The organism is Streptomyces sp. NBC_01808 (assembly GCF_035917395.1).
GTDB lineage: Bacteria > Actinomycetota > Actinomycetes > Streptomycetales > Streptomycetaceae > Streptomyces.
Genome location: NZ_CP109072.1, coordinates 3310811 through 3767405, shown reverse-complemented (window position 1 = coordinate 3767405; position 456595 = coordinate 3310811). Strand labels below are relative to the sequence as shown.

Here is a 456595-nt window from a genome sequence, read left to right as displayed (position 1 = left end):
TCCGGCTCGGTCACGTCCAGCAGATCCGCCAAAGCGGCACGTGGAACGTGCCCCAATGCCGCCAGCGCCTCAGCCACCTGCAACTGTGGCAGCGCGAGTTCCGCCAGCACGGGGGCAACCGACGACGGGCGCTGAAGGCGGTCCGCGAGTTCGCCGAACGATCGTGGCTCCGGCGGGGACACGGCGTCCGGGCGGGTCGCCAGAACTCGCTGCAGTCGGCCGACTTCCAGACTGCTCAGCCACGAGGCCAGAGTCGATCCGCTGGGCTTGCCGATGGGGCACCTCGCAAAGGCGACGAAGTTGCTCTTCGAACCGGAGCCGGTCCTGTACACGCTCCACGATTGTGCATCGCGGGTGACATCCGCGTCCTGCGACGGCAGGAAGCCGCTTGTGAGTGAAGGCGTTGTCCCGTGGGTCGCCCCGTCAGCGGCAGCGCGCGGCAGCGAAAAATACCCTATGCCGGAAATAGATGAGATCAGAACTGGGACCAGAGCGTGCCGAGAACCCTGGCCGCTGAGTGGACCAGGGTTCTCATTTCGCCTGATCAGGCGGGGTGCGGAGGATACGAGATTCGAACTCGTGAGGGTGTGAACCCAACACGCTTTCCAAGCGTGCGCCCTAGGCCTCTAGGCGAATCCTCCGCGGGCAAGAGTACAAGACGGGGTGGGGTGGTCGCGAACTCGTTCGTTGGGGGTGGGATCGGTTAAGGTGGAGTCGCCCCTCACGCGGCGCTATCTCGCTGAACTCCCCCAGGGCCGGAAGGCAGCAAGGGTAGGTGGGCTCTGGCGGGTGCGTGGGGGGCGCCTTGCTGTCCGGGGTGGGGTGGCGGGTGCGGGGTTTTCGTGGGTGGGCGCCGTTGTCGGCGGTCACCGATATCGTCGTAGTCGTGTCGCAGCTCGCTCTCTACCGCCGCTACCGACCCGAGACCTTCGGCGAGGTCATCGGGCAGGACCACGTGACCGGCCCGCTGCAGCAGGCGCTGCGGAACGGGCGGGTCAACCACGCGTATCTGTTCAGCGGGCCACGCGGCTGCGGGAAGACGACCAGCGCGCGCATCCTCGCCCGGTGTCTCAACTGCGAGCGCGGGCCGACGCCGGAGCCGTGCGGGGAGTGCCGGTCGTGCCGGGACCTCGCGCGGAACGGGCCGGGGTCGATCGACGTCATCGAGATCGACGCCGCATCGCACGGCGGCGTGGACGATGCGCGTGAGCTGCGCGAGAAGGCGTTCTTCGGGCCCGCCGCCAGCCGGTACAAGATCTACATCGTCGACGAGGCGCACATGGTCACCTCCGCGGGGTTCAACGCCCTGCTGAAGGTGGTCGAGGAGCCGCCCGAGCACCTGAAGTTCATCTTCGCCACGACCGAGCCGGAGAAGGTCATCGGGACCATCCGGTCCCGGACCCACCACTATCCCTTCCGCCTCGTCCCGCCCGGCACCCTGCGCGACTATCTCGCCGACGTCTGCCGCGTCGAGTCGATCCCCGTCGAGGACGCGGTGCTGCCCCTGGTCGTACGGGCCGGGGCCGGCTCCGTGCGGGACTCGATGTCCGTCATGGACCAACTGCTCGCCGGTGCCGGCGAGCAGGGTGTGACGTACGCCATGGCCACCGCCCTCCTCGGGTATACGGACGACGCCCTGCTCGACTCCGTCGTCGACGCCTTCGCGGCGGGTGACGGGGCGGGTGCGTTCTCGGTGGTGGAGCAGGTGATCGAGGGCGGGCACGATCCGCGGCGGTTCGTCACCGACCTGCTGGAGCGGCTGCGGGACCTCATGATCCTCGCCGCCGTGCCGGACGCAGGCGACAAGGGGCTGATCGACGTTCCGGCGGACGTGCTGGAGCGGATGCGGCGCCAGGCCGACACCTTCGGTGCGGCAGAGCTGAGCCGCGCGGCCGACATCGTGAACGAGGGGCTGACCGAGATGCGCGGCGCCACCGCGCCCCGGCTGCAGCTCGAGCTGATCTGCGCGCGCGTGCTGCTCCCCGGGGCGTACGGGGACGAGCGCTCGGTGATGGCCCGGCTTGACCGCCTGGAGCGCAACGCCTCGACCGGTCCGCCGACCATGGGGTACGTGCCCGGGCCGGACGCCCACCAGCCTCCTGGCGGGAGTGGGGGTGAGGGCGGGGATGCCCCCGGTGCCGGCAGCGGTGGTGCCGGGGCTGCTCGTGCCGCCCTTGCCGAGCGGGGTGGTCCGGCTCCCGGTGCCGGTACCGGTGGTTCTGGGGCCGGTGCTGGGTCTGCGCCTGCGCCTGGGGCCGGTGCTGGGTCCGGGGCTGGCGCTCCTGCGGTCGACGCCGGCGGGGGTGTGCCCTCCGGGCCGCCCGCCTCCACCGGCGGTGGCCCGCAGGCACGGCGGCCCGGGGCCTGGCCCGGGAGTGGGGCCCCGGCCGCGTCCGGGGGCCCAGCACCCGCGCCGCCACCTGCTCCGGCTCCTGCTCCCGCAGCGGCACCCGCGCCCGCGCCTGTGGCGGCGCAGGCCCCCGCCGCTACGGCTCAGGGCGTGCCCGCGCAGCAGGGGGGCGGGGTCGCCGGTGCCGCTTCCGTGCGGCAGATGTGGCCCGACATCCTGGAGGCCGTCAAGCACCGGCGGCGCTTCACCTGGATTCTGCTGAGCCAGAACGCCCAGGTCACCGGGTTCGACGGCGGGACCCTCCAGCTTGGCTTCGGGAACGCCGGCGCCCGGGACAGCTTCGTCAACGGCGGCAGCGACGAGGTGCTGCGCGAGGTGATGGCGGAGCGGTTCGACGTGCAGTGGAAGGTCGAGGCCATCGTGGATCCGACCGGCGGTGCCGGCGGCGGGCCCGCGGCGGGGCCCGGTGGCGGCGGGGGTCCGGGGCCGGGCGGCCCCGGACCCGGAGGCGGCGGCGGGGGGTTCGGCGGTGGTGGCGGGGGTGGCGGTGCCGGGTTGCGGCAGTCCGTACAGACGACCTCGCCCGCGCCCTCCGTACCGGCGCCGGCTCCCCCCCAGCAGCCCCGGCCCGCATCGGCCCGCCCCGGCGGCCAGCCCCCGCCCGACCCCGGGCCGCCCCCCGATCCAGGGCCCCCTCCGCCGCCGCTGGAGGATGACATCCCCGGCGACGACGACCCCGACCTCGTCGACACCGCCCTGTCCGGCCACGACCTCATCGTCCGCGAGCTGGGTGCCACCGTCATAGAGGAGATCCGCCACGACTAGGCGGGCCCGCCCGTCCGCGTACTCCGGAAGGATGACGACGGCGGGAGGAGCGGCGACTCCCGGCGGGGCAACCCAAGTGGCGCGCGTCCTCCCTGCGATGGACGGCAGCGCGGCGGCTGAGAACGTAGGCTCGCCTGGACGACCGGCCTGACACCGGCCGGCGATCTCGACGCAGACGCAGAAGACGTAGACGTAGCCACAGAGAACTGCAGTAGCGCGACAAGGAGCGAGCGACGTGATGCCTGGTGGTGGCCAGCCCGACATGCAGCAGTTGCTGCAGCAGGCCCAGAAGATGCAGCAGGAGCTCGCGTCCGTCCAGCAGGAGCTGGCCGAGACGCCGGTCGAGGGGACCGCGGGCGGCGGGCTGGTGAAGGCCACGGTGACCGGCTCCGGTGAGCTGACCGGTCTGGTGATCGACCCGCGCGCCGTCGACCCCGAGGACACCGAGACGCTGGCCGACCTCGTCGTGGCGGCCGTACGGGACGCGAACAACGCCGCGCAGCAGCTTCAGCAGGAGCGGCTCGGCCCGCTCGCGCAGGGGCTCGGCGGGATGCCGGGGCTGCCCTTCTGACCCCTCCTTCTTCCGTCGTCCCGCGGGGCCGTTTCCTGCCGTCCGGATCTGCCGGGTTCCGGAACCGGAGGCCACCCCCGAAGCGGGTTGAACCCGGCGGTAGCGGCTAGCTTGGTGCAGGAGAGCGGACACGAGAGAGGCGTTGCGTGTACGAAGGCGTGGTCCAGGATCTGATCGACGAATTGGGCAGGCTGCCCGGCGTCGGTCCCAAGAGCGCGCAGCGCATCGCCTTCCACATCCTGCAGGCCGAGCCGGCCGACGTCCGCCGGCTGGCGCATGCGCTGACCGAGGTGAAGGAGAAGGTCCGGTTCTGTGCGGTCTGCGGGAACGTCGCGCAGGAGGAGCACTGCCGGATCTGTGCCGACCCGCGGCGCGACCCGGCCGTGCTGTGCGTGGTCGAGGAGCCCAAGGACGTCGTGGCCATCGAGCGGACCCGTGAGTTCCGCGGGCGGTACCACGTGCTCGGCGGCGCGATCAGCCCCATCGAGGGCGTCGGCCCGGACGACCTGCGGATACGGGAGCTGCTCGCCCGGCTCGCGGACGGCGCCGTCACCGAACTGATCCTCGCCACCGACCCCAACCTCGAAGGCGAGGCCACGGCCACGTATCTGGCCCGCATGGTCAAGGCCATGGGCCTGAAGGTGACCCGGCTGGCCAGCGGTCTGCCCGTCGGCGGCGATCTGGAGTACGCGGACGAGGTCACCCTCGGCCGCGCCTTCGAAGGCAGGCGGTTGCTCGATGTCTGAAACGGAACCACGTGCCCGCCGGCTGGATCCCGGCGCAGCGCCCAGCAGCCCGGCAGGCCGCCGCACGCGGCCTGCCGGTGCGCGGGGCGCCGACAGAGGAGGTCTGCTCGATGTCTGACGCCACCACGCACCAGGCGACGCAGGACCCGGACAGCTTCGCGGTCCAGATCGCCGACTCGATCGAGAGCTTCATCGTCGCCGTCACCGAGGTCGCCAAGGGCGACGAGCCGAACAGCGCCGTGCCCTTCCTGCTGCTGGAGGTCTCGCAGTTGCTGCTGGCCGGCGGTCGGCTGGGGGCGCACGAGGACTTCGTGCCGGACGAGCGGTACGAGCCGGACACCGGCCCCGAGCCGGACGTGGACGAGCTGCGCGAGCGGTTCGCCGAGCTGCTGGACCCGGTGGACGTCTACTCCGAGGTCTTCGACCCGTACGTGCCGCGCAGCACCCCCGTCGCCAGCCGGATCTCCGACGACCTGGCCGACGTGATCACCGACCTGCGGCACGGCCGCGCGCACTACGCGGCGGGGCGGGTCAACGAGGCGCTGTGGTGGTGGCAGTTCTCGTACCTGTCCAACTGGGGGCCGACCGCGAGCGCCTGCCTGCGCGCGCTGCAGTCGCTGGTGGCCCACGTGCGGCTGGACACGCCCCTGGGGGAGCTGGACGGGCTCGACACCGACAGCGATGCCGCGCTGGACGACGGGCGGCTGGAGGAGGAGGCGGGCCGCGTGATGGCGGCGGAGATCGCGGAGCCGCTGGGGCTGCGGCGTACCTGAGCCAGGGAGCGCGGCGTACGGGCCGGGGCGCGTGCAGCGTCGCGTACGCCGTGCGCACGCGCCGGGTGCCGATCCGATCCCCCGCCCCGAGTTCGCGCGCTGCCCTCGCGCCCCGGATTTTCGGGCTCCGGATGTGACCTGCCTTACGTTTCCGTGTGCCCGCGGTGCTCCCGGGCAGGTACGTCTCCGAGCCGGCCCGCCCTGGGCGTACCCGCCGGCTCGGTAGACTGAGCCGACCGAAACACCATTGCGAGGAGCGCACGTGGGCCTTGTCGTGCAGAAGTACGGCGGCTCTTCCGTCGCCGATGCCGAGGGCATCAAGCGCGTCGCCAAGCGGATCGTCGAGACCAAGAAGGCGGGCCACCAGGTCGTCGTCGTGGTGTCCGCGATGGGCGACACGACGGACGAGCTGATCGATCTCGCCGAGCAGGTCTCGCCGATCCCGACCGGCCGCGAACTCGACATGCTGCTCACCTCGGGCGAGCGGATCTCCATGGCCCTGCTGGCGATGGCGATCAAGAAGCTCGGTCACGAGGCGCTGTCGTTCACCGGCAGCCAGGCGGGTGTGATCACCGACGCCGTGCACAACAAGGCGCGGATCATCGACGTGACGCCCGGCCGGATCCAGGAGGCGGTGGACAAGGGCGCCATCGCGATCGTGGCCGGATTCCAGGGTGTTTCGCAGGACAGCAAGGACATCACGACGCTCGGCCGCGGCGGCTCGGACACCACGGCGGTGGCGCTCGCGGTGGCGCTGGAGGCGGAGGTCTGCGAGATCTACACCGACGTGGACGGCGTGTTCACCGCCGATCCGCGGGTGGTGAAGAAGGCCCGTAAGATCGACCGGATCCCGTACGAGGACATGCTCGAACTGGCCACCAGCGGATCGAAGGTCCTGCTGCACCGCTGCGTCGAGTACGCCCGCCGGTACAACATGCCCATTCATGTCCGCTCCTCGTTCTCGGGGCACCCGGGCACCTGGGTAGGCAATATCTCCGAGGGAGCAGAAGGCATGGAGCACGCGATCATCTCCGGAGTCGCGCACGACGTCTCCGAGGCGAAGATCACGGTGGTCGGGGTCCCGGACAAGCCGGGCGAGGCCGCCGCCATCTTCCGGGCGATTGCGGACGCCGAGATCAACATCGACATGGTGGTGCAGAACGTCTCGGCCGCCGCCACCGGCCTGACCGACATCTCCTTCACCCTGCCCAAGACCGACGGCCACCGCGCGATGGAGCTGCTGACCAAGGCGCAGCCGTCGATCGGCTTCGAGTCGCTGCGCTACGACGACCAGGTCGGCAAGATCTCCCTCGTCGGCGCCGGCATGCGCTCGCACCCCGGCGTCACGGCCACCTTCTTCGAGGCGCTGTCCAACGCCGGCGTCAACATCGAGCTGATCTCCACCTCGGAGATCCGGATCTCGGTGGTGACCCGCGAGGACGTGGTCAAGGACGCGGTGCGGGCCGTGCACACGGCGTTCGGTCTCGACAGCGAGAGCGACGAGGCGGTCGTCTACGGCGGCACGGGCCGTTGAGCCAGTCGTCATCGATCCGTTAGTCCATACCGCTTGCGCCGAATACCCTTGCCATCCGACGATTTCGGTTTGCGCCGTCTGCAACCGCGGCGGCGCCGCGAAGCGTCTCTGTCCCTGCCCGCATTGGCCGGCCGCACGGGTAGCGAGGGAGTGGGCATGGCAGTACGCGCGGTAACACGACCGTCGTTGCCGCCGTGCGCGTACAACCTTGACAGGGGTCGGCGTGTCAAACAGGCGTGGCAGAGGCACTCAGCATTGCGACCCTTCCGGCCGGCCCCGCGCTGCGCCCCGGTTCCTCCGCGGCGTCCCGGGGACTGCCGGTGATCGCGCCGTGGTCGGCGCGGCCTGCCGAGAAGAAGTCCGCGGCAGACGCTGACGACGCCATGGCGGAGGGCACCAGCGTCGACCACCTCACCGAGACGTACCAGACCCACTACCGGTCGCTGCTCGGTCTCGCCGCGCTGCTGCTCGACGACCTTGCTTCCTGCGAGGACGTGGTGCAGGAGGCCTTCATCCGCGTGCACTCGGCGCGTAAGCGGGTCAAGGACCCGGACAAGACCCTCGCCTATCTGCGGCAGACGGTCGTCAACCTGTCACGTTCCGCGCTCCGTCGGCGCATCACCGGGCTGAAGCTGCTCTCCAAGCCCATGCCCGACATGGCCAGCGCGGAAGAGGGTGCGTACGAACAGTTGGAGCGCGACCAATTGATCCAGGCGATGCGCGGGCTGCAGCGCCGGCAGCGCGAGGTGCTCGTGCTGCGTTACTTCGCGGACATGACCGAAGCTCAGGTGGCCGAGGCGCTGGGCATCTCGCTCGGTTCCGTCAAGGCGTACGGCTCCCGGGGCATCGCCGCACTGCGAACAGCCATGGGAGCGCGGGCATGAGCGAGCGTTTCTACGGATCGGGGCCGCCGTGGGAGCGGGGATCCGAGGGATCCGGCGGGTCGGGGTCCGCCGGGTCGTCCGGGTCCGGGGCCGGGTCCGAGCGCGGACGTGGGGCAGTGGACGTGGCGGAGACGGCGGAGCTGCCGGAGGTTCCGGCGGGTTCGGACGAGGTGACGGCGGCGGTGCCGGAGGCTTCGGTGCCCGGGGCTTCTGAGCCCGGGGCCGCGGGGCGGCCGGATGACGGGGCGAAGGTGCAGGGCGCGGCGGGTACGTCGAAGGGGGCCGGCGCTGGCTCAGGCTCGGGCGAGCCGGGCGGTGCTGCCGGCTCCGATGGTGCTGCCGCGTCCGGTGGTACGGAGGGGCTGGACGGCCCTGGTGGTCTGGACCGTCGTCGCGAGCCGGACGGCTCGGACGGTGCGGGTAGTGCGGCCGGCTCCGGTAGTGCGGTCGGCTCGGGTGGTGCGGGCGGTTCCGGCGGGGCCGGGATCCCGCGGTGGACCGGTGGCTACGGCGACGGGGACGGCGGCGACGACGCGGGCGGCGAGGACGAGCTGCGGCTGCTGCTGCACTCTGCCGTCGACGGCCTGGAGCCGGCGCCCGGCACGCTGCAGTACCTCCAGCGGGCCGTGCCCGCGCGGCGTACGCGCCGCCGCCAGTTGGTCGCCGTCGCCGCGGTCGCGGTGGTCGCGCTGGCGCTCTCGGTGCCGGCGCTGATGAACGTCGCCGGCTCGACCAGCGAGAAGAACCCGCGCCAGGACATCGCCAACAGCCAGTTGCCCGGCGCCGGGCAGCAGGGCGGGGGCGGCGCCGTCGAGGGCAACGACTCGGATGCCACCGCCGGCAGCAAGGAGCCGAGCGACAAGGAAGAGAAGACCGAGAGCCCCGGGCACGACGAGAACACCGCCGCCCCGACCGGCGGCTCCGAGGGGACGGCCGCCACGGAGCCGTGCGCGCCGACGCAGATCAGCGAGCCTGTCGCGGCGAGCGGCACGCCGGACGAGGCGGGCCGGGTCACCGGGTCCTTCACCGTCACCAACGTCTCCACCACCGCCTGCGTGGTCGAGTCGTCGGAGGGAGTCCGGGTGGGCGGTACGTTCGGCGCGGCGAGCGCGAGCGCGGTCGACACCCGTACGCACACCGTCGGCGACGCCGCCACGGACCTGCTGCCGGCGCCGGAGGCGGCCGGCGCGCTGGTGCTCGCGCCCAACGAGTCGTACGTGGTGGAGTTCGCCTGGGTGCCGGAGACCAGCACCGACGGCGGCTGCACCACCACCGCCACCACGCCGACCCCGGACCCCACCGACGACACGCAGTCGTCGCCGGACGAGACGCAGTCCGAGACCGACCAGGGGACCGAGACCGGCGGCGACACCGGCGGCACCGGCGAGCCGGGCGAGGGCGACGGCACGACGGACGGCTCCGTCACCCTGACCCACTCGCCGGAGGCCGACTCCTCCGCCGTGGCCAGCGTCACGGTCCAGAACGCCTGCGCCGGCACCGTCTACTACACCGAACCGCTCCCGGGCGCCTGACCCGTACCCCGGCCCCGATCCCGCCCCCTGGGCGGGACGGCCGCGGGGGAGGCCGTACCGTGGAGGCGTGTACCGGTTCCTGCTGACGCCCCGGTGGTGGGTCGTCAACGTCCTCGCCGCACTCGCCATCCCGGTCTGCCTGGTCATGGGCAGCTGGCAGATGAGCCGCTTCGAGACGCGCGTGGACACCCACCAGGAACAGCAGGAGCAGCAGGACCGCGCCGCCGACGGCATCGACGGCCGGCCGATGGCCGAGCTGCTGCCCGTGACCCAGGAGACCACCGGCGACGCGGCCACCGTCACCGGGCGTTACGGCCCTCAACTCCTCGTCCCCGACCGCACCCTCGACGGCGAGACCGGCTTCTACGTCCTGACCCTCCTGCGCACCGACGCCCCCGTGGGCGACGACGGCGGCGACGGCGACGCCGGGGCCCGTACCACCTCCGTTCCCGTCCTGCGCGGCTGGCTGCCCGGCGAGGCCGACCCGGCGAAGGCACCCGAGCCGCCCGCAGGCGAGGTCACCGTCACCGGTGCCCTCCAGGCGTCCGAGCACCAGGGCTCCCCCGGCGTGCACACCGAGGGCGGGCTGCCCCGCGGCCAGGTCGGCATGATCAGCGCCGCGGCGCTGGTCAACGTCGTGGACGAGCAGGTCTCCGCGGCCTGGATCACCCTCTTCGAGGCCGACGGCGGGATGCAGCCCGTCCCCGCCGAGGTCCCGCAGGGCAGCGGACTCGACCTGAAGGCGTTCCAGAACCTCGGCTACACGGCCCAGTGGTTCGTCTTCGCCGGCTTCGTGATCTTCATGTGGTACCGGCTCTTCCGCCGCGAGGCGGAGGTCGCGCGCGACACGGCCCTCGGCCTCACCTCCCCCGATCCTGACGAGGGCGGTCCCGGGGCTCCGGATCCGGCTGCTGCGGCCGCGGAGCCAGGTCGGGAAGCAGATGACGGCGAACGAAGTCGAGCTCCAGCCTCAACTGCTTGATCCGCTCGTCCACGACCAGCGAGCCGTGCCCCGCGTCGTAGCGATACACCTCGTGCGGGTGCCCGCGCTCGGCCAGCCGTCCGACGTAGTTCTCCACCTGCCGGATCGGGCACCGCGGATCGTTGACCCCCGCGGAGATGAAGACCGGCGCCCGCACCTCGTCCACGTACGTCAGGGGTGACGACGCGGCGTAGCGCTCGGGGACGTCCTCCGGCGACCCGCCCATCAGCGTGCGGTCCATCGCCTTCAGGGCCTCCATCTCGTCCTCGTACGCCGCGACGTAGTCCGCGACGGGCACCGCCGACAGGCCCAGCGCCCAGACGTCCGGCTGCGTGCCGAGGGCGAGCAGCGCCAGATAACCGCCCCACGAGCCGCCGCCGACGACCAGCCGCTCCGGGTCCGCGAGGCCGGAGGCGACGGCCCACTCCCGCACCGCCGCGATGTCCTCCAGCTCGATGAGGCCCACCCGGTGCTTGAGCGCGTCGGTCCACTCCCGGCCGTAGCCGGTGGAGCCGCGGTAGTTGACGCGGACGACGGCGAAGCCGTGATCGACCCAGGCCGCGGGGCCGGCCGCGAAGGCGTCGCTGTCCTGCCACGTGGGGCCGCCGTGCACGTCGAACACGCAGGGGAACGGGCCCTCGCCCGGCGGCCGCTGCACCAGCGCGTGGATCCGCCCGCCCGGCCCGTCCACCCAGGCGTCCTCCACCGGCACCGAGCGCGGCGCCGCCGGCCCCGGCGGCTGCACCACCACGGCTCCCTGGGCGGACCGCACCTGCGGCGGCTCCGCGCCCGACGACCAGTGGAACTCCACCGTGCCGTCCGGCCGGGCCGTCGCCCCCGAGATCGTCCCCGGCGGGGTCTCGATCCGGGTCATGGCGCCGGAGTCGGCGCCCTCCAGCCCGTACCGCCACAGCTCGCTGCGCGCCTGGTACGTATGCAGGACGAGCAGCGCGCTGCCGTCCGGATACCACTCCGCCGACACGTCCCCCGGCAGGTCGAACTCCAGCTCCCGGGACTGACCCGTGACCGGGTCCCAGATCATCGGCTCCCAGCGGCCGCGCCGCTGGTGTCCGACGAGCAGCCGCGCGTCGCCCGCCACCGGGGCGAAGCCCAGCACCTCCAGGCCCAGTTCCTCCCTGCCGCCCTTGGTGTCGTCCAGCTCGGCGACCAGCGGGTCACCGCCGGGGGCGCCGCCGAGCCGCAGCACCCGCAGGGCGGCGTGCATCGCGTCGCCGTGCTCGGTGTGCTCGATGGCGAGCAGCCTGCCGTCGTGCGAGAGGTCGCCGACGCCGGCGGACTCCCGGTGCCGGTAGATCTCGCTGGGCTCGCCGCCGGGCCGGACGAGGTGGATCGTCGTCCCCGTCTCCTCCGTGGACCGGCCGACCACCGCCGTGCCGTCCCGCCCGAGCGCGAGCCCCGCCGAGTACGCCGCCGGCAGCCCCGGCGCCGCCGCCCGGTCCTGCCCCGGGGCGGCGCCCGCGAAGGGCTGCCGCCGCCACACGCCGAACTCGTCTCCGTCGGTGTCGCAGAACCACCACACCCACTCGCCGTCCGGCGTCAGCGCGCCGTCCGTCGTGCCGTTCGGCCGGTCGGTGACCTGGCGGACGCCGCCCGTGCGGCGGTCCCAGGCGTACAGCTCGAACGTGCCCGTCACGTTCGACACGTAGAGCGCGCGATCCGGCGCGTCCTCCGCCCACCCGGGCAGGCTGATCCGCGGCGCCCGGAACCGCCGCTCCCACGCCGGGGCCCCGTCCGCGGCACCGCCGGAGCCGGCGCCTGCCTCGCCGCCGGCCGCCTCGCCGCCGCCTGCCTCGCCGCCCGTCCCGTCCCCGCCGCTTCCCCAGGCCCCGCCGCTTCCCCGGCCCCCGCCGATTCCGCCGACCCCGCTGTCTCCGTAGCCCTCGCCGCCGACGCTCGCGTCGTCACCGGCACGTCCCGCCTTGCCCCCGTCGATCTCGCTCATGCCGACATTCTGCGTCCTCGGCCCGGCCCGTCGGCGTCCGCAGCGCCAATCTGTGGATTACTCCCCAGTTGTGGATAAACCACCACCGCCGCGCACCGCCGCCCCCCGGCCCTCACGGACCGGCCGCGCCCGCCCCCGGCAGCCGCGAGCCCTACGCCCGCCCGCCAGACACCGCGTACTCGAACAGCGCCTTGTTGCTGTTCCGTTTGCGGATCACCTCCACCTCGACCCCCGCGAAGCCCACCTCGCGCAGCAGCGCCGCGTACCACTCCTGGGCCGGCACCTGGTTCCCGTAGAAGGTCGAGTTGCCGATCACGTAGACCACCCGCCCGCCGCCGCGCACGTTCTTGTACGCCGCCCGGAAGTGCCCCCACATGTCATGCATGTACTTGCCGACGTAGTTCGCCAGCAGCGGCCCGTTCCGCCCGCCGTCCCGGCGGATCGCCGCCTGCGTCCCGGCCAGCTCGCCCGCGACCGGCTCCGGCACCCCCTCGGCGTCGGGACCCGGCGGGCGCCAGGCCCGTACGCGCGAGGTGGCCGCGCCCCAGGTGCCGCCGATCGCCTGCCAGTCCAGCCGGCCCGCGTCCTCCGCCCGCCGCAGGTGCCGCATCCAGTACATGTACGGGCGCAGCTCGCGGATGTACGACATGCGGTTCACGTACGGCGGCGAGGTCAGCAGCAGGTCGCAGGGCGTGAGCCGGCCGGCGGCGGGCTGCATGTCGCGGGAGTCGCCGTACAGGACGCGCGCCGTGCCGGGCAGCGGGGTCGCGGCGTTCGCGAGGGTGGTGCCGGCCTCGCGGCGGAAGGTCTCCAGCACGGCCCGCGCGGCGTCGGGGTCGAGTACCTGGAGGGCGCTGTCGTCGCCCGCCTGTTCCTCCTTGAAGGACATGCTCTGGTGGTTGAACGCCGCGTTGCTCGACGCGATCAGCGTCCGGCAAAAGGCCACGTCCAGCAGGTCACGCCCGCCCGGCGGCAGCGCGCCCGCCGCGACGTCCAGCGCCCGGCGTATCGCCTTCAGCGCGTCCAGCGCGCTCCGCGCCCACCAGCGCCCGATGTTGTGCAGCTCCGGCTGCCACAGCTCGCTGGCCTCCGGCAATAACTCCTCGGCGCGGTGCACCAGCGGCGCGAGCGCCCGCCGGGTCTCGCGCAGATGATCCGGCTCGTATGCGGCCGTCTTCATCTTGCCCAGCCAGATCAGGAAGGGGTTCACGTCCAGCGACTGCCCCGTCAGCCCGTGCTCGGCGGCGGCGAGCGGCGTGGTGCCGGTGCCGGAAAAGGGGTCGGTGACGACGGAGCCGGGCGGCATCTCGGCGGCGTAGCGGCGCACGAGGCTCACGGAGTAGGCGGGGGTCAGCCGGAGCCAGCCGTGGCGGCCGGCGCCCGCGTTGGCGCGGTAGGTGAGGTGCGCGTTCTGACGCGTGTCCGACCGCATGCTCTCGCTCTCGCCGATGGGGGTGGGGGGTAGCGTGGATCGTAGTGGGCCGCGGCCCGTCACCCGGCGGGAACCGGCAAGTCTGGTCGTACGGAACGAAACCGCACTGCCGTGCGACGCACGCCGTACGCGGCGGCCGCCCCCTCGCGTACACGGGGGAGCGGCCGGTCGTCTTCTGGCGGTGTTTCCCGTGAAACCTCCGCCGAATATGTCTGATTGTCAGCCGCGCGCGGTCGCCTCCGCGTACCGCGCAGCGACGTCGTCCCAGTTCACGAGGTCCCACAGCTTCTGGACGTAGTCGGGGCGGACGTTCTTGTACTGCAGGTAGTACGCGTGCTCCCAGGCGTCGAAGACCGGCAGCGGGGCGCTGCCCTGGCCGACGTTGCCGTGGTGGTCGTAGACCTGTTCGACGATCAGGCACTTGCCCAGCGGCTCCCACGCCAGGACGCCCCAGCCCGAGCCCTGCACCGAGGCGGTGGCCGCGCTCAGTTGCTTCCGGAACGCCTCGAAGCCGCCCAGGTGCTCCTCGATGGCGTCGCCGAGGGCGCCGTCGGGGCGCCTCGGCGAGCTGCTCCAGCGTGTCGTTGGCGCCCTTGACGTAGGCCGCGTGGTGCTTGGCGTGGTGCAGTTCGCACCCGGTGCGATCCCCGGGCGCGATCTCCCGGTGCGGGCACGCAAGCGCTTGTCGGCACCTCCCCCATCTGCTTGACTCCGGCTGCCAGTGCCCCAACGCACCGGGGGAGGACCCCATGGAGTTCACCCGCAGACGCCTGCTGTCCACCCTGCCCGCCGCCGGCCTGCTGGCGGTCCTTCCGGCCCGTACGGGCTTCGCCGCCGGGAGCGCCGCAGCCGCGGACCCCGCCCTCCTCCTCGCGAACACTCGCGCCGTCTTCGCCGGCACCGCCGAGATCAACGCCCGCCCCGAGGCCGCCGCCAAGGTCGCCGCCCTCCACGCCACCGCCCGCGCCAACCTCGCCGCGATGGCCGACACCGGCACCGCCACCGGCGAGTTGTTCGCCGGCGTCCCCCTCGGCACCAGCGACGTCAACCTCGCCACCTCGTACCGCATGCTCTACGAGATCGCCCTCGCCACCCGCGCCCCCGGCGGCGGCCTCCACGGCGACACCGCCGCCCAGCGCCGCGCCGTCGAGGGCCTGGTGTGGCTGCACGAGCGCTACTACGGCGACCAGGCCCGGGGTTACTACGGCAACTGGCACAACTGGGAGATCGCGATCTCCACCCACGTCGGCAAGACCTTCGCGCTCCTCGCCGACGTTCCAGGCGCCGTCCCCGCGGGGCTGCTCACGACGTACGTCGCCTCCATGGACGCGTACCTCCGCAACGGCAAGGACGGGGACGTCGATCTCGACTCCCGCTTCCACACCGGCGCCAACCTCGCCGACATCACCACCAACCGCATCATCCAGGGCGCCCTGCTCGCCGCCGCCCAGGAGACCGGCGGCGAGGCGCGCATCGCCAGGGCGCTCGAAGACCAGCTCACCGTCTTCGCCACCATCGACCCGTACGACATCCGCCACGGCAACACCGACGGCTACTACGCCGACGGCTCGTTCATCCAGCACCACTCCGTCGCGTACACCGGCTCGTACGGCAGGGCGCTGCTCACCCGCGTCGTCCAGACGCTCAAGATCCTCGACGGCACGGGCTTCGCGAACACCGGCGCGCTCGTGCCCGTCGTGCAGCGCTGGGTGCGCGACGGCTTCGCGCCGCTGATCTTCGAGGGCTGGATGATGGAGATAGTCAAGGGCCGCTCCGTCGTCCGCACGACCTCCGGCTACACCGACGTCGCCACCGTCGTCGAGGCCGTCGTCGACCTCGCCGACTACGCGGCCGGAGCCGAGGCCGCCGCGCTCAAGAGTTACGTCAAGCACATCCGCGCCACCTCGCGCGCCGCCCTCGACCCCACAGGGTTCGTCTCCCCCGTCAGCGTGGTGCGCTACGCCGACATCGTCGGCGACGAGGCCCTCCCGCCCGCCGACCTCAACCCGGCCGCGCGCAGCGTCGCTTACAACGCCATGGACAAGCACGTCCACCGCCGCCCCGGCTTCGCGTTCGCGCTCGCGCGCAGTTCGGACCGCATCAGCAAGTACGAGTACATGAGCGGCGAGAACCTGATGCCCTGGTTCCAGGGCGACGGCGCGTACTACCTGTACCTCTCCGGGCAGGACCAGACGCGCGCGTACGGCGTCGACTACTACACGGTCGTCTCCCCCTACGGCCTCGCCGGCGCCACCGCGCCCGTCGAGCGGCGCGGCACCGTACCGGAGCTCTACGACGGCAAGCTCTGGTACGACAACCCCGGGCACCCGCTGAACTTCACCTCGTCCTCCGAGTCGCAGAACACCTACGTCTACTTCCCGCGCGGCACCAACCGCCACTCCGGCGGCGCCGTCCTCGGCGCGTACGGCACGTCCGCGATGGTGCAGTCCGACGACGTCGCGTACGCCGAACGCGAACGCCTCCCCGACGACTTCGTCGTCTACCGCAACGCGACCGCCACCAAGTCGTGGTTCATGCTCGACGACGAGATCGTCGTCCTCGCCGCCGGCGTCGGCGACCCCGCCGGGCGCACGGTGACCACGACCGTCGACGCCCGCACCGCGGACCCCTCCGCCGCCGTCACCGTCACCGGCGCGCGCCGCGACGGCCGCGCCTGGGAGGGTCCCGGCACGGCCGAACTGAGCTGGCTGCGCTACGCGGACGCCGCGGAGGGCACGGCCGTCGGGTACGTCTTCCTGGACGCGCCCCGCGTACGGGTCGGGCTGGAGGACGTCACGCGCAGCCGCCGCGTCGTACGCACCGGCAATCCGGACACGGCGGTGACGCGCACCGTGTTCAGCGCCACCGTCGACCACGAGCCGCGGCACGGGCTCGCGCGCCTGGCGTACGCGCTGGTGCCGCACGCCTCCGCCGAGCAGTTGGACACGTACCGCGGCCGCGGCCCGCTCACCGTGACCGCCAACTCCCCGCGCCTCCAGGCCGTCCGCCACTCCGGCCTCCGCCTGGAGGCCGCCAACTCCTTCACCCCCGGCAGCCACGACACCGCGGGGCTGAGCATCGACGGGCCTGCCTCGGTGCTCGTAAGGACCGGGGACGACGGACGTGTGGGGGTGGCCGTGGCGGACCCGACGATGGACCGCGACACGGTCACCGTGGTGCTGCGCGGGCAGCCGCTGCGGAAGGCCGCGGGGGACGACGGGATCCGGGTCAGCCGGGTGGCCGGTGGGACGAAGCTGGTGGTGGACACGCATCACGCGTACGGCAGGAGCCTGACGGTGAGCCTGGAGACGTAGGCGGCAGGTCGTCCGGTTCGGGGTCATGTGCACGACGGTCGGCCGGTCTACTCTGTGGTCACAGGGGCTCGGGCCGGTCGCGGCCGGCCGGACCGGGGGAGGACGAGTGTCCGAGTTGTTCTTACGTGGCCTGAGCCGGTGGCAGGCGGACACGCAGCGCGAGGCCGTCGCGGACGTCTACGTCGCGTCGTACAACGGCGCGGTCGGCGGGGTGGCGCCGGAGCGGGAGGGCTTCCTGCGCCGGCTCGAAGACCACGTGCAGCGGCCGGGGTTCGAGATGGTGCTGGCCGGGGGCGACCGCCCGGTGGGCTGCGCGTACGGGTTCCGGGCGGACCGCTCGGGCGTGTGGTGGCCGGACTTCCCTGAGGGGCCGCCGCTGGCGCTCGCGGAAGTCACCTCGTCCGCGCGGGCGTTCGTGGTGGCGGAGCTGATGGTGGTGCCCGACCAGCGCCGCCGGCACATCGCTACCCGGCTGCAGCAGCACCTGCTGGCCCGCTGGGCGCCGTCCCCCGCGGTGGCGCTGCTGCCGCAGGACAACGCGGCGGCGGGCGCGGCGTACCAGACCTGGGGCTGGACCAGAACGGGCAGCCTCCACCCGGTGCCGCCGACCCCGCCGCTGGACCTCTGGACGCACCGCCGCCCGCCGGCCTGACACCTGGTCCGCCGCGAGACCCTGGAGGACTACCGCGGCCGCGACGTGGGCCTGTGACGGCTCCCGGCGTTACTCCGGGGCGCCGCCGAAGCCGATCTCGTTGCCGTCCGGGTCGCGGTACACCGCCTTGCGCACGCCGTTGCCGTACGTCTCCCGCTGCACCGGCTCCAGCCCGCGCGCGGCTATCGCGGCCACTCGCTCGTCGAAGTCGCCGACGAAGACGGTGGTGAGCGCGTGCCCCGCGTGCTCCGGGCGGTGCTCGACGGCCAGCGAGCGGTGCTCCGCCAGCTCCCACACCACCTCGTCGGGGGACGCCACGAAGGCCGGCGGCGTGCCGAGCAGGCGCTCGTACCAGCTCAGCGCGGCCGGGAAGTCCCGTACGGAGATGCAGGCGAAGAGATCGACGCTCATGCCGGCCATCGTAGGGACCGCCACTGACAGCGCCCCCGGGCCGCCAGCCCCTGAAGGCCGCTGGCGCGGTGGTTGCCCGGCACCCTGGTCCGGATCGGTGGCGAGAGCTAGTCAACCTGTCTCCCCGCCTTTCACCTGAAAGAGGCGAATAAAGTGCGGGTGGGACAGAAGTGGCTACGCTCAGTCGCGTGCCGGGTACTCACGCCGCCTCGCTGCCGCGACTCTGCCGCGCCGTGATCGCTCTTCTCGCGGGGCTGGCGATCGTCGTGCTGGCCCCGGTGTTCGCGTGCGTGGACGCCGGTACGCCGCATCACGAGGGCGAGAGCCTGCGGGGGAGCACGCTCGCGGTGGCGCTGGCGCCGGTGGCGTACGCGGAGGTGACGCGGGCGCACGCGGCCCGCCACGGCGGCGAGCGGGCGGACCGTACGGCCGGTGACCGCGTGGCCGGTGACCGTGCGGTCGGCAACCGTGCGGACGGCAGCCGTGCGGGCGGGCGCGCCGGGAGCGCCGCCGACGGTGCCCTCGCCCGCCACGTCGAGGACCACCTCGACGACCACGCCAGCCACGCCGACTGCAGCGAGCCGTGCTGCGAGCCCTCGGCCGCCCTCCCGCACGCCGTCGTACGGGACGATCCCGCCGGCTCCGCCGCCCACCCCGCCCCGGCCGTCCCCGTCCCCGCCCCCGGCGCGCTCGGGGAAGCCGGCGGGGCCCGCGCCGCACCGCCGGCCGCCGCCGCTCTCCCCAACGCCCGCCCCGGGACCGCCCTCCTCCGCCTGGTCTGCGTCAGCCGTACGTGACGGCCCCCGCGCGTCCGCGCGCGCCCGGCACCCCCCACGTACGTACGCGAAACCCGGCCCCGTACCCGCGCGGCCGCGGAAGGACCACCCATGCACTCCACTCTGCGCACCGTCTCCTCCGGCGACCTCCGCGGCTTCGCCGCCGACCACCGCCTCCCCGCCCCCGCCGACGGCGCCCGCAGCACCCCCGCGGGGCTCGTCGGCAACACCCCCGTCCTGTGGATCGGCGAGCCCTTCAGCCCGGCGGGCCACGGCTTCTGGGCCAAGCTGGAGGGCGCCAACCCCGGTGGGCTCAAGGACCGTTCCGCGCTGCACATGGTCGCCGCCGCGCGCCGCCGCGGCGAGCTGGCGCCAGGAGCGCCCGTCGTCGAGTCGACCAGCGGCACCCTGGGCCTCGGCCTCGCGCTCGCCGGGATCACCTTCGGTCACCCGGTGACTCTCGTGACCGACCCGGGTCTGGAGCCGCTGATGCGGCACCAACTGGCCGCGTACGGGGCGCGCGTCGAGGTCGTACGCGCCCCGCATCCCACCGGCGGCTGGCAGCAGGCCCGCCGCGACCGGGTCGCGGAACTGCTGGCCGCGCGGCCCGGCGCCTGGTGTCCTGACCAGTACCACAACCCCGACAACCCCGCCGCGTACGACGCCCTCGCCCTCGAACTCGCCGTCCAGCTCGGCCGCGTCGACGTCCTCGTCACCGCGGTCGGCACCGGCGGCCACTCGGCGGGCGTGGCCCGCGCGCTGCGCGCGTTCTCGCCGGGGATGCGGCTCGTCGGGGTCGACTCGGTGCGCTCCACGGTCTTCGGGCAGCCGGCGGGCGAGCGGCTGATGCGCGGGCTCGGCAGCAGCATCCACCCGCGCAACGTCGACCACGCGGCGTTCGACGAGTGCCACTGGGTCGCGGCGCACGAGGCGGTGTGGGCGGCCCGGCGGCTGGTGCGGCACCACTACGCGGGGGGCGGCTGGAGCGTCGGCGCGGTGGCGCTGGTCGCGGGGTGGCTGGCGCGTACGGAGGGGCCCTCGGTCCGGATCGCGGCCGTCTTCCCCGACGGGGTGCAGCGGTACTGGAACACCGTCTTCAGCGACGACCACTGCCGTGCGCACGACCTGCTCGACCGCCCGCCGGCCGCGGACCCCGACGAGATCGGGCACCCGGGGGAGCGGACCGTCGAGCGGTGGACGCGCTGCGCCGACGTCACGGCCGTGCCGGCGGGGGTGCCGGTCCGATGAGGGACCTGGTGCGCGAGTTCCGCTCGTATGGCGGCGGGGTGCGGCTGCTGATGGTGCAGCAGTTCACCATCAACACCGCCTTCTACATGCTGATGCCCTACCTTGCCGCGCATCTCGCCGACGGGCTGGGCATGGCTGCCTGGGCCGTGGGCCTGGTCCTGGGCGTACGGAACTTCTCCCAGCAGGGCATGTTCCTGGTCGGCGGCACGCTGGCGGACCGGCTGGGCTGCAAGCGCATGATCGTCGCGGGGTGCGTGCTGCGGACGGCGGGGTTCGGGCTGCTGGGCTTCGTGCAGTCGCTGCCTGCGCTGGTCGTCGCGTCGGCGCTGACGGGCTTCGCGGGGGCGCTGTTCAACCCGGCGGTGCGGACATACCTCGCGCAGGCCGTGGGTGAGAAGCGCCGCGTGGAAGCGTTCGCGTTGTTCAACGTCTTTTATCAGACGGGGATGTTCGTCGGCCCGCTCGTCGGACTGGCGCTGCTGGCGGCCGACTTCCGGCTGGTGTGCACGGTCGCGGCGCTGCTGTTCCTGGGGCTGACCGTGGTACAGGTGCTGGCGCTGCCCGAGGGGGACGCGGTACGGACCGAGCGCCCGGGGGCGCGCGGGGTGCTGGCCGACTGGCGCACGGTCGTCGCCAACCGCCCGTTCATGCTCTTCTCCGCCGCCATGATCGGCTCGTATGTCCTGTCCTTCCAGGTGTATCTGGCGCTCCCCCTCCAGGCGCACCGCGCCTTCCCGGCTGCGGGCGACGGGGTGACCACCGCGCTCTTCGCCGTCTCGGCGGGCGTGGCGGCGGCGGGCCAACTGCGTGTCACGGGCTGGGCGAGGAAGCGCTGGCCGGCGCAGCGGGCCCTGGTGTACGGCATCGCCCTGATGAGCGTCGCCTTTCTGCCGCTCCTGCTCACCGGCGCCCCGCCGGGCGGGGGCGGGGCGCCGGCGGCCGCGGCGGCGCTGACCCCGCTGCTGCTCGCCGCCGCCCTGCTGGCGCTGGGTACGGCCCTGGCGTACCCCTTCGAGATGGACACCGTGGTGTCCCTCTCGGGAGGCCGCCTCGTCGCCACGCACTACGGCCTCTACAACACGGTGTCCGGCCTCGGCATCACGCTGGGCAACCTGGCGACGGGCGCGCTCTGGGACGCCGCGGAGAGGTACCCGCGACTGCCGTGGCTGGTGCTGACCGCGACGGGCGCGGCCTGCGCGGGCGCGCTGGCGGCGCTGGCCCGCGGCGGGCGGTTGCGCGCGATGCGGCCGGAGCCGGAGCCGGCGTCTGCCTGACCCGCTGCCGGCCGGGGGCGCCGGTGTGAGCTGCACCGCGCGCGGGCGCCCCCTAACGGACGCTGACGAACACCGGGTTGGAGTAGAACCACAGGTCCTCCCACGGGCTCTCCAGCCCGTCCGCCACCGGCTCCGCCTCGTCCGTGCTCGTACCGCGTACGCGCGCGTACATGTCGCCGTCCACGTCCCGCAGGGTGTGCTGGATGACGTAGTCCTTGCCCTGGCGGCGCCAGTCGTTCGGGCCGAAGCGGGCGACGACCTCGGTGGTCGGGTTGGTGTCGGCGTCGCGGTCGGCGCTCGGGCCCGTGATGCTGCCGGTGATGAGGTCGACGCGGCGGACCTCGGGGCGGTCGCCGTTGCCGTTCTTGCCGTCCAGCGGGCGGAAGCGGATCTCGATCTCCACGTCCGCACCGTTCCGGCCGCTGACGGTGAGCGTCTCGCCCATGGCCGCGCTGCGGCCGCGGTTGCCGGCCGTCAGGTCGAGGGACGTGATGAGGTCGCCGGTGCCCACCCAGACGCGGCCGTTGCGCAGGCCGTCCATGACGTCCGCGTAGTCCTGCCGCGCCATGACGTACGTCTTGCTGTACTCGCCCGGCCAGAAGTCCGAGCCGCCGCGCGTCCAGTGCACGTGCGAGTCCGACGTGGCGGTGATCCACCAGCGCCGGCCCTCGCCCAGCAGCGCGTCCCACAGGCCGCCGAGGCGCGCGGTCATCTGGTCGAAGCCGCCGTACGTGGGGTGGTTGCCGTAGCCGCCGCGGGCGCCGCCGACGAGGGGGCCCGCCTGGTGGCCGGGGGCGCCCTCGAAGCCGACGTAGACGTTCGGGGCGACGTCGTTGCCGTTGCGGAACTCGCGCGGGGTGTCCTGGCCGTAGACGCCGAGGCCCGGCGCGGACCGGGAGGCGTGGTGGGCGAGCACCAGCGGCTTGCGGTCCATGGTGTTCGCGGCCTTGAGGAACTCGATCATCTTGGCCTCGGTGTCGCGCCCGGGGTCGGCCGGGAACGGGTCGAGCTTGGCGAACCGGCGCTCCAGCTCGTACAACTGCTGCGCCTCGTCGCGGTGGTGCGGGATCATCAGCGTGTGGTGGTCCAGCGCGGGCGCGTCGAACTCCATGCCCCAGAACTGGAGGACCTCGGGCACGAGGACGCGCGAGCGCAGCAGGTCGGGGTAGGCCAGCTCCAGGTTGACCTTCGAGTGGGTCGGGCCGCCGTGGTCGGTGCACATCACCCAGGACAGGCCGAAGTGCTTGGCCATGATGGCGTTGGTGACGATGGGGTACACCGCGTCGGCGCCCTTGTGGAACGTGGGCGGGTTGGTCGACGTGTCGAACCGGCCGCTGTACTCGGAGTGCACGTGGTGGTCGCCGGCCCGCCAGGCGCGCCGCCCGTCGTTCCCGCGCCCGCCCTGGACGTCCCCCTGCGCGTCGTCGGCGACCGCCTCGCCGCTCACGACGAGCGGGCTGGCCGCCGCGAGCGTCGCCCCCACGCCGGCGTACCGGACGAGGCGGCGCCGCGAGATCCCCGTGCGCTCGGGGCCTTCGGCGCCTTCGATGCGTCCTTCGTTCATGTTGCGGGCCTCTCCTTCGCGTTGCGGGGGGCGACCAGCGAGTTTCGACGGTGGAACGGAACGGGGCGTGAACGGCGGTGCCGGGGGCGGGAAACAACAGATCACGCGGGGAGCGCCGGTTCCGCGTGCGGGGTGCGGCGGTGCGCCTCTGCTGCCCTCGTACGGGCCCTGCGGGGCCTCAGGCCGCCGCCCCCTCCGGTCCCGTCCGTACGCCCGTCAGCCGCCTCTCCAGCGGCCGTATCGCCACGCTCGCGACCAGCGCCAGGCAGCCGACCACCACCCACGGCAGCACCCGCTCCACGCCGTACAGGAGCCCGAAGAGGCCCGGCGTGACCATGTCCGCCGTCGCGAACGAGTACTGGAACGCCGCCAGATACGTGCCCCGCGCCCCTTCCGGTGCCGCGTCCGCGGAGAGCGCGTTGGAGGCCGGCCCGTGCAGCATCTCCGCGGCCGCCCAGAGCAGCATCACCATCGCCAGATAGCCGACCAGCACCGGGCCGCGCGGCAGCAGCACCGCGAGCGCGACGGCCCCGCACCACCCCGCCCACGCCACCCCGCCCCAGGCCATCGCGCCGCCGCGTGAGGTGCGCCGGCGGATGCGGCGGGTGACCGCGGCGGTGGAGGTGGCGACGACGGCCGTGGTGAGGGTCAGAAGGACGCCGACCGCCCAGCCGGGCGCGTCCAGCCCGCGGACGACGTAGACGGGGGTAGCGACGGCCAGCAGGACGGTGCAGATGTTGAACAGCACGTTGACGGCGATCAGCAACAGATAGGCGCGGTTGCGCAGCAGGTGCCGTACGCCGTCGGCGGGCTTCCCTTCGGCATCCCCGGCGGCCGGCCGCGGGCGGCTCCGTACGAAGAAGGTGAGGGCACCGGCGGCGAGGACGAAGGAGAGCGCGTTCGCCAGGATCATCCCCCGGTACGCGTCCTGCGAGGCGAGCCCCAGCAGTACGCCGGCGAGCACCGTCCCGGCGCCGGTCCCGGCCGCGCGGATCATCGCGGTGCGGGCGAACCACTGGTCCCGGGCGCGGTCGTCGCCCTGTTCTGCGATGAGTGCGAAGACCGACGACCAGTACACACGCAGCCCGGCCGCCTCGACCAGCGCCGCGGCGAAGAGCGACGCCGGCCCGTCCACCGCCAGGTACAGCAGGAAGCCGCCGGCCTGCAGCAGTTGCCCCGCGATCACTACGGGCCGCGGGCCGACGCGGTCCACGACCCGCCCGACCAGGAGCGGCAGCAGGAGCGCGGAGGCGGTCGCGGCGGTCATGAGCAGCCCGACGCGCGCCTCGGAGAGGTCGGTGACGGCGAGGAAGTAGACCATGGAGAGCGGCAGATAGAGCCCGCTCCCGACGGCGTCGACGCCCAGCGCCACCGGAATCGCCCAAGCCGCCCCGTCCCGCGCCAGAACCCGCCCCCGCACCTGTCCTCCGGTCCGCACCGACAGTCGAGTACAACGTTGTAACCCCGCGGTCCGGCGAAGTCAATACGGTGTGCGGCGTCCGGCTAGCGTGTGCCGTATGGGAGTCACGGACGCGCTCGGCCGCTTCAACCGGCGGCACCCCTGGAGCCACAACGACCACTACGGCCCGTGGATCGCCCGGCGGGTCGCCGAGGCGGGGGCGCGGGACGTGCTGGACGTCGGGTGCGGGGCGGGGAACCTGGTGGCGCTGCTGCGGCGGCGCGTCGGTGCCGTGACCGGGCTCGAACCCGATGCCGCGGTCGCCGCCGCCGCGGCCCGGCGGTTCGACGGCGATCCGGCGGTCACCGTCGTACGGACCGACTTCGCCGGCCGCGAACCGGGGCGGCGCTGGGACGCCGTCACGCTCGTCGCCGTACTGCACCACATGCCGCTGGTGCCCACGCTGCGCGAGCTGCGCGACTGCCTCGCGCCGGGCGGGCGGCTGATCGTCGTCGGGTGCTACCGCGAGACCGGCGCCGCCGACCTCGTCGCCGCCCTGCCGGCGGTGGTCGCGAACCCGCTCGTCGGGCTGGCCAAGCACCCGGCGCGCGCGGACGCCGTACCCGTCCACATGACCGCGCCCACCGCCGACCCCGAGGAGACCCTGGCCGAGATCCGGGCCGCCGCGGCGGCGGAGCTGCCGGGCGCGCGGATACGCCGCCGCCTGTTCTGGCGCTACAGCCTCGTCTACGACGCGCCCCGGCCCGACGGCCGGCCCGTCTGACGCCGCGACCTGACGCCCGGCGCCTACTCCGTCCAGCCCGCCGTCGCCGCCGCGCGCTCCTCCCACTGTCGTACGCCGGGACCGCCCGGCTCCCACCGCTCGCAGAACCGCCGCATCTCCCCGCACGCCGCCAGCACGGCTGGGGCCTGCCCGGCGTCCAGCAACTCCTGACCCCGCACGCCCGCCACCTGGCCGAGCGACAGGGCATCCGCGGACGCGGCCCGCACCGGCGGCACGGGCAACAGGCCGCGCAGCGCGGTGAGCAGCGCCCGCTCGCGGTGCAGCCGGAGCGCGGCGTCCGGCCCCTCGTACGTCTTCCGCACCACCGCGCCGTCGCCGAACGTGCGGTTGGTGTAGCCGTGCTTCATCGGACGCATCCCCCGATGATTCCCCTCGGCTCCGCCGCCCGCGCGGCGATATTCGCTTGCGTGTCCGGTCGCAGAGCCGCATCGTGTGTACGGTGAGTGACGACGAAGCACCCCAGCGGTGGACCGAGGCCAGCGTCTACCCCGACATGTGGGCCGACCCCGACAAGGACCCCCGCAACAACGACTCCAGTCCCGACGGCGAGTTGGCGACGCTCCAGGACTTCCTGGTCAACTACCGGCTCACGCTGCAGATGAAGTGCGAGGGGCTGACCGCGGAGCAGTTGGCGCACCGTTCCGTGCCGCCGTCGACCATGTCGCTGCTCGGGCTCATACGTCACCTCGCCGAAGTGGAACGGGACTGGCGCAACTGGGTCGTGCCGGAGAACCCCGCCCCCAAGATCTACGGCGAGCGCGATGCCGACTTCCACGGCGCCGCCGCCGACCAGGCGCTCGTCGACGCCGCCTTCGCCGACCTCGCCCGCGAGCAGGCCGAGTGCGATGCCGTGCTGGCCGCGTACACCGACCTGGGCGCGCGGCTGCCCAAGGACGGCACGTCGGTGCGCGAGCTGTGGGTGCACCGGGTGGAGGAGTACGCGCGGCACTGCGGCCACGCGGACCTGCTGCGCGAGTGCGTCGACGGCCGGGTGGGGCAGTAGCGGCGCGCGGTAGCTGAAGGGGCGCAGGGGAGGCAACCCGGCGCGGACCTCATCGCGTTCGACGAGTGTGCGACGTGAAGTGGGGACCGGATGGCAGGCGCAGGATGCTGAGACGGGGCGCGGCCCAGCCGCCGGGATTCGAGGAGTTCGTGGCGGCCCGCGGGCCGCGGCTGCTCCGCGTGGCCTGGCTGCTCACCGGGGACGCCCAGCTCGCCGAGGACCTGCTGCAGACCGTGCTGGCCAAGGTGTGGCCGAAGTGGGAGCAGATAGCGGACGGCAGCCCCGAGGCGTACGTCCGTACGGCCATGGTGCACACCAACATCTCCTGGTGGCGCCGCCACTGGTGGGGCGAGGTGCCGCACGGCGAGCTGCCCGACACGGCGGCCCCCGCCGACGCCTTCGCGCAGGTGGACCTGGAGCAGTCGCTCGCCGCCGCGATACGGCGCCTGCCCCCGCGGCAGCGCGCCGTGGTCGTCCTGCGCTACTTCGAGGACCTGAGCGTCGAGGACACCGCGGCGACCCTCGGCTGCGCGACGGGCACCGTCAAGAGCCAGTCCGCCAAGGCGCTGCGCACGCTGCGCGGCCTGCTGCCCGAGGCCGAGCTGGTGGAGGGCGGTGAGTCCGGTGGCCTGGAACGCAGCTGAGACGGCGGGGCCGGGTGAGCCGGCCGCGTCGGCCGACCTCATGGAGTCCGCCGAGGAGGAGCGCGCGCTGCGCGCACTGCTGGAGCGCGCCGTTCCGCGGCCGGCCGCGCCCGCCGAGCGGATGGAGCGGATACGGGGACGGGCGCTGCGGCGCCGCCGTCGGCGGCGCGCGGTGTGGGGTGCGACCGCGACGGCCGCGGCCGTGGGCGTACTCCTGCCGCAGGCGCTCCCCGCCACCGACACGCCGCCCCGCTCCGCGCCTCCCGCCGCGGGCGCCGGGACGCGGGAACAGCGGGACGCCGAGACGCGGTTGGCGGAGCTGTCCGACCTCACGTTGAAGGTGCCCGCGGGCTGGAGCAGCCGCACGGTGCGTACGGACTCGCCGAAGGGCGAGTACGTCGGCTACGTCGCGAGCCTGTCCCTCAGCCCCTCCCCCGAGCCTTGCCCCACCGGCGTGGACGGCACCTGCACCACCCCGCCGCGCGAACTGCCCCGCCGCGGCACGCTCATCACCCTGCAACTGCTCTATGGGCCGAAGGAACCCGACCCCGGCCTGCGGACCCGCGAGATGGGCAAGGCGTGCGTCGTCGCGGGCGGCACGGAGGAACTGTGGGCCGTACGCCGACCGGCGGGCGCGGCGGAGGGGGTTCAGGTGCTGGCCACGGTATGCCTGGCGACACCGGCGACGGGCGACGTCGCCGAGGCCAGCACCGTACTCGGCTCGATGCGCTTCGACCCCGCCGAGCAACCCCGCCGACCGAAGCGGACGGACCGCTGATGCTGCCTCGTCGCCGGATGCTGTACGCGGCCGGACTCCCCCTGCTCGCGGCGGCGGGCTGCACCGACGCGGCCTCGCCCCGTACGGACGACGCGCCGCCACCCGCCCCCGCGCCGACCCGCTCGCCTGTCGCGGCAGCCCCCGCGCGACTGCCGCGGGACATACCGGGGCTGGGGCCGCGCATCCGCGCCCGCCTCCCCGCGGGCGCGCGCCAGGCCCTCGTCGTCACCGGCACCTCCGGCCGCTCGTCCGACTCCACCGCCGTGCTCTACGAACGCGGCCCCGGCGGCTGGCGTGCAGGACCCGCCTGGCCCGCCCACAACGCCCTCCGCGGCTGGACCCACCGCCACACCGTCGGCGACCTCCGCACCCCGACCGGCGTCTACGGCCTCACCGACGCCGGCGGCCTCGACCCCGACCCCGGCACGAAGCTCCCGTACGACCACGGCCCCGCCTTCACCGCCACGGGCCGCGGCTACGAGGGCGAACCCCTCGCCGGCTCCTTCGACTACGTCGTGGCGATCAACTACAACCGCAAGCCCGGCACCACTCCGCTCGACTGGACCCGCCCCCTGGGCGACGCCCGCGGCGGCGGCATCTGGGTCCACGTCGACCACGGCGGCCCGACGAGCGGCTGCGTATCGCTGGCCAAACCCCACATGCGCACCCTGCTGCGCAGCCTGGACCCGCGGAAGCACCCGGTGGCGGTGATGGGCCCGGAGAACTGGCTCGCCCGCTGACGTGGGCGCCGGCGTCATGCTCTGCTGCTGTCTTATGCCCTCGCCGCTGTCCCGGACTCCGCTGTCAGTGACCCGCGTTACTCTTCGGAGTCGTACCAACTCGCTACGGCGTGCAGGGGGAGGGGTGTGTGATGACGGATCCGGTGTCGTTGGCCGCGATCTCCGGGGTGCTCGGCGCGATCGGCATGGGGATGGCCAACGAGGTGGGCCGGTCGGCGTGGGAGACCGCCGGGGCGCTGGTGCGCAGGGCCGCCGGGCGTGAGGTGCGGGCGCCCGGGCGGGCCGCGGAGGTGGAGCGGGTGGCCGCGCTGCTGCGGGAGGGGGCCGCGCGCGATCCCGAACTCGCCCGGATGTGGGAGCGGTTCGCCTCGACCCTGCCGGCCGGCTCCGGCCCCGGCTCCGCGGGTGCGCCCCGCCTGCCCGCCGCGACGCGCCACTTCACCGATCGCCGCCCCGCGTTACGGCTGCTTGACCGCGAGGCGGACCGCAAGTTCGACGGCCGGCCGCGGGTGGCGCTGCTGCACGGCCCCGAGGGCATCGGGACCTCGGCCACGGCGCTGTACTGGGGCAGCAGGCGCGCCGAGGACTTCCCCGACGGGCAGGTGCACGTCGACCTGCACGGCTGGTCGTCCCAGAGCGCCCTCGGCCCGGCCGTGGTCGCCGGCCGCCTGCTGCGCGAGCTGGGGCTGCCGGCGGAGGAGACGCCGCACGCGGCGGACGGGCGGCTGGACCTGTGGCGGCGGCTCGTCGCCGGGCTGCGGCTGCTGGTCGTCCTCGACCACGCGTACTCCGCGGCTCAGGTGCGTCCGCTGCTGACCTCCGCGCCCGGGGTGTTCACGCTCGTGACGGCCCGCCATCCGCTGCCGGGTCTGGACGCCGTGCCCGTGGCGCTGGGGCCGCTGGCGGCGAAGGACGCCCGGCGGCTGCTCACGCACTTCGCCGGGTCGGAAGCCGTGGCCGCGGCGCCGGACACGGCGAAGGACCTGCTGGTGCGCTGCGCCGGGTCGCCGTACGCGCTGCGTACGGCCGCGCCGCTGCTGTCGGTGCACGGTGATACGTCGCGGGGTGCCGCGGATACGGCCGGGCCCGTCGCCGCCCTGACCGAGTCCGCCTACCGCGCGCTCGACGCCGACGCCGCCCGGCTGTACCGGCTGCTGGCGTTACGGGACTGGCCCCACGTCGACGCCAGGACCGCCGCCTGGGCGACGCAGCCGGCCGCGGCGCCCGACCGCGCCCCGGCTCCGTCGCCGGACCGCGCCTCCGACCCGGCTCCCGCCGCGGCGCTCCTCGGCCTCCTCGCCGACCGCGGTCTGCTGGAGCCCGCCGGCACCGAGCGCTACCGCTTCCGTCCGGCCGTACGCCGCCATGCCGAGCTGCTCGCCCGGCACGAGGACGGCCCGCACGTTTGCGCCGAGTCGGCCGCCCGCGTCGTGCGTGGCTACGCGGACCTCGCCGAGGACGCCGCTCACCAGGCGCTGCCGGAGAGCTGGCGCGTACCGGCGCCGTCGAGGCCCGGTCCGCCGCTGGGCAAGGCAGAGGCCCTCGGCACCCTGGTGCGGGAGGCGCCGAACCTCTTCGAGGCCGTGCAGGCCGCCGCGGACGCCGGCGACCGGGCCGTGGCCGTATGCCTCGCGCGCGCCCTTTGGCCGCTGCAGCTCAAGGCCGGCCGGCACGCGGAGGCCGTTCCCGCGCTCCGCACGGCCCTGCGCCTCCCCGCGCCGGAGAGCGAGCCGCGCGCCACCGGCCTGCGCGACCGCGCGGCCCTCCGCTTCCAACTGGCCATGAGCCTGACGGAGCTGGGCGAACACGCCGAGGCCGAGACCGGGTTCCGGGCCGCCGCCGAGGACGAGCGGACGGCGGGCCACATACGCGGGCACGCCTCCGCGGTCGAGGCGCTGGGCCTGCTGCGGCTGCGGCAGTGGGCGGGTCCTGAGGCGCTGGCACTCTTCGACCGCGCGGACACGCTGTACGGGACCATCGCCCCCGGCGAAGAAGGCCACGCCGACCTGCGCCGTGCCCGGCCGCTGCTCGTGCGCCACCGCGGGCGCGCGCTGCGTGTCGACGGCCGCTTCGAGGAGGCGATAGCCCTGCTGCGTACGGCCGTCGGGTCCTTCGAGGAGATCGGCGACGACTACAACCGCGCCCGCGCCCTGACGGACCTCGCCGAGACCCACGTGCTCGCCGCCGCCCCCGCCGCGGCCCTGCCGCTGATCGACGAGGCCATCGCCCTGCTCGACGCGCAGCAGGCCGAGCACCCGCTGGCCTACGCGCGGTCCGTACGGGCGCGTTGCGTCACCCCCTGAGCGGGGCGACGGTCACGCGGTGCTCGCGCGCGCCCGTACGGACCAGCAGGCCGTGCTCCGCGAGGGCGGCCGTGCTCCGGCCCGCCGCCAGCCAGGCGTGCAGGGCGGAGGCGTACGCCGCGGGGTCGGCGTCGGCCGCTCCGGGGACGGCGGTGAGCGCGAGCGCGTCGCCGGCGCGGGTGCGGATGGTGCAGTCACCGGGTCCCGTGACGTACGCGGCGAGGGCGCAGTGCGCGTACCGCCGCAGGGTCTCCGCGCACCAGGCGGCGGGTGAGCCGAAGCGCGGGTCGTCGGGGGCGCCGTGGCGGAGGATCACGTCGGCCAGGTCGAGGCGGCCCGGGTCGCGGGTGTCCTCGGGCACGGCGGTGTGCACGGCGGTGTGCGCCGCGCCGTCGCCGCCGGGCTCGTACGCGGGATCGGCCCAGCGGCGCAGCACCACCGCGCCCGCGCCCGCCCCGGCGGGCAGCCGGGTGAGCACCCGCATCGGTGCGCTGCGGTGGACCGGTTCGTACGCGGGCAGCGGCAGCGGTTCCAGCAGCGCGGGCCGCTCGGGCTCGGGCAGCTCCATCAGCCCGTAGAACAACTCCCGCAGCCGGCCTGCCGACTCCCCCGGCACCGACGAGGTGAACCGTGCGGGACCCGGCTGCGGCCGGTGGCCGGCGATCAGCGCGTCGAGCTGCGCGGGCAGCGGCGCGAACGGGTCCAGCCGCGGCGAGTCGGCGAGGAAGCCGGCCAGCGGCGCCCGCGGGTCGACGTGTTCGAGGGGTGCAGCCGCCAGCGCCACGGGCACGCCGAGGGCCGCGGCGTAGTACGTGACGGCCCCGTGGTCGCCGATCACCGCGTCCGCCGCGAGCAGCGCCTGCCGCCAGCCGCCCAGCGGATCGACGAGCGCGAGCCCGCCGCGCCTCGCCCCGTCGAGCCAGGACCGCACCTGCCCGGGGCCGTGCCCCTGCCAGATGTTGGGGTGCAGGACGGCCGCCACCCGGTACTCGTCGGCGGCCAGCTCGCCGGTCAGCCGCGGCAGCAGGGCCGGGAGCACGTCGCCCGCGCCGCCGTCGCCGAAGAGGCCCTCGGGGTTCCACGTGGCGGACACCACGACGAGCCGCTGCCCGTCGCGGACGCCCAGCGCCCGCCGGAACCGGTCCCGGTGCCCGCGGGCGGCGAGCATCCGGTCGAAGCACGGATCCCCGGCGAGCACCGCGGCCCCGGTCGCCTCGGGGCACGATTGCCGCAGGCGCTCCGCCTGCTCGGGGTGCGAGAGCACGAACGCGTCGGCCACGGGCCGCCCGTCCTCAAGCAGCCACTCCGGTGCCAGCCCGAAGACGGGAGCCCGGCGTCCGGCGTCCGGCGTCCGGCGTCCGGCGTCCGGCGTCCGGCGACCGGCGACCGGCGACCGGCGACCGGCGACCTGAGCCTCTTAGTATATCCAACGCCATGCGACAGAACTGCCAATTTGCCATGCAATGCAGCTATTTGACCACCCAGGCTTGCGGAGACGGCCAGGTCGACGGGCGTACGGACCGCCTGCTCCCACGGCAGCACCGGCACCCCCACCGCCGCCAGCAGTTCGCCGACGCCGCCCTGGAACGGCGAAGACCCCGTGCACGTCGCCAGCATCTGCACCCGCAGGTCGTCGTCGAAAAGCGGCATCACGTCCAGCAGCCGGGTGGCCGACGTGACGTTGTGCACGACGAACAGCACCCGCCGGCAGCGCCCCCGGGAAGCCCACCGCCGAGCCCCTTCACCCACCGGAACCCGTACCCAGCCCTCCCGCGCCTCCGCCATCCAGCCCCCCCACGGCCTCACCGCCACCCCGGCGTGAACCCGCCACCCTAGACGGTGTGGTGCGGCACCGGCAGACGACGGCCGGCCTGCTGAGGGGCGTGGCGGATTCCGTTCTCACCGCGCCGGGCGCCGCGGCCGGTGCCGCCCGCACGTACAGCCGGGCAGGAGAGAGATGCCCCGAGACCGTTCGCGCCACGGCCCCGCGGGTGCGGGGCGCGACCGTCAGCGGCGGGTGTGGCCGAACAGGGCCATGGCCTCGTCGAGCCGGATGCGGGCCCAGTCGTACTGCTTGCTGTCGGTGTGGCCGCGGTAGACCGTCTCGATGACCATGATCAGCATCAGATGGAGGCAGTACAGGCGGCGGCGCACCTGCTGCGTCGCGGTCAGCTCCGGGTGGCCGTAGCCGCGCATGAACGGCACCGGGTGGCCGAAGGCCGCCATCTGGGTGCCCGCGAAGCCGGACTCGATCAACGGGTCGCCGAAGAAGGCGCGTTCGTGGTCGATGACCCCCACGATCTTGCCGTCGCGGACCATGACGTTGCCGGCCCACAGGTCCCACTCGACGAGACGCGGCTCGGTCACCTCGTCGAGGCTGCCGGCGTGGGCGTCCACGACCGTACGCACGGTGTCGTAGTCCCAGCCGAGGCCGACGCCGCGACGCTCGCCATCGGCGAGGACGTCCTCGACCATGCCGGTGAACACCCGCCGCCAGCTCGGATCACCGGGCCCGGCGAGCGGCCCGAAGACGTCCCCGCGCAGCGAGTTGATCTCCCGGTTGGCCGCGCCGACCTGCTCCATGAGCGAGTCCCGTGCGGCGGCGGGGAGTTCCTTCGCGACGACGCCGAGGTTGTCGCCGTCGATGTACGGCATGAAGAAGTACTCGGCGTCGCACAGCTCGCGGCTGAGGTCGGCGAAGTCGACGGCGGGGACCGGCACGGAGGTGTGCGTACGGAGGAGATCCAGCATGCGCAGCTCGACGGACATGGCGCCGCGCTCGTAGGTCATGACCTCCACATGCGGCGACGGCGCGATCTTCACCACGACCTCTACCCCGTCACGCAACCGGATGCGGTAGGCGACGTTGAACCACCCGTGCCCCAACTCGGCGGCCCACCGGCCCCCCACGGGCACCCGGTCGGCCCCGTACGCACGCTTGACCATGGCGCGCAGAGCATCGGGGGACTGCCTGTTCTTGGTGATGCTCTCCACACCCGTTCCCTCCGACGATGACGCCTCGGAGAGAACATCTACCGCAGGGCCGGGTCACCGGGGACCGGGTACACGCCCGGGGCCGGAGGCTCTGTAAGAAGTTCTTCCACCAAATCCCTCCTAGGCGTGGACTGGCAGTGTGGTTGCTGTACCCACCCTCTGTAAGACCGAATAGGTCGATCGAGCGTCACACGTCGGCGTGCTCGGAAGACAACAGGCCGGCGCGTAAACCGTTGGCATGTGGCCAGATGGCCAAGGAGAGCGAGGCGAGGTACGTGCCCCGCGTGCGGATTCGATGCTCGTCCCAGGTGGCGGCCCAGTCGCTGATGTCGGCGTTCGGTGGCGCATTGAGCAGGGTGCCGTGTGTGACTGGCTGTTCTCTATCCGCTCGGGTCGTCGGTGGGGTTCGAACAGGGGCGTGGTCCGGGTGAGTCTGCCGGTGCGGGTGCATGGAAGAAGGGCCTCTTGGTAGCTCGCGGATGTCGAGTCCAGCGAGGAGCAAGAGGCCCTGTTGTCGAAGTGTCGCGTGGTTACGGTTGCCGGGTCCAGTTGGTCCACTCCTGGGTGTGACTGCCTCGCCCACAGGGTCGGGAAGCTGGCGACCGTCCGGGGCGCCGGCCCCGGTACGGCTCGGACATGAGCGATGCCGGGTGGGAGCTGATGCGGGATCTGATGCCGGTGCCGGGATGGCTGGCGGGCCGGGGTGGGCGGCCGGAGGGCTACTGCCACCGGCAGATGATCGACGCGGTGCGCTACCTGGTCGACAACGGCATCAAGTGGCGGGCGATGCCGTCGGACTTCCCGCCCTGGCCACGGGTGTATGCCTTCCTCGCCCGCTGGCGGGATACGGGACTCGTGGCCGAGCTGCACGACCGCCTGCGCGGTGCCGTCCGCGATGCCGAAGGCCGCCAGGAGGAGCCGTGTGCGGAGTCATCGATTCGCAGTCGGTGAAGGCGGACGCCACCGTCGCCCTCACCTCACGGGGTTTCGACGCCGGCAAGAAGATCAATGGACGCAAGCGCCACCTGCTCAGCGACACCCTTGGGCTTCTCCTGGCCGTGCTGGTCACACCGGCGTCGACCACCGACCGGGACGCCGCCCGCATCCTGCTGCCGACGGCCAAGGGCCGCTTCGGGCGGCTGGCACGCGTCTGGGCCGATGGTGGCTATACCGGCCACCTCGTCGACTGGAGTGCGGCACAGTTCGCAGTCGTTCTCGACATCGTCCGTCGCAGCGACGACATCCGCCGCTTCCAGGTGCTGCCCCGCCGCTGGGTCGTGGAACGATCATTTGCCTGGTGCCTGCGCAGCCGGCGCCTGGTCCGTGACTACGAGCGGCGCACCGACACCAGTGAAGCCGTCGTCCTGTGGTCGATGACCATGCTCATGAGCCGCCGCCTGGCCGTCCGGGACCAGCGGCGTCCTGTTCCGGCAGCGGGGGCGGCGGCGTGAACCTGCCCGGATTCGGCTCCACCAGCCAGCCTCGTTCCACCAGCCGCTTCAGCCGCGCCCTGGCTCCTTCGAAACGGGAGGCGGATGCACCGTCCCAGCCCAGCACCACCACCGCCTGCCGGGCAGAATGACTATGACGCAGCGTCGACGCCGAGCAAGCATGGGATCAGTTCGCTCGACCGCCATGTAGGTCCCGGATGTCGTCGCCTCGGGGCCCTGTCCGCGTCGCCGCAGGGGCGCCGCGCAGCAGTTCCTGCAGAATCCGCATCCACCGGCATGACAGAGCTCCCAGGCACGGAGTTCTGAGGCGCCTCCGCAGTCGAGTCGACGACTGGTTGTTCGCGAACGTGCAGGTGGGGGGTACGCCATCGTTGCCGTCAGGACTGCCGTCACCGCTGTCACAGCGACAGTTGGCGCACAACAAACGGCGATCTTACAAACCGGTTATGACGAGATCCGCCGGGTTACTCCTTCAGGCTGTCGTCATCGTCCTCAATTGGCGTGTCGGGAAACACCGCACGGCCACCCCCTTAGCGTGCGGAGGTCAACCACAAAGGGCTGCCCGGCACCGGGCAGATAAGGGTTCCCTTAGCCGCGTACCGGCGTAGCCCGATCGAGAGGATCTGGACCTTGAGCGATTTTTCTCGCCGCAACCTGCTCAGGGCGTCGGCGGCCGCCGGCGCCGGTGCGGTCGTCGTCCCGGGCCTTACGGCCGCAGGCGCGCCGGATATCGCGGCCGCGAGCACCCCGGGCCTTATGGCCGCGAGCGACCCGAGTGGAAGGCCGGGATGCCCGCCGGCGAAGCTGACCGGCCACATCGTCCGCCCCGGTGACGCCTCGTACACGGATGACCGAATCGGGTACGACCAGCTCTTCTCTCACTATCCGCTGGTCATCGTCTTCGCACAGGAAACCCAGGACGTGGTGAACGCCCTCACGTGGGCGCGGCAGCACAACGTCGCGCTGCGCGTACGGAGCGGCCGCCACGCCCTTGAGGGCTGGTCGAACGTCGACAACGGCATCGTGATCGACGTCAGCCAGCTGAAGTCGGTCCAGATCGACACCGACGCCCGTATCGCGACGGTCGGCGCCGGGCTGACCCAGTTGGAAGCGGTGACGGCGCTCGCCAAGCAGAACCTTGCCGTCACGACCGGAAGTGAGGGCAGTGTCGGCTTGGTCGGTGCGACGGTCGGCGGCGGCCTCGGGCCCCTCAACCGCTGGCTCGGCATGGCTTGCGACAGCCTGATCGGGACCGAGGTCGTCGTCCCGTCGGGTCACGACTGCGCCAAGGTGATCCGTGCCGACTTGAAGGACCACTCGGACCTGCTGTGGGCGCTCCGCGGGGCGGGAAACGGCAACTTCGGGATCGTCACGCAACTCACCTACAAGGTGCACTCGCTCAAGCGTATCGCCTATGTGCAGGCGACCTGGGACGGCCTGGGGGACCTGCACGGGATCTTCGATGCATGGCAGCGTACGGTACCGTTCGCCGACAACCGTCTCGGATCCGAAGTCGAGATCCACAAGTCCCAGATCCTGCTGTTCGCGTGGCTCGCGGAGGGGTCGGCGGCAGAGGCCAAAGAGATGCTGGCCCCGATCCTGTCGGTCGGCACGCCCGATGTGACGGTGCAGGTCGGTAACTGGGGCGACATCTTTGCGGGATCTCAGATTCCGCGCGCGCAAGAGCCCGCCAACGCGAAGTTCTTCTCGGAGTTCGCCAAGCAGCTGTTCCCGAAGAAGGCGATCGACGTCATCGGCGACTTCATGCGAAACGCTCCCACGGAGGACAGCAACTACTTCGTCGATGCCTTCGGCGGGGCGATCAAGAGGGAGCCCCGCGGCGGCACGGCGTTCGTGCACCGCGACGCGATTTTCTACGGCGAGATCGGCGCAGCCTGGGGGACTCCTTCAACGACACCAGGCGTCTGCGACCCGCTCACCTCGACATGCCAGGCCTGGACCGCCGAGTTCAGCCAGGCGCTGCGGCCCTACGTGGAAGGCGCCTACGTCAACGTGCCGAACGTCGGAATGCAGGAGTGGGAGACCGCCTACTGGGGGAGACACAACTTCGAGCGGCTGCGCAAGATCAAGGCGAAGTACGACCCCTGCAACGTCTTCCAGTACGAGCAGAGCATCCCGCCCGCGTCACTCTGATCGACAGTTCGCCGTCGGGACCCCGCCCAGGGGTATTTTAGCCTGAGGGCTGCGCGCCTTGTGCTAAAGGACCAGTCGGCGGAGCGGCTTTGGGCTGGAGTTGCTTTGGCGCGAGTGATCACGGCCCCGTAAGCTTCCGGCGCGTCGGGCAGTCTGTGGACCTGCCCTGTAAGGCACGACGTTGGGGCCATGATCTTCGAGGCTCGCGCCAAAGTGGCTGCGTAACGCGGCATCCAGCGTCAAGACGTGGCGCTCGGCGCTCCATCTGATCCTGGAAGACGCCGTAGACGAGGGCCTCATCACCTCCAACCCCGCAGCGAAGCGGCGCGGTCGCGGGAAACGCGCCGGCCGTTCGCGCGACCGCAGCCCCGAGAAGGTGATAACCGACCCGCTCGGCCTGCTCCTTATCGCCGAGCGCGCCGCCCTGCTGTCCGGCCGCGAAGACGAGTTCGTCGCCGTGATCCTCAAGGGCTACACGGGATGCGCTGGGGCGAAATCGTCCGTTTGGAGACCGGGTTCGCCCGGCCCGGCACCATACGCGTGGAACACCAGCTATACGAGCTGGACTCAGGCGAGCTGATCCGCTGCCCGCCCAACGCCACCCGGCGGGAGCTGCGCAAGCGGCGGATCCTGCCGGTCATCTCCCGCAAGGGCGCCCCGAACATCAAGGGCCTGGGCAAACTCCGCTACGTCGTCGAGCAGACCTTCGCCCTGCTCCACCAGTTCAAGCGTCTCGCCGTCCGCTGGGAACGCCGAACCGACCTCCACGACGCCTTCGTCTCATTGGCCTGCAGCCTCATCTGCCGGAGACGCCTCAAGAAAGCCCGCCCGTGATCGTGTTACGAGCTCTATGGGGTCGACACGCGCAGGGCTTCCGCGACTGTCGTGATCGGGCATCCGCAGTACGTCAGTGAAGGTGTCACCCGCCAGCAGGTCGCGACAACCTTGAGGACTTACAACACGCACATGGCACGTATAGAAGTGATTACCTACGAGACCTTATTGGAGTCTGCGGAGCGGATGCTGGCACTCTCGTCGGCCGAGCGGAACTCCGGCCAAAGTGAGGGACACACAGCATGAACGACGACACCCCCGCGATCAAGCCGCTTCTGGCGAGACTCTGCGGTGACGCGATCAGTAGCAGGGATTACGTCGGCTACTTCGTGAACGAGCACGGCGAGGAACTCGTCTTCGCCCAGCGGCTGGGCGACAAGACCGCCCAGCTCTGGCACAGCGACGCGAACTGGAAGTTGTTCCGGGTCAGTGACCATTCGATCCGACTCGACGGGGCTATTGACGGGGTGATCACTGTGGCCGATCTAATTATTAATCGCTCGGAGGCAACCTGGCTGTCTTCTTGTCTGGCAGCCTCTCGCCATCTGCGCCCGGGGCATACCTGAGGGATGCTGAACCATGTCAGGCGTCTACTAGGGCCCAATAGACGCCTGACCGCGAGCTCCGTCCTGAAGCGCCTTCAGGGCCGAAACGAGGGCTGAGCAGTAGCACCGCAAGTCCGGCTGAATCCCGGCTGGTGCGCGTCACTAGCCGAACAGACTGTCTTGCACGTATTCGATGACCTTCCGCTCCGGGTAGAAGACGGCCAGCAGCATGAAGGTTTTGGGGTGGGCTGCGATGTTGCCGACGAAGAAGTGGACGGCCCTGTTCGGGGCACACATCCGGGTGTACCAGCGCTCGTGCAGCGCATCACGGACTCCGTGCTCGCCGTACTTGCGCAGGAACTTGCGGTACGACTGGCCGGCCTCCCAGTCCTTCAGGGCCATGTCGTGGGTCGGGCAGTCGTCTTCGGTGCAGCGGAAGCTGTAGCGGAGGTCGAGCGGTACCCAGTCCAGCGGGTTCAGTTCCTGCTCGAACAGGTCGAGTTGGTCGGCGAGAGCGGCTTTGGAAGCGGACCAGGGTTCGGCGGGCTCCAGTCGGAAGCGGGTGATCTCGGCGGGGCGGAAGACGCCGAGGGATGTTCCTCGACTCTCCTGGTCGCGCTTTATGGCGCAGAGGGAGGGAGCGACCAGCGGCTCGACGTACCTGTACCGCTCCTTCCAGCCGCCGTCGGACGGCACCTCACCGACGATCTCCAACGTGTCGAGGTCGGGTCGGAGACTCTCCGGGCGGGAGTCCCGCTCCGGGCGGTGTGGTTCGACGTCGACTTCGATGATCGAGTACTTGGAGAACTGGGCATCCTCGCTCAGCAGCCGGAAGGGCACCGGGAAGAGCCGTACGTGCTGCGGTTCGCCCCGGTCCAGGCGTATGCCTGCCACGCAACTTGTCTCACGGTACTTGTTGGACAGCTCCGGATACGTCTTGACCGTGATCACGATCCGTGCGCGCTGCCGTTTCCCGAATGCCGACGACACCATGGCGTGCCCCCTCCAGCAGTCTCCCCAATCCGATTGGAAGAGAGGCATGTACTGCTGGCAAGGGCGCCTGCGGAAGCCGGGGGCGAAGTCAGGCCAGGGGGTTCAGGGGGACCGAGACTCGGCTCCGGATCGTCTCCAGGACGACCTGTCGGTGGCAGCGGCTCTCGTCCTTCTCGAAGCACAGCACCGCGACCCGCGATGTTTGGGCGTGCTCCGCAAGGCGGTCAAGGTCGGCCTGGGCTTCATCGGACCGCAGAAGGCTGCGGAAGCGTGCCTGACCCACTTCGACGCGGCCGTCCCAGAAGGGCTCTCGGTTGTCCTTCGGGTTGCCCAGGCCACGTAGGTGTGTGTACTCGATGCCGACCTCGGCCAGGGCCTCCTTGAGGCGCGTCTTGCTGAAGCCCTTCTTGCGGCTGATCGGGGTGAGCCGCACGTCCGCCACGACGCTGACATGGCTGTCGATGAGCGCGGCGACGAATGAGTCGATGTCGCGTCCTTCGTATCCGGCTGACCAGAGACCGGGCGTGACCTGGGCTGCGTGGAACAGATCATCGAGGGACACCGCAAGAGCCTCGGCCACCGCGCCGACGGTGAAGAAACCTGGCTGGATCGCCCCCTCGCTCTCCAGACGGCCCAGCGTCCCGACGGCGATGCCCGCTTCCTTGGCCAGTCGTTCACGCGACCACCCGCGGTCCTCCCGCAACGCCCGCACCCGCCGGGCGAGCGCACGGGCGTGGTCGCGTGGAGGCGCTGAGCGATGACCTGCCATGTGCGGTGTTCCTCACGACCGTTGGGGCGGCCCGCCGCGGTGTTCCTGGTCGGCTACGAGCCCTGGATTCGCGATTGCGCAGGTCCCGGGGCGCGTGAGCGCCGCTGTTCCTGCGGCACTGGAGACTGCTCCCGGGAGAAGCCGACCAAGATCTTCTCCCAGATCTCTCCCAAGCGATCTCCAGGAATCACTCAGGGGCCCGATCCATCAAACGGATCAAGCCCCTGACCTGATGCTTTGCTGTCGGGGTGGCGGGATTTGAACCCACGACCTCTTCGTCCCGAACGAAGCGCGCTGCCAAGCTGCGCCACACCCCGTGACTGCGAGCACTACTGTAGCCCACCCGGGCGGGTCGGGTGAAATCCGTTTCCGGAGGTGGGGGTCAGGGTGAGGAGGGTGGCTTCCGGGGGGCAGGCGAAGCGGAAGGGGGTGTAGCGGTTGGCGCCGCAGCCGGCGGAGACGTGGAGGGCGGAGCGGCGGGAGCCGGCGGTGTGGGTGGAGAGGCCCTTGACGCGGTTGGTGTCCAGGTCGCAGTTGGTCACCAGGGCGCCGTAGAAGGGGATGCAGAGCTGGCCGCCGTGGGTGTGGCCGGCGAGGATCAGGGGGTAGCCGTCGGCGGTGAAGGCGTCGAGGACGCGTAGGTACGGGGCGTGGACCAGGGCGAGGGAGAAGTCCGCGTCCGGGTCGGGGCCGCCGGCGACCGCCGTGTAGCGGTCGTGCTTGATGTGCGGGTCGTCCAGGCCCGTCAGGCCCAGCACCGCGCCGCTGTCCAGCTTCAGCCGGCCGCGGCTGTTGTCCAGGCCCACCCAGCCCGCCGCGTCGAAGGCGTCGCGCATGCCCTCCCAGGGGTTGCGGGGGACGTTGTGGCGGAGGCTGTGGCGGCCGTTGAGGCCGTGTATGCCACGGGCCTTCTCGATCAGGTAGCGGCCGGGGTTCCGGAACGTCGGCGCGTAGTAGTCGTTCGAGCCGAAGACGTACGTCCCCGGGAACTCCATCAGCGGGCCCAGCGCGTCCAGCAGCTCCGGCACCGCGTCGGGGTCCGACAGGTTGTCGCCCGTGTTCACCACCAGGTCGGGCCGCAGGCCCGCCAGCGACTGCAGCCAGCGGCGCTTCGCCTGCTGGCCCGAGACCATGTGGATGTCCGAGATCTGCAGGATGCGCAGCGGGTGCATCCCTTCCGGCAGTACGGGGACGGTGACCCGGCGGACCCGGAAGGCGCGGGGTTCGACCACGGCCGCGTAGGCGACGCTGCCGGCCGAGAGAGCGGCCAGACCCAGGGGCACTCCGTATCGCGCGCGCATTCTCCTATCGTCGCAGAGGTGCGGGGTGGAGGCGGCCAGGGGCCGGATCCCGCGGCGGCGGCGCGCTGACGGCGCGGCATGGGAGACTCCGGGCATGACCACGCTCAAGTCGAAGCTGCAGGACGACCTCACGGCCGCCATCAAGGGCCGGGACGAGCTGCGCGCCGCCACCCTCCGTATGACGCTCACCGCGATCACGAAGGAGGAGGTCGCGGGCAAGGAGGCGCGCGTGCTCTCCGACGACGAGGTGCTGAAGGTGATCACCCGCGAGGCCAAGAAGCGGCGCGAGGCTGCGGAGGCTTTCGCGCAGGGCGGCCGTCAGGAGTCCGCCGAGCGGGAGCGCGCCGAGGGCGAGGTGCTCGCGGACTACCTGCCGAAGCAGCTCGGTGACGAGGAGCTGGCCACGCTGGTCGACGAGGCCGTCGCCGAGGCGAAGGCGGGCGGGGCCGAGGGGCCGAGGGCCATGGGCGCCGTGATGAAGATCGTGAACCCCAAGGTCGCCGGGCGGGCCGAGGGCGGGCGCGTGGCCGCCGCGGTCAAGCGCGCCCTCGGTCAGGGATGACCGTCTCCGGCCACCAAAGCTGAGGCAGGGGTACGGGGGCTCTCCGGCCTCAGCGGCCGGCCCCCCGTCACGTGCCGTCCGGCCAGCCGCCGTTCCCGCCGTCCGACCAGCCGCCGTCCAGCGTGCCCCCGTCGAGTGTGCCGCCGGGGCCACCGCCGCCGTTGCCACCGCCGTTCCCGCCGCCGTTGCCGTTGCTGCCTCCGAGGAGGCCGCCCAGCGGGTCCTCCGGCTTGTCCTCGTCGTCCTCGTCGTCATCGTCGCCCTTGCCCTTGTCCGGGCGGTCCACCGGCACCGGGACCTTGTACAGCTCGGGCGATGTCTTGCCCGCCAGGGCGCCGTCCATGGCGTCGCGCCAGATCGGGCCGGGGACCGCGCCACCGAAGACGCGGGCGTGGTACGTGGGGCCGATCTGGATGTTCTCCATGGAGACGTCGTCCAGGGGCCCGCCGACCCACACCGCGCCGGCGAGGTCGGCGGTGTAGCCGACGAACCAGGCGGCCTTCCGCTCGTCCGTCGTACCGGTCTTGCCCGCGTTGTCGCGCCCGGTCAGCCCCGCCTCCTTGCCGGTGCCGTCCTCGACGACGCCCGACAGCAGGGTGTTTATCGTCCCGGCCGTCTTCTCCGACATGACGCGCTTGCACTGCGTCTTCGGCACCGGGACCTTCTTGCCCTTCGCGTCCTTGATCGACTCGATGGCGACCGGGGTGCAGTACTCGCCGCGGTTGGCGAAGGTCGCGTACGCGTTGGCCATCGCCAGCGGCGCGATGGTCTGGCCGCCGAGCGTGAGCGAGGGGGACTCCTCCAGCTCCTTGCCGTCGCCCCTCTGGACGCCCATGCTCTCCGCCAGCTCCTTGACCGGGCAGATGCCGATGTCCGAGATGAGGTCGACGAAGTAGGTGTTGATGGACTTGGCGGTGGCCTCGCGCATGCTGTACGGGCCGACCTCCTCCTCCGTCTCGTTCGCGACGTCCTCGCCGCTGGTGTTGACGTACGGCGCGCCGGACTTGCACGTGTCCACCGGGCTCGGATACGGCATCTCGTTCGGCGACGGGTACACCTTCGTGTTCGGTACGCCCTTCTCCAGCGCCGCCGCGGCCGTGAACGGCTTGAAGGTGGAGCCGACCTGGAAGCCGAAGTTGGACCCGTTCATGGACTTCTCCACGGACAGGTTGATCATCAACTCGTTCTTGCCCGAGCCGTACGGCCTGGACTGCCCCATCGCGCGGATCTTGCCGGTGCCGGGCTCCACCATGGTCACGGCGGTGGCGACGGCGTCGTCCTGGTAGACGTGGCTCTTGATCGACTCGCTGGCGGACTTCTGCGCCACCGGGTCGAGCGTGGTGCGGATGGTCAGGCCGCCGCGGTTCCAGCGCTTGACCCGCTGCTCGGGCGTCTTCCCGAAGCTCTTGTCGTCGAGCAGCACTTCGCGTACGTAGTCGCAGAAGAACGCGGCGCCGCTGACCGCGGTGATGCACCCGTTGCGCGGCTCGCTGATCTTGAGGCCCAGAGGTTCCTTCATGGCCTTGTCGGCCTCGGCCCGGGTGACGTTGTCGTTGCCGGCCATGCGCCGCAGCACGGTGTTGCGACGCTTCTCCGCCGCTTCCGGGTCGTTGATCGGGTCGTACCGGCTCGGGGACTGCACGATGCCGGCGAGCATCGCGGACTCGGCGAGGGTCAGCTTGTCGGCGGACTTGCTGAAGTAGCGCTCGGCGGCGGCCTCGATGCCGTACGCCTGCTGGCCGAAGAAGGCGATGTTCAGGTAGTTCTCCAGGATCTCGTCCTTGGTCAGCTCCTTCTCGACCTGGATCGCGTACTTCAGCTCCTGGATCTTGCGCCCGAGTGTCTGCCGGGTGGCCTCGGCGACCTTCCGGGCGTCGTTGCCCGCCTCTTCGACGAAGAGGTTCTTCACATACTGCTGGGTGAGCGTGGAGGCGCCTTCGGAGACTGTGCCGGACTGCGCGTTGCTGTTCAGTGCGCGCAGGATGCCCTGGAGGTCGACGGCCCCGTGCTCGTAGAACCGCTCGTCCTCGATCGCGACGATCGCCTGCCGCATCACCGGCGCGATGTCGTCGAACTTGACGACCGTGCGGTTGCGCGAATAGACGTCGGCCAGGTGGCCGCCCTCGCGGTCGAGGATGGTGGTCTTCTGGCTGAGCGGCGGTCGCTTGAGGTCCGCGGGGATGTCGTCGAACTCCGCGACCGTGCCCTTGGCCGTCAAACCCAGCAGACCGGCGGCGGGCAGCGCGAGGCCCGCGAGTACGGAGCCGGCGAGGACGCTGACGCCGAGGAACTTCGCGGCTTGCTGCGTGGCGGTGAGTCCGCCGCCCGGGCGCTTGTAGGCCATGGGGCCACCCTAACTTCTGATTCCCCGGACAGCCGCCCGTCTGTTCGCCTACTCTGTTTTCGGCCATCACCACCGGCCACGGTCTACTTCGCCCGTTGGTTCACTCCTGTGGGTGATGAGGCTTGACCGAATTGACGACATGTGACGCCCGGGATCCGATGGCAAGTCGGCGAACTGCCCGCTTTGCCCGGATCGCCCTTGGTTGGGAGGGCTCACTCCGGTGGGTGATCTGCCGCGTACGCATAGTCCGTTCGGGCCATTCAACTTTGGGCCTGACGGGGGTGTTGCGTTGCCGCACTCCTTCCGTAACGTCCTCAACTGGCAACGGTGCATATGCCGTTTGCCGCCGTGGGGGAGCCTCAATTCGGGAGAGGACGGCGCCAGCATGAGCTGGGTTACCGACTGGAGCGCACAGGCAGCCTGCCGCACTGCCGATCCGGACGAACTGTTCGTGCAAGGCGCGGCACAGAACAGAGCCAAGGCGGTCTGCACCGGATGCCCGGTGCGCACCGAGTGCCTCGCCGACGCGCTCGACAACCGCGTCGAGTTCGGCGTATGGGGCGGCATGACGGAGCGCGAGCGGCGGGCGCTGCTGCGCCGCCGGCCGACGGTCACGTCATGGCGCAGACTGCTGGAGACGGCACGTGAGGAGTACGAGAGCGCGGGCACGCCGCTGCACGAAGGCGCCCTGCACGAGGACGCGCTGCGCGCGGCGGAGGAGCTGCCGGTCGCCGCGGGCTGACCCCGGGCTCCGGGGCCCTCGGCCCCGCCGTGAGCCTGCTGTGTGCCCGTCGTGAGTCCGCCGCAAGCCCCGCTGTGAGCCCGTCCTGAGCCCCTGCGCCCGTTGCCCTTGTGCCCGTTGCTACGGGCCGGGCGCGGCCCGCGCGCCGTACGCCCCGGCTACGCTCCCCACGCGTGCTCCGGCCTACGCGCCCGGCGCCTCCTGCGCCGTCAGCCGCTCCGCCACGTCCCGTAGCCCCGCGAGGTCGTGCACATCCCCCGGCAGCGCGGTGACTTGAGTCACCGGCACCTCCGGGTGCAGCGCCGCGAACCGGTCGCGCGTACGGCGCTCGTGCGCCAGCACCTGCATCCGTTCGGCATGCAGCCGCAGCAGCGCCGCGGCATCCGCCGCGCCCTCTGTGCCAGTACCGTCTGTGCCGCCAGTGCTGCCCGTATCCGCCGCCCCCGCGCCTTTCGCGCCGGAGCCAGCGTCGTCCACGCCCCGCTCGTCCAGCGCCTCGGCCGCCGCCAGCGCCCGCTCCGCGCTCAGTTGCGCCGCGTCGCTCTCGTGCACCCTGTTGAGCACCAGTCCTGCCAGCGGCATCCGGTCCGCTTCGAGGCGTTCGACAAAATAGGCCGCCTCCCGCAGTGCGTCCCGCTCCGGCGTCGCCACCACCAGGAAGGCCGTGCCCGGCGCCTGGAGCAGCCGGTACGTCGCCTCCGCGCGCGTACGGAAGCCGCCGAAGAGCGTGTCCATCGCCGCGACGAACGTCTGCACGTCGCGCAGCAGGGAGGCACCCAGCAGCTTGCCGAGCGTCCCCGTCATCATCGACATCCCCACGTTGAGGAACTTCATCCCCGCCCGGCCGCCCGCCTTCGCCGGCGCGGTCAGCAGTCTGATGAAGCGCCCGTCGAGGAACGAGCCCAGCCGCTTCGGGGCGTCCAGGAAGTCCAGCGCGGAGCGGCTCGGCGGGGTGTCCACGATGATCAGGTCCCAGGAGTCCCGGGCCCGCAACTGGCCCAGCTTCTCCATCGCCATGTACTCCTGCGTGCCGGCAAAGCCGGCCGACAGCGACTGGTAGAAGGGGTTCTCCAGGATGGCGCGGGCCCTGTCCGCGTCCGCGTGCGCCTCGACGATCTCGTCGAAGGTGCGCTTCATGTCGAGCATCATGGCGTACAGCTCGCCGGGTCCCTCCACACCGTCGACCCGCCGCGGGCTGTTGTCCAGGGCGTCGATGCCCATGGACTGCGCCAGCCGCTTCGCCGGGTCGATGGTGAGCACCACGACGCGGCGGCCGCGCTCCGCGGCCCGTACGCCGAGGGCGGCGGCCGTCGTCGTCTTGCCGACGCCGCCGGCGCCGCAGCAGACGACGATGCGGGTCTGCGGGTCGTCGAGGAGCCCGTCGGCGTCCAGCCGGGGGGCGGTGTCGAGGCTCATAGGGGCCACTGCTTTCCCAGCTCGCCGGACAGCCGGTAGAGGCCGGCCAGATCCACTCCCTCGGTGAGCAGCGGCAGTTCGTACTGCGGCAGCTCCAGCCGCGCCAGCGCGGCCCGTTGCGTACGTTCCAGGGCGAGCCGCTCCGTATGCTCGCGCGCCTGCCGCAGCAGCGGCGCGACCAGCCGCTCCGCCCGCGCGCCCCGGCTCGCGCCGCCCAGCCCGGCGGCGGACAGCGCGGCGGCGAGGGCGGCGGGGTCGGCTGCGGCCCGTTCCAGCTCCGCCTCGTCCACGAGCGCGGGGCGCACCATGTTGATCACCGCGGCGCCGACCTGCAGCCCGGCCTCGCGCAGCTCGGCGACGCCGTCGACGGTCTCCTGCACGGGCATGTCCTCAAGGAGGGTGACCAGGTGCACGGCGGTGCGGGCCGAGGTCAGCACCCGCATCACGGAACGGGCGTGGTTGTGGATGGGCCCGGCCTTGGCCAGCCCGGCGACCTCGGCGTTGACGCCAAGGAAGCGCGTGATGCGGCCGGTCGGCGGGGCGTCCATGACCACCGCGTCGTACACGTGCCGCCCGTGCTTGTCCTGGCGGCGGGCGGCCTCGCACGCCTTGCCGGTGAGCAGGACGTCGCGCAGGCCCGGGGCGATGGTGGTGACGAAGTCGATGGCGCCGAGCCGGCGGAGTGCCCGTCCCGCGCTGCCCATCCGGTAGAACATCTGCAGGTAGTCCAGCAGGGCCTGCTCGGCGTCGATGGCGAGCGCGTACACGTCGCCGCCGCCCGGCGCCGAGGCGATGCGCCGCTCGCCGTACGGCAGCGGCTCGGTCTCGAAGAGCTGGGCGATGCCCTGCCGACCCTCCACCTCGACGAGCAGGGTGCGCCTGCCGTCGGCGGCCAGTGCCAGCGCCAGGGCGGCGGCCACGGTCGTCTTGCCGGTCCCGCCCTTGCCGGTCACCACGTGCAGCCTCTGGAGCCCGCTCATGTCCGCGAGCCTAATTCCTCGCCGCGCGACTCAGCAGACCGCCTCCGCCCGGCGGCCCCAAGCGGGGGCCAGTCGGGGCGGGCTAAAGTCTGGCCCATGACGAAGTGGGAATACGCGACCGTGCCGCTGCTCGTACACGCCACCAAGCAGATCCTGGACCAGTGGGGCGAGGACGGCTGGGAGCTGGTCCAGGTCGTGCCCGGGCCGAACTCCGAGCAGCTCGTGGCGTATCTGAAGCGGGAAAAGAGCTGATGGCGGGGCGGGTCGAGGGGAAGCTCGCGGAGCTGGGGCTCAGCCTGCCCGAGGTGGTGCCGCCGCTGGCGTCGTACGTGCCCGCGGTGCGCAGCGGGCCGTACGTGTTCACCGCCGGGCAGCTCCCGATGGTCGACGGCACGCTTCCGCTGACCGGGAAGGTCGGGGCGGAGGTCACGCCGGAGGAGGCCAGGGAGCTGGCCGCGCGGTGTGCGCTGAACGGGCTCGCGGCGATCAAGTCCGTAGCCGGGGACCTCGACCGGGTCGTACGGGTGCTGAAGGTCGTCGGCTTCGTCGCCTCGGCACCGGACTTCACGGCGCAGCCGGGTGTGGTCAACGGGGCGAGCGAACTGCTGGGCCAGGTGCTGGGCGAGGCCGGCGTGCACGCGCGGAGCGCGGTGGGGGTGGCGGTGCTGCCGCTGGACGCGCCCGTGGAGATCGAGTTCCAGGCGGAGCTGGCCGAGTAGGGGGCTGCCGCCCCGGGCGCTCGTCCGGGGCGGGTACGGGGGCCGGCAGGCCCGGAGTTATCCACATACCGGCAGTTGTCCACAGGCTGGGATTGCCCACTCGAACATGGCCTCGGCAGCCCGTAGGCTCCCGGTCATGTCCGAAATGAACGCCGCGAACGCCGCGAGCGGAGCGCAGCCCCGGTGGATTCCGCCCGCCGAGCGCATCCGTGCGCTCGCCCGCGGCGAGTTGACGCCCGTCACGCCGCGCCGCGCGGCGACGGTGCTGCTGCTGCGCGGCACGGCCCCCGACGGCCCGTGGGTGTACATGCTGCGGAGAAAGACCTCCATGCCCTTCGCCGCGGGTGCGTACGCGTATCCGGGCGGCGGCGTCGACCCGCGCGACGAGCGCCCGCTGTCCGCGGCGGCCTGGGCCGGGCCGTCTCCGGCGCAGTGGGCGGCGCGGCTGGGGGTGGCCGAGCCGGAGGCGCAGGCGGTGGTCTGCGCGGCGGTGCGGGAGACGTTCGAGGAGGCCGGGGTGCTGCTGGCCGGGGCCTCGGCGGCGGAGGTCGTGGCGGACACCACGGGGGCGGGCTGGGAGGCGGACCGTGCGGCGCTGGTCGCCCGCGAGCTGGGCTTCGCCGGCTTCCTGGCCCGCCGCGGACTGGTCGTACGGACCGATCTGCTCGGCGCCTGGGCGCGCTGGATAACCCCGGAGTTCGAGACCCGGCGGTATGACACGTGGTTCTTCGTCGCCGCCCTCCCCGAGGGACAGCGCACGCGGAACGCCTCGACGGAGGCCGACCGCGCGGAGTGGGTCAGGCCCGCCGAGGCGGCCGAGGGGTACGAGCGGGGCGAGCTGGTGATGCTGCCGCCGACGATCTCGATGCTGCGCGGGCTGCGGGAGTACGGGTCGGCGGCCGAGGCGCTGGGCGCGGCCGGGGAGCGGGATCTGTCGGCGGTGCTGGTGAAGGCGCGGATGGAGGGGGACGACGTCGTGCTGAGCGCTCCGGGGCACGAAGAGTTCACGCGGAGGCTGCCGTCATGAGGGCGGCGGCGCCGGGGACGGCGGGGGTGGTCGTGTGACGGACGCGGCGGCGCTGCCCGGGCAGCCGCGCGGCGGGGTGCTCAGTGGGCCGGCCACCGCCCGTGCGACGTGCGTGCTGGCGCCCAACGCCTCGCCCATGACCCTCGACGGTACGAATACGTGGATCGTCGCCGAGCCGGACTCCGCGCGGGCCGTGGTGATCGACCCCGGGCCGCTGGACGAGGGCCATCTGGCGGCGGTCGTGGACACCGCGGACCGGGCGGGCCTGCGGGTGGCGCTCACGCTGCTCACCCACGGGCACGCGGACCACGCCGAGGGCGCGGTCCGCTTCGCGGAGCTGACCGGGACGAAGGTGCGGGCCCTGGACCCGGCGCTGCGCCTCGGCGACGAGGGGCTGGCCGCGGGGGACGTGATATCCGTCGGCGGGCTGGAGCTGCGGGTCGTGCCTACGCCGGGGCACACGGCGGACTCGCTCTGCTTCCACCTGCCGGCCGACGACGCCGTGCTCACCGGTGACACGATCCTCGGCCGCGGCACGACGATGGTCGCCCATCCGGACGGCCGGCTCGGCGACTATCTCGACTCGCTGCGCCGGCTGCGGTCCCTGACCGTGGACGACGGCGTCTCGACGGTGCTGCCGGGCCACGGGCCGGTGCTGGAGGACGCCCAGGGCGCGGTGGAGTTCTACCTGGCACACCGCGCGACGCGGCTGGCGCAGGTCGAGACGGCGGTCGAGAACGGGCACCGCACGGCGGCGGACGTGGTGGCGCACGTGTACGCGGACGTGGACCGGACGCTGTGGCCCGCGGCGGAGCTGTCGGTGCGGGCCCAGCTTGAGTACCTGAAGGAGCACGGCCTGATCACGTAGCCGGGCGCACCGGCCCGGTCGCGTCGGTGGCGCGGTCAGGTCGGTGGCGCGGTCACGTCCGTGGCGCGGCCACGTCGGTGCGGCGGCGGTCCGTGAAGCGGTGCCGGCTCGGGGTCAGCGCGAGCGCTTCGCCAGGCGCTCCACGTCCAGCAGGATCACGGCCCGCGCCTCCAGGCGCAGCCAGCCGCGGCTGGCGAAGTCCGCCAGCGCCTTGTTGACCGTCTCCCGGGAGGCGCCGACGAGCTGGGCCAGCTCCTCCTGCGTCAGGTCGTGCACGACGTGGATGCCCTCGTCCCCCGGCACGCCGAAGCGCCGCGAGAGGTCCAGCAGGGCGCGGGCGACGCGGCCAGGGACGTCGGAGAAGACCAGGTCGGACATCTGATCGTTGGTGCGCCGCAGCCGGCGGGCGACCGCCCGCAGCAGCGCGGAGGCGACCTCGGGGCGGGCGTTCAGCCAGGGCTGGAGGTCGCCGTGGCCGAGGCCGAGCAGCTTGACCTCGGTCAGCGCCGAGGCGGTGGCCGTGCGGGGGCCCGGGTCGAACAGGGACAGCTCGCCGATCAGCTCGCCGGGGCCGAGCACGGCCAGCATGTTCTCGCGTCCGTCCGGGGAGGTGCGGTGGAGCTTCACCTTGCCCTCGGTGACGACGTACAGCCGGTCGCCGGGCTCGCCCTCGTGGAAGAGCGCGTCACCGCGCGACAGCGTCGCCTCGGTCATGGAGGCACGCAGCTCCGCAGCCTGCTCGTCGTCGAGCGCGGCGAAGAGGGGCGCGCGCCGCAGAACGTCGTCCACGAGTTCTCTCCTTGTCGGGGTGCCCGGGCGACCGCGGGCCGTTGCTCGGTCGGCCCGTCGTTTTCCATGATGCCGGACAGTAAAACAGTGCGATCAGTCACAAGTTTGACGTACCGCAGCGTGAACCGTAGCCCAGGGGTCCGATTGGCGGCACTTTTCCGGTGCTCAGCAGCGGGCGCTCGGGGGTTGCGCGGGGGCGCGTGGTTGCGGGCGGAGGCCCGGGCGGGCGCTCAACGAGCCGGTCGGGGCGCCGTCGTGCGTGACGCGTGGGTTGACCCGTACGGCCCTATTCCGCTCTCAGCGAACGCACCTCCTGCAATCCGATAAAACGGACATAGCGCCGCCATGACAGTGTCCTGTGCGCGCCGTGCCAGCGGCCCTCGGCACGCTCCTTCCCGCAGACCGAGAAGGAGACACCCGCATGACCTACGCATTCAGGGCCGAGGGCCTGGTCAAACGGTTCGGCGCGACCACCGCGCTGGCCGGCATCGACCTCGCGGCCCGGCAGGGCACCGTCCTCGGCGTCCTCGGCCCCAACGGCGCCGGCAAGACCACCGCCGTACGCATCCTCGCCACCCTCCTCCGCCCCGACGAGGGCACGGCGACCGCCGGCGGCCTCGACGTCGTCCGCGACGCCGGCGAGGTGCGCCGGCTCATCGGGCTCACCGGCCAGTACGCCTCCGTGGACGAGGACCTGACCGGCACCGAGAACCTCGTGCTCATCGGGCGGCTCCTCGACATGCGCGCCGCCGCCGCCCGGGCGGGGCCGGTGCTGGAGTCGGTGCTGTGGAGCGCGGGGGTGTTCGCGGTGTTCTTCCCGCTGGCGGTACGGGCCTATCTGCGGCGCACCTAGGGGGAGCCGGGAGCGGGGCCGGGGTCTTCGGCGGCCGGTTCCGCGGCGGGGTCCGGAGCGGGGTCCGGGGCGTCGGCCAGGTACGTGCGGAGCAGTTCGATGGCGTCGCCCTGCTTGAGGGCGGCGCCGCGGGCCCGGGCCCGCGCTCGTCGTCGTCCGTGAACACCGCGATGCCCGGCTCCAGCACCGCCAGCATCGGATGCCCGCCCACCGGATCGACCCGCGCGGCCAGCGCCGTCAGCTCCTCCAGGGCCGCCGGTTCTGGTTCGGTGCCGCTCGTCGCGGAGTTGATGAGGTAGAAGCCGAGGGCGACCGCGTGCGGTTCGAGGGGCAGGTCGCCCGGGACGGCCAGTGCGAGGCGGAGCCAGTCGGCGGCCTCGCTGTGGTGGCCGAGGATCATCCAGTAGATGCCGAGGGCGGCGACCAGCCGGACGGCGGTGCCGGCGTCCCCGGCGTCGATGGCGTAGCGCAGGGCCGCGAGGAGGTTGTCGTGCTCGGCGTCGAGCAGGGCGATCCAGCCGAGCTGCTCGTGGCCGCGCACGTGCGGGTCCGCGGTCTCGGCGAGCCGGAGGAAGTGCGCGGCGTGCGCGGCCCGTACGCGGTCGAGGTCGCCGGCCTCGGCGAGGCGGTCGCGACCGAACTCGCGGATGTCTCCAGCATGCGGTAGCGCGGACCGGCGCTCGGCTCGGCGTTCGCGCCCTGCGGCGCTTCCGTGATCTGCAGCAGGGACTTGTCGGCGAGGGCCGCGAGCAGGTCGAGCGCGGTGACGACGTCCATGCCGCACACGCCCGCGACGGACTCGGGCGTCGCACCGCCCGGGAACACCGACAGCCACTCCGCGAGCCGCCGCTCCTCGTCGCCCAGCAGCTCCCAGCTCCAGGCGACGACGGCCTGGAGCGTACGGTGCCGGGGCAGCGCGGTCCTGCTGCCGGTGGTCAGCAGCCGGAAGCGGTTGTCCAGGCGGGCGGCGACCTGCTCGACGGGCAGTGAACGCAGCCGGGCCGCGGCCAGTTCGATGGCCAGCGGCAGGCCGTCGAGGCGGCGGCAGATCTCGGCGACGGCGGCGGCGTTGGCGGGGCCGACGGCGAAGTCGGGGCGGGCGGCGCGGGCGCGGTCGGCGAAGAGCCGCACGGCCGCGCCGGTGGCCTGCTCGTCCCTCCCGTCCCGGGCGTCGTGAGTGTCCTGCGGGGGCAGGCTCGGGGGCGGGACCGGGCACAGCGCCTCGCCGTCGATGCCCAGCGGCTCGCGGCTGGTGGCGAGCACGCGCAACTCGGGGCAGCGGCGCAGCAGGTGGTCGGCGAGGTGGACGGCGGCGGAGACGACGTGCTCGCAGTTGTCGAGTACAAGGGTGGTGGGTGCGGCGGCGAGGGTGTCGGTGAGCCGGGTCAGCACGTCGCGCGGAGGCAGGTGGCGGTTGTCGAGCACGGCGGTCTCGCGCTGGCCGAGCGCGCCGAGTACGGCGAACGGGACGTCGTCGCCGCCGGTCACGGGCGCGAGTTCGACGAGCCACACGCCGCCGGGGGAGTCGCCGAGGAGCGCTTCCGCGGCGGTGGTGGCGAGCCGGGTCTTGCCGGCGCCGCCGGGTCCTGTGAGGGTGACGAGCCGCGAGCCGCCGAGGAGGGCGCGCACGCGGCGCAGTTCGTCGTCGCGGCCGACGAAGCTGGTGAGGGCGGCGCGCAGGCTGGTACGGACCGGGGGCGGGGGGGCGCCGGGGGCTCCGGGCCCGGTGCTGGGGTCAGGCTTCGTACGGTACGGACCGCCGGTGGCGCCGGGCCTCGTGCCGTACGAGCCGCTTGCGCCGGCCGGCTTCGTACCGTACGGATCACCCTCGCCGCCCCGGCGCGTACCAATAGGGCCACCCCCACCGCGCCGCCCCGGCGCCTCGCCACGCAGCACCGCCACGTGCAGCTCCCGCAGGGCCTCCGACGGGTCCGCGCCCAGCTCCTCCGCCAGCAGCGCGCGGTACTCCTCGTACGCCCCCAGCGCCTCCGGCTGCCGCCCCGTCGCGTACAGCGCGCGCATCAGCAGCGCGCGCGGGCGCTCGCGCAGCGGGTGCGCCACCGTCAGCGCCTCCAGCTCGGGGACCGCGGCACCGGGGCGAGCGCCGCCGGGACCGCCCTCCGCGAGGCCCGCCTCGATGCGGTCCTCGGTGGCCTCCAGCCGCAGCTCCTCCAGCCGGTGCGCGGGCGCCGCCGCGAACGGCGCGTCCGCCACGTCCGCGAGCGCGGGCCCGCGCCACAGCGCCAGCGCCTCCTCCAGCAGACGTCGCGCCGCTACGGCGTCGCCCGCCGCCAGCGCCTCGCGCCCGGCGTGCGCCTGCCGCTCGAAGCGCACGGCGTCCACCGCCTCCGGCGGCAGCGCGAGCCGGTAGCCGGCGGGCCCGTACGCGAGGACGTCGGCCCGGCCGAGCGCGCGGCGCAGCCGGGAGACGAGGGACTGCAGTGCGTTGCCGGGGTCGGCGGGGGCGTCGTCGCCCCAGAGGCCGTCGGCGAGCAGCGCCGTGCCGACGTACCGGCCGGGGTCGAGCGCGAGCCGTACGAGCAGCGCGCGGAGCCGGCCGCCGGCGATCTCCACCGGCACCCCGCCGACCGCCACCTCCAGCGGACCCAGCACCCCAATGCGCCCGTACGCCAGCCTCTCACGCACCCCGTGAGCGGCCGATCTCCCTTTACCCGCCCCTTTACCGAACCCCCGGACCCCCGGACGCCCGAACCCCCCCCGAACCCCCCGAACCCCCCGAACCCTCGAACCCCCGAACCCGGCGCCGGTGCGGACGCGGCCACCGGCGCCGGGCCGCTCCGGTGGGTCCCGCCGGCCGCGGGCGCCCACCGGGCGAGCCAACCGGATCCGATCAGACCCGGTCCGCGGCGATCAGCAGGTACTGGAAGCTCCCGCTGCGGTACGCCGTGAGGAACACCTCCTCGATCCCGGTGGCCACCGAGGACTTGGCCCGCAGCTCCCAGTACGGGATCGTCGCCTCGGTCAGGTCGATGACCTGCGCGGGCACCAGCCGGTTCGCGACCAACTCCTTGAAGTACGTCGACCGCGGGTGGACGTTGCAGATGTAGTGCGCGTTGATCTGGCTGACGGCGCGGGACGGCAGCCCGTAGGCGTCGTTGTAGCAGCCGGTGATGGTGACGTACCGGCCGCCGCGCGCGAGCAGCCGCGCGTGCTCCTTGAAGAGCTGCGCCAACTCCACGTACATCGTGCTCTCGTTGTTCCAGATCCCGCGGAACGCGCCCGTCTCGAAGCCCGTGTCGAGCATGTTCTTCAGGTGGAACCGCACCGCGCTCCCCAGCCCGCGGCGCTGCACCTGGTCGTTGGCGAAGGAGACCTGCGACTGCGAGATCGAGATGCCGTCGACGCGGCAGCCGAATCGTTCGTGCGCCATGAAACTCGTGCCGCCGCGACCGGAGCCGGCGTCCAGCAGCCGGGCGCCGGGGTCGGGCTCGCCGAGGTGGTCCAGCAGGAGGGTGGCCTGTGCGGTCTCCAGGCGGTGCATCTCCGCGATGATCCGCGCTTCCCTGGTCTCCTCCGGGCCCGCCAGCACGGACTGGTCGACCTCGCCGATGCCGTAGTGGTGGTGGTACGTGCCGCTGACGTCACCGAGCTTGAGGTTGACCGGGTCCTTCTCCCGGTTCCAGTAGTCGGCGATGGAGTGCTGGTACGGGCTGCTGAGGACGTTCGTGTCGGCGGCTGCCGCCATGGTCGTTCTCCTTCTGAGGGCGTGCTGAGCGTGCTGTAGCTGCTGAGGCGTGGTGGTCGGGGACGTGCCGATGCGGGACGCGTGGGCCCGTCAGGCGGACCCGCGGGTACGGCAGGGGGACGGACGGGCCGGGTCTGCCGGGCCGGCCAGGCGGTCCGGGCCGGCCAGGCGGTCCGGGCCGGCCAGGCGGTCCGGACCGGCAGACGGGTCGGCCCGGCGGATCAGGCGGTCTGGTAGCGCGCGCTGGTGGCGTGCCACTCCTTGCAGCCGCCCATCCATGCCCACACCCCGGCCAGGAAGCGGCCGAGCTGGGGGGAGCCGGCGGCGGTCAGGGCCGCGGCCTCCATCTCGTAGGTGTGCATCAGCTCGTCGTGGATCAGGGCCGTCCGGTCCACCGCCTCCTGGAGGGTGCAGCCTTCTTCGGCGGCGATCAGGTTGGGCAGGTTGGTGTCCGTGGGGTCTTCCTTTCCCATCGAGTACAGGTCGTTGAGGAGCACGCTGGCGGTGCCGGCGTAGAGGTACGTCCGGCGGACCCGGGCGTCGGCGAACTCGTCGGGCGGCAGCTCGTACCCGCTGACGGGGTCCACGAGGACCATGCAGGGGAAGAACGCGTTCTCGTAGCGGTGGAGCAGGTACTCCCACACCGCGGGGGTGCGCGCCGAGGAGCGCCACTCGGCCTCCTGGCCGTACCCGACGAACATGACGGCCAACTCGTGCCGCAGCCGGGCGACCTGGGTGGGGCTCGCGTACCGCGAGAGGTGCGCCAGGGCGGAGCGGAACGCGCGGAGCACCGGCTCGCGCTGGACGGTCTCCTCGAACTGCGGCATGTAGCGCGCGGGGAGCCGGACGGGATCGATGACGGCGTGCGCCAGCGCCATCCGCTCGCCGAGCAGCGCGGGATCCGGGTCCTCGCCCTCGTCTACCCAGTGGTCGTCGACGGACCACTCGGACAGGCCGCATTTGGCGGCGGCCAGCAGCCGGTCGGGGTCGTCGCAGTCGGGGTGCGCGAGCATGAAGAGGCGGCCGAACTGGTGGGAGCGCAGGCGCTCGATGCGGCCGGTGAAGATGCCGATCTCTTCGGCCCACGCGACCAGCCGCTCGTTGACCTCGTCGCCGAGCGCGGGGTCGTTGCGCAGGGCGTCGGGGCAGTACAGCGGCGGGATCCGCAGGCCGCCGCGCTCGGCGCCGCCGTCGGGCGGTGGCGCGGTGCCGGCCTCGGGCCCCGCGGTGGAGCCGGAGTCGGAGTCGGTGTCGGGCCCGGCGCCGGATGCCGGCTCCGGCCCGGGCTTCGTACGGGCGGGGGGCTCCGCCTCGGGCGGCGGGACGGCCTCCGGTACGTACCCGGCGAGCGGGTGCGCGGCGGCGGTGCCGAGGCCGGTGGGGCCGAGGGGGAGGAGGGCGCGGAGTGCTTCTGCGGGTGCTCCGGTCATGCGCGGCACCCGGCCTCCGCGGCGGCCGGCGAGGAGATCGTCATACTTCGACGCTAGGCATCTGCGCCGAGTGCGGCAATCGCTCGAAAGAGTAGGCATAAAAGGGGGATTGGCCGGTTGGGTATCCCCTCACGAAATCGTCGGGTGAAACGGTTGCGTTTCTCCCAGCGGCGATCTAGCGTGGGCGGTACGAAACGGTTCCGTACGAAAAGGATCGCCCGTCATGCCCGGCAGACCCGTCGGCCAGCTCCCCGGCCAGGCCCCCGACGCCCGGATCCGCCGGCCCCGCATGACCCCCGAGCGCGAGCGTGAGCTGCTCGAAGCGGTGCTGGGCGTGCTGCGCGAGTCGGGGTACGAGGCGCTGTCGATGGACCTCGTCGCGACCCGCGCGCGATGCAGCAAGGCGACCCTGTACCGGCAGTGGCACAGCAAGGCGGAGATGGTCGTCGCCGCGATGATCGCCAACCGGCCCGTGGATCCCGGCGCCGTCGACACCGGCTCCCTGCGCGGTGATCTGATCAGCCTCGTCGAAGAGTTGTCCACCACCGCGGAGAAGGACACGGCGCTGATCGCGGCGATACACCACGCCGCGCTCACCGACGGGGACCTGGCCGCGACGCTGCACGCCTCCCTCGCGGACTACGAGTTGACGCACCTGTGCGGCCTGCTCGGCCGCGCGGTGGCGCGCGGCGAACTGCCGGGGCAGCCTGGCGCGGCGGAGTTCCTGCCGCAGTTGCTGTTCGGCGCGGTCGTCATACGCCCGCTGATCGACGGGACGTTCGCCGATTCCGCGTATCTCGCGCGGTTCGTCGACCTCGTGGTGCTCCCGGCGCTGCGTCACTCCTGAGCCGTACGCCCTTCACCACTCCTCGCCGGTCACTCCGGTCCCTCCGGCCGCCGTACGCCCGCCGCGCGGGCCGACGCCGGCGCAGGGCCCGTACCCGGACGGCCTCATACCCCTACGCCGTATCCGTACGAGCCGTATCCGGTCCTCCGAGCATCCGACCCCCCACACGGAGCCCGCCATGTCCTGTACCGACGCCGAAGCCGGCAGCGGTCCCGCCGGCGAACCCGGCCCGCCCGCCGCCGCCGGCGCACCTCAAGACGACCGCGCCCACCGCCACCGGTGGCTGATCCTCGGCGTCCTCGGCCTCGCCCAGTTGATGGTCGTCCTCGACGTGACCATCGTGAACATCGCCCTGCCGTCCGCCCAGTCCGACCTCGGCTTCACCAACGGCGACCGGCAGTGGGTCGTCACCGCGTACTCGCTGGCCTTCGGCAGCCTCCTGCTCCTCGGCGGCCGCATCGCCGACCTCGTCGGCCGCAAGGTCACCTTCCTCGTCGGTCTCGTCGGCTTCGCCGCCGCGTCCGCCGTGGCCGGCGCCTCCGTGAGCTTCGACATGCTCATCCTCGCCCGCGCCTTCCAGGGCGCCTTCGGCGCGCTCCTCGCCCCGTCCGCGCTGTCGCTGCTGACGACGACGTTCACCGACCCGGGCGAGCGGGCGAAGGCGTTCAGCGTCTACGGCGCCGTGTCCGGCGCGGGCGGCGCCATCGGCCTGCTGCTGGGCGGGTTTCTCACCGAGTACCTGGACTGGCGCTGGACGCTGTACGTGAACGTGGTCCTCGCCGTCGTCGCCTTCGTCTTCGCCTCCGCGCTGCTGACCCGTACGGCACGGGACCGCAGCGTCACGCTCGACGTGCCCGGCACGGCCCTGGTCACGGCCGGCCTGTTCTGCGTCGTCTACGGCTTCTCCAACGCCGAGCACCAGGACTGGGGCGCGCCGGCCACCTGGGGGCTGCTGATCGCGGGTGGCGTGCTGCTCACGGCGTTCGCCTGGTGGTCGACCCGCAGCCGGCACCCTCTGCTGCCCACGCGCATCGTCACCGACCGCAACCGCGGCGCCTCCTACCTCGGCATGCTGATCTCCGCGGGCGGGATGTTCGGCGTTTTCCTCTTCCTCACGTACTTCCTGCAGACGGGCCTCGACTACACGCCGATCGACTCCGGCGTCGCCTTTCTGCCGATGGTCGTCGGCCTGGTGATCGCGGCGACGCTCGCCACCAACGTCCTCGTACCGCGCATCGGGCCGCGGCTGGTGGTGCCCCCGGGCATGGCGATCTCGGCGGTCGGCCTGGTGTGGATGACGAGGCTGGACATGAACAGTTCGTACGCGGTGCACATCCTGCCGATGACCGTGATCGTGGGCTTCGGCCTCGGGCTGGTCGTGGCGACGGCGATGAGCCTGGGCACGCTGGGTGTCTCCGTGCACGACGCGGGCGTGGCCTCCGCGACGGTCAACGCCATGCAGCAGGTCGGCGGCTCCATCGGCATCGCCCTGCTCAACACCGTCTCGGCCAGCGCCGCCACGAACTACCTCTCCGGGCGCAACCCGAGGGACCCGGCGGTGAAGGCACAGGCGGCGCTGGAGAGTTACCACACCGCGTTCTGGTGGTCGGCGGGGTTCTTCGCCGCCGGCGCCCTGGTGACCCTGTTCCTGTACCGGCGGGGTGCACCCAAGGAGCTGAAGGGCGGGGCACCCACGATCCACATGTGAGCCCCGCCCGCGCCCTCACACGACGAGCAGCGACTTGCCCACCGTCGCGCGCCGGGCGAGCGAGGCGTGCGCGTCCTCCGCGCGCGCCAGCGGGTAGGTCGCGCCGATCACCGGCCTGATGCGGCCCGCGGCTGCGAGGTCCAGGGCCTCGACGAGCGCGGCCCGCGAGACGGCTGCGGGCGGCGGACCGCCCTCCAGGAGGTTGGTCACCCGCACGTCCCGCTCCGCGGCCGCGCGCGGGTCGATCTCGGCGAAACCGCCGTCCGACGTCCCGTACGTCACGAACCTGCCGCCCCGCGCCACCGCACCGAATGCCGCCCGGCCCAGCTCGCCCCCGGCGCCGTCGAAGGCCAGGTCGACGCCGTCCCCGCCGGCGGCCTCGCGGACCCGGTCCTGCCAGCCGTCCTCGGAGTAGTCGACGGAGTGCTCCGCGCCCAGCTCGCGGGCGAGCGCGAGCTTGCGCTCGCCGCGCGCCGCCGCGATGACGCGCGCCCCCGCGTCGCGCGCCAGTTGCAGCACCAGCGACCCCGCCCCGCCGGCGGCCGCCGCCACGAGCACCGTCTCGCCCTCCCGGGGCTGCCCGGCGCGGGCGAGGCGCACCGCCGTGGTGCCGTCGTGCAGCAGGGCCGCCGCCTCGGCCGGGCCGAGCGCGTCGGGGACGGCGGCGATCTCCGCCACCTCCGCGACCTGCTGCGCATACCCGGCGGACGCCGGAGCGGCCACGCGCCGCCCGGCCCACGCCGCGTCGACCCCTTCCCCGACGGCCAGCACGGTCCCCGCACCGCCCTGGCCCGGGACGTACGGCGGGCGCACCGGGAAGATCTCGCCGCCCCAGCCGCTGCGCAGCAGGGTGTCCAGGTAGATGACGTCGGCCACCTCCAGTCCCACGACGACCTGCCCCGCCCCGGCCACCGGCTCGGGCACCTCCGCCGGCACCAGTACCTCGGGCCCGCCGAACTCCCGCACCTCGATCGCACGCACCGCGACCACGCTCCCGTCTTGATCGACTCGACGCGGCCAAACGTAGAAGTTCAACGAAGGTTCAGGTCAAGCGACACCCGCAGCCGCCCGCCGCAGGGATCAGCCCGCTCCGCGCCGTCGTGCGGCGGCCGGCCTCCCCCGGCCGTACGGAACGCCCGCCGGCGGGGGAGAGGGCCGGGAAGGCCGGATGAATGTGCCCTAGTCGTTCAGCCGTTCGCCCTCCGGGGACCGCGGCTGGGGCATGGTGGTCCTGACCGAGTCCAGGATGGCCAGTCCCTGGCCGACCAGCCCCGCCGTGAGCTCGCCGAGGCCGTCGGCCCCGTTGAGCACGTTGATGTTCGCGCCCTGGAGGCCGGCCGCGGCCCGTTCGACGATCTTCGGGAGCTGGTCGATCAACTGCTGGTCCAGCGCCACCCTGTCGTACGAGGACGCCGCCTCGGCCTGGATCTTCATCCGTTCCGCCTCGGCGAGGGCCAGCACCCGCACCCGCTCGGCCTCCGCCTCGGCCGGCTTGACGACCTCCGCCTGCAACTCCTGCTGGCGGAGCCGGGCCGCGCGCTCGGCCAGTTCGGTCTGGGCGGCGAGCACGTCCTGCTGCGCGTGCGCCTGCGCCAGCGGCCCGGCCTGCGCCGCCTCCGCCTCGACCCGGCTGACCTCGGCCTTGTACTGCGCCCGCACCATGGCGGTCTCCCTGGCGTACTCGGCCTGCTTCCGGGCGGACTCCTGCTCCGCCTCGGACGCCCTCTGCGCCGCCTGCGCCTCGGCGATCTTCGCCTCGCGCTGGATGGCCGCCTGATGGGGCGCCGACATCGCCTTGATGTAGCCGGTGTCGCCGTCGTCGATCGACTGGATCTGGAACGAGTCGACGATCAGGCCGATCCGGCCCATCTCGCTCTTGGAGGTCTCCACCACCTCGGAGGCGAGCTTCTGCCGCTCCGTGACGATCTCCTCGACCGTCATCGACCCGATGATGGCGCGCAGGTGCCCGGCGAAGATCCGCCCGGTCAGCACCGACATCTCCTTCTGCTCGGAGAGGAAGCGCTGCCCGGCGTTGACGATGCTCTCGATGTCGTTGCCGACCTTGAAGGCGATCACGGACCGTACGGTCAGCGGGATGCCCTGCCTGGTCACGCAGTACTCGGCGACCTCCGACTCGTGCATCGCCAGCGACAGGAAGCGGGTCTTGCGGAAGATCGGTAACACGAACCTGCCGTGCCCGACGACGACACGGAACGGTGCACCGTCCCGCCGGCGCCTGCCGCCCGACACGAGCATGGCCTGGTCGGGGGCCGGAACGCGATAGCCGAACATGCTTACCTCCTCACTCCACGGGCCCGATACCGCCGGTCAGCTCGTCCAGCGGATCGGCCCACGCGATCACGGTGACCTGGCGACCGCCGCAGTACTCGGTGACGAGCACCTCCGCCCCTTGCGGCAACGGCTCGGCGGACCAGGCGAGAAAGGTCTCGGTGCCACCCCTGACCCGCACCAGCACCTCGCCGGGGCCCGCGGACCCGCGGGTGGGGATGACGAGAACGCCCAGACAGCCGATCACGGCGTCGTCAGGCACCATCGATGGATCCCCCTCCATCACCCTGCTCGCGACGTTCATGCGTACCCTACTCACGACGACGGTCGCTCAATCTTGGTTTCGCCTCCCCGGGAGGGGCCCCAGCGGTTTCGCGCTTCGGTGTCAGTCGGGGCCCGTAGGCTGGCCCCATGGCGAAGAGTGGCAAGGCGGCATCCGCGGCGGGGGGCCGCGCGGTGGTGCGCAAGGCGAAACCGGCTCCGACGCGGACGGGGCTGGTGCGGCAGGCCCGGCGGATCTACCGCGAGCTGGCCGAGGTGTATCCGTACGCGCACCCGGAGCTGGACTTCGAGAACCCGTATCAGTTGCTCATCGCCACGGTGCTCTCCGCCCAGACCACCGACCTGCGGGTGAACCAGACGACGCCGGCGCTCTTCGCGAAGTATCCGACGCCGGAGGACCTGGCCGCGGCCAATCCCGAGGAGGTCGAGGAGCTGATCCGGCCCACCGGGTTCTTCCGCGCCAAGACCAAGTCGATCATGGGTCTTTCGCAGGCCCTGCGGGACGATTTCGGCGGCGAGGTCCCGGGGAATCTGAAGGACCTGGTCAAGCTCCCCGGCGTGGGCCGCAAGACGGCGTTCGTCGTGCTCGGCAACGCTTTCGGGGTCCCCGGCATCACGGTCGACACGCACTTCGCGCGGCTCGTGCGGCGCTGGAAGTGGACCGAGCAGACCGACCCCGAGAAGATCGAGCAGGAGGTCGGGTCCCTCTTCCCGAAGAAGGACTGGACGATGCTCTCGCACTACGTGATATTCCACGGCCGGCGCATCTGCCACGCCCGCAAGCCCGCCTGCGGCGCCTGCCCCATCGCCCCGCTCTGCCCGGCGTACGGCGAGGGGGAGACGGACCCGGAGAAGGCGCAGAAGCTGCTGAAGTACGAGAAGGGCGGCATGCCAGGACAGCGCCTCAAGCCCCCGCCGGACTACCCCGGGAAGCCCGCGCCCCCGCTGGGAGCCGCATGACGCGGTCTCGCGGGACGCCCGGCGGGCCGGGTGGCGGCGCGGCGCCGGGTGCGGCGCGCGGCACGGCGGACGAGACGGCGCCCGGCGCTTCGGCGTGGGCGTCGGCGGGTGAGGCGCGCAGTGAAGCGGACGGGGGCGCGCGCGGCGCCGCGAGCGCCGCGGACGGGCCCGCCGAAGGCACGGATTCCGCTCGTACGTCCGCGGATCGAACGCCCGTGTCCCAGGCGCCCGACTCCCCTGCGCCCGGTTCCGGCACGCCCGGATCCCGTACTCAGACGTCCCGTACGCCCGGGTCCCGTGCGTCCGCGTCCCGCGGGTCCGGCTCTCCTACGCCCGCGGCCCGGCCGCCCGTGGCCGTCAGCGACGCCGGGCTGCCCGGCTGGCTGGCGCCGGTCGCCGACGCGGCCCGTACCGTACGGCCGGAAGAGCTGAGCCGCTTCCTCCCGCCCGACGGCGACGGCGGCCGGCCCGCCGCCGTGCTCGTCCTCTTCGGCGACGGCGACGACGGCCCCGAGCTGCTGCTCACCGAGCGCGCCAGCTCCCTCCGCTCGCACGCCGGCCAGCCCTCCTTCCCCGGCGGCTCCCTCGACCCGGAGGACGGCGACCCCGAGGGCGAAGGGCCGCTGCGCGCCGCGCTGCGCGAGGCGCAGGAGGAGACGGGACTCGACCCCGCGGGCGTGCAGGTGTTCTCCGTGCTGCCGCGGCTCTACATCCCCGTCAGCGGCTTCGTCGTCTCGCCCGTGCTCGGCTGGTGGCGCGAGCCAAGCCCCGTCGGCGTCGTCGATCCGGCCGAGACGGCGCGGGTGTTCAGCGTCACCGTGGCCGATCTCACCGACCCGGCGAACCGCGCCATGGCCGTCCATCCGCGCGGCCACCTCGGCCCCGCGTTCCTCGTCTGCTCCGCGCTGGTCTGGGGTTTCACCGCCGGCGTCATCGACCGCATCCTGCACCTGGCCGGGTGGGAGCGCCCGTGGGATCGCGACCGCCGGGTGCCGCTGGACTGGCACGCATGAGACGGTGACCGGGTGAACGTGCTGGACATCCTGCTGGTGGCGGCCGCCGTGTGGTTCGCCGTGGTCGGCTATCGCCAGGGCTTCGTGGTCGGTGTCCTGTCCGTGTGCGGCTTCGTCGGCGGCGGGCTGCTGGCCATCTATCTGCTGCCCGTCATCTGGGACTTGGTGACCGACGGCGCCGCGCTCGGCCCGACGGCCGCGTTCGGTGCCATCGTCCTCGTCCTCATAGCGGCCTCGGTGGGCCAGGGACTCACCACCCACCTCGGCAACCAACTGCGGCAGTACATCACCTGGTCGCCTGCCCGCTCCCTCGACGCCACCGGCGGCGCGCTGGTCAACGTCGTGGCGCTGCTCCTCGTCGCCTGGCTCCTCGGCACGGCGCTGGCGTCGACGACGCTGCCGACCGTCGCCCGCGAGGTGCGCGCGTCGAAGGTGCTCAACGGCGTGGCCGAGGTGATGCCGAAGAGCGCCGACACCTGGTTCGGCGAGTTCAGTTCCGTGCTGTCGGAGAACCGCTTCCCGCAGGTCTTCGCGCCGTTCCAGAGCGAGCAGATCACCAACGTGCCGGCGCCCGACCCCGCGCTGGTCAGCAGCCCGGTGGTCGAGCAGGCCCGGAAGAGCATCGTCAAGGTCGTCGGCACGGCGCAGTCCTGCGGCAAGGTGCTGGAGGGCACCGGGTTCGTCTTCGCGCCGCAGCGCGTGATGACCAACGCCCACGTCGTCGGCGGCGTCGACGAGCCCACCGTGCAGATCGGCGGCGAGGGCCGGCTCTACGACGGCGAGGTCGTGCTCTACGACTGGGAGCGGGACATCGCCGTGCTGGAGATCCCCGGGCTGGACGCCCCCGCGCTGCCGTTCGACCAGAACGACGCGAGCCGCGGCGACGACGCCATCGTCGCCGGCTTCCCGGAGAACGGCGGCTTCGACGTACGGGCGGCGCGCGTGCGCGACCGCATAACGGCCAACGGCCCCGACATCTACCGCCGCGGCACCGTCAACCGCGACGTCCTCTCCCTCTTCACCCTCGTCCGCCAGGGCAACTCGGGCGGCCCGCTGCTCACTCCCGAGGGCGCCGTCGTGGGCGTCATCTTCGCCAGGTCCATGGACGACAAGGACACCGGCTACGCGCTGACGGTCGACGAGGTCCGCGACGGCATCGAGCGGGGGCGCACGGCGTCGCAGCGCGTGGACAGCGACAGTTGCGCCATGTGAGCCGCGGGGGAGCCGGGGGCGGAGCCTCCGGAATCCACGTCAGGACCAGCCCCGGCGGGCCGCTCAGTGCACGCGCCGCAACCGGGCGCTCATCCAGCGGGCCCGGCGGCGGAGAATGTGCGGGATCCCCAGACGGAGGTCCACTTCGCGATGCGCCGAGGCGCCCCGGAGCGGTCTGGCGTCCGGGGTGGTGGCGCGGTGGGTTCCTACGTCGTTGTAGTCATGCGTCCAACCCATACCCCGGATCCTCCCCCGCCGGGCGGCCGGTAATCGCCCTTTCCCGGGCCCATCGGCCTATGCAGAGTGCAATTGACGTGTCCAGTTCCAGCGCCGGCGGCGCCGGGTCCCGGTCGCGGCGGTGGCGGAGGGTGCCGTACGGGCGGTGGACCGGCCGGTGACCTGGGCGGGGTCAGCGGTCGGGCTCGGGATCCCGTAGCCAGTTGACGAGTTCGGTCGTGAACGCGACCGGGTCCTCCTCGTGCGGGAAGTGCCCGAGACCGTCGAAAAGGCGCCACCGGTACGGCGCTTCCACGTACGCGACGGATCCCGCCGCGCTGCGCGTGCGCATCACCGGATCGAGGGATCCGTGCAGATGCAGCACCGGCACCCGCACCGGCAGCTTCATCCGGCGGTAGAACTGTATGCCGTCGGGCCGCCCCAGCGACCGTACGAGCCAGCGGTACGGCTCCACCGAGCAGTGCGCCGTCGAGGGCACGGTCATCGCGCGCCGGTAGACCTCCAGCGCCTTGTCGTCCGGCTGCCGCGGACCCGACCAGCCGCGGATCAGCCGGCCGACCAACGCGGCGTCGTCGGCGACGAGTTGCCGCTCGGGCAGCCAGGGGCGCTGGGCGCTCCAGACGAAGGAGCCCGCGGCGCTCTGCCGCGGGTCGGTGAGCATCGCGGAGCGCCAGCGGCGCGGGTGCGGCATCGAGGCGACGGTCAGCCGGCGGATCAGCTTGGGCCGCATCACGGCCGCGGTCCAGGCGAGATAGCCGCCGAGGTCGTGGCCGACGAGCGCGGCGTCCGGCTCGCCGAGCGAGCGGATCACGCCGGTGACGTCGAGGGCGAGGTTCGCGGGGTCGTAGCCGCGGGGCGTGCGGTCGCTGCCGCCGACGCCGCGCAGGTCCATCGCCACCGCGCGGTAACCGGCCTCGGCGAGCGCGGGCAGTTGGTGCCGCCAGGTCCACCAGAACTGCGGAAAACCGTGCAGCAGCAGCACCAGCGGCCCTTCGCCCATCTCCACGATGTGGAAGCGGGCGCCGTTCGCCGCGACGTCCCTGTGGGTCCAGGGGCCCTCGAGGTGGACTGCCGGGTCGACTGGCGACGGTGCCGTCATGACTCCGAGCGTGCCACGCCCGCGGCCGGCTTGCGTCGGTCCGCCGGATGACTTCGGCCGCGCAGGGAGTCGGAGATGACGGTGGCGGTCTCCTTGGTGGAGTTCATCGCGCGCTCGGGCTTGCGCATCTGGCGCATCTTGGCGATGCCCCAGAGGGCGGCGAGCGCGCCGAGGAGCAGGTGGACGCCGAAGACGATGAGGAACGACCAGGCGAGGTGGAGGCCCAGGGCGTGCAGCCCGTACGCGGCGGCGAAGCTGAGCACCGGGATGCCGAAGAGGACGAGGACGGCGGCGATGCCGAGGGCGGCGCCGCCGGCGCCCGCGCGCTTGATGTCCTCCCTGGTCTCGGCCTTGAGCAGGGCGATCTCGTCGTGGAGCAGCGCGCTCAGATTCGTGGTGGCGGTCGAGACGAGCTGCCCCAGGCTCTGCTGGGCGTCGAGGTGGGCGTCGGAGCCGGGCTCCGGGCCCGCGCCGTCCTTCGCCGTGGTGACTTTCGCCGTGGTGCTCGCGTCCGCGGCCGTCCGGCTACCTGCCGCACCGTTGCCGGCTGCGCTCATCGTCCGTCCCTTCGCCGCCTGAAGTCACATCATGCCCGACGGTCACCCTGCTCGCCGGGCGGGTGCCGCATTTCGGCACGCCTCCGGTGTTCCGCGGCCTTTGCCTCGTAGATCGCGGCCATCCGGAGGTGGTACTCCGGATCGTCCTGCTGGTACATGTCCGGTATGCCGTCCCCGTCCTCGTCGCGCTCGTCCTCCTCGGCGATCGCCTTGTAGCGATTGTCGCGGATCTTGAGCATCACGCACGCGAGCAGGGCGGCTATGAACGAGCCCGTCAGCACCGCGGCCTTGGTCTCCTCGGCGAGGCCGGGGTCGTCGGTGAAGGCCAGCTCGCTGATGAGCAGCGAGACGGTGAAGCCGATGCCGGCCAGCGTGGCGACGGCGAACACGTCGGGCCAGGACAGCGCCGGGTTCAGCTCCGCCCGTGTGAAGCGGGCGGCGAGCCGGGAGCCGAGCGTGATGCCGACGACCTTGCCGAGGACGAGGCCGAGCACGACGCCGAGGGGCTCGGGATCGGTGAACACGCCGCCCAGCGAGTCGGCGTTCACGGCCACGCCCGCGGCGAAGAAGGCGAAGACGGGCACAGCGAGCCCGGCGGAGAGCGGGCGCATCTGGTGCTCGATGCGCTCGCCCGGCGACCGCTCTTCGCCCGGTCGGGTGGTGACGCGCAGCATCAGGCCCATGGCGACGCCCGCGATCGTGGCGTGCACGCCGCTGGCGTGCATGAGGGCCCAGATGACCAGGGCCAGCGGTACGTACACGTACCAGCCGCGCACGTCCTGGCGCTGGAGGAACCAGAAGAGGACGAGGCCGGCGAGGGCGAAGCCGAGGGCGGCGAGGTTGATGCCGGAGGTGTAGAAGATCGCGATGATCAGGATCGCGAAGAGGTCGTCGACGACGGCCAGCGTCAGCAGGAAGGCGCGGAGCGCGGAGGGGAGGTTGCTGCCGATGACCGCGAGCACGGCGAGGGCGAACGCGATGTCGGTGGCGGTGGGGATGGCCCAGCCGCCGAGGTCGCCGCGGCCGGCGTTGACGGCGACGTAGAAGAGGGCGGGGGTGGCCATGCCGCAGAGCGCGGCGATGATCGGCAGCGCGGCGGCCCGCGGGTCGCGCAGCTCCCCGTCGATCAGCTCGCGCTTGAGCTCCACGCCGACGACGAAGAAGAAGATCGTCAGCAGCCCGTCCTTGGCCCAGTGGGCGAGGTCGAGGCGGAGGTCGAGCGCGGAGGGGCCGAAGGTGAAGCCCTTGATGTCCTCGTACGTGCCGCTCAGCGCGCTGTTCGCGAAGACGAGGGCGACGACGGCCGCGGCCAGCAGGATCAGTCCGCCGACGGTCTCCGTACGCAGGGCCTCGGTGAGGAACTTGCTCTCTTTGAGGGACGGTCTGCGCAGGAACTGGGACTGCTGCGGGCGCTGGGGCGCGGTCACGACGGGGCCTCCCGGGCGGTGGACGGCAGATACACGAGTGCTCTGTGCCGACCAGACTTCCCGGCGCGCCTCAGGGTTTTATCGCTCTCTTTACGTGTCTCCGCCACCCTACAGGGCGGCGCCGGCCGATCAACCTGGGGTCAGATTACGGGCCAAAGGGGAGATACGGCGCGGCGGAGCCGCCGACGGCGGGGTGTCCCCCACCGCCGGCGCCGCTCACCGCGGGCCCGGTCTCAGTCCTCCGAGGCCGCGCTCGGCAGCTTCGCCTGGATGAGATCCATGACCGTGCTGTCCGTCAGCGTCGTGACGTCGCCCATCTCGCGGTTCTCCGCGACGTCCCGCAGCAGCCGGCGCATGATCTTGCCGGAGCGGGTCTTGGGCAACTCCCCGACCGGCAGGATCCGCTTGGGCTTGGCGATCGGGCCCAGGGCCTTCGCCACGTGCGCCCGCAGCTCCTCCACCAGCCCCTCGGCCTCTTCCGCGCCGCCGCGCAGGATCACGAAGGCGACGATGGCCTGCGTGGTCTGCGGGTCGGTGGCGCCGACGACCGCGGCCTCGGCGACCTTGGGGTGCGAGACGAGGGCGGACTCCACCTCGGTGGTGGAGATGTTGTGCCCGGAGACGAGCATGACGTCGTCCACCCGGCCCAGCAGCCAGATATCGCCGTCGTCGTCCTTCTTCGCCCCGTCACCCGCGAAGTACCGGCCCTCGAAGCGGGACCAGTACGTGTCCCTGTAGCGCTGGTCGTCGCCCCAGATGGTGCGCAGCATCGACGGCCACGGCTCCGTGAGCACCAGATAGCCGCCCGAGCCGTCCGGCACCTCGCGTGCCTCGTCGTCCACGACGGTGGCCGCGATTCCGGGCAGCGGCACCTGCGCCGAGCCGGGCTTGGTGCTCGTCACCCCGGGCAGCGGGCTGATCATGATGCCGCCCGTCTCGGTCTGCCACCAGGTGTCCACCACCGGCGTGCGGCCGGCGCCGATGTGGTCCCGGTACCAGATCCACGCCTCGGGGTTGATCGGCTCGCCGACGGAGCCGAGCAGCCGCAGGCTGCTCAGGTCGAACTTCGCCGGGATGGCGTCGCCCCACTTCATGCAGGCGCGGATCGCGGTGGGCGCGGTGTAGAAGATCGAGACCTTGTACTTCTGGATGACCTCCCACCAGCGGCCCTGGTGCGGGGTGTCGGGCGTGCCCTCGTAGAGCACCTGGGTGGCGCCGTTGGAGAGCGGGCCGTACACGATGTACGAGTGGCCGGTGACCCAGCCGACGTCGGCCGTGCACCAGAACACGTCGGTCTCGGGCTTGAGGTCGAAGACGGCGTGGTGGGTGTAGGACACCTGGGTGAGGTAGCCACCGGTGGTGTGCAGGATGCCCTTGGGCTTACCCGTCGTGCCCGAGGTGTAGAGGATGAAGAGCGGGTGCTCCGCGGGGAACGCCTCGGGGGTGTGCGTGTCCTCCTGCCGGTCCACGACGTCGTGCCACCACACGTCGCGGCCCTCGGTCCAGGCCACGTCCTGGCCCGTACGGCGGACCACCAGGACGCTGCGCACCCGGTCCGTGCGCTCCACCGCGTCGTCCACCGCGGGCTTGAGCGCGGACGGCTTGCCGCGCCGGTACCCGCCGTCGGAGGTGATGACCACGCGCGCGTCCGCGTCGGCGATCCGGGTGGCGAGCGCGTCCGCGGAGAAGCCGCCGAAGACCACCGAGTGGGGTGCGCCGATGCGGGCGCAGGCCAGCATGGCGACGACGGTCTCCGGGATCATCGGCATGTAGATGGCGACCCGGTCGCCGGTCTGGACGCCCAGCTCCGTCAGCGCGTTGGCCGCCTTGGCGACGTCGCGCTGCAGCTCGGCGTAGGTGATCGAGCGGGAGTCGCCCGGCTCGCCCTCGAAGTGGATCGCGACGCGGTCGCCGAGGCCGGCCTCGACGTGCCGGTCCACGCAGTTGTACGCCACGTTGAGCGAGCCGTCCTCGAACCACTTCGCGAACGGCGGGTTCGACCAGTCGAGCGTCTTCGTGGGCTCGGTGGCCCAACTGAGCCTCCGGGCCTGCTCCGCCCAGAAGCCCAGCCGGTCCGCGCGTGCCTGCTCGTACGCCTCCGCCGTGACGTTCGCGTGCGCGGCCAGCTCGGCTGGCGGCTCGAACCGGCGCTCCTCCTTGAGCAGGTTGGCCAGGCTTTCGTTGCTCACGACATCTCCCTTTCCAGGATGTCCGCCTCAGTCCCGGGCCTAGCTCATCAGGCGTGGGGAGGGCGTGACAAGGGCCTGGGGATAAAATGGTTTAGACCTGTGGGTACCCGCAGGCGCCGTGTGCTATCGGACATCGGCCGCGGCACGCTCCGGCAGCACGGCGGGTCCGGGGCGTACGGCAGTGAAGTCGCCCTGCGCTCCGAGGACATAAGCCTGCGCCTCGCCGACGTGGAAGTACATACCGTGCAGGCTCAACGAACCGTCGGCCAGCCGGCGGCGTACACACGGGTGCCGGCGCAGATGGTCCAACTGCTGCGCCACGTTGGCCAGGCTCACCCGCTCGGCGTCGTCCGCGTACGGCCGGGAGGCGATCCGGGGGCCGTCCTCCCTGGCCCGCGCCAGACTCGGCAGCCCGTGCCGCAGCCAGCGCCGCAGCGGCGTGGGCGGTACGCCGGCGGCGGGGCCCGCGGCGTCGCCGTGGGCGGCCTCCTCGTCGAGCAGCGCCTGTACCGCACCGCAGCCGGAGTGCCCGCACACGGTGATCGACTCGACCCGCAGCACCTCGACCGCGAACTCGATCGCCGCCGCGACGGAGTCGTCGGGCAGGGCGGCGTCGGGGGCGTCTCGGCGGGCGCCGGCCGTGGCCGTCCCGCCGCCCGCGTCACTCGCGGAGTCCGCGCCGGCCCCGGACTCGTCGGGCAGCGGCACCAGGTTCCCCACGTTCCGTACCGTGAACAGATCGCCCGGCCCGCTCGACGTGATCATGCTGGGGACCACCCGGGAGTCCGCGCACGTCAGAAAGAGCTGGGTGGGCCGCTGCCCCTCGCGGGCCAGCCGCGCCAGCTCCTCGCGCACCCGCGGCGCGGTGTTGCGCTGGAAGTTGCTGATCCCGCTGAGCAGCCGGTGCGCCGGGGCGGGCTGCTCCGGTGTCGTGACGCAGCAGTGGTTGCGCCACGGCGTCCAGGGGTGGCAGTGGTGCGTCGTGGCCGGCTCGGCGATGCGCCGGCCGGTGGCGGAGACCAGCTCCGCGGCGCCGCCGTGCGCGACGTGCGCCTGCCGCCACTCCTGCAGCGTCTCGTACGCGGCGTGGTCCATGAACGAGCCGGTCAGCTCCACCTCCACCGTCGCGCCCGGCGGCACCTGCGCGAGCCCCCGGCTCAGCCGCGGGACGGCAAGGAAGGTGAGCTGTCCGCGCACCCGCACGAGGTACGCGTCCTCCGACGCGCCCTCGCCCGCCGCGCCCGGCGCCGCACCCCCGCCGCGCCGCTCCAGCGTCACCCGCGTACGGGACAGCCGGTGCAGCGACATCGCCACCGCCACCGCGATCCCCACGGCGACACCCTCCAGCACGCCCAGCATCACGACGCCGGCCACGGTCGCCGCGTAGACGAGCACCTCCCGGTGCCGCCGCACCGACCGTACGTGGCTGATCTTCACCATCTGGATGCCGACGACCATCACCAGCGCCCCCAGCGCCGCCAGCGGGATCAGCTCCAGCGTCCCCACCAGCAGCAGCGACGCCAGCACCACCCACACACCGTGCAGCACCGCGGACCTGCGACTGACCGCTCCCGCCGCGACGTTCGCGGAACTGCGCACCGCGACCCCCGTGATGGGCAGCCCGCCGAGCAGCCCCGCGAGGAAGTTGCCGGCGCCCTGGGCGCGCAGCTCCCGGTCGAGGTCGGCGCGCGCTACGGGGTGCCGGTCGCCCCGTGCCACCGCCAGCTTGTCGACAGCCACCGCGGACAGCAGCGACTCCACGCTGGCCACGACCGTGATCGTCAGCACCGCGGCCACCAGCCCCAGCACCGGTCCGTCGGGCATCCCCGCGAGCGCGTGGCTGCTCCACGACGGCAGGTCGACGCGCGGCAGCCGCAGCCCGGTGAGCGAGGCGAAGCCGGTCGCGAGCACGATGGCGGCCAGCGCCCCCGGTACGTACCGCAGGGGACCGGTGCCCCGCCCGCGCAGCCAGGTATAGCCCAGCAGCACGACGACGACGACGGCGCTCACCGACACGGCGGCCAGGTCCAGGTCGGCGAACTGACCGGGCAGCGCCAGGGTGTTGTCGACCGGCGAGCTCTGCGGGCTGCCGCCGAGGACGATGTGCAACTGGGCCAGCGCGATGGTCGCGCCGATGCCCGCGAGCATGCCGTGCACGATCGCCGGGCTGACCACCAGCGCCGACCGGGCCACCTTGAGCGAGCCGAGCGCGAGCTGCGCGAGCCCCGCGAAGGCGGTGATGGCGCAGGTGGCGCGCCAGCCGTACTGCTGGATGAGGTCGGCCGTGACCACGGTCAGCCCGGCGGCGGGCCCGCTGACCTGGAGCGGCGCTCCGCTGATCAGGCCGACGACGATGCCGCCCACGGCGGCGGACAGCAGCCCTGCCTGCAGCGGGGCGCCGGTCGCGAGCGCGATGCCCAGGGAGAGCGGCAGCGCGATCAGGAAGACGGTCACGGAGGCGGAGAGGTCCGCGACGGAAGGCCGCCGGGGGGCGGTGTGTTCGGGGGGAGCGGCGGGTCCGGGGACTGCGGCGTGCTCGGCGGTCTTCGCGGGTTCGGCGGTCTTCGCGGGTTCGGGGTCTGCCGTGTGTTCCGGGTCGGCGGCCGGATCGTGTTCCGGTTCGTGTTCCGGATCCTTCGCGCGCTCGGCGGAAGGGCTTCCCAGGGGCGTCGGGCGTCCTGCGGGCATGTGGCGTCTCCTCGAGGTGGAGGGGGCGTCTTGCAGCACGGGCACACGGGTTACGTCACTCAGTGTGACGGTTCGGTGACCCTCAAGGGCGAGTAAATGAATCGTAATGCCACGTAAAGAGTCCGCGAAGCGTTTTGCGCCGGTCGGACCACTTCTCCCATCCATCGAGTGATTACAGAGAGATAATCTGAATTCCCGGTTATCCCTCTTTCTGAGTGTGCGTCGAGGTATCGCGCGTGCATTCGGCCATTCGAGTCAGTGCGTCCCTGGCGACGCCGGGAAGAGGTGGGAGCTTTGTTCGGAACATGGCGGGCGACCGTGGGAATCTGCGGCGTCCTGGCACTGGGCGGAGTGGCGGTCGCGAGCTGTTCTCCCGGGACCGGATCGGATGGCGATCCGCAGCGCTCGGGGAGCGGCGCGGAGGACGAAGCACTGGGCAAGGGCCGGCCGATGAAGCTCATCGGCGACGGCTCCACGGCCTACACCGGCAGCCAGCCCAACCAGCCCAAGGTCAGCCGGATGTCGGCCGGCGCCAAGCCGCCGCAGTTCGTCGTCTTCTCCTGGGACGGCGCCGGCGAGGACGGCCAGCGGCTCTTCTCCCACTTCCGCAAGGTGGCGCGGGAGAACGACGCGGCCATGACGTACTTCCTCAGCGGCGTCTACGTCCTGCCCCGGGACAAGCGCATGGAGTACGAGCCCCCGGGCCACGCCCGCGGCGCCTCTGACATCGGCTACCTGGACGAGGAGGAGGTCGGCGCCACCCTGGAGCAGGTACGCGGCGCGTGGCTGGAGGGCAGCGAGATCGGCACCCACTTCAACGGGCACTTCTGCGGCCGAACGGGCGTCGCGAGCTGGTCGAAGGAGGACTGGAAGAGCGAGATCGCGCAGGCCAAGCAGTTCGTGCAGCGCTGGAAGACGAACACCGGCCGGAAGAAGGCGGAACCCCTTCCCTTCGACTACGACAAGGAGCTGGTCGGCGGTCGCGCCCCCTGCCTGGAGGGGCAGAAGAACCTCATGAAGGCGTCGAAGGAGATGGGTTTCCGGTATGACACCAGCGGTGTCAGCAGCCAGGTGTGGCCCAAGAAGAAGGAGGGCATCTGGGACCTGTCGTTGCAGGAGGTCCCCTTCCCCGGCCGCGCCTTCGAAGTCGTGAGCATGGACTACAACTTCATGGCCAACCAGTCGGGCACCGCCTATGCACCCGCCGCCCAGCACGCCGCCTTCGAACGGCAGATGCGCGAGGGACTACTGGCCGGTTTCGAGCGGGCGTACACGACCAACCGCGCGCCCCTCGTCATCGGAAACCACTTCGAGAGCTGGAACGGCGGCGCGTACATGCGCGCCGTAGAGGACACCATCAAGACCGTCTGCCCCAAGAAGGACGTGCACTGCGTCTCCTTCCGGCAGTTGGTGGACTGGCTGGACGCGCAGGACCCGGCGGTGCTCGCCAAGCTGCGCACGCTGGACGTGGGCGAGCAGCCGGCGAAGGGCTGGGAGAAGTTCCTGGTGAAGGACGCCAAGGACGCCAAGGAGGCGAAGCGGGGGAGCGCGCAGCGCGCCGAGCCGGCGGGGCCCGGGCAGAAGGACCACGCCGGCACCGAGGCCGCCAAGGAGGGTCAGGCGGGCTGAGGGGCCGCGGCCGCGCCCCGTACGGCCGGCAGGGGCTCCGCGGGCGCGGTCTCGCCCAGGACGAAGCCGGGGTCGATCTGGTCCCTCAGATCGGCCCCGGTCTTCGCGTTGCCCCAGCTCTCCGCGTTCCTGCGGTGGAAGTGCACCATCTGGTCGGTGTACCGCGCCCAGTCGCGGCGCTCGTACGACGCGTCCACGGCCCCGTACAACTCCCGCAGCACCTGCGCCGCCGGCTCCTCCAGCATCGCGAACGCCGGGGGGCGCCCCTTCTCCATGGACCGCACCCAGTCGGAGTGCGGGAACGCGGCCAGCAGGTCGGCGCCCACCTCCGCGCGCAGGAACTCCAGATCCTCCGGGCCCTGCACCTTGTTGCCGACGACGCGCAGCGCGACGTCGAAGTCGCGGGCGTACTCCTTGTACTGGCGGTAGACGGAGACGCCCTTGCGGGTCGGCTCGGCGACGAGGAACGTCATGTCGAAGCGCGTGAACATGCCGGAGGCGAAGGAGTCGCTGCCCGCCGTCATGTCGACGACGACGTACTCCTCGCGCCCGTCGACCAGGTGGTTGAGGCACATCTCCACCGCACCGGTCTTGGAGTGGTAGCACGCGACGCCGAGGTCGGCCTCGGTGAACGGGCCGGTGACCATGAGGCGTACGGAGCCGTTGTCCAACCGCACGGGGCGCGCGCAGGCGGCGTACACCGGATTGTCCCCGGTGACCGTAAGCAGGCGGGAACCCGTGCCGGGGGGTGTGGTCTTGATCATGCCGGCGGCGTCCGCGATCCGCGGGTTGGCGCCGCGCAGGTGCTCCTTGATGAGCGGGAGGTGCGCGCCGAGCGCGGGCAGCCGGGCGGCCTCCTCCTCGTCGAGACCGAGGGCGGCGCCCAGGTGCTGGTTGATGTCCGCGTCGACGGCGAGCACGGGGCGGCCGGTGCCGGCGAGATGCCGGACGAAGAGGGACGACAGGGTGGTCTTGCCGCTGCCGCCCTTTCCCACGAAAGCGATCTTCATGTTCAGAAACGGTAGCGGGATCTTGCCCCGCGGTCAGGGAAAGGGCCCGGCAAGTCCACCCCATCGGGTTGCGTAGTCTCGTATGCATGACGAGCGTGACCGACCCGCTGGCGGCCCTGAGCACCCTCCCGGGAGTCGAGGAGGCGGTGTCCTCTGTAAGGAGGGCGGTCGATCGTGTCTACGGGCACCGGGTCATGCGGCGGCGCAGCAACGAGGTGTCGGCGGAGGCGGCGTTGCGCGGGGCGCGGGCCTCGGCGGCGCTGTCGGGGGCGGACTGGGCGCTGGAGGAGGTACGGCGGCGCAGCGACTTCTCCGGCGCGGGGGAGCCGCGGACGGTCGGCGGGGCGCTGCGGGCGAACGCGGAGGCGGGGCAACTGCTGAGCACCTGGCGGCAGTCGCCGATGCAGGTGCTGGCGCGGCTGCACGTGGTGGCGTCGGGGGGTACCGGGGACCCGTCGACGGGGGATGCCGGCGAGGCGGTGGGCCGGCCGCGGCTGGCGGGCGAGGGCGTCACGGAGCCGGGTGCGGTGCTGCCGTCGCCGCTGCCGGACGCCGAGGAGGCCGCGGCGCGGCTGGACGCGCTGGCGGCCCTGGTCGTCGCGGGCTCGTCCGCTCCCGCGCTGGTCATGGCGGCGGTGGTGCACGGCGAGTTGCTGACGCTGCGCCCGTTCCGTACCGGCAACGGGCTGGTCGCCCGGGCCGCCGAGCGGGTTGTGCTCGTCGGCAGCGGGCTGGACCCGAAGGCGGTCTGCCCGGCCGAGGTGGGGCACACCGAGCAGGGGCGCGGGGCGTACGAGACGGCGCTCGCGGGCTACGCGAGCGGGACGCCGGAAGGCGTCGGGGGGTGGATCGCGCACTGCGGCAGGGCCGTCGAGCTGGGGGCGCGGGAGAGCACGGCGGTCTGCGAGGCGCTGCAGCGGGGCGCTGCGTAGGCACGACGCGCGGGGGTTCTATGGGCCCCGTAGACACAGAGTTGCGGCGGCGCCCTGGGGCACCGCCGCTGTCTCATGTCGGCCGGGCTACCAGTGCGTGCAGAATTCTTTGCCCATCAGGCCCGGCACCCGTCCGTTGCCTGGTGTGGCGGTCCCTATTCGAGGGATCGGCGTCGCGTGGGTTCCCGACTTCCATGCGCGGTCCGCGGGGCCGTTGTTACTCGGGGATCCTCCTCGGATGCCCTGGCTTCGCGGGCCGCAATTCCTTTGTACTCCTGTCTGCGGGGAGAGGGAAGCCCGCCGCACAGATATTTACTTTCATCTGCAAATATTGGCAAAGGTTAATTATCGGGCGAAGTAGATATCTGCAGGTCGGGGCGGGTGTCCGGTGCCCTCAGGCGGCCTGGAGGCGGCGGCGGTACGCGTACCAGACGACCCCGGCCGCGGTAGCCGCCGCCAGCCCCGCGGCGGCCGCGGCGAGCACCGGCCGGGAGGGCAGCGAGAACTGCGGCAGCCGCTGCTTCAGCCGTACCGGATGCGCGAACGACAGCACCGGCCAGTCGCGCTGCTCCGCCACGCGGCGCAGACCCCGGTCGGGGTTGACGGCGTAGGGGTGGCCGACGGTCTCCAGGAGCGGTACGTCCGTGATCGAGTCGCTGTACGCGTACGAGCGCGCGAGGTCGTAGCCCTCGGCGTCGGCCAGCTCCCGTACGGCCTCCGCCTTGGCGGGCCCGTAGGCGTAGTAGTCGATCTCGCCGGTGTAGCGGCCGTCCTCGACGACCATGCGGGTGGCGATCGTGCGGTCCGCGCCGAGCAGCTCGCCGATGGGCTCGACGACCTCGGCGCCCGAGCTGCTGACGATGACGACGTCGCGGCCGGCGAGGTGGTGGTCCTCGATGAGGGAGGCGGCCTCGTCGTAGATGATCGGGTCAATGAGGTCGTGGAGGGTCTCGGCGACGATGTCGCTCACCTGGGCCACGTTCCAGCCGCGGCAGAGGTTGGAAAGGTAGGCGCGCATGCGCTCGGTCTGCTCGTGGTCCGCGCCGCCCAGGAGGTAGATGAACTGCGAGTAGGCGGATCGGAGCACAGCCCTCCGGTTGATCAGCCCACCGTGGTAGAAGGACCGGCTGAAGGTCAGGGTGCTCGACTTCGCAATGACCGTCTTGTCCAGATCGAAGAAGGCGGCCGTCCTGGGCAACGAGTGGTTTTCCACGAGTGCGAGCATAGGCGCCCACCATTCGGCGTAAGGTGTGGCGCGTGGGTTTGCCTGAGAAGGCTCTCGGGTACACCATGGAAGTCACGGATCGTTCGCGACCGTGCTAACCCGGACCGGCTCCTCCCCCCCCGAGTCGGCCGTGGGGACGACCCCCGCTCTCCCCCCCGGCGGGGGTCGTCGCATGTCCGGACTCCGGTCTTTTCGAATTTTTCTCCGACCGCGTCGGATCTTCTTCCGCTCTTCCCGGTCGCTCCTTGCTTCGGGCGGTCCTTCGGGCTGTCTTCATCCTCGTCGTGGAACTAGACGCATCACCGTGGGTAACCGTTGCCCTGGATCGGCACGCTCCCCCGATCGGGTGACGGAGTTGTCCACAACTGGCGGGTTATCCCCAGATCCTGACCAAGATCCACGAGGGGCGGGGCGCCGGGGGCACGGTGGGGTCGGAAGCGGGCCGGGTGCTGTCGCGGAGGGCGGCGGCGCGGGCCGAGGCGGACGGCGTGCCGGGTGGCGCGACGGGTGAAGCGGGGGAGGCTGCGAGATGAGCCGGGTGTGGAGCGGTGCGCTGCGGAACGGCGGTTCGCGGGGCGGTGGTCCGCGGTTGCGGGGCGGCTTGGCGGCGCCGGGCGGCGGGCTCGTGGGGGCCGGGGTTACGGGGCCGGGGGTTGCGGCTCGCGGGGTTTCCGTACGTCGCGTGTCGGCGCGCGGAGCCGGGGCGCGGATGGCCTGGGGGCGCCGGGCCGGTGGGTTCGGGCCCGGGGCCGGAGGGCGGACGGGCGGTCCCGGCGGCGGGTCCGGAGGTGAGGGGAGCGCGTCCGCCGGTGCCGACGACGGTGCCGTGGGACGGCCGCTGGTCGTCACGGAGGACGAGGACCTTCTCGACGACCTGCTGCGCCTCTGCGCCGCGGCGGGCACGCAGGCGGAGGTCGCGCACGCGCCGGGCCGGCAGGACTGGGCCGCGGCACCGCTGGTGCTGGTCGGGGACGACAGCGCCGGGCGGCTGGCGGCGGGGCGGGCCCGGCGGGACGGGGTGGTGCTCGTCGGCCGGGATCAGGACGACCCGGGGGTGTGGGAGCGGGCGGTCGCGGTCGGGGCGGAGCAGGTGGTCGTACTGCCGGACGGCGAGACGGCGCTGGTGGACCGGATCGCCGACGCCGCGGAGGGAGTCGGCGCGCAGGCCCGCACGGTCGGCGTCGTCGGCGGCCGGGGCGGTGCGGGGGCGTCCACGCTGGCCTGCGCGCTTGCGGTGACCGCGGCGCGGGCCGGGCGGCGCACGGTGCTGGTCGACGCGGATCCGCTGGGCGGCGGGCTCGATGTGCTGCTCGGCGGCGAGGAGGCGGAGGGGCTGCGCTGGCCGGCCTTCGCGTCGTCGCGGGGGCGGATCGGCGGGGCGGCGCTGGAGGAGTCGCTGCCGCGGCTCCACGGCCTGCGGCTGCTGAGCTGGGACCGGGGCGGCGGTGAGGCGGGGGCGGTGGCGCCGGAGGCGATGCGCTCGGTGCTGGCGGCGGCGCGCCGGCGGGGCGGGGTGGTCGTGGTGGACCTGCCGCGGCGGGTGGACGAGCCGGTGGCCGAGGCGCTGGCCCAGGTGGACGTGGGGCTGCTGGTGGTGCCGGCGGAGCTGCGCGCGGTCGCGGCGGCGCACCGGGTGGCGGACGCGGTGCGGATGGTGCTGGGCGATCTGCGGGTGGTCGTACGGGGCCCGACGCGGGGCGGGTTGATGGCCGAGGACGTCGCCGAGCTGCTGCGCCTTCCGCTGGCCGGCGAACTCCCGGCGGAGCCGGGTCTGTCGCAGGCCGCCGAGACCGGCGCCCCGCCGCCGGGCAGCCGCCCCCGTACGCCGCTGTCCCGCTTCTGCACGGACTTCTGGGCCCGGGCCCTGCCGGGTGCGAGCACCGAGGGAGCGGCGGTATGAGGCGCACGGAACAGGCGGCGGAGGAGCTGGTCACGGTGTCGGGGTGGACCCTGCCGCCGTACGGCCGGGGCGCTGCGGAAGAGACGGCAACCGCCGTGGCTCGTACGGCCCGCGGGGACGACGCCGAGCCGGAGCCGGCCTTGGCGGAGTGCGGTCCGGACGCCCCGGGGACGCCCGGTGCGGCTCTCGCGGCGCCTGGGCGCGAGGTACGGCCGGGCTCGCTGCTGGCGGTGTACGGCTCGGGTGGTGGACCGGCGGCAACGGCTCCGGCTCGTACGGCTGGTGAGAGCGAGGCGCCGCGGGGGCCGATGCGATGGGGGTATGGCTCCGCGGCCTCCGCGGGAGACGGCCGGCCGGGCTGGGGCCTGGACTCCGCGTCTGCCGGTGCCGGAACGGACTCGGTGGTCGTCGGCGGGGCGGAGCTCCCGGATTCCGTACCCGCATACGTCCGTTCGTCCCGGTGCTCCGGCGGCGGTGACAGGCACATTCCTGCCGTGTCGGGGCAGTTGGTCGGGGCGGTGCGGCGGCGGTTGGCGGAGAGCGGTGGCGAGCCGACGCCCGCCGGGGTGGCCGCCGCGCTGCGGCGGGAGGGGCGGCTGCTCGGCGACACCGAGGTGCTGGCGATCGTGGGCGCGCTGCGTTCGGAGATGGTCGGCAGCGGGCCGCTGGAGCCGCTGCTGGCCCAGCCGGACGTCACCGACGTGCTGGTCACCGCGCCGGACGAGGTGTGGGTGGACCGGGGCTGCGGCCTGGAGCGGGTCGATGTGCGGTTCGCGGACGCCGATGCCGTACGGCGTCTGGCGCAGCGGCTTGCCGCCGTCGCCGGGCGGCGGCTCGACGACGCCCGGCCGTGGGTCGACGCCCGGTTGCCCGACGGTACGCGGCTGCACGCGGTCCTGCCGCCGGTGGCGGTGGGGTCGGCCTGTCTCTCGCTTCGGGTGGTGCGGCGGCGGGCGTTCAGCCTGGCGGAGCTGGCCGCCGCGGGCACGGTGCCCCCGGGCGGCGAGGGGTTGTTGCGCGGACTCCTCGACGCCCGGCTGTCGTTCCTGGTGAGCGGCGGTACGGGCAGCGGCAAGACGACGCTGCTGAGTGCGCTGCTGTCGCTGGTGCGGCGGGACGAGCGGATCGTGCTGGCGGAGGAGTCGGCCGAGTTGCGACCGGATCACCCCCATGTCGTACGCCTCGAAGCCCGCCCCGCGAACCAGGAGGGCGCCGGCGAGGTGACGTTGCAGGACCTCGTGCGGCAGGCGCTGCGGATGCGGCCCGACCGGCTGGTCGTGGGCGAGGTGCGCGGGCGCGAGGTCGTCGACCTCCTGGCCGCCCTGAACACCGGCCACGAGGGCGGCTCGGGCACCGTCCATGCGAACGCGGCGGGGGACGTGCCCGCGCGGCTTGAGGCGCTGGGGGCGGTCGCCGGACTCGACCGGCCCGCTCTGCACAGCCAGTTGGCCGCGGGGGTGTCGGTGCTGCTGCACCTGGTGCGCGACCGGCGGGGGCGCCGGCGGATCGCGGAGGTGCACGTGCTGGAGCGGGATACGGCGGGGCTGGTGGCGGCGGTGCCCGCGGCGGTGTGGGCGGCCGAGGGGTTCGCCCGCAGGGCTGGGTGGCCGCGGCTGGAGCGGCTGCTGGCGCGGGGCGGGGGTGCGGCGTGAGCGGGGAGGTCACGGCGGTCGCGCCGGTGTGCGGGGCGGCGTTGTGCGCGGGGGCGGCCGTGGTGCTGGCCGGCGGGCGGAGGCCCGCGGTGCGGAGGGCCCGGGCGTTGCTGGGGCCGCCGGGGAGTGCGGTGCGGCCGGGGCGGCGGTGGCGGGTGGCCGCGGTCGTACGGACGTGGGGTGGACGGCGCGAGTTGTGGTGTCTGCCGGCCGGGGGTGCGGTGGGGCTGCTGGGTGCGTCGTGGCTGCCGCTGCTCGCGGGGGTGGTGGCGGTGCCGCTCGTCGGGCGGCGGCTGCGCGGCCGGGAGCGGCGTGGTGCGGAGGTGCGCCGGGCGGCGGCCGTGATCGAGCTGTGCGCGGCGGTCGCGGGCGGGTTGCGGGCGGGGCGGCAGCCGGCCGGGGCGCTGCTCGCCGCGGCGCCCGGTGGGCCCGCGGGCGGTCCGGAGGTGCTGGCCGCCGCGCGGTTCGGCGGTGATGTGCCGGGCGCGCTGCGGTCGGCGGCCGGGACACCCGGTGCGCAGGGGCTGGCGGGCGTCGCCGCCTGCTGGCAGGTGGCCGCGGGTGGCGGCGCAGGACTCGCGGACGGGCTGGACCGGGTGGCGGCGGCGTTGCGCGCCGAGCGGGACGAACGGGACGAGTTGCAGGCCCAGTTGGCGGGCCCGCGGGCGACGGCACTGCTGCTGGCCCTGCTGCCCTGCTTCGGGCTGCTGATGGGCTCGGCGCTCGGCGCCGCGCCGCTGCGGGTGCTGCTGCACACGCCCGCGGGGCTGGTCTGCCTGGTGGCGGGCGGTCTGCTGGAGTGGGCGGGGCTGGCCTGGGTGGGCCGGATCGTGCGAGGTGCGCATGCGTGCTGAGTTCATCCACAGCCTGTGGACGGTGCTTTCCGTGCTGGCCGCCGCGTACTGCGCGGCGGACGCGGCCCTCGCGTTCTGGCGGGCACGCGTCTCGCGGCGCCGGCTTCCCGCCGTGCTGGGCCCCGTGGCGCCGCCCGTACGCCCGGAGTCGGCCGGGTCGCCCGGCGGCGGGCGGGGGCCGGCCGTGGTGCGGCTCCGGGCAGCGGTGGTGCGGTGGGGTCCCGGGCTGCTCGCGGGGGCCGCGGTGCTCATCTTCGTCGGCGGGGCGGTCGGCGCGGTGGCGGGACTCGCCGCCGCGTACGGCATACGGCGGTGGCAGCGCCGCGCGGCCACCGTCGCACGCCGCGACGCGGGCATACGGACCGGCCCCGACCTCGCCCAGGCCGCCGACCTCCTCGCAGCCTGCCTCGCGGCCGGCGCGGGCCCGCGGGAGGCCGCCGCCGAGGTGGGCCGCTCGCTGGGCGGACCGGTCGGGACTCGGCTGGCGCAGGGCGCGGCGGAGCTACGCCTCGGCGCCGCCCCGCATGCGGCTTGGGCGCCCCTCGCGGAACTCCCGGGCGCGGCCCGGCTGGCCGGCTGGCTGGAGCAGGCGGACCACACGGGCGTACCGGTGGTCGACGCGGTCTCCCGGCTGGCCGCCGAGTGCCGGGCGGAGGAGACCCGCGCCGCTGCCGCCCGCGCCCGCCGGGCGGGCGTCAAGGTGGCGGGCCCGCTGGGGCTGTGCTTCCTGCCCGCGTTCCTGGCGGTCGGGGTGGCGCCGGTGGTGATGGGCCTGGCGGCGCAGTTGCTGGGCGGCAGTCGATGAAGGACACGGATTCGGATACGGAGACACGGGGGTTGAGATGGCCGGCAGGTTCGTCCGGAGGATGCGCGCGTGCGCACGGAGGCTCGGCGGGGACGCGGGGATGACGACGTCCGAGTACGCGGTGGGCACGATCGCGGCGGTCGCGTTCGCGGCGATCTTGTACAAGGTGGTGACGAGCGATGCGGTCGGCGGTGCGCTGCAGGCGGTGGTGGAACGCGCGCTGGACGTCCCGTTCTGACCCGGGCCGCGCGGGGGCGCGGAGGGACGCGGGGGTCGTCACCGCGGAGGCGGCGGTGGCCGTTCCGGCTCTCGTGTTCCTCGCCCTCGGGCTGGTCTGGGCGTTGATGGCCGCCGCCGCGCAGATCCAGTGCGTGGACGCCGCCCGCGCGGGCGCGCGGGCGGCGGCCCGGGGCGAGCCCCCGGATGAGGTACGCGGGGCGGCACTGGCGGCGGCTCCGCGCGGGGCGGACGTGGCGGTGGCGCGGGACGGCGATCTGGTGCGGGTACGGGTGCGGGCGGCGGCCCCCGGGCCGGGGTCGCTCGCCCTCGACCTCGGAGGGGAGGCGGTCGCCCTTGCGGAAGAGACCGTTCGATGACCGGGGCGGGGCGACGGTGTGGTCGGCGCTGGCGTGCTTCGCGTTGTGCGCGGTGTTCGCCGCCGCGCTGGCCCTGGGGCAGGCGGTGCACTCCCGCCACCGCGCCGGCGGTGCCGCCGACCTGGCGGCGCTGGCGGCGGCGGACCGGGCGCTGCTCGGCGAGGCGGCGGCCTGCGCCGCGGCCCGCCGGGTGGCGGCGGCGCAGGGGGCCCGGCTGCTGCGGTGCGCCGTGTCCGGGGAGGTCGCGGACGTCGTAGCGTCGGCCCGTACCGGCCGCTTCACCGCCGAAGTCCGCTCCCGCGCAGGCCCGCCGGCCCCGGCCGGTCTCACGCCCGGTCCCGCGGCCGGGCTTGCGGTAGAGCGCGCTCCAGCGTTCAGACTCCCGCTTGGGCAGACACACGAAAGGACTCCGCATGAAGTACCGCACGATCGGTGCCGACCCGCAGAACCGGCGCGAGGTCAGCGTGCTCAGCCTCGGGGCCATGCTGTTCGGCTCCAGGACCGACGAGGAGACCTCGTTCGCGATCCTCGACCGCTACGTGGAGGCCGGCGGCACGTTCGTCGACACGTCCGACAACTACGCGTTCTGGGTGGACGGTTCGCAGGGCGGCCAGAGCGAGAGCCTGCTGGGGCGGTGGCGGCGCAGCCGGGGCATCGGGGACGAGGTGGTCATCGCGACCAAGCTCGGGGCCCGGCCGCTCGCTCCCGGCACCTCGTACGTCGACAACCCCGAGGGCCTGTCGGCGAAGGTGATCCGGCAGTCCGCCGAAGAGAGCCGGCGGCGGCTCGGGGTGGAGAAGCTGGACATCCTGTACGCGCACATCGACGACATGACCGTCCCGCAGGAGGAGACCGTCGAGGCGTTCGGCGCGCTCGTGGCGGAGGGCTCCGTCGGGCTGCTGGGAGTCAGCAACCAGTGGGTCTGGCGGGTGGAGCGGGCCCGTGTCCATGCGGCGGCCTCCGGCCTCGCCGGATACGAGCTGCTGCAGTACCACCACACCTACCTGCGCCGGCGCACCGACCGCCCGAGCGAGCTCGACCCGGACGGGTCCCCGGGCGGTGTGGACGGCGCGATGCTCAGCTACCTGCGCCACAACCCGGGGCTCACGCTCGTCGCGTACTCGCCGCTGCTCGCGGGGGGCTACGTCCGCGCGGACAAGCCGCTCGGGGACGAGCTGGACCACCCGGGGACGCCGGCGCGGCTGGAGGCGCTGCGAGCGGTGGCGAAGGAGGCCGGGGCGACGGTCAACCAGGTGGTGCTGTCCTGGCTCATAGGCGGGGAGGTGCCGGTGATACCGCTGGTCGGCGCCTCGTCCGTGGCGCAACTGGACGAGAGCCTGGCCGCGGTGGACCTGGAGCTGACGGAGGACCAGCGGGCCCGCCTCGACGCCGCCGGCTGAGTTTCGGCAGGGGGCGGGGCGCTGCCCCGTGCGGGAGCCGGACGGAGGATTCGGTTCGGGCGGTTTCGGGGTCGGTCCGGTCCGGTCGTAGTCCGTCAGCTCTCGACCGCCGCCTCCGTCCGCGCCGCCTCCGTTGCCGCGGGCTCCGCTCCCTGCCCTGACTCCCGCAGCAGCGTCGTCAGCAGGCGTACCGCCGCTGCCTTGTCCAGCGGGTCGTTCCCATTGCCGCACTTCGGGGACTGGACGCAGGACGGGCAGCCGGACTCGCACTCGCAGGCGGCGATCGCGGCGCGGGTCGCGCCGAGCCAGTCGCGGGCGACGCCGAAGGCGCGTTCGGCGAAGCCCGCGCCGCCGGGGTGGCCGTCGTAGACGAAGACGGTCGGCAGCAGGGTGTCGCCGTGCAGGGGTACGGAGACGCCGCCGATGTCCCAGCGGTCGCACGTGGCGAAGAGCGGCAGCATGCCGATGGCGGCGTGCTCCGCCGCGTGCAGGGCGCCGCCCAACTGGTCCTGGGCGATGTCCGCCGCGTCCAGCTGGTCGTCGGTGACGGTCCACCAGACGGCGCGGGTGCGCAGCGTCCGCGGAGGGAGGTCGAGCTTCGTCTCGCCCATGATCTCGCCGGTGATCAGCCGGCGGCGCAGGAAGGAGACCACGTGGTTGGTGACTTCGACCGACCCGAAGCACAGCCGGGCGTCGCCCCACGGGATCTCGCGCTCGGTCTCCAGCACGGAGACGGAGGTGGTGTCGCGGGCGACGGTGGTGTACGGGGGGTCGGCGCGCTCCACGAGCGCCACGTTGTCCTCCAGGTCCAGGGTGCGGACCACGTAGGTGCGGCCCTGGTGGAGGTGGACTGCGCCCTCGTGGACGGTGGTGTGGGAGGCCGCGGCGTCGACCGTGCCGAGCAGCCGCCCGGTGCCGTCCTCGACGACGTCGACGGGGCGCCCGCCCCCGCCGCGGATGTCGGTGAGGTCGCAGGCCCGTTCCCGCCGGGTCCAGTGCCAGGCGGCTCCGGGCCCGGTGCCGCGGCGGCGCAGCAGCCCGCGGTCGGCGAGCTGCGGCAGCAGCCCGGCGGCCCCGGGGCCGAAGCACGCGGTGTCGCCGGTGAAGTCGGCGTCGGTCAGCGGCAGTTCGGCGGCGGCGGCGCACAGGTGCGGTGCGAGCACGTACGGGTTGTCCGGGTCCAGCACCGTGGACTCCACCGGGCGGCGGAAGAGCGCCTCCGGGTGGTGCACCAGGTACGTGTCCAGCGGGTCGTCCCGCGCGACCAGCACCGCGAGCGCGCCCTGCCCCGACCGGCCCGCGCGCCCGGCCTGCTGCCAGAGCGAGGCCCGGGTGCCGGGGTAGCCGGCGATCAGCACGGCGTCCAGGCCCGACACGTCCACGCCCAGCTCCAGCGCGGACGTCGCGGCCAGCCCCAGCAGCTCGCCGGACTGCAGGGCGGCCTCCAGGGCCCGCCGCTCGTCCGCGAGATAGCCGCCGCGGTAGGCGGCGACCCGGCCGGCCAGCGTCCGGTCGACAGCCGCCAGCCGGTCCTGGGCGATCATCGCGACCAGCTCCGCGCCGCGCCGTGAGCGGACGAAGGCGACGGTCCGTACGTCCGCGACCGCCAGGTCCGTCAGCAGCTCCGCGCACTCCGCCGTGGCCGTGCGCCGCACCGGCGCGCCCCGCTCGCCGTGCAGCTCCGTCAGCGGCGGCTCCCACAGGGCGAACGCGACCTCCCCCCGCGGCGACGCGTCGTCCGTGACCTCCGCCACGGGCCGTCCCGTCAGCCGCTCCGCCGATTGCCCCGGCTCGGCCGCCGTGGCGGAGGCGAGGAGGAACACCGGGTCCGCGCCGTAGCGGGCGCAGAGCCGGCGCAGCCGCCGTACGACCTGGGCGACGTGGGAGCCGAAGACGCCGCGGTAGGTGTGGCACTCGTCGATCACGACGTAGCGCAGGGCGCGCAGGAAGGAGGACCAGCGGGAGTGGGCCGGAAGGATGCCGCGGTGCAGCATGTCGGGGTTGGTGAGGACGAGGTTGGCGTAGAGGCGCACCCACTCGCGTTCCTCGGTGGGCGTGTCACCGTCGTAGACGGCCGGGCGGACGGCCTTGCCGAGCGGGGCGGCCAGCGCCTTGACCGCGCGCAGTTGGTCGGCGGCCAGCGCCTTCGTCGGCGCCACGTACAGGGCCGTCGCGCCCCGCCCGTTGGGGGCCTCGGAGCCGTCGAGCGCCGCGCTGAGCACGGGCGCCAGATAGGCCAGGGACTTGCCCGACGCCGTGCCCGTGGCGGCGATCACCGAGTCGCCCGCGAGCGCGTGCGCGGCCATCCGCGCCTGGTGCGCCCACGGCCGCCGGATCCCGGCGGCCTCGATGGCGCCGACCACCTCGGGCCGGATGCCCGCAGGCCAGTCGGCATGGCGCCCGCCGCGCGGGGGCAGGTGCTCCGTATGAGTGATGCGAGCGGCGCGGTCCTCCCGGGCGGCGAGCCGGCGCAGCGCGGTGCGGGGCGTGACATGCGCAGGACCGGCCGCGGTGCCGTCCGCCGTCGCGCGGTCCGCCGTGCCGGGCGGTGCGCCGTCGGGCGGTCCTGCCGGTGTGACGTGCGGTGTGCCGGAGCGCGCGCCGGGCACGTGCCCCGGCCGGGTGCCGGCGGCCGCGGGGGCTGCCCCCGGCTCGTTCGCGTCCCTCCACTCGTTCGCGTCCATCGGCACGAGTGTGTCACCGATGCGACGGACAATGCCCCCAAGGCGTCGTGCACGCCCCGGAGTAAGTGATTGAATGCCATGGCGGATGCCGATCCGTCTCCGGCCGGACGGCGGGGGACGCCCGGGGCAGCCGCTCGCTGAATGTGCTGGAGGATCCGTGGACCTGTCCCTGTCGACGCGCACCGTGGGCGACCGCACGGTCGTCGAAGTCGGTGGCGAGATTGATGTGTATACCGCCCCCAAGCTGCGCGAGCAGTTGGTCGAGCTGGTCAACGACGGCAGCTACCACCTGGTCGTCGACATGGAGCGGGTCGACTTCCTCGACTCCACCGGCCTGGGTGTCCTCGTCGGCGGACTGAAGCGGGTCCGAGCCCACGAGGGCTCGCTGCGCCTGGTCTGCAACCAGGAGCGCATTCTGAAGATCTTCCGTATCACGGGCCTGACCAAGGTGTTCCCCATCCACACCTCGGTCGACGAAGCCGTCGCCGCGAAGGACTGACACAGGACGCCACACAGGCGGAGGGACCGGGCCGCGCGCCGGGTCCCTCCGCGGTTGGCTCCGGTACGGATGCATCCCGTGATGTACGGGATGGCGTGGGATGACGTGAAGGGGATGGCATGCCCACCGTTGAATTGCGCTTCAGTGCTCTTCCCGAGCACGTCCGCACGGCCCGCCTGGTGGCGGCCGCGGTCGCGCGCCGGGCGGGTGTGGACGAGGCGGTGCTCGACGAGGTGCGCCTCGCCGTGGGCGAGGCCTGCCTGCGCGCCGTGGGGCTCCACCAGCACAACGGGCTGTCGGGTCCTGTGCGGGTGGTGCTCACCGAGGAGGAGAAGAAGTTCTCCATCGAGGTCGGCGACGACGCGCCGACGGTCCCCGGCCACGTGCCCGCCGCCCGCAGCACCGCCGAGACCCACCCCGACCCGGACGGCGACGGGAACGCGAGCGGCCCGGGCGGCGGCGAGTCGGGCATAGACGACGAGATGGGTCTCGCGGTCATCAGCGGACTGGTCGACGACGTCGAGGTCACCGCGAGCGAGTCCGGCGGCACGATCCGGATGAGCTGGCCGGCCTCCCCCGCGGCAGCGGGCTCCTGACGCGCGTACGGCCCCTCTGCGGGCCGTACGGCGCTTCCCGCGCGTGTACGCGGCCTGATCCCCGTACGGCCGCTCTGAGGCGCGTACGGCGCGCTGAGGCCCGTATGCCGGTCTGAGGCCCGCACCGCTGTCCGAGGCGCGTACGGCAGACCCGGCCCGCCCGCGCCCCGGCAGGCCCGCCCGTACGCCCGCCCCGATCTCGCCTGCGCCCGGCCCCGACCCGCCCCGGTCCCCCCGGCCCCCACGGCCCCCACGGCAAACCCCTGCCACCCTGCGGCTTCCCTGCCCGGCGCCGATCGACTCCGGCCAACCGCCGAACCGCCCGCCCCCACCGCCCCCGGCCCTCCCTCAGCCCACCCCTTGACCCGGGCATTTCAAGATCAAGGCGCTTCTGATCAGCGCTTTCTTCGGGCTCCGAGATCATTTTCCCGGCATTGCCCCGCCGTTCCCGCATCCCTCTTTCGAGCGAATTGACAGACGCTCGTCACCGCATTGATCGTCGTCGGAGCCGAATTCCCCTGGGGACGCTCTGTTTTGATCTAGTTCCGCTCCCTACAATCCGTCCACAACTTGCAGCTCAGGACGCCTGAGCGCTGCGGCCGCCCAAACCCCGACCGCCCATACCCGCAGTCGGGGCTGCCGCGCGCCCATGTGCCGTACGTCAAGGAGGACGAATGGCGGGGCATTTCACCCCACTACAGCAGGACCACCTACTGGCCGTGGAACTCACCAGCGGCAACCGGGCCATCGTGGCGATCATCGCCGTGGTCGCGCTTGCCGCACTCGCGGTCGCCGTGGTGCTGCTCCGTCAGGTACTCGCCGCCGGCGAGGGCACGGACAATATGAAGAAGATCGCGGCGGCGGTACAGGAAGGTGCGAACGCCTATCTGGCCCGCCAGTTGCGCACCATCGGCATCTTCGCGGTCGTGGTGTTCTTCCTGCTCTTCCTGTTGCCCGCGGACGACTGGTCGGAGCGGGCGGGACGCTCGATCTTCTTCCTGGTCGGCGCCGCATTCTCGGCCGCGACCGGGTACATCGGCATGTGGCTCGCGGTCCGCAGCAACGTGCGCGTGGCAGCCGCCGCGCGCGCCGCCACCCCGCGCGAGGGCGAGCCCGCCAAGGACCTCACCGCGGTGAGTCACGAGGCGACCAGGCTGGCGTTCCGCACCGGCGGCGTCGTCGGCATGTTCACCGTCGGCCTCGGCCTGCTCGGCGCGTGCAGCGTCGTGCTCGTGTACGCGGCCGACGCGCCCAAGGTGCTGGAGGGCTTCGGCCTCGGCGCCGCGCTGATCGCGATGTTCATGCGTGTCGGCGGCGGCATCTTCACCAAGGCCGCGGACGTCGGCGCCGACCTCGTCGGCAAGGTCGAGCAGGGCATCCCCGAGGACGACCCGCGCAACGCCGCCACCATCGCCGACAACGTCGGCGACAACGTCGGCGACTGCGCCGGCATGGCGGCCGACCTCTTCGAGTCGTACGCCGTCACCCTGGTCGCCGCGCTCATCCTGGGCAAGGTCGCCCTCGGCGACGCCGGTCTCGCCTTCCCGCTGATCGTCCCCGCGATCGGCGTGGTCACCGCCATGATCGGCGTCTTCGTCGTGGCGCCCAAGGCCAGCGACCGCAGCGGCATGACCGCCATCAACCGCGGCTTCTTCATCTCCGCGGTGATCTCCCTGGTGATGGTGGCCATCGCCGTCTTCGCGTACCTCCCCTCGTCGTACGCGGACCTCGACGGCGTCGGCGCCGGCATCGCCGAGCACGACGGCAACCCGCAGGTGCTCGCGCTCGTCGCGGTCGCCATCGGCATCGTGCTCGCGGCGGTCATCCAGCAGCTCACGGGCTACTTCACCGAGACCAACCGCCGTCCCGTACGGGACATCGGCAAGACCTCGCTGACCGGCCCGGCCACGGTGGTGCTCTCCGGCATCTCCATCGGCCTGGAGTCCGCCGTCTACACCGCGGTCCTCATCGGCCTCAGCGTCTACGGCGCGTTCCTGCTCGGCGGTACGTCCATCATGCTGGCGCTCTTCGCGGTCGCCCTGGCCGGCACCGGCCTGCTGACCACCGTCGGCGTCATCGTCGCGATGGACACCTTCGGCCCGGTCTCCGACAACGCCCAGGGCATCGCCGAGATGTCCGGCGACGTCGAGGGCGACGGCGCCCAGGTCCTCACCAACCTGGACGCGGTCGGCAACACCACCAAGGCCATCACCAAGGGCATCGCCATCGCCACCGCGGTCCTCGCGGCGGCGGCGCTCTTCGGCTCGTACCGCGACGCGGTCAACGAGGCGGTCTCGGACGCGACGAACGTCGGCAACCCGCTGGCCCTCAGCCTGGACATCGGGCAGCCGAACAACCTCGTCGGCCTCATCCTCGGCGCCGCGGTCGTCTTCCTCTTCTCCGGTCTGGCGATCAACGCCGTCTCCCGCTCCGCGGGCGCGGTGGTCTTCGAGGTGCGCCGGCAGTTCCGGGAGCGCCCGGGGATCATGGACTACTCGGAGGAGCCGGAGTACGGCAAGGTCGTCGACATCTGCACCCGGGACGCGCTGCGCGAGCTGCGTACGCCCGGTCTGCTCGCCGTCATGGCGCCGATCGCGGTCGGCTTCACGCTCGGCGTCGGCGCGCTGGCCTCGTTCCTCGCCGGCGCCATCGGCGCGGGCGTGCTGATGGCGGTCTTCCTGGCCAACTCGGGCGGCGCCTGGGACAACGCCAAGAAGCTCGTCGAGGACGGCCACCACGGCGGCAAGGGCAGCGAGGCCCATGCCGCCACGGTGATCGGCGACACGGTCGGCGACCCGTTCAAGGACACCGCGGGCCCGGCGATCAACCCGCTGCTGAAGGTGATGAACCTGGTGGCGCTGCTGATCGCGCCGGCGGTGGTGAAGTTCTCGTACGGCGACGACGCGAACGTCGGAGTACGGGCCGTCATCTCGATCGCGGCCATCGGGATCATCGCCGGTGCCGTGTACGTCTCCAAGCGCCGCGGCATCGCGGTCGGTGACGAGGAGCCGGAGACCACGGCGCCCACCGGCCCGTCGCCGACGCCGCCGAGCGACCCGGCGGTGGTCAACGGCTGAGACCGGGCCACGGCACCACACCCCGCCGGCCGGGAGGCGACACCGCTCCCGGCCGGCGGGGTGTGGTGGTTCTCGACGGGAGCGCTGTTACTCCTGTGACAGCAGTGATCTGCCGTGGCAGTTGTGGCAAATGGTGCACGACGCGGCGAGCGGCCCCGGCGATTCGTCGTACCGGCGGGGTGCCGGTGTATGTTCCGGGTGTCTCAGTCTCGAAGGGATGATCCGGTGAACAAGAAGCTTGCCGCCGCCCTGGCCGGTGCCGCCGTCACGCTGCTCGCGGCGACCGGCTGCAGCGATGACAACGGGGCAGAGGTCCAGAAGTGGGCGGGCTCCCTCTGCGACCGGATCCAGCCGGAGTTGCAGAAGCGGGACCAGGCCAACCTCGCCATCGGCGAGGCGACGACCGAGAAGGACCCGCGGAAGGTGCAGGAGGCGGACGCCCAGGCGTTCGGCGAGATCTCCGAGGCGTACACCGCCATGAGCAAGGCCGTGAGCAAGGTGGGCGCGCCGCCGGTCGACGACGGCAAGAACACCCACGGCGGTGCCGTGACCGAGCTGCAGCAGGTGGCGGCGGCGTACGCGGACCTGCAGAAGCAGGTCGAGGACCTGGACGTCAAGGACCAGGCGGCGTTCGCGGAGGGCCTGCGCGAGCTGGCGGGCGAGGCCGACAAGATCAGCAAGAGCGGCGACGAGGCGCTGAACAAGCTGCAGGCGGGCGAGGTCGGCCAGGCGCTGGCCGAGCAGGAGGGCTGCCAGAAGTCGAAGGCCAAGCCGTCGCAGAAGGCGTAGGGGCGCGCGGCGGGCTGGTCGGCGGCGCGGCCGCGGCGGCAGCACAATGGTGCCCGTGAGCGCGACCGACGATCTTCCCCTCTCCGGCCTTTCCCTCCCGGACTTTCCCTTCCCCGACAGCGCCGCCGAGCTGCGCACGGCGCTGCTCGCGGCGGGCTTCACCGCCGACGGCCTGCTGGACCTCCTGGGCGCCCCCGCGTACGCGGCCCTCGCCCGCAGCGAGACCGTCCCCGCCGAGCGGGCGACCCGGTGGCCGCCCGGCGAGACGCCGCCGGCACTCGCCACCCTGACCCGGCTCTTCCTCCTCCAGCACGCCGTCCCCCGGGCGCACGCCGAGGCGGTGCTGCCGCTGGCCGCGTGCCTCACCGACGGCTGGGTGCGGGAGGACGGCGAGGCGGTACGGGCCGTGGTCGACGTCCGGCCGTTCAGCGGTCCCGAGGGGCAGGACTGGTGGATCGTCTCGGATCTGGGCTGCGCGGTGGGGGGTGCGGCCGGGGCGCGGCGGGCCGGCGCGTACGGAACCGGGGCACCCGGTTCGTCCGGCGCGGATCTCGTCCTCGGCGTCGGCGGTGCCTCCACGACGCTCGCCGGGCTCACCGTGCCGCTCGACGGCGGGCGCGTGCTCGACCTCGGCACCGGCTCGGGGATCCAGGCGCTGCACGCCGGTGCCCGCGCCGATGCCGTCACGGCCACCGACGTCAACCCCCGCGCCCTCGACTGCGCCCGGCTCACGCTCACCCTCTCCGGCGCGCCCGCCGCGGACCTGCGGGCCGGGTCGCTCTTCGAGCCGGTGGCCGGCGAGCGGTACGACCTGATCGTCTCCAACCCGCCGTTCGTCATCTCGCCCGCCGCCCGGCTGACGTACCGCGACGGCGGCATGGCCGGCGACGAGCTGTGCCGCGCGCTGGTCGCCGGGGCCGCGGGACACCTCGCCGAGGGCGGCTACTGCCAGCTCCTCGCCAACTGGCAGCACGTCGAGGACGAGGACTGGCGCGAGCGCGTCGCGGACTGGGTGCCGCCGGGCTGCGACGCGTGGATCGTGCAGCGGGAGGTGCAGGACGTCACGCAGTACGCGGAGCTGTGGCTGCGCGACGCGGGCGACCACGCCGACCCCGCGGCCTACGCCGCCCACTACGACGACTGGCTCGACGCCTTCGCCGCCACCCGCACCCGCGCGATCGGCTTCGGCTGGATCACCCTGCGCCGTACGGACGCGGCGGACCCCGCGGTCACCGTCGAGGACTGGCCGCACGCCGTCGAACAGCCGCTCGGCGCGGCCGTGGTGGAGCACTTCGCGCGGCAGGACTTCCTGCGCCGTACGGATGACGCGGCGCTGCTCGCGACGACGTTCCGGCTCGCGGACGACGTGGTGCAGGAGCAGGTGGGCCGGCCGGGTGAGGAGGACCCGGAGCACGTGGTGCTGCGCCGGGGGCTGGGGATGCGGCGGGCGACGCGGGTGGACACGGTCTCCGCGGGCTTCGCCGGGGCGTGCGACGGGACGCTGCCGGCGGGGGTCATCCTGGACGCCATCGCGCAGGTGCTGGCGGCGGACCCGGCGGCGCTGCGGGAGCGTACGCCGGAGATGATCAGGCTGCTGGTGGAGCAGGGGTTCCTGGCCCCTGCGGGCTGAGTCCCCGCGGACCCGGCCCGCGCGGGGGCGGGGTCACGCGACGTTCCGCACCACGGCCCACACCACCGCCACGCCCAGCACCGCCGCCGTGCCGAGCCGCCCGAAGGACGGCCGCCAGCGGCGCCCGCGCAGGCCCTCGTACAGCCAGCGGCCGTAGAGCACCGCCGCGAACGGCAGGCCGAGCAGCAGCATCAGGGCGTTGCTCTGGAAGGCGGCGCCGAGGTCGCCGTGGAGGAGGTCGTACGCCATGCGGGTAGCGCCGCAGGCGGGACAGTCCAGTCCTGTGGCCCAGTTGAACGGGCAGCGGGGCAGCCAGTGCCCCGGCTCGTGGGGATTCGTGCCGTAGAGGTACGCCGCGCCCGCGGCCCCCGCCGCCGCCAGTGCGAGCGGTGCGGTGGCCGGCCGGCGCAGCAGGCGCCGTACGCGCGCCGCGCCCCTGCGCCGTACGCCCTCCGCCGGCCGCGGGCGCGCGGTACCCGCCGTCTCCGGTCGCGGGGAAACGGGAGGCGGCGGGTCCGGATGCCCGGGGGGCGCCGGAGGGCCGACGGCGTCAGGAGCGGAGGACGCGGCCCTTGGCATCGGTCTTGTCATCGCTGACGAGGATCATGATGCCGTCGATGAGGGCCCAGATGCCCACGCCGCCGCAGGTGAGGAGCTGGGCGATGGCCATGCCGGTGTGCCCGGTGTAGAAGCGGCCGATGCCCAGCGTGCCGATGAAGAGCTGCAGCACGCCCGCGACGATCTTGGACTTGTCCGAGTACGGACGACCGTGCGGGTCGTAGCCGTACGGTGCGTTCGGGTCGTAGCCCGCCGCCGCGGCCGGGGCCTGCGGGAGACCGCCGGGCTGACCACCCGGGTAGCCGTACGCCGGCTGCTGGCCTGCCTGCTGCGCGTACGGGTTCTGGTTCGGGTCCTGCTGGCCGTACTGCGGATAGCCGTATCCCGGCTGGGGCTGCTGGCCCGGCTGCCCGGGCTGGCCCGGCTGTCCGGGCTGCTGGCCATAAGGATTCTGATACGGATCGGACACTGGTACGTCCCCCCCGGTCGGATGTCTGAAGTGGTGGGCTCCGAACGGGCCTCACGGCGCGGTCGGACGCCCATACTCCCATCCGTAGTACTGGCTGCTGTCAAGGGGCTGTGCGATACAGGCCACCACGACCGGAATGTGCTCTGTGCGGGAGCTAGGCGGCTTGTCGGGTTACCGTTCGAGTGGCGCCCCGGGTTTTAGCCGCTTGACACGGGGGCGGGTTGTACCGTCACACTCCGCAGCAACGTCCAGCACAGCGACGTACGACCCGCACAGCCGTCCACAAGAGGTCCCCCAAGGCCCACCGATAACGACCACCGGCAAGATCGCCGCGAATCCCCCCACCAGATCGCTGCCAGCTTCCGACCGGAGAAGAGAGAGCCGAAGTTGTCCGCCACCAGCAAGTCCCGCCGACTCGTCATCGTGGAGTCGTCTACCAAGGCGAAGACGATCAAGGGCTATCTGGGCCCCGGCTACGAGGTCGAGGCGAGCGTCGGACACATCCGTGATCTCCCGAACGGCGCCGCCGAGGTGCCGGCCAAATACAAGGGAGAGCCCTGGGCGCGGCTCGGGGTGAACGTCGATCACGACTTCGAGCCGCTGTATGTGGTGAACAGCGACAAAAAGCAACAGGTCAGCAAGTTGAAGAAACTGCTGGCCGAGTCGGACGAGCTGTATCTCGCGACGGACGAGGACCGCGAGGGCGAGGCGATCGCCTGGCATCTGCTGGAGGTGCTGAAGCCCAAGGTCCCGGTGCACCGGATGGTCTTCCACGAGATCACCAAGGACGCGATCCGCCAGGCCGTCGCCAACCCGCGAGCGCTGGACAAGAAGCTGGTCGACGCCCAGGAGACCCGCCGCATCCTCGACCGGCTGTACGGGTACGAGGTCTCGCCGGTGCTGTGGAAGAAGGTCATGCCCCGGCTGTCGGCCGGCCGGGTGCAGTCCGTCGCCACCCGCCTCGTCGTCGAGCGGGAGCGCGAGCGCATCGCGTTCCGCTCCGCCGAGTACTGGGACCTGGCAGGCATCTTCGCCACCGGCCGCGCCGGCGACGCCACCGACCCGACCACCTTCGGCGCCAAGCTCTCCGCCGTCGACGGGCGCCGCATCGCCCAGGGGCGCGACTTCGGCCCGGACGGGCAGCTCAAGGGCGGTTCTTCGGCCGACGTGCTGCACCTGAGCGAGGAGAGCGCCCGTGCGCTGGCCGCCGCGTTGCAGGACACCGCGTTCGCCGTACGCAGCGTCGAGGCGAAGCCGTACCGGCGCTCGCCGTCGGCTCCGTTCCGTACCACGACGATGCAACAGGAGGCGTCGCGCAAGCTGGGGCTCGGCGCCAAGGCCACCATGCAGGTGGCGCAGCGGCTGTACGAGAACGGCTTCATCTCCTACATGAGGACCGACTCCACGACGCTGTCGGAGACCGCGGTCGCCGCCGCCCGGGCGCAGGTCACGCAGTTGTACGGGAGCGACTACCTCCCGGACCGGCCGCGCATCTATGCGGGCAAGGTCAAGAACGCGCAGGAGGCGCACGAGGCGATCCGGCCCTCCGGTGACCGGTTCCGCACGCCGGCGGAGACGGGGCTGTCCGGCACCGAGTTCCGGCTGTACGAGCTGATCTGGATGCGTACGGTCGCGTCGCAGATGAAGGACGCCACCGGGCAGTCCGTCACGGTGAAGCTGGGCGGCACGGCGGCCGACGGGCGGGACGCCGAGTTCTCCGCGTCCGGCCGGGTGATCACGTTCCACGGCTTCATGAAGGCGTACGTCGAGGGCTCCGACGACCCCTCGGCCGACCTCGACAACCGCGACCGGCCGCTGCCGCAGCTCGCCGAGGGCGACCGGCTGAGCGCCGAGGAGATCACCGCGGACGGGCACGCCACGAAGCCGCCCGCCCGCTACACCGAGGCGACGCTGGTCAAGGAGCTGGAGGAGCGGGAGATCGGCCGCCCGTCCACGTACGCCTCGATCATCGGCACGATCCTGGACCGCGGCTACGTCTTCAAGAAGGGCACGGCCCTGGTGCCGTCCTTCCTCTCCTTCGCCGTCGTCGGCCTGATGGAGAAGCACTTCGGCCGCTACATCGACTACGACTTCACCGCCAGGATGGAGGACGACCTCGACCGCATCGCGCGCGGCGAGGCCGAGGCGGTGCCGTGGCTGCGGCGCTTCTACTTCGGTTCGGACGACGTCGTCACCCCCGCCGAGGAGCGGGCCGGCGCCGACCACCTCGCGGGGCTGAAGGAGCTGGTCACGGACCTGGGCGCGATCGACGCCCGGGAGGTCTCCACGTTCCCGGTGGGCGAGGGGATCGTGCTGCGCGTCGGGCGCTACGGGCCGTACGTCGAGCGCGGCGAGCGGGACACCGAGGAGCACCGGCGCGCGGACGTGCCGGACGAACTGCCGCCGGACGAGCTGACCGTGGAGCTGGCCGAGGAGCTGCTCGACAAGCCCAGCGGGGCGTACGAGCTGGGCACCGACCCGGAGAGCGGGCGCGAGATCGTCGCCAAGGACGGGCGCTACGGGCCGTACGTGACCGAGGTGCTGCCCGAGGGCACGCCGCAGTCCGGCAAGAACGCGGTGAAGCCGCGGACGGCGTCGCTGTTCAAGTCGATGTCGCTGGACACGGTGACGCTGGCGGACGCGCTGAAGCTGCTGTCGCTGCCGCGGGTCGTCGGCACCGACCCGGAGAGCGGCACGGAGATCACCGCGCAGAACGGGCGGTTCGGCCCGTACCTGAAGAAGGGCACCGACTCGCGCTCGCTGCAGAGCGAGGACCAGCTCTTCACGGTCACGCTTGAGGAGGCGCTCGCGCTCTACGCCCAGCCCAAGCAGCGCGGGCGGGCCGCGGCGAAGCCGCCGCTGAAGGAGCTGGGCGAGGACCCGGCGAGCGGGAAGCCGGTGGTGGTCAAGGACGGGCGCTTCGGTCCCTACGTGACGGACGGCGAGACGAACGCGACGCTGCGGCGCGGGGACGAGCCGGAGTCGATCACGCCGGAGCGCGGGTTCGAGCTGCTGGCGGAGAAGCGGGCGAAGGGGCCGGCGAAGAAGACCGCGAAGAAGGCTCCCGCGAAGAAGGCGCCGGCCAAGAAGGCGCCGGCCAAGAAGGCGGCGGCGAAGAAGACCACCGCGAAGAAGACGGCGGCGAAGTCCGCGGCGAAGAAGACGACCGGGACGAAGACGGCGGCGGCGAAGAAGGCGACGACGAAGAAGACGGTGTCGGCGAAGGCGGATGTGCCGGACGAGGACCGGTAGCGCCCGGCGGGGGCGGAGGCCGCGCATTGTCCACAACCGGCCGGTAATCCACAGAACCGGGCAAGTGTTCGTGCGGAGCTCGCCGGTCCGGCCCGTCCCGCTAGGCTGACCGCATGCGAGCCGACCAGCCGACGACAGCGCCGGACCCCACCGAGAGCCTTGTCGCGGACTCGCGCGAGCGCGCCGTGCGGGCGCTGCTGCGCGTGCCGTCATTGAGGCGGTTGTGGGGCGCCCATCTCACGAGTGCCACCGCGGACGCGCTGGCGATGCTCGTCCTCGTGCTGCTCGCGCTCCAGGCGGGGCTCGCGGCCGACTCGTTCGGCGGCGGCTATCGCGGCGCGGCGGTCACGGTCAGCGTGGTCTTCGCGGTCCGGCTGCTGTCGACGGTCGTCTTCGGCGCCGTGCTGCTCGGCCCGGTCGGGTCGCTGCTGTCCGGGACCGGGAAGCTGGACCGGCGCTGGACGATGGTCGGCGCGGACGTGGTGCGCGTGGGGCTGCTCATCGTCGCCCCGCTGTGGATCGACTGGACCCAGGACTCGGCGCTGACCTGGATCCTCGTCACCGTCTTCGTCGCCGGCGCGGCGGAGCGGGTGTGGATCGTCGCCAAGGACAGCGTCGCCCCCGCGCTGCTGCCCGCGCCGCCCCCCGAGGGCGCGGCGATAAGGCCGCTGCCCGACCACGGCGCCGCGCTGCGCCGGCTGTCGCTGCGCACGGGGTACGGGGCGCTGCCGCTCGGTGCCGCCGCGCTGCTGGTGACGGCGTGGATCGGCCGGCTGCTGGGCTCCGGCTTCGACTGGTTCGACGGGCACCCGGGCGCGGTCGGCTCGTACCTTGCCGCCGGGCTCTTCGCGGCGTCGGTCTCGGTGCTGTTCTTCATGGAGCTGCCCGACGGCGGGGCGCGGGCGCGCTCCCCGCTGGAGGGGCTGCGCCGGCCGCGCGCCGCGGACGGCGGTCCCGAGCGCGGGCGTACGGGCGCGGTGCCGCTGCTCGTCGCCGCCTGCGCCGCCGCGGCCGCCGCGCTCGCCGCGTCCGTGGCGCTCGCCGTCCTGCAGGCGCAGGAGGCGTACGACATCGACGGCACCATCGCGTACGCGCTGCTGGCGCTCGCCGCCACCGCCGGTCCCGTGCTCGGGGTGCGGACGGCGCCGCGGGTGCTGCCGGGGCTGTCGCGGCGCCGGCTGCTGGCGCTGGCCGTCGGCGTCGCCGGGCTCTGCCTGCTGCTCGTCGGCCTGGTGGCCGACGCGGCGACCGGGGTGCTGTGCGCGCTGCTGGCCGGGACCGCCGCGGGCGTCGCCGCGGCCACCGGGCACGCGCTGCTGGAGCAGGAGACCGAGGAGGCCCGCAGGCCCCGGCTCGTCGACCACCTGCACGCCGTCTCGCGCGTCGCCGTCGCGCTCGCGCTGATCGGCGCACCGCTGCTGGCCGCCGCCATCGGCCGGCACCGCCTGGAGGCGGGTGACCTGGTCTTCGCGCACGGCGGCGCGGCGTTCACGTACATGCTGGCCGGCGCGCTGCTGCTGCCGGTGGCGGTGCTGGTGCTGGTGCGCACCGACGACCGGCAGGGGGTGCCGCTCCGCGTCGACCTGCGCGAGGCGCTGCGCGGCGCGGACCCGGACGAAGGGCTGGCGGAGAGCGGGTTCTTCATCGCCGTCGAGGGCGGCGACGGGGCCGGGAAGTCCACGCAGGTCGAGGCGCTGGCGCAGTGGATCAGGGACAAGGGGCACGAGGTCGTCGTCACCCGCGAGCCAGGTGCCACGTCCATCGGGCAGCGGCTGCGCTCCATCCTGCTCGACGTCTCCACCGCCGGGATCTCGCACCGCGCGGAGGCCCTGTTGTACGCGGCGGACCGCGCGGAGCACGTGGACGGCCTCGTCCGGCCCGCGCTGGAGCGGGGCGCGGTGGTCATCACCGACCGGTACATCGACTCCTCCGTCGCGTACCAGGGCGGCGGACGCGAGCTGTCGCCGACCGAGGTGGCGCGGATCAACCGCTGGGCCACCGGCGGGCTCGTGCCGCATCTGACGGTGCTGCTGGACATCGCGCCGGAGACGGCGCGGGAGCGGTTCACCGAGGCGCCGGACCGGCTGGAGTCGGAGCCGCCGGAGTTCCACGAGCGGGTGCGCGCGGGGTTCCTGGCGCTGGCCGCCGCGGACCCGGGGCGCTACCTGGTGGTCGACGCCGGGCAGGACCCCGGGGTGGTCACCACCGCCGTACGGCACCGCCTGGACCAGATCCTGCCGCTGTCGGAGCAGGAGGTGCGCGCCCAGGAGGAGGCCCGCCGCAAGGCCGAGGAGGAGCGCAAGCGCCGGGAGGCCGAGGAGGCTGCGCGCAAGGCCGAGGAAGAGCGGCTGGAGCGGGAGCGGCAGGAGCAGTTGGAGCGGCTGCGCCGGGAGGAAGAGGAGCGCAAGCGGCGCGAGATCGAGGAGGCCAAGCGGCTGGAGGCCGAGCGCGAGGCCGAGTTGGCCCGGCAGCGCGCCGAGGAGGCCCGCCGCCAGGCGGAGGAGGAGCGCAAGCGCCGGGAGGCCGAGGAGGCCGCCCGCAAGGCCGAGGAAGAGCGGATCCGGCGGCAGGCCGAGGAGGAGGCGCGGCTGCGCCGGGAGGCGGAGGAGCGCCGCAAGGAGAAGCAGCGCAAGGCGGAGGAGGCGCTGCTGCGCGCGGAGCAGGAGCGGCTGGCGGCGGAGGCCGCGGCTTCGGCCGCGGAGGGAACCTCGGCGAACGACACCACGCAGCCGCTGCCGGTGACCGGTGATCCGGACGTGCAGGAGACGTCCCGGCTGCCGCGGACGCGCACGGACGCCGCCCGCGACGCGGAGGAGACCCGCGTCCTGCCGCAGGTGCCGGACCCGGACGCGGAGGAGACGCTCCAGGTGCCCCAGGTCCCGGACCCGGAGGACCAGGACCGCCGCCGCCCCCGCCCGGACTGGGCGGAGGAGACGCCCCTGGACGACCTCCCCTCCCTGGCCGACGAACTCCTGGGCCCGCGCGGCGAAGAAGACCGCGAAGACCGCCGCCGCTGACCCCCCCGCGGGGCCGCTGCCGCGGAGGGCCGGGCCGGCTTGCGGCACCGGCGTGTGACGACCACCGGGTGCGCCGGCGCCGGTACGCGCGGGGCGTACCGGCGTCGGGGAAGCGCGCCGTGCGGGGTCCGTGCCGGCGGCTACGAGGCGCTCGTATCCGCGGCGTACGTGCGGCTACGGCCGTGTCCGCGTCCACCGTGCATGCTGCTCGACGGTGCTCGCGCCGGAGACGTACGCGGCACGCCCGCAGGCCGTCAGCGGATGAACTGGTCCACGTAGTCCGCGCCCAGGCCGTTGTCCGCGTAGTGGGCGCGGGCCATGTCGATCTTGGTGAACACGTCCTCGTAGCCCGTGTTCCGGTTCTCCTCGTCCAGGTAGATCATCGCGCCGCTGATGTTGAAGAACGTGATCATCTCCGCGCAGTCCTCCGGCACCGCCAGCGTGTGGATCTCGCCCGGCGGCTCGTAGACGAAGTGGCCCTGCTCGGCCACCCACGGGTGCTCGTAGTAGTGCCACTTGCCCTTGATCACGTACCCGAAGACCGCGCCCGGGTGCCGGTGCCGGGAGACGATGCCGGCGGCGGTGACCTTCAAGAGGTTGCACCACTGGCCCGTCACCGTATTGAAGAGCAGCGGCCGGAACCACACATTGGGCGCCTGCGGCACCCAGACGCGCTCGTCCTCGGGGACGGCGGCGACGGCGAGTTCGGGCGGCAGCGACGTGGTCGCCGCGATGACGGCGGGGGCTACTTCATTGGCCATCCCCCCACGAAGCCAGTTGTCCGAATGCTGGTCAAGGGCCGACTTTCGAATAGCGGCATTCGCCCGGCGGATATGCCTGTCACGAGCATTACGCCGTGCACGACTGTTGCCCCCTGCTAGCTCGCAACTTAGCCTAAGGACGGCTGTTGATCACTGGTGCCGTTGTGCTGATCGGGCTGGGTCGGGCTGGTTTGGGCGGGAAGACGCGCTGCTTCGGTGCGGGGTGAGGGCGAGATGTTGAACCCGGATGTCAGGCTGGAATGGTTCGTCTCCTTCCTCGCGGTCATCGAAACGGGGAGCTTCGTCGCCGCGGCCGAGTCCACCAAGCGGTCGCAGCCCCGCGTCAGCATGCACGTCGCCGCGCTGGAGCGCGAGATCGGCCTGCCCCTCTTCGACCGCCGCAAGCGCCCCGTGGAGTTGACCGAGGCCGGCGTCGTCCTCGCCGACCACGCCCACGAGATACTGCGCGCGCTGGAGTCCGCGGAGGCCGCGATGGCCCCGTGGCGCAGCGGCGCCCGCGGCGTGGTGACGCTCGGTTCGTATCCGAGCGCGAGCGCCGCCTTCGTGCCCGCCCTGCTGCAGGGGCTGGCGCGGACGAGCCCCGAAGTACGGGTGGTGCTGGTGGAGCGGTCGACGCTGGAACTCGACGACGCCCTCACCTCCGGCGCCGTCGACGTGTACCTGCGCCCGATGTCGCCTCCGCCGTCCTCCGCCTCGGTGCGCAGCCGGCTGCTGTGGGGCGAGTCGCTGGTCGCCATCCACCCCAGCGAGCACCCGCTGTCCGAGGTGCCGGACCCGCTGTCCGTCGACGCCGTCGCCGAGCACCCGATCGTCTCCATCGGCCGGCTCGACGCCCCGGAGACGCCCGACTTCGAGACGTACCGGACCTTCCGCGACAACGGCCACGAGATCGAGCCCGTGCAGGCCACCAACCAGCCGCAGACGCTGGTCTCGATGGTCCGCCAGGGCATCGGCGTCGGCGTGACCAACTCGCTGGCCGCCCAGGTCGCCGAGGTCGACGGCGTTCGCGTACGGCGGCTGAAGGGGGCCCCGGAGCGCCGCGTGGCGGTCTGCTGGGACTCCTCGCGGCCGCTCACGCCCTCGGCCCGTACGCTGCTGCGCGCCATCGTCCGGGCCCGGATCCCGGCCGGCACCCACGCGGTGCCCGCCGCGGCGTGACCGGGCGTGCGTACGTATCCGTCCGGTGCGGCCCGGCACATCAGCTTTGCGAATACTGTCATTCGCAATTCAGTCTTAACGCCCCGGCAGTCCGCTTCTAATGTTTCCGTAGCCGGAACCATGTACGGCTGGGACCGAATGAAGGGAGAGGGGCGTTGACGGAGGAGTCTGATTCCCGGACCGGGGATCTGCACGGCCGTCGTGCGCTCATTACGGGAGCGGGCAGCGGAATCGGGCGTGCAGTCGCGCTCGGACTCGCGGCCGTCGGCGCCGACTTGGTATTGCTGTCGGAGCGCGACAATCTCGACCCGGTGGCCAACGAAGCCGCTGAATGGGGAGTTTCCGTCACTCGCGTGCACGTCGACCTCACCGATGCCGGGGCCCGCAGAGGTGAGATCAGTCAACTCGTCGAGAGATTCGACCTGGACATTCTGGTCAACAATTCAGGGCTCATTCGCAGAGCCCCGGCCGCGGAATTCGGGGACGCCGACTGGTACGACGTCGTGGAGTTGAACCTGCACGCCGCATTCGAGCTGACCCGGGCGATCGGCGCGGGCATGCTGGAGCGCGGTTACGGCAAGATCATCAATATCGCGTCGGTGCTCAGCTTCCAGGGCGGGATGTACGTCCCGTCGTATACGTCGAGCAAGCACGCCCTCGTCGGGCTGACCCGCGCACTGGCCAACGAGTGGGCCGGCCGCGGCGTCAACGTCAACGCCGTGGCCCCCGGCTACATCGACACCGCCGTGACCTCGGAGCTGCGCGCCGACGGCGTCCGCAGCAGCGAGATCCTCGCCCGCATCCCCGCAGGACGGTGGGGCCGCCCCGCCGACATCGCAGGACCCGTGGTGTTCCTCGCCTCGCCCGCCGCCGACTACGTCCACGGTCACGTCCTGGCCGTCGACGGCGGCTGGCTGTCGCGCTGAGCCCACCGCCGCGATACAGCACGCACGTACGAGATCGGAGCCAACACGAGATGACGACGACCATCCCGCCGGAGACCATCGCGGCCTTCCACGGCATAGCCACCGCCTCGGTGGCCGACGCCGTGGAGCAGAAGGGCGTACGGGGCTACCTCACCGGAAGCATCAAAGCGGTGCTGCCGGGCAAGTTGGTGGGCCCCGCGGTGACGGTGCAGGAGGTGCCCTCCCACGTGTCGGAGCCCCCCACGCACGCGCTGCGTGCCATCGACGAGTCGGCGCCGGGCAGCGTCATCTGCATCGCCGCGGGCGGCGCCGACGTCGCGGTGTGGGGCGGCCTGATGGCCGCGGGCGCCGTCACCAACCAGATCGCCGGCGCCGTGCTCGACGCCGGCGTACGGGACGTCGAGGAGATCCGCCGCGACTACCCAGAACTCCCCATCTACGCCCGCGGCGCCGTCCCGGCCACCACCGTCGGCCGCTACCGGACCGTCTCGCTCAACGAGCCCGTCGAGGTCGGCGGCGTGTCCGTACGCCCCGGCGACCTGATCGTCGCCGACAGCGACGGCGTCGTATGCGTGCCGCTGGAGCTGGTCGCCGAGGTGCTGGCGCTGGCCACGGACATCGAGGAGCGCGAGCGCGAGCAGACCCGGCTGATCCGCGAGTCCGGCTCGCTGCAGGGTGGCCTCGAGAAGTACCAGCGGATCTGACGGCGGCGGACATGGACAACGACATCCTCGCGATCGGCGAGCCCCTGCTGGAGTTCAACGCCCGCGCCGAGGGCCGCGAGCCCGTCGGCCCGGGCGACGACTTCGCCGTCGGCTACGGCGGCGACTCGTCGAACTTCGCGGTGGCCGCGCAGCGCTCCGGTGCGCGCACCGGATACGTCACCCGCATCGGCGACGACGACTTCGGCGACGCCCTGCTGCGGCTGTGGCAGCGCGAGGGTGTCGGCACCGAGCACGTCGTCCGGGAGGCGGGCGGGCGTACCGGGATCTACTTCATCTCCCGTACGCCCGCGGCCAGCAGGTTCACGTACTACCGCGCGGACTCGCCGGCCAGCAGGCTCGCCCCGGCGGACGTGCCGGCCGAGGCGATCGCGCGGGCGCGCATGCTGCACGTCACCGGGATCACCCAGGCGATCAGCCCGTCCGCCTGCGACGCGGCCTTCCACGCCATGGAACTGGCCCGCGGCAGCGGCACGCTGATCGGCTACGACCCCAACTACCGCCCCGCGCTCTGGCCCGTCGAACGGGCCCGCGCGGTGGTCATGCGCAGCGTCGAGCTGTGCGATGTGGCACTGCCGAACCTGGAGGAGGGCAGGCTGCTCACCGGCCTGCACGAGCCCGAGGAGGTCCTCGACGCCTTCGTGCGCCGCGGCCCCGGCATCGTCGTGCTCAAGATGGGCGACCAGGGCGCCCTGCTGGCCCACGAGGGCACCGTGACCCGCATTCCGCCCCACCCGGTGCGGGCCGTCGACCCCTCCGGGGCCGGCGACACCTTCGACGGCGCGTTCGCGGCCCGGCTCCTGGAGGGTGCCGTACCGCTGGAGGCGGCCCGCTACGCGGCCGTCGCCGCCGCGCTCACCACCACCGGACCGGGAGCGGTCCTGCCGATTCCGCACCGGGCCGCGGTGGACGCGCTGCTCCCCGGCGCTCCCACACCAGCCCCGTAGCCGTACGGATCAGGAGAGACTCATGTTTCGCGCAACACGTCACATAACAGTGGCGGCGGCTTGTTCGGGAGCCCTGCTGCTGTCCGCCTGCGGCGGCGACTCGACCGTGGACGACGACGTCGACGGTGGCGCAGGCGGCACCGAGCCGACGAAGCTGTCCGCCGGGTACGTCTCCGCCATCGACCAGATCGGCCTGCCGGCCGGCGTCGAGGCGGGCTACTTCGACGAGCAGAACCTCAACGTGAAGCTGAAGGAGCCCTACCCGACCGGCGTCGACGCGCTGAACGCGCTGCAGGCCGGCGAGGTCGACGTGGTCCAGGTCGGCACCCCGGCCATCGCCGCCGCCCAGCAGGGCATCGACCTGGTGCTCGTCGGCAACTACACCGGCTCGTCCTCGCAGCTCAGCATCGACGAGACGATGGCCGTGGTGGCCGGCGGCGACTCCGGCATCGACGGCAAGGACCTCTCGACGCTGCGCGGCAAGCGCATCGGCGTCTCCGAGGGCTCCATCAACCACCTCTATCTGCTCGGCCTGCTGGACGACGCGGGGCTGAAGGCCGGCGACATCGAGATCGTCAACACCGAGCCGCCGGACATGGCGGTCGCGCTGGAGACCGGCGGCATCGACGCGGGCATCGTCTGGGACCCGTGGCCGATCACCATGACCGGGCAGGTCGACGGCGCGAAGGAAGTGCTGCGCGGCGGCGGCTACATCCCGTTCATCGGCTACCTGGTCACCACGCGCGACTACGCGGAGAAGAACCCCGCGGTCATCGAGCAGTTCCTGACCGCCCGCGCGCAGACCGACCAGTGGATGCGCGAGAACCCCGACGACGCCGCCGACTCGGCGACGCGCTGGCTGCCGGGCACCGAGAAGGCGGTCGCGCAGGAGGCGATGAAGCACAACGTCAAGCAGCTCGACGGCCGCTTCTCCGCCTGCAACTACCTCGCGCTCGACACCCTCGCGGGGCTGCTGGCCGAGCAGGGCAACGTCGAGAAGGGCTTCGACGTCAACAAGTACTTCCAGCCCGAGCCGATCCTCAAGGTCATGAAGGACAACCCCGACCTCTTCGCCGACCTGCCGCCCGTCCCGGACGCGGCGGCGATCGAGGGCGGGTACACGTTCGACCGCGACACGGCCGCCGAGGCCTGCCCGTCGTGATCACGCCCCGTACCGAAAAAGCGGCCACGGCCGCGGCCGCCCCGAGCGTGGGGCGACCGCGGCCGGGCGGCCGGCCGCCGGGGCAGCAGCGCAAGCGCAAGCGCGGCGGGGCCAACACCCCGGCCGCGCGCGCGATCTCCGCGCTGTGGTTCCTCACCCCGCTCGCGCTGCTCGTCGTGGTGTGGCTGGTGGTCGTCGCGATCACCGATCCGCCGCTGCGGGTCTTCCCCCAGGTGGGCGACGTGCTCTCGGCGCTGGGCGACATGTGGTCCAGCGGCGAGCTCTTCGACCACCTCGGCGCGAGCCTGCGCCGCATGGGCATCGGCTCGGTGATCGCCATCGCCACCGCCCTGCCCTTCGGCATCGCGCTGGGCTCCAGCGCGGCGCTGTCGGCGTTCTTCTCCCCGCTGCTGCGGTTCTCCGTGGCGCTCGCGGGCATCGCCTGGATCCCCGTCGCCACCCTGTGGTTCGGCTACGGCGACCGGGCCGTGATCTTCATCGTGTGGAACGCGATGTTCTTCGCGATCACGTACAACGCGATGCTCGGCGTCCGGCAGATCCCGACCCAACTGCTGCGCGCCGCGCGCAGTATGGGCACGAGCCGGCTGCGGATGTTCTGGGAGGTGCTGCTGCCGGGCGCGCTGCCCAGCGTCGTCACCGGCCTGCGGGTCGGCCTCGGCTACGGCTGGCGCGGGCTGGTCGCCGCGGAGATCATCGCGAGCAACGCGGGCCTCGGCTACGCCCTGTTCCAGGCGCAGAAGTACTTCCAGACCGACGTGATCATCGCTTCGATGGTCATCATCGGCGTGCTCTGGCTGCTGATGGACCGGCTGCTGCTGGCCCCGCTGGAGAAGCGCACGGTGGAGCGCTGGGGCATGACCGGAGGGAGGGGCTGATGGCGTCGGACACGACTGGTACCGCTGCGACGACCAACTCCGCCAAGGCAGCCGGGCCCGTACGGCGCCCGCCCGCGGGCCGCAGGCCGCGCAGGGGCGCGAGCCCGGGCGTGGTGCGCGCCCGGAAGGTCTGGCTCTGGCTCACCCGCCGCGCCGCGTTCCGCACCCTCGGCCCGTTCGTGCCGGTCATCGCGCTGTGGTGGCTGGTCGCGGAGATGGGCGTGTTCGACGAGGCGTTCTTCGTCGGCCCGCCGCGGGTGGTCGAGGAGTTCGGCGACCTGATGGAAAAGGGCATCCTGCCCGGCTACCTGACGGACTCGCTGACCAGGCTGGCGTACGGCGTCGGCTTCGGCCTGGCCATCGGCCTGCCGATGGGCTTCGTGGTGGCGATGTTCGCCAAGGTCCGCCGGTTCTTCTGGCCGATCCTGCTGTTCTTCCAGGCGGTCGCCGACATCGCCTGGCTGCCGATCGTGATCGTCTGGTTCGGCTTCAGCCTCACCGCGGTCACCTTCGTGATCGTCTACACGATCGTCTTCCCGCTGATGCTGAGCGTCGTCGCGGGTGTGGAGCAGGTGCCGCGCGAGCTGCTGCGCGCGGCGCGCAGCCTCGGCGCGAGCAGGACGCGGGTGTTCTTCGAGGTCATCCTCCCGGGCGCGCTGCCGTCCGTGGCGGGCGGCGTCCGCACCGGGCTCGGCTACGGCTGGCGGGCCCTGGTCGCCGCCGAGATCATCGTCGGCACCAGCGGCGTCGGCTTCATGATGTTCGACGCCCGCCGGGTGGGCGACATCAGCCAGGTGTTCCTGGGCATGGCAGTGCTGGGAATCCTGTGGTACGCGCTCGACGCCATGGTCCTGGCGCCGTTCGAGCGCGCCACCGTCGAACGGTGGGGCATGGTACGGAGTTTGGAGGCCGACGGATGACGGCGCTGGAGATCACAGGACTGCACAAGACCTACGTCGACACGTACAGCGGCGAGGAGGTCACCGCCGTCGACGACGTCTCGTTCAGCGTGGACGAGGGCGAGTTCGTCTCCGTGCTCGGCCCGAGCGGCGGCGGCAAGACGACCGTGCTGAACATCGTCGCCGGCTTCGTGCCCCTCACGGAGGGCTCGGTCGTCGTCGACGGCCAGGAGGTCGGCGGCCCGGGCCCCGACCGCGGGGTGGTGTTCCAGAGCCACGCGCTCTTCCCCTGGAAGACGGTGCTGGGCAACGTGGTCTTCGGGCTGCGGATGAAGGGCGTGCCGCGCGCCGAACGGGACGCCAAGGGCAAGGAGTTCCTGGAGCTGGTCGGGCTCGCCGGCTTCGAGCACAAGTACCCGCACGAGCTGTCCGGCGGCATGCAGCAGCGCCTGGGCGTGGCCCGCGTGCTGGCCAACGAGCCGGCCGTGATGCTGATGGACGAGCCGTTCGCCAGCATCGACGCCCAGACGCGGCGCAAGCTGCAGGAGGACCTGACCCGCATCTTCGAGAAGCGGCACCCGACGGTCTTCTTCGTCACCCACGACGTGGACGAGGCGGTGTTCCTCTCCGACCGGATCGTGGTGCTGTCCAAGCGGCCGAGCCGGGTACGGGAGATCGTCACCGTCGACCTGCCGCGGCCGCGGGAGTGGCGTACGGCGCTGGAGATGCCGGAGTTCCGGGAGATCGCGAACCGGGTCAACGAGCTGCTCGTCGACGACGAGGGCGCGGCGGCCGGCGGCGCGACGGACGACGCGGGAGGTGCGGCCGATGGCGACGGAACGGCAGTCGCTGGCGTTTAGGGCGGTCCGCAGTCCCACGATCCGGCGGCTGCTCATCCTGGTCCTGCTCATCGTCGCGTACCAGGTCTGGCTGACCGTCCAGGCGGGCGGCAAGGTCGACCCGGCGGTCGGCGACGAGCGCGACATGCGCGGCCGCTTCTCCGCCGACGTCGAGCTGGGCTTCCCGCCGGAGCGGTACCACATCCTGCGGATGCAGAAGCACGGCCGGATCGCCGGCACGGACGGCAACGTCGTGCATCTGCGCGGCGTGGCGCCCGCGGGCGTGGACGCGCTGGCGCGGGAGTACTGGATCAAGCGCATCGTGCCGCCGGAGGACGAGACCCCGGCGCCGCGGTGAGCGCGCGCCCCGCGCGCTGAAGCCGGGAGCCCGTACGCACCACCCTGGTCGGGTGCGTACGGGCTCCTTGCCGTCCGGGCCGTCCGGGCCGTCCGGGCCGTCCGGGCCTTCCGGGCTCAGCTCCAGGTGCGGTCCCAGGCCGGGGTCTCGTTCCACTCCTTCGTCGGCGCGAACAGCTTCTCGCCCTCGGCCAGGTGCTTGGCCATCTCCTTCTCGTCCAGCTCCACGCCGAGACCCGGTGCGTCGGTCACGTGGTAGAAGCCGTCCTTGAGCAGCGGCTCGCCGCCCGCGATGAGGTCGTTCCAGAACTTCACGTCGCTGGCGTGGTATTCCAGGCAGACGAAGTTCTCGGTGGCGGCGGCGATGTGCGCGCTGGCCATCGCGCCGATCGGCGAGCCCGCGTAGTGCAGCGGCATCGCCATGCCCTGCTCGCGCGCGTAGTCGCCGATGCGCTTGGTCTCCAGGATGCCGCCGGCGGTCGCGGGGTCGGGCTGGATCAGGTCGACGGCGCCCTCGTCGACGAGGGCGCGGAACGACTCCAGGCCGTACATGTCCTCACCGGTCATGGTGGGGACGTTGACGGCCTTCGTGATCTCCTTCCAGTCGCCGGTGCGGAACCACGGCACCAGGTCCTCCAGCCAGGCGAGGTTGTAGCGCTCGAAGCGGTTCGCCAGCCGGATCGCGGTGTTGACGTCGAAGTGGCCGAAGTGATCCATGCCCATGGGGATGTCGTAGCCGACGGCGTCCCGCACCGCCTCCACGTACTCCGCCATGGCGTCCAGCCCCTTGTCGGTGATCTGCACCATGGTGAGGCCGTGCTCGGTCATGCCGTAGCCGCCGGGTGTGCCGTCGTACTGCTGGAGGTTGCCGTCGTAGAGGCTCTTGCCGACGACCGCGCCCGGCAGGTCCTGCACGATTTCCAGGCCGAGGTCCATCTTGAGGAAGGTGAAGCCCATCTCGACGCGCTCTTTCATGCGCTGCGCGTAGACCTTCGGGTCCTCGGACTCGGTGGTGTCGGTGTAGAGGCGTATCTTTCTGCGGTACGCGCCGCCGAGCATCTGGAACACCGGCACGCCGTACGCCTTGCCCGCCAGATCCCACAGCGCCATCTCGACACCCGAGACGCCGCCGCCGCGGCGGCCGTGGTTGCCGAACTGCTTGAGGCGTGTGAAGAGCATCTCGACGTTGCACGGATTCTCGCCGAGGAGCCGGCTCTTCAGCTCCAGCGCGTAGCGCTTGTCGGCGTCGTCGCGCACCTCGCCCCAGCCGGAGATGCCCTGGTTGGTCTCGATGCGGACGATCGGGCTGGTGAACGGTACGCCCTCCAGCACCGCCATCCGCAGATCCGTGATCTTCAGCTTGCTCGGCTTCGACGCCCTGCTGACTTTCTGGGTGAGGAACTCGACCTGTTCTTCCGCCGGTCGGAATGCGAGTGCGCCGAGCCCGAGGCCACCCGTGGCGGCGGCTGCCCCAAGTCCCAGTACGGTGCGCCTGGAACGCTTGGCGGGGCGGTTCTCGGATTCCTGCATGGGGGGTCCTCCGTAAGGATTCCGGGAATTCTGCGGGATCACCATAGGGGCGGGACCCGAGGCGTGGGAGCGGTTCCGCAGCGTTAGTTTCCGTATGCATTCATCAGGAAAGCGAATGGCCGCAGGGGTGACCGCTGGATTCGCTTCGCGAATGGGCGTATACGCAACACGCCCTTAACGGCCGGGGACTTGCGTACGTACGCTGCGCCCAACCCCCCCTGTGTCACGACGCACCACGTGCGCCCACGAGCTGTACGTACCATGCACGACGAACGGCGTACGACGCACCACGCAGGACGCACTACCGCAGCATCAGGCAGCCGGCAGAGCACTGAAAGCGAAGGTGACGTATGGAATCCCCCGCGCACGACGGCAGTTCGCGCCGCTCGTTCCTCAAACGCGGCTCGACCGCCGCGGCAGCCGCCGCGATCGGCGCCTCGGCCGGCGCCGCGGCCCCGGCGTTCGCCGCCCCGGGCGGCGGCAGCCGGCCCGGCGACGGCCCCGGCGGCGACGCCCCGTTCCCGCAGTTGAACTGGCCCGACGACGTCCGCGAAGGACCCGACACCCCCAAGCTCTGCCAGTGGATGTCCCGCAGGCCCAGCGAGGCCACCGTGCGCCGCTGGCGGCAGGCCGGCATCACCGGCGCGCTCGTCACCGACGTGCCCCCCGTCCCCTGGGACGCCGCAGAACTGCGCGCCGACCGCGAGCGCGTCGAGGACATGGGGATGCACGTCACCGCGTACCTCATCAGCGCCCCGGATTCGGTGGTACGCGGCGAGGACGGCCGGGACCAGGCCATCGAGGACATGAAGACCTCGCTGCGGGCCGCGGGGGAGGCGGGCATCGACGTCGTCGAATACAACTGGTACGTCCACCGGTTGAAGGAGGGCTACTACGAGGAGATCGACGAGACCGACCGCATCGGCGCCGGTTACACCGCCTTCGACCTCGACCACGAGGTGGACGGCGTCAAGGTCCGCGACCTTCCGCGCCCCGACGGCGTGCCCGCGTTCACCCGCGACGAACTCTGGGAGCACTACGAGCACTTCCTGCGCGAGGTCATGCCCGTCGCCGAGGAGGCGGGCGTGCGCATGGCCGTGCACCCCAACGACCCGCCCGCCGCGATCAGCCGCGGCAACCCGCAGATCATGGGCTCGGTCGCGGACTGGAAGCGGATGGTCGAGACGGTCGACAGCCCGTCGAACGGCATGACCGTGCACGCGGGCGTGACCGCCGAGGTCGGCTTCGACTCCGTCGAATTCCTGCGCTGGATGAGCGCCAAGGACCGGGTCAACCACATCCACTACCGCAACGTGCGCGTGGACGAGCCGCAGGTGAAGTACGCCGAGGTGTTCCCGGACACCGGCGAGACCGACATGTTCGGCTTCATGCGCCAGCTCGTCCGCGCCGGCTACCCGCGCGGCATCCTCGCCGAGCACCCGCGCGCGAACGACTTCGACCGGGAGAACGGGTCGGACCAGAGCAACCAGTACAAGGACGTGGGCGGCGGCGGCCACGGCATGGAGCTGTACGACACCGGCTACGCGCGGGCGATGATGCAGGCAGCGCTGATCATGGAGCGGGGCCGGTTCGGTCGCGGGGACGACGACGAGCAGTGAGCGGACTGCTCTTCGAGGACGCGGCGCGGGCCGCGCTGCGCCGCGGCGTCGCCGCGGTGGCGGACGCGGCCCGGGTCACGCTGGGGCCGCGGGGGCGGCTGGTGGTGCTGGGCGGTACGGGGCCGGGGTCGGCCGGCTCCCGTAGCGGCCGGTCCGGGGCCGGCGGTTCCGGTTCCGGATCCGGTTCCCGGGCGGGTGCCGAGGGCGCCGGCGGCGGGGCCGGCGCCGCCTCCGGCCCCGTGGCCACCCGCGACGGCGCCACCGTCGCCGACGCCGTCCGGCTCTCCGACCCGTACGCGAACCTCGGCGCCTCCCTCGTCCGCCAGGCCGCCACCCGCACCCGCCGCGCCGCGGGCGACGGCACGACGACGACCATCGTGCTCACCCGGGCGCTGTTCGAGGCCGGGCTGCGCGCGGTGACCGCCGGGGCCGATCCCGTCGCCGTACGCCGCGGCCTCGACGCCGCCGCGGCGGCGGCCGTCGCGCACCTGACCGCCACCGCCCGCGCCGTCGACGGCGAGCAGGACACCGCGCGGGTCGCCGCCGCGGCGGCCCGCGACCCCGAGCTGGGCGAGCTGGTCGCCCGCGCCTTCGCCAAGGCCGGGCGGAACGCGGCGATCTCCGTGGAGGAGGCGCATGTGGCGGGCGTGGAGCTGGAGTTCACGGAGGGGCTGCGGCTGGACCGCGGCTTCCTCAGCCCGTTCATGATGACCCACCCCGAGCAGGGCACGGCGGTGCTGGAGGACCCGTACATCCTGCTGCACCACGGGCGCGTCGCCGGGCCCGGCGACCTGCTGCCGGTCATGGAGCGGGTCGCGGCCACCGGGCGCCCGCTGCTGGTCGTCGCGGACTCCGTGCAGCAGGACGCGCTCGCGGCGCTGGTCGCCAACCGCCTGCGCGGCACGCTCCTCTCCGCGGCCGTCCCCGCACCGGCGCTGGGCACGCGGCGGCTGGCACACCTGGAGGACCTGGCGGCGCTGACGGGGGCGGAGGTGGTGCTGCCGGAGAAGGGGATGCTGCTGCGCGACACGGAGCTGCCGTCGCTGGGGCGTGCGGAGCGGGTCGTGGTGACGAGGCGGACGACGACGGTGTCGCGGGGCGCGGGCGCCGCGGAGGCGGTGGCGCGGCGGGTGGCGCACCTGGAGTACGCGCTGGCCGAGGCGGCGTCCGACTTCGACCGGGAGGTGCTGGAGCTGCGGCTGGCCCGGCTGACGGGCGGGGTGGCGGTGCTGCGGGTCGGCGGCGCCACGGACCCGGAGCGGGCGGAGCGCCGGGAGCGCGTCGCGGGGGCGGTGGCGGCGGTACGGGCGGCGCTCGCGGAGGGCGTCACGCCGGGCGGCGGCACGGGGCTGGCGGGTGCGCGGGGGGCGGTGGACGCGCTGCTGGGCGGTACGGGGCCGGGGGGCGTGGCCCGTACCGGATCCGCGACGACCGCGGGGACCGCGACCGCGGGGACCGCGACCGCGGCGACGGATACGGGGGAGACCCCCGCCCGCGCCCTGTCCGCCGACGAGCGGGCGGGGGCCCTGGCCGTACGGGCCGCCCTCACCGCTCCGCTGCGGCAGCTCGCCGACAACGCGGGCGCGGACGGCGCCCGGGTCGTCGCCGAGACGGACGCCCTCCCGCCGGGGCACGGCTGGAACGCGGACACCGGTACGTACGGCGATCTGCCGGCGGCCGGCGTCCTCGACCCGGTCCGCGTGCCCCGTACCGCGCTGGAGAACGCCGCCTCCGTGGCGGGGCTGATGCTGACCGCGGGCGCCCTGGTGGTCGACCGGGCGCCGCGCGACCCGGACGCGATCAGCTGGCGCCGCCGGGGCCACGGCCACCACCACGGCAAGGGCCACGGCAAGGGCCACCAGCACGGGCACCACCACTGAGGGACGGGGGAGCGACCGGCGGCCGGCTGTCAGTGGCGTGCAGCACAATGGTCGGCGGACGACGGAAGGACGGTGCCATGGCGGTGTGGGACGAGCTGGTCGGGCAGCAGCGGGTCGGCGATCAGTTGGCCGCCGCCGCCCGCGCCGCCGACGCCCGGGTCACGGCGGAAGCCGGCACCGCCGCCCCCGGCAGCCGCCCCGCAGACGCTGCCGCGCCGCTCTCCAGATCCGCGATGACGCACGCCTGGCTGTTCACCGGACCGCCGGGCGCCGGCCGGGCGACGGCGGCCCGCGCGTTCGCCGCCGCCCTCCAGTGCGTCAGCCCGGACCGCGCGTCCGCCGGCCCCGGGTGCGGCTTCTGCGACGGCTGCCACACCGCCCTCGTCGGCACCCACGCGGACGTCAGCGTCGTCGCCACCGACCTGCTCACCATCGGCGTCAAGGAGACCCGCGAGCTGGTCCGCCGCGCCCAGCTCGCCCCCTCCGGCGGCCGCTGGCAGGTCATCGTCGTCGAGGACGCCGACCGCCTCACGGAAGGCGCGGGCAACGTCCTGCTGAAGGCCATCGAGGAGCCCGCCCCGCGCACGGTGTGGCTGCTCTGCGCCCCGTCGCTGGAGGACGTGCTGCCCACGATCCGCTCCCGCTGCCGCCACCTCTCCCTCAGCACCCCCGCGGTCGCGGCGGTCGCCGCCGTCCTCGTCCAGCGCGACGGCATCACCCCCGCGGTCGCCGAGTCCGCCGCCCGCGCCGCCGGCGGCCACCTCGACCGGGCCCGCCGCCTGGCCACCGACGACCGCGCCCGCGAACGCCGGGCGGCGGTGCTGCGGATACCGCTGCGCGTCGACGACATCGGCGGCTGCCTGCGCGCGGCGCAGGAGCTGGTCGAGGTCGCGGCGGACGCGGCGAAGGAGCGGGCCGAGGAGCTGGACGAGCAGGAGACGGAGGAGATGCGCACGGCGCTCGGCGCGCAGCCCGGCGGCCGGATGCCGCGCGGTACGGCGGGCGTGATGAAGGACCTCCAGGAGCGCCAGAAGCGCCGGGCGACGCGCAGCCAGCGCGACAGCCTCGACCTGGCCCTCACCGACCTCGCGGGTTTCTACCGGGACGTGCTCGCGCTCCAGCTCGGCGCGGTGGCCGACGCCTCGCTGCTGCCGTGCGCGGACGTGGGGGACGGGCTGCGGCGGATCGCGGAGGACAGCAGCGCGGAGATGACGCTGCGGCGGATCGACGCGATCATGGAGTGCCGGGACGCGCTGGAGCGGAACGTGGCGCCGCTGCTGGCGCTGGAGGCGATGACGGTGACGCTGCGCAAACCGTAGAAAACGGGAAGCGGCACGCCGCCCCGGCCCAGCCCACGTCACTCGTACGGGGAGAGGGTGACCGGGTGGAGGCCCCGCCCCCAGCGGTTACGCTCAGGCGCATGGAATTCCGCAGCCTGTTCCGTACGGCCGCGCCCGTCACCGCGCTGCTGGTGCTGATCGGCGCCGCCGGGTGTGACTCCGCCGGATCCGACGACGGCGGTACGGACACCGGCGGCAGCGGCGCCGACGCCGCCCGCGCCGGCAGCGTCAGCAAGGTGCTCCAACCGCTCCCGGCGAAGATCCCCGCGGACCTCAAGCCGTACTACGAGCAGAAGCTGCGCTGGAGCGAGTGCGACTCCCCCGGCTTCGACTGCGCGACGCTGCGTGTACCGATGGACTACGCCGAGCCGGACGGCGGGGACCTGAAGCTGGCGGTGACCCGCAAGCAGGCCGAGAACCCCGGCGAGCGCCTGGGCTCGCTGCACGTGAACCCGGGCGGCCCGGGCGCGTCGGCGATCGAGTTCCTGCAGAACTTCGCGGGCATCGGATACCCGGCGGGCGTCCGGGCCCGGTACGACATCGTGGCGATGGACCCCCGCGGCGTGGGCAGCAGCCAGCCGGTGAAGTGCCTGACGGACAAGGAGTTCGAGGCGCACACCCAGGTCGACCAGACGCCCGACGACGAGCGCGAGGTCGAGGCGCTGACCGCGTCGTTCGACCGCTTCGCCCAGGGCTGCGCGAAGCGCGCGGGCGACCTGCTGGGCCATGTCTCGACGGAGGAGGCGGCCCGGGACATGGACGTCTTCCGCGGCGTCCTCGGCGACGAGAAGCTGACGTACGTCGGCGCCTCGTACGGCACGATGCTCGGCGCCACCTACGCGGGCCTCTTCCCGCAGCGCGCCGGCCGCCTGGTCCTCGACGGCGCGATGGACCCGTCCCTCACCTCCCGGCAACTGAACCTCGACCAGAACGCCGGCTTCACCACCGCCTTCGACTCCTTCGCCGAGGACTGCGTCCAGCGCTCCGACTGCCCGCTGGGCACGGGCAGCGCCGAGGACGCGGGCACGCAGCTCCGCGACTTCCTGGACCGCCTCGACGCGAAGCCGGTGCCGACCGGCGAGAAGCGGAAGCTGGGCGAGCCGCTGGCGACGATGGGCGTGCTGATGGCGATGTACCAGGAGGACTTCTGGCCGCAGCTCCGCGACTCGCTGACGGACGCGATGGAGCGCAAGGACGGCAGCGGGCTGCTGGCGCTGGCGGACATGTACTTCGAACGCGAGCCGGACGGCTCGTACGGCAGCATGATGTACGGCTTCGCCGCCGTGAACTGCATCGACCAGCCGCCCCCCTTCGAGACCCCGGCGGACGTCGAGAAGCTGGTCCCGGACTTCGAGGCGGACTCCCCGGTCTTCGGCCGCGACTTCGCCTGGGCCGCCCTGAACTGCGCCGACTGGCCCGTCACCGCCACCGGCGAAGCCAACCGCATCGAGGCCGCGGGCACGAACCCGATCCTGGTGGTCGGCACCACCCGCGACCCGGCGACCCCGTACGTCTGGGCGGAGAGCCTGGCGGCCCAGCTCAAGGAGGGCGTGCTGCTGACGTACGAGGGCGACGGCCACACGGCGTACGCGAGGGGCAACGGCTGCATCGACGACGCGGTCGGCACCTTCCTCCTGGCAGGCACCCCACCCAAGGACGGCAAGCGCTGCCGGTAGCCCACTCCCAAACCGCGTGCGGAGGACCCCGGGGGACTGTGTAAACTTGTCGCCGTTGCCAGGGCCCCGGCCCGCAACCTGCCGCCTTAGCTCAGTCGGCCAGAGCGACGCACTCGTAATGCGTAGGTCAAGGGTTCGATTCCCTTAGGCGGCTCCACCGAACCCCAGCTCAGAATCTCTCTGAGCTGGGGTTTTCTTATCCCCCGATGCGACGTCGGCGGCGCGTGCAGGCCGCCTGGGTGCTCCTGGTCTCAGGTTGGGTCGATCACCGGCTGGATGAGGAGTTCGTCGATCCCCGCCTGTTCCAGGGACGTGATGCGGGCGAGGAGGTCGTCGCGGGTGCCGACGAGGGCCAGGGTGTGCATCAGTGAGGGCAGGATCAGGTCCCGGTCCTGCGGTGCGATGCGGCAGAGGTAGCCGGGGTAGAGCTGGGTGTACCGGTCCGGTGCGGTGGCGGTGGTGCCGCGGCGGTGCAGGAGACGGCGTACCGCCTCGCGTTCGTCGGGGCCGAGGTGCCCGGTGACGTCCGGGGTGTCGGCGGCGAAGGCCAGCAGCGACATGACGAGGTGGCCGGCAGCGTCCCGGGCCGCGTCGGGTGCGCGGCGACCACGACTCCTGCACGCATCCAGCCTCCCGGCCACGAGGATCCGACCGGACTGGCTCCTACCCGCGGGCCGGGAGTTGCCTGGCTCACCCGGTCGGTCCGGATCGCGGATGCCGGCGCCCTCGCCATCCGCGGACCGGTCAGACGATGCCGGCGCGGATCTCGTCGTAGAGGCGGGTGGGGTCCTCGGCCAGGGACTTCTTGACGTGGGTGCTCCAGGCGTCGGCCAGGACCTCGGCCTCGCCCGCCTCGATGCCGTCCAGCCCGGCCCGGGCGACCGGGGCCGGGGCGCCCTTGGGGCCGGTGTAGGCGGAGCTGAAGTCGGTGTCCACCGCGCCCAGATGGAGGGCGGTGACCAGGGTGTTCTGTGCTGCCAGCTCCATGCGGACGGCGTTGGTCAGGGCCCACTGGGCGGCTTTGGAGGCGTGGTAGCCGTTGGTGCCCGGGTAGGCGAACCAGGACTGTGCGGACAGGACGTTGAGGATCGCGCCGCCGCCGTTGGCCGCCAGGGCCGGGGCGAAGGCGCGTACGACGTTGAGGGTGCCCCAGAAGTTGGTCTCCATCTCCGCGCGTACGGCGGCGAGGTCGCCGGTGACGAGGTCGGTCCAGTGGCTGACTCCCGCGTTGTTCACCACGAGCGTCACGTCGCCCGCCGCGTCGGCGGCGGCCGCCGCCTCGGCGGGGTCGGTGACGTCCAGCCGCAGCGGTACGGCGCCGGGGAGGTCGACCGACTCCGGGCGTCTGGCCGCTGCGTAGACGCGGGTGGCGCCGCGTTCCAGGAGCTGCTGGGCGAAGAGGCGGCCCAGGCCGCGGTTGGCGCCGGTCACCAGGGCGACCGCGCCCTTGAGGCGGAGGCCGGGGGAGGGGTGGGTGTTCGGTGTGGTCATGCCGGTACGCTAAGACCTACCGTTGACGTCAGGTGCAAGTCCTGTGTTGAAGAGAGGGGTGCCCGTGCGGATCGGAGAGGTCGCCAGGCGCTCCGGAGTGAGCGTCCGGGCGCTGCGCTACTACGAGGAGCAGGGGCTCCTCACGCCCACCCGCAGCCCCGGCGGGCAGCGCCAGTACGCCGACGACACCGTCGACCGGGTCCGCTTCTTCCAGCAGCTCTACGCGGCCGGGCTGCCCAGCCGCCGCATCGCCGAACTGCTCCCCTGCGTCGACACCGGCACCACGACCGGCGAGCAGCGCGCCATGCTCGACGCCGAACGGGCCCGGATCAGGCAGCAGATAGACGAGTACACCGCCGCCCTCGCCCGCCTCGACGAGATCGTCGCGGCCGCCGCGGAGCGGCGGGGCTGACCCGGCGCCGACCGCGCCGGATCAGCCCCGGCCCTTCACCCCCGCCGCCCACGCCTTCTACGCCGCCGCCGGCTGAGGAGGACGGTCACGAGGCCGGCTGGGCGGCGGCTTCCGGCGCGGCCGGGGGTTCCGCTTCCGCCGGCGGGGTGCGGTAGGCCCTGAGGGGGGTGTTGGTGGCGGCTATCGCCGCTATCGCCGCCACCGCGGCCAGGCCGCCCGTGACCAGGGAGACGGTCGCCGAGGTGGCGGAGGCGACGAGGCCGCCGCGGAAGTTGCCGAGTTCGGGTCCTGCCACGCCGATGACGTGTTCCACCGAGGAGACCCGGCCGCGGTAGGCGTCCGGCGTTTCGAGCTGGACCAGGGCGCTGCGGGTGACGACCGAGACCGTGTCGGCGGCGCCCGCCACGGCGAGGCAGGCGAGGGCCAGCCAGAGGGGTCCTGCCAGGCCGAAGCAGGCGAGGGCCAGGCCCCAGACCGCGGCCGCGGTGAGTTGGACCAGGCCGCCGCGGTGGACGCGGGTGACCGTGCCGGAGAGCAGCCCCGCCGTGATGCCGCCGACCGCGACGGCGGAGAGGAAGAGGCCGAGGGTCTGCGGGTCGCCATCGAAGCGGACCTCGTTGACGAGGGGGAAGAGCGCGACGGGCATCGCGAGGAGCGTGGCGGACAGGTCGGTGGCCAGCGAGCCCCACAGCGTGTGGCGGCGCAGGACGATGCGCCAGCCGCCGCGTTCCGCCCGCCGTCTGCCGCCCTTCGCGCGTACGCCCTCGGGGCGCATCGAGGGGAGGCGGAAGACGGCCGCCATCGCGACGGCGATCGCCGCGGCCTGGGTGGCGTACGCGGCGGGGAGGTCCCAGCGGGCGATGATCAGCCCGGCCGTCGCCGGCCCCGCGAGCATCGCGAACTGGAAGGAGACGTTGTTCAGCGCCAGGCCCGCCGCGACCTGGTCGGCCGGCAGCAGGCGGACCGGGAAGGTGCGCCGGGCGGGGGCGCCGAGGGCGGCGAAGGCGGTGCTGAGGGCGACCAGGGCGAGCAGGAGGACGACGTTCCTGTTGTCGGCCAGCGCCTGGGCGCACAGGGCGCCCGCGGCCAGCAACTGGCCCGCCGTCGTGGCCCGTACGAGCGTGCGGCGGTCCACGGTGTCGGCCAGGGTGCCGCCGAGGAGGCCGAAGAGGACCATCGGCACGCCGGTGGCCAGGCCGATGGCGCCGGTGCCGACGGGGCTGCCCGTCAGGTCCCAGACCTGGGCGAGTACGGCCACGAGGGTGATCTGGGCGCCGAGTTGGGAGGCCGACGTGCCTATCCACAGGGCACGGTACGGGGGACTGCTGCGCAGCGGGCGGGTGTCGAGGAAGCGGACGCGCCGGCTCATCGGGGTGGCTCGACGAGGTGGTCCTCGATGCGCTCGCGCATCGACCGGTCCGCCAGCGCCGCCCGTACGTCCTCGACCACCGCGGTCATCGCGTACGGCAGCACGTCGTTCAGCTCGGCGACCGCCGCGTGCGTCGCGCGCCACTCCGCCTCCAGGAACGGGACGAGCGACCGGCCGCGTTCGGTCAGCTCGATCCGCCGGGTACGGGCGTCGGGCCCCGGCTCGGAGGTGACCAGGTCCTCCTTGCGCATGGCGGCGATGGTCTGGCTGATCGCGGAGTGGGAGCGGTGCAGGGACTCGGCCAGCTCGCGGATGGTCAGGGGCCCGGTGTGGGCGAGCCGGATCAGCGGATACGCGAAGCGCGGGCGTACGCCCTTGATGCCGCGGTCGGCGTAGACCTGCTCGATCTCGGCGTCGAGGCCGGCGAGGAGCGTGTGCAGGGACTGCCAGGGGTCGGGCAGCTTGGTGGGGTCCGTAGATGTCACAGCGCTAATATAACAGTGCTGTGGTAACTGTCTTCAGAGCAGCGCCGTCGCCGCGATCACCGCTCCTCCCGCCACCAGGCACCCCACGGCCCACCGCATCCAGCGGTACTTCGCCGCCAGGATCGCCCCCAGGTCGTACGACTGCTCCAGCAGCCAGCGCCCCGGGTCCCGCCCCGCCGCGAGCACCGCCGCCGTCGCGTCGTCCCGGCCGGGGCCGCGGTGGAGCGCCGTCGGCGACGGTCCTGCGCCCGGGCGGCCCGGTCGGGTACGGGGCAGGGTGACGATGGCCAGCATCGCGATACCTGCCAGCCACAGCACCACCCCGGCCACGCCCACCGGGCCCGAGCCGACGCCCGCGCGCACGGCCGGGACCGCGAGCGCGGGCAGGGCCACGCTGCTCGACAGCAGGACCGCCGCCTTGGTGTCGGCCCGCGCGATCTCCTCGCGCAGGGTGGTGAGCAGCCGCTCGGCGACGTAGCGGGGGCCCGGCTCGGAGAGCGGGGAGACGGACGGCGGGACGGGCGGCGGGTCCGGCGGCGGGTCCGGCGGCGGCGCCCCCGCGGCGGCCGCGGACGGTGGATGCTGCGGTGCGGTGTCCGGGGCCGGCATCGTCCCCGCCTCCCGTCTCGTCTCTCAGTCGGTCGGTCAGTCGGTCCCCTCGGTCCCCTCGGGCGGCTCGGGTGCCTCGGGTGCCTCGGGGGCCTCCGCGGCCTCCCCGCCGTCGTCGCCCGCCGCCTGCCAGTACAGGCTGGGCCCTGTCCCCGTGCCCCCGCCCGTCAACTGCGGCAGCGAGTCCGACGTGACGTGCCGCGTGCCGGACCGCAGGAACTCGACGACCACCATGGCCTGGTCGCCCAGTTCCCAGCGTTCGAGGAGCCCGCCGTCGATCAGCCGGGACATCAGCTCCATGCCGTCCTGGCGCTCCTTGCGCTGCTCCTTGCGGAACATCTGCCGGATCTCCGCCAGGTCCTTCGGGTTGCGCGCCATCATCTGCGCCATCAGCGCGTGGTCGCCGCTCGCCACCGCCTCCTGGAAGTCGGCGGCCCACTTGCGGATCAGCTCGCGCTTGTTGTCGTCCCTGAGGTCGCGCAGCCCGTGCTTGAGCCGTTCCAGGTCGGTCTGGTGCAGTACCCGCCCCATGCTCTTGCCGTGGTCCTGGATCAGCCGGTCGACCGAGATGGTGACGAACACGTCGAGGTCCAGGCCGAACTGGCTGCCCAGCGGCTGTGTCCGCAGCTCCGCCCGCACGGCGTCGCGGACCTCCTCCGCGCTGTTGATGGAGTAGCCGCGGGAGACGTCGCGCAGCCGCTGCTCCAGCTCCGGTACGAGCAGCGCGGCGACATCGGTGACCTGCGACCGCGCCACGAGCTGCGGATTGCTCACCTGCCACCGCACGTCCACCTCGGCGGGGAAGGTCCTGCCGTTCTCGGCCGCCGGCAGTTCGGCCGTGAACGACACGGTGTGCCAGCCGAGTTGCAGCTCGAAGGCGGTGTACGGGCGGGGGAACCACCAGCGCAGCAGGAACCGCACCCCGCCGTCGGGGTGCACCGTCTGCGTCGGCCGGCCGCGGTAGTAGAGCACGGTCGCGACCTGGGCGCTGGGGTGCCGGTAGGGCCACTCCGGCCGGTACTCGCGCAGGAACGGGCCGGCCAACTGCTGGGCGGCGGCGGGCCGGTCGGCCGTGGTCTTCGCCTTCGGGGCGGCGGGGGTGAGCCCCGTCAGCCGGCCGCTCCCGGCACCCGGCGCGGGCGGCGGCCCGGGTGCGGGCGCGGGTACCGGTGCCGGTATCGGTGCCGGTCCGGGCGCGTGGGGCATCGGCGGCGGGCCCGGCGCGGGAGGCGGGGCGGGGGCGGGTGGGGGCGGGATGGTCATCTGCATACCTCGTCTCGTCCGGCGGGCCGGATCAGTCCGTTCGTACGGTCATGGCCCGCTGCCCGGCAATCGCTTCGCGCAGCCTGCGTACGGTGGCGGGCGCCACGGGTTCGTCGGGGTCGCGCTCCAGGCGGCGTACGAGGTTGCGCAGCCGCGCGGCGTCGTCCTCGTCGTACAGGGCGTGCGGCAGGAACGCGCACAGGACGTCGAGCAGTTGCGGATCCTCGTCCCCGTTCCGTATCCACTCGGCGAGCGAGTCCTCCAGCCGGTCCCGCGACCTGGCCGTGTCGAGACCGCACCACACCAGGTCCCCCAGCATCCGCGTGAGCCGCGGATGCGCGTCCAGCAGGGCGGCGGCGAGCGGCCAGCGCTCGTGGTCGCGGCGCGCGGGGGTGTCCTGGAGTCCCCACAGCCTGGAGGTGTGCAGCAGGATCATGTAGTCGACGGTGATCAGCGCGAGGTTGCGGTGGCTGGTGCGGCGGTCGCCCATCCAGGCGCCGAGCCGCTTCAGCACGGTCTCCGGTTCCGCGCCGGCGAGCAGCCGGGCCGCGCTGAGCGCGCCGTAGCCCAGGCCGATCGGGTCGGGGCCCTCGTACTGGCGGCCTGCCATGCGGCCCAGCTCGTCGAGGGAGGCGGACACCGACTCCGCCACCGTGCCGAAGCCGTGCACCAGGGCCGCCGTGCCGGCCCGCGCGTCGTCGTCCTCGCGCGCCCACCCCCGTACGGTGTGCCGTACCACCACGCGCAACGGCTCGCTCAGCGCCGCCGCCTGGGCGAGCGTCGTCGCGGCGGCGAGCTGCTGCTGGAGGAACTCGTCGGACGCCAGCGGGAGCACGATCTCCTGGAGCGCGTACGAGAAGTCCAGCGTGCACAGCGCCCCGGCGGTGATCGCGGCCGGCACCCACGCCACCGGCCGCTCGTCCGCGCACTGCGTACGGAGCCACTGGCACAGCGGCCCGCGTACGTTGTGGTGCTCCTCCCACACGTGCGCGAGGACGGCCCGCGCGAGCGCGCCTCCCTGCAGCCGAACCTTGCGGGTCTCCAGCCGCCGCCCGTCGGCGAACAGCACGTCCCCGGTGAAGAGTTCGGCCCGCGCCGCCGCCAGCCGGGCCCGGCTGTGGTCGCCGAAGAGCACCCGTCCCGGCTCCCGGCCCGGCTCCGCGGCCTGCGCGAACTCCCACGCCAACTGCTCCGCGGCCGAGGTCGCGACGCTGTACGGCGAGCCGTTGTAGACGGCCGCCGCGGTACGGAACGCCGCCTGCCGCAGCGCGCCCGCGACCGCGTCGCGGCCCCGCGTCGCGGCCCGCCCGGTGGTCGCGAACCACGCGCGGGCCTGGGACGGGGCGAAGGTGCGCAGCCCGGCGAGGAGTTCGTCGTCGGTGGACTCCGCGCGCAGCCGCGCGACGAGCAGCCGTGCCAGCGACTCCACCTCGTGCGGCCGCAGCGGATCGAGCCCAAGCGCCTCGGTGACGTCCGGCCGCCGCGCCAGGGCGAGCGCCTCCGCCAGCGGCTCCTCCTCGGCGTGGCCGAGGAGCGCGGTGAGGTGCCGGCGCAGCATGCCGTCGGCCGACGCCGTACGGAACAGGTGGCCGTAGCGGCCGCGGAGGAGTTCGTCGCCGAAGGCGTCGGTGCCGACGACGAGGATCGCGTACGCGCCGCGCCGCGCGAGGAGCGCGCCGAGCCGGTCGAGGTGCAGCTCGGCGGGGCGCTCCGCGACCCATCTGCCGTCCCGCTCCGGCCGGTCGCGGTCGTCGGCGTCGGGACGCCACCGCGGGGCGAGCGGCACCTGGTCGGCGATCTGCACCAGATAGCCGCGGCCCTCGGCCAGGTCGGCCTCCGCGATCCGGTCCAGCTCGGTGCGCGGGTCCATCCGCTCGACCTGGCCGCGGGTGATCTCGTCGAGCAGCGACAGCGCGGCGTAGCCGCGGCCGCTGCCGGTGTCGCCGCAGAGGGCGATCAGGCGCTGCCGCTCCAGGATCCCGCGCAGCTCCGGATAGCCGGGGGGCTCTTCGAAGACGAGCCGGAGGCGGCGCAGTTCGTCGCGCGGGACGGTGCCGGTGACCAGGCGCGGCAGGTCGGCGCGGGGGGTGGTGTAGTGGTGGTGGTCGCCGAGGTGGACGTCGCCGCGGGTACCGTCGACGATGGCGTTGCGGCCCTGTACGTCCACGAAGTTGGCGCGGGCCTGCCGTGCGGCGTCGTACGCGCCGTCCTCCACGCGGCCGGCGAACGGGCCGGAGTGCGCGGCGCTCAGCAGACCTTCGTCGGAGCCGCCGCCCGATCCGCCGCCCGATCCGCCGCCCGATCCGCCGCCGTCGCCGCGTCCCTGCCCGCCGCCTCCGCCTCCGCCTCCGCCTCCGCCTGCGTGGCGCCCCGCGCCGCCGCCTGCGCCGCCCCGGCTTCCGTTGCGCCCGCCGCCGCCTCCTCCGCCTCCTCCGCCGGCGCCTCCGCCACCGCCGCCGCCCTGCCCGCCCCCGCCGGAACCGCTGCCGCCGTCACTCACCGCGCTCCGCCCCCTCCGCGCCGCCGTCCCGCTCGCGGGTCACGCGCACCCCGACGATGTCGCCGTGCACCTCCGCGCCGTCCACGATCTGGTTGTGGCCGTTGACGTTGATCCAGTACTTCGCCCCCGGTGCCTGCCCCGGCCGCCCCCCGGGCGCCGCGGTCGGGGCAGGCTGCTCGGGCGGTGCGGCCGCCGGCCACGGGGGCGCGGCCCGGCGCGGTACGTGGAACCACGCGACCTCGTCCGTCTCCTTGGCCCGTACCGGAATCGGCCGGTAGTGCTCCGGCTCCACGAACCTGCCGCCCTCGGCGACCACCGAGTGGTAGAGGACGTCGGAGGCCACGAAGACCACGTGCACGTCGTCGTCCGCCGCCAGGATCGCCTTCGCCGGCTCGCTGTCGCACAGCCGGCACGCCAGGTCGACCGCCCGGCCCACCAGCCCCCTGCCGTCGTCGCCGACGGGCCCGCCGTGCATCGCGATCCGTAACCGCAGCGGCTCGCTCAGCCCCTCGTTGTGCTCGCGCACGCCCTGGTGGACCTCTTCGAGCCAGAGCCCGACCAGCGCCGCCGGCGGCACCTCGGGCGCCAGCGCGGCGAGCACGCCGTCGCCCCGGTCCTCCAGGTGCACCTGGTCGCCGCCCACGCCCCCGGCGGCGAAGGCCGCTTCGAAGACCGCGTACATCCCCTGGCGCGCCCGGAGTTTGGCCCGGTGGCCGAGGCGCCCGGACCCCTTGATATCCGCGCTCACCACCAGCCGGTGGACCGCCCCGCCCCTGCTCACGCTCACTTCAACCCCCCTCGGACGACGCCCGGCGACCGTGCCGCGTACTCAGGATGGCCGCGCCGGGCGCCGGTGTATGTAGCCGTTTACACAACCTCGGTGCCGTCCCCGGCCAGCAGCCGCAGCGGCTCGGTGTCGACGACGACCAGCCGCCTGGTCGCGGTTCGGACGATGCCCTGCCCGCGCAGCAGCCGCAGCGCCTTCGCGACGGCCTCCCGGGTCGAGCCCACGGAGGCGGCGAGGTCGTGCTGCGGCAGCGGCAGGTCGATGGTCACGCTGCCGTCGGGGTGCCGGCGGCCGGTGCGCTGGGCCAGCTCCAGGAGCCGTACGGCCAGCCGCTGGAGTACGTTCTCCGAGGCCAGCGACCGCCGTTCGCCGTCCGAGCTGCGCAGCCGGGAGCTGAGCTGCCTGAGCACCAGCGCGCTGACCGCGGGGCTGGCGCCGAGGAACCCGCGGAACCGGTCGCCGGGAATCACCACGGTGTCCACGGCCCCCAGCGCCGTCACCGTGGCGCTGCGCGGCCTGCGGTCGACGGCCGCCAGCTCGCCGACCAGCTCACCGGCGCCGCGCAGCGCGAGGATGAGCCGGTGGCCGCGCTCGGTCGCCACCGAGACCACCGTCCAGCCGCGGAGGATGGCGACGACGTACGAGGTGGGGGCGCGTTCGGGCAGGAGCACGTCGCCGCTCGCGTAGCTCCGCGGTACGCCGAGTGCCAGCAGCGCCGCCCGCTCGTCCGGCCGTAACCCATCGAGCAGGGGCTGTTCCCGTTCGATGAGACTCAAGCCGACCGCCTTGGACCCATGACATCCCCGCCCCGAAACGACAGCACGCTAGGGAACGGGCAGGCGCACGTCAATGCGTCCGGGGTGCGTGCCCGGCGCGGAAGGCGCCCGGCGGCACGCCCACGCGGCGGGTGAAGAGCCGGGTGAAGTGCCCGGGGTCGGCGTAGCCGATGCGGCGGGCGATGGAAGCCACCTTGAGGTCCGTGGTGGCGAGCAGGTCCTTGGCCGTGTTCAGGCGGGTGGCGAGGACGAAGTCCTTCGGGCTGCATCCGGCCGTGTACTGGACCTCCTCGCGCAGCCCGGGCAGCGGCAGCGCCTGCCGGCGGGCGTGCTCGGTCACGGAGACCGGCAGGTGGGCGGCGCGGGCGAGTTCCTCGACGACCGCAGGGGGCCGGTCCCGCGGGGTGGCGCGGGAGCGGCGCAGGACGCCGGGGAGTTCGTGGAGCCCGGCGGCGGAGGTGGCGTCGTAGGTGGGCTCGGACTCGTTGCAGACGGTGGCGAGTTTGCGGATCGTACGGTGCGCTGGGGCGCCCGTGGCGAGGGGGACGACGGCGTCGTCCGGGGCGGGGATGAGGCCGCGCCGGGCACAGGCGGCGACGGCGGGGCCGCTGAACCCGGCGAAGGCCACCGTCCAGCCGGGCTTCCCAGGCCCGTAGCTATGCGTGCGGGCACCTGGTCTGGAGTTGCGGTTTGGGCTGGTGGGGTGTGCGTTTCGGGTTCTGGGCGGTCCAAGGCGGCTGACAATCTCCTGGTTGCGTCCGGTGCTCTGTGCGACAGTCGCACGGGAGTCGTGAGCGTGCCAGCCACTCATTCGAGTGTTGGTAGTTGCCAGAGGGATATGCCGGCCCAGGTGTGGCTACAGTCGGATTTGATCTTGACGACCCTGGGGGTATCCGTATGCCACCGTCCGACGGTCATGCGCCATGGGGGCGGAGTGACACGCGCAACGATCTTTCCGGGACCGTCCACGGGCCCAGTCTTCAGGCGGCCACCATCCGCGGGGACGTGTATCTCGGTGCCGCGCCCCGGCAGCGACCGCCGGTTCCCAGGCAGCTTCCGCCGCGGCCCCGGTACTTCACCAACCGCGAGGCGGGGCTGGAGGTTCTTGACCTTGCGCTGGCGCGGGCGCGTAGCGAGGACTCCTCCGCGCTCGTCTCCATCAGCGGTCTGCCGGGGGTGGGGAAGACGTCCCTCGCGCTGTCGTGGCTCCACCGCCACAGCGACGACTTCGCGGACGGTCAGCTCTACGCCGGGCTGGAGGGGCACCGGGTAGGCGAGCCGACCAGTCCGGCCCACGTGCTGCCCCGGTTTCTGCAGGCGCTCGGCGTGGCTCCGGAGCACGTTCCCGTCGATCTCGCCGGGCAGATGGCCCACTTCCGTACGGTCACGGCCGGCCGACGTATCGCCGTCCTCTGCGACAACGCCCTGTCGGCCGCCCAGGTCCGCCCCCTGATGCCGGCGTCCGCGGGCAGTGTCTGCGTGGTGACCAGCCGATGGCATCTCCGGCCCCTGGTGCTGGACGGCGCGGAGTTCGTGCGGCTCGATCCGCTGGACACGGATTCGGCCATAGAGCTGCTGGGCAACGTGGCCGGGCACGAGCGCGTCGCGGCCGATGTCGCCGCCGCCCGCGAACTGGTCCTCTCCTGCGGCCGCTTCCCGCTGGCGGTCTGCGTCAGTGCGGCGCTGCTCGTCGCCCGGCCCGGCTGGAGCGTGGCGACGGCGGTGACGGACCCCGCCGGCGGCTCTCACCTCAGCGAAGCGGACGAGGAGGTATCCATGAAGGCCAGACTCGACCAGGTGTACGCGGCGCTCCCCGACGACGCCGCGCGGCTGTACCGCCGGATGGGCCTGCACCCCGGCAGCGAGTTCGACGTCGGTGTCGCCGAGGCGGCGGCTGCGGGGCCTCCCGAGATCTCAGCGCCGATCGACTGCCTGGTGACCCTGGTGCACGCCAACCTCCTCGGCACGGACAACCCCGGCCGGTACCGCTTCCACGACCTGATCCACGAGCACGCCAGGCACCGGGGCGAAGCGGACGACGACCGCGACCTGCGTGCGGTGACCGAGCGGCGGATCATCGATCACTATCTCGCCACCGCGGACAGCGCGGATCACGTCGTCTATCCCCAACGCCGGCGCCCGGTGCCGGAATACCGGTTCCCGCCGGAGGAGAGCCGTACGTTCGCGGACTTCGCCACCGCGCTCGGGTGGTTCGAGGAGGAACTCGCCAACCTCATGGCCGTCCTGCGGCTCGCCTCGAAGCGCGGTCACCATTCAGCCGCTTGGCAGATCGTGGACGCCATGTGGGGTCTGTTCATCTACACGCGATACCACCGGGACTGGATCGCCAGTCACGAGATCGGCGCGGAGGCCGCCCGGGCCTGCCGGCACCGCCTCGGTGAGGCAAGGATGCGTACCGGCCTCGGCATGGCGCTGCGGGACACGGGCCGCTACGAGGAGGCTCTCGCCGCCTTCGACGAAGCCCTGGACCTCCGCCGGGAGATCGGCGACCGGCCGGGTGAGGCCCTGGTCCTGCACAACGTGGGCCTCGTGCACATGCAACGAGACGAGCTGGACCGGGCAGGCGAGTTGTTCGCGGCTGCACTCGTCATCCGGGAAGCAGCGGCTGACACCCGCGGGGAGGCGAAGGCGCACTTCGCCATCGGCGAGGTGAAAAGCCTCCTGGGACACGACGACGATGCCATCCGCCATCTCACCCGAGCGATGGACATGATCGCGGGAAAGAGGGATCTCAACTCCGAGATCCTTGCCCGCCGTCTCCTCGGTCAGGCATACCTGCGCGCCGGTGACCGCCCCGCGGCGCGCGTCCAACTCGAAGCCGCCCTGGCCGCGCTCCAGGATGCCGGTACGGTCTTCGACCAGGGCACCCTGCGCGAAATCCTCGGAGAGGTCGCCGAGCAGGACGGCGATCCCTCTTCGGCCCGAGGCCACTACACCCGGGCCGAAGAGGTCTACCGCAAACTCGGCGCCCTCCCGCACGCGGAGCGCGCCGCCGGACACCGGCGCCGCCTCGATACCGGCGCCGGGCCCGACGAACCGGCGGATCCCGTGCCGGCGCCCGACTAGCGTCGGGCGCCGCGCTAGCGCCAGGTGCCGACGCGCGTACGCAGCGGGTAGACCCGGCGCAGCGCGGCCAGTTCCCTGTCGGTCAGGAAACCCTCGGCGGCCGAGTCCGCACCGACCTTCCAGCCGGCGAACAGAACGGCCGACTCCAGCGCCTCCACCGGCTTGCCCGACGTGAGCCAGCCGTGCAGAAAGGAGGCGAACAGCGCGTCCCCCGCGCCGTCCGTGTCGCGGACCGGCCGCGGCGTGACGGCGCCGATCTCCACCAGCCGCCCGTCCTGGAGCCCCATGACGCAGCCGTCCTCGCCGCATCCCACCGCGGCGATCCGGCACCCCGGGTAACGGCGGAAGACCTCCCCGATCCACTCGGCGCACGTGCCCGGCAGCCGCTCATGGCTGCAGAAGAGCACGTCGGCCACCTCCAGCCACGGCCGGTGGCTCTCGTCGTCCAGATCGGCCGACACGTGCAGATCCACGGCCACCGGCAGCCCCAGCAGTTCCTTCGCCGGCCGCAGGAAGGGCTCGCCGAACGGCCGGTTGGTGATCACCGCCAGGTCCGCGTCCACCGCCTGCTCGATGAAGCGCTCCATCGGATAGTCGCCCGAGCCGCCCACGGCCCAGGCATTGCGTGCCACGCGCCCGCTCGGGTCGGTGAGGATCATGGTCTTGGCCGTCTCCGCGACGTCGACGACTCCCCGTCCCTTCAGTCCCCGCCGCTCCATGGCCTCCCGGATCACCGCTCCGGCTTCGTCGGTTCCCACGAGCGTGCAGACGTGTGCCTCACTCCCCAGCTTCCGTAACGCGCCGGCGACGTTGTACGCACCTCCCACGACAGTGCAGCGCATCCATGAAGCGCTGCGGTACGCGCTGTATTGCAACGGAAATTCCTCGACGGGCGCAGTCATCGCCAGCCTCGTCATTCCCACGATGACAAACCGCGGCATAGTCGATCTCGTCTCCCCCAGATTGCGGCATCGGGCCGGGTATCCGGCCCGCGCATCCGAGTCTGCGGGAGGTGACCAGAGCGTTTCCTTGCAGCCCGCATGCAGAATTGCTGCAGGCCCGCCGTTACGCCGTCCGAATGCCTTCGTGGAACCGGGGAGTTCGCCGACGAGGCGGTGATCCGGAGACGTTCGTGTCGAGACTACTGTGCCGTGAGTTCCGCCGCTGCCTTTTGAAGCGCTTCCACGAGTGCCCTCGCCCCCGGCAGGTCCGGCGGGTCCGGCGGGTCCCCGTACGTCGCCGCGTGGATCCGGCGTTCCGCCCCCGGGATCTCCGTCGTGCGGATCCCCTTCCCCCGGTGGGCCGCAAGGGCCAGGCCCGGGACGGTCGTGACGCCGATGCCCGCCGCGACGAGGGCCCGGACCACGACCCCGGGACGATCGTGCTGAGTACGGCGGCGCGGCGGCCGGCCGTACGCGGCCGGTGCACAGAGCTTCGGTCACGGAGCCGTGGCGTGCCCCCGCCTCCTCGACGGCGTGGACGGCAGCCGCGTCCGTCTTGAGCAGGTCCGCGCCGTCGAGGGGGAGGGGGTCACGCACCTCAAGTACCTGGTTCATCCCGTACGTTCCGGCCGCTGACCCGGCCGTACGCACAGCGCCATCGCCCCCGCCGTCGCCACCAGCAGCGGCACCGCCGCCGCCTTCGGCGCGTACGCCAGCAGCAGCCCGCCGAGCAGACCCCCCACGAGCAGCGCCGCCAGGACCACGGTGCGCAGGGCGGCGTGCCGGCGGTCGCCCTGCGCCAGGCCGGAGATCAGCGACGTCAGGGTGCCGGTGACGAACGTCGTCGTGATGCCCGCCCGGTCGAGACCGCGGGCCGCCGCCGTCTGTACGCCCATCGCCGTCGCCGACGCGGCGATCAGCCCGGCGCCGGCGGCGGTCCCGGGGGCGGCGTCCGTCGCGACCCACCCGGCGAGGAACACCGCGTGCAGCGCGAGCCCGGCGCCGAGCACCCGCGCGGAGCCGGCGGGGCGGGTGCGCAGCAGGCGGAAGCCCGCGAGCATGCCGAGGGCGAAGCCCGCGAACGAGGCGGTGCAGCGCAGGACGTCGCCGCGCAGCACCTCCTGCCACGACTCGTCGGACGTGGCCGCCATGCCGACGAGCACCAGGTTGCCCGTCATGTTCGCCGTGAACACCCCGCCCAGGCCCAGGAACGAGATCGCGTCCGTGATGCCCGCCGTGACGGTCAGCAGGATCAGGGCCGTGTCCGTGCGGAGGGTTGCCCCGCGCCCGCGGGAGCCGGCCGCCGGGCGGGCCGCCGTCGCCGTCGTTGTCGTCGCTGTCGTCGTCACGCCGCCCCGGTCGCCACCTTCCGCTCGAACGCCGCCAGCGCCGCCGCGCCGACCGCCTTGTCCTGGTCGCCGTTGCCGCCGCTCACCCCCACCGCGCCGACGACCTCGCCCTCGTACACGATCGGGAACCCGCCCACGAAGGCGGCGAAACGCCCCGGGTGCATGTGCTGGATCCCGAACGCCTCGTTCCCGGGCAGCGCCGGGCCCTTCGGCTCCTCGTTGAACAGGTGCGTCGCCCGCTGGTGTCCCGCGGCAGTGAACGCCTTGGCGATGGCGATCTCCACGCCCGTCAGCCGCGCGCCCGTCATCCGGTGCAGGGCGATCGGGTGCGCGCCGTCGTCGGCGATGCAGATGGTCTGCCTGACACCGATCCGCGCGGCCTCCGCCTCGGCGGCTTCCAGCATGACCAGGGCGTCTTCCAGGGTGAGCCGGTGGATCTTGTGCATGGGAGTCTCCTCAGTACGCGCAGTACACGGTCTTCGTGTCCGTGACGAACTCCAGCGCCGTCCGCCCCCCTTCGGGGAACGCGCCGGAGCTGGACGCGCCCCAGCCGCCGAAGGGCGGTGCGACGCCGTTGCCTGTGGTGCGTTCGTTGACCTTCACGACCCCGCAGCGCGCCGCCCGCAGGAAGCGGTGCGCGGTGCCGAGGTCGCGGGTGTGGATCGCGGTGACGAGCCGGTGCGGGTCCGCGTTGATCGCGGCGAGCGCCTCCTCGGGCCCTTCCACCGGCACCACCGACAGCAGCGGCCCGAACAGCTCACCCGTGTTCACCGGATGGTCCGCCGGTACGCCGGTCAGCACCGCCGGCAGCACCCAGTGCCCCGCGGGATCCGCGCCCGGCGCCAGCGACCCGCGCCCCGCGACGACGGCGCCCGCGGCGACGGCGGAGTCGAGCAGCCCCGTGAGGCGGGTGCGCTGCCCGGCGGTGGCGGCGGGGCCGATGTCGGCGCCCGGGTCGTCGCCGCGCCCCGCGGTGAGCTTCGCGGCCCGCTCCGCCAGCAGCGCGGTGAACTCCGCCGCCACCGGCCGCTCCACCAGTACCCGGTCCGTCGCCGTGCAGACCTGTCCGGTGAGCCCGAAGGCCCCGGCCGCGACCTCCGCCGCCGCGCGCGGCAGGTCGGCGTCGGCGCAGACCAGGGCGGCGTTGTGCCCGCCCAGCTCGAACTGCACCCGGGCCGAGGGCCCGACGGTGCTGCGCAGCGCCGCGCCGACCCGGTCGGAGCCGGTGAACGTCACGGCCCGTACCTCCGGCGCGCCCGCCAGCGCCGCCATCGCCGCAGGGTCTTCGCCCTGGACGACCCGCAGCACCTCCTCCGGTACCCCGCCGCGATGGCAGGCCGCGGCCAGCCGCGCGCCGACGCCCGGCGTGACCGGCGATGGCTTGAAGACGACGGTGTTCCCGGCGGCCAGCGCGGGGGCGATCTTCCGGGCGGCGAGCGAGACAGGGAAGTTCCACGGGGTGACGGCGACGACGACGCCGAGCGGCACGCGCAGCGTCCAGGCCGCGACTCCCGGGCTCTCGCCGGGGTACGTCGCCCCCTCCACCAGGTACGCGAGCTGCGCCGCCAGCCGGAACTGCTCGACGGTCTTGGCCACCTCGCCGCGCGCCGAGCCGAGTGTCTTGCCCTCCTCGCGGCAGATCAGCAGCGCCAGCCCGGCCGCGTCCGCCGCCAGCTCCGCGGCGGCGCCGTGCAGCGCCTCCGCGCGGCGCCCGGCGGGGGCGGCGGCCCAGCCCTCGAAGGCCCGGTGTGCGGTACGTACCGACTCGGCGGCCTGCGCCGGGGAGGCGGCGGCGACCTCGGTGACGGTCTCACCGGGGGACGCCGGGTCGGTGGAGCGCAGCACGGCCGGTGTGGCAGTCGGCGAGGCGGCCGGGTCCGGGGCCGTCATCGCCGTGCCCCCGGCCAGGTCGGTATGCCCGGACTCTGGTGTGCAAGTGCTTTTCTCGACAAGATGACCTCCACGTCCTCATCGGCCGGGCAGCGCGTCGTGGTTCCCGTGACGTTCCTCGTTCCTCGTCCCTAGCTTTGGCGTTTCCGGCCGAGGCGGCTTCGTACAATCCGCACCATCGCCGCAGGAGGATGTAGGCAGATGGCACACGACACATCGCACAAACTGCACATGACGGTGGAATCGCTGCTCGCCGAGCCCGTGTTGCGCGGGCGGCTGCTGGGTGGCAAGGCCGGGCTGCGCCGCGAGGTGACCTGGTGCCTGCCGCTCGCCGAGCTGCCGCCGCCGCCCGGGGCCGACCGGCCCGCGGCCGGCGAGGACCTCGCGGGCATCGCTGTCTACGCCCCGGCCGCGGAACTCGTCGCCGCCCCCGACTCCCGCCGGCTGCTCTCCGGCCTCGCCGCCCGCGGCGCCGCCGCCGTGCTGGCCCGGCTCCAGCAGGGCGTCGAACCCGACCTCGGCCCGCTGATGCGCGCCGCCGACACCGCGGGGCTGCCGCTGGTGCGGCTGGCGCCCGAGGCGGACTACCACCGCGTGGGGCGGCTGGTGGCGGTGAAGTCGATCGCCGACACGGCGCACGTGCTGGAGTACAGCGTCCGCGTCCACCGCACCCTCGGCGAGGTCTTCGCCTCCGGCTCGGGCCTGCCCGCGCTGGCGCGGTCGATGGCGACGCTGTCGGGCGGCTCGGTGCTGATCCTGGACCGCGGCGGCGAGCTGCTGGCCCGCGCGGAGCGCGACCGGGCGGCCTCCGACGCGGAGTGGCAGGAGCTGGCGGACGCCGTCCACGCCAAGGCGGGCGGGGCCCGGCCGCAGTCGCTGCACGCCGGGCACCACCACGTCGCGGCCCGCGACCTCGACGTCGCCGCGCCGTGGGGCGAGCGGCTGCACGTGGTGTGCGCGCCGGTGGGCGTGGCGGGGGAGCCGTACGGGACGGTGGCCGTCGTCGAGCCGGTGCTCGCGCCGGAGTCGCACGCGCTCGCCCAGCACCGGGTGATCGTGGAGCAGGGGGCGCCGCTGGTGGCGTCGGAGATCCTGCGGCAGCGGTCGGTCACGGAGGCGGAGGAGCGCTCGCGGGACGACTTCCTGGACACGCTGGTGCACGGACGGTTCACGGACGCACACGAACTGGAGGCGCGGTCGCGGCACTACCGCTTCGACATGGACGCGCGGCACGCCGTCTTCGTCGTCGCCATGCCGGCCGCGAGCGCGGCGCGGGCGCAGGCGGTGCAGCGGGCGGTCGCGGGGGCGGCGGACGCGGCGGGCGGCGGCCCCGGCGGTACGGACCGGCCGGCGGCGGGCGCCGCGCCGGGGCACGGCAAGGGGTTCACCATGGCGACGCTGATGGGCCGGCTGCTGGTCGTCGTGGCCGAGTTCGCGGCGGCCGACGCGGCGGCGCCGTTCGACGCCCAGGCCGAGAAGACGGCGCTGCAGCGGTACGGGCGGTGGCTGCACCGGCTGGTGACCGGCCGGGCGGACCCCGGTGCGCAGATCGCGTACGGCCGGGCGGCCACGGGCGCGGCGGGGGTGGCGGCGAGCTTCCGCGAGGCGCGGATCACGCTGGAGCTGTCGGGCCGGGTGCAGGTGCCGGAGGTGTGCGGGTACGCGGAGCTGCGGGTGTTCGCGGCGGTCGAGGAGGCGGCGGCGAGCGCGCAGGGGCGGGAGTTCGCCCGCGAGGTGCTGGAGCCGCTGCGCCGCGCGGACGGCCAGACGGGCAACCTGGAACAGGTCGTGCTCGCCTACATCGCCGAGTCGGGCAACCTCAACGCGGCGGCGCGGCGGCTCCAGCTCCACCGCAACACGATGCTCTACAAGCTCGAACGGGCCTCGCGGGCGCTCCAGATGGACGTACGGTCCGCGGAGACGCAGTTCACGGTGTGGCTGGCGCACCGCATCCAGACGCTGAACGACTCGCTGCGCGTGCTCCAGGCCGAGCTGTCGCCCCCGGCGTAGCGCCGGGCCCCTCAGCGGGTACGTACCGGAAGCTGTGGCTCCGGAACGGCCGCGGTGTCGGGCTGCGGGTCCTTGCCGGCGAAGGAGAAGACGAACGCCGCCGCCGCCAGGGCCGCGCCGGTGCCGAAGACCCAGACCAGCCGCTCCGGTTCGGTACCCAGCAGGGCGACGGAGGCGGTGCCGAGGGCGGTGGCGCCGAACCGTACGAGGTTGAAGAGCCCGAGACCCGCGCCCGTACGCCCCGCCCGGGACCGGGACGCGCCGGTCGCCGCCGGGGTCTGGACGAACGCCACCCCCGCGCCCAGCGCCAGCAGCGCCGCGACCAGCGGCGGCGCCGCCCCGTGCCACCCGGCGACGGCGGCGAGCGCGCCGAGCCCGGCGAGCAGCGTCAGCAGCCCGCCGCGCATGGCGGCCCGGCCGCCGAACCGCTCGGTCGCCCGCCCCGCGACGGGCGCGAGCGACGCCATGGCCAGCGGCAGCGCCAGCACCACAAGACCGGTGGTGCCCTCGGGCATGCCGTGCGTCTCGACCAGGTACACCGGCGCCGCGAGCAGCGTGGCCCCCAGCGCGTACATCTGCGCGGCGGCGGCGAACGACGAGCGCAGATACCGCACTTCGACCAGGTGCCGGGGCCGCAGGAACGCCCCCGGCCGGCCCCGCTCGACCAGGAGGAACGCGGCCAGGCACAGCAGCCCGCCGCCCGCGAGCCCCCACACGGCGGGGGAGCCGATGCCCTGCGACGGCACCGCGGAGGTGGCGGCGAGCAGCAGGGCGGCGCCGCCGGTGACGGTGAGCGCGCCGCGCCAGTCGAGCCGGGTGCGGGCCGGCCCTTCCGGCGGCTTGGGCAGCAGCAGTCTGCCGCCGAGGACGACGAGCGCGGACAGCGGCACGATCTGCCAGAACACCGCGCGCCAGCCGAGGAACTCGGCGAGCAGCCCGCCGGTCGTCGGCCCGAGCGCCTGCCCGGCGCCGTTGGCCGCCGCCCACAGCGACAGCGCCCGCCCGCGCCGCCCCTCCCCGAGCACCTGCACCACCAGCACCATCACCACGGGCAGCACGGGCGCGGCGGCCAGCCCCTGCAACATCCGGAAGGCGACCAGCACCGGCAGGCTCGGCGCCAGTGCGGCCCCGGCGGAGCCGGCCAGCACGCCGGACATCGCCCAGCACAGGACGCGGCGGTGCCCGAACCGGTCGCCGAGCCAGCCGGAGACGGGCATGAGGGCGGCGAGGGTCACGGGGAAGGCGGTGGCGACGAGCACACCGCGGCTGAGGGGGGCGTCGAGGTCGGCGAGGATGGAGGTCATCGGGACGTTGACGACGGTGTTGGCCATCGTGGTGGTCACGGTGGCGGTCAGCACGGGCAGCAGCCCCCACCGGCTGGGCCGGCGCACGGGCGCGGCTTCGGCGGCGGCACCGGTGGCGGTCTTCCGCGTTCCCGCGGTACGGCGCCACCACGCGCGGACAGGCTTCATGGGCGTACGGCCGCCGTCAGTTCGACCTCCACCGGCGCCCCCGACGGCAGCGACCTGACCCCGATCGCCGACCGCACCGGCAGCCCCGCCGCGGGCGCGGCCTCGCGGAGCCCCGCGGTGGCGCCGTCCGCGACGGCCGACAGGTCGGTGAACCCGTCGACGCACGCCACGTACACCGTCATCCGCAACAGCCGCCGCAGCCGCCCCGCGTCGCCGTCCAGCGCGGCGACGATCGCCGCGACGGCGTTGCGCGCCGCGAGCCCGGCGGCGGCGCGGGCCACCGCGGGGCCGACGTCGCCGCCGACGAGCCCGGTGACGGTCAGCCGGCCGTCGACCCGCGGCGTCATCCCCGCGCTGAGCGCGAGCCCGCCGTCGACGACGGCGGCCCGGTAGTCCCCCTGGGGAACGGGCGCGGCGGCCCCGTTCCCGGTTCCGCCCGCCGCCTCCGCGGCGGCAGCCGCGACGCCCGCGCCCGGCGCCCCCGTTCCCGTACGACCGGACTCCCCCGCCTCCGGCGCCGTACCCCCGGACGCCGCGGCTCCCGGCACCGCATCCCCCTCAGACACCGAGCGCCACCCCGTCCTGCCGCGGGTCCGCGCCGCCCAGCAGGCAGCCCCGCTCCCGGTCCGCCGTGATCACCATCGCGCTGCCGCCGCCGCCCCACGGCCCCGCGTCGGTCACCGCGTGCCCGCGCTCCCGCAGCCCCGCCAGCACCCCCGCGCCCAGCCGCGACTCGCACCGCAGCTCCTCCGGCCGCCCGAGGACGTCCGCGTCGCTGCCCGGGTGGATGAAGAACCGCGGTGCCTCCACCGCCGCCTGCGCGTCCATCCCGTGGTCCACCAGATGCGAGATGAGCTGCGTGTTCCACTGCACCTGGCCGTCGCCGCCCGGGGTGTTCCCGACGTGCTCCAGTCGTCCCGCCTCGTCCGTGACGACCCACGCGTTCAGCGTGTGCAGCGGCCGGCGGCGCGGCCGGACCGCGTTGGGGTGGCCGGGTATGAGGTACGCGCCGCGGCCCAGGCGGTTGTTGAGCAGCACGCCGGTGCCGGGGAGCGTGACCTTGGAGCCGAACGTGAACGCCAGCGAGTGGATGTAGCTCACCGCGCGCCCCTCCGCGTCCACGGCGACCATCGACGTCGTGTCGCCGTCCGCGGGCCCCGCCGCTCCCGGCGGCGCCTCGCCGCGCGCGAGGCGTTCGCGCGCCGCCGCGACCGCGGCCGGCGTCAGGGTCTCCCGCCACACCTCGGTGTCGCTCGCGCAGCGCTCGACGCGGTCCGCGAAGGACAGCCGGGCCGCCGACGCCAGCAGGTGCACGGCGTCGGCGCCGAGCGGGGCGAGGGCGCCGAGGGTGCCGTCGCAGAGGGCGAGCTGCTGGAGGGCCATCCAGCCGGGCGTGGGGGGCGGGGTCTGGTGCACGGTACGGCCGCGGTAGGCGGTGCTGATCGCCGGCTGCGGTGCCACGTCGCCGCAGAGGGCCCACTCCTCGCCGCTGAACGGCGCGCCCGCCGCGCGCAGGGCGGCCACCGCCCGCTCGGCGAACGCGCCGGTGTAGAAGGCGGCGGGGTCGGCGGCGAGGGTACGTATCGTCGCGGCCAGGTCCGGCTGCGCGAGCCGGTGGCCGACGGCGGGCGGGCGGCCGGCGGGCAGCAGGTTCCGCAGCGCGTCGGGGTCGGCGGCGAGGAGCTGCCGGACTTCCGCGATGTCGCCCCGGGTCTTCGCGGTGCAGGGCAGGCCGCCCTCGGCGGCGCGGGCGGCGGGGGCCCACAGCTCGGCGAGTTCGCGGGTGGCGCCGGCCGCGTGCAGGGCGGCGAGGGCGGCGGGCGCGCCGGGTACGGCGACGGAGAGCGGTCCTGAGAGCGGCACGGCGTCGTGGCCCTGGGCGGCGTAGAAGTCGGCGTCGCCGCCATCGGGCCCGTAGCCGCTGCCGCAGACCGTCCACACCCGGCCGTCCGGCTCCCGTACGACGGCGAAGGCGTCGCCGCCTACGCCGCACTGGCCCGGCAGCGCGAGCCACGACATCGCGGCCATCGCCAGCGCCGCGTCCACGGCGTTGCCCCCGTCGCGCAGCACGGCGGCGCCGGCGAAGGTGACGGCGGGGTGCGCGCTCGCGGCCATGCCGCCGGCGGAGAGCACGGGGGTACGGGGCGGGCGCTGCTGCTCAGGCTGCTGCTGGACGGACGGCTGCTGCGACTCGTACGACTCGGCCATACGGCGAGTATCCGCCCGGGCGAACCGAAGATCCATGTGCAATCTGCCCCCGGATCCGGCGGCCTCCTTGTGCGTACCGCACATTCCGGACCCCCGGCAACGGCCGGGATCTCCCCGGGAAACGACGCGGAAACTCCGGGGTCTTCCCGCCCGCACAGTGCACAAATAATGTGCCGGACAATGTGCACCCTCCCCCTGTGGCCTGGCAGAAACGGTCGCCAGAGTGCCGCACAACCATCGGACTTCGGCCGTCCGGCAGCAGTGCCGGGCGCCGGGTAGGGAGTGCGGACGTGGAGCTTACTGCTGCGCACTGGACGTATCTCGCGGGGGTTGTCGTCATCATCGGCGTGATGATCGCGCGGCGTAATGTCGTCGTTCCCGCGGTCGTCGCGACCTTCTTCACGGCCTGGTTCTACAGCGGCAGCCTCGTCAAGGGGCTGGCCGCGATCTTCTCCGCGAGCCTGACCGCGGCCGGGGAGCTTTTCAGCATCTTCCTCATCATCGCCCTCATCACCGCGTTGCTCGGCGCGATGCGCGCGTTGGGCGCGGAGCGGCGGATGGTGGCGCCGTTCCGGGTGCTGATGCGCAACGGGCGGATGGCGTTCCTGGCCATCGCCGGCGTCACGTACTTCATCAGCTTGTTCTTCTGGCCGACGCCCGCGGTGCCGCTGATCGGGGCGATCCTGCTGCCCGCGGCGATCCGGGCCGGGCTGCCCGCGGTGAGCGCGGCTGCGGCCATCGCCATCGCGGGGCAGGGCATGGCCCTGTCCAGCGACTACGTGATCCAGGTGGCGCCGGGGCTGTCCGCGAAGGCGGCGGGCGTGGAGACCTCCGCGGTCGCGGACCGGGCGATGGTGCTGTCGGTGATCACCGGGGTGGTGGCGCTGACGCTGGTGTACCTGAAGGGGCGGCGCTCCTTCGGCACGGTCAGCGAGGAGCACCGACTGCGCTGGGAGGCCGAGGCGGAGGCGCTGTCGGCGGACGGCGGGGGAGTGTCCCTCGGCGGTACGGAGGCGGGGCGCACGGCGCGTACGGCGGCGGCGTCCGGCGGTTCTGCGGGGGCGGCGACGAAGCTGCTCAGCCCGCCGGGGGGCGCGGGCCCGGGCGGCAGCGGAACCGATTCTGCTACGGACCCGGGCGCCGCCTCCGGCCCCGGCTCAGGCACCGGCCCCGGTACGGACCGCAAGCCCGGCCCCGGCCCCGCCTCCGGCCCCGACTCCGGCGAGATCCCCGGCGAACCCGTGCGCCGCTCCCGCGCGTTCGCCCTCATCGTGCCGCTGACCTTCGCCGCCATCGTCGGCTACATGCTCCTCGGCAAGTTCACCGGCGCCGTCACCGAGGTCCAGGGCGGCGAGGCCGCCGGGCTCGTCGGCGGCGTCGCGATGCTGCTGCTCTTCGCCGCCGTGTTCTGCTGCGACGGCAAGGAGGGCCTGACCACGGCCGCGGACCACGTCGTCGACGGGCTGGTGTTCGCGTTCAAGGCGATGGGCGTCGTCGTGCCCATCGCCGGGTTCTTCTTCCTCGGCAACGTCGACTTCATCACCGAGATCACCGGTGTGCAGGACGACAAGCCGCCGGCGCTGCTCTTCGACCTCGTCACCGCCGTCGACCAGTACATCCCCGACATCGGCTTCATCGTGGCGTTCGCCATCCTGATCATCGGCATGATCACCGGCCTGGAGGGCTCAGGCTTCGCCGGCCTGCCGCTGACCGGCTCGCTCTCCGGCTCCCTCGGCCCGGCCGCGGACGTCGACCCGGCGACGCTGGCCGCCGTGGGGCAGATGGGCTCGGTGTGGACCGGCGGCGGCGTGCTCATCGCGTGGTCGTCGCTGCTGGCGGTCGCGGGGGTGGCGCGGGTGCCGGTGCAGGACGTCGTACGGCACTGCTTCGTGCCGGTCGTCGCCGGTCTGGTGACGGCCACGGCGCTGGCGACCGTCCTGTTCTGACGCCCGCCCGCACCCGTACCCGGCACTGTGCACAGAGATTCCGCACACACCTGTGCACAAACACCATCCTCGACTCCCCCGCACGCTCCCTACTTTGGTGACACACGGACCGCGGAAAGGACGCAGCAGATGACGGAACTGCTCTCTAGAGACGAATTCCGCAGCGCGCTCGAAGAGGCCATCAAGGGCCGCGAGGCGAAGAATGCCTCCTTCAGCACCGCGTGGGCGGAAGGGCAGCTCAAGCGCGAGCACTTCGCCCGCTGGGCGGAGAACCACTACCACTACGTCGGCCCGTTCGCCGACTACCTGGGGTACATCTACGGAAACACCCCGGACGAATTCACGGGCGCCAAGGACTTCACGCTCCAGAACATGTACGAGGAGGAGCTGGCGGACATCCGCCACACCGACCTCCTCATCCGCTTCGCGGAGGCGTGCGGCACCACCAAGGAGCGCATCGAGGACCCCTCGAACATGAACCCCGTCACCCGCGGCCTGCAGTCCTGGTGCTACGCGGTCGCCATGCGCGAGCACTTCGTGGTCGCCACCGCCGCGCTCGTCGTGGGCCTGGAGTCGCAGGTGCCGAGCATCTACAAGAAGCAGATCGTGCCGCTGCGGGAATCGTACGGATTCACCGAGGACGAGATCGAGTTCTTCGATCTGCACATCACCTCGGACGTGGTGCACGGCGAGCGCGGATACCAGATCGTGCTCGACCACGCCGACACCCCGCGGCTCCAGCAGCGGTGTCTGCAATTCGTCCGCTGGGGCGCGGAGATGCGCTACTCGTACACCCAAGCGCTCTACGACCACTACGTCAGGCCGGACCTGGAGCCGGCCGCGGCCGCCGCCTGAAAGGACCGCGGGCCGGCAGACGGCGGCGGCCGGACGCGACATTCCGGCCGCCGCCGTCTCTTCATATCCGGAGGAGCACAGCACATGTCCGAATGGACGCGGGTCGCCGAACTCACCGACGTGAGCCGACGCAGAAAGAAGCTGGTGGCGCTCGGCGAGGAGCGGGTCGCGCTCTTCTACGCCGACGGCGAGGTGTTCGCGTTCCGCGACGCCTGCGTGCACAAGGGCAAGTCGCTGGCGCGCGGCACCGTGCTGCACGGCCGGGTCGTCTGCCCGGGGCACCAGTGGGCGTTCGACCTGCGCACCGGGCAGGCGGACGACCGCGAGGAGTGCCAGCCGCGGTACGAGGTACGGGTCGCGGACGGCGGCGTGTGGCTGCGCCCGGCCGCCTTCGCGGGCGCCGCCGCGGTGTCCGCGGGCGCCGCTGCGACCTCCGCCTCCGCCTCCGTACCCGCCCCGGCGGCGAACTCCGCACCCTCGTCCGCCACTCCGCCGTCCGTCCCGTTCCCGGCCTCACCCACCGCCGCCACCCAGGAGTCTCAATGATGAAGTCAAGCCGTCTGCGTGGCCGGCGGGGCGGGGGTGAATGCTCGGTTGTCGCGCAGGAGTGCCCACAAGACGCTGGCGCGTCGGCGGGCCAGGGCGATGACGGCCTGGACGTGTTTGCAGCCTTCGCCGCGCTTCTTGAGGTAGAAGTCCCGGTTCGGGCCTTCGCGGATGATGCTGGTCTGCGCGGAGAGGTAGAACACCCGTCGCAGGCGGCGGCTGTAGCGCTTGGGCCGGTGCATGTTGCCGGTGCGCCGGCCGGAGTCGCGTGGGACGGGCACGAGGCCGGCTGCGGAGGCGAGGTGGCCGGCGTCGGTGTAGGCGGTCAGGTCGCCGGCGGCGACGATGAACTCGGCGCCGAGGATCGGGCCCATGCCGGGCAGGGACTCGATGATCTCGGCTTGGGGGTGGCTGCGGAACACCTCACGGATCTGCTTGTCGATCTGCTTGAGCCGGTCGTCCAGGGCCAGGATCTGCGTGGCCAGGTCGGCGACGAGCTGAGCGGCGACGTCCTCGCCGGGCAGCGCGGTCTGCTGTGCCTGGGCGGCATCCAGTGCGGTCTCGGCAACGGCGTCGGCGCCGCGCACGCTGCGGTTGGCCAGCCAGGCCGTCAGTCTCGCCCGGCCACGGCGCCGGATCGCGGCCGGTGTCTGGTAGCCCGTCAGCAGGACCAGCGCACCTTTGTGTGCGGAGTAGTCGAAGGCCCGTTCCAGCGCGGGGAAGACGCCGGTCAGCATGTCGCGGAGCCGGTTGATCATCCGCACCCGGTCGGCGACCAGGTCGGCGCGGTGGGCGGTCAGCAGTGCGAGGTCGGCGGCCAGCTGCGCGGGCACGTCGATCGTGGCGAAGTCCCGGCGGTGGCGGGCGGTTTCGGCGATGACGTAGGCGTCACGGGCGTCGGTCTTGGCCTCGCCCCGGTAAGCCCCGGCCATGCGGTTGACCGTGCGGCCGGGCACGTAGACGGCCCGCTGGCCGTGGGCGGCGAGCAGAGCCAGCAGCAGCGCGGAGGACGTGCCGGCAATGTCCACCGCCCAGCAGACCTCGTCCGCCAGGCCGAGGATCTCCCCCAGCGCGGTCAGGATCGCGGACTCGTCGTTGCCGATCTTCTTCGACCACAGCGTGGCGCCGGTGTCGTCGACCACCGCGGCCCAGTGATGGCCCTTGCCCGCGTCGATACCGGCCCAGACCCGGACCTGTCGCTTACTCACTCGCCCCTCCTCGTTCCGTACAGCATGCCGCCGGCCCGAGGAACACCCCGCTGTCATCTCCGTAATCAGCGACCGCACACAGCGCGCACATCTCAATCAGCAGCCAGGGCGCCCCGGAGAACCGGACGGCCACTCCTTGGAAGCCACTGAAGGCAAGAACCCATAAGCCACATCCGGCCCTCCCGGGCCGCCCAACAACTTACGGAGTGACCCATGCCCGACACCCCCAGGAGCGTCGTCGTGATCGGCGCCAGCCAGACCGCGGCCGTCGCCGCGCGCACCCTGCGCCGCCGCGGCTTCGACGGCGGCATCGTCCTCGTCGGCGACGAGCCGCACGCCCCGTACCAGCGCCCCCCGCTCAGCAAGGAGCTGCTGGAGGGCGCCGCAGACGACGCCGACGCGACGCTGCTCTCCGCACAGTGGTGCCGCGACAACGCCGTCGAACTGCGTCTCGGCACCGCCGCCCGGCGCATCGACACCGCCGCGGGCGCCGTGGAACTGGCCGACGGCACGGCCGTCCCCGGCGACCGGTTCCTCCTCGCCACCGGCGCGAGCGCCCGGCGGCTGCCGGGCGTGGCGGAGGACGACGAGCGGATCATCCACCTCCGCGGGCTGTGCGACGCGCTGCGGCTGCGCTCGCTGCTGCGCCCCGGCGGCCGGCTGGTGATCGTCGGCGCGGGCTTCGTCGGCTCGGAGGTCGCCTCGACGGCGCTGGCGCGCGGGGTGCAGCCGGTGGTCATCGAGCAGGCCGCGGTGCCGCAGGCGCGGGTCCTGGGCGAGGAGATGGGCCGCTTCTGCGCGGACGTCCAGCGCGCCGCTGGAGTGGAGTTGCACACCGGCGAGACCGTCGCGTCGGTACGGACCGGGCCGGGGGGCGTCGTCGTCACCACGGAGTCCGGGCTGCGGGTCGAGGGGGACGCGGTGGTCGTCGCGGTCGGCGCGGTCCCCAACACCGCGGTCGCGCGGGCCTCGGGGGTCGCGGTGGAGAACGGCGTCCTCGTCGACGAGCACTGCCGCACCAGCGTCCCGGGCATCTTCGCCGCGGGCGACGTGGCCAACCACCGGCACCCGCTGTACGGGCGGTGGGTGCGGGTCGAGCACTTCGACAACGCGAACAAGCAGGGGATGGTGGCCGCGAAGAACATCCTGGGCCGCACGGCGGTGCACGGGGAGCCGCACTGGTTCTGGTCGGACCAGTTCGGCCTCAACCTCCAGCACGTCGGGCACGCGCGGGCGTGGGACCGGCTGGTGGTCCGCGGCTCGGTGGCGGAGCGCGACTTCACGGCGTTCTACCTCGAAGAGGGCGTGCTGCGGGCGGCGTTCGCGGCGGAGCGCGGCGGGGACGTGATGGCGGCGAAGGAGCTGATCGCCCGTGCGGCCGCGCCGGACCCGGCAAGGCTGGCGGACGAGGACGTGGACCTGGCGGAGCTGGCGGAAGAGGCGGCGGCGGAGCCGGCGCTGGCGGGAGGAAACTGACGATGCCCGACACCGGGAACGCGACGTACGTCCGGGTCGCCCGCTCCGGCCAGGTCCCGGAGGGGGTGGTGCGCCGCTTCTTCGTCGGCGACACCGAGCTGGCGGTCTCCCGCTTCGAGGGCGAGGTCTACGCGAGCGCCAACTACTGCACCCACCTGGCCTGCCACCTGTCGTCCGGCAAGGTCACGGAGGACGGCCTGCTGTGCTCGTGCCACGGCAGCGTCTTCGACTTCGCCACGGGGGAGCCGCTGTCGCCGCCGGCGGTGAAGCCGATCAAGGTGTACGAGGTACGGGAGAAGAACGGGGAGATCTTGGTGGCGGGGCTGGAGTAGGAGAAGGGGAGGGGGAATTACGGGAAGCGGGTGACGTAGCGGCGCTGCCACGGGGTCTCCACCGCGCGGCGGTTGTAGTGCTCCCGTACGAACGCCACCGCCCGGCCCGCGGGGACGCCGTCCAGCACCGCGAGGCAGGCCAGCGCCGTTCCCGTACGGCCCACCCCGCCGCCGCAGGCGACCTCCACCCGCTCCCGGTCCGCCCGCTCCCACGCCTCCCGCAGCGCCGCCTCCGCCGCGCCGCGGTCGGCCGGCAGCCGGAAGTCGGGCCACCGCACCCAGCGGCTCTCCCACGCCGTCTCCGGCGCGGGGCGGCCCAGCAGGTACACCCCCAGCTCCGGATCCGGGCCCGCGGGCGCCGGCTTGCGCAGCCCGCGCCCGCGCACGTACCGCCCGGACGGCAGCCGCATCACTCCGGCCCCGGTGGGCTCCCACGTCTCGCTCATACCGCCGAGCGTAGCCGCGGGAGCCCGTCCGCCAGGGGCGTGCGCCTTACTGCCCGGCCCGTTACTTCCTGGCCCCTTACTGCCTCACGGCGATCCGCGCCGGCGACGGCGGCGCCAGCGGGGCCTCGGGCGAGCTGGTGTTCTGCAGGTACGTGACGAGGGCCGCGGTGTCCGTCACGTCGCCGCCCTGCCGGTCCGTACCGTCCCTGAACGCCGTGAACCCGTCGCCGCCCTCGCCGAGGAACTCGCTGACGGTGACCCGGTACTCCCGGTCGGCCACCACCGGTTCGCCCGCGACCCGTACGCTCGCCGCGTCGAGCCGTGCCCCGCCCTCGCGGCGCAGATCCACCGTGTACGACAGCGCCGCGGACGGCTGGAGGAACCGGGGGCTGTTCTCGTTCGCGCCGGAGAAGCCGTTCCGCAGCGCCTCGACCACCTGCTCGCCGGTGAGCGTCATCGTCACGACCGCGGACTCGAACGGCGAGACGCGGAACGCCTCCGCGTACGTCACCACCCCGTCGCCCTCGTCGCCGGACGACCCGTACGTGAGGTCCCCGCGGATCCCGCCCGGCTGGATGAAGCCGATCTCCGCGCCGTTGCCGCTGGTGGCTTCGGCCAGCCCGTCGGCGATCACGCCGCCGAGCGGCCGTTCGGGCGCGGACGAGCCGCGGCCCGGCAGGTCGGCGGTGATGTAGCCGACGGGCTTGTTCTCCAGCTCGGCGGAGCGCTCGCGCCAGGTGCCGATGAGCTTCGCCATCGCCGGGTCCTGCGGGCCGGAGGTGAGGACGGGGTGGTTGGCGGCCTCCACCGTGCCGCGGAGCACGTCGCCGCTCTCGGGGTCGAGGGCGAAACGCAGGTCGGTGTACGTACGGCCGAAGGACGCGGCCTGCGTGACGACGCGCGGATTGCCGGCGGGGTCGGCAACGGTGCACACGTACGGCTCGTGCGAGTGCCCGCTGAGGACCATGTCGACGTCCGGCGTGAACGACTCGGCGAGCCTGCGGATCGGCTGCCCCAGCTTCGCGGCGGGGCCGCCCTCGTCGCAGTCCTCGTTGTACGGGATGCTCCCGCCGTGGTTGCCGCCCTCGTGGAGGACCACGGTCTGGGCGGTCACGCCCATGTCGGTCAGCTCGCGCGAGTAGCGGTCGACGGTCTCGACCTCGTCGTGGAACTCCACGTCGCGGATGCGCGCGGCGGAGATCGCATCGGGTGCGTTCTCGGTGATCAGCCCGATGAAGCCGATGCGCTGGCCGCCGGGCAGGGTCCTGATCGAGTACGGCGGCAGCAGCGGCTCGGCGCTGCCCTTGCGGGTGACGTTGGCGGCGAGGTACGGGAAGTCCGCGCCGTCGTACGGCTCGTTCGGCACGGCGCAGCCGTCGGCGGGGTGGCAGCCGCCGTGCGCGATGCGGAGGAGTTCTTCGGGGCCCTCGTCGAACTCGTGGTTGCCGACGGACGCGACGTCGAGGCCGAGTTCCTCCAGGGCGTCGACGGTGGGCTCGTCGTGGAAGTTGGCGGAGAGCAGCGGGCTGCCGCCGATGAGGTCGCCGGCGCCGACGGTGAGGGAGTTGGGCTGCCCCTCGCGGGCGTCCTTGAGGAGGGCCGCGAGCCCGGCGACGCCGCCGGCCTGGGTGCGTACCACGTCGCCGGAGTCGGTGACCCGGGCGACGGAGCCGGCGGGGCCGTCGACGGGGTCGAGGTTGCCGTGCAGGTCGTTGAGGGCGAGGAGTTGGACGGGCACGGGGGGCCGCTGTGCGGTCGGCTCGGTGGCCGCGGACGGGCCGGTCCAGGAGAGCAGGGAGAGCCCCAGGACCGCGGCGGCGCCGGCGGCCAGCGAGCGGCGGCGCGGGGCCGCCGGGCGGGCTTTCATGATCAACATGGCGCACACCGTAGGGCGGTGCGAGGGGCCGGCGGGACCGGTGGGCGGGCTGCCACCCGGGGGAGGGGCGAGCTTCACCCTTTGGAGGGTCGGGTGTTGGGGGTGGCCCGCGGGCGCGCGCCGGGGAGGCCGCCGGGCGTACGCCGGGGGTGGTCCCGGGGCGCGCGCCGGGGGCTCCGGGGCGCGCGCGCCGGGGGTGCGCTCCAGCATCGGCCCGATCTCGTCGAAAGGACGGCGAACATATCGTGCAGCACGAACGCGAGTCGCTCGCGCCACCCGGTCCCACGAGCTGACGCTGCCCCACGGCGCGCGCGATGGCCCGTATGCCGGTGCTCCCGGCCCCCTCCGGCTTCCGTATCCAGCCGGTCGCGGCGGCGGCGGCCGCCGACCGCCTGGCGGAACTGGCGCTCGCGGAGCCCGCGGGGATGGTGGCGGGGATGGGTGGCGGAGATGAGGGCCCGCGCAGGGTGTCGGTCGTCGAGAAGGGCTCGGGAAGGAGTCGAGAAGGAACGGGACACGCGGGCTTGAGCCGGGCGGCGGATTGTCACCCGGGGGCGCCACTATCTTGGGCGGCTACCGGTGACACTGGTGAGGTGGGTAGCACCGGCAGCTAGGAGGCGGTTCATGTACCGAGGCGAGGACCCTCGTCAGGTGATCGACAACACGGTCCCGCACTCCGCGAGAGTGTGGAACTACCTCCTCGGCGGCAAGGACCACTACGAGGTCGACCGCAGAGCGGCCGACGCGTACAAGGAGACCTTCCCCCAGATCACCGATATCGCGCGCACGGACCGCGCGTTCCTGGGCCGCGCCGTGCACTACCTGGCCGCCGAGGCCGGCGTCCGCCAGTTCCTCGACATCGGAACCGGGCTGCCGACGATGAACAACACGCACGAGGTCGCGCAGCGGGCGGCGCCGAGCGCGCGCATCGTCTACGTAGACAACGACCCCATGGTCCTCACCCACGCCCGCGCCCTGCTCACCTCCACCCCGGAGGGCTCCTGCGACTACATCCACGCCGATCTCCGCAACCCCGAGGCGATCGTCGCGGGCGCGGCGGACACCCTGGACTTCACCCGCCCGGTGGCGCTCACGCTGCTGGGCATCCTGCACTTCCTCCGCGACTACGACGAGGCCCGGAGGGTCGTCCGCCACCTGCTGGAAGCGGTCCCGCAGGGCAGCTACTTGGCCCTCACCCACGCGACGCTGGACCCCTCGCTGGGCGGCACGGAGGTGGCCGCACAGAACCGGCGGGCCCAGGACCAGTACAACGCGTCTGCGGCGGTACCGCTGACGCCGCGGACGCGGGAGGAGATCGAGGGGTTCTTCGAGGGCTTGGAGGTGATCGAGCCGGGGGTGGTGTCGATGAGCAGGTGGCGGCCGGAGGAGGCCGTGGAGGGGGCGCCGCCGGCGGTGTTCGGGTATTGCGGGGTGGGTTGGAAGGGCTAGGGGAGCGGCACGGGTGAGTCCCGACCGAAGCGCGCGCTGAACTGCGGCTCGCCGTACCCGCCTTGGCCGCCGGCCCGTCTCGTGCGGAGTCTGTCGACGAGTGGTCGACGTCGAGATGCGGTGGGCTGGTTACGAGGGGCCCTTTTGTGCGTCCTCCTCCGCGATCCACAGGTGAAGAGCGCTGTCGGCGCCGCCTTGATCGACGATGCGAGTGTCGTGGAGGAGCACCCCCAGGCCGTGCTCCTCCTCCCAGGGGGAGGAGAACTCGACGCCTACATACGGGATGCCGTCCTTGCTGACCTGATGGACGTAGATGTTCTCGACTGGGATGAGGGCTGCCATCTCCGCCGCGGTGTCGACTGCCGGCAGATCGTCCGGGGCCAGGTCTTGGGCTTCGGGGTGGGCTCGCAGCGCTTCACAGTAGGTCAGCAGGTGGGGAAGGAGCGCGGTGAACAGCCGGGGGAGGTTGGCGACGGTCCAGGCGACCGATGCGATCTCGGAGTCGTCGAGTGGCCGGTCATCTCTGTCTTCCGGCGCGTAGCGGACCGGAACGCGCACCTGGGCGTCGCCGCGGCTCCGCCTGGGGCGGTGGCTTCAGACGGGAGGGGGACGAGGGTGACCCATGTGAAGTCGTCCCAGCAGAAGTCAGATCGATCCACGGGTGATGAGCACCTGCTCTCGTCGATCGGCGGGGGCCCGGGGACCGCCCGCGGGCCCTTCTCCCCTCAGGCCCGCCCAAGGTATGCGCCGGGTCTGATGCGTCCCTCCCGTAGGTCCCCCTCACGCCCGCCCAAGGTATGCGCCGGGTCTGATGCGTCCCTCCCGTAGGTCCCCCTCACGCCCGCCCAAGGTATGCGCCGGGTCTGATGCGTCCCTCCCGTACGTCCCCCTCACGCCCGCCCAAGGGTACGCGCCTGATCTGACAACGCGGGGGCAGCAGGGCCCTGAGCTGGTACGTCGTGTCTGTATGGGCCCGGTGCGGGGGTACGGTGGCGGGCGGGCGGCGCTTCGTAAGGGGAGCCGGTGTACGGGGGGGAGCGGCGAGGGGAGTAGCGGGTTCGTTGGGGCTCCCCCCGGGCCACTCCGCTTTTGAGTGTGCGGGCCTGCGTCCGGCGTCAAGGGCGCCTCTCTCCGCTTCGCTGCGAGAGGCGTCGCTGCGCGATGGGGCTTCGCCCCACCCTTGACACCGGACTCCGGCCCGAAAGACCGGCAGCTATGGGTGGCCCAGGGGGAGCGGGCACCTTAACGCTGCGATACGGAGCGGTGCCCCGCGGACGGGGGGCGGGCTGCCCCGAGTTGGCCTGCCCTGTTCGCGGAGCGCCCCGAGTCGGCGTGGAGCCGGGCCTGCTCCGGCCGCCAGGCGCCCTCGGTGGGCGGAGGTCCGCGGCGGGGCTGTTCGGTTCGCGGATTCCCCCGGGGCGGGTGCGGCCGCAGCGCCGGTGGCGGGCGCACCCCGATTGGCTAGGTCCACGGGAGGCGGAAGTCGGGCCCGGGGGCGTCGGGTTGGCACTCGGGGCGGATGCCCTCGCGCGGGAGCGGGGTCGGTGCGTCCGAGGTGGGCTCGTTCGAGTCCTGGGCTGGGGTTGGCGTAGGGCTCGGGTGGTTGCGTGTGCGTTTTGGGGCGAAGTTCGGCCCTCGGGGGGTGATTCGGGCCGGATCCCGGGGTGTTACCGCGAGTTAGGGCCCAATTTCTCCGCGCGGGCGCTGCGGTCGCGGTGGCGGGAGCGGGAAGTCGGTTGAGTGCGTGTCGATGGGCGAAAGTCTGCCCACGGGGGCGATTTGGGTCGATTTGGTGGCGCAGGTGCGGCGAGTTTGTCTCACCGGCATTCAATCGGGGCGGGTTGGGCGGCTGTGGGAATGTCTGGAGGCTGGCTCGTGCGCGTCAGTGGGCGAAAGTCGGTACGCGTGGGCGTTTTGGGGTAGTTCTGGGGGTGGGTTGCCGCTCGTTTGTATCGGTGGCGGCCATTCCGGGTGGTCTCGGTGGGGTGGATGCGTCTGCGGGGGCGAAAGTCGGTGATCTCGGCCCGATTCGGGCTGGATCCGGGGGTGTTACCCCGGGTTACGGCACGATTTCTCCGCCCCGGACCGCCGGAGGTGGCATCGGTACGCAACCGCCGGGCCGTCTGCGTGGTGCGTACACCCAACCGGGGCTTGGCTCGGGGCAGATCCGAGGGCCCTACCGCCGGTTGTCCCCGATCATCGCCGCTGGCGTCGGACGGGCGGTTGTTCCGCGCAGCCGGCCTGCGTTCGAGGGGGCCCCATGCTCAAAACCCACGTCGAGACGGCCTACTCACGACACCGTCCACCCCGACTCCGCCCCCCGGACCGGCCCACACCGCGGACGGAGCTGACGCCCGCGTCCGTACGCCGGGATCGGTGCGAACGCCCTGGCCCCGGTGCAGGTCGGAGTGGTCGGCCCCGGTGGTGGGCAGGCTCGTTGTCAGTGGAGGCGCATACCCTTGGGCGGGTGTGAGGGGACGTGGTTCCGGTGGATTGCGGTGCTCCTCGACTGCGGTGCTCCTCGACTGCGGTGCGCCCGGACTGCGGGGTTCCCGGACTGCGGGGTTCCCGTACTGCGGTGCTCCCTGCGTTCGTTCCGTCGGGGCGGCTCACTTCACCGGCCGTGCGCTGTCCGAGGACTCTCCCGTGAGATCGGTTCCTGCCACGCGCCACCGATCACGGACCACCGATCACGGACCACCGATCACGGACCACCGATCACGGACCACCGATCGCGGGCCACCGATCGCGGGCCACCGATCGCGGGCCACCGATCGCGGGCCACCGATCGCGGGCCACCGATCGCGGGCCACCGATCGCCGATCGCCGATCGCCGATCACGGACCACCGATCACGGACCACCGATCGCCGATCACGGACCACCGACCACCGATCACGGACCACCGACCACCTGGGCATCGGGCCGCCGATCACGGGCCGCGGGCCACCGACCACCTGGCCATCCGGCCGCCGATCACGGGCCACCGACTACCCACCACCGACCACCGACCACCAACCGCCCCCCACCCGTCGCGGATCACCGCCCCCGGCGCCCCAACCTCAACCGCCCACCCCCGCCAGCGCCATATCCACCTGCCTCGGCGACAGCGCATGCTCGATCGCCAGAATCCCCGCCCCGATCGCCGCCGCGTTCTCCCCCGTCCTGCTCGGCTCGATCCGCAGCACATGCGTCGCCAGCGGGTGCGACCTCCGGTACACCGCCTCCCGCACCCCCGCCAGCAACTGGTCGTGCACCGCCGCCAGGGCGCCGCCCACCACCACCGTCTCCGGGTTGAAGAAGTTCACCAGGCCCGCCAGGACCTCGCCCACCGCCCGGCCCGCCTCGCGGACCATGCGGACCGCCTCGCGGTTGCCCTCCTTCACCAGGCGGACGACGTCCAGGCCCGCCGACGCCTCCAGGCCCAGTTCCTTCAGGCGCACCGCCAGGGCCGCGCCGCCCGCGATGGCCTCCAGGCAGCCCGAGTTGCCGCAGCGGCACAGCTCCTCGCGTTCGCCTACGCGGATGTGGCCGATGTCGCCCGCCGAGCCCTGCGCGCCCCGGTGCAGGCGGCCGTCGGCGATGATGCCGCAGCCGATGCCCGTGCCCACCTTCAGGTACAGCAGGTACGACGTGTCCGGGAAGGCGCGGCGCTGTTCTGCCAGGGCCATGACGTTCACGTCGTTGTCCACCAGCGCGCGGACGCCGAAGCGCTCGTCGAAGAACTCCGGGATCGGGAACTGGTGCCACCCCGGCATGATCGGCGGGTCCACCGGGCGGCCGGTGGAGAACTCCACCGGGCCCGGTACGCCCGCGCCGATGGAGCGGAGCGTCTTCGGGTCCCGGCCGGCCTCCTCCAGGAGCCGCTGCATCGTCCGTTCGACGTGGCCGAGAACCGCCTCCGGGCCGTCCGCGATCGTCAGCGGGTCCTCGCGGACCGCGAGCAGCGTGCCGCCGATGTCCAGCAGCGCGACCCGGCAGTGCGAGGCGCCCAGGTCGACGCCGGCGACGGCGTGTTCTCGCGTGCGCAGGGAGAGGCGGCGCGGGGGGCGGCCGCCGGTGGAGCCGGCTTCCGCGTCCTCGTCGACGAAGCCGTGCGCGATCAGCGCGTCGACGCGCTGGGAGACGGTGGAGCGGGCGAGGCCCGTGAGGCGGGCTATCTCGGCGCGGGTGGCGGCGGCGCCGGAGCTGATCAGCGCCAGCACCTCGCCGGGGGACTGGCCCGCGGGCGGGCTGTACGGCGGGGCGCCAGGCGGGGCGCCAGGCGGGCCCCCGGGCCGGCCCCCGGGCGGCGCCCCGGGCGTGCCGGGGGGCGGCGTGCCGGAGGCCGACGGCCGCGGCGGTGGCGGCATCGGCGAGGAAGACGAAGAAGCGGCTGTCACATCGACCACCTTAGAGACCACCTAGAGCACCAACAAGACCTTCTTTGTTCGACATTCGGCCAAAGCATTTGCCAACTCATCAGCGAAAGCCCTTGCTTAGGCTCTTGACAGTCCAAAGAAGCCTGGGGACTCTGCCTTTCATGCTGACGATGCAGGACGTGTCCAAGAGCTTTCTCGGGGTACGGGTGCTGCACGGGGTGTCGCTCGACCTCGACCCGGGTGAGGTTCACGCCCTGGTGGGGGAGAACGGCGCGGGCAAGTCGACGCTGATGAAGGTGCTCGCCGGGGAGTACGCCCCCGACGAGGGCACCATCACGCTCGACGGCACGGTGCACGCCTTCTCGCACCCCGTACAGGCCCAGGCCGCCGGGATCGGTCTCATCCATCAGGAGTTCGCGCTGCTCCCGCACCGCACCGTCGCGGAGAACGTCTTCCTCGGCCGCGAGCCGGTACGCCGCGGGCTCGTCGACCGGCGCGCCATGGAGCGCCGCACCGCCGAGCTCCTCGCCGAGCTGGACGAGACCGGAATCACCCCCCACACCCTGGTCAAGGACCTCTCGGTGGCCCGCCAGCAGACGGTGGAGATCGTCAAGGCGCTGGCGGCGTCCGATGTCCGTGTGCTTGTCATGGACGAGCCGACCGCACCCCTCGCCGACCACGAGGTCGATCTCCTCTACGCGCTCATCCGCCGCCTCGCCGCCCGCGGCATCGGCATCCTTTACATCAGCCACCGCCTCCGCGAGGTCTTCGACCTCTCCCGCCGCATCACCGTCCTCAAGGACGGCCGCAGGGTCGCCACCCTCACCACCGCCGACACCACCCCCGACGACGTCGTCCGGGCCATGGTCGGCCGCGAGCTGGGCTCCTACTACCCGCCCCGCGCCCGCGCCGAAGAGATCGGCGAGCCGCTGCTGACCACCTCAGGCGCCGGCAACGAGCGCCTCTCCGGGATCGACCTCACCCTCAGGGCCGGCGAAGTCACCGGTGTCGCCGGGCTCCAGGGGTCCGGCCGGACTTCCCTGGTACGGGCCCTCTTCGGCGCCGCGCCCTTCACCCGCGGCGGCATGACCGTCGCCGGCCGCCCGCTGCGCCCCGGCAGCCCCCGCCAGGCCATCCGCGGCGGCGTCGCGCTGGTCACCGAGGACCGCAAGGGCGAGGGCCTGGCCCTCCACCAGTCCGTACGCGACAACGCCCTCCTCGTCACCCGCGCCGTCCACGGCGGCGGCGCGCAGGCGGGCGAGGTCTCCGGGCTGCTCGACCGCGTCAACCTCCGCTCCCGCGGCCACGACCAGGAGGTCCAGTACCTCTCCGGCGGCAACCAGCAGAAGGTCGTCATCGCCAAGTGGCTCGCCGCCCGGCCCCGCGTGCTGCTCTTCGACGAGCCGACCCGCGGCGTCGACGTCGGCGCCAAGGCCGCCATCCACACCCTCGTCCGCGAACTCGCCCGCGACGGCATGGCCGTCCTCATCGTCTCCTCCGAACTGCCCGAGCTGATCGGCATGAGCGACCGCATCCTCGTCATGGCCGACGGCACCTTCGCCGGCGAACTCCCCGCCGGGGCGGGCGAAGAGGACATCATGCGGCTCGCCACCCGGGACGCGTCGGGCACGGCCCCCGAGGGGAGTGCCGCATGACCGCCGTACGGACCGACGCCCCGGCCCCGGCCGCCCGCCCGCGCCGGCTGCCCCCGACCGGGCGGCTCAAGCTCACCGACCCCGTCGTCGGCGTCTGGCTGGCCGCCGCCGCGGTCACGCTCATCGGCTGGATCGTCGTCACCATCGACGGCGGCCAGTTCATGACCCAGTCCAACTTCACCGGCATCCTGCAGAACTCGGTCGCCCTCGGCCTGGTCGCCGTCGGCCAGTCCGCGGTGATCCTCACCGGCTCGCTCGACCTGTCCGTCGCGTACCTCATCAGCCTCGGCACCCTGGTCGCCGCCGAGACGATGGAGGGCGGCAGCGTCGTCACGGCGGTGCTCGCGGTGCTCGCGCTCTCCGCCGCGGTCGGGCTCGCCAACGGACTCATCGTCACCGGGCTGAAGGTCAACGCCTTCATCGCCACCCTCGGCATGGCGTTCATCCTGCGCGGCTACATCGAGGACAACTACACCGGGCCCGCGGGCGACGTCCCCGCGTCCTTCCAGCGCCTCGGCTACGACCGCATCGGCTTCATCCCGGTCTCCGTCTTCCTGCTGATCGCCGTGGCCGCCGTGCTGTGGCTGATCACCAAACGCACCCGCCTCGGCCACCACATGTACGCCACCGGCGGCGACGAGCACGCCGCCCGCCTCTCCGGCGTACGTACCAAGCGCACCGTCATCTACGCCCACGTGCTGTGCGCCCTGTGCGTCGGTGCCGCCGCCCTCTTCCTCGCCTCCCGGCTCGGCGCCGGCGCCCCCTGGGCGGGCACCGAGGCGCGCTACGACCTCGACTCCATCGCCGCCGTCGTGCTCGGCGGTACCGCGCTGGCCGGCGGCCGCGGCGGGGTGGCGGGGACGCTCGGCGGGGTGCTGCTGCTGTCCGTGCTGGACAGCATCTTCAACCAGCTCTCCGTCGACCCCTTCTTCAAGAACGTCGTCCGCGGCGTCGTCATCATCGCCGCCGTCGCCCTCTACGCGAGGCCGCGCGTGGCGCGGGCGGCCGGACGCCGGCGCAGGTCGGGCGGAGGAGGGCAGGGGGAGTCGGCGAAGACACCGGCGGGTCCGCCGGGCCCGGCGGAGGCAGTGCGCGACGCAGAGCGCGGCGGTTCCCGTGCCGAGTCCCGCGGCAGGTCCCGCGCCGAATCACGGCGGGACGCACAGGATGCGCCCGGTAGGGAGTTGCCCGCATGACCGCCGCAACCACCGCGACCACCGACCACACCGTCCGGCCGGGGCGGCGACTTCTCGCCGCACTCGGCACCGGTGCCCCCGTCTACGTCCTCCTCGCCGTGCTGCTCGCCGCGCTGGCGATCACCGACCCCGGGTTCTACGAGCCCGACTCCTTCCTCGCGTTCGTCAAGCGCGCCGCCCCGCTGGTGATCCTCGCCGCCGGCCAGTACATGGTCATCGTCTCCGGCGGCTTCGACCTCTCCGTCGGCGCGGTGGTCACGGCGGGGGTCGTCGCAGGTGCCGAGTTCTACGGCTCGTACCCGGACGCGCCCTGGCTGCTGGTCACCGCCGGGCTGTTGCTCGCCGGAGCGATCGTCGGCCTGGTCAACGGGCTCATCACCACCGTGCTGCTGGTGCCGTCGTTCATCACCACGCTCGGCATGATGCTGATCCTCGAAGGCGCCGTCTTCTACTGGACCGGCGGCTCCCCCCAGGGCGTACTGCCGGAGAGCTTCCGCAACTTCGGCCGCGGCGAGGCGGGCGGCTGGCTGCCCTGGGCGGTGCTCGCGTGCCTCGCGGTCGGCGCGATCGCCGTGTGGCTGATGCGTTCCGACTTCGGCCGTACGCTCCTGGCCACCGGCGACAACGAGCGCGCCGCCGCGCTCGCGGGCGTGCGCGTACCCCGCGTGCGCACCCTCGCGTTCGTGCTCTCCGGCACCGCCGCGGCGCTCGCCGCGGTGCTCGTCGCCGGCTTCTCCGGGGTCTCGGCGCAGGCCGGCCGGGGGCTGGAGTTCGAGGCGATCACCGCCGTCGTGCTCGGCGGGGTCATCCTCGGCGGCGGCCGCGGCTCGGTCGTCGCCGCCATGGCCGGGGCGTTCTCGCTCCAGGCGCTGTTCACGCTGCTCAACCTCCAGGGCGTCTCCGGCGCGCTGGAGTCCACGGTCCAGGGATTCATCGTCATCGCGGCCGTCGGCCTCGGCGCCACCGGCAGGTCGGGCTTCTCCCGGCTGCGCCCGCGCCGTACCGCACCACCACCCTCCGCTCCTACAACGCCCCCGGAAGGGAAGTCCTCCTCATGACCCGTACGCGCCGCACGACCCGCCCCGGCGCTCGCAACCGCTTGGCCGCACCGGCCGCCGCGCTGCTGGCCGCCGCGCTGCTCGCCTCCTGCTCGTCGGACGCGCCCAAGGACGATCTGGCCGACGACCCCGCCGCCTCCGAGCAGGCGGAGGACGGCGGCAAGCGGTCGGAGTTCTTCAACCAGGCGGACTACGACCGGCAGTTGGAGCTGACCAAGACGACCCCCGAGGGTCCCGAGGGCAAGCCCTGGGAGCAGATGCTCGATCCGCAGTCGGGCGGGATGGTCGACACCTCCGAGTACGCCAAGAAGGGCGACGGCGGCGTCAAGCTGTGCTTCTCCAACGCCGGCGTCTTCAACCCCTGGCGGCAGGTGGGCCTGAAGACGATGAAGGCGGAGGTCGCGCAGCACGACGAGATCGCCGACTTCACCGTCCTGGACGCGCAGGGCAAGGACGACAAGCAGATCTCCGACATCCAGGAGCTGTCGGGCCAGAACTGCGACGCGCTGATCGTCTCGCCGAACACCACCGCCACCCTCACCCCCGCCGTCGAGGAGGCGTGCGGCAAGATCCCGGTGATCGTCTTCGACCGCGGCGTGGAGACCGACTGCGCCGTGACGTTCATCAGCCCCATCGGCGGCTACGCCTACGGCGCCGCCGCCGCGGACTTCCTGGTGGACGAGGTGGACAAGGGCGGCAAGATCGTGGCGCTGCGGATCTCGCCCGGCGTGGACGTGCTGGAGACCCGCTGGTCGGCGGCGGAGATCGCGTTCGAGAAGGCCGGACTCGACGTGGTCGAGGTGAAGTTCACCGACGGCGACCCGTCGAAGGCCAAGTCGATCGTCTCCGATGCCATCGCGCGGCACGGCCAGATCGACGGCGTGTGGATGGACTCCGGTGCCACGTCGGTCGCGGCCGTCGAGGCGTTCGAGGACGCGGGCGAGGACATCCCGCCGATCACCGGCGAGGACCAGCAGGACTTCCTCCAGGCGTGGAAGGACAAGGACCTGACCGCCATCGCGCCGGCGTACCCGACGTTCCAGTGGCGTACGCCCGTGATCGCCGCGCTCAAGATCCTCAACGGCGAGGAGGTCCCGAAGGAGTGGACGCTGCCGCAGCCGGTGGTCACCGAGGAGAACTTCGACGAGTACTACAAGGAGGGCATGCCCCCGCTGCACTACGGCGCCTGCGGCTGCGAGGACCTGCCCGGCTACCCCGGCGACTGGGGCGGTGAGTGATGCCGGCCGGAAGACGGCTGATCGGCGCCAACCCGTGGATCTGGCACTCCCCGGTGACCGAGCGCGCGCTGGCCGGGGTGCTGCCGCGGCTGGCGGACTGGGGGTTCGACTGCGCGGAGCTGCCGCTGGAGCAGCCGGGTGACTGGCAGCCGGCCGCCGCGGCGAAGCTGCTCGACGGCAACGGCCTGGCCGCGGCCGCGGTGATCGCCGTGATGCCGCCGGAGCGCGGGCTGGTCCGCGCCGAGCCGCTGGCGGTCCGTACGACGCAGGACTACCTGCGCCGCTGCGTGGACGCCGCGCGGGAGATCGGCGCGCCGGCGGTCGCCGGGCCGATGTACGCGGCGGTCGGCAGGACCTGGCGGATGGACGCGGACGAGCGGGCGGCGGCGTACGCCGAGTGGCGGGACAACATCGCGCCGGTCGTCGCGCACGCCGCGGCCGCCGGGGTGCTGCTGGCCGTCGAGCCGCTCAACCGGTACGAGACGAGCCTGCTCAACACCGTCGCGCAGACCGTGACGGCGCTGGACGGGCTGCCCGGCGAGACGATCGGGGTCGCCCTCGACACGTACCACCAGAACATCGAGGAGCGCTCCCTGCCCGGCGCCGTGCGCGCGGCGGCGGGGCGGATCGCGCACGTCCAGGTGTGCGCCAACGACCGGGGCGCACCCGGCGCGGACCACCTGGACTGGCCCGGTTTCCTCGGCGCGCTGGACGAGGCGGGCTACCGCGGCCCGCTGTGCATCGAGTCGTTCACGGCGCACAACGCGAGCATCGCGGTGGCCGCGTCGGTGTGGCGGGCGCTGGCGCCGAGCCAGGACGCCATCGCCGTCGAAGGACTCGCCTTCCTGCGCCGCGCCTTACGCACCTGACGTAACCGCACCGCCTTTCCTCCCGTACGCACCCTGACCGCGGACGCACCCGCACGCGCACCGCACGCACCCCCCGCGCCACACGCCGCCGGGCCCGGAGCTCCGGGACGCAGAGCCGGGCCCGGCGGACCACCCCTGCGCGCACCCCTGCGCGCTCGGCGCCCCACGAACCCCTCTCACCGACCGGTACGCCCATCCCATTTCCGCACACCGAAGGAGAGGACCGACTCATGAGCTGTCATGCTCGTGACATAGGCAGGTCGTTGGTCACCTTGCTGGCCGCCGTCCTGCTCGCACTCACCGCGCTGCCGTCATCAGCAGCGGAGAAGGCGCCCGCCTTCAAGGCGCTGCTCTTCACCAAGGCCGTGGGCTACGTCCACGGCTCCATCCCGGCGGGCATCCAGATGGTCAAGGAGGAGGCGGAGGAGAACGGGTTCGAGGTCGACCAGACCGACGACTCGACCGTCTTCAACGACGCCGCGCTCGCCGAGTACGACGTGATCATCATGCTGCAGAACTCCGGCATGGTCTGGGACACGGACGAGCAGCGCGCCGCCATGCAGAAGTACGTGCAGTCCGGCGGCGGCGTCGCGGCCATCCACAACACGCTCGACATGGGGATCGAGAACGAGTTCCCGTGGTGGGACGAGCTGATCAACGGCGGCGCCCACATGCCGAGCCACTCGCCCGGCGTGCTCCAGGGCACCGCGAAGGTCGCCGACAAGGTGCACCCCTCGACCAAGGGCCTGCCCGAGCGCTGGGAGCGCCCCGAGGAGTGGTACAACTTCGACGTCAACCCGCGCGGCGACGTGCACGTCCTGGTCACCGCCGACGAGACGACGTACAACCCGGGCGGCGACGCCATGGGCGCCGACCACCCGATCTCCTGGTGCCGTAACGCCGAGGGCGGCAAGGTCTGGGCCACCGCCATGGGCCACGACACCCCCGCGTACAGCGAGGAGGAGTTCCGCGACCACGTCATCGGCGGCGTGAAGTGGGCCGCCGGCGCCGAGCCCGGCGACTGCGGCGGCACGGTCTGGAACGGCTACGAGAAGGTCACCCTCGACGACGACACCGCCGACCCGATGGAGCTGGACGTGGCCAAGGACGGCCGCGTCTACTACGTCCAGCGCGCGGGCGAGGTCCAGGTCTTCGACCCGGCCACCCACCAGACCACCACCGCGGGCAAGCTCGACGTCTACACCGGCGGCGAGGACGGCCTGGTCGGCATGGAGCTGGATCCGGACTTCGCCAAGAACGGCTGGATCTACCTCTACTACGCCCCGGCCGGCAGCGCCGAGGACGTGAACAGGCTGTCGCGCTTCACGCTCAAGGACGGCAAGCTCGACACCGCCAGCGAGAAGAAGCTCCTCGACGTGCCCGCGTACCGGGACCGCACCTTCCCCGAGCCCGGACACACCGGCGGCGCGGTCGAGTTCGGCCCCGACGGCTCGCTGTACCTGGGCACCGGCGACGACGTGCCGCCGAACCTCAGCCCCGACTGGCAGGGTTACGCGCCGATCGACTGGCGCGAGGGCGAGGAGATGCTGGACGCCGCCAGGACCGCGGGCAACACCAACGACCTGCGGGGCAAGATCCTGCGGATCAAGCCCACCAAGGGCGGCACCTACACCATCCCCAAGGGCAACCTGTTCGCGCCGGGCACGTCGAAGACCCGTCCCGAGATCTACGCGATGGGCTTCCGCAACCCGTTCCGCTTCACCGTCGACCAGGAGACGGGCTACGTCCACGCCGCCGACTACGGTCCCGACCGCGGGCTGCCGACGACGGACCGCGGCCCGGAGGGCATGGTCGAGTACAACGTCATCAAGAAGCCCGGCAACTTCGGCTGGCCCTTCTGCCACGGTGACAACCAGCCCTACGCCCCGTACAACCCGGACACCGGCGAGATCGGCGCGAAGTTCGACTGCGACAACCTGACGAACCCCTCGCCGAACAACACCGGCCTGACCGAGCTGCCGAAGGTCCAGAAGCCGGACATCTGGTACGGCTACGGCGAGTCCGAGCAGTTCCCCGAGCTGGGCCAGGGCGGCTCAGGTCCCATGGGCGGCCCGGTCTACAACTACGACCCGGACAACCCGTCCGAGACGAAGTTCCCCGAGTACTTCGACGGCGCCGGCTTCCTCTACGAGTGGACCCGCAACTACGTCAAGGAGGTCCGCTGGGACGAGAACGAGGAGCTGCTGAAGATCAACGACTTCCTGTCCTCGGCGAAGTTCAACAAGCCGATGGACATGACCTTCGGCCCTGACGGCTCGCTCTACGTCCTGGAGTGGGGCAGCGCCTTCGGCGGCGGCAACAGCGACTCGGGGCTCTACCGCATCGACTACAGCCAGGGCAAGCGCTCCCCGGTCGCCAAGGCCACCGCCTCGGCGACCAACGGGCCCGTGCCGCTGGCGGTCGACTTCTCCAGCGAGGGCTCCAACGACCCCGACGGCGACTCGCTCTCCTACGAGTGGGACTTCGACGGCGACGGCACCTTCGACTCCACCGAGGCCGACCCGAGCCACACCTACGAGAACAAGGGCGACTTCACCGCCCAGCTCAAGGTCACCGACTCCTCCGGCAAGACCGGCTACGCCAACATCCCCATCACCGCGGGCAACACCGCGCCCGAGGTGAAGATCGACACCCCGGTCAACGGCAAGCTGATCGAGTTCGGGGACAAGATCCCGTACAAGGTCACCGTGACCGACCCGGAGGACGGCACGATCGACTGCTCCAAGGTCTTCGTCAACCCGGCGCTCGGGCACGACGACCACGAGCACTCGACGACCGACCTGCCCGGCTGCGAGGGCACCGTCGACACCGGTGACCTCGGCGGCCACCCGGAGGGCGCGGACCTGACGTACGTGCTGAACGCCCGCTACGAGGACGGCGGCGGCGACGGCGCCTCCTCGCTGACCGGGTACGACAAGTCGGTCCTGCAGCCCAAGCACAAGCAGGCCGAGTACTACGACGACCAGTCCGGCACCCGGATCGTCAGCCAGGCAGGGGCCGAGAACGGCAAGCGCATCGGCGACGTCTCGAACGGCGACTGGGTCGCCTTCGAGCCGATGTCCGTCGAGGGCATGAGCCAGGTCTCGTACAAGCTGTCGTCGCCGTACGGCGTGGGCGCGATCGAACTGCGCGCCGACGGCCCGGACGGGCAACTGCTCGCGACGACGCCGGTGCCGAACACCGGGGGCTGGGACAACTACCAGGCCACGGCGGCCGTGCCGGTCGAGGCGCTGGAAGGGTCGCACAAGCTCTATCTGAAGTTCACGTCGCCGCAGAACAACTCGTTCGACGTCGACTCGGTGACCTTCAGCTAGCGATCGGGAGGTGAAAGGGCGGCGGCGCCCCGGGCGATGAGCCCGGGGCGCCGCTGTGCGTGCGGGGTGTCTCAGAGGTCGATGCCGTACTTGGCGAGGTAGGCGACGGGGTCGATGTCCGTGCCGTAATCGGTGCCGGTGCGCACCTCGAAGTGCAGGTGCGGCCCGGTGGTGTTGCCGGTGTTGCCGGAATCGCCGATGCGGGTGCCGCCCTCGACGCGGTCGCCCACGGCGACGGACATCCGGTCGAGGTGGGCGTAGAGGACGTAGTGGCCGTCGGCCATCCGGATCAGGATGTGGTTGCCGTACGCGCCCTCGGTGGAGGTGCTGTGGACCTCGCCTGGGCCGACGGAGTACACCGGGGTGCCGGTGGGGACGGCGAGGTCGACGCCGGTGTGGTGGCCGGCGATCCAGCCGTCGCCGGGGAGGCCGTAGCGCGCGGAGATCCGGTATTCGGCGTTGACCGGGGCGGTCCAGCCGGGCGCGGGCGCGCGGAGGGCCTGGCCGGGCCGCAGCAGGTTCGGGTCGGCGCCGATCACGGACCTGTTGACCTCGTACAGCCGGTCCAGCGGCACCCCCAGCCGGCGGGCGATCGCCGTGAGGGTGTCGCCTTTGCGTACGCGGTACGAGGGCGGCGCCGGCTCCGCGGGAGCGGCGCCGGGGGGGTGCCGGGCGTACGCGGCGGGCGGTCCCGCGGCGGTGGCGGCCGCGGCACCCGTGGCGGACGCGGCGGACGTGGCGCTCGCCGCGCCCGCCGTGCTCGCTCCGGCGAGGGCCGCGAGCAGGGCGGCGAGGACAACGGCGACGGCGGTGCGCCGCATTCGGGGGGAGAGATGACGTCTTGTTGACACGGCGTCACGCTAGGTGCGCGCCCACCCCGATTTGGCGACGGCGCGCCGGGATCACTCCACGACGAGCCGTACCGGGATGTTGCCGCGGGTCCCCGGCTATCGCGGCTGCCCCTTCATCAACGCCGCCGCCGAGTACCCCGACCCGGACCACCCGGTGCGCCGCGCGGTGACGGACTACCGGCGCTGGTTCCGCGGCCTGATGCGGGACCTGCTGGCCGCGGACGGCCACCCGGACCCCGAGCACACGGCGGACCTCCTGCTGGTGCTGCGCGACGGCCTCGTCGTCGGCAACGACCTGGACGACGCGGCGGCGCTGCGGAAGCTGACGCGGGACGCGGTGGAGCGGGTGCTGACCCCGCGGGCGGCCTGACCGGGGCGCGTACGCGTACGGACCGGCCGCCCGCCCGTACGAAACTCAATGCCCCGGCGCCGCCGGTGTCACCCTCGCCCGCTGCCGGCGGCCGAGCAGCGCCCCCGCGGCCAGCGCTCCGGCGAGGACGAGCGCGGCGTTGACGCCGACCGCGGTCCTGACCCCGTCGAGCACGGCTTCCGGCCCGGTGCCGTCGGCGGCGGTGATGCGGGCGGTGGCGATGGCGCTCATCACCGGGATGCCCATGGTGATGCCGACCTGCTGGGTCATCGTGGCGAGGCCCGTGGCCAGGCCCTGTTCGGAGTCGGGCAGCCCCGAGGTGGCGGTGACCATGAAGCCGACGATCATCAGCATGTTGCCGACCCCGCCGGCGAAGGTCGCCGCGAGCAGCAGCCAGATCCAGCCGCCCGAGGTGCCGAGCGCGAGCAGCGCCGCGGTGGCGGCGGCCTGGGCCGCGCCGCCGTAGACGATCGCCGCACGGCTGCCGACGCGGCCGACGACCCGGCCGCCGAGGGTGCCGCCGAGGACGGTGCCCAGGCCCAGGACGCCGAAGGCGAGGCCGGTGGCGAGCGGGGTGTAGCCGAGGACTTCCTGGAGGTAGAGGGTGAGGAGGAAGACCAGGGAGGTCTCGGTGAGGAACGCGACCAGCCCGGCGGCGTTGCCCCACACGACGGTGGGCCGGCGCAGGATGCGTACCGGCACCAGCGGCTTCTCCGCCCGCTTCTCCACGAACCAGAACGCGGTGAGCAGCGCGGCGCCCCCGCCGAGCGCGGCGAGCGTGACCGGCTCGGTCCAGCCGGCCTCGCCGGCGTGGGTGAGCCCGTAGACGACGGCGAGCAGCCCGCCGGTGACGGTGACCGCGCCGGGGAGGTCGAGCCGGGGCCGGCCCGCGGGGCGGGAGTCGGCGATGACGGCGGGGGCGACGGCGAGGATCGCGGCGGTCACCGGCACGTTGACGAGGAACGCCCAGCGCCAGGAGAGCAGGTCGGTGAGCAGCCCGCCGAACACGGCGCCCGCGGTGAACCCGGCGGACATCAGCGCCCCGTTGAGCCCGAGCGCCCGCTGCCGCAGCGGGCCCTCCGGGAACGCGGTGGTGAGCAGGGAGAGCCCGGCCGGGGTGACGGCGGCGGTGGCCAGGCCCTGGAGTACCCGGGCGACGAGCAGCATCCCGGGGGAGGTGGCGAGGCCGCCGAGCACGGAGGAGAGGCCGAGCAGGGCCATGCCGCCGAGGAAGAGCCGCTTGCGGCCGAAGAGGTCGGCGATCCGGCCGAAGAGGAGGGTGAAGCCGGCGGCGGCGAGTGCGAAGGCGGTGGCGATCCACTGCAGGTGCGCGAGCGGGAAGCCGAGCCCCGCGCCGATGACGGGGAGGGCGACGTTGAGGATGGAGAAGTCCACCGCGACCATGAACTGGGCGCCGAGGAGAAGGGTGAGCACGAGCTTCTGCCGCCCGGTCATGCGGAGGGCGGGGGCCGCTGCTGCGGCGGCCTTGTCGAGCACGGACATGGAGGTTCCCTTCGGGCTGGGCTAACGGGACTTGTGTTCCGTTAAGCTGAAACCGAAGGTAGCAGAGAACCCGGCGCTAATGAAACTGGAGACCCGTTAATGAACTCCGAGCCCGATCCCGGCACCCTCAGGCCCGGGGGCCGCACGGCCCGGGTCCGCGCGGCGGTCCTCCGGGCCACCGGGGACGCCCTGGCGGAACAGGGCTTCGCCCACCTCGACCTCGCCGACGTCGCCCGCCGCGCCGAGGTCGGCAAGACCACCGTCTACCGCCGCTGGGGCTCCGCCACCGGGCTCGTCGCCGACCTGCTCGCGGACATGGCGGAGCAGTCCGTACCGCGTAGCGAGACCGGCACCCTCCTCGGCGACCTGCGCGCCAACGCCCGCCTCGTGCTGGACACCCTCACCGACCCGCGGCAGGGCGCGCTGTTCCGCGCCGTGATCGCGGCAGCCACCTGCGACGACCGTACGGCGGCGGCCCTGCACCGGTTCTACGCGATCCGCATCGCCGAGTGGGCCCCCTGCGTCGAGCAGGCGGTGGCCCGCGGCGAACTCCCCGCCGGCACGGACCCGCACGAGGTCGTCCGCGCCGTCTCCGCCCCCCTCTACTACCGCCTCCTCGCCAGCGGCGACCCCCTCGACCCCGCCGCCGCCGACCGCGCCGCCGAGGCGGCGGCGGTGGCGGCGCGGGAGGGGGCGTACGTCGTGTGAGACCCGCGGCTCCGGCGGGACGTCAGGCGTCGTGCTTGCGGAGGAAGGTCTGCAGGCCCGCGAGGTCGTCGGTGTTGATCCAGTCCACGTTCGCGTCGAGCAGCGTGCGCCATATGTTGTCGCGCGCCTCGCCCGGGGCGTCGGGCGTGGCCCAGAAGCGGATGGTCTGGCCCTGCCGGTGGGCGGTGTGGACGATCAGGTTCAGCCAGTTGCGCTCGGCGGCCGGCATCGTGCCGGTGCCCTGCCAGGTGAAGCTGGAGTTCCAGTTGCCGCTGATGAGCGGGATGAACGAGGCGGGGACACCGGAGTTGATGTCGTCGTGGCGGCCGTCGTAGAAGGCGTAGCGGAGCTTCTCGGCCTCCATCGGCGCGCGGGCTCCGCGGTCGCCGGAGATGACGGCGGTCACCGCGCGGCGGCGGACCTTGCCGCCGGTGGCGGAGCTGAAGATCGAGCCGTAGCCGCGCAGCACCTCGGACAGCGCGCGGTACGTGGGGTCGCCTGCGGTCTTGAGGTCGATGAGCAGTTGCAGGGTGAGCGCGTGGCCCTTGTAGACGCGGCCGCCGTTGGCCCGTATGCGGCGGGCCAGCGGGTCGAGGTAGAGCGCCTGGAGCGTACGGGCCGGGTCGAGCTGCGACTCGTCGTGGGCGACGAGGAGCTGGCCGTCGACCAGCCAGATGTCCGACTCGACGCTGGCGAAGCCGTGGTCGAGCGCGTCGAGGAGCGGGCGCTCGTGGAGGTAGTCGTTGTGCGCGTGCGCCCGCTTGAGCGGCGCGGGCCCGCGGCCCCGGTCGCCGTCGCTACGGTCGGCGGCCTGGGCGTACGCGGGAAGCCCTCCGGCGAGCGCGCCGCCGGCGACGGCGGCGGACAGCGTGGCGACGGCGCGGCGTCTGGAGTAGGCGGACAAGGGTCCCTCCCCTGGTGCGGCGTGCAGGATGGACCGAAGTATCGACCGGCCGGGGCGACTTGCACAGGGTGCCCGCGGTGAACGGGAGTTGACCCGCGCGGGGCAGGCGGCGGCGGCCGGTCCCGTACGGCCTACGAGGCGCGCCCGCCCGGCCCGTACCGTACGAACCGGTGGGGGCGCGCCCCGTGCCGTGCGAGGCTCCTCGCCTCAGCTCCCGCCGTACTCGCCGCCCGACGGGCGGGCCCGCTTGAGGATCGCCTCCGTGTCCGCCCCCGGCGGCAGCGTGCCGAACGCCAGCCCGCCGTCGCCGCCGAGGCGGCTTGCGCAGAAGGCGTCCGCCACCGCCGCGTCGCCGTGCCGGTGCAGCAGCGCGCCCTGGAGCACCAGCGCCATCGACTCGACGACGCGCCGCGCCCGGTACTCCACCGCCGTCACGTCGGCCAGGTCCTTGCGCAGCCGCCCGATCGCCGCGTCCAGCCGCGCGTCGGCGCCCGCCGCGGCGCCGACCTCGGCGAAGAACGCCGTCACCGTCTCCGGCCTGCGGGCCATCGCGCGCAGCGCGTCGAGCGCGGCGACGTTGCCCGAGCCCTCCCAGATCGACGGCAGCGGCGCCTCCCGGTACAGCCGCGGCATGCCGGACTCCTCGACGTACCCGTTGCCGCCCAGGCACTCCAGCGCCTCCGCGGCATGCGCGGGACCGCGCTTGCACACCCAGTACTTGGTCACCGCGAGCCCGATCCGCCGGAACAGCGCCTCCTGTTCGTCGGCCTGGCCCGTCTCGCCGCGGTCGACGGCGCCCGCGAGGCGCATGCCCGCCACGGTCGCCGCCTCGGCCTCGACGGCGAGGTCGGCGAGCACGTTCGCCATCAGGGGCTGGTCCGCGAGCCGCGCGCCGAACGCCCGCCTGTGCTCGGCGTGGTGCAGCGCCTGGACGACGCCGAGGCGCATGCCGCCCGCGGTCGCGAGGGCGCAGTCGAGCCGCGTCATGTTGACCATCTTGATGATGGTCTTCACGCCCGCCCCTTCCTCGCCGACGAGATGGCCGACCGCCCCTTCGTACTCGATCTCGGCGGAGGCGTTGGAGCGGTTGCCGAGCTTGTCCTTCAGGCGCATGAGGCGGATGGCGTTGCGGGTGCCGTCCGGCAGCATGCGCGGGACGAGGAAGCAGGACAGCCCGCCGGGCGCCTGGGCGAGGGTGAGGAAGACGTCGGACATGGGCGCGGAGGTGAACCACTTGTGCCCGGTGAGCGCGTAGAGCCCGTCGCCGTCGCCGATCGGCACGGCGCGGGTGGTGTTGGCGCGTACGTCGGAGCCGCCCTGTTTCTCCGTCATCGACATGCCCGCGATGAGGCCGGACTTGGTGGTGGGCGGGCGAAGCCCGAAGTCGTACGCGGCGGAGGTCAGCAGCGGCTCGTACGCGGCGGCGAGATCCGGCGAGGTGCGCAGGGCGGGGACGGCGGCGTACGTCATGGAGACGGGGCACAGGTGGCCGGCGTCGGTCTGACCCCAGACGAAGAGCTTCGCGGCGCGCGCGACGTGCGCGCCGGGCGTGCGCTCCCGCCAGGGCGCGGCGTGCAGCCCGTGTCCGACGGCGGTACGCATCAGGTCGTGCCAGTGCGGATGGAACTCGACCTCGTCGATCCGGTGCCCGTAGCGGTCGTGGGTGCGCAGCACGGGTGGCTGCTCCTCGACGCTGCGGGCCCACTCCTGGGCCTGCGGCCCGCCGGCGAGGAGCCCGAGTTCGCGCACCTCGTCCTCGGCCCAGGAGGCGCCGTGGGCGCGGAGGGACTCCAGGAGGGCGGGGTAGGCGGAGACGTCGTAGGAGGTGAGGGGCGGGGGCTGGTTGGTGACCTCATGGGTGGTCGGCATGGGGGACTCCCAGGGCTCGCAGGGTGAAGGCGACGAGGTGCGCGGGTGTGTGGGGCCCGGGCCCGTCCGTGCGGCCGGTCGCGCCGGACAGCGGCCCGATGAGGGCCTCCGCACACGCCCCGACGAGCCCGGCGGCGGTCAGCAGCGGATCCTGCCGCGGCAGCCGCCCGCTGGCGGTGCCCTCGGCGATACGCGCCGCGAACACGTCGCGGAACGCCCGCCGGAAGACGAGGCGTTCGGCCTCGACGGCGGTGTCGACGGGCTCGGCGAGCAGCGCGTACGCCAGCCGCGGACTGGCCAGCGCCCGGCGCGCGAACGTCTCCACGGCGGCGGCGACCCCCTCCGCGGGGTCTTCGGGCCTGCCCGCCGCGGCGGAGACGGCCTCGACCTCGGCGGTGACGACGCTGCGGAACAGCTCGACGGCGAGCACGGACTTGCTGGGGAAGTGCCGGTAGACGCTGCCGGTGGCGATACGGGCCCGCGCGGCGACGGCGGCGACGGTGCAGCCGGCGTACCCCTCGTCGGCGAGCAGCGCGCGGGCGGCGCCGAGGACGGCGTCCCGCCGGCCGTCCATCCGCGCCTGGACGGCGGGGGTGCGGCGGTAGGGCATAGGAAGGATTGAAGCAATGATTCATGGCTTCAGCAAGGGCGGGGCGGTGATGTCAGTGGGGGGTGCGAGACTCGTCGGCATGACGGAGGACATCCTGCTGAGAGATGTGGTGGAGGAGGACCTGGAGGTCTTCTTCGCGCACGAGCACGACCCGGAGAACGTGCGCCGGTCCCACTTCCCGCCGCGCGAGCGGGAGCGCTTCCTGACGCACTGGCGGGAGCGGGTGATGGGGGACCCGACGGGCCTGGTGCAGACGGTGGAGGTCGACGGGAAGGTCGCGGGGAACGTGGTGGCGTGGTGGGACGGCGACCGCCGGTTCCTGGGTTATGTCTTCGGCCGGGAGTTCTGGGGCCGCGGCATAGGCACACGCGCGGTGGCCGCGTTCCTGGAAGTGGAACGCAACCGCCCCCTGCACGCGGACCCGTACGTGGGCAACGAGGGCTCGGTCCGGCTGCTGAAGCGGCTGGGCTTCCAGCAAACGGGCTCGGAGTGGAACGGCGAGGACGAGCACGTGATGCTGGTCCTGGATGAGGCGGGTGCGGTGGCGTAACCGTCCGCGGGCTGGGGCCGTTTGCGGGGTAATCGCGGGGTGTCCCGCGGGTACGGTTCTGGTGTCGTCTCAGAACGGGAGTCAGCATGCCCGACCATCCCGAAGAGCACATCGGCGACCGCCTGCGATCGGTACGGAAGCGCCGTGGGCTGACGCAGAAGGAACTCGCCCGAGGAGCAGGTGTCTCGCTGTCGCTCGTCTCAAAGCTGGAGCAGGGCGAACTCACCGACACGCGCATGGAGACCGCGCACGCGCTCGCCCGCGCGCTGCGCGTACCGACGACGTCCCTCCTGGCAGCGCACGAGGAAGCCGAGAAGGCGCCCGCCTCCGCCGAGGACCGGTGGGCGCCGGTGCGGAACGCGCTGCTCGCCCCGGTCGACACGCTGGACGAGCCGCCCACGGTCGAGGGCCTGCGGGACGCTCTCACAGCCGCCCAGCCCCTCGTCGTCGGCGGCAAGTTCGCCGAGCTGGGCGCTCTGCTGCCGTCGATGCTGCGCGACGCCGATGCCGTCGCCCAACTCGGCGTCGAGGGCCGCGCGGTGCGGATCCGTGTCCTGCAACTGGTCGGGTGGCTGATGACGCAGACTCGCCAGTTCGACACCGCGGACATCGCGCTGGAGCGGTCGCTGGACGATGCGAGCGATCGCCTGCAGGCGGTGGCCACGGCCAACGCCCAGTGCTGGCTGCTGCTCCGCCGCGGCCGGCTCGCTGAGGCGCGCGAACTGGCCACGCGGTGGGCCGACGAGATGGAGCCGCGCCTCTCGCGCGCGACCATGACGGAGCTGGCGGCGTGGGGGTGGATGCTCGTCCGCGTCTCGGCGGCCGCCATCCGGGACAACCGCGCAGGCGAAGCCGAAGACGCGCTGCGGCTCGCGCACGCCGCCGCGGTGGCGATGGGCCGGGAGTACGCGCCGAGGATCGACGTCATCCGGACCTTCGGCCCCGTGACGGTGCAGTTGAAGCTGGCGGAGAACGAGTCGATCAGCGACCGGCCGGACCTGGTGCTGAAGCGGGCCGAACGGCTCCCCACGACGGCGTTGCAGGCGGTGACCAAGAGCAACGGCAACCGCCATCTCCTCACCGTCGCGCATGCCTACACCCGGCAGCGTCAGTACGCCGAGGCCGTGGGCGTCCTCTCCGACGTCCGCAAGCAGTCGCCGGAGTGGCTGCCGAACCAGCGCTTCGCACGCGACATCCTCGGCCAGGTGGTCAAACGGCGCCGCACGCTCACACCGGAGATGCGCGAGCTGGCGGACACCGTTCGACTACCACTCTGATCTGCGGACTTACGAGTTCCGGGCCTCCTCCTGCCGGACTGCCATGGTGACCACACCAGCGGCGCTTCTACGGTCGGTGACGATCTGATCACCGACGACAGGTGAGCGTCATGGACACCCCCACCCCAGGCACGGCCACCCGGCCCACACTCGCGTTCCTCTACGACCGGCACGCCACTCTGGCGACCGCCGCTCTGGACGAGCGCATAACGCGATGCCGCCGGTACGCCGTCGAGCGGGGCTGGGTGGTCGCCGGGGAGTGGGTCGACCGCGGGGATGCCGCGCTCACGAACTGGCCGCGGCCGCAGTGGGAGGCGATGACGTACGCCATGCGGCAGGCCGCCGCCCGTGCCGTGTGCCTGGTCGAGTCGTGGGACCGGATCAGCCGGGACCGGGAGGGCAGCGCGATCCTGCGGCTGGCCGTCCACCAGGTCGGCGGGTACTGCATGACCACCGGCGGCGAGGACGACCTCGAACCCGGCCGCGGGCGGATCACCGTGACCGCACCGCTGCCGCGAAGGGCGCGGCCGTGAGCGACGGGCCGTGGACGCGGATGGCGGAGCCGGTGCACCTGCCCGACGCGTGGCCGCTCGTGGAGCCCGAGCCCGTCGCCGGATGCGGGCGGTGTGCCGAGTTGGCCGCGGGGCGGACCGCCGCCCGCGCGTCGGGGGACCTGTCCGCCGTCAGTGACGCCAACGTCCTCCTCCGCCGACACCCCGGGCACTGAACTCCCGCCCCCTGGTCCCCGGTACTCGCGCCAGGGGGCGGGCCCCCGGCCCGGCACGTACCGCCCGGGACGGGCCCCGGACACGCGGCGGTACGCTGCGCGCCATGGTCAGCGTCAGACATCACGACATCTGCCCGGCTGCCGCCACAGCACCGGGCGGTGGGGCGTAGACGTGGTCCGCGAGCACAAGGACGGCGGGCCGACGCTGACGTTCGACGAGCCTCTTCCGAGTCCGGGGGCAGAGCCGGCCGTGTCCACCCTCGGCCAACTCGTGCACGGCATCCGGCGCCTCTGGCCGCTGGTCCGGCCTCTCAGTGCGGAGGCCATCATCGGCTGCCTCGACCGCGAGACCAGCTATCCGGACATCGAGGTCAGACCGCAGCGCCCGCACTGGTTCATCCACGAGCGCGCGGCGGCCCGGCCGGCCGGCCGGCAGGGACTCGACGTCCTCGACCCCTGGCACGTCGACCCGGTCGTCGAGCCGGTCGCGGATCTCTCCGCCGCCGCGATCGAGTCCTGGCTGGCACGCGCACAGGCGCAGGCTTCTCCCGCGCCCGGCACCCATGACGTCGGCTGGACGGACCTGTGGTTCAACGCTACTCGCGCCCTGGTCCCCGGCCCGTACGCACCGGATGCGACCGCACATGTCGCCCTGCATGTCGCCGAGGTCCGCGCGGTCGCGAACGTGCCCCTCCAGTGGCGGGAGGGAACCGCCTGGGTCGCCGGGCCGACCCGCGAGATGCGGCAGTTCGGAGCGCGCGCGCCGATCACGCTGCACGCCTCGAACTACGGCCTGGTGGAACTGGCGGTCTCCGCGAACTGGTCACTGTGGAGCGAGGACGGATCGCCGGGGCGCACGGCGCTGATCGACGTCGCCCGCGACCTCGTCGCCGACGGGTGGTGCGTCACCCACGGCACGGAGTTCTTTCACGAGCTCGCTTAGACGGCAGGCAGGGCGCAAGCCGTAGCGCGGGCGGGCGGAAGGCGCGGGGCGGAAGACGCGGGGTCTACGCCTTGCGCAGCAGGCCGCCGTACTCGTAGAGCCGCTTGGCGCGCTTCGTGGCGTCGACGTACGGCGACAGCTCCGGGGGGACCGGCTCCAGGGGCGACTGGAAGGGGTCCGGGCGCCAGTCGGGAGGTCCACCAGCCCGGCAACCGGGCCTCCCGCGGCCGGCTGACGGCTACGCCGCCCCCTTGCCGCTCCGGACGACGAGCGAGTCCAGCAGCTCGTGCGTCACGGCGGCGATCTCCTCCACCGCCTTGTCGAACGCCTCCGCGTTGTGCGGCGCGGGATGGCGGAATCCGGAGATCTTCCGTACGTACTGCAGAGCCGCCGCCCGCATGTCGCCGTCGGTGACGGTGTCGGCGTACGGGGGGCGCAGGGTCTTGATGCTTCGGCACATATGTACGACGGTACGCCGTACCACTGACATCCGGACGGGGCCGGGAAGGGGCGGGGGGCTACCAGCTCGTGACCAGCAGATGGTTCACGACCAGCGCCACCGCCGCCTGTGCCGTCAGCCAGGCCCGGTGGTCGCGGGCCGGGAGCAGGGCGGCGGCCGGCAGCAGCCAGAGCGTGAACGGCAGCCAGATCCGCTCCGTCTCCGCCTTGCTGAGCCCCGAGAGATCGGCCGCCACGAGGCAGGCGAGCCCGGCGACCGCCATCACGGCCACGGCGTACGCGGACGGCGCAGCGGACGACTGCGCTGACGGGCGTGCGGAGCGCCGCCGCCAGGCGGTCCGTACCGCGCGACGCGTGCCCGCCACCGCCGCCAGGCCCGCGCTGAGCGCCGCGACCGCCAGGTTCGCCCACACCCAGTAGCCGTACGGGCGCTCTCCGCCGAAGCCCTGGTAGTAGCGCTCGTGCAGCAGCTCGTACCCCTCCCACCACCAGAAGCCCGCCGCCGTGAAGACCACCGCGACCGGCAGCGCACCCGCCACCGCCCACCCCGCCGTCCGCAGCACCGCGCCCCGCCGCCCGCCGCGGGCGGCGTACCCCAGCACCGCCGCCACCGGCAGCACCAGCAGCGTCAGCCCGTACGAGAGGTACACCGCCCACCCCAGCAGCAGCCCCGCACCCGCCGCCGCCACGGCGGGGCGCCGGGCCGTACCCGTCGCCGCGAGCGCCAGCAGCGCCAGGCCCCACGCAACCACCGCCGCGAAGTAGCCGTCCGCCGACACCCCGGCCCAGACCGCCCAAGGACCCAGCACCAGGAACGGCGCCGCGCGCCGCGTACGCTCCTCGCCGCCCAGCGTCCGCAGCGTCACCAGTACCGCGACCGCCGCGGACCCGCCCACCGTGATGCAGAAGACCGCCGCCCACGCCCCGCCGCCCAGCCCCGCCCGGTCCAGGCCGACGAACGTGAGGATCGCGGCGGGCGGGTGCCCGGCGATGTGCGCGGGCCAGTTGTCGGGGGCCTGGATCAGGATGTGGTCGGTGAAGGTCCGTACGGCGTGCCCCAGGTCGGCGAAGCGGGCGACGGTCTCCGGCCGGGCGTACTCGTTCGGCGCCGTGAGCTGCTCCGCGACGCCCGCCTGCCAGCCGTCGACCAGCGCCAGCGACCAGATCCACGCCATGCCCGCCGTCCAGGTCGCCAGCAGCAGCCGCCGCCACGGCAGCCGGTCGGCGAGCGGTGGCCCGTACGCGACGACGGCGGCGGCCACGGCGAGCGCCGCGGGGGTGCCGGGCCCGTAGTGCGGCAGCCAGACGGCGGACAGGGGCGGGAAGCGTACGTGGAGGATGTCGTTGCCGTTGACGGCCCGCCCGATGACCACCGCCGCGGCGATCGCGGCGACGGCGAGGCAGGCGGCGAGGAGGTCCCAGCGGCGCCCGGCGGCCGGGGCGGAAGCGATGGTCCCGGCCCCCGTCCCGGCTCCGGGGACGGGCACGGCTCCGGCGGCGGGCGGCCGGGTGGGCGAGGAGGTCACGCCGTCACGCTAGGCAGCCGCGGGGCGCCCGCGCAGGGAACGCGCGGCGACGTCACGCTTTCGTCAGGAGTCGTTGCGGTGATACGCACGTATCCCCGGCCTACCGTGGTCCATGCCCGCCGTACGCCCGCCGGCCCCCCGCCCCGGCACCGCCCAGGGGTCCGCCCTGCCCCCGCCCGGCCCGTTCCGCCCCGCCTTCTGGCGCAGCCCGCTGCGCGGCCCGTGGTTCACCGCGCTCCTCGGCACGGTCCTCCTCGCCGGCCTGCCCCTGATGCTGCTGACCGGCTTCCTGTCGTACGCCGCCTACAACCCCGACCTCCCCGGCAACGACACCACCCCCGGCAAGGGCCTCCTCGGCTTCTACCTCTTCTCCTGGCCCACAGACCCGCACTGGCTCTACCGCCTCAACCAGGGCGTCCACGTCACCCTCGGCGTCGCCCTCGTCCCCGTCCTGCTGGCGAAGCTCTGGTCCGTCCTGCCCCGCCTCTTCGCCTGGCCGCCGCTGCGCTCCGCCCGGCACGCGCTGGAGCGCGCCTCGACGCTGCTGCTCGTGGGCAGCGGCCTCTTCGAGTTCGCGACCGGCATCCTCAACATGCAGCTCTTCTACGTCTTCCCCGGCTCCTTCTACACCCTCCACTTCTACGGCGCCTGGGTGTTCCTCGGCGCCCTCGCCGTCCACCTCGCCACCCGCGTCGGCAAGCTGCGCCGCGGGCTGCACGACCGGGGCATGGAGGAGCTACGGGCCACGGAACCCGCGCCGCCGACGATCTCGCGGCGCGGGGCCGCGGCGCTGGTGGGCGCCGGGTCGCTGGGCCTGGTCGCGGTCACCGCGGGGCAGAGCATCGGCGGCCCGCTGCGCCGCACCGCGCTCCTCGCCCCGCACGGCGGCGCGGACCCGGGCGAGGGGCCGAACGGCTTCCAGATCAACAAGACCGCCGCGGACCTCGGCATCGAACCTGCCGACATCGGCGAGCGCTGGCGCCTGGTCGTACGCGCCGGGAACGGCCGCCCCACGGTGCTCACCCGGGCGGAACTGCTGGCGCTGCCGCAGCACACGGCGGCGCTGCCGATCGCGTGCGTGGAGGGCTGGTCGACGGACGACCAACTGTGGCGCGGGGTCCGGCTGGCGGACCTGGCCGCGCTGGTGGGCGCGGGGGAGGCGGACGGGGTGTTCGCGGAGTCGGCGCAGCAGAAGGGGGCGTTCCGCGCGGCGTCGCTACGGGCCAACCAGGTACGCGATCCGCGGTCGTTGCTGGCACTCCACGTCAACGGCGCGGTGATGTCGCGCGACCACGGGTACCCGGCGCGGATCATCGTCCCGGCGAACCCGGGCGTGCACAACACGAAGTGGGTCACGAGGCTGACGTTCGGGGAGCTGCCGTGAGCGCGGACCGGCCGGAGAGCGGAGCGGGCGGGTCGAGCGGCACGGGCGGCACGGGCGGCACGGGCGGATCGCGTACGGAACGGGCCGCCCCCGGGCCCGTACGCCGCCTGCTCGCGCCCGGGCCGCTCCCCACCCTCGTCCTCCTCCTCGCCTCCTTCGCGCTCACCGGCTACGCCGGTGTCCGCCTCTTCGGCAAGGACCCCCTCGGCGTCGCCCTGTGGCTGGCCGTTGCGGCGGTGCTGCACGACCTGGCGCTACTGCCCCTGTACTCGCTCGCCGACCGCGGCGCCCAGCGCGTCCTGGGCCCGCGGCTGGTGAACTACGTGCGCTTCCCGGCCGCCGTCTCCGGGCTGCTGCTGCTCGTCTGCTTCCCGCTCATCACCCGCCAGGTGGGCCGCTACGAGACCGTCACCGCGCTGCCCGCCGACGCCTTCCTGTACCGCTGGCTGCTCATCACCGCCGCGCTGTTCGCGGCGTCCGCTCTGGTGCTCGCAGCGCGGCGAACTGTCGCCCGCCCGCGGTCCAGCGGTCCTCCTCCCGCCAGCGGCCCGCCGCCGCGTACCTGAGCAGGGCGGGCAGCCCGACCCGGGCCCAGGGGAAGGGGGCGCGGTCGGGGCGGCGGCCCGCGGCAGGGCTGTGGGTGCCGTGGGTGCCGTCGGTTCCATGGGTGCCGTGGGTTCCGTCCGTGACGTGGACGTGCACGCGCTCGTCCACGTCGTCGTCCGCGGCGACCTCGACGACCAGCCGCCCGCCCGGGCGCAGCAGCGCGGCGGCACGGGCGAGGAGTGCGGCGGGGTCGCCGCCGATGCCGACGTTGCCGTCGACGAGGAGCGCGGTGCCCCAGCGGCCCTCGCCGGGCAGCGGTTCGAACACCGACCGGCGCAGCGCGGCGGCGCCCCGCGACCGGGCGTGCGCGACGGCCTCGGAGCTGACGTCGACGCCGAGCGCGGGCTGCCCCAGCGCGGCCAGCGCGGCCACGAGGCGGCCGGGCCCGCAGCCGATGTCCAGCACGGGCCCGGTACACCGCCGCAGCACGGTCACGTCACCCCCGTCGGGCACCCCGCACCACCGCTCCACGTCGAGCGGCAGCAGCCACCCGTCGCGCCGCCGGAGGAAGAGCGGCCCGCCGCCGCTGCGCAGGGCACGGGCGTAGGGGTCGGCACGGTCCCAGGCGTCGTCGGGGACGCCGGTGCGGGGCGAGGGAGTCGCGGGGTGGGAAGTCGCGGGGTCCGGCGGGGCGGTGGCGGTTCGCGGGTCGTACGGACCGGCCGCCGGTCGGGCGGCCGGCCGCGCGGCGGGCCGGGCGGCCGGCGGCCGGCCCGTGCCGGCTGCGGCCGTCCCCGACCGTGCGTCGGTCCCGGCAGTCGGGGCGGGGTCGGGTGAGCGGCGGGGTGGGGGCGAGGTCATCCGGCGGCTCGGTCGAGTGCCGCGTCGTCCGCCGCCGCGGGGTGCGTGGCCGCGTCGCCCGGTGCCACGTGGTCCGAAGCCGCGCCATCCGAGGCTGCGTCGCCCGGTGCGGTGGCCGCGCGGGCCGCGCGGGTCCAGGCGTCCAGGCGGTGGGCCGTGGCGGCGAAGCGGCTGTCCGGGGCGGCGGCTTCGGCGACCCGCGGGACGTCCGCCGGGGTGTCCACGTCGCGGAGCGGCGGCAACTCCCGTACACGCAGGCCCGCCTCGACCAGCCGCCGGTGCTGCGCCGCACCCGTGTGCGGCGTCGACATCGGTACGCCCCGCAGCAGTTCCGGGTCCGGCCGCGCCAGCCCCAGCGCCCAGAAGCCGCCGTCCGGCGCCGGGCCGAGGTAGGCGTCGCAGGCCGACCAGGCGTCCGCGGCGAGGGCGGGCGCCAGCAGGGCGGCGGTGAGTTGCGGGGTGTCCATGCCGACGAGCAGCGCGGGGCCCGTACACCCGCCGAACGCGGCGGCCAGCCGCTCGTCGAGCCCGCCTGCGGCCTGCGGTACGACGGTGAAGCCGGGCGGCAGCCAGTCGCCGGGAGCGCCGTCGAGGACGAGCACGCGGCGCCGGGCGGGCAGGTCCCGTACGACGGCGAGGGTGTCGGCGAGCGCCGCCTCCGCGAGCCGGGCGGCTTCGGCGGGGGTGTAAGCGGGCGTGAGCCGGGTCTTGACCCGGCCGGGGCGCGGCTCCTTGGCGATGACGAGTACGGTGACGCCCCCGCCCTTCACCGCCCGCCCCCCGCACCCCGGCCACCCGCGGCGGCACCACCGCCGGAACGGCGAACCGCACCCCCGGCCCCGGCCTCCCGGATATCGCCCCCGCCGTACTCCGAACCCGAACCCGAATCCGCACGCGCCCCCGCGTCCGCACCCCCCTGCGCGCCCGCGCGAGCCCCCGGGCCCGCAACCGCATCCACGTCAGCACCCGAACCCGCGCGCCCAACCGCGCCCGGCCCCGAAGCCGTGCGTCCCCCCGCACCCCTGCCGGTCCCGAACACCCCGACGCCCCCCGCGCTTTCCCCCGGTGCCGTCCGCCGGACATCCCGCAGGACGCCGCTCATGTCGTGGACCGCCTGCCACGTCCCCCGCCACGTCCCCGTCACCTTCGACTTCCCCGTCCGCGGCGCGTACGGCACCGGCAGCTCCGCGATCCGCCACCCCGCGTCCGCGGCCCGTACCACCGTCTCCAGCGGGTACCCGCTGCGCCGGTCCGCCACCCCGAGACCCAGCAGCGCCGCCCGCCGGGCAGCCCGCATCGGGCCCAGGTCGTGCAGCCGCACGCCCGTGCGGCGGTAGAGCATCAGGCCCAGCGCCGCGTTGCCCGCCCGGGCGTGCAGGGGCCACGCCCCGCGCGCGGTCGGGCGGCGGCGGCCGAGGACGAGGTCCGCCGTGCCGGCCGTGACGCGGTCGGTGAGCAGGGGCAGCAGGCCGGGGTCCAGCGAGCCGTCGCAGTCGCAGAAGCAGACCAGTTCGGCCGTGGCCGCCCGCAGGCCCGCCGCGCAGGCGGCGCCGAAGCCGCGCCGCGGCTCGTGCACGACGGTGGCGCCGAGCGCGCGGGCGAGGTCGCCCGAGCCGTCCGTGGAGCCGTTGTCGACCACGATCGCGCGCCAGCCGGCGGGGATCCGGGCCAGCACCCGGGGCAGCGCGGCTGCTTCGTCCAGACAGGGGAGTACGACGTCGGTCATGGTCACCACCCTACGAGCGCAAAAGCCGCATATCGGATGCACGGTTCTTACGAATCACGGACGTCGCCCGCCGCCGTCCGTTCGGCCCGCGCCCATCCGTCACCCGGCCGTGGCACGCTGGCGCTATGGACCTCGTCCCGCCCACCATGACCCGGCCGCCGGACGGCCGGGCCCGCGTGCTCGTCGTCGACGACGACCCCACCGTCGCCGAGGTCGTCGCCGGCTACCTCGACCGCGCCGGCTACGCCGTCGAGCGCGTGGAGGACGGCCCGCAGGCGCTGGCCGCCGCCGCCTCCGCGCGCCCCGACCTCGTCGTGCTCGACCTGATGCTGCCCGGCATGGACGGCCTGGAGGTCTGCGCGAAGCTGCGCGCCACAGGACCCATACCGGTGATCATGCTCACCGCCCGCGGCGACGAGGACGACCGCATCCTCGGCCTCGAACTCGGCGCCGACGACTACGTCACCAAGCCCTTCAGCCCCCGCGAGCTGGTGCTGCGCGTGGAGTCCGTGCTCCGCCGCAGCCGCGCCGCGGCGCCCCGCGGCGGCGAACTGAGCGGCGCCGGGCTCACCTTGGACCCCGCGGCGCGCCGGGCCGCCAAGCACGGGGCCGAGCTGGCGCTGACCCTGCGGGAGTTCGACCTGCTCGCGCACTTCCTGCGGCACCCGGGGCGGGTGTTCGGGCGGGAGGAGCTGATGCGGGAGGTGTGGGGCTGGGAGTTCGGCGACCTGTCGACGGTGACCGTGCACATACGGCGGCTGCGCGGCAAGGTCGAGGACGACCCGGCCAGGCCCCGGCTGATCACCACGGTCTGGGGCGTCGGCTACCGCTTCGACACCGCGGTACGGGACGGGACGTACGACGGCGAGAAGACCCCGGAGCACGAGCCCGGCCCCGCCACCCGCACCGGCGCCGCGCCCGAGACCGGTCCCCCGGGAGGCCGCCCGTGAACGACATCCTCCTCATGGCCGCCTTCGCCTTCCTCGGCGCCGCCGTCGCCGGCCTCCTCGGCGCCGTCGCCCTGCGCCTGCTGCGCAACCGCTCCCTCGTCGTCTCCGTCTCCGTCGTCGCCGCGACCGCCGTCACCGCCATGCTCCTCGGCACCCTCGCCGTCGCCCGGGAGATGTTCCTCTCCGGGCACGACCTCACCGTCGTCAGCATCGTCTGCCTCATGGCCGCCGTCGTCGCCCTCGCCACCGCCGTGCTGCTCGGCCGCTGGGTCGTCGCCCGCAGCAACGCCCTGGCCGCCGCGACCCGCTCGTTCGGCCACGCCTTCGACACGGGCGGCTCCTTCGCGCCCCCCGCGGGCGGCGCGACCGCCGAGCTGGCCGCATTGAGCCGGGAGCTGGCGGCGACCGCCGAGCGGCTGGCGCAGTCGCGGCAGCGCGAGCGGGCGCTGGATGCCTCCCGGCGCGAGCTGGTCGCGTGGATCTCGCACGATCTGCGTACGCCCCTGGCCGGGCTGCGCGCCATGGCGGAGGCGCTGGAGGACGGCATGGCCGCCGATCCCGGGCGCTACCACCGGCAGATCCGCGCCGAGACCGAGCGCCTCGACGCCATGGTCGGCGACCTCTTCGAACTCTCCCGCATCCACGCGGGCGCCCTCGCGCTCGCGCCGACCCGGATGTCGGTCTACGACCTCGTCGGCGACGCGCTCGCGGGCGCGGATCCGCTGGCGCGTGAGCGCGGCGTACGGCTCGTCGGCGAGCCGCCGGAGCCGGAGCCGGCGGCGGCGGTGCCGGTGGAGGTCGACGGCAAGGAGATGACCCGGGTATTGGGCAACCTCCTCGTCAACGCCATCCGCCGCACCCCCGCGGACGGCACGGTCGCGGTCACCGTCACGGTCCGGGAACGGGAGGGCGCGGCGGTCGTCGTCTCGGTCACCGACCAGTGCGGCGGGATCCCGGAGGAGGACCTGGCGCGGGTCTTCGACACCGGGTGGCGGGGCAACCACGCCCGTACGCCGGTGCCGCCCGCGGGGGCCGGGCTGGGGCTCGCGATCGTGCGGGGGATCGTCGAGGCGCACCGCGGGCGCGCGGAGGTACGCAACGTGCCGGGCGGCTGCCGCTTCGAGGTCACCCTCCCAGCGGCCACCGGCTGACGCTTCGCGGTCCCCCGGCGGCCGGCGGCCGACGCCTCAGGGCGCCGCGCCCAGCGGCGACTTCGCGAACTCCGTCACGCCCTCCGCGAACCCCACCGCCGGCCGCCACCCCAGCTCCGCCCGCAGCCGCGCCGAGTCCGCCGTGATGTGCCGTACGTCCCCCAGCCGGTACTCGCCCGTGACCCGCGGCGCGGGACCGCCGTACGCCGCGGCCAGCGCCGTCGCCAGCTCGCCGACGGTGTGCATGTCCCCGCTGCCCGTGTTGTACGCCGTGAGCGTCCCCGCCGCGACGTCCTCGTCCCCGTACACCGCCTCCAGCGCCCGGACGTTGGCCTCCGCGACGTCCCGTACGTGGACGAAGTCCCGCCGCTGCGCCCCGTCCTCGTACACCCGCGGCGCCTCGCCCCGCGCCAGCGCCGAGCGGAAGAAGGAGGCGACGCCCGCGTACGGGGTGTCGCGGGGCATCCCCGGGCCGTAGACGTTGTGGTAGCGCAGAGACACCGCACGCGCGCCGGTGACGCGCGCCCACACGCCCGCGACGTGTTCCTGCGCCAGCTTCGTCGCCGCGTACACGCTCCGGGGGTCCACCGGCGCGTCCTCCGCCACCAGACCCGGCGCCAACTCCGCGCCGCAGCGCGGGCACCGCGGCTCGAAGCGCCCGCCCGCGAGGTCCGCCGCCGCCCGCGGCCGCGGCCGTACGGCGCCGTGCGCGGCGCAGTCGTAGCGCCCTTCCCCGTACACGACCATCGACCCCGCCAGCACCAGCCGCCGCACCCCCGCGTCGGCCATGGCGGCGAGGAGCACGGCGGTGCCGAGGTCGTTGACGCCGACGTACGCGGGCGCGTCGGCGAAGTCCTCGGTGAGGCCGACCATCGCGGCCTGGTGGCAGACGGCGTCCGCGCCGGCGAGCGCCGCCGCGACGGCGTCGCGGTCCCGCACGTCGCCTTGGAGGTACGTGTCGCACGTACGACCGGGCGGCCCCCCATCCCGTACGTCCAGCACCACCGCCTCGTGCCCCCGCTCGGCGAGGGCGGAGACCACGTGCGATCCGATGAACCCGGCGCCGCCGGTGACGAGTACGCGCATGCCTGCGAGCCTAGGATCGCCGGCGGCGGAGGGCGGCGACTGCCACGCCCACCGTCATACTTCGGTAAGAGCCAGCCCTATCCAGGAATCAAGACAGATATTCCTACTCTTTCGAGCGATTGCTGCCGCTTTGCGCCGAAGCCTAGCTTCGGTGGCATGACGACCTCGCCAGAAGAAACGTCCGCGTCCGTCGAACTCCCCGCCCGGCTCAGCCTCGACACCGCCGCCGCGCGGAACCTCACGACCACCACCAAGACGCCCCCGCAGATGCAGGGGATCTCCTCCCGCTGGCTGCTCAAGGCGCTGCCGTGGACGGAGGTCAAGGGTGGTGCGTACCGGGTGAACCGGCGCCTCACCCACACGCTCGGCGACGGACAGGTCGAGTTCACCTCGGTCGGCGACGAGGTGCGCGTCATCCCGCAGGAGCTGCGCGAGCTGCCGCAGTTGCGCGCGTACGAGGACGAGGAGGTGCTGTCGGCGCTGGCCGACCGGTTCGAGCAGCGGGAGGTCGCGCCGGGGGACGCGGTCGTGTCCGCGGGGGCGGTGGCGGACCAGGTGGTGCTGATCGCGCACGGGCGGCTGGAGCGGGTCGGCACCGGGAAGTACGGGGACGAGACCGTCCTCGGCCTCCTCGCCGACGGCGACTACGTCGGCGGGGAGGTGCTCCTCGAAGCCGACGGGACCTGGCCGTTCACGGTGCGGGCCCAGACCCGCGGCACGGTGCTCGTCCTCGCCCGCTCCGCGCTCGACGAGCTGCTGGCACAGGCGGCGGGGCTGCGCGAGCACCTGGCGGCGTTCGGCGCCATCCCGCAGCAGCGGCAGAACAGCAAGGGCGAGGCCGAGATCGAGCTGGCCTCGGGCCACCACGGCGAGGCGGAGCTGCCGGGCACGTTCGTGGACTACGAGCTGACGCCCAGGGAGTACGAGCTGGAGGTCGCGCAGACCGTGCTGCGCGTCCACAGCCGGGTCGCCGATCTCTACAACGACCCGATGAACCAGGTCGAGCAGCAACTGAGGCTGACCGTCGAGGCGCTGCGCGAGCGCCAGGAGCACGAGCTGATCAACAACCGCTCCTTCGGCCTGCTGCACAACGCCGACCTCAAGCAGCGCATCCACCCCCGCTCGGGTCCGCCCACGCCCGACGACCTGGACGAGCTGATCTCCCGCCGCCGGCAGACGCACGTGCTGCTGGCCCACCCGCGGGCGATCGCGGCCATCGGCCGGGAGTGGAACAAGCGGGGCATCTACCCGCCGCGCACGGAGTACCTGGGCAGCGAGGTCAACAACTGGCGCGGCATCCCGCTGCTGCCCTGCAACAAGATCCCGGTCACCCAGGAGGGGACCAGCTCGGTGATCGCGATGCGGCTCGGCGAGGCGGACCAGGGCGTGGTGGGGCTGCACCAGACGGGGCTGCCGGACGAGATCCGTCCGGGGATGAACGTCCGGTTCATGGGGATCAGCGACAAGGCGATCATCTCGTACCTGGTGAGCACCTACTTCTCCGCGGCGGTGCTCGTCCCGGACGCGCTCGGCATCCTGGAGGACGTGCAGATCGGCGCCAACTGACCGAGGCGCGACGGCTCCCGGCCGGTCCGGCGGCAACCGCCGCCCCGGCCGGGAGCCGCCCTCGGGACCACCGCGGCCCGGCTCAGCCCGGCCACGTCCAGTCCGCCACCTCCGGCAGGTCCGTGCCGTGCTCGCGGATCCAGGAGTGGTGCCTGCCGCGTACGTCCTCCATCCGCTGCCGCACCGCCGCCGCCCGCACGGCCAGGCCCGGGACGCGGTCGATGACGTCCATCACCAGCCGGTAGCGGTCGAGGTCGTTGCGTACGACCATGTCGAAGGGCGTGGTCGTGGTGCCCATCTCCTTGTAGCCGCGGACGTGCAACTGGTCGTGTCCCGCGTGCCGGTAGGCGAGCCGGTGGATCAGCCACGGATAGCCGTGGTACGCGAAGATGACCGGGGTGTCGCGGGTGAACACCGAGTCGAACTCCCGGCCCGTCATCCCGTGCGGATGGTCCTCGTGCGGCATCAGCCGGGCGATGTCGACGACGTTGACGATCCGTACCGCCACCTCCGGCAGATGCTCGCGCAGCAGCGATGCCGCGGCCAGCACCTCCTGCGTCGGCACGTCCCCGGCGCACGCCAGCACCACGTCCGGCGCCTCGCCGGGGCGTTCGGTGCCGGCCCACTCCCAGATGCCGACGCCGCGCAGGCAGTGGGCGCGGGCCTGCTCCAGCGTCAGCCAGTCGAACGACGGCTGCTTGCCGGCGACGACGACGTTGACGACGTCGCGGGTGCGCAGCACGTGGTCGGCCACGCACAGCAGGGTGTTGGCGTCCGGCGGCAGGTAGACCCGTACGACGCCGGGGCTCTTGTTGAGGATGTCATCGACGAAGCCGGGGTCCTGGTGGCTGAAGCCGTTGTGGTCCTGCCGCCAGACGTGCGAGGTGAGCAGGTAGTTGAGCCCGGCGACCGGCGCCCGCCAGGGCTCCTCGTGCGCGGTCTGGATCCACTTGATGTGCTGCGCGGCCATGCTCGCGACGATGTGCGCGAACGCCTCGTACGACGAGAACAGCCCGTGCCTGCCGGTGAGGACGTACCCCTCGAGCCAGCCCTGGCACAGGTGCTCGGAGAGCACCTCCATGACCCGGCCGTGCGGCCCGTGGTGCTCGTCGGTCCGCTCCGTCTCCGCCTGCCACGCCCGGTCCGTGACCTCGAACAGCTCCTGGAGCCTGTTGGACGCGGTCTCGTCCGGGCCGAAGACGCGGAAGTCGCGGCGCTCCGCGGTGTCCGCCATCACCTGCCGCAGCATGGCGCCGAGCACCCGGGTCGGCTCGTGCATCCGGCCGCCGGGCCGGTCGACGGCGACGGCGTACGTCTCGGGCCCCGGCAGCGGCAGCTCGCGCAGCAGCCGGCCGCCGTTGGCGTGCGGGTTGGCGCCGAGGCGCCGGTCGCCGTGCGGCACGCAGGCGAGCACCTGCGGGAGCGGCCGGCCGTCGGCGCCGAAGAGCTTCTCCGGTTCGTAACTGCGCAGCCACCGCTCCAGTTCCGCCAGGTGCGCGGGGTTCTCGCGCACCTCGGGCAGCGGCACCTGGTGCGCGCGCCAGGTGCCCTCGACCGGCGTGCCGTCGACGGCCTCGGGTCCTGTCCAGCCCTTGGGGGTGCGCAGCACGATCGCCGGCCAGCGGGGGCGCCCGCGCAGGCCGCCGCGGGCGCGGGCGGTCTGCTGGAACTCGGCGATCCGGTCGAGCGCCGTGTCCATCGCGTCGGCCATGTCGCGGTGGACGCGCGCTGTGTCCTTGGGAGAGGAGCCGCCGCTCACGTGCAGCGGCTCGTGGCCGTAGCCGCGCAGCAGCTCGTCCAGCTCGCGCTGCGGGATGCGGGAGAGCACGGTGGGGCCGGCGATCTTGTAGCCGTTGAGGTGCAGGATGGGCAGCACGGCGCCGTCGTACGCGGGGTCGAGGAACTTGTTCGCGTGCCACGACCCGGCGAGCGGCCCGGTCTCCGCCTCGCCGTCGCCGATGACGCAGGCCGCGACGAGCCCGGGGTTGTCGAAGGCGGCGCCGTAGGCGTGCGCGAGGGAGTAGCCCAGCTCGCCGCCCTCGTGGAAGGAACCGGGGATCACGGGCGCTACGTGGCTCGGCGTGCCGCCGGGGAACGAGAACTGCCGGAACAGCCGCGCCATCCCGGCGGCGTCGCGCGAGACGTCGGGGTGCACCTCCCCGTACGAGCCGTCGAGCCACGCGCCGGCGTAGACGGCGGGGCCGCCGTGTCCCGGGCCCCAGACGCAGACGGCGTCGAGGTCGCGGGCGCCGATGACGCGGTTGAGGTGCGTGTAGACGAGGTTGAGGCCCGGGCAGGTGCCCCAGTGGCCCAGCAGCCGCGGCTTGATGTCGGCGGGCGTCAGCGGCTCGGTGAGCAGCGGGTTGCGGGTGAGGTAGATCTGGCCCGCGGCCAGGTAGTTGAGGGCGCGCCAGTGGGCGTCGAGGTCGGCCAGCTCCTGCTTCTTCATCGTCGTCCCATCGACGAAGGGGGCGGTAGGCGGTACGGCCAAGTCTTACGGGCCGGGGGCGCGCCCACCACCCGACGGCGCGCGACGCGCGCCCGCCCGCCCCGGACGGCCCTCCTATCACCCGGATGGCGGGCACGGCTCGCGTGGAACGGGGGGTACAGGTGGGACAGACTGCCACGTATGTGGACGGCGAACCAGGGGACCGGTGATCAGATGGCCGTGTCGGTGTCGGTCGTGCTGCTGCTCTTGGTGCTGGCCGTGGTGTTTCTGCGCAGCGGTTCGCTGAAGGCCTCGCACGCGGTGGTCTGCGTGCTCCTCGGCTTCTATCTGTCCGGCACCACCGTGGCCCCCACGATCCAGTCCGGTCTGGAGGCCACGGCGAACGTGGTGAGCAGCATCCGGCCGTGAATGTGGCCGCGCCGGGAACTATTCGGTACCGCCTTGTGCGTTGAACCCCCGGGGGATGACCTTGGTGGTGCCTGATCGGAATCAAGCGCGCACGCTGTGTGCACGTGCATTTGCGCGTGCACCTAGCCGCCAACACAGCTATGATCCCCGACAGTTGACACTGGCAACCACCTTGGAGAAGCGCTGTGGCCCACGCATACAACGGCATTGCGGCCAGAGATCTTCACGGCGCCGCCTGGCAGAAGAGCCGGCACAGCAACTCGCAGGGTTCCTGTGTGGAGTTCGCCAGGCTTCCCGGCGGCGAGATAGCCGTTCGCAATTCCCGATTTCCCGAAGGACCCGCCCTCGTCTACACCCGAGCCGAGGTAGAGGCGATGCTGCTGGGCGTCAAGGACGGAGAGTTCGACCATCTCATAGTTGACTGACACCCCCCTATTCCCGGCTGCACCGCCCGCTTCCGCCATCGGCGGCGTGACACCGCGGCCGGCCCTCATCCGGATCCCGGCTGAGATATCGCCCACGTAGGCATTGATCGCGGCACGTCCGTCGATCCGCACAGAATGCGATCGCTTCCTTTCCGTCCGCGAACGGTCCCGGAGCCTGAATCACCCGGTATCCAGGGCGTGGCGAAGAGCCGTCGCCGCACGGCAGTTCCGCCTCCGGCACGCCCGTGAGCCCGCCCGGGTCCCTGGCGTTGGCGGCGCCGCCGCGCGTACGCCGCGCACGCTGGCCACGCGACAGCGCGCCGCGTCCGTCCGTACACGGGGCTCAGGGGTGGGCAGGGGTCCGCGGCGGGTCGGGTGCGGGTGCCGTACGGGGAGGTCGCCTGCGGGCCGTCAGCCCGCCGCCGGCGACGGCAGGTGGAACACGGCCCACACCACCTTGCCGCGCAGCGAGCCGTCCAGCGGGTGCCAGCCCCAACTGTCGCTGAAGGAGTCGACCAGATAGAGCCCGCGCCCCGACTCGGCGCCCACGTCGGCCACCCCGGCCACCGGACTCGCGGTGCTCGGGTCGCGTACGGCGCACACCAGCCGGGACGCCCAGCGGATCAGGTGCAGCCGCACCGCCGGGTCCTGCCCGTTGCAGCCGGTCAGGGCGTGCCGGAGCGCGTTGGTGACCAGCTCGGAGACGACCAGGGCGACGTCGTCGCTGAGGTCGGTCAGCTCCCAGTGCCGCAACGTGGTGTGCGTAAAGGCGCGCGCGCCGCTGACCGACTCGTGGCTGCCGGATATCGCACAGGAGGCGGCACCGTCGACGGCGCCGGAGTCCAGCGGGGGCAGCCCTCGCCATAAGGGCGGGAGCACGGCTGCTGCTTCGGTCCCCATGCGCGGCACTCCCCAGTCGCGTGCGTGTCTGTCGTCACCGTGCGGATGCCCATGCTTCCGAATGCCTTTGGCAGATGCAAGGGCAGATGCACGTGCACGCGCGAGGAATGTCTAGCAACTTACCGGTTCATGGGCATTGCCCGGCAAGATTTTCTCGGTTGGGTAACCGTTCGGGCACGCAATGATACGGAGTGGTGGCAGTATGGGCCGGTGGCGCCGGGGGCGCGCTGTAGTGCCATGTCCTTTGTAAGTGCCATGTCGCCGAGGTGGGTGGAGGGCTCCGATGGCCGTGGACGGATCAAGCGGATCGGTCGTGCGCCGTATCCTGCTGGGCTCCCAGCTCAGACGGTTGCGGGAAGAACAGGGGATCTCGCGCGACGCCGCCGGATACGCGATCAGGGCCTCGGAATCCAAGATCAGCCGGATGGAGCTGGGCCGGGTGAGTTTCAAGAGCCGAGACGTGGAGGACCTGCTCACGCTGTACGGCGTGACCGATCAGACCGAGCGCGACGCCCTCGTCGGCCTCGTCAGCGAGGCGAACACCGCCGGGTGGTGGCACAGCTACAGCGACGTGCTGCCGGGCTGGTTCCCCACCTATGTGGGACTGGAGTCGGCCGCCGCCGGTATCGACGTGTACGAGGTCCAGTTCGTACACGGCCTGCTGCAGACCGAGGACTACGCGCACGCGGTCGTCACCGCCGGGCTGCCCCTCTCGCCCGCCGAGGCGGACAAGCGCGTGGGCGCCCGGCTGGAGCGGCAGAAGCGGCTGTACGCCGAGCACCCCGCCCAGCTCAGGGCGGTGCTCGACGAGGCCGCGCTCAGCCGCCCTTACGGCGGCAGGCAGGTGATGCGCAAGCAGTTGCAGCACCTGCTCGACGCCTCCGAGATGCCGAACGTGTCGCTGCGGATCATCCCGCTGGCGCAGCACGGCCACACCCCCGACTCCGGTGCCTTCACGATCCTGAGCTTCCCGGAGGAGGACCTCTCCGACGTCGTGTACGTGGAGCATCTGACGAGCGCCCTCTACCTGGACAAGCCGGAGGACGTCGCGACGTACACGAAGGCCATGGACCTGCTGCGCGTCGCCGCCCAAGACGAGTCGGAATCAAGGGAGTTGCTGCACAGGCTCGTCCGGGAGGTGTAGGGAGGCGCCCTTTCGCGCACCGGGCGTACGGGTGTCGCACATACGGTCTCGTCATGGACGCCGGTAGGAGCAGCCGGGGCGCGGGGATGTCGTGCCGGTGGTGAAGGAGAGCGGGAAGGACGCGCACGCCCCGTACACCTACCGGCTGCGAGTGTCCTCAACCGCCCGCACCCAACTGCTCGCCGAATGGGACCGCTGCCGTTGGGTGTGGCACGAGTGTGTGGCCAGGTCCCAGGCTGTGCACGCGCACAACACGGCGCGCCCGGGGATCAGCAAACGCCCGGCCCGGCTAGACAGGATGCTGACCCAGGCCAGGCGGGTGACCCCGTGGCTGCGTCGGGGCAGCTGGGGTCGAGGGCACAAGACCTCCTGGAGCGTTGCTCCAGGAGGAATCTCCACCCTGTTTGGGTGGGGAGCATCAACACGCTGAAGTGGATCGCGCGCTCTTCTCGCTCGTCCGGCGCAGGCGGACGAGATCCCGGCTTCGTTCCCGTGCCGGTCACCCGTTCGGCGGAGCCCATGTCGCCCACCCGGCCGGGGGCCCGGAACATGGCGGTGACGGTACCCCTTCCCGTACCCCCACCGGATCTCCCGGCCTCACGAACAGGAGCCCACCGCGATGACCGCTCCCACCACCGCCCGGATCGCCCGCGACCTCATGCACGAAGGCGCCGAGTGCATCGACTCGACCGAGTCCGTCGCCACCGCCGCCGCGAAGATGCGCTCCATGGACGTCGGCTGCCTGCCGGTGTGCGGCCAGGACGGCAAGCTCGCCGGCATGATCACCGACCGCGACATCGTCGTGGAGTGCGTCGCCAGGGGCCGCGACCTGACCACCTGCATGACCGGCGAGCTGGCGGAGGGCCGCCCGGTCTACGTCGACGCCGGCGCCCCGGTCGACGAGGTGCTGCGCACGATGGAGCAGCACCAGGTGCGCCGCCTCCCGGTCATCGAGGACCACCGGCTCGTCGGCATGATCAGCGAGGCGGACCTGAGCAGGGCCCTGTCGGACGAGCAGATGGCGGCCTTCTGTCGCAGCGTGTACGCGGGCGGCCACCACTGACCCGTACCGCCACCGGACCGGCGCAGGGCCGGGCTCCCGCGCGGGGAGCCCGGCCCTTCGTCGTGCGCCCCCGCGCCCCGTGCCCTCCGCACACCCTCCCCGGCGTCCGGCACTCGCGCCCCTCCGCACCGCGGCGCCCCCCGGCACCTGTGCCGCCCTCCTGTACTGCTCTCTGCGGGGTGCCCCCTCACTGTGCTAGTCAAGGTTGACTAGGCTGGGAGGACACACTTCTCCGCGGAAGGCAAGGGGTCCATTTGTCCGCGACTCGCCTCCTGGTCCTGGGCGCCGTCCGCCGGCACGGCCGGGCGCACGGCTACCAGGTCAGGGCCGACCTGGAGTACTGGGGCGCCCATGAGTGGTCCAACGTCAAGCCGGGCTCGATCTACCACGCGCTCAAGCAGATGGCCAAGCAGGGGCTGCTGATCGCCCACGAGGTGGCGCCCAGCACGGCCGGCGGCCCCCCGCGTACCGAGTACGAGATGACGGCCGAGGGCGACGCCGAGTACTTCCGGCTGCTGCGCGAGGCGCTGCGCCGCCACGACGAGAAGATCGACTTCCTCACGGCGGGCGTCGGCTTCCTCGTCGACCTGCCGCGCGCCGAGGCCATCGCGCTGCTCAAGGAGCGGGTCGCGGCGATGGAGGAGTGGCGCGGCGCGGTGCTCCAGCACTACTCGCCCCAGGAGGGCGAGGACTACGGCCACATCGGCGAGATCATGCGGCTCTGGCTGCACACCGCCGAGGCGGGCGCCGAGTGGACCCGCGCCCTGATCACGCGGCTGGAGGCCGGCGCGTACGTGATGGCCGGCGAGGGCGATCCGTGGGCCGGGGTGGCCACGAGCCCGGAGGGGCCCGGCGCTCGGGACCGCCATTAATCAAGTTTGACTAATGGTCGGACCGGGGGTACCTTCGCCCCGGTGGTCAAACTTGACTACCTGGGGAGTGGAGGAGGCGTATGACGGCGATCCTCGCCGAAGGACTGCGCAAGACCTACGGGAAGAAGGGCGCCGCGAAGGAGGCGCTGGCGGGCCTGGACCTCGCGGTCCCCGCGGGCACGGTGCACGCCGTGCTCGGCCCCAACGGCGCGGGCAAGACCACGGCCGTACGGATCCTGGCCACCCTGCTGCGCCCCGACGCCGGCACCGCGCGCGTCGCAGGACACGACCCCGTGCGGGAGCCGGACGAGGTCCGCTACCGCATCGGGCTGCTCGGCCAGCACGCCGCCGTCGACGAGGTGCTCAGCGGCCGGCAGAACCTGGAGCTGTTCGGCCGGCTCTACCACCTCGGCCGGGCCGGCGCCCGGCGGCGGGCGGCGGCGCTGCTGGCGCAGTTCGGCCTCGACGGCACCGGGGACAAGCCGGTCGGGCAGTACAGCGGCGGCATGCGGCGCCGGCTCGACCTGGCCGCGAGCCTCCTCATGCGGCCGCAGGTGCTCTTCCTGGATGAGCCGACGACGGGCCTCGACCCCCGCGGCCGTACGGAGGTGTGGCAGGCGGTCCGCTCGCTCGTCGGCGACGGCACCACCGTGCTGCTCACCACCCAGTACCTGGAGGAGGCCGACCAGCTCGCCGACCGGGTCTCGGTCGTGGACCACGGCCGGGTCGTCGCCGAGGGCACGGCCGACGAGCTGAAGGCCCGGCTCGGCGGGGACCGCATCGACGTCGTCGTACGGGACGCGGACCGGCTCGCCGCCGCCGCGGCCGTCATCGGCATGGCCGCCCGGGCCGAGGAGGACGACATCGAGGTCGACGCGGACGCCCGGCGGATCAGCGCCCCGGTCGCCGACCGGATGGCGGCGCTGGCCGAGACCGTGGCGGGGCTGGGCGCGGCGGGGGTGGCGGCGGAGGACGTGTCGCTGCGCCGGCCGACGCTGGACGAGGTGTTCCTCCACCTCACCGGCCGCAGACCGGAGCAGGACCGGGGCGAGGATCAGGACCGGGACAAGGGCCAGGACCAGGGCCAGGACCGGCAGCCGGGCCGGGACCGGGCGGACGGCGGCGCCGCCGGCCCGGCGGGCGCCGTAGCGGAAGGGAGCACCGTATGACCGCCACCACCCTCGCCGTCCCGCCGCCCGCCCGCACCGCGGGCGCGCGGCTGAAGTGGGCGGTCGCCGACGGGCTGACGATGACCGGCCGCGGCTTCGCGCACTGGGCCCGCCGGCCGGGCCAGGCCGTGGTGAGCCTGGTCTTCCCGGTGATGATGCTGGTGGTCTTCACCTACCTGCTCGGCGGCGGCATGGCCGTCGGCGGCGGCGGCAGCTACCGCGAGTACCTGGTGCCCGGCATGCTCGCGCTCGCCATGTCCTTCGGTCTTGAGGCCACGATGGTCTCCCTCACCTCCGACCTCGGCAAGGGCGTCGTCGACCGCTTCCGGACCATGCCGATGGCCCCGTCCGCGGTCCTCGTCGGCCGCGCGCTCACCGACATGACCGAGTCGGTCGCCGGCCTTGCCGCGATGGCCGGCGCGGGGCTCGCGGTCGGCTGGCGCTGGCACGGTACGTGGGCGGAGGCGCTGGCCGCGTTCGGGCTGCTGCTGCTCCTGCGGTTCGCGATGCTGTGGGCCGGGATCTTCCTCGGTCTGGTGGCGGGCAAGCCGGAGATGGTGCAGGCCGTGCAGATCCTGGTGTGGCCGGTGGCGTTCCTGTCCAGCGCGTTCACCTCGCCGGAGACGATGCCGGGCTGGCTGGGCGCCGTCGCGGAGTGGAACCCGATGTCGGCGACGGCGGGCGCGATCCGCGAGCTGTTCGGCAACCCCGGCTGGACCGGCGACTCGTGGGCGGCGCAGCACCCGGTGCTGCTGGCGGTGGTGTGGCCGCTGGTGCTGCTCGCGGTGTTCTTCCCGCTGGCGGTGCGCCGGTACCGGGCTCTGGGGCGCTGAGGGCGCGTACAAGCGGGTGGTGGGCGGCGCCCGCGGGCGTGGGCGACGGCGCTCTCGACGCTGGTGGCGCCCCCGCTGCACGCCAGTGGCGCCCCGTTCGTACGACTTGATCCGATGTGCCGCCGTGCCTCCGTACCCTTCCGACCCCCCGGGGGCGTTCTTCATGCGGCCGACTTATGCTCGCGGGCGTAAACCTTTCGGCACGTCCGCGGGGGGTGATGGTCCAGTGGGTCAGGAGCCCGAACCGGATAACGGCGTGGAGAAGCCGCAGTCCGACGAGGCGCACAGCGCGTTCACGCCGCCCTTTGGCGTGCCCCTTCCCCCGCCGCCTGAAGACGGGCAGACGACCTCGGAGTTCGCCCGCCCCGCGGGCGTCGGCGAGCACGCCGCCGAGGACCACGGCGACGGCCACTCCGGCTTCCGGGCCCCGCGCGGCGGCCCCGCGGCCGCCGCCGGGGTCGCCCCGCCACCCCCACCCGCTACGGGTCCACTGTCGCGATCCACGCCGTGGCAGGACCGGATGCGTGTCATGCTCCGTACGCCCATGACGGAACGCCCCACGCCCGAACGGACGCTGTCGCCCACCGAGGAGACGGCGCTGCCGGTCCCGCGCGTCCTCGACCTCACCCTGCGCATCGGCGAACTGCTGCTCGCCGGCGGTGAGGGCGCGGAGGACGTCGAGGCCGCGATGTTCGCCATCGCCCACGCGTTCGGCCTGGACCGCTGCGAGCCGACCGTCACGTTCACCCTCCTGACGGTCACGTACCAGCCGTCCCTGGTCGACGATCCGGTGACGCTCAGCCGCACGGTGCGCCGCCGCGGCACCGACTACAACCGGCTCTCCGCCGTCTACCGCCTCGTCGACGCCATCGTCGACGAGGCGGCCGCCGTCAGCCTGGAGGAGGCGTACCGCGGCCTCGCCGAGATCCGGCGCAACCGGCACCCGTACTCCAAGTGGGCCCTCACCGTCGCCAGCGGCGGCCTGTCGGGCGCGGCGGCGACGCTCGTGGGCGGCGGGCCGCTGGTGTTCTGCGCGGCGGCGATCGGCGCGATGCTCGGCGACCGGCTCGCGTGGCTGGCGGCGGGGCGCGGGCTGCCGGAGTTCTACCAGTTCGTGGCCGCCGCGATGGCCCCGGCGGCGGTCGGCGTCACGCTCAACATCGCCGCCGTCGAGGCCCAGTCCTCCGCCGTCATCACCGGCGGGCTCTTCGCGCTGATCCCCGGGCGGGCCCTGGTCGCCGCCGTCCAGGACGGGCTGACCGGCTACTACATCACCGCCTCCGCGCGCCTGCTCGAAGTCCTCTACCTCGTCGTCGGCATCGTCGTCGGGGTCCTGATCGTGCTCTACGTGGGCGTCCAGCTCGGCGCCGAGCTGAGCCCGGACGCCGCGCTGCACCGCCAGGAGCGGCCGATCGTCTCGCTGCTCGCGGCGATGCTGCTGACGCTGGCCTTCGCGGTCCTGCTCCAGCAGGAGCGTTCCACCGTGATCGTCGTGACCCTCAACGGGGGCGTCGCCTGGCTGATCTACGCGGTCATCGCCCACCAGGCGAACAAGTCGCCGGTGCTGGCCACCGCGCTCGCCGCCGGCCTCGTCGGCCTCTTCGGCCAGCTCTTCTCGCGCTACCGGTTCATCTCCGCGCTGCCGTACGTCACGGCCGCCATCGGCCCGCTGCTGCCGGGCAGCGCCACGTACTTCGGCCTGCTGGGCTTCGCCCAGGACAACCTGAACGCCGGCGCCCGCTCGCTGCTGACCGCCGCCGCGCTGGCGCTGGCGATCGCGATCGGGGTGAACCTGGGCAGCGAGATGGCCCGCCTCTTCATGAAGCGCCCGGGCGAGAAAACGGCCCCCGCCCGCCGAGGCGTCAAACGCACCAGAGGCTTCTAGGAGCCCGACCCCGGCGAGGTCTTCGCGCCGGTACCTCCCGCGCCGTACCCCCGCACAGGCCCCCCCGCCGACCCACACTGCCGGCCTCCTCGCGGAAGCCGGCAGCGTGGGACGTACGTCAGGGGCGCCTGTCAGTGGTGGCCGCCCGAGGCCTCCAGGCGCTTCTTGGACGCCTCGATCTCCGCCTCCGCGTCCTGCCGGCCCACCCAACTGGCGCCTTCCACGGACTTGCCGGGCTCCAGGTCCTTGTACACCTCGAAGAAGTGCTGGATCTCCAGCCGGTCGAACTCCGACACGTGGTGGATGTCCCGCAGGTGCTCCACCCGCGGGTCGTGCGCCGGCACGCACAGCACCTTGTCGTCGCCGCCGGCCTCGTCGGTCATGCGGAACATGCCGATCGTGCGGCACGCGATGAGGCATCCGGGGAACGTCGGCTCGTCCAGAAGGACCAGCGCGTCCAGCGGGTCGCCGTCCTCTCCGAGCGTGCCTTCGATGAAGCCGTAGTCTGCCGGGTAGCTGGTCGAGGTGAAGAGCCGCCTGTCCAGGCGGATCCGGCCCGTCTCGTGATCGACTTCGTACTTGTTCCGCGAACCCTTCGGGATCTCGATGGTGACGTCGAACTCCACGGGTGGCTCTCCTTCAAGATCAGCATGGTTCAGATGATTAAGTGTCCCCCACGCAGCGGGGTGGTGGCGAAAGGGGCTGGTCCCTGGTGAGGGTCGGGGTCGCGGTGGCACGGCGGAAGGCCGCCCGCTGGGTACGGCACTGGACCCGGCGGTGGGAAGCGCAGCCCCTGCACACCCGGCGTACGGTGCGGCTGGTGGCCGCGTCCGGCGCGCTGGGCGGCGTCCTCGCCGCCGGCATGATCGCCGCGGCGGGGCCCTGGGACTCGGGTCAGCGTACGGCGGAGAAGCAGACGGCCGCGCGCGCGGACGCCGCCGGAGGCCGTACAGGTGACGCGGATCACGGCTCCTCCGACGGCGTACCGGGCAAAGGCGCCCCCGGAGACGGCCTGCAAGGCGCCGGCGCGGGCGCCCCGCGGGTGCTGACCCCGATCGGCCCGCAGGACGGCACCAGGTCCGTCGCCGCGCCCCGGCCGACCGGCGCCGGGCTCGCCAAGGAGCTGGCGCCGCTGCTGAAGAACCCCGCGCTCGGCTCGCCGACCACCGCGGCCGTGTGGGACGTGACCACGGGCCGCGAGCTGTACGGCGCGCACGAGACCACCGGCGTCGTCCCCGCCTCCACGGTCAAGCTGGCCACCGGCGCCGCCGCACTCGCCGCACTCGGCCCCGACCACCGCATCCCGACCGCCTCGCTCGCCGAGGGCGGGGAGGTCTTCCTGGTCGGCGGCGGCGACCCCACGCTGTCCGCGAAGCGGCTGAAGGGGCTGGCGCGGGACACGGCGCGGAAGCTGAAGAAGGACGGCGTGCGGAAGGTGGCCGTACGGTACGACGCCACCGCGTACGCCGGTGACGTCCTGCACGAGATCGGGCCGAACGAGAACATCGCCCCCGTCACCCCGCTCATGGTCAACGAGGCCCGTCTCGACGACTCCTGGCACGGCCCGGCGCCCCGCGGCACCGACCCGGCGCGGGACGCGGCGGACGCCTTCGCCGGGGAGCTGCGCGAGGCGGGCGTACGGGTCGCGGGCGAGCCGCGGGCGGAGCGGGTACCGGAGAAGGCGGACGAGCTGGCGGCGACGTACTCGGCGCCGCTGGCGGAGCTGACCGAGCGGATGCTGACGTACAGCGACAACGACCTCGGCGAGGCGCTGGCCCGGCAGACGGCGATCGCGGCGGGGCGGGACGCGAGCTTCGCGGGGTCGGGGAAGGCGGTCGCGGGGCAGTTGAAGAAGCTGGGGCTGCCGGTGCGCGGAACGCGGTTCGCCGACGGCAGCGGCATCAGCCGCGACAACCGGGTCTCGGCGGACCTGCTGGCCCGGCTGCTGGTCACGGCGGCGGACCCGGACCGCCCGGAGCTGCGGTCGCTGCTGACGGGGCTGCCGGTGGCGGGGTTCAACGGCACGCTGCGGGACCGGTACGGGGACGCAGGCGCGGACGGCTCGGACGCCGGGGACACGGCGGCGGCGCGGGGCGTGGTGCGGGCGAAGACGGGGACGCTGACGGGGGTCAACTCGCTGGCGGGGACGGTGGTGGACGCGGACGGGCGGCTGCTGGCGTTCGCGTTCTTCACGATGGGCGCGACCGACCGCACGAGGGCGGGCGACGCGCTGGACCGATTGGCGGCGGCGGTGGCGAGCTGCGGCTGCCGCTGAGGCCGGCGCCTCTCCCCGGGACCTCCCGGAACCGCCGGGACCCCTTGGAACTCCCGAACCCCCCGACCCCGAACCCCTAACCTTCCGAACCTTCCGCAACCCCCGGAGTCTCGCGAACCCCCCCGGAGCATCCGCCCCCGAACCTCCGAACCCCGGAGCCTTCCGACCCTCCTCCGCCCCCTTCCGAACCTTCTGGTACCTCCCAAACCCCCGTGACCTCCGGGACGCCGGACTTCCGAACCCCGGAGCCTCCCAACCCCCCGAACCCCCCGAACCCCCGGAGCATCTGAAACCCCCCGAACCACCAGAACCACTCGAACCCCCCGCACCTCCCCGAACCACCCCGTGTCGCAGCCGTGTTGCAACTCCTCATCCGGTTATCCACAGGTCTGTGGATGAGGGCTGCGGGAGTTGCGGTCGATATGGCAGCATCCGAGGCATGTGATCGCGCGGGGCTGGCCAGAGCCCCGGGACGGGCCCGCTGGAAGGAGGGGCCCGCGGACCACGATCGGGGGAGTGGGGGAGACGCATGCGCGGAATCGGGGAGGCGCGGGCGGCGGGAGCGCGCCGGCGCAGAGGCATCGTCCTGGCCGTGACCGGCCTGCTGGCGCTGCTCGTGCCGCTGACCGGGCCGGCCGCCGAGGCGGAGCCGAAGCCGACGGTCGAGGAGGTGCACGCCCGCGTGGAGCGGCTGTACCGCGAGGCGGAGGCCGCCACCGACGCGTACAACGACGCGGAGGAGAAGGCGAAGAAGCAGCGCAAGGAGGTCGAGCGGCTCGACAAGGCCGTGGCCGACGCGAGCGAGCGGCTGGCCGGGCTGAAGGACGAAGCGGGCGCGCTGGCCAGGGCGCAGTATCGCGGCGGCGGGGTGCCGATGGAGGCGCAGTTGCTGCTCAGCGACGACCCGGAGGAGTTCGTCGACGACCTGCGGCTGGCCCGCAAGGGGCAGCACGCGCAGCGGCGGCTGATCACCGAGGTGACCGGCACGCAGCAGCGGCTGGACGGCTATGCGAAGAAGGCCGCCGGGACGTACGAGCGGCTGGAACGCAGCCGCGAGGCCAGGGCCGGGGCGAAGGAGCGGATAGAGGAGCGCCTCGCCGAGGCGAAGAAGCTGGAGAAGAAGCTCAAGGCCGAAGAGCGGGAGCGGCTGCGCCGGCTGGAGCGGCAGCGCGCCCGCGAGGCGCAGGCGCGCTGGCTGGACTCCGGGATCCTCGACGAGATCGACGCCGACGCGACGCCCGCCGGCCGGAAGGCCATCGCGTACGCCACGGACCAGCTCGGCAAGGACTACGTGTGGGGTGCAGAGGGGCCGGACACGTTCGACTGCTCGGGGCTGACGATGCGCGCCTGGGAGGCGGCCGGGGTGGGGATCCCGCGGACCTCGCAGACCCAGTTGGCGGGGCTGGCGCGGGTCGACGTGAGCGAGATGCGCCCGGGGGACCTGATCATTTATCACTCCGACGCCAGCCACGTCGGCATATATGTCGGCGACGGCGCGATCGTGCACGCGCCGCGGCCCGGTCGGCAGGTGACCGTCGCCGGCGCGGGCAGCATGCCGATCAAGGGCGTGGTGCGTCCCGACGCGTGATCTGCGTCATGTGGCCGGCCTGCCGGATTCGGGGCGGGTGGGCGGGGCGCGGGCCCTCCCAGCAGGGCAAAGGACCGGGGGAGGGGCCGCATTCCGGGCCGCGTCGCCCGTTCCTACCGGCGGGTGATCACGCTAGGGTCCCTCCTTGGCGGTTTTGCTGGAGGAACGGCACGAGCCGCCGTCCACGGCCGCGAGCGCGCTCGCGCCCGGCCGTCACCCTCGGGGGGAGGGAAGGAAGAGCGATGCCCGTACCCGGGCGTTCCCCGGCCTCCGGACCGTCCGGCGGACCTGACCAGTCCGCCGCAGGTGCCGGGGTGGCCGAGACGCAGGCCGCGACGCGGCGGCGGCACCCCCTGCCGTCGGCCGCGCACGCGCCGTCGCCGCAGCCGCACGCGCCGTTGCCGGCGCAGCGCTCGGGGCACGGCCCGGTGCCCGGGCAGGCGCATGCGCGCCAGCGGGCGGTGCCGGAGGCGCTGACGCTGCTGCTGATAGAGGCGGAGCCGGGCAGCGGACCCGGCATCGCACGGATGCTGGAGCAGGCGGGCGCCGGCCGCCACGGCGAGCGCATCCGGGTGCGTACGGCGCGCAACCTCACCGAGGCGGAGCGGCTGCTCGGCCCCGACGTGCACTGCATCCTGCTGGACCTCAGCGTGACCGGCGAGGCGGCCACCGCGGAGGACGGCGAACCGGCGGAAGAGGGCGACGAGCTGGAGGCGCTGCACGAGGTGCTGGCCATGGCGCCGCTGCACGCGGTGCTGACGCTCACCGACGAGGACGACGTCGAGCTGGCCGCCGAGGCGGTCCGCGTCGGCGCGCAGGACTACCTCTTCCGCGGCGAGCTGGACGGCCGGGTGCTCGGCCGCGCCATCCGGTACGCGGTGGAGCGCAAGCGGGCCGACCTGGCGCAGAGCCGGCTGACGGCCTCGCGGCTGCGGGCGCAGGAGAACGCCCGGCTGGAGCGCGGGCTGCTGCCCACGCCGCTGCTCGCCGGCTCCGGCCTCGGCTTCGCCGCCTGCTACCGCCCCGGCCTGCCGCCGCCCGCCGCCGGCGCCACCCCCACCCGCGCGCTGCTCGGCGGCGACTTCTACGACGCGGTGCGCACCCCCGACGGCGCGGTGCACGCCATGATCGGCGACGTCTGCGGCCACGGCCCGGACGAGGCCGCACTCGGGGTGGAGCTGCGCATCGCCTGGCGGGCCCTGACGTTCGCCGGCCTGGTCGGCGACGAGCTGCTGGCCACGCTCCAGCAGGTGCTGGAGAACGAGCGGGCGGACGACGAGATATTCGCCACGATGTGCACCGTCGACGTCTCCCCCGACGCCCGCCGCGCCGGCCTCTACCTGGCGGGCCACCCGGCGCCGCTGGTCGCCGTCCCCGGCGGCCGGCCGCGGCTGATGCCGCAGGAGCTGGGCGGTCCGGCGCTGGGCCTGCTGCCGCGCGCCCGCTGGCCGCGCCAGCAGGTGGAGCTGGGCGGCGCCTGGAGCCTGATGCTCTACACCGACGGCCTGATCGAGGGCCGTACGGGCCCGGGCCGCGGCCGGCTGGGCCAGGACGGCATGCTCGCGCTGGTCGGCAGGCTGCTGGACCAGGGCCTGGCCGGCGACGACCTGCTGGACGGCGCGGTCACCGAGGCGCGGGCGCTCAACGGCGGCGACCTCACCGACGACGTGGCGGTGGTGCTACTGGATCGGCCCCCGGGCCCTTGCGGACCCGGGGACCGGATGTCGTGATCGCCGACGCGCGGGTCAGCGCCCGTTGAACGGGCCGTAGGGCCCGTCGGAGCTGCTGCCCCCGCGCCGCCGCCCGCCGCCGACCTGCTTGAGCGCGGGCCGCACGTCCACCATGAAGACGATGGCGGCGATCAGCGCGATGATCGGCAGGAACGACATGATCGGGAAGATGACCATCACGGCGAAGCCGACGCCGAGGATGATCAGCCAGAACTGCTTGGTGTTCTTGTCGGCGGCGCGGTACGCGTCCTCGCGGGCCAGGGCCGCCAGGATCAGGGCCGCCCCGGCGAACACCGTCAAGGCCAGGCTGAGCAGCCCGAGCAACGAGTAGAAGCCAGAGATGAGCACGCGGTCCACCGCCTATTAGTCCGACTCAGTGTTCAGGGATCCGGCGCAGACACCGTACCCGGATAACGCCCCGGGCACGCGAGGGGTGCCCGGGGCGCGAAGCTCAGGAGTCCGCCTTGGGGGGGTTCTTCTTGGCGGCGGACTTCTTCGCGGTGCCGTTGGCGCTGGCCCGGGGGGCGCGCTTGCGGGGGGCGGCCTTCTTGGCAGCGGCCTTCTTCGCGGCGGGCTTGCCGGCGGCGGGAGCCTCGTCGGGGGCAACGCCCTCGTCGGCGGCACCCTTGTCGGCGACGCCCTCATCGGCGGCGGCCTTTTCGCCACCGGGCCGGATGATCTCGGTGGTCACCTGCACCGCGTCGGCGGTCTCGCCGCGCCACTCCGCGACGGCACCGCGGCCGCGCTCGGCCAGCTCGTCGTAGGTCTCGCGGGCCTTCACCGCGTACTCGGCGGCCCGACCGACGCCCTGAAGGGCGAGGTCCTGCGCCGTCTCACGCAGCTTCTTGATGTCGGTGTCCAGGTCGCCGAGCCGCTCGGCGACCTTCGCCTGCGCCTCCTTGGCCTGCTTCGACACCCGCTCCTGCACCTCACGCGGGTCGGTCTCGCGCACCGCGGACAGCCGCTCGGGCGCCTCGGCCCGCAGCCGCTCCACCAGCGCGGGCACCTCACGCAGCTTCTCCAGCGCCAGATCGGCGGTACCCGCGACGGCGTAGAGGGGCGTGGGGTCGCTGAGCGTCTTGCGTACGTCGTCGGTCATGGTCATGGCGTTCTCCTCCGGTCACTGGCGGGCCTCGCGTCGCCCTCACCCCGCCCGCCACCCGGCCGCGGGGCTTCCCCTTCCGTTTGTCCCTCCTCCACGCCGCCGCCCGCGTCCTCGCGCGCGTTCTCCTTGCGGAAGGAGTCGTAGATCTGCAGCAGCACCTGCTTCTGCCGCTCGCTGATCGCGGGATCGGTGAGTATCGCGGTATGCACCGCCATCCCGTCGGCCCCGTCACCCCGGCGCTCGTCCAGAATCCCCGCCTGCACATACAGCGTCTCGGCAGAGATCCGCAGCGCCTTCGCGAGCTGCTGCAGAATCTCGGCGCTGGGCTTGCGCAGCCCGCGCTCGATCTGACTGAGGTACGGATTCGACACCCCGGCGGCATCGGCAAGCTGCCGCAGACTGAGCCGCGCACTGCGCCGCTGCTCCCGCAGGAACTCCCCGAGGTTGCCGACGTGTATCGAACCCATACTTCGATGCTGCCGCACCCGTGCTAACTATTGCAAGCACTTGCTTGCAAGTGTGTCGCACACCACATATCGCGATACTATCGCGAGTCCCCCGATCGCGGCGACCACGGGATCAACGCTCATGGCAGCGGGCCGCGCAGTCTCACATCCGGGATTTCAGTACGTCGACCTCGCAGCCCGGTGCGAACGGGTCGAAGCCGTGCTCGGCCAGCCAGCGAACCCCCAGCAGGCTGCGCAGCGACCACCACGCGCGGATCACGTCGTTGTCGACGTCGTTGCCGTAGCCGGCGATGACGTCGTCGAGGTGCCCCTCGTGTCCGAGCGTCAGGGTGGCGAGGTCGAACAGGGCATTACCCTGACCGGCCTCGGACCAGTCGATGATGCCCGTGACCTCGTCGCCGTCGACGAAGACGTGCTCGATCTGAAGGTCGCCGTGCGCGAACACCGGAGTCCACGGCTGGAGCGCGGCCTCGGCGACCTGGCGGTTGCGGGTGACCAGGTCGGCGGGCAGGATGCCGTTCTTCACGAGCAGTTCGCACTCGCCGTCGAGTTCCGCCGCCCACTCGTCGGGATCCCGGCGGCGCCGGCCGGTCCAGGGCGGCAACGGCGCCTCGTGCAACCGCCGGATGGCGGCGCCCGCCGCGGCCCACGCCGCCGGCGACGCGGCCGACGGCTCACCGAGGCGGCCGAGCGCCGTCCCCGGGACCGCGGCGATCGCGAGCACGGACGGCTTGCGCCACAGGACCTCCGGAGTGGGGACCGGCACCAAGGCCATCGCCTCGACCTCCACGTCGATGCGCGCCTGATCGGTATCCACCTTCAGGAACACATCGCCGACGCGCAGGGTCGCGCGCTCGGAATGGGCGACGACGACGTTGACCCCATCCATGGGCGACGAGTATCCCGGGGGACGATCCCCGACGTCGCCGGGTTTTCGCGCCTCGTGCCCTACGGCTCTGACAACGCACCGTCCACGGACTATGTTCGACCGGTGGAGAACCCCGAGATCGTCGTCAGACTCACCCCGGACGAGGCGCTGGTCCTGTCGGACTGGCTGGAGCGGGTGCAGATGACGGATCTCAGTCGCCTCGTCGACGATGCCGCGGTCTGGGCGCCCCTTCACCGCATCGCCGGGGCCCTCGACAAGTCGCTGCCGTCGATGTTCGCGGCGGACTACGCCGAGCGGCTGGAAGCCGCCCGCCGCAGGCTTCGTCCGGCCCAGGACGACGACACCGATGGTCAAGAGGTGCCGGATGCGTGACGGCGCAGCCTCACCGCTTCACTCCGACGCGGCGGCGGCTTTGACGATGCAGAAGGGGTGCCCCGCCGGGTCGGTGAGGACCCGCCACCTGTCCTCCTGCGGCTGGCCGGGCGGCTTGGCGGCGCCCAGGGACAGGAGCCGGGCCTCGGCCTCGGCCAGGTCCTCCTCGATCGTGAAGCAGAGGTGGAGTTGCTGCGGCACGTCCTGGGTGGGCCAGGTCGGGGCCCGGTAGCCGTCGACCCGCTGGAAGCCGAGGACGAGTTCGCCGGCCCCGGTGAGACCCGCGAAGTCGGCGTCCGACTTCGGGTGGAGCGCGAGGCCGGTGGCCTGCTGGTAGAACGCCGCCAGCAGCGGGGGGTCGGGGCAGTCGAGGGTGATCGCGCTCAACTTCATCTGCATGACGGCTCCTGGGGACCGGCCGGTGGACTCACTGGTGACGAGCCTAGAGGCCGCGGTTGACCTTCACCCTGGGGGAAGCCGCAGCATCGGCCGGGCCGGGCGGCCGCCCGGTATGAGGAGGGACGGCATGGGGTTGCTGACCATCGGGGCCTTCGCGCGCGCGGCGCGGCTGTCGCCCAAGGCGTTGCGGCTCTACGACGAGCTGGGGCTGCTGACCCCCGCCCGCGTGGACCCGGTGACCGGCTACCGCCTCTACGCGCCCGGGCAACTGGAGCAGGCGCGGCTCGTCGCCTGGCTGCGGCGGCTCGGGATGCCCCTGGCCCGTATCCGGCACGTCTGCTCGCTGGACGCCGGAGCCGCCGCGGCGGAGGTCCGGGCGTACTGGGCGCAGGTCGAGGCCGACACCGCCGCGCGGCGGGAGCTGGCCGCCTTCCTCGTCGACCATCTGTCGTGGAAGGAACCTGCCATGCCCCTGGAAATCCGTTACGCCGCCCTGTCCGACACCGGTCTCGTGCGGGAGAGCAACCAGGACACGGCCTACGCCGGGGAGCGGCTGCTCGCCGTCGCCGACGGGTACGGGGTGCGGGGCGCGCCCGCGAGTGCGGCCGCCGTCGACGCCCTCAGGCGGCTGGAGACCGACGGCATTCCGGCGGGCGGTCTCCTCAACGTGCTGGAGGACGCCATCGAACAGGCCGAGCACGCCGTGCGCCGCGTCGCCGCCTCGTCGCCCGCGGACGCCGGGACCACGCTCACCGCGATGCTCTGGACCGGCTCGCAGCTCGCCCTCGTCCACATCGGCGACTCACGCGCGTACCTCCTGCGCGAGGGTGAGCTGTTCCTGATCACCCACGACCACACCGTCGTGCAGTCGATGGTCGACGAAGGCCGGCTCACCCCGGAGGAAGCCGCCTCCCACCCCGAGCGCGCCCTGCTGCTCCGCGCCCTGGGCCACGCCCCGGACGTCACCCCTGACATGCGCCTGCACGACGCCCGGCCGGCGGACCGGTACCTGCTGTGCTCCGACGGGCTGTCGGCCGTCGTGCCGGACGGGGAGATCCGCCGGGTGCTCGCGGAGGGCGGTGAGCCCGAGGAGACGGTCCGCGCGCTCGTCGCCCTGGCCATCGGCTCCGGCGGCCCCGACAACGTGAGTTGCGTGGTCGCCGATGTCGTGGAGCGCCTGCCGCAGTAGACGCGCGCGTACGGACTCCGCCGCGAGCGCCGGCGCGTACCGCCCCTTCCGGCTCGCCCGGGAAGCCCGTCAGCCTCGATGACGAGACCCGCCCCCGCCGTCAGAGGGAGGCGAACACCCCCGGCGGTGGACGTACGGGGCCGGGGTGAGGGCCGAGCCTGGTGTTCCTGCCGAGGGAGGGGACATCCGGTGGAAGGCTGGGACCGAGTCGGCCGGTGGTCGGGATACGGGGCGGCGCTGGCCCTGGCGCCGTATGCGTTGATCAAGGTGTCGTGGGTGGTCGGCGCGCTCCTGGGCGTGGCGCCGGTCGGAGGCGGCTTCAACCTGGCCGGCTGGCTGCTCCTCAACACGGTGACCATCGGGATGGCGGCGAGCGGCATCGCCCTGGGGCTCGCGCTGGTACGGCCCTGGGGCATGCGGATACCGGGGCGGCCGGTGGCGTTCTGCGCCTGGGTCGGGTCGGGGTTCCTCGTGTCGATCCTTCCCTACGCGGTGTTCAGCACGCTGTGGGACGGCGGTGGTGACGGCGGGGACGGCGACTCGGCGTCCCGCGACGATCCCGCCATGCCCGGCTGGGAAGCCGCCCTGATCCAGTTCAGCTTCGTGTCGATGGGGCTGGGTCTCGCCTTCGCCCTGCCCGCCTACCTGCGGCGGCGCTGGCCGGAGGCGTTCACGGGGCGGGCCGGGGGCGGGCCCCGTACCGTGGCGTCCTGGTCTGCCGGCGTCGCCGCGGCCGTCGGCCTGGTGTGGCTGTACTGGGCCGCGGGCGGCACCGCGGGCGTCGCGCACCCGGGCGAACGCAGCACGGACGGGTATCTCTTGACCGGCCTGAGCGCGTTCTGGGCGCTCGCCGGGTCCGCCGCCGTCCTGGCGCTCGTGCGGACGCGTCCGGCCCGCGTGCCCCGCCCGCTCCTGCTCGGACTCGGCTGGCTCGGCTCCGGTTCGCTCTTCGCGTGGAGCGGCTGGAAGCTGCCCTTCACGGTGTACGTGGCACTCGCCCGGCCCGCCGACGTCACCCTGCCCGAGAGCCCCGCCGTCGCCGCCGTGCTGCATCTCGCCGCGGTCATGGCGGGGCTCGGCATGCTGAGGATGCTCGTCAGCCCTGCGCGAACCTGTACGTCGTCCAGTCGGCGAACACGTCGTAGCCGAGGCGCTGGTAGAGCGCGTTGCTCGTGGGGTTGGTCGCGTCGGTGAAGAGGGCCACCTCCGTGGCGCCCGCGGTGAGCGCCGCCCGGGTCACCGCCGCCGTCACCCCGGCCGCGTAGCCGTGGCCGCGGTGGGCGGCCGGGGTGTAGACCGGGTCGACCTGGGCGAGGCCGGCGACCGCCGGGTTGACGCCGGCCATGGAGACGGGGGTGCCGTCCGGGGTCTCCCAGAAGGTGTAGTGCTTGTCGGCGTAGCGGGTCGTGGACCAGGTGGCGGCGTCGATGGTGACGTCCTCGCGGACGTCGGCCGCGAAGCCGCGGCAGAAGTCGATGAGTTGCTCCCGGTCCGCCTCGCCCGCCGCCCGCGCCCGCCCGGCCGGCGCGGGATCCGGCGGCGTGAGCGTACCGAGGCGGCGCAGCCGGAGGCGGACGGCGGGGGTCGGGGTGGCGCCCGTGTGCCGCTGCCAGGCCGCCGCGAAGGCGGTGGTGGTGTCGTGGTCGCCGCCGACGCCCGGCGGGGCGTGGCCGAGGGCCGCGAGGTGCGCGGCGAGGGAGTCGGTCTGTGCTGCGGTGAGCGGGGTGAGGCCGAGGCTGCGGCCCGGCAGTTGGTGGCAGACGCCGGCGACCGACCCCGCCCGCGACAGCCGGCCGAGCAGCGGGCGCCCGCCGCCGTACGGGCCCGTGCCGCGCGCTTTCAGCCGGGCTGCCCAGGTCAGCGCCATGATGTGCGGTACGGGCCTGCCGCGCAGGAAGTCCTCCGCTTCGGCCAGGAATTCGTCGAGGTCTTCGGTGAGGTGCCAGCCGTCCGCGCGCATGCCACATGATCCCCCGCGGCCCCGGCGTGCGGAACCCGTGATCACGTGCGGAAGTCCGTGATCAGCGTGCGGAAGCCCGTGATCAGTCCCGGCGGCGTCCTTCGATCAGCGCCTCGATGCCGTCGAGCACGCGCTCCAGGCCGAACGCGAACTCGTCGTAGTCCGAGGGGTTCTGCGGCGGCTCCACGTCCGCCTCGTCGAAGGCGCCGCCCTCCACCGCAGTACGTAGATGGGGCAGGTGACCGGCGTCGGAGACGCGGAGCAGGAAGCGGCTGTACTCGTTCATCAGCCGCTCCACGTCGGGGCTGCCGCCCATCGCCAGGGCGATCGTCACCTCCGCGCGCACCTGGTTGCTGACCAGCAGCGCCGTGGCCACCTTCTCGAACTCCGTGAGCGGGGTGTCGCGGAGAATGTAGAGGGCCTGGTCGAGCGCCGCGAGCTGGTTCGGCGTGACGGGCGGGCCGCCGCTCGGTACGTGCGCCACGGCCCAGGGGTGCGCGAACATCGCGTTGCCGACGGCCTGGTACCAGTGCCGCAGCCCCGCCCGCCAGTCGCCCTCGGCCCCCGCCGGAAGCGGCGGCGGCGGGCCGAAGGCCCCGTCGACCATCAGCGTGACCAACTCGTCCTTCGTGGCCACGTACCGGTACAGCGCCATCGTCGAGACGCCCAGCTCCTTGGCGACCCGCCCCATCGATGCGGCCTCCAGCCCCTCCGCGTCCGCGACCGCGACCGCCGCCGCGACGATCCCGTCGAGCGTCAGCCCCCGCTTCGGCCCCTTCTGCGGCCGCGGCCGCAGGCCCCACGCGGCCTCGACGCTGGCGGGAACGGCTCCGGTGTCGCGCTTGTCTTCGCCGCGCCGGCCTTCGCCTGCGGCGTCCATGGCGTCCATCTGCTCAGTTTACGCCATACACAGTGCCGTGTATGCTCTACGCAGTAGTGCGTATGGCATACGCAGAAGCGGCTCTACGGAGCCCCCACGGAGAAAGGGGGGAGCTGTGCCCCAGCCCACCCGCCCCGCCGTCGAGGCCGCCGGCCTCACCAAGGCGTACGGCGGCACGAAGGTGCTCGACGGCGTCGGCCTGACCGTCAGGCGCGGCACGGTCTTCGCCCTCCTCGGGCCCAACGGCGCGGGGAAGACCACGACGGTCCGCATCCTCGCGACGCTGCTGCGGGCCGACGCGGGCACGGCGAGCGTCGCCGGGTTCGACGTGGCCGCGGAGCGCTCGCAGGTCCGCCGGGCCATCAGCCTCACCGGGCAGTACGCCGCGCTGGACGAGGAGCTGACCGGCGCCGAGAACCTCCGCATGGTCGCCCGCCTCACCGGCCTGTCCCGCCCCGCCGCCGCCCGCCGCGCCGCCGAGCTGCTGGAGCGGTTCGGCCTCGCGGGCGACGCCGCCGGGCGCCGCGTCCGCACGTACTCGGGAGGCATGCGCCGCCGTCTCGACCTCGCGGCGGGTCTGGTGGGCGACCCCTCCGTGATCTTCCTCGACGAGCCGACCACGGGCCTCGATCCCCGCAGCCGCCAGGCCGTCTGGGACGAGGTGCGCCGCCTCGCCGACGCCGGCGTCACGGTCTTCCTCACCACGCAGTATCTGGAGGAGGCCGACCGCCTCGCCGACCGCATCGCCCTCCTCGACGGCGGCCGGCTCGTCGCCGAGGGCACGGCGGCGGAGCTGAAGCAGCAGGTCTCCGCCGAGCGGCTGGACCTCACGCTGGTCTCCCCGGAGGCGTACGAGAAGGCGGCCCACGCCCTGGACCACCTCGCCGTGCGCCGCGACCCCGGCACCCGCACCCTGGGCGTCACCACCGACGGCCGCGCCGCCCACATACGCGACCTGCTCGACGCCATCGACCCCGACCGTACCCAGGTCGAGCGCTTCGCCGTGCACTCCGCGACGCTCGACGACGTCTTCCTGAAGGTGACCCGCGATGGCTGACGCCCTGACCCACTCGGCGACGATGGTCGGCCGCTCCGTGCGGCTCAGCTCCCGCAACCCCGACGCCCTGATCACGGCGCTGGCGCTGCCCGTGCTGCTGATGCTCGTCTTCGTCTACCTCTTCGGTGGCGCCATCGACACCGGCGGAGGCTGGCGCTACGTGGACTACGTCGCCCCCGGCGTCCTCGTCCTGTGCGCCGGCTTCGGCGCGGGCACGACGGCGATGAGCGTCGCGGACGACATGAAGGGCGCCGTCATCGACCGCTTCCGCTCCCTCGACGTCGGCGGCACCGCCGTCCTCACCGGCCACGTCGCCGCCAGCGTCGTGCGGAACCTGGCCGCCACGGTGCTGGTCTTCGCGGTCGCCTTCGCGATCGGCTTCCGCCCGGACGCCGGCGTCGGCGGCTGGCTCGCGTCGGCGGGCATCCTGCTGGCGGTGATCACGGCCATATCGTGGGTCGCGGCGGCGGTCGGCCTGCTGGCCAACTCCCCGGAGGCGGCGGGCGGCTTCACGTTCTTCCTGGCCTTCCTGCCGTACCCGTCCAGCGCCTTCGTCCCGGTCGACTCGATGCCGGGCTGGCTCCACGGCTTCGCCGAGCACCAGCCGCTGACCCCGGTGATCGAGTCACTGCGGAAACTGCTGCTGGGCCAGCCGGTGGGCAGCAGCCCGTGGGAGGCCCTGGCGTGGTGCGCGGCGCTGACGGTGGGGTCGATGGCGGCAGCGGCGGTGCTGTTCAGGAGGCGGATGAGGTAAGGGGGCGTACGGAAAGGGGCCGATGGCCGACGAGGAGTGAGCCATGCACCGCAACGGACGGCCCGACCCGAAAGGGAGAGCCCCGGGCCCCCGGCGCCAGCACTGGACCGCAAGGGCCGACCCGCGGGCCTCACACCCCGCCGAACAGCTCCAGCAGCTCCGTCCTGCCGGCCACCCGCGCCGTCGCGACCGCGGACGGGGACCCGGCCTGCGGATCCGCCCCGTGCCGCAGCAGCACCCGCACGACGTCGTCCGCCCCCGCCCGCACCGCCGCGGCCAGCGGCGTCGCACCCACGGCCCCGACCTGATCCGCGTCGGCCCCCCGCTGCAACAGCGCGGCGACGGTCCCGGGATGCCCGTTGACCGCGGCGAGCATGACGAGGGTGTCCCCGTCGTCGTCCCGCAACCCGGCCGGCACCCCGGCGTCCACATAGGCGGCCAGCGTGTCGGTCCGCCCCTGCCGGGCAAGCTCGAAAGCCTTGGTGGCCAGCTCGAACACGGCGGGGTCGTGCGCGGGCTCGTCCGCTCCACTCATGCCGTCACCCTATGACGCGGAAGGCGATCCCCCGGTATTGGCCGCGCCCCGCTGCCGCGGTGTGGCCAGCCACCTCAGCAACTCGTGCTCGATCTCGCCGGCGCCGGCCACCGTGGGCAGCAGCAGTGAGTCCGCCGCCCGGTCGAGCGCGGCGTTGATCACCTTGGCCGCCTCGGCGGTCGACGTCTCACCCCGCTCCGTCGAGTACGCCTGCCGGATCACATCCGTGTACACCGACTGGATCCGCTTGAACGCGAGGTATCGGGGCAGGTCCGCCTCGATACCTTCGGCGGCACCGGGCCGGGACTCCTCCGCCACGTCGGCCCAGCGAGCGATGACCTCGCCCTCCTGGCGTGCCGGATAGCGCATCAGATGCAGGTGGGTGGCCAGGTCGTACAGCGGATCGCCGATGAGGGCCAGCTCCCAGTCGATGGCCCAGAGAGCGTCGTGCTCGTCGACGATGAGGTTCGCGCGGTGCACGTCCCCGTGCAGCAGCCCGAAGGGGCGCGGGGTCATGCCGCGGAGCCGGGTTTCGAGGGAGGAAGCGGTGGCGGGGGCCGACCCGGGGTGGATGCCCAGGCTGTGGAACAGCGCGTCGAAGTGCGGCAGGGAGTGCTCGACCACGTCGGTGAAGGTGAACCGGACGAGATCCCGGGCGAACTCCGCGCTCCCGCGCTCCGCCGGCAGCGGCGCGTGCAGCGCGAGCAGCGCGGGATCGTAGGGCTCGACGGCCAGCAGCTCCCGGAAGAGCCGGACGATCTGGCCGACGAACGCGGCGGGCACTTCCTCCCCGGGCGGCGCGACTTCAGCCAGGGTGCACCCTTCGATGAAGCCCTGGACGGTGAGGGAGTCGATGTGGCCGACCGTAGGAATGTGGGAGACACGACCGGCCAGCGTGGCGAGCAGATCGTCCTCGGACCCGAAGCACCTGCGGTCGAACCACAACAACCCGGGCCGGGGATCCCGCAACTTCACCCACCCGGCCGACTGCCCGAACAACCCTGGAGCGGCGCCCAGCCGGACCGCGTACGTCTCGTGGTGGTATCCGGGCAGCGGCCCGATGACCTGCTCCGTCGTGGCGAAGAGGACTTGGAAAACGGATGTTGCGGAGGCCGGCACTGGCGAAGTGTCCTCTGCTGCGGGCGTGATCAGGAAAGATTACTCCGTCTGCTGCATGGCGCCCCTTGGACACGGATCAATTGTCCAGATGGTGTCAGCGCGAAGTGGCTGTACCGCGTAGCGCGTGGAGCACGGCATCCAGCGAACCGACCGTGAGCGGTGCGTCTGCCTGGCGGAGAGCCTGCTCTTTGTGGGGTGCGCGTGCATAGCCGATGAAGGCGACTCCCACGGCTTTTGCAGCCTGCCAGTCGGACGGCGTGTCGCCGAGCATCACGCAATCACCGGGCGTCGTGCCGGTCGACTCAAGTGCACGTCGCAGGCAGTCGGGGTCGGGCTTCAGCCCGGATCCGTCGGGTCGGCGCCCGTGTACGTGCGGGGAGAAGTACTGGCTGAGTTCCTGCCACTCCAGGTGAACCTGAATGGCAGCAGCCGAGTTGTTGGACGTGATGGCCAAGGTACGCCCGAGCGTGTGTAGTTCGGCAACCAGTTCGTGGGCGTACGGGGTGGGTGTGGCGGTCGCGGCCGCCGTCTTCTCCTCTTTCGTCAGCAGCATCTCCACCTCCCGGACAATGCCGTCGTCGGGCAACAGTCTCCGGGCCGCCGCGAGGATGCTGTGCGGGTCGTTCGAGTCGTACTCGGGTGTGCCCGCCATGCCGGCTGCGCGACGGTGCAACATCGTGCGGAGCTGCCCGGCGACCTGTGCCGCAGGGTACGCCGAGAACAACCGGCAGATGGGGCCGTCGAAGTCGAAGAACACGCACTTCGCCGATTCGAGCACTTCTTCCAGAGCAGTCACATTCATCCGCTCCACCGTACGGCTATGGTTTGCCAACGCGTCTCGAACCACGCGCGCTGCTGGTCGATGAAGGCCGCGTCATGCGTGCTGCCGCCGTACTCGGTCCCGTGGAAGTGCAGCAACGGGGTCTCCATGCCGCGGACGTCGTAGATGGCGTGACGTCTCTCCGAACCGGGATCGAGCGGGACCTCGTTCGGCTGCACCGTGTAGGCGCCGAACAGGACCTCGGCGCTGTTCAGGATGTAGAACTTGTGTCCGGGGAGCTGCCCTGTTGTCTTTATCCGCACGGAAACCTTGACGCGGCCGGTCTCCTCCAGGTGGTTCAGATCGGCCCACAGCACCCGGGCGAAGCTGTTGCCGATCTCGTGCAGCCTGTCGCCCGGTCGCCGGTCCTGCGGTTGCTGGATGAGCTGGGGAAGATCGTCGAAGGCCGAGCGCCGCGGGATCAGTGCCCTGACAGTGATGCTGGCCGGCGTCAGGGTCCCACGCGATACCGCCTGGAACGGCTCTTTCAAGGTATTGACCAGCGATTGCATCGTGACCGAGACCACGTCCAGCGTGACGTCCTCTTCGCCGAATGCCCGCATCAGGCAGTCGACCGGAGCCGGGTCATCCGGGCCCGGAGCCGTGCGCAGCACCTTGGGCGGGCGGCCCTTCTTCGGAGCGTCGACCAGACCGTCCTTGCGCAGCAGGTCGATGGCGCGCTGCACGGTCGGCCGCGAGACATGGTGCCGGTCGGCCAGGGACTCCTGGGTGGGCAGCGTGGTGTCGTCGGCAAACTCGCCCTCGTTGATCCGGCGGCGGAGGTCGTCGGCGATTCGCTGGAAGGCGGGAGCACGGGCGTCATCCCCCGCTGCAGCTTGATGCATCTCAGAAAGGTACAACGCCCTGTCATCTCCGGGCAGTTGGCAATGCTGTCGAGGCCGGTGGGTGCCCTCGATCCGACAAAGCCGGGCATCTTCTGCGTCGCTGTCCGCTGTGTGCAACTGGTGCAACTCCGTAGATTCGCACCGTCGAAGGTCAGCGAGTGACGATGTGTGATCTCGGAGGCGAGGTATGGCCCATTTCCTGATCACCGAACAGTGCGCCGGGCGGCCGCCCGATCCCCACGCCGGTGCTACTGGCCGGGTTGCCGTGAGTCACGGCTCAGTAGCTGATGGGGTACGGCTTGGCGATTTTGGTCCACAGCGACTCGAACCACGTTCGCGAGTGCTCGACGAAGTCCACGTCGCTTTTGCCGCGGCTGTCGGGGCCCGCGGAGTAGCGGAACAGGTGGGAGTTGAGGCCGAGGACGTCGTAGATGTCCATATGATCCTCACTGAACGGGACGGGGACGCTGTTGGGGACGACCTCGTAGAAGCCGGTGAGGGCTTCGGTGCCGTTGAGGACGTAGAGCTTGATGGTCGGAGTGAGGGCCACGCCACGGACTTCGACGGAGAGTTCCCGTACGAGCCCGCGTTCCCCGAGGTACTGCATGCTGTGTGCGAAGGCGCGCGTGTGCAGTTCGATGAGGCGGTTGAGGCGCTGGAGGGGGCGGGGGTCCGCCGGGTCGTCGATCAGGAAGGGGATGGCCAGGTGGGCCTCGGGGCTGGGGACCATGATGCGGCAGGTGACCGAGCGGGGGACCACGCGGCCGGCCCTGATGGCCATCAGGGTGGGCGCAATCGCGCTGTTGAGGGTCTCGGTGGTCAGACCGAAGACGTCGAGGGTGACGTCGGTGGCCTGAAATGCCACGTCGAGCCGCTCTGCCAATTCCACGTCCGCGGTGAGCGACGAGGCCCCTTCGCGGCGGGCGGCGGGCTCCGCCACCGTCGGCGGCGACCCCCTGCCTACGTCGGCGAGCAACTGCTCGCTCTTGAGGAGGGCGAGGGCCTTGCGGACCACGCCGCGTTCGACCTCGAACTCGTCCATCAGGGCTTTCTGCGTCGGCAGGCTGTCGCCCGGGCGGAGTTCGCCGGAGTCGATGCGTGCGCGCAGTGCGTCGGCGACGCGGTCTCGGTCCGCCCGGGCGCTGGTTGCCGAAGGTTGGTCCCTGCTCACCCTGCCAACCTTACAACTTCCAGCCAACCGGCGGGGGTTGACTCGAAAATGTTTTGAGTTGGTTACCAACTGGGCACAAGTTAAGCAGAGTTGGTGACCAACTCTGCGACCCTGGCGGCAACTGAGAGAAGTTGGCGGTGATGGTCGTCGCCCGGGGCTCGCGCTCTCCCGCTGTCCGAAGGCGCATGGGGGGAGGGGGGACCGCTGCGTACGCAGAAGGGAGGGACCCACCATGCCGGTCGGAATCACTCTGGCCATGTCCGCGCTGCTCGTCGGCTTCGAGCGCTTCGTCGAATGGCGCTTCGGCACGGTGGGAGCGATCGGGCTCACCACCTTGCTCGTGGGGCTCAAGACGCAGAACGTCACGTGCATGACCATCGGCGGCCTCGCGCTCGCCGTGCTGCTGATCCAGTCCGCCGAGCCCGGCCGCGCCGCGGCCGGGCAGTGAGGCAGAGGAAACCAGAGGAAATCTAGAACATGTCGGGACACCACGGTCGGCGCGAGGTGCGCAGCAGGGTGTCCGCCCGCGCGGCGGCGCCCGGGCGCTCCTCGTCGACCACGCCCAGGGCGGCGAGCCGTACCGCGGACTCGTCGCCCAGGCTGAGCCTCGCGAGCTCCGCCACGCTCAGGGCGAGGTCGGCGGGCCGGTCCGTGGGTACGCAGCCGGTGTCGCCCGGGCCACCGGCGTCCAGCAGGAAGCGGCCGCCGGCCAGGCCGGCCGGGTCGTGTACGTCGAGCACCAGGGAGCCGGAGGCCGCGTACGTGCGGGCCTCCAGAAGTCGCGGGACGTCCAGTGGCCGGAGCCACAGGTAGTCCGCGTGCGTGGTCACCCGGGCCGCCCGAGGGTCACCTAGGCAGAGGGGGAGGAGATCGTCGGGCGCCCGGCGGCCCGTATGGATCGTCGTGATCCAGTCGAAGGAGACCAGATAGCGCCAGAGCGCCCGCTCCGCGGCGGGCGTGACGGCGATCAGGTCGGTCACCGTCAGCTCGTCGTCGGAGAGCTTGCCGGGCCACTCGCCCCACTTGGTGCGGTACGTGACGACGCCCTCCGGTTCGCCCGCCGCCGAGCGGTAGACCGCGTAGAAGGGCTCGTGCCACGGGCCGTCGACGCTGAAGCGGGCCGCGCCCGTGTGCACCTTCCACTGGTACGCGCTCCGGTTCACCGCGCCGGGGACCAGCGTGCGGAAGCGGTCGTGCAGCGCCGGGGCGATCGCCATCAGCTCGGCGGCGTCGAGGAGTTCGACGGTGCCGCCGTCGTCCGGGCCCGCGTAGCGCGGGTCGAGCTGGGCGCGCGGGGTGGTCACGTCGTAGGCGGTCGTCCAGGTGGCGGGGCCGAAGCCGTAGCGGCCGTAGATCGGGTACTCCGCGGCGATCAGGCTGGCGACCACGTCGCCGCGCTCCTTCGCCGCCGCCAGGTCGTTCCGCAGCATCCGGCTCAGCAGCCCGCGCCTGCGGTGCGTCGGCGAGACCGTGACGCTGGACACCGCGCACGAGGGCACCGCCGCCCCGCCCGGCACCGTCAGCTCCTGATCGAAGCTGCGGTACGTGCCGACCCACCGCCTGCCGTCGTACGCGCCCCACACCCGGGCCAGGTCGCGCTCCGCGACGAACAGCGCCACGTCCTCCTCGGTGACCGCGGGGGTGCGTATGAAGCCGGTGTGCAGGGCGCGCATCCAGTCGCCCACGTCGCCTTCGGTGAGCGTACGGATCTCGATGCCGTCGCTCATGACCGCACCTCGTTCGCGGGGTGCGCTGCTGTGCCGGAGTTATCGATCATCCGCCCACGCTAGGTGGCGGGCGTCAGAACGTCGCGCGAATTTCCCCGACCCGCTCCGCGCCGCCCAGCAGCGGCGCCGCCCCGATCCTGGCCAGCACCGGCGACCGTACGCCCAGCAGCGCAAGACCCCGCGCCAGCACGGGACCGACGGCCCGCAGCGCCCCGTCGTCGACCTTGAACGCCAGCGCCCGCCCGTCCGGCAGCGCCACCGCCTGCACGCCCTCCGCGCCGACCTTCGCCAGCACCCCCGGCACCCCGCGCATCAGCCACGTGTCCGACCGCCGGGTGCCCGCGACGTACTCCGGATGCGCCCGCATCGCGTCCGCCACCCGCCGCTCCGGCGTGCCCTCCGCGGCCAGCACCAGCCGCCGGAAGCCGCGCGCCAGCGCCGTCAGCGACAGCGACATCAGCGGCGCGCCGCAGCCGTCGACGCCGACGTGCCGCACCTCCTCGCCCGCCGTCTCCTCCACCACCTGCCGCACCAGCCGCTGCAGCGGGTGGTCGGCGGCGAGGTACGACGCGCGCGGCCAGCCGTTCGCGACACAGGCCGCGAGCATGGCGGCGTGCTTGCCCGAGCAGTTCATGGTCACCCGGTCCCGCCGCCCCCCGGCGGCCAGGTACGCCTCCCGCTCCTCCGGGTCCAGCGGCAGGTCCGGCGGGGTCCGCAGGTCGTCCTCGGACAGTCCGGTCTCGGCGAGCATCTTGCGTACGAGATCGAGGTGGAACCGTTCGCCCGAGTGGCTGGCCGCGGCCAGCGCCAGCCGCTCGCCCGCCAGCGGCCCCGCGTCCGTACGCGCCCCCGCCCGCAGCACCGCCACCGCCTGGAACGGCTTGTTCGACGACCGCGGGAACACCTGCCCCGTCACGTCCCCCCAGGCCCGCTCCACGTCGCCGTCGGGACCCAGCAGCACCAGCGACCCGCGGTGCCGCCCCTCGGCGAAGCCGGAGCGCACCACCTCCGCCAGCACGGGCGCGGGCCCGGCGTGCGCGCCCTCCTCGGCCGCCGCGGGACCGGGGACCCGTGGCGGGGATATCCAGGTGTCGTCGTGCATGCGCGGCGCCCTCCGTGCCGGGGACGGCCTCGGGGTCTCCGCTCCGTCGCTCGGTCAGAACTCAGGACAGCAGGTCGTCGACCTGCGCCTCCCCTTCACGATAACGGCGGGCGATCTCGGCGCTGCACTCGTCCGCGGTCCGCTGCAGCCGCTGCCGGCGGCCGGAGATCCGGGCCTCGTAGCCGGCCAGCCGGGCGAGGCCCCGGTGCAGTTCCTCGTCCGTACGGGCCGAGAGGTCGGAGAGCGCGACCTCGGCGAGCATCTCCTCCGCCAGCTCCCGGTACTCCTCGCGCAGCGGCGTGCCCAGGGTGACGTGCCGGGCCGAGGCGGGGCGCGGCGAGGGGCCGTCGGTGAGGATCTCGGGGAGCCGGTCGAGCACCGGCGAGTGCGGGCTCGCGCGGCGGCCCAGCTCGGCGCGGAGGATGTCGATCCGGCCGTGCAGCAGGCGGCGTACGTAGCTGAGGTCGGTCTCCTCCTGCTGCGCGGAGCGGCGCAGCCGGCGCAGCTCGGGCAGGCCCAGCGCGTCGAGCGGCGCGGAGGGGGTGGCGGGGCCTGGGGCGGCGAGCACGGCGGTGGCGCCGGCCCCCGCGGGCGCGGTCGCCGCCGCCCGCGCGGCCTGCACCGCCTGGGAAGCCTGCGCAGGACCGCCGTCCGGGGCGCGCGGCCCCGGCGGGCGGGGCGGGCGGTCGGCGGGCGGGCTGCTGCGCGCGGTCGGTACGGGCGGCGTGGGCCGCCCGGCTCCGGGAGAGCTCATGCGAGTGTCAGTCCCCTTCGTCCGAAGATGCCGCGTCGGCGTGGCGACCTTCCGGACACCGTAGGCAATCGTGCCATTGCGCACGACCGAATCGCAGGGAGACTGCGCCCGTTCGGCCCCGCGCACGTTGCGGCGCCCGGGGGCACGGCGGCGCACGTGGCGCCCTCGGGATAATGCGATGTATGCGAGCGGTGGTGCAGCGGGTGGACGGCGCGCGGGTCGAGGTCGGCGGCGAGACGGTCGGCGAGGTGATCGGCGAAGGGCTGTGCGTACTCGTGGGCGTCACCCACGACGACACTTCCGCGAAGGCGGCGCAACTGGCCCGCAAGCTGTGGACGCTGCGGGTGCTGGACGACGAGAAGTCCTGCTCGGACGTGTCGGCGCCGCTGCTCGTGATCAGCCAGTTCACCCTCTACGGTGACCCCCGCAAGGGCCGTCGGCCGACCTGGCAGGCGGCGGCGGCAGGGGAGGTCGCGGAGCCGCTGGTCGAGGAGGTCGTGGCGCAACTGCGGGCGCTGGGTGCGCAGGTGGAGACGGGGGCGTTCGGCGCGAAGATGCGGGTGACGCTGACGAACGACGGCCCGTTCACGGTGCTGGTCGAGGTCTGAGCCGTACGAGCCGAAGGCGGACAAGGCCCGGACGGCGGCACGCGAACGCAGCCGTAAGGAGCAAGGCGTACGAACTCGCGGCGCACAGGTGTACGTATCGCGCGGGGCGCGGGGGCGTACGCGACATCCGAGGCGCACGGCAGCACGCCCCCGCGCTCGGGGCGCCTCCGGCCCGCGGGCTCAGGGCTCGACGACCGTCTCCTGCGCCGCCGCCGTCTCGTCCGCCAGCAGCGCCGCGTCCGCGGGTACATTCCGCTTCACCAGCGCCAGCGCGATCGGCCCCAGCTCGTGGTGGCGCACCGAGGTCGTGACGAAACCCAGCTTGCGCCCCTCCTCCTCGGCCGCCAGCCGGATCGCCGCCCCGTGCGGCGGCAGCGTCACCTCGCTGCCGTCCAGGTGCAGGAAGACCAGCCGACGCGGCGGCCGGCCCAGGTTCTGCACCCGCGCGACCGTCTCCTGCCCCCGGTAGCACCCCTTCTCCAGGTGCACGGCGGTGCCTATCCAGCCCACCTCGTGCGGGATCGTGCGGTGGTCGGTCTCCAGGCCGAGCCGCGGCCGGTGCGCCGCCACCCGCAGCGCCTCGTACGCCAGCACCCCGGCGGGCGGGCCCGCGGCGGCGGCGAAGTCCGCAAGCGACTCGCGCGGCAGGAAGAGATCGCGCCCGTACGCCGTCTCGCGGACGGTCACGCCCTCGGGCGCCTCCGCGATGGAGCCGGCCGGCAGATGGACGACGGCGAGGTCGTCCGTGCGGTCCGCGATGTCCACCCGGTAGAAGAACTTCATGCTCTCCAGGTACGCGATGAGGTCCTTCTGCGTACCCGGCTCCACGTGCGCCCACGTCGTCTCGCCGTCGTCGACGAGGTACAGCGCGTGCTCGATGTGCCCGTGGGCGGACAGCACCAGCGCCTCGGTGGCGTGCCCCGGCGCGAGCGCCTCCACGTGCTGCGTCAGCAGCAGGTGCAGCCAGCTCAGCCGGTCCTGGCCGGTGACCGAGACGACGCCGCGGTGGGAGAGGTCGACGAAGCCCTCGCCGGCGTCCAGCGCGCGCTGCTCCCGGAAGAGATCGCCGTAGTGCGCGGCGACGCCCTCGTCGGGAGCCTCGGCGGCGACCGCCCCGGGCAGGGAGAGGAGGGGGGAAGGCGCGTTCATGCTTCAAGAGTACGTCCGGGTGGCCACCCGCGGTCACGGGCCGGATTCGGCCGCGTTCGGGGCGTCCCGGTGCCGCGGGGCCTCAGTCGCGCCGAGGACCGCGGGGAGTCCGGATGTCTCAGGAGTGGGACGGGGCGGCGGCGTCGGACGCGCCCGGCTCGGCGCAGGTCGCGCAGCGGCCGAGGATCGCGAAGTGCTGCACATCGCTCTCGAAGCCGAACCGCTGCCGCAGCGTCTCCGCGAACGGCTCCGCCACCGCGTTCTCCGCCTCGATCACCCGGTCGCAGACGCGGCAGACGAGGTGCAGGTGGTGGTGGCGGTCCGCGATGTGGTACGTCGGCGGGCCGTGGTTGAGGTGCGCGTGGCTGACGAGGCCCAGCTCCTCCAGCAGCTCCAGCGTGCGGTAGACGGTGGAGATGTTGACGCTGGCGGCGGTCTTGCGGACCTCGCAGAGGATGCCGTCGGGCGTCGCGTGCTCCAGGGAGTCGACGGCCTCCAGCACGAGCTGCCGCTGCGGCGTCAGGCGGTAGCCGCGCTCGCGCAGGTCGCGCTTCCAGTCGGTGGTCTCCACGGCTCAAGTGTATGAGTGTCGCGGCGGAACCCCGGCCGGTTGCCGGAAAGCGCCCCTGACGGGGCCCGCGCGGGGCCGCACCCTCGCGGGTCCGCGGCGTCAGCGGAAGAAGGCGATCCCGTCGTCCGGGAGGTCCTTGAGGTCCTTCGCCCACTCCCGCGGGTTCACGACCTTCTTGAGCTGGGCCGACATGTACGGGCGCAGCTCCACCTCCGGGGTGGCCTTCTCGCCGACCCACATCAGATCGCCGTTCACGTACCCGTACAGCCGCTTGCCGCCCGCGTACGGCGGGGAGGCCGCGCTGCGTGCGACCGCGTCCGTGGCCAGGTCGAGCTGGGGCTTGCCCTCGGCCAGCTCGCCGTACCAGACCTCGGCGACGCCCTGGTCGCGCACCATGACGACGTCGAGCTGCCGGTCCGGCCGGATCCGCCAGTAGCCGGACTCGCTCTCCAGCGGGCGCACCTTCTCGCCGTCCTCGTCGAGCACCCAGGTGTACGACGTGTACGCCAGGAAGTCCCGGCCGTCGTGGCCGAAGCGCACCTCCTGGCCGAAGTTGCACTTCTCGCTGCCGGGGAAGTCGAAGACGCCCGCACCCTGCCAGTCGCCCAGCAGGAACGCCAGCGGGACCAGGTCCTTGTGCAGGTCGGAGGGGATTTCGATCGGCATCGTCAGCGCTGGCCCTGGTACAGCTTCTTCACGACCAGGCCGGCGAAGGCGAGTGTGCCCACGCAGACCAGCGCGAGCAGGATGTCGAAGGTGACGACAAGCACGAGGGCGCTCCGTAACGATGAGGGACGTACCGCCAGCGAGTCTAACCGCCGGGCCCGGCACCGGCCCGGCGGGCGCCGGGCGCGGGTGCCGGGCGGGGTGCCGGGCGGGGGTCAGCCGAGGAGCTGGTGCTGGAGGACGAGGGTCTGCTGGAACGGGACCAGCTCCGCCTCCCCGGGCGCCTCGACGGTGACGAGGCCCACCGTGTCGCCGGCGACGACGTACGCCTGCCGGACGTGCTCCTTGCCGCGCGGCTTCGCCTCGTCGTACACGTACAGCTCCATCCCCGGCAACTGGTCCTCGTCCGACCAGCGCTCGTCGACCGCCACCTCGGGGGCGCCGGTCAGATCCCGGGCGGTGGAGATGCCGCCGGCGAGCTGCTCGTCGTAGAAGTGCGCGGCGAGGGAGGCGGTGTTGAACTGCAGCAGGTAAACCCGGGCGCGGGTGCCGTCGGGCATGGTCCAGCCGGTGGCGGCGATGTGCCGCACGGCGTCGTCGGTGAGCGCCTGCCGCAGCTCCTTGCGCTCCTCCTGGACGTAGATGGAGGCGAAGTCCGCGGGCGCCAGCCAGCCGTCCTCGGTCTTCAGCTCGTCGTCGTCCTCGGCGCCCGCGGGGGCGGGCAGCAGCAGGTCGCGGAGGTCGGCGTGGTGGATCTCGCCGGCGTTGGCGGGCGCGAACGGCGGCGGCTTGCCCTCGGGCAGCGGGGGCAGCTCCAGCTCGGGGTAGTCCCAGCGGCCGTCGCTCTCGGTGGCCAGTCCTGGCAGGTCGCCGCGCTCGGCGCCGGTGACGGCGTACGCGGAGCCGAACGCGGCGCCGGCCAGCAGCAGGACGGCGGCGCCCCAGCGCAGGGCGGGGCGCAGCCACCGGCGGGGCGGCTTGGGCGGTGCGGGCGGCTGGAGGTGCGGCTGGCCCTGGACCTGGCCCTGGACCTGGCTCTGGTACGGGGACGGGGGCTGCTGGGCGTACGCGGGGGCGGGCGCGGCGGGTTCGGGCGCGGGCTGCGCGTACTGCGGCTGCTGGTGCTGCGGTTGCCCGTACTGCGGCTGGGGCTGCGCCTGCTGCGGCTGCGGGGGCTGCGGCTGGGGCTGCTGCGGCGGGGTCGCGTGGGACGGCAGGGGGGTGGGGTCCGGGTGCCGGGGGGCCGGGTCGTAGCCGCTCATATGGACTTCCCCGGGGCGTCGATGTGGTCGAGCTGCTCCTCCAGGAGCCGTACCGCCCGCTTGCCGTGCGCGGCGGGCCCGTACGCGGTGACCGTGACCAGGATCTCGCCCTTGGCCGCCGAACAGGTCATCATCTTCACCGCGTCGCCCTCCGCGCTGAGGGCGGTCTCGGGCACCAGGAAGCACGCGGCGCTCTTGTGCCCGGCGACCTCCGGCCCCTCCTCGAAGAGGTCCATCGTGCGCGTCAGCTCCTCCTGTACGGCCGCGAGCCCCGCCGCCTTGCCCTCACCCGAGAGCTCGGCGAGCTGCACCTCGACGACGAGGTCGGACTCGTCGGCCGCGTAGGACCGCATGGCCATCCCCTTCAGCTTCAGGTCGTCCAGCGCGTCGAGCTGCAACCGCCGCTGGTCGGGCGGCAGTCCGCGCGCGCTCTGCTCGTAGACGGCCTCCGCCTGCTTGGCGGTCAGGACGGTGTCGTTGCCGAACTCGTCGATGTCGGGCCCCGGGTGGTAGCCCGCCGGCATCGGCAGCAGCGCGTCGCCGATCGGGCCGCCGGGGGGCGCGGCGACGCCCGGGTCCTTCGCGGCGTCGCCTTCGAGGCCGCGCTCCTTGGGCTTCTGCCACACGTCGGTGCTGCCGGCGCCGCGGTCGGCGTCCTGCACCTTCAGCGCGGTGACGACGACCCCGGTGGCCGCCGCCCCGGCGACGAGCACCGCGGCCAGCACGACGGGCACGAGCCGCCGCCGCCCGGACCGCGGGGCGGCCGGCGGCGGCGGGACGGGCGCGGCGGGCGGCGGCGGAACGGGTGCGGGGTAGTGGCCGGTCACAGGCGCTCCAACTGGCGTTCGGCGAGCTTCGTCAGGTCCTTCTGCTCCACCGGGGAGCTTTCGATCAGATAGATCTCCATCACGATGTCGCCGCGGCGCGCGAGGGCCATGCCCTGGTAGAGCGGCGGCACCCCGGCCTCCTGGAACGGCTCCTCGGGGAAGTAGGCCCTGCCGTCCGCGGAGCCCTTCAGCGACACGGCCGGCACCCGGCCGCCGGGACCGAGGGAGGAGTACACCTGCTGGTTCTCCAGGTAGTCCACGGAGCCTGCGGTGGCGTCGTTGCGGAACTGGAAGAGGTTGATCATGACGACGGACTCGGTGTCCCCCTCGTTGCGCCACGCGGTGAACGCGGTCCGCCGCAGCCCGTTCTCCAGCATGAACGTGAGCACCTCCGCGGGCGCACCCGTGTCGGCCGCCACCTCGTACGGCGCGAGCCAGCCCTCGCCCTCGCCGCCGATGTCGATCTCGGCGTCGACCGTCCCCTCCGGCCGGGAGACGAGCAGCTCGCGCAGGTCGCCGTCCGTCTTCACCCGGCGGTCCTGCGCGGCGGACAGTGGCTCGGCCTCGTCGGCGGGCAGCGGCTTCTCGGGGTGGGCGAGGCCGGGCTGGTTGAGCGGCGGGAGCGGGGTCGGGGGGTTGCCGGCCTGCTCGAAGTAGCCGTAGGTGACGCCGCCGAGGGCGCCCGCGAGCACGGCGGCGGCCAGCAGCAGCGCGGTGCGCCTCCCGCGGCGGCGCGGCCTGCCGCCCGCCTCCGGGGCCGGTCCCGCTTCGGTGGTCGTGCCGTACGCCCCCTGTGCCGTGCTCCCGTACGCTCCCTGCGCCGCGCTCCCGAACGTCCCGTACGACGAGGTCCCCGGGGGCCGGGTGTCGGGTCTGATCGGCGTGAGCCGGGTCGTCGGCGGGTCGTCGGCCGCCTGCGGGCCGCTCGTTCCGTCGGGAAAGGTCACAAGCGCCCCCTGCTCCGGTCCATACCTGTACAGCGCGCGGCGCCGCCAGAATGTCACCCTCGCGGCAGTACCTACAGTTGGCGCATGGCCAAGAAGCTTGTGATCAAGGTGACCGCGGGTACGGATGCGCCGGAGCGCTGCTCCCAGGCGTTCACGGTGGCGGCCGTCGCCGCCGCCAGCGGGGTGGAGGTGTCGCTCTGGCTGACCGGCGAGTCCGCGTGGTTCGCGCTGCCCGGGCGGGCCGCGGAGTTCGAGCTGCCGCACGCCGCGCCGCTGCCGGAGCTGATCGACGGGGTGCTGGCGAGCGGGCAGATCACGCTGTGCACGCAGTGCGCCGCGCGGCGGGGGATCGAGGAGAAGGACGTGCTGGAGGGCGTACGGATCGCGGGGGCGCAGGTGTTCGTCAGCGAGGCGATGGCGGACGGCAGCCAGGCCCTCGTCTACTGAGCCCGTCCACCGTCCCGTCCGCCCTCCCCTTCCGGCGGGCGTGCGTCCTCTTGTGTCGCACCGCACCTCTCGTGCGCGGTGTCACTTCTCGTCCCACCACTTGTCGCCCTCCTCCCGCCGGTTGCCGATGATCACCGCCACCGGCACGAGGGCCGCCGCGGCCACGCACATGGCGATCGCGGCGGGTGCGGAGAAGGGGGCGACGACCGCGCCTGCCAGGACGAACAGCAGCAGCGCGGTGCCCATCAGCAGGAAGTACCGCCTCCGGCGCCGCGGCTGACTCCGCGGCGCGCGGGGGTCCATCTGGACGCCGGAACGGCGAAAGCCCCGCATACCTCCACGGTACGCCGGGGAGGCGGTGCGGGGCTTCCGCGCGGACGCGCGGTCTCAGACCGCGATCGCGACCTCCGAGAGGCCGCCCTGCTGGGCGACCACAGTGCGGTCGGCCGTGGCGCCGGGCACCAGGGCCCGTACGGTCCAGGTGCCCTCCGCGGCGTAGAACCGGAACTGGCCGGTGGCCGAGGTCGGCACCTCGGCCGTGAACTCGCCGGAGGCGTCCAGCAGCCGCACGTAACCGGTGACGGGCTCGCCGTCGCGGGTCACGGAGCCCTGGATGGTGGTCTCGCCGGCCTTGACGCTGGCGGCGTCGGGGCCGCCTGCCTTGGCTCCGCACATGAAGGGTGGTGTCCTTTCTCGGGGTGTGACCGGGCGATCAGCGGTCAGTCGTTGGCGCCCAGCTCGATCGGCACGCCGACGAGCGAGCCGTACTCGGTCCAGGAGCCGTCGTAGTTCTTGACGTTCTCCTGGCCCAGCAGCTCGTGCAGCACGAACCAGGTGTGCGCCGAGCGCTCGCCGATGCGGCAGTAGGCGATGGTGTCCTTGGACAGGTCCACGCCCTCGCCCTCGTACAGCTCCTTCAGCTCCTCGTCCGACCTGAAGGTGCCGTCGTCGTTGGCCGACTTCGACCACGGGATGTTCCGCGCGGAGGGCACGTGCCCGGGCCGCTGCGACTGCTCCTGCGGCAGGTGCGCCGGGGCCAGCAGCTTGCCGGAGAACTCGTCGGGGGAGCGGACGTCGACGAGGTTGAGGGTGCCGATCGCGGCCACGACATCGTCGCGGAAGGCGCGGATGGCGGTGTCCTGCGGCTTGGCCTTGTACGCGGTCGCCGCGCGCTGCGGCACCTCGGCGACCAGGTCGCGGGAGTCCAGCTCCCACTTCTTGCGGCCGCCGTCGAGGAGCTTGACGTCGCCGTGGCCGTAGAGCTTGAAGTACCAGTAGGCGTACGCGGCGAACCAGTTGTTGTTGCCGCCGTAGAGGACGACCGTGTCGTCGTTGGCGATGCCGCGCTCGGACAGCAGCTTCTCGAAGCCTGCCTGGTCGACGAAGTCGCGGCGCACCGGGTCCTGGAGGTCGGTCTTCCAGTCGATGCGGACGGCGTTCTTGATGTGGTTCTTCTCGTACGCGGCGGTGTCCTCGTCGACCTCGACGAGGACGACCTTCGGGTTGTCGAGGTTGGCCTCGACCCAGTCGGCGTCCACCAGGACGTCACTGCGGCGACTCATCTGCTTCTCTCCTCCGGAGCGCTGAGACAGGGGTACGGGCGGGTGTGCCGCCGGCGCGCGGCAGGCAGGGCGGAGCGCCGGGGGCGGAGTGTGCGGACAGCCGGGCGGGCGGTGCGGGGAGGCACGGACCCGGCTGGGGGCGGGAGCTGCGGACCCGGACCCCGGTCAGGCGGTGCGACAGAGCATGGCGGCGACGCGGCACAGGTCGACGGCGCGCCGCTGGGTCAGGTGATCTGCCTGTCCCCTGGGGCGGGGACCGCTCATCGAGCACAGCATGCGGTCGATCGTACGGAGGGACGTGGGCATGTGTCACCGTTGTGTCGGATTATGAGACGGCTTCGTCCGGGATGTGGGACGAGAGGCGGGGTGGCGGTGCCGCGCGGCCGAGCGGACGGGGGGTGGCGGGGGCGGGGTTTCTGCGGTATGGACGCGGCGGTCTCAGCTTACGGACGGGCGCGGGTCTCCGGGGCGTACGGCGGCCGTGTCGGTGCCGTATCCCGGCGGGTGGGGGAGGCGGGGGCGCCGGCTCACTTCTTGGCCGAGCGCTCGTCGCCCAGTTCCACGTCCCTGCCGCTGCCCGTGATGACGATGCCGTCCTTCGTCACCTCGACGTCCGTCAGACGTATCCCGGGCGGCAGGTCGTTGATCGTCCAGTTGTAGTTCATGCGGTCGCGGACGAAGTCCTCCAGGCCCGGCACGCCCTTGAGGTTGTCGACCCCGGTCGCGCGCAGCCGGATCGTGTCGCCGTCGACCACGCTGACCTTGCCCAGCAGCGACTCCTCCAGCCGCTGCCCGAGGAAGGACGTGCCGACCGTCGCCTTCACCTTGTTCTGGCCGGCGGCGCCCTTCCCGCCGTACGAGACGTCCACCACCGGCAGCGCCGCGGAGATGTCCTCGTACCTGATCGTCACCTTGCCGTCGGCCTTGTCCGCCGTCGCCCGGTTCCAGTCGTCGCCCGAGATCCGCACCCCCTCCAGCTCGCCGCGCACGCCGTCCAGGCGCAGCGCGCGGCCGCCGCTGCCGACGGCGTCGATGCCGTCGATCCGCACGTCCACGGCCTCGAACTCGCGCGACATGAGCTGGGTCAGGAAGGGGAATCCCTTGATGTCGATCTCGGGCCGCTGGGAGAACCCGTACTCCTTCTCGATGCGCTCGGCCGCGTCCGACTCGGCCATCTTCAGCGCGACGCGGTCGGCGGCGAGCGTGAGCAGGCCGAGCACGACCAGCACCACCGCTGTGATCTTCAATGCGCGCATCGGTTCTCCGCCCCCCGGTCGGTCGTGCCTGAGAGCTTAGACAGGTGTACGGCTCCGTACCCGCAGGTTGGCGGGAGCGGCGGCCTGCGGCCGGCGCTCAGAGCAGGGCCAGCCCGAGCAGGTGGACCGCGGGCACCGAGAGCGTGAGCGGCAGGGAGACACCGGCCGTCATGTGCACGAACCGCGAGGGGTAGTCGTAGCTGGCCACCCGGACGGCGATGAGCACGCACACCCCGGCCGCCAGCCCCAGCAGCCCGCCGGCCGCGCCCATGTCGGTGCCGAGCCCAGCGGCGAGCCCGCCGGCCCCGGCCGCGGCGACCGCGGCGACGGGCGAGGCGTTCGGCGGCAGCGGCACCGCGCGGCCCAGCGTCCCGGCGGCCACCGCGGCGGCGCCGACGACGACGGCGTGCCGCTCGGCGGCGAGGTAGCCGGAGGCGAGGACGGCGAGGGTGGCGGCGGCGAGGGCGACGTTGAGCGCGGTGAGGCGCTCCTTGGGTGCGGTGGTGCTGCGCAGTTGGACGAGGCAGATGAGGAGGAACCAGCCGCCGAGGGAGCCGAGCGCGGCGATCGTGGCGTCGTCCTCGTCGACGGCGAGGACGGCGCCGGTCGCGGTGAGCCCGGCGGCCGCGGCCAGCGCGATGCCCTCGCGGGCGGGCCACATGCCGTTCAGCCGGAACCAGCCGGCGGCGGTGACGACCTGGAGCAGCGCCACGGCGACGGCGAGCCCTGGCCGCACGTCGAGCGCGGCGGTGACGGCGAGGAGCCCGGCGAGCACGGCGGTGAGCGCGGCGGGCTGCGGCCCGGGCGCTATGAGGACGGAGGTGCCCTCCTCGCGGAGCACCTCGGCGGGGGGCTTGGGACGGCGGAGGGTGGGGGCGCCGTAGAGGGTGCCGGTCTCGGGACCGCCGGGGCCGGGGAAGCCGGGGTCGGCGCCGGGCCGGCCGGGTTGGCCGGGGGCGCCGGGGTGGGCGTGCCGGCCGGCGGAGGGGACGTCGGGGTGGACGTCGGCGGGTCCGGGGTGGCCCGGCGCGGCGCCGGAGTGGCCCGCGGCGCCCGGGTGACCCGTGCCCGTAGCGGAGGAGGCCGGGCCGCCGCGGTCCCAGCCGTCGGGCCACTGGGCGCCGCCCCCGCCCGGGGGCTCGTGTCCGGTGACAGGCGGAAGGTAGGCGGTCTGCTCGGCGGCCGCTCCGGCGCCGGTGCCGCCGTAGCCGGGAGGGCCGTCGTCCGTCACCGGGGGCAGGTACGCCGTCTCCTCGACCGCCCCCGGCCCCCGCGGTGCCGCCGCGCCGCGGCCGTCGCTCCCGGCCGGGGACGGATAGCCCGTACCCGGGCCGCCGCCGCCGGGGGCGTACGCCTGCGGGCCCCCGCCCGCGGCCGTACCGCCGCCGAGCGAGCCGCCGCCGTACGGCGCTCCGGACCCGCCGGGCTGCTCGTGCCCGTGACCGCCGTACGGCGCCGAATGGGCGCTAGGCCGCGCCGTGTCCGCGGAGGGCCGGCCACCGCCGTACCCGGGACCGGGCCCGCCGGCCTGCCCCCCGGGCGAGGAGCCCTGCCCGCCGCCGTACGAGCCCTCGCCGTACCCCGTGCCGGGCCCGCCGGGATGCCCCGTGCCCGCGGGGCCCTGGCCGCCGCCGTACGGCGTACCGGGCCCGCCGGCGCCCGCCGGGCCGCCGCCGCTTCCGCCGGGCTGACCTTCGCCCCCGTACGACCCGCCGTAGCCGCCCCCGTACGGGCCCGCGTCCGTCACCGGGGGCAGGTACGACGTCTGCTGGGCCGCCGCCGACTCCTCGTGCAGGGCCATCCCCAACTGTGTCTCCGGGCCCCCGTAGCCGTCGTCGCCCTGGCCCGCCGCCGGCGGGAACTGCGTGTGCCCGCTCGGGGCGCCTGCCTCGGCGCCCTCGCGCGGTTCCTCGTACGGGGCCCAGCCCGCGGACGCCGGCGGGGCCGCCGACCACGGCGTGGGGTCGTGTCTCTGGTCGCTCATCGTGCGCCTAGCCTCCCGCGAACGGGGGCAGGACCTCAACCGTCCCCCCGTCCGCCAGCGCCACCCCCGCGTGGTCGCGCTTGCCGACCGCCCGGCCGTCCACCAGGAACGAGCAGCGCGCCAGCACGCGGGTGAGCTCGTCCCCGTGCCGCGCACCGGCCGCGGCCAGCGCTTCGGCCAGCGTGTCCGCCGCGTAGGGCTCCTCCGCGGTGCCCGCCGCGGCCTTGGCCGCGGCCCAGTACCGGATGGTGCCGTTCGCCGCCATGGCGTCCCGCCCTTCCCCGTCCGCCGACTTCCGACCCCCATCATGCCCCTGGCGAAATTCTCGTCGCCCCGGCCAACCTTCGACGTACGCTGCGGACGTGCTCGTCCGCATCCTCCGCGCTCACCTGCGCCCGTACCGCCGGGACCTCGGCCGGATCGTCGCGCTGCAGCTCGTCGCGACCGTGACGACGCTCTATCTCCCCACGCTCAACGCCGACATCATCGACCACGGCGTCATCCCCGGCGACAACGGCTACATCCTGCGCACCGGCGGCTGGATGATCGTCTTCAGCGTGGTGCAGTTCTGCGCGGCCGGCGGCGCCGTGTTCCTCGGCGCCCGTACGGCCACCGCCCTCGGCCGGGACATGCGCGCCTCGGTCTTCGACCGGGTGCAGTCCTTCTCCGCCCGTGAGATGGCCCACTTCGGCGCCCCGTCGCTCATCACGCGCACCACGAACGACGTGCAGCAGATCCAGATGCTCGCCCTGATGACGTTCACGATGATGGTCGCGGCGCCGATCATGTGCGTCGGCGGCATCGTCATGGCGCTCAACCAGGACGTGCCGCTGACGTCCCTGCTGCTCGTCGTCGTGCCCGCGGTGGGCGTCGTCGTGGCGCTGATCGTGCGCCGCATGCGCCCGCTGTTCCGCAGCATGCAGAAGCGCATCGACGAGGTGAACCGGATCATGCGCGAGCAGATCACCGGCATCCGCGTCATCCGCGCCTTCGTCCGCGACGGGTACGAGCAGCGCCGCTTCGGCAAGGCCAACGCCGACCTGATGGACGTGGGCGTACGGGCCGGGCGGCTGCTGGCGCTGCTGTTCCCCACCCCGATGCTCGCGGTGAACCTGTCGAGCGTCGCCGTCGTCTGGTTCGCGGCCGGGCGCATCGACAGCGGTGCCATGGACGTCGGTGCGCTGACGGCGTTCCTGTCCTACCTCATGTACATCCTCAGCAGCGTGATGATGGCCACCTTCATGTTCATGATGATCCCGCGCGCGGAGGTCTGCGCCGAGCGGATCCAGGAGGTGCTGGACACCGAGTCGTCCGTCGTCCCGCCCGCCGCCCCGGTGCCCGCGGCGGCCGAGCCGCGCGAGCGCGGCCGGCTCGACGTCCGCGGCGTCGAGTTCCGCTACCCGGGCGCCGAGGAGCCGGTGCTGAAGGACGTCGACCTGGAGGCCCGGCCGGGGCGTACGACGGCGGTCATCGGCAGCACCGGCAGCGGCAAGTCGACGCTGCTGGCGCTCGTGCCGCGGCTCTTCGACGCCACCGGGGGCAGCGTCGCGGTGGGCGGCGTGGACGTACGGGACCTGGATCCGGCGGCGCTGGCGCTGGCCATCGGCTACGTACCGCAGAAGCCGTACCTCTTCAGCGGCACCGTCGCCTCGAACCTCCGCTACGGCAAGCCCGACGCCACCGACGACGAGCTGTGGGACGCGCTGCGCACCGCGCAGGCGGCGGACTTCGTCCGGGAGATGGACGGCGGCCTCGACGCGGCCGTCGCGCAGGGCGGCTCGAACGTCTCGGGCGGCCAGCGGCAGCGCCTCGCGATCGCCCGCGCTCTGGTGCACCGCCCCGACATCTACCTCTTCGACGACTCCTTCTCCGCCCTCGACTACGCCACGGACGCCGCCCTGCGCGCGGCCCTCGCGCGCCGGCTCGGGGACGCGACGGTCGTGATCGTCGCCCAGCGGGTCGCGACGATCCGGGACGCGGACCGGATAGTGGTCCTGGACGAGGGCCGGGTGGCGGGCGCGGGGACGCACGCGGAGCTGATGGCGGCGAACGAGACGTACCGCGAGATCGTGCTCTCCCAGCTCACCGAGAAAGAGGCGGCGGCATGAGTACGCAGCCGAAGGAGGCCGCGGCATGAGCGCGCCGGCGAAGGAACCCGCGAAACGGCAGCCGTCGCCGCCCGGCCCGCGCCCCGGGGGCGGCGGGCCCATGCGGATGTTCAGCGGCCCGCCCGTCGAGCGCTCCCTCGACTTCCGCGGCTCCGCCGTCCGCCTCCTGCGCACCCTGCGCCCCGACCGCACCCTGATCCGCGTCATCCTCGTCCTCGGCGCCGCCAGCGTCGCGCTCACCGTCGCGGGCCCGAAGCTCCTCGGCCACGCCACCGACCTCGTCGTCGCCGGCGTCTACGGCGACCGCGTCGACACCGGCTCCGCCCGCGCCACCGACGGCATCGACTTCGACGCGGTCGGCCGGACCCTGCTGTGGGCGGCCCTGGTGTACGTCGCCGCGTGGGGCCTCGGGCTCGCGCAGGCCCGGCTGACGGCCGTGGTCGTGCAGCGGGCGGTCTTCCGGCTGCGCGAGGAGGTGGAGGCGAAGCTGTCGCGGCTGCCGCTGTCGTACTTCGACCGCCACCAGCGGGGCGAGATCCTCTCCCGTACGACCAACGACATCGACAACGTCGGGCAGTCGCTGCAGCAGACCATGAGCCAGATCGTGACGTCGCTGCTGACGATCGCCGGGGTGCTGGCGGTGATGTTCTGGATCTCGCCGCTGCTGGCGCTGGTCGCGCTGGTGACCGTGCCGCTGTCGATCACGGTGGCGACGCGGGTCGGCAAGCGGGCGCAGCCGCAGTTCGTGGCGCAGTGGGCGTCCACGGGCAAGCTGAACGCGCACATCGAGGAGATGTACACCGGGCACTCGCTGGTGCAGGTCTTCGGCCGCCGGGAGGAGGCGGCGGAGACGTTCCGGAAGGAGAACGACGAGCTGTTCCGGGCCGGCTACCGGGCGCAGTTCATCTCCGGGCTGATCCAGCCGGCGATGATGTGCATAGGCAACCTCAACTATGTGCTGGTCGCCGTCGTCGGCGGGCTGCGGGTCGCCTCGGGGGCGCTGTCGATCGGCGACGTGCAGGCGTTCGTGCAGTACTCGCGGCAGTTCAGCCAGCCGCTGGGGCAGATCGCGTCGATGGCGAACCTGGTGCAGTCGGGCGTCGCGTCGGCGGAGCGGGTCTTCGAGCTGCTGGACGCGGACGAGCAGGAGCCGGACGCCGAGTCGCCGGCCCGCCCGGCGGAGCCGGTGCGGGGGGAGGTGGCGTTCGAGGGCGTCTCCTTCTCGTACGACCCGGAGAAACCGCTGATCGAGGACCTGTCGCTGACGGTCCGCCCGGGCCAGACGGTGGCGATCGTCGGCCCGACGGGGGCGGGGAAGACGACGCTGGTGAACCTGCTGATGCGGTTCTACGAGGTGGACGGGGGCCGGATCCGGCTCGACGGCGTGAACGTGGCGGAGATGAGCCGCGAGGAGCTGCGGGCGCAGATCGGGATGGTGCTCCAGGACACGTGGCTGTTCGGCGGCACGATCGCGGAGAACATCGCGTACGGGGCGCCGGCGGGCACGCCGCAGGAGAAGATCGTCGCCGCCGCGAAGGCCACCCACGTGGACCGCTTCGTCCGCACCCTCCCGGACGGCTACGACACGGTGATCGACGAGGAGGGCACGGGCGTCTCGGCGGGCGAGAAGCAGCTCGTCACCATCGCCCGCGCGTTCCTCGCGGAACCGGCGATCCTGGTCCTGGACGAGGCGACGAGCTCGGTGGACACCCGCACGGAGGTCCTGATCCAGCACGCGATGGCAGAACTCCGCGCGGGCCGCACGAGCTTCGTGATCGCCCACCGCCTCTCCACGATCCGCGACGCGGACGTGATCCTGGTGATGGAGTCGGGGTCGATCGTGGAACAGGGCACGCACGAGGAACTCCTGGCGGCCCAGGGCGCGTACGCCCGCCTGTACCAGGCGCAGTTCGCGGAGCCGGTAGCAGAAACGATCTAGATCACCCGTGCGGGTGGACTCCGTCCCGGACCGATGATCGGCCCGGCGCGGCCGGAGAGACTGGCCGCGGCCCGGAAGGGGGTGCACCATGACCGTTATGGCAGAGCGCACGTCGCAGGCGACGGTCGAGGAGTTCGAGGAGATCGCCAGGTACGCCTACAAGGTGTCCGACAAGGCGGTCAGGCTGGAGTTCGTTGCTGGAAAGATCAGGGAAAAGCCTGTGGCCGACGGAGATCACGACACGATCATCATGTGGCTGTTGCGCTGCTGCATGCAGAGCCGGCCGGAGCTTGGGCTCTTCGCTGAGAAGCGACTCAAGGTAGAGGCCTACCGGGAGGGGCGCGCCTTGGTGGACGGCGTGCTGGCTCCGTGGGAGCACTTCGCCGGCCAGGGCGAATGGGCTGAGCCGGACGGCGTGCTGATGACCGTCGAGGTCACCTCCTTCGACTCCGACACCGACAGCCGAGACCGGCGAGAGAAGCCGTCCGCCTACGCGGCCGTGGGCATCCCGGTCCATCTGCTGGTCGACCGCGATTCGTGCACCGTGACCGTTTTCACGAGACCGGACACGGAACACGCTCGCTACCGGGACGCGCACACGGTCCCCTTCGGTGAGCCCGTCGTCCTCCCCGACCCGGTGGGGATCGAACTCGACACCGAGGAACTCAAGAACTACGTCCGCTGACCGCCTCGGCCGCCCACGCCGCGATCCGTTCCAGCAACTCGTCGCTTGCCGCGTTCTCGGCGTGGGCGAAGTCCTCCTCCAGCCACAGCTCCGCCGCGCCCGGCTCCGCCGCCTCGGCCAAGGCTTCGGGGTGGTCCAGGGGAAAGTACGTGTCCCGGGTGCCGTGGACGATGAGGAGCGGGGTCGGGGCGATCAGGGGGGCCGCGGCGGTGGGGGAGAGGGGTTCCGGGTTCCAGCGGCGGTGGTGGATGCGGGTCTTCAGGACGAGGCGGGAGACCGCGCGGCCCGTACGGCGCTCCACGATCCAGTGCAGCCGCCGCATCGGCGCCGTGCCGCGGTAGTACCAGCGGGCCGGCGAGCTGACGGACACGACGGCGTCCGCGTACGGGACCGTGCCCGTGGGGATCGCGCCGGCGCCGAGTGCGTGGGCGCCGAGCGCCACCGAGCCGTCCGTGCCCGAGCCGAGCGCCACCGGGCCGTCCGCTCCCGCGCCGCCCGTCTCCGAGCCCGGGGCAACCTCACCGGCTCCCCCGTCGGCCGTGCCCCCGGCCGCCCCCGTCGCGGCCGTTCCGTACGCCCCCGTGCGCCCCTCGCGCCCCCCGCGCTCCCGTTCGTCGCCCCGCGCCTCCCGGCGATACAGCGCGCCGTGGCGCAGCACCACCGAGCCCCCCATCGAGAACCCCACCGTCGCCACCCGGGCGTGCCCCAGCGACCGGGCCCACGCCACCGCCGCCGCCAGGTCCAGCACCTCCCGGTCCCCGACCGTCGACCGCCCGCCGGACCCGCCGTGGCCCCGGAACGAGAACGTCACCACCCCCGCACGCTGCGCGAACACCGCCGCCGCCCGGCGGATCGCCGGCCGCTCCAAGGCGCCCGTGAAGCCGTGCGCCACCACGATCGCCGGGGCGGCAGGACCGGGGCCCGGGGCGTACGCCGCCTCGATCGGCACCCCGTCCGCCGCCCGCAGCAGCGCCGTACGGGAATGGGGCGGTACGGGTGCGGCGGGATCGGGTGCGGCGTCTCGTCGGCCGGACGAGGCCGCGGCGGTGGAGCTCATGTGGGCTATTCTGACCTGTGAAGGACTCGGGCAAGGTTGCCCCCGGGTCCTTTCGCGCTTTCATGCCACCTTCTGAGGAGGCCGACCACATGGGCAAACGCAGAGGCAGAGCCGAGACCGAGACGGCAGCGACCGGCGTCCCCCGGGAGGTGCGCCCGTGAGTTCTCTGCTGCTTCTGACCAACGCCCTGCAGCCCTCCGCCGAGGTGCTCCCCGCGCTCGGGCTGCTGCTCCACAACGTGCGCGTGGCCCCCGCCGAGGGCCCCGCCCTGATCGACACCCCCGGCGCCGACGTCATCCTCGTCGACGGCCGCCGCGACCTGCCGCAGGTGCGCAGCCTGTGCCAGTTGCTGCGGTCCACCGGCCCCGGCTGTCCGCTGATCCTCGTCGTGACGGAGGGCGGGCTCGCCGCCGTCACCGCCGAGTGGGGCGTGGACGACGTACTGCTGGACACCGCGGGTCCCGCCGAGGTGGAGGCGCGGCTGCGGCTCGCGCTGGGCCGGCAGCAACTGCCCGCCGACGAGAGCCCCACCGAGATCCGCAACGGCGATCTGACGGTGGACGAGGCCACGTACAGCGCGAAGCTGAAGGGGCGGGTGCTGGACCTGACCTTCAAGGAGTTCGAGCTGCTGAAGTACCTGGCGCAGCACCCGGGCCGGGTGTTCACCCGGGCCCAGTTGCTCCAGGAGGTCTGGGGCTACGACTACTTCGGCGGCACCCGCACCGTCGACGTCCATGTGCGGCGGCTGCGGGCGAAGCTCGGTCCCGAGCACGAGTCGCTGATCGGCACGGTACGGAACGTGGGCTACCGCTTCGTGGTGCCGGAGAAGGCGGAGAAGCTGGCCGAGAAGCAGGAGCAGAAGGGTGTGGTGCAGGACGCGCGCCACCGCGCGTAGTAAGCCCCCACACGGTGGCCGGGGCATCACAGATGCGGGGTAGTGCGGGGAGTCATCACGCGTAGACTTGCGCCGTGGCCAAGGTGACGCGGGACGACGTGGCACGGCTGGCGGGGACCTCGACCGCGGTCGTGAGCTATGTCATCAACAACGGACCCCGGCCGGTCGCCCCGGCCACCCGGGAGCGGGTGCTCGCCGCGATAAAGGAGCTGGGCTACCGTCCGGACCGCGTGGCGCAGGCCATGGCCTCGCGGCGTACGGACCTCATCGGCATGATCGTGCCGGACGCGCGGCAGCCGTTCTTCGGCGAGATGGCGCACGCCGTGGAGCAGGCGGCGTCCGAGCGCGGCAAGATGGTGCTCGTCGGCAACTCCGACTATCTCGACGACCGCGAGGTCCACTATCTGCGGGCCTTCCTCGGGATGCGCGTCTCCGGCCTGATCCTCGTCAGCCAGGGCCCGAGCGCTGCCGCGGCGGCGGAGATCGACGCGTGGGACGCGCGGGTGGTGCTCATGCACGAGCGCCGGGACCAGCCGGAGGACCTGGTCGTCGTCACGGACGACGTCGGCGGCGCGCGGCTGGCGACGAGCCATCTGCTGGAGCACGGTCACGCGTACGTGGCCTGCCTGGGCGGCGTCGAGACGACCCCGACGACGGGCGACCCGGTCACCGACCACGTGGAGGGCTGGCGCATCGCGATGCGCGCGGCGGGCCGCTCGACGGAGGGCCGCCTCTTCCAGTCCCCGTACAACCGCTACGACGCCTACCAGGTCGGCCTGAAACTCCTCGCGGGACCGGACCGGCCCCCGGCCCTCTTCTGCGCCACCGACGACCAGGCCATCGGCCTCCTCCGCGCGGCCCGCGAACTCCGCATAGACGTCCCCGGCGAACTCGCGGTGGCGGCCTTCGACAACGTCAAGGAGGCGGGCCTCACGGACCCGCCCCTGACGACGGTCGCCTCGGACCGCCCGGCGATGGCCCGCGCGGCGGTGGACCTGGTCCTGGACGAAACCCCCCTGGCCACCCGCCGCGAACGACTGAAGCAGTTCCCGTCCCACCTGGTCGTCCGCCGCTCCTGCGGCTGCCCGTAGCCGGGGCGGCGTCAACCCCGGCCGGCCGGAAGCCGAAGCTCCACCCACACGCACTTCCCGACGCCGCCCGCGCGCCGATACGTCCCCCACCCATCCGCCAGCGCATCCACGAGCGCCAAGCCCCGCCCGCTCTCGTCGTCCTCACCCGCGGTACGGGGCAGCGGCAAATCGTCATTGGCATCGGCGACTTCGATCCGCAGGCATCCGCCGCCGAGCGTGAGCCGCGTACCCACCCGCCGCCCCGGCGGGACTCGTCCGTGACACACAGCGTTGGTGACCAGTTCGGAGAGCAGCAGCACGGCCGTCTCGGCCGTCCTGCTGTCAACCTGCCAACGAGCGAGTTGGATCCGCAGGGCGTCCCGTGCGCGGCCCGGACTCTTCCGGTGGCGAGCGAACAGATGAACGGCGGTGGCAAGGCGGGGAACCTGGACCGTGGCGTTGGAATCCCGGGGTGCGGACATGCCGACCGTGCGTCGGCGCGTACTGGGCGCCAACCTGCGCCGGCTGAGGGAAGACAAGGACCTCTACCTTGAGGACTCGGCGGAACAGCTGGGCTGCCACCCGGCGAAGGTGAGCCGCATTGAGGCCGGGCGCAGTGGGATTCGGCAACTCGACCTGCGGGTACTGCTCGATCTCTACGAAGTCACCGGCGATGCCGAGCGTGAAGGGTGGCTGGCGCTCGCGCGGGAGGGGCGGCGCCAGCGGTGGTGGCGTGTTCTGGAGGACCAACTGCCCCAGGACTTCCTGGACCTCGTCGGGCTTGAGGACGAGGTGTACGAGTGCCGGGGATTCCAGCCGGGCATCGTTCCAGGGCTGTTCCAGACGGAGAGCTACGCGCGGGCAGTGATCCAGGGTGGATCGACGGGGATCCTGGACGCCGAACAGAACGCGAAGCTTCGCGTGCGGATGGAGCGCCAGAAGGCGCTGACTCGTTCTGCCCCCGCGCCCCTCAACGTGTGGATGGTGCTCGGTGAGGCAGCTCTCCGTCAGCAGGTGGGTGGACCCGGGGTGCTACGTGCCCAGTTGCTTCATCTCGTGGAGATGGGACAGCTTCCGAACGTGACGCTGCAGGTACTACCCTTCACAGCAGGTGCCTACCAGGGCGGGCCGTATCCGTTCCTGATCTACCGTTTTCCGCCTCCGGCAGCCCTGGAAGTAGTACTCCTGGAGAACTTCGCGAGCCACGCCTACCTGGAGGCCAGGGAAGATACGGCCCGGCTGGGCAGCGCCTTCGACCACATCCGGGCCACAGCTCTGAGCGCGCTGGAGTCCGAGTCACTGATCGGCAAGATTGCGAACGAACTGCCTCGTCCCTAAGGAAGAGTCCGTGTCATCTCGTCCCGAGTGGTTCAAGAGTTCCTACAGCGGCCAGAACGGTGAGTGCGTCGAGGTGCGCCTGGGCACGGATGCGATCGGCGTACGGGACAGCAAGGACCCCGCGGGCGGTGTGCTCGCTGTCGACGCTGCCGCGTGGGCCGATTTCGTCGCGGCGGTCAGGCGCGGGGAGTTCCCGCAGGTGTAATTCACAGTCGGAGGAGAGTCCGTGTCATCTCGTTCCGAGTGGTTCAAGAGTGCCTACAGCGGTCAGGCCGGTAACTGCGTTGAGGTCGCCGCCGTAGGCCCAGACCGCCGTCTCATCCGGGACAGCAAGGACCCCGGGGGCGGCGTGCTTGCGGTCAGCGGCGTGGCCTGGGCGGATTTCGTCGAGGCCGTCAAGCGCGGGGAGTTCCCGCAGACATAGCTCGCTCCTCGCTATGGCGGCAGGGAGCGTGGGCGGTTTGCCTCGGCTGTCCTGCCGCCCGAAGATCGCCTGTGAGGAGGGGGGGCGGTGAGCTTCGATGTCATCTGCCTCATCGCTGAATGGGCGCCCGCCGTCGCGGCCTGCCGGGCGTCCCATGGCACCGATTTCTACTGGGACGCACCCGAGAGCCCAGACGGCAGCGTTGTTCTGCCATTCGCGATCGAACGCTGGCGTCGCGGCTTCGACTTCATCGAAGCCGGCTTCTACTACGAGATCTTGCGTCCTCAGTTGCCGGGTCAGCTGCGTGACGAAGCGGACGCCTTTCTCGGCTGCATCTACGACGACCTCGGGCAGGGGTGTCCGGAGCCGCCCGAGGATCTGGCCGACGACGCGGGCATCGAACTTGAGGAGTACGAAACGCACTACTCGATGCGTCCGGCAATGGTGCGGGCAGTACTCGAACGCGCAAGGTCGGTTTCCTGGCCCGGGATAGAGCAAGCCGCCGTGCGAGCGGCGATGCCAGCACGCACCACCAGGTACGACGTCCGTGACATGGAGCACTTTCGCCGCATCGTAGGCATGCAGGAGACATGGCTGGCGGAAGCGGCCCGAACGGGACGTGGACTGATCGTCATGCTCAGTCGGTAACCGAGCAAGCTCCCAGCCGGCCGTTACCACGTCCACAGCACTCCGGGACAGCGGGTCCGCGCCCGCACATGAACCTGCCCGCAAACCTTTTCGGCGGCGGCGACTCACTCACAGCACCGCCCCCCGCTTCCGTCCGGAAAGGTGTCCGTCGTGATCGCTCAACGCGTCTCCGCCGCGGGCCGCCGCCTGCGCAGGGTCCTGGTCGCCGTGACCGCGACCACCGTCGGCGCCACCCTCCTCATCGCCGCTCCCACCCAGGGACGGGAGGCCGCGGCGGCGGAGACATAGGTTCAGCGGATCTTCTTGAAGTCCGTGCGTACCGTCACCGGAACCCCGGCGAGGGCAAAATCGATCTTCTCGCCGAAGCGGTAAGGGACGGCCGAGGTGTACTCGTCGCCCTTCGGCGCCTGGTACAGCACGGACTCGCCGGCCAGTACATCCACGATCAGATACGTCGGGATTCCGCGGGCCGCGTACTGGTTGAGCTTTCGGCCGTAGTCCTGCCCCACCGTCGAGCGGGATACGCTCTCGGCCACAAAGTGCACATGCTTCTGGTCGACGAATGCATCCCCGGGACCCAGCGCGCCGGCGTCCACAACCAGCACATCCGGCTCGGGCGTGTAGCCGTCGAGTTCCGGCAGCACACCCTTGTCACGCGTGACGTGCAGGGCCGGCTCTCCGCCCAGTTGGTCCGCCAGCTGGGAGCGGATCGAATCGTCCGCCTCGCTGTGCGCCTCCGTCACCGGCGACATGTACAAGCGCCCCTGGTCGAAGAGCAGCTTGACCGACTTGGGCAGCTTCATCGAGCGCCGGGCCTGGCGCAGCCACTGCGCGTACTGCGGGTACATCGTGCTCATTGTGCCTCCCTGCCATCGCGCGCTACCGCCATCGTACGGGCCGGGCCGCCCCCTGCCTGTCGGCCGCACACACGTGATTGAGGGTGCCCGCAAACCTTTTCGGCAGCGGCGGCGACTCACCCACAACACCGCTCCCCACTTCCGTCCGGAAAGGTGTCCGTCGTGATCGCTCCACGCGTGTCCGCCGCGGGCCGCCGCCTGCGCAGGGTCCTGGTCGCCGCGACCGCGACCGCCGTCGGCGCCACCCTCCTCATCGCCGCTCCCGCCCCGGGACGCGAGGCCGCGGCGGCGGAGCCGTGGAATCCGCCGGCCCACCTGGTGCAGCCGCTGGCCGAGGTCTGGAGCCATATGGAGGACACGTACGGTGATCTCTACGGCTTCCGGAATTACGGCTGGGACCAGCTCATGGCCAACGGCGACGGCACGATCCACTACTGCGTCCGCTGGGAGTCGAGCGTGCCGGTCACCGCCGCGCAGCGGGACGACGTGCACGAGTCGCTGGAGAAGCAGTACAACAAGTGGATCGACTCGGTCGCCGGCTTCGACGACTTCCCGTACCAGGACGTGGAGGTGAAGGTCGTCGGCTGGGCGGTGGCGGACCGCTCCACGCTGCAGTGGCAGGACGACTCCGTCGACATCTACGCCGGCGTGCTGGACGGCGACGGCGCCCCGCAGTGCGCGCCGGACTGCGGCCGCTTCTTCCACCAGGACGGCGACTACTCCCGCTGCCCGGGGCGCGAGGAGCGCCACTACGACCAGTCGCTGTGGCTGACCGAGGGCTTCGGCGGCGGCGCGGGCGGCGACTGGGGACAGCGGATCGCCCGCGAGTACTTCATGGACGCCGTCGGCCGTGATCAGGAGAACATCCACATCCTGCTGCACGAGATGGGGCACACCTGGGGCCTCGACGACTTCTACGACTGGACCCCCACCGGCGTCGGCGGCTTCCTCATGAAGGCCGGGAGCGCCACGGAGATCACCGAGTTCGACGCCTGGATGCTGCGGGACTTCTGGCGCCACCTCAAGAGCCGCTACGAAGCGTGAGGGGATGCACACGGCAGCGGTCTTGAACCGGATGGGCAGCTGATGCGTTGTCACGTGTGGACTGTCCGATGTTCGAGCGACGCCTGGGCGCTGTCCCGTGGAACGGTGTCTCGACTCCTGTGGAACGGCTTCCTCGCAGCAGCGGATGGTGATGTGGAAGGGACCGGTGAGGTGAGATGCCTGGCACCGCACGTGAACCAGACGGTGGGTCCCCACGACCGTCTGCTTCAGAGCGGCAGCTGAGCAGGGTGCTTGCGCAGGTGGAGAGCCTGTTGCGGCAGCGGGAGACTCTACTCGCGCTGCGGAAACAGGGGACCCTGCTCAATCTGCGGAAAGAAGCATGGGCGATCTTTACCCGGGAAGGGCCTCCGGAGCATCTGCCGGTCCAGCAGGGGGAACGTGAGCGGCAGAGATCGATCCGCGCGATCTGCACAGAGCCAGCCGGCATCCCCGCCGGCAATGACAGCCAAGGCGGCCCCGTCCACCCCGCGCGACAGCGTTCGCGCTGATGGCCGTGGAGAGTGGCCGGCTCAGGCTGCGGGCGAACGTTCGGCACAGGACTTCCCCCTGGCATCGCCGGCGAAGTCAAGCGGAACAAACGGGGCGAACCGGCAACCCACAGAGGAGTACCGCACAGGCGGACCGGCCTGGGCTGTGCGCGATCAACAGGAGAGCAAATGCCAACAGCGGAACACATGGCTACCCTGGCCGCACTACCGTTTTGGACGGATTCGGATGTCAGTGGATACGTCTCGAGGAAACTGGCGGAGGTCGCTAATCCGGCAGGGGAGGCGAGGAACGGCTTGTCCTCGGCGCTGGAGCGGATCACCAGCGACAGGAACACGGTAAGGAATCATCAATATTTCGACGTGCCGAGGGACGACAGGCTTCGCCGGTTGGCGGCGTATGACCGTCAGAACTTGCCGGGCCTGCAGCAGGACTTGCAGAAGGTAGAAGCCGCTGGGCGGGCGTATGTGACGAAGTGGTATGAGAAGAGCCATGAGTGGGAGTGGACCCCGCGGATCATGGACGAGTTCAGACGCCAAAAGGGGAGATTCGACCGGCATCAGCAATACGTGGAGCAGGAGGCATCCCGCCTCCTGGGGGTCATGCAGAGTACGGCGTCTGTGCTGGAGCACCCCCCGTCCTTCGAGCAGGTTGAGCAGGAACAACGTGCTGCGGACAACCGGCCCACGTCTCCACCGTTTCTGCCGGCCTACTCACAAACGCCCGGTCCGCAGGAGCAAGCCGTCGACCCGGCTTTGGGTGACGGGCCGACCCGCCCTGCCTCGACGGCCGGGCAGCCCGCGAGGCCGCCATCGAGGGGACGCTGACGCTTCGGAGCGCGGCCGCGCCCACAGCGCGCCCCGGCGAGGTCGGGGATGGCCTGGGCGCGGGCCGCCGTGGCGAAGCGCACCCAGCGCCTGGAAGTGGCCCGGGGGTATCGCGGACAGGTCCCAGGCGGTGCCGCCGAAGGTGTTCAGCGCGTCGTAGCGTTCCGGGGCCTTGACCACCGCGCGCGCCGAGATGTCCCTCGGTGAGCGCCGCAGCCGGTCCAGCATGGAGACAACCGCCGCCGCAAACGGCCGGATCGCCTCCGGCCCACCGCTTGCCCCCGACGAGATGATCCCGGCGAACCTCCCCCACGTACAACCCTGACCCGCATAGGACTTCGCCCTGGCATCGCCGGCGAAGTCAAGCGGAACAAACGGGGCGAACCGGCAACCGCAGAGGAGAACCGCACAGGCGGCTGGCCTGGGCTGTGCGCGATCAACAGGAGAGCAAATGCCAACAGCGGAACACATCACTACCCTGGCCGCGCTGCGGTTTTGGTCGGATGAGCGTGTCTATGAATTCGTCGCGGGGAAACTGGCGGGGGTCGATCGCCCGGCAGTGGAGGCGGCGAGGGACTTGACCTTCGAGGCGGATCGGATCAGTAGGGGGAGGGCAAGGGAATTCAATGCCTACAATGACTACGAGCCGAGGGATGTGAAGTTTCGTCGGTTGGCGGCGTATGACTGTGAGAACAAGCCGGTCTTGGAGGAGGGCTTGCGGACGGTGCAAGCCGCTGAGCGGGCGTATGTGACTGAGTGGATTGAGAAGGCCCAGGAGTGGGAGTGGACCCCGCGGATCTTTGACGTGTTCAAAAGCCAAAAGGAGGGTACCGACTTTCAATGGAAATTCGCAGTGCAGAGGGCATCCTCCATCCTGGAGGACATGCAGCGTACGGCGCGGGCGCCTGAGCTGGCGCGCGCCCCGTCCTACGAGCAGGTTGCACAGCAGGAACGACGTGATGGGAACAACTGGCCCACGTCTCCACCGTTTATATCGGTCTACACAGCAACGCCCGGTTCGGATGGGCAAACCGTACGTCCGTCGCCTGTGTCCGGCGGGCCGAGCCGCTCTGCCTTGCCCGCCGGACAGCCCGCGAGGCCATCGTCGAGGGGACGCTGACGCTTCGGAGCGCAGCCGCGCCCACAGCGTGCCCCGGCGAGGTCGGGGACGGCCTGGGCGCGGGCCGCCTTGGCGAGCAGGCCGCAGGACACCTCGGAGTTCGAGAACTGGCGAGGGCACGGCTGAGCGACCTCATCGCGCGTTTCTCGCGCGTGAGGTCGCTCCGGCGACACCACTCGTGTGCGCACCGTAAGTCCCCTGGGGCCGAGGAAGCAGCCGGCGGCAGCCCGTCAGCGGGCGGGACCCCGCTGTGCTTGCGGGCTTGGCTCGCTGTGGTTCGTCGACGGGGTGCTTCCGCGGCTTGCCGGCCTCTGCGTCCGCCCCTGCCAGGGCGGGAGTTCATACGCGGAACCGGCCCGTTGACCGGACGTCGGCGCGGGAATGTAGGGCTTGGGCCGGTAACGCTCGGCGCCGACCATCGCTGCCGCCGCGACACCGTAGACCAACAGGCCGACGGCCTCTCCCGCGGGTGCGGTGGGTCCTGCTGCCGCGGCGAAGGCCGCGGACGTGACCGCTCCCGCGACGGCGACAGTGCTCACCGCCCAGAGCGGATAGTTGACGCCGGGATGGGGCTCGTCCGGTCGGCTGCGGGTCTCGTAGAGCCTGGTCGCTTGCTCCACCGAGACGGTCAGCGCGTCCGCCGCACCGAGTAGGGAGCTGAAGGCCCGAACAGGCGCGGCATCAGCGGGCTCCTGGAACATGCTGCCTGCTCTTACCGCCGTAGCCGTTCTCGTGATCGTCCGGGCCGTGGCGCGTGCGATCTCCCATGCCCCGGAATCCGGGCCGACCGCAGGCGCGGCCTCCAGATCCAGCGGCTCCTGACCGGCCGGCGGCTGGGATACCGGATTCGCCGCACTGTGCAGGGCGGTCACCGTAGGTACGGATATGTCGTGAACAGGGATGCTGTACACGGAAGGGGCCCGGCCTGTTGAGCCACGCGAGGGCGCCGCAGAGTCTCGGTCGTCATCTCCGGGCGGCTCGCCTGCACCCCTGTTGTCCTGCATGCCGGATCTCCTTGTGGTCGGCCGATGTGCTGCCGCGGCAGCCCCGGGGGTCTCCCGGGCCAGCCCTGCCGTCGCCACGGATGGACGTTGGCGGACAGCCGTCAAGCACCACGGCACCCCGGCCGAAATGGTTCACTGGCGCGGGGGGCGCCCGCGGCGCTTCGCCGGTTCCTCGCCGCCCGCAGCCCTCGTCTTTATATCGGGCAAACACGGTTCTACTCCGCTTCTTACATCCGTCTCAGACGCCTCTCAGAATCGCCGGGGATCGTCGATGGCATGACGGAGCAGACATACCGCACCAGCAGCCAGCCCGCCTTCGTCGCCGGCCGTGACGGGGTCCTGCCCGCCGATCCGGCCGGCGCCGGGGACCAGACCCAGACCCTCGCCCCCGGCGGCCACGGGGGCTACGCCGGGTTCGGCGCCCCGCCGCCGCCCCCCGCGGGCCCGCCCCCGCGGCGGCGGGCCAAGGGGCCCCTCGGGCTGCTCGCCGCCGCGGCGCTCGTCGCCGCCGTCGTCGGGGGTGGCAGCGCCGCGCTCGTCGGGGAGCTGACCGATTCGTCCGGTACGAGCACCAGCGCCTCCAGCCCCGCCAGCGGCACCCAGGTCTCCTCCGGGAACAGCGGCTCCGTCACCGGCGTCGCCGCCGCCGTCAGCCCCAGCGTCGTGGAGATCCAGTCCTCCTCGACCGCCGGGCAGTCGACGGGCTCCGGGGTGATCCTCACCGAGAGCGGCGAGATCCTCACCAACAACCACGTCGTCTCCGGCGCCGAGCAGGTCCAGGTGACCTTCAGCGACGGCTCCACCGCCGCCGCCGACGTCGTCGGCACCGACCCCGACCTCGATATGGCCCTCATCAAGGTGCAGGGCAAGAGCGGCCTCAAGCCCGCCGCCCTCGGCGACTCCGACTCCCTGAAGGTCGGCGACGAGGTCGTCGCCATCGGCTCCCCCGAGGGCCTGAGCGGCAGCGTCACCAGCGGCATCGTCTCCGCGCTCGACCGCGACGTGACCGTCGAGAAGGAGCAGCAGCAGCCGCAGAGCGGCGAGCAGTGGCCGTTCGGCTTCGGCGGCGGCCAGTACAACGGGCGGCTCGGGTCGCAGACGACCACGTACCAGGCCATCCAGACCGACGCCTCGCTCAACCCCGGCAACTCCGGCGGCGCGCTCGTCGACATGAACGGCCGGATCGTCGGTATCAACTCGGCGATGTACGCGCCGCAGGACGGCTCCTCCGCGGGCAGCGTGGGCCTCGGCTTCGCCATCCCCATCAACGATGTGAAGCACATCCTCGGCGACCTCAGGAACAATTGAGGCCGTGACCGAGCAGCAGCAGCGCATCCTGATCGTCGACGACGAACCGGCCGTACGCGAGGCGCTGGAGCGCAGCCTCGCCTTCGAGGGCTACGGGACCGAACTCGCCGTCGACGGTCTCGACGCCCTCGACAAGGCCGCCTCGTACCGGCCCGACCTCGTCGTCCTCGACGTGCTCATGCCCCGCATGGACGGCCTGACCGCCGCCCGCCGGCTGCGGGCCGGAGGCGACCGGGTGCCCATCCTCATGCTCACCGCCCGCGACACCGTCGGCGACCGCGTGACGGGCCTCGACGCGGGCGCCGACGACTACCTCGTCAAGCCGTTCGAGCTGGACGAACTCTTCGCCCGCATCCGCGCGCTGCTGCGCCGCCGCGCGTACGCCGTGGGCGGCGAGCCGGCCGACACCGCCGAGACGCTGGAGTTCGGCGACCTCCGGATGGACCTCGCCGCCCGCGAGGTCACCCGCGGCGGCCGGCCGGTGGAGCTGACCCGCACCGAGTTCACGCTGCTGGAGCTCTTCCTCAACCATCCGCGGCAGGTGCTCACGCGCGAGCAGATCCTCAAGGCGGTCTGGGGCTTCGACTTCGAGCCGTCCTCCAACTCCCTCGACGTGTACGTCATGTACCTGCGCCGCAAGACCGAGGCCGGCGGCGCCCCCCGGCTGGTGCACACGGTCCGCGGCGTCGGCTACGTGCTGCGCGCCCCGGAGGGCGACGCCAGGAGCGGCGGCAGGGGCGCCGCCAGGTGACGTCCCGCTTCGGCCGCCTGCCCCTGCGCTCGCGGCTGGCTTTGCTCACCGCCGCCGCGGTCGCGGTCGCGGTGACGGCGTGCGCGGTGACGGCCTGGTTCCTCGTGCGCTCGCAGCTCCTGTCGTCGCTCGACGACGAGCTGAACAAGACGCAGCCGGCGGCGCGGATCCAGATCGACAACGGCAGGCTCCAGTGCCTCCAGTCGGTGCCGGACGACACCGGCCCGTTCACGCCCAGCGGCCCGACGGTGCAGCTCGTGCTGGAAGACGGCCAGCGCTGCTACCAGAACGGCGAGCAGCTCGTCAAAGTCCAGGGGCAGGACACCCGGGTCGCTGGCGGCGAGCTGGACTGGGCGGCGCACAACACCACCGCCGACGACGGCACCGAGTACCGCGTCCTCACCCGCCCGGCGCCCCAGATCCCGGGCGTCGCGTACACCGTCGGCCGTCCCCTCAGCGAGGTCACCGACCCTCTCGACACCCTCGCCCTCGTCCTCACCCTGCTCGCCGCCGGCGGCGTCGTCGCCTCCGGCGTCGCCGGGGTGGCGCTCGCCCGCGCGGGCCTGCGCCCCGTGGAGCGGCTGACGCATACCGTCGAGCACATCGCCCGTACCGAGGATCTCGCCGTCGAGATCCCCGTCGAGGGCGACGACGAGATCGCCCGGCTGTCCCGGTCGTTCAACGCCATGACCGCCGCCCTCGCCACCTCCCAGGAGCGGCAGCAGCAGCTCATCGCCGACGCCGGGCACGAGCTGCGGACACCGCTGACCTCGTTGCGTACGAACATCGAGCTGCTCGCCCGCAGCGAGGAGTCCGGCCGCGAGCTGCCGCCGCGGCAGCGCAGGGAGCTGCTGGAGTCCGTCACCGCGCAGATGACCGAGCTGGCCGCGCTCATCGGCGACCTCCAGGAGCTGTCCCGGCCCGACGCGGCGCCGGACAAGGCCCAACTGGAGGTCGTCGCGCTGGACGAGATCGCCGAGCGGGCGGTGCGGCGGGTGCGGCTGCGGGCGCCGGAGGTGCGGATCGACGCGGAGCTGGCGCCCTGGTTCGTACGGGCCGAGCCCGCGGCGCTGGAGCGGGCCGTGGTCAACCTGCTGGACAACGCGGTGAAGTTCTCGCCCGCCGGCAGCCGGGTCGAGGTCGGGCTCGGCGGCGACGGGCTGCTGCGGGTGCGCGACCACGGGCCCGGCATCCCGGAGGCGGAGCTGCCGCACGTCTTCGAGCGGTTCTGGCGCTCGCCTTCCGCGCGCAGCAGGCCGGGCAGCGGGCTCGGGCTGTCGATCGTGGCCCGTACGGTGCAGCAGGCCGGCGGCACCGTGGAGCTGCGCCGGGCGGCGGGCGGCGGGACGGAGGCGCTGCTGCGGCTGCCGGGGGCGCCGGAGCCGCCGCCGGGGTCCTCAGCCGCGATCCGGGGGCGCGGTCCCGACCGTTCGGCGTAGGGCCGTTCGGCCCAGTGCGCCCGGAGCGGTGTCAGCCCTCGCGGGACCCATACGGGGGAGAAAAACGGAATCGAAGGACATGCCTCCTTCGGGTGACGGTACCGCGCGCCGCTGACCAACTGGGGTATCTCTGACGTGCCAGACGCCCGTACGCCCCACGCCCCCGCCGAGGAGAAACCCCCCATGACCGTCCGGCCCCTCGCCGCCGTCCTGGCCGCCACCGCCGCCGCCGTGCTGCTGCCGCTGACCGCCGCCTCCACCGCCTCCGCCGAGCGCCCGCTGCCCGAGCCGTTTGACGCCACGCACCTGCGGCTGACGACGAAGTACGTCAGCGACCGCGCCAAGGGCGGCTTCACGTATCTGGACTGCGAACCCGTCGGCGGCACGCACCCCGCGGCGGAGTCGGCCTGCACGGACCTGGCGAAGGTCGACGGGCGGTTCGAGGACCTGTCCGACAAGCAGGGCGCGTGCACGATGCAGTACGAGCCCGTGGAGCTGCACGCCACCGGCACGTGGCGCGGCAAGCCCGTCGACTACGTCTCCGAGGTCTTCACCAACCCCTGCATGGCGGACCTCGCGACCGGCGGCAACGTCTTCAACTTCTAGCCGTCCCGGCCGCCGCCGCGGTGGGGCGCGAGCGCTCTACGGCTTGCGCCCCACCGCGCCGTACGCGTCGATCGGCTTCGCCGCGCCCACCTTCGCCGCGGCCGGCCGCCAGCGGGTGATCGGCACCATGCCGGGTTCGAGCAGCTCAAGACCCTCGAAGCAGCGCGCCAGCTCGTCCGGGCCGCGCAGGTGGTACGGGACGCCGCCGGCCTCGATGAGTTTCTCGCCGCCCTCGACGACGGCCTCGCCGGTGTCGGTACCGTCCCACAGCACCAGGTGGCTGCCCGGCGGCACGGCGTCCATGACCCGGCGCACGATGCGGCGCAGCTCGGCCTGCTCCGGCTCGTAGCCCAGCACCCCCATGAACATCACCGCCACCGGCTCGGTGAGGTCCAGGGTGTCCGCCGCGCCGGCGAGGATCCGGTCCGGGTCGTGGTAGTCGGCGTGGACGTAGGCGGTCACGCCCTCGGGGCGGGTGTTGACCAGCAGGGCGCGGGCGTGCGCCAGGACCAGCGGGTCGTTGTCGACGTACACGACGCGGGCCGCGGGGGCGCTCTGCTGCGCCACCTCGTGGGTGTTCTGCATCGTGGGCAGGCCGGTGCCGATGTCCAGGAACTGGCGGATCCCCGCCTCCCCCGCCAGGTGGGAGACGACGCGGATGAGGAACTGGCGGGACTGCCGGGCCATCGTGACGATGTCCGGGTAGACCTCCGCCACGGCGTTGCCCGCGGCTCGGTCGGACTCGTAGTTGTCCTTGCCGCCCATCCAGTAGTTCCAGATCCGGGCCGCGTGCGGCACGGTGGGGTCGACCGCCGGTGGTGCCGCGTCCTCGTTGCTCATCGTGACCGTCCTGCCGGGAGAGGGCTGCGCCGGAAGGGCCCGTCCCGCCGGGGGCCGGGGCGGAACGCGCCGGGGGACCATCACAGCAGAAGGGGGGTGAGCGGCGCAGGCGATTCCGGCCGCCCCGCCGCTCACCCCAGGGGTCTCCCCGGTCGGCTACTGCTGCCCGATCACCGTGATCCGGTCGGCGGCCGGCGGTGCCAGCGGCTTGTCCGCGCTGGAGTTCGCCGTCAGGTAGCCCTCAAGGGCGGCCAGGTCGTCCCCGCCGACCAGCGGGTCCGTACCGTCGGCCAGGGTGGGGAAGCCGTCGCCGCCGCCGGCGAGGAAGGAGTTGACGGCGACCCGGTACGTGGCCGCCGGGTCGAGCGGCTGCCCGTCGAGCCTGACCGAGTCGGCGACGATGCGGTCGGCGCCGGACTTCGTGAAGTCCAGCGTGTACGTCAGCCCTGCGGACGGCTGCAGGATCTTCGGCGCCGCCTCGTTGGCGCCGCTGACCTGCTCGCGGAGCACCTGGAGGAGCTGCTCGCCGGTCAGGCTGGTCAGGTTCACGGTGTTCGAGAACGGCTGGACCGTGAAGCCCTCCCCGTACGTGACGACCCCGTCGCCCTCGTCGCCGGCCGCCGCGTACGTGATGCCCGCGCGGATACCGCCCGGGTTCATCAGCGCCACCCGGGCGCCCTCGTCGAGCGTCTTGGCGTGGGCGAGCTGCGCGTCGGCGATGAGGTCGCCGAGCGGGGACTCGGTGCCCTCGCGCGGGATGTCGCCGGAGACGTGGCCGACGGGCTTGGCGGCGATCGGCGCGGCGAGCGCGTTCCACTCCTCGACCAGCGAGGTCATGTCAGGCGCCCGGCGCTGCTCGCGGTCGACCACGTGGTTCTCGGCGTCCGGCAGCTTGGTCGCGGTGCGCACGATGTCGCCGGTGCGGCGGTCGTACGTCAGCGTGGTGTCGGTGTAGAGCCGGCCGAAGGACGACGCGGAGGTGACGCTGCGCGGGTTGCCCTTCGGGTCGGGGATGGTGCAGGCGTACGGCTGGTGGGTGTGTCCCGTGACGAAGGCGTCGACGCTCGCCGTCGTGCCCTTGGCGATCTCGGCGACGGGACCGGAGATCCCGGCGCCGGGGCCCGGGGTGTCGCAGTCGTAGTTGTACGCGCCGCCCGCCGAGGCCGCGGGGTACCCGCCCTCGTGGACGAGGGCGACGATGGACTCCACGCCCTGGCGCCGCAGCTGCTTCGCGTACTTGTCGATCGTCTCGATCTCGTCGTGGAACTTCAGCCCCTTGACGCCCTCCGCGGAGACGATGTCCGGGGTCGCCTCCAGCGTCACGCCGATGAAGCCGATCTTCACGCCCTGCTTCTCCCAGACGTGCACCGGGTCGAGGGCCGGCTTGCCGGTCTTCTCGTCGGTGACGTTGGCGGCGAGGTAGGGGAAGTCGGCGCCCCCGTAGGTGCGGCCCTCCTTGTAGCCGCCGTCCTCGGGGTGGTTGCCGCCGTCCTGGAGGCGCCGCAGCTCGGCGATGCCCTCGTCGAACTCGTGGTTGCCGACGCCCGCGACGTCGAGGCCGAGGCCGTTCATGGCCTCGACGGTGGGCTCGTCGTGGAAGAGGCCGGAGACCAGCGGGCTGGCGCCGACGAGGTCGCCGGCGGCGGCGGTGACGGAGTAGGGGTTGCCCTCGCGGGCGTCGCGCAGAGAGCTGGCGAGGTATTCGACGCCGCCGGCCTTGACGGTCTTCTTCGAGCCGTCCGGCTGGAGTTCCGCGACCTCTCCCGAGGAGCCCTGCGGGGGTTCGAGGTTGCCGTGGAAGTCGTTGAAGGACAGCAGTTGGACGTCGACGCTACGCGCGCGCTCCTGCTGGTCCGCGCTGTCCGCGCCCGCGGGCTGCGCGGCGGCGAACAGGCTGCCGGCCACCGCCAGCGCGGCGGCACCGGCCGCGGCCCGCCGCCTCCTTCGTGTCGTACGGAACCTGCCTGACGGCTCTGTTCTCCCAGACCTCACTGCGAACGCCCCCTCGGCGCGACGTGGAAACACCGCTCGGCAGCTTAAGGTCAACGCGCGTAGCACGTCTCCAACAAAGACTGAACTATTCCCCAAGCTTGTCCGGCGTTGCGCTGGCCTTAGGCTTCCTTCATGACGGAGTCCGGTAAGACCGACACGGGGAAGCCGCGCGGCAGGCGCATCGAGGTGCTCGACGAGCTCACGCCGTCCCAGTCCCACGCCGTGCTCGGCATCATCGACGACGCCGCCGCGACCGACGGCCGGCAGGCCGTCTCCGAGCAGGGCCGGCTCACCCTGCGCAGAGGCCACCGCGAGGGCGTCAAGCACCTCCTCCTCTACGACGGCACGGATCCTGCGGGCTACGCGCAGCTTGAGGAGACCGACCCCGTCGAGCCGCCCGCCGCCGAACTCGTCGTGCACCCCGGCTACCGCCGCCGCGGCCACGGCCGGGCGCTGGGCCGTGCGCTGCTCACCGAGTCGGGGCAGCGGATGCGCCTGTGGGCGCACGGCGGCCACCCCGCCGCCCGGCACCTGGCGCAACTGCTCGGCCTCACGCTCTTCCGCGAACTGCGCCAGTTGCGGATGCCGCTCGACGCGTACGCGGGGGAGGACCCGCCAGAGCCCCGGCTGCCGGCGGGGGTCACGGTGCGTACATTCCGGCCCGGCGAGGACGACGCGGAGTGGCTGGCCCTCAACGCCGCCGCCTTCGCCCACCACCCCGAGCAGGGCTCCCTCACGCAGGCCGACCTGGACGACCGGATGGCCGAGCCGTGGTTCGACCCGCGCGGCTTCTTCCTCGCCGAGCGCGCCGGGAAGCTCGTCGGCTTCCACTGGACGAAGGTGCACAGCGCGGAGCGCCTGGGCGAGGTGTACGTGCTGGGGGTGCACCCTGACGCGCAGGGCGGCGGGCTCGGCAAGGCACTGACGACGATCGGGCTGCGCCATCTGGCGTACGACCGCAGCATGCCCACGGGGATGCTGTACGTCGACGCCGACAACACCCCGGCGGTCGTGGTCTACGAGGGCATGGGCTTCAGCACCCACGAGACGGATCTGATGTACCGCACGGAGGGCTGACCAGGGCGGGCGGGCCGTACCGCACACCGAGGGTTAGCCGTGTCGTTACCCTCGGTTCAACCTCAATTGCGAGCATCGATGGATGCAGCGCTCCGCCGCGAACCTCTCCACCGTGCCGGGTCCGGCCCGTACACGGGAGAATAGGGGCATGGACGACAGCTCGCCCCTCGTCACCCAGCCCGCGCAGCCGGCCCAGCCGTCGGTGGGCTCGATCGCCGCCCGCCGCCCGCACGCGGTGGCCCCCGCCATGCAGCGCGCGGCCCAGCAGATCGACCCCGACCTCGACGCCGACCCGGACGACTACGACGGGCAGGAGGCGGACGAGGAACTGCCCCAGGGCCGCTTCCTGGACCGGGAGCGAAGCTGGCTGGCGTTCAACGAACGGGTGCTGGAGCTGGCCGAGGACCCGGCGACCCCGCTGCTGGAGCGGGCGAACTTCCTGGCGATCTTCGCCAGCAACCTGGACGAGTTCTTCATGGTGCGCGTCGCCGGCCTCAAGCGCCGCATCGCCACCGGCGTCGCCACCCGCTCCGCCTCCGGGCTGCAGCCGCGCGAGGTGCTGGACCTGATCTGGAACCGCTCGCGCGAGCTGATGGCGCGGCACGCCGCCTGCTTCCAGCAGGACGTGCAGCCGGCGCTGGCCGACGAGGGCATCGCCCTGATCCGCTGGGCCGACCTGGGCGAGAAGGAGCAGGCCCGGCTCTTCACCCTCTTCCGGCAGCAGATCTACCCGGTGCTGACGCCGCTGGCCGTCGATCCGGCGCACCCGTTCCCGTACATATCGGGACTGTCCCTGAACCTCGCGGTCGTCGTCCGCAACCCCGTCAGCGGCCACCGGCACTTCGCGCGCGTCAAGGTGCCGCCGCTGCTGCCGCGGTTCCTGGAGACCGCCACGGTCGGCGGCGCGCAGCGGTTCGTACCGCTGGAGGACGTCATCGCGGCCCATCTCGAAGACCTCTTCCCTGGCATGGAGGTCCTCGCCCACCACACCTTCCGGGTCACGCGCAACGAGGACCTGGAGGTCGAGGAGGACGACGCGGAGAACCTGCTGAAGGCGCTGGAGAAGGAGCTGATGCGGCGCCGCTTCGGGCCGCCGGTGCGGCTTGAGGTGGAGGAGTCCATCGACCCGTACGTGCTGGACCTGCTGGTCCGCGAGCTGAAGATCTCCGAGGCCGAGGTCTATCCGCTGCCAGGTCCGCTCGACCTCACCGGGCTCTTCGGCATCGCCGCGCAGGACCGGCCGGAGCTGAAGTACCCGAAGTTCGTCGCCGGCACGCACCGCGACCTCGCCGAGGTCGAGTCGGCGTCCGCGCCGGACATCTTCGCGGCGCTGCGCGAGCGCGACGTGCTGCTGCACCACCCGTACGACTCCTTCTCCACCTCCGTCCAGGCGTTCCTGGAGCAGGCGGCGGCGGACCCGGACGTGCTGGCCATCAAGCAGACGCTGTACCGCACGTCGGGTGACTCGCCGATCGTCGACGCCCTCATCGACGCGGCGGAGAGCGGCAAGCAGGTGCTGGTGCTGGTGGAGCTGAAGGCGCGCTTCGACGAGCAGGCGAACATCAAGTGGGCGCGGAAGCTGGAGGAGGCGGGCTGCCATGTCGTGTACGGGCTCGTCGGGCTGAAGACGCACTGCAAGCTGTCGCTGGTCGTCCGGCAGGAGGGCGAGACCCTGCGCCGCTACAGCCACGTCGGCACCGGCAACTACCACCCGAAGACCGCGCGGCTGTACGAGGACCTGGGCCTGCTGACCGCCGACCCGCAGGTGGGCGCGGACCTCTCCGACCTGTTCAACCGGCTCTCGGGCTACTCGCGGCGGGAGAACTACCGCCGGCTGCTGGTCGCGCCGACGTCGGTGCGCGAGGGCCTGGTCCACCGGATCCACCGCGAGATCACGCACCACAGGGCCGGGCAGCCCGCGTACGTCCGCATCAAGGTCAACTCGATCGTCGACGAGGCGGTCATCGACGCCTGCTACCGGGCGTCGATGGCGGGCGTGCCGGTCGACATCTGGGTGCGCGGCATCTGCGCCGTGCGGCCCGGGGTGCCGGGGCTCTCGGAGAACATCCGGGTACGCAGCGTCCTGGGCCGGTTCCTGGAGCACTCCCGGGTCTTCGGCTTCGGCAACGGGGGCGAGCCGGAGGTGTGGTTCGGCAGCGCGGACATGATGCACCGCAACCTCGACCGGCGCATCGAGGCGCTGGTCCGGGTCGCGGACCCGGCGCACCGCGAGGCGCTGAACCGGCTGCTGGAGACGGGCATGTCGGACACGGTCGACTCCTGGCGCCTGGACTCCAACGGCGACTGGACGCGCAGCGCGGTCGACGACGCGGGGAACCGGCTGGCGAACGTACAGGAAATGCTCATCGACGCCCGGAGGCGCCGGCGTGTCATCGCCGCATGAGACATCCGTGACGGCCACGGCGGCGCCGGACGGCGGTACCCCCGCCGCGGGCGAGGTGCTGGCCGCGTACCTGAGCACGCAGGCGACCGAACTGCTCCGCGGCCTGCGGGACCTCCCGGCCCGGGAGCCGGGCGCCGAGGCGGGCGCGGCGGCGGTCGCGGGCGCGGTCCACGGCGCGGCGTTCCGCATCGCGGACACGCTGGGCAGCTTCGGCCCGTTACTGGACCCGGAGTGGGCGGAGCGCCTGGAGGGCGAGCTGTACTGGCTGGGCACGACGGTGCTGCGCGAGCACGTGTACGCGGCGCGCCGGGACCGGCTGGTGACGGCGCTGCGGCGGCTGTCGGGCGAGGAGGACGCGGCTGACCTCGCGGTCGGCGCGGCGGACCGGGGCCGGGTCGTGGACGCCGCGGCCCGCGGTGCGGCGGGTGGCGACGCGGATACCGGCAAGGCCGCCGCGGGCAGCGCGTCTGCGGGTCCGGGCGCGGGTGTACGGGATACGCGGGGCACCGCGCCCGCGCCGGCGGGTCACGCCGGGTCCGGCGACGCGCCACCGGGAGCGGCGGAACGGCCGCACCGGATCGCGGACCCGGCCGGTACGGCCCGCGCCGCCGGCGCGGTGCCGGGGGCGCGGCCCGGGAGCGGCGGCGGAGCCGCGCCCGCGAGCGGCGGCGTGACGCGGGGTGGCCCCGACGATCTCGACCGGGAGACCGTCACCGGCGACGCAGGCACCGCAGCCACCGCCGCGGCGCGGCGGCCGGGCGGCACGCTCGCGAGCGCGGCCCGCGGCCGGCGGTCCCGGGACGGGGTCGGGCGACATGCCTCCGAGACCTCCCCTTCCGCCGGTTCCGCCTCCGGCGTCTCCGCGTCCGCGACCGGTGATCCTTCCTCCGCCGGTTCCGCATCGCGCGCTTCGGGCTCCTCCGGCTCCGGTTCCGGGTGGACGGCTGCCGACGGCGCGCGCCGTACCGGGGTGGCCACCACCGCCGTGCCCGCGGCAGGCGCCCCGCGGAGCGTGGGGGCGGCCCGGGCCGGGGCGCTGCTGGAGCGGCGGCTGGGGCTGGCGCGGAGCCGGGCGCACTCCGAGGCGCTGGACGCGCTGACGTCCGCCCGGTACCACGCGCTCGCCGACGCCGTCGCCCTGCTCGTCTCCGACGCGCCGCTGACCGGCGCCGCCCGGCGGTCCGCCGCCGCGCTGCCCGAGCACCACGACGAGCTGCGCCGCATGCTGGCCGCCGCCGTCGCCGCGCTGCCGCTGGCCCGCGCCGGCCGCCCGTACAACGCCGCCGCCCTCGCCCGCGGGCTCGCCGCTCCCCGCGCGCCCGCCGCCGACGACCGCGACGACGCCCCCTGGCGGCACGTGCACGCCCTCGTCCGCCGCGCCCGGCACGCCGCGGAGATCCTCGCGGCGTGCCCGCCCGGCACCGTCCCCGTACGCCCCACCGGCCCGCCGCTGCCCGCGTCCTGCGCCGCGCTCGACCGCGACCGCGAGGCCGCCGCGGCCGCCGCCGCGGCCGCGGCCGCCGCCGCGACGCCACGCATCGCCCCCGCCACCGCCTACGCCCTCGGCGTACTCCACGCCGACCAGCGCCACGAGGTGGAAGCCGCGCGCTTCGCCTTCGGCAGGCTCTGGCAGACGAGAGGGGAGCAGGAGTGAAGGAGCACCCGACCCACCCGATCCGCGCCGCGGGCTGCGTCCTGTGGCGTAGCGCCCCCGACGTCCCCGCCGGGCTGGAGATCGCTCTCGTCCACCGCCCCAAGTACGACGACTGGTCCCACCCCAAGGGCAAGCTCAAGAACGGCGAGGAGCCGCTGGCCGCCGCCGTCCGCGAGGTCGCCGAGGAGACCGGCATGGCCTGCGAGCCCGGCGCGCCGCTGCCCACGACCCGCTACCGGGTGGCGGACGGGCGCCCCAAGGAGGTCCGTTACTGGGCCGCGCGGGCGGCCTCGGGCGCGTTCGTGCCCAGCCACGAGGTGGACCGCGTCGTCTGGCTGCCCCCGGCCGCGGCCCGCCGCCGACTGACCCAGGGCCACGACCGCGCCCTCGTCGACGCCCTGCTGGCGACCCTGCCCTCCGAGGCGGCCTGAGGGACCGCGACCGGCCCCCGCGGGGCTACTGCGCCGCGTACTGCCCGGCGAACTCGCCCGTCGGCGCGATCGGCGTGATCACGTCGATGAGGATCCCGTTCGGGTCCGCGACGATGAAGTGCCGCTGCCCGAAGTCCTCGCTGCGCAGCTCCAGTTCCGGCCGCAGCCCCTCGCGGACGACGAGCCGCTCCCACTCCGCGTCCACGTCCGCGACCTCGAAGTTGAGCAGCAGGCCCCGCGCGGCCGCCCGGTAGCCCTCGGGGATGGTGGGGTGCTCCGGGTCGAGGAGGGCCAGCTCGTACGCCGGGTCGCCCGGGCGGCGCAGGCTCGCGTACCAGTCGGCCTCGAAGGTGACCTCGAAGCCCATCAGCCGGACGTAGAAGTCCCGGGACTCGGTCAGCCGGCTCGTGCCGATCACGGGATAGAAACTGGTCAGCTCCATGGCCGACTCCTTTCGCGTACCATCGGTATGTCAAAACCGTAGTTCGCATACCATCGGTACGTCAATCCGGGAGGTGCGCATGACCGCGCGCGGCGGAGTCAGGGCGGAGCAGCGGGCGCAGACCAGGCGGGCGCTGCTGCGCGAGAGCCGGCGGCTGTTCGCGGGCCGCGGCTACGGTGCCGTGGGGCTGGCCGAGATCGTGCGCGCTTCCGGCGTGACGAAGGGCGCGCTGTACCACCACTTCGACGGCAAGGCGGACCTCTTCCGCGCCGTCCTGGAGGAGGTGCAGCAGGAGGTCGGCCGGCGGGTCGCGGCGGCCGCCGGGCGGCACCCGGACCCCTGGGACCAACTGACCGCCGGCTGCCGCGAGTTCCTCACCGCGAGCACCGCCCCCGAGCTGCAGCGGATCATGCTCGTCGACGGGCCCGCGGTGCTGGGGTGGAGCGAGTGGCGGGCGATGGACGAGGCGGCGTCGGCGCGGCATCTGACGGAGGCGCTGACGGAGCTGGTGGCGGCGGGGGTGGTGGCACGGCAGCCGGTGGCGCCGCTGGCGCACCTGCTGTCGGGCGCGATGAACGAGGCGGCGCTGTGGCTGGCCGCCGACGCCGGGCCAGACGCTCTCGCCGACACCTGGGCGGCGCTGGCGCGGATGCTGGACTCGCTCCGTACTACTCCGGGCGCTCCGGCCGCTCCGGCCGCGTCAGGTGCGTGAACGCCTCCAGGTTGCGCGTCGACTCCCCGCGGGCCGTACGCCACGCGTACTCCTTGCGGATCGCCGTCGCGAACCCCAGCTCCAGCAGCCTGTTGAAGCTGCCGTCCGCCGTCTCCAGCACCGTGCCCAGCACCCGGTCCAGTTCCTCTGGCGTCACCGCGGCCAGCGGCAGCCGCCCGACGAGGTAGATGTCGCCGAGCCGGTCGACCGCGAAACCCACCCCGTACAGCCGGGTGTTGCGCTCCAGCAGCCAGCGGTGGACGCCGGCCTCGTTCTCGTCGGGGTGGCGGATCACGAAGGCGTTCACCGACAGGGAGTGCCGGCCGACGATGAGCTGGCAGGTGGTCGACAGCTTCCGGGTGCCGGGCAGGGAGACGACGTACGTGCCCGGGGCGGGCGACTCGTACTCGATCCCGGCCTCGCGGAGGGTGTCCTCGACGACCTTGCCCGCCGCGGCCGTGTCCGTGCTCGCTGCCTCGCTGTCCGTGCTCGCTGCCTCAGCCATGCGGCGATCGTAGGCGAGGTGCTACGGCGTGGGGGTACCCGGCGATCGCCGCCGCGTACGCGTCGGCCGTCGCGCGGGCCGCGGCGTCCCACCCGAAGCCCGCCGCGTGCCCGGCCGCCGCCGCGCCCATCCGGCCGGCCAGCGCCGCATCGGCGGCGAGCCGCCCCATCGCGTCGGCGAAGTCCGCCGGGTCGTGGCCGTCGACCAGCAGCCCCGTGACGCCGTCGCGCACCGCGACCGGCAGCCCGCCGACCGCCGCCGCCACCACCGGCGTCCCGCACGCCTGCGCCTCCAGCGCGACCAGCCCGAACGACTCGCTGTACGACGGCATCACCAGCACCGACGCCGCCCGGAACCAGCGGGCCAGCGCCTGCTGCGCCACCGGCGGCGTGAACCGTACGACGTCGGAGATCCCCAGCTTCGCCGCCAGCTTCTGCAGCGCCGCCGGCCTGGCAAGACCGCTCCCGCTCGGCCCGCCCACCACCGGCACCACCAGCCGCTCGCGCAGCGCCGGCTCCCGCTCCAGGAGCAGCGCCACGGCGCGCAGCAGCACGTCGGGGGCCTTGAGCGGCTGCATGCGGCCGGCGAACAGCGGCACGAAAGCGCCCTGCGGCAGCCCGAGCGCGGCGCGGGCCCGGGCGCGGGACTCGCCGGGTCCGTCAGGACCCTCGGGGCGGAAGACGTCGAGGTTCACGCCGGGGCGCACGATGGCGACGCGCGCGGGGTCGGCGTCGTAGTGGTGGATCAGGTCGTGGGCCTCGTCGTCGGTGTTGGCGATGAGCCGGTCCGCGGCCCGTACGACCTGGCCCTCGCCGATCACTCGGGCGGGCGGCTCGGCGCTGTCGCCGGTGGCGAGGGCGGCGTTCTTGACCTTGGCCATGGTGTGCATCGCGTGCACGAGCGGCACGCCCCAGCGCTCGGCGGCGAGCCAGCCGACCTGGCCGGAGAGCCAGTAGTGGGAGTGCACGAGGTCGTAGTAGCCGGGACGGTGACCGGCCTCGGCCTGCATCACGCCGTGCGTGAACGCGCAGAGCTGCGCGGGCAGGTCCTCCTTGGCCAGCCCCTCGTACGGGCCGGCGTCCACGTGCCGTACGAGCACCCCGGGGGCCAGCTCGACGACCGGCGGGAGAGCGGCGGAGGTGGCGCGGGTGAAGACCTCGACCTCGACGCCGATCTCGGCGAGGCGGCGGGCGAGTTCGACGATGTAGACGTTCATGCCCCCGGCGTCGCCGGTACCCGGCTGATGGAGGGGGGAGGTGTGCACGGAGAGCATGGCGACGCGACGCGGCCGCCGGTGCCGCGCGAGCGCGCGCAGCCGGGACAGGTGGTGGCTCACGGCTGCTGTTTCCTCCTCGGAATCGCCGTCCTCCCCGCCGTCCTGGGAGGAACACCGGCGGCGGGGGGCTTCATTCCCGGGGGCGGGGCAGGGCTTAGGCCGCCCAGCCCCGCGGGGCCACCGCCGCCCACGGGACCGTCAGCTCGCCCTGGCGCCAGCGGCCCGGGCCGTCGGTCAGGGGCCAGTCCGCCGACAGGGCGCTCGCCGTACGGATCCAGCGCTGCCGGGCGCCCAGGGGGGCGTACGGGGCCGCCGTCGACCAGGCGCGGTCGAAGTCGCGGAGGAACGCGTGCACCGGCTCGCCCGGGACGTTGCGGTGGATCAGCGCCTTCGGCAGCCGCTCCGCCAGGTCCGAGGGTGCGGCGAGGGTCGCCAGGTGGGCGGCGAAGGTGACGGTACGGGGGCCCTCCCGGCCCAGCGCCACCCACACGTGCCGCCGGCCCGCCTCGTCGCACGTCCCCTCCACCAGCAGCCCGTCCGCGCCGAGCCGCGCCGTGAGCCGCGCCCACGCCGCCGGGACCTCCTCCTCGCCGTACTGCCGCAGCACGTTGGCCGCCCGGATCAGCGCCGGGCGGGCGCCGCCGGGCAGCGGGACCTCGAAGCCGCCGCGCAGGAACGTCAGCCCCTCGCGGGCGTACGGACGCGCCGCGGCCACCCGCTCCGGATCGATCTCCACGCCCGCGACCTCGGCCCGCGGGCAGGCCGTGCGCAGCCGCGCCAGCAGTTCGACGGCGGTCCAGGGGGCGGCGCCGTATCCGAGGTCCACGGCGACGGCCCGGCCCTCGGCGCGTGCGGTGCGGCGCAGCGCGGCGCCGTGGGCGGCGGCGATCCAGCGGTCCATGCGGCGCAGCCGGTTGGGATTGGTCGTCCCCCGGGTCACGGACCCGACAGGGCGCGCGGGCCGGGCGAGGGGCGCGGACCGCCCGGACCGCCCGGACCGCTCCTGGGACACCATGCGTCCAGCGTACGAGCCCTCCACCCGCCGCGGCGCCGCGTCAGCGCGGGACCCGTACCCCCGCCGCGCGCAGCTCCGTGACCAGCTCTCTGCGGTGCGGTGTGCGGAGTTGGACCGCCTCGCCCGACCGCAGGTGGACGTCCACGCAGCCCTGCACCGGCCACGTCCCCGGCTGGTCCACCGCGCCCAGCAGCGCCGTCAGCGGGACGTCCAGCGCCGCGCCGTCCGCGCCGCGGAGCAGCAGGGCGGACGGTGTCACCGCGACCGCGCCCGCGCGCTGCGGGCCGCGGTCCCAGGCCGCCGGTTCCGTGGCGTACGGCGAGGCGGTGTTCAGCCCGTAGCGGACGGGCAGCGCCCGCCCCGCGCCGGCCAGCGCCGCGCACGCCGGTGCCGCCGCCGCCGCGAGGCCGCGGTCCGCCCGGCGGCGTACGAGCAGCGCGCACGGCAGCAGCAGCGCCACCACGCAGGACCCGATCCCCGCCGCGACCGCGACGTTCGCCACGGCCCCCGGCGCCAGCACTGCCGCCGCGCCGAACGCCGCCACCACCGGCGCGGCCATCGCCACCAGCAGCAGCGCCCTGCGCCCCCGCGGCGCCGCCGCCTCCGGCCGCGAAAGCAGCTCCCGCATCAGCAGCCGGTTGCGCGCGACGACCTCCGCCGGGCTCGCCGAGCCGCTACCCCGCGGTCCCGGGCCCATCCTGCGCCTCGTCCACGAACACCGACCGGCCCGCGATCACCGCCACAAGCCCCGCCAGCTCCCCGGCCTGCAGCGGGTTCAGGCTCGTACCGACGACCAGCAGCCCGAGACCGCCCTCGACCGGCGCGGCCAGCGCCCCCGCCAGGCCCACCTGCACGGGGTCCTCGCCGACGCCCTCGACGCCCGCCACCGCCGCCCGCGGCAGAGCCGGCTGCGCCACGAAGCCGAACCCCATCCCCATGTCCGTCGCGTACGCCTCCGTGTACGCCGGCGCCGCGCCGTAGTGCTCCGCGAACACCGACGTCATCAGCTCGCCCAGGTCCAGGTCCGACGGGTTCTCCGGCACCTCCACCACGCCCGCGAAGACCAGCCACGCCGCCTGCTCCCCGCTGCTCGGCAGCGGCGCCGTGACGATGCCGTTCATCAGCACCCCGTCCGCGTACAGCACGTCGTGCCACGCCAGCAGCGCGTCGGTGAACTGCTCCCGCCGCTCCGCCGCCGTCCGCGGGTACGTCAGCCGCACCAGCTCCGCGCAGCGGGCGCGGGTCGCCGCGCGGTCGCCGCCGTCGGCCATCAGGTCGAACCAGTCGGCCGGGGCGTACAACTGGATCCGGCCGGGGGTCAGCGTGCCCATGGCGCCACCGTCTCCCTGTTCGTCAGCGGGCCGAAGTCCCAGGTGAGAAGGTTCCCGGCGGTCTCGATGGTGTCCTTCGAGCCCTCGGCGGTGAAGGCGTTGCCGGTCCAGGTGGTGAAGTACTGCCCGGTGCGCATGCCGAACTCGCGCACGCTCATGCTGTACGAGGCCCCGCGCGCGAGCTGGAAGTAGCCCTGCGGCAGCTCCATCGCGGGCAGCCGGCCGCCGAGCTGGGCGACCATCCGGGTCGGCTGGTTGCTGGCCCGCGCCGCGGACAGGATCTCGTCGCCGAAGCGGGCGCCGAGCTTGCCGAGGCCGAAGCCCACCGCGTCCATGATGACGTCCTTGGTGGTGAGCGCCTTGAGGAAGCTGCCGGTGGTGCCGACCGCGGAGAGGTAGTGCGCGACGAGCGCGACGCCCGCGAGCGCGAGCGAGGCGGCGCCGAGGAACTGCAGCCCGGGGACGAGCGCGAGGAGCCCGGTGACGGTGCTGAGCAGGCCGGCGATGTCGCCGAGCGTCTTGAAGAGCGGCGCCAGCTCCGCGAGCGTGCCCATCGGGTCCATCACGGCCTGGCCGATGGCCTCCAGCGCCCCGCCCACCGCGTCGCCCAGCTTGTCCCAGAAGCCGGGCTCGTTGGGGGCGATGTCGAGGGCCCGCTGCAGCCGGTTGGCGGCGTCGCGGCCCTCCTGCTCGTAGTCGTCCTGGAGGCTGCGCGCCCGGCGGCGTACGTCGGCGAGGGGATCCTCCTCGGCCTCGGACCCCCCGGACCCCGACCCCGAACGGGACCCGGAGCCCGAGCCCCCTTCGCCCTCCTCGTCCTTCTTCTCCTCTTCCTTCGCCGCCTCCGCGTCCGCCGTCCGCTTCAGCTCCGCCGCCTCGTCCTCCAGCCGCGCCGCCGCCCGCTGCCGGCGGTCGATGTTCTCGGCCCAGTCGGTGAGCACCGTACGGGCCGTGGAGAAGGCGCTGTACGCGTCCTGCACCTTCGGGCGGAAGTCGTCGGCCAGCAGCGCGCGGAAGGCGTCCGCGGCCTTGCCGCGCCAGTCGCCCTCGTCCGCCCCCTCCAGGACCCGGCATATCTCGCCCAGGGCGTCGGACGTACGGCGGACGGTGGCCGCCGTGTCCTTGGCTATCTCGAAGTCGCCGGGGCAGGGCACGAAGCCCAGCGTGGGGTAGTCCGCGGCGGTGGGTGCGCTCACTGCTGCGCCGCCTCGGAGAGCGCGGCGGCCAGGTCCTTGTCGAGGTCGGCGAAGCCCTTCTCGATCTGGTCGAGCGCCTCCACCGCGCCCTTCGCGAATTTACGCAACTGGCCGAATCCGTACGACCATTCGTCGCCGAATTCGTCCATGCGCCGCTCCAGCGCGCTCGCCCCCATGGCCTTGGCGTCCACGTCCGCCATCGCGCGGGCCGGCTTGTCCAGGACTTCCCCGATGTGGGCCAGGTTGTTGCGGACGCGTTTGAGCATCTCGTTGTCGATGTACAGGTCGGACATGGGCATCCCCCTCGGACCGGAACGGTGGGCTTTTCCGAGGGGCTGACGCTACCCGTGTGACGCTTGGGGCTGCTACAGCGGCCTGGCGGACGATTCTTCGACGACGCTTTCGGCCGGCCCCGCGAGCGCCTTGATGGCCGGATCCGCCCCCGGCGCCTGGTCCTTGGCGGACTCCGTCCCCGGCTTCCCCGCGGGATCTCCCACCGGATCGCCCACCGGCTCCACCACCGGATCCTCCGTCGGCAGCCCGCGCATCAGCAGCCCGTACCCCGCCGCCGCCACCGTGCCCACCGCCGCGCACCCCGCCCACAGCCACTCCGCCCCGGCCACGTCGATGACCCACCCGCCCAGCAGCGGCGCGGCCAGCGACGCGACGGCCCAGGACGTGGTGTACATGCCCTGGTACCGCCCGCGCCCGTGGACGGGGGAGAGGCGGACGACGATGCTCGTCTGCGTCGGGGCGTTGACGATCTCGCCGAGCGTCCAGACGCAGACGACGAGCGCGTACACCGCGACGGACCCGGCGAAGACGTTGAGCCCGAACCCGTACCCCGCCAGCAGCGAGGAGACGATCAGCAGCATCCGCGGGTCGCGGTGCTCGATGAACCGGGTCACGGGTATCTGCATGACGACGATCAGCACGCCGTTCACGGCGATGGCGAGCCCGAAGTCCGAGCTGGAGAAGCCCTGGTCGCCCATCGCCACCGGCAGCGACACGTACGCCTGCATGAAGATGAGCGCGATCAGGAACGACAGCCCGACGACCCCCATGAACCGCCCGTCGCGCACCACCGTGCCCAGGCTGACGGGGTCCGCCGCCTCGCCCGCCGCGCCCGCGGGGCGCTCCGGCCGGGACTCCGGGAGCTTGACGAAGACGAGGATCGCGCAGACGAGGGTCAGGGCGCCCTCGATGAGGAAGCCGGCCCGGTAGCTGTACTCGGCGATGAAGCCGGCGCCGGCGGAGGAGATCGCGAAGCCCAGGTTGATCGCCCAGTAGTTGAGCGAGAACGCCCGTACCCGGTCGGCGGGCGGGACGATGTCCGCCATCATCGCCTGCACCGCGGGCCGGGAGGCGTTGGACGCCATGCCCACGGCGAAGGCGACGGCGGGGATGGCCGCGGGGTGGCTGGTGAAGCCGAGGACGGCGACGGTCACGGCGGTCGAGGACTGCGCGAGCATCAGGGTGGGGCGGCGCCCGAGGCGGTCGGTGAGCACGCCGCCGCCGAGCGAGGAGATCACGCCGCCGAACCCGTACAGGGCGGCGACAAGCCCGGCGTACGAGGCCGAGTGGCCGCGCTCCTGCGTGAGGTAGAGGGCCATGAAGGTGGCGACGAAGCCGCCGAGCCTGTTGACGAGCGTGGACGTCCACAGCCACCAGAACTCGCGCGGCAGTCCTGAGACGGTCTCGCGGGCGGCACGTCCGATGCGGGTGACGGACACGGCGGGACCCCCCGAAGTAAGTGGCGCGATGGATGAGGGGATGTTACGAAGCGGGGTCGCCGTTTCGCCACCGGATTGACGGCTGCCGTCAATCCGGGGCCGCGGGGGAGGGGCCCGGCCACTCGATTAGGCTCGGAGCCATGGCCGACGCACCGTACAAGCTGATCCTCCTCCGCCACGGAGAGAGCGACTGGAACGCCAAGAACCTGTTCACCGGCTGGGTGGACGTGAACCTCACCGACAAGGGCGAGAAGGAGGCGGTGCGCGGCGGCGAGCTGCTGCGCGAGGCCGGCTGGCTGCCGGACGTCGTCCACACGTCGCTGCTCAAGCGCGCCATCAGGACCGCGAACATGTCGCTGGCCGCCTGCGACCGGCACTGGATCCCGGTCGCCCGCTCCTGGCGGCTCAACGAGCGGCACTACGGCGCGCTGCAGGGCAAGGACAAGGCGCAGACGCTCGCCGAGTTCGGCGAGGAGCAGTTCATGACCTGGCGCCGTTCGTACGACACGCCCCCGCCGCCGATCTCCGACGACAGCGAGTTCTCGCAGGCGCACGACGCGCGCTACGCGCACATCCCCAGCGAGCTGCGGCCGAAGACCGAGTGTCTGAAGGACGTGCTGGAGCGGGCCCTGCCGTACTGGTACGACAGCATCGTGCCGGACCTCCAGGCCGGCCGGACGGTCCTCGTCGCGGCGCACGGCAACAGCCTGCGGGCGCTGGTCAAGCACCTCGACGGCATCGCCGACGAGGAGATCCCGGGCCTGAACATCCCCACCGGCATCCCGCTGGCGTACGAGCTGGACGCCGACCTCCGCCCGGTCGGCAGCGGCGGCACGTACCTCGACCCGGAGGCGGCGGCCTCGGCCATCCAGGCGGTCGCGAACCAGGGCAAGAAGTAGCGGCGCCCCACCGGCGCACGTACACCGCAGCCCCTGCCCGGCGTCGTCAGGGCAGGGGCTGCGGGCGTCTCGTCGCAGGCGTCGTCCGGCGGCTCAGCCGCAGCTCCCGCCGCAGTTGCACGACCCGCCCGACCGGCACCCGCAGGAGCAGCCGGAGCCGCAGGAGCAGGAGCTGAGCTTCGGCAGCGGGGTCATCTTCGGGCGCATCCGCGGCGGCCGTGCCGTGGCGCGCGGGTCGGCACGGGTGCGGGAGGTGAACTCTTCCGGCATGCGGACCTCCTAGCAGGGGTGTTCCCTTCCACCGGGAGGCTGCCCCGGCGGCCGGGGCGCACATGCGGGCGCGCGGATGCATCTGCGGCCGTCGTACGGCCGTACGCCCCGGAGGCCGCGCCCGGCGCGTGAGCCGCCGCCGAGCGCGCCCGGCGCGCGCGGGGGCCGTGCTCCCGCGCTCCGGTGGCTACGCCCCTTCGACGGGCGCGGCGCTCAGCTCGTCGGCGTGCTCGCCGGTCACCAGGTACACCACCCGGCCGGAGCAGGCCACGGCGTGATCGGCGAAGCGCTCGTAGTAGCGGCCGATCAGCGTCACGTCCACCGCGGTCTCGATGCCGTGCTTCCAGCGGTCGTCCATCAGGTGCTGGAAGATCTTGCGGTGCAGGTAGTCCATCCGGTCGTCGTCCTGCTCCAGCTCCAGAGCCAGGTCGACGTTCTTGGTGGTGACGACCTCCGCGGTCTTCGCCATCAGCCGCTGCGCGAGCTGCCCCATCTCCAGGACGGTGGCGTGCAGGTCGTCGGGGATGCAGCGGCCGGGGTAGCGCAGCCGGGCGAGCTTGGCGACGTGCTTGGCCAGGTCGCCGGCGCGCTCCAGGTCGGCGCTCATCCGCAGCGATGTCACCACGATGCGCAGGTCCGTGGCCACGGGCTGCTGCCGGGCGAGCAACTGGATGGCCCGCGTCTCCAGCTCGCGCTGCAGGTCGTCCACCTTCTCGTCGCCCGCGATCACGCTCTCGGCGAGCTGCAGGTCGGCGTCGAGCAGGGCTGCCGTGGCACGGCCCATGGCGGAGCCGACCAGCCGGGCCATGTCGACCAGGCCCTCGCCGATCGAGTCGAGCTCCTCGTGGTAAGAGTCGCGCATCCCAGTGTCCCGTCCATCCTCTTTGCCGATTTATGCAGCATCCACCATGCAGGGGACGATGCGCCACTTAGTGAATCGAGACCGACCTGAGAGTGAACTCTTGGCGACCAGTATTCGAGGTGGCACCCGGATGGCTGTGGAAGGGGTGTGCGACGTGCCTAACCTGGAGTCATGGACGTGAACGCGGCGGTCGCCGCGGCGGCAGCGATCGCCGGGCTGTGCACCGGCGTCATCGCCGTGCTCGCGTTCCGCTGGAGTGAGCGTGAGCAGGCCAGGCCCACGCGCACCTCGCTGCACACGGACGCGGTGCTGCCGCCCGGCGTGGACACCGTCCTGTCCGTCCTGCGCTCCTCCGCCGTCGTGCTCGACGAGGACGACGCCGTCGTCAAGGCCAGCTCCGCGGCGTACGCCCTGGGGCTGGTCCGCGGCGGCCGGCTGGCCGTGGAGCCGATGCTGGCCATGGCCCGCGACACCCGGCGTGACGGCGAGATACGGCAGGTGGAGCTGGACCTGCCCCGGCGCAGCGGCCGCGGCGAGGCGCTGGCGGTCTCCGCGCGCGTCGCCCCGCTCGGCTCCCGGCTCGTCCTGCTGCTCGTCGAGGACATGACCGAGGCCCGGCGCATCGAGGCCGTCCGCCGCGACTTCGTCGCGAACGTCAGCCACGAGCTGAAGACCCCGGTCGGCGCGCTGTCCCTGCTCTCCGAGGCGGTCATGGACGCCGCCGACGACCCCGAGGCCGTGGAGCGGTTCGCCGGCCGGATGCAGGGCGAGGCGACCCGGCTGACCAGCCTCGTACAGGAGCTGATCGACCTCTCCCGGGTGCAGAACGACGACCCGCTGGAGGACGCCGAGCCGGTACGGGCGGACGAGCTGGTCGGCGAGGCCATAGAGCGGTGCCGGCAGCAGGCCGGCGCCAAGCAGATAACCATCGCCACCGGCGGCACGGCCGGGCTCCACGTCTGGGGCAACCGCGGCCAGCTCGCCGCGGCCCTGGGCAACCTGGTGGAGAACGCCGTGAACTACAGCCCGGCCCGTACCAGGGTCGGCATCGCGGCCCGCCGGCTGCCCGCCCAGGGCGGCGACCTGATCGAGATCGCGGTCACCGACCAGGGCATCGGCATCTCCGAGAGAGACCGCGAGCGGGTTTTCGAGCGCTTCTACCGGGTCGACCCGGCGCGCTCGCGGGCCACCGGCGGGACCGGACTCGGTCTCGCCATCGTCAAGCACGTGGCCGCCTCGCACGGCGGGGAGGTCACGGTGTGGAGCGCTGAGGGCCAGGGCTCCACGTTCACCCTGCGGCTACCCGAAGCCGCACGTCCGAAGGCCGGCCGGCCCGACGCCGGCCGCAGCGGCGCTCTCATCGGCCCGGAGGACCTCGACGGCGAGGACCGGCTCCGGCTCGACGGGACCGACGCGTCAGACACAGCTCCGGAGGTCATTCCGTGACCCGCGTGCCCACCCCCCGGCGCGGCCCCACCCCCCGCCGCCCCGCCCCTCCCACTTCGTGCTGTCCGTCCCCCTCGGAGGTCAGAGCGTGACCCGGGTTCTCGTCGTCGAGGACGAAGAATCGTTCAGCGACGCACTGTCGTACATGCTCCGCAAGGAGGGCTTCGAGGTAGCCGTGGCCACCACGGGCCCCGAGGCGCTCGACGACTTCGACCGCAACGGCGCCGACCTGGTGCTGCTGGACCTCATGCTGCCGGGCCTGCCCGGCACCGAGGTGTGCCGCCAGTTGCGCGGCCGGTCCAACGTCCCGGTCATCATGGTGACCGCCAAGGACAGCGAGATCGACAAGGTCGTCGGGCTGGAAATAGGAGCCGACGACTACGTGACGAAACCCTTCTCCTCCCGGGAGCTGGTCGCCCGGATCCGCGCGGTCCTGCGCCGCCGCGGCGAACCGGAGGAGGCGGAACCGGCGGCCCTGGAGGTCGGCCCGGTCCGGATGGACGTCGACCGGCACGTGGTGACGGTCGCCGGCGACAAGGTCGACCTGCCGCTGAAGGAGTTCGACCTGCTGGAGATGCTGCTGCGCAACGCCGGCCGGGTGCTGACCCGGATGCAGCTCATCGACAGGGTCTGGGGCGCCGACTACGTCGGCGACACCAAGACCCTCGACGTCCACGTCAAGCGGCTGCGCGCGAAGATCGAGCCCGATCCGGGCGCGCCGCGGTATCTGGTGACGGTCCGCGGCCTGGGCTACAAGTTCGAGCCGTAGGCGGGCCGGTGCGGCGGGTGCGCGTGTGCGTCCGCCGTACGGAACGGATAGGGCACCCGGCCCCGGCGCGCGGCAGCGCCGGGGGGCCGGGGCCGTGACCGGGCTGCCGCGCGCCCGGGGCGTACCGCCTACTGCTCGGTGACCGGGCTCTCCGAGGACGTCGCGCCTTCGGTGCCGTCCGTGCCCTCGGTGGCGTTCTCCGTGGCGTCCGCGCCCGCGCCCGCGTCCGGCGAGGCGCCGTCGGTGGCGTCCGCGCCCTCGGCGCCGCCTTCCGCGCCCTCGGTGGCGTCCGTGCCGGTGCCGGTGCCGGTGCCCGTACCCGCGTCCTCGCCGGGCTCGGCGTCCGGGGAGGACGTCCCGGTCTCCACCGGGGTCGGCGTCGGGGTCGCGGCCCAGGGCGCGTACTCGCCGTCGTCGGCGACGATGAACGCGGCGAGGCGTACCTCGCCCTCCTGGCTGAACTCGAACGCGAGCTTCTTCGTCGCACCGTGCCCGGCGTCGTGCCCGTCGGGCAGCACCGCCGAGGCGTGGCCCTCGCCGCCCAGCATCACCGAGCCGCCCGCCGGCACCACCACGCCGCCGCGGCCGTTCTTGCCGGACAGCTCCAGCTCCTGGCCCCCGTCCGCGAGCGTCAGCCGCTCCAGCGTCTGGTCCCGGTCGCCGTTGTTGAAGATCCGGGCGGAGACCGCGGCAGGACCGTCGGCCTCGTCCGCCGGGGTGATGACCACCGCGTTCTGGATCTTGATGCTGCCGGCGGTGACCCGCGCGTTGTCGGGGTTGATCTTCAGGGTCTCGGCGTTGTTGCCCGCCCCGCACGCGGTGAGGGCGGCGAGCGAGAGAGCGAGGGCGGTCGCGGCGAGCGTGCCGCGTCGAATGCTGCTGCTGCTCACGGCGGCGGCATCTCCTTGGACGTGAGGGCCGGTTCGGCTCGGGTGCGGTGACGGTGGTGCTGGGGGGAACAGTACCGACCCCCTTCTGGGGGCACGGACCCGACCCGCCCTCTCGCGGCCCGGCGCGCCTTCGCTCACCTCCGGCGTACGGCCGTGCTAATGCCCGGCAATATCCGCGCGGGAAGGGGTGTTGGGAAGAAGGGGGGAACACCGGCGGAGGGAGAACGGGGATATCGATCACAGCACGCGTGATCAATTCAGGGAATCCGACCGGATTCGTTCGTGATCGGCCGAACGGAGCAGCACGACTTCACCGGCCGACTCCGACAAATCGGGACGATCGTCGCCCTGTCGAACCTTCCGGCGGCAGGTAACCTTCGCGTTTCGGGTTTCCGGTAGGGGCGGTCCGACCTGCGGAAACCATGATTCCGGCGGCGGGCGAAGCACGTTCCAGGGTCGATTGTCAAGCCCCGAGACGGGCCCTGACCTGCGAAAACGCCATTCAGAAGCGGCCTGCGCCGTGTTACCCTGGATAGCCACGGAAGGGGTACCTGTCACATGACGTTCAAGGTTGGCGACACCGTGGTCTATCCCCATCACGGGGCCGCGCTGATCGAGGCGATCGAAACTCGCCAGATCAAAGGTGTGGACAAGACCTACTTGGTGCTGAAAGTCGCGCAGGGCGACTTGACGGTGCGCGTGCCGGCGGACAATGCCGAGTTCGTCGGGGTACGCGATGTGGTTGGCCAGGAAGGGTTGGAGCGGGTCTTCGAGGTGCTGCGTGCACCGTATGCGGAAGAGCCCACCAACTGGTCCCGGCGGTACAAGGCGAACCTGGAGAAGCTCGCTTCGGGTGACGTGATCAAGGTCGCGGAGGTCGTCCGGGATCTCTGGCGCCGGGAGCGCGAGCGCGGTCTCTCCGCCGGAGAGAAGCGGATGCTCGCCAAGGCCCGCCAGATCCTGGTGAGCGAGCTGGCGCTGTGTGAGAGCACGAACGAGGACAAGGCGGAAGCGCTGCTCGACGAGGTGCTGGCGTCCTGAACGGCGCCTGACCGCGCCTCACGTCACGTCGGCGGTGCCCCGTGGGCACCGTGGCCGTGACGGCTGCGGCATCGCCCGGTTTCCGGGTGCCGTCGCGGCTGCCCGGTGGGGTGGTCATGGCTCTGTTCGGCGTCGGCTCCGGCGGTGCCGTCGTCTCGGCATCGGTACGGTGCCGGGCTGTCCGGCTCCGGCCGTTCGCCGGCGTTCGTCGGTCGCGTGTGCCGTCACGCACGCGCTCTCCGTCGATCCGCCGAATCCCGGTGTCGCTCCGGCTGCCGCTGCGGTACACCGGCGTGCCGCGCTGCCCGGTCACGTCCCTCGTGGTCCGTCCGTTTGTCCCCGCTCGTCCTTTCACGTCCGTCCGACGGCCTGAAAGCGTGCCGGGTTTCGGGGGGCAGCCGTAGGCTCCCGCGCCGCGCGTGCGTATGCTCGCGTGCGGCGCGCCGGGCCGACGGCTGTCCCGCTTTCATGTGGACAACCGTGCCGGGCCCGGGTAGCTGCTGCGACCATGTGCGTCACGGAAGGGGGTCGTCAGCGAGCTCCGCGGTGGGGGCACGAAGCACGTGCCCGGCACGCTTTTGGCCATACCCATGTCGTCCAAGGACACAAACCTGAACACCGCAATGTCTCCGTCAGGCACGTCCGACTCGCCCGCCGCGTCCGTACGGACCCGGCCCGGCCACTCGGACCCGTCAGGTCCGTACAGATGCGCCGCGGTGATCCCCGCCGCCGGCCGCGGAGTACGGCTCGGCCCGGGCGCGCCCAAGGCCCTGCGCGCCCTCGGCGGTACGCCGATGCTCGTGCACGCCGTACGCGCCCTCTCCCGCGCCCGCGCGGTGTCCCTCGTGGTCGTCGTCGGCCCGCCCGGTGAGGCGGCGCAGGTGCGCACCCTGCTCGACGACCACCTGGAGCACCTCGACTCGACCGAGATCGTCGTCGTCCCCGGCGGTGACACCCGCCAGGACTCCGTACGCCTCGGGCTGGCCGCGCTCCCCGACGACGTCGACGTCGTGCTCGTGCACGACGCCGCCCGCCCGCTGGTCCCGGTGGACACCGTGGAGGCCGTCGCCGCCGCGGTACGGGCCGGGGCGCCCGCCGTCGTACCGGCGCTGCCCGTCACCGACACCGTCAAGCAGGTCGTGCCCGGCGGCGAGCCGGGCCGCCCGGAGCCGGTCGTCGCCACCCCCGAGCGGGCCGCGCTGCGCGCGGTGCAGACCCCGCAGGGCTTCGACCGCCGGGTGCTCACCGAGGCCCACGAGAAGGTGCCCGCCGCCGGCGAGGGCGCCACGGACGACGCCGGGATGGTCGAGCGGCTGGGAGTCGAGGTCGTGCTCGTACCCGGGCACGAGGAGGCGTTCAAGGTGACGCGGCCGCTGGACATGGTGCTGGCCGAGGCCGTACTGGCGCGCAGGAGGGCGACGGATGCCTTCTGACGCGAGCGGTCCTGCCGGCGTGGCCGGGCCTGCGGGCGTGGCCGGTGCCGCTGCGGAGGGCGGTACGGCCGGTGCGTACGGCGTGCTGCCGCGCATCGGCGTCGGCACCGACGTGCACGCCTTCGCGGAGGGCCGCGAGCTGTGGTGCGCGGGCCTGCTCTGGGAGGGCGAGAGCCACGGCCTCGACGGCCACTCCGACGGCGACGTCGCCGCGCACGCCGCCTGCGACGCGCTCTTCTCCGCGGCCGGCCTCGGTGACCTGGGCGCGCACTTCGGCACCGGCCGCCCGGAGTGGTCCGGCGCCGCGGGCGTCGCGCTGCTGGGCGAGGCGGCCCGTATCGTACGGGCGTCCGGCTTCCACATCGGCAACGTCGCGATCCAGGTGATCGGCGTCCGGCCGAAGATCGGCAAGCGGCGGGCGGAGGCCCAGGAGGCGCTGTCGGCCGCGGCCGGGGCGCCGGTGTCGGTCTCCGGCACGACGACCGACGGCCTCGGGCTCACCGGCCGGGGCGAGGGCCTGGCGGCGATCGCCACCGCGCTCCTCCTGCCGCCGACCGGGTGACGCGGGCTCCGCGCTCCCGCGCGGAAGGTCCGCGGCGGGTTGGTTGTTGGGTACGCAGGTAGTGCCATACGTGCGTGAAACCCGAGGAGTTCCCACCATGTCTGTCGCCCTCCCCGCCAACCTCAAGCAGGTACTCGACGGCCAGGTCTTCATCACGGTCGCCACCGTGCAGCCCGACGGCGCCCCCCAGGCATCGCCCGTCTGGGTGAAGCGGGACGGCGACGACCTGCTCTTCTCCACCACCGCCGAGCGCGTCAAGGCCCGTAACCTGAACCGCGATCCGCGGATCAGCGTCGTCGTGATCGACCCGGCGGCCCCGTACAACTACGCCCAGGTGCGCGGCACCGCCAGCGTCAGCACGGAGGGCGCCCGCGAGCTGATCGACGAACTGTCGGTGAAGTACACGGGCAAGGACTACGACACCTTCAGCGGCGGCCACGGCGGGGACGGTACGCGGGTGGTCGTGCGCGTCACCCCGGAGACGATCTCGGGCCAGGGAAACCTGCACTGAGCGAGGCCGCGGCGGCGTGGGGCGGCAGGCCGCCCCACGCCCGGTCGTCAGTGGGGCGGCCTACCCTGGGGCGGGTGTGCGGGGGACACGCTGGGGGCGTGGACCGCGGTCGCGCGGGCTCCGGTGTCGGTGGCCCGGCCTACCCTGGGGCGGGTGCGCGGGGAGGTCAGGGGAGGGACGTTCGGGGGGAGTCGTGCGGGAGGCCGCCCCGGGGCGGGGTTTCGGTGCGCCTATACGCGGGCTGCGGCCCTCGGGGTGTCCCCGTCCTACTACCCTTGAGGGGTGACCATTCGCCTGTACGACACCAGCACCCGGCAGATCCGTGACTTCACCCCGATCGTCCCGGGTTGCGTCTCGATCTACCTGTGCGGCGCCACCGTGCAGGCCGCCCCGCACATCGGCCACATCCGGTCCGGGCTCAACTTCGACATCCTGCGCCGCTGGCTGCTCCACCGCGGCTACGACGTGACGTTCATCCGCAACGTCACCGACATCGACGACAAGATCATCTCCAAGTCCGCGGACCAGGGCCGCCCCTGGTGGGCCATCGGGTACGAGAACGAGCGCGCCTTCAACGACGGTTACGGGGCGCTCGGCTGCCTCCCGCCCACGTACGAGCCGCGGGCCACCGGGCACGTGCCCGAGATGATCGAGATGATGCGCGCCCTCATCGAGTCCGGGCACGCCTACGCCGCCGACGGGAACGTCTACTTCGACGTGCGCTCGTACCCCGACTACCTCGCCCTGTCCAACCAGGAGCTGGACAACCTCCGCCAGCCCGAGGGCGAGGGCGAGACCGGCAAGCGCGACCAGCGGGACTTCGCCATGTGGAAGGCCGCCAAGCCCGGCGAGCCGTCCTGGGAGACCCCCTGGGGCCGCGGGCGGCCCGGCTGGCACCTGGAGTGCTCGGCGATGGCCCACAAGTACCTGGGCTCCCGCTTCGACATCCACGGCGGCGGCATCGACCTCGTCTTCCCGCACCACGAGAACGAGATCGCGCAGTCCAAGACCTTCGGCGACGAGTTCGCCGACTACTGGCTGCACAACGCCTGGGTGACCATGAGCGGCGAGAAGATGAGCAAGTCGCTCGGCAACTCGGTGCTCATCTCCGAGATGGTCAAGCGCTGGCGCCCCATCGTCCTGCGCTACTACCTGGGCACGCCGCACTACCGCTCCACCATCGAGTACAGCGAGGAGGCCCTGCGCGAGGCCGAGTCGGCGTTCGCGCGCATCGAGGGCTTCGTGCAGCGTGTAGCCGAAAAGGCCGGGGGGCCCGTCGCGCCGGCCGCCGACGTGCCGCCCGCGTTCGCCGAGGCGATGGACGACGACCTCGGGGTGCCGCAGGCCCTGGCCGTCGTGCACACCACGGTCCGGCAGGGCAACGCCGCCCTGTCCGCCGACGACAAGGAAGCAGCCGTCGCCCGCCTCGCCGAGGTACGCGCCATGCTGGGCGTGCTCGGCCTCGACCCGCTCGACCCGCAGTGGACGGGGGCCGGTGACGCCGGCCGCGGCGCGGATCTGCACGGGGCCGTCGACACCCTCGTCCGGCTGGTGCTGGAGCAGCGCGAGGCGGCGCGGGCGCGCAAGGACTACGCCGCCGCGGACGCCATCCGCGACCAGCTCCAGCAGTCGGGCCTCGCCATCGAGGACACCCCGGAGGGGCCGCGCTGGACGCTCTGCTGACCGGCGGAGCAGGGCGTACGAGCCCCGTGGTGCCGCCCGGCGGACCGGGCGGCACACTCATGACGTAGAGAACGACGATCGCAGAAGCAGGTGGAAGCCCCATGGCCGGGAACAGTCAGCGCCGAGGCCGCAGAACGGCGAGCAAGAAGGGCGCGACCAAGGGCAGCGGCGGCAAGGGCCGCCGGTCCCTCCAGGGCAAGGGCCCCACGCCGCCCGCCGACCAGCGTCCCGGGCACGCCAAGCAGCGCGCCGCCAACGCGCGCTCGAAGAGAGCCGCCACGGCCCGCCCGGCCGCGAAGCGCCGGGGCGGGAAGGGCAGCAGCGAGCTGGTCGTCGGGCGCAACTCGGTGTACGAGGCGCTGCGCGACGGCGTGCCCGCCACGACGCTGTACGTCCAGCAGTACGTCGACAGCGACGACCGGGTGCGCGCCGCCCTCCAGCTCGCCGGCGACCGCGGCGACGTCCACCTCATGGAGGCGCCGCGCCCCGAGCTGGACCGGATGACGGACGGCCTGAACCACCAGGGCCTGGTCCTCCAGGTCCCGCCGTACGAGTACGCCCACCCCGACGACCTCCTCGACGCCGCCGCGGAGGAGGCCGAGGACCTGCTGGCCGTCGCCCTCGACGGGGTCACCGACCCGCGCAACCTCGGCGCCGTGGTCCGCTCCGTCTCCGCCTTCGGCGGCCACGGCGTCGTCATCCCGGAGCGCCGGGCGGCGGGCATGACCGCGGGCGCGTGGAAGTCCTCCGCGGGCACGGCGGCGCGCACCCCGGTGGCGCGGGCGACGAACCTGACGCGCGCGCTGGAGGCGTACCAGAAGGCCGGCGTGATGGTCGTCGGGCTCGCCGCCGACGGCGAGGTCGAGCTGCCGGATCTGGACCTGCTGGACGGCCCGGTGTGCATCGTGGTCGGCAGCGAGGGCAAGGGCCTGTCGCGGCTGGTGGGGGAGACGTGCGACGTACGGGTACGGATCCCGATGCCCGGCGGCGCGGAGTCGCTGAACGCGGGCGTCGCGGCCGGTGTGGTGCTGTACGAAACGGCGCGCCGGAGGGCGTGAACGCCGTACGGGACGTGGCGCGGCGAATCGGAACGAGCCCCTGCGAACGGTGTGTTTGACCGGCCTCCGACACAAAAGGGTTGGGTCAGGCAGTGTCTTCACGGCGCGTCACTCGGTTAGTGGAGCGTGGACACCAGAACACGGCCCACCCCCACGGGTGGTAGCGCCCAGGAACCCGAGGACACCGGCCGGCTGACGATGGTGCGGGTGCCGAGCGAGCCCACCCGGATCAACGTCGACAACCCCAGTTTCCGGGTGCGGCTCGGGCCCTCGTCCCGCCGCACGCTCGCCGCGGCGGGAGCGCCGCTGTACGGGGGCGGCGGGTACGAGCCCGCCCTCGTCGGCGCGGGCGTGGGCGCGAGGGCCGTAGGCGCCGGGGCCGGGCGGCGGCGGGTGCCCGTGGTGTGGACCGGGCGCGTGGACGACACCGCCGCCGGGCGGCTGCTCCAGGCCATCCCCCGGGGCGGCGCGGGACCGCACCCCGCGGGCGGCTCCGACGCGGCGTCGACGCAGCTCCTGCCCCGCTACGACGGCGCCACGCAGGTGCTCCCGCCCATGGACGACGCCACCCACCGGCTGCCCCGCATCGACGGCTCCGGCCTGCCGCCGGGGACGGCCGGCGACGCGACGCAGGTGATCCCGCGCATCCCGGAGCCCTCCGGCCCGTACGGGACCGGCCACCCCGGGGCGTACGGCCCGGGGGATGGCCCGTACGACGACGGGCAGGGCGGCCACGACGGGCCGTACGACCTCTACGCCGAGCCGGGCGGAGCCGGAGCCGACCCCGACGCCGATCCCGACGACGGCCGCCGCACCCAGCGCCACGGCGCCGACCCCGTACGGCACGCCTACTACCCCGGGCGCCGGATGAACCTCGGCGTCGTCCTGCTCCCCCTGCGCATCGTCCTCGGCCTCGTCTCCCTCTATGCCGGCATGGGCAAGCTCAGCGACCCGATGTTCTTCGAGGGCGGCGAGCACGGCTCGATGCGGAGCTGGCTGGAGCGGATGGACCCGTGGTTCATCGCCAGGCCGCTCTACGACTTCGGGCTCGCGCACCCCGTCGGCACCGGGCTGACGGTGGCCTTCCTCCAGATCATCGTCGGCGTGCTGACGATCTGCGGGCTGTGGCAGCGGCTCGCGGCGGCCATCGGCGGGCTGCTCGCGCTCGGGCTGCTGGTGACGGTGGCGTGGCAGACGTCCTCCGCGTACGACGCGACGGACGCCCTGTTCCTCGCCGCCTGGTCCCCGCTCGTGATCGCCGGCGCCCCCGTGTACTCCCTCGACGCCCGGCTCGCCGGTGAGGCGTGGCGGACGCTGGGGCCGCGCTCGGAGCTGTGGGAGCTGCGCCGCCGGGTGCTGCGCCGCGGGACGGTGCTGGCCACGGTGATCGTGGGGCTCGCGCTGCTGGTCGGGTCGATGCTGGGGGCGGCCGTGCGGTCGTCGAGCACGGTACGGGTACCGGGCCCCGACGAGCCGCCGGTCAACCACCTGCCGGGCACCCCGCTGCCCGCCACGCCGGGCGGCAAGGCCCGGGGCGGCAACGCGGGTTCGGCGACCCCGTCGCAGGAGGGTTCCGCGGAGCCGGGCGGCGAGGCGTCCTCCCCCGGTGCGGCGGGCGAGCCGGGTACGGAGAAGGCGGGCCCGGCGACGGAGTCGGGCAGCGTTCCCCCGGAGCAGCAGCCGGCGGCGCCCCCGGCGTCGCAGCAGGCGCCGCCCCCGTCCGCCGAGAACCCGGCGCCGCCGCCCTCCGGCACGGGTTCCGGCACGGACCCGGCACCGGGCGCGGGCGCGCCGGAGTCGGGTGCCGACGGTACGGGGAGCACGGGCGGTGGCTCGCCTGGCGGCGGGTCTACGGGCGGCGGCGGCGAGGAGAAGCCGAAGGGCCTGGTCGGCGGGCTGCTGGGGTAGCCGCGGACCTGCGGGCCTGCGCCGTCCTCCGCGATACGGAGGTGGGTCCCGGCCCGTACGCGTACGGGGAACGGAGCGGGGCGGCAGCAGGCTCGTACCGTACGAGCACGGGCCCTGCCCCCGCACCTACCCCCGGCGCAGTTCCTTCGCCGCTTCCGTCAGGTCCTTCGCCGTGTCGATGGCCCGCCAGTACGCCCCCTGCGGCAGCGGGAAGCCCGCCAGCCGGCGCTCCCGCGCCAGCCGCGGGAACGTCGTGCGCTCGTGGTCGCCGCGTTCCGGCAGCAGGTCGCGGAAGGCGGCGGAGAAGACGTACACACCCGCGTTGATCAGGTACGGCGACGGCGGCGCCTCGATGAAGTCGATGACGTGCCCGAACTGGTCCGTCTCCACCGCGCCCCACGGCATGTGCGGCCGCGCCAGCGCCAGCGTGGCGTCCGCGCCCCGCTCCTGGTGGAACGCGGCCATTGCGGCCAGCGAGAACCGGGTCCAGATGTCGCCGTTCGTCGCGTACCACGGCTCGTCGGGCCGCGGCAGCGACGCAGCCGCGAACTTCAGCCCGCCGCCGCGCCCCAGCGGCTCCTTCTCGACCACGCAGCTCACCTTCAGCGGCAGCTCCGTGGCGTCCAGCCAGTCCATCAGCACCTCGGCGAGATGCCCGCAGGACACCACCGCGTCGGTGACGCCCTCGGCCGCCAGCCACGCCAGTTGGTGCCCGATGATGGGCACGCCGGTGCCGGGGATCTCGACCATCGGCTTGGGGCGGTCGTCCGTGTACGGACGGAGCCGTGACCCCTGCCCCCCGGCAAGGACCACGGCTTGAGTGGGTAGTGCTGCGGCTGCGGTCATACCCCGCACCCTAACCGGCCGGTAGCAAGGGCCCGCGGGTGCGGGGCCCTTGCTACCGGCCGGTGGGGGACGCCCTACTGGGCCGTGACGACCCCGGACGCGAACGCGGTGTCGCACACCGGGCGCGAGAACGACTGCGCGCGGGGGACCCCGTACTTGGCGACCGCCGCCTCGCCCAGCGCGCGGGCGATGCCGACGCAGTGCCGCGCGAGCGACGGCCGGGCGTGCACCTCGCGCTGCAACTGCGTGAGCGCGGCACCCGGGTCCTTCTCCTGCAACTCGGCGATCAGCCGGTCCCGTAGCACCTCATGCGGGGCGCGGGCGCCGGACTTGGCCGTGGCGCTCTCCGCGGAGGCGCTGAGCATCCGGGCGTCGGTCGAGGGCGATGCCCAGGGGACGGTGGCGACCGCGAGCGTACCCGACAGCACGAGTACGACGGGGAGGACGAATGCGATGGTTCTGCCGATACGGCGGGCTGCCTGTTTCACGAGGGCGATCGTAGCGACCGGTAGCGATGAGGCGACATTGAGTAACCCTAACGAGCGCGGTTGGGCGGGAAATTCGAATTCCGTGTTGACGTGCACGTCGAACGAAGTGGCGGACTTTCCGACGTACTTGCCGTTACACGAGGTATTCGGCGGCCGGAAAACGCGGAACGGCGCCGCAGCCTTGTCGGGGCTGCGGCGCCGTTGCGCAGGAACTGCCCGGCGGTGTCGCTCAGTCGGTCAGTCGCTGAGGCGCGCGCCGGTGGAGGTGGAGAACACGTGCGTCTCGCCGGAGCGCGGGACGATGTGCAGCGTGGCGCCCTTGTCCGGCACGGCGCGGCCGGAGACGCGGACGACCAGGTCCTTGTCCTCGCCGCCGACGTTCGCGGAACCGTAGACGTAGGCGTCGGCGCCCAGCTCCTCGACCACGTTGACCGTGACCGGCAGACCGGCCGGGGCGCCGTCCTTCTCCTTCGACAGGCTCTTGTCCGCGGGCGTGTCGCCGTTGGCGATGTCGAAGTGCTCGGGACGGACGCCGACGGTGACGGTGCGGTCGCCCTTGTCGGATGCGGCGGCCAGGGCCTCGCGGCTGACGGGCACGACGCTGTTGCCGAACTTGACGCCGCCGTCGGTGATCGGGACCTCGACGAGGTTCATCGCCGGGGAGCCGATGAAGCCGGCGACGAACAGGTTCTCCGGCTTGTCGTACATCTCGCGCGGCGTGGCGACCTGCTGGAGCAGGCCGTCCTTGAGCACCGCGACCCGGTCGCCCATGGTCATGGCCTCGACCTGGTCGTGGGTGACGTACACGGTGGTGACGCCGAGGCGGCGCTGCAGGCCGGCGATCTGCGTGCGGGTCTGGACGCGGAGCTTGGCGTCGAGGTTCGACAGCGGCTCGTCCATGAGGAACACCTGCGGCTCACGGACGATCGCGCGGCCCATCGCGACACGCTGCCGCTGACCACCGGAGAGCGCCTTCGGCTTGCGGCCGAGGTACTCGGTGAGGTCGAGGATCTTGGCGGCGTCCTCGACCTTCTGCCGGATCTCGGTCTTCGGCACGCCGGCGATCTTGAGCGCGAAGCCCATGTTGTCGGCGACGGTCATGTGCGGGTACAGCGCGTAGTTCTGGAACACCATGGCGATGTCCCGGTCCTTCGGGGGCAGGTGGGTGACGTCGCGGTCACCGATGTGGATGGTGCCGGAGTTCACGTCCTCCAGACCCGCGAGCATCCGCAGGGAGGTGGACTTGCCACAGCCGGACGGGCCGACCAGGACGAGGAACTCGCCGTCCGCGATGGAGATCTCCAGCTCGCTGACCGCGGGCTTTTCCGAGCCCGGGTAGACCCGGGTGGCCTTGTCGAACGAAACCGTTGCCATGGTGTTTCCCTTCACCGGCAGGAACGTGCCGGACGATCCGAGTAAAGGATGTGGTCCAGTCCACTGAGTGAACCTTGGCGCCGACCGTACCTGCCGGTCAGGCCCCTTGTCACCACCTGGAAGGTCCCGAAAACGCATCACCACGCCGCTCGACGCCCCGGTTACACTTCACGGGCGCGCCTCCTTAGCTCAGCCGGTCAGAGCAACGCTCTTGTAAAGCGTAGGTCGTCGGTTCGAATCCGACAGGGGGCTCCAGAGGGGACCTGACCTGGGAGTCCGGGCCCAGCGAAGAGACCCGGGGGGTGGGTCTGAAGGCCACGCCCATGCGGCGTGAGGCGTGCTCCCCGCACCCCGCGGGGACGGTCCCAACCCGATCCTCGGTCCGATGACCGGCTTCGAGCGCTTCCCGCAGCCGCGGGGTTCGCCGTCGCCCACCTGGCCCCGGCCCGTCCTGACCTGCACTTGTCCGCTCGTCTGCCTGAGGCGAAATGCGGAGGCGGTGGGCCCGTCTCGCGTGCGATTCTTGTACGCCGATGAGTTCCGGCGTGCCCGCCGGTCTGTCTTGGTGGAACGACCGAGCCATCCAGTCCGCGGCCCCCGGCTGCGAGGTGACTGTGATCAGGAACCCCAGCGAGGAGCTGTCATGCGAGTGGCGATAACGAAACGTTTCTCCGCAGATGAAGCGGCGGAAGGCCGGACGCCGACCGTCGTCCGGCTGCTGGTGCTGGCGACGTTCGTGGTGATCCTCAACGAGACCATCATGATCAACGCGATCCCGCGGCTGATGGAGTCCATGGACGTCACCGAGCAGGCGGCGCAGTGGGTGTCCACCGCGTTCATGCTCACCATGGCCACCGTGATCCCCGTCACGGGCTGGTTCCTCCAGCGGGTCAGCACCCGCCGCGCGTACGCCGTCGCCATGAGCACGTTCCTCGTCGGCACCGTCGTCTCGGCCGTCGCGCCGACGTTCGCCGTGCTGCTGGCCGGCCGGATCGTGCAGGCCGCCGGGACTGCCGTGATGATGCCGCTGCTCATGACCACGCTGATGGCGGTGGTGCCCTCGGAGCACCTCGGCAAGGTGATGGGCCACGTCACCCTGGCGATGTCCACCGCCCCCGCGCTGGGCCCGACCGTGTCCGGCGTGATCCTCCAGGCCGGCTCGTGGCGGCTGCTGTTCGTCGTGGTGCTGCCGATCGCCGCGCTGGTGACCGTCTTCGGGCTGCGCAGGCTGGAGAACATCGGCGAGCCGCAGGTCAGCTCCATCGACTGGATCAGCGTCGGCGTGGCGACCCTCGGCTTCGGCGGTCTGGTGTACGGGCTGAGCCTCATCGGCGAGCACGACCGCAGGAGCACCGGCATCGGCATCGCCGTGGCCGGCCTCGTGGCCATCGGCCTCTTCACCTTCCGCCAGCTCCGGCTGCAGCGCAAGGGCACCCCGCTGATGGACCTGCGGACCCTGCGGTACGGGGCCTTCACCCGGTCGCTGGCCGTCATGTCCGTCGGCTTCCTGGCGATGATGGGCTCGATGATCCTGCTGCCTCTGTACCTGCAGAACGTCCGCGGCCTCAGCCCGCTGGAGACCGGCCTGCTGGTCATGCCGGGCGGTCTGGCGATGGGGCTGCTGGGCCCGACGGTCGGCAAGGCGTTCGACCGCTTCGGCAGCCGCGGCCTGGTGGTGCCGGGCTCGGCCGGCATCGCGGTGGCCCTCTTCGGCTACACGCAGATCTCCATGACGACGCCGTACGGGCTCATCCTCGCGCTGCACGTGATCCTCATGATCAGCCTGGCGGCGACCTTCACCCCGGTCTTCACCCTCGGCATGGGCGCGCTGCCCTCGCACCTGTACTCGTACGGCAGCTCCATCCTCGGCACCCTGCAGCAGGTCGCGGCGGCGTTCGGGACGGCGCTGGTGGTGACGGTGATGTCGTCCCGCGCCACGAGCCTGGTGGACGACGGCATGGCCCCGATCCCCGCCCAGGTCAGCGGCATGAAGCTGGCCTTCGGCGTGGCGGCGGCCCTGGCCGTGGTGATGATCGCCCTGGCCGCGACCCTCCCCCGCCGGGTCGAGACCCCGCCCGCCGACGACACCGCGGAACCCACCCCCGAGGCGGATGTGGAGCCCGTCGCCGACAAGTGCGTCACCGCCTAGGGCGTTTGCCCGGTGGGCGCGGATTGAGCCGTTGCTTCCTGATCGGATGCCGAGGCGGGGTGGGCGGTGGCGGGATCACCGGCAGGTGATCGCCGCGATCGCGTACACGTTCCGGATGGGGACGCCGTGGATGTATCTGCCCGCCCGAGCGCTTCGGCTCAGGGAAAGGCGCCCACAACCGGCTGCGGCACCTAGTCGGTGCCGGGCGGGGCCAGGCAGGCGGCGAGGTCTTCGCGTACGCGGCGCTGCCGCTCCTGCGACAAGGGCGAGAAGAGCTGCTTCTCGACGGCCCGGACCGCGACGCTGGCCTGGTGCAGTGCCGTCTGCCCGGCCGGGGTGAGTTCCGCCAGCAGCGCGCGGCCGTGGGTCGCGTGGTCGGGTCTGGTGAGCAGGCCGCGCTCCTGTAGGCGACGCAGGACGAGGTTCATCGACTGCCGGGTGACGAACGCGCGGCGCGCGAGTTCGGAGTTGGACAGGCCGGGATCCCTGCCGAGCAGTTCGAGGCACGCGTACTGCGGGACGGTCAGGTCCAGGGGCCGCAGGGCCTCGTCCATCGCGGTGCGCAGTGCGGCGTGCACCTGCTTGAGGACGTACCCCACCGAGAGTTCCAGCTCCCCGACCGTCTCTGGTTGCTCCATGTCAGCAGTCTGACATACGGTGGATGTCAGTACGCTGACATAGGAGTAACGGCATGAGTGGACAGGTCACCTACTTCGAGCTGCCCAGCAGCGACATCGCGGCCACCCGGCAGTTCTGGGGCACGCTGTTCGGCTGGACGTTCCACGAGGGCAACTTTCCGGGTTACTCGATGATCCAGGGGCCCGAGCCGATGGGCGGGGCGCCGCACGACGACGCGTCACGGCACCCGCGGATCTACTTCGCGGTCGACGACATCGAGGCCGCCGTGGCCCGGGTGCGCGAGCTGGGTGGCACGGCGGAGGACCCGGTCACCATCCCGTCCGGCGCGTACGCCCACTGCACCGACGACCAGGGCGTGGAGTTCAGCCTGTCGCAAGAGGCGGGAGACCGCGCTTGAGCCGGAACGACGCCGGCGAACCGGGGGAGCAGCGGTCCGGCCGGCTCGTACGACCGCTGCTCCCCCTGGCGTTGGCCACCTTCGCGGTCGGCACCGACGCGTTCGTGCTGGCGGGACTCCTGCCCGCCATCGCCGACGACCTGGACGTGAGCACCCCGGCCGCGGGCCAGTTGGTGACGGCGTTCGCGCTGACGCTCGCCGTCGCGGCGCCGGTGCTGAGCTGGCTGCTGAGTCCGCTGGACCGCCGGAAGGCACTGCAACTGGCCCTGATCGCCTTCGTCGTCGGCAATGTCCTGACCGCGGTCAGCCCGACCTACCTGCTGGCACTGCTCGCCCGGATCCTCACCGCGCTGGGGGCGGCGACCATCACGGCCACCGCGTCGAGCACGGCCGTCGCGATCACGCCGCCCGAACGCCGGGGACGTGCCATGGCGTTGGTCATCGGCGGCCTGACCCTGTCCACCGCCCTGGGCATGCCCCTGGGCAACCTGCTCGGCAGTGTGGACTGGCGCCTCACGCTGTGGGCGGTGGCCGCCCTGGGCGTCGTGGCAGCGATCGGCGTCTCCGTCGCGCTGCCCACGCTCATGCTCCCGGCCACGAGTCTCTCCGCCCGCCTGGCTCCGCTGCGCCGGCCCGAGGTGCTCACCATCCTGGCGGCGACGCTGCTGGTGATGGCCGGGCACTACACCGTCTACACCTACATCGGCGCGATGACCGCCGACATCACGGCCGGATCGTTCTCCCGGGCGCTCACCATGATTCTCTTCGCCTGGGGCGTCGGCGTTCTCGCCGGCAACTTCTTCGCCGGCTACCTCGTCGACAAGCGCCCGATGCTCCGCGTCGCGATCGCCGCGCTCGCCGCCGGAACCGTGCTCCTCGCGATCAGTCCCCTCGCGGTCGAGCACCTGGTCGTCGCGGCCGTCTGGGCCGTCGTCTGGGGCGCGAGCGACGGAATGGCCTCGGTCGTGCAGCAACACCGCCTGGTGACCCTCGCACCCGCCTCGGCGCCGGTCCTCCTCGGACTCAACTCCTCCGCGATCTACATCGGCGTCGCGGTGAGCGGCGTCTTCGGCGGCCTCGCCCAGGACTGGCTGTCGATCACCCTGCTCGGCCTTCCCGCCGCCGCCCTGGCTCTGTTCGCGACGGCGGTCACCGTCGCCGAGGGGAGAGCGGGCCGTGCGGCAACTGCGCCGCAGGTGCCCGAGCGCGAGTACGCCCGGTGACACAGGCAACGGGCTTTCCCGCCCCTGGGCCTCTTTCTGACGGGTCCCGGCGGCGTGCCGGTGAGCCCGCACGATCGTGGAATCGACCGCGACGACCCGGTCCGGATCACCTTCGGCGTCAGCCTGGGCGAGCAGAGCGGTCAGGACCTTCTCCCACGTGCCGTCGGCCGCCCACCGGGCACCAGTCAACGACACACCCAGACCAAGGATCAGATGATCCCAAGGAAACGCCCTAGACCCGATGCGGCGTGCGGCCGGCATCCGGGCCTGAGGGGTCACCCCCGGGGTCACCCCCGGGCGGCGCCGGCGCTCACCTGGCGTCGTCCGAGAGCGCTCCGTACAGGAAGACCTCCACCCGTGCGGCCGGAGTACCGGGTCGGCCCCCGGAACCCGCCGGGGGCGGTCGGGCGTCAGTCTTCTTGCGGGGCATGGTGTAGCCGGAGATGGGGTGGTCCGGGTGGATCCGGTTTCTGTGGGGCTGCTGGCGGCGCTGGCCGGTGGGGCCGGGGGTGAGATCGGGCGGGATGCCTGGGCCGGTCTGGTGCGGCTGGTGCGGATGCCGTTCCGGCGCGACGGCGGGGGCGACGCCGGCGGCGGCTCCGCCGAGGCGGAGCTGACGCGGCTCGCCGAGGAGCCGGTGGACGAGGTGCGCGCGCAGGCGCTCAGTACGGCGCTGGCCGTACGGGCCGCGCTGGACGGGGAGTTCCGGGCCGCGCTGCGGACCTGGCACGAGGAGCTGCCGCCGCTGCCGGGCGACGGCGCGGACTCGGTGAGCAACAGCGTCAGCGGCCAGGTCTGGAACGGACCCGTCGTCCAGGGGCGCGACTTCCACGCCGCCCAGGGCATCCACATCGAGTCGGGCCCGCCGCCGGACCGCCCTCAGCGGTAGCAGTACGAGTCCGACGAGGCGTCCCCGCCCTGCAGATGCGTCTGGTGGACGCGGCGGCCCCGGAAGTCCGCCCCGTGCGGGAAGAACCGGTGGTCCACCGTCAGGCCGCCCGCCGCCGGGTCGGTGTCCAGCTTGACCAGCCACGGCTCCACGCCGTCCGGGTAGAACTGGTCGTCCCAGGAGCCGTAGAGGGAGTTCGTCAGGTACACGCGCCGCCCGTCGCGGCTCAGTTCGACCATCTGCGGCCCGCCCGTCAGCGGTGTCTCCGGCGCCGCGGGGTGCGGCGTCCTGGCGGTGATGCCGCCGAGGCGGGCGGAGGCCGTGCGGCGGGGGTGGAACGGGTCGCTCACGTCGTACTGCAGCAGCTCGCCCGTGCCCCACGCCGAGACGTACAGCCAGCGGTCGTCGACCGACAGGTTGATGTCCGTCACCAGCGGCGGCACCGCGCCGAACGGCCGCAGCGCGGGCGGCAGTTCCGCCGGGCCCGCGGGCTCGGCGGGGATCGTGATGACCTTGCGTACGGTGAACTCCCCGCCGCCCCGCTCGCGGTGCCACAGCCACACCGACGCCGACAGGTCCGCCACGCTCACCACCACCCCGGCGAAGCCCCAGGTGGCCTCCGGGTCGTGCGCGGGGCGCAGCTCCAGCACCATCTGGTGCTCGTCGCCGAGGTCGGCGCGCTGGAGATGCCGGCCCGTGCCCAGCTCCCAGAAGTGCAGCGCGTGACCGTACTTGCGGCCGAGCAGCAGCTCCGGGTCGACGCCCTCCTCCACCATCGACGGCGTGCCCCACTCGCTGGTCACCGCCACCTCGTGGTTCAGGTGCCACCACACGTCGTACGCGAGCCGCTGCGGCCCCCGGTCCGTCTCCCAGGCGCGCAGCACGTCGAACGTCTCGTGGTCCAGCAGCGCCACCCCGCCGGGTCCGTCCTCGCCGTTCGCGCCGCCGAGGCAGGAGAGGAACACGCCGTCGGGGCCGCAGTGCAGGGTGTGGGCCCGGAAGGGGCCGAACGGTCCGGCCACACACCCGCAACACGCCCGCAACAGGCGGGCCCCCTACGCCTCGCAGATCTCCGGCGCCCGCTCCTTGATCCCCAGCAGGTCGAAGTAGTTCTGCCCGAGCGCGATCCGACGGAACGCCTCGTCCCCCATCGCCTTGTTGATCCGGCTGGTCACCTCCAGCTCCTCCTTGTAGACCCCGAAGCTCTTGTCCCGCGACGCGCCGAAGTCCGTCCCCGGGATCGCCTGTTCCGGATACGCGTCGAACAGCGCCGCGTACTTCGCCCGCACCCCCGGCTTGCCGAAGTACATGTCCTCCAGCACCCGCCAGCTCAGGTCGAGCGTGAGGTTCGGGTAGCGCTCCAGGAGCCGCGTCATGATGGCGATGTGCTCGTCCGGGTCCATGGTCGACAGCTCCTTGGAGAGGCCCATGTGCGCCCAGACGATCTTGTTGTGCGGATAGAGCCCCAGCACGCGCTCCATCAGGTGCAGATACCGCGTCGGGTCCTGGTCGTTGCCGAGGTCGGAGTGGATGGTGATCGGCATGTCGCGCCGGCGCAGCTCGGCCATGAACGGCGCCCACCCGGTGATGTCCGCCTCGTCCGCGGGCTCGTGCTTGTTGGGCAGGAGGGCCTGCTTGATGAGGTTGACCTCGCCCATCCACTGGAACATCCCCGGGAACTCCTTGTCGAGCTGCCGCATCCCGCCCATCACGGTCTCGGGGTGGGCGAGGTCCGGGTACGTCATGGACAGGGCCAGGTCGACGTCCTCCTGCTTGTGCTCGACGACGTTCTCGGCGTTGACGACGTCGTTCTTGATGCTGGGGAGTACGGGCGTGCCGGGGCAGTCCAGGTAGTACGTGCAGGGGGAGTCCACCGGGAGCTTCTGCCCGATGCCGAAGACGCCGGCGTGCCGTACGCCGGTGCGCTTGAGGTAGCCGACCACCTCGCGGAACGGGACCGCCTCGCCCCCGAAGGGCCGGAAGTGCAGGTGCCCGTCGACGACCGAGGTGTACGGCTCGGTGCGGCGGTCGAAGCAGTCCTCCTCGGCCGCGGAGGCGGCGGACCCGGCGGTGGGCCCGAGGACGACGACGGCGGCGAGCCAGGTCGTGGCGGTGACGGCGGTCCTGCGACTCACGTACGGCACGCGGATCCCCTTCGGCGGTGGAGCGGGTGGAGTGAAAGGGATTGTGTGATCGCCGGGAGGTGAGTGGGAGGGCGCCCCGCCGCGCGGCCGGGCAGATGACCGAAACGGGCTACGGGCGCGGTGCGCGCGGTGCGGGTGGGGCGTACGTACGAGGTGGTGCCGTACGTACGCGCGGGGGCGCGGGCGGGCCGGGCGCGGGGTGCGCGAGGGCCGTACGGTACGCGGTCCCGCGACTCACGTACGGCACCCGGAACCGGCCCCGCCCGCGCCCCGTACCGCGCGCCGCCGCCCTCCTCACACCCGCGCCACCGCCTCCGCCAGGACCCGCCCCGCGCCCCGCGCGGCCTGGAGCGCCTCCTCGTGCTCCCGCGCGGCCTCCTCGCGCAGCGCCTCCATGCCGGGGGTGCTGGCCGCCAGCGTCAGCTCGCGCTCGATCACGGTGAGATCGGCCTGCCATATGTCGACCAGGACCCGCCGCAGATACGGGGTCGAGTGGTCCCAGCCCGCCCGGGGCGCGCCCGGCTGGTAGCCGCCGCCCTTGCTGGTGACCAGCACGGTGGGCTTCTCCTTGAGCACGGGGGTGGTGGCCCCGGCGCCGTTGATGACGAGGTCGGCCCAGGCCTTGAAGTGCTGGGAGACGCCGTAGTTGTAGAGCGGGACGGCGAGGAGGACGGCGTCGGCGCGGTCGAGTTCCGCGGCGAGCTCGGCGGCCAGCTCCATGGCCCGGAGCTGCGCGGGGGTGCGCTCGGGGGCGGGGGTGAAGCCGGCGGTGGTGGCCAGCGCCCAGGCGTCGGCGGGGAGCGGGGCGGTGCCGAGGTGGCGGCGCTCCACCGGGGCGTCGGGGTGGGTCTGGGCCCATGCGGCCTGGACGGTGTCGGCTATCTCGGCTGAGGCGGAGGCGCCGGGGAGGATGCTGGCGTCGATGCGGAAGAGCTTCATAGGGGTTCGTCTCCGTATGCAGGGTTCTGCGCGTGTTGCGCGGGATCGCGATCCAGCATAAGCGGACTTTACCCCGGTTATATTCCTGACGATACGGTGGCGACCGTGGACGGTGACCTGATCCCCCTGGAGCGACCCCGCGCGGAGCGCGCGGACGCGGCGCGAAACCGCAGGCTGCTGCTGGATACGGCCCGCCGGATGATCGCCGAGGCGGGCGCAGAGAACGTGACCATGGACGGCCTCGCGGAGCAGGCCGGGGTGGGGAAGGGCACGGTCTACCGCCGCTTCCGTACGCGGGCGGGGATCTTCGTGGCGCTCCTGGACGAGGAGGAACGCGGCTTCCAGCAGCGCGTGCTCTCCGGCCCGCCACCGCTGGGCCCGGGGGCCGACCCGGTGGACCGGCTGATCGCGTACGGCCAGGGGCGCATTACGTTCCTGCTCGACCACCACGCGGTGGCGCGCGCGGCACTGGGCCAGAACGTCCCGGTGCCGGCGGGCCCGGGACTGACGCGGATGCACATCCGCCTGCTGCTGGAACAGTCAGGCGTGGCCGCGGACCACCTCGACGCCCTGACCCTGCAACTCGCCGCGGCCCTGGAGGGCCCGGTGCTGCTCTACCTCGCGACGCCCGCCCAGGAGGAGGGGGAGGCCACGCGCTACCTCCGGGCGCTGGCGGAGGGCTGGAAGGTCCTGGTCACGAGGGTGTGCCGCCGCTGAGCGGAGCCACCCGCAGCGGCCCGCCGGTCAGTACGTGAGGGTGAGGTCGATGTCGATCTCGTACGGGAGTGAGAGCTTCAGCCGGTCGGTGTGAATTCCCGTGAGCATGTAGTTCCGGGTGGCATCGTCCAACTGGTAAACGTGCACGACTGCTTGCTCGCGCTTTCTCTCGACACGCCAGAAGTGCTGAATGCCCGCCTTCGCGTACTTCAGCGGCTTGGTCTCCCGGTCGCGATCGACGGATTCGGGCGAGACGACCTCGACGGCGAGGAGCACGTCCTGGGCCTGGAAACTGGTCTGCGCAAGTGTCGCCGCCGCGTCCCTCCGGACCACGATGAGGTCGGGCTCGGGCCGCTGCTGCCGGCTGATCACGACCGTCATCTCGCGCAGCACAGTCAGGTCGTCCGGGGCTGTACGCAGGAGACTGTTCTCCAGCATGCGAATGGTCACGCTGTGGAAAATGGTCTGCGGCGTCCTGAAAACGAGGCTCCCGTCGATCAGCTCCGTGTGCGGAGGCAGGTCGGGGAGCGTGTCCAGGTCGTCGGCCGTATAGCCGCCGGAAGGCGGCATCGGCCATGCCGGGGTCGTGTGCCCCGGCTTCTTCGGTGCCACGCTCATGGCAGGTGCTTCCATGCGCCGGATCCTCGCCCGTACGACCAGCGTACCCACCGGGTACGCCGATCTTGCCCCTCGAACGAGTGACCTACCTCGCCGCCTTGACGCCGACGGGGGCGCCGGTCCCGCCGACCGGCGCCCCCGTGCCGGGCCGCCCCCTCGGGCCCCCCTGCCCGGCTGCCCCCCTCGGGCCCCCGTGCCCGCCCCCCCTCGGGCCGCCCCTCCGGCCGCCCCCTCAGGCCGGCGGGGCTGTCAGATGCCGCGGGACGTCAGGACGCGGTCGGCCGCGTTCACCGAGTCGACCAGGGGGTGCAGGGCCACCGCCCGGAGGGCCTTCGCGCGGCTGCCCGTGTCCGCCGCCGCGATCGTGGCGCGCTCCACGTCCTTCAGCGTCAGCATCAGGCCCAACTGGTCCGCCGCCGCCGGGCCCGTCGGGATCGGGTGGGCGCCCTGGGCGTCCACGCGGCACGGGACCTCGATGACCGCCTCCGCGTCCAGCCCCGGGATCGTGGTGCGGTTGGGGACGTTGAGGATCAGGGTGGCGTGCTCGTCGCGGGAGATGGCGCGCATCAGGGCCAGCGCCACCCGGTCGTAGCCGCCGCCGTCCAGGTCGCACGTGTCGCGCTGCCAGCCGCCGGTGCTCTCCCGGCTCTCCGCCATGTACGTCGCCTCGCGCTCCTTGCGCGTGCGCTCCCACGCCGCCGCCGCCTCGCCCGGGTCGGCGGCCGCCGCGGCGTAGAACGCCGCCTGCTGCTCGCGCAGGAACTCGCCGCGGGTCGCGGGCGCGTCGCGCAGGGCGGCGATGGCCTCGCGGTTGAAGTAGTAGTAGTGCAGGTACTCGTTGGGCAGCGAGCCCAGCGCCTGCAGCCACTCGGCGCCGAAGAGCTTGCCCTCCTCGAACGACTCCAGCGTCGCCGGGTCGGCGAGCAGCGCCGGGAGGCGGTCCTCGCCGTCGACGAGGATGCGGCGCAGCCAGCCGAGGTGGTTGAGGCCGACGTAGTCGAGTTCGGTGCGCTCCGGGTCGACGCCCAGGGCGCGGGCGGCGCGGCGGGCCATGCCGACGGGGGAGTCGCAGATGCCGATCACGCGGTCGCCGAGGAGGCGCTGCATGGCCTCGGTGACCATGCCTGCGGGGTTGGTGAAGTTGATGACCCAGGCGTTCGGGGCGACGGCCGCGACCCGCTCGGCGATGTGCATGGCGGCGGGTACGGAGCGCAGACCGTACAGGACGCCGCCGGCGCCGACGGTCTCCTGGCCGAGCAACCCCTCGGTCAGCGCGGCGCGTTCGTCGAGGCTGCGGCCTTCGAGGCCGCCGGCGCGGATGGCGGAGAAGACGAAGTCCGTGTCGCGCAGGGCGTCGTCGAGGTCGGTGGTGGTACGGACCGCCGGCGGCCGGGCGCCTCTGGCCTCCCCGTCCGCCGCGTGCTGCGCGAGGACGGCACCGATGGCTTCCAGGCGCCGCGGCTCCGTGTCGTACAGGACGAGCTCCGTGCACCGCCCCGACTCGTCGCCGCTGTCTTCGAGCAGGGCCCGGAACACCAGCGGCACGCGGAACCCGCCGCCGCCCAGCACTGTCAGCCTCATACCGTGATTACCTCCACACCGGCCTCGCCGAAGGCGGCGAGGGTCACCGGGTCCGATGACGTGTTCGTGATGAGCATGTGCACGTCCTCGGGGCCGCAGATGCGGACGAGCCCCGAGTCGCCGGGGAACTTGCCCGCGCTGGCGAGCAGCACCACCTGCCGGGACGCCTTGATCATGGCGCGCTTGACGGGGACCTCGACGTGGGTGCTGTCCAGCACGCTGCCGTCGGGGAGGATCCCGCTGGCGCCGAGGAAGAGGCGGCCGACGTAGAGCTCACGGAGGTTGGACTCGGTGAGCACGCCGACGACCGAGCGGTAGTTCCGCCGGACCTCGCCGCCGAGCAGGATCAGGGTGACCGCGTGGTCGTCGCGCAGTTCCTCGTAGACCGCGAGATTGCTGGTGACGATCGTCACAGGGCGACCGCGCAGCCGCTGCGCCAGGGCCAGCGTGGTGGTGCCGATGTCGAGCAGCACCACGTCGCCGTCCTCGATCAGCTCGGCGGCGCGGGTGGCGACCGACTCCCGGCCGCCGGGGTCGTCGTCCGCGACCTCGGCGAAGGGTCTCTCGTCGTCCGCGCGGGCCGCCACCGCGCCGCCGTAGACCCGGGTGAGGCGGCCGGCGCGGCCCAGTTCCGTGAGGTCGCGGCGGGCCGTGGCCTCGCTGACGCCGAGCCGCTTGGCGATGTCCCGTACGGGCAGCACGCCCTCGTCGCCGAGGATGCTGAGCAGCTTCTCGTGGCGCGTCTCTCGCAGCATGGACCGCAATGTACTCCACGTGAGCGAGTTTGCGCGAGTGTGAGTGACCTCTTGCAAATTCTGTCGCGGCGGTGCAAGGTGTCGCTCAATGTGAACCACGAGCAGGAAGGGCACGCCGTTGAGCACACCCTCGGCGGTCCGCACAGCGATCGACCCGCTGGCGGGCACACGCGCTCCCGGCGATCCTGAGCACGACGTTCTCCTCACCGGCACCGTGTTCATGGACATCGTCTTCACCGGACTCGAAGGCGCGCCCGTGCGCGGCAGCGAGAACTGGGCCCGCGGCATGGGCTCGAGCCCGGGCGGCATCGCGAACATGGCCACCGCGCTCGCCCGCCTCGGGCTGCGCACCACGCTCAGCGCGAGCTTCGGCACCGACCTCTACGGCGACTACTGCTGGGAGAGCCTGTCGGAGAGCGAAGGCGTCGACCTCAGCCCGTCGCGGCGGCTGGCCGGCTGGCACTCGCCGGTCACGGTCTCCATGGCGTACGAGGGCGAGCGCACCATGGTGACGCACGAGCACCCCGCGCCGCCCCCCGTCTGCGCCACGCTCCCGCGCGCCCGCTCCGTCATGGCGTCGCTGGAGCCGGGCCGGGACGAGGAGTGGGTACGGCACGCGCACGAGCAGGGCTCGCGGGTCTTCTCCGACGTCGGCTGGGACGAGACCGGCCGCTGGGACCTCGACGCGCTGACCGGGCTGCGCTACAGCCACGCCTTCCTGCCCAACGCCGCCGAGGCGATGCAGTACACCCGCACCGACTCCCCGGAGCAGGCGGTACGCGCCCTCGCCGAGCTGGTGCCGATCGCCGTGGTGACCAAGGGCCCCGACGGCGCCGTCGCCGTCGACGGCGTCACCGGCGAGACCGCCGACGTCCCCGGCCTGCTCGTGGACGCCCTCGACCCGACCGGTGCCGGCGACGTGTTCGTCGCCGGCTTCATGACCGGAACACTGGCGGGCTGGCCGCTCGCCGACCGGCTCGCCTTCGCCAACCTCACCGCCGCGCTGTCCGTACAGCACTTCGGCGGCTCGCTGTCCGCGCCCGACTGGACGGAGGTGGCCGCGTGGTGGATCGAGGCCGCCGCCGGCGCCAAGGCCGGCGACGCGGACGCCGCCGAGGTGGCCCGGCGGTACGACTTCCTGGACGGCCTGGTCCCGGCCCTGGTGCGGCAGCGGCCGCGCCGGCGGGCCATCCCGACCATCGGCTTCCGGGACGAGTAGAACGAAGGAGTTCTGATGGGATTGCGCAACAAGGGCGGCGGTAGAAAGCGGACCAAGGCACTCGTGCCCGCCGCGCTCGCCGCGGGACTTGCCGTGATAGCCGCCGGCTGCGTGCCCGGCACCGACGGCTCCGGCGCCGTCGATGGCGGGGGCGCCGGCGGCGCGGGCGGCGTACCGGACCCGTCGAAGGCGGGGAACGTGACGCTGACCGTATGGGACCAGGAGGTCCGCGGCGGCACCAACGCCGAGCTCGAACAGCTCAACAAGGAGTTCGAGGAGAAGTACCCGAACGTCAAGATCAAGCGGGTCTCCCGGAGCTTCGACGACCTCAAGACGACGCTGAAGCTCGCCCTGTCCGGCAACAAGCCGCCCGACATCGTCCAGGCCAACCAGGGCTACCCCGACATGGTCGCCTTCGTGCAGGCCGGGCTGCTCATGCCGCTCGACAACTACGCGGGCGTCTACGACTGGAACACGCGCTATCCCAACACCCTGCTGAACCTCAACCGGGTCTCCGCCGACGGCAAGCAGTTCGGCACCGGCAGGCTCTACGGCATCTCCCAGACCGGCGAGTTCATCGGCGTCTACTACAACAAGGAGAAGCTGGCCGACGCGGGCATCGAGCCGCCGAAGACCTGGAAGGAGTTCACGGACAGCCTCGCCACCCTCAAGGACAAGGGCGAACTGCCCATCCAGTTCGGCAACCTCGACCAGTGGCCCGCCATCCACAACTTCGGCGTGCTCCAGGACCAGCACGGCGCCGCCGAGGCGCGCGACACCGTCCTCGGCCGCGGTGACGGCTTCGACAACGCGTACACGAAGGACGCCGCCGCCGAACTCGCCGACTGGATCGACAAGGGCTATCTGCCCAAGGACGCCAACGGCCGCGGCTACGACGACTCCTACAAGCAGTTCGCCGGCGGCGACGGCGGATACCTGATCGCCGGCACCTGGCTGCAGGCCGACCTGAAGAAGCCCATGGGCGACAACCTCGGCGTCATGGCGCCGCCGCCCGCCAGCGAGGGCGGCAACCCGACCACCACCGGCGGCCAGGGCCTGTCGTGGTCCGTCACCTCCAAGTCCGCGCACCCCGACGTCGCCGCCGCGTACCTCGACTTCATCACCGACGAGCACGCCGCCGACGTCATGACGGAGAACGGCGTGCTGCCGGCCGTACCCGGCAAGGCCGCCGACGAAGTCGACCCCGACAGCCCCGACGGCCAGATGATCGCGGCCTGGAAGCGGCTGAACGCCGACGACGGCCTCGTCCCGTACCTGGACTACTCGACGCCGACGTTCTACGACACCGTCTCCGCCGGACTCCAGGACCTCATCGCCGGCAAGACCTCGCCCGACGGCTTCGCGAAGAAGCTCCAGGACGACTACGGGCCGTTCATGGAGAAGCAGCGCGGCGACGGCGCCGGCTCCGAGCCTGCGGGGTCGTGATGAAGTCCCTCACCGCCGGCTACGGCCGCCGCGCGCCGGGCGAACCACGTGCGGTCGGATACCTGTACGTCCTGCCCGCGCTCGTCGTCTACGCGCTGTTCCTGCTCGTCCCCTTCGGGCAGTCCGTGTGGCTGTCGTTCCTGCACTGGGACGGCCTCACCCGGGCCACCTCCGCCGGGTTCTCCAACTACTCCGACATATTCACCGACCCGTCCCTGCGCGCCCCCTTCGGGCACGCACTCGTACTGCTGATCTTCTACTCCGCGCTCCCCGTCTGTATCGGCCTGCTGCTCGCGGCCGCCATGTCCCGAATACGCATACGGGGCATGACGTTCTTCCGCACCGTGCTGTTCCTGCCGCAGGTGCTGGCGATGGTCGTCGTCGGCGTCGCGTGGCAGTCCATACTCGCGCCCGACGGGCTCCTCAACGACGTCCTGCGCGCCGTGGGCCTGGACTCCCTGGCCCGGCCCTGGCTCGGCGACTACGACTGGGCGCTGCCCGCCGTCGGCATCGTCGGCACCTGGGTCATGACCGGTCTGTGTCTCGTCCTCTTCCTGGCCGGTGCCCAGCGCATCCCCAAGGAGCTGTACGAGGCCGCACGGCTGGACGGCGCGGGCGCGTTCCGCGAGTTCTTCGCCGTCACGCTGCCCGCGCTGCGCGCCGAGATAGCCGTCGCGCTGACCCTGACGATCGTCGCCGGACTGCGTAACTTCGACCTCATCTACGTCATGACGAGCGGCGGGCCCGGCGAGGCCACCTCCGTACCGGCGTACGAGGTCTACCACCGCGCCTTCGAGCTGAACCAGGTCGGTTCCGCCGCCGCCGTGGGCGTCGCGCTCACCGTGCTGATCTTCACCCTGACCGTCACGGTCTCCCGGCTCGTCGAAGGGCGGCGCTCATGAGCACCAAGATCGAACGCACCTTCACGTACGGCATCCTGTCGATCTTCGCCGTCATCTCCCTGACGCCCGTCATCGGCATCCTGTCGACCGCGTTCGGCGAGAAGGGCTCGCTCAACACCGGGTTCTCGCTGCCCGAAGGCGGCCTGAGCTGGAGCAACTTCTCCGACGCCTGGAGCCAGGGCCACTTCGGCACCTACCTCGGGAACTCGATCCTGGTGGCCGTGGTCGTGGTCACCGTCGCGACCGTGCTGTCGATCCTGGCCGCGTACGCCTTCGGCGTGATGCGCTTCCCCGGCTCCAACGTCCTCTTCTACGTGTTCGTCATCGGCCTCACGCTGCCGCAGGAAGCGCTGGTCGTACCGCTCTACTTCGACCTGCGGCACTACGAGATCACCGACACGTACTGGGCGCTGATCCTGCCGCAGACCGCGCAGTCCCTCGCGTTCGGCGTGTTCTGGATGCGGACCTACTTCCGCAACAGCGCACAATCCGTCATGGAAGCAGCCCGCGTCGACGGTGCGAACAGCTTCACCACGCTGTGGCGGATCCTCGTCCCCATGGGGCGGCCGGCGATCACCACCATGATCGTCATCACCTTCATGTGGACCTGGAACGAGTTCCTCATGGCCCTGGTCATGATCAGCGAAGAAGGACTGCGCACCGTACCGCTGGGACTGGCCTTCTTCCAGGGACAGCAGACCTCCGACACCTCGCTGCTCGCCGCCGCGGCCGTGCTCATCGCACTGCCCGTCGTGGTCGTCTACATAGCGCTGCAGCGGCGGTTCATCGAGGGAATGCTCACCGGAGCAGTGAAGGAGTAAGAGAGTTGGGAGTGGCAGTGCCGAAGCCGAAGCCGTACGACGTGGTGACCATGGGGCGCGTCGGAGTGGACATCTATCCACTCCAGACCGGCGTCAGCCTCGCGGAGGTCAGCACCTTCGGCAAATACCTCGGCGGAAGCGCCACCAACGTCGCCGTCGCCGCCGCCCGCTACGGGCACGGCGCGGCGGTGATCACGAAGACGGGCGCCGACCCCTTCGGCACCTTCATCCGCGACGCGCTGCGCGGATACGGGGTCGGCACCGACTTCGTCGGCACCTCACCGGCACTGCCCACACCCGTCACGTTCTGCGAGATCTTCCCGCCGGACGACTTCCCGCTCTACTTCTACCGCTACCCCAAGGCACCCGACCTGGACCTGACGGCCGGCGAACTGGACATGGACGCCGTACGCGCCGCCCGGGTGTTCTGGATGACCGGCACCGGACTCAGCGAGGAACCCTCCAGGACCGCGACGCTCGCGGCGCTCGAAGCCCGGAGCCGCGCGGCACACACCGTCTTCGACCTCGACTGGCGTCCCATGTTCTGGCCCGAGGGCGCGGGCGCGTCCGCCGACGGGCCCGCCCGCGCGCTGTACCGGCAGGCGCTGGCCCACGCCACGGTCGCCGTCGGCAACCTGGAGGAGTGCGCGGTCGCGACGGGGGAGCGGGAACCGCGCGCCGCCGCGCGGGCCCTGCTGGCGACAGGCGTCGAACTCGCCGTCGTCAAACAGGGCCCCCGTGGCGTCCTCGCCGTCCACCGCGACGGCGCGGAAGCAGAAGTGCCCCCCGTGCCCGTCGACGTCGTCAACGGCCTCGGCGCCGGCGACGCCTTCGGCGGCGCCCTCATCCACGGCATGCTGGAAGGCTGGCAACTGGACCGCACCATCGCCTTCGCCAACGCCGCCGGAGCCCACGTGGCGGGCGAACTCGCGTGCTCCGACGCGATGCCCACGGCGGCACAGGTGGAGGCCAGGCTGCGCGCGGCGGAGACCCGGGCGTGACCCCACCCCCACGCCCGCCACGCCCCGCACCTCCCCCACGCACCCGCCCAAGGGTAGGCCGCCCCAGTGACAGCACGCGCACGCAGCGTACGCGGCGTTCGCGGTCGAGCAGTGCGACGATCGAAGTCCGCACCGCAGCCACGACCGCACCCACCCGCGTACGCGCCCACTCCCCGGAGACCCAGGCATGACCGTTGACAAGACCGGCGACCTCACCGCCACCCGCGTCCACAACCCCGAGGCCATCGCCGCCGCGGCAGCCGCCCGCCGCCCCGCGGCCTCGCCCCTCGGCGACGGCGACCCCGGCCGGGCCATGATCATCGCCGCCGACCACCCCGCCCGCGGCGCCAACGCCGTCGGCGGCGACGCCCACGCCATGGCCGACCGCGGACTCCTCCTCGAACGGCTCTGCCTCGCCCTCGAACGCCCCGGCGTCACCGGCGTCCTCGCCACCGCCGACATCCTCGAAGACCTCCTCCTCCTCGGCGTCCTCGACGGCAAATCCGTCTTCGGCTCCATGAACCGCGGCGGCCTCGCCGGCTCCGCCTTCGAGATAGACGACCGCTTCACCGGCTACGACGCGGAAACCATCGACGCCATGGGCTTCGACGGCGGCAAGATGCTCACCCGCATCGCCCTCGACGACCCCGCCACCGCCGCCACCCTCGAATCCAGCGCCCGCGCCGTCGACGCCCTCGCCGACCGGCGCCTCATCGCCATGGTCGAGCCCTTCCTGTCCCGCTGGCAGGACGGTCGCGTACGCAACGACCTCACCCCTGACGCCGTCGTCAAGTCCGTCTCCATCGCCTCCGGGCTCGGCCGGCGCAGCGCGTACACCTGGCTGAAGCTGCCCGTCGTCCCCGACATGGAGCGCGTCGTCGCCGCCACCACCCTGCCCGTGCTCCTCCTCGGCGGCGACGCCGGCGGAGCCGACAGCCAGCGCGCCGTCTTCGACGCCTGGCGCGGCGCACTGCGGCTGCCCGGCGTGCAAGGGCTCGTCGTGGGCCGCTCGCTGCTCTACCCCGCCGACGGCGACGTCAGCGGGGCCGTCGACCGGGCGGTGAGCCTGCTGTGAACGGCACCAACGGCACCAACGAGACGCTGTACGTACCCGGCGGCGGCGCCGCCTCCGGCCCGTACCGCACCGACATCACCCCCGGGACCGCCGGCTGGGGCTACTCCGGCCTGCGCATCCTCGAACTCGCCCCCGGCCAGAGCCACACCCTCGCCACCGGCGACGCCGAACACCTCGTGCTCCCCCTGGCAGGCGGCTGCACCGTCGAAGCCGACGGCCGGCGCCTCGACCTCACCGGCCGCCCCGGGGTCTTCGGCGAACCCACCGACTTCGCCTACGTCCCCCGCGACACCGACGTCCGCATCACCAGCACCGGAGGCGGCCGCTTCGCGCTCCCCTCCGCCCGCTGCGAACGGCGTCTGCCCGTACGGTACGGTCCCGCCGCCGGCGTACCCGTCGAACTCCGCGGCGCCGGCACCTGCAGCCGCCAGGTCCACAACTACTGCCTCCCCCAGACCTTCGACGCCGACCGGCTCCTCGTCTGCGAAGTACTCACCCCCGGCGGCAACTGGTCCTCCTACCCGCCGCACAAGCACGACGAGGCACGCCCCGGCGAGGAGAGCGAGCTGGAGGAGATCTACTACTTCGAGGTCGCCGAAGGCCCCGGCGGCGGCCCCGGCATGGCGTACCAGCGGGTCTACGGCACCGCCGACCGGCCGCTGGACGTACTCGCCGAGGTACGCACCGGCGACACCGTGCTCATCCCGCACGGCTGGCACGGCCCCTCCATGGCCGTACCCGGCTACGACCTGTACTACCTGAACGTCATGGCCGGCCCCGGCGCCGAACGGGCCTGGCTCATCTGCGACGACCCGGCACACGGCTGGATCCGCAGCACCTGGGACGACCAGGACACCGACCCGAGGCTGCCGTTCGGAGGAGGGACGCGATGAGCGACGCGACGAGCGACGTGACGAGCGACGTGACGAGCACCAAGGACGGCGGGACCGTCAGGCTCACCACCGCCCAGGCGCTGGTGCGCTTCCTGGCCGGCCAGTACAGCGAACGCGACGGCGTCGAACACCGCCTCATCCCCGGCATGTGGGGCATCTTCGGCCACGGCAACGTCGCCGGCGTCGGCCAGGCGCTGCTCCAGGCGGCCCGTACCGGCGAAGCGGACCTCCCGTACCACCTGGCCCGCAACGAGCAGGCCATGGTCCACTCCGCCACCGCCTACGCCAAGATGGCGGGCCGCCTCCAGACCTACGCCTGCACCTCCTCCATCGGCCCCGGCGCCACCAACATGGTCACCGGCGCCGCCCTCGCCACCACCAACCGCCTGCCGGTCCTCCTCCTCCCCGGCGACGTCTTCGCCACCCGCGCCGCCGACCCGGTGCTCCAGCAACTCGAAGACCCCCGCAACGGCGACGTGACCGTCAACGACGCACTCCGCCCCGTCTCCGCCTACTTCGACCGCGTCGACCGCCCCGAGCAGCTCATCCCCGCCGCGCTCGCCGCGATGCGGGTGCTCACCGACCCCGCGGAGACCGGCGCCGTCACCCTCGCGCTGCCGCAGGACGTCCAGGCCGAGGCGTACGACTGGCCCGTGGCGTTCCTGCGCCGCCGCGTCTGGCACGTGCCCCGTCCCGCACCCGAACCCGCCGCGCTGGCCCGCGCCGTCGCGCTGCTCCGCGGCGCCCGCCGGCCGCTGCTCGTCGCCGGCGGCGGCGCGGTGTACTCCGAGGCGTGGGAGGAACTGCGGGCCTTCGCGCTACGCACCGGCATCCCCGTCGCCGACACCCACGCCGGCAAGGGCGCCGTGCCCTGGGACCACCCCTGCGCCGTCGGCGCGCTCGGCTCCACCGGCACCGCCGCCGCCAACGCGCTGGCCGCCGAGGCCGACGTGGTCCTCGGCGTCGGCACCCGCTACAGCGACTTCACCACCGCCAGCCGCACCGTCTTCGCCCGTCCCGACGTGGCGTTCGTCAACCTCAACGTCGCCCGCCTCGACGCCGTCAAGCACGCCGCAGAGCCGCTGGTCGCGGACGCCCGCGCGGGCCTCGAAGCGCTCGACGCCGAACTCGCCGACTGGCAGGCCGACGACGCCCACCGGGCGCGCGTACGCGAACTCGCCGACGCCTGGCGCCGCACCACCGACGCCGTCTACCACCCCGAGCGCGGCCACGGCCCGCCGCCCGCGCAGACCGAGATCCTCGGCGCCGTCAACGACCTGGCCGGCGACAGCGACGTCGTCATCAACGCCGCCGGCTCCATGCCCGGCGACCTCCAGGCCCTCTGGCGGGCCCGGGACCCGAAGGCGTACCACGTCGAATACGCCTACTCCACCATGGGCTACGAGATCGCCGCGGGACTCGGCGTGAAGCTCGCCGCCCCCGACCGCGAGGTCGTCGTCCTCGTCGGCGACGGCTCGTACCTGATGCTCTCCCAGGAGATCGTCACGGCGGTCTCCGAGGGGCTGAAGCTGATCGTCGTCCTCGTCGACAACGGCGGCTTCGCGTCCATCGGCGCGCTGTCGGAGTCGCTGGGCTCGCAGCGCTTCGGCACCCGGTACGCGGGGCGCAACCCCGACACCGGCGAACTGGACGGCGGCCCGCTGCCGGTGGACCTGGCGGCGAACGCGGCGAGCCTGGGCGCGGACGTGCTGCGGGCGACGACGGTGGCGGAGTTCCGGGACGCCTTCGTCCGGGCCAAGGAGGCGGAGCGCACCACGGTGGTGCACGTCGTCACCGACCTGACCGGGCCCAACCCGCCGAGTTCCGCGTGGTGGGACGTGCCGGTCAGCGAGGTCTCCGAGCTGGAGTCCACGCGCAAGGCGTACGAGGAGTACCGCGACGGCAAGCGCGCCCAACGCCCGTACCTCTGACAGCCCAGCAACCCCGTACTTCCCCGGCAAGTTAAGCGAGACCCTCATGCACACGATCGAGCACTGGATCGCCGGCGGCGCCACCGCCGCCACCTCCACCCGCACCGCCCCCGTCTACGACCCCGCCACAGGACGCGAGCAGGCCCGCGTCCTGCTCGCCGAGACCGCCGACGTCGACGCCGCCGTCAGCGCCGCCGCCAAGGCGTACGACACCTGGCGCGACAGCTCGCTGTCCCAGCGGATGCGCGTCATGTTCGCCTTCCGCGAGCTGCTGGTCCGGCACGAGGACGAGCTGGCCCGCGTCATCTCCGCCCAGCACGGCAAGATCGTCTCCGATGCCCGCGGCGAGATCGTCCGCGGCCGGGAGGTCGTCGAGTACGCCTGCGGCATAGCCGACGCCCTCAAGGGCGGCTACTCCGACCAGTACTCGCGCGGCGTCGACGTCCTCTCCTTCCGCGAGCCGCTGGGGGTCTGCGCGGGCATCACCCCGTTCAACTTCCCCGCGATGGTGCCCCTGTGGATGCACCCCATCGCCCTCGCGACCGGCAACACCTTCGTGCTCAAGCCCAGCGAGCGCGACCCGTCCGCCTCCAACCTGATCGCCCAGCTCTACGCGGACGCCGGGCTGCCCGACGGCGTCTTCAACGTCGTCCACGGCGACAAGACCGCCGTCGACGCACTGCTCGACCACCCCGGCGTCTCCGCCGTCTCCTTCGTCGGCTCCACGCCCGTCGCCACGTACGTGCACGAGCGCGGCACCGCCGCGGGCAAGCGCGTCCAGGCGCTCGGCGGCGCCAAGAACCACGCCGTCGTGCTGCCGGACGCGGACCTGGAGTACGCCTCCGACCAGCTCGTCGCCGCCGCCTACGGCTCCGCGGGCGAGCGCTGCATGGCGATCTCCGTCGCCGTCGCGGTCGGGGACGCGGCGGAGCCGCTGGTCGAGGTGCTGGAGCGGAAGGCACGCGCGGTGCGCGTCGGCCCCGGCGACGACCCGGCCAGCGAGATGGGCCCGCTCGTCACCCGCGCCGCGCAGGAGCGCGTCAGCGGGGCCGTCGCCTCGGCGGCGGCGCAGGGCGCGACGGTCGTGGTCGACGGCCGGGACCTGAAGGTCGCCGGGCACGAGGAGGGGTTCTTCACAGGACCGACGCTGCTGGACCACGTCAGCGCGGCGATGGACGCGTACCGTACGGAGATCTTCGGCCCGGTGCTCGCGGTGATCCGCGTCGCCACCCTGGACGAGGCGATCGCGCTCATCAACGCCAATCCGTACGGCAACGGCACCGCGCTCTTCACCGGCGACGGCGGCGCGGCCCGGCGCTTCCAGCGCGGGGTGCACGTCGGGATGGTCGGGATCAACGTGCCGGTGCCGGTGCCGATGGCCGCGTACTCCTTCGGCGGCTGGAAGGACTCGCTCATCGGCGACAGCCCCTTGCACGGCCCGGAGGGCGTGCGCTTCTACACCCGCCCGAAGGTCGTCACGACCCGCTGGCCGGCAGGAGGCAACCCGGCGGCCCGCGGCGCGGCGTTCGCCTTCCCGACCGCCAACTGACCCGCCCCGCCCGCACCCCCGCCCCCCGCACCCCCGCACCCCGTACCCCCGTCACGAGCCCCGACCACCGAGAGGCCGCACCCTCATGACCGACGCACCCGGCGCCCCGCGCCCCGCCGCGGGACCCGCCGCCGGCAATCTGTGCCTGGGCTCCGCCCCCTGCTCCTGGGGGGTGTGGTTCCCCGAGGAGGAGCACCAGGTCCCGTACACCCGCTTCCTCGACGAGCTGGCCGAGACCGGCTACAAGTGGCTGGAGCTGGGCCCGTACGGCTATCTGCCCACCGATCCGCAGCGCCTCGCCGGCGAACTCGCCGAGCGCGGCCTCCAGGTCTCCGGCGGCACGATCTTCGGCGCCCTGCACCGCCCCGCCGAGTGGGACGAGACGCTGGCCAACGTCCGTCGCGTCGCCGAGCTGACCGCCGCCACCGGCGCGCACCACCTCGTGCTCATCCCGCCGCTGTACCGCGACGAGAAGACCGGCGACTTCACCGAGCCGCCGGAGCTGACGGCCGCGCAGTGGACGGCGCTCGGCAAGGCCGCCGACGATCTGGGCAAGATCCTCCTGGACGACTACGACGTCCGTCTCGTCGTCCACCCGCACGCCGACAGCCACATCCAGACGCAGCCGGAGATCGAGCGCTTCCTGAACGCCACCGACTCCCGCTACGCCAACCTCTGCCTGGACACCGGCCACGTCGCGTACGGCGGCGGCGACAACCTCGATCTCATCCGCCGGTACGCCGAGCGCATCGGCTACGTCCACATCAAGCAGATGGACCCGGTGATCATCGAGCAGGTCCGGGCCGAGAACCTGTCGTTCAGCGAGGCGGTCAGCCGCGGCGTGGCCGTCGAGCCGCCCGCGGGCGTGCCGGACCCGGGGGACATCGTGGCGGCGCTGTCCGGCCTGGACGCGGAGCTGTTCGTGGTGGTGGAGCAGGACCTGTGGCCGTGCGAGCCGGAGGTGCCGCTGCCGATCGCGGTCCGAACCCGCGACTACCTGGCGGGCGTCGGCCTGAGCGGCACGCGCCGCCCCCGCTGAAGCGGCCCGCTGAGAACCAGTACTGAGGAGCAAGAAGTCATGACCGTACGCATCGGAGTCGTCGGCACCGGCGCCATCGGCCGCGAGCACATCGAGCGCGTCAGCCGCGTCATCAGCGGTGCCCGCGTCAGCGCCGTCGCCGACATCGACGCGGCGCTGGCGGAGAAGGCCGCGGCGGAGGCGGGCGGGGCGCGGGTCGCCGACGCCGCCGATATCGCGGGGTCGCTGATCGCCGCGGACGACGTGGACGCGGTGCTGGTGTCGTCCTGGCACGCCGCGCACGCCGAGCACGTGCTGGCCGCGATCGCCGCGGGCAAGCCGGTGCTCTGCGAGAAGCCGCTGGCGACGACGGCGGAGGACGCGCTGCGCGTGCTGGCCGCGGAGGAGGCGTTCGGGCGGCGGCTGGTGCAGGTCGGCTTCATGCGCCGCTACGACCCGGGCTACCGGGAGCTGAAGCGCGTCATCGCCGACGGCGGCATCGGCCGGCCGCTGATGATGCACTGCGCGCACCGCAACCGGTCGGCGCCCGAGCGGTACACGACCGAGATGGCGGCGCAGGACACGGGCGTGCACGAGATCGACGCGGCCCGCTGGCTGCTGGACGACGAGATCGTGTCGGCGCAGGTCATCCTGCCGCGTGCCACGGAGCGCCGCTTCCCGCACCTGCGGGACCCGCAGTTCATGCTCTTCGAGACGGCCGGCGGGGTCCGTATCGACCTGGAGGTCTTCGTCAACTGCCAGTACGGGTACGACATCCAGTGCGAGACGGTCGGCGAGACGGGTCTGATCCGGCTGCCCGACCCGGCGCGCGCGGAGGTGCGTGCGGCGGCGCGGGTGGGCACGGAGATCGACCAGGAGTGGGGCGGCCGCTTCGCGGAGGCGTTCGACGTGGAGGTGCAGGCGTGGGTCGACTCGGTGGCCGCGGGTGCGGCCACGGGCCCGAGCGCCTGGGACGGTTACGCCGCCACGGCGGTCGCGGCGGCGACGGTCGAGGCGCAGCGGACGGGCGCGGTGGTGGACGTGGACCTCGTGGAGCGCCCGGCGTTCTACGCCTGACGGGTACGCCCGCCCGGTCTTCCGGGCCGGGGCACCGCCCCCGGCCCGCCGCGCTTCCCGCGGCCCCGGCCCCCACCGCGGGGGGAGGGGCCGGGCCGCGGGAACCCCGTCTCCGTTCGGCACGTCTCCTTGGGGCAGCAGGTATGTCCAAAGGGGGTACGGATGTCACTGGGGGAGCCGCCGCTGCTGAGCCGCCCGCCGTGGGTGGGCGTGACGACGACGCTGGGGCAGATGGCGTACGCGCTGGGGGCGTTACCGGCGGCGTTGATGGCGTTGATGATCCCGCTGTTCCGCGGCGAGCGGGAGTACTGCGGGCCGCCGGACCACACGGGCCCGTGCGACCGCATCCAGGAGATGAGCGCCGGCTCGGCCGCGGGGCTGGGCCTGGGGGTGCTGACGCTGCTGGTGGCGGGCGCGGTCGCGCAGTCGGTGGGGCGGCGGCTGGCGGAGACGGGCCGGGAGCGGCGGGGGGTGGCGCTGGTGCTGGGGATGCTGGCGGTGCCGGCGGTGACGTACGCGATGCTGGCGTACGGGTACACGACGGCGTGAGGCGGCGGCGTACGCGGTGACTCTCAGCCGCTTACGGCGAGAGGGCGGTTGATGCCCGCCGTCAGGCGTCGTCGCCGGCGAGGACGTCGTCCGCGTCCACGATCCGGTACGCGTACCCCTGCTCGGCGAGGAACCGCTGCCGGTGTGCGGCGAAGTCCTGGTCGATGGTGTCGCGGGCGACGAGCGAGTAGAACCGCGCCTCGTGCCCGTCCTCCTTGGGCCGCAGCACGCGGCCGAGCCGCTGCGCCTCCTCCTGCCGGGAGCCGAAGGTGCCGGAGACCTGGATGGCGACCGTCGCCTCCGGGAGGTCGACGGAGAAGTTCGCGACCTTCGACACCACGAGGACGCTTATCTCGCCGCTGCGGAAGGCGTCGAAGAGCTTCTCCCGGCGGGCGTTGGTGGTCTCGCCCTTGATGACGGGGGCGTCGAGGTGCTCGCCCAGCTCGTCGAGCTGGTCGATGTACTGGCCGATGACGAGCGTCTGTTCGCCCGCGTGCTTGGCGACGAGCGCTTCGGCGATCTTGCGTTTGGTGTCGGTCGTGGCGCAGAAGCGGTACTTCTCCTCGGCTTCCGCGGTGGCGTAGGCGAGCCGTTCGGCGTCGGTGAGGTTCACCCGCACCTCGACGCAGTCGGCGGGCGCGATGTAGCCCTGCGCCTCGATCTCCTTCCACGGGGCGTCGAAGCGCTTGGGCCCGATGAGCGAGAAGACGTCGGACTCGCGGCCGTCCTCCCGTACGAGAGTGGCGGTCAGCCCGAGCCGGCGGCGGGCCTGGAGGTCGGCGGTGAACTTGAAGACGGGCGCGGGCAGCAGGTGCACCTCGTCGTAGACGATGAGGCCCCAGTCGCGGGAGTCGAACAGCTCCAGGTGCGGGTAGACGCCTTTGCGGCGGGTGGTCAGCACCTGGTACGTGGCGATGGTGACCGGCCGGATCTCCTTGCGGGCGCCGCTGTATTCGCCGATCTCGTGCTCGCTGAGCGACGTGCGGCGCAGCAGCTCGCTCTTCCACTGCCGGGCGGCGACGGTGTTCGTGACGAGGATCAGCGTGGTCGCCTTCGCCTCGGCCATGGCCCCGGCGCCGACGAGGGTCTTGCCGGCCCCGCAGGGCAGCACGACGACGCCGGAGCCGCCGTGCCAGAAGCCTTCGACGGCCTGTTTCTGGTACGGGCGCAGCCCCCAGCCGTCCTCGACCAGCGCGATGGGGTGGGCTTCCCCGTCCACGTACCCGGCGAGGTCCTCGGCGGGCCAGCCGAGCTTCAGCAGCGCCTGCTTGATCTGCCCGCGCTCGGAGGGGTGGACGGCGACCGTGTCGTCGTCGAGCCGGGCGCCGACGAGGGGCTGGATCCGCTTGGACCGCAGGATCTCCTCCAGCACCGGCCGGTCGGTGGTGGAGAGCACGAGGCCGTGGGCGGGGTCCTTGGTGAGGGTCAGCCGCCCGTAGCGCGCCATGGTCTCGGCGACGTCGACGAGGAGCGCGTGCGGCACGGGGTAGCGGGAGTAGGTGACGAGGGCGTCGACGACCTGCTCGGCGTCGTGTCCCGCGGCGCGTGCGTTCCACAGGCCGAGGGGGGTGACGCGGTAGGTGTGGATGTGCTCGGGGGCGCGCTCCAGCTCGGCGAAGGGCGCGATGGCGCGCCGGCACTCCTCCGCCAGCTCGTGGTCCACTTCCAGCAGGAGCGTCTTGTCCGACTGCACGATCAGGCAGGACATGCGGACCTCCTCCCACTGCTGCCGCTGCTGCCGCGCCCGGTTCGGGGACCCCCGGGGGCCCGGGGGATACGCGGGAAACAGGGAATTCTACCTCGCGGCGGCGACAGCGTGCGGCGCGCCGGCGGCCGGGTGGTACGGGCCCGGGCCGCCGGACGGCCGGAGAGGCGGGGCTTCAGCTCATGGCCTTCTTCACCAGTTCGGTGACCGTCTTCTCGTGGGCGGGCGTCAGGTCGGTGAGGGCGAATGCGGTGGGCCACATGGTGCCGTCGTCGAGGTGCGCGGCGTCGTTGAAGCCGAGGGTGAGGTAGCGCGAGCCGAACTTGTCCGCGGCCTGCACGAAGCAGACGATCTTTCCGCCCTTGCCGTTCTTGGCGCCGGCGGCGTACGCGGGCATCCCGTACCACAGCCGCGGCGACAGCTCGGGCGCCGCTTCGGTGATGAGGGTGTGCAGCCTCCCGGCGATGGTCCGGTCGGACTCGGGCATCTCGGCGATCTTCTCCAGCAGCTCGGCCACCGGGTCGGCTTTCGGGCCGCCGCGCTTGGTCTTCCTGATCTCCTTCGCGCGGTCCTTCATGGCCGCGATCTCCGCCTCGGTGAAGCCCTCGTAGGACTCGCCGCCGGCCGTGGCCGCCTTCTTCTCGTCCGCCATAGCAGTACCTTTCCGGGGTCTGACCTGGTCCGGATCTCAGCCTACGGAGAATCGGCGGTGACGACTTCCCCATGACTGACCACTCGGACGACCGCCGGGTGCGGGGCGTAGGCCACCGGCACCCGGGCGGGCGGGTGTCAGGCGGGGGTGACCGGTTCCTGGAGTTCGGTGACCCAGTCGGCGTGGGACTCGTGGACTTCGAGGTACAGCTCGCGGGGGTAGCCCGTGGAGCGGTAGCCGTTCTCGTCGATCCAGGCGGCGAGGGCCTGGACGGTCGGCAGCACGGCGTCCATGTCGCCGCGGTGGACGACGGTGGCCGCGGTGTCGAGCGGCGGGAGGCCGGTGACCGTGAAGTCGTACGCCGGTGAAGGCTCGACGCCGACCTGGAGCCCCGCGTGGACGGTGATGGTGCCGTCGGGGGCGTCTTCGTACCAGGCGATGCCGGGGCCGGTGGGCGTGACGCCCGCGGCGTCCAGGCGGCGGCACAGCTCGTCGTAGAGCGGCTGGATCACCGGGCCGATGTCGGCGGGCTCGAAGCTCGCGGCGCTGCCGCTCAGCTCGGCGACCCGGACGGCGGGGACGGACTTCAGGACGACGTCGGTGGCGGACATGCGGCCCTCGCTCTCGATCGTACGGAGCCGCGCCTCCACCCCGGCGAGCCGCCGACCGGCCTCCGCGGCGGCGGTCTCCAGCTCCGCGCGGCGCAGCCGCAGCATGCCGCGCAGTTCCTCGGCGGTCAGCTTCTCGTCCAGTATCGAACCGATCTGGCCGAGGCTGAAGCCGAGGTCCCTGAGCGCGACGATGCGGTTGAGGCGGCTGAGCTGGGCGGCGTCGTAGCTGCGGTAGCCGCTGTGCGGGTCGACGCGGGCGGGGCGCAGCAGGCCGAGGGCGTCGTAGTGGCGCAGCATGCGGACCGAGACGCGGCCGTGGCGGGCGAACTCTCCGATGGTGAACATGACGTACTCCAGTGGAGGGGCTGACACGGTGTGAGGGTCAAGGGCCCATCCGGGTGCTGCCGGCGCGGTGCTTCAGGTGGGGTCGTCGGCGAGTTCGGCGGCGCCGGTGATGCGGTGGAGAGGGTAGGTGCGCACCTCGTCGGCGGTGTGGTCGTACGCGGTGACGTAGCCGCCTTCGACGCGGACGGGGGCGATGACGCGCTGGCTGGCGGCGCCGTCGGCGTTGACGTAGCCGATCCAGACGGCGGCGTTCCCGAGGACGGCGGCCTGGAGGACGGCGAGGGTCTCGGCGGAGGGGGTGCGGGGGAGGCCGCCGGGGGCTTGCGGGGTGCTCGGGGCGCGCGGGGTTTCCTGGGCCCGGGGGTCTTGCGGGGTCTGGGGGGTGCGGAGGGGGGCGGTGGCGGCGCGGTCTCCGGCCCGTACGGCGCGGACGGCCGCCGTGAGGAGGGCGGTGTCCGGGGCCGGCGGGCCGTCGGGTACGGGCGCGGGCGGCGTACGGGGCGGGGTGCGGTGCGCGGCGGCGCGGGCGACGAGGACGGCGCCGTCGGGCGACTCGGCGGCGGGCGCGTAGCCCATCGCGCGAAGCCGGGCCAGCAGCACGTCGGGCGGGGTGGGGGAGACGAGGACGGTGGGCGCGAGGTGGCGCAGCCGCAGTTCCGCGGAGCGCCGGTCGGCGACGATCTCGGCGAGGAGCGCGTCGTCGTCGCAGCGCAGATACGCGCCGGCGGCGCCGATCCGCAGTCGGCCGTGCTTGCGGGCGACGTCGTCGATGAGGTAGCTGAGCGGCTGCGGCACGGGGGTGCGGGAGTGGGCGGTGAGGAAGTCGTGCAGCTCGGCGGCGGACCGCCCGGCGTCGAGCGCGCGGCGTACGGAGCTTTGTGTGAAGCGGTAGACGGTGGCGCCGCCCTTGGACTCGACCTCGGCGAGCACGCCGAGCACGGCGGCGAGTTCGCGCTTGAGGGGGCCGGGGGCGATGGCGGTGAGGTCGGCCTGCAGCAGCACGTGGTCGACGGGCGGGGGGAGGTGCGGCGCGAGCGCGCCGGCGGCCCGGAGTGCGGCGGCGCGGGCTTCGGCGGGGGTGGCGGGAGCGGGGTGCTCCGGGGCGTCGGTGCCGGTGGCGGGGGGTGGAGCGGGGTGGTTGTCGGAGGGGCGGCCTACCCTTGGGCGGGTGCGCGGGAGAAGTGGGGTTGCGGCGTCGGCGGTGTCCGCCTCCGGTGTGGCCGGCGGTGGGCCCTCGTCCGCCTCCGGTGGGGCCTCCGGTGGGCCTGCGGTCTCCTCCGGGGGGCTCAGCAGGGCGCGTCCGTGGGTGGCCAGGGCGCCGCGGCCCGTGACGCCCAGGAGTTCCGCCTCCTCCAGCGTCCAGCGGGCCAGCCGCGTGCGCAGGTCCTCCTCCTCGCCCTCCGCCGCGGGTCCGCCGCGCGGGGGGCGTTCCCAGCGGAGGCGGTCCACCACCGAGTCCGGCGTCGCCGCCGTGCCCTCCGGCAGCCCCGCGAGCAGCCCCAGCGCCGCGCGGCGCACCTCCGGTGCCGCGCCGCGGTCCAGGCCCTCGCCCAGTGCCGACAGCGCCCGGCCCTTGCCGTCCCGGCCGCCGACCAGCCCCGGTGTCCGCGTCGCCGCCAGCCACGCCGCCGCCAGCTCCGCCCACCGCTCGGCCGCCGGCAGCGCCAGCCACTCGTCGTACGCGGGCGTCGGCGCGTACCGCTCGTCGGTCTCGCCGTCCGAGGCCAGCAGCCCGGCCCCGTAGGCCAGTTCCACCCAGAACGCCGCCTGCGGCTCCGCGACGTCCAGCGCGGTCGCCGTCCGCTTCAGGTCCCGTACGGCCAGGCCGCCCGCCCGCAGCACCGGCGGGCTCGCCGTCGCCCACTGGCCGAGCAGTTCCTCGACCGTCTCGACCGCCACCGCCGCCTGCCCGGCGGCCGTCGCGTCGACGACCCGCATCCCGTACGTCCCGGCCGCCACCGGCTCCGGCGGCACCGCCGCGACGCTGCGGTGCGCCCGCCCGTCGCGCAGGTGCAGCGCCACCTCGCGCGGCAGCAGCACGCTGCCCGGCGCGGTCGGAAGCAGCAGCCCGCGGTCCAGCAGCCACCGCACATGTGCCGGCGGCTGCGCCGACACCGTCCCGTACGGCGGGCCCCACGTCAGCCGCCCCAGCACCGTCACGGCCTCCGGAGGTGCCTCGTCCAGCAGGTCCGCCATCCGCTTGGGGTCGGAGAAGAGCGCGGTCAGCGACTCCGCGGCCGAGACGGGGTCATGTGTTGCCGGCAGCCCCGCGTTCGCCAGTACTTGCTGCAGTCGCCCCGGCGACATCCCCGTCGCCACCTCTGCGGCGGCGGGCCCCAGGCCGGTGGCCGACCCGGACGCCTGCGGCGTCAGCAGCTCCCGCGCCGTACGCACCAGCCGCAGCCGCCGTTCGTCCCCCCACACCAGCGCCTGCGCCCGCAGCTCGGCGACGGCGCGCGGCAGCGCGGCCACGGTGTCGGGCTCGTCGCCCATCAGCCCGGCCAGCACGTCGTACGGGCACGGGTCGGGCGCGATCGCGAGCGCCTGGGCCGTCTGCTGCGTGAACCGGTCGAGCCGTTCCAGCGCGCGGACGACGGAGGCGCGGGTGCCGGCGCGGGTGGCGAGCTGGGTCAGGTCACCCGGTACGGGGGTGAGCAGATCGGGCCGGGCGCGGAGCAGCCCGGCCAGCGCGGTGTCCGGTCGGCCGCGGAGCTCCTCGGCGAGGGTCCGGGCGGGGTTGCCGGTCGTCATCCGCTCCACAGTAGTCCTCGCCGGACGCACGGCATCGGACGGAGCCGGGGTTGGCGGTGCTCGGCACCGCCTCCGGCGGGAGGCGGTGGCCGTACGGCGCGGGCTACGTCGGGTCCGCGCCCATCGTGTCCAGCACCGGCGGTGCCGGTTCGATCGGCTTCGGCATCACCGCCGCCTCCGAGTGGGCGCCGCAGCCGTACGCGAGGGAGACCACGTGACCGTCCGCCGGGGAGTACTCGTTCGCGCAGACGCCGAAGGCGCGGCGCAGCGAGCCCGCGATCGGCATGAGGAAGCCGCAGCTCACGCAGGACGCGGGCGCGGCCTGCGCCATCGGCGTCTTGGGGCCGTACTCGTCCTCCCAGCGGTCCGCGGCGCTGTGCAGCCCGTAGCGGGAGAGCACCCGGTGGCGGGTCATGCCCAGTTCGTCGGCGAGGGCGCCGATCTCCGCGCGCCGCGGTACGCCGCCGGGCGGCGCCGCCGCGGCGACCGGACGGGCCTCCACGCCCCCGGCACCCTCCGCGCCCTCCGTACCGGCCTCGCCGACGGCCTCCGCGGCCCCGGCCGGCGCGGCGGCCCCGGCGGACTCCGCCGGCTCCAGCTCCTCGTCGCCGACCGCGAGGCCCGGCTCCAGCCGCAGGTCCTCGTCCTCCGTCGGCAGCAGGTCGCCGGGGCCCAGGTCGCCGGGGCGCAGCCGCTCGTGCCACGGCACCCACTCCGGCGCCAGCAGCGCGTCCGGGCCTGGCAGCAGCACCGTTTCGTCAAGCGTGACCGTCCGCGCGCGGGACGCCCGCGCGACGGTCACCGCCCAGCGCCAGCCGCGGTAGCCGGGCAGCCGGCACTCGAAGAGGTGGGTCACCACACGCGTGTCGTCGGCGGTGACGCCGATGTGCTCGCCGATTTGCTCCGCGCCCGCGGCCTCCTCGGCCGCCGCACGGGCGAGGTCGACGGCGTCGGCGCACTGCTGGTCGGGGGTGACGCGGCTGCGCACCGCGGCACCGCGCACGGCGGTCGTCTTGGCGGGGCTGTTCGCAGGGCTCATCTGGCTCACAGTCTTTCGGTACGGACGGCCGGGCGGGCGCGGGAGCCGAGGGAGCGGACAGGGGGCCGCGTCAACGCTCGTATCCTCACGACACACAGAGGCGCGTCGTTCACCCTACCTGGCGCCGCGCCGGGACCGTACGCCCACCGGCCGCCACGGGCCCCCGCCGCGCCCCCGCCGCGTCCCTGCGCCCCCCCGCCCGCCTGCCCCGTGCCCCGTACGGACCACCCGCGGCACCTCGGATGACCGCATGCGCCCCCGCCGGGTTCTCGCCCTACGGTCCCGCATGCGGGCACTATGGCGAGGTGGTCGACGACCGGACGGCTCCCGCGGCCGGCCCGCTCCAGCAGGCGGGCCGGGCGGTCGGGCGTGCCGTGCGGCGGCCGGTGGTCGGCGCGGGCCGGCGGATCCGGCGGGCCACGGACGCGCAGGGCGCGGGGGAGTCGGGCCTCGGGCGGCTGATGGAGCTGCACATGGTCAACGCCGCCGGGGACATGATGATCACCATCGCGCTGGCGTCGACGGTGTTCTTCTCCGTGCCCACGGACGAGGCCCGCGGCCGGGTCGCGCTCTACCTGGCCATCACGATGGCGCCGTTCGCCGTGCTCGCCCCCGTCGTCGGCCCGCTGCTGGACCGCATCCCGCACGGCCGCCGCGCCGCGATGGCCGGCACGATGCTGGCGCGGCTGCTGCTGGCGCTGGTGCTGTCGGGGGCGGTGAAGACGGGCGACCTGAGCCTGTATCCGGCGGCCCTCGGGGTGCTGGTGTGCTCCAAGTCGTACGGGGTGGTGCGCTCGGCCGTCGTGCCGCGGCTGCTGCCGCGGCGCATCTCGCTGGTGAAGGCCAACAGCCGGGTGACGCTCGCCGGGCTGCTCGCCACCGGCATCGCCGCACCGGTCGGCGGGCTGCTGCACTTCATCGGCCCCGGTTTCCCGCTGTACGGGGCGATGGTCATCTTCGGCTTCGGCGTCTTCCTGGCGTTCCGGATGCCGCACGCGGTGGACTCGGCGCGCGGCGAGGGCAAGGCGCAGTTGGCGTCGGGCGAGGAGGGCCGGCTGCGGACGCCGCCGAAGCCGGGCCTGCGTTCCGTAGGACCCTCGGTGCTGTACGCGCTCCAGGCCAACTCCTCGCTGCGGGTGCTGTCCGGGCTGATGACGCTCTTCCTGGCGTTCCTGCTGCGCGACAACCCGCCCGGCGGGCTGCGGCCGGAGCTGACGCTCGGCATGGCGGCGGTCGCCGCCGGCACGGGCAACGCGCTGGGCTCGGTCATCGGCTCCTGGCTGCGCTCGCGCGGGCCGGAGAAGCTGATCGCCGTGCTGCTCACGCTCGCCCTGACGACGACGGTGCTGGCGGCGGTCTTCTACTCGCTGCCGCTGCTGATCTGCGTCGCGGCCATGGCGGGGTTCGCGCAGTCGCTGGCGAAGCTGTCGCTGGACGCGCTGATCCAGCGGGACGTACCGGAGTACGTGCGCACGTCGGCGTTCGCGCGCTCCGAGACGGTGATCCAGTTGTCGTGGGTCGTGGGCGGCGCGATCGGCATCCTGCTGCCGCTGAACGGGGTCGGCGGCATGGCCGCGGGCGCGGCCGTCATCGCCGTCGGGCTGGCCGCGACCGTACGAGGGCTGCTCACCGCGGCCCGGCACGGCACGCCGCACCCGCGCGTGGCCTGACCGGGGCCTGCAGGTAGCCTGCCCGCATGACCCAAGCGCCCGCCACCACCGTGTTCTCCCGTGCCCGCGGCCTCCGCAGCCGCCGCGGCGCGGCGGCGCTCGGTGCCGTCGTCCTCTCCGCCTTCGCCCTGTCCGCGTGCGAGAAGCCGACGCCGCTGGCGCAGATCACGGTGGACGACCGGACGGCGAGCGCGGAGGCGCAGTGCTACGACGACGGCAAGGACATCTCCAACGAGGAGCTGGAGACCTGCATCTCGGAGCGCGCGGAGAAGTCGATCACGGTGGACAGCGGCGACCGGGTCAGGATCGGCGTGGAGCCGGAGATCGCGGACAGCGGGTGGGTGCTGTTCGTGGACGGCCGGCTGGTGACGTCGCAGCCGAGCAAGCACACGTATGTGACGTACAGCGGGGACCAGTTCTTCAACGCGCAGTCGGAGCCGGGGCAGCCGCCGGTGCAGAGCGACAAGGCGAAGGTCGGGATCGTGGAGATCGACGACGAGGGCAACTACAAGGGCGCGTGGAGCTTCGACCTGAAGCGGAAGCAGTACTGAAGGACCGGTGGCGGTAATGCCCGCGGCGGCGCGGGGACGCCCGGCGGCGGGCGCGTCCTGTCGGCGGGGCGGCCTACCCTTGGGCGGGTGCGTGGGAATGGTGTGGTGCCGGGCGGAGATGCGGTGACCGGGGTCGGGCGCGGGTCCGGGGCGCGGGTGCTGGTGGTGGTCGCCGTCGCCGCCGAGGGCGAGGCCGTCGAGCGGGGCGGGCGCGGCTTCGACGTCGTGATCGGCGGCGTGGGTCCCGCTGCCGCCGCCGCGGGGGCCGCCACCGCGCTGGCCGCGGCGCCCGTTCCGTACGACCTCGTCATCGCCGCCGGGATCGGCGGCGGCTTCGCGGGCGTCGCGCCCGTGGGCGGGGTGGTCGTGGCGGACGAGATCGTGGCCGCGGACCTGGGCGCGGAGACGCCGGACGGGTTCGTGCCCGTCACCGAGCTGGGCTTCGGCGCCGTTGCGCACCGGCCGCCGCCGGCGGCGGCGCGGGCCGCGGCGGAGGCGGCCGGCGCGGTGCTGGGTACCGTGCTGACCGTGTCCACCGTCACCGGCTCCGCCGGGCGCACCGCGGAGCTGCGCCGCCGCCATCCGCGCGCCGCGGCCGAGGCGATGGAGGGCTTCGGCGTCGCCGAGGCCGCCGCCCGGCACGGCGTCCCGGTCCTGGAGATCCGCGCGGTGTCCAACGCCGTGGGCCCCCGCGACCGCGCCGCCTGGCGCATCCCGGACGCGCTGAACGCCCTCACGGCCGCCTTGGCGGCCCTCCCCGACTTCGACGAACTCCACGACTTCGCCGCCGTGCCCGACCTCGCGGCCCGGCCCGACCTCGCCGCGGGCGACGCACCGGCCGCCGACGTGGCCGCCGACCCCGCCCCACCCGGCGGAGAGGAGCCCCGATGACCTCGCCGAGCACCCCGAGCGACCAGCCGCTCCGGATCGCCTACTCCCCCTGCCCCAACGACACCTTCGTCTTCCACGCCTGGGCCCACGGCCTCGTCCCCGGCGCCCCGCCCCTCGACGTCACCTTCGCCGACATCCACCTCACCAACGGCATGGCCGAGCGCGGCGAGTTCGACGTCCTCAAGGTCTCCTACGCCGTCCTCCCCTACGTCCTCGACCGCTACGCCCTCCTGCCCTGCGGCGGCGCCCTCGGCCGGGCCTGCGGGCCCCTGGTGCTCACCGCCGGCGCGCAGCGCCCCGCCGACCTCGCCGGCCGCACCGTCGCCGTGCCCAGCGAGCGGTCGACGGCCTACCTGCTCTTCCGGCTCTGGGCCGCGGCCGAAGTGCCGGGCGGGGTCGGCGAGGTCGTCGTCATGCCGTTCCACGAGATCATGCCCGCCGTCCGCGACGGCAAGGTCGACGCCGGGCTCGTGATCCACGAGGCCCGCTTCACCTATCAGGGTTACGGCCTCCACCGCCTCGCCGACATGGGCGAGCACTGGGAGGCCATCACCGGCCTGCCCATCCCCCTCGGCGCCATCGTCGCCCGCCGCGCCCTCGGCGCGGAAACGCTGCACGCGCTCGCCGCCGCGGCCCGCACCTCGGTGCGGATGGCGTGGGACGACCCGGAGGCGTCGCGGGCGTACGTGAGGGAGCACGCGCAGGAGCTGGACCCCGCCGTGGCGGACCAGCACATCGGCCTGTACGTCAACGAGTTCACCGCCGACCTGGGCGAGGACGGCTACGCGGCCGTGCGCGGCCTGCTCACCCGGGCGGCGGCGGAGGGCCTGGTGCCGCCCGTCGCCCCGGACGCGCTGGCGTTCCCGTAGCAGCCGCTACGGGCCGAAGGTGCCGACGCGCCCGTTCCCGCCGCCCCCTCAGACGTCCAACTGATCGGCGACGGCCCGGAGCATCCCGGCGATCTTGCGGCCGTGTGCCTTGTCCGGGTACCTGCCGCGTTCGAGCTGCTGCGTCACGCTCTCCAGCAGGGTCGTCAGATCCTGCACGATCGACGCCAGCTCGTCCGGCTTGCGCCGCTGCGCGGCCGCGACCGACGGGGTGGGGTCCAGCAGCGTCACGGACAGCGCCTGGTCGCCGCGCTGCCCGGCCACCACGCCGAACTCGACGCGCTGACCCGGCCGGAGCGTCTCCACCCCGTCCGGCAGCACCGACGAGTGCACGAAGACGTCACCGCCGTCGTCGCGGGAGAGGAAGCCGAAGCCCTTCTCGCTGTTGAACCACTTGACTTTGCCGGTAGGCACGTGTCGTCGCCCTGTCTTCGTTTTCGTACTCGCTGCCGTGAAAGAGCAGGAGAGCGGGTCCAGTGACCCGCCACCACAAGGCTAATGGTCCCCCGCGTGGTGACAAGATGTCGCCGGGTGCTTCCTCAGCGCACAATCCGGCCGCCGGGCGCGCCGCCTACCCTGGTTGCGTGAACACCGGAACCTCCCGCCCCGGGGATCTCCTCGTACGCGCCGGGGCGATCGTCTTCCTCGTCGGCGCACTCGGCACCTTCGTCACCTTCGTCCCGTTCTTCATCGGGGCGGACCCGCTGCCGACGGCCGCCTATCTCGTGTCGATGCTGATGGGCGTCGGCTTCGGGCTAGCGCTGGCCGGGCTCTTCCGCTCCGCGTCGGCGTCCCGGCGCGAGGCCCGGCAGGCGGCGCCGTAGCGCGTAACCGCGCAGACCCGGCCGCGGAGCCGCGGCCGCGCAGACGCGTGGCGGACGGCGCAGAGGCGCGCGGCCCGTCGCGTACGGGCGCCTCAGCCGGCCGCGGCCCCCGCCCGGTGCTCCGCCAGCCACCCCGGGAACGCCGTCAGGTCCGGCAGCACGACGTCCGCCCCCGCCGCCCGCAGCTCCGCCGCCGGGCACGGCCCCGTGGCCACCGCCACCGACAGCACCCGCGCCGCCCGCGCCCCCGCGACGTCCCCGACGTGGTCGCCGACGTACGCCGACGCCCCGTACTCCGTCAGCGCCTCCGCCTTCGCGTGGGCCCACAGCCCGCCGACCACCGCGTCCGGGGCCAGGCCCAGGTGGTCGATGTGCAGCTTCGCCAGCGGCCGGCTCTTGGCGGTGACCACGAGCGCCCTGCCGCCCGCCGCCTGCACCGCCGCGATCGCCGCGGCGGCGCCGGGCAGGGCGGCGGTGGGGGCGATGCCGTGGTCGGGGTAGAGGGCGCGGTAGCGGTCGCCGAGGGCGGCCACGCGGTCCGCGGGGAACCAGTTCGCCAGCTCGCTCTCCACCGGCGGGCCGAGGCGGGAGGTCACGAGGTCGGTGTCGACGTACACGCCGGTCTCGGCGACGATCGCCTCGTACACCGCCTTGATCCCGGGCCGGGAGTCGATGAGGGTCATGTCCAGGTCGAAGCCGACCGTGAAAGACGGCGGCGGGGAGGGAGTACGCACCCCTCGATTCTGCCTGCCGCCGATTCCGGTCAGGACAGGAGGATGGCCTGCAGCCGTTCGGCGAGGAACGCGCCCACGGTCGCGGCGCTCTCCCCCCGCGCGGCGGCGGCCGGCGGCATGGGGGTGGCCGGGCCGGGGTTGTAGAACCAGACCAGCGACGTGAGCTGCTCCGCGGGCGCGTCCGCGGGCGGGGGCAGCACGCGGTGCCAGCCCGCCCGCCAGCGCCCGTCGCTCCACATGGCGCCCAGCTCGCCGAGGTTGACGGTCAGGGCGTCGGCCTCGGGATGGTACGGGGCGTCCTCCCAGCAGTCCTCCGGATCCGCGGCATCCGACGGGCCCGTGCGGACCTGGAGAGCGGCCCAACGCCCGCGGGCGTCCCCTCCGTTCCCTACGCGGCCCTACTTCCGCAGCCGCCGCCGCGCCCGCCACAGCAGGAACAGCGTCGAGGCGACCGCCGCGAACCGGACCAGCGTGGGCAGCAGGTCCGAGAACTCCTGCCCCAGCGTCCCCTCCTTCAGCGGCTCGCCCCACCGCTCCTGACTCCGTCCCCACAGCCACACCAGCCCCGCGGCCCCCACCGTGCCCGGCACCCCGAGCGCGGCCCACTTCTTCTCCGTCATCGACAGCCGCCGCGAGGTGTACACCAGGGCCCAGCCGACGACCGACGCCATCCACTGGTCGAGCGCGGCGCCCCCCAGCAGCGCGCCCATCGCCAGCACCTCCATCAGCCCGGCGCTGCGCAGGAGTTCGCGGGTGGCGGTGCCGCGGCGGCTCGGGGGCGAGGGCTCCTCGTCCTCGTACGCCTCCTCTTCCTCGGCCTCCGCGGCCTCCCGCCGGGCCTGCTTGGCCTTGGCGGCGCGGGCCGCGCGCGCGGCGTTCGCCTCCTTGGCGGCCTTCGCGGCGCGGGCGGCCCGGCCCATGGCGCCCGTGCCGCCGCCCTTCTGCGCGCCCTTCTCCTCCTCGTCGCCGTCCTGCTGGTCCGGCGGCTGGAACAACTCCGGGAGTTCGATGCCGCCGGTGAACCCCGGCACGTTGTCGGCGCCGCTGCCGGCGCCGGGCATCGGTCCTGCGAACGGCGCCGGCTCCACGCGCCACCAGTCGGGGTCGGCGTGCGTGGGGTCGAGTTCGTCCTCGCCGGCGAGGTGCGGCGGGGCGGCGGCCGTGGGCGGCGGCTCGGCGGGCGGGGTGAAGTTCTCGGGCGCGGTCCTGGGCACCTCGGGCGCGGGCCGCTTCGGCTCCCGGCCGCCCGGCCTGCCGCCCGTCTCGCCGCCGCCGGTACGCGGCCGGGGCAGCCGCCCCAGCCAGCGCTCGGACCCGCCGACCCGCGGCCGCGGCAGCCGCGACGTCAGCCCGCCGCCACCGCCCGGCGGTTCCCCGGGCTGCACCGCGACCTCCGGCACCGCGGAGGCGGGGTCCCGCTTGGCGGCCTCGACGATGTCACCGGGACTGCCGAACCGGGCGAGCACCTGCTTGACCGCGGACACGCTGTGCGCGCCCTCGGCGGCGCGCACCTTGTCGATGCTGGCCCGCAGTTCGTTGACCAGCCGCATGCGCTGCCCGGAGGGCAGGGCACGCTGCTGCGCGATGTCGCCGACGCGGCTCAGGTAGTCGTATACGAGCTGGTCGCTCTCGATGCCCACCGAATCCCCTACGGCCGTGCGCTGTTGACCTGTCGACCGTACCGCGCGCACGGCTGCCCCCTCGCCCCCGCGCACACCGCCCGGGGCACCGCCGTGGGCGCGGCGGCCGGTGCGCCGCGCGGACGCGGCGGGGGACCGAATACGCTGCGGCGGACCGGCACCTCCCGCGAAAAGGAGCCTCAGTGGACCCCGTGGACCCCCTGGACCCCGTGGCCGACCCCACCGCCCGGCTGCGTACCGCGGCGCTCGACGCCTGGGCGGCCTCGGCCGCCCGCTTCCGGGAGGACGCCAACGCGGAGGAGGACCTGGCGCTGGGCGGCTACCGCGACCGCCTGGTGGTCGAGCTGGCCCAGAACGCGGCGGACGCGGCCGCCCGCGGAGGCGCGGCGGGCCGCCTGAGGTTGACGCTGGCGGAGGCCGCCTCCGGCGGCGGTCCCGGCGGGCCTGCCGAAGACGCCGGAGGAGCGCGGCCGGCTGACGAGGGCGCCGGCCCGGAATGGGTGCTGACAGTCGTCAACACCGGGGCGCCCCTCGACGCCGCCGGGGTCGAGTCGTTGTCGACGCTGCGGGCCTCCGCCAAGCGCGGCGAGGACACCGAGGAGGCCGTCGGGCGGTTCGGGGTGGGGTTCTCCGCCGTGCTGGCCGTCAGCGATGCGCCCGCGGTCGCCTCCCGCGGCGGCGCCCGCGTGCGGTGGTCGCTGGCGGAGGCGCGGGAGCTGGTCCGTACGACCGCCGAGCGCAACCCCGCGCTCGCAGAAGAAGCCGCCCGCCGCGACGGCCACGTCCCCCTGCTCCGCCTCCCCCTGCCCCTCGCGGAAGCCGACGCCCCGACCGTACCCGAGGGGTACGACACCGCCGTCCGCCTGCCGCTGCGCGACGCGGTCGCCGCCGCCCTGGCCCGCCGGCTGCTCGGCGGCATCGACGACGCGCTGCTGCTCGCCCTGCCCGGCCTCGCCGAGGTCGTCGTGGAGACGCCGGAGGGCGTACGCACGCTGCGCCGGCGCGAAGACGGCCCGTACACGGTCGTCGAGGACACCGGCCGTACGGACCGGAACACCCCGGCCGGAGCCCCCGCCGCCGAACCCGCCGCCACCCGCTACCGCACCCGCACCGCAGCGGGCCGCCTCGACCCCCACCTCCTCGCCGACCGCCCCGTGGAGGAACGCCTCCGCCCCACCTGGACCGTCACCTGGGCCGTCCCCGTGGACGGCGACGGTGCGCCCGCCGCGCCCGCCACCGCCCCCGTGCTCCACGCCCCCACCCCCACCGACGAACCCCTCGGCGTCCCCGCCCTGCTCATCGCCTCCTTCCCCCTCGAACCCACCCGCCGCCACCTCGCCCCGGGACCGCTCACCGACTTCCTCGTCGCCCGCGCCGCCGACGCCTACGCCGAACTCCTCGCCGACTGGACCCCGCTGAGCCCCGGCACCATCGGCCTCGTCCCCGGCCCCCTCGGCCGCGGCGAGCTGGACGGCGCCCTGCGCGCCGGCATCCTGCGGCTCCTGCCCGGCGTCGCGTTCCTGCCCCCGGCCGCGCCTGAGGAGGGCGCCAAGCCGCAGCCGCTGCGCCCCCGCGACGCGCTCGTCGCCGAGGGCGCGGGCGCCGAGACGGTGCGCCGGCTCGGCGACGTCTTCCCGCACCTGCTGCCCGCCGGTCTGGAGCGCCGCGGCGAACTGCGCACCCTCGGCGTCTCCCGCATGCCGCTGGGCGAACTGGTCGAGCGGCTGGCGAGTGTGGAGCGCCCCGCCGCCTGGTGGCACGGCCTCTACGGCTCCCTCGCCGGCACCGACCCCGAGGAACTGGGCGGCCTGCCGGTGCCGCTCGCCGACGGCCGCGTCGTCCTCGGCCCGCGCCAGGTGCTGCTGCCGGCCGGCGACACCGGCGGCACCGGCGGCACCGGCGGGCGGTCCGCCCGGCTCGCCCGGCTCGGGCTGCGCGTCGCCGACCCGGTCGCCGCCCACCCCGTGCTGGAGCAGCTCGGCGCCGTGCCCGCCACGCCGCGCGCCGTGCTGACGACGCCGCAGGTGCGGGCGGCGGTGGCGGGGTCGCTGGACGCGGGGGAGGTGTGGTTCGACGAGGGTCCCGAGCAGGGCGCGCCGGGCCCGGAGGAGCTGGCGGACATCGTCCTCGGGCTGGTCCGCGACGCGCACCTGGCGCCGGGCGACGAACCGTGGCTGGCCGCCCTCGCGCTGCCCGACGAGGACGGCGACCCCGCCCCCGCCGGGGAACTCGTCTACCCCGGCAGCCCGTTCGCCGCCGTCATCCGACCGGGTGAGCTGGCGTACTGCGCCGCCGACCTGGTCGAGCGGTGGGGGGAGGAGCCGTTGACGGCGGTGGGGGTGCAGGCGGACTTCGTGCTCGTACGGGCCGAGGACGTCGTCCTCGACCCCGACGAGCTGGAGCCCCGCGACACCCCCTACCCCGAGACCGACGACGCCGGGCTGCTCGACGCGGTCGACGTGTGGTGCGAGGACGTCCTCGACCAGCTCCCGGAGACCCCCGTGCCGCCGGTGCTCACCGAGCTGGTGGGCGTACGGGACCTGGACCTCGTCGACGACGCGCACTGGCCGCAGGCCCTCGCGCTGCTGTCCCGCCCGCCGCTGCGCGAGGCGCTGACGCGCTCGGCGCGCGTCCTGCTGCCGAACGGCGAGGCGTATCCCGTACGCCCGTACACCGCCTGGTGGCTGCGCGGCAACCCCGTGCTCGACGGCCGCCCGCCCGCCGGCCTGCGGGCCGCGGGCGGCGACCCGCTGCTCACCGGGCTGTACGAGGCGGCCGACGCCTCCGCCGTCGGCGACGAACAGGTCCTGCGCGCCCTGGGCGTACGCACCTCAGCCGCCGCGCTCCTCGACGAACCGGGCGGCGCCGCGGAACTCCTCGCCCGCCTCGCAGAGCCCGCCCACGACGTCACCCCGGGGCAACTCCACGCCCTGTACACCCTCCTCGCCGATCTCGACCCCGCGGACGTCACCCTCCCGGACGACCTCCGCGCGGTCTGCGACGGCACCACGGAGGTGGTACCGGCCGGCGAAGCCCTCGTCGCGGACGCCCCCGACCTGGTGCCCCTGGCCACCGCCCACCCGCTGCTCCCGGTCGCCCCGGGGCAGGCGGCGGCGCTGGGGGAGCTGCTCCAGGTGCGGCGGCTGACGGAGGCGTACGAGGCCCGGGTGGAGACGGCGGGCGAGACCCGTGAGGTTCCGCGGCCCGTACGGGACCTGCTGGGCCCCGACACCCCGGCGACGTACGAGGAACACGGGCAACTGACCGCCGACGGCACCGAACTCGACTGGCGCCGCACCCCGGACGGCACCGTCCACGCGGCGACGATGGAGGGCCTGGCGGCCGGTCTGGCGTGGGCCACGGGGCAGTGGCAGCGGCGGTTCGAGGCGGCGGCGCTGCTGGAGGACCCGACGCGGACGCGGGAGCTGGCGGAGGCCCGCTGGTTCGACTGAGGAGGGACGCGCAGGACGCGCAGGACGCACGGGACGCGAGGGCCGGGTGCACGGAACAGGGCCGGGTGAACGGAACAAGCAGTCACCCGGCCCCGAAGAACCCCTTCCGTGCCTACGCCGCCGGAGCCAGCTCCTCCGCCCGCTGCGACGGCACGAACGCGACGTGCTTGCGCCCCCGCCGCAGGTCTATCCGCAGCCGCAGCCCCCCGACCCGGGCCAGCACAAGACCCACCGTGACGGCCGCCAGCGCGGATATCACCCCGCAGGTCAGGAACCCGATCCGGGCGCCGAACGTGTCCGTCGCCCAGCCGACGACCGGCCCGCCGATCGGCGTGCCGCCGACGAACACCATGACGAACAGGCTCATCACCCGGCCGCGCATGGCCTCGTCGGTGGCGAGCTGGACGTTGGCGTTCGCCGTCGTGTTGAAGAGCAGCCCGGCCGCGCCCACCGGCACCAGCAGCGCCGCGAAGAGCCAGAACGCCGGCGACACCGCCGCGACGATCTCCAGCACGCCGAACGCCAGCGCCGCGAGCACCGTCAGCCGGATCCTGCTGACCCCGCGCCGCGCCGCGAACAGCGCGCCGCCGAGGGAGCCGGCGGCCATCAGCGAGTTCAGCAGCCCGTACGTGCCGGCGTCGCCGTGGAAGACCTCGTCCACGTACGCCGTGAGCCAGATCGGGAAGTTGTAGCCGAACGTGCCGATGAAGCCGACCAGGACGATCGGCCACAGCAGCTCGGGCCGCCCGGCGACGTACTTCAGGCCCTCGCGCAACTGCCCCTTGCCGCGCGGCGCGCGCTCGACGCGGTGCAGCTCCGCGGTGCGCATGAGCAGCAGCCCGGTGATGGGCGCGATGAAGGAGAGCCCGTTCAGCAGGAACGCCCAGCCGCTGCCCACGGCGGTGATGAGGACGCCGGCGACGGCGGGCCCGAGGAGGCGGGCCGTCTGGAAGTTGGCGGCGTTGAGGCTGACGGCGTTCTGCATCTGCTCCTTGCCGACCAGCTCGGCGACGAACACCTGCCGCGCCGGGTTGTCGACGACGGTGGCGAGGCCGAGCAGGAACGCCATCAAGTAGACGTGCCAGACCGTCACCGCTCCGCTCAGCGTGAGCGCCGCGAGCGCGAGGCCGATGAGGCCCATGGCCGCCTGGGTGGCGAGGAGCAGCTTGCGCTTCGGCAGCCGGTCGGCGAGCACGCCGCCGTAGAGGCCGAACAGCAGCATGGGCAGGAACTGCAGCGCGGTCGTGATGCCGACGGCGGTGGCGGATCCCGTGAGGCTGAGCACCAGCCAGTCCTGGGCGATGCGCTGCATCCAGGTACCGGTGTTGGAGACCACCTGGCCGCCGGCGAAGAGCCGGTAGTTGCGGATCCTCAGCGAGCTGAAGGTGCCGCGTCTGCTGCTCTCCTCTTCTTCGTAGTCATCGGGTGTGGGTGCGGGTGCGGAGTCTGCTCCGGGTCCCGTACTCAAGGCGTTCTCCTCCGGTCATCGTCCTTCGTCAGCGTGGTGCGGCCTCCGGCATCGGCAGGTGGGCGAGCTTTTCGAGCACCGGCGCGGCGTCGCGCAGCGTGGCCCACTCCTCCTCGGACAGACCGCCGGCCAGCTCGGCCAGCCAGGCGTTGCGCTTGCGGCGGCTCTCCTCGAGCATCGCCTCGGCCTGCTCGGTCTGGCTGACGACCTTCTGCCGCCGGTCCTCCGGGTGCGGCTCCAGCCGGACCAGCCCCTTGGTCTCCAGCATGGCGACGATGCGCGTCATCGACGGCGGCTGGACGTGCTCCTTGCGCGCCAGCTCACCCGGGCCGAGCGGACCGCAGCGGAAGAGCGTGCCGAGCACCGACATCTCGGTCGGGCTCAGCGACTCGTCCACGCGCTGGTGCCGCAGCCGGCGGGTCAGCCGCATGATCGCGGAGCGGAGCGAGTTCACCGCGGCGGCGTTCTCCTCCTGGGACAGATCAGGCATGGTCATTAGCGTACCTCATTACTTTAGCTAAGTAAAGTTAGGGAGCCGAGACAGAGGAGGTTACGGCCTGGTTCTGCGGCCCACCCGAAAGGATGACCGTGTACGGGAAAGGCCGCCCCCGGTATACGCGACGGACGACCCTGAGCGGCATGGGGACACACGTGCTGAGTCTGCGAATAGACGGCAACCTCCTCGACCGCCTCCGCACCCACGCGGCGAAGCGGGACATGCCGGTGCAGGACTACGTGCTGCAACTGCTGCAGCGCAACGACTTCGACGAACGCGTCCAGACCGCGGAAGCGGAATCCGCCCGCCTCACCCACTGGCCCACCACCGCGACGGCACCGCACGGTCAGTTGAGGCCAAGCCAGCGTTCGATGGGGTTCAGGGCGAAGTAGACGACGAACACCGCCGACGTCACCCACAGCGCCGGGCGGACGCTCGCCGGGCGGCCTACCGCCGTGCGGAGGAGGGTGTGGGCCAGGAAGCCCATGCCGATGCCGACCGTGATGCTGTAGCTGAAGGGCATCAGGACGATGGTCAGGAAGGCGGGGGCCGCGATCGTCGTGTCGGACCAGTCGATGCTGCGGATGTTGGCCGACAGGATCAGGAAGCCGACCACCACCAGCGCCGGGGTCGCCGCCTGCGAGGGGACGATCGTCACCAGCGGGGTGAAGACCAGCGCCAGCAGGAACAGGCCGCCGGTGACGAGGTTCGCGAGGCCCGTACGGGCGCCCTCGCCGACGCCCGCGGTCGACTCGGCGAAGGCCGTGCTCGCCGAGGCGGAGGCGGCGCCGCCGAGGGCGACGGCGGCGCCGTCGGCCATGAGGACCCGGTTCATCTCGGGGAGGCGGCCGTGTTCGTCGAGGAGGCGGGCCTCCTCGGTGACGCCGAGGATCGTGCCCATCGCGTCGAAGAAGCCGGACAGCAGCACGGTGAAGACGAAGAGGCAGCCCGTCAGGATCCCCGCCTCGCGGAAGCCGCCGAAGAGGCTCGCCTCGCCGAGCAGGCCGAAGTGGGGCGCCTCGACGACGTGGTCGGGGAGCACCGGGGCGGTGAGGCCCCACTCCTTCTCCGGGAGGTCGGCGACCGCGTGGATGATCACGGCGAGGACCGTCATCGTGACGATGCTGACCAGGATCGCGCCCCGGAAGCGGCGGGCCAGCAGCGCGAAGGTCAGCCCGAGGCCCAGCATGAAGACCAGGACGGGCCACCCTTTCAGGTGACCCGCCGTGCCCAGGGTGAGGGGCACGGTGGTCTGCGCGGAGTCCGGGTTGCGGGTGACGAAGCCCGCGTCGACCAGGCCGACGAGGGCGATGAACAGGCCGATGCCGATCGCGATGGCCTTGCGCAGGCCGTCGGGGATCGCGGACATCACCCGTTCCCGTAGCCCGGTGGCCACCAGCAGCATGATGATCAGCCCCGCGAGCACCACCATGCCCATCGCGTCCGGCCACGACATCTCCGGCGCGAGCTGGAGCGAGACCACGGCGTTGATGCCGAGGCCGGCGGCGCAGGCGACGGGGACGTTGCCGAGGACGCCCATGAGGAGTGTGGTCACCGCCGCGACCAGTACGGTGGCCGTGACCAGTTCGCCGTGGTCCAGCTTGTGGCCGAACTTGTCTTTCGCCGAGCCCAGGATGATCGGGTTCAGCACGATGATGTACGCCATGGCGAAGAACGTCGCCAGCCCGCCCCGCAGCTCCTGCGTGACGGACGAGCCGCGCCGCGAGATGTGGAAGTAGGCGTCGAGCGGGGAGGAGGGCCGGGGCGGGGGTCCGTCCCCGGGGGCCGTGCCGGTGGTCTTCGCGTCGGGGGGCATGCGTGACCTTCGTGCGGAACAGCGGCCGGACTTCGGCGCCCACTCAGTATGCCGCCGTGATCGGCCCCGTACCCTGGTCGACATGGGCAAGAAGGCGTACAGGCACCCGGCGCCGGAGCCGTTCGAGGGCGACATCACGGCGGTGACGGTCGGCGGCACCGTGCTGTGGCTGGTGCTCTTCGTGGTCCAGTTGCCGTTCCTCGGCTGGCTGGACGACCACGACCGCATGTGGTGGCTGTGGACCTGCCTGGCGGGCGCCGGTCTCGGCGTCGTCGGCCTCTGGTACGTACGCCGCCGCGAGGCCGCGCTTGCGCGGGGTGGCGACGCGGGCCCCCGGTCGAACACGTAACGTCGTACGCATGACGCAGCGGGTCGAGACGGCCGCCGACGGCGGCGAGGGACCGGAGCCCGGCGGCGGGCCGGGCGGGGCGGGCGGGGCGGGCGGGAAACCTGACGGAGCCGGCGGGGCGGCGGGCGGAGGGCCAGGCGGTAGACCGGACGGGACCGGCGGCAAGCCGGGTGGGAACGGCGGAAAGCCGGACCGGGCCGGGGCGAACGGGGCGGGTGCGGCCGCCGTCGCGCTGCGGCACGACGGGCTCACCGCCGCCGAGGTCGCCGAGCGAGTCGCCCGCGGCGAGGTCAACGACGTTCCCGTACGCTCCTCCCGCTCCACCGCCGACATCGTCCGCGCCAACGTCTTCACCCGCTTCAACGCCATCATCGGCGTCCTGTGGGTCATCATGCTCGTCGTCGCGCCCATCCAGGACAGCCTCTTCGGCTTCGTGATCCTCGCGAACACCGGCATCGGCATCATCCAGGAGCTGCGCGCCAAGAAGACCCTCGACAGCCTCGCCGTCATCGGCGAGGCCAAGCCGCAGGTGCGCCGTGACGGCCGCACCGTCGAGATCCCCACCGCCGAGATCGTCCTCGGCGACCTCGTCGAGCTGGGGCCCGGTGACAAGGTCGTCGTCGACGGCGAGGTGCTGGAGTCCGACAGCCTGGAGGTCGACGAGTCCCTGCTCACCGGCGAGGCCGACCCCGTCATCAAGCAGCCGGGCGACAAGGTGCTCTCCGGCAGCTTCGTCGTCGCCGGCGGCGGCGCGTTCACGGCGACGAAGGTGGGGCGCGAGGCGTACGCCGTGCAGTTGGCGGAGGAGGCGTCGCGCTTCACGCTCGTCCACTCCGAGCTGCGCAGCGGCATCAGCACGATCCTCAAGTACGTGACGTACATGATGATCCCGGCCGCCATCGGCCTGGTCATCAGCCAGCTCGTGGTCGAGAACAGCGGCCCGCAGGACGCCGTCCGCCGCATGGTCGGCGGCATCGTGCCGATGGTGCCCGAGGGGCTGGTGCTGCTGACCTCGGTGGCGTTCGCCATAGGGGTCATCCGGCTCGGCCGCAAGCAGTGCCTCGTGCAGGAGCTGCCCGCGATCGAGGGGCTCGCGCGGGTCGACGTCGTCTGCCTCGACAAGACCGGCACCCTCACCGAGGGCGGCATGGACGTCACCGAACTGCGGACGCTGGGCGGCGCGACGGAGGCGGACGTACGGCGGGTGCTGGGCGCGCTCGGCTCGTCAGAACCGCGGCCGAACGCCAGCCTCCAGGCCATCATCGAGGCGTACCCGGACACCGAGGAACTGCGCTGCACGGGGGCGCTGCCGTTCTCCTCGGCGCGCAAGTACAGCGGGGCGGCGTTCAGCGGGGACGGGGAAGGCGCGGGTACGTGGCTGCTGGGCGCCCCCGACGTGCTGCTGCCCGCCCCCGACGTGCTGCTGCCCGCCGGCGACGCCTCCCTCGCCGAGATCGACGACCTCAACGCCCAGGGCCTGCGGGTGCTGCTGCTCGCGCGCGCCGCACGGGATCTCGACGACCCGGAGGTCGCTCGCGGCGTCGAGCCGACGGCGCTGGTCGTCCTGGAGCAGCGGCTGCGTCCGGACGCCGCCGACACCCTCCGCTACTTCGCGGACGAGCGGGTCGAGACGAAGATCATCTCGGGTGACAACGCGGTGTCCGTGGGCGCGGTGGCCGCGAAGCTCGGCATGGCGCGCGCGGACCGCACGGTCGACGCGCGCACCCTGCCGGCCGACCGCGACGAGATGGCCGCCGTCCTCGACGACAACGCGGTCTTCGGCCGCGTCAACCCGCAGCAGAAGCGCGACATGGTCGCCGCGCTGAAGTCCCGCGGCCACGACGTGGCGATGACGGGCGACGGCGTCAACGACGTGCTGGCGCTGAAGGACGCGGACATCGGCGTGTCCATGGGCTCCGGCTCGGAGGCGTCGAAGGCCGTCGCGCAGATCGTCCTGCTGAACAACAGCTTCTCCACCCTCCCCTCGGTGGTCGCCGAGGGCCGCCGGGTCATCGGCAACATCGAGCGGGTCGCGAACCTGTTCCTGGTCAAGACCGTCTACTCGGTGCTGCTCGCGCTGCTCGTCGTCGCCACGCAGGTGCCGTACCCCTTCCTGCCGCGGCATCTGACGCTGCTGTCGACGCTGACGATCGGCGTGCCGGCGTTCTTCCTGGCGCTGGCGCCGAACAAGGAGCGGGCGCGGCCGCACTTCGTGCGCCGGGTGATGCGGTACGCGATCCCGGCGGGGCTGATCGCCGGGACGGCGACGTTCGTGACGTACATGCTGGCGCGGGCCCACTACTCCGGGCCGGGGGCGCTGGACGCGGAGACGTCGGCGGCGACGCTGACGCTGTTCCTGATCGCGATGTGGGTGCTGGTGATCATCGCGCGGCCGTACACGTGGTGGCGGGTGGGGCTGGTCGGGACGATGGCGCTGGGGTTCGTGATCGTGCTGGTCACGCCGTGGCTGCAGAAGTTCTTCGCGCTGAAGCTGGTGGGCATGGAGATGCCGTGGACGGCGGTGGGGATCGCGGCCGCGTCGGCGGTGCTGCTGGAGTTCGCGTGGCGGTGGGTGACGCGCCGGTTCCCGGACTGAGGCGGGCGTGACGGCCGGCGGTACGGGTGCGGGCGGGCCGGCTTCGGGTGAGCCGGGTGCGATGAGGCTGTTCGCCGCGGTGATCCCGCCCGCGGAGGTGCTGGGGGAGCTGGCGGAGGCGGTGGGCCGGCTGCGGCGGCTGCCCGGCGCCCGGCGGCTGCGCTGGGTGCCGCCGGAGGGGTGGCACGTCACGGTGGCGTTCTACGGGGAGGTGCCGGCCGGTTCCGTCGCGGAGCTGGAGGAGCGGCTGGCCCGCGCGGCGCGGCGCCGCGGGCCGGTCGGGCTGCGGCTGGCGGGGGGCGGGCGGTTCTCCGACACGGTGCTGTGGGCGGGGGCGGAGGGCGACGTCGAGGAGCTGGGCCGGCTCGCGGCGGGCGCCGCGGCGGCGGGGCACCGTACGGCGGGGGTGCCGCTGGCGGCGAAGCAGGGCGGGGGCGGGGGCGTGGCCCGGGGGCGGGAGCGCCGCTACCACCCGCACCTGACGCTGGCCCGCCAGCGCCACCGAGCGGGCACGGACCTGACCCCGTTCACGCACGCGCTACGCGACTTCACCACCCCCCACCGCGACCTGACCACCCTCACCCTGATCCAGAGCCACCCCCACCCCCGGGCCACCCCGGCGCCCAGCCCCACTACGAACCCGTAGCGACCTGGCCCCTGGGGGCGTAGCCCTTCAGTCCCGGGGGAACTCGCCGGTCGTCAGCTTGAGCCCGACGGGGGTCTCGGTGAGATCGATGTCCATCCCGAAGTCGAGGGTCGTCTCTACGCGGTACTCCCCGTCCTTGGGCATCAGGTGCAGGTGGCACTTGCCGGTGTACGGGTCGACGATCAGGTAGACCGGCACCTCTGCGGTGGCGTATGCGGCCTTCTTCGGCCCGTAGTCGTTGGCGGCGGTGCTCTTGGAGATCACCTCGCCAACGAACTCCACGTCCTGCGGCCGCCAGCGTCCCTTGTCGTCGGGTTCGGCGCCCTTCACCATTGCGGCGATATCGCAGGCGAAGCCGTTGAGGTGACCGGGGAAATCGATGCGCACGTCGGATGCGGTCCGCGTGACAGGGTACTGTGCCCGAAGCTGATCGTAGATGAGCGCAATGATCACCCAGTGCTTCTGCCGCTGCGGCGACATGTAGATGTTCCCCTCGACGATCTCAACCTTGTATCCCTCGGGGACAGGCATCCGCTCCAGCCACTCGAACAACTTGTCGAGGGTGAGCTCGTCGCTCTCGTCGGCCATCTCGATCCTGTCGGTTTCGACGACGGTCATCGTGGCGCTCCTCCCCGCTGCTGCTTGATCGCATGCAGCCGCGCAGTGCAACGATACTCACGGTGAGTCGCCACGGCCTGCTTCTACGCCGCCGGGCCCGCCGCCCCGTGGGGGGCGGCGGGCCCGTAAGCTCGTACGCGTGAACGCCAAGACCCGCATCCGCGTCGTCAGCGCCACGCTCGTGCTGATCTTCGCCGTCGTCGCCATCGCCGCCGCCTTCGGCGGCTGACGCGCCCGCCTACCGAACGCTCACCACGCGAACGCCTCCGGGGACGGACCCGGGCCCGGGAAGATCTCGTCGAGCGACGCCAGCAGCCCCTCCGACAGCGTCAGGTCCAGCGCCGGCAGCGCCGACGTGAGCTGCTCCGTCGTGCGCGGGCCCACGATCGGGCCCGTCACGCCCGGCCGCGTCAGCAGCCACGCCAGGGCCACCTCCGCCGGGTCCAGGCCGTGCTCGGCTACCAGGTCCTCGTACGCCTGCACCTGCTCGCGCACCGCACCGCGCGACAGCGCCGCCGACGACCGCGCGCCGCCGCCCTCGCGCTCCTTGCGCAGCGCGCCGCCCAGCAGGCCCCCGCCCAGCGGGGACCACGGGATGACGCCGAGGCCGTAGCTCTCGGCGGCCGGGATGACCTCCATCTCGGCGCGCCGCTCGGTCAGGTTGTAGAGGCACTGCTCGCTCACCAGGCCCAGCGAGTGCCGCCGCCGCGCCGCCTCGTTGGCCTGCGCGATGTGCCAGCCCGCGTGGTTGGACGAGCCGGCGTAGAGGATCTTGCCCTGCTGCACGAGGACGTCGACGGCCTGCCAGATCTCGTCCCAGGGCGTGTGCCGGTCGACGTGGTGGAACTGGTAGAGGTCGATGTGGTCCGTCTGCAGCCGCTTGAGGCTGGCGTCGACCGCGCGGCGGATGTTGAGCGCCGAGAGCCGGTCGTGGTTGGGCCAGGTGGCGTCGCGGTCGGCGTCCATCGAGCCGTAGACCTTGGTGGCGAGCACGACCTTGTCGCGGCGGCCGCCGCCCTGCGCGAGCCAGGTGCCGACGATCTCCTCGGTGCGGCCCTTGTTCTCGCCCCAGCCGTAGACGTTGGCGGTGTCGAAGAAGTTGATGCCCGCGTCGAGGGCGGCGTCCATCATGGCGTGGCTCGCGGCCTCGTCGGCGTGCGGCCCGAAGTTCATGGTGCCGAGCACGAGCCGGCTGACCTTGAGTCCCGTACGTCCCAACTGCATATACCTCATGAGGATCAAGCCAACTCCTTCGAGCGCGCTCGAAGCAAGCGCCACGCACGCGCATCCGGCCCCGTGCCGCCGCGGGCACATGGCAGGCTTGGCGCCATGCGCGCCCACCGCCTGCCGACCGCCGCCGCCCTCCTGACCGCGGCGGCGGTGGCGACCTCCGCCGCGTACGCCCCGCCCGCCGCGGCACAGGACGACGTGATACTCACGGACCCCCGGATCACCGAGTCCAGCGGCCTGGCCGCCAGCCGGCAGCACGAGAACGTGTACTGGACGCACAACGACTCCGACGACGGCCCGTACATCTACGCCGTCGACGGCGAGACCGGCGAGACGCTGGCGACGATCACGCTGCGCGGCATAGGGGAGCCGCGCGATGTCGAGGCCATCTCGATCGGGCCCGGCAACCAGCTCTACGTCGGCGACATCGGCGACAACATGGACGGCTCCTGGTCGTACGTGTGGATCTACCGCTTCCCCGAGCCGAAGCAGCTCAAGGACGCGACCGTGGACGCGGTGCAGTACGAGGCGCAGTACGAGGACGGGCCGCGGGACGCGGAGGCGCTGATGGTGCACCCGAAGACGGGGCGGGTGTACGTCGTGAGCAAGAAGCAGAACGGGGGCGCGGCGCTGTACGCGGGACCCGACGAGCTGTCGACGGGCTCGATGAACATCTTCGAGCGGGTCGCGCCGGTCAACCTGTGGGTGACGGACGGGGCGTTCTCGCCCGACGGTACGCGGCTGGCGCTGCGCAGCTACGTCGGCGGGCGGATGTACCGCTTCGCGAACGGCAAGCCGGAGGAGGCCGGGCGTCTCGACGTGCCGCTGCAGCGGCAGGGGGAGTCGCTGACGTACACGGCGGACGGGTCGGCGATCGTGTTCGGGAGCGAGGGGGAGCAGAGCGACCTGATCTGGCGGGAGGTCGAGGGAAGCGGCGGCTCGTCGTCGGAGTCCGGCGGGTCGGGTGACGGGGCTGGAGACGGCTCCGGGGACGGCGCGAGTGGCGCGGGGGACGACGAGGACCGCGACCCGGTGAAGACGGTGCTGCTGGTGGGCGGGGGCATCGGCGCGGTGCTGCTGCTGCGCCGAGCGCTGTCGAAGCGCCCGCGGCCGGACTGAGCGGGCCGGATCCCCCTCAGGCGTCTTCCTTCTGGCACTCCTCCGAGTGGAAGACCCCCGCCCCGCCCTGCGGCAGGGTCCATCCCGTCGCGCGGCGGTGTTCGAGCAGCGCCTCCAGGCCGTCGAGCATCCGCTCCGTGGCGAACGTGTACGTCTCCTCGTCCAGGGCCGAGAAGGAGTCCTCGGACAGTCCGGCGATCCTCGGATAGCGCCCGGACGCCATCGCCGACTCCAGCGCCGGTGACTGCGCCTCCCAGAACTCCTGGTCGCTGATCCCGGTCCGCTCCTCCGCCTGCTTGGCGTTGACGTGCACCCGGGCGAGGCCGGCTGCGGTGGAGTCGAGCGAGGTGATGAAGCCGACCTTCTCCTGGTCGGTGAGCAGCAGTCCGTCGAAGCCGCTGAGGGCCAGCTCGAAGGAGTCGAGACCGTTGGGGCCGAGCACGGGCCGGCCCTGGTCGACGTGGAGGAGCCACGGGTGTTCGAGGTAGTGCTCCCAGAACGAGTGGGCCAGCTCCCGCAGCCGGTCCCGCCAGGTCGGCTGGCTCCGGAAGTGTTCGATCTCCTCCGGCTCGACCGAGCCGACGCCGTCGAGCATCAGGTCGAGCAGCTCGGCCTTGCCGGGCACGTGCCGGTACAGCGACATGGTGCCCACGCCGAGACTCCCGGCGATCTTGCGCATCGAGACCGCCTCCAGCCCTTCGGCGTCCGCGATGCCGATCGCGGTGAAGACGATCCGGTCCACCGAGATGCCGGGCTTCGGACCGCGCTTGCCGCGCTCGTCGATGCCCCAGAGCAGGGCCATGCTGCGGCTGAGGTCGCCGCTGCCGCTGTGTTCCCTTGCCGCCATGTGGCCGAGTCTAGCTGCGGACTTGCGATCTGCGTACACCGTATGCGTAAATGAGTACGGCGTACTCAGATAGGGGAGGAAGAGCGTGAAGGCAAGCTCGGCCGACGCCGTCGTGGCGGACGGCGTGCAGAAGCGCTACGGAGAGAAGCGGGCCCTCGACGGCTTCGACCTGACCGTGCCGTACGGCACGGTCTACGGCCTGCTCGGCCCCAACGGCGCCGGCAAGACGACGGCGGTGCGGATCCTGTCCACCCTCATCCGCCTCGACGGCGGAGAGGCCCGCGTCGGCGGGCACGATGTGATGAAGGAGCCGGTCAAGGTGCGCCGGCGGATCGGCCTCGCCGGGCAGTACGCGGCGGTGGACGAGGTGCTGACCGGCCGGCAGAACCTGGAGATGTTCGCCCGGCTGTTCCACCTCGGCTCCCGGCGCGCCCGCGAGCGTGCGGCGGAGCTGCTGGAGCAGTTCGGGCTGACCGAGGCCGCGGACAAGGGCGCCAAGGAGTACAGCGGCGGCATGCGCCGCCGGCTCGACCTGGCGTCGAGCATGATCCTCGCGCCGGACGTGCTGTTCATGGACGAGCCGACGACCGGCCTTGACCCGCGCAGCCGCGGCGAGGTCTGGGAGGCGGTGCGGGACCTGGTCGCCGGCGGCACGACGGTGCTGCTGACGACGCAGTATCTGGACGAGGCCGACAAGCTCGCCGACCGCATCGCCGTCATCGACGACGGCCGGACGATCGCGGACGACACCCCGGCCGCGCTGAAGAACACGGTCGGCGGGGACCGCATCGAGGTCGTCGTCGGCTCGGCGGAGGAGATCCCGGACGCGGTGCGGGCCGTCGCCCGGGTCTCGGGCGCCGACCCGGCCGTCGACGTGGAGGAGCTGCGGGTGCACGGCGCGGTGACCGACCGGGTCGCGGCGCTCACGGAGGTGGCGCGCACGCTGCAGGACGAGGGGGTGGCGGTGGACGACATAGCGCTGCGGCGGCCCACGCTCGACGACGTGTTCCTGAGCCTGACGGGGCACACCGCGGCGGAGAAGGAGCCGGCGGAGGCAGCGGACAAGAAGGACCCGGACAAGAAGAACGCCGGCAAGAAAGCCTCGGGCAAGAAGGCGTCCGGCAGGAAAGAGGAGGCCACGGTCGCATGAGCACCGTCACCGACACCGCGGCGGCGGAGAAGCGCCCCGGGTCCCCCGCTCGCGAGCAGGCCCCCGGCGGGGCGCTGAAGTGGGCGATCGCGGACTGCTGGACCGTCGTACGCCGCGGCCTGCTGCACTACCGCCGGCAGCCGTCGAACATCGCCTGGCAGCTCGGCTTCCCCGTCGTCTCCGTGCTGCTCTTCGTCTACGTCTTCGGCAGCGCGATGGAGGGCGGCGCGGACGCCTACAAGTCGTATGCGATGCCCGGGATGTTCGCGATGACCATGGCCTTCGGCTTCATGAACACCGCCATGCTGATCGCCATCGACAAGGAGCACGGCATCACCGACCGCTTCCGCTCCATGCCGATGTCCCCGTCGGCCGTGGTCAGCGGCCGGGGCGTCTCCGACCTCATCGGCGCCGCGCTGGACCTGGCGGTGATGGCGGCGATCGCGCTGGTCATCGGCTGGCGCTCGGACGGCTCGGTGCTGGAGACCGCGGCGGCCTTCGTGCTGCTGCTGTGGCTGCGCTTCGCGCTGATCTGGGTCGGGGTGGTGCTCGGTCTGCTGACGCCCAACCAGGAGGCGGCGGGCAACCTGTTCGCGGTCGCGTTCCCGTTCGGCATGGTCTCCAGCGTCTTCGCCTCACCGGCGGACATGCCGGGCTGGCTGGGCGCGGTAGCGATGTGGAACCCGGTGTCCTCCACGGCCAACGCGGTGCGCGAGCTGTTCGGCAACCCGGGGCGGCTGGGCGACTCGTGGATCGAGCAGCACGCGATGCTGATGGCGGTGGTGTGGCCGGTGGTGATCACGGCGGTGTTCCTGCCGCTGGCGGTGCGGAAGTACCAGCGGCTGTCGCACTGAGGGCGCGTACGAAGCGGGCCCGGCACGCGGAGGCGCGCCGGGCCCGCAGCGGGGGCGAACGGGGATCAGATCCGCTCGACCACGTAGTCGATGCAGCGGGTCAGGGCCTCGACGTCGGCGGGGTCGATCGCGGGGTACATCGCGATCCGGAGCTGGTTGCGGCCCAGCTTGCGGTATGGCTCGGTGTCCACGATGCCGTTGGCGCGCAGCGTCTTGGCGACGGCGGCGGCGTCCACGTCGTCGGTGAAGTCGATCGTGCCGACGACCGCGGACCGCTGCGCCGGGTCGGCGACGAACGGCGTGGTGGCCTTCGCCTCCTCGGCCCAGTTGTAGAGCGTGCGGGCGGAGGCGGCGGTGCGGCGTACGGCCCAGTCCAGACCGCCCTGGCCGTTGATCCAGTCGAGTTGCTCGGCGAGGAGGAAGAGGGTCGCGAGGGCGGGGGTGTTGTACGTCTGGTTCTTGCGGGAGTTGTCGATCGCCGTGGGCAGCGAGAAGAACTCCGGCACGTGCCGCCCGGAGGCGTGCACGCGCGCGGCCCGCTCAAGCGCGGCGGGCGAGAACGCGGCGATCCACAGCCCGCCGTCGGAGGCGAAGGACTTCTGCGGCGCGAAGTAGTACACGTCGGTCTCTGCCACGTCCACCGGCAGCCCGCCGGCCCCGGACGTCGCGTCGACGAGCACGAGCGCCCCGGCGTCGGCCCCCTCGACCCGGCGCAGCGGCATGGCGACACCGGTGGAGGTCTCGTTGTGCGTCAGCGCGTACACGTCGACCCCGGCCTCGGCCCGCGCCTCCGGGTGCGTACCGGGCTCGGACGAGACGACGGTCGGCTCGTCCAGCCACGGGGCGAGCTTCGCGGCCTTGGCGAACTTCGAGGAGAACTCGCCGAAGGACAGGTGCTGCGACTTGCGCTCGATCAGCCCGTGGGTGGCGACGTCCCAGAACGCGGTGGCCCCACCGTTGCCGAGGACCACCTCGTACCCCTCGGGCAACGAGAACAGCGCACGCACCCCGTCACGCACCCGCCCGACGAGGTCCCGCACGGGAGCCTGCCGGTGAGACGTACCGAGAAGAGAGGAACCGGTGGCGGCCAGCGCCTCAAGCGCCTCGGTGCGCACCTTGGACGGGCCCGACCCGAAGCGTCCGTCGGCGGGCTTGATGTCATCAGGAATCACGATCTCAGCCACCCCCGAAGCCTACGACCCACCCACCCGGCAACGACGCTCCCGTCCACCTTCTGAGACGAGACGGTCACGTACTGGGCTACCTGCCGCTGAGTGAGTAAGAGGTGGTGGGGCGGGGGACGGGTTCAGAGCCGCCCCTCTCCGGCCCCTCTGCCGGACGTCACCCCTTCGATGAACGCGTCCGGCGGAAGATAGCCGTGTTCCTCCACGTAATGCAGGCTCGCGGCAGCTAAGGCCGCCAGCGCGGCCGGGAAGGTGTGCCGGCGTCTCACGTCAACTCCCCGTAGGAAGTGGGTCACTACGGGTGGAAGACGCTATCCGTGGGGCGCGAGGTTTCGCCAGCGCGTTCGTTGGCTTGATGCCGACGCTTCACCGGAGCCCCACGCGTCCACGCAGGCGTCCGCCGGGGGCCGCCCGTGTGTGCGGTGGCCCCCGGCGGTGCGGGGTCAGCCCAGCGTGAGGGTGGGTGGGGATGGGTTGGTGGTGGTCCAGGCGCCGTTGAAGCCGAAGGTGACCGAGCCGCCGTCCGGGACGTTGCCGTTGTAGGGGGCGTTCGTGCAGGTGACCCTCGTGCCGGTCTGCTGGCAGGTGGCGTTCCAGGCGTTGGTCACGCGCTGGCCCGCCGCGTAGTCCCAGCTGACCGACCAGCCGGACAGCGCGTCGCCGTCGCAGCTCACCGTCACCGCGGCGGTGAAGCCGCCGTTCCACTGCTGGGGTACGGCGTAGCTCGCGCTGCAGCCGTCACCGGGGCCCGGTCCCGGGCCGGGGCCCGGGTCGCCGCCGAGTGCTTCCGCCACCGCGTTGTACGCCTGCTTCGGCTGGTAGCTGTCGTTCCAGAGGGTCGCCGAGCCCTCGCCGTCGAAGACGCCGGGGACCCAGGAGTACTTGTCCGGGAAGCCCCACACCGTGACGCCCTTGCAGCGGGTGACCGCCAGGCAGGCGTCGATGACGTTCGTGTAGTACTGCGACTGGGTGGCTTCCTTCTGCGCGCTGACGGGGAGCTGCATCCGTACGTCCAGCTCCGTGATCGCCACGTCGACGCCCAGGTCCGCGAAGCGCTGCATGTTCTGCCGCAGGTCGCTCGGGAAGCCGTACTGGATCGCCAGGTGGCCCTGGATGCCGACGCAGTCGATCGGCACGCCCTGGGCCTTCAGGTCGCGTACGAGGTTGTACATCGCGGTGCTCTTCGCGTTGACGCCCTCGATGTTGTAGTCGTTGATGCACAGCTTCGCGCCCGGGTCCGCCGCCTTCGCGGCGCGCAGCGCGTGGGCGACGTAGTCGCGGCCCATGGCGTTGTAGAAGGGGCTGGTACGGAACGTGCCGTCCTCGTTGAACGGCTCGTTGACGACGTCCCAGGCGTCGATGTCGCCCGCGTAGTGCCGGGCGACCTGCGTGACGTGGTTCTCCATCGCCGTACGGACCTCGCCGCTCGGCAGTCCCGAGACCCAGCCGGGGAGCTGGCTGTGCCAGACGAGGGTGTGGCCGCGTACGGACTGGCCGTTCTGCTGCGCGAAGTCGACGACCCGGTCGCCCGGGGCGTAGTTGAACTGGCCGCGGGACGGCTGCACGGTGTCCCACTTCATCTCGTTCTCCGCCGTGACCTGGCCGAACTCGCTGCCCAGGATCCCGGTGTACTGGGTGTCGGAGAAGTGCGACGTCGCGGCGGCGGAGCCGATGAACTTGCCGTGCGCCTGCGCGAGCTGGTTCAGCGAGGCGGCGGCGGTCGCGGGCGGGCCGGCGTCCGCGGAGGCGGTTGCCTGCGCGGGGGCGGCGGAGCCGAGGCCGTACAGGCAGAGGGCGCCGGCGAGCGCGGCCAGCAGGGCCCTGGGCCTGCTGCGGAGTCTTCGCATGTTCCCCTTCTTCCCCCGCGGGCGGGCGCGGGCGGTGGTGGAGTGGGTGGCGCCGGATCCGTGCGTGCGGGTGGTGGGGGTGGGGGTGGAGGTGGATCGAAACATTCGGGACTAGTTGCGAATCTTTCTGGGGTCGGACGTTAGAGGCGCGAGTGAGGCACGTCAATACGCGCGACGGGGTGGGGGTGTCCGGCACGCTGGGGCTATGGATACGGAGACGGGCGCGGACGCGGGTACGGACGCCGGGGTGGATGTCGTGGCGCTGGAGCGCCGGCTGCGGGCCGCCGTCCGCGGCGAGGTGGGGTTCGGGACCCGGGACCGGGCCCTCGTCACCATGGACGCCTCCAACTACCGAAGGGTCCCCCTCGGCGTCGTCGCCCCCCGCGACGCCGACGACGTCGCCGCGGCGCTCGCCGTGTGCCGGGAGTACGGCGCGCCCGTCGTCGCCCGCGGCGGCGGCACGTCCATCGCGGGCAACGCCGTGGGCGCCGGCGTCGTCCTCGACTTCACCCGGCACCTGAACCGGCTCGTCGACCTCGACCCCGGGGCGCGCACCGCCGTCGTGCAGCCCGGGCTCGTGCTCGACCGGCTGCGCGGCGCGGCGGCGGCGCACGGGCTGACGTTCGGGCCCGATCCGTCGACCCACAGCCGGTGCACGATCGGCGGGATGGTCGGCAACAACTCCTGCGGCTCGCACAGCGTCGCGTGGGGTACGACCGCGGACAACGTACGGGCGCTGGACGTGGTGACGTACCGCGGGCGGGCGGTGCGGCTGGAGCGGGACCTCGGGGTGCTGCCGGGGCTGCGGGAGTTCGTCGAGGGGCATCTGGCGACGCTGCGGACGGGCGGGCGCGCGGTGGGGCGCGCCGCCGGCCGGGCGGGCGACGGTGCAGACGGGCATGCGGGTGGCGTACGGGACGGAGCCGGCGCCCCCGCCGCGGACGCCGGCGCCCCCGCCCCGCACCCCCGCGACCTCCCCGGCTGGCCCGACCTCCCCCGCCGCATCTCCGGCTACGCCCTCGACGCCCTCCTCCCCGAGCGCGGCGGCGACCTCGCCCGCGCCTTCACCGGCAGCGAAGGCACCCTCGCCGTCCTCACCCAGGCCACCGTCCGCCTCGTCGAGGCACCCCCCGCCCGCGCCCTCGCCGTCCTCGGCTACGCCGACGAGTCCGCCGCCGCGGAAGCCGCCCCCGGGCTGCTGCCGCTGCGCCCGCTGACCGTCGAGGGCATGGCCGCCGACCTCGTGCCCGACGCGCACGCGCTGCCCCGCGGCGGCGCCTGGCTGTTCGTCGAGACCGGCGGCGACACCCCCGCCGCCGCGCGGGCCGCCGCCGAGGAGGTGTGCCGCGCCGCCGACGCCGTCGACCACACCGTCGTCGCGGAGCCCGCCGCGCAGCGCGCCCTGTGGCGTATCCGCGAGGACGCCTCCGGCACCGCCACCCGCATGCCCGACGGCAGCGAGGCGTGGCCCGGCTGGGAGGACTGCGCGGTGCCGCCCGCACGGCTCGGGGCGTATCTGCGCGAGTTCCGCGCGCTGCTCGCCGCGCACGGGCTGCGCGGGCTGCCGTACGGGCACTTCGGCGACGGCTGCATCCACGTCCGGATCGACTTCGACCTGCTGACCGCGCCCGGCGTCGGCCGCTTCCGGGAGTTCTCGGGGGAGCTGGCTGATCTGGTCGTCGCCCACGGTGGTTCGCTGTCCGGGGAGCACGGCGACGGGCGGGCGCGCTCGGAGCTGCTGCCCGCGATGTACGGGGACGAACTCGTCGGCCTCTTCGGCGGCTTCAAGGATCTCTGGGACCCCGACGGCGCCCTCAACCCCGGCGTGATCGCCCGCCCCGCCCCCCTCGACGCCGACCTGCGCTTCGCGCCGCTGCCGCGGGTGCCGGTGCCGGTGGCGTTCGGCTATCCGCACGACGGTCCCGAGGGCGGCGACTTCGCGGCGGCGGTGCGGCGGTGCGTCGGGGTCGCCAAGTGCCGGAACCCGGCGGGGAGTCCGGGGGTGATGTGCCCGTCGTACCGGGCCACGGGCGAGGAACGGCACTCCACGCGCGGGCGCGCGCGCCTGCTGCACGAGATGCTGGCGGGGGAGGTCATCACCGACGGCTGGCGCTCGGAGGAGGTGCGCGAGGCGCTCGACCTGTGCCTGTCGTGCAAGGGGTGCCGCAGCGACTGCCCGGTGGACGTCGACATGGCCACGTACAAGGCCGAGTTCCTGCACCACCACTACGCCGGGCGGCGGCGGCCGATGGCGCACTACGCGATGGGGCGGCTGCCGCAGTGGCTGCGGCTGACGGCCGCGCTGCGGGCCGCGGGCGTGGCGAACGCGCTGGCCGCCGTGGGGCCGCTGGCGGCGGTGGCGAAGCGGGCGGCGGGGCTCGCGGGGGAGCGGGCGATCCCGCCGATCGCGCGGGTGCCGCTGACGCGGTCGCTGCGGCGGGGCGTCGACGCGGATCCGGACGTGCTGCTGTGGCCGGACACGTTCACGAACTACCTGTCGCCGGAGGCGGGTACGGCGGCGGTCCGGGTGCTGCGGGCGGCGGGGCTGCGGGTGGGGCTGCCGCGGGAGGCGGGGAAGGTGTGCTGCGGGCTGACGTATGTCTCTACGGGCCAACTGGACCAGGCCCGCGAGGCGATGCGGCGCACGCTGGACGCGCTGGAGCCGGCGGACGGCGGGAGCGACGACGCGGACGAGGGCGCGGCCGGCCCGCCCCTCGTCGTCCTCGAACCGCCCTGCGCCGCCGCGCTCAAGACCGACCTCGTCGAGCTGCTGCCCGACGACGAGCGCGCCCCGCGCCTCGCCGCCCGCGTCCGCACCCTCGCGGAAGCCCTCGAAACCGCCGCCCCCGACTGGACCCCGCCCCGCCTCGACCGCCCGGTCACCGGCCAGACCCACTGCCACCAGCACGCCGTCCTCGGCGACGGCGCCGAGCGCCGCCTGATGGCGAAGGCGGGTCTGGAGGGCCGACTCGCCTCGGGCTGCTGCGGCCTGGCGGGCAACTTCGGCTTCGAGCGCGGCCACTACGAGGTCTCCGCCGCCTGCGCGGAAGACCAGCTCCTCCCGGCCGTACACAACGCGCCGGAAGACGCGGCGGTCGTGGCCGACGGCTACTCCTGCCGCACCCAACTCGCCCAGCTCGCCGGCATCCGCGCCCGCCACCTGGCGGAACTCCTCGCGGAGGGCCTGCCGGAGGAGGGCGAGCGGGGCGGGCGAAGCTGACGCACCCCGGGCTGAATCCGGCAAGCACGCTTGCTTGTTTTCCGGCCCGCTGCCACCCTACTGCGCAGTAGTCACGAGGGGAGCGCAGCATGGCGGGCCCGGAGATCATCACCCTGCTCGACGACCTCCGCGACGAGAGCGCCGCGCTGGACGCCCTCGTCGCCGGGCTGCCGCCCGAGCGGTGGGCGCTCGGCACCCCCGCCGCCGGGTGGACCGTCGCGCATCAGATCGCCCACCTCGCGTGGACCGATCGCGCCGCGCTCGCCGCCGCCCGCGATCCCGACGAGTTCCGGGGGATGCTGACGCACGCCCGGGAGGCGCCGTTCGGCTTCGTCGACGAGGGCGCCGAGCGGGGGGCCGCGCAGCCGCCCGGGGTGCTGCTGGACGGATGGCGGCAGGGGCGCGAGGAGCTGCGGCGGGTGCTGCTGGCGCAGCCGGCGGGGGTGCGGATGCCGTGGTTCGGGCCGCCGATGAGCGTCGGGGGCGTCGCCTCGGGACGGTTGATGGAGACCTGGGCGCACGGGCAGGACGTCGCCGACGCGCTGGGCGTACGGCGTGCGCCCACCGCCCGGCTGCGGCACGTGGCCCGTATCGGCGTACGGACGCGGGACTTCGCGTACGCCGTGCACCGACTCGCGCCGCCCGCGGAAGAGTTCCGTGTCGAGCTGACCGCGCCCGGCGGTGGCGGGGAGGTGTGGGCGTACGGTCCTGAGGACGCCGCCGAGCGCGTCACCGGGCCCGCGCTCGACTTCTGCCTGCTGGCCACCCAGCGCGTGCACCGCACCGACACCGCGCTCGTCGCCGAGGGCGCGGAGGCGGAGCGCTGGCTGGGCATCGCCCAGGCGTTCGCGGGCCCGCCGGGCGCCGGGCGGGACCCGGCGCCGGACGGCACGGCCCGTACCGGCGCTGCTCCTGAGGAGCGCCCGTGACCCTCCGTATCGGCAACGCCTCCGGCTTCTACGGCGACCGCTTCGCCGCCGTCCGCGAGATGCTCACCGGCGGCGAACTCGACGTCCTCACCGGCGACTACCTCGCCGAGCTGACCATGCTCATCCTCGCCCGCGACCGCCTCAAGGACCCCGCCGCCGGCTACGCCAGGACCTTCCTCCGCCAGCTCGAAGACGGCCTCGGCCTCGCCCGCGACCGCGGTGTCGCGCTCGTCGTCAACGCCGGCGGCCTCAACCCCGCGGGGCTCGCCGCCGCCGTCCGCGAACTGGCCGAGCGCGTCGGCGTGCCGGCCCGTGTCGCCCACGTCGAGGGCGACGACCTCACCGCCCGCGGCACGTGGCCCGGCGCCCTCGCCGCCCACGCCTACCTCGGCGGCGCCGGCATCGCCGCCTGCCTGCGCGCGGGCGCCGACGTCGTCGTCACCGGCCGGGTCACCGACGCCGCGCTCGTCACGGGCGCCGCCCAGGCCCACTACGGCTGGTCCCCAGCCACCGACGACGACCCCGACGACCCCGACGACCCCGACGACCCCGCCCTGCACGCCCTCGCCGGTGCCGTCGTCGCCGGCCACGTGCTGGAGTGCGGCACCCAGGCCACCGGCGGCAACTACGCCTTCTTCACCGAGCACGACGTCCGCCACCCCGGCTTCCCCCTCGCCGAGATCGAGCCCGACGGCAGCGCCGTCATCACCAAGCACCCCGGCACCGGCGGCGCCGTCACCGTCGGGACCGTCACCGCCCAGCTCCTCTACGAGACCGCGGGACCCCGCTACGCGGGGCCCGACGTCACCGCCCGCCTCGACTCCGTACGCCTCGCCCAGGACGGACCCGACCGCGTCCGCGTCACCGGCGTACGCGGCGAGCCGCCGCCCCCCGACGTCAAGGTCGGCCTCTCCCGCCTCGGCGGCCACCGCAACGAGGTCGTCTTCGTCCTCACCGGCCTCGACATCGACGCCAAGGCCGCCCTCGTACGCGACCAGATGGCGCCCGCCCTCAAGGGCGTCGCCGACGTCCGCTGGACCCTCGCCCGCACCGACCGCCCCGACGCCGACGTGCAGGAGGAGGCGTCCGCCCTGCTCCGCCTCGCCGTCCGGGACCCCGACGAGGCCGCCGTCGGCCGCGCCGTCAGCGGCGCCGCCGTCGAACTGGCCCTCGCCAGCATCCCCGGCTTCCACGTCACCGCCCCGCCCGGCAGGGCGCAGCCGTACGGCGTCTTCGAGGCCGCGTACGTCCCCGCCGCCGATGTCCCCCACACCGCCGTGCTCCCCGACGGCACCCGCGTCCCCGTCGCCCCGCCGCCGCGCACCCGGGCGCTGGAGCCCGTACCGGAACCGCCCCTGCCGCCGCCCCCGCCGCCGGGACCGACCCGCCGCGCGCCGCTCGGCGCCGTGGCCGGCGCGCGCAGCGGCGACAAGGGCGGCAGCGCCAACCTCGGCGTCTGGGCCCGGTCCGGCGCCGCCTGGCCGTGGCTGGCCCACACCCTCACCGTCGACCGCTTCCGCGAACTCCTCCCGGAGACCGCCCCCTTCCCCGTCGTACGGCACGTCCTGCCGCACCTCCGCGCGCTCAACTTCACCGTCGAAGGACTCCTCGGCGACGGCGTCGCCTCCCAGGCCCGCTTCGACCCGCAGGCCAAGGCACTCGGCGAGTGGCTGCGCGCCCGGCACGCCGACATACCCGAGGAGCTGCTGTGACCGTGCTGGCCTCGTCGCTGGACACCGCGGGCCCCGACTACGCCGCCCACCGCGCCGCGATGCTCGACAAGCTCGCCGCGCTCGACGAGGAGCACGCCAAGGCGGTGGCGGGCGGCGGCGAGAAGTACGTCGCCCGGCACCGGGCCCGCGGCAAGCTGCTCGTACGCGAGCGCATCGAGCTGCTGCTCGACCCCGACACCCCGTTCCTGGAACTGAGCCCGCTGGCCGGCTGGGGCTCGGACTACGCCGTGGGCGCCTCGCTCGTCACCGGCATCGGCGTCGTCTCCGGCGTGGAGTGCCTGATCACCGCCAACGACCCGACCGTACGCGGCGGCGCGTCCAACCCCTGGACGCTGAAGAAGGCGTTCCGCGCCCACGAGATCAGCCTCGCCAACCGGCTGCCGTCGATCCACCTCGTGGAGTCCGGCGGCGCCGACCTGCCGTCGCAGAAGGAGATCTTCATTCCGGGCGGCGCGCTCTTCAAGTTCCTCACCCGCTCGTCCGCGGCCGGCATCCCCACGGTCGCCGTCGTCTTCGGCAACTCCACGGCGGGCGGCGCGTACGTGCCGGGCATGAGCGACCACGTGATCATGGTCAAGGAGCGGGCGAAGGTGTTCCTCGGCGGCCCGCCGCTGGTGAAGATGGCCACCGGCGAGGAGAGCGACGACGAGTCGCTGGGCGGCGCGGACATGCACGCCCGTACCTCGGGACTCGCCGACTACTTCGCCGTCGACGAGCCGGACGCCCTGCACACCGCCCGCCGCGTCGTCGCCCGCCTCGCCTGGCGCAAGGCGCACCCCGACCCGCCGCCGGCCGCCCCGCCCGCGTATCCGGAGGACGAACTGCTGGGCATCGTGCCGGGCGACCTGAAGATCCCGTTCGACCCGCGCGAGGTGATCGCGCGGGTGGTGGACGGCTCGGACTTCGACGAGTTCAAGCCGCTGTACGGGACGAGCCTGGCCACCGGCTGGGCGCGGCTGCACGGCTATCCCGTCGGGATCCTCGCGAACGCGCGCGGGGTGCTGTTCAGCGAGGAGTCGCAGAAGGCCGCGCAGTTCATCCAGCTCGCCAACCAGCGCGACATCCCGCTGGTCTTCCTCCACAACACCACCGGCTACATGGTCGGCAAGGACTACGAGCAGGGCGGCATCATCAAGCACGGCGCCCAGATGATCAACGCCGTCTCCAACTCCCGCGTCCCGCACCTGTCGGTGCTCATGGGCGCCAGCTACGGCGCCGGCCACTACGGCATGTGCGGCCGCGCGTACGACCCCCGGTTCCTCTTCGCCTGGCCGAGCGCCAAGTCGGCGGTCATGGGGCCGCAGCAGCTCGCGGGCGTGCTGTCGATCGTCGCGCGCGCGTCGGCGGAGGCGAAGGGGATGCCGTACGACGAGGAGGGCGACGCGGCGCTGCGGGCGATGGTGGAGCAGCAGATCGAGGCGGAGTCGCTGCCGGTGTTCCTGTCGGGGCGGCTGTACGACGACGGGGTCATCGACCCGCGGGACACCCGCACGGTGCTGGGGATCTGCCTGTCGGCGATCCACACGGCGCCGTACGCGGGGGTGCACGACGGGTACGGGGTGTTCCGGCTATGACCGCGCGACAGGCATCCACAAGGCGACCGGCATCCACAGGGCGACCGGCATCCATAGGGGAGCACCGATGATCCGCACCCTCCTCGTCGCCAACCGCGGCGAGATCGCCTGCCGCGTCTTCCGCACCTGCCGGGAGCTGGGCATCACGCCCGTCGCCGTGCACTCCGACGCGGACGCGGGCGCGCTGCACGTACGCGCCGCGCTGGACGCCGGCGGGGCGGCGGTCCGGCTGCCGGGGCGGGCGGCGGCGGACACGTATCTGCGGGCGGACCTGCTGGTCGCGGCGGCGCTCGCGGCCGGCGCGGACGCGGTGCACCCGGGCTACGGGTTCCTCTCCGAGAGCGCGGAGTTCGCGCGGGCGGTCGGGGCGGCGGGGCTGACGTGGGTCGGGCCGCCGCCGGAGGCGATCGAGGCGATGGCGTCCAAGACGCGCGCGAAGGAACTGATGGGCCTGGCGCCCTTCGACCCGTCGAAGGCGGTGGAGTCCGACCTGCCGCTGCTGGTCAAGGCGGCGGCGGGCGGCGGCGGTCGCGGCATGCGGGTCGTCCTCGAACTGGCCGCGCTGGACGCCGAACTGGCGTCGGCGGCGGCGGAGGCCGCGGCGGCGTTCGGGGACGGCGAGGTGTTCGTCGAGCCGTACGTCGAGGGCGGGCGGCACGTGGAGGTGCAGGTGCTCGCGGACGCGCACGGGGGCGTGTGGGCGCTGGGCACGCGCGACTGCTCGCTGCAGCGGCGGCACCAGAAGGTGGTGGAGGAGGCCCCGGCACCGGGCCTTGCGGCGGGCGTGGCGGCGGAGCTGGAGGAGACGGCGGTACGGGCGGCGCGGGCGATCGGGTACGTGGGCGCGGGCACGGTGGAGTTCCTGCTGGCGCCGGACGGGCGGGCGCAGTTCCTGGAGATGAACACGCGGCTCCAGGTGGAGCACCCGGTGACGGAGGCGGTGTACGGGGTCGACCTGGTGGCCGGGCAGTTGAGGATCGCGGAGGGCGCGCCGTTGCCGCCGTCGGCACCGCAGCCGAGGGGCCACGCGGTGGAGGCCCGCCTGTACGCGGAGGACCCGGCGTCGGATTTCGCCCCGCAGACGGGCCGGGTCCACTGCCTGGAGGCCGGGGACGACCGTGTGCCGTACGTCCCGGGGGGTCCGGGGCGCAGCCCCGGCGGGGTCCTGGGCGGGGCCCCGGTATCGGGAAGGGGCGGGATCGGGGAATCCTCCGCCCTCCGCCTCGACACCGGCTACACCGCCGGCGACACCGTCACCCCGTACTACGACGCCCTGCTCGCCAAGGTGATCGTCCACGCCCCCACCCGCGCCGAGGCGGTCCGCCACCTGACGACCGCGCTGCGGCGGGCACGGATCCACGGCCCGGTGACGAACAGGGACCTGCTCGTCCGGTCGCTGGCACACGAGGAGTTCACCGGCGCGCGGATGACCACCTCGTTCTACGACACCCACCTGCCGACGCTGACCCCCACCCCTGGCGACGCTGACGCGCACCTCCGACTCGCCGCTCTCGCCGCCGCGCTCGCCGATACCGCCGCGCGACAGCAGGCGGAGGGCGCCGTGTTGCCCGTCCGGTTCGGGGGGTGGCGCAATGTGCCGTCGCAGCCGCAGGTGAAGGGGTACCGGGTCGAGCCCGGCGGTGCCGAGGTCGAGGTTCGCTACCGCCTCACCCGCGACGGCGTACGCGCCGACGGCCTGCCCGAGGTGCGCGTGCTCTCCGCCGCTCCCGGGCGCGTGGTGCTCGAAGTCGCCGGTGTCGCACGTGCCTTCGACGTCGCCGTCTACGACGCCCCGGCCGGAGGCCGGCCCGCGCCGGCCGCCTACGTCGACACCCCCCACGGTTCGTACGCCCTCCGTCCTCTCTCCCGCTTTCCCGACCCCCGCGCCGACACCCCGCCCGGCTCCCTCCTCGCCCCCATGCCCGGCACCGTCGTCCGCCTCGCCGACGGGATCGCCCCCGGGCAGACCGTCAGCCAGGGCCAGCCCCTCCTCTGGCTGGAGGCGATGAAGATGGAGCACAAGGTCGCCGCCCCCGCCTCCGGCGTGCTCACCGCCCTGCACGCCGCCCCCGGCCGCCAGGTCGAGGTCGGCGCCCTCCTGGCCGTAGTCGAAGCCGCAGCCGAGGCCGTAGAAGAGGCCGCAGAAGAGGCCGCAGAAGAACCCGCAGCAGCAGACGCCCCGCCCCGCGATCAGGAAGGCCGACAGCCATGACCAGCGCCATCCTCGAACCCCAGGAGCACCGTGACCTCCGCGCCGCCGTCGCCGCGCTCGGCGCCCGCTACGGCCGCGACTACTTCACCGCCGCCGTCCGCGACGGCCGGCACACCGACGAGCTGTGGGCCGAGGCCGGCAAGGCCGGTTACCTCGGCGTCAACCTCCCCGAGGCGTACGGCGGCGGAGGCGGCGGCATCGCGGAGCTGGCGATCGTGCTGGAGGAACTCGGCGCCGCCGGCTGCCCGCTTCTCATGCTCGTCGTGTCGCCCGCGATATGCGGCACGGTCATCGCCCGCTTCGGCACCGAGGAGCAGAAGCGGCGCTGGCTTCCCGGACTCGCCGACGGCACCCGCAAGATGGCCTTCGGCATCACCGAGCCCGACGCCGGCTCCAACTCGCACCGCATCACCACCACCGCCCGCCGCGACGGCGACGGCTGGGTGCTGTCCGGCCGCAAGGTGTTCATCTCCGGCGTCGACATCGCCGACGCCACGCTCGTCGTCGGCCGCACCGAGGACGCCCGTACCGGCAAGCTCAAGCCCTGTCTGTTCATCGTCCCGCGCGACGCCGAGGGCTTTCGGCGCTCTCACATACCCATGGAGCTGCACGCTCCGGAGAAGCAGTTCGAGCTGGTCCTCGACGACGTGCGGCTGCCCGCGGACGCCCTCGTCGGCGACGAGGACGCCGGTCTGCTCCAGCTCTTCGCGGGGCTCAACCCCGAGCGCATCATGACCGCCGCGTTCGCGCTGGGCCTGGGGCGGCAGGCGGTGGCGCGGGCCGTCGAGTACGCCCGTACGCGCCAGGTGTGGAAGGGCGGCGCCATCGGCGTGCACCAGGCGATCGCGCATCCGCTCGCGCAGGCGCACATCGAGTTGGAGCTGGCCCGGCTGATGACGCAGAAGGCCGCGGCGTTGTACGACGCCGGTGGTGCCGCCGACCTGGCAGCAGCCGCGGGCGAGGCGGCGAACATGGCGAAGTACGCGGCCGCGGAGGCGGCGGCGAAGGCCGTCGACCAGGCCGTGCACACCCTCGGCGGCAACGGGCTCAGCACCGAGTACGGTCTTGCGCAGATGCTCACCGCGTCCCGCGTGGCCAGGATCGCCCCGGTGAGCCGGGAGATGATCCTCAACTACGTGTCGCACCAGACGCTGGGCCTGCCCAAGTCGTACTGACGACGCCGACGTACCGAAGGAGCGCCTCCCCGCCATGACCGACGCACCCGCAGAACCGGCCGCCGACGATGCGCCCCTCGTCCGGACCGCGCGCGACGACCGCGGCGTCACGACCCTCACGCTCGACTCGCCCCACAACCGCAACGCGCTCTCCGCCCGCCTCATGGCCGAACTCGACGCGGGACTGACCGCCGCCGCCGAGGACGACGACGCTCGGGCCGTCCTGCTCACCCACACCGGCAACACCTTCTGCGCCGGCGCCGACCTCGGCGAGGCCACGGCCGCCGCCGCCCCCACGGACGGGCCGCTGGCGCTGGCGCGGCTGCTGCGGGCGGTCGTGGAGTGCCCGAAGCCCGTCGTCGCGCGGGTGACCGGGCACGTACGGGCCGGGGGCCTCGGGCTGCTCGGCGCGTGCGACATCGCGGCGGCGGGTACGGGGGCGACGTTCGCGTTCACCGAGGCGCGGCTCGGGCTCGCGCCCGCGGTGATCTCGATGCCGCTGCTGCCGCGGCTGGACGCCCGCGCGGCGGCGCGCTACTACCTCACGGGCGAGCGCTTCGGCCCGGAGGAGGCGGCGAGGATCGGCCTGGTGACGCTGGCGGGGGACGACGTGGACGCGCTGCTGACGCCGGTGCTCGACGGGTTGCGGGCGGCGTCGCCGCAGGGGCTGGCGGCGTCGAAGCGGCTGGTCACGGGGGAGGTGCTGCGGGCGTTCGACCGGGACACGGAGCCGTTCGCGGAGCTGTCGGCGTCGCTGTTCGCGTCCCCGGAGGCCAGGGAGGGCATGACGGCGTTCCTGGAGCGCCGGGAGCCGAAGTGGTTCCGCTGACGGACGCCCCGCGCCAGCCACGGGGCCGGGGCCCGCAGCAGGACCGCAGCCGGGCGACCCGGCAGCGGCTGCTGGAGGCGGCGGTGGCGTGCCTGGCGGAACTGGGCTGGGGCGGGAGCACGGTGAGTGTGGTCGCGGAGCGGGCGGGCGTCTCGCGGGGCGCGGCGCAGCACCACTTCCCGACCAGGGAGGACCTGTTCACGGCGGCGGTGGAACACGTGGCGGCGGAACGCTCGGCGGCCCTGCGCGCGCTGCCCCCGGCGGCGGGGGCAGCGGATCCGGTACGAGCGGACGGAGCAGATCCGGTACGAGCCGCCGCCGCGGACACGCCCCCCGCCGACGCGGCCACCGCCGCCGTCGTGCGCGGGGTCGTCGACCTCTACACCGGGCCCCTCTTCCGGGCCGCGCTCCAGCTCTGGGTCGCCGCCGCGAACGAGGAGCAGCTACGCCCCCGCGTCGCCGCACTGGAGGCCCGCGTCGGCCGGGAGGCGCACCGGATGACGGTGGCGCTCCTCGGCGCCGACGAGTCGGTGCCGGGCGTACGGGAGACGGTGCAGGGGTTCCTCGACATGGCCCGGGGCCTGGGCCTGGCGACCCTGCTCACGGACGACAGCGCCCGCCGCGACCGCGTCGTGACGCAGTGGTCGCACCTGCTGACGACAGCCCTGTCGAACGCCAACGCCCGCTGAGCCCGGGCCGGGCCAGCCACCCGGCCCGTAACCGCGACAGCCCACCCCACGTCCCCCGCACACCCGCCCAAGGGTAGGCCGCTCCACCGACAACGAAGCCGCGGTCGCCCCGAGGGGCCCAGGCCCAGCCGCATCAGAACCGAACCGCCTCGGGCCGCCCGGCAAACCCGCCTCGGGCCGGTCCGTCCCAGGCCGACCCGCCTCAGCCCGAGCCGCGCCTCACGCCGGTCCCCGCCTTACGCCGATCCCCGCCTCACGCCGAGCCGCCCGCCTCCGCGTAGCCCTCGATCTCCTGCGGCGACCGCGTCCCCGGCCCCACGTACCGCGCCGACGGCCGCACCAGCCGCCCCGTCCGCTTCTGCTCCAGGATGTGCGCCGACCACCCCGCTGTCCGCGCGCACGTGAACATCGACGTGAACATGTGCGCCGGCACCTCCGCGAAGTCCAGCACGATCGCCGCCCAGAACTCGACGTTCGTCTCCAGCACCCGGTCGGGACGCCGCGCCCGCAGCTCCGCCAGCGCCGCCTTCTCCAGCGCCTCCGCGACCTCGTACCGCGGCGCGCCGAGCTGCTTCGCCGTGCGCCGCAGCACCCGCGCCCGCGGGTCCTCCGCGCGGTAGACGCGGTGGCCGAAGCCCATCAGCCGCTCGCCGTTGTCCAGCGCCCGCTTCACGTAGCCCTCGGCGTCGCCCGTGCGCTCGATCTCCTCGATCATCCCGAGCACCCGCGACGGCGCGCCCCCGTGCAGCGGCCCGGACATCGCGCCGACCGCGCCGGACAGCGCCGCCGCGACGTCGGCGCCGGTGGAGGCGATGACGCGGGCGGTGAAGGTGGAGGCGTTCATGCCGTGTTCGGCGGCGGAAGTCCAGTAGGCGTCGACGGCGGCGACGTGCTTGGGGTCGGGCTCGCCGCGCCAGCGGATCATGAACCGCTCGACGACCGTACGGGCCTTGTCGATCTCCCGCTGCGGCACCATCGGCCGCCCCTGCCCGCGGGCGGACTGGGCGACGTACGACAGCGCCATGACGGCGGCCCGCGCCAGGTCCTCGCGGGCGCGCGCCTCGTCGATGTCGAGCAGCGGCCGCAACCCCCAGACGGGCGCGAGCATGGCCAGCGCGGACTGCACGTCGACGCGGATGTCGCCGGAGTGCACGGGGATGGGGAAGGGCTCGGCGGGCGGCAGACCGGGTTTGAAGGCGCCGTCGACCAGAAGACCCCAGACGTTGCCGAACGAGACCTGACCCACCAGGTCCTCGATGTCCACACCGCGATAACGGAGCGCGCCGCCCTCCTTGTCGGGTTCGGCGATCTCTGTCTCGAAGGCGACGACTCCCTCAAGCCCGGGTACGAAATCGGACATCAGGCGGCTCCCTCATGTGTGGCGTGCGCTGCGGGGGGTGTGCAGCGACGGACGGGTCGGCCCCAGGGCGTGGAGTGGTGCGGGGGGTGTACCTGCTGGCCAGGCTCCGCGGCGCCATCGCTCGCGGTCCGGGGCGTGCATTCCGGGCCACCATAGCCGGGGGTGTGGAGTTTCCACAGTGGTCGGGCGGCCGATCTGTCGGGTCGCCTACATGCGAGGGGACGTGAGATCGGGCACACTCCACCGATCGCGGCCCGGAGGGTTACGGAGTGCGTCGAGCGGGCAGACTCCCGCCCCGCAACGGCCGCTCATACTGCAAGATATGTAGGTGCGACACGTTGACGTTGACACCGAACGCTCCCTCGATCCGGCCGCCATGCGCGCGCACTACCGCGCCGCGGGACTGTCGGAGGACTCCCTCGCCGCCGATCCCTTCGAGCAGTTCGGCCGCTGGTTCCAGCAGGCCGCGGCGAGCGGACTGCACGAGCCCAACGCGATGGTCGTCTCCACCGCCGACGCCGAGGGCCGGCCCAGCTCCCGCACCGTGCTGCTGAAGCAGGTGGACGAGCGGGGGTTCGTCTTCTACACCAACTACGGTTCGCGCAAGGGCCGCGAGCTGGCCGCGAACCCGCATGTGTCGCTGCTCTTCCCCTGGCACCCCGTCGCCCGCCAGGTGATCGTCGCGGGGGCGGCGGAGCGTACGGGCCGGGACGAGACGGTGGCGTACTTCCGTACCAGGCCGCACGGCTCGCAGTTGGGCGCGTGGGCGAGCGAGCAGTCGTCGGCGGTGGCGTCGCGGGCGGAGCTGGACCGGATGTACGAGGAGCTGGCGGACCGCTATCCGGAGGGCGAGCAGGTGCCGGCGCCGCCGGAGTGGGGCGGCTTCCGGGTCAGGCCGCGGACGGTGGAGTTCTGGCAGGGCCGCGAGAACCGGCTGCACGACCGCCTGAGGTACGTACGCACCGAGGGTGCGGCGGGCGGCGGCTGGACGGTGGAGCGTCTCTGCCCGTAGCGGTAGGGGACGACGACGACCGCGGCGGCGACGGCGCGCGCGGGGCCGGGGGCGGAGCCCCCGCCGTGGCACGAAGGCCGGGAAAGAACGGGGCCCGCGCAGCAGACGACCCGCGGCCCATTCCCCTGGAGGGGAGCCGGTCGGACGTACCGGCGGACCGCGGGTCGGGTGAACTGCTTGGGATAAGGGCCGGCTGGGTGCGTCCTAGGCACCCGGGTCCGGCATTGCGCTCAAGCGCGACGGCGGACCACTAGCCCGCAGTCACCTCACGCGTCCGGTACTTCATCATCTGCCGAACCACCTCCCTTCTCGTGTGCCTCACACACTAGGCACGCCCCTCCGCCCCCTCAAGTGATTTCTCGGCGGCCCCGGCGGCCCCGGCCGCGGGCACTCCGGCCACCTCCGCGTAAGGCCGGAACCCGCTGGTCCCCGGGCGGTCCCGGGGCGCGGCCACCGGGTTACCCGCCGGCGCCCCCTCCCGGTGGAGCCCCTTCGCGTGCAACGATTTCGACGGAATGGGGTGTGTGCTGCGTCACGTTCGAGTTGAATGATCCGGGTGCACCACACCACGCACACGACGCCGCGGCGAGCAGGGGGTGCCTGATGAGCGCGACCCGGCGTACCAACCGGGACCGCAGGAACGCCTCCGGCGAGCAGAGCGCCGACGCTCCGGGCACGGGAGACGACGCCGCCGGGTCACCGCCCGCGGCGGCGGACGCGGCCGCTGAGGACACGCCGCCGCAGGACCGCCGCGCCGCGGCCCCCGATCTGCTGGTGGCGCTCCTCGACGGCATGGACGCCGCCCTGTGCGCCTTCGACGCCGAGGGCGTCGTCACCCACTGGAACCGCGAGGCCGAGCGGCTGCTCGGCTGGACCGCCGCGGAGGCCGTCGGCCGCCACGGGCTGGCCGGCTGGGCGGTCCGCGCCGACGACGCCGCCGAGGTGGAGGCGCGGCTGATGGGCGCGATGGACGTGCCGGGGCGGCAGGTGCAGGAGTTCGCGCTGCTGCGCAAGGACGGCGGCCGGGTGCTCGTACGCACCCAGACCTCCGCCGTCCGCCCGGGCGGCGCCGAGACGGGCGGGGTCGCGGTCGGGGTCTACTGCGCGTTCAGCGAGGTCCACGCGCAGATGGACCTGGAGCGGTCTATCGCCTTCAGCGAGGCGCTGTGCGAGGACGCCGCCTGGGGCGTGCTCCTCGTGGACGCGGACCTGCGTCCCGCGCTGGCCAACGGCCAGGCGGCGCGCGTGCTGCGCGCCCGGCGCTCGGGGCTGCTCGGGCGCCCCTTCGGCGAGCTGCTGGAGCAGGGCGCGGAGGAGGTCGAGAGCGCCCTCCAGCACGTACTGGCGCAGGGCAGCACCGCGGTCCCCGCCGACATGTGGGTGACGGTGCGCGGCGAGACCGGCGGCGATCCGGCGATACGGCGCCGGTGCCTGCGCGGCGCGTTCGTACGGCTCGCCTCGCCGCTCGCCGAGCACCCGGTGCCCCTAGGCGTCGGCTGGCTCTTCCAGGACGTCACCGAGGCGAAGCTCGCCGAGGACGCGGCCTCGGTGCTGCGCTTCCGCGACCACCAGTTGCACCGCGCCTCGCGCGCGGCGGCCGAGTGCGAGGACCCGATGGAGGCCGCGACGGTCTACCTGGACTTCGCGCTCGCCGGCTTCGCCGACCACGCGCTGGTCGACCTGGCCGCCGCCCCCGCGGACCCCGGCTCCCCGCCGGGCCCCGGCGCCCCGCACGACGCGGGTGCGCCCCCGGGCCCGGTGCAGCTCACCCGGGCCGCGGCCACCCCCGCCGAGGGCCCTGGCCCGTGCCTGCCGGCCGGGCCGCACGGCTTCCCCGTCCGCTACCCCGCCGGGCACCCCGCGCTCCAGGCGGTGGAGCGCGGCGGCACGGTGCGCGCCGGCTGCGGCGGCGTGGACCCGGAGGTCGCGGAGGGCTGGTCGGTGGCGCGGAAGTGGCCGCCTGGCACGATGCACGCGCTGTGTACGGTGCTGCGCAGCCGCGGCCGGACGCTGGGCGTCGTGACGTTCCTGCGCGGCGGCGGCCGTAAGGGCTTCACCCGGCAGGATGCGGCGTACGCGGAGGACGTGGCCGTACGGGTCGCGGCCTCGCTGGACCTGGCGGAGCTGCTGGGTTAGTACACCTGCCCGGTGGGGTCCGTGACCAGGACCCGGGAGCCCGGGCGCGGATCGCCTTTTTCCCGTAGATCGGCGGCGAAAGTCAGGCGAAAGGAACGCGGCAGGTCCGGTTGTCACCGTGATGAGTCAGAATTGGTGCAGGGCCACCGCACGAGAAATCTAGGGGCACGCATGTCCGGACTGATCGACACAACGGAGATGTATCTCCGCACCATCCTCGAACTCGAAGAGGAGGGCGTCGTCCCCATGCGCGCGAGAATCGCGGAGCGGCTCGACCAGAGCGGCCCCACGGTGAGCCAGACCGTCGCCCGCATGGAGCGGGACGGGCTGGTGCGCGTGGCCGGCGACAGGCATCTGGAGCTGACGGCAGAGGGTCGCATGCTCGCGACCCGGGTGATGCGCAAGCACCGCCTGGCGGAGTGCCTGCTGGTCGACGTGATCGGCCTGGAGTGGGAGCACGTGCACGCGGAGGCGTGCCGCTGGGAGCACGTGATGAGCGAGGCCGTGGAGCGCCGCGTGCTGGCGCTGCTCAAGCACCCGACGGAGTCGCCGTACGGGAACCCCATCCCCGGCCTTGAGGAGCTGGGTGAGAAGGCCGAGGCGGACCCGTTCCTGGATGAGGGCATGGTGAGCCTGTCGGCGCTGGGTCCCGACGCCGGGACGGTGATCATCCGCCGGATCGGCGAGCCGATCCAGACCGACTCCCAGCTCATGTACACGCTGCGGCGCGCCGGTGTGCAGCCGGGCGCGGTGGTGAGCGTGACGGACTCGGCCGGCGGTGTGCTCGTCGGCAGCGGCGGCGAGGCCGCCGAGCTGGACGCCGAGGTCGCCTCGCACGTCTTCGTGGCCAAGCGCTAGATCCGTTCGGGCCAGGCTGGTGGCGGTTTTGCGCCGTTGTCGCGGTTGGCGTTAAGCGGACCGCGGGATTCCTGTCCGAACGGCAGCGCACCGGGACGGGGCGTGCCACTCTGTCGCTGACGGCATCTGGGAGGGGTGGGTCATGCCGCTGACATATCCGGACCCCCGCGCACCTGCGGGGGGTGTGACGAGGGCCCCGGCGCCTGGCTCGCCGGGGCCCCGCCTCCCCGTACCGACCCGGAGCCCCGAGCTCCCAGGGTCGCCTCCCCACGGACCCGTTGTCCCCGATGCGGGTCCGTCTCCCGGTCTCTGTCTCCCCGCGACGACCGCGGCCAATCCCCGGCCGGGGTCACTCGAACGAGGGGTGTTGGGCCCAGTGCCGCGGTGTTCGAATAGACATTCGATAGCGTGAGCTTGCCGAACGGATTGGGGGTGTCGGCACACATGGTGCGTCGTATCAACGTGCCGGGGGCGGGCGGGCTGCGTCTCGCCGCCTGGGAGTACGGAGATCCGCCGAAGCGCGGTGCTGACGGCATCGCGGCGCGCAAGCGGTCCGCCGCCGGGCCGGCCGGCGGCCCGCCGGGCACGGCGCCGCAGGACCGCCCCGGCGTGCTGTTATTGCACGGCCTGATGGGCCGCGGGTCCCATTGGGCGACCACCGCCCGCTGGCTCTCCGCCCGCTCCCGCGCCATCGCGCTCGACCAGCGCGGGCACGGGCGCAGTGACAAACCGGGGGACGGCCCGTTCGACCGCGAGGCGTACATCGCGGACGCGGAAGCCGTCATCGAGCAGTTGGACCTCGCGCCGGTGGTCCTCGTGGGCCACTCGATGGGCGCCCTGACCGCCTGGCAACTGGCCGCCCGCCGCCCCGACCTGATGCGGGGGCTGGTGATCTGCGACATGCGGGCCTCGGCGCTCGGCACGGCCTCGCAGCGCGAGTGGGAGGAGTGGTTCCGCTCCTGGCCGACGCCGTTCGCCACGCTCGCCGACGTCCGCAAGTGGTTCGGCGAGGACGACCCCATCCTGGAGCGCCCGCGCCCCGCGCGCGGCGAGTTCTTCGCCGAGGTGATGGCCGAGCGCGCGGACGGCTGGCGCCCGGTGTTCTCCCGCCGGCAGATGCTGCGGGCCCGCGAGACGTGGGTGCACGACGCGCATTGGGAGGAGCTGGCCCTCGTGCAGTGCCCGGCCCTGGTGATCCGCGGCATCGACGGCGAGCTGGGCCGGGCCGAGGCACAGGAGATGGTCCGCGTCCTGCCCCGCGGTGAGTACGCGGAGCTGGAGGCCGGCCATCTGCTGCACCTGGAGGACCCCGAGGCGTTCCACCGGGCGATAGAGCCCTTCCTGGAGAACGTGCTCACCCCGAGGTGAACCGATGCGCGCCGAAGTGACGGGGGAGCGGGGCGGGTTGGGGGCCGTACCGTACGGAGGCGCCCGCGGGGCCGACGCGTACGCCGCGGTGCCGTCCGCGCGGCGCTACTCGCCGATGAACCGGAACGTCGACGTGATCGCGTCGAACACGTCGAAGAACGAGTCCGCCAGGTCCAGCACCTGACTGCTCCCCGCCACCAGAGCCACCTTGCCCTCCTGGCCGGGCACCGGGATGAAGGTCTGCATCAGCACGGCGCGGATCGTGCGGTCGTCACCAGGGATCTTGACGTCCTCGACGCCCTGCGTGCGGGCGGCCGTGCCGATCCCCTCGATCTCGACGGTCGAGACCTTCCGCCAGGCGTCGCCCTCCTTCTTCGGCCGGATCTGCTTGATCTGGCCGACGATCAGCGCCGGGTCGGTCGGCAGCAGCTCGCCGCTCTCGGTGCGGGCGCCGATGAGGGAGACGGTGATCGAGCCGGTCACCGGCACGTCGCCGCCGAAGCTCTCCGCCATGCAGCCGCAGTACAGGGCGCCGGAAGCCCAGGCGTCCTTGGCGGCCTTGCGCAGGAACGCCTCCAGCACGCCGCGCTGCTCGGCCAGTTCGGGATTGCGGCGGACCCGGTCGTTGACCATCTGCCGGATGCTGTCGTCCCGGGACTCGGGCCGTACGTCGAACTCCCACCACGACTCCGGCACCCGGATCCGGAAGCCTCCGCGCTCGATCGTGAGCGCCTCCATCCAGCGGCTCATGCCCTGCCCCCTTTTGTCGCACGTCCGGTCGTCTCCCGCGCTACGCGGCGGGGCCGCGGCGGCGCGGTTATCCACACGTAGTTATCCACAATCCCGGATACGAGCTGTCCCCGCGAAGCCCGGGGCGGATATCGTTCCGTAGACCCTAGTGTCCGAGCTGAACGCATTTCCGCGGGGGGAAAGCCGGGGAACAGCCGGGGACGTTCGAGGAGGATCAGCGTGCGCCTCACCCTGACCGTCGTCGATCCGCTCGGGGGCGACCGTGCCGACGTCGTCCTCGACGCCGAGGCGGAGTCGTCCGTAGGCGATGTCGCCCGCGTTCTGGCCGGCCAGCTCGACTCGCCGCCGCCGCCCGCCGCGGCGCCGCCGCACGGCGCGCCGCAGGCCGTCCAGGTGCCGGCCTCCCACGCCCAGCAGGCCCAGCACGCCCACGCCCAGGCCGCCCCCGCGCAGATGCCCGGGGGCTGGGCCACGGCGGGCGCGCCGCCGGTCGCCCCGCCCGGAGCGCCCCCGGCGGCCGTCCCCTTCGGCGCGCCCGGCGCCCCGCCGCAGCAGCCCGCGGCGGCGCCCGCGCCGCCGCCCGTCTTCGTCGACGGCTTCGCCGTCGACCCCCGCCTGCCCGTCGCCCAGTCGCCGCTGCGCGAGGGCACGGTCGTCAGCCTGTATGACCCGGTGGGCTGCCCGCCCCGCGAGGTCACGGGCCTGGTCGAGCTGCGCGTCGTCGGCGGCCCCATGGCCGGCGCGGTGCACCGCCTGGGCCTGGGCCGCGTCGACATCGGCAGCGGCAACGCGACGCATATCCGCGTCTCCGACCCGGAGTTGCCCGAGCGCGCCTTCAGCCTCACCGTCTCCGCCGACGGCACGTGCAAGGTCCACGTCCACGGCGACCAGGAGAAGGCCACCCTCGACGGCACGACGTTCGCCGAGCTGGCCAAGCCCAAGGAGAAGTCGGACGACGACGACACCCGCAGGGCCCGCAGGCGCCGCCGCCGCGAGGCCCGCCGGGAGGAGCGCCGCCGGCGGCGCGCCGGCGAGCCGGCGCCCCCGCCGCTGCCGCAGGAGCCGCCGCAGAGCAAGGACGCCTGGCCGTACGGGGCCCAGGTCGCCATGGGCAACTCGCTGTTCGAGCTGGTGCGTTACGCCCCGCCGGACGCCGCCGTCGCCACCTCGGAGGACGGCGCAGGGCTCGACTACAACCGCCCGCCGCGCCTGCTGCCGCCCGACCGCGAGACCCGCTTCAAGCTGCCCGCGCCGCCGAAGGAGGGCCAGGCCCGGCCGCTGCCGTGGCTGATGGCGCTGATGCCGGCCGTCATGGGCGTGACGATGTGCCTGGTCATGGGCCGCTGGTATTACCTGCTGATGGCGTTCATGAGCCCGATCATCATGATCGGCAACTACTTCATGGACAAGAAGCACGGCCGCAAGTCCCATGTGAAGGCCGTCGCCGAGTACAAGGAACACAAGGCCCGGATCGAGAAGGACGCCCGCGACGCCCTCGTCGCCGAGCGTAACGAGCGGCGGCTGGGCGGCCCCGACCCCGCCCTGCTGCTGTCCACCGCCACCGGCCCGCGCACCCGGCTGTGGGAGCGGCGCCGTACCGACGCCGACCATCTGCTGATCCGCTTCGGCACCGCCGAGCTGGACTCCGAAGTGCTGCTGGAGGACCCCGAGCAGGACGAGCACCGCCGCCAGGTGCTGTGGAAGATCCAGGACGCGCCCGTCACCGTGCCGCTGCGGCAGATCGGCGTCCTCGGCATCGCCGGCGCCGGCGACACCCCGCGCTCCCTCGGCCGCTGGGCCGTCGCGCAGTCCGCCGTGCTGCACAGCCCGCTGGACGTCCAGTTCTACGTGCTGACCGAGCCCGGCGGCCAGGCCGGCTGGGACTGGATGCGCTGGCTGCCGCACGCCCGCCCGGCCGGGGAGTACGACACCAACGCGCTGGTCGGCACCGACACCGAGACCGTCGCCGCCCGCATCGCCGAGCTGACCCAACTGCTCGACGCACGCCAGAAGGCCGCCAAGGACCAGCGGGCCAGCGGGCCGACGTCCTTCAAGGACCCCGACATCGTCATCGTCTTCGACGGCTCGCGGCGGCTGCGTTCGCTGCCGGGCGTGGTGCGGCTGCTGCGCGAGGGCCCTGCGGTGTCGATGTTCGCCATCTGCCTCGACTCCGAGGACCGCTTCCTGCCCGGCGAGTGCCAGGCGATCGTCGTCGCCGAGCCCAAGCCGGAGGAGCACGACCCGCGGGCCGCCGCCGCGCAGGGCATCCCCATGCAGCAGGTGGCCGGGGCCGGCGGGCCCGGCGGCCCCGGGGGCTACCCGCCGTTCCAGGTCGGCGCCTGGGGCACCGGCCACGCGCAGGACGCCGCCCAGCGCGCCGCCGCGGCCGACGGCACCGGGCCGATCCGGCTGCGCGTCGAGCAGGCCGGCGCCGAGCGGCGCCGCGGCGTGCGCCCGGACTTCGTCTCGCCCGCGTGGTGCGCGCTGGTGGCGCGCGGTCTGTCGCCGGTGCGCGACATCAGCGGCGAGGCCGAGGACGCGGCCATCCCGTCGTCCAGCCGGCTGCTCGACGTGGTGGAGCTGGAGCCGCCGACCGGGGACGCCATCGCCGCCCGCTGGCAGATCGGCGGGCAGTCGACGACCGCGGTCATCGGCGAGTCGTACGACGGCCCGTTCGCCATCGACATCCGCAAGGACGGCCCGCACGGCCTCATCGCCGGCACCACCGGATCCGGCAAGTCCGAGCTGCTGCAGACGATCGTCGCGGCGCTCGCGGTGTCGAACACCCCGGAGAACATGACGTTCGTCCTCATCGACTACAAGGGCGGCTCCGCGTTCAAGGACTGCGTGAAGCTGCCGCACACCGTCGGCATGGTCACCGACCTCGACAACCACCTCGTCACCCGCGCCCTGGAGTCGCTCCGCGCCGAGCTGCACCGCCGCGAGCACATCCTCGCCGACGCCGAAGCCAAGGACATCGAGGACTTCCAGGACCTGCTGCGCCGCGAGCCCGGCCGGTACGCGTCGCTGCCCCGGCTGCTGCTCGTCATCGACGAGTTCGCCGCCATGGTCCGCGAGCTGCCCGACTTCGTCACCGGCCTGGTCGACATCGCCGCCCGAGGCCGTTCGCTCGGTATCCACCTGATGCTCGCCACCCAGCGCCCCAGCGGCGTGGTCTCCCCGGAGATCCGCGCGAACACCAACCTGCGCATCGCGCTGCGGGTCACCGACGGCGGCGAGTCCGCGGACGTCATCGACGCCCCCGACGCCGGGTTCATCGCCAAGTCCATGCCCGGCCGCGCCTATGTGCGCCTGGGCCACGCCTCCCTCGTCCCCTTCCAGTCCGGCCGCGTCGGCGGCCGCCGCCCCGGCGCCGCCGACCCGGCGACCGCCCAGCCCTGGGCCGGCCGCCTCGGCTGGGCCGAGCTGGGCCGGGGCGCGCTGAAGCGCCCGGCGGGAGCGCAGCAGGAGGAGGACGAGATCACCGACCTGAAGGTGCTCGTCGACGCGGTCAACGAGGCCAACGAGCGCCTCGGCATCCCCGAGCAGCACAGCCCGTGGCTGCCCGCGCTGCCCGACAGCATCGAACTCGACGCGCTGCCCGCGCCGCAGGGCGCGGGCCCGCTGCCCCCGGCGCCGTACGGCATCGAGGACCTGCCCGCGCAGCAGGCCCGGCGCACCGTCGCCATCGACTTCGCCGACTTCGGGCACCTCATCGTCGGCGGCGCCCCGCGCAGCGGGCGTTCGCAGATGCTCCGTACGATCGCCGCGTCCCTCGCCCGTACGCACTCGATCGCCGACCTGCACCTGTTCGGCATCGACTGCGGCAACGGCGCGCTCAACGCGCTGACCCGGCTGCCGCACTGCGGCGCCGTCGTCAGCCGCAACCAGACGGAGCGCGCGGTGCGCCTCATCGGCCGGCTCAAGCAGGAGCTGGGCCGCCGCCAGGAGCTGCTCGCCGCCGACGGCTTCGCCGACATCGCCGAGCAGCGGGCCGCGGCGTCGGACCCGGAGCAGAAGCTGCCGTACACCGTGGTGCTCCTCGACCGCTGGGAGGGCTGGCTGCCCACTCTCGGCGAGATCAACCACGGCGATCTGACCGACGAGATCTACGGGCTGCTGCGCGAGGGCGCGAGCGTCGGCATCCACATGATCATCACCGGTGACCGCAGCGTGCTCACCGGCCGGATCAGCACGCTGACGGAGGACAAGTTCGCCTTCCGGCTGCCCGACCGCTCCGACTTCTCCATGATCAGCCTCAACGCCCGCAACATCCCCGAGGACATCGAGCCCGGCCGGATGTTCCGTGCGGAGAGCGGCCTGGAGACCCAGATAGCCGTCCTCTCCGACGACCTGTCCGGCGCCGCCCAGGCCGCCGCCGTCGCCGCCATCGGCGAGGCGGCCACGGCGCGGGACGCGGCGGTGCCGCGGTCGCTGCGCCCGTTCCGCGTCGACGTGCTGCCCAGCCGCCTCGGCTTCGAGGAGGCATGGGAGATGCGCGACGTCCAGGCGCAGGAGGCTTCCAAGCTGTGGGCGCTGGTCGGCGTCGGCGGCGACGAGCTGATGGGCTTCGGCCCCAACCTGGCGGACGGCATCCCGGCGTTCATCATCGGCGGCCCGGCCAAGTCCGGCCGCAGCACGGTGCTGAAGTCGATGGCGCTGACCTTCCTCCAGCAGGGCGTACGCCTGATCATCGCCGCGCCGCGGCCGTCGCCGATGCGCGATCTGGCGGACCGCGAGGGCGTGTTGCAGGTCTTCACCGAGGACGACATCGACGAGGACGAGGTGCACGACCTGCTCAAGCAGGCGTCGCCGGACGAGCCGATCGTCGTCCTCGTGGACGACGCCGAGATGCTGACGAACTGCGACGCGGGCGACGAGTTCAAGGCCATCGCCCGCCGCGGCGCGGAGCGCGGCTGGGCGCTGGTCCTCGCGGGCGACGAGGAGGAGGTCGCCTCGGGCTTCTCCGGCTGGCAGGTGGAGGCCAAGAAGGCCCGCCGCGGCGTCGCCCTGTCCCCGCAGGACCCGTCGGCGGGCGACCTCATCGGCATCCGGCTGAACCGCGGTTCGGTCGGCGACCAGGTGCAGCCGGGCAAGGGCCTGCTGCACCTGGGCGACGGCGAGCCGTTCGCGGTGACGACGCCGCTGACATGACGGCCGCCGGTGTAACCGCCGCCGGCGTGAGCGCTATTGGCGCAACCGCCACTGGTGCAACCGCCGTCGCGGCGTGTGGCATGACCCTGCAACCGCGGGGGCGGGGGACTGCGTCTACGGTTGCGAGACACGAACGATGCATGACTGACGTCTCGGGGACGGCCCTCGCGACGGTAGAGACAAACGGGAGGGTAGCTGCCATGGGCAAGGCCGATGTCGATGTTACATATCAGGACATGCGGGATGCCGCCAAGCGACTCAAGGACGAGCGGCAGGACATCGACCGCAAGCTGGATGACCTGCGCAAGTACATCCAGAGCCTGGTGAGCGACGGCTACGTGACCGGTCGGTCCTCGAAGCAGTTCGACCAGTCCTTCGACGAGTTCACCACCGGTGCGAAGAAGACCATCGAGGGCCTTGAGGGAATGGGTGACTTCCTGAAGTCCGCCGCCGAGGCCTTCGAGAACCTGGACTCCGAGCTGGAGAAGGGCCTCAAGGGCTGACCTTCGCGATTCGGTTCGGTTCGTTTCGCTTGGCCGGGGCGCCGTGGCATCGTATTCGGTGCGGCGGCGCCCCGCTTTCGTAGTGACTGGGGGAGAGGCTCATGGGCAACGACGGCGACAGGCTGGCGATTCCGCTCAGCGAGCTCGACGGCTTCGGCGGCCGGCTGCGCAGCATCAAGAACCGGATGAACCGCACGAAGGCCACCTTCGAGTCGTACCGCGACGACATCGGTGACGGCGGCGTGGTCGACAAGCTGGAGGACTTCGAGTCGGGCTGGAAGGACGGCCGGGGGGACATCGACGACCAGTTGACGAGCCTGGCGGAGATGTCGGACACGGTGGTACGCGAGGCGCACAAGGTGGACGTCGACCTGGAGAACGAGCTCAAGAAGGGCACGAAGAAGGAAGAAAGCCAGGTAGGCGGCGGCAACCAGTAGCGGCTCCGCTCGAAGGACGGCGATGTCACCACGGCCGCAACTCCGGTCCCGGCTCCGGGCGCTGCTGAAGGCGGGCGAGCAGGGCGCCGAGACGTACACGACGATCAACCCGTGGAACTCCCGGCGGACGTTCGCGGCCTTCGCCTACCTCGCCGAGCAGTACGGATACCGCTACGCCGGTCTCTCTCCGCAGCACAGCGCGAGCCGCGCCCACCCCGTCTTCGCCTTCCGCCGCCTCCCGGACGCCGTGGAACGCGCGACCCGCACGCGCGCCCGCTACCCGGACGCCCCCCTCGGTGGGCCGCTCCCCGGCCTGACCGGCGACCGCAGACCGGTGCCGCTACCGGAGGCGCGGCAGGAGGCGGAGCTGCTGCACGCCCGGATCAGGGTGGACCTCTACGGCACATCGCGCCGCGGCCGCCTCCGGATGCTGGCGGTGGCGGTCCCCCTGGGCGTCCTGATCGCCCTCGCGGTCAACGGCTCCTTGCACGCGGGGCCCCTGGCGGTGGCGGGCGGGATCGCGGCGGCGTGGTGGCTGTACCTGTGGCTGGCGTCGGTGATCATGCAGCGGGGGCGGGTCAGGTACAGCAGGATGCTGGAGCAGGCGGGAGTCGAGTGGCCGCCCGGGAGGACCCCGGGCTGACCCCTTCCGTATCGGCGCCACGTACCGTGCTGGCGCGGGGGTGTCAGTCCCGGGTGCGGGTGAAGTCGCCTCGCGCCACCCGGGGGGCCAGGGGGTCCCGGGTCAGGGAGCCGTAGCCCGTGGCTGCCCAGATGCTGGATTCTGCCGGGACCTCGAAGTACGGGACCTCGCGGCCGTCCGTCGTGTCCGTCAGGACCTCCGGGGCGCGGCGTTCACGGAGTGCCTTCGTGCAGGTGTCGCAGGTGGCGACGGGGAGTTGGCGGCGGCTGCCCAGGGGGCGCCAGCGGGTGCGGTGGGTGGCGCGGCCGTGGAGGGGGTTGAAGAAGCACAGGGGGAGCGGGGCGGTGCGGCGGGGGCGCGTGGCGCGGGCGGCTTCCAGGGCGTCGCGGCCCTCCGCGACCAGGGCCAGCACGCCCGCCAGGTCGGCGCGGCTCCGGGCGCCGTCGAGGACCGTGCCCGCGGCGGCGTACGCGTCCAGCGCGGCGTGGACGTGGGGTGCCCGGTCGGGGGCGTCGGTCTCCACTTCCCGTACCGCCTCGCCCAGGGCCACGACCTCCTCCTCCGCCCGGCGCCGCAACTCCGCCTCGTCCGCCGTCCGGGCCGCCGCGAACACCGCCTGCGGCGTCGCGAACGGCGCCGTGGCGGCGCGGGATCCGGTCCGGCCGCGGCGGACGTACCACAGCAGTCCGGCGAGCACGGCGACGGCCGCCGCCGCGGCGGCCAGGGTCAGCGGGAGGGCCGAGCCGCCCTCGGACTGCTCGTCCCCGGCGTCCGGGTCGTCCGCGCCGGTCGCGGGCGGGGTGTCCGCGCCCAGGTCCGCCACCGCCTCCTCGTACACCTCCGTGCCGTTGCCCGCGTCGATCAGCTCCACCGCCTTCTCCACCCGCGCCGCGAGCCCCGCCTCGTTCATCTCGTCCAGGTGCCCCACCGCGCCCACCGCGTCCCGCGCCTGGTGGGCGTCGCCCGGCCACTCGAACCCCTGCAGCCAGTCGGCCTGTTCGCTGGTCGTGACGAGGATCAGGTCCCCGTCACCGAGCCGTCCGCGCACCACCTCCGCGAGCGTCCCCGGGTCCCCGGCGAAGTCGTCGCCCTTCGCGAGCGGTACGAGCACCACCTTGATCGGCAGCCCCGTCTCCTCGATCTGCGCCGTGATCGCGCGCTGCCTCGCCTCGTCCACCGCCCCGGTGTAGGCGTCGTGTACGTAGACGGGGGAGTCCCGGAGACGGTCGGCGATCTCCTCCCCGGGGCTGGGCGCCGCCCAGGCGGCGGAAGTGGGAAGGAGGATCAGCAGCAGTGCGGCCAGGGCGGCAAGCGGCGCCGCCCGAAAGAACCCCGCCCGGCCGCGGATCGCCCCGGCGGGCAGCCGCCTCCCGGCCCCCTCCGCACGTCCCCGGCCCTGCTCAGTCGTGGACACCGGCGGCCTCCTGTACCTCGCGGATCAGTCGGGGCACCCCCTCGCCCGCCGTGCGCAGCGGGCCCGGGGCTGTGTCGTACGGGATACGGGCCTCCCCGCGCGGCGACGGGAGCGTGAGGCGCCGGCGGTGTGCCGTGCCCGGGTCCGACCTCGCCGCCTTGCGGCAGCCCGCGCAGAGCGGGACCGCGCGGGCGGGGGCGCCCGGGGTCAGGCGGGTGCGCTGCCTGCCGTGGGCGGGGCCGTGCATCGGGTTCAGGGTGCACAGGCGGGCCGGGGTGCCCGGCGCGGCCAGCGTCGCGCGGGCCGCGCGGATCAGCGTGATCGCCGTCGCCAGCGCCTCCGGGGTCGCGTCCGCGTCGACGCGGCCGTCCTCCTCCACGTCGACCAGCAACTGCGCCGCGTCCAGGCAGTCCCACACCCGGACACGCACCGCGCCCCCCGGGTCCGCCGTCTCGAACTCCCTCGCCAGCGCCTCCAGTTCCGCGTGCGCCGTCCGCCGGAGGTACGCCTCCGAGGGGTCCGGCGGCGCCTCGTACGACGGTCCGCCGGCGGCCGCGACCGCCGCGGCCGTCGCCGGCCGCACCCTGCCGAAGATCCGCACGGTCCCCGCCACCAGCCCGAACGCGAGCCCCGCCGCCAGCGTCCCGACGAACAGCCCCGGTACGAAGTCCGCCGCGAACACCGACGGCAGCGCGTCCTCCGCCACCGGGTCCGGCGGGTCCATGGGCGACGGTGCCGTCCCCGGGTCGCCGCCCGGCCGGGCTCCGGTCAGCTCCTCGACCAGCATCCCGACCCGCTCGCCCAGCCGCAGGTCGTCGTCGTCCACGTCGCGCGGCGGGTACCCGATCGCCTCCGGCAGCAGATACAGGTCGACGTCCAGCCCGATCCCGTAGTCCACGGCGTTGACATAGCCGCTCCGCGGATCGGCCAGTACGTAGATGCCGTCCCCGCCGACCGTCCGGCCCAGCGACTTCAGGAACGTGTCCCCCTGCCCGCCGGACTCGTCCTCCGGCGCCATCGGCACCGAGGCCACGTACACCGGCACGTCGAGGCCGCCGATCTTCCTGCGCAGCCCGGCCAGTTCCGCCGAGTCGATCTGCGCGGGCGACTCCGGGTCCACGTACACCGGGTCCTTCGCGAGCCCCGCCGACACCCGGTCCAGCCGGGCGTCCATGTCCGCCCGCGTCGGCGGCGGGCCCGGGTCCGTCGTCTCGTCGTCGTACAGCACCGCGGCGCCCAGGGCGATGCTCCCGGCCAGCACCGCCGCCGTCGCGACCGCCGCGAGCAGCCCGCGCCCGCCGACGCCGGCGAAGCCGCGGCCCCCCGACTTGGCGCCCGCCGAAGCCGCCCGCCTCCGCAGCACGTACAGCACGAGCAGCAGCGCCAGCAGCGGCACCCCGGCCAGCAGGATGCCCGTCAGGAACGACTGGTTCGCGCGGTCGGTGCGCGTGATGTGCAGCTTGTCCGGCTCCTCCTCCGGCGCGCGGCCCGCGTCGCTGCCGTACTTCTCCCGCGCCGCCTCCGCGCGCCCCGCCGGGTCGTCGTCGGTCAGCGCCTCCACGAAGCGCTGGAACGTGAGCAGCGGCCCGGCGTCGTACGGCAGTTCATACAGCGCCACGGTCGTCGCCGACTCCGCCGGCACGTCGACGCCGAAGGGCACGGCGGTGATGCCGATGCCGCTGCTGTCCAGCAGTACGTACAGCCCGTCCCGGCGCAGCCTGTCGTGCACGGCCCCGAGCAGCCGCTCGTCGAACGGGTTGCGCTCGGGCAGCAGCACGACGTACGTCGGCACCCCGGTCCGCTTCGCGGCCTTCGCGAACTCCCCGGCGGCGGACCGCGGTATCTCGCGCGGGGCCTGATCCGTCACGTACACCGGTTCCGCGCGCAACCGCTCCGCCAGATACGCCGCCTGCCCGCCGCCGTCCCCCTCGGCCCGGCCCGCCGCGACCGCATCACCTGCCAGCACCCCGGCACCCGGCAGGCTCGCCAGGAGCAGCAGCAGGCCGACAGTCAGCAAGGTACGCACCGACGCCCCCGCGCCCCCCACGAACTTCACCATCCCCCGGACCCCCCGAGTCCGCCGCACACCCGCTGCCGCACCGGCCGTCGCACGTGTATCCCCCTTTCCCACCGGATCGTAGCGACGACCACTGACATCCGTAATCGCGCCCCGACTCCCGTGGAATTCCGTCCATTCGGCGAGTTGGCGACTGCACATATCCGGATTCGCCAATACCCGGTCCACAGTTCTGTCACAGCGTGCACCGCCAACGGCGCCGCCGCCCCCGCTCCCGGCGCGCGCGTGGACACGTACGCCCGCGGGAACCGGCCTCGTACGCCCCCGCAAGCTGGTCGTTTGCGGCCCGGACAAGGTTGTCGTCTCAGCTATCGGAACTGTCGATGGGCTGTGACGCTCTCGTTGCCTGGCGCGGGTTGAGGGGGGTTTAGGCTACTGCTACGGTTCGATGGCTTGACAACCTGTTGCGGCGTTCTCGGCCGATCAGGTAGGGGAATTTCGGCCAGGAAACGGCGAGTTACGGGGTGATTCCGTGAAGACCAGGGAACGCACGGCAGCCGCGGGCGGCAGGTCGGCCGCCCCTGTTCCGCAGTCCGGCGACAGACTGCCGTTTGCTCCGCGCGAACGCAAACCCGCGCTGGCGGCGCTGGCCGTCCTGCTCATCCTCGCGGGCGCGTTGGGCACGGCCGTGCTCGTGCTGCGCGCCGGCAACCAGGTGGCGGCCGTGCAGATCTCCGACCGCGTCCCCGCCGGCGAGGGCATCTCCGACGACGACATCGAGCAGGTGATGATGCCGGAGGACAGCGACATCCCCTACATCCGCTGGGACCTGAGGGGCGACCTCGACAAGTTCTACGCCACCACCGACCTCGTCCCCGGCAGCGTCCTGGTCAGCGAGATGATCCAGAAGGGCAAGGGCCTGGAGGAGGGCCAGACCGTGGTCGGCGTGACCATGGAGTCCGGCCAGATGCCCGGCGGCCTGGTCGACGGCGCCCGCGTCGACGCGTACTTCATCGGCGACAGCCCGAGCTCGTCCGGCAGCAGCGAGGACGGCAGCACCGGCTCCACCGGCACCGTCACCACCGGCGACGTGCTTGCCGAGGGCGTCAAGGTACAGAGCATCAGCCGCGGCGACGAGGGCACGGTCACCAGTGGAACCGTGACCGTCAATCTCCTCGTCGACAAGACACAGGCGGGCCCTCTCGTGGCGGCGGCGTCCGAGAAGGAAGTCGGCCTGACTCTCGTATCCAGCGGTAGCTGACGTCGTATAGCGGGTCTTCACGGGAGCGAGGGAACTCACCATGGCGCTGATCGCAGTCGCGGCCGACAAGGGCGCGCCCGGCGTGACGACGACCGCCGTCGCGCTGGCCGCCGTCTGGCCCCGGCGTGCGCTGCTCGCCGAGGCGGACCCGGCGGGCGGCGACCTCGTCTACCGCTCGGTCGGGCAGAACGGCAACTCACTCGACCCGAACACCGGCATGCTGTCGCTGGCCGCCACCGCCCGCCGCGGGATCGCCGCGGAGCAGTTGTGGGACCACGCGCAGCCGATGTCCGGCGGGCTCGACGTCATCGTCGGCCTCGGCAACTCCGACCAGTCCGCCGGGCTCACCCGGCTCTGGCCCACGCTGGGCCGCGCGTTCGCCGCGCTCGCCGAGTCGCCGCACGGCGGCGCGGACGTGATCGCGGACTGCGGCCGCGTCGGCGTGGACTCCGGCAGCCTCGAACTGTTCTCACACGCCTCGCTGGTGCTGCTGGTGGCCCGTGCGCTGCCCGAGCAGATCGCGCGGGTACGGGACCGGGCGTCGTCCCTGTCCGCCAGGCTGCACGGCACCCAGCGCGGCGCCGCCGCGCTGGGCACGCCGCTGATCGGCGTGCTGCTGGTCACCGAGCCGTCCGGCGCCGCGAAGGTCGCCGCGCAGGTCAACGACATGCTCACGGCGTCGCAGTCGGGCGCCCGCGTGCTCGGGGTGATCGCGGACGACGTCGCGGGCGCCGAGCAGTTGGCGGGGCGGCGGCGCGGGCGCGCGGAGAAGTCGATGCTCGTACGGTCCATCCGCAAGGTCGCCAGCGATCTGCACCAGCACTTCGGCAGCTCGCTGCTGGCCGAGCCGGCGTCCGCGGGCGCACCCCAGGCGCCGTACGGCGGCGTGGCCCCGCAGGCACCGTACGGCGGCGGCGCTACGGGCCAGGGCGCCCCGCAGCAGTCCGGCCACCCGGCTCCGCAGCACGCCCAGCAGGCCCACACCCAGCAGCCCCAGGCCCCGGGCCAGCAGGGCCAGGCCCCGGGCCAGCCCGCCGCCCCCGCCGCCCCTGGTCAGCCCGGAGCGCCCGGCCAGCCGGCCCAGCCCGGCCAGCACCCCGCCTACGGCGCCCCCGGCGCCACCCCCGGCCAAGGCCCCGCGCAGGGCCCCGGCCCTCGCCATGGAGCCGCCCGATGAGCAGCGGACCCGCAGTAGACCACGGCCTCGTCAAACGCTTCCGCCAGGAAGCCGGCGACCGCATAGCCCGGCAGCGCCACGAGGACCAGCTCGCCGGCGTCACCCCCATGTCCGCCGAGGACGAGCGGCACTTCGCCCGCGCCGTCATCGCGCAGATCCTGGAGGACTACGCCCGCTCCGAGATCAACTACGGCCGCACGCCCCTCGACGCCGAGACGGAGGAGGCGTACGCCGCGGCCGTGCACGCCGCCCTCTTCGGCGTCGGCCGGCTGCAGCCGCTGCTGGACGACCCCGAGGTCGAGAACATCGACATCAACGGCTTCGACCACGTCTTCGTGGGCTACGCCGACGGCCGCGAGGCCAAGGTCGACCCGGTGGCCGAGAGCGACGAGGAACTCGTCGAGCTGATCCAGATCCTCGGCGCCTACTCCGGCCTCTCCTCCCGCCCCTTCGACTCCGCCAACCCGCAGCTCGACCTGCGCCTGCCCGACGGCTCCCGGCTCTCCGCGGTCATGGACGTCACCCGCCGCCCGGCGCTGTCCATCCGCCGCGCCCGCCTCGGCAAGGTGTTCCTGCCCGACCTCATCGGCAACGCGACGATCTCCGCGGAGCTGGGCTCCTTCCTGACCTGCGCGGTGCGGGCCCGTAAGAACATCATGATCGCCGGCGCCACCAACGCCGGGAAGACGACGCTGCTGCGCGCGCTGGCCAACGAGATCCCCGCCCCCGAGCGCCTGATCACCGTGGAGCGCGCGCTGGAGCTGGGCCTGGACCAGTTCCCCGAGCTGCACCCCAACGTGGTCGCGTTCGAGGAGCGGCTGCCCAACTCCGAGGGCCACGGCGCCATCACGATGGCCGAGCTGGTCCGCAGGTCGCTGCGTATGAACCCGTCCCGCGTCATCGTCGGCGAGGTGCTCGGCGACGAGATCGTCACCATGCTCAACGCGATGTCGCAGGGCAACGACGGCTCGCTGTCCACGATCCACGCCAACAGCTCTTCCGAGGTGTTCAACCGCATCTCGACGTACGCCCTCCAGGCCAGCGAGCGGCTGCCGGTGGAGGCCAGCCAGATGCTGGTCGCCGGCGCCATCGACTTCGTCGTCTTCATCGAGCGGCGCAACCTCTACCACCAGGGCGGCGGCCTCCAGCGCATGGTCACCTCGGTGCGCGAGGTCAACGGCGTGGACGGCCGCGTGATGTCGTCCGAGGTCTTCAAGGAGGGCCGGGACGGCCTGCTGCACCCGCACGCGCCGATCCACTGCATCGACGAGCTCATTCCGTTCGGTTACCAGCCCAGCGGGGATTGGAGGTAGCGGCAGATGAACGGATCGGTCTTCTCCGCCACCATGGGCTACGGGCTGCTCGCCGGCGCGGTGATCGGCGGCGGCATCGCGCTGCTCATCGTCGCGCTCCGCGGGCTGCCGGCGAAGCCGGAGCACGAGAAGGAGCAGCAGGGCGAACGGGCCGCGGAGCTGGTGCGCTTCGCCAGCCAGCGGGCGACGCTCGCGGCGGTCGCCGGGCTGCTGGTGCTGCTGCTGACCCGCTGGCCGGTCGCGGGCCTGGCGACGGGCGTGCTGGTGGCGTTCTGGGACAAGCTCTTCGGCGGCGCGGCCGCCGAGCGGATGGCGATGAAGCGGGTCGAGGCGCTGGCCCAGTGGACGGAGTCGCTGCGCGACACGATCGCCGGCGCGGTCGGCCTGGAGCAGGCCATACCGGCGTCCGCCCGGGCCGCGGCGCCCGCGCTGCGGCCGCATCTGGACGCGATGGTCGACCGGTTGCGGTCCCGTACGCCCCTGCCGGACGCCCTGCAGCACCTCGCCGACGACCTCGACGACGCCTCCGCGGACCTGATCATCGCCGCCCTGATCCTCAACGCCCGGCTGCGCGGCCCCGGTCTGCGCGAGGTGCTGGGCGCGCTGGCGAAGTCGGCGCGCGAGGAGGTCGACATGCGCCAGCGCGTGATGGCGCAGCGCGCCTCGACGCGGCGCAGCGTGCAGATCGTCGTCAGCGTCTCGGTGGCGTTCGTGCTCGGCCTGTCGGTCTTCAACCGCGGCTTCGTCGAGCCGTACGGCTCGCCCGTCGGCCAGGCGGTCCTGGCCTGCGTCTGCGGGCTGTTCGCGGCCGGCTTCTGGTGGCTGCGCAAGCTGTCGACGATCGAGACGCCGGAGCGCTTCCTGGCCGGCGCGAAGCAGCAGCCGCAGCAGGTCGCCTTCGTCCGGCCGCGTGAGGAGGTCTCCTGATGGAGTTCCAGGGTGCGGACACGCTGACGTACTCGGTCGTCATCGGCGCGGTGATGGGCCTGGGCATCTATCTGCTCGTACGGGCCATCGCGCCCGGCCGCCGCGGCGCGGTCGCGACGGTCGCGCGGGTCGACGCGCTGCGTGCCCGCGGCTCCGGCCGGACGGTGACCTCCTCGCCGCAGCAGCAGGAGGAGGGGCGCTTCAGCGGGCTGCGCGCGCAGGTCGGGGAGCGGGCCGCGGAGTTCTATCTGCGGCAGGGCTGGGAGCAGCGTTCGCTCCGCTCCGACCTGGCGGTGCTGGACCGCTCCTGGGAGGGCTTCCTGGCCACGAAGGTGCTGCTGTCCGCGGTGGGGCTGGTCTTCGGCCCCGGCGTGTACGCGCTGATCTCGGTGGCCGGCTTCGGCCTGAACCCCGTCATCCCGGTCTGGCTCGCGCTGGTCGCCGCGCTGCTTTTCTTCCTCCTGCCCGACCTGGAGGTACGCAGGGACGCCGCCGACAAGCGCAAGGACCTGCGCCGCGTGGTCGGCGCGTACCTGGACCTGGTGGCGATGAACCTCGCGGGCGGGCGCGGCCTGCCCGAGGCCCTGATGGCCGCGGCCGACATCAGCGACGGCTGGGCCCTGCGCAAGGTGCGCAACGCACTTGCCGACGCCCGCATCACCGGCACCAGCCAGTGGCAGGCGCTGGGCAATCTCGGCGACGAGCTGGGGATCGAAGAGCTGAAGGACCTGTCGGCGTCGCTTGCGCTGGTCTCCGACGACGGCGCGAAGGTGCGCGAGTCGCTGGCGGCCAGGGCGGAGACCATGAGGCACCGCGAGCTTGCCGAAATCGAGGGGGCGGCAGGCGAGAAGTCGCAGTCCATGCTCGTCGCACAACTACTGCTGTGCGCCGGGTTCCTGGTCTTCCTGGTCTATCCCGCGGCGATCCGCGTGTTGCAGGTCTGAGTCATCCCCCCACAAGGCAGAGAGGACGCAACGACGTCATGAAGAACCGCTTCACCAGCACCGGACATCCGGCCATCGACTTCCTGGTCACCTTCCTGCGCGGCCGCGTGGAGCGCGCCCGCTCGGGCGAACTGGACCGCGGCGCCTCCGCCGTGGAGTGGGTGATCATCTCCGCCATCGTGGTGGCGATCGTCAGCGCGGTCGCGGTCATCATCAACCAGGCGCTGTCCGACGGCGCGAACGACGTCAAGGACTGCATCAGCAACGCCGACGCTGACGGCTGCTGAGCCGCCGGCTGACGGGGCGGGCTGACGATCATGGCGACAACGGCACAGGCACCGGCGTGGCTGCGGCGCAGGCTGGACGCCTGCCGCGGCGACGGCGGCGGCGGTGACACGGGGCCGGGGAGCGGGCGGCACGGCGTAAGCGGAGGCGACCGCGGCATGTCCGCAGTCGAGTTCGTGCTCCTCACCCCGGTGCTGTACTTCATGATCTTCGCCACCGTGCAGTTCGGGCTGTACTTCTTCGCGGACCACGTCGCGCAGGCCACCGCGCAGCACGGGGCGCGCGAGGCGCGCAGGACGGCCGAGTCGAACCCGGGCGGCTGGCGGGGCCTGGCCCAGCAGGCGGCGCGGGAGCGGCTGAACACGGTCGGCCCGAAGCTGCTCACCAGCCCGGACATCCGGGTGTACGAGGCGGCGGACGACCGGGTCGGGGTGGCGGTGGAGGGCGGCGTGGTGAACGTCTTCCCGTTCATCGACCTCAAGGCGCGGGCGGAGTCGGAGGGGCCGATCGAGCGGTTCGTACCGGATCTGGGATGACGGGGGACGGGGACGCATGGCTGTGAGCGCGGCGGGCAGGGCGCGCGGCGACCGGGGGGAGCACGGGGCCCGGGAGCCGGGGGAGCGCCGGGACCTCGGGTCCGACCGGGGGGTGACGACCATCGAGGTGGTGATCCTCGCCCCGGTGATGTTCCTGTTCATCCTCGTCCTCGTCGCCTTCGGCCAGTTGGTCGACGGCCGCGGCGGGGTCGACGGCGCGGCGCGCGACGCGGTACGGGCCGCGTCCCTGCAGCGCACCGTGGGCGAGGCGCAGCGGGCCGCGCAGCGGGCGGCGGAGTCGCAGTTGGAGGGCGACGTGTGCAAGGGCCCGGTGGACGTGGACCTGTCGGGGGACTTCTCACCGCCGGAGCCGGGCGCCGCCAGCAACATCATCACCGTGGAGGTGACCTGCGAGGTGAAGGGCCTGGGGATGCTGGGCCTGGACATCGACCCGCGGATGACGGGCTCGTCGTCCGCGCCGCTCGACCCGTACCGGAGGGCGGCATGACGCGGGTGCGTGTGCGGACCGCGCGGCTGCGCGCGGGCCTGGCCGGGCGGGTGCGGAAGCTGGACGACCGGGGTTCCGGCGCGGGTGCGGTCATCATCTTCGCGTTCCTGTTCATGGCGCTGGCGGCGTTCGTGGTCGACGGCGGGCTGGCGATCTCGCAGCGCGAGCGGGCGGCGGACATCGCGGAGCAGGCGGCGCGGTACGCGGCGCAGGACACGGACAAGGAAGCGCTGTACGAGGGCCAGACCGAGTTCGAGGCCCCGATCCGGCACGAGAACTGCGACAGCCGGGTCCAGGAGTTCATGTCCCATGTGACGGTCCACAACGGCGACGTCGAGTCCGCGAGGTGCACCGATAAGGGTGAAGCCTTCGTCGAGGTCGAGATCGTCCTCAGTTACCGCCCGCTGCTGACGGGCCTGGCCCTCAGCGGCCCCCTGGAGGCCACCGGCAAGGCCCGGGCCGAGCCCCGCACGGAGGTCGGCGAGCCGTAGGCGGCGCCCGTCCGGAGCGGGCTGAGACACCCGGCCGGCGGCGGGTGCCGCGGCGGGGATGTGGGCCGTACGCGGGAGGCCGTCCTGCCAATCGGGGGAAAAGGGCCCTCTTCGGCGAGCTAGGCCCCGGACATCGGTCAGATAGTCATACAAACCGGACCGAGGCGACCGCCTCACTCCGATCGACTGTCAAGGGGCATCTGTGCTGAAGAGAAAGAAGACCGCCGTCGCGCTCGCCACGGGAGCCATGGCGCTGGGGCTGCTGGGCGCGGCCCCGGTGGCGGCGACCACGACGACGGGCCACGCGCCCGCCATGAAGACCTGGGAAGACGACTGGAACGTCTCGCAGCGCGGCGTGGTGATCGCCAAGCCCGGCGTCCTGATCCGCTCGCAGCCCACCACCGCCTCGCACGAGAAGGGGTTCATCCCGCGCGGCGAGATCGTCTGGATCGAATGCAAGGTCGAGGGCCAGGACGTGTTCGGCAACTCCCTCTGGTACAAGATCGGCTCCCACAACGGCTTCGTCGCCGCGCGCTGGGTCAAGAACGTGGACCACATCCCGTTCTGCTGACCGTCCGCGGGCGCTGCCCGTACCGCAGGCCGCCGGGCCGCACCGCCGAACGCGGGGCGGCACCGGCGGCCTTGCCGCGCGCGGGCCGGGGGCGGGGCGGGGGCTCGGGGGGCGGCCCGAGGCGGGCCGAGGGTGGCACGGCGCCGTACGCTGCGTGCCCGCGGTGACGAGGTCGTGACGATGCAGTCACCTGTCTGGGCTCGACCCCCAAATCGGCCTTCGGTAACGTCAGGTGGGCAAGTACGGGGACGCCGCCCAGCGGCCGGCGCGCGCAGCGCGCGCACGAGGGGGGCCGCGGTCCGCGCCGCGCCTACCGGGAGGGCTCAGGACCAGCGATGGCACGCAGCAGTGCGAACAGGACTCCGGTACCGGTACGCATCCGGCGCAGGACCTTCGGCGACGTGGTCAGGGCGTTCTTCGCCTTCCTCGCGCTCGTCGTCCTCGTCGTCGGCGTGCCGGGCGCGCTCGCCTCCTTCATCGGCTGGCCGCTGCCCGACTCCGCCCCCTCCCTCAGCATGCTCAACGAGGACGTCACCGCCGACGTCTTCCTGAAGGTCTTCGCGGTCGTCGTCTGGCTGGCCTGGGCGCAGTTCGCCGCCTGCGTGCTCGTCGAGGCCAAGGCCGCCGTCTCCGGGATGGGCATGCCGGGCCGGGTGCCGGGCTCCGGCGCCAGCCAGGCGCTCGCCCGCCAGCTCGTCGCCGCCGTGCTGCTGCTCACCGCCGGCGCCGCCAGCTTCGCGCCCGGCCTCTCCCAGCTCGGCCAGCAGCTCGACCAGCACAAGCCGCCGCCGGTCGCCGCCGCCCAGCAGACCCCGGGCCAGCAGGTCGACACCGCCAGGCCCGCCGTGGACGTCGAGACCCCGCGGGGCCAGGGCGCCGGCGGCGAGGTGCAGAAGGACAGCCGCGAACAGGCCGAGCGGGACACGAAGTTCTACCGCATCCAGCCGCCCGAGGGCCGCCACCACGACTCGCTGTGGGAGATAGCGGAACGGCACCTCGGCGACGGCCGCCGCTACGGCGAGATCTACCAGCTCAACAAGGACCGCATCCAGCCCGACGGTTCCAAGCTCAGCCAGGCCAGCCTGATCCGCCCCGGCTGGATCATGGAGATGCCCGCCGACGCGCACGGCGGCGACCTGGTCGAGATGCCCGACGAGCGCAACGAGGTGTCCAAGTCCGAGGCCGAGCAGATCAACGAGTACGACAAGTCCAGCCCCACCCTCGACGAGCGCGGCTCGGGCGGCGACGACCGGCAGGCCACCTCCGGCCGCGGTGAGCGCCTCGTGCCCGACACCCCCGCCGTCGACCGCGACTCCGCCGACCGCGGCGGCGAGCAGTCGGTCCAGCAGATCCCGACCCGCGAGAGCGACGGCGGCGACGCCGGCGCGGACCGCGGCGACCAGGCGGCCCCCGAGGTGCAGAGCGACGGCGGCGGCATCGGCCTGCCCGAGGTGCTCATCGCCGCGCCGCTGCTCGCCGCCGGCGTGCTCGGCGCGCTGAGCCGCCGGCGCCGGCAGGCGCTGTGGCAGGCGGCGTTCCAGTCCGGCGGCGCGGGCCGTACGGGCGCGGAGCCCACCGGGCGCGCCGCGCTCGCCCGCGACGCGCTGCTCGTCGGCGCCGATCCGGGCGGCGTACGGTTCCTCGACCGCGCGCTGCGCGGGCTGTCCGCCTCGCTCACCGAGGCCGCCCGCCCGCTGCCCACGATCTACGCGGCCTGGCTGACCGACGCCGACCTGTACCTGCAACTGGCGGGCGTGGCCGGCGAGCCGCCCGCCCCGTGGCGTACCGGGCAGGACCAGACCTTCTGGCGCATCGACCGCGCCGACATCGAGAGCTACCCGCAGCCCGACGAGGCCGACGACGCGGCGGCCCCGTACCCCGGTCTCGCCAGCCTCGGCACCCGCGAGGAGGCCCGGCTGCTGCTCAACCTGGAGGCCGTCCCCGGCATCGCCGCCGTCAAGGGCGCGCCCGCGGACCGGCTCGCGGTGCTGTCGTCGATCGCCGCGGAGCTGGCCACGAACGGGTGGTCGGACCGGATGTCGGTGACCGTCGTCGGCTTCGGCGAGCGGCTGACGGAGCTGGCGCCGACGCGCGTGCGCTACCTGGAGGACGTGCCGGCGCTCATCGAGGTCATGGAGGCCGAGTCCGCGCAGCGCGCCAACGCGCTGGGCAACGCCGGCCACGACAGCGTGCTCACCGGCCGTGCCGGGCAGGCGGGCCGTACCCAGTGGGCGCCGCACCTCGTCATCGTCGCCACCGAGCCCACCGCCGCCGAGGCCGACCGGCTCGCGCACCTCGCGGGCGGCTCCTCGCGCCTGGGCATCGGCTACCTCGTCGGTACGGGCCAGGAGGAACTGCCCGGCGCGTCCTGGGAGTTCGAGATCACCCGCGACGGTCGGCTGCGCGCCCCGCTGCTGGGCCTCGAACTGGCCGCGCAGCGGCTGCCGCAGGAGCAGCACGAGGCGCTGGTCGAGCTGTTCTCGCAGGTGGAGGTCGAGGGGGCGGCGACCAGCGGCACGGAAGGGCGCGGGATCTCGGTCACGCGCGCGGCGGGCGAGGTCGGCTTCACCGTGGACCTGTCGGAGCAGGGACGGCCCGCGGTGTACGCGCGGCTGCTCGGCTCGTACGAGATCATGGGCCTGGCCGAGCCGGACGGCGAGCGCAGCCCGCTGCTGCGGGAGGCGCTGGCGCTGCTGCTGTTCCACCGCGAGGGCGTGCACCCGCAGGTCCTCGCGGCGGCACTGTGGCCGCGCGGCGTGACGGACGACGTGCGCGACGCCTTCGTGGAGCGGCTGGTCACCTGGCTGGGCGGGGACCCCTCGGGAACGGCGCGGCTCGCGCCGGACGCGGACGGGCGGCTGGCGCTGTCCACCTCGGTCGTCTCCGACTGGGACGTGCTGCGCACGCTGCACCTCGAAGCGACCGACCCCACGCGGCAGTCGAGCCCGCAGACGCGCGAGCGGCTGCTGAACGACGCGCTGGCGCTGGCCGCGGGCCCGCTGCTCGCCGACCGGCCGCAGGGGCGGTACGGCTGGCTGTCGAACGAGATCGTGGAGGCCCAACTGCCGCTGCTCGTCGCCGACGCGGGCCTGGCGCTGTCCGCGCTGCGCCGCGAGTCGGGGCAGGCGGACGGCGCGGTGGCGGCGGTGCAGGCGGCGCTGGTCGTCGCCCCGGCGGACGAGCGCCTGTGGAACGAACTCCTCCGCGCGGTCCACGCCACCGGAGAGACCCACCGCCTGGAGGCCACCGCCTCCGACCTCCTGGACCGCTCGGCGGCCCTCCACGGCGCCCGCGGACTGCCGCCCCGCACGGAAGCCCTGCTGGACGAACTCCTCCCGGGCTGGCGCACCCGGGCCGGCTCCGCGGGGGCGGCGAGCTGACCGCCCGCGCCGGGCCCGGCGCGGGCGGCTGCAGAGCCGGAAGAGGTACGGGGGGCTGCCCGGCCGGTGAACCGCGACGCTCCGACGCCCCCCTGAGGACCCGCCCGCCCTCGCCCCGGCGCATTACGCGCCCCGGCGTGCTCCTACGCGCTCGCGGCCGCAGGCGTACGCCAGCGTGCTGATCAGCCCGGCCACGTCCGGCAGGTACGCGTTCGACACCGTCGGCCGCCGGATCCACTGCACAGGACCGCTCGTCGCGAACCGCGTCGGCGGGGCCGCCGCCCAGTCGCCCTCGGCGCGTACCGCCAGGTCCAGGGCCGCCGACGAGGCGTAACCCAGCGCGTGCAGGCCGTCGATCACCTTCGGCGTGGCGCCCGGGAGGACGAAGAAGTACATCCGCCGGTCCGGCGTCGCCGCCACCGGGCCCAGCTCCGTGCGCTCCCGTTCCAGCCGGGCCAGCACCAGGCATCCTGCGCTCTCCGCCACGTCCACCACGTCGAACGCCCGCCCGGTGGGCAGCAGTACGGCCGCCCGCGGGTGCTTCGACCACATGCGGCGCAGGGTGGTGGCGCTGGCCGTTGCGGCTGCCTTCCAGTCGCGCCGCGCGGGGTGCGCGCCCGGCGCGTGGCACGCCGTGTCGCCGCAGGAGCACCGCGGTGCGCCGGCCCCGTCGTCGGTCTCCATCCATGTGCCCGGCACCACGTCCCAGTGCCGGTCCTCCGCGTACTGCAGCGCTGCGGACAGCAGTTCTTCGCCCTGCTCGCGCGGGTTCTCTTGTCGGGGTACGTGCGTCGCCTCTGCTCCCGGGGTCTCCTTCACGGACGGCTCAACTCCAGCCGCGAGCAGGGGTTACGGGCCCTCTAAGGGATCTCCCGAAGCAACGTTGCGGCAGCGGGGCGCACGGATGCGCGGGGAGGGAGCATGGCGTTTTCCGGTTATTTCGCGGGAAATGATCGTCCTGCCGGTTCTGCCAGGAACCGGCCGCGCACGGCCCCCTGAGGAAGGACTACCCATGGCCGCCAGGCCAATCGAGGCACGCACGCCGAACGTACGACTTCAGGTGGTGATCGAAGAGGCAGGCTGCTCCAACGCGGGGCTGGCCCGCCGCGTCAACATGTGCGGCCGCGAACACGGCCTCGACCTGCGCTACGACAAGACCTCCGTGGCCCGCTGGCTGCGCGGTCAGCGCCCCCGCGGCCAGGCGCCCGCGATGATCGCCGAGGCGCTGGGCCGCAAGCTCGGCCGCGCGGTCACCCTGGACGAGGTCGGCATGGCCGACTCCCGGCACTCCGGCACCGCCCTGGGGCTCATCTACGCCCCGACCGTCACCGCCGCCGTCGAGCAGGTCTGCGAACTGTGGCGCGCCGACGTGGGCCGGCGCGAGGTGCTGACCCGCGCGACCCCCGTGGCCTCCGCGCTCGTCGAGCCCAGCCGCGACTGGCTGATCAGCGCGCCCGGCCCGCCGCTGGCCCGTACCTCGGGCAGGGCCGTGACCCGTACCGACGTGACCGCCGTACGGGAGACCACCGCCACCCTCGCCACCCTCGACCGCCGGTACGGCAGCGGCCACTACCGGCCGGTGACGGTGCACTACCTCAACTCCGTCGTCTCCGGCCTGCTCGCCGGCCGCTACGACGACGCCACCGGCCGCGAACTCCTCGCGGCCGCCGCCCGGATGACGGAGCTGGCCGGCGGCATGGCCGCCGACACCGGCCTGCCGGGCGTCGCGCAGCGCTACTACGTCCAGGCCCTGCGCCTCGCCGACGCCGCGGGCGACCGCGCCTTCGGCGGCTACGTCCTGGCCGCCGGCATGAGCCGGCTGGCCGCGGCGCTGGGCAACCACCGGGAGGTGGTGCAGTTGGCCCGTACCGCCCGCGAGGGCACCCGCGACCGCGTGCCGCCGCGCGCCGAGGCGCTGTTCAGCGCCGCCGAGGCGCGGGGCGCGGCGGGGCTGGGCGACGAGGCGGCGTTCCGGGAGGCGGCGGGACGGGCGCGGGCCGCGATGGAGCAGGCGGAGTCGGGCGGAACGCGCGCGCCGGGCGCGGCGGGCGGCGCCGGAGCGACAACCGCGACGATCGCGACAACCGCGCCGGGTGCGCCGGGTGCCGCGAGCGCGGCCGGAGCGACGGGTGCGACGGGCGCGACCAGCGCTGCGGCCGGCGCACGGGATCCCGCGCGCGACCCGGCGCGCGGGCGCGAACCCGCCTGGCTGGCCCGCTTCGGCCGCCCCGCCCTCGCCTACGAACTGGCCTGCGCCCTCCTCGAACTCGGCCGCTTCGAGGCCGCGCAGCGGTGCGCGGAGGAGGCGCTCGCCGGGCTGCCGGAGTCCTCCGCGCGGCTGCGCTGCCTGGCGCTCGTCGCGCTGGCCCGGGCGCAGTGCGGGCGGCGGGAGCCCGCGCAGGCGTGCCGTACGGGCGCGCGGGCGCTGCGGCTGCTCGACGGGCTGGCCTCCGGCAGGGCGGCGGCCGAACTGACGCGGCTGGCGCGGAGCCTGGAGCCGTACGAGGCCGAGCCGGCGGTGCGGGAGTTCACCGCCCGGTGCCATGGGCTGGGCTCTTGGCTCACCGCGGCACCGAGCAGGTAGTGTCCGGACGGTCAGAGTCCGTACCCATGAGGAGTCCCGTTGACCCACGACGGACACGGCAGCGAGCCCCGGCGCGAGGAGCGCGCGGGAGCGGTGCCCCCCGCGTCGGACGGCGCCGGGCCGCCCCCGGGCGGCGAGCCGTGGTGGGCGCAGGACCCGTCCCCGGCCGCGGCAGCCGCCGAGACCGAGGACGAGTCGACGCAGCAGATACGTCACCTCGGCAACCGCCCGGAGCGCCCGCAGCCGCCGGCCGCCCCGCCGGCCGGCCGGCAGCCCTGGCCGCTCGCCGCCTCCCCGGGTGCGGCGGGCGCGCCGGGCGCCCCCGCGGGCCCCGGCGCCCTCGGCGGCCCGGAGGCCGCCGCCGCCACGGGCCACCCCGGTGCCGCGCCCCAGCCGCCGTACGGCGGGCCCCCGCACCAGCCGCCCGCGGGTCCGCCGCCGGGCACCGCGGACGACACGGCCGCGACCCAGCTCATACCCCCGGTCGCCGCCGCACCGCAGCAGAGACCCGGCGGGGACGACTCCGACGCCACCCAGCTCATCCCCTCGCTCCCTGGGTCGTACGAGGCCCCCAAGCCCGGCGCCTACGACCCGCCCGACGCCGCCGAGCCGCCCCCGCACCCCGGCGCCCCGCCCGGGCAGCCCCCGGCGCAGCCGCCGTTCGCTCCGCCGGCCTTCGACGAGGACTCGCCGCGCTCGCGCCGCCACGCGGCGCCGGTGCACACGCAGTTCGAGGGCCTGTTCCGCGACGGCCCCGGCGGCCCTGGCGCCCCCGGCGGCGACCCCGGCGCCACGCAGCGGCTCCCCCCGGTCCGCCCCGGCGCCGCCCCCGCGGGTGGCCCTCAGCCCCCGTACGGCGCCCAGCAGCCCGGCGCCCACCCCGCGGGACCGCCCCCCGGCCCGTACGGCAACGGCGGCCCCGGCGGACCCGGTGGCCCCTACTACGACGATGACGACGACCGCCGCGGCGGCATCCCCCGCTGGGCCGCCATCGCCATCGGCACCGCCGCCTGCGCCGCCGTCGGCATCACCGCGGGATGGCTCCTCAGCAGCGGCGACGGCGGCGGCGACACCGCCAGCGGCGCCACCCCCAGCGCCAGCGCCGACCAGGACCCGGGCGGCGAGGACGACGGCGGCAAGGACGACGGCGGCGAGAAGCCGGTCAAGGACGACCCCGCCAAGGCGCAGGCCGAGGAGCTGGACGCGCTGCTCGCCGAGAGCAACGACAGCCGCGACGCGGTGATCAGCTCGGTCGCGAACATCCGCGAGTGCAAGGCGCTCGGCAAGGCCGCCAAGGACCTGCGCGACGCGGCGGGCCAGCGCCGCGACCTCGTCGCCCGGCTCTCGGACCTGAGCGTCGACAAGCTCCCGTCGCACGAGGACCTGACGCGCTCGCTCACCGACGCCTGGAACGCCAGCGCCTCCGCCGACGACCACTACGCCGCCTGGGCCGACGCCGCCAAGCGCGGCAAGGGCTGCGGCGGCGGCGGGAACCACCTGTCGGCGGGCAACAGCGCCAGCGGCGAGGCCACCACCGCCAAGGAGGAGGCGGCCGGGCTCTGGAACCCGATCGCGGACGAGTACGGCCTCACGCAGCGCCAGGCGACGCAACTGTGAGCCCCGCGAACGGCACCGGGAAGGACGCCGGCGGTCCCGTCGGTGAAAGGGCTTCCCGCCGCGACCGCCGTTACTCCACCATGGTGCCCATGCCCATCAACGACATGCCGTGGTGGCGCTGGCGCGCCAATGTGCGCTCCGCGCTGCACATGCTCTCCGACCCGGATTTCCAGCGGGAGTACTGGGCGGCGGGGACGGCGGGGTACGGGGACGTCACCGACGCCGTCTACCGCCTCGTCGAGGACACCTGGCTGGACAACTGGTCGGCGGAGAAGTACGTCGGGACGATCTTCCGCGACTCCCGCGAGGCCGCGCTCGTCGACGTCGCCGTGCTGCGCGTGCTGCGCATCATGCACCAGGTCGGTGCGGACTCGCCGGTCTCCGTGTACATGGAGAACCACGCGTGGCCCGAGGCCGTGCGCGCGGCGCGCGAGGCGCACGTGCGGCTCGCGGAGAACGACGGTGACGACCCCGACGCCCCGCCGCGCTCCCTCGAAGTGCTGGCGATCATGACGGGCGCCGCCTGACGGGTGTGGGATCGTAGGCCCATGAGCGAGTACGTACTGACGCTGTCCTGCCCGGACAAAAAGGGCATCGTGCATGCAGTCTCCAGTTATCTCTTCATGACGGACTGCAACATCGAGGACAGCCAGCAGTACGGCGACCCCACCACCGGCCTGTTCTTCATGCGGGTGCACTTCTCCGCCGAGCCGCAGGCGAACGTCGACAAGCTGCGGGCCAGCTTCGCAGCGGTGGCGGAGTCGTGGGCGATGGACTGGCAGATCCACGAGCAGGGCACGAAGATGCGGGTGCTGCTCATGGTCAGCAAGTTCGGGCACTGCCTGAACGACCTGCTGTTCCGCGCCCGTATCGGCGCGCTGCCGGTGGAGATCGCGGCCGTGGTCTCCAACCACACCGACTTCGAGGAGCTGGTCGGCTCCTACGGCATCCCCTTCCACCACGTGCCGGTCACCAGGGACACCAAGGCGGAGGCGGAGCAGAAGCTGCTGGAGCTGGTCCGGGCCGAGGACGTCGAGCTGGTGGTGCTCGCGCGCTACATGCAGGTGATCTCCGACGACCTGTGCAAGCAGTTGGAGGGGCGGATCATCAACATCCACCACTCCTTCCTGCCGAGCTTCAAGGGCGCGAAGCCGTACCACCAGGCGCACGCGCGCGGGGTCAAGCTGATCGGCGCCACCGCGCACTACGTGACGGCGGACCTGGACGAGGGCCCGATCATCGAGCAGGAGGTCGAGCGGGTCGGGCACGAGGTGACGCCGGAGCAGTTGGTGGCGGTCGGCCGGGACGTGGAGTGCCAGGCGCTGGCGCGGGCGGTGAAGTGGCACAGCGAGCACAGGGTGCTGCTGAACGGCACGCGCACGGTGGTCTTCGCGTAGCTCCCGCGCGCCCGCGGTAGGGTCCGCGGTCTCGTACGCCCCTGAAGGCGCCGTACGCGCCCGCAGGCGGCGTATGCGCCCGGGAAGCCCTGCGGCCCCCTACAGCCGTGACAGTGACGCGGTCGCGTACAGGAAGTCCTCCACCGCCTCGCGCTCCCCGTCGCGCCCCACCGCCGCCTCCGCCGGCGACACGTGCCCCGCCGCCAGCCGGCAGAACTCCAGGCCCTCCAGCGCCACATGGGCCACCGCCCGCTCGGGACCCGCGACCGCCGCCGGCGAGTCCAGCGGGAGGTACCAGTTCCCGCCGCCCTTGCCCTCGATCTCCAGGTGCAGCGTGCGCCCCGGCGTCCCCGCGGCCACCAGCGTCCGCGGCGGCGCCGCGCGCCCCGAGCGGCGCCGGTCGGCCAGCGTCTGCGGCAGCAGCCGCGCCGCCAGGTCGATCATGAGGTGCATGTGCTCCGGCGTCGGCGGCACGTACGGGTAGTCCACGGCCTCCGCGATGTCCCAGGCGTGTATCCAGCACTCGAAGGCCCGGTCCAGGAAGGCGTCGCGCAGCGGCAGCGACGCCCCGCCGCCGTACGGCACCTGCACGTCGCCGACGCCGCTGCCGGCGAACCCCGCGGTCCGTATCAGCGTGTACGTCTGGTTCCGCCACTCGCCGCGCATCTTGCTCGCGTGCTTGCGCCGGAACTCCCGGGCGAGCGACTGCTGTTCCGCGTACGACGAGCCGGCCACCCGCCACAGCGCCTCGGTGCGCTCGGTCGGTGAGGCGACCGTGCGCGGGTGGGTCCCGGCGGCGGGCGCGTCCGCGGCCAGCGGGTCGGGGAGGCCGAGCGCGAGGGCCAGCAGGCCGTCCACGGCCAGGAGATGGCCGATGACACCGGCCACCGACGTCTCCCGGACCGCGGGACGGTCGTCGTCGTACCAGGCGAGCTGGACCGGAGCGCCCCAGTCCGCCTCGTTCATGTCGGCCAGCAGCGCGTCGAGCCGGGCCGCCTCGGCGTCGTACGGCACGGACCAGCCCGGCATCGGGATCCCCGGCATCCGCCGCGTCAGGCACAGCTCCAGCACCCGGCTGCGCAGCGCGGGATCCATGTCGAGGTTGTCGTGCGGGTGCAGGAGGCGTACGGCATCGCGCAGCCGGAGCGCTTCGTCCGCGCAGGGCGCGCAGTCCGTCAAGTGCGCCTCTACGGCGGCGGTCTCCTCGGGTGCGCAGGCCGCTAGCGCCCACGCGCCGAGCAGGGACTTCAGCCGGCCGTGGTCGTAGGGGCCCATGATCATGAAGGCCGCCCGGCCTCGGTGTGCGCGGTCGCGAGCATCTGCAGCCCGAAGCGCAGCCGGCGGCGGGCCTCGTCGGGCGAGACGCCGAGTTCCTCGGCCGTCTGGCGGTAGTCGCGGCGCTTGAAGTACGCCAGCTCCAGCGCGGCGCGCTGCGGTTCCGGCATGGACGTGACGATGTAGTCGGCGCGGGCGGCTGCGGAGACGGCGCGGATGCGCTCCTCGCTGTCCTCGATCTCCCCGGCCGCACCCGCCTGGATCACCGCCCAGCGCAGCCGCCGCACGGCGTGCTTGTGCGCAAGACCCGCCAGGAAGGAGCGCAGTTGGCCGCGCTTCGGGTCGTACGCGTCCGGGTGCTGCCAGACGTACGAGAACACCTCGGCCAGCACGCCGTTCGCCTCCTCCTCGTTCTCCAGCACGCGCTGCGCGAGGCCGTAGACGAGGGGCGCGAAGCGGTCGTACAGCTCGCTCAGCGCCGCGGCCTCGCCGCGCGCGAGCCGCTGCTGCATCTTGCGGTTCCAGCGCGGCGGGACGGCGCCCTGTCCGGTGCCGTGCGGTCCGGTGCCGTGCGCCATGCGCCCCCCATCCGTCGCCCGCCCCCTGGTTACCGGTGTCAACGAATGTAGCGCCGGAGAGAGGGGGCGTACGCCCCAGGAGCGTTATCTCTACCGCATGACGCGCAACAGAAGGCAACGAATTGCCAACGGTTATCCAGTGCTGACCGGAATGCGTGGGACGTGTGGGGCGATTGCGCATAGGGTCGGTGTTTCATCTTGTGTGCTGCGGGCACAGCAGGTGACACGTGCAACACAGCAGATTGCGGATGAGTGAATCGGGCAGGCGAGCGGGCACGGCAGGCTGACAGGCGACGGAAGGACAGCGACCGGGTGTCTTTGCTGCAGGTGACCACCGACAACCGAGGCGACTGGTACGTCCTGTGGGTCTGCGGTGAGCTGGACCTGGTCACCTCGCCGCGCGTGCGGCAGCACGTGCACGACGCCGTCGCCGAGGGCCGCCGCCGCCTCGTCCTCGACCTCTCCGCGGTCCGCTTCTGCGACTCCAGCGGCGTCGGCGTGCTCATCGCCGCGCGCCGGCTGCTGAGTTCCTGCGGCGGCGAGTTCCGCCTGATCCTGCCGGCGGACGGCGGGGTGGGCGCGGCGGGCGCGTCCGGGGGCGTCTCGGGGACCGCGGTCTCCGGCGGGGCGCATGTGAACCGGGTGTTCGCGGCGCTGGGCGTACGGCGGCTGTTCGCGGTGTACGCGGACGTGGACGACGCGACGAGCGGCACGGCGGAACCGCTGTCGGCCTAGCCGGGGGAGCGGGGCGTACGCGCCCCTGAACGCCCGTACCGCCCGCTACGGCCGGTCCTCACCCTCACTCCCGCCCCTCACCCCTCACCCCTCACGCCTCCTCGAACTCGGCCTCCTCCGCGGGCTCGTCGCGTGCCTGGAGCCCGGCGACCCACAGCGGTATCAGCCAGACCACCACCACCGCGTACACCAAAACCCACACCGCGGGCACCCCCGGCAGCCCGTCCGCGCCCACCGCCTCGGCGAGCACGAACACCCCTGCCGCCACGGCCAGCAGCGCCGTCGCCGCCCGGTGCGCCACGGCCCCGGCGCGGTCGCGGTCGGCGAGCTGCCGCTCGTCCAGCATCCGCGTACGCAGCTCCAGCAGGCCGCGCGTGCCGCCGTTCAGGACCCCGGTGGCGACCACCCACAGCAGCAGCAGGACCGCCAACGGCGCGATGAGCCAGGCGTCGTCGAGGGCGTAGAGCAGGGTGATGCACGTCAGGGTCGCACCCGTGAGCGCCACGTGCGCCCCCACGGCGGCGCGGCGCCGTCCGGCGGTGGCGAACACCGGGCGCCCGGCGGGGTCGTTCATGACCCGGAACATGGCGCGGTCGTACGGCGTGGCCTGCTTCGCGTCCCCGTGGGGGCGCTCGGTCGTGGGCTGGGTCATCGTGCTCCCCTGTCTGCGCTGCCGTGCTCGTGGTCGTTCCTGTTGTCGTTCCTGTGCGTCCCGTCCGCCCCGTACAGCTCGTCGCTGAGCGGGCGGAACGGCCGGAGGGCGAACAGCACTTCCACCGGCAGTTCGAAGTACTCCGCTATGCGCAGAGCGAGGTCGAGGCTCGGGTTGTACTGCCCGCGCTCGATGTGCCCGATCGTCTGGTAGTGCGCGCCTACCGCCTCGGCCAACTGCTTCCGCGACACGCTCCGCTCTGCGCGGATCACCGCCAGTCTGTTGTGGACCTGCTCGCTCATGTATAAGAAGTTATACATGGAGGATCGTCGGCGCAAGGGGGAGGCCCGGCGATTCGACTACGGAGAGTGCCGAAACTGGGCAGAGCGCCAACACGCTTGGGGGAACTCTGCCGTTACGCAACGAAGTCGGCCCCGACTCCACTACCCTTCATCGGGTGCGAGTTGTCATGCGGCGACACGGACCCGCGGCCCGCGAATCGGTGGCCGGGGCGGTGCGGAATTGCCGGACTCGTACAAGGTCACAGCAGCATGAGGGGTCGATGCCGGACCGGCGTTCGACCGTCGGGCGCGAGCGTCGCACAGTATGCCGCACGCGCACTCTTTCGCGCTGGGATATGCCCGAAGCGCTTGTCGCTGTGACGCTACGTCAATCATCCTGGACGGCAGAGAGATCACGCAGCGTGATCCCGAGGATGGTGTGAGCGGTGCAGACCCTGCAGGTACAGCTCAAGGTGTGGCCCGACCCCGTTGAGGTCGGCCGGGCCAGGCGATGGACGCGGGCGCGGCTGGCGTGGACCGGGGTGACGGCCGACGAGCCGTACGCCGAGTCGCTGGTGATGCTCGTCTCCGAGCTGGTCACCAACGCCGTCGTGCACACCGACCGCCCCGCCGAGCTGCGCCTCGCCCTCCCCGCGTCGGCCGCGGACTGCGGCCCGTACCGGGTGGAGGTCGTCGACACCTGCGCCGCCCCGCCGCGGCAGCGGCGCGCGCAGGAGTACGAGACGCACGGCCGGGGGCTGGAGCTGGTCGACGCCATCGCCGACCGCTGGGGCTGGCAGGCGGAAGGATTCGGCAAGGTCATCTGGTGCGAGATCGACCGCGCCTGCGCCTTCGCCCCGCCGCGGGGGGAGCGCGCGGACGGCGCGGACGGCGCGCTCTTCGCGGGCGCACACGAACACGCACGCGCCGGCACGAACAGCACGTGACACCTCCGGTGCGGAACAGGTGTTGACGAGTCGTACGGGCCTGATCACCCTTGTGGGCAGCGATTCGTCGTGAGGGGACGCCGAGGGTTGCCGGCCGGTCGGACGCCCTTGGCGAAGGCGGGTCGCGCATCCGGCGCAAGTCCCCATCCGCCGATGCCGGGTGGCGGTTCGACGTGCAGGGCTCGGGGTTGCACGGGCGCGCCGCCACTCGACCCTCTCTTCGGCGCGTGGCGCGATTCTTGCGAATGATGGCGATACGGCTCTCGTCCCCGGCCCGTAGCGGCGCGAAGCTCGAAGCATGAACGTCCTCTGGCTCTTCGCCCACCCCGACCACCGCTCCCTCAACGCCGCACTCCGCGACGACGGCATCCGCGCGCTGCGCGCCGCGGGGCACGAGGTCCGGCAGAGCGATCTGTACGCCATGGGCTTCAAGGCCGTCCTGGACGCCGACGACTACGCGGGCGGCGACGCGGACCGTCTCCTGGTCGGCGACGCCCAGGAGGACGCCTGGCGCGCGGGGAAGGTGAGCCCCGACATCGCCGCCGAGCACGAGAAGCTGGCGTGGGCGGACGCGCTGGTCGTGCACTTCCCGCTGTGGTGGTTCGGGCCGCCGGCGATCCTCAAGGGGTGGTTCGACCGGGTGCTGGTGCAGGGGCTGGCGTCGAAGGTGAAGGACGCGGAGGACAGGACGCGGCGGTACGGGGACGGGGGCCTGGCGGGGCGGCGCGCGCTGGTGGTCACGTCGGTCGGCGCGCGCGAGGCGAGCTTCGGACCGCGGGGCATCCACGGGCACATCGACGAGGTGCTGTGGCCGCTGCACCACGGCACGTTCTTCTACACGGGGATGGCACCGCTGCCGCCGTTCGTCGTCTACGGCGCGGACCGCCTGACCCGGGAGGCGTACCCGCAGGTGGCGTCGGGTCTCGCGGAACGGCTGCGGGACCTGTGGACGACCGCGCCCCTGCCGTACCGCCCGGAGCGGGGCGGGGACTACGACGAGGAACTGACGCTGAAACCGGAACTGGCCGCGGGCGAAACCGGCTTGACCATCCACCGCAAGCAGCCAAGCAGCCGCCCAACACCCCGGCAAATCCCCCCACTTCCCCGCACACCCACCCTAGGGTAGGCCACCCCTCCGACAACCCCGCGTCCCCGCCGCAGGCGGCCGGCACCCCGGCCGACACCCCCGCCTCAGACACCCCCGCCTCAGACACCCCCGCCTCAGACACCCCCGCCTCAGGCGACCGCGCCTCAGGCGACCGCGCCGTCCGACTCCGCGCGGAAGGTGCGGCGGTACGCGCTCGGTGAGACGCCCAGCGCCGTCTGCATGTGCTGCCGCAGCGACGCCGCCGTGCCGAAGCCCGCGTCCGTCGCGATCCGGTCCACCGGCAGGTCCGTGTCCTCCAGCAACTGCCGCGCCCGCTCCACCCGCTGTACCGTCAGCCACTGCCCCGGGCTCATCCCCACCTCGTCCCGGAACCGCCGCGTGAACGTCCGCACCGACATCGACTCGCACGCCGCCAGGTCCCGCAGCGCCAGCGGCTCGTGCAGCCGCGCCAGCGCCCACGCCCGCGCCTTCGCCGTCGTCGACACCGCCGGCTCCGGCACCGGCCGCCGCACGAACTGCGCCTGGCCGCCGTCCCGGTGCGGCGGTACGACCGTGCGCCGCGCCACCTCGTTGGCCACGGCGGAGCCGTGGTCGTGCCGGATCATGTGCAGGCACAGGTCGACCCCGGAGGCCACCCCCGCGGACGTCAGCACGTCGCCGTCGTCCACGTACAGCACGTCGGGGTCGAACCGCACCTTCGGGAACAGCGCCCGGAACCGGTCCCCCGACGCCCAGTGCGTCGTCGCCGGCCGCCCGTCGAGCAGACCCGCGGAGGCGAGCACGAACGCCCCGGTGCAGATCGACGCCAGCCGTGTCTCCGGCCGCACGTACGCCAGCGCGCCCGCCAGTTCCGCCGGCAGCCGCCCGCGCGTGTACGCCTCGTCCGCCTCGTGCGACGCGGGCACGATCACGGTACGGGCCTGGGCCAGCGCCTCCGGCCCGTACCGCACGTTGATCGTCACGTCCGCGTCCGTACGCACCTCACCCGGCGCGACCGTGCAGGTCACGACCTCGTACAGCGGATCCCCCGCCGCACTCCTGGCCCGCCCGAAGAGCCGGTGCACGATCCCCAGCTCGATGGGCAGCATCCCGTGCCGTACGAAGACCGCGACGGGATGCCGCTCCGGATGCCGGAACACGGGCACCGAGACCGCCTCCTGCACCACGACGGGCCGCTGCACACTTCTCATGGCCCAATCCTGACACACCCCGGCCTCCGGGCCAGAGGTGCCCGGAGGCCGGGGTGCCGGGCGCCGGTCAGTCGATGGCGTTCAGCATCGCCTCTTCGACGTGGTCGGCGGCGTTGCGGTGGCCGAGGGCGTTGGGGTGCACGAAGGAAAGCTGGTCGGGGAGGGTGACGACGCCTTCGACCCACTTGGTGTCGTCGCAGACGCTGTGGTCCTGGGAGGAGGTGTAGAGGTCGACGAAGTCGGCGGCTTCCTGGGTGCCCGTCGACTTCTCGATGGCCTTGTTGAGGGGTTCCAGGACATCCTGGCGCAGCCAGGCCAGGTCGCCCTGGGTGATCGTGCCGAACTTCGTGAGGTCGCCATAGCCGCACTTGGCGGTGTCCTGGGGGACGACCGTTGGGTAGCCGACGGTCAGGATCTTCGCCTCCGGGGCGCGCTCGTGGAGCACGGTGAGCATCCGGTCGTACTCCTGGCTCACCTTGTTCAGCCGGGCCTGGATGCCGGCGCCCAGGGCGTCCTTGCACGGGGTGCCCGCGCCGTCGTTCTCGCCGCCCACCTGCATGCAGGTGTTGAGGATTTCGGCGAAGCCGAGGGTGTTGCCGCCCACGCCGACGGTGATGACGTCGGTGCCCGGGCCCACCGCCTCGGACTGCGGCGGCACCGCGGGGAAGGGGTAGTCCGGGTCCTCGGAGAGGGGCGGCAGGTGTCGGCCGATCGGCTCCTGGGGCGTGTCGGTGACGTTCTCGATGGTGGCGGCACCGCAACTGACGTTGGTCAGGTCGAAGAGACCGTAGAGGTCGCGGTCGATGACCTGGGGGTACGACCGGTCCGTGCGCTCGCAGCCGTCGCGCGGGTACTCGAAGGCGTCGCCCGCAGCCCGGATGACCCCGGCGGTGTAGGAGTCACCCAGGGCGACCCACTGGCGGTCTGCCGCGGCGGCGGGTTGCGCCCCGGCGAACTGGGCGGGGACGACCGCGCCGGCGGCGAGGGCCGCGGCCGAGCCGAGCAGGGCCAGACGAGTGCGAAAACGGGTCACGAATCCTCCAGGGATACGTCGTTGATGTCGCTCCGAGCCTAGAGAGATGGCAACTGAGAGCACTAGATCCAATACGGACAGTAATGGTCGAGGGGTGGAGGGTGCGTCTTTGTGGGTGAGAGGGCTCGGTGTGTCGACCGGATTCCGCCGGTTGGTGACCGCTGGGGTGCGGCACTTGCACAGCATGGGAAGCTGCTTGATCGTCTGAGGGCTCACGGCCGGACGTGTGTCCCCTGGGTGGCTGTCCGGTTCTCGATCCCGGGCGCGATGCTTGGCCCGATCCTTGCACACCTTGACCCTCGGGCCACTCGTTCGGGCGTGGTCCCCGGGCCATCCTCGACAGGTGACGCAGCCATCGACGCCCTCCGTGCGTACCGAGACCGACACCGGCGCTGCCGCGCCGGTGAAGCCTCCCGCCAAGTGGCGTGTGCATCGTGCCTGGTTCGTCGCGGCGGTGACCTTCGTGACCGTCGTGGCCGCCGCCGCCTTCGTCGCGCTCCCCGGGCTGCTCATCGGCCCCCTGCACGACGAGTTCGGCTGGTCCCGCGGCACCATCGGCCTCGCGGCCTCCGTCAACCTGACGTTGTACGGCGTCACCGCCCCCTTCGCCGCCGCCCTCATGGACCGCTTCGGCATACGCCGCGTGGTGGCGGTCGCCCTCCTGATGATCGCCACCGGCGCCCTGCTCAGCCACTGGATGACCGCGAGCTGGCAACTGATCCTCTACTGGGGCCTCCTCATCGGCCTCGGCACCGGCTCCATGGCCCTCGCCTTCTCCGCCACCGTCACCAACCGCTGGTTCGTCAAGCACAAGGGCCTCGTCACCGGCCTCCTCACCGCCGCCACCGCCTCCGGCCAGCTCGTCTTCCTCCCCTTGCTGTCCTGGGTCGTGGAAACCCACGGCTGGCGGCCGGCCACCGTCACCGTCGCCCTCGTCTCCGCCGCCGCCGTCCCCTTCGTCTGGCTCCTCCTCCGCGACCACCCCGCCGACGTCGGCCTCGCCCCCTACGGCGCCGCCGAGTTCGTCCCCAAGCCCCCGCCCCAGCGCGGCGCGGCGGGCCGAGCCCTGCGCGTCCTGCGCGACGCCTCCCGCAGCGGTACGTTCTGGCTCCTCTGCGGCGCGTTCGCCATCTGCGGCGCGTCCACCAACGGCCTCATCCGCACCCACTTCGTGCCGTCCGCCCACGACCACGGCATGGCCATGACCGCCGCCGCCTCGCTCCTCGCGCTCGTCGGCATCTTCGACATCATCGGCACCATCGCCAGCGGCTGGCTCACCGACCGCTACGACGCCCGCCGCCTGCTCGCGGTCTACTACGGCCTCCGCGGCCTCAGCCTCATGTTCCTGCCGCTGCTCCTCGGCCCGTCGATCCACCCGCCGATGATCTTCTTCATCGTCTTCTACGGCCTCGACTGGGTCGCCACCGTCCCGCCCACCCTCGCGCTCTGCCGCGAGCACTTCGGCGAGGACAGCGCCATCGTCTTCGGCTGGGTCCTCGCTTCCCACCAGATCGGCGCCGCCCTCGTCGCCTGGCTCGGCGGCGTGGCCCGCGACCTCACGGGCTCGTACGACATGGTGTGGCTGGCGTCGGGCGGCCTGTGCGCGCTGGCGGCGATGATGTCGCTGGTGGTGAGGCGAGGACGAGAGGACGAGCCGGTACGGGCCGCGGCGTAGGAGCTGCCGGGCCGTTGCCTGGCGGCTGGCTGCTCGTGATCGGTCCGCTCGGGTCAGTCGGCGCGCGGGTCAGTCGGCCCGTTCGTCATCCGGCCTACTCGTGCCCTCACGCCCGCCCAAGGGTATGCGGCTGGTCTGACAGTGCGGGGGCGGTGGGGCGGGGCGGTTGGGCGTTGAGCTGGTACGTGGTGTGGGTGTGGGTCGGGTGCGGGGGTTCGGTGTCGGGCTGGCTCTGTTCCGTTGGGTGGGTCGGTGTGCGGGGGGTCCGGGTCGGGGTGGGCGGTGTCGTTGGGGTTCCCACCGGGCCACCCGTCTCTTGAGTGTGCGGGCCTGCGTGCGCCGTCAAGGGCGTTCCCTCCGCTTCGCTGCGGGAACGTCGCTTCGCGATGGTGCTTCGCCCCACCCTGGACTGCGGACTCCGGCCCGTGACAGACCGGCGGCTATGGGTGGCCCGGAGGGAGCGGCGTCCCTTGAAGCCGCGTACGGATCGGTCGTCCCGCGACGGGGGGCCGGCCACCGGAGGCGGGTCTGCCCCGTGCGCGGACGGCCCCGGCGTCGGTGGCGGATGGCACCGGGGCCTGCCCGCTTGTCGGCGCCACCGGCGGGGTGGTCCCGCTGGGGCTTCTGGTCGGGTGCGGCTTGGCGGGTGGTGCTGGGGTGAAAGCCGGGCTGGGTGGGTGTTTTGCCCGGGTTTCTGGCTGCTGTTGCGGCGACTTTGTGGCGGTGGCGCGCATTCCGGGTGACCTGGGCGCGGAGCTGGCGGCTGCCCGGTGGGTGGGTGCGTCTGGAGGGGCGAAAGTCGGCGCTGGGGGCCTGATCCGGCGCGGATCGGGGGGTGTTACCGCGAGTTACGGCCCAATTTCTCCGCCCCCGAGCACGGAGGCCGCGTAGGGCGGGCGTCAGGTGTCGAGCTCGCACCACACGATCTTTCCCACGGCCTTGCGCTCCGCCACCCCCCACCGGTCCGCCATCTCCTCCACGAGCAGCAACCCCCGCCCGCGCTCGTCCTCCACGTCGCACGTCCGCTCCCGCACCGGCACGCGCTCGCGCCGCGCGTCGGCCACCTCGATGCGGATCACGCCGTCGACGCGGAGCCGCATCGCCACGTGGAAGTCCCGCCCGGGCACCCGCCCGTGCAGCACGGCGTTCGCACACAACTCCGCGACCACCGTCTCCAGCCTCAGCGACACCTCCCCGTTACGGGGGAAGCCCCACGTCTCCAGCCGCTGAACGGCAAGCAGACGGGCGAGGCGGGCGCCACGGCGGCTGGAGGTGAACTGCATCGCGAACGTCCGGGCGAGCGCGGTCGGTTGTGCGCCTGGGGCGCGTTCCGGTTCTCGTGCAATCGTTGGGGGATTCATGGATCCCCACGGTGCCGCTGAGGCGAATACCCTGGCCAGGCGTACAGCCCCTACGGAGAGTGCTGTACCGGACACGTACCGCACGTGGGGAGGCGATTCAGTATGGCGGAATCCAAGGGTCCGAGTCGACCGGTCGAGGGTGAGGGGGCGGGGATCCTGCGGGCCTTCGGGCGGCAGCAGAAGATCCTGCGTGAGCGGGTCGGCATCACACAGCCGCAGTTGGCTGGGCGGATCGGGTACAGCGAGTTCATGGTCGGGGCGGTCGAGCAGGGGCGGCGGATCCCGCGTCCGGAGTATGTCGACCAGACGGATGTGGCAGTGGACGCGGGCGGGTTGCTGAAGGTGATGAAGGAGGAGCTGGCGCGGGTCCGGTACCCGACGTTCTTTGAGGACTTCGCCGCCCTGGAGAAGGCGGCGGTGGAGTTGCACGCGTACGACCCGCAGGTGGTCTGGGGCCTGCTGCAAACCGAGGAGTACGCCCGCGCCGTCCTGCAGGCCCGTCGTCCGCCGGTGCATGAGGACATCATCCAGCAACGAGTTGCCGCTCGACTGGACCGACAGGCGATCTTCGATCGCCAGCCCGTGCCTATTCTGAGCTTCGTGCTGGAAGAGACCGTGCTGCGACGGCCGATCGGTGGAAAAGGCGTGCTGCGCGGCCAGTTGGAGCATCTCCTTCTGACCGGGCAGCGGCCGAACGTCGAGATCCAGGTCATGCCCACGGACCGCGAAGACCACGCCTGCCTGGACGGGGCGCTGACCTTGCTTGAGACCGAGGACCAGGGCAGGATTGCGTACGTGGAGGTGCAGGGCACCAGCCAACTGATCATGGAGCGGGAAAGGGTCCGCGAGATCGAGGGGCGCTATGGCATCATCCGGGCGCAGGCGCTGGCGCCTCGCGAATCACTCGACTTGATCGAGAAGGTCTTGGGAGAGCTATGAGCACGCTGGCGTGGTTCAAGAGCAGCTACAGCGACAGCGAAGGCGGCAACTGCATCGAGGTCGCCCGCACCTGGCGCAAGTCTTCTTACAGCGGCAGCGAAGGCGGCAACTGCGTCGAGGTTGCCACCACCCCCGCCGCCGTTCACGTCCGTGACTCCAAGGACCCCGACGGCCCCACGCTCACCTTCTCCGCCGACGCCTGGCAGGCGTTCACCGACTTCGCCCGCGGGCTCGGCGCAGGGCGGTAGCAGCCAGGTACCGTGCCGCGTAGGCACTGCCGTAGGCCGTGGCGCGGAAGCGTAGGGCCAGGTTGCGGAGCAATCCGCGGGGGCGGGGCCGTGCCGCCAGCTCCGTGAAGATCGCCTCGTGGCGGGCGGCGATCCGGGCCGGGTCGAAGCGTTCGGAGGCGACGAGGGCTGCGGCTCCCATGCGGCGGCGCAGGTCGTCGTCCTGGATTAGCTCAAGGAGCGCGTCCGCCACGGCGTTCGCGTCGCCGACCGGTACCAGGCGGCCGTCCACGCCGTCCTCGATGATCTCGCTCGGCCCGTGCGGGCAGTCCGTGGAGACGACCGGCAGCGCACAGCGCATCGCCTCCACGATCGTCATGCCGAAGGACTCCTTGTGTGAGGTGACCGCCGCGATGGAGCCCTTGACCCACTCACTCTCCAGGGACTTCGCGTTGCCCATCAGGAAGACGTGCTCCGTGAGCTGGAGATCGGCGATCTGCGCCCGCAGGGCGTCGCGCTCATTGCCCGTGCGGTCGCCGCTGCCGTAGATCCGTAACGTCCAGTCGGGGCGGGCGGCGACCACCTTGGAAAACGCCTCGATCAGGAGGTCGTAGCGCTTGACCCGGGTCAGCCGGCCGGCGGCGACGACGACTTTCGCGGTGCCGTCGGCGGGGGCGACGGCCGGTGTCGGCACGCTGTTGGGGACGGCCTCGATGCGGACGCCGGGGAGGTTCAGGCGGGTGCGGTAGGCGTGGGCGTCGGCTTCGGTGACGGTCGTGACGGCGTCGAGGAGGCCGTAGCGGATGCCGAGTTCGCGGCGGAGGCGCCCGCCGTGGCCGTCGAGCGTGAGGTGTTCCTGGGCGACGCGGACGGGGCCGCGGCGGGTCTGGCGGGCGATGTGGACGTTGAGCCCGGGGCGGGTGCCGACGACGACGTCGGCGTCCACGGTGCGCAGATAGGCGCCTATGCGGTCGTCGGTGAGCTTGCTGTACTGGTTGTGCCGGCCGTCCCCGCGTGGGAAGACGCGGGCGGGTTTTCTGTGGTCCGGCAGGTCGCCCGCGTAGGCCGGGCTCGTTCGGCGCAGGTCGACGAGCGAGCGGATGGGGATGCCGCCCGGGGCTTCCATCATGGGCTCGTCGCGGTGCCGGAAGACGGAGACCAGCTCCACGTCGTGGCGCTCCGCGAGGGCCTGGGCGAGGTTGAAGGTCGTACGGATGGTGCCCCCGATTCCGTACGTATTGTGCAGCAGGAATGAAATGCGCATGCGTGGTCCGTGCCCCCCAGAAGTAGTCGAATCCGACTCTAGTTGTTCGCCGCAGGTGCGCCTTCTGTTCTTCCGGTGGCGGGAGGGGCGCGTGGGACGTAGCGTCGGATGGGGGACTACGGCATCGGAGGAGTACGAAGATGCTGGAGAACACCACGCGCAACAAGCGCTACGTCGTCGGCTCCGTCCTCGTTCTCGCCGGTGTGGTGGGCGTGGTCTGGAGCGTCTGGCGGCCCTGGTACAACGGCCGGGACGGTCGCTTCTACGGGCTGGGCAGCGTCTTCGACGGGATCTCCGGGACCCGGGCGCAGCTCTTCGGCTCGATCTTCCTGCCCTTCGCGTTCGCCGCGCTGGTGGCCATCTACGGGACCTTGACGCGCTCGCGCCGCCTCGTCGTCCTCGCCGCGCTGCTGGTGCTCTTCATCACGGCGCTGTGGATGCTCCGGCAGAGCCAGGCGGTCGGCGGGCTGAAGGTCAGCACGGACGGCACGGGGCTGGACGTCGGGACGGCGAACGCCGTGATCGGCGTCGCGCTGATGCTGGTCGGCGTGGGCGTCTGGGGCAAGCAGCAGCGCCACCCCCTCACCCCGCCCGCGGAAGAACCCGAGCCGGAATCCCACCTCCGCTCCGTCTCCACCACCGGCAAACCCGGCCGGTCCGGGCGCCCCGGTGAGCCGGAAGCCCCCGAAGAGCGCCCCGACGACCGCCCCGAGGAGCCGCCGCGCGCCGCCTAGCGTCGCTAGTGCTGTGACCGGGAAGGTTCACCGGGTTGCTCGTTCACAGCACATGCCGCGGGCACGGAACGTGACGGAGCCCGGGAGCATGTCCAGCTCCCGGGCTCCAGCTTGCCACCCATTTGCGCACACCGGCGGCGTTGAAGAACCGCGGGTCATGTTGAGATCGACGTGTTCTGCCTTTGAACTACAGCGCCACGAGAGAGGCGCCGGAGGGACTTGAACCCCCATCCGTCGATGTTCGCCCACGCTCGGTCGATCCGGTGTTCGGCGGCGAATGCTGAGACTGGAGCGAGAATCTGAGTTTCACGGGGCCGCCTCTGCCAGGCTTGGGCCACCCCCGCACGTGGTGCGGGGAGAGGGATTCGAACCCCCAACTGACACCCCTTATCAGCTTCGACATCAGTTTCAGCTTGCGCTCATCGCGCACCCTCCGCTCGCGACGGAGGGCGTATGTAGGGCTACTGGAAGAGGTAGCCGAATACCGCGTCGCCGACCCGCTGGTCGGTGACCTCGGTGTTGTTCGCCTCCTCGCGGGCGAACTTGACCGACTGCTGGAGCTTCTCGACGCGGTCGAGGAGCTCGTTGACCCGCCGGGCGGGCAGCGCGCCGGAGAACTTCACCGTGGTCCAGTAACCGACCGGGACGTCCTCGTAGTACACCTCGACCTGCGCCGGGTGCTTCTCCGTGGCCTCGGCCTTCACGTGGTTGCGTGGAACCTTCTTCGTGCGGATGGTCCGCACCGGGTCCGTCTTCCACGAGTCCGTCGAGGGGTCCAGGTTCCACGACTCGGAGGCGTCGAGCACCGGCAGCTTGCGCACGAAGGTGTGCAGGTCGGTGAGTTGCTTCTCCAGGAACAACAGGTACGGGACCGGCACCTGGGGCAACAGCACCGTACCGTCGACCACCACGTCCGCGACCGCGGACCGGTTCGCCCAGTCCTTCGTCGCGGTCACGTCGAAGAGCCGCGTCAGCGTCCCGGCGGTTGCCCGCAGGGCGTCCTCGGCCTTGATCTGCACCCGCGTGGACTCGGGGGGAAGCTGCTCGCCCTCCTCGTCCTTGGGCTGGTAGGTCCGGGAGATGCCGGCCAGCAGGGCGGGCTTCTGCACGTCCTGGTGAACCTGGGTGAGCTCTTGGAGAGCCTTGGACTTGACGCCCTTTTCGACTGCGATGATCTGATTCAGCTTCGGCACACGGCAAACCTAACAACCCCGCGCCGCACGCACATCCGATTAAGGCCTGCCCCGTCCCTTCCGGGCCCGGCGGTTGCGTGTCCGGGGAGATACTGGCCCGGAACCGCATGCACGACTGAGGGGTACGGCACGTGACCGTCGACAACCGTGTGGGACCGCCCCGCCTGGGCAGCGAACGCGACACGCTGCGGGCCTGTCTCGACTACCACCGCGCCACTCTCGCCATGAAGTGCGAGGGGCTGAGCGACGAGGAGCTGCGGCGGCGGTCGATGCCGCCGTCCACGCTCTCGCTGCTCGGTCTGGTGCGGCACATGGCGGAAGTGGAACGGGCGTGGTTCCGGCGGGTGTTCGAGGACCACGACGCGCCCATGGTCTGGTCCGACCGGATCGACTTCCAGGCGGCGTACGACGCGAGCAGGTCGACCAGGGCCGAGGCGTTCGGCGCCTGGGAGGCGGAGGTCGGGCGGTCGCGCCGGATCGAGCGGGAGGCGGAGTCCCTGGACCTGGTCGGGTACCAGCCGAGGTGGGACGAGGAGGTGTCGCTGCGGATGGTGATGGTGCACGTACTTCTGGAGTACGGGCGGCACAACGGGCACGCGGACTTCCTGCGCGAGGGCATCGACGGGACCGTGGGCGCCTGAGCCGCGCGGGTGCCGGGAGTCGTAGGGCGAGGGGCCCGGCCCGGTGCCGGGCCCCCGCCTGAGGTGCTACGCCTTCAGGTCCGCCGGGTGGAAGTTGATGCGCTCCCGCGCGACGGGATAGCCCGCCTTGGCGAAGTTCGCGGCCATGGGGAAGTTCCCCCGGTCCGTCGCGGCGCTGACGAACTCCGCGCCCTGCTCGACGAGGAAGTGCGTGCACTCCGCGAGGAGGTCGTAGGAGTAGCCGTGGCCGCGCTGTTCGGGGACGACGCCGATGAAGCCGACGATCGGGCCCGAGGGGTTGTGGGCGGGGATGTGGATGCCCGCCAGCTCGCCGTCCGGCGTGTACGCGGTCTGCCACCACTCGCGCGGGGAGGGGCACCAGTGGAAGAAGTCCAGCTCTTCCTGCGCCGCCTGGTCCAGGCCGCCTTCCCCGATCGCCTTGAGCGCGTGGGCGTCCAGGGTGGCGGAGTGGATGCGGCGCAGGGCGTCGAAGAACACGCTGTCGTCGGGTTCGGCCCTGAAGCGCAGCCGGCCGGGGCGCTCGGGGAGGCCGTGGTCGGGGGTCCAGCGGTAGAGGAACCGCTCGACGAGGAGTTCGTATCCTGCGGCGCGGGCGGCGGCGAAGCGGGCGTCGGCGGCGGCGCGCAGGGCGGGTTCTTCGCGCCAGCCGCCGGGCAAATTGATTTCGAGTTCGACCCGCCAGGGCACGGAGCGCAGGAGCTGGGTTCCCGCCTCCTCCTCGCCTTCTGCCACGTCGAACCAGTTGACGCTGAGGGGCTCCGCGTCGTCGGGGCCGCCCCACCAGGCGCCGCGGGCGACGACCCGGCCGTCGCGCAGGGCGACGTGCTTCCACGCCGTACGGAACGTGGTGCGGCGGTGGCCTTCGCGGGCGCCGAGGGGGTCGGGCAGGGCGTCGAAGAGATGGGCGTCGCTCTCGGTGAGCGCACGGATGATGACCGGATCGGTCATGGATTCCTCCGGGATACGGGCTTTGCGGCGCGCTCCCGTCAGGACATACGAACCACGCCGGACTGCGGACGAGGGGAGCGCTGGGTAAGGGTGAACTTCACGGCACTCGCCTCCTTCCGACCGTCTCAGGGCGTGCCGTCACACAGTAGGTGATCACCGCGGATCCGTCCACGGATTTACGGCCCGGGGAAATCCCTTGAGGTGCGCCGCCCGCACCCGGGAAACCGGGGGGCCTGTCCGGCGGCGCCGTCCGCCGGCCGGGCCCCACGGTGCCGGGCTCCGGTTCGCGTCGGTCCGTACGGGACCCGGAAGCGGCCCGGCCGACTGCTGCCGGAGTGCTACGGCCGGCCGGGCCCCGTCCCGGGGTGCGCTACGCGGCGGCGGTGGCCTCCAGTTCGACCAGGAGGGTGGGGATCGCCAGGCGGGTGACGCCGAGCATCGTCGTGGCCGGGGCCGCCTTCGCCCCGGCGAGGCGGGCGGCCAGTTCGCCGTAGTGCGGGAAGAGGGCGTCGACGTCGGTGGTGTAGACATTGAGGCGGACGAGGTTCTCCAGGGACATGTCCGCCCCGGCGAGGACCGCCTCCAGGTTGTCGAGGCTGAGGGTGAGCTGTGCGGCCATGTCGCCCTCGTGCTGCGGCCGGCCCTCGGGGCTCATGGCGGTCTGGCCGGAGACGAAGAGGGTGCGGGTGTGGCCGGAGACCAGTTCGCCCTGGTTGAAGCCCATCTCCGTCGACCAGGTGACCGGGTTTATCGCTGTACGTTCCATGGGCGTCAGCCTCGCAACGAATGACGACATCCTGTGTCGTATATCCTGCTAGATTTTTTCATATGCGCGCCGATCGCCTGGTCTCGCTGGTCCTCCTGCTCCGCCAGCGCGGCCGGCTCTCCGCGGCGACGCTCGCGCGCGAGCTGGAGGTCTCCACCCGCACCGTGCTGCGCGACATCGAGGCCCTGTCCGCGGCCGGTGTGCCGGTGTACTCCGAGCGCGGCCGGCACGGCGGGTTCGCGCTGCTGCCCGGGTTCCGTACGGAGCTGACCGGGCTCAACCACGACGAGGCCCTCGCCCTCCTCATCGCCGGATCGCGGCGCGGCGCACAGGCGTTCGGGCTCGGCTCGGCGCTCGCGTCCGCGATGCTGAAGGTGGTCGACGCGCTGCCGCCCGGCTACCGCGACACCGCCGCGGGGGTCGCGGAACGGCTCCTCGTCGACCCCGGGACCGACCTCCTCGCGCGCCCGCTCACCGCCGACGAGGTACCGGACGACGTGATAGCCGCCATCCGCGGCGCCGTGTTCGCCGGGCGGAAGCTGAGAATCCGCTACGCCCCCGAGGGGCGGGCCGCGGGGTGGCGCACGGTGGACCCGATCGGCCTGGTGACCGTACGGGACAAGGGCTACCTGCTCGCCGCCCGCGACGGCGCCGACCGCACCTACCGCCTCTCGCGGGTCCGCGCCGCGGAGGAACTCCCCGAACCCGCGCAGCGCCCCGAGCGCGTCGACCTCGACCGCGCGTGGCAGGAGCGGAGCGCCCGGTTCCGTAGCGGCGGGGACCAGGTCGCCGTGGCGGTACGGATCACGCCGCGGCGCCGCGAGGAGCTGGTGGGCACCGCGCTCGCCGTACTCGCCGAGGACGTGGAGCCGGACGGGCGGCTGCGGCTGGAGGTGGCGTTCCAGGACGCACGGCACGCCGAGTGGGCGGTGTGGCAACTCGCGACGGACGCCGAGGCGTTGACGCCCGAGTGGCTGCGTACCGCCCTGCGCGACCGTGCCGCGGCCCTCGCCGCCCACTATGCGTCGCCGTCCTGAACCCGCCGCCGCGGGGCCCACTCTGATGCCGTTCGGTGACAGAACCGGCACCCGGCGCGCATGTCCGGACCCCATAATCCCTGTGACTTCACGCCCCGTTGACTACGGGCCGACCACGGGGAGACCACATGCACCGCACCATCGTGTCCACCGCCGCAGCCGTCGCACTCGCCACCGTCCTCACGGCGTGCGGGGGTTCCGACCTCTCCGTCGGGGACGACGGCGCCGACGTCGAATCCAGCCAGGGCCCGGACGCCGCCGCCGACGCCGGCGCCGTGCCGTCCGACACCGAGCAGACGCCGACCGCCGCCCCCAGCAGCACGGAGCCGTTCGGCGCCAAGGTCGGCGACACCCTCTCGCTGTCGGGTGCGGCCGGACTGGGCGGCTCGGGGCAGGTACAGAGCGACACCACGCTGAACGCGTACGAGGACGACGCAGAACCGGCGATGGCCACCTTCGGGGCGGGCCCCGGGCAGCGCCTGGTCGCGGCGGAGTTCACGATCCTCAGCACCGGCGACACCGCCTACGACGACCCCGGCAACATCGGGGCGCAGGTCGTCGACGCGGACGGGAACGCCTACGCCGCCAAGCCCGGCGACCCCACCGCGGGGACGTCCCTCCCCCTCAACCTGTACCTTCCGCCGGGCGAGGAGGCCACCGGCTGGATGATCTTCGACGTGCCGGAGGACGCGGAGATCACGAGCGTGACGTACCAGATGGACCCCCTTCTGCAGCCCGACGACAAGCAGAACAGGGGCACCTGGACGGTCCTCGACTGAGGCGGTCCGCTACGGCGGCGGGGTCAGGCTGACCGTGAACTCCTGCTCCGCCGCGCCCGAGCAGCGGGTCCGGGCGATCTCGGCGCCGGGGGCGGTGTCCTCGTCGCGCGGCGCCAGGCACTCGCCGGTGTCCGGGCGGATGCGGAAGCGCCTGTCCGCCCCCTTGCCGGCCGCTTCGAGGCGGAAGCGCTGCGCCGGGTCGTCGTCGGCGCACGCCTCGCGCGGTTCGAGCAGGCCGCGGCCGGGGCCCTCGCCCATGGCCGTCAGGCAGCCGATGCCGTGCTCCGGGTGATGCCACTGGATCTGCACGGCGCCGTCGCCGACCGGTTCGAGGTAGACCCGCGGCAAGGCCGCCTGCGCGCAGGGCTGCTGGGCCGCGACGGCCGAGCGGTAGCGGCCCGTACGGTCCGTACCCTCCGAGACGCACAGCTCGGGGCTGCGGGCCGGACGGATCTCCGCCCAACTGCCCACGGCCTTGAGGCCGAGCCCGGGCACCGCAGGATTGCTGACCGCCGCGCGCGGCTCGCCGGGCCCGGAGCCGTCCGGCAGCAGCGCCTGTACGCCCAGCGTGCCCCCGGCGCCGATCCCCACCGCCGCCAGCAGCCCGGCCGCCCACCGCCACCGCGGGACGGGCGCGGCAGGCGGGGGAGCCGGCTCGCGGTCGTCGTCCTTCTCGGGTGGCGGGGGTGCCTGTTCGTGGGCGGCGATGCGGCGGCGTGCCTCCAGCCACGGGCCGACGTCCTGTTCGGCAAGGCCGCAGGCGCGGGTGAAGGCGTCGACGAAGCGCTCCCGGGGGAGCGAGGTCCGGCCGAGGGTGGTGGCGATGGTGCTGGCCGGGAGGGAGTCGGCGTACGTACCGGCCTTGGCCTCCAGTTCGCGGTACGTCAGCCCGGACCAGGTGCGCAACTCCCGCAGCGCGGCGAGGTACTCGGCGCGGGTACGAAGCTGCCCCGGCTGGGGCGCCCGCGAGGGCTCCGGCTGCGCCGGCTGCCGCCCTGGTAAGCCGTCCTCCTCGTGGATCACGCCCCCAGCATGGCGGCACCGGCGGAAGCCCGCGACCATGAAATCGGCCTTGTTCGCGGGCGTTCCATGGGCGTTCCATGGGCGTTCGGAACAGGTGAGCCCTGTTCCGAACGTACGCGAACGCCGATCCGCCTTGTCAGGTCCGCACTGCGGCACACATTCTCGGTCCCAGTCGCCGCAACCGCTCGGCGGCGGGGCCGGTCACGGGGGGCGGCCGCGCTACGCCGGGCGCACGGCGAGCCGGTCCTGGCCCCGGGACCGGCACGGGCCGGGGCCGTCGCGGGGGAAGCCCGCGGCGGCTCCGTCCCCGACGAAGAGGTGAGCGCCGTCAGGGGCCCCGTACGGGGGGCGGGGCCCGGTCGGCCCCGGGACGCCCCGGGGGCTGCGGCCCGGATGCCGGCGTGCGTCTCGTCCGCGGCCCTCACGGTCCTTCGGCGCGGGGGCGGGTGAAGGCGTGGAGGACGTCGATCTCGGTGAAGCCCGCGCGGTCGTAGAGCGCGGCCGCGGCCGTACGGTCCCGGACGTCCTGGGCTGTGGCGTCGGTGTCGTCGTCGTCCAGCAGCAGGATGACCTGCGTCGCACGCAGATCGTCCGCCAGCGTGGCGAGCGCGGAGCCGAGGAGGCGGCGGGCGAGGCCGCGGCCCCGGGCGTGCTCCTCGACGCCGATCCACCACAGGGCGCCGTAGCCGCCGTGGGCGCCGATGAGGGCTTCGCCGACGACGGCCTCGCCGCGCTCGTCCCGTACGGTCAACTGCCGCTTCCGCGGGTCGTCGTCGGGGCCGGGGCCGACGAGGAGGCCCGGGACGCGGGGGAGTTCGGGGGCGGGAAGCTCACGGCGGAGGTAGCGCCAGCGGCGGTGGTCGGCGAAGCCGGCGCGGACGAGGGCGGCGCGGGTGGCGGGCCGGTGGCGTACGGGCAGGCACTCCAGGCCCAGGCTGAGGGCGGAGGTGATGTGGAAGGCGTCGACGGCGCGGGGCGCGAGGGCGGCGACGGCGTGGTCGGCCAGCGCGCGGGCGACGGGGGCCTGTTCGCGGCAGTGGGCCCAGAGGATCAGGCCGGTGTCGTCCTGGGGGCGCAGCGCGTAGGACGCGACGCCCTGTACGTCGCCGCCGGGGGCCTCGGCGACGGCGGTGACGGGCGGGTCCAGCTCGGCCCACCAGTCGGCGTCGGCGCGCGACCGCCCGGCGAGGGCGTCGGCGAGCATGGCGGGGGTGGCGGGCGGCTGCCCGGGGAGCCGGTCGGCGTTGACGAGCCGGAGGACGGCGGGCTCGTCTGCGGGCGCGTAGGGCCGGACGGTGAGGCGGGCGGGGGAGGGCGGGGCGAGGGGGCGACGACGCATCTACAGGGCCTGCTCGGCGTCGCCGCGGACGGGGGCGGGTGCGGGGGCGGGATCCGGCGCGGGTACGCGGGCGGCCGGCGGCCCGGCGGCGGTCCCCGGCGCAGGTACGCGGACAGCCGGCGGCCCGGCGGCGGTCCCCGGCGCAGGTACGCGGACAGCCGGCGCCCCGGCGGCGGTCCCCGCCGCCGCGACCCGCTCCCGGCCCCAGTCCGCCAGCGGCACCAGCGCGGCGTTCAGCCGGGCGCCGGAGGCCGTCAGGGAGTACTCGACGCGGGGCGGCACCTCCTCGTACGACACCCGCCTGACGATCCCGTCCGCCTCCATCTCGCGCAGGTGGGAGGCGAGGACCTTCTCCGTGATGCCCGGCAGCAGGCGGCGGAGTTCGCCGAAGCGGCGGGCGGGGCGGTCGTCGAGCGCCCAGAGGATCAGCACCTTCCACTTGCCGCCGATGATCTCCATCGCGGCGTCGATGCCGCAGACGTGACCGTCGGGAGCCCCGGGCCGGTTCAGCGTGGTCATGCTCTCCCCTCCCACTTCCGCACCCCCGGACCCCCGCCGAGGTGCTCGCTCACCCCAGGGTAACCACCCACTCCGAAGTGCGTACTTGATCGTCTACGGGCCTGTGACCAGCCTTGTCTTCATGACACCGCACACCGTTGACAAGACCCCCGCGACCCTCCTCGGCCTCGGCGCGATGGGCACCGCGCTGGCCCGCACCTGGCTCGCCGCCGGCCACCCGACGACCGTCTGGAACCGCACCCGCGCCCGCGCCGAGGCGCTGGCCGCCGAGGGCGCCCGTACCGCGGACAGCCCTTCGGCGGCGGTCGCGGCGAGCACCCTCGTCGTCGTCTGCCTGCTGGACGACGTGTCGGTCGGTGAGGTCCTGGCCGGCACGGACCTCACCGGCAAGGACCTGATCAACCTGACCACCTCGACCCCCGCCCAGGCCCGTACACGCGCGGCGTGGGCGAGCGACCGGGGCGCGCGCTACCTGGACGGCGGGATCATGGCCGTACCGCCGATGATCGGTGTCCCGGAGACCGGCGGCTACGTGCTCTACAGCGGCTCGCGCGACGTCTTCGACCACCACCGCGACACCCTGGCGGTCCCGACGGGCGCCACCTACGTCGGCGAGGACCCGGGCTTCGCGGCGCTGCAGGACGTGGCACTACTGAGCGCGATGTACGGCATGTTCGCCGGTACGACGCACGCCTTCGCGCTGATCCGCAGGGAGAACCTGGACCCGGCGGCGTTCGCCGGACTGCTGACCGGCTGGCTCACGGCGATGGCTCCGGCGGCACACGCCATCGCCGCCGGACTCACCGCCGACGCGGCTCCCGAGGAGGAGGTCTCCAGCCTCGCCATGCAGGTGGCCGGCACGCCCACGTTCCTCGACACGGCCCGCCAGCAGGGCGTGAGCCCCGAACTGCTGGCCCCGTACTTCGAACTGATGCGCCGCGGCCTGACGGAGCAGAACGAGGCGAAGGACCCCAAGGGCCTGGTCGACCTCCTCCTGCGCTGAGGCCGGGCCCCTCCTGAAGCCGCTCGCGCGTCAGCGGCGGGCAGTGCCCTTTTCGGCGTCCAGGGCGTAGACGCAGCGGTCCTTGCTACAGGCGTAGACGACGCCGTTGGCGACGACCGGGGAGCCGGTGATCTCGCCGTCCGTGGCGAGTTTCCAGCGGAGTTGGCCGCCTACGGCGTCGACGGCGTAGATGCAGTGGTCCGCGGAGCCGAAGTGGACGCGGCCGTCTGCGGCGACGGGGGCGCCGATCAGGTCGCCGCGGGTGGCGAAGCGCCACATCGGGGTGCCGGCGACGGCGTCGAGGGTGTAGAGGGCGGCGCCGCTGCCGACGTGGACGTGGTTGTCGGCGACGAGGACGGGCTCGATGGACTGGCGGGCCTCGGTGGCGATGCGCCAGCGTTCGCGGCCGTCGGCGGCGTCGAGGGCGTAGACCGTGCCGAGGTGGTCGGCGACGAAGACGCCGCCGCCGGTGAGGGCCGCGCCCGGGGCGTACGCGGGCGGGCTGAGGATCACCGCGGGGGCCTCGAACGTCCAGCGCAGCGTGCCGTACGCGGCGTCCAGGGCGAGGACCCGCTTGCCGGCCGCGGCGAAGACGGTGGGGCCCGCGGCCACGTCGTCCGCGGGGTGCAGCCGCACCGGGACGCCGCCGCAGGCGGCGGCGTCGCCGATGGGGTACGACCAGCGTTCGGCGCCGGAGCGGGTGTCCAGGGCGCGCAGGCGGCCGTCGCCCCAGACGTAGACCGTGCCGTCGTGGGCCAGCGGCCCGGCCTCCTGGGTCTCGAACTCCGTCTGGGCGCCGCTCAGTTCCCACAGCGGCTCGCCGGTGGCGGCGTGCCGGGCCTGGAGGCCGCCGCCGCGGGTGCCGGTGACGACGGTGCCGGCGGCGACCTGGAGCGAGTACACCCAGCCGCCGGTGCCCTGGCGCCAGTGCTCGCGGCCGTCGGCGGCGTCGAGGGCGTACAGGCTGGGGCCGTCCGAGGCGTGGATCAGGCCCTCGGACAGCGCCATGGACCAGGCGACCTCGCGGGTCTTGAACTGCCGTCTGCCGCTGGTCACATCGAGGGCGTGGACCTCGAAGGAGGTGACGTAGAGCAGGTTTCCGGAGACGACGGGCTTGCCCCACACGTCGTTGGACATCCGGAACCGCCACGGCCGCCACCGCGCCGGCTCCTGCGGCGCCGCCTCGGCCGGGGGCGTGGGTGCCGTGGTGGGCGGGGAAGCGGCGGGCGGGTGGCCGCCGGAGTGCGCGGCGGGCGCCTGCTGGGTGCCGGGCGCGGCGGCCGAGCCGCGGGGCCTGGCCCAGCCCAGGTCGAGCCCGCCGTCCGCGGCGGCGCGGGCGCGGGCGGCGCGGGCGTCCACGACGCGGGGCCCCGGGCCGATGGGCACGGCGGCGCCGACCAACTGGACGTCGGCGCCGGGGCCTGCGGCGGCGCGGCGGCCGGAGAGGCGGCGGCGGAGGCGGCGGCCGGCTGCGGGGGCACGCGCTCCTGCGGCGCCGCGGGGGGTGCGCCCTGCGCACCGCCGGGCGCAGCATGGGCGGGCCCCGCGCCGGGGCCGGGACCGTGGGCGGGTCCTGACCCGGGTGGCCCGGCGTGCCGCCCGGGGGCGGAGTGCGGCGCGGAGTGCGGTGCCGACTGGGGTGCGGAGTGGGGCGCCGACGGCGGCGGCGCCTGCGGTACGCCCGCCGCTCCCGGACCCGCCGACGGCGGGTGCGCGGGCCGCGGCGGCATCGACCGGCGCGAGGCGGAGGACCCCCGCGACCCCCCGTGCCGCCCGGAAGAGCCCCCGTGCGCCCCGGCCCCGCCCAGCGTGGCCGCGGCCCCCCGGCGCGTCTCGATCATCCGGATCGCCGTACGCGGCAGCCACGCCGACGCCGTACCGCTGTCGTCGCCCCCGGCGCCGAACAGGTGCGGCGCCAGGTCGGACTGCAGCGTCTCGGGCGAGGGCCGGTGGTCGGCGGTCATCTGCATGCACGCCTCGATGAGCGGCCGCAGCTCGTCCGGCAGCCCCTCCAGGTCGGGCCCCTCGCGCAGCAGCATGAACACGGTCTCGACGGGGTTCGCACCGTGGAACGGCGCGTGGCCCGTAGCGGCGAAGACGAGGGTGGAGCCGAGCGAGAAGACGTCGCTTGCGCCCGTCACGCTGCGCGAGTCGCGCGCCTGTTCCGGCGACATGTACGCGGGCGTGCCGACGGCGACGTTGGTCATGGTCAGCCGGGTGTTGGAGACCCCGGACGCGATACCGAAGTCGATCACGCGCGGCCCGTCCTCCAGGACCAGCACGTTGGACGGCTTGAGGTCGCGGTGGACGAGCCCGGCGCCGTGGATGGACTGCAGCGCCTCCGCGACGCCCGCGGCGATCCACCGCACGGCCTGCGGCGGCAGCGGCCCGCAGTCGTTGACCATCTCCTCCAGCGAGGGCGCGGGCATGTACGCGGTGGCGAGCCACGGCACGGCGGCCCGCGGGTCGGCGTCGACGACGGGGGCGGTGTAGAAGCCGCTGACGGCCCGGGCGGCCTCGACCTCGCGGGTGAAGCGCACGCGGAAGAGCTGGTCCTCGGCGAGCTCGGTGCGGACAGTCTTGATCGCTACGCGGCGGCCGGACGCCGACCGCGCGAGATAGACGAGACCCATCCCGCCGGCGCCCAGCCTGCCGAGCACCTCGAAAGGACCGATCCGCCTCGGGTCGTGCTGCGCAAGCTGCTCGACCACGTAACCATCCACCTCCCCGTGGGGGGCTCCCGGAACCGGGCCCCCCTGCAGCCTCTCACCGCAGGCGTACGGCCGTCAGTCCCGAAAGTACGCCTGCCGATTCTCCACTCCGGAACGCGCCGGGGCTAACCCGGGGGGCGGCTCCGGACACCGCCGCCCCTGGAACCGCCGGGTCCGGTGGAACCCCGCGGGCCGCGCGGGGCGCGGGGCGCGGGACAGCACCGGGTCAGGTCCCGTCGGCGCTGGTGGCGGGGGCGGAGGGCGGCTCCGCTGTGCGCTCGCCGGGAGCGCCGCCGGCCCCGGCCGGCGCCCCGTCCATCACCGCGAACGCCGCCCCCTGGTTGTCCACCACCACCGCGAACGTCGCCCCCGGGATCTCCTGCCGGTCCACGAGCACCCGCCCGCCCGCGCGCCGTACCGTCCGCAGCGCGTCGCCGACGTCGCCGACCCGGAAGTAGACGAGGAAGTGCGGCGGCATCTCCGGCGGCAGCACGTCGCCGACGATCGCCCGCCCCGCCACCTGGCGGCCGGACTCCGGCAGCGTCCACGCCTTGAAGTCGCCCGCGTCGAACGGGGGTGCCTGCAACTCGTAGCCGAAAACCGCCGGGTAGAAGGCGTCGGCCGCGTCCCCGTTCCGTACGTAGACCTCGGTCCAGCAGAAGGAGCCCGGCACGTCGGTCACGCCGAAGCCCGGCCGCTCGCCCGCCTGCCAGACGGAGAAGACGGCGCCGTCCGGGTCCGCGACCGTCGCCGAGCGGCCGGCGTCCGAGGCCGCCACCGGCTCGGTGAGCACGGTGCCGCCGGCCCCGCGGACCTTCTCCACGGTGCCGGCGAGGTCGGGGGTGGCCAGGTGGATGCCCCAGGCGGTGGGCATCCGGCCGTCGCGCTTGGCGACGAGCGCGGCGATCGGCCTGCCGTCGAGGTACGCCCGGGAGTGCCGGGGGAAGCCGGGGCCGGCGCCCGTACCCTCGCCGCCCTCCGTGAACGTCCAGCCGAACAGCTCACCGTAGAAGCGCTCACCGGCGCGGAGGTCGGGGAGTGTGGCGTCGGCCCAGCAGGGTGAGCCCTCGGCGAATGCGGCCATGACCGTCGTCGTCCTTCCATGGGACCGTGAGGGGAATGATGGGGGACAAGAGGGACGGGGATCGCGCGATGGGTCGCATCGCCAACGTATCCGGTGCGGACATGGGCTCTTGCGAAAATACCCCGAACGTCGCGTCAATTCTGTTCGAGGGTGACAATTCGCGCACTTCCGACCGTGTGACCTCCCCGTTTGCCCTCGTCAGATCGCGGTTCGATCACGCGTCGGTAAGCTGACGACATGACAGGTCAAGTTCGGACGGTCGACGGCCGTGTCGCCGGCCGGCGCGGCCAGGCGACCCGCACCAAGTTGCTCGCATGCCTCGGCGAGATGCTCGACTCCTCGCCGTACCGGGACGTGAAGGTGATCGACGTCGCCCGCAGGGCGGGCACCTCACCAGCGACTTTCTACCAGTACTTCCCCGATGTCGAGGGCGCGGTCCTGGAGCTGGCGGAGCAGACGGCCAAGGAGGGCGCCGGCCTGACCGGGCTCGTGGCGGGCCGTTCGTGGACGGGCAAGTCCGGGGCCCAGGCCGCGGAGGAGCTGGTCGACGGGTTCCTCGGGTTCTGGCGGCGGAACGAGGCGATCCTGCGGGTCGTCGACCTCGGGGCCGCCGAGGGCGACAAGCGGTTCTACAAGATCCGGATGAAGATCCTCAACTCCGTCACCAAGTCCCTCACCGAGTCGATCAGGGAGCTGCAGGCGAAGGGCAAGGTCGACGAGGCCGTGCACCCGGCGGCGGTGGCCGGGTCGCTGGTGGTGATGCTCGCCGGGGTGGCGGCGCACCAGAAGGCGTTCCAGACGTGGGGTGTGAAGCAGGCGGACCTGAAGCCGTCGCTGGCGCTGCTGGTGCACCTCGGGGTGACGGGCCGGAAGCTGCCGAAGTAAGTGTGAGCGCGCAGCGTAGCGGCTGCTGAATCGTTAGTGCACGGAGCCGGGCAAGCCGCCGGACGGCGGCCCCTGCGGCGCTACGCTCACCCGCATGTCTCATGACCGTGTCCCATCAGATCGCGGGCGGCCGCCGGGTGGCCGGCCGTCGGACGGGCGGCAGCCGGGTGGCCGGGACGAGCGTCCTGTGCTCGTCGTCGGCGGCGGCCCCGCCGGGCTCGCGACGGCGGCGGCGCTGCGGGCGGCCGGGGTCCGGGCCGTGGTCCTGGAGCGGGGTGCCCGGGTCGGCGACTCGTGGCGCCGGCACTACGACGGGCTGCGGCTGCACACGCCCCGGAGGATGTCGGAGCTGCCGGGCATGCCGCTCCCGCGCCGGTACGGGCGGTGGGTGGGGCGGGACCAGCTCGCGCACTACCTGGAGGAGTACGCGGAGGGCCACGAGCTGGAGATCGTGCACAACGTGGAGGTGGCGCGGGTCGACCGCGCGGGCACGGGAGCCGGTTCTGGAGCCGGTTCCGGGTCTGCGTCCGGTTCCGGGTCCGGGTGGACGGTGGCCGCGACCGGGGGCCGCGTCCTCGACGGCCGCCGGGTCGTCGTCGCCACCGGGTACTGCCACACCCCGTACGTACCGGACTGGCCGGGGCGCGACACGTACCGCGGCGAACTCCTGCACGCCGCGCACTACCGCGACCCCGCCCCGTACGAGGGCAAGGACGTCCTCGTCGTCGGCGGCGGCAACACGGGCGCGGAGATAGCCGTGGAGCTGGCGGCCGGCGGTGCGAAGCGGGTGCGGCTGGCGGTACGGACGCTGCCGCACGTCGTCCGCAGACCGGCCGCGGGCTGGTGCGCGGTGGCGGGCCGGCGGCTGAGCGGCGTCCTGCCGGCCGGGACGGTGGACCGGCTGGCGGGCAGGGTCAGCCGGATCGGGGTTCCGGACCTCGGCGCGTACGGCCTGCCGCGCCCGGCGAGCGGCCTCTACACCCGGCTGCGGGAGGGGGCGGTCCCGGTCGTCGACACGGGCCTGGTCGCGGCGGTACGCGACCGCCGCGTGCTCCCGGTCCCGGCGGTGGCGGCCCTGGACGGCGACGGCGTCATCCTCGCGGACGGCGACCGCGCGGAACCGGACGTGGTGATCGCGGCGACGGGCTGGCGACGGGGGCTGGAGGAACTGGTAGGCCACCTCGACGTGCTGGACGCCCGCGGCCTGCCGCGAGCGCGGGGGTGGCGGTCGCCGGAGGGGGCGCGGGGGCTGCACTTCGTGGGGTTCACGGGGCCGGCGAGCGGGAGCCTGCGGGAGATCGGGGCGGAGGCGGGGGAGCTGGCGCGAGAGGTGGCGAGGGAGGACTGAGGCGGGGCGGCGGACCCGGTCGCGCCCACCGAAGCCGGCCGGAACCGGCGCCAGCCAGGCACCCCCCGCCCGCCTCACGCCGGTCACCTCACGCCGGTCGCCGGAACAGGGCCGTCCACAGGAACGCCTCGCCGAAGTACGCCGACTCCGCCCCCTCGTCCCGCATCCGCCGCAGCTCGACCTCCTCCCACCCCAGCGCCCCGAAGATCCATCGCAGCGACTCCGCCGTGTACGCCAGCCCGCCGTGCAGCCGCCCGTCCCCGTACAACTCGGCGTCGGGCAGCTCCGACCCCATCCCGCCGGCGCCGGCCGCGAAGCAGGCGAGGCCGAAGTGCCCGCCGGGTGCGACGTGCGCGCGCAGGAGGGCAAGGTAGCTGACGCGGCGGTGCGGGGGCAGGTGGTGGAAGCAGCCGGAGTCGTAGACGAGGTCGTACGGGCCGCCGCGCGGCGGGCGGGGCCCGGCACGCAGGGGATCGGACTCGTCGCGTACGAGTCCCGCATCGGCGCGTACGGCATGGGGCTCGGCGCGTACCAAGTCGAAGGCGTCACCCCGGTGGAACGCCACCGCCACCCCCGCCTCCCGCGCCCGCTCCTCGCCCCACGCGACGGCGGTGGCGGAGAGGTCGACGGCCTCGACGTCGAAGCCGCGCCCGGCGAGGAAGACCGCGTTGCGCCCGGGGCCGCTGCCGAGGTCGAGGGCCCGGCCGGGGGCGACGAGGCCGCGGTCGAGGTACGTGGCGAGGTTCTCGTCGGGCTTGGCGACGAAGAACGGGACCTCCCGCTCCCGGTCCGCGTAGAAGCCGTCCCACCAGCCGCCGCCCCGGTCGCTCCACCGGTCGGCGCCGGCCTCGAACATCCCGTCCAGCAGCCGCAGTACGTCCTCCACGGACCGTACGTCCCGCTCCATGCGCGCGCCCCTTCCCGCCCGAGGAGCCCGACCGTACGTGACCGCGTCCGGAAACGAGGACGGTGCCCGTCCGACGACTTCCCCTGATGGTCATCGGACGGGCACCGTGTGGGCCGCTCACCTCATCGGTGTAGAAAGCGGCCGACCGCTCGGCCCGGCTTTTCCCCCTGTTGCGGGCCTGAAAAGAGAATGGCAGGGGCCGATCAACGTTTGGTTAATGCCCACGTCAAGCTTTCGTTCAGCCCCTCCGGGGCGGGCGCGCAGGCGGGCTGGGCGGACATGGCGTACGGGGCGTACGGGGCGCCGCCGCAAGGGAGTTGCGGGGACATTGGCGAGTAATCGCCAGCATTGCGCGGGGACGTCCGGATTCCTTGACCCGCGTCCGGCCGCCGGAATACCTTCGCGGCTGCCATGCCACTGCGAAACGGGGGGCTGGGAGGACTGACTGTCGTGGGCCAGAGGAGGACGAGCCTGTGCGAGGCGGCCACGGAAGGGCGTTTACGGGCTCCGGGGGACCCGGACGGCATCCCGCTTCTGACCGAGCGTGAGCGGCAGACGCTCTTCCTCGTCGGTACGGGCGCGGGGAACCGGCTGATCGCGCGCCGGCTGGGGATCTCGGAACGGACGGTACGGGCGCATCTCAGCAACGCCGTACGCAAGATCGGGGTCCGCTCCCGCGCGGAGGCGGCGGTCTTCGCGTTCGCCTATCTGGACCTCGTCGACATCCCGGCGGCCGCGGAACCGAGGTGAGGGCGTCCCGATGGCATCGAAGCCGCTGCGCCCGCCGCCGGACCACCCGGGCCTGACGCTCACCGTCTACCACGTCTCGCGGTCCGGCCGCCGCGGCCCCGCGAACCGTACGCGCTACCGGCCCTCGGACGGGGACCCGGTGCCGCTGCCGGGGCGCTGGCCGCCGTGCCGCTGCGCGCGCTGCGGGGGCCGGGCCCATAGCTGAGACGGCACGTGGGACGGCGAACCGCGAATCCGTCGCGGGCCCCTTGCCCGCCGGCCGCCCCCGTCACCCTCCCTCCGCCGTATCGGCGAGGCACGCCCCGACGAGCCACCCGCGCCGTACCGCCTGCGCCCCGCCCTGGAACCTGCTCTCCGCGCCCAGGCACTCCAGCAGTTCCGCCACCCGCCTGCTGTACGTGCGCGGGGACAGGTGCAGATTGCGGCAGGCGACCGTGTCGGGCGTGCCGCGCGACAACTCGGCCAGCACCGGCACCAGATGAGGCGGCGGCGGTGCGGGGAGCCGCCGTACGGGCCGCGGGTCGAACAGCTCGTCCGGGAACGCGCCGACGACGAGACGGAGACCGTGTGCGTGCGATTCTTTCCGGGGAGTCGAGTCGCTCATGCCGTCCAGCGAAACGGATGGCCATGGACATGCTGTGGACGGTGCGTCGGAGGCCGTCAATCGGCTGTCAATCGGCCCGGCCGGCTGTCGGAAACGGGCCGGTGGCGGGGGGTGTCCGGGGTGCGGCAGACTGTGTGCGCGGGACTGGACAGGGGGTGGCGATGTCCGAGGGTGAGCGCGCGGAGTTATCCGGAGAGGACCCGGCGGAGGGCGCGCCGGTGCGCTTCGCCCTGCTGGGACCCGTGCGGGTCAGCCGGGCCGGACGGCCCCTGAGCATGGGCTCGCCGCAGCAGCGGGCCGTGCTCGCCGTGCTGTTGCTGCGGGGCGGCCGGCACGTGGCCGTGGACGAGCTGGTCGACGCGGTGTGGGGCGAGGACCCGCCGCGGGACGCGACCGGCACGATACGCACCTACGTCTCCCGGCTCCGCCGCGCCCTCGGCCCCGACGCGGACCTGCTGCGCGGCGAGGCCGGCGGCTACGCCGTACACCTGCGCGCGGGTGCGGAACTGGACGTCGAGACGGCCGCCCGGCTGGCGGCCGAGGCGGACGCCGCCCGGGCCGCGGGCGACGTGGAACGGGCCGGGGAGCTGCGCCGCGGCGCGCTGGACCTGTGGGACGGCGACCCGCTCGCCGGGCTGCCGGGACCGTACGCGGAGCGGCAGCGGACGCGGCTGGCGGAGTGGCGGCTGTCGCTGCTGGAAGGGCAGTTGGAGCTGGACGTCGAGACGGGGCGGCGGGCGGAGGCGATCTCGGAGCTGACGGCGTTGACGGCGGCGTACCCGCTGCGCGAGCGGTTCCGGGAGCTGCTGATGCTGGCGCTGTACCGGAGCGGGCGGCAGGCGGAGGCGCTGGCGGTCTACACGGACACGCGGCGCCAGCTCACCGACGAACTGGGCGTCGAGCCGGGCCGGGAGCTGGCCGCGCTCCAGCAGCGGATCCTCCGCGGCATGGACCAGCCGGCCCCCGCACCGGTCACCGCCTCGGTCGCCCCGGCGCAACCCCCCGCGACCCTGCCGGACTTCACGGGCCGGGGCCACGTGGTGGAGGAGCTGGGCAAGCAGTTGGTGCAGGCGCCGCACATGGTGATGGCGGTGTCGTCGGTCTCGGGCATCGGCGGGGTGGGGAAGACGACGCTGGCCGTGCATGTCGCGCACGCGGCGCGGGAGTCGTTCCCCGACGGCCAGTTGTACGTCGACCTCCAGGGCTGGGGCCCGTCCCCGGTCGACCCGGCGGGCGTCCTCGGCTCGTTCCTGCGCGCCCTGAACGTCCCCGACGCCGACATCCCCGAGACGCTCACGGAACGCGCCGCGCTCTACCGCTCGGTGCTGGCGGGCCGCCGCGTCCTGGCCCTGCTCGACAACGCCCGCGACGCCGCCCAGGTACGCCCCCTCCTCCCGGGCACGGAGGGCTGCGCGGCCCTGATCACCTCCCGCGCCCGCATGGCCCACCTCGTCGGCGCGCACCACGTCGACCTGGACGTGATGGACCCGGACGAGGCCCTGCTGCTCTTCACCCGCATCGTCGGCGCCGACCGCGTGGACCCCCACCGCCCCGCGGCGATGGACGTGGTGGCGGCCTGCGGCTTCCTGCCCCTGGCGATCCGCATCGCCGCCTCCCGGCTGGCCGCCCGCCGCACGTGGACGGTGGCGGTGCTGGCCCGCAAGCTGTCGGACGAACACCGCCGCCTGGACGAACTCCAGGTCGGAGACCTGGCGGTGAAGGCCACCTTCGAACTGGGCTACGGCCAGTTGGAACCGGAACAGGCCCGCGCGTTCCGCCTCCTGGGCCTGGTGGACGGCCCGGACATCTCGCTGAGCGCGGCGGCGGCGATCCTGGACCGTACGGAGGACGACGCGGAAGACCTCCTGGAAGCCCTGGTCGACACCAGCCTCCTGGAGTCGGCGGCCCCGGGCCGCTACCGCTACCACGACCTCCTCCGCCTCTTCGCCCGCACCTGCGCGCACCGCGAGGAACCGCAGGCTGACCGCGAGGCAGCCGTGTCGCGCCTGCTGGACTTCTACCTGGCCACGGCGGCAAGGGTCTACGAACTGGGTCGCCCGGGCGACACCCTGATCAGGCACCTGACCCCGGTGGCCCACGCCGGGCTCGACTTCGATAACCAGCACACGGCACGGGACTGGCTCTTCACCGAGGTGGAGTGCCTGCTCGCCGCCGCCCGCCAGTTCGCCCACGGCGACTTGCTCCCGCGCACCGTGGACCTCCTGCTCACGGCCAAGGACCTCGCGGAGTCCGGCCTGTACTCCCCGCGGTTCCTGCGGCTGGCCACGGCCCTGCTGGAGGCGGCGGAAAAGGCGGGCGACGTGCGTAGCCAGGGGCGGGCGCATGTCGTAGTGACGGCCGCCAGGGGGTTCACGGGACGGTTCGAGCTGTCGTACGAGCACGCCAGTCATGCCTACCGGCTGGCCGTCGACGACATCTGGGTACGCGGCGAAGCGGCGAACGACCTCGGGATGATGGCCTCCCTTCTGGGCGACCTGGAAGACGCCAGGCACTATCTGGACCAGGCCCTGGCCGCGTACCGCGAGGACGGGAACCTGGACGGGGAGTCCTGTGCGTTGGGCAACCTCGCGCGCGTCCACCTCGATGCCGGTGCGACGGCCACGGCGATCGAGCTGGCCGAACAGACCGTGGCGATCGACAGGCGGGCCGGCGCACCGCTCCGCATGGCGTGCAGCAGGTACCACTTGGCCATCGCGCTGAACCAGGCCGACCGGCACGCGGACGCCCTCGCCCAACTGGACCTCGCCGTCACGGCTTTCCGCGAGGACCGCATGGGCCTCTGGGAGGGGCTGGCCCACTTCCGTATCGCGCAGGTCCACCTCTCCATGGGGCAGCCGGCCGACGCCGCTTCGTACGCCGAGAAGGCCCTCTCCCAGCTCCGCGGCATCGGCGGCGACTGGCACCGGGGGAGCGTACTGACCGTGCTGGGCCGGGCCCTCGACGAACTCGGGCAGGCGGACCGGGCGCGGGCGTGTCTGTCGGAGGCACATGACCTCCAGGAATCGGGCTCGACGCAGGCACCGCAGGGCTGAGAGCCGCAAAGGTGAAGGCCGTAGGAATTCTTCGGGTCCCGCCCCCCGCCTACTGCTCCCGGCGTTCCCGCTACTGCTGCCGGTGGCGGGGTGGCCGGCGCGGTGGCGCCAGGGGCTGCGGGTGGTGGCGGGATGGGCGCTGGCGTCGGGGGTGTGCGGGGCGGTGGCCCTGCTGGGGGACGGACCGTCTGAGGGTCCCTCAGCCCGGCGGGATGGATGCCAGCAGCGCGCTGACCTCGGCGGCCTCCGCGGAATCCGCCCTCTCCAGCAGACTGAGCGCCTCGGCCCAGCAGGCCCGCGCGCGCCCCTGCTGCCCCATCGCCAGCAGCGTACGGCCCAGCAGGGTCAGCACCACCGCGCGATGCCAGTCACCCCCGATGCCCTGCAACCGTCCGAGCGCCTGCTCGGCGAGCACCGCGGCCTGCGAGTGCCGCCCAGCGGCGAGGGCCGCTTCGGCCATGCGGAAGTGGGTCATGCCGTCCCAGAGGTGCATGCGGTTCTCGCGGAAGATGCTGAGGGCCTGGGTGTGCTGGATCAGCGCGTCGTCGTGCCGGCCGGCGGCGGTGAGGGCGATGCCGAGTGCGTACATGCTGTTCGCCATCCGGAAGCTCGTACCGAGCCGGCGATGGACCGTCATCGACTGCTCGGCCAGCTCGACGGCGATCGAGATCCGGCCCGCGCCGCAGTGCATGCGGGAGAGATTGCTGAGGACGGAGGCCTCGCCGAGCAGATTGCCGTCGGCGCGGTACTCGGACAGCGCCAGTACGAGGTGGTCACCGGCATCGTCGTAGCGTCCCTGAATATCCGCGATGATCCCGCGGTTGCTGTGTGCGTGGCCGAGCACGAGCGGATCCGGGTCGCGCCGGGCCAACTCGTAGGCGCATTGCGCATGCAGGTCCGCCGCCTCGAAGCATCCGGCGTCGATGTGGACCCCGGCCAGTACGTCGTGTGCACGGGCCTGGGTACGGCTGTCGCCCGCCTGCCGGGATGCCTCCAGGAGGCGGTCCGCCGCCAGGATGAACGGTTGTGAGTAGATGCCGGACTCGGCGAGGTCCTTCGTCACCCAGAGGAGGTCGACTGCGCGGGACAGGGAGTCGCCGTGGGCGAATTGCTGTGCGGTGGCGAGCAGGCATTGGGCCTCGTTGAAGAGCCAGTCCTGTGCGGCTTCGCGACAGCCGAACGCCAGACCCTCGTACGACGCGGGCGGGAGGTGCTTGGTCAGGGTGTCGCCCGGGCGGCCCAGCTCATAGACACGCGCTGATGTGGCCAGGTAGAAGTCCAGGAGGCGGATCTCGGCCGCCTGGCGCTCCGCCGGCGGTTCCTCGCGGTGTGCGCAGGCGCGTGCGAAGAGGCGGAGGAGGTCGTGGTAGCGGTAGCGGCCCGGGGCTGCGGATTCCAGGAGGCTGGTGTCCACCAGGGTTTCCAGGAGGTCTTCGGCGTCGTCCTCCGTACGGTCCAGAATCGCGGCCGCCGCGCTCAGCGAGATGTCCGGGCCGTCGACCAGGCCCAGGAGGCGGAATGCGCGGGCCTGTTCGGGTTCGAGTTGGCCGTAGCCGAGTTCGAACGTGGCCTTCACCGCCAGGTCTCCGACGCGGAGTTCGTCCAGGCGGCGGTGTTCGTCGGACAGCTTGCGGGCCAGGACGGAGACCGTCCACGTGCGGCGGGCCGCCAGCCGGGAGGCGGCGATGCGGATCGCCAGGGGCAGGAAGCCGCAGGCCGCGACGACGTCCATCGCCGCGTTGCGCTCCGGGGTGACGCGGTGGGCGCCGACGATGCGGGTGAAGAGCAGCAGCGCTTCGTCCGGGGCCATCACGTCGAGGTCCACGTGGTGGGCGCCGGCCAGGTCCGTCATGCGGGCGCGGGAGGTGATCACCGCGGCGCAGCCCTCCGTGCCAGGCAGGAGCGGGCGTACCTGGGCGGCGTCGCGGGCGTTGTCGAGCAGGGCCAGGACCCGGCGGCCCGCGAGCATCGACCGGAAGAGCGCGGCGCGTTCCTCCAGCGGCTCGGGGATCTCGGCGTCCGGGGTGCCCAGGGAGCGGAGGAACGAGCCGAGGACGGCGGCCGGTTCCGCCGGTGACGCACCCGCGCCCTGGAGGTCCGCGTACAACTGCCCGTCCGGGAACGAATCCCGTACCGCATGCCCCACGTGCACGGCCAGCGTCGTCTTGCCCACCCCGCCGATGCCCGAGACCGACGACACCGCCATCACCATGCCGGACGCCTGCTCCAACTGCTTGCCCAGCTCGTCGACGAACGCGTCCCGGCCCGTGAAGTCCGCCAACCTCGCCGGCAACTGAGCAGGCGACAACCGCGCGGTGGTGGTGGCCACTGGTGCCACGGGCTGCTCGCCTCCCCGGAGGATCCGCTGCTGCAGTTCCGCCAACTTCGGGCCGGGCTCGACGCCCAGCTCATCGATCAGAAGCCGCCGGCTGTCCGTGTAGACCGCCAGCGCCTCGGCCTGCCGGCCGCTGCGGGACAGCGAGAGCATGAGCAGCTCCCGGAACCGCTCCCGCAGCGGGTACGCCGCCGTCAACGCCGTCAGCTCCGAGATCGCCTCGGCGTAGTCGTGCGACTCGATGTCGAGGGCGAGTCGGCGCTCCAGCAGCGACAGCCGCCACTCGGTGAGCCGCGTGCGCTCGGTCTCGGCGAACGCCCCGGGCAGGCCGGCGAGCGGCTCGCCGTCCCAGAGGCCGAGGGCCTCGCGAAGCAGCGACCGGGCCCGTTCGGCGTCGCCGCCCTGCGTCGCCGAGTCGGCCAGGGCGACGGCCTGTTCGGCGATCGCCACGTCCGACACGGCGCCGGCGCCGGGCCGCAGGACGTAGCCGCCGGCTTGGCCGGTGATGAGGTGGGCGTCCGGGCCGAGCGCCTTGCGGAGCCGGGATACGTACGTACGTACGGTCCCCACGGCATCGCGCGGCGGGTCCTCGCCCCAGAGGGCGTCGACGAGTTCGTGGGTGGTGGCGTGGTGGCCGGAGCCGATGAGCAGGACGGCGAGGACGGTGCGTTGCTGCGGGGGCCCGACGTTGACGGGCGCGGCACCACGCCACGCCGCCACGGGCCCGAGCACGGCGAAGTACACCACTCCATCCGGCGCGGCTGTCCGTCCCTCGGCCATACCCCACCCCCTCCGGTACGACGAGCCCCGCTTCGACAGTCTGCCGTGGGGCGGGGCGCCGTGTCAGCGGCGTCGGCTCGCACGGCCGGATGTCGACGGGCGGGGTGGATGAGAGAAGGCAAGTCACGCTCCGGGACAAGAGGAAGGCCCGGCCGCAGCAGTCCCCATCTTGCTGCCGCGACCGGGCCGTTTCGGCCCCCCCTCGGGCCGGTACAGGGTGGTGCGTGTCAGGGCTTCTGCCTGTCGAGCGGCTTGAAGATTTCCTCGTCGTCGTCCTTCGCCGGGTCGTCCGGCAGCGTCGGCTCGTCGGTGTCGGACGGGTCGATCTTTCGCGGCGGTACGATCCTGCGCTTGTTCCGCTCGACCTCAGTTTCTGTCGATTTCTTCTCCGGCATCGTGCTCCCCCTGTCTTTGCATTGGGCGTTCCGCAGCCGCCCGCCCGGCAACTCCCCCGCGGATCGCCGGACGGGCTTTACGTGGCCGCTCTCCGCTGATCGTGCCGGGGGAGCGGCCCCGCGTGACCCGCCATTCCCCCGACGTGACGAGTCACTGACAAAGAGCATGACGGCTGGTGATAAACGTTCGATGAATGACTTCGTTCAGAAGACGCTCAGGCAGTCGTGGCGGGTTCCAGGAGAGCCCGTACCTCCGCGGCCTCCGCCGAGTTCGTCTTCTCATGCAAGGCCGCGGCCTCGCTCCAGCACGCCCGCGCGCGTCCCTGCTGTCCGATCTGGTGAAGGCTCCGGCCGAGAGCCGTGAGCACCTGGGCGCGGTGCCAGTCTCCGCCGATCGCCTGCAGCCGCGTCAGTGACTGCTCGGCGAGCGTGGCGGCCTCGGTGGGCCGCTTGGCGGTCAGGTGCGCCTCGGCCATCCGGAACTGGGTCATGCTGCACCAGAGGTGCATCCGGTTCTCGCGGAAGACCTTCAGCGCCGCGTCGAGTTGCGTGAGCGCGTCGTCCGGCTGGCCCGCCACGGTGAGGATGATGCCGAGGGCGTACATGCAGTTGGCCATCCGGAAGCTCGTGCCGAGCCTGTGGTGGATGGCAAGAGCCTGCTCCGCGAGTTCGCACCCGAGCTTCGTCCGGCCGGCGTCTCCGTGCATACGTGACAGGTTCGCCAACGCGCTGGCCTCGCCCAGCAGATTCCCGTCGGCGCGGTAGGCGGCTAGGGCGTCCTCCAGGTGGATCGCGGCATCGGCGGAGCGTCCCTGGATGTCGGCGATGATGCCCCGGTCGGAGGCGGCGTGCGCGCAGATGACCGGATCTCCACTTGCGCGCGCCAGCCGCATGGCCTCCGCGGCGTGCTTGTCCGCCCGCTCGAAGCGGCCCGAGCCGATGTGCGAGGCGGACATAACGTCGTGTGCCCGGCCCTCGCTGCGGGGGTCACCGAAGCGCTGTGCGGCCTTCAGCAAGTGATCGGCGACCTTCGCGAACCGGTGGGAGTACGTGCCGGACTCGGCCAGGTCGACGGTCACCATCAGCAGGTCGACGGCGCGGGCAAGGGTGTCTTTGCCTACGAGTTGGCGCGCGGTGGCCAGCAGACAGTCTGCCTCGCCCAGGCGCCAATCCTGCGCAGTGTGCCGGTCGGCGAAGCGCAGGCCCCGGTCCTCCACTGTGGCGAGGTGCGAAGTGAGGTTGTCGCCGGGGCGGTCCAGCTCGTACACCCTCGCCGCCGTCGCCAGGTAGAAGTCCAGCAGGCGGGACAACGCCGCCTCGCGTTCCGCCTGGGGCTCCTCGCGTTCCGCGCAGTCGCGGGCGAAGAGGCGGACCAGGTCGTGGTAGCGGTAGCGGCCCGGGGCCGCCGACTCCAGGAGGCTGGCGTCTACCAGGGCTTCCAGGAGTTCTTCCGCGTCCTCCGTCGTGCGGTCCACGATCGCCGCCGCCGCCGTGACCGAGATGTCCGGGCCGTCGGCCAGGCCCAGGAGGCGGAAGGCGCGGGCCTGTTCGGGTTCGAGCTGACCGTAGCCCAGTTCGAACGTGGCCTTCACCGCCAGATCGCCCACCCTGAGTTCGTCCAGGCGGCGGTGTTCGTCCGACAGTTTGCGGGCCAGTACCGACACCGTCCACGTCCGGCGCGCCGCCAGGCGGGAGGCCGCGATGCGGATGGCCAGCGGGAGGAAGCCGCAGGCGGCTACCACGTCCATGGCGGCGTCGCGTTCCAGGTCCACGCGTTCGGCGCCGACGATGCGGGTGAAGAGCAGCAGCGCCTCGTCCGGGGCCATCACGTCCAGGTCGACGTGGTGGGCGCCGGCCAGGTCCGTCATCCTCGTGCGGGACGTGATCAGCGCCGCGCAGCCCTCCGTGCCGGGGAGGAGGGGGCGTACCTGGGCGGCGTCGCGGGCGTTGTCGAGCAGGGTCAGTATGCGGCGGCCCGCGAGCACCGAGCGGTAGAGCGCCGCGCGTTCGTCGACCGGCTCGGGGATGTCCGCGTCCGGGGTGCCCAGGGCGCGGAGGAACGCGCCGAGGACCGCGGCCGGTTCGGCCGGGGACGGGCCTGAGCCCTGGAGGTCCGCGTAGAGCTGGCCTTCGGGGAAGGACTCCCGCGCCGCGTGCGCGACGTGGACCGCCAGCGTCGTCTTCCCTACGCCGCCGATGCCGGAGACCGAGGAGACCGCCATCACCGTGTCCGGCGCGTTCGCCAGCTCCTTGCCCAGTTCCTCCACGACGCCGACGCGGCCGGTGAAGTCCGAGACGGTCGCGGGCAGTTGCGCCGGGCGTACGACGCGGAACGGCGCGTCGCCCGCGAGGGGTTCGGTCTTCGGGGCGGCCAGGTCCTCGTCGGCCTGGAGGATGCGCTGCTGGAGTTCGGCCAGCTCCGGGCGGGGGTCGACGCCGAGTTCGTCCTGGAGCAGGCGGCGGGTGTCCGCGTAGACCGCGAGGGCCTCGGCCTGCCTGCCGCTGCGGTAGAGCGCGAGCATCAGCAGCTCGCGGAACCGTTCCCGCAGGGGGTGGCCCGCGGTCAGCGCCGTCAGCTCGGAGACGGCCTCCGCGTGCCGGGCGGCGTCGAGGTCCAGCTCGATGCGGTGCTCCAGCAGGGACAGGCGCAGCTCTTCGAGGCGGTCGCGGTGCCAGTCGGCGTACGGGCCGGGCACGCCGCCGAGCGGTTCACCGGTGAACTGGGCGAGTGCCCCCGCGTACAGCTCGCGCGCCTTGGTGAAGTCGCCCGCCGCGACGGCGGTTTCGGCGGAGCGGGCCAGCTCTTCCGCGGTGGCGATGTCGACCTCGGTGCCGTGGGCCCGGATCGCGTAGCCGCCGGCCTCGCTGACCAGGGCGTCGGCGCCGAGGGTCCGGCGGAGCCTGGACGCGTACGTCCGTAGGGCGGACACCGCGCGCGGCGGGGGTTCCTCGCCCCAGATGCCGTCGACCAGCTCCTGGGCCGTGGCCGTACGGCCACCGCGCAGCAGCAGCGCCGCGAGCATCGCGCGCTGCTGCGGCGTACCGACCGGGAGGGACTCCTCGCCGCGCCAGGCACGGACGGGACCGAGCACGGCGAAGCGCAGCGCACTCGTCTCGTCTTCGTGGGCCATGGCCGCCCCCTCCCCGGTCCCGGTGGTTCCAGATAGCCAAGTCTGCCCTGCCGGGGGTGTTTTAGTCAGCAACGACAGCGCTCTGGCTGGGCCAATGGCCCAGTAAGTGGACGTTTTTCGGCCTTCGGGAGCACACCCCGCGCAGCGGCGCGGCGCGTGATCCTCGCCGTGCGCCCCCGGCCACGCACCGCGCGTGAGCTGACGCCTCGTCAGGAAGTGCTGCGGTGTGCTCCTGCCGACCACCTTGGCGAAGACGATCACGAGGGACGACCACATAGGCCAAACCTGTCGCACGCGTCAGTTCGGCTGGATTCTATATGTCCTGAAGAGGCCGTGCCTGTTCGGGCAGGGCCGAAACAGGGGTGTCCGAAACCGGAAGGCGTGCTACGGAGGCTGCTGTAGGGGGCCTTCCCGACAGCCTTGCGTTCGCCGAGGCATTCGGCCGCCGGGCACTCCTCCTCGGCCAGAGTCTTCGGCCGGAGTCCCCGGCCGGAATCTCCCCGGCCAAAATCATCGGACGAGGCCCTGGCCCCGCTTGTAGCTTGCGCGCGCGGTCCCGGCACCGGCCTGACCAGAGCGGCAGCGGCGTTCCTCGGGTGTCTCTCCACCGGAGGGGCGCCGCTGCCCCGCCGGAGCGTCTTCCGCTACGCCCCGGCCCCCGCCGCCTCAGCGCTCCTGCCTCACTGCTCCCGCCTCAGCGGCCCAGCCAGATCGGGTTCGTCATGGCCGCCATCGCCCCGGGCAGCCCGCTCGCCCCGCCGTCCGCCGCCGGGTGGCGGACCTCCGCGCGGACGAACGCCGCGTACGACGGCGTCGTCTGCCACTCCACCGTCCCCGCGCCGTCCGCCAGCGTCGTCGCGTACAACTGGCCCTCGTCCGTCATGAAGCGGACCTGCGCCTTCGCCGGGCCGCCGGTGACCTTCAGCCGTACCGTCACCTTTCCGTCCGACGCCGCCCGCAGCCGCTCCCCGATGCCCGCGTGCTCGCCCCGCGGGCCCGACGCCGTGAACTCCACGTCCACGTCCGCCGACTCCGCGAGCCAGCTCCGCCCCGCCCGCAGGCCCGCCAGCAGCGCCTGCCGGGACAGGTCGTCGGCCAGCACCACCGTCTGCGGCAGGCCCACGACCTGGCCGTCACGGTGCGCGTCGCTGTTGCCCACCGCCGGCAGCCAGTCCATCGGGCCGCCGCCCTCGCGGCCCGCCGTCAGGGCGTTGTCCCAGGCCGCCACCGCCAGTTCGTCGTCCGTCGTCCACGGGCCGTTCCACACCTCGACCGCGTCGGCGCCCTCGTAGCCGAACTTCCACTGGCAGCCGACGAACGGGCAGTTGGGGTGCGCCGGCACGACCAGCCCGCCGGCCGCGTGGATCTGCCGCACGTAGCGCGGGTACGCGTCGTCCCGCGCCCGGTAGCGCCAGTCGACGAACACGCCCGGGTCGGTGCCGACCGCCAGGTAGTGCCCGTTGCGCGTCGTCACCTCCTCGCCGCAGAGCACCAGCAGGTCGTCGCCCCACAGCCCGTCCCACGCGGCGTGCCCGGAGGACGTGTTGTGCTCGGTCGTCGTGAGGAAGTCGAGCTTCGCCGCCCGCGCCGCCGCCGCGGTCTCCGCGGGCGTACGGGCGCCGTCCGAGTGCACCGTGTGCAGGTGGCAGTCCCCGCGGTACCACGCCCGGCCGCGGCCCTTGGCGCGCTCCGGCGGGAACCGCGGCGGGGCGGTCTCGCCCGCGGGGCCGTAGCGCAGGGTGATCGTCATCTCGTAGTCGAGACCCTGCGGGGCGATCGTGTACGGGCCGAGCACCACGTGCCAGCGGCCGGCCCGTACCGGCCCCGGCAGATACGCGGGCGTCGTCGCCGCCCGGTCCGCGCTGATCGCGAACTCCGTGCGGAAGCCGCCCGACCAGCCGCGGAAGCCCCGGCCGCCGTCGCGGGTGCCGCGCTCGTCGAAGATGCCGATGTCCAGGGCGTTGCCCGTCGTGCCCGCCGGCACCTGGGGGCGGTCGTAGCGGTACGAGACGTGGATCTCGCGCACCCCGCGCGGCACGTCGACGGGCAGGTACACGAAGTCCGGTGCGCCCGGCTCCAGATGGCCGGTGACGGTCCGGCTGTCCTCGGCGCCGGCGGCGGAGCCTTCTGCGTCGTCTGCCGCGCTGGCGAAGCTCACGGGGGCGAGCGTCATCACTCCGGCGGTGGCCGCCGAGAGCTTCAGCAGGTCGCGTCTGTCCACGGGTGCGGTCCCTTCGCGTGGGTTCGGCCGTCGCTGAGACGGTCCTACACGGGTCCTATAGGCAGGTGACGTGGAAGGGAACACTGCGGGACGCGTGGTTCGTGAGCTACGGGTGGTGCCGCCGGGGCCGCCGTCAGCGCCCGCGCCCGCGGCGGCGGTGCACGGCGTTCGCCGCGGCGCCGGCGAGGCGCGTCGCCCTCCCGGCCAAGACGTAGACCAGGAACACGCCGCCGACGACGAACAGCAGCGACCGCCAGCCGACGTCGCCGTCTGCGCTCGTGGTCCCCGTGCCGCCGGAGGCGGCGGTCCCCGTACTCGACGAGAACCCCCCGGAGAACGTCGTCGTCCCCGTCCCCACCGTCGCCCCCATCGTGGACCCCGCGTTCATGCCCGGGTCGACGTAGCGCCCGGCAGCGCTGCTTGCGCTGCCGATGCCGCCGCCGGACGTCTGGGCCGCCGCGGCTCCCGGCAGCAGGAACACGCACGACGCGACGGCGCACGCGAGCCATAACGGAAGCATCCCGAACGGATGCCGTCGAACGAGCATCACGAACCTCCCGGATCAGTGCGGGGGAATCGCTGCTGCGGTCCTTTCCAGCGTACGACTCGCGCCGGATACTGCGCGAATGCGTATCTCCGTGACGATCTTCCTCACCGACGAGACAGTCCGCCCTCCGGTCCTCGCGCGTGAGCTGGAAGAACGCGGCTTCCACGGGCTCTATCTCCCCGAGCACACGCACATCCCCGTCAGCCGCGACACCCCCGCCCCGATGGGCGAACCGCTGCCCCGCGAGTACGGGCGCACCCTCGACCCCTTCGTCGCCCTCGGCCAGGCCGCGGCCGTCACGGAGCGGCTGGCGCTCGGCACAGGCATCACGCTTATCGCCCAGCACGACCCGATCGTGCTGGCGAAGCAGGTCGCGACGCTCGACTTCCTCTCGGGCGGCCGGTTCACGCTGGGCGTCGGGTTCGGGTGGAACGAGGAGGAGGCGGACGACCACGGCGTCGACTGGCGCGGGCGGCGGGAGCTGGGGCGGCGGCGGATGGGACTGATGAATGCGCTCTGGGCGCCGGAGCCCACGGCGTACGACTCGGCCGACACGACCGACTCGGCCGACACAACCGACGCGACCGGCGCGGGCGAGGACGCGGCCGGTGTCTCCGCTGCCTCCGCCCCCCGTACCGCCGTACGGGCCTCCGAGGCGCACCCCAAGCCCGTCCAGGCGCCCCGCCCCCGCAAGGACGCGTCCCCTCTGCACGGCCCGCGCACCCTGCTCGGCGGGCGGCCCGGGCCGAAGCTCTTCGCGCACGTCGCCGAGTACGCCGACGGCTGGATGCCCATCGGCGGCGGCGGGCTCACCGACAGCATCCCGCGGCTGCGCCAGGTGTGGGAGGACGCCGGGCGCGATCCGGCGGCGCTGGAGGTGGTGCCGTACGCCGTGCGGCCGAGTGAGGGCAAGCTCGCGTACTTCGCCGCGCAGGGCGTACGGGAGACCGTCGTCCAACTGCCGCCCGCCGGCGAGACGGAGGTGCTGCGCGCGCTCGACGCGTACGCCCAGTTCCTCTGACCAGGCGGGAATCCCTTTCGCCGCAGGCGCACCCCGGGCCCCGCGACCCGCACCGGTGTCCGATCTGCCTTCTATGCTCGGGAGGATGAAGCCCCCGCCCGTCCCCGCCCCCACCGCCAACGCCATGCGCCGCGCCCTGAAGCGCGCCCGCGACGGCGTCGCCCTCGACGTGTCCGAGGCCGCCGCGCTCCTCCAAGCGCGCGGTGCCGACCTGACCGACCTCTCCGCCTCCGCCGCCCGGGTGCGCGACGCCGGTCTGGCGGCGGCCGGCCGGCCCGGCGTCATCACGTACTCCCGCAGCGTCTTCCTGCCGCTCACCCGGCTCTGCCGCGACCGCTGCCACTACTGCACGTTCGTCACCGTCCCCGGCAAGCTCCGCCGCGAGGGACACGGGATGTTCATGTCGCCCGACGAGGTGCTGGACATCGCCCGCCGCGGTGCGGCGCTCGGCTGCAAGGAGGCGCTGTTCACGCTCGGGGACCGGCCCGAGGACCGCTGGCCCGAGGCGCGCGAGTGGCTGGAGGCGCACGGGTACGACGACACGCAGGCGTACGTCCGCGCGATGGCCGTCCGCGTGCTGGAGGAGACCGGCCTCCTGCCGCACCTCAACCCGGGCGTGGTGACCTGGGCCGGATTCCAGCGGCTCAAGCCCGTGGCCGCGTCCATGGGGATGATGCTGGAGACCACCGCCGAGCGGCTGTGGAGCGAGCCCGGCGGGCCGCACTACGGCTCGCCCGACAAGGAGCCGGCCGTACGGCTGCGGGTGCTGGAGGACGCGGGGCGCTCCTCCGTGCCGTTCACCAGCGGGCTGCTCATCGGCATCGGCGAGACGCCGGAGGAGCGCGCCGAGTCGCTGTTCGCGCTGCGCCGGGTGCAGCGGGCGTACCAGGGCCTCCAGGAGGTCATCGTGCAGAACTTCCGCGCCAAGCCGGACACGGCGATGCGCGGCATGCCCGACGCCGAGCTGGACGACCTCGCCGCCACCGTCGCCGTCACCCGGCTCATCCTGGGCCCGGCGATCGGGGTGCAGGCGCCGCCGAACCTGGTGGACGCGGAGTACGGCAAGCTCATCGCGGCCGGCATCGACGACTGGGGCGGGGTCTCCCCGCTGACCCCGGACCACGTCAACCCGGAGCGGCCCTGGCCGCAGGTGGAGGAGCTGGCCGCGCGTTCCGCGGCGGCCGGGTTCGAGCTGCGCGAACGGCTCGCGGTCTACCCGGAGTTCGTGCGCCGCGGCGAGCCGTGGCTCGACCCGCGGGTGCTGCCGCACGTCAGCGCGCTGGCGGACCCGGAGACGGGCCTCGCCCGTGACGTACGCCCGCGGGGGCTGCCCTGGCAGGAGCCGGACGGCGGCTTCGCCGCCGGGGGGCGTACGGACCTGCACCGCACCATCGACACCGAGGGCCGCACGGGCGACCGGCGGGGTGACTTCGACGCGGTGTACGGGGACTGGGAGGCGCTGCGCGAGACGGCCAGGGAACTGTCCGGCGAACCCGCCGCACCCCCGGCGGCAACTGCGGCAACCGACGGCGCCGCCCCCGGCCGGCTCGACTCCGACGTGCGCGCCGCCCTCGCCCGCGCCGCCGACGACCCCACCCGGCTCACCGACGCCCAGGCCCTCGCCCTGCTGCACGCCGAAGGCCCCGCCCTCGACGCCCTCTGCGGCATCGCCGACGACCTGCGCCGCGCCACGGTCGGCGACGACGTCACGTACATCGTCACCCGGAACATCAACTTCACCAACGTCTGCTACACCGGCTGCCGCTTCTGCGCCTTCGCCCAGCGCCGCACCGACGCCGACGCCTACACCCTCTCCGTCGAGCAGGTCGCCGACCGCGCCCAGCAGGCGTGGGACGTGGGCGCCGTCGAGGTCTGCATGCAGGGCGGCATCCACCCCGACCTGCCCGGCACGGCCTACTTCGACATCGCCCGCGCCGTCAAGGAGCGGGTGCCGGGCATCCACGTGCACGCGTTCTCGCCCATGGAGGTCATGAACGGCGCGGCGCGCACCGGCCTTTCCGTACGCGACTGGCTGACCGCCGCCAAGGAGGCGGGGCTCGGCTCCATCCCGGGCACGGCCGCCGAGATCCTCGACGACGAGGTGCGCTGGATCCTCACCAAGGGCAAGCTGCCCGCGGCCGACTGGATCGAGGTCGTCACCACGGCGCACGACCTGGGCCTGAGGTCCTCGTCCACGATGATGTACGGGCACGTGGACCAGCCCCGGCACTGGCTGGGCCACCTGCGGCTGCTCGCGGAGCTCCAGCAGCGCACGGGCGGCTTCACGGAGTTCGTCACGCTGCCGTTCATCCACACCAACGCGCCGGTCTACCTGGCGGGCATCGCCCGGCCAGGACCGACGATGCGCGACAACCGCGCGGTCACCGCCATGGCCCGGCTGCTGCTCCACCCGCACATCACCAACATCCAGACGAGCTGGGTCAAGCTCGGCGCGGACGGCGCGGCGCAGATGCTCCGCTCCGGCGCCAACGACCTGGGCGGCACGCTGATGGAGGAGACGATCTCGCGGATGGCCGGGTCCTCGTACGGGTCGTACCGCTCGGTGAAGGACCTCGTCGCCATCGCCGCCGCCGCGGGCCGCCCGGCCCGGCCGCGGACGACGACGTACGGGGAGGTGCCGGAGGAGCGGCTGCGCGCGGCGGAGGCGGCGGACGGCCGGCTGCCGGACCTGCTGCCGGTGCTGGGGCAGTAGCGGGCGGCGGTACGGGGGGGCGCGCCGGGTTCGTACGGGAAGGGGGCGCCCGGCGCGTACGGAACGGGGCACGCGCGGCGCACCGGGCGGCCGTCCGGAGGGTGCCGGGCGGGCGCCCCGGGCCGGACCCGTCCGGCCCGCCCCCTTCGCCGCGCCGAGGCTCTAAGCTCGCCCCCGGGGGAGGTGGCGCCGTGCGCGAAGTGCGTCCGTCCATGCAGGACTTGATCCGCGACCGCCGCCGGTCGGGATTCGTCGGCCGGCAGCGCGAGATCACCGCGTACCGGGACAACTTCCGCTGTCCCCCCGAGGATCCGGCGCACCGCTTCCTCTTCCACTTCCACGGCGTCGCAGGCGTCGGCAAGACGTCGCTGCTGCGCCGCCTGCTCCAGCTCGCCGGGGAGCAGGGCGCGCTGACCGCGCAGGTCGACGAGTCCGCGGCCAGCGTGCCCGAGGCGATGGAGGCGATCAGCACCCAACTCGCCCGCCAGGGCCACCCGCTGAAGGGATTCGACCGGCTGCTCCAGCGCTACCGCCAGCGGCGCCACGAGGCGGACTCCGTCGTCGCCACCCTCGACGGCGCGCCCGGCCCGCCCGGCGCCGGTGCGCCGGGCGTGCCGCACCCGGCGGGTCCCGTGGACGCCGCGGGGCCCGTGCCCGCCGCCCAGGCGCCCGCCGCCTCGCCCGCGGCCGGCATCGCCGCCCAGGCGGGCCTGGCAGGACTCGGCCTCGTGCCGGGACTCGGCGCCGTCGCCGGCGCCATGGACCCGCAGCAGGTCGCGCAGAGCCTCGACCGCTGGCGCGCCGCGCTCTCCACCCGGCTGCGCAGCCACGACGACGTCCAGCTCGTCCTCTCCCCGCTCCAGGCCCTCACCCCCGCCTTCCTGGAGGACCTGCGCGGCGTCGGCACCGCCGTCCCGTGGCTCGCGCTCTTCTTCGACACGTACGAGCGCACGGGACCCGTCCTCGACGCCTGGCTGTGCGACGTCATGACCAGCGACCGCTACGGCGCGCTGCCCGCCAACGTCGTGGTGACCCGCGCCGGGCAGCAGCGGCTCGACCCCGCCCGCTGGCCGGCCGGCGACTTCGCCGCAGAACTGGAACTGGAGCTCTTCACCGAGGAGGAGGCCCGCGCGCTCATCGCCGCCAGGGGCATCACCGACGCCCAGGTCGTGGACGAGATCCTGCACCTGTCCGGGCGGCTGCCGGTGCTCACCTCGATGCTCGCCGAGACGCCGCCGGTCCGCCCCGGCGGCGGGGACCCGAGCGGCACGGCGGTGGAGCGGTTCCTGAAGTGGGTGGCGGACCCGGTGCAGAAGGCCGCGGCGCAGGCCGCCGCGCTGCCGCCGTCCCTGGACGAGGACGTGTTCCGGGTCGCCGTCGCGCCCGCGGCCGCCGGCCTGTACGGGTGGCTGCGCGCGCTGCCGTTCGTCAGCGACGAGGCGGGCCGGGTGCAGTACCACGGCGTGGTGCGCTCGGCGATGCTGCGGGTGCAGCGGGCGCAGTCGCCGCAGCGCTGGCGCGAGCAGCACCGCGCGCTCGCGGCGGCGCACGCCGGCTGGTGCGCCGAGTTGGAGGCGACCCTGCCGGCCGGGAACGACGTGCGGGAGGAGCGCTGGCTGGACGAGCGGTGGTTCGGCCACCGCCGCAACGAGACGTACCACCTGCTGTGCGCCGACCCCCAGGGCGCCCTGCCCCGCGCCCGCCGCGATGCCCTCCAGGCCGCCGACGTCGGCCCGGCCGCGACCCGGCGGTGGGCGCAGACCATGGAGCAGGCGGGCACGGACGCGGACAGCGAGCCCGTACGGGACTGGGGCCGGCGGCTGCTGGCGGTGATGGGGGAGGGCCCGCGCGGCGCCGTCGAGGTGTGCACGTTCCTGCTGCGGGAGGCGGAGCTGACGGATCCCGAGCGGGTGCTCGCGTACGCGGTGCGCGGGCGAGAGCGCCGCAACGCCGACGAACTCGACGCCAGCGTCGCGGACTTCGACCGGGCGCTGGCGCTCGACCCGGCCTTCACCCGCGCGTACGCGGGTCGCGGTCAGGCGTACGTACTCCTCGACCGCTACGCCGAGGCCGATGCGGACTTCACCCGCTGCATCGAGGCCGACTCCGACCGCGCCTGGTCGCTGACCCACCGCGGCCGGGCCCGGCTCTGCCTGGAGCGCTACGACGACGCGAAGGCCGACCTGGACCAGGCGGTGGAGCTGGACCCGTCCCCGATGAGCTGGGCGATGCGCGGCGAGGTGCGGCGGGTCACCGGGGCACCGGAGCAGGCGATCCCCGACTTCGACCGGGCCGTGGAGGCGGCGGAGGGCGAGTACGCCTACGCGTACGCCAGCCGCGCCCAGTGCCACGCCGCGCTCGGCCGCCCCGAGGAGGCGCTGGCGGATCTGAACCGGGCGCTGGCAATCGACCCGCAGTGGGAATGGTGCTGGGTCGAACGCGGCCGGCTGCACCAGGACGCCGAGCGGTTCGAGGAGGCCGTCGCCGACTACACCCGCGCGCTGGAGCTGTCGCCCGAATACGACTGGGCGTACGCCAACCGGGGCGAGTCCTACCGCCGGCTGAACCGCCTGGACGAGGCGCTGGCGGATGTGGACCGGGCGCTGGAGCTGAAGCCGGAGTGGTCGTGGTGCTGGGGCGAGCGCGGGGAGGTGCACCGGCTCGCCGGGCGGATCGAGGAGGCGCTGGCGTGCTTCGACCGGGCCGTGGAGCTGGAGCACGACTACGCCTGGGCGATCGCCGGCCGGGGGCAGTGCCTGGCGGCGCAGCGGCAAGTCGACGCGGCGCTGGCCGCGTTCACCCGGGCGCTGGAGATCGATCCGCAGCTCACGTGGGTGCTGGAGACGCGGGGCGCCTTCTACCGGATGGCCGACCGCTTCGACGACTCGCTCGCGGACTACGCGCGCGCCCTGGAGATCGACGCCACGCGCAGGTGGGCACGGATCGGCCGGGCCCGCACCCTCGGCCACATCGGGCGGACGGCCGAGGCGTACGCGGAAGTCGACGCGGTCCTCGCCGAGTGGCCGGACCACGCCGACGGGCTGAGCCTGAAGGGCCGGCTGCTCTCCCTGGAGGGACGGCACGAGGAGGCCCTGATCGCGCTCGACGCGGCGCTCGCGGCGGATCCGGACGACAAGTCGCTGTACAGCGACAAGGCCGAGACGCTGATGGAACTCGGCCGGTACGAGGAGGCCCGTCCGCACGTCGCGGCGGCGCTCGCGGCCGGTGCGGAGGACGGCTTCACCCGGTTCGACGACCTCCTGCTGGCGCGGCTGACGGGGAACCCGCCGCCCGCCGAGCGCTGGGCGGCGGTGGAGGCGGCGATGCTGGCGGACAGCGTCACCGACGCGGACCGGGTGGAGGCCCGGCTGATGTGCCGCGCCGCCGCCGGGGACTGGGCCGCCGCCGACGCGGCGCTGGCGGAGCTGGCGTCCGCGACGACGTACTGGCTGCTGCTCAAGGAGGTACGCGCGCTGTTCTCCATGCTGGCCGCCACGCCCGCCACGGCGGCGGCTGACCTGCCCCGGATCGAGGGATATCTGCGCACAATCGATGACTTGCTCCGCGAACTGCCGGGTGTGTGACGCGGATACACCCGCTGGCCTCTCGGTTTGCCTCGATTACAGTGCTGGGCCGGAGCACGTGCCGAACAGAGCGAGACCAGACAGCGAGACCAGACAGCGAGACCAGACAGCGAGACTGACCGCGAGAGACCGAACGTCCGGACTGAGGTGGCCGAGTGACGACCGCACGCCGCACCTGGGGCCGCGCCGAGCAGCAGGACTTCCGCAGCAGAGTGCGCGGCTGCCTCCTCGGCGGCGCCATAGGCGACGCCCTGGGCGCCGGCGTCGCGGCCGCCTCCCTGGCGGAGATACGGGCCGAGCACGGACCGCAGGGCGCCGCCGACTTCGCCCCGGCCTACGGCCGCCGCGGCGCGGTCACCGACGACACCCAGATGACCCTGTTCACCGTCGACGGCCTCATCCGCGCCCAGGTGCGCCGCGACGGCGGCCGGTGGCACCCGCCGACCGACGTGCACACCGCGTACCGCCGCTGGTACGCCACGCAGAAGGACTGGGGCCCCGACGAGCGCAAGGCCGAGGACGGCTGGCTCGCCCGCGAGGAGTGGCTGTACTCGCAGCGCGGCGCCCCCCGCGCCAGCCTGCGCGGCCTGGCGGACGACCGCATGGGCACCCTCCAGCAGCCCCGCAACCCGGAGGCGAAGGACCCCGGGGCCGTGGTGCGCTCCGCGCCGTTCGGGCTGCTGGTGGGCTGGGAGCCGCAGTTGGTCTTCCAGCTCGCCGCCGAGTGCGCCACGCAGACCCACGGCCACCCGACCGGCTATCTGGCGGCTGGCGCGTACGCCGTCGTGGTGCACGGCCTCGCCCGCGGCGACGCGCCGGAGGAGGCGGTGGCGCGGGCGCTGGAGATCCTGGCCGGGCGCCCGGGGCACGAGGAGACCGCGGCCGCCGTGCGCGCCGCGCTCGACGCCCGCCAGGGCCCGGAGCCGGGCCCGGAGCAGGTGGAGTTGCTCGGCAGCGGCGAGAGCGCCGCGGAGGCCGTCGCCCTCGCCCTGTACTGCGCGCTGGCCGCCACCGACGTACGCCACGGCCTGCTCCTCGCCGTCAACCACGGCGGCGCCTCCGACGCCACCGGCTCGCTGTGCGGCAGCCTGCTCGGCGCGCAGCACGGTGAGACGGCGCTGCCCCCGGCGTGGGTGGCGGAGGTCGAGGGCCGCGGCACGATCCTCCAACTGGCGGACGACTTCGCCCTGGAGATGACCCTCGGCCCGGCGCTGCACGGCGAGAGCGCCCCCAACGAGGCGTGGCTGCTGCGCTACCCGCGCTGACCGCTGCCCTCTCCGCGCTGGCGCCGCCCGGCGGATCGCCGGCCTCGCCGAAGGGGCCCATGTCGTGAAGGGCTTCAACCTCGCCCCCGCCGACGTCTGGCGGTGCAGCCCGCCCGGGCCCGGGGAGGCGCGGGTCGCGGTGCCGCTGTGCGGGGACGACGAGGCCGCGCTGGCGGTGGTGCGGACGCTCGTGCGGGACGCGGGGGGCGAGCCGGTGGACGGCGGAGGGCTGGAGCGGGCCGGGCTGCTGGAGGCGGCGGCGGCCTTCGCGGCGGGCGTGTGGCGCCAGGGCCGGCAGCCCGGCTCAGTCTTCGGCCCGGTGGCAAGCCCGGTGGCAAGCCCGGTGGCAAGCTAGGCGGGAGGCCGGGCGGCGGGCCTGGCGGAAAAGGCCGGGCCCTCTCGGCCGGGACGGCGAGCCAGTCGAGAGGGCGTTCGGATATGCGGTTGTGCAGATTCCGGTTATCTCACGGATTCACCGCCGGTCAGGCGGTATGGAAAGCGCCGCCGGTCGCCCCGGCCACGAATGCGGCCCAGGATTCGGGGGTGAAGTCCAGGACCGGCCCGTCCGGGACTTTCGAGTCACGCACCGAGACCAGCCCGGGAGCGGTCGAACGCACCTCGATGCACTCGCCGTTGCCCGCGGAGTAGGTCGATTTGGTCCAGGCGCCGGTGGCGCCGAGTTCGATTGCCATGTTCTTCTCCGGTTGATGATGAACTCAACTTCGTCCTGCCCGTTCCAGGCCGGAGTGTTGCCGACGCCCCGGCCCGACGCCGAGACGCTACCGCTCAACAACCCACCGGTCAGGGGGCTTTCACTCAACCGGATGGCGAAAGGCCGCTGCGCTTCCGGAGCGTCCGGCTACGGGTGTACCGTGCCTCCGTTTTGGGCTACCCGGCCGCGCCCCCGATTATCAGCGGGCGTACTTCTTAGCCGTATCCGCGATGAATTTCCGGGTCTGTTCTGGATTGAGCGCCTGCGCCCGCAAATGCTCGTACATCACGCTGTAGTTGTGGACGTCGTCGCCCTTCTCCAGGTAGAGGTCGCTGGTGACGCCCTCCAGATAGATCACGCTGGAGTCGGACTCCTCGGGGAACTCCAGAATCGCGTACTGCCCCGTGACCCCCGGGTGCGCGCCCGTCTCGAACGGCAGCACCTGCACCGTGACGTGCGGCAACTGCGACATCTCGATCAGGTGCTCCAACTGCTCGCGCATGATCTGCGCGCCGCCCACCACACGCTGGAGCGCGGCCTCGTCGAACACCGCCCAGAGCCGCAGCGGCGGCTGCTCCGTACCCTTTATCCGGTCCTGCCGCCGCATCCGCACATTCACCCGCTTCTCGGCGTCCGCCTCGGTCACCTCCGGCGAACTGCCGGCGATGACGGCCTCCGCGTACGCGCGCGTCTGCAGCAGCCCCGGCACGACGAGCGACTGATAGATGCGCAGCGAGGCGGCGGCGGTCTCCAGGCCGATGTAGACGCTGTACGGCACGTCCCCGAAGGCGTTCCACCAGCCCTGCTGGCGGGATTCCTTCGCCATCTGCATCAGGGAGTTGACGATCAGCTCGTCCTCCACCTCGTACACCCCGCACAGGTCGCGGACGTCGCGCTGGCTGATGCTGCGCCGCCCGTTCTCCAGCCGGCTGATCTTCGACTGCGAGACCAGCAGCCGGTCGGCGACCTGTTCCGCGGTCATGTTCTTCTGCTCGCGCAGCCTGCGCAGCTCCTGGCCGAGGCGGCGCCGCCTGACCGTGGGGTTGACGTTGGACGCCAAGGGAGTTGCACCTCCGGGTGCGTAATCCGCGTACGGACGTATCTCATTACTGGGTGCAGCCTGCCACCGACGGAGTGTGTGCCGCTGCGATCGTCGCGAAATCGCCGCAGAGGGCGAAGGTTTGGCCCACAATGTGCGCGGCATGGGGCGGCGGGCGCCGGTTGTGCCCACGGCAGCCGGCGGCCGGACTCGTTCGGAACGCAGGACAGGGCCCCGTCCCGTCGAGTGGTCTCGACGGGACGGGGCCCTGCGTTGCGGCTCCCGTTCCCGGTCCGGCGCACCGCCGTGCCACGCCTCGCCCGTACGCGGATGCGTGCGTACGGACTCGGCGTCGCGTGCGGCGACCGCCGGGCGGGCTCAGCGCACCGCGGCCGTCCGGATCATCCCCGCGCGGCGGGACCCCGCGGGAACTCCGGCAGGCTGCGCGACAGCCGGCGGACGGGCCGCGGGACGGCCGCCTCCGGGGGTGCGCCGCGGCTGAGCGGTGACGCCGTTCTGCACGTCCATCACGGCGTGCGCCACCAGACCGCCCATCGGGTCGTGCCTGATCAGATCCCGGAGCCGGGAGCGCGCGGAGCGCCCCTCGTTCCCGGGGTAGAGATGCTTGCCGAGTCCGACCGCGTGGGCCAGCGCGGCAAGCGCCGCGGTCCGCGGGTCCGGCGGGACGCCGGTGCGGATCGCACTGTCCAGCCGGGCACGTATCTCCCGGCTGATGGCGGTGTCGGTTGCCTGATATCGAGTGGTGGGGAGTACCCCGCACATTTGGCTCTCCACGGCATGCACCATGCCGCAGCGCTCCAGATGAGCGAGATACGTCTGGCGCAACCCCAGACGTGGCCCACCTATCCAGTTCACCGCGCGCACGGGACTGCCCCGGCGACGCAGCAACTCGAGCGCTGTGTCCAAAGTGGGGTCCCCGGTCGGACGCGGAAGTATCACGGCGATACGATCCCCGTCCGGGGCTATTCGCCCGGCCAGAGCGAGCTCGACGAGCTGTGCTCCTGCCAGGCCGAGGTCGAGCGACTGCGGCTGTGCAGTGGTACCCGTGGCCGGGTCCAGTGCCAGCAGCAGAAGCTCCTCCGGAAGTGTTCTGCGGCTCCTGCCCATCCATGCCTCCCCGCGTGGATGAATGACAGGGTGACGCCTCTCACATTGGTCTGTCGAGAGTGCGTGGGCGCTTTGATCGGGAACCTGTAGGTATGTCGTTCTCGTCTCTCAGATGCGGGCGAGAGACGGCCGCGTCCCCGTAGGGTGGGTGGCCACGCCATGGTTGACGCGGTTGTGCGGTTGTGGGTTGTGACTCAGGAGGAGGAAGTCGGTGGCGGTCGAGTCCCCCGGGAGGCCCGAGGAGCAGCAACCGTCGGGGTCGGCGACCGTGGACGAACACGAACCTCGCGATACGGACGGCGGACGCGACCCACGCCTGGCGTTCACGTCCCCCACCGACAACGCCTCCGTCCCGGCGCCGGTTCCCGCGCAGGGCGGCGAGGAGCGAACTGCCCCCGGGGCGGCGGCGGATGACGACGCGGCCGCGGCGGGCGGCGAGTCCGGGTCCGCGTCCGAGGACGGGCCGAAGTCCGGGAGCGGGACCGGAAAGACGAAGTCGCGACCGAAGCCCGCGAGCAAGGGCGGCAAGACGCCGGCGCGCGGCGAGGGCTCCGGCACGAAGCCGAAGAGCGCGGCGGCGGCGAAGCCGGCGGACGAGGACGGCAAGGCACCGGGTGCGGAAGCGGGACCGGGGTCGGAGTCGGGGGCGTCGTCCGAACCGAAGCCCAAGCCCGCGGCGAGCGCGAAGCGCACGGCGCGTGGTGGCGGCAAGGCGGCGGAGCCGGCGACCGCCGAGGGCCCGGCGGTACGGAACGGTTCCCGCCCGAAGGCGGACAAAACACCCGCTGGGGCTGACGGCGCGGCGGGGAAGCCCGCGAGCAAGGACGGCAAGACGCCCGGTCGGTCGCCGAAGCCGGAGGGCTCCGGCGAGAAGGCGGCGCCCGGCCCGAAGCCGAAGGCCGCGCCCAAGGCGAAGAGCGACAAGGCGCCCGAGCGGACCCCGGGGGCCGAACCCCCGGCCAAGCGCCCCGCCGCGGCGCCCGCCCCGAAGCCCGCCGCACCGAGCGACGCCGGGTCGGCGGCGCCTGACGGCGATGCCGCCGCGAAGGACGCTGCCGCGCCGAAGCCGCCGGCCGCGGGTGCTGCGCCGCGGCCGAAGCCCAAGGGTGACGCGGCTGGCGCCGGATCTCCGGCGGACGCGGACGGTTCCGGCGTGCGGTCGGCGTCCCGGCCGAAAGCCGAGGACACACCTGGGTCGCGAGGCGACGCCAGCGCGAAGGGCGCTGCGGCGCCCAAGTCGACGGCCGCCGGTGCTGCGTCGACGTCGCGGCCGCCCAAGCCCGAGGGCGATCCGGCCGTTGAGGACGGTACCGGCGCGCGGTCCGCTTCCCGGCCGAAGGCCGCCGACGCACCTGCGGCGCGGCGCGGCGAAGCGGACGGCACGACGACGGGCGCGCCCGAAGGCGCCTCCGCGCCGGCCCCCTCCCGGCCGAAGGCCGGTGCCGGGTCGGCGGTTGCCGGTGGTTCGGGCGCGGAGAGCGCGTCCCGGCCGGAGGCCGCGGATGCGGCGGCAGAGGGCGGCACGGCGTCCGGCAAGCCCCGCTCGGCTGCCGGTGCCTCGGGCGCCGGGTCCGGGCCCAGGGCCCAGAAGGACGACGCGACTGCCGTGTTCCGGATTGCGGACGTTGCCTCCGATGACGCTGGCTCGGGTACGTCGGGTTCGGCCCGGCCGGAGGGCGAGGGCGGCGGCCCCGCACCCCGCGGTGCGGCCTCCGTGCCCGGAGCTCGGGCCGGGGAGGGCTCTGAGGGGCCTCTGGGCGGCTCTCGTGGGGGTCGTGAGGGCTCGGGTGGGTCCGGGGGCTCTGAGGCCGCTGAGGCGCGTGTGGAGGGCGATCTCGCCCCCGGGCGGGCCCGGGAGGCCGCGGACGCCGGTTCCGGCGGCTCCGGGGACACCGCGGACTCCGGTCCCGGCTCCGGCTCCTCCGAGGGCGCCCCGGACTCCGGGTCCCGCTCCGGCCTCGGTTCCGGTTCCGGGTCCTCCGAGGACGCTCCGGACGGCTCCATCGGCTCCCCGGCGACGGGCCCCCGCACCAAGGACTCCGCCACCGCCAGCTTCCGGCTCGTCGCCGAGGCCGACGCCGCCAAGGTCAGCAGCGACGACCGGCTGCGGGCCGCCGTCGCCGCCTGGGTGACGAAGACCGGCGACGACGAGCCCAGCGATGCCGTGGCCGGTGACGTCGAAGACGTGTCCGTGGCGGACGAGCCCGCCGACGCCGTGCCCGACGCTGCCGGCGACGACGGCCCCGCCGGCACCCCGCCCGTCGGGAAGCTCGCCGGGCCCCCCGGCAGCACCTTCGTGCCGCTCAAGACCGACGCCGACCTGCCCCCCAGGCCCGCCGCCCCGCCGCCGCCCCCCACCATGCCTCCGGCGGCTCCCGCGGTCCCCGCGACGCCCCCGGCGGTCCCCGCGCCCGCCGCGGCCCCCGACTCCGCGCCGCCCGAGCCCGCCGCCGGGCCCGACTCGCCGCCCGGGTGGGAGCGGACGCAGCAGCAGCCCCTCCCGCCGTACGAGGAGAAGCGGCCGCTCGACCTGCTCGCCGAGCTGACCAACACCCCGCCGCCGCCCGAGACCCTCACCCGTACGCTCGTACGGCGCGTGAAGATCTGGACGCCGCTGGTCATCCTGCTCGCGATCGTCCTCGGCGTGGTCCAGATGCTCCGCCCGCTGCCCGCCCCCGCGCTCACCCTCACCGCCGCCTCCAGCTACTCCTTCGAGGGCGGTACCCCCGAGATGCCGTGGCCCGGCGAGGGGCAGGCGTCGATAGACGTGGCGGGGCTCGGCAGCCTCGGTTCGTACGGGAAGCAGAAGTCCGTGCCGATCGGCAGCGTCGCCAAGGTCATGACCGCCTACATCATCCTGCGCGACCACCCCATGAAGCCCGGCGGCCAGGGCGCGAGCATCCCCGTCGACGACACCGCCGTCGACGAGGCCGCCCTCAGCTCCGAGGGCGAGACGACCGTCGAGCTGGACCCGGACTCCAAGCTCAGCCAGAAGGAAGCCCTCCAGGCCCTGCTCATCGCCTCCGCCAACAACGTCGCCCGCCTTCTCGCCCGCTGGCACTCGGACGGCGACATGAAGGCGTTCGTGGACGAGATGAACAGGACCGCGGAAGAGCTGGGCATGGACGGCACCACGTACAGCGACCCCAGCGGCCTGAAGGAGTCCACCGTCTCCACCGCCGAGGACCAGGTGCTCCTCGGCAAGGCGGCGATGAAGGACCCGCTGTTCAAGCAGATCGTCGCCATGCCCGTCTACACCGACAGCCGCGGCGACGACCACGACAACAGCAACAAGATGGTTCCGCTGCACGGCATCGGCATCAAGGTCGGCTCGACCACCAAGGCCGGCGGCAACTTCCTCTTCGCCACCGAGAAGAAGGTCGCGGGCGAGCAGCAGTTGATCGTCGGCGCGGTCCTCGGGCAGTACGCGGTGCCGCAGCTTCCGACCGCCATGGAGTTCGGCCGCCAGTTGATGGCGGCGGGCGAGAAGGCGCTCACGGACATGACCGTCGTGAAGAAGGGCGACGTCGTCGGCGAGGTCGACGACGGCCTCGGCGGTACGACCCCTGTGGTGGCGACCGAGGACGTCGTGGCGCCGGGCTGGGGCGGCCTGAAGGTGGGCCTGGAACTCGGCCCCGACCGCACCGGAGAGGTGCCGCACGAGGGTGCGAAGGGTGACCGGGTCGGGGTGCTGACGATGGGCTCCGGCCAGGGGGAAGTGCGGGTGCCGGTGGCGCTGGCGGAGGACATGGCGGAGCCTGGCATAGGAGCGAAGCTCAGCAGGCTCGGTTAGCGCCCGGGGGCGTCGTACGCCCGTGCTAGCGTCGCTGGCACCGCCCCCGGGGACGTCAAGGGAAGACGGGGAGTCGTCGCAGTGACCACCGTGCAGCCGGATCGCGAAGCCGCGGCCGGCGGCCGATCAGCAGATGGAGCCGCCGCAGGAGCCGACGGGGGCCGGCCTGCGCCTGCGTCCGCCGACTCCGGCGATCCGGCGGGTCCCGAGGGGCAGAGCGCGGCGGACGGGGGCGGCGAGGGCGTAGAGGACGGCGGGGACGACGCGGCCCCGTCCGTTGCCGCAGAGGCGAGTGGCGGCGCTGCACGTACGGACGTCAAGGACAGCGGCGGCGCCCTCCGTACGGAAGCCGCCGCCCCCCGCGCCCCCTTCGCCGCCCGGCTGCGCTTCACCCCGCCCGAGCGCCTCCGGCCCCATCTGCGCTGGCTCGCCCAGCGCCCCGTGCTCACCACCCTCGTCGCCGCCGGCGTCCTGCACATCCTGTGGCTGCTGCTCCTCGCCAACGAGGGCGGCGACCTGGCCGCGCAGGACGCCTGGGCCGAGTTCGCCGGCCGGCATCCCTCCACGGCGTACAACTTCGCCTGGTACGGAGGCATGCATCCGGTCTCGTACAGCGTCGTCTCGCCGTATCTGATGGCCGTGCTCGGCGTGCGGACGACCATGGTGCTCGCCGGCACGCTCTCCGCCGGTGTGCTCGCGCTGATCCTCGCCCGCTGCCGGTACGTGCCGCGGCCACTGGTGCCGTCGCTCTTCGGCGCCGTGGCGCTCGTGGGGAACGCGGCCTCCGGGCGCGTGACGTTTGCGCTGGGGCTGCTCTTCGCGCTGGTCGCGATCGCGCTGGTCTTCCGCGACGACCGCGACGACGAAGACGAGGACGAGCACGGCGAGAAGGCCGAGAAGGACGAGAAGGGCCGGCGGCGGGTGGGCGGCTGGCGGGGGACCGCCATCGTGCTGACCAGCATGCTGGCGACGGCCGCGAGCCCGGTGGCCGGGCTCTTCGCCGGGGTGGTCGCCACCGGGCTGTTCCTGCAGAAGCGGCGCACCGAGGCGTATCTGCTCGGGGCGGCGCCGCCGGTGGTCGTCGCGCTGTCGAGCTGGCTCTTCCCGTTCCAGGGGAACATGCCGATGCCGTGGATCTCCGCGGTGGCGCCGATGATCACCGCCGCGCTGATCTGGCTGATGGCGCCGGAGTCGTGGCGTACGGTCCGGATCGTCGCGGCGATCTACTTCCTCGGCACGCTCGGCGCGTGGGTCATCCCCTCGCCGGTCGGCAGCAACATCGAGCGGCTCGCGCTGATCTTCGGCGGCACGGTGCTGCTGGTCATCGCGCAGACGGGGACGCGGCAGGCGGCGCCGCGGCTGATGCGTTCCGTGGGGGCGGCGTATCTGGCGTTCGCGGCCATCACCGTGTGGGTGGTCGTCAAGCCCGTGGTCGACCTCGTGCTCACCAGCCCGACCGCGGCCTGGACGCGCGAGCTGGCGCCGCTGGTGGACCAGTTGCAGCAGGTGGACGCGGAGGCGGGGCGGGTCGAGGTCGTGCCCGTACGCAGCCACCGGGAGGCGTCCGCGCTGCAGCCGTACGTGAGCCTGGCGCGCGGCTGGAACCGGCAGGCGGACCTGGACCGGCACGAGATCTTCTACGACGGCAGCCTGACCCCGAAGACGTACCACGCCTGGCTGAAGACCTGGGCGGTGCGGTATGTGGTGCTGCCGGTGGAGGACCGGCCGGACACCGGGGCGCACGAGGAGGCGAAGATCGTCGCCAAGGGGCAGCCGTACCTGACGGAGATCTGGGCGGACGCGAACTGGCGGCTGTTCCGGGTCAACGACCCCACGCCGCTGGTCGAGGCGCCCGCGGAGGTGCGGCGGGCGGACGAGGGCGAGCTGGTCATCGACGTGAAGTACGCGGGTCCCGTGCTGGTGCGGGTGCCGTTCTCGCCGTGGCTCGGGCTGGTCGACGAGGACGGCGAGGGCGTCGAGGCGCCGCAGGTGCTGGAGGGCGACGGCTCGGACGGGGCGGACGTCGACGGGGTCCGGGAGTGGTCGGAGAGCGGGCAGCTCTACGTCAACCTGGAGGGCTGCGTGACGAAGGCCGGCGAGTGGACCCGGCTGCACGCCCCGCGCCCCGGCACGTACCGCATCTCGGCCCCGTACCAACTGCCGCGCGGGACGCACTGCCCGGACTGACGGGCACCGCGGGCCGAAGCCCGCGTCGAACATGATGCGGTGGAGGTCGGGGCTCTGCACCACGTTGACCAGGTACGCGGCCGCTGGTCAGCGGCAGGCGGTCCGGCGGCGGGTGCGCGCGGCGCAGTGCCGGTTGGGTACGGGCGGTCTGGGGCGCGTGGCGCAGCGTCTCGGCGCCGGCGTGCGCCAATAGCGCCTGGTCTTGCAACGGCGGGAGTTCCACGAGCCACATGCCATCGGCGACCACCTCCTCGGCCCGCGCCGCTGCCCCGTGCGCCGACCGTGCTCCCAGTGTGAGGGGGAGCGCGGGGGCGCGGGCCGATTCCGCGGGAAACGGCCGCGTGGGGGTGGGGCTGGTGGTAAAAGGCGGTCGGCCGGGTGCCGTGTGGGGGAATTGCGGACAGAAGCTGACCTGAAGCCTCCTACGGTCGGTGGCATCCGGGTCGGCGGTATCCGGGTCGGCGGCGGTGAGGAGAGACGGCGGATGGGTACGCGGACGATGACGTGGGCGCAGGCGAGCGCGCGCCGGCTGGCGCGCAGCGGGCTGGCGGCGGGGGTGGCGCCGGAGGGCGCCGCGGGGGCGGACGTTACGGTGGCGGGCGACATCCCCGCCGGCACCCCCGCCGCCGTCCTCCGCGCCCTCTGCGGGGCCCAGGCCCAGGTGCTCTCCGCCGCCGAACTCTCGGTCGGTATGCGCCTCGCCGACGCCACCCGCGCCGACGTACGCCGCGCGCTGTGGGAGGACCGCACCGTCGTGAAGACCTTCGGCCCCCGCGGCACCGTCCACCTCCTCCCCGCCGCCGACCTGCCCCTGTGGACCGGCGCGCTCGGCGCGCTCCCCACCGGCTCCGGCAACGGCGGCGGCACCCTCGGCCTGCTCACCCCCGACCAGGCCGACGCCGTCGTCGCCGCCGCGGCCGACGCCCTGGCCGACGCGGAGCTGACCGTCGACGAGCTGACCGACGCCCTCGCCGAGCGGGCCGGGTCGTGGGCGGCGGACCCGGTGATGGACGCGTTCCAGACGAAGTGGCCGCGCTGGCGGGCCGCCACCGCGCTGGCCGCGCACCGCGGCGCGCTGTGCTTCGGGCGGAACCGCGGCCGGAAGGTCACGTACACGAGCCCGCAGCGCTGGCTGCCGGGCTTCGTCCCCGCGCCACCGGAGGAGGCGCTGAGCGCCCTCCTGCGCCGCTATCTGTACGCCTACGGACCCGCCACCCCGCAGGACTTCGCCCGCTGGCTCGCCGCCCCCGCCGGCTGGGCCCGGGACCTCTTCGCGGCGCGGGCGAAGGCGGCCGAGATCGATCCTGTGGAGCTGGCGGGGGTGCCGTCGTGGGTGGTGGCGGGCGACGCGGCGGCGCCGGCGGAGGAGCCGCGCGGGGTACGGCTGCTGCCGTACTTCGACGCGTACGGCATCGCCTGCCGCCCCCGCGAACTCCTCTTCCCCGGGCGGGCCTACGAGCGCGCCCTCGCCGGCGGCCAGGCGGGCAACTTCCCGGTGCTGCTCATCGACGGCCAGGCCGGGGCGTCTGGCACCAGCGCCGCTCGGGCCGCCGGATCACGGTCACGGCCGAACCCCTCGACCGGCTCCCGGCCCGGCAGAGCCGGGCGCTGGAAGGGGAGGTGGAACGGCTGGGCCGGATCATGGAGGGCCGGGCGGAGCTGACGCTGGGCCGGGTGGAAGTGGGCCCCCACGCGTAGCGCGCCCCCGCCCCCGTACGCCCCGCCCCCGGCGGAGTCAGCTCCGTACCGCCGCGCCGATCAGCTCCCGCTGCACCGGAGCCAGGCTGCGGAGCCTGCGGGTATCCGACAGGCCCAGCCTCGTCATCAGCTTCGCCGTCTGCGCGGGACCCACGCCCGGCAGCGCCAGCAGGAAGTCCTTCGCCAGCATGTCCCCGGCCAGGGCGTCCCGCGCCGCGCGCTCCAGCGCCTGGACGCAGTCGACCTCCCCGTTCTTGATCGCCCGGACCAGCGCGGTCCGGGCTCGCTGGGCCTCAAGTGCCTGGTCCAAGGCGCGCGCACACTCCACCGGACTGCGCTGTCCCGGGATCTTCTTCATCGGCCCCATCCGCACTACTCCCCTCTAGCTACTGCGACTTGAGGAGAACAGTAGCCGGAGTATCCGGATTTGATCCGCCATTTGAGTGTGTGCCGCTAAAGTCAGTTGTGCTGAAAAGTAACCGACTTGGGCGCTTAGTCGCGATGTCGGACGGTCTGCTGTGCGTATCCACGGCTCCGCAGTTCTCCTGCTTGCGTTGGTAATTCTGGACTTCTAACATCCAGAATCATGAGGATGAGCGAGGGCGTCGAGTGGGCGCTGCACAGTTGCCTGAACCTGGCGTGGGCCGGCCCCGACCGCCCGGTGACGGCGGCCCGCCTCGCCGCGTACCACGAACTCCCCGCCCCGTACCTCAACAAGCAGCTCCAGGCCCTCGTCCGGGCCGGCATCGTCATCTCCGCATCCGGGCCGCGCGGCGGCTTCCGGCTCGCCCGGCCGCTCGCGCAGATCACGCTGATGGACGTCGTCGCCGCCGTCGAGGGCCCCGACGAGGCGTTCCGCTGCGCGGAGATCCGGCAGCAGGGGCCCGGCGGCGGGGCGCCCGCGAGCTACCGGCTGCCGTGCGCCTTCGCGCACGCGATGGCGCGCGCCGAGCTGGCGTGGCGCCGGGAGCTGGCCGGGCAGACGCTGGACGACGTGCGGGAGCAGGCGGAGGCGCAGGCGCCCGCCGCGCCCGAGCGGCTGCGGCGCTGGCTCGCGAACGGCTGACGGACTTTTCCGATACGGACCGGCCGGTGCCGGAGCAGGGAGAGGGTTTTCTGGATGTCAAATATCCAGGAAAGCCAACCGTGGCCGGGGCCCCGCGAAGCCGCCGCCCGCGCCGCCGCGCCCGCCGAGACGCCGTGAACCCACCCGGCGCCACCCTGAACACCCCCGCACCCGTTCCGGATTCACCCGAAAGGACATACCGGCCATGACCCGCACGCTCCACAACCCCTCGCAGCTCCACGACCCGACCGGATACGGCTACAGCCACGTCGCCACCGCCCCCGGCAGGCCGGTCTTCATCGCCGGCCGGTACGCCTCCGACGAGACCGGAGCCGTCGTCTCCGCCGACTTCGCCACCCAGGTCGAGCGGTCCTTCGCCAACCTCCGCACCGCACTGGCGGCCGCCGGGCTCGGCGTCGAGGACGTCGTGCGCCTCGGCACGTACGTCGTCGGCCAGGACCGCGAGCGGCTGGAGACCGTCCTCGCCGCGCTGCACCGGCTGTGGGGCGACTCACCGCCCGCGCAGACGCTCGTCGGAGTGGCGTCGCTGGCGCTGCCGGAGATGCTCTTCGAGGTCGACGCGGTGGCCGTACGAGCCGTACCGGCCGCGGCGACCGCCGCCCCCGGGGCACCCGCCGATCCCCGCTGACGCGGCACGTCCGCTCCCCCGGCGCCCGGGACGGGAGGCCGTCCGTGTTCAATGGAGGGTGCGGCGTCGCTCCGCCACGGACGCCGGGAAGGAGCAAGTACATGCCCACCGCAGCCACCGCATCCGGCCGCAGCCGGACCGACCTCGTCGAGGGCCTGATGGCCCGCTTCCCGAACGTGCCCAGAGAGGCCGTGATCAAGGAAGACCTGCTGCGCGGCGGGATGGCCTTCGACGACTCCGCGCTCAGCGGCGCGGGCGAGGACGGCTCCGGCGAGGTGAAGCCGAAGTCGTACTTCATCTTCTCCTTCGACCACGGCACGCTCCCCGAGCTGGGCGCCGCCGCGCTCAACCGCCCGCCGGAGGAGGTCGTCCTCACCGGCGGCCCGTACGACCTGCGCCGCACGGTCGTCTCCGTACGGGTCAACCCCTCGTCCCCGTACCGCGTGAAGCCCGGCGACGACGGCGCCCTCGGGCTCTACCTCGACGGCGTGCGCATCGCCGACGTCGGGCTGCCGCCGATGCCGGACTACTACCGGCACAAGCTCGCCAACGGGAAGTCCGTCATGGAGGTCGCGCCCACCATCCAGTGGGGCTACCTGATCTACCTCACGGTCTTCCGCGTCTGCCAGTACTTCGGCGCCAAGGAGGAGTGCCAGTACTGCGACATCAACCACAACTGGCGCCAGCACAAGGCCGCGGGCCGCCCGTACACGGGCGTGAAGCCGGTGGAGGAGGTGCTGGAGGCGCTGGAGATCATCGACCGGTACGACACCGCGAAGACCTCCACCGCGTACACCCTCACCGGCGGCGCCGTCACCTCCCACATCGGCGGCAAGGACGAGGCCGACTTCTACGGCCAGTACGCCAAGGCCATCGAGGAGCGCTTCCCCGGCCGCTGGATCGGCAAGGTCGTCGCCC

The 456595-nt window shown here is 73.3% G+C and carries 403 protein-coding genes, 4 tRNA genes, 1 other RNA gene and 14 pseudogenes (2 of these 422 cut by a window edge); 239 read left to right on the top strand and 183 right to left on the bottom strand.

Features of this window, described 5'->3' with window-relative positions; genetic code table 11:
• Both OG946_RS16220 and OG946_RS16215 read right to left on the bottom strand, forming a co-directional pair.
• Positions 1-275, bottom strand: the start of a protein-coding gene (locus OG946_RS16220) for a helicase-associated domain-containing protein (RefSeq protein ID WP_442814623.1). The gene continues 2158 nt to the left of window position 1, outside the view; the window shows 275 of its 2433 coding nt (coding positions 1-275); its start codon is at positions 273-275; its stop codon lies off the left edge, out of view.
• Between the two features lie 281 nt (positions 276-556).
• Positions 557-641, bottom strand: a tRNA-Ser gene (locus OG946_RS16215).
• Between the two features lie 71 nt (positions 642-712).
• Here OG946_RS16215 and ffs point away from each other — a divergent pair.
• From ffs to OG946_RS16170, 9 genes and pseudogenes are all read left to right on the top strand, one after another.
• Positions 713-809: signal recognition particle sRNA small type (gene ffs / locus OG946_RS16210), an RNA gene on the top strand.
• Positions 810-886: 77 nt separating this feature from the next.
• On the top strand, positions 887-3175 hold the full coding sequence (locus tag OG946_RS16205) for a DNA polymerase III subunit gamma and tau (RefSeq protein WP_326796812.1): 2289 nt from the start codon (positions 887-889) through the stop codon (positions 3173-3175).
• Between the two features lie 235 nt (positions 3176-3410).
• Complete coding sequence (locus OG946_RS16200) at positions 3411-3746, top strand: YbaB/EbfC family nucleoid-associated protein (RefSeq protein WP_125935714.1); 336 nt, start codon at positions 3411-3413, stop codon at positions 3744-3746.
• A gap of 146 nt (positions 3747-3892) precedes the next feature.
• Entirely contained in the window at positions 3893-4492 is a 600-nt protein-coding gene (gene recR / locus OG946_RS16195) for a recombination mediator RecR (RefSeq protein ID WP_047016582.1), read from the top strand.
• 110 nt (positions 4493-4602) lie between these two features.
• Positions 4603-5265 (top strand): DUF5063 domain-containing protein, encoded by a 663-nt coding sequence (locus tag OG946_RS16190; protein ID WP_326796811.1) that lies wholly within the window; start codon positions 4603-4605, stop codon positions 5263-5265.
• Between the two features lie 262 nt (positions 5266-5527).
• Positions 5528-6799, top strand: a complete 1272-nt coding sequence (locus OG946_RS16185; protein WP_326796810.1) for an aspartate kinase — start codon at positions 5528-5530, stop codon at positions 6797-6799.
• Between the two features lie 320 nt (positions 6800-7119).
• Positions 7120-7683 (top strand): SigE family RNA polymerase sigma factor, encoded by a 564-nt coding sequence (locus tag OG946_RS16180; RefSeq protein ID WP_101423656.1) that lies wholly within the window; start codon positions 7120-7122, stop codon positions 7681-7683.
• A gap of 122 nt (positions 7684-7805) precedes the next feature.
• Positions 7806-9215 (top strand): hypothetical protein, encoded by a 1410-nt coding sequence (locus tag OG946_RS16175; protein ID WP_326796809.1) that lies wholly within the window; start codon positions 7806-7808, stop codon positions 9213-9215.
• Positions 9216-9282: 67 nt separating this feature from the next.
• Positions 9283-9990 (top strand): annotated as a pseudogene (locus OG946_RS16170) (SURF1 family protein); the annotation flags it as partial.
• Positions 9991-10075: 85 nt separating this feature from the next.
• Here OG946_RS16170 and OG946_RS16165 read toward each other — a convergent pair.
• The 3 genes and pseudogenes from OG946_RS16165 to OG946_RS16155 form a co-directional block, all read right to left on the bottom strand.
• A complete protein-coding gene (locus OG946_RS16165) occupies positions 10076-12160 on the bottom strand; it encodes a S9 family peptidase (protein WP_326796808.1) in 2085 nt (694 codons plus the stop codon).
• Between the two features lie 151 nt (positions 12161-12311).
• The gene (locus tag OG946_RS16160) at positions 12312-13592 is read right to left on the bottom strand and encodes a DNA methyltransferase (RefSeq protein WP_326796807.1); all 1281 of its coding nucleotides are present in this window, start codon (positions 13590-13592) and stop codon (positions 12312-12314) included.
• A gap of 219 nt (positions 13593-13811) precedes the next feature.
• Positions 13812-14223, bottom strand: a pseudogene (locus OG946_RS16155) (superoxide dismutase); the annotation flags it as partial.
• Between the two features lie 118 nt (positions 14224-14341).
• Here OG946_RS16155 and OG946_RS16150 point away from each other — a divergent pair.
• On the top strand, positions 14342-16906 hold the full coding sequence (locus OG946_RS16150; RefSeq protein ID WP_326796806.1) for a polysaccharide lyase family 8 super-sandwich domain-containing protein: 2565 nt from the start codon (positions 14342-14344) through the stop codon (positions 16904-16906).
• Between the two features lie 106 nt (positions 16907-17012).
• Positions 17013-17558 (top strand): hypothetical protein, encoded by a 546-nt coding sequence (locus OG946_RS16145; RefSeq protein ID WP_326796805.1) that lies wholly within the window; start codon positions 17013-17015, stop codon positions 17556-17558.
• 69 nt (positions 17559-17627) lie between these two features.
• Here the strand turns inward: OG946_RS16145 and OG946_RS16140 are convergent, their stop codons facing one another.
• Positions 17628-17969 carry a VOC family protein gene (locus tag OG946_RS16140; RefSeq protein WP_326796804.1) on the bottom strand — a complete coding sequence of 114 codons (342 nt, stop codon included), beginning with the start codon at positions 17967-17969 and terminating at the stop codon, positions 17628-17630.
• A 188-nt stretch (positions 17970-18157) separates the two neighbouring features.
• On the opposite strand from OG946_RS16140, the gene OG946_RS16135 reads away from it, so the two are divergent.
• The 3 genes from OG946_RS16135 to OG946_RS16125 all read left to right on the top strand — a co-directional run bounded on the left by OG946_RS16135 (position 18158) and on the right by OG946_RS16125 (position 21267).
• Positions 18158-18766: a hypothetical protein gene (locus OG946_RS16135; protein ID WP_326796803.1), complete on the top strand. Its 609-nt coding sequence runs from the start codon at positions 18158-18160 to the stop codon at positions 18764-18766.
• Positions 18767-18856: 90 nt separating this feature from the next.
• Complete coding sequence (locus OG946_RS16130) at positions 18857-19993, top strand: PLP-dependent cysteine synthase family protein (protein ID WP_326796802.1); 1137 nt, start codon at positions 18857-18859, stop codon at positions 19991-19993.
• Complete coding sequence (locus OG946_RS16125; RefSeq protein ID WP_326796801.1) at positions 19990-21267, top strand: MFS transporter; 1278 nt, start codon at positions 19990-19992, stop codon at positions 21265-21267. Before OG946_RS16130 ends, OG946_RS16125 begins: the two co-directional genes overlap by 4 nt.
• Positions 21268-21319: 52 nt before the next feature.
• Here OG946_RS16125 and OG946_RS16120 read toward each other — a convergent pair whose 3' ends face one another.
• Both OG946_RS16120 and OG946_RS16115 read right to left on the bottom strand, forming a co-directional pair.
• Positions 21320-22831: a phosphoesterase gene (locus tag OG946_RS16120; RefSeq protein WP_326796800.1), complete on the bottom strand. Its 1512-nt coding sequence runs from the start codon at positions 22829-22831 to the stop codon at positions 21320-21322.
• 178 nt (positions 22832-23009) lie between these two features.
• Positions 23010-24251 (bottom strand): MFS transporter, encoded by a 1242-nt coding sequence (locus OG946_RS16115; RefSeq protein WP_326796799.1) that lies wholly within the window; start codon positions 24249-24251, stop codon positions 23010-23012.
• A gap of 97 nt (positions 24252-24348) precedes the next feature.
• Here OG946_RS16115 and OG946_RS16110 point away from each other — a divergent pair, with 97 nt between their 5' ends.
• Positions 24349-25014, top strand: a complete 666-nt coding sequence (locus OG946_RS16110; RefSeq protein WP_326796798.1) for a class I SAM-dependent methyltransferase — start codon at positions 24349-24351, stop codon at positions 25012-25014.
• Positions 25015-25037: 23 nt separating this feature from the next.
• On the opposite strand, the gene OG946_RS16105 is transcribed toward OG946_RS16110, so the two are convergent.
• Positions 25038-25391, bottom strand: a complete 354-nt coding sequence (locus OG946_RS16105) for a hypothetical protein (protein WP_326796797.1) — start codon at positions 25389-25391, stop codon at positions 25038-25040.
• Positions 25392-25474: 83 nt separating this feature from the next.
• Between OG946_RS16105 and OG946_RS16100 the strand changes: the two genes are divergently transcribed.
• The 5 genes from OG946_RS16100 to OG946_RS16080 all read left to right on the top strand — a co-directional run bounded on the left by OG946_RS16100 (position 25475) and on the right by OG946_RS16080 (position 30503).
• Positions 25475-26038 (top strand): DinB family protein, encoded by a 564-nt coding sequence (locus tag OG946_RS16100; protein WP_326796796.1) that lies wholly within the window; start codon positions 25475-25477, stop codon positions 26036-26038.
• A 104-nt stretch (positions 26039-26142) separates the two neighbouring features.
• Positions 26143-26682 carry a SigE family RNA polymerase sigma factor gene (locus tag OG946_RS16095; protein ID WP_326796795.1) on the top strand — a complete coding sequence of 180 codons (540 nt, stop codon included), beginning with the start codon at positions 26143-26145 and terminating at the stop codon, positions 26680-26682.
• A complete protein-coding gene (locus OG946_RS16090) occupies positions 26663-27460 on the top strand; it encodes a hypothetical protein (RefSeq protein ID WP_326796794.1) in 798 nt (265 codons plus the stop codon). The genes OG946_RS16095 and OG946_RS16090 overlap by 20 nt, the downstream gene beginning before the upstream one ends.
• Positions 27460-28200 (top strand): L,D-transpeptidase family protein, encoded by a 741-nt coding sequence (locus OG946_RS16085; protein WP_326796793.1) that lies wholly within the window; start codon positions 27460-27462, stop codon positions 28198-28200. The genes OG946_RS16090 and OG946_RS16085 overlap by 1 nt, the downstream gene beginning before the upstream one ends.
• A 131-nt stretch (positions 28201-28331) precedes the next feature.
• Positions 28332-30503, top strand: a complete 2172-nt coding sequence (locus OG946_RS16080; protein WP_326796792.1) for a tetratricopeptide repeat protein — start codon at positions 28332-28334, stop codon at positions 30501-30503.
• Here the strand turns inward: OG946_RS16080 and OG946_RS16075 are convergent.
• Together OG946_RS16075 and OG946_RS16070 are read right to left on the bottom strand one after the other, a co-directional pair.
• Positions 30493-31782: a hypothetical protein gene (locus tag OG946_RS16075; RefSeq protein WP_326796791.1), complete on the bottom strand. Its 1290-nt coding sequence runs from the start codon at positions 31780-31782 to the stop codon at positions 30493-30495. The two genes, OG946_RS16080 and OG946_RS16075, sit on opposite strands and share 11 nt — an antisense overlap.
• Before the next feature lie 728 nt (positions 31783-32510).
• Positions 32511-33497, bottom strand: a complete 987-nt coding sequence (locus OG946_RS16070; protein WP_326796790.1) for a phosphotransferase family protein — start codon at positions 33495-33497, stop codon at positions 32511-32513.
• A 636-nt stretch (positions 33498-34133) separates the two neighbouring features.
• Here OG946_RS16070 and OG946_RS16065 point away from each other — a divergent pair.
• A complete protein-coding gene (locus OG946_RS16065; protein WP_326796789.1) occupies positions 34134-34448 on the top strand; it encodes a transposase in 315 nt (104 codons plus the stop codon).
• Positions 34418-34948: a transposase gene (locus OG946_RS16060; RefSeq protein ID WP_326796788.1), complete on the top strand. Its 531-nt coding sequence runs from the start codon at positions 34418-34420 to the stop codon at positions 34946-34948. The genes OG946_RS16065 and OG946_RS16060 overlap by 31 nt, the downstream gene beginning before the upstream one ends.
• On the opposite strand, the pseudogene OG946_RS16055 reads toward OG946_RS16060, so the two are convergent.
• A pseudogene (locus tag OG946_RS16055) lies at positions 34881-35072 on the bottom strand (hypothetical protein); the annotation flags it as partial. The gene OG946_RS16060 and the pseudogene OG946_RS16055 sit on opposite strands and share 68 nt — an antisense overlap.
• A gap of 506 nt (positions 35073-35578) precedes the next feature.
• Here OG946_RS16055 and OG946_RS16050 point away from each other — a divergent pair.
• The 4 genes and pseudogenes from OG946_RS16050 to OG946_RS16040 all read left to right on the top strand — a co-directional run bounded on the left by OG946_RS16050 (position 35579) and on the right by OG946_RS16040 (position 38502).
• Entirely contained in the window at positions 35579-37102 is a 1524-nt protein-coding gene (locus OG946_RS16050; protein ID WP_326796787.1) for an FAD-binding oxidoreductase, read from the top strand.
• 226 nt (positions 37103-37328) lie between these two features.
• Positions 37329-37696: pseudogene (locus OG946_RS36125) on the top strand (LacI family transcriptional regulator); the annotation flags it as partial.
• Positions 37679-37936 (top strand): transposase, encoded by a 258-nt coding sequence (locus tag OG946_RS36120; protein WP_442814622.1) that lies wholly within the window; start codon positions 37679-37681, stop codon positions 37934-37936. The pseudogene OG946_RS36125 and the gene OG946_RS36120, both read left to right, overlap by 18 nt.
• A 242-nt stretch (positions 37937-38178) precedes the next feature.
• On the top strand, positions 38179-38502 hold the full coding sequence (locus OG946_RS16040; protein WP_326796786.1) for a hypothetical protein: 324 nt from the start codon (positions 38179-38181) through the stop codon (positions 38500-38502).
• A gap of 141 nt (positions 38503-38643) precedes the next feature.
• On the opposite strand, the gene OG946_RS16035 is transcribed toward OG946_RS16040, so the two are convergent.
• The 4 genes from OG946_RS16035 to OG946_RS16020 all read right to left on the bottom strand — a co-directional run bounded on the left by OG946_RS16035 (position 38644) and on the right by OG946_RS16020 (position 41544).
• On the bottom strand, positions 38644-39474 hold the full coding sequence (locus tag OG946_RS16035; protein WP_326796785.1) for a hypothetical protein: 831 nt from the start codon (positions 39472-39474) through the stop codon (positions 38644-38646).
• A gap of 88 nt (positions 39475-39562) precedes the next feature.
• Positions 39563-40243 (bottom strand): DUF488 family protein, N3 subclade, encoded by a 681-nt coding sequence (locus OG946_RS16030; protein WP_326796784.1) that lies wholly within the window; start codon positions 40241-40243, stop codon positions 39563-39565.
• A 243-nt stretch (positions 40244-40486) separates the two neighbouring features.
• Positions 40487-40560: transfer RNA gene (locus tag OG946_RS16025), tRNA-Pro, on the bottom strand.
• Between the two features lie 12 nt (positions 40561-40572).
• The gene (locus OG946_RS16020) at positions 40573-41544 is read right to left on the bottom strand and encodes a metallophosphoesterase (protein WP_326796783.1); all 972 of its coding nucleotides are present in this window, start codon (positions 41542-41544) and stop codon (positions 40573-40575) included.
• Between the two features lie 94 nt (positions 41545-41638).
• Between OG946_RS16020 and OG946_RS16015 the strand changes: the two genes are divergently transcribed.
• Entirely contained in the window at positions 41639-42106 is a 468-nt protein-coding gene (locus OG946_RS16015) for a GatB/YqeY domain-containing protein (RefSeq protein ID WP_326796782.1), read from the top strand.
• Between the two features lie 67 nt (positions 42107-42173).
• Here the strand turns inward: OG946_RS16015 and OG946_RS16010 are convergent, their stop codons facing one another.
• Positions 42174-44450: a transglycosylase domain-containing protein gene (locus tag OG946_RS16010; protein WP_326796781.1), complete on the bottom strand. Its 2277-nt coding sequence runs from the start codon at positions 44448-44450 to the stop codon at positions 42174-42176.
• A gap of 385 nt (positions 44451-44835) precedes the next feature.
• Here OG946_RS16010 and OG946_RS16005 point away from each other — a divergent pair, with 385 nt between their 5' ends.
• Positions 44836-45192: a WhiB family transcriptional regulator gene (locus tag OG946_RS16005; RefSeq protein WP_018841321.1), complete on the top strand. Its 357-nt coding sequence runs from the start codon at positions 44836-44838 to the stop codon at positions 45190-45192.
• Between the two features lie 183 nt (positions 45193-45375).
• Here the strand turns inward: OG946_RS16005 and OG946_RS16000 are convergent, their stop codons facing one another.
• The gene (locus OG946_RS16000) at positions 45376-46608 is read right to left on the bottom strand and encodes an ArsA family ATPase (RefSeq protein ID WP_326796780.1); all 1233 of its coding nucleotides are present in this window, start codon (positions 46606-46608) and stop codon (positions 45376-45378) included.
• Complete coding sequence (locus OG946_RS15995) at positions 46605-47588, bottom strand: ArsA-related P-loop ATPase (protein ID WP_326796779.1); 984 nt, start codon at positions 47586-47588, stop codon at positions 46605-46607. Before OG946_RS15995 ends, OG946_RS16000 begins: the two co-directional genes overlap by 4 nt.
• A 96-nt stretch (positions 47589-47684) precedes the next feature.
• On the opposite strand from OG946_RS15995, the gene OG946_RS15990 reads away from it, so the two are divergent.
• From OG946_RS15990 to OG946_RS15975, 4 genes are all read left to right on the top strand, one after another.
• The gene (locus OG946_RS15990; protein WP_123060262.1) at positions 47685-47840 is read left to right on the top strand and encodes a DUF4177 domain-containing protein; all 156 of its coding nucleotides are present in this window, start codon (positions 47685-47687) and stop codon (positions 47838-47840) included.
• A complete protein-coding gene (locus OG946_RS15985) occupies positions 47840-48307 on the top strand; it encodes a RidA family protein (RefSeq protein WP_326796778.1) in 468 nt (155 codons plus the stop codon). Before OG946_RS15990 ends, OG946_RS15985 begins: the two co-directional genes overlap by 1 nt.
• 145 nt (positions 48308-48452) lie before the next feature.
• Positions 48453-49334, top strand: coding sequence for an NUDIX hydrolase (locus OG946_RS15980; RefSeq protein ID WP_326800268.1), 882 nt, complete (start codon positions 48453-48455; stop codon positions 49332-49334).
• A 34-nt stretch (positions 49335-49368) separates the two neighbouring features.
• Positions 49369-50202, top strand: coding sequence for an MBL fold metallo-hydrolase (locus OG946_RS15975; RefSeq protein ID WP_326796777.1), 834 nt, complete (start codon positions 49369-49371; stop codon positions 50200-50202).
• Positions 50203-50316: 114 nt separating this feature from the next.
• Here the strand turns inward: OG946_RS15975 and OG946_RS15970 are convergent, their stop codons facing one another.
• The gene (locus tag OG946_RS15970; RefSeq protein ID WP_018835840.1) at positions 50317-50991 is read right to left on the bottom strand and encodes a Crp/Fnr family transcriptional regulator; all 675 of its coding nucleotides are present in this window, start codon (positions 50989-50991) and stop codon (positions 50317-50319) included.
• A gap of 421 nt (positions 50992-51412) precedes the next feature.
• Between OG946_RS15970 and OG946_RS15965 the strand changes: the two are divergent.
• Positions 51413-51754, top strand: a pseudogene (locus OG946_RS15965) (ATP-binding cassette domain-containing protein); the annotation flags it as partial.
• A gap of 486 nt (positions 51755-52240) precedes the next feature.
• Here OG946_RS15965 and OG946_RS15960 read toward each other — a convergent pair.
• From OG946_RS15960 to OG946_RS15950, 3 genes are all read right to left on the bottom strand, one after another.
• Positions 52241-54490 (bottom strand): AfsR/SARP family transcriptional regulator, encoded by a 2250-nt coding sequence (locus tag OG946_RS15960; protein ID WP_326796776.1) that lies wholly within the window; start codon positions 54488-54490, stop codon positions 52241-52243.
• A 205-nt stretch (positions 54491-54695) separates the two neighbouring features.
• Positions 54696-55550 (bottom strand): geranyl diphosphate 2-C-methyltransferase, encoded by an 855-nt coding sequence (locus OG946_RS15955; RefSeq protein WP_326796775.1) that lies wholly within the window; start codon positions 55548-55550, stop codon positions 54696-54698.
• Positions 55551-55771: 221 nt separating this feature from the next.
• Positions 55772-56980: a family 2 encapsulin nanocompartment cargo protein terpene cyclase gene (locus OG946_RS15950; RefSeq protein WP_326796774.1), complete on the bottom strand. Its 1209-nt coding sequence runs from the start codon at positions 56978-56980 to the stop codon at positions 55772-55774.
• A gap of 223 nt (positions 56981-57203) precedes the next feature.
• Here OG946_RS15950 and OG946_RS15945 point away from each other — a divergent pair, with 223 nt between their 5' ends.
• Positions 57204-57827, top strand: coding sequence for a TetR/AcrR family transcriptional regulator (locus OG946_RS15945; RefSeq protein WP_326796773.1), 624 nt, complete (start codon positions 57204-57206; stop codon positions 57825-57827).
• 178 nt (positions 57828-58005) lie between these two features.
• Positions 58006-59535, top strand: a complete 1530-nt coding sequence (locus OG946_RS15940; RefSeq protein ID WP_326796772.1) for an MFS transporter — start codon at positions 58006-58008, stop codon at positions 59533-59535.
• A gap of 15 nt (positions 59536-59550) precedes the next feature.
• On the opposite strand, the gene OG946_RS15935 is transcribed toward OG946_RS15940, so the two are convergent.
• From OG946_RS15935 to OG946_RS15925, 3 genes are all read right to left on the bottom strand, one after another.
• Positions 59551-60516, bottom strand: a complete 966-nt coding sequence (locus OG946_RS15935) for a zinc-binding dehydrogenase (RefSeq protein WP_326796771.1) — start codon at positions 60514-60516, stop codon at positions 59551-59553.
• 198 nt (positions 60517-60714) lie between these two features.
• Positions 60715-61827: a flotillin family protein gene (locus tag OG946_RS15930; protein WP_326796770.1), complete on the bottom strand. Its 1113-nt coding sequence runs from the start codon at positions 61825-61827 to the stop codon at positions 60715-60717.
• Between the two features lie 10 nt (positions 61828-61837).
• Entirely contained in the window at positions 61838-62089 is a 252-nt protein-coding gene (locus OG946_RS15925; RefSeq protein ID WP_018835851.1) for a hypothetical protein, read from the bottom strand.
• A 146-nt stretch (positions 62090-62235) separates the two neighbouring features.
• Between OG946_RS15925 and nth the strand changes: the two genes are divergently transcribed.
• The 3 genes from nth to OG946_RS15910 all read left to right on the top strand — a co-directional run bounded on the left by nth (position 62236) and on the right by OG946_RS15910 (position 65291).
• Positions 62236-63066 (top strand): endonuclease III, encoded by an 831-nt coding sequence (gene nth, locus OG946_RS15920; RefSeq protein WP_125935673.1) that lies wholly within the window; start codon positions 62236-62238, stop codon positions 63064-63066.
• Between the two features lie 350 nt (positions 63067-63416).
• Positions 63417-64079, top strand: a complete 663-nt coding sequence (locus OG946_RS15915; RefSeq protein ID WP_326796769.1) for an NUDIX hydrolase — start codon at positions 63417-63419, stop codon at positions 64077-64079.
• Between the two features lie 12 nt (positions 64080-64091).
• Complete coding sequence (locus OG946_RS15910) at positions 64092-65291, top strand: MarP family serine protease (RefSeq protein WP_326796768.1); 1200 nt, start codon at positions 64092-64094, stop codon at positions 65289-65291.
• 409 nt (positions 65292-65700) lie between these two features.
• On the opposite strand, the gene OG946_RS15905 is transcribed toward OG946_RS15910, so the two are convergent.
• The 5 genes from OG946_RS15905 to OG946_RS15885 form a co-directional block, all read right to left on the bottom strand.
• Entirely contained in the window at positions 65701-66627 is a 927-nt protein-coding gene (locus OG946_RS15905; protein WP_326796767.1) for an alpha/beta fold hydrolase, read from the bottom strand.
• Positions 66624-67184 (bottom strand): phage holin family protein, encoded by a 561-nt coding sequence (locus tag OG946_RS15900; protein ID WP_326796766.1) that lies wholly within the window; start codon positions 67182-67184, stop codon positions 66624-66626. Before OG946_RS15900 ends, OG946_RS15905 begins: the two co-directional genes overlap by 4 nt.
• Positions 67185-67213: 29 nt before the next feature.
• Positions 67214-68611, bottom strand: a complete 1398-nt coding sequence (gene nhaA / locus OG946_RS15895; protein WP_326796765.1) for a Na+/H+ antiporter NhaA — start codon at positions 68609-68611, stop codon at positions 67214-67216.
• A gap of 233 nt (positions 68612-68844) precedes the next feature.
• Entirely contained in the window at positions 68845-70800 is a 1956-nt protein-coding gene (acs, locus tag OG946_RS15890) for an acetate--CoA ligase (RefSeq protein WP_326796764.1), read from the bottom strand.
• 123 nt (positions 70801-70923) lie between these two features.
• Entirely contained in the window at positions 70924-73488 is a 2565-nt protein-coding gene (locus OG946_RS15885) for a SulP family inorganic anion transporter (RefSeq protein ID WP_326796763.1), read from the bottom strand.
• Between the two features lie 450 nt (positions 73489-73938).
• On the opposite strand from OG946_RS15885, the gene OG946_RS15880 reads away from it, so the two are divergent.
• Positions 73939-75117, top strand: coding sequence for a hypothetical protein (locus tag OG946_RS15880; RefSeq protein ID WP_326796762.1), 1179 nt, complete (start codon positions 73939-73941; stop codon positions 75115-75117).
• Here OG946_RS15880 and OG946_RS15875 read toward each other — a convergent pair.
• Positions 75105-76127 carry an ATP-binding protein gene (locus OG946_RS15875; RefSeq protein WP_326796761.1) on the bottom strand — a complete coding sequence of 341 codons (1023 nt, stop codon included), beginning with the start codon at positions 76125-76127 and terminating at the stop codon, positions 75105-75107. The two genes, OG946_RS15880 and OG946_RS15875, sit on opposite strands and share 13 nt — an antisense overlap.
• 86 nt (positions 76128-76213) lie before the next feature.
• Here OG946_RS15875 and OG946_RS15870 point away from each other — a divergent pair, with 86 nt between their 5' ends.
• The gene (locus tag OG946_RS15870; RefSeq protein WP_326796760.1) at positions 76214-77059 is read left to right on the top strand and encodes a Fic family protein; all 846 of its coding nucleotides are present in this window, start codon (positions 76214-76216) and stop codon (positions 77057-77059) included.
• A gap of 394 nt (positions 77060-77453) precedes the next feature.
• On the opposite strand, the gene OG946_RS15865 is transcribed toward OG946_RS15870, so the two are convergent.
• Positions 77454-78284 (bottom strand): HAD family hydrolase, encoded by an 831-nt coding sequence (locus OG946_RS15865; protein WP_326796759.1) that lies wholly within the window; start codon positions 78282-78284, stop codon positions 77454-77456.
• 538 nt (positions 78285-78822) lie between these two features.
• Here OG946_RS15865 and ssd point away from each other — a divergent pair.
• The 8 genes and pseudogenes from ssd (at position 78823) to OG946_RS15825 (ending at position 85491) form a co-directional block, all read left to right on the top strand.
• On the top strand, positions 78823-80184 hold the full coding sequence (gene ssd / locus OG946_RS15860; RefSeq protein ID WP_326800267.1) for a septum site-determining protein Ssd: 1362 nt from the start codon (positions 78823-78825) through the stop codon (positions 80182-80184).
• Between the two features lie 506 nt (positions 80185-80690).
• Positions 80691-81836, top strand: coding sequence for a TadA family conjugal transfer-associated ATPase (locus OG946_RS15855; RefSeq protein WP_326800266.1), 1146 nt, complete (start codon positions 80691-80693; stop codon positions 81834-81836).
• Positions 81833-82690, top strand: coding sequence for a type II secretion system F family protein (locus OG946_RS15850; protein WP_326796758.1), 858 nt, complete (start codon positions 81833-81835; stop codon positions 82688-82690). Before OG946_RS15855 ends, OG946_RS15850 begins: the two co-directional genes overlap by 4 nt.
• Positions 82674-83495: a type II secretion system F family protein gene (locus OG946_RS15845; protein ID WP_326796757.1), complete on the top strand. Its 822-nt coding sequence runs from the start codon at positions 82674-82676 to the stop codon at positions 83493-83495. The genes OG946_RS15850 and OG946_RS15845 overlap by 17 nt, the downstream gene beginning before the upstream one ends.
• A 100-nt stretch (positions 83496-83595) precedes the next feature.
• The gene (locus OG946_RS15840) at positions 83596-83733 is read left to right on the top strand and encodes a DUF4244 domain-containing protein (RefSeq protein WP_234380345.1); all 138 of its coding nucleotides are present in this window, start codon (positions 83596-83598) and stop codon (positions 83731-83733) included.
• Positions 83675-84091, top strand: coding sequence for a TadE family type IV pilus minor pilin (locus tag OG946_RS15835; protein ID WP_442814381.1), 417 nt, complete (start codon positions 83675-83677; stop codon positions 84089-84091). The genes OG946_RS15840 and OG946_RS15835 overlap by 59 nt, the downstream gene beginning before the upstream one ends.
• Positions 84092-84107: 16 nt before the next feature.
• Positions 84108-84341 (top strand): annotated as a pseudogene (locus OG946_RS15830) (Rv3654c family TadE-like protein); the annotation flags it as partial.
• Between the two features lie 163 nt (positions 84342-84504).
• A complete protein-coding gene (locus OG946_RS15825; protein ID WP_326796756.1) occupies positions 84505-85491 on the top strand; it encodes an aldo/keto reductase in 987 nt (328 codons plus the stop codon).
• Between the two features lie 95 nt (positions 85492-85586).
• Here OG946_RS15825 and OG946_RS15820 read toward each other — a convergent pair whose 3' ends face one another.
• Positions 85587-88175, bottom strand: coding sequence for a DEAD/DEAH box helicase (locus tag OG946_RS15820; RefSeq protein WP_326796755.1), 2589 nt, complete (start codon positions 88173-88175; stop codon positions 85587-85589).
• A gap of 157 nt (positions 88176-88332) precedes the next feature.
• Between OG946_RS15820 and bldG the strand changes: the two genes are divergently transcribed.
• From bldG to OG946_RS15795, 5 genes are all read left to right on the top strand, one after another.
• Positions 88333-88674 carry an anti-sigma factor antagonist BldG gene (gene bldG / locus OG946_RS15815; RefSeq protein ID WP_018835875.1) on the top strand — a complete coding sequence of 114 codons (342 nt, stop codon included), beginning with the start codon at positions 88333-88335 and terminating at the stop codon, positions 88672-88674.
• Positions 88675-88793: 119 nt separating this feature from the next.
• A complete protein-coding gene (locus OG946_RS15810) occupies positions 88794-89270 on the top strand; it encodes an ATP-binding protein (RefSeq protein WP_326796754.1) in 477 nt (158 codons plus the stop codon).
• Between the two features lie 674 nt (positions 89271-89944).
• Positions 89945-92347: a sodium-translocating pyrophosphatase gene (locus tag OG946_RS15805; RefSeq protein WP_326796753.1), complete on the top strand. Its 2403-nt coding sequence runs from the start codon at positions 89945-89947 to the stop codon at positions 92345-92347.
• Between the two features lie 225 nt (positions 92348-92572).
• Entirely contained in the window at positions 92573-93136 is a 564-nt protein-coding gene (locus OG946_RS15800; protein ID WP_326796752.1) for a small secreted protein, read from the top strand.
• A 46-nt stretch (positions 93137-93182) separates the two neighbouring features.
• The gene (locus OG946_RS15795; protein ID WP_326796751.1) at positions 93183-94766 is read left to right on the top strand and encodes a DUF7059 domain-containing protein; all 1584 of its coding nucleotides are present in this window, start codon (positions 93183-93185) and stop codon (positions 94764-94766) included.
• A 33-nt stretch (positions 94767-94799) separates the two neighbouring features.
• On the opposite strand, the gene OG946_RS15790 is transcribed toward OG946_RS15795, so the two are convergent.
• Both OG946_RS15790 and OG946_RS15785 read right to left on the bottom strand, forming a co-directional pair.
• Positions 94800-95180 carry a DUF2752 domain-containing protein gene (locus tag OG946_RS15790; RefSeq protein WP_326800264.1) on the bottom strand — a complete coding sequence of 127 codons (381 nt, stop codon included), beginning with the start codon at positions 95178-95180 and terminating at the stop codon, positions 94800-94802.
• Positions 95181-95316: 136 nt separating this feature from the next.
• Entirely contained in the window at positions 95317-95793 is a 477-nt protein-coding gene (locus tag OG946_RS15785; RefSeq protein WP_326796750.1) for a TM2 domain-containing protein, read from the bottom strand.
• A 387-nt stretch (positions 95794-96180) separates the two neighbouring features.
• Here OG946_RS15785 and topA point away from each other — a divergent pair, with 387 nt between their 5' ends.
• Together topA and tmk are read left to right on the top strand one after the other, a co-directional pair.
• Positions 96181-99045, top strand: coding sequence for a type I DNA topoisomerase (topA, locus tag OG946_RS15780; RefSeq protein ID WP_326796749.1), 2865 nt, complete (start codon positions 96181-96183; stop codon positions 99043-99045).
• A 113-nt stretch (positions 99046-99158) separates the two neighbouring features.
• Positions 99159-102062, top strand: a complete 2904-nt coding sequence (gene tmk, locus OG946_RS15775; RefSeq protein ID WP_326796748.1) for a dTMP kinase — start codon at positions 99159-99161, stop codon at positions 102060-102062.
• A 254-nt stretch (positions 102063-102316) separates the two neighbouring features.
• Here tmk and OG946_RS15770 read toward each other — a convergent pair whose 3' ends face one another.
• Positions 102317-102823, bottom strand: a complete 507-nt coding sequence (locus OG946_RS15770; RefSeq protein ID WP_101423734.1) for a 2,4'-dihydroxyacetophenone dioxygenase family protein — start codon at positions 102821-102823, stop codon at positions 102317-102319.
• Between the two features lie 234 nt (positions 102824-103057).
• Between OG946_RS15770 and OG946_RS15765 the strand changes: the two genes are divergently transcribed.
• The 9 genes from OG946_RS15765 (at position 103058) to OG946_RS15725 (ending at position 110751) form a co-directional block, all read left to right on the top strand.
• Positions 103058-104002: a LysR family transcriptional regulator gene (locus OG946_RS15765; protein ID WP_125935650.1), complete on the top strand. Its 945-nt coding sequence runs from the start codon at positions 103058-103060 to the stop codon at positions 104000-104002.
• A gap of 155 nt (positions 104003-104157) precedes the next feature.
• Entirely contained in the window at positions 104158-104928 is a 771-nt protein-coding gene (locus tag OG946_RS15760; protein WP_326796747.1) for an SDR family oxidoreductase, read from the top strand.
• A 50-nt stretch (positions 104929-104978) separates the two neighbouring features.
• Complete coding sequence (locus OG946_RS15755; RefSeq protein ID WP_326796746.1) at positions 104979-105632, top strand: RraA family protein; 654 nt, start codon at positions 104979-104981, stop codon at positions 105630-105632.
• 11 nt (positions 105633-105643) lie between these two features.
• On the top strand, positions 105644-106597 hold the full coding sequence (locus OG946_RS15750; RefSeq protein WP_326796745.1) for a sugar kinase: 954 nt from the start codon (positions 105644-105646) through the stop codon (positions 106595-106597).
• 22 nt (positions 106598-106619) lie between these two features.
• Positions 106620-107759 (top strand): ABC transporter substrate-binding protein, encoded by a 1140-nt coding sequence (locus OG946_RS15745; protein WP_326796744.1) that lies wholly within the window; start codon positions 106620-106622, stop codon positions 107757-107759.
• A 47-nt stretch (positions 107760-107806) separates the two neighbouring features.
• Positions 107807-108655, top strand: a complete 849-nt coding sequence (locus OG946_RS15740; RefSeq protein WP_326796743.1) for an ABC transporter permease — start codon at positions 107807-107809, stop codon at positions 108653-108655.
• Positions 108655-109575 carry an ABC transporter permease gene (locus tag OG946_RS15735; RefSeq protein ID WP_326796742.1) on the top strand — a complete coding sequence of 307 codons (921 nt, stop codon included), beginning with the start codon at positions 108655-108657 and terminating at the stop codon, positions 109573-109575. The genes OG946_RS15740 and OG946_RS15735 overlap by 1 nt, the downstream gene beginning before the upstream one ends.
• On the top strand, positions 109572-110414 hold the full coding sequence (locus OG946_RS15730; RefSeq protein WP_326796741.1) for an ABC transporter ATP-binding protein: 843 nt from the start codon (positions 109572-109574) through the stop codon (positions 110412-110414). Before OG946_RS15735 ends, OG946_RS15730 begins: the two co-directional genes overlap by 4 nt.
• Entirely contained in the window at positions 110383-110751 is a 369-nt protein-coding gene (locus tag OG946_RS15725; protein ID WP_326796740.1) for a hypothetical protein, read from the top strand. Before OG946_RS15730 ends, OG946_RS15725 begins: the two co-directional genes overlap by 32 nt.
• A gap of 116 nt (positions 110752-110867) precedes the next feature.
• On the opposite strand, the gene OG946_RS15720 is transcribed toward OG946_RS15725, so the two are convergent.
• Positions 110868-112280, bottom strand: coding sequence for a mandelate racemase/muconate lactonizing enzyme family protein (locus OG946_RS15720; protein WP_326796739.1), 1413 nt, complete (start codon positions 112278-112280; stop codon positions 110868-110870).
• A gap of 350 nt (positions 112281-112630) precedes the next feature.
• Here OG946_RS15720 and OG946_RS15715 point away from each other — a divergent pair, with 350 nt between their 5' ends.
• The 5 genes from OG946_RS15715 (at position 112631) to OG946_RS15695 (ending at position 118952) form a co-directional block, all read left to right on the top strand.
• Positions 112631-113899 (top strand): mannonate dehydratase, encoded by a 1269-nt coding sequence (locus tag OG946_RS15715; protein WP_326796738.1) that lies wholly within the window; start codon positions 112631-112633, stop codon positions 113897-113899.
• Entirely contained in the window at positions 113896-115779 is a 1884-nt protein-coding gene (gene groEL, locus OG946_RS15710) for a chaperonin GroEL (RefSeq protein ID WP_326796737.1), read from the top strand. The genes OG946_RS15715 and groEL overlap by 4 nt, the downstream gene beginning before the upstream one ends.
• Before the next feature lie 77 nt (positions 115780-115856).
• Positions 115857-117098, top strand: a complete 1242-nt coding sequence (locus OG946_RS15705) for a DNA polymerase III subunit delta' (protein WP_326796736.1) — start codon at positions 115857-115859, stop codon at positions 117096-117098.
• Between the two features lie 101 nt (positions 117099-117199).
• Complete coding sequence (locus tag OG946_RS15700) at positions 117200-118795, top strand: alpha/beta hydrolase (protein ID WP_326796735.1); 1596 nt, start codon at positions 117200-117202, stop codon at positions 118793-118795.
• Positions 118796-118875: 80 nt separating this feature from the next.
• Positions 118876-118952 (top strand) — tRNA-Thr (locus tag OG946_RS15695).
• A 94-nt stretch (positions 118953-119046) separates the two neighbouring features.
• On the opposite strand, the pseudogene OG946_RS15690 reads toward OG946_RS15695, so the two are convergent.
• A pseudogene (locus OG946_RS15690) lies at positions 119047-119388 on the bottom strand (LLM class flavin-dependent oxidoreductase); the annotation flags it as partial.
• 151 nt (positions 119389-119539) lie between these two features.
• A complete protein-coding gene (locus OG946_RS15685) occupies positions 119540-120286 on the bottom strand; it encodes an SDR family oxidoreductase (protein ID WP_326796733.1) in 747 nt (248 codons plus the stop codon).
• 64 nt (positions 120287-120350) lie between these two features.
• Here OG946_RS15685 and OG946_RS15680 point away from each other — a divergent pair, with 64 nt between their 5' ends.
• Positions 120351-120698, top strand: coding sequence for a MerR family transcriptional regulator (locus tag OG946_RS15680; RefSeq protein WP_326796732.1), 348 nt, complete (start codon positions 120351-120353; stop codon positions 120696-120698).
• A gap of 85 nt (positions 120699-120783) precedes the next feature.
• On the opposite strand, the gene OG946_RS15675 is transcribed toward OG946_RS15680, so the two are convergent.
• From OG946_RS15675 to OG946_RS15635, 9 genes are all read right to left on the bottom strand, one after another.
• Positions 120784-122067 carry an MFS transporter gene (locus OG946_RS15675; RefSeq protein WP_326796731.1) on the bottom strand — a complete coding sequence of 428 codons (1284 nt, stop codon included), beginning with the start codon at positions 122065-122067 and terminating at the stop codon, positions 120784-120786.
• Entirely contained in the window at positions 122064-122552 is a 489-nt protein-coding gene (locus OG946_RS15670) for a MarR family winged helix-turn-helix transcriptional regulator (RefSeq protein ID WP_326796730.1), read from the bottom strand. The genes OG946_RS15675 and OG946_RS15670 overlap by 4 nt, the downstream gene beginning before the upstream one ends.
• 33 nt (positions 122553-122585) lie before the next feature.
• A complete protein-coding gene (locus tag OG946_RS15665; RefSeq protein ID WP_326796729.1) occupies positions 122586-123161 on the bottom strand; it encodes a Pycsar system effector family protein in 576 nt (191 codons plus the stop codon).
• Between the two features lie 36 nt (positions 123162-123197).
• Positions 123198-124430, bottom strand: a complete 1233-nt coding sequence (locus OG946_RS15660; RefSeq protein WP_326796728.1) for a hypothetical protein — start codon at positions 124428-124430, stop codon at positions 123198-123200.
• Positions 124431-124455: 25 nt separating this feature from the next.
• Positions 124456-126639 carry a hypothetical protein gene (locus tag OG946_RS15655; RefSeq protein WP_326796727.1) on the bottom strand — a complete coding sequence of 728 codons (2184 nt, stop codon included), beginning with the start codon at positions 126637-126639 and terminating at the stop codon, positions 124456-124458.
• 32 nt (positions 126640-126671) lie between these two features.
• Positions 126672-126920 (bottom strand): hypothetical protein, encoded by a 249-nt coding sequence (locus OG946_RS15650; RefSeq protein ID WP_326796726.1) that lies wholly within the window; start codon positions 126918-126920, stop codon positions 126672-126674.
• The gene (locus OG946_RS15645) at positions 126917-127711 is read right to left on the bottom strand and encodes a hypothetical protein (RefSeq protein WP_326796725.1); all 795 of its coding nucleotides are present in this window, start codon (positions 127709-127711) and stop codon (positions 126917-126919) included. Before OG946_RS15645 ends, OG946_RS15650 begins: the two co-directional genes overlap by 4 nt.
• An 80-nt stretch (positions 127712-127791) precedes the next feature.
• Positions 127792-128487 (bottom strand): Crp/Fnr family transcriptional regulator, encoded by a 696-nt coding sequence (locus OG946_RS15640; RefSeq protein WP_326796724.1) that lies wholly within the window; start codon positions 128485-128487, stop codon positions 127792-127794.
• A 70-nt stretch (positions 128488-128557) separates the two neighbouring features.
• Positions 128558-129115 carry a helix-turn-helix transcriptional regulator gene (locus OG946_RS15635; protein WP_326796723.1) on the bottom strand — a complete coding sequence of 186 codons (558 nt, stop codon included), beginning with the start codon at positions 129113-129115 and terminating at the stop codon, positions 128558-128560.
• Between the two features lie 377 nt (positions 129116-129492).
• Here OG946_RS15635 and OG946_RS15630 point away from each other — a divergent pair, with 377 nt between their 5' ends.
• Complete coding sequence (locus OG946_RS15630) at positions 129493-131574, top strand: tetratricopeptide repeat protein (protein WP_326796722.1); 2082 nt, start codon at positions 129493-129495, stop codon at positions 131572-131574.
• Positions 131575-131588: 14 nt separating this feature from the next.
• Here OG946_RS15630 and OG946_RS15625 read toward each other — a convergent pair whose 3' ends face one another.
• From OG946_RS15625 to OG946_RS15610, 4 genes are all read right to left on the bottom strand, one after another.
• Positions 131589-132416, bottom strand: a complete 828-nt coding sequence (locus OG946_RS15625) for a carbohydrate kinase family protein (protein WP_326796721.1) — start codon at positions 132414-132416, stop codon at positions 131589-131591.
• Positions 132417-133126: 710 nt separating this feature from the next.
• Positions 133127-133864, bottom strand: coding sequence for a YoaK family protein (locus tag OG946_RS15620; RefSeq protein WP_326796720.1), 738 nt, complete (start codon positions 133862-133864; stop codon positions 133127-133129).
• Positions 133861-134310: a GlcG/HbpS family heme-binding protein gene (locus OG946_RS15615; RefSeq protein ID WP_125935612.1), complete on the bottom strand. Its 450-nt coding sequence runs from the start codon at positions 134308-134310 to the stop codon at positions 133861-133863. The genes OG946_RS15620 and OG946_RS15615 overlap by 4 nt, the downstream gene beginning before the upstream one ends.
• 10 nt (positions 134311-134320) lie before the next feature.
• The gene (locus OG946_RS15610; RefSeq protein WP_326796719.1) at positions 134321-135754 is read right to left on the bottom strand and encodes an aldehyde dehydrogenase family protein; all 1434 of its coding nucleotides are present in this window, start codon (positions 135752-135754) and stop codon (positions 134321-134323) included.
• A 201-nt stretch (positions 135755-135955) separates the two neighbouring features.
• Between OG946_RS15610 and OG946_RS15605 the strand changes: the two genes are divergently transcribed.
• On the top strand, positions 135956-137764 hold the full coding sequence (locus OG946_RS15605) for a PucR family transcriptional regulator (RefSeq protein WP_326796718.1): 1809 nt from the start codon (positions 135956-135958) through the stop codon (positions 137762-137764).
• Between the two features lie 11 nt (positions 137765-137775).
• Here OG946_RS15605 and OG946_RS15600 read toward each other — a convergent pair whose 3' ends face one another.
• Genes OG946_RS15600 through OG946_RS15590 form a run of 3 tightly spaced genes read right to left on the bottom strand, consistent with a single transcriptional unit; the run spans position 137776 to position 141444 of the window.
• A complete protein-coding gene (locus OG946_RS15600; protein ID WP_326796717.1) occupies positions 137776-139236 on the bottom strand; it encodes an MFS transporter in 1461 nt (486 codons plus the stop codon).
• On the bottom strand, positions 139233-139802 hold the full coding sequence (locus OG946_RS15595) for a RidA family protein (protein ID WP_326796716.1): 570 nt from the start codon (positions 139800-139802) through the stop codon (positions 139233-139235). Before OG946_RS15595 ends, OG946_RS15600 begins: the two co-directional genes overlap by 4 nt.
• Entirely contained in the window at positions 139795-141444 is a 1650-nt protein-coding gene (locus OG946_RS15590) for a gamma-glutamyltransferase family protein (RefSeq protein ID WP_326796715.1), read from the bottom strand. The genes OG946_RS15595 and OG946_RS15590 overlap by 8 nt, the downstream gene beginning before the upstream one ends.
• 290 nt (positions 141445-141734) lie before the next feature.
• On the opposite strand from OG946_RS15590, the gene OG946_RS15585 reads away from it, so the two are divergent.
• From OG946_RS15585 to OG946_RS15575, 3 genes are all read left to right on the top strand, one after another.
• Positions 141735-143390, top strand: coding sequence for a hypothetical protein (locus OG946_RS15585; protein WP_326796714.1), 1656 nt, complete (start codon positions 141735-141737; stop codon positions 143388-143390).
• Between the two features lie 129 nt (positions 143391-143519).
• A complete protein-coding gene (locus OG946_RS15580; RefSeq protein WP_125935606.1) occupies positions 143520-144245 on the top strand; it encodes a TenA family transcriptional regulator in 726 nt (241 codons plus the stop codon).
• An 84-nt stretch (positions 144246-144329) separates the two neighbouring features.
• Complete coding sequence (locus OG946_RS15575) at positions 144330-144791, top strand: Rieske (2Fe-2S) protein (RefSeq protein WP_326796713.1); 462 nt, start codon at positions 144330-144332, stop codon at positions 144789-144791.
• Between the two features lie 5 nt (positions 144792-144796).
• Here the strand turns inward: OG946_RS15575 and OG946_RS15570 are convergent, their stop codons facing one another.
• The gene (locus tag OG946_RS15570; RefSeq protein WP_326796712.1) at positions 144797-145999 is read right to left on the bottom strand and encodes an IS110 family transposase; all 1203 of its coding nucleotides are present in this window, start codon (positions 145997-145999) and stop codon (positions 144797-144799) included.
• A 213-nt stretch (positions 146000-146212) separates the two neighbouring features.
• On the opposite strand from OG946_RS15570, the gene OG946_RS15565 reads away from it, so the two are divergent.
• Both OG946_RS15565 and OG946_RS15560 read left to right on the top strand, forming a co-directional pair.
• Positions 146213-147475, top strand: coding sequence for an NAD(P)/FAD-dependent oxidoreductase (locus tag OG946_RS15565; RefSeq protein ID WP_326796711.1), 1263 nt, complete (start codon positions 146213-146215; stop codon positions 147473-147475).
• A 2-nt stretch (positions 147476-147477) separates the two neighbouring features.
• Positions 147478-147807 (top strand): Rieske (2Fe-2S) protein, encoded by a 330-nt coding sequence (locus OG946_RS15560; RefSeq protein ID WP_326796710.1) that lies wholly within the window; start codon positions 147478-147480, stop codon positions 147805-147807.
• Positions 147808-147824: 17 nt separating this feature from the next.
• On the opposite strand, the gene OG946_RS15555 is transcribed toward OG946_RS15560, so the two are convergent.
• Positions 147825-148253, bottom strand: a complete 429-nt coding sequence (locus tag OG946_RS15555) for a protein-tyrosine phosphatase family protein (RefSeq protein WP_326796709.1) — start codon at positions 148251-148253, stop codon at positions 147825-147827.
• A gap of 76 nt (positions 148254-148329) precedes the next feature.
• Positions 148330-150129 carry a bifunctional metallophosphatase/5'-nucleotidase gene (locus OG946_RS15550; protein WP_326796708.1) on the bottom strand — a complete coding sequence of 600 codons (1800 nt, stop codon included), beginning with the start codon at positions 150127-150129 and terminating at the stop codon, positions 148330-148332.
• A gap of 624 nt (positions 150130-150753) precedes the next feature.
• Between OG946_RS15550 and OG946_RS15545 the strand changes: the two genes are divergently transcribed.
• Positions 150754-151578, top strand: a complete 825-nt coding sequence (locus tag OG946_RS15545) for an SAM-dependent methyltransferase (RefSeq protein ID WP_442814376.1) — start codon at positions 150754-150756, stop codon at positions 151576-151578.
• A gap of 129 nt (positions 151579-151707) precedes the next feature.
• Here the strand turns inward: OG946_RS15545 and OG946_RS15540 are convergent, their stop codons facing one another.
• Together OG946_RS15540 and OG946_RS15535 are read right to left on the bottom strand one after the other, a co-directional pair.
• Entirely contained in the window at positions 151708-152136 is a 429-nt protein-coding gene (locus tag OG946_RS15540) for a DUF6985 domain-containing protein (RefSeq protein ID WP_326796706.1), read from the bottom strand.
• A 2502-nt stretch (positions 152137-154638) separates the two neighbouring features.
• Positions 154639-155928: an ROK family transcriptional regulator gene (locus tag OG946_RS15535; RefSeq protein ID WP_326800263.1), complete on the bottom strand. Its 1290-nt coding sequence runs from the start codon at positions 155926-155928 to the stop codon at positions 154639-154641.
• Positions 155929-156098: 170 nt separating this feature from the next.
• Here OG946_RS15535 and OG946_RS15530 point away from each other — a divergent pair, with 170 nt between their 5' ends.
• The 6 genes and pseudogenes from OG946_RS15530 (at position 156099) to OG946_RS15505 (ending at position 165288) form a co-directional block, all read left to right on the top strand.
• Complete coding sequence (locus OG946_RS15530; RefSeq protein WP_326796705.1) at positions 156099-157592, top strand: sugar ABC transporter ATP-binding protein; 1494 nt, start codon at positions 156099-156101, stop codon at positions 157590-157592.
• Positions 157589-158599: pseudogene (locus tag OG946_RS15525) on the top strand (ABC transporter permease); the annotation flags it as partial. The gene OG946_RS15530 and the pseudogene OG946_RS15525, both read left to right, overlap by 4 nt.
• Positions 158600-158784: 185 nt before the next feature.
• A complete protein-coding gene (locus OG946_RS15520; protein ID WP_326796704.1) occupies positions 158785-159846 on the top strand; it encodes an ABC transporter permease in 1062 nt (353 codons plus the stop codon).
• The gene (locus tag OG946_RS15515) at positions 159843-161084 is read left to right on the top strand and encodes a substrate-binding domain-containing protein (protein ID WP_326796703.1); all 1242 of its coding nucleotides are present in this window, start codon (positions 159843-159845) and stop codon (positions 161082-161084) included. Before OG946_RS15520 ends, OG946_RS15515 begins: the two co-directional genes overlap by 4 nt.
• Positions 161084-161953 carry a sugar phosphate isomerase/epimerase family protein gene (locus OG946_RS15510; RefSeq protein ID WP_326796702.1) on the top strand — a complete coding sequence of 290 codons (870 nt, stop codon included), beginning with the start codon at positions 161084-161086 and terminating at the stop codon, positions 161951-161953. Before OG946_RS15515 ends, OG946_RS15510 begins: the two co-directional genes overlap by 1 nt.
• 230 nt (positions 161954-162183) lie before the next feature.
• A complete protein-coding gene (locus OG946_RS15505) occupies positions 162184-165288 on the top strand; it encodes a ThuA domain-containing protein (protein ID WP_326796701.1) in 3105 nt (1034 codons plus the stop codon).
• Positions 165289-165359: 71 nt separating this feature from the next.
• Here OG946_RS15505 and OG946_RS15500 read toward each other — a convergent pair whose 3' ends face one another.
• Complete coding sequence (locus tag OG946_RS15500; protein ID WP_326796700.1) at positions 165360-166139, bottom strand: M23 family metallopeptidase; 780 nt, start codon at positions 166137-166139, stop codon at positions 165360-165362.
• Positions 166140-166215: 76 nt separating this feature from the next.
• Here OG946_RS15500 and OG946_RS15495 point away from each other — a divergent pair, with 76 nt between their 5' ends.
• Positions 166216-166509, top strand: coding sequence for a hypothetical protein (locus OG946_RS15495; RefSeq protein WP_326796699.1), 294 nt, complete (start codon positions 166216-166218; stop codon positions 166507-166509).
• 45 nt (positions 166510-166554) lie between these two features.
• Here OG946_RS15495 and OG946_RS15490 read toward each other — a convergent pair whose 3' ends face one another.
• Positions 166555-168012 (bottom strand): MFS transporter, encoded by a 1458-nt coding sequence (locus OG946_RS15490; RefSeq protein ID WP_326796698.1) that lies wholly within the window; start codon positions 168010-168012, stop codon positions 166555-166557.
• A gap of 99 nt (positions 168013-168111) precedes the next feature.
• On the opposite strand from OG946_RS15490, the gene OG946_RS15485 reads away from it, so the two are divergent.
• Positions 168112-168720 carry a TetR/AcrR family transcriptional regulator gene (locus OG946_RS15485; protein ID WP_326796697.1) on the top strand — a complete coding sequence of 203 codons (609 nt, stop codon included), beginning with the start codon at positions 168112-168114 and terminating at the stop codon, positions 168718-168720.
• Between the two features lie 22 nt (positions 168721-168742).
• On the opposite strand, the gene OG946_RS15480 is transcribed toward OG946_RS15485, so the two are convergent.
• The 3 genes from OG946_RS15480 to OG946_RS15470 all read right to left on the bottom strand — a co-directional run bounded on the left by OG946_RS15480 (position 168743) and on the right by OG946_RS15470 (position 172103).
• A complete protein-coding gene (locus tag OG946_RS15480; protein WP_326796696.1) occupies positions 168743-169624 on the bottom strand; it encodes a phosphatidylinositol-specific phospholipase C/glycerophosphodiester phosphodiesterase family protein in 882 nt (293 codons plus the stop codon).
• A 207-nt stretch (positions 169625-169831) separates the two neighbouring features.
• Positions 169832-171493: an acyl-CoA dehydrogenase family protein gene (locus OG946_RS15475; RefSeq protein WP_326796695.1), complete on the bottom strand. Its 1662-nt coding sequence runs from the start codon at positions 171491-171493 to the stop codon at positions 169832-169834.
• Entirely contained in the window at positions 171477-172103 is a 627-nt protein-coding gene (locus tag OG946_RS15470; protein WP_326796694.1) for a TetR/AcrR family transcriptional regulator, read from the bottom strand. The genes OG946_RS15475 and OG946_RS15470 overlap by 17 nt, the downstream gene beginning before the upstream one ends.
• A 79-nt stretch (positions 172104-172182) precedes the next feature.
• On the opposite strand from OG946_RS15470, the gene OG946_RS15465 reads away from it, so the two are divergent.
• The 5 genes from OG946_RS15465 to OG946_RS15445 all read left to right on the top strand — a co-directional run bounded on the left by OG946_RS15465 (position 172183) and on the right by OG946_RS15445 (position 175600).
• Positions 172183-172653: a GNAT family N-acetyltransferase gene (locus tag OG946_RS15465; protein ID WP_326796693.1), complete on the top strand. Its 471-nt coding sequence runs from the start codon at positions 172183-172185 to the stop codon at positions 172651-172653.
• 86 nt (positions 172654-172739) lie between these two features.
• Positions 172740-173930, top strand: a complete 1191-nt coding sequence (locus OG946_RS15460; protein WP_326796692.1) for a helix-turn-helix domain-containing protein — start codon at positions 172740-172742, stop codon at positions 173928-173930.
• 110 nt (positions 173931-174040) lie between these two features.
• Complete coding sequence (locus OG946_RS15455) at positions 174041-174463, top strand: recombinase family protein (protein WP_326796691.1); 423 nt, start codon at positions 174041-174043, stop codon at positions 174461-174463.
• On the top strand, positions 174460-174657 hold the full coding sequence (locus OG946_RS15450) for a hypothetical protein (RefSeq protein ID WP_326800478.1): 198 nt from the start codon (positions 174460-174462) through the stop codon (positions 174655-174657). Before OG946_RS15455 ends, OG946_RS15450 begins: the two co-directional genes overlap by 4 nt.
• 172 nt (positions 174658-174829) lie before the next feature.
• Complete coding sequence (locus tag OG946_RS15445) at positions 174830-175600, top strand: hypothetical protein (protein WP_326796690.1); 771 nt, start codon at positions 174830-174832, stop codon at positions 175598-175600.
• A gap of 238 nt (positions 175601-175838) precedes the next feature.
• Here OG946_RS15445 and OG946_RS15440 read toward each other — a convergent pair whose 3' ends face one another.
• Both OG946_RS15440 and OG946_RS15435 read right to left on the bottom strand, forming a co-directional pair.
• A complete protein-coding gene (locus OG946_RS15440) occupies positions 175839-176060 on the bottom strand; it encodes a DUF2277 domain-containing protein (protein ID WP_326796689.1) in 222 nt (73 codons plus the stop codon).
• Positions 176061-176118: 58 nt separating this feature from the next.
• The gene (locus OG946_RS15435) at positions 176119-177546 is read right to left on the bottom strand and encodes a hypothetical protein (RefSeq protein WP_442814620.1); all 1428 of its coding nucleotides are present in this window, start codon (positions 177544-177546) and stop codon (positions 176119-176121) included.
• A gap of 151 nt (positions 177547-177697) precedes the next feature.
• On the opposite strand from OG946_RS15435, the gene OG946_RS15430 reads away from it, so the two are divergent.
• Positions 177698-178969, top strand: a complete 1272-nt coding sequence (locus OG946_RS15430) for a molybdopterin-dependent oxidoreductase (RefSeq protein ID WP_326796688.1) — start codon at positions 177698-177700, stop codon at positions 178967-178969.
• The gene (locus OG946_RS15425; protein WP_326796687.1) at positions 178966-179535 is read left to right on the top strand and encodes a hypothetical protein; all 570 of its coding nucleotides are present in this window, start codon (positions 178966-178968) and stop codon (positions 179533-179535) included. Before OG946_RS15430 ends, OG946_RS15425 begins: the two co-directional genes overlap by 4 nt.
• Here OG946_RS15425 and OG946_RS15420 read toward each other — a convergent pair.
• The 3 genes and pseudogenes from OG946_RS15420 to OG946_RS15410 form a co-directional block, all read right to left on the bottom strand.
• Positions 179423-180376, bottom strand: a complete 954-nt coding sequence (locus OG946_RS15420) for a class I SAM-dependent methyltransferase (RefSeq protein ID WP_326796686.1) — start codon at positions 180374-180376, stop codon at positions 179423-179425. The genes OG946_RS15425 and OG946_RS15420 overlap by 113 nt on opposite strands.
• Complete coding sequence (locus tag OG946_RS15415; RefSeq protein ID WP_326796685.1) at positions 180373-181146, bottom strand: TIGR04282 family arsenosugar biosynthesis glycosyltransferase; 774 nt, start codon at positions 181144-181146, stop codon at positions 180373-180375. Before OG946_RS15415 ends, OG946_RS15420 begins: the two co-directional genes overlap by 4 nt.
• 290 nt (positions 181147-181436) lie before the next feature.
• Positions 181437-182102: pseudogene (locus tag OG946_RS15410) on the bottom strand (glycosyltransferase family 2 protein); the annotation flags it as partial.
• Positions 182103-182227: 125 nt separating this feature from the next.
• Here OG946_RS15410 and OG946_RS15405 point away from each other — a divergent pair.
• Complete coding sequence (locus OG946_RS15405) at positions 182228-183052, top strand: response regulator transcription factor (RefSeq protein ID WP_326796684.1); 825 nt, start codon at positions 182228-182230, stop codon at positions 183050-183052.
• The gene (locus OG946_RS15400; RefSeq protein ID WP_326796683.1) at positions 183049-184203 is read left to right on the top strand and encodes a sensor histidine kinase; all 1155 of its coding nucleotides are present in this window, start codon (positions 183049-183051) and stop codon (positions 184201-184203) included. Before OG946_RS15405 ends, OG946_RS15400 begins: the two co-directional genes overlap by 4 nt.
• A 36-nt stretch (positions 184204-184239) precedes the next feature.
• Here OG946_RS15400 and OG946_RS15395 read toward each other — a convergent pair whose 3' ends face one another.
• Positions 184240-185289 carry an NAD-dependent epimerase/dehydratase family protein gene (locus tag OG946_RS15395; protein WP_326796682.1) on the bottom strand — a complete coding sequence of 350 codons (1050 nt, stop codon included), beginning with the start codon at positions 185287-185289 and terminating at the stop codon, positions 184240-184242.
• 156 nt (positions 185290-185445) lie between these two features.
• On the opposite strand from OG946_RS15395, the gene OG946_RS15390 reads away from it, so the two are divergent.
• Positions 185446-186855 carry a family 2B encapsulin nanocompartment shell protein gene (locus tag OG946_RS15390; RefSeq protein WP_326796681.1) on the top strand — a complete coding sequence of 470 codons (1410 nt, stop codon included), beginning with the start codon at positions 185446-185448 and terminating at the stop codon, positions 186853-186855.
• A gap of 82 nt (positions 186856-186937) precedes the next feature.
• On the opposite strand, the gene OG946_RS15385 is transcribed toward OG946_RS15390, so the two are convergent.
• On the bottom strand, positions 186938-189346 hold the full coding sequence (locus OG946_RS15385) for a phosphoketolase family protein (RefSeq protein ID WP_326796680.1): 2409 nt from the start codon (positions 189344-189346) through the stop codon (positions 186938-186940).
• A 171-nt stretch (positions 189347-189517) separates the two neighbouring features.
• Here OG946_RS15385 and OG946_RS15380 point away from each other — a divergent pair, with 171 nt between their 5' ends.
• Both OG946_RS15380 and OG946_RS15375 read left to right on the top strand, forming a co-directional pair.
• Positions 189518-189712 (top strand): hypothetical protein, encoded by a 195-nt coding sequence (locus tag OG946_RS15380; protein WP_326800261.1) that lies wholly within the window; start codon positions 189518-189520, stop codon positions 189710-189712.
• 185 nt (positions 189713-189897) lie between these two features.
• Positions 189898-190137, top strand: a complete 240-nt coding sequence (locus OG946_RS15375; protein WP_018835984.1) for a DUF397 domain-containing protein — start codon at positions 189898-189900, stop codon at positions 190135-190137.
• A 411-nt stretch (positions 190138-190548) separates the two neighbouring features.
• Here the strand turns inward: OG946_RS15375 and OG946_RS15370 are convergent, their stop codons facing one another.
• Positions 190549-191037, bottom strand: coding sequence for an ATP-binding protein (locus OG946_RS15370; RefSeq protein ID WP_326796679.1), 489 nt, complete (start codon positions 191035-191037; stop codon positions 190549-190551).
• A 283-nt stretch (positions 191038-191320) separates the two neighbouring features.
• Here OG946_RS15370 and OG946_RS15365 point away from each other — a divergent pair, with 283 nt between their 5' ends.
• From OG946_RS15365 to OG946_RS15335, 7 genes and pseudogenes are all read left to right on the top strand, one after another.
• Positions 191321-192181 (top strand): helix-turn-helix domain-containing protein, encoded by an 861-nt coding sequence (locus OG946_RS15365; RefSeq protein WP_326796678.1) that lies wholly within the window; start codon positions 191321-191323, stop codon positions 192179-192181.
• Between the two features lie 91 nt (positions 192182-192272).
• A pseudogene (locus OG946_RS15360) lies at positions 192273-192527 on the top strand (RNA-guided endonuclease TnpB family protein); the annotation flags it as partial.
• Between the two features lie 273 nt (positions 192528-192800).
• Positions 192801-193244 carry a CBS domain-containing protein gene (locus tag OG946_RS15355; RefSeq protein ID WP_326796677.1) on the top strand — a complete coding sequence of 148 codons (444 nt, stop codon included), beginning with the start codon at positions 192801-192803 and terminating at the stop codon, positions 193242-193244.
• A 254-nt stretch (positions 193245-193498) separates the two neighbouring features.
• Positions 193499-194116 carry a PadR family transcriptional regulator gene (locus OG946_RS15350; protein ID WP_326796676.1) on the top strand — a complete coding sequence of 206 codons (618 nt, stop codon included), beginning with the start codon at positions 193499-193501 and terminating at the stop codon, positions 194114-194116.
• Between the two features lie 80 nt (positions 194117-194196).
• On the top strand, positions 194197-195285 hold the full coding sequence (locus OG946_RS15345; protein WP_326796675.1) for an ATP-binding cassette domain-containing protein: 1089 nt from the start codon (positions 194197-194199) through the stop codon (positions 195283-195285).
• Entirely contained in the window at positions 195282-196118 is an 837-nt protein-coding gene (locus tag OG946_RS15340; RefSeq protein ID WP_326796674.1) for an ABC transporter permease, read from the top strand. The genes OG946_RS15345 and OG946_RS15340 overlap by 4 nt, the downstream gene beginning before the upstream one ends.
• Before the next feature lie 226 nt (positions 196119-196344).
• Positions 196345-198003, top strand: a complete 1659-nt coding sequence (locus tag OG946_RS15335; RefSeq protein WP_326796673.1) for a threonine/serine ThrE exporter family protein — start codon at positions 196345-196347, stop codon at positions 198001-198003.
• Between the two features lie 131 nt (positions 198004-198134).
• Here OG946_RS15335 and OG946_RS15330 read toward each other — a convergent pair whose 3' ends face one another.
• On the bottom strand, positions 198135-198629 hold the full coding sequence (locus OG946_RS15330; RefSeq protein ID WP_047016456.1) for an inorganic diphosphatase: 495 nt from the start codon (positions 198627-198629) through the stop codon (positions 198135-198137).
• A gap of 86 nt (positions 198630-198715) precedes the next feature.
• Between OG946_RS15330 and dacB the strand changes: the two genes are divergently transcribed.
• The 3 genes from dacB to OG946_RS15315 all read left to right on the top strand — a co-directional run bounded on the left by dacB (position 198716) and on the right by OG946_RS15315 (position 203596).
• Positions 198716-200278, top strand: coding sequence for a D-alanyl-D-alanine carboxypeptidase/D-alanyl-D-alanine endopeptidase (gene dacB, locus OG946_RS15325; protein WP_326796672.1), 1563 nt, complete (start codon positions 198716-198718; stop codon positions 200276-200278).
• A 529-nt stretch (positions 200279-200807) separates the two neighbouring features.
• Positions 200808-201866 carry an NlpC/P60 family protein gene (locus OG946_RS15320; RefSeq protein ID WP_326796671.1) on the top strand — a complete coding sequence of 353 codons (1059 nt, stop codon included), beginning with the start codon at positions 200808-200810 and terminating at the stop codon, positions 201864-201866.
• Between the two features lie 242 nt (positions 201867-202108).
• Positions 202109-203596 carry a PP2C family protein-serine/threonine phosphatase gene (locus tag OG946_RS15315; RefSeq protein WP_442814373.1) on the top strand — a complete coding sequence of 496 codons (1488 nt, stop codon included), beginning with the start codon at positions 202109-202111 and terminating at the stop codon, positions 203594-203596.
• A 15-nt stretch (positions 203597-203611) separates the two neighbouring features.
• Here the strand turns inward: OG946_RS15315 and OG946_RS15310 are convergent, their stop codons facing one another.
• The 4 genes from OG946_RS15310 to OG946_RS15295 all read right to left on the bottom strand — a co-directional run bounded on the left by OG946_RS15310 (position 203612) and on the right by OG946_RS15295 (position 206057).
• A complete protein-coding gene (locus OG946_RS15310) occupies positions 203612-203944 on the bottom strand; it encodes a DUF2516 family protein (RefSeq protein WP_047020032.1) in 333 nt (110 codons plus the stop codon).
• Between the two features lie 103 nt (positions 203945-204047).
• On the bottom strand, positions 204048-204701 hold the full coding sequence (locus tag OG946_RS15305; protein WP_326796669.1) for a hypothetical protein: 654 nt from the start codon (positions 204699-204701) through the stop codon (positions 204048-204050).
• On the bottom strand, positions 204698-205168 hold the full coding sequence (locus OG946_RS15300; RefSeq protein WP_326796668.1) for a helix-turn-helix domain-containing protein: 471 nt from the start codon (positions 205166-205168) through the stop codon (positions 204698-204700). Before OG946_RS15300 ends, OG946_RS15305 begins: the two co-directional genes overlap by 4 nt.
• A gap of 142 nt (positions 205169-205310) precedes the next feature.
• Positions 205311-206057: a phosphotransferase family protein gene (locus OG946_RS15295; RefSeq protein ID WP_326796667.1), complete on the bottom strand. Its 747-nt coding sequence runs from the start codon at positions 206055-206057 to the stop codon at positions 205311-205313.
• A 102-nt stretch (positions 206058-206159) separates the two neighbouring features.
• Between OG946_RS15295 and OG946_RS15290 the strand changes: the two genes are divergently transcribed.
• Positions 206160-206429, top strand: coding sequence for a hypothetical protein (locus OG946_RS15290; protein WP_326796666.1), 270 nt, complete (start codon positions 206160-206162; stop codon positions 206427-206429).
• Positions 206430-206447: 18 nt separating this feature from the next.
• Here the strand turns inward: OG946_RS15290 and OG946_RS15285 are convergent, their stop codons facing one another.
• A complete protein-coding gene (locus OG946_RS15285) occupies positions 206448-206822 on the bottom strand; it encodes a VOC family protein (protein WP_326800260.1) in 375 nt (124 codons plus the stop codon).
• Positions 206823-206955: 133 nt separating this feature from the next.
• Between OG946_RS15285 and OG946_RS15280 the strand changes: the two genes are divergently transcribed.
• Complete coding sequence (locus OG946_RS15280) at positions 206956-208017, top strand: MerR family transcriptional regulator (RefSeq protein ID WP_326796665.1); 1062 nt, start codon at positions 206956-206958, stop codon at positions 208015-208017.
• 189 nt (positions 208018-208206) lie between these two features.
• Positions 208207-209211: a hypothetical protein gene (locus OG946_RS15275; RefSeq protein ID WP_326796664.1), complete on the top strand. Its 1005-nt coding sequence runs from the start codon at positions 208207-208209 to the stop codon at positions 209209-209211.
• Here the strand turns inward: OG946_RS15275 and OG946_RS15270 are convergent.
• The gene (locus OG946_RS15270; RefSeq protein ID WP_326796663.1) at positions 209114-209977 is read right to left on the bottom strand and encodes a GNAT family N-acetyltransferase; all 864 of its coding nucleotides are present in this window, start codon (positions 209975-209977) and stop codon (positions 209114-209116) included. The genes OG946_RS15275 and OG946_RS15270 overlap by 98 nt on opposite strands.
• An 82-nt stretch (positions 209978-210059) precedes the next feature.
• Positions 210060-210866 carry a TetR/AcrR family transcriptional regulator gene (locus tag OG946_RS15265; RefSeq protein ID WP_326796662.1) on the bottom strand — a complete coding sequence of 269 codons (807 nt, stop codon included), beginning with the start codon at positions 210864-210866 and terminating at the stop codon, positions 210060-210062.
• A gap of 106 nt (positions 210867-210972) precedes the next feature.
• Between OG946_RS15265 and OG946_RS15260 the strand changes: the two genes are divergently transcribed.
• Positions 210973-211914 carry an ATP-binding cassette domain-containing protein gene (locus OG946_RS15260; RefSeq protein WP_326796661.1) on the top strand — a complete coding sequence of 314 codons (942 nt, stop codon included), beginning with the start codon at positions 210973-210975 and terminating at the stop codon, positions 211912-211914.
• Complete coding sequence (locus tag OG946_RS15255) at positions 211907-212668, top strand: ABC transporter permease (RefSeq protein ID WP_326796660.1); 762 nt, start codon at positions 211907-211909, stop codon at positions 212666-212668. Before OG946_RS15260 ends, OG946_RS15255 begins: the two co-directional genes overlap by 8 nt.
• Before the next feature lie 130 nt (positions 212669-212798).
• Here the strand turns inward: OG946_RS15255 and OG946_RS15250 are convergent, their stop codons facing one another.
• The 5 genes from OG946_RS15250 to OG946_RS15230 form a co-directional block, all read right to left on the bottom strand.
• Positions 212799-213203 carry an ankyrin repeat domain-containing protein gene (locus OG946_RS15250; RefSeq protein WP_326796659.1) on the bottom strand — a complete coding sequence of 135 codons (405 nt, stop codon included), beginning with the start codon at positions 213201-213203 and terminating at the stop codon, positions 212799-212801.
• 9 nt (positions 213204-213212) lie between these two features.
• Complete coding sequence (locus tag OG946_RS15245; RefSeq protein ID WP_326796658.1) at positions 213213-214322, bottom strand: phosphotransferase; 1110 nt, start codon at positions 214320-214322, stop codon at positions 213213-213215.
• A gap of 94 nt (positions 214323-214416) precedes the next feature.
• Positions 214417-215124 (bottom strand): HAD family hydrolase, encoded by a 708-nt coding sequence (locus OG946_RS15240; RefSeq protein WP_326796657.1) that lies wholly within the window; start codon positions 215122-215124, stop codon positions 214417-214419.
• Complete coding sequence (locus OG946_RS15235; protein WP_326796656.1) at positions 215121-215987, bottom strand: winged helix-turn-helix domain-containing protein; 867 nt, start codon at positions 215985-215987, stop codon at positions 215121-215123. The genes OG946_RS15240 and OG946_RS15235 overlap by 4 nt, the downstream gene beginning before the upstream one ends.
• Before the next feature lie 277 nt (positions 215988-216264).
• A complete protein-coding gene (locus OG946_RS15230; RefSeq protein ID WP_326796655.1) occupies positions 216265-217158 on the bottom strand; it encodes a GntR family transcriptional regulator in 894 nt (297 codons plus the stop codon).
• A 232-nt stretch (positions 217159-217390) separates the two neighbouring features.
• Between OG946_RS15230 and OG946_RS15225 the strand changes: the two genes are divergently transcribed.
• Complete coding sequence (locus OG946_RS15225) at positions 217391-217606, top strand: hypothetical protein (RefSeq protein ID WP_326796654.1); 216 nt, start codon at positions 217391-217393, stop codon at positions 217604-217606.
• Positions 217607-217628: 22 nt separating this feature from the next.
• On the opposite strand, the gene OG946_RS15220 is transcribed toward OG946_RS15225, so the two are convergent.
• The 3 genes from OG946_RS15220 to OG946_RS15210 all read right to left on the bottom strand — a co-directional run bounded on the left by OG946_RS15220 (position 217629) and on the right by OG946_RS15210 (position 220741).
• On the bottom strand, positions 217629-218885 hold the full coding sequence (locus OG946_RS15220) for a GNAT family N-acetyltransferase (RefSeq protein ID WP_326796653.1): 1257 nt from the start codon (positions 218883-218885) through the stop codon (positions 217629-217631).
• 73 nt (positions 218886-218958) lie between these two features.
• Positions 218959-219987, bottom strand: coding sequence for an asparaginase (locus tag OG946_RS15215; protein WP_326796652.1), 1029 nt, complete (start codon positions 219985-219987; stop codon positions 218959-218961).
• 61 nt (positions 219988-220048) lie between these two features.
• Positions 220049-220741, bottom strand: coding sequence for an RsiG family protein (locus tag OG946_RS15210; RefSeq protein ID WP_326796651.1), 693 nt, complete (start codon positions 220739-220741; stop codon positions 220049-220051).
• 182 nt (positions 220742-220923) lie between these two features.
• Here OG946_RS15210 and dtd point away from each other — a divergent pair, with 182 nt between their 5' ends.
• On the top strand, positions 220924-221349 hold the full coding sequence (gene dtd, locus OG946_RS15205) for a D-aminoacyl-tRNA deacylase (protein ID WP_326796650.1): 426 nt from the start codon (positions 220924-220926) through the stop codon (positions 221347-221349).
• A 180-nt stretch (positions 221350-221529) separates the two neighbouring features.
• On the opposite strand, the gene ygfZ is transcribed toward dtd, so the two are convergent.
• The 6 genes from ygfZ to OG946_RS15175 all read right to left on the bottom strand — a co-directional run bounded on the left by ygfZ (position 221530) and on the right by OG946_RS15175 (position 226771).
• Positions 221530-222498 (bottom strand): CAF17-like 4Fe-4S cluster assembly/insertion protein YgfZ, encoded by a 969-nt coding sequence (gene ygfZ / locus OG946_RS15200; RefSeq protein WP_326796649.1) that lies wholly within the window; start codon positions 222496-222498, stop codon positions 221530-221532.
• A 118-nt stretch (positions 222499-222616) separates the two neighbouring features.
• A complete protein-coding gene (locus tag OG946_RS15195; RefSeq protein ID WP_326796648.1) occupies positions 222617-223069 on the bottom strand; it encodes a Fur family transcriptional regulator in 453 nt (150 codons plus the stop codon).
• Between the two features lie 99 nt (positions 223070-223168).
• Positions 223169-223735: an FABP family protein gene (locus tag OG946_RS15190; protein ID WP_125935532.1), complete on the bottom strand. Its 567-nt coding sequence runs from the start codon at positions 223733-223735 to the stop codon at positions 223169-223171.
• A 215-nt stretch (positions 223736-223950) separates the two neighbouring features.
• The gene (locus OG946_RS15185) at positions 223951-224997 is read right to left on the bottom strand and encodes a hypothetical protein (protein WP_326796647.1); all 1047 of its coding nucleotides are present in this window, start codon (positions 224995-224997) and stop codon (positions 223951-223953) included.
• Positions 224994-225824: a hypothetical protein gene (locus OG946_RS15180; RefSeq protein ID WP_326796646.1), complete on the bottom strand. Its 831-nt coding sequence runs from the start codon at positions 225822-225824 to the stop codon at positions 224994-224996. Before OG946_RS15180 ends, OG946_RS15185 begins: the two co-directional genes overlap by 4 nt.
• On the bottom strand, positions 225821-226771 hold the full coding sequence (locus tag OG946_RS15175; RefSeq protein ID WP_326796645.1) for a hypothetical protein: 951 nt from the start codon (positions 226769-226771) through the stop codon (positions 225821-225823). Before OG946_RS15175 ends, OG946_RS15180 begins: the two co-directional genes overlap by 4 nt.
• Positions 226772-226855: 84 nt before the next feature.
• Here OG946_RS15175 and OG946_RS15170 point away from each other — a divergent pair, with 84 nt between their 5' ends.
• Entirely contained in the window at positions 226856-227218 is a 363-nt protein-coding gene (locus OG946_RS15170) for a DsrE family protein (protein ID WP_326796644.1), read from the top strand.
• 81 nt (positions 227219-227299) lie between these two features.
• Here the strand turns inward: OG946_RS15170 and OG946_RS15165 are convergent, their stop codons facing one another.
• The 7 genes from OG946_RS15165 to OG946_RS15135 form a co-directional block, all read right to left on the bottom strand.
• Positions 227300-227551: a DUF3099 domain-containing protein gene (locus tag OG946_RS15165; protein ID WP_326796643.1), complete on the bottom strand. Its 252-nt coding sequence runs from the start codon at positions 227549-227551 to the stop codon at positions 227300-227302.
• A gap of 54 nt (positions 227552-227605) precedes the next feature.
• On the bottom strand, positions 227606-227893 hold the full coding sequence (locus OG946_RS15160) for a DUF1416 domain-containing protein (RefSeq protein WP_101423859.1): 288 nt from the start codon (positions 227891-227893) through the stop codon (positions 227606-227608).
• Positions 227894-227937: 44 nt separating this feature from the next.
• On the bottom strand, positions 227938-228780 hold the full coding sequence (locus OG946_RS15155) for a sulfurtransferase (RefSeq protein WP_326796642.1): 843 nt from the start codon (positions 228778-228780) through the stop codon (positions 227938-227940).
• A gap of 165 nt (positions 228781-228945) precedes the next feature.
• Entirely contained in the window at positions 228946-229086 is a 141-nt protein-coding gene (locus OG946_RS15150; RefSeq protein ID WP_326796641.1) for a putative leader peptide, read from the bottom strand.
• Between the two features lie 221 nt (positions 229087-229307).
• On the bottom strand, positions 229308-230036 hold the full coding sequence (locus tag OG946_RS15145) for an LmeA family phospholipid-binding protein (protein WP_326796640.1): 729 nt from the start codon (positions 230034-230036) through the stop codon (positions 229308-229310).
• Positions 230037-230133: 97 nt separating this feature from the next.
• Positions 230134-232020 (bottom strand): hypothetical protein, encoded by a 1887-nt coding sequence (locus OG946_RS15140; RefSeq protein WP_326796639.1) that lies wholly within the window; start codon positions 232018-232020, stop codon positions 230134-230136.
• Positions 232021-232027: 7 nt separating this feature from the next.
• Positions 232028-232285 carry a MoaD/ThiS family protein gene (locus tag OG946_RS15135; protein ID WP_326796638.1) on the bottom strand — a complete coding sequence of 86 codons (258 nt, stop codon included), beginning with the start codon at positions 232283-232285 and terminating at the stop codon, positions 232028-232030.
• A 97-nt stretch (positions 232286-232382) separates the two neighbouring features.
• On the opposite strand from OG946_RS15135, the gene OG946_RS15130 reads away from it, so the two are divergent.
• The 3 genes from OG946_RS15130 to OG946_RS15120 all read left to right on the top strand — a co-directional run bounded on the left by OG946_RS15130 (position 232383) and on the right by OG946_RS15120 (position 236752).
• Entirely contained in the window at positions 232383-234128 is a 1746-nt protein-coding gene (locus OG946_RS15130; protein WP_326796637.1) for an ABC transporter ATP-binding protein, read from the top strand.
• Positions 234129-234228: 100 nt separating this feature from the next.
• Positions 234229-236067 (top strand): ABC transporter ATP-binding protein, encoded by a 1839-nt coding sequence (locus OG946_RS15125; protein WP_326800259.1) that lies wholly within the window; start codon positions 234229-234231, stop codon positions 236065-236067.
• An 88-nt stretch (positions 236068-236155) separates the two neighbouring features.
• Entirely contained in the window at positions 236156-236752 is a 597-nt protein-coding gene (locus OG946_RS15120) for a Uma2 family endonuclease (protein WP_326796636.1), read from the top strand.
• Here OG946_RS15120 and OG946_RS15115 read toward each other — a convergent pair.
• The gene (locus OG946_RS15115) at positions 236733-237809 is read right to left on the bottom strand and encodes an alpha/beta hydrolase (RefSeq protein WP_326796635.1); all 1077 of its coding nucleotides are present in this window, start codon (positions 237807-237809) and stop codon (positions 236733-236735) included. The genes OG946_RS15120 and OG946_RS15115 overlap by 20 nt on opposite strands.
• A 157-nt stretch (positions 237810-237966) precedes the next feature.
• On the opposite strand from OG946_RS15115, the gene OG946_RS15110 reads away from it, so the two are divergent.
• Together OG946_RS15110 and OG946_RS15105 are read left to right on the top strand one after the other, a co-directional pair.
• Complete coding sequence (locus OG946_RS15110) at positions 237967-238704, top strand: response regulator transcription factor (RefSeq protein WP_326796634.1); 738 nt, start codon at positions 237967-237969, stop codon at positions 238702-238704.
• Positions 238705-238778: 74 nt separating this feature from the next.
• On the top strand, positions 238779-239795 hold the full coding sequence (locus OG946_RS15105) for a LacI family DNA-binding transcriptional regulator (RefSeq protein ID WP_326796633.1): 1017 nt from the start codon (positions 238779-238781) through the stop codon (positions 239793-239795).
• 11 nt (positions 239796-239806) lie between these two features.
• Here the strand turns inward: OG946_RS15105 and OG946_RS15100 are convergent, their stop codons facing one another.
• Entirely contained in the window at positions 239807-240256 is a 450-nt protein-coding gene (locus OG946_RS15100; RefSeq protein ID WP_326796632.1) for an ATP-binding protein, read from the bottom strand.
• On the opposite strand from OG946_RS15100, the gene OG946_RS15095 reads away from it, so the two are divergent.
• From OG946_RS15095 to OG946_RS15075, 5 genes are all read left to right on the top strand, one after another.
• Complete coding sequence (locus OG946_RS15095; protein ID WP_326796631.1) at positions 240255-241112, top strand: helix-turn-helix domain-containing protein; 858 nt, start codon at positions 240255-240257, stop codon at positions 241110-241112. The genes OG946_RS15100 and OG946_RS15095 overlap by 2 nt on opposite strands.
• 10 nt (positions 241113-241122) lie before the next feature.
• On the top strand, positions 241123-241317 hold the full coding sequence (locus OG946_RS15090; protein ID WP_326796630.1) for a DUF397 domain-containing protein: 195 nt from the start codon (positions 241123-241125) through the stop codon (positions 241315-241317).
• Positions 241318-241338: 21 nt separating this feature from the next.
• Positions 241339-241536: a DUF397 domain-containing protein gene (locus OG946_RS15085; RefSeq protein WP_326796629.1), complete on the top strand. Its 198-nt coding sequence runs from the start codon at positions 241339-241341 to the stop codon at positions 241534-241536.
• 87 nt (positions 241537-241623) lie between these two features.
• Positions 241624-242184: a hypothetical protein gene (locus tag OG946_RS15080; protein ID WP_326796628.1), complete on the top strand. Its 561-nt coding sequence runs from the start codon at positions 241624-241626 to the stop codon at positions 242182-242184.
• 150 nt (positions 242185-242334) lie between these two features.
• Positions 242335-242472, top strand: a complete 138-nt coding sequence (locus OG946_RS15075; protein ID WP_326796627.1) for a hypothetical protein — start codon at positions 242335-242337, stop codon at positions 242470-242472.
• Between the two features lie 2 nt (positions 242473-242474).
• Here the strand turns inward: OG946_RS15075 and OG946_RS15070 are convergent, their stop codons facing one another.
• Positions 242475-243041, bottom strand: a complete 567-nt coding sequence (locus tag OG946_RS15070; RefSeq protein WP_326796626.1) for a Uma2 family endonuclease — start codon at positions 243039-243041, stop codon at positions 242475-242477.
• 162 nt (positions 243042-243203) lie between these two features.
• On the opposite strand from OG946_RS15070, the gene OG946_RS15065 reads away from it, so the two are divergent.
• The 3 genes from OG946_RS15065 to OG946_RS15055 all read left to right on the top strand — a co-directional run bounded on the left by OG946_RS15065 (position 243204) and on the right by OG946_RS15055 (position 246539).
• Positions 243204-244085, top strand: coding sequence for a hypothetical protein (locus OG946_RS15065; protein WP_442814369.1), 882 nt, complete (start codon positions 243204-243206; stop codon positions 244083-244085).
• 695 nt (positions 244086-244780) lie between these two features.
• A complete protein-coding gene (locus tag OG946_RS15060) occupies positions 244781-245419 on the top strand; it encodes a hypothetical protein (protein ID WP_326796625.1) in 639 nt (212 codons plus the stop codon).
• A 451-nt stretch (positions 245420-245870) separates the two neighbouring features.
• A complete protein-coding gene (locus OG946_RS15055) occupies positions 245871-246539 on the top strand; it encodes a hypothetical protein (RefSeq protein WP_326796624.1) in 669 nt (222 codons plus the stop codon).
• A gap of 230 nt (positions 246540-246769) precedes the next feature.
• Here the strand turns inward: OG946_RS15055 and OG946_RS15050 are convergent, their stop codons facing one another.
• On the bottom strand, positions 246770-247411 hold the full coding sequence (locus tag OG946_RS15050; RefSeq protein WP_326796623.1) for a hypothetical protein: 642 nt from the start codon (positions 247409-247411) through the stop codon (positions 246770-246772).
• A gap of 408 nt (positions 247412-247819) precedes the next feature.
• Here OG946_RS15050 and OG946_RS15045 point away from each other — a divergent pair, with 408 nt between their 5' ends.
• The 4 genes from OG946_RS15045 (at position 247820) to OG946_RS15030 (ending at position 251647) form a co-directional block, all read left to right on the top strand.
• A complete protein-coding gene (locus tag OG946_RS15045) occupies positions 247820-248851 on the top strand; it encodes a S1C family serine protease (protein WP_326796622.1) in 1032 nt (343 codons plus the stop codon).
• 4 nt (positions 248852-248855) lie between these two features.
• Positions 248856-249602, top strand: coding sequence for a response regulator transcription factor (locus tag OG946_RS15040; RefSeq protein ID WP_326796621.1), 747 nt, complete (start codon positions 248856-248858; stop codon positions 249600-249602).
• Positions 249599-251041 (top strand): sensor histidine kinase, encoded by a 1443-nt coding sequence (locus OG946_RS15035; protein ID WP_326796620.1) that lies wholly within the window; start codon positions 249599-249601, stop codon positions 251039-251041. The genes OG946_RS15040 and OG946_RS15035 overlap by 4 nt, the downstream gene beginning before the upstream one ends.
• 183 nt (positions 251042-251224) lie before the next feature.
• Positions 251225-251647 (top strand): SSI family serine proteinase inhibitor, encoded by a 423-nt coding sequence (locus OG946_RS15030; RefSeq protein ID WP_326796619.1) that lies wholly within the window; start codon positions 251225-251227, stop codon positions 251645-251647.
• A 36-nt stretch (positions 251648-251683) separates the two neighbouring features.
• Here the strand turns inward: OG946_RS15030 and OG946_RS15025 are convergent, their stop codons facing one another.
• Both OG946_RS15025 and OG946_RS15020 read right to left on the bottom strand, forming a co-directional pair.
• The gene (locus OG946_RS15025) at positions 251684-252487 is read right to left on the bottom strand and encodes an SAM-dependent methyltransferase (RefSeq protein WP_326796618.1); all 804 of its coding nucleotides are present in this window, start codon (positions 252485-252487) and stop codon (positions 251684-251686) included.
• A 156-nt stretch (positions 252488-252643) separates the two neighbouring features.
• Positions 252644-254479 carry a bifunctional metallophosphatase/5'-nucleotidase gene (locus OG946_RS15020; RefSeq protein WP_442814367.1) on the bottom strand — a complete coding sequence of 612 codons (1836 nt, stop codon included), beginning with the start codon at positions 254477-254479 and terminating at the stop codon, positions 252644-252646.
• A gap of 132 nt (positions 254480-254611) precedes the next feature.
• Here OG946_RS15020 and mshD point away from each other — a divergent pair, with 132 nt between their 5' ends.
• The 4 genes from mshD (at position 254612) to OG946_RS15000 (ending at position 260045) form a co-directional block, all read left to right on the top strand.
• The gene (gene mshD / locus OG946_RS15015) at positions 254612-255556 is read left to right on the top strand and encodes a mycothiol synthase (protein WP_326796616.1); all 945 of its coding nucleotides are present in this window, start codon (positions 254612-254614) and stop codon (positions 255554-255556) included.
• Between the two features lie 148 nt (positions 255557-255704).
• Positions 255705-257960 carry an RNA degradosome polyphosphate kinase gene (locus OG946_RS15010; RefSeq protein ID WP_326796615.1) on the top strand — a complete coding sequence of 752 codons (2256 nt, stop codon included), beginning with the start codon at positions 255705-255707 and terminating at the stop codon, positions 257958-257960.
• 337 nt (positions 257961-258297) lie between these two features.
• On the top strand, positions 258298-259614 hold the full coding sequence (locus OG946_RS15005; RefSeq protein WP_442814619.1) for a hypothetical protein: 1317 nt from the start codon (positions 258298-258300) through the stop codon (positions 259612-259614).
• Complete coding sequence (locus OG946_RS15000; protein WP_326796614.1) at positions 259611-260045, top strand: NUDIX hydrolase; 435 nt, start codon at positions 259611-259613, stop codon at positions 260043-260045. Before OG946_RS15005 ends, OG946_RS15000 begins: the two co-directional genes overlap by 4 nt.
• Before the next feature lie 25 nt (positions 260046-260070).
• Here the strand turns inward: OG946_RS15000 and OG946_RS14995 are convergent, their stop codons facing one another.
• Positions 260071-260487 carry a VOC family protein gene (locus tag OG946_RS14995; protein ID WP_326796613.1) on the bottom strand — a complete coding sequence of 139 codons (417 nt, stop codon included), beginning with the start codon at positions 260485-260487 and terminating at the stop codon, positions 260071-260073.
• 79 nt (positions 260488-260566) lie between these two features.
• Here OG946_RS14995 and OG946_RS14990 point away from each other — a divergent pair, with 79 nt between their 5' ends.
• Positions 260567-261199, top strand: coding sequence for a TetR/AcrR family transcriptional regulator (locus OG946_RS14990; protein WP_326796612.1), 633 nt, complete (start codon positions 260567-260569; stop codon positions 261197-261199).
• Here the strand turns inward: OG946_RS14990 and OG946_RS14985 are convergent.
• The 8 genes from OG946_RS14985 to OG946_RS14950 all read right to left on the bottom strand — a co-directional run bounded on the left by OG946_RS14985 (position 261156) and on the right by OG946_RS14950 (position 268255).
• The gene (locus OG946_RS14985) at positions 261156-261704 is read right to left on the bottom strand and encodes a YbjN domain-containing protein (RefSeq protein ID WP_326796611.1); all 549 of its coding nucleotides are present in this window, start codon (positions 261702-261704) and stop codon (positions 261156-261158) included. The two genes, OG946_RS14990 and OG946_RS14985, sit on opposite strands and share 44 nt — an antisense overlap.
• The gene (gene mshA / locus OG946_RS14980; protein WP_326796610.1) at positions 261697-263040 is read right to left on the bottom strand and encodes a D-inositol-3-phosphate glycosyltransferase; all 1344 of its coding nucleotides are present in this window, start codon (positions 263038-263040) and stop codon (positions 261697-261699) included. Before mshA ends, OG946_RS14985 begins: the two co-directional genes overlap by 8 nt.
• Before the next feature lie 94 nt (positions 263041-263134).
• Positions 263135-263995, bottom strand: coding sequence for a class I SAM-dependent methyltransferase (locus tag OG946_RS14975; protein WP_326796609.1), 861 nt, complete (start codon positions 263993-263995; stop codon positions 263135-263137).
• Positions 263996-264035: 40 nt separating this feature from the next.
• Positions 264036-264692, bottom strand: a complete 657-nt coding sequence (locus OG946_RS14970; RefSeq protein ID WP_326796608.1) for a hypothetical protein — start codon at positions 264690-264692, stop codon at positions 264036-264038.
• Positions 264670-265326 (bottom strand): hypothetical protein, encoded by a 657-nt coding sequence (locus tag OG946_RS14965; RefSeq protein WP_326796607.1) that lies wholly within the window; start codon positions 265324-265326, stop codon positions 264670-264672. The genes OG946_RS14970 and OG946_RS14965 overlap by 23 nt, the downstream gene beginning before the upstream one ends.
• Positions 265314-266522: a putative T7SS-secreted protein gene (locus tag OG946_RS14960; protein WP_326796606.1), complete on the bottom strand. Its 1209-nt coding sequence runs from the start codon at positions 266520-266522 to the stop codon at positions 265314-265316. The genes OG946_RS14965 and OG946_RS14960 overlap by 13 nt, the downstream gene beginning before the upstream one ends.
• A complete protein-coding gene (locus OG946_RS14955; RefSeq protein WP_326796605.1) occupies positions 266519-266815 on the bottom strand; it encodes a hypothetical protein in 297 nt (98 codons plus the stop codon). Before OG946_RS14955 ends, OG946_RS14960 begins: the two co-directional genes overlap by 4 nt.
• A gap of 72 nt (positions 266816-266887) precedes the next feature.
• Positions 266888-268255, bottom strand: a complete 1368-nt coding sequence (locus OG946_RS14950; protein WP_326796604.1) for an MDR family MFS transporter — start codon at positions 268253-268255, stop codon at positions 266888-266890.
• A gap of 140 nt (positions 268256-268395) precedes the next feature.
• Between OG946_RS14950 and OG946_RS14945 the strand changes: the two genes are divergently transcribed.
• Both OG946_RS14945 and OG946_RS14940 read left to right on the top strand, forming a co-directional pair.
• Positions 268396-269154 (top strand): phosphoglyceromutase, encoded by a 759-nt coding sequence (locus tag OG946_RS14945; protein ID WP_326796603.1) that lies wholly within the window; start codon positions 268396-268398, stop codon positions 269152-269154.
• A gap of 115 nt (positions 269155-269269) precedes the next feature.
• Positions 269270-269437: a hypothetical protein gene (locus tag OG946_RS14940; RefSeq protein WP_326796602.1), complete on the top strand. Its 168-nt coding sequence runs from the start codon at positions 269270-269272 to the stop codon at positions 269435-269437.
• Positions 269438-269611: 174 nt separating this feature from the next.
• Here OG946_RS14940 and phoU read toward each other — a convergent pair whose 3' ends face one another.
• Positions 269612-270286 carry a phosphate signaling complex protein PhoU gene (gene phoU, locus OG946_RS14935; RefSeq protein WP_047016406.1) on the bottom strand — a complete coding sequence of 225 codons (675 nt, stop codon included), beginning with the start codon at positions 270284-270286 and terminating at the stop codon, positions 269612-269614.
• A gap of 171 nt (positions 270287-270457) precedes the next feature.
• Between phoU and OG946_RS14930 the strand changes: the two genes are divergently transcribed.
• Together OG946_RS14930 and OG946_RS14925 are read left to right on the top strand one after the other, a co-directional pair.
• Positions 270458-271732 carry a sensor histidine kinase gene (locus OG946_RS14930; protein ID WP_326796601.1) on the top strand — a complete coding sequence of 425 codons (1275 nt, stop codon included), beginning with the start codon at positions 270458-270460 and terminating at the stop codon, positions 271730-271732.
• An 88-nt stretch (positions 271733-271820) separates the two neighbouring features.
• Positions 271821-272501 carry a response regulator transcription factor gene (locus tag OG946_RS14925; protein ID WP_047016404.1) on the top strand — a complete coding sequence of 227 codons (681 nt, stop codon included), beginning with the start codon at positions 271821-271823 and terminating at the stop codon, positions 272499-272501.
• 128 nt (positions 272502-272629) lie between these two features.
• Here the strand turns inward: OG946_RS14925 and OG946_RS14920 are convergent, their stop codons facing one another.
• On the bottom strand, positions 272630-273391 hold the full coding sequence (locus OG946_RS14920) for a hypothetical protein (protein WP_326796600.1): 762 nt from the start codon (positions 273389-273391) through the stop codon (positions 272630-272632).
• 558 nt (positions 273392-273949) lie between these two features.
• Between OG946_RS14920 and OG946_RS14915 the strand changes: the two genes are divergently transcribed.
• From OG946_RS14915 to OG946_RS14885, 7 genes are all read left to right on the top strand, one after another.
• Positions 273950-274432, top strand: a complete 483-nt coding sequence (locus OG946_RS14915; protein WP_018836077.1) for a CarD family transcriptional regulator — start codon at positions 273950-273952, stop codon at positions 274430-274432.
• Between the two features lie 623 nt (positions 274433-275055).
• Entirely contained in the window at positions 275056-275865 is an 810-nt protein-coding gene (gene ispD, locus OG946_RS14910; RefSeq protein WP_047016402.1) for a 2-C-methyl-D-erythritol 4-phosphate cytidylyltransferase, read from the top strand.
• Entirely contained in the window at positions 275855-276427 is a 573-nt protein-coding gene (ispF, locus tag OG946_RS14905; protein WP_326796599.1) for a 2-C-methyl-D-erythritol 2,4-cyclodiphosphate synthase, read from the top strand. Before ispD ends, ispF begins: the two co-directional genes overlap by 11 nt.
• A 97-nt stretch (positions 276428-276524) precedes the next feature.
• The gene (locus OG946_RS14900; RefSeq protein ID WP_326796598.1) at positions 276525-276938 is read left to right on the top strand and encodes a PPOX class F420-dependent oxidoreductase; all 414 of its coding nucleotides are present in this window, start codon (positions 276525-276527) and stop codon (positions 276936-276938) included.
• Positions 276939-277220: 282 nt separating this feature from the next.
• A complete protein-coding gene (gene cysS, locus OG946_RS14895; protein ID WP_326796597.1) occupies positions 277221-278621 on the top strand; it encodes a cysteine--tRNA ligase in 1401 nt (466 codons plus the stop codon).
• A 101-nt stretch (positions 278622-278722) separates the two neighbouring features.
• On the top strand, positions 278723-279679 hold the full coding sequence (rlmB, locus tag OG946_RS14890) for a 23S rRNA (guanosine(2251)-2'-O)-methyltransferase RlmB (RefSeq protein ID WP_326796596.1): 957 nt from the start codon (positions 278723-278725) through the stop codon (positions 279677-279679).
• A gap of 198 nt (positions 279680-279877) precedes the next feature.
• Positions 279878-281587 carry a DoxX family protein gene (locus tag OG946_RS14885; RefSeq protein WP_326800256.1) on the top strand — a complete coding sequence of 570 codons (1710 nt, stop codon included), beginning with the start codon at positions 279878-279880 and terminating at the stop codon, positions 281585-281587.
• Positions 281588-281713: 126 nt separating this feature from the next.
• On the opposite strand, the gene OG946_RS14880 is transcribed toward OG946_RS14885, so the two are convergent.
• The 3 genes from OG946_RS14880 to OG946_RS14870 all read right to left on the bottom strand — a co-directional run bounded on the left by OG946_RS14880 (position 281714) and on the right by OG946_RS14870 (position 284295).
• Positions 281714-282433 carry a nucleotidyltransferase family protein gene (locus OG946_RS14880; protein ID WP_326796595.1) on the bottom strand — a complete coding sequence of 240 codons (720 nt, stop codon included), beginning with the start codon at positions 282431-282433 and terminating at the stop codon, positions 281714-281716.
• A gap of 74 nt (positions 282434-282507) precedes the next feature.
• Positions 282508-282921 (bottom strand): hypothetical protein, encoded by a 414-nt coding sequence (locus OG946_RS14875; protein ID WP_326796594.1) that lies wholly within the window; start codon positions 282919-282921, stop codon positions 282508-282510.
• 237 nt (positions 282922-283158) lie between these two features.
• Complete coding sequence (locus tag OG946_RS14870) at positions 283159-284295, bottom strand: ABC transporter ATP-binding protein (protein WP_326796593.1); 1137 nt, start codon at positions 284293-284295, stop codon at positions 283159-283161.
• A 178-nt stretch (positions 284296-284473) separates the two neighbouring features.
• Here OG946_RS14870 and OG946_RS14865 point away from each other — a divergent pair.
• The 3 genes and pseudogenes from OG946_RS14865 to OG946_RS36115 all read left to right on the top strand — a co-directional run.
• Positions 284474-284550 (top strand) — tRNA-Thr (locus tag OG946_RS14865).
• 388 nt (positions 284551-284938) lie between these two features.
• Positions 284939-286444 (top strand): MDR family MFS transporter, encoded by a 1506-nt coding sequence (locus tag OG946_RS14860; protein ID WP_326796592.1) that lies wholly within the window; start codon positions 284939-284941, stop codon positions 286442-286444.
• Positions 286407-286580 (top strand): annotated as a pseudogene (locus OG946_RS36115) (transposase); the annotation flags it as partial. The gene OG946_RS14860 and the pseudogene OG946_RS36115, both read left to right, overlap by 38 nt.
• 55 nt (positions 286581-286635) lie before the next feature.
• Here OG946_RS36115 and OG946_RS14855 read toward each other — a convergent pair.
• A complete protein-coding gene (locus tag OG946_RS14855; protein WP_326796591.1) occupies positions 286636-287082 on the bottom strand; it encodes a MarR family winged helix-turn-helix transcriptional regulator in 447 nt (148 codons plus the stop codon).
• A gap of 53 nt (positions 287083-287135) precedes the next feature.
• Here OG946_RS14855 and OG946_RS14850 point away from each other — a divergent pair, with 53 nt between their 5' ends.
• Together OG946_RS14850 and OG946_RS14845 are read left to right on the top strand one after the other, a co-directional pair.
• On the top strand, positions 287136-287480 hold the full coding sequence (locus OG946_RS14850; RefSeq protein WP_326796590.1) for a VOC family protein: 345 nt from the start codon (positions 287136-287138) through the stop codon (positions 287478-287480).
• Entirely contained in the window at positions 287477-288703 is a 1227-nt protein-coding gene (locus OG946_RS14845) for an MFS transporter (protein WP_326796589.1), read from the top strand. The genes OG946_RS14850 and OG946_RS14845 overlap by 4 nt, the downstream gene beginning before the upstream one ends.
• A gap of 33 nt (positions 288704-288736) precedes the next feature.
• On the opposite strand, the pseudogene OG946_RS36110 reads toward OG946_RS14845, so the two are convergent.
• A pseudogene (locus tag OG946_RS36110) lies at positions 288737-288880 on the bottom strand (IS5/IS1182 family transposase); the annotation flags it as partial.
• A gap of 280 nt (positions 288881-289160) precedes the next feature.
• Here OG946_RS36110 and OG946_RS14835 point away from each other — a divergent pair.
• Positions 289161-289592: a hypothetical protein gene (locus OG946_RS14835; protein WP_326796588.1), complete on the top strand. Its 432-nt coding sequence runs from the start codon at positions 289161-289163 to the stop codon at positions 289590-289592.
• Here OG946_RS14835 and OG946_RS14830 read toward each other — a convergent pair.
• The 3 genes from OG946_RS14830 to OG946_RS14820 form a co-directional block, all read right to left on the bottom strand.
• Positions 289583-290614, bottom strand: coding sequence for a selenium-binding protein SBP56-related protein (locus OG946_RS14830; protein WP_326796587.1), 1032 nt, complete (start codon positions 290612-290614; stop codon positions 289583-289585). The two genes, OG946_RS14835 and OG946_RS14830, sit on opposite strands and share 10 nt — an antisense overlap.
• A 33-nt stretch (positions 290615-290647) precedes the next feature.
• Positions 290648-291736, bottom strand: a complete 1089-nt coding sequence (locus tag OG946_RS14825; RefSeq protein ID WP_326796586.1) for an amidohydrolase family protein — start codon at positions 291734-291736, stop codon at positions 290648-290650.
• Between the two features lie 294 nt (positions 291737-292030).
• On the bottom strand, positions 292031-292675 hold the full coding sequence (locus tag OG946_RS14820) for an FMN-dependent NADH-azoreductase (RefSeq protein ID WP_326796585.1): 645 nt from the start codon (positions 292673-292675) through the stop codon (positions 292031-292033).
• Positions 292676-292771: 96 nt separating this feature from the next.
• On the opposite strand from OG946_RS14820, the gene OG946_RS14815 reads away from it, so the two are divergent.
• Positions 292772-293392 carry a TetR/AcrR family transcriptional regulator gene (locus OG946_RS14815; protein WP_326796584.1) on the top strand — a complete coding sequence of 207 codons (621 nt, stop codon included), beginning with the start codon at positions 292772-292774 and terminating at the stop codon, positions 293390-293392.
• A 27-nt stretch (positions 293393-293419) separates the two neighbouring features.
• On the opposite strand, the gene OG946_RS14810 is transcribed toward OG946_RS14815, so the two are convergent.
• The 3 genes from OG946_RS14810 to OG946_RS14800 form a co-directional block, all read right to left on the bottom strand.
• Positions 293420-294010, bottom strand: coding sequence for a Uma2 family endonuclease (locus OG946_RS14810; RefSeq protein WP_326800255.1), 591 nt, complete (start codon positions 294008-294010; stop codon positions 293420-293422).
• Between the two features lie 249 nt (positions 294011-294259).
• Positions 294260-295591: a 6-phospho-beta-glucosidase gene (locus OG946_RS14805; protein WP_326796583.1), complete on the bottom strand. Its 1332-nt coding sequence runs from the start codon at positions 295589-295591 to the stop codon at positions 294260-294262.
• Entirely contained in the window at positions 295588-296346 is a 759-nt protein-coding gene (locus OG946_RS14800; RefSeq protein ID WP_101423916.1) for a DeoR/GlpR family DNA-binding transcription regulator, read from the bottom strand. Before OG946_RS14800 ends, OG946_RS14805 begins: the two co-directional genes overlap by 4 nt.
• Positions 296347-296464: 118 nt before the next feature.
• Between OG946_RS14800 and OG946_RS14795 the strand changes: the two genes are divergently transcribed.
• The 12 genes from OG946_RS14795 to OG946_RS14740 all read left to right on the top strand — a co-directional run bounded on the left by OG946_RS14795 (position 296465) and on the right by OG946_RS14740 (position 309827).
• Positions 296465-297565: a carbohydrate kinase family protein gene (locus tag OG946_RS14795; protein WP_326796582.1), complete on the top strand. Its 1101-nt coding sequence runs from the start codon at positions 296465-296467 to the stop codon at positions 297563-297565.
• 15 nt (positions 297566-297580) lie between these two features.
• Entirely contained in the window at positions 297581-299011 is a 1431-nt protein-coding gene (locus OG946_RS14790) for an extracellular solute-binding protein (protein ID WP_326796581.1), read from the top strand.
• Positions 299011-299913, top strand: coding sequence for a carbohydrate ABC transporter permease (locus OG946_RS14785; protein ID WP_326796580.1), 903 nt, complete (start codon positions 299011-299013; stop codon positions 299911-299913). Before OG946_RS14790 ends, OG946_RS14785 begins: the two co-directional genes overlap by 1 nt.
• Positions 299910-300734: a carbohydrate ABC transporter permease gene (locus tag OG946_RS14780; protein ID WP_326796579.1), complete on the top strand. Its 825-nt coding sequence runs from the start codon at positions 299910-299912 to the stop codon at positions 300732-300734. The genes OG946_RS14785 and OG946_RS14780 overlap by 4 nt, the downstream gene beginning before the upstream one ends.
• 11 nt (positions 300735-300745) lie before the next feature.
• Positions 300746-301735: a 5-dehydro-2-deoxygluconokinase gene (gene iolC, locus OG946_RS14775; protein WP_326796578.1), complete on the top strand. Its 990-nt coding sequence runs from the start codon at positions 300746-300748 to the stop codon at positions 301733-301735.
• Between the two features lie 187 nt (positions 301736-301922).
• Entirely contained in the window at positions 301923-302810 is an 888-nt protein-coding gene (locus OG946_RS14770; RefSeq protein ID WP_326796577.1) for a Cgl0159 family (beta/alpha)8-fold protein, read from the top strand.
• Positions 302807-303703 (top strand): 5-deoxy-glucuronate isomerase, encoded by an 897-nt coding sequence (gene iolB, locus OG946_RS14765; RefSeq protein ID WP_326796576.1) that lies wholly within the window; start codon positions 302807-302809, stop codon positions 303701-303703. Before OG946_RS14770 ends, iolB begins: the two co-directional genes overlap by 4 nt.
• On the top strand, positions 303700-305634 hold the full coding sequence (gene iolD / locus OG946_RS14760) for a 3D-(3,5/4)-trihydroxycyclohexane-1,2-dione acylhydrolase (decyclizing) (RefSeq protein WP_326796575.1): 1935 nt from the start codon (positions 303700-303702) through the stop codon (positions 305632-305634). Before iolB ends, iolD begins: the two co-directional genes overlap by 4 nt.
• A 46-nt stretch (positions 305635-305680) precedes the next feature.
• Positions 305681-307183: a CoA-acylating methylmalonate-semialdehyde dehydrogenase gene (locus OG946_RS14755; protein WP_326796574.1), complete on the top strand. Its 1503-nt coding sequence runs from the start codon at positions 305681-305683 to the stop codon at positions 307181-307183.
• 85 nt (positions 307184-307268) lie between these two features.
• The gene (locus OG946_RS14750) at positions 307269-308222 is read left to right on the top strand and encodes a TIM barrel protein (RefSeq protein ID WP_326796573.1); all 954 of its coding nucleotides are present in this window, start codon (positions 307269-307271) and stop codon (positions 308220-308222) included.
• A 39-nt stretch (positions 308223-308261) separates the two neighbouring features.
• Positions 308262-309278, top strand: a complete 1017-nt coding sequence (locus OG946_RS14745) for a Gfo/Idh/MocA family protein (protein WP_326796572.1) — start codon at positions 308262-308264, stop codon at positions 309276-309278.
• Positions 309279-309440: 162 nt separating this feature from the next.
• Positions 309441-309827 (top strand): hypothetical protein, encoded by a 387-nt coding sequence (locus tag OG946_RS14740; protein WP_326796571.1) that lies wholly within the window; start codon positions 309441-309443, stop codon positions 309825-309827.
• A gap of 61 nt (positions 309828-309888) precedes the next feature.
• Here the strand turns inward: OG946_RS14740 and OG946_RS14735 are convergent, their stop codons facing one another.
• The 5 genes from OG946_RS14735 to OG946_RS14715 all read right to left on the bottom strand — a co-directional run bounded on the left by OG946_RS14735 (position 309889) and on the right by OG946_RS14715 (position 316930).
• Positions 309889-311535, bottom strand: coding sequence for a DNA repair helicase XPB (locus tag OG946_RS14735; protein WP_326796570.1), 1647 nt, complete (start codon positions 311533-311535; stop codon positions 309889-309891).
• 172 nt (positions 311536-311707) lie between these two features.
• Positions 311708-312184: an iron chaperone gene (locus OG946_RS14730; RefSeq protein ID WP_326796569.1), complete on the bottom strand. Its 477-nt coding sequence runs from the start codon at positions 312182-312184 to the stop codon at positions 311708-311710.
• 137 nt (positions 312185-312321) lie between these two features.
• Entirely contained in the window at positions 312322-313140 is an 819-nt protein-coding gene (locus tag OG946_RS14725; RefSeq protein ID WP_326800254.1) for a MerR family transcriptional regulator, read from the bottom strand.
• Between the two features lie 72 nt (positions 313141-313212).
• The gene (locus OG946_RS14720) at positions 313213-315891 is read right to left on the bottom strand and encodes a helicase-associated domain-containing protein (protein WP_326796568.1); all 2679 of its coding nucleotides are present in this window, start codon (positions 315889-315891) and stop codon (positions 313213-313215) included.
• Positions 315892-315994: 103 nt separating this feature from the next.
• Positions 315995-316930, bottom strand: coding sequence for a DUF3027 domain-containing protein (locus tag OG946_RS14715; RefSeq protein WP_326796567.1), 936 nt, complete (start codon positions 316928-316930; stop codon positions 315995-315997).
• A gap of 242 nt (positions 316931-317172) precedes the next feature.
• Between OG946_RS14715 and OG946_RS14710 the strand changes: the two genes are divergently transcribed.
• From OG946_RS14710 to OG946_RS14695, 4 genes are all read left to right on the top strand, one after another.
• The gene (locus OG946_RS14710; RefSeq protein ID WP_442814363.1) at positions 317173-318600 is read left to right on the top strand and encodes an MFS transporter; all 1428 of its coding nucleotides are present in this window, start codon (positions 317173-317175) and stop codon (positions 318598-318600) included.
• A gap of 26 nt (positions 318601-318626) precedes the next feature.
• Positions 318627-319151, top strand: coding sequence for a hypothetical protein (locus OG946_RS14705; RefSeq protein WP_326796565.1), 525 nt, complete (start codon positions 318627-318629; stop codon positions 319149-319151).
• Between the two features lie 123 nt (positions 319152-319274).
• Positions 319275-320042: a futalosine hydrolase gene (locus OG946_RS14700; protein WP_326796564.1), complete on the top strand. Its 768-nt coding sequence runs from the start codon at positions 319275-319277 to the stop codon at positions 320040-320042.
• Positions 320039-320911: a 1,4-dihydroxy-6-naphthoate synthase gene (locus tag OG946_RS14695; protein WP_326796563.1), complete on the top strand. Its 873-nt coding sequence runs from the start codon at positions 320039-320041 to the stop codon at positions 320909-320911. Before OG946_RS14700 ends, OG946_RS14695 begins: the two co-directional genes overlap by 4 nt.
• Before the next feature lie 48 nt (positions 320912-320959).
• Here OG946_RS14695 and OG946_RS14690 read toward each other — a convergent pair whose 3' ends face one another.
• A complete protein-coding gene (locus OG946_RS14690; protein ID WP_018836124.1) occupies positions 320960-321343 on the bottom strand; it encodes a cold-shock protein in 384 nt (127 codons plus the stop codon).
• 170 nt (positions 321344-321513) lie between these two features.
• Here OG946_RS14690 and OG946_RS14685 point away from each other — a divergent pair, with 170 nt between their 5' ends.
• Positions 321514-321753: a hypothetical protein gene (locus OG946_RS14685; RefSeq protein WP_125935469.1), complete on the top strand. Its 240-nt coding sequence runs from the start codon at positions 321514-321516 to the stop codon at positions 321751-321753.
• A 92-nt stretch (positions 321754-321845) separates the two neighbouring features.
• Here OG946_RS14685 and OG946_RS14680 read toward each other — a convergent pair whose 3' ends face one another.
• The 3 genes and pseudogenes from OG946_RS14680 to OG946_RS14670 all read right to left on the bottom strand — a co-directional run bounded on the left by OG946_RS14680 (position 321846) and on the right by OG946_RS14670 (position 324127).
• Entirely contained in the window at positions 321846-322436 is a 591-nt protein-coding gene (locus tag OG946_RS14680; RefSeq protein ID WP_442814618.1) for an HAD family hydrolase, read from the bottom strand.
• Positions 322437-322516: 80 nt separating this feature from the next.
• Positions 322517-322840: pseudogene (locus tag OG946_RS14675) on the bottom strand (2-oxoglutarate and iron-dependent oxygenase domain-containing protein); the annotation flags it as partial.
• Positions 322841-322885: 45 nt separating this feature from the next.
• Positions 322886-324127 carry a hypothetical protein gene (locus tag OG946_RS14670; RefSeq protein WP_326796561.1) on the bottom strand — a complete coding sequence of 414 codons (1242 nt, stop codon included), beginning with the start codon at positions 324125-324127 and terminating at the stop codon, positions 322886-322888.
• 182 nt (positions 324128-324309) lie between these two features.
• Between OG946_RS14670 and OG946_RS14665 the strand changes: the two genes are divergently transcribed.
• The gene (locus OG946_RS14665) at positions 324310-327579 is read left to right on the top strand and encodes a sacsin N-terminal ATP-binding-like domain-containing protein (protein ID WP_326796560.1); all 3270 of its coding nucleotides are present in this window, start codon (positions 324310-324312) and stop codon (positions 327577-327579) included.
• A 112-nt stretch (positions 327580-327691) separates the two neighbouring features.
• Here OG946_RS14665 and OG946_RS14660 read toward each other — a convergent pair whose 3' ends face one another.
• Together OG946_RS14660 and OG946_RS14655 are read right to left on the bottom strand one after the other, a co-directional pair.
• Positions 327692-329047 carry an MFS transporter gene (locus OG946_RS14660; protein ID WP_326796559.1) on the bottom strand — a complete coding sequence of 452 codons (1356 nt, stop codon included), beginning with the start codon at positions 329045-329047 and terminating at the stop codon, positions 327692-327694.
• A gap of 28 nt (positions 329048-329075) precedes the next feature.
• Entirely contained in the window at positions 329076-329537 is a 462-nt protein-coding gene (locus OG946_RS14655) for a MarR family winged helix-turn-helix transcriptional regulator (protein ID WP_101426513.1), read from the bottom strand.
• Positions 329538-329686: 149 nt separating this feature from the next.
• Between OG946_RS14655 and OG946_RS14650 the strand changes: the two genes are divergently transcribed.
• Positions 329687-329935, top strand: a complete 249-nt coding sequence (locus tag OG946_RS14650; protein ID WP_442814362.1) for a hypothetical protein — start codon at positions 329687-329689, stop codon at positions 329933-329935.
• Here the strand turns inward: OG946_RS14650 and OG946_RS14645 are convergent.
• Positions 329890-331359: an NCS2 family permease gene (locus tag OG946_RS14645; RefSeq protein WP_326796558.1), complete on the bottom strand. Its 1470-nt coding sequence runs from the start codon at positions 331357-331359 to the stop codon at positions 329890-329892. The two genes, OG946_RS14650 and OG946_RS14645, sit on opposite strands and share 46 nt — an antisense overlap.
• A gap of 82 nt (positions 331360-331441) precedes the next feature.
• Between OG946_RS14645 and OG946_RS14640 the strand changes: the two genes are divergently transcribed.
• From OG946_RS14640 to OG946_RS14630, 3 genes are all read left to right on the top strand, one after another.
• Positions 331442-331708, top strand: a complete 267-nt coding sequence (locus OG946_RS14640) for a DUF2530 domain-containing protein (protein WP_326796557.1) — start codon at positions 331442-331444, stop codon at positions 331706-331708.
• A 10-nt stretch (positions 331709-331718) separates the two neighbouring features.
• Positions 331719-334304, top strand: a complete 2586-nt coding sequence (locus tag OG946_RS14635) for a cation-translocating P-type ATPase (RefSeq protein ID WP_326796556.1) — start codon at positions 331719-331721, stop codon at positions 334302-334304.
• A gap of 61 nt (positions 334305-334365) precedes the next feature.
• Complete coding sequence (locus OG946_RS14630; RefSeq protein WP_442814361.1) at positions 334366-334950, top strand: 2'-5' RNA ligase family protein; 585 nt, start codon at positions 334366-334368, stop codon at positions 334948-334950.
• 27 nt (positions 334951-334977) lie between these two features.
• Here the strand turns inward: OG946_RS14630 and OG946_RS14625 are convergent, their stop codons facing one another.
• Together OG946_RS14625 and OG946_RS14620 are read right to left on the bottom strand one after the other, a co-directional pair.
• Positions 334978-335568, bottom strand: a complete 591-nt coding sequence (locus tag OG946_RS14625) for a Uma2 family endonuclease (RefSeq protein ID WP_326796555.1) — start codon at positions 335566-335568, stop codon at positions 334978-334980.
• Positions 335569-335817: 249 nt separating this feature from the next.
• Positions 335818-336801 carry an aldo/keto reductase gene (locus tag OG946_RS14620; protein WP_326800253.1) on the bottom strand — a complete coding sequence of 328 codons (984 nt, stop codon included), beginning with the start codon at positions 336799-336801 and terminating at the stop codon, positions 335818-335820.
• A 96-nt stretch (positions 336802-336897) separates the two neighbouring features.
• Between OG946_RS14620 and OG946_RS14615 the strand changes: the two genes are divergently transcribed.
• The gene (locus tag OG946_RS14615; protein ID WP_326796554.1) at positions 336898-337917 is read left to right on the top strand and encodes a WD40 repeat domain-containing protein; all 1020 of its coding nucleotides are present in this window, start codon (positions 336898-336900) and stop codon (positions 337915-337917) included.
• A gap of 16 nt (positions 337918-337933) precedes the next feature.
• On the opposite strand, the gene OG946_RS14610 is transcribed toward OG946_RS14615, so the two are convergent.
• Positions 337934-338719, bottom strand: a complete 786-nt coding sequence (locus OG946_RS14610; protein WP_442814617.1) for a TetR/AcrR family transcriptional regulator — start codon at positions 338717-338719, stop codon at positions 337934-337936.
• A 130-nt stretch (positions 338720-338849) separates the two neighbouring features.
• On the opposite strand from OG946_RS14610, the gene OG946_RS14605 reads away from it, so the two are divergent.
• Positions 338850-339914 carry an ATP-binding cassette domain-containing protein gene (locus OG946_RS14605; RefSeq protein ID WP_326796552.1) on the top strand — a complete coding sequence of 355 codons (1065 nt, stop codon included), beginning with the start codon at positions 338850-338852 and terminating at the stop codon, positions 339912-339914.
• Positions 339911-340768, top strand: a complete 858-nt coding sequence (locus tag OG946_RS14600; RefSeq protein WP_326796551.1) for an ABC transporter permease — start codon at positions 339911-339913, stop codon at positions 340766-340768. The genes OG946_RS14605 and OG946_RS14600 overlap by 4 nt, the downstream gene beginning before the upstream one ends.
• Positions 340769-340833: 65 nt before the next feature.
• On the opposite strand, the gene serC is transcribed toward OG946_RS14600, so the two are convergent.
• The 3 genes from serC to OG946_RS14590 all read right to left on the bottom strand — a co-directional run bounded on the left by serC (position 340834) and on the right by OG946_RS14590 (position 343799).
• Positions 340834-341952: a phosphoserine transaminase gene (gene serC, locus OG946_RS14595; RefSeq protein ID WP_326796550.1), complete on the bottom strand. Its 1119-nt coding sequence runs from the start codon at positions 341950-341952 to the stop codon at positions 340834-340836.
• Positions 341953-342074: 122 nt separating this feature from the next.
• The gene (locus OG946_RS36105) at positions 342075-342221 is read right to left on the bottom strand and encodes a DUF7919 family protein (RefSeq protein ID WP_442814359.1); all 147 of its coding nucleotides are present in this window, start codon (positions 342219-342221) and stop codon (positions 342075-342077) included.
• A 174-nt stretch (positions 342222-342395) separates the two neighbouring features.
• Positions 342396-343799, bottom strand: coding sequence for an endo-1,4-beta-xylanase (locus OG946_RS14590; RefSeq protein ID WP_326796549.1), 1404 nt, complete (start codon positions 343797-343799; stop codon positions 342396-342398).
• Between the two features lie 205 nt (positions 343800-344004).
• Here OG946_RS14590 and OG946_RS14585 point away from each other — a divergent pair, with 205 nt between their 5' ends.
• The 8 genes from OG946_RS14585 to OG946_RS14550 all read left to right on the top strand — a co-directional run bounded on the left by OG946_RS14585 (position 344005) and on the right by OG946_RS14550 (position 356160).
• Positions 344005-347019: an FAD-binding and (Fe-S)-binding domain-containing protein gene (locus OG946_RS14585; protein WP_326796548.1), complete on the top strand. Its 3015-nt coding sequence runs from the start codon at positions 344005-344007 to the stop codon at positions 347017-347019.
• A gap of 89 nt (positions 347020-347108) precedes the next feature.
• Entirely contained in the window at positions 347109-347948 is an 840-nt protein-coding gene (locus OG946_RS14580; protein WP_326796547.1) for a TIGR03084 family metal-binding protein, read from the top strand.
• The gene (locus OG946_RS14575; protein ID WP_326796546.1) at positions 347945-349660 is read left to right on the top strand and encodes an acyclic terpene utilization AtuA family protein; all 1716 of its coding nucleotides are present in this window, start codon (positions 347945-347947) and stop codon (positions 349658-349660) included. Before OG946_RS14580 ends, OG946_RS14575 begins: the two co-directional genes overlap by 4 nt.
• Positions 349657-351255, top strand: coding sequence for an acyl-CoA carboxylase subunit beta (locus tag OG946_RS14570; protein WP_326796545.1), 1599 nt, complete (start codon positions 349657-349659; stop codon positions 351253-351255). Before OG946_RS14575 ends, OG946_RS14570 begins: the two co-directional genes overlap by 4 nt.
• Before the next feature lie 67 nt (positions 351256-351322).
• A complete protein-coding gene (locus OG946_RS14565) occupies positions 351323-353467 on the top strand; it encodes an ATP-binding protein (protein ID WP_326796544.1) in 2145 nt (714 codons plus the stop codon).
• Positions 353464-354642 (top strand): acyl-CoA dehydrogenase family protein, encoded by a 1179-nt coding sequence (locus OG946_RS14560; protein ID WP_326796543.1) that lies wholly within the window; start codon positions 353464-353466, stop codon positions 354640-354642. The genes OG946_RS14565 and OG946_RS14560 overlap by 4 nt, the downstream gene beginning before the upstream one ends.
• A gap of 34 nt (positions 354643-354676) precedes the next feature.
• Complete coding sequence (locus tag OG946_RS14555; RefSeq protein ID WP_326796542.1) at positions 354677-355471, top strand: enoyl-CoA hydratase family protein; 795 nt, start codon at positions 354677-354679, stop codon at positions 355469-355471.
• Complete coding sequence (locus OG946_RS14550; RefSeq protein WP_326796541.1) at positions 355459-356160, top strand: TetR/AcrR family transcriptional regulator; 702 nt, start codon at positions 355459-355461, stop codon at positions 356158-356160. The genes OG946_RS14555 and OG946_RS14550 overlap by 13 nt, the downstream gene beginning before the upstream one ends.
• Before the next feature lie 253 nt (positions 356161-356413).
• Here the strand turns inward: OG946_RS14550 and OG946_RS14545 are convergent, their stop codons facing one another.
• Positions 356414-357520 (bottom strand): citrate synthase 2, encoded by a 1107-nt coding sequence (locus tag OG946_RS14545; RefSeq protein ID WP_326796540.1) that lies wholly within the window; start codon positions 357518-357520, stop codon positions 356414-356416.
• Positions 357521-357896: 376 nt separating this feature from the next.
• On the opposite strand from OG946_RS14545, the gene pdxH reads away from it, so the two are divergent.
• From pdxH to OG946_RS14525, 4 genes are all read left to right on the top strand, one after another.
• Entirely contained in the window at positions 357897-358532 is a 636-nt protein-coding gene (gene pdxH, locus OG946_RS14540; protein WP_326800252.1) for a pyridoxamine 5'-phosphate oxidase, read from the top strand.
• 603 nt (positions 358533-359135) lie between these two features.
• Entirely contained in the window at positions 359136-360668 is a 1533-nt protein-coding gene (locus OG946_RS14535; protein ID WP_326796539.1) for a PAS domain-containing protein, read from the top strand.
• Between the two features lie 171 nt (positions 360669-360839).
• Positions 360840-361526 carry a metal-dependent transcriptional regulator gene (locus OG946_RS14530; protein ID WP_326796538.1) on the top strand — a complete coding sequence of 229 codons (687 nt, stop codon included), beginning with the start codon at positions 360840-360842 and terminating at the stop codon, positions 361524-361526.
• Positions 361527-361970: 444 nt separating this feature from the next.
• Positions 361971-362894, top strand: a complete 924-nt coding sequence (locus tag OG946_RS14525) for an alpha/beta fold hydrolase (RefSeq protein ID WP_326796537.1) — start codon at positions 361971-361973, stop codon at positions 362892-362894.
• 105 nt (positions 362895-362999) lie between these two features.
• On the opposite strand, the gene OG946_RS14520 is transcribed toward OG946_RS14525, so the two are convergent.
• The gene (locus OG946_RS14520; protein ID WP_326796536.1) at positions 363000-363644 is read right to left on the bottom strand and encodes a hypothetical protein; all 645 of its coding nucleotides are present in this window, start codon (positions 363642-363644) and stop codon (positions 363000-363002) included.
• Positions 363645-363863: 219 nt separating this feature from the next.
• Here OG946_RS14520 and OG946_RS14515 point away from each other — a divergent pair, with 219 nt between their 5' ends.
• From OG946_RS14515 to OG946_RS14500, 4 genes are all read left to right on the top strand, one after another.
• Positions 363864-368798 carry an FtsK/SpoIIIE domain-containing protein gene (locus OG946_RS14515; protein ID WP_326796535.1) on the top strand — a complete coding sequence of 1645 codons (4935 nt, stop codon included), beginning with the start codon at positions 363864-363866 and terminating at the stop codon, positions 368796-368798.
• A gap of 200 nt (positions 368799-368998) precedes the next feature.
• Positions 368999-369301, top strand: a complete 303-nt coding sequence (locus tag OG946_RS14510) for a WXG100 family type VII secretion target (RefSeq protein ID WP_026276583.1) — start codon at positions 368999-369001, stop codon at positions 369299-369301.
• Between the two features lie 101 nt (positions 369302-369402).
• Positions 369403-369738 (top strand): hypothetical protein, encoded by a 336-nt coding sequence (locus OG946_RS14505; protein ID WP_326796534.1) that lies wholly within the window; start codon positions 369403-369405, stop codon positions 369736-369738.
• A gap of 22 nt (positions 369739-369760) precedes the next feature.
• Positions 369761-370381 carry a hypothetical protein gene (locus OG946_RS14500; protein ID WP_326796533.1) on the top strand — a complete coding sequence of 207 codons (621 nt, stop codon included), beginning with the start codon at positions 369761-369763 and terminating at the stop codon, positions 370379-370381.
• 43 nt (positions 370382-370424) lie between these two features.
• Here OG946_RS14500 and OG946_RS14495 read toward each other — a convergent pair whose 3' ends face one another.
• Entirely contained in the window at positions 370425-371795 is a 1371-nt protein-coding gene (locus OG946_RS14495; protein ID WP_326796532.1) for a hypothetical protein, read from the bottom strand.
• Positions 371782-373821, bottom strand: coding sequence for a hypothetical protein (locus tag OG946_RS14490; RefSeq protein ID WP_326800251.1), 2040 nt, complete (start codon positions 373819-373821; stop codon positions 371782-371784). Before OG946_RS14490 ends, OG946_RS14495 begins: the two co-directional genes overlap by 14 nt.
• 523 nt (positions 373822-374344) lie before the next feature.
• On the opposite strand from OG946_RS14490, the gene OG946_RS14485 reads away from it, so the two are divergent.
• The 11 genes from OG946_RS14485 (at position 374345) to OG946_RS14435 (ending at position 385205) form a co-directional block, all read left to right on the top strand.
• Complete coding sequence (locus OG946_RS14485; RefSeq protein WP_326796531.1) at positions 374345-375073, top strand: hypothetical protein; 729 nt, start codon at positions 374345-374347, stop codon at positions 375071-375073.
• Positions 375074-375113: 40 nt separating this feature from the next.
• Positions 375114-376250: a hypothetical protein gene (locus tag OG946_RS14480; RefSeq protein ID WP_326796530.1), complete on the top strand. Its 1137-nt coding sequence runs from the start codon at positions 375114-375116 to the stop codon at positions 376248-376250.
• Positions 376247-377563: a CpaF family protein gene (locus OG946_RS14475; RefSeq protein ID WP_326796529.1), complete on the top strand. Its 1317-nt coding sequence runs from the start codon at positions 376247-376249 to the stop codon at positions 377561-377563. Before OG946_RS14480 ends, OG946_RS14475 begins: the two co-directional genes overlap by 4 nt.
• 6 nt (positions 377564-377569) lie before the next feature.
• Positions 377570-378490 (top strand): type II secretion system F family protein, encoded by a 921-nt coding sequence (locus OG946_RS14470; RefSeq protein ID WP_326796528.1) that lies wholly within the window; start codon positions 377570-377572, stop codon positions 378488-378490.
• Positions 378490-379434, top strand: a complete 945-nt coding sequence (locus tag OG946_RS14465; RefSeq protein ID WP_326796527.1) for a type II secretion system F family protein — start codon at positions 378490-378492, stop codon at positions 379432-379434. The genes OG946_RS14470 and OG946_RS14465 overlap by 1 nt, the downstream gene beginning before the upstream one ends.
• A gap of 38 nt (positions 379435-379472) precedes the next feature.
• The gene (locus tag OG946_RS14460; protein ID WP_326796526.1) at positions 379473-379721 is read left to right on the top strand and encodes a hypothetical protein; all 249 of its coding nucleotides are present in this window, start codon (positions 379473-379475) and stop codon (positions 379719-379721) included.
• Between the two features lie 30 nt (positions 379722-379751).
• Positions 379752-380255 (top strand): TadE family protein, encoded by a 504-nt coding sequence (locus OG946_RS14455; protein ID WP_326796525.1) that lies wholly within the window; start codon positions 379752-379754, stop codon positions 380253-380255.
• Positions 380256-380367: 112 nt separating this feature from the next.
• Positions 380368-380763: a TadE family protein gene (locus tag OG946_RS14450; RefSeq protein ID WP_326800250.1), complete on the top strand. Its 396-nt coding sequence runs from the start codon at positions 380368-380370 to the stop codon at positions 380761-380763.
• The gene (locus tag OG946_RS14445) at positions 380760-381254 is read left to right on the top strand and encodes a TadE/TadG family type IV pilus assembly protein (RefSeq protein ID WP_326796524.1); all 495 of its coding nucleotides are present in this window, start codon (positions 380760-380762) and stop codon (positions 381252-381254) included. Before OG946_RS14450 ends, OG946_RS14445 begins: the two co-directional genes overlap by 4 nt.
• Before the next feature lie 202 nt (positions 381255-381456).
• Positions 381457-381825, top strand: coding sequence for an SH3 domain-containing protein (locus OG946_RS14440; protein WP_326796523.1), 369 nt, complete (start codon positions 381457-381459; stop codon positions 381823-381825).
• Between the two features lie 335 nt (positions 381826-382160).
• Positions 382161-385205: a LysM peptidoglycan-binding domain-containing protein gene (locus tag OG946_RS14435; RefSeq protein WP_326796522.1), complete on the top strand. Its 3045-nt coding sequence runs from the start codon at positions 382161-382163 to the stop codon at positions 385203-385205.
• 123 nt (positions 385206-385328) lie between these two features.
• Here the strand turns inward: OG946_RS14435 and OG946_RS14430 are convergent, their stop codons facing one another.
• Positions 385329-386024: a bifunctional DNA primase/polymerase gene (locus OG946_RS14430; protein ID WP_326796521.1), complete on the bottom strand. Its 696-nt coding sequence runs from the start codon at positions 386022-386024 to the stop codon at positions 385329-385331.
• Between the two features lie 193 nt (positions 386025-386217).
• Between OG946_RS14430 and OG946_RS14425 the strand changes: the two genes are divergently transcribed.
• The 4 genes from OG946_RS14425 (at position 386218) to purU (ending at position 390803) form a co-directional block, all read left to right on the top strand.
• Positions 386218-387789: a transcriptional regulator gene (locus OG946_RS14425; protein WP_326796520.1), complete on the top strand. Its 1572-nt coding sequence runs from the start codon at positions 386218-386220 to the stop codon at positions 387787-387789.
• A 39-nt stretch (positions 387790-387828) separates the two neighbouring features.
• Positions 387829-389406 carry a hypothetical protein gene (locus OG946_RS14420; RefSeq protein WP_326796519.1) on the top strand — a complete coding sequence of 526 codons (1578 nt, stop codon included), beginning with the start codon at positions 387829-387831 and terminating at the stop codon, positions 389404-389406.
• A gap of 89 nt (positions 389407-389495) precedes the next feature.
• Positions 389496-389933 carry an SCO4402 family protein gene (locus tag OG946_RS14415; RefSeq protein WP_326796518.1) on the top strand — a complete coding sequence of 146 codons (438 nt, stop codon included), beginning with the start codon at positions 389496-389498 and terminating at the stop codon, positions 389931-389933.
• Between the two features lie 21 nt (positions 389934-389954).
• Entirely contained in the window at positions 389955-390803 is an 849-nt protein-coding gene (gene purU, locus OG946_RS14410; RefSeq protein WP_326796517.1) for a formyltetrahydrofolate deformylase, read from the top strand.
• Positions 390804-390902: 99 nt separating this feature from the next.
• Here the strand turns inward: purU and OG946_RS14405 are convergent, their stop codons facing one another.
• The gene (locus tag OG946_RS14405; protein ID WP_326796516.1) at positions 390903-392084 is read right to left on the bottom strand and encodes a zf-HC2 domain-containing protein; all 1182 of its coding nucleotides are present in this window, start codon (positions 392082-392084) and stop codon (positions 390903-390905) included.
• On the bottom strand, positions 392081-392656 hold the full coding sequence (locus OG946_RS14400; RefSeq protein WP_101423981.1) for a sigma-70 family RNA polymerase sigma factor: 576 nt from the start codon (positions 392654-392656) through the stop codon (positions 392081-392083). Before OG946_RS14400 ends, OG946_RS14405 begins: the two co-directional genes overlap by 4 nt.
• Positions 392657-392974: 318 nt before the next feature.
• Here OG946_RS14400 and OG946_RS14395 point away from each other — a divergent pair, with 318 nt between their 5' ends.
• The gene (locus OG946_RS14395) at positions 392975-393391 is read left to right on the top strand and encodes an STAS domain-containing protein (protein WP_326800249.1); all 417 of its coding nucleotides are present in this window, start codon (positions 392975-392977) and stop codon (positions 393389-393391) included.
• 91 nt (positions 393392-393482) lie between these two features.
• On the opposite strand, the gene OG946_RS14390 is transcribed toward OG946_RS14395, so the two are convergent.
• Both OG946_RS14390 and OG946_RS14385 read right to left on the bottom strand, forming a co-directional pair.
• Entirely contained in the window at positions 393483-394043 is a 561-nt protein-coding gene (locus tag OG946_RS14390; RefSeq protein WP_326796515.1) for a hypothetical protein, read from the bottom strand.
• Positions 394040-394345: a helix-turn-helix transcriptional regulator gene (locus tag OG946_RS14385; RefSeq protein ID WP_326796514.1), complete on the bottom strand. Its 306-nt coding sequence runs from the start codon at positions 394343-394345 to the stop codon at positions 394040-394042. Before OG946_RS14385 ends, OG946_RS14390 begins: the two co-directional genes overlap by 4 nt.
• A gap of 425 nt (positions 394346-394770) precedes the next feature.
• Here OG946_RS14385 and OG946_RS14380 point away from each other — a divergent pair, with 425 nt between their 5' ends.
• Complete coding sequence (locus OG946_RS14380; RefSeq protein WP_326796513.1) at positions 394771-395271, top strand: ATP-binding protein; 501 nt, start codon at positions 394771-394773, stop codon at positions 395269-395271.
• A 298-nt stretch (positions 395272-395569) separates the two neighbouring features.
• A complete protein-coding gene (locus OG946_RS14375; protein ID WP_326796512.1) occupies positions 395570-396397 on the top strand; it encodes an NAD(P)H-dependent oxidoreductase in 828 nt (275 codons plus the stop codon).
• Between the two features lie 125 nt (positions 396398-396522).
• Here OG946_RS14375 and OG946_RS14370 read toward each other — a convergent pair whose 3' ends face one another.
• Together OG946_RS14370 and OG946_RS14365 are read right to left on the bottom strand one after the other, a co-directional pair.
• Positions 396523-397569, bottom strand: coding sequence for a GlxA family transcriptional regulator (locus OG946_RS14370; RefSeq protein WP_326796511.1), 1047 nt, complete (start codon positions 397567-397569; stop codon positions 396523-396525).
• Positions 397570-397636: 67 nt separating this feature from the next.
• Positions 397637-398602: an SGNH/GDSL hydrolase family protein gene (locus tag OG946_RS14365; protein ID WP_326796510.1), complete on the bottom strand. Its 966-nt coding sequence runs from the start codon at positions 398600-398602 to the stop codon at positions 397637-397639.
• Positions 398603-398969: 367 nt separating this feature from the next.
• Here OG946_RS14365 and OG946_RS14360 point away from each other — a divergent pair, with 367 nt between their 5' ends.
• Positions 398970-400277, top strand: a complete 1308-nt coding sequence (locus OG946_RS14360; protein WP_326800248.1) for an MFS transporter — start codon at positions 398970-398972, stop codon at positions 400275-400277.
• Between the two features lie 899 nt (positions 400278-401176).
• Here OG946_RS14360 and OG946_RS14355 read toward each other — a convergent pair.
• Positions 401177-401560 (bottom strand): ATP-binding protein, encoded by a 384-nt coding sequence (locus tag OG946_RS14355; RefSeq protein WP_326796509.1) that lies wholly within the window; start codon positions 401558-401560, stop codon positions 401177-401179.
• Positions 401561-401740: 180 nt separating this feature from the next.
• Between OG946_RS14355 and OG946_RS14350 the strand changes: the two genes are divergently transcribed.
• Positions 401741-402577 carry a helix-turn-helix domain-containing protein gene (locus OG946_RS14350; RefSeq protein WP_326796508.1) on the top strand — a complete coding sequence of 279 codons (837 nt, stop codon included), beginning with the start codon at positions 401741-401743 and terminating at the stop codon, positions 402575-402577.
• The gene (locus OG946_RS14345) at positions 402574-402825 is read left to right on the top strand and encodes a DUF397 domain-containing protein (protein WP_326796507.1); all 252 of its coding nucleotides are present in this window, start codon (positions 402574-402576) and stop codon (positions 402823-402825) included. Before OG946_RS14350 ends, OG946_RS14345 begins: the two co-directional genes overlap by 4 nt.
• On the opposite strand, the gene OG946_RS14340 is transcribed toward OG946_RS14345, so the two are convergent.
• Positions 402788-404068, bottom strand: a complete 1281-nt coding sequence (locus tag OG946_RS14340) for a glycosyltransferase family 4 protein (RefSeq protein WP_326796506.1) — start codon at positions 404066-404068, stop codon at positions 402788-402790. The two genes, OG946_RS14345 and OG946_RS14340, sit on opposite strands and share 38 nt — an antisense overlap.
• A 140-nt stretch (positions 404069-404208) precedes the next feature.
• Between OG946_RS14340 and OG946_RS14335 the strand changes: the two genes are divergently transcribed.
• Positions 404209-404802 carry a hypothetical protein gene (locus OG946_RS14335; RefSeq protein ID WP_326796505.1) on the top strand — a complete coding sequence of 198 codons (594 nt, stop codon included), beginning with the start codon at positions 404209-404211 and terminating at the stop codon, positions 404800-404802.
• Between the two features lie 461 nt (positions 404803-405263).
• Here the strand turns inward: OG946_RS14335 and OG946_RS14330 are convergent, their stop codons facing one another.
• Positions 405264-405995 carry a DUF7873 family protein gene (locus OG946_RS14330; RefSeq protein WP_326796504.1) on the bottom strand — a complete coding sequence of 244 codons (732 nt, stop codon included), beginning with the start codon at positions 405993-405995 and terminating at the stop codon, positions 405264-405266.
• Positions 405996-406126: 131 nt separating this feature from the next.
• Here OG946_RS14330 and OG946_RS14325 point away from each other — a divergent pair, with 131 nt between their 5' ends.
• Positions 406127-406636: a DinB family protein gene (locus OG946_RS14325; RefSeq protein WP_326796503.1), complete on the top strand. Its 510-nt coding sequence runs from the start codon at positions 406127-406129 to the stop codon at positions 406634-406636.
• Between the two features lie 66 nt (positions 406637-406702).
• Here OG946_RS14325 and OG946_RS14320 read toward each other — a convergent pair whose 3' ends face one another.
• The gene (locus tag OG946_RS14320; protein WP_326796502.1) at positions 406703-407605 is read right to left on the bottom strand and encodes a GNAT family N-acetyltransferase; all 903 of its coding nucleotides are present in this window, start codon (positions 407603-407605) and stop codon (positions 406703-406705) included.
• 370 nt (positions 407606-407975) lie between these two features.
• Entirely contained in the window at positions 407976-408371 is a 396-nt protein-coding gene (locus tag OG946_RS14315) for a RidA family protein (RefSeq protein ID WP_326796501.1), read from the bottom strand.
• A 62-nt stretch (positions 408372-408433) separates the two neighbouring features.
• On the opposite strand from OG946_RS14315, the gene OG946_RS14310 reads away from it, so the two are divergent.
• Together OG946_RS14310 and OG946_RS14305 are read left to right on the top strand one after the other, a co-directional pair.
• A complete protein-coding gene (locus tag OG946_RS14310) occupies positions 408434-409408 on the top strand; it encodes a helix-turn-helix transcriptional regulator (RefSeq protein ID WP_326796500.1) in 975 nt (324 codons plus the stop codon).
• A gap of 128 nt (positions 409409-409536) precedes the next feature.
• Positions 409537-410187, top strand: coding sequence for a hypothetical protein (locus OG946_RS14305; protein ID WP_326796499.1), 651 nt, complete (start codon positions 409537-409539; stop codon positions 410185-410187).
• Between the two features lie 9 nt (positions 410188-410196).
• Here the strand turns inward: OG946_RS14305 and OG946_RS14300 are convergent, their stop codons facing one another.
• From OG946_RS14300 to OG946_RS14290, 3 genes are all read right to left on the bottom strand, one after another.
• Entirely contained in the window at positions 410197-411210 is a 1014-nt protein-coding gene (locus OG946_RS14300; protein WP_326796498.1) for a helix-turn-helix domain-containing protein, read from the bottom strand.
• A 421-nt stretch (positions 411211-411631) separates the two neighbouring features.
• Positions 411632-412549: a GNAT family N-acetyltransferase gene (locus OG946_RS14295; protein WP_326796497.1), complete on the bottom strand. Its 918-nt coding sequence runs from the start codon at positions 412547-412549 to the stop codon at positions 411632-411634.
• The gene (locus tag OG946_RS14290) at positions 412550-413068 is read right to left on the bottom strand and encodes a winged helix-turn-helix transcriptional regulator (protein WP_326796496.1); all 519 of its coding nucleotides are present in this window, start codon (positions 413066-413068) and stop codon (positions 412550-412552) included.
• A gap of 121 nt (positions 413069-413189) precedes the next feature.
• Here OG946_RS14290 and OG946_RS14285 point away from each other — a divergent pair, with 121 nt between their 5' ends.
• Positions 413190-414071 (top strand): NAD(P)-dependent oxidoreductase, encoded by an 882-nt coding sequence (locus tag OG946_RS14285; protein ID WP_326796495.1) that lies wholly within the window; start codon positions 413190-413192, stop codon positions 414069-414071.
• Between the two features lie 30 nt (positions 414072-414101).
• On the opposite strand, the gene OG946_RS36100 is transcribed toward OG946_RS14285, so the two are convergent.
• The 3 genes from OG946_RS36100 to OG946_RS14275 form a co-directional block, all read right to left on the bottom strand.
• Entirely contained in the window at positions 414102-415208 is a 1107-nt protein-coding gene (locus OG946_RS36100) for an outer membrane protein assembly factor BamB family protein (protein ID WP_442814357.1), read from the bottom strand.
• Positions 415124-416782: a protein kinase domain-containing protein gene (locus OG946_RS36095; RefSeq protein WP_442814356.1), complete on the bottom strand. Its 1659-nt coding sequence runs from the start codon at positions 416780-416782 to the stop codon at positions 415124-415126. The genes OG946_RS36100 and OG946_RS36095 overlap by 85 nt, the downstream gene beginning before the upstream one ends.
• A 226-nt stretch (positions 416783-417008) precedes the next feature.
• Entirely contained in the window at positions 417009-417866 is an 858-nt protein-coding gene (locus OG946_RS14275; protein ID WP_326796494.1) for a VOC family protein, read from the bottom strand.
• A gap of 237 nt (positions 417867-418103) precedes the next feature.
• Between OG946_RS14275 and OG946_RS14270 the strand changes: the two genes are divergently transcribed.
• Complete coding sequence (locus OG946_RS14270) at positions 418104-418751, top strand: TetR family transcriptional regulator (protein ID WP_326796493.1); 648 nt, start codon at positions 418104-418106, stop codon at positions 418749-418751.
• Between the two features lie 94 nt (positions 418752-418845).
• Positions 418846-420099: a flavin-containing monooxygenase gene (locus OG946_RS14265; protein ID WP_442814355.1), complete on the top strand. Its 1254-nt coding sequence runs from the start codon at positions 418846-418848 to the stop codon at positions 420097-420099.
• A gap of 88 nt (positions 420100-420187) precedes the next feature.
• On the opposite strand, the gene OG946_RS14260 is transcribed toward OG946_RS14265, so the two are convergent.
• Positions 420188-421006, bottom strand: a complete 819-nt coding sequence (locus OG946_RS14260) for a class I SAM-dependent methyltransferase (RefSeq protein ID WP_326796492.1) — start codon at positions 421004-421006, stop codon at positions 420188-420190.
• A gap of 450 nt (positions 421007-421456) precedes the next feature.
• Here OG946_RS14260 and OG946_RS14255 point away from each other — a divergent pair, with 450 nt between their 5' ends.
• Positions 421457-421756 carry a helix-turn-helix domain-containing protein gene (locus OG946_RS14255; protein ID WP_326796491.1) on the top strand — a complete coding sequence of 100 codons (300 nt, stop codon included), beginning with the start codon at positions 421457-421459 and terminating at the stop codon, positions 421754-421756.
• Between the two features lie 10 nt (positions 421757-421766).
• Positions 421767-421961 carry a hypothetical protein gene (locus OG946_RS14250; protein WP_326796490.1) on the top strand — a complete coding sequence of 65 codons (195 nt, stop codon included), beginning with the start codon at positions 421767-421769 and terminating at the stop codon, positions 421959-421961.
• A gap of 63 nt (positions 421962-422024) precedes the next feature.
• On the opposite strand, the gene OG946_RS14245 is transcribed toward OG946_RS14250, so the two are convergent.
• Positions 422025-422360: a hypothetical protein gene (locus OG946_RS14245; protein WP_326796489.1), complete on the bottom strand. Its 336-nt coding sequence runs from the start codon at positions 422358-422360 to the stop codon at positions 422025-422027.
• Between the two features lie 161 nt (positions 422361-422521).
• On the opposite strand from OG946_RS14245, the gene OG946_RS14240 reads away from it, so the two are divergent.
• Complete coding sequence (locus OG946_RS14240; protein WP_326796488.1) at positions 422522-425413, top strand: AfsR/SARP family transcriptional regulator; 2892 nt, start codon at positions 422522-422524, stop codon at positions 425411-425413.
• Between the two features lie 199 nt (positions 425414-425612).
• On the opposite strand, the gene OG946_RS14235 is transcribed toward OG946_RS14240, so the two are convergent.
• The 5 genes from OG946_RS14235 to OG946_RS14215 form a co-directional block, all read right to left on the bottom strand.
• Entirely contained in the window at positions 425613-428528 is a 2916-nt protein-coding gene (locus OG946_RS14235) for an AfsR/SARP family transcriptional regulator (RefSeq protein WP_326796487.1), read from the bottom strand.
• Positions 428529-428755: 227 nt separating this feature from the next.
• Positions 428756-428923, bottom strand: a complete 168-nt coding sequence (locus tag OG946_RS14230) for a hypothetical protein (protein WP_326796486.1) — start codon at positions 428921-428923, stop codon at positions 428756-428758.
• 215 nt (positions 428924-429138) lie between these two features.
• The gene (locus OG946_RS14225) at positions 429139-432054 is read right to left on the bottom strand and encodes an AfsR/SARP family transcriptional regulator (RefSeq protein WP_326796485.1); all 2916 of its coding nucleotides are present in this window, start codon (positions 432052-432054) and stop codon (positions 429139-429141) included.
• Between the two features lie 694 nt (positions 432055-432748).
• Positions 432749-434227 (bottom strand): CehA/McbA family metallohydrolase, encoded by a 1479-nt coding sequence (locus OG946_RS14220; protein ID WP_326800246.1) that lies wholly within the window; start codon positions 434225-434227, stop codon positions 432749-432751.
• 181 nt (positions 434228-434408) lie between these two features.
• Positions 434409-434795: a hypothetical protein gene (locus OG946_RS14215; protein WP_326796484.1), complete on the bottom strand. Its 387-nt coding sequence runs from the start codon at positions 434793-434795 to the stop codon at positions 434409-434411.
• A gap of 106 nt (positions 434796-434901) precedes the next feature.
• On the opposite strand from OG946_RS14215, the gene OG946_RS14210 reads away from it, so the two are divergent.
• From OG946_RS14210 to OG946_RS14190, 5 genes are all read left to right on the top strand, one after another.
• Positions 434902-435843 (top strand): LLM class flavin-dependent oxidoreductase, encoded by a 942-nt coding sequence (locus OG946_RS14210; RefSeq protein ID WP_326796483.1) that lies wholly within the window; start codon positions 434902-434904, stop codon positions 435841-435843.
• Positions 435844-435916: 73 nt separating this feature from the next.
• Positions 435917-438556, top strand: a complete 2640-nt coding sequence (locus OG946_RS14205) for a bifunctional FO biosynthesis protein CofGH (protein WP_326796482.1) — start codon at positions 435917-435919, stop codon at positions 438554-438556.
• A 191-nt stretch (positions 438557-438747) separates the two neighbouring features.
• Positions 438748-442140: a tetratricopeptide repeat protein gene (locus tag OG946_RS14200; protein WP_326796481.1), complete on the top strand. Its 3393-nt coding sequence runs from the start codon at positions 438748-438750 to the stop codon at positions 442138-442140.
• 155 nt (positions 442141-442295) lie between these two features.
• Positions 442296-443405, top strand: a complete 1110-nt coding sequence (locus tag OG946_RS14195; protein ID WP_326796480.1) for an ADP-ribosylglycohydrolase family protein — start codon at positions 442296-442298, stop codon at positions 443403-443405.
• A gap of 64 nt (positions 443406-443469) precedes the next feature.
• The gene (locus OG946_RS14190) at positions 443470-443760 is read left to right on the top strand and encodes a hypothetical protein (RefSeq protein ID WP_442814354.1); all 291 of its coding nucleotides are present in this window, start codon (positions 443470-443472) and stop codon (positions 443758-443760) included.
• Positions 443761-443887: 127 nt separating this feature from the next.
• Here OG946_RS14190 and OG946_RS14185 read toward each other — a convergent pair whose 3' ends face one another.
• The 4 genes from OG946_RS14185 to OG946_RS14170 form a co-directional block, all read right to left on the bottom strand.
• Positions 443888-444097 carry a DUF397 domain-containing protein gene (locus tag OG946_RS14185; RefSeq protein WP_326796479.1) on the bottom strand — a complete coding sequence of 70 codons (210 nt, stop codon included), beginning with the start codon at positions 444095-444097 and terminating at the stop codon, positions 443888-443890.
• 219 nt (positions 444098-444316) lie between these two features.
• The gene (locus OG946_RS14180; protein ID WP_326796478.1) at positions 444317-445177 is read right to left on the bottom strand and encodes a helix-turn-helix domain-containing protein; all 861 of its coding nucleotides are present in this window, start codon (positions 445175-445177) and stop codon (positions 444317-444319) included.
• 357 nt (positions 445178-445534) lie between these two features.
• Positions 445535-446284 (bottom strand): GOLPH3/VPS74 family protein, encoded by a 750-nt coding sequence (locus tag OG946_RS14175; protein ID WP_027770634.1) that lies wholly within the window; start codon positions 446282-446284, stop codon positions 445535-445537.
• A 108-nt stretch (positions 446285-446392) separates the two neighbouring features.
• The gene (locus tag OG946_RS14170; protein WP_326796477.1) at positions 446393-447820 is read right to left on the bottom strand and encodes a hypothetical protein; all 1428 of its coding nucleotides are present in this window, start codon (positions 447818-447820) and stop codon (positions 446393-446395) included.
• Between the two features lie 286 nt (positions 447821-448106).
• Between OG946_RS14170 and OG946_RS14165 the strand changes: the two genes are divergently transcribed.
• The 3 genes and pseudogenes from OG946_RS14165 (at position 448107) to OG946_RS14155 (ending at position 453962) form a co-directional block, all read left to right on the top strand.
• Positions 448107-450077 carry a D-alanyl-D-alanine carboxypeptidase gene (locus OG946_RS14165; RefSeq protein ID WP_326796476.1) on the top strand — a complete coding sequence of 657 codons (1971 nt, stop codon included), beginning with the start codon at positions 448107-448109 and terminating at the stop codon, positions 450075-450077.
• An 81-nt stretch (positions 450078-450158) separates the two neighbouring features.
• Complete coding sequence (locus tag OG946_RS14160) at positions 450159-452264, top strand: MFS transporter (RefSeq protein WP_326796475.1); 2106 nt, start codon at positions 450159-450161, stop codon at positions 452262-452264.
• Between the two features lie 484 nt (positions 452265-452748).
• Positions 452749-453962, top strand: a pseudogene (locus OG946_RS14155) (winged helix DNA-binding domain-containing protein).
• A 37-nt stretch (positions 453963-453999) separates the two neighbouring features.
• On the opposite strand, the gene mihF reads toward OG946_RS14155, so the two are convergent.
• Entirely contained in the window at positions 454000-454320 is a 321-nt protein-coding gene (mihF, locus tag OG946_RS14150; RefSeq protein WP_309505722.1) for an integration host factor, actinobacterial type, read from the bottom strand.
• A 234-nt stretch (positions 454321-454554) separates the two neighbouring features.
• Here mihF and OG946_RS14145 point away from each other — a divergent pair, with 234 nt between their 5' ends.
• The 3 genes from OG946_RS14145 to OG946_RS14135 form a co-directional block, all read left to right on the top strand.
• A complete protein-coding gene (locus tag OG946_RS14145; RefSeq protein WP_326800245.1) occupies positions 454555-455028 on the top strand; it encodes an RrF2 family transcriptional regulator in 474 nt (157 codons plus the stop codon).
• A gap of 205 nt (positions 455029-455233) precedes the next feature.
• Entirely contained in the window at positions 455234-455677 is a 444-nt protein-coding gene (locus OG946_RS14140; protein WP_326796474.1) for a RidA family protein, read from the top strand.
• Between the two features lie 101 nt (positions 455678-455778).
• Positions 455779-456595: the 5' portion of a radical SAM protein gene (locus tag OG946_RS14135; RefSeq protein WP_326796473.1), read on the top strand. 557 nt of this gene lie beyond the right edge of the window; only the first 817 of its 1374 coding nucleotides appear in the window; the start codon lies at positions 455779-455781; its stop codon lies off the right edge, out of view.

Excerpts from the sequence above, each read along its gene's own strand:
- OG946_RS16190 (WP_326796811.1), top strand. The coding sequence starts at position 4,603 with ATGTCTGACGCCACCACGCACCAGGCGACGCAGGACCCGGACAGCTTC.
- OG946_RS16165 (WP_326796808.1), bottom strand. The coding sequence starts at position 12,160 with ATGAGCGAGATCGACGGGGGCAAGGCGGGACGTGCCGGTGACGACGCG.
- OG946_RS16160 (WP_326796807.1), bottom strand. The coding sequence starts at position 13,592 with ATGCGGTCGGACACGCGTCAGAACGCGCACCTCACCTACCGCGCCAAC.
- OG946_RS16150 (WP_326796806.1), top strand. The coding sequence starts at position 14,342 with ATGGAGTTCACCCGCAGACGCCTGCTGTCCACCCTGCCCGCCGCCGGC.
- OG946_RS16140 (WP_326796804.1), bottom strand. The coding sequence starts at position 17,969 with ATGAGCGTCGATCTCTTCGCCTGCATCTCCGTACGGGACTTCCCGGCC.
- OG946_RS16130 (WP_326796802.1), top strand. The coding sequence starts at position 18,857 with ATGCACTCCACTCTGCGCACCGTCTCCTCCGGCGACCTCCGCGGCTTC.
- OG946_RS16125 (WP_326796801.1), top strand. The coding sequence starts at position 19,990 with ATGAGGGACCTGGTGCGCGAGTTCCGCTCGTATGGCGGCGGGGTGCGG.
- OG946_RS16120 (WP_326796800.1), bottom strand. The coding sequence starts at position 22,831 with ATGAACGAAGGACGCATCGAAGGCGCCGAAGGCCCCGAGCGCACGGGG.
- OG946_RS16110 (WP_326796798.1), top strand. The coding sequence starts at position 24,349 with ATGGGAGTCACGGACGCGCTCGGCCGCTTCAACCGGCGGCACCCCTGG.
- OG946_RS16105 (WP_326796797.1), bottom strand. The coding sequence starts at position 25,391 with ATGCGTCCGATGAAGCACGGCTACACCAACCGCACGTTCGGCGACGGC.
- OG946_RS16095 (WP_326796795.1), top strand. The coding sequence starts at position 26,143 with ATGCTGAGACGGGGCGCGGCCCAGCCGCCGGGATTCGAGGAGTTCGTG.
- OG946_RS16085 (WP_326796793.1), top strand. The coding sequence starts at position 27,460 with ATGCTGCCTCGTCGCCGGATGCTGTACGCGGCCGGACTCCCCCTGCTC.
- OG946_RS16080 (WP_326796792.1), top strand. The coding sequence starts at position 28,332 with ATGACGGATCCGGTGTCGTTGGCCGCGATCTCCGGGGTGCTCGGCGCG.
- OG946_RS16065 (WP_326796789.1), top strand. The coding sequence starts at position 34,134 with ATGAGCGATGCCGGGTGGGAGCTGATGCGGGATCTGATGCCGGTGCCG.
- OG946_RS16040 (WP_326796786.1), top strand. The coding sequence starts at position 38,179 with ATGAACGACGACACCCCCGCGATCAAGCCGCTTCTGGCGAGACTCTGC.
- OG946_RS16035 (WP_326796785.1), bottom strand. The coding sequence starts at position 39,474 with ATGGTGTCGTCGGCATTCGGGAAACGGCAGCGCGCACGGATCGTGATC.
- OG946_RS16030 (WP_326796784.1), bottom strand. The coding sequence starts at position 40,243 with ATGGCAGGTCATCGCTCAGCGCCTCCACGCGACCACGCCCGTGCGCTC.
- OG946_RS16020 (WP_326796783.1), bottom strand. The coding sequence starts at position 41,544 with ATGCGCGCGCGATACGGAGTGCCCCTGGGTCTGGCCGCTCTCTCGGCC.
- OG946_RS16015 (WP_326796782.1), top strand. The coding sequence starts at position 41,639 with ATGACCACGCTCAAGTCGAAGCTGCAGGACGACCTCACGGCCGCCATC.
- OG946_RS16010 (WP_326796781.1), bottom strand. The coding sequence starts at position 44,450 with ATGGCCTACAAGCGCCCGGGCGGCGGACTCACCGCCACGCAGCAAGCC.
- OG946_RS16005 (WP_018841321.1), top strand. The coding sequence starts at position 44,836 with ATGAGCTGGGTTACCGACTGGAGCGCACAGGCAGCCTGCCGCACTGCC.
- OG946_RS16000 (WP_326796780.1), bottom strand. The coding sequence starts at position 46,608 with ATGAGCCTCGACACCGCCCCCCGGCTGGACGCCGACGGGCTCCTCGAC.
- OG946_RS15995 (WP_326796779.1), bottom strand. The coding sequence starts at position 47,588 with ATGAGCGGGCTCCAGAGGCTGCACGTGGTGACCGGCAAGGGCGGGACC.
- OG946_RS15990 (WP_123060262.1), top strand. The coding sequence starts at position 47,685 with ATGACGAAGTGGGAATACGCGACCGTGCCGCTGCTCGTACACGCCACC.
- OG946_RS15985 (WP_326796778.1), top strand. The coding sequence starts at position 47,840 with ATGGCGGGGCGGGTCGAGGGGAAGCTCGCGGAGCTGGGGCTCAGCCTG.
- OG946_RS15980 (WP_326800268.1), top strand. The coding sequence starts at position 48,453 with ATGAACGCCGCGAACGCCGCGAGCGGAGCGCAGCCCCGGTGGATTCCG.
- OG946_RS15955 (WP_326796775.1), bottom strand. The coding sequence starts at position 55,550 with ATGGCGGCAGCCGCCGACACGAACGTCCTCAGCAGCCCGTACCAGCAC.
- OG946_RS15950 (WP_326796774.1), bottom strand. The coding sequence starts at position 56,980 with ATGACCGGAGCACCCGCAGAAGCACTCCGCGCCCTCCTCCCCCTCGGC.
- OG946_RS15945 (WP_326796773.1), top strand. The coding sequence starts at position 57,204 with ATGCCCGGCAGACCCGTCGGCCAGCTCCCCGGCCAGGCCCCCGACGCC.
- OG946_RS15940 (WP_326796772.1), top strand. The coding sequence starts at position 58,006 with ATGTCCTGTACCGACGCCGAAGCCGGCAGCGGTCCCGCCGGCGAACCC.
- OG946_RS15930 (WP_326796770.1), bottom strand. The coding sequence starts at position 61,827 with ATGTTCGGCTATCGCGTTCCGGCCCCCGACCAGGCCATGCTCGTGTCG.
- OG946_RS15925 (WP_018835851.1), bottom strand. The coding sequence starts at position 62,089 with ATGGTGCCTGACGACGCCGTGATCGGCTGTCTGGGCGTTCTCGTCATC.
- nth (WP_125935673.1), top strand. The coding sequence starts at position 62,236 with ATGGCGAAGAGTGGCAAGGCGGCATCCGCGGCGGGGGGCCGCGCGGTG.
- OG946_RS15905 (WP_326796767.1), bottom strand. The coding sequence starts at position 66,627 with ATGACGGCACCGTCGCCAGTCGACCCGGCAGTCCACCTCGAGGGCCCC.
- OG946_RS15900 (WP_326796766.1), bottom strand. The coding sequence starts at position 67,184 with ATGAGCGCAGCCGGCAACGGTGCGGCAGGTAGCCGGACGGCCGCGGAC.
- OG946_RS15885 (WP_326796763.1), bottom strand. The coding sequence starts at position 73,488 with ATGCCCGCAGGACGCCCGACGCCCCTGGGAAGCCCTTCCGCCGAGCGC.
- OG946_RS15880 (WP_326796762.1), top strand. The coding sequence starts at position 73,939 with ATGAAGCTCATCGGCGACGGCTCCACGGCCTACACCGGCAGCCAGCCC.
- OG946_RS15875 (WP_326796761.1), bottom strand. The coding sequence starts at position 76,127 with ATGAAGATCGCTTTCGTGGGAAAGGGCGGCAGCGGCAAGACCACCCTG.
- OG946_RS15870 (WP_326796760.1), top strand. The coding sequence starts at position 76,214 with ATGACGAGCGTGACCGACCCGCTGGCGGCCCTGAGCACCCTCCCGGGA.
- OG946_RS15865 (WP_326796759.1), bottom strand. The coding sequence starts at position 78,284 with ATGCTCGCACTCGTGGAAAACCACTCGTTGCCCAGGACGGCCGCCTTC.
- OG946_RS15840 (WP_234380345.1), top strand. The coding sequence starts at position 83,596 with ATGACGACGTCCGAGTACGCGGTGGGCACGATCGCGGCGGTCGCGTTC.
- OG946_RS15835 (WP_442814381.1), top strand. The coding sequence starts at position 83,675 with ATGCGGTCGGCGGTGCGCTGCAGGCGGTGGTGGAACGCGCGCTGGACG.
- OG946_RS15825 (WP_326796756.1), top strand. The coding sequence starts at position 84,505 with ATGAAGTACCGCACGATCGGTGCCGACCCGCAGAACCGGCGCGAGGTC.
- OG946_RS15820 (WP_326796755.1), bottom strand. The coding sequence starts at position 88,175 with ATGGACGCGAACGAGTGGAGGGACGCGAACGAGCCGGGGGCAGCCCCC.
- OG946_RS15810 (WP_326796754.1), top strand. The coding sequence starts at position 88,794 with ATGCCCACCGTTGAATTGCGCTTCAGTGCTCTTCCCGAGCACGTCCGC.
- OG946_RS15805 (WP_326796753.1), top strand. The coding sequence starts at position 89,945 with ATGGCGGGGCATTTCACCCCACTACAGCAGGACCACCTACTGGCCGTG.
- OG946_RS15795 (WP_326796751.1), top strand. The coding sequence starts at position 93,183 with ATGGTGCCCGTGAGCGCGACCGACGATCTTCCCCTCTCCGGCCTTTCC.
- tmk (WP_326796748.1), top strand. The coding sequence starts at position 99,159 with ATGCGAGCCGACCAGCCGACGACAGCGCCGGACCCCACCGAGAGCCTT.
- OG946_RS15770 (WP_101423734.1), bottom strand. The coding sequence starts at position 102,823 with ATGGCCAATGAAGTAGCCCCCGCCGTCATCGCGGCGACCACGTCGCTG.
- OG946_RS15765 (WP_125935650.1), top strand. The coding sequence starts at position 103,058 with ATGTTGAACCCGGATGTCAGGCTGGAATGGTTCGTCTCCTTCCTCGCG.
- OG946_RS15755 (WP_326796746.1), top strand. The coding sequence starts at position 104,979 with ATGACGACGACCATCCCGCCGGAGACCATCGCGGCCTTCCACGGCATA.
- OG946_RS15750 (WP_326796745.1), top strand. The coding sequence starts at position 105,644 with ATGGACAACGACATCCTCGCGATCGGCGAGCCCCTGCTGGAGTTCAAC.
- OG946_RS15745 (WP_326796744.1), top strand. The coding sequence starts at position 106,620 with ATGTTTCGCGCAACACGTCACATAACAGTGGCGGCGGCTTGTTCGGGA.
- OG946_RS15735 (WP_326796742.1), top strand. The coding sequence starts at position 108,655 with ATGGCGTCGGACACGACTGGTACCGCTGCGACGACCAACTCCGCCAAG.
- OG946_RS15730 (WP_326796741.1), top strand. The coding sequence starts at position 109,572 with ATGACGGCGCTGGAGATCACAGGACTGCACAAGACCTACGTCGACACG.
- OG946_RS15725 (WP_326796740.1), top strand. The coding sequence starts at position 110,383 with ATGGCGACGGAACGGCAGTCGCTGGCGTTTAGGGCGGTCCGCAGTCCC.
- OG946_RS15720 (WP_326796739.1), bottom strand. The coding sequence starts at position 112,280 with ATGCAGGAATCCGAGAACCGCCCCGCCAAGCGTTCCAGGCGCACCGTA.
- OG946_RS15715 (WP_326796738.1), top strand. The coding sequence starts at position 112,631 with ATGGAATCCCCCGCGCACGACGGCAGTTCGCGCCGCTCGTTCCTCAAA.
- OG946_RS15705 (WP_326796736.1), top strand. The coding sequence starts at position 115,857 with ATGGCGGTGTGGGACGAGCTGGTCGGGCAGCAGCGGGTCGGCGATCAG.
- OG946_RS15700 (WP_326796735.1), top strand. The coding sequence starts at position 117,200 with ATGGAATTCCGCAGCCTGTTCCGTACGGCCGCGCCCGTCACCGCGCTG.
- OG946_RS15685 (WP_326796733.1), bottom strand. The coding sequence starts at position 120,286 with ATGACCACACCGAACACCCACCCCTCCCCCGGCCTCCGCCTCAAGGGC.
- OG946_RS15675 (WP_326796731.1), bottom strand. The coding sequence starts at position 122,067 with ATGAGCCGGCGCGTCCGCTTCCTCGACACCCGCCCGCTGCGCAGCAGT.
- OG946_RS15665 (WP_326796729.1), bottom strand. The coding sequence starts at position 123,161 with ATGCCGGCCCCGGACACCGCACCGCAGCATCCACCGTCCGCGGCCGCC.
- OG946_RS15660 (WP_326796728.1), bottom strand. The coding sequence starts at position 124,430 with ATGCAGATGACCATCCCGCCCCCACCCGCCCCCGCCCCGCCTCCCGCG.
- OG946_RS15625 (WP_326796721.1), bottom strand. The coding sequence starts at position 132,416 with ATGCGCTGCACTGTCGTGGGAGGTGCGTACAACGTCGCCGGCGCGTTA.
- OG946_RS15615 (WP_125935612.1), bottom strand. The coding sequence starts at position 134,310 with ATGCACAAGATCCACCGGCTCACCCTGGAAGACGCCCTGGTCATGCTG.
- OG946_RS15610 (WP_326796719.1), bottom strand. The coding sequence starts at position 135,754 with ATGACGGCCCCGGACCCGGCCGCCTCGCCGACTGCCACACCGGCCGTG.
- OG946_RS15605 (WP_326796718.1), top strand. The coding sequence starts at position 135,956 with ATGGCACACGACACATCGCACAAACTGCACATGACGGTGGAATCGCTG.
- OG946_RS15600 (WP_326796717.1), bottom strand. The coding sequence starts at position 139,236 with ATGAAGCCTGTCCGCGCGTGGTGGCGCCGTACCGCGGGAACGCGGAAG.
- OG946_RS15590 (WP_326796715.1), bottom strand. The coding sequence starts at position 141,444 with ATGGCCGAGTCGTACGAGTCGCAGCAGCCGTCCGTCCAGCAGCAGCCT.
- OG946_RS15580 (WP_125935606.1), top strand. The coding sequence starts at position 143,520 with ATGACGGAACTGCTCTCTAGAGACGAATTCCGCAGCGCGCTCGAAGAG.
- OG946_RS15575 (WP_326796713.1), top strand. The coding sequence starts at position 144,330 with ATGTCCGAATGGACGCGGGTCGCCGAACTCACCGACGTGAGCCGACGC.
- OG946_RS15565 (WP_326796711.1), top strand. The coding sequence starts at position 146,213 with ATGCCCGACACCCCCAGGAGCGTCGTCGTGATCGGCGCCAGCCAGACC.
- OG946_RS15560 (WP_326796710.1), top strand. The coding sequence starts at position 147,478 with ATGCCCGACACCGGGAACGCGACGTACGTCCGGGTCGCCCGCTCCGGC.
- OG946_RS15555 (WP_326796709.1), bottom strand. The coding sequence starts at position 148,253 with ATGAGCGAGACGTGGGAGCCCACCGGGGCCGGAGTGATGCGGCTGCCG.
- OG946_RS15550 (WP_326796708.1), bottom strand. The coding sequence starts at position 150,129 with ATGTTGATCATGAAAGCCCGCCCGGCGGCCCCGCGCCGCCGCTCGCTG.
- OG946_RS15545 (WP_442814376.1), top strand. The coding sequence starts at position 150,754 with ATGTACCGAGGCGAGGACCCTCGTCAGGTGATCGACAACACGGTCCCG.
- OG946_RS15535 (WP_326800263.1), bottom strand. The coding sequence starts at position 155,928 with ATGCCGCCACCGCCGCGGCCGTCGGCCTCCGGCACGCCGCCCCCCGGC.
- OG946_RS15530 (WP_326796705.1), top strand. The coding sequence starts at position 156,099 with ATGCTGACGATGCAGGACGTGTCCAAGAGCTTTCTCGGGGTACGGGTG.
- OG946_RS15520 (WP_326796704.1), top strand. The coding sequence starts at position 158,785 with ATGACCGCCGCAACCACCGCGACCACCGACCACACCGTCCGGCCGGGG.
- OG946_RS15515 (WP_326796703.1), top strand. The coding sequence starts at position 159,843 with ATGACCCGTACGCGCCGCACGACCCGCCCCGGCGCTCGCAACCGCTTG.
- OG946_RS15510 (WP_326796702.1), top strand. The coding sequence starts at position 161,084 with ATGCCGGCCGGAAGACGGCTGATCGGCGCCAACCCGTGGATCTGGCAC.
- OG946_RS15505 (WP_326796701.1), top strand. The coding sequence starts at position 162,184 with ATGAGCTGTCATGCTCGTGACATAGGCAGGTCGTTGGTCACCTTGCTG.
- OG946_RS15495 (WP_326796699.1), top strand. The coding sequence starts at position 166,216 with ATGTTGCCGCGGGTCCCCGGCTATCGCGGCTGCCCCTTCATCAACGCC.
- OG946_RS15490 (WP_326796698.1), bottom strand. The coding sequence starts at position 168,012 with ATGTCCGTGCTCGACAAGGCCGCCGCAGCAGCGGCCCCCGCCCTCCGC.
- OG946_RS15485 (WP_326796697.1), top strand. The coding sequence starts at position 168,112 with ATGAACTCCGAGCCCGATCCCGGCACCCTCAGGCCCGGGGGCCGCACG.
- OG946_RS15475 (WP_326796695.1), bottom strand. The coding sequence starts at position 171,493 with ATGCCGACCACCCATGAGGTCACCAACCAGCCCCCGCCCCTCACCTCC.
- OG946_RS15470 (WP_326796694.1), bottom strand. The coding sequence starts at position 172,103 with ATGCCCTACCGCCGCACCCCCGCCGTCCAGGCGCGGATGGACGGCCGG.
- OG946_RS15465 (WP_326796693.1), top strand. The coding sequence starts at position 172,183 with ATGACGGAGGACATCCTGCTGAGAGATGTGGTGGAGGAGGACCTGGAG.
- OG946_RS15460 (WP_326796692.1), top strand. The coding sequence starts at position 172,740 with ATGCCCGACCATCCCGAAGAGCACATCGGCGACCGCCTGCGATCGGTA.
- OG946_RS15455 (WP_326796691.1), top strand. The coding sequence starts at position 174,041 with ATGGACACCCCCACCCCAGGCACGGCCACCCGGCCCACACTCGCGTTC.
- OG946_RS15440 (WP_326796689.1), bottom strand. The coding sequence starts at position 176,060 with ATGTGCCGAAGCATCAAGACCCTGCGCCCCCCGTACGCCGACACCGTC.
- OG946_RS15430 (WP_326796688.1), top strand. The coding sequence starts at position 177,698 with ATGCCCGCCGTACGCCCGCCGGCCCCCCGCCCCGGCACCGCCCAGGGG.
- OG946_RS15420 (WP_326796686.1), bottom strand. The coding sequence starts at position 180,376 with ATGACCTCGCCCCCACCCCGCCGCTCACCCGACCCCGCCCCGACTGCC.
- OG946_RS15405 (WP_326796684.1), top strand. The coding sequence starts at position 182,228 with ATGGACCTCGTCCCGCCCACCATGACCCGGCCGCCGGACGGCCGGGCC.
- OG946_RS15395 (WP_326796682.1), bottom strand. The coding sequence starts at position 185,289 with ATGCGCGTACTCGTCACCGGCGGCGCCGGGTTCATCGGATCGCACGTG.
- OG946_RS15390 (WP_326796681.1), top strand. The coding sequence starts at position 185,446 with ATGACGACCTCGCCAGAAGAAACGTCCGCGTCCGTCGAACTCCCCGCC.
- OG946_RS15380 (WP_326800261.1), top strand. The coding sequence starts at position 189,518 with ATGGCCGTGTCGGTGTCGGTCGTGCTGCTGCTCTTGGTGCTGGCCGTG.
- OG946_RS15370 (WP_326796679.1), bottom strand. The coding sequence starts at position 191,037 with ATGGGGACCGAAGCAGCAGCCGTGCTCCCGCCCTTATGGCGAGGGCTG.
- OG946_RS15365 (WP_326796678.1), top strand. The coding sequence starts at position 191,321 with ATGGCCGTGGACGGATCAAGCGGATCGGTCGTGCGCCGTATCCTGCTG.
- OG946_RS15355 (WP_326796677.1), top strand. The coding sequence starts at position 192,801 with ATGACCGCTCCCACCACCGCCCGGATCGCCCGCGACCTCATGCACGAA.
- OG946_RS15345 (WP_326796675.1), top strand. The coding sequence starts at position 194,197 with ATGACGGCGATCCTCGCCGAAGGACTGCGCAAGACCTACGGGAAGAAG.
- OG946_RS15340 (WP_326796674.1), top strand. The coding sequence starts at position 195,282 with ATGACCGCCACCACCCTCGCCGTCCCGCCGCCCGCCCGCACCGCGGGC.
- OG946_RS15320 (WP_326796671.1), top strand. The coding sequence starts at position 200,808 with ATGCGCGGAATCGGGGAGGCGCGGGCGGCGGGAGCGCGCCGGCGCAGA.
- OG946_RS15315 (WP_442814373.1), top strand. The coding sequence starts at position 202,109 with ATGCCCGTACCCGGGCGTTCCCCGGCCTCCGGACCGTCCGGCGGACCT.
- OG946_RS15305 (WP_326796669.1), bottom strand. The coding sequence starts at position 204,701 with ATGACCATGACCGACGACGTACGCAAGACGCTCAGCGACCCCACGCCC.
- OG946_RS15300 (WP_326796668.1), bottom strand. The coding sequence starts at position 205,168 with ATGGGTTCGATACACGTCGGCAACCTCGGGGAGTTCCTGCGGGAGCAG.
- OG946_RS15295 (WP_326796667.1), bottom strand. The coding sequence starts at position 206,057 with ATGGATGGGGTCAACGTCGTCGTCGCCCATTCCGAGCGCGCGACCCTG.
- OG946_RS15285 (WP_326800260.1), bottom strand. The coding sequence starts at position 206,822 with ATGAAGTTGAGCGCGATCACCCTCGACTGCCCCGACCCCCCGCTGCTG.
- OG946_RS15280 (WP_326796665.1), top strand. The coding sequence starts at position 206,956 with ATGGGGTTGCTGACCATCGGGGCCTTCGCGCGCGCGGCGCGGCTGTCG.
- OG946_RS15270 (WP_326796663.1), bottom strand. The coding sequence starts at position 209,977 with ATGCGCGCGGACGGCTGGCACCTCACCGAAGACCTCGACGAATTCCTG.
- OG946_RS15265 (WP_326796662.1), bottom strand. The coding sequence starts at position 210,866 with ATGGACGCCATGGACGCCGCAGGCGAAGGCCGGCGCGGCGAAGACAAG.
- OG946_RS15255 (WP_326796660.1), top strand. The coding sequence starts at position 211,907 with ATGGCTGACGCCCTGACCCACTCGGCGACGATGGTCGGCCGCTCCGTG.
- OG946_RS15250 (WP_326796659.1), bottom strand. The coding sequence starts at position 213,203 with ATGAGTGGAGCGGACGAGCCCGCGCACGACCCCGCCGTGTTCGAGCTG.
- OG946_RS15240 (WP_326796657.1), bottom strand. The coding sequence starts at position 215,124 with ATGAATGTGACTGCTCTGGAAGAAGTGCTCGAATCGGCGAAGTGCGTG.
- OG946_RS15235 (WP_326796656.1), bottom strand. The coding sequence starts at position 215,987 with ATGCATCAAGCTGCAGCGGGGGATGACGCCCGTGCTCCCGCCTTCCAG.
- OG946_RS15225 (WP_326796654.1), top strand. The coding sequence starts at position 217,391 with ATGCCGGTCGGAATCACTCTGGCCATGTCCGCGCTGCTCGTCGGCTTC.
- OG946_RS15220 (WP_326796653.1), bottom strand. The coding sequence starts at position 218,885 with ATGAGCGACGGCATCGAGATCCGTACGCTCACCGAAGGCGACGTGGGC.
- OG946_RS15215 (WP_326796652.1), bottom strand. The coding sequence starts at position 219,987 with ATGCACGACGACACCTGGATATCCCCGCCACGGGTCCCCGGTCCCGCG.
- OG946_RS15210 (WP_326796651.1), bottom strand. The coding sequence starts at position 220,741 with ATGAGCTCTCCCGGAGCCGGGCGGCCCACGCCGCCCGTACCGACCGCG.
- dtd (WP_326796650.1), top strand. The coding sequence starts at position 220,924 with ATGCGAGCGGTGGTGCAGCGGGTGGACGGCGCGCGGGTCGAGGTCGGC.
- ygfZ (WP_326796649.1), bottom strand. The coding sequence starts at position 222,498 with ATGAACGCGCCTTCCCCCCTCCTCTCCCTGCCCGGGGCGGTCGCCGCC.
- OG946_RS15190 (WP_125935532.1), bottom strand. The coding sequence starts at position 223,735 with ATGCCGATCGAAATCCCCTCCGACCTGCACAAGGACCTGGTCCCGCTG.
- OG946_RS15185 (WP_326796647.1), bottom strand. The coding sequence starts at position 224,997 with ATGAGCGGCTACGACCCGGCCCCCCGGCACCCGGACCCCACCCCCCTG.
- OG946_RS15170 (WP_326796644.1), top strand. The coding sequence starts at position 226,856 with ATGGCCAAGAAGCTTGTGATCAAGGTGACCGCGGGTACGGATGCGCCG.
- OG946_RS15165 (WP_326796643.1), bottom strand. The coding sequence starts at position 227,551 with ATGCGGGGCTTTCGCCGTTCCGGCGTCCAGATGGACCCCCGCGCGCCG.
- OG946_RS15160 (WP_101423859.1), bottom strand. The coding sequence starts at position 227,893 with ATGTGCGGAGCCAAGGCAGGCGGCCCCGACGCCGCCAGCGTCAAGGCC.
- OG946_RS15155 (WP_326796642.1), bottom strand. The coding sequence starts at position 228,780 with ATGAGTCGCCGCAGTGACGTCCTGGTGGACGCCGACTGGGTCGAGGCC.
- OG946_RS15150 (WP_326796641.1), bottom strand. The coding sequence starts at position 229,086 with ATGCCCACGTCCCTCCGTACGATCGACCGCATGCTGTGCTCGATGAGC.
- OG946_RS15145 (WP_326796640.1), bottom strand. The coding sequence starts at position 230,036 with ATGCGCGCATTGAAGATCACAGCGGTGGTGCTGGTCGTGCTCGGCCTG.
- OG946_RS15140 (WP_326796639.1), bottom strand. The coding sequence starts at position 232,020 with ATGAGCGACCAGAGACACGACCCCACGCCGTGGTCGGCGGCCCCGCCG.
- OG946_RS15135 (WP_326796638.1), bottom strand. The coding sequence starts at position 232,285 with ATGGCGGCGAACGGCACCATCCGGTACTGGGCCGCGGCCAAGGCCGCG.
- OG946_RS15125 (WP_326800259.1), top strand. The coding sequence starts at position 234,229 with ATGCGGATGTTCAGCGGCCCGCCCGTCGAGCGCTCCCTCGACTTCCGC.
- OG946_RS15120 (WP_326796636.1), top strand. The coding sequence starts at position 236,156 with ATGACCGTTATGGCAGAGCGCACGTCGCAGGCGACGGTCGAGGAGTTC.
- OG946_RS15115 (WP_326796635.1), bottom strand. The coding sequence starts at position 237,809 with ATGAGCTCCACCGCCGCGGCCTCGTCCGGCCGACGAGACGCCGCACCC.
- OG946_RS15095 (WP_326796631.1), top strand. The coding sequence starts at position 240,255 with ATGCCGACCGTGCGTCGGCGCGTACTGGGCGCCAACCTGCGCCGGCTG.
- OG946_RS15100 (WP_326796632.1), bottom strand. The coding sequence starts at position 240,256 with ATGTCCGCACCCCGGGATTCCAACGCCACGGTCCAGGTTCCCCGCCTT.
- OG946_RS15070 (WP_326796626.1), bottom strand. The coding sequence starts at position 243,041 with ATGAGCACGATGTACCCGCAGTACGCGCAGTGGCTGCGCCAGGCCCGG.
- OG946_RS15060 (WP_326796625.1), top strand. The coding sequence starts at position 244,781 with ATGGCTACCCTGGCCGCACTACCGTTTTGGACGGATTCGGATGTCAGT.
- OG946_RS15055 (WP_326796624.1), top strand. The coding sequence starts at position 245,871 with ATGCCAACAGCGGAACACATCACTACCCTGGCCGCGCTGCGGTTTTGG.
- OG946_RS15045 (WP_326796622.1), top strand. The coding sequence starts at position 247,820 with ATGACGGAGCAGACATACCGCACCAGCAGCCAGCCCGCCTTCGTCGCC.
- OG946_RS15030 (WP_326796619.1), top strand. The coding sequence starts at position 251,225 with ATGACCGTCCGGCCCCTCGCCGCCGTCCTGGCCGCCACCGCCGCCGCC.
- OG946_RS15025 (WP_326796618.1), bottom strand. The coding sequence starts at position 252,487 with ATGAGCAACGAGGACGCGGCACCACCGGCGGTCGACCCCACCGTGCCG.
- mshD (WP_326796616.1), top strand. The coding sequence starts at position 254,612 with ATGACGGAGTCCGGTAAGACCGACACGGGGAAGCCGCGCGGCAGGCGC.
- OG946_RS15010 (WP_326796615.1), top strand. The coding sequence starts at position 255,705 with ATGGACGACAGCTCGCCCCTCGTCACCCAGCCCGCGCAGCCGGCCCAG.
- OG946_RS14995 (WP_326796613.1), bottom strand. The coding sequence starts at position 260,487 with ATGGAGCTGACCAGTTTCTATCCCGTGATCGGCACGAGCCGGCTGACC.
- OG946_RS14990 (WP_326796612.1), top strand. The coding sequence starts at position 260,567 with ATGACCGCGCGCGGCGGAGTCAGGGCGGAGCAGCGGGCGCAGACCAGG.
- OG946_RS14985 (WP_326796611.1), bottom strand. The coding sequence starts at position 261,704 with ATGGCTGAGGCAGCGAGCACGGACAGCGAGGCAGCGAGCACGGACACG.
- OG946_RS14975 (WP_326796609.1), bottom strand. The coding sequence starts at position 263,995 with ATGGTGTCCCAGGAGCGGTCCGGGCGGTCCGGGCGGTCCGCGCCCCTC.
- OG946_RS14970 (WP_326796608.1), bottom strand. The coding sequence starts at position 264,692 with ATGGGCCCGGGACCGCGGGGTAGCGGCTCGGCGAGCCCGGCGGAGGTC.
- OG946_RS14965 (WP_326796607.1), bottom strand. The coding sequence starts at position 265,326 with ATGGGCACGCTGACCCCCGGCCGGATCCAGTTGTACGCCCCGGCCGAC.
- OG946_RS14955 (WP_326796605.1), bottom strand. The coding sequence starts at position 266,815 with ATGTCCGACCTGTACATCGACAACGAGATGCTCAAACGCGTCCGCAAC.
- OG946_RS14945 (WP_326796603.1), top strand. The coding sequence starts at position 268,396 with ATGGCCGACGCACCGTACAAGCTGATCCTCCTCCGCCACGGAGAGAGC.
- phoU (WP_047016406.1), bottom strand. The coding sequence starts at position 270,286 with ATGCGCGACTCTTACCACGAGGAGCTCGACTCGATCGGCGAGGGCCTG.
- OG946_RS14930 (WP_326796601.1), top strand. The coding sequence starts at position 270,458 with ATGGACGTGAACGCGGCGGTCGCCGCGGCGGCAGCGATCGCCGGGCTG.
- OG946_RS14915 (WP_018836077.1), top strand. The coding sequence starts at position 273,950 with ATGACGTTCAAGGTTGGCGACACCGTGGTCTATCCCCATCACGGGGCC.
- ispD (WP_047016402.1), top strand. The coding sequence starts at position 275,056 with ATGTCTCCGTCAGGCACGTCCGACTCGCCCGCCGCGTCCGTACGGACC.
- ispF (WP_326796599.1), top strand. The coding sequence starts at position 275,855 with ATGCCTTCTGACGCGAGCGGTCCTGCCGGCGTGGCCGGGCCTGCGGGC.
- OG946_RS14900 (WP_326796598.1), top strand. The coding sequence starts at position 276,525 with ATGTCTGTCGCCCTCCCCGCCAACCTCAAGCAGGTACTCGACGGCCAG.
- rlmB (WP_326796596.1), top strand. The coding sequence starts at position 278,723 with ATGGCCGGGAACAGTCAGCGCCGAGGCCGCAGAACGGCGAGCAAGAAG.
- OG946_RS14885 (WP_326800256.1), top strand. The coding sequence starts at position 279,878 with ATGGTGCGGGTGCCGAGCGAGCCCACCCGGATCAACGTCGACAACCCC.
- OG946_RS14880 (WP_326796595.1), bottom strand. The coding sequence starts at position 282,433 with ATGACCGCAGCCGCAGCACTACCCACTCAAGCCGTGGTCCTTGCCGGG.
- OG946_RS14870 (WP_326796593.1), bottom strand. The coding sequence starts at position 284,295 with ATGGCAACGGTTTCGTTCGACAAGGCCACCCGGGTCTACCCGGGCTCG.
- OG946_RS14860 (WP_326796592.1), top strand. The coding sequence starts at position 284,939 with ATGCGAGTGGCGATAACGAAACGTTTCTCCGCAGATGAAGCGGCGGAA.
- OG946_RS14855 (WP_326796591.1), bottom strand. The coding sequence starts at position 287,082 with ATGGAGCAACCAGAGACGGTCGGGGAGCTGGAACTCTCGGTGGGGTAC.
- OG946_RS14850 (WP_326796590.1), top strand. The coding sequence starts at position 287,136 with ATGAGTGGACAGGTCACCTACTTCGAGCTGCCCAGCAGCGACATCGCG.
- OG946_RS14820 (WP_326796585.1), bottom strand. The coding sequence starts at position 292,675 with ATGAAGCTCTTCCGCATCGACGCCAGCATCCTCCCCGGCGCCTCCGCC.
- OG946_RS14810 (WP_326800255.1), bottom strand. The coding sequence starts at position 294,010 with ATGAGCGTGGCACCGAAGAAGCCGGGGCACACGACCCCGGCATGGCCG.
- OG946_RS14805 (WP_326796583.1), bottom strand. The coding sequence starts at position 295,591 with ATGAGGCTGACAGTGCTGGGCGGCGGCGGGTTCCGCGTGCCGCTGGTG.
- OG946_RS14800 (WP_101423916.1), bottom strand. The coding sequence starts at position 296,346 with ATGCTGCGAGAGACGCGCCACGAGAAGCTGCTCAGCATCCTCGGCGAC.
- OG946_RS14790 (WP_326796581.1), top strand. The coding sequence starts at position 297,581 with ATGGGATTGCGCAACAAGGGCGGCGGTAGAAAGCGGACCAAGGCACTC.
- OG946_RS14785 (WP_326796580.1), top strand. The coding sequence starts at position 299,011 with ATGAAGTCCCTCACCGCCGGCTACGGCCGCCGCGCGCCGGGCGAACCA.
- OG946_RS14780 (WP_326796579.1), top strand. The coding sequence starts at position 299,910 with ATGAGCACCAAGATCGAACGCACCTTCACGTACGGCATCCTGTCGATC.
- OG946_RS14770 (WP_326796577.1), top strand. The coding sequence starts at position 301,923 with ATGACCGTTGACAAGACCGGCGACCTCACCGCCACCCGCGTCCACAAC.
- iolD (WP_326796575.1), top strand. The coding sequence starts at position 303,700 with ATGAGCGACGCGACGAGCGACGTGACGAGCGACGTGACGAGCACCAAG.
- OG946_RS14755 (WP_326796574.1), top strand. The coding sequence starts at position 305,681 with ATGCACACGATCGAGCACTGGATCGCCGGCGGCGCCACCGCCGCCACC.
- OG946_RS14750 (WP_326796573.1), top strand. The coding sequence starts at position 307,269 with ATGACCGACGCACCCGGCGCCCCGCGCCCCGCCGCGGGACCCGCCGCC.
- OG946_RS14745 (WP_326796572.1), top strand. The coding sequence starts at position 308,262 with ATGACCGTACGCATCGGAGTCGTCGGCACCGGCGCCATCGGCCGCGAG.
- OG946_RS14740 (WP_326796571.1), top strand. The coding sequence starts at position 309,441 with ATGTCACTGGGGGAGCCGCCGCTGCTGAGCCGCCCGCCGTGGGTGGGC.
- OG946_RS14735 (WP_326796570.1), bottom strand. The coding sequence starts at position 311,535 with ATGTCCTGCCTGATCGTGCAGTCGGACAAGACGCTCCTGCTGGAAGTG.
- OG946_RS14730 (WP_326796569.1), bottom strand. The coding sequence starts at position 312,184 with ATGGCGGACGAGAAGAAGGCGGCCACGGCCGGCGGCGAGTCCTACGAG.
- OG946_RS14725 (WP_326800254.1), bottom strand. The coding sequence starts at position 313,140 with ATGTTCACCATCGGAGAGTTCGCCCGCCACGGCCGCGTCTCGGTCCGC.
- OG946_RS14720 (WP_326796568.1), bottom strand. The coding sequence starts at position 315,891 with ATGACGACCGGCAACCCCGCCCGGACCCTCGCCGAGGAGCTCCGCGGC.
- OG946_RS14715 (WP_326796567.1), bottom strand. The coding sequence starts at position 316,930 with ATGAGCCCTGCGAACAGCCCCGCCAAGACGACCGCCGTGCGCGGTGCC.
- OG946_RS14710 (WP_442814363.1), top strand. The coding sequence starts at position 317,173 with ATGACCGCATGCGCCCCCGCCGGGTTCTCGCCCTACGGTCCCGCATGC.
- OG946_RS14705 (WP_326796565.1), top strand. The coding sequence starts at position 318,627 with ATGACCCAAGCGCCCGCCACCACCGTGTTCTCCCGTGCCCGCGGCCTC.
- OG946_RS14695 (WP_326796563.1), top strand. The coding sequence starts at position 320,039 with ATGACCTCGCCGAGCACCCCGAGCGACCAGCCGCTCCGGATCGCCTAC.
- OG946_RS14680 (WP_442814618.1), bottom strand. The coding sequence starts at position 322,436 with ATGACCCTCATCGACTCCCGGCCCGGGATCAAGGCGGTGTACGAGGCG.
- OG946_RS14655 (WP_101426513.1), bottom strand. The coding sequence starts at position 329,537 with ATGCCTGATCTGTCCCAGGAGGAGAACGCCGCCGCGGTGAACTCGCTC.
- OG946_RS14650 (WP_442814362.1), top strand. The coding sequence starts at position 329,687 with ATGGGGACACACGTGCTGAGTCTGCGAATAGACGGCAACCTCCTCGAC.
- OG946_RS14645 (WP_326796558.1), bottom strand. The coding sequence starts at position 331,359 with ATGCCCCCCGACGCGAAGACCACCGGCACGGCCCCCGGGGACGGACCC.
- OG946_RS14640 (WP_326796557.1), top strand. The coding sequence starts at position 331,442 with ATGGGCAAGAAGGCGTACAGGCACCCGGCGCCGGAGCCGTTCGAGGGC.
- OG946_RS14635 (WP_326796556.1), top strand. The coding sequence starts at position 331,719 with ATGACGCAGCGGGTCGAGACGGCCGCCGACGGCGGCGAGGGACCGGAG.
- OG946_RS14630 (WP_442814361.1), top strand. The coding sequence starts at position 334,366 with ATGAGGCTGTTCGCCGCGGTGATCCCGCCCGCGGAGGTGCTGGGGGAG.
- OG946_RS14625 (WP_326796555.1), bottom strand. The coding sequence starts at position 335,568 with ATGACCGTCGTCGAAACCGACAGGATCGAGATGGCCGACGAGAGCGAC.
- OG946_RS14620 (WP_326800253.1), bottom strand. The coding sequence starts at position 336,801 with ATGAGGTATATGCAGTTGGGACGTACGGGACTCAAGGTCAGCCGGCTC.
- OG946_RS14615 (WP_326796554.1), top strand. The coding sequence starts at position 336,898 with ATGCGCGCCCACCGCCTGCCGACCGCCGCCGCCCTCCTGACCGCGGCG.
- OG946_RS14610 (WP_442814617.1), bottom strand. The coding sequence starts at position 338,719 with ATGGCCCTGCTCTGGGGCATCGACGAGCGCGGCAAGCGCGGTCCGAAG.
- OG946_RS14600 (WP_326796551.1), top strand. The coding sequence starts at position 339,911 with ATGAGCACCGTCACCGACACCGCGGCGGCGGAGAAGCGCCCCGGGTCC.
- OG946_RS14590 (WP_326796549.1), bottom strand. The coding sequence starts at position 343,799 with ATGCGAAGACTCCGCAGCAGGCCCAGGGCCCTGCTGGCCGCGCTCGCC.
- OG946_RS14585 (WP_326796548.1), top strand. The coding sequence starts at position 344,005 with ATGGATACGGAGACGGGCGCGGACGCGGGTACGGACGCCGGGGTGGAT.
- OG946_RS14580 (WP_326796547.1), top strand. The coding sequence starts at position 347,109 with ATGGCGGGCCCGGAGATCATCACCCTGCTCGACGACCTCCGCGACGAG.
- OG946_RS14565 (WP_326796544.1), top strand. The coding sequence starts at position 351,323 with ATGATCCGCACCCTCCTCGTCGCCAACCGCGGCGAGATCGCCTGCCGC.
- OG946_RS14560 (WP_326796543.1), top strand. The coding sequence starts at position 353,464 with ATGACCAGCGCCATCCTCGAACCCCAGGAGCACCGTGACCTCCGCGCC.
- OG946_RS14555 (WP_326796542.1), top strand. The coding sequence starts at position 354,677 with ATGACCGACGCACCCGCAGAACCGGCCGCCGACGATGCGCCCCTCGTC.
- OG946_RS14545 (WP_326796540.1), bottom strand. The coding sequence starts at position 357,520 with ATGTCCGATTTCGTACCCGGGCTTGAGGGAGTCGTCGCCTTCGAGACA.
- pdxH (WP_326800252.1), top strand. The coding sequence starts at position 357,897 with ATGCGCGCGCACTACCGCGCCGCGGGACTGTCGGAGGACTCCCTCGCC.
- OG946_RS14535 (WP_326796539.1), top strand. The coding sequence starts at position 359,136 with ATGAGCGCGACCCGGCGTACCAACCGGGACCGCAGGAACGCCTCCGGC.
- OG946_RS14530 (WP_326796538.1), top strand. The coding sequence starts at position 360,840 with ATGTCCGGACTGATCGACACAACGGAGATGTATCTCCGCACCATCCTC.
- OG946_RS14525 (WP_326796537.1), top strand. The coding sequence starts at position 361,971 with ATGGTGCGTCGTATCAACGTGCCGGGGGCGGGCGGGCTGCGTCTCGCC.
- OG946_RS14520 (WP_326796536.1), bottom strand. The coding sequence starts at position 363,644 with ATGAGCCGCTGGATGGAGGCGCTCACGATCGAGCGCGGAGGCTTCCGG.
- OG946_RS14510 (WP_026276583.1), top strand. The coding sequence starts at position 368,999 with ATGGGCAAGGCCGATGTCGATGTTACATATCAGGACATGCGGGATGCC.
- OG946_RS14505 (WP_326796534.1), top strand. The coding sequence starts at position 369,403 with ATGGGCAACGACGGCGACAGGCTGGCGATTCCGCTCAGCGAGCTCGAC.
- OG946_RS14500 (WP_326796533.1), top strand. The coding sequence starts at position 369,761 with ATGTCACCACGGCCGCAACTCCGGTCCCGGCTCCGGGCGCTGCTGAAG.
- OG946_RS14480 (WP_326796530.1), top strand. The coding sequence starts at position 375,114 with ATGGCGCTGATCGCAGTCGCGGCCGACAAGGGCGCGCCCGGCGTGACG.
- OG946_RS14475 (WP_326796529.1), top strand. The coding sequence starts at position 376,247 with ATGAGCAGCGGACCCGCAGTAGACCACGGCCTCGTCAAACGCTTCCGC.
- OG946_RS14470 (WP_326796528.1), top strand. The coding sequence starts at position 377,570 with ATGAACGGATCGGTCTTCTCCGCCACCATGGGCTACGGGCTGCTCGCC.
- OG946_RS14465 (WP_326796527.1), top strand. The coding sequence starts at position 378,490 with ATGGAGTTCCAGGGTGCGGACACGCTGACGTACTCGGTCGTCATCGGC.
- OG946_RS14460 (WP_326796526.1), top strand. The coding sequence starts at position 379,473 with ATGAAGAACCGCTTCACCAGCACCGGACATCCGGCCATCGACTTCCTG.
- OG946_RS14455 (WP_326796525.1), top strand. The coding sequence starts at position 379,752 with ATGGCGACAACGGCACAGGCACCGGCGTGGCTGCGGCGCAGGCTGGAC.
- OG946_RS14445 (WP_326796524.1), top strand. The coding sequence starts at position 380,760 with ATGACGCGGGTGCGTGTGCGGACCGCGCGGCTGCGCGCGGGCCTGGCC.
- OG946_RS14435 (WP_326796522.1), top strand. The coding sequence starts at position 382,161 with ATGGCACGCAGCAGTGCGAACAGGACTCCGGTACCGGTACGCATCCGG.
- OG946_RS14425 (WP_326796520.1), top strand. The coding sequence starts at position 386,218 with ATGGCCGCCAGGCCAATCGAGGCACGCACGCCGAACGTACGACTTCAG.
- OG946_RS14415 (WP_326796518.1), top strand. The coding sequence starts at position 389,496 with ATGCCCATCAACGACATGCCGTGGTGGCGCTGGCGCGCCAATGTGCGC.
- purU (WP_326796517.1), top strand. The coding sequence starts at position 389,955 with ATGAGCGAGTACGTACTGACGCTGTCCTGCCCGGACAAAAAGGGCATC.
- OG946_RS14405 (WP_326796516.1), bottom strand. The coding sequence starts at position 392,084 with ATGATCATGGGCCCCTACGACCACGGCCGGCTGAAGTCCCTGCTCGGC.
- OG946_RS14400 (WP_101423981.1), bottom strand. The coding sequence starts at position 392,656 with ATGGCGCACGGCACCGGACCGCACGGCACCGGACAGGGCGCCGTCCCG.
- OG946_RS14390 (WP_326796515.1), bottom strand. The coding sequence starts at position 394,043 with ATGACCCAGCCCACGACCGAGCGCCCCCACGGGGACGCGAAGCAGGCC.
- OG946_RS14385 (WP_326796514.1), bottom strand. The coding sequence starts at position 394,345 with ATGAGCGAGCAGGTCCACAACAGACTGGCGGTGATCCGCGCAGAGCGG.
- OG946_RS14375 (WP_326796512.1), top strand. The coding sequence starts at position 395,570 with ATGAACGTCCTCTGGCTCTTCGCCCACCCCGACCACCGCTCCCTCAAC.
- OG946_RS14370 (WP_326796511.1), bottom strand. The coding sequence starts at position 397,569 with ATGAGAAGTGTGCAGCGGCCCGTCGTGGTGCAGGAGGCGGTCTCGGTG.
- OG946_RS14355 (WP_326796509.1), bottom strand. The coding sequence starts at position 401,560 with ATGCAGTTCACCTCCAGCCGCCGTGGCGCCCGCCTCGCCCGTCTGCTT.
- OG946_RS14350 (WP_326796508.1), top strand. The coding sequence starts at position 401,741 with ATGGCGGAATCCAAGGGTCCGAGTCGACCGGTCGAGGGTGAGGGGGCG.
- OG946_RS14345 (WP_326796507.1), top strand. The coding sequence starts at position 402,574 with ATGAGCACGCTGGCGTGGTTCAAGAGCAGCTACAGCGACAGCGAAGGC.
- OG946_RS14340 (WP_326796506.1), bottom strand. The coding sequence starts at position 404,068 with ATGCGCATTTCATTCCTGCTGCACAATACGTACGGAATCGGGGGCACC.
- OG946_RS14335 (WP_326796505.1), top strand. The coding sequence starts at position 404,209 with ATGCTGGAGAACACCACGCGCAACAAGCGCTACGTCGTCGGCTCCGTC.
- OG946_RS14320 (WP_326796502.1), bottom strand. The coding sequence starts at position 407,605 with ATGACCGATCCGGTCATCATCCGTGCGCTCACCGAGAGCGACGCCCAT.
- OG946_RS14315 (WP_326796501.1), bottom strand. The coding sequence starts at position 408,371 with ATGGAACGTACAGCGATAAACCCGGTCACCTGGTCGACGGAGATGGGC.
- OG946_RS14310 (WP_326796500.1), top strand. The coding sequence starts at position 408,434 with ATGCGCGCCGATCGCCTGGTCTCGCTGGTCCTCCTGCTCCGCCAGCGC.
- OG946_RS14305 (WP_326796499.1), top strand. The coding sequence starts at position 409,537 with ATGCACCGCACCATCGTGTCCACCGCCGCAGCCGTCGCACTCGCCACC.
- OG946_RS14295 (WP_326796497.1), bottom strand. The coding sequence starts at position 412,549 with ATGCGTCGTCGCCCCCTCGCCCCGCCCTCCCCCGCCCGCCTCACCGTC.
- OG946_RS14290 (WP_326796496.1), bottom strand. The coding sequence starts at position 413,068 with ATGACCACGCTGAACCGGCCCGGGGCTCCCGACGGTCACGTCTGCGGC.
- OG946_RS14285 (WP_326796495.1), top strand. The coding sequence starts at position 413,190 with ATGACACCGCACACCGTTGACAAGACCCCCGCGACCCTCCTCGGCCTC.
- OG946_RS36100 (WP_442814357.1), bottom strand. The coding sequence starts at position 415,208 with ATGTCCAACGACGTGTGGGGCAAGCCCGTCGTCTCCGGAAACCTGCTC.
- OG946_RS14275 (WP_326796494.1), bottom strand. The coding sequence starts at position 417,866 with ATGGCCGCATTCGCCGAGGGCTCACCCTGCTGGGCCGACGCCACACTC.
- OG946_RS14270 (WP_326796493.1), top strand. The coding sequence starts at position 418,104 with ATGACAGGTCAAGTTCGGACGGTCGACGGCCGTGTCGCCGGCCGGCGC.
- OG946_RS14265 (WP_442814355.1), top strand. The coding sequence starts at position 418,846 with ATGTCTCATGACCGTGTCCCATCAGATCGCGGGCGGCCGCCGGGTGGC.
- OG946_RS14260 (WP_326796492.1), bottom strand. The coding sequence starts at position 421,006 with ATGGAGCGGGACGTACGGTCCGTGGAGGACGTACTGCGGCTGCTGGAC.
- OG946_RS14250 (WP_326796490.1), top strand. The coding sequence starts at position 421,767 with ATGGCATCGAAGCCGCTGCGCCCGCCGCCGGACCACCCGGGCCTGACG.
- OG946_RS14245 (WP_326796489.1), bottom strand. The coding sequence starts at position 422,360 with ATGAGCGACTCGACTCCCCGGAAAGAATCGCACGCACACGGTCTCCGT.
- OG946_RS14240 (WP_326796488.1), top strand. The coding sequence starts at position 422,522 with ATGTCCGAGGGTGAGCGCGCGGAGTTATCCGGAGAGGACCCGGCGGAG.
- OG946_RS14235 (WP_326796487.1), bottom strand. The coding sequence starts at position 428,528 with ATGGCCGAGGGACGGACAGCCGCGCCGGATGGAGTGGTGTACTTCGCC.
- OG946_RS14230 (WP_326796486.1), bottom strand. The coding sequence starts at position 428,923 with ATGCCGGAGAAGAAATCGACAGAAACTGAGGTCGAGCGGAACAAGCGC.
- OG946_RS14225 (WP_326796485.1), bottom strand. The coding sequence starts at position 432,054 with ATGGCCCACGAAGACGAGACGAGTGCGCTGCGCTTCGCCGTGCTCGGT.
- OG946_RS14220 (WP_326800246.1), bottom strand. The coding sequence starts at position 434,227 with ATGACGCTCGCCCCCGTGAGCTTCGCCAGCGCGGCAGACGACGCAGAA.
- OG946_RS14215 (WP_326796484.1), bottom strand. The coding sequence starts at position 434,795 with ATGCTTCCGTTATGGCTCGCGTGCGCCGTCGCGTCGTGCGTGTTCCTG.
- OG946_RS14210 (WP_326796483.1), top strand. The coding sequence starts at position 434,902 with ATGCGTATCTCCGTGACGATCTTCCTCACCGACGAGACAGTCCGCCCT.
- OG946_RS14205 (WP_326796482.1), top strand. The coding sequence starts at position 435,917 with ATGCTCGGGAGGATGAAGCCCCCGCCCGTCCCCGCCCCCACCGCCAAC.
- OG946_RS14185 (WP_326796479.1), bottom strand. The coding sequence starts at position 444,097 with ATGGCAATCGAACTCGGCGCCACCGGCGCCTGGACCAAATCGACCTAC.
- OG946_RS14175 (WP_027770634.1), bottom strand. The coding sequence starts at position 446,284 with ATGGGCAGGAGCCGCAGAACACTTCCGGAGGAGCTTCTGCTGCTGGCA.
- mihF (WP_309505722.1), bottom strand. The coding sequence starts at position 454,320 with ATGAAGAAGATCCCGGGACAGCGCAGTCCGGTGGAGTGTGCGCGCGCC.
- OG946_RS14145 (WP_326800245.1), top strand. The coding sequence starts at position 454,555 with ATGAGCGAGGGCGTCGAGTGGGCGCTGCACAGTTGCCTGAACCTGGCG.
- OG946_RS14140 (WP_326796474.1), top strand. The coding sequence starts at position 455,234 with ATGACCCGCACGCTCCACAACCCCTCGCAGCTCCACGACCCGACCGGA.